This is a genomic window from Arthrobacter pascens (assembly GCF_030815585.1).
Taxonomy (GTDB): domain Bacteria; phylum Actinomycetota; class Actinomycetes; order Actinomycetales; family Micrococcaceae; genus Arthrobacter; species Arthrobacter pascens_A.
In genome coordinates this window covers 1480638-1942010 of record NZ_JAUSWY010000001.1, presented here as the reverse complement: position 1 = coordinate 1942010, position 461373 = coordinate 1480638, and the positions used below count along the sequence as shown (strand labels likewise).

Sequence of the window (461373 nt, the reverse complement as noted above, 5' to 3'; positions counted from 1 at the left end):
TTCCGTTCCACCGGATTTTCGCTGTGGCGGGAAAGAAGGCCTGACGGTCGAACTTCATTCGGTCTATGTCCTCTACGGCGCGTGTCATGCGGCGTGACCGGCAACGCAATGTGATGTGGCTTACAATGACGGAGCGACTATTGGGGGGGGCGGTAAGTCCGGTCGTGACGGGCCACCCGAGCGATTCCTGGAGGTGTGGTGCTTTTTGGCATGATGATCCGGCTGTTGGCCGGCCAGAAGGCACCTGTGATCGCGATTGTCTTCCTGCAGCTGGTTCAGACCGCCGGCAACCTGTTGCTTCCTACGGTCAACGCAGCCATCATTGACGACGGCATCGTGGCGGGCGACACTCCGGTGATCCTGAGGCTGGGCGCGGTGATGGCGGCTATCGCCGCTGTCCAGGCGGGCGCGGCCATCGCGGCAGGGTATCTTGGCGCCGTTGTGGCCATGAAGTTGGGCCGGCAGCTGCGCACGGAGATCTTCGCGAAGATCCAGGCGCTCTCCTCCCAGGAAGTGGCAGCGTTCGGCACCCAGAGCCTGGTCACGCGGGCCACAAACGATACCCAGCAGATCCAGTCCTTTGCCGTCCTGGTGTTCACCATGCTGGCCGCCGCTCCAGTCATGGGAGTGGGCGGTGTGTTGCTGGCGCTGCACCAGGATGTGGTCCTTTCGTCCGTCGTGATCGTCATTGTGCCGGTGCTGCTTCTGATCATGTACCTCATCGTCAGGCGCCTGGTGCCGTTATACCGGGAAGGGCAGGTACTGCTCGACCGCACCGGGGGAGTGCTGCGCGAACAGATCATCGGTGCCAGCGTGATCCGCGCGTTTGTCAGGCAGGGCCACGAGACCCGCCGCTTCGCCCGGATGAACGCGGGCCTCACCCGGAACAATCTGGCTTCCGCACTGGTGGTGGCGGCAATGTTGCCTTTGATCATGATTGTGGTGAACGTCTCGTCGGTGGCAGTCGTCTGGTTTGGCGGCCACCGGGTCCAGGCCGGGGAGATGAAGATCGGAGCTTTGACAGCCTTTGTCGCCTACATTCTGCAAATCCTGCTGGCCATCATGATGGCCATGTATGTGCTGATGACGGCGCCGCGTGCAGCTGTCTGCGCGGAACGGATCCGGGCCGTCCTGGACACGGTGCCCTCAGTCCGTGACGGCGGGGATGAGCACGGTGCCCAGGACAACGGCCGCGACCGGGACTCCCGTCCTTCGGCGGGCACCGCCCGGCCGGTTTTCGACGGCGGAAGCGTCGAGTTCCACAATGTCAGCTTCTCCTATCCCGGCGCGGAGGCGCCGGTGCTGGCGAACATCAGCTTCACAGCGTTGCCCGGCACAACCACGGCCATCGTCGGCTCAACGGGCAGCGGAAAAACCACCCTCCTCAACCTCGTCCCGCGGTTCCTGGATTCCACTGACGGCCGAATCACCCTTGGCGGGCGTGACATCCGCTCCGTCTCCCTGGACTTCCTCCGCGGGAACATGGCGGTTGTGCCGCAGCGGTCGCACCTGTTCACCGGTACCATCGCCGACAACCTGCGGATCGCGGCGCCGTCGGCTACGGATGCCGAGCTGTGGGCGGCGCTGGCGACAGCCCAGGCGGCAGATTTCGTCCGCGAACTGCCTCTGGGACTGCAGACGGCGGTGGGACAGGGTGGAACGAATTTCTCCGGTGGCCAGCGCCAACGGTTGTGCGTTGCGCGGGCATTGCTTCGGCGGTGCCCCCTCTACCTTTTTGACGACAGTTTCTCCGCGCTCGATTACGATACCGAGTCCCGGTTGAGGGCGTCACTGGATGGGTCGCTGGGCGGGGCTGTGGTGATCGTTGTGGCTGAACGGATCGCCACGGTCGCCTGCGCCGGCCTCATCCTGGTGCTCGATAACGGCCGCCTGGTGGCACAGGGAACCCACACTGAGCTCCTGGAGACGTCCTCCACGTACCGGGAAATCGCGGAGTCCCAGCTGGCGCTGGAGGACACACTATGACGGCGCCGTTGTCTGCCGATGGGTCTGCGCCTGCTGATGTGGCCGAGGGAATGTTCTGGCCCACCTCCCGGCGCCTGGTTGGCCTGCTACGACCGTTCAGATTGCAGATGGCGGCTGCCATCGCAGCCACCTGCGGCTTTGCGGGCCTGAACGTCGCTGCTCCGAAGTACTTGGGTGACGCCACTGACGTTGTGGTGGACGGGGTTTTGGAGGGCGCCCTCAACGAGCAGAGGCTGGGGGGCCTCCTGGCAGCGGTCGCACTGATGTATGTCGGGGCGTCGCTGTTCAACTGGGTCCAAGGCTCGCTGACAGCGGGCTCCGTGCACGGCCTCATGTACCGCCTCCGCGCCTCCGTGGAGGACAAGCTGCATCGGCTCCCCTCCACGTATTTCCAGGAACAGTCCCGGGGCGATGTCCTCAGCCGGGCCACCAATGACATCGACAACATCTCGCAGGCGCTCAATCAGGTCCTGACGCAGCTGATTATGTCGGTCCTTATGCTCTGCGGTGCCCTGGCCATGATGCTGTGGATTTCTCCGCTCCTGGCCGTTCTTGCCCTGGTTTCCATACCGCTATCCATGGTGATCACGATGCTCGTGGCCCGCAGCTCCCAAGCACAATTCGCCCGGCAATGGACAGAAACCGGTGAGCTGAACGCTCATGTTGAGGAATTCGTCACTGGGCACGAGGTCATTAAGGCCTTCGGGCACCAGGAACAGGCAGCGGCAGCTTTCGCAGCCAGCAATGACCGCCTTGCCCGGGCATCAGCGAAGGCGCAATATTCGTCCGGCGTGGTGCAGCCGCTTATGGTCCTTGTTGCCAATCTCAACTACATTGCCGTGGCCGTGGTGGGTGCCTTGCAGGTGACGGTCGGAGCCATGACCATCGGTGGTATCCAGGCCTTCATCCAGTTCAGCAGGCTCTTTACTCAGCCTGTCGGCCAGATCGGCGGCATGCTCAACGTCATCCAGTCCTGCGTGGCTTCAGCCGGGCGGGTCTTCACGCTCCTGGATGCTGAGGAGATCCCGGCAGAACCGGGCGGTGCGCGGTCTGCGGCCGAGGCAGGGGGCCGCATCGTCTTTGAGGATGTCACCTTTGGGTACACGGCGACCGTGCCTGTGGTCCGGAACCTTTCCTTCGCCGTGGATCCAGGCCGCACCGTGGCAATTGTGGGCCACACCGGGGCCGGCAAGACCACAGTCGTGAACCTGCTGATGCGCTTCTATGAAGTCGATTCCGGGCGGATCACCATGGGCGGCATCGACATCGCAGCAATGCCCAGGGATGCCCTCCGTGCAGGCTTCGGCGTGGTGCTCCAGGATGCCTGGCTGTTCGCAGGAACCATCAGGGAGAACATCGAATACGGGAGGCCGGGAGCCACCGATGCGGAGATCGTTGCCGCCGCGGAAGCCAGCCACGTGGACCACTTCGTCAGGTCGCTACCCGCAGGCTATGACACCATGCTGGATAACGGCGGAGACCCGCTCAGCCACGGGCAGCGCCAGCTGATCACCATCGCGCGGGCGCAGCTCGCGGGGCGGGGCGTCCTGATCCTGGATGAGGCCACCAGCTCTGTGGACTCGCGGACCGAGGTCCTGATCCGCCAGGCCATGCAGCGGCTGCGGGAGGGCAAGACGAGCTTTGTGATTGCCCACCGTTTGTCCACGATCCGCGACGCTGATCTAATCTTGGTCATGGATCACGGACGCATCGCGGAGCAGGGAACCCATCGGAGCCTGTTGGCAATCAATGGCCACTATACGAGGCTATACAACGCGCAGTTTGCCGGGCGCGCGGGCCGGCCGGGCGCATTGGAAGCCGGAATATGAGCGCCGGGGACAGCTTTCCCGGACCCTGGAAGCCGAACCAGGCCAGCACGGTGGCGCTGTTTGAGCAGTTGCGCCTGCATGTGATCGAACTTGCGGACAGCGGGGCACTGGCGCCCGGCACCCGGCTTCCGGCAGTCAGGGCACTTGCGGAGCTGCTGGACGTGGCGCCGCATACCGTAGCCCGGGCCTACAAGGAACTTGAGGCGGCCGGCGTAGTGGCCACCCGCGGGAGGAACGGCACGGTGGTCTGTGCACGGGACGAACGATGGAGCGCCCTGTCCGTCGCCGCTGCTGCCTACGCGGCCGCGGCCAGGGCCCAGGGGGCCTCGTTCGCCGAGGCGGTCCAGCTGCTGGCCGCAGCTTACGACGCCGACTAGTGGAGCCGCATGGAAATTCGAAGAAGTTTTCGATTAGCATTAGTGGGTGCCTAAAGCCGTAGCTGAAGAAAAATCAGTCGAGTCCGTTCCCGTTACCGCCACCCCGGCCACAGCCAAGCCGGCGCGTCCGGACCTGTCCCGCCTGGTGGTCAAAGGTGCCCGGGAGCACAATCTCCGCAATGTGGACCTGGATCTGCCCCGTGATGCCATGATCGTATTCACTGGCCTGTCCGGCTCCGGAAAATCTTCGTTGGCCTTCGACACCATCTTTGCTGAAGGTCAGCGGCGTTACGTTGAGTCACTGTCCGCGTACGCCCGGCAGTTTTTGGGGCAGGTGGATAAGCCAGACGTTGATTTCATTGAGGGACTGTCCCCGGCCGTCTCGATCGACCAGAAGTCAACCAGCAAGAACCCGCGCTCCACGGTGGGTACCATCACCGAAATCTATGACTACATGCGCCTGCTCTGGGCCAGGGTGGGACGGCCGCATTGCCCTGTCTGCGGTGAACCCGTGACCAAGCAGACGCCGCAGCAGATTGTGGACCAGCTGCTTGAGCTTGAAGAAGGCACCCGGTTCCAGGTCCTCGCCCCGGTGGTCCGCGCGCGCAAGGGTGAGTTCGTGGACCTCTTCAAGGAGCTGACGGCCAAGGGATATTCCCGTGCCCGGGTGGACGGCGAACTGATCCAGCTCAGCGAAGCCCCCAAGCTGGGCAAGCAGTTCAAGCACACCATCGAGGTTGTGGTGGACCGGCTGGTTGTCAAGGAAGGCATCAGTCAACGGCTCACCGATTCGATTGAAACGGCACTCTCCCTCGCCGAGGGCCGCGTGCTGGCTGACTTTGTGGACCTCGACGCCGACGATCCGCACCGTTTGCGCGCTTTCTCCGAGAACCTCGCCTGCCCCAACGAACATCCCCTGGCCATTGATGAGATCGAGCCCCGCTCATTCTCCTTCAACAATCCCTTCGGTGCCTGTGCGGCCTGCAGCGGCATCGGCACCAGGCTGGAGGTGGACGAGGAACTTATTATTCCCAACCAGGAGCGTTCGCTGGCGGAAGGCGCCATCGCCCCTTGGTCGCTGGGGACCGCCACCACGGAGTACTGGAACCGGCTGCTGGAGGGCCTCGCGAAAGAACTTGGCTTCTCCATGGACACGCCGTGGGAGAAGCTTGAGAGTGACATCCGCCAGACTGTGCTCCACGGCAAGGACCACAAGGTTGTAGTCCAGTACCGCAACCGCTTCGGCAGGGAGCGCAAGTACAGCACCGGCTTTGAGGGCGTCATCCAGTACGTGCACCGGAAACACGGAGAAACCGAGTCGGACTCAGCCCGTGACCGCTACGAAGAATACATGCGGCAGATACCCTGCCCTGCCTGCAATGGTGCGCGGCTGAACCCCGCCTCGCTCTCCGTGCTCATCAACGGCCAGTCCATCGCCAACGTGGCAGCCATGCCCATGCGCGCGTGCGCCGACTTCCTGAACAACCTGGTGCTGACCGGACGCGAGGCCCAGATCGCGCACCAGGTGCTCAAGGAAATCCAGGCCCGGTTGACCTTCCTGCTGGACGTCGGACTGGAATATCTGAACCTCGAACGCCCGTCCGCCACCCTTTCCGGCGGCGAAGCGCAGAGGATCCGGCTCGCCACGCAGATCGGATCGGGTCTCGTGGGGGTGCTCTATGTGCTGGACGAGCCTTCCATCGGACTCCACCAGCGTGACAACCGCCGGCTGATCGAGACGCTGACCCGGCTCAGGGACATGGGGAACACGCTCATAGTCGTGGAACACGATGAAGACACCATTCAGGAGGCTGACTGGATTGTGGACATCGGTCCCGGGGCCGGCGAACACGGCGGCGAGGTGGTGCACTCCGGCTCCTACAAGGAGCTGCTGGAAAACACCGCTTCCCTGACGGGCGACTACCTGTCGGGCCGAAGGAAGATCGAGATCCCCAAGAAGCGGCGCAAGTATGACAAAAAGCGTGAGCTCAAGGTGGTGGGCGCCCGGGAGAACAACCTGATCAACGTTGATGCCGCCTTCCCGCTCGGCCTGTTCACCGCGGTAACCGGTGTCAGCGGCTCCGGGAAGTCCACCCTGGTCAATGAAATCCTCTACAAGGTGCTGGCCAACAAGCTCAACGGCGCCAAGCAGGTCGCAGGGCGGCACAAGTCCATCCAGGGTCTGGAGCACCTGGACAAGGTGGTCCACGTCGACCAGAGCCCCATCGGCCGCACCCCCCGGTCCAACCCTGCCACGTACACCGGCGTCTTCGACAACATCCGCAAGCTCTTCGCCGAGACCACCGAGGCGAAGGTGCGCGGCTACCTGCCGGGCCGGTTCTCCTTCAACGTCAAGGGCGGGCGCTGTGAGGCCTGCTCCGGTGACGGCACACTGAAGATCGAGATGAACTTCCTTCCGGACGTCTACGTGCCCTGCGAGGTGTGCCACGGCGCGCGGTACAACCGCGAGACCCTTGAAGTGCACTATAAGGGCAAGACCATCGCCGACGTCCTGAACATGCCAATCGAAGAAGGCGCGGAATTCTTCGCCGCGTTCTCGCCCATCGCCCGTCACCTGAACACCCTGGTGGATGTGGGCCTCGGATATGTGCGCCTGGGGCAGCCTGCCACCACGCTGTCCGGTGGAGAGGCCCAGCGCGTCAAGTTGGCCGCGGAACTGCAGAAGCGGTCCAACGGACGCAGCGTGTACGTTCTCGACGAGCCCACCACCGGCCTGCATTTCGAGGACATCCGCAAGCTCCTGATGGTCCTCCAGAGCCTGGTGGACAAGGGCAACACCGTGATCACCATCGAACACAACCTGGATGTCATCAAGAGTGCTGACTGGATCGTTGACCTCGGTCCGGATGGCGGATCCGGGGGCGGCCAGATCGTGGCCACCGGAACCCCCGAGCAGGTGGCGAAATCCCAGGAAAGCCACACCGCACCCTTCCTTGCCGAGATTCTGGGCTAGACGGGCTGAGGGGACTACGAAGTATTCCCTGAAGTATTCCCTGACGGGTATGCGAGTTTCGGGCTTGAGTGGTGTCGTGAGAAACTAAGCCGGTGACTCAAACAACAGTGCCCGTGATCTTCGACCTGGACGGCACTCTTGTCGATCCTGCCGGCGGAATAACAGACGGAATTGCAGCTGCCCTTACCGAGTTGGGGCTCCCCGTTCCCGGCCAGGACCTGCTGGATGCGATGATCGGCCCGAAACTGAGCGATTCCCTCCAGAACGTCGCCATGGTTCCGGCGGACATGATCGGTGACGTCATCCTCCTCTACCGGCAGTACTACATGGCCACCGGCATCGGCCAGGGACGGCTGTACCCGGGAATCATGGACGTGCTGGACAGCTTCGCGGCGGCAGGCCGGCCGGTGGCCGTTGCCACCCAGAAGCCGCAGGGACTGGCACAGACGGTGCTTGAGCACCACGGAATTGCAGGCCGGTTCCAGTTCATCAGGGGTTCCGCAGACGATGAGTCCGCCGCTGCGGCCGGCCCGGTGGGGAAGACAGGCATCATTGCCGCCGCGCTGCGGGATCTCTCCACCCATCACGCCGTCATGGTGGGGGACCGCGCGCAGGATGTTGCAGGCGCCATTGCCAACGGACTGGACTGCATCGGCGTGAGCTGGGGTTTCGCTCCCGATGGGGAACTGCAGGACGCCGGGGCAATTACTGTGGTGGATACTGCGCCTGACCTGGTGGCCGCCGTCGAACGGTTGGAAGCCATCCACGCCGCGGCCATGAGCGAGGTGCAAAACGATGGCACTGTTTGATGCTGTCCGCTGGTCCACCCGGACTCTGATCTCAGGCTCCTGCCGGCCTACGGTCATCGGCCTTGAGAACGTGCCCAAGGACGGTCCCTATATCGTCGCGCCCAATCATCTTTCCTTTTTTGACAGCGTCATCGTGCAGGCCCTTATGCCCCGTCCGGTGGCCTTCTTCGCCAAGGCGGAATACTTCACTACGGGCGGCATCAAGGGCCGGGTCATGAAGTCCTTCTTCGAGTCCGTAGGCTCAATTCCGGTGGAGCGCGGTGAACAGGCGGCCAGCGTCCAGGCGCTCAAAACCCTCCTGGACATCCTGGAGGCCGGCAAGGGCATTGGCATCTACCCTGAGGGGACCCGCTCACGGGACGGCATCCTGTACCGTGGCCGAACAGGCGTGGGCTGGCTGGCGCTGACCACCGGAGCCCCGGTGGTCCCGGTGGGCCTGATCGGCACGGAGAACCTGCAGCCTGCAGGGGAGAAGGGCTTCAAGCCGCAGCATTTCACCATGAAGGTGGGCGAACCGCTGTACTTCGAAAAGACCGGCCCGGACCATTCACTTCCGGCCAGGCGGCAGGTGACGGACCGCATCATGGACGCCATCGCGGAACTCAGCGGCCAGGATCGCTCCACGAGCTACAACCAGAGCAAGGCCGCGGAGTAACCGGGCGCCTGCCGTCAGGCCGCAGTGCAGGTGATGCACGTTCCAGTCCTTGGTGGCACTGGCGCCCCCGTGGCCTCAGTAGACTGGAAGTGTGGCAGATCCAGCAAGTTACAGGCCCCAGACGGGTGAGATTCCCACTAACCCCGGGGTATACAGGTTCCGCGATCCCCATGGACGGGTCATCTACGTAGGCAAAGCAAAGAGCCTCCGCTCACGCCTGAATTCCTATTTCGCGAACCCTGCCGGCCTGCTGCCCAAAACCCACGCGATGGTCCACGCCGCCAGCAGCGTGGAGTGGACCGTGGTGGGCAGCGAGCTGGAGTCCCTGCAGCTCGAATACACCTGGATCAAGGAATTCAAACCCCGCTTCAACGTCGTCTTCCGCGACGACAAGACGTATCCCTACCTGGCCCTGACGATGAGCGAAAAGTTCCCGCGGGTCCAGGTCATGCGCGGGGACCGCAGGAAGGGTACGCGGTATTTCGGCCCCTACACCGCCGGCGCCATCCGGGAAACCATGGATACGCTGCTGCGGGTCTTCCCCGTCCGGAGCTGCAGCGCCGGGGTCCTCAAACGTGCACAGGCCAGCGGCAGGCCCTGCCTCCTCGGCTACATTGACAAGTGCTCTGCTCCCTGCGTTGGACGCGTTACCCCAGAGGAGCACCGTGCATTGGCGGAGGATTTCTGCGCCTTCATGGGCGGCGAGGCCAAGCGCTTCATCTCCAAACTCGAAAAGCAGATGGCCCAGGCTGTTGCAGCCCTCGACTATGAGCGCGCAGCCCGGCTCCGGGACGATATCGCGGCGATGCGGAAAGTGTTCGAGCGCAACGCCGTGGTGCTTGCTGAGGACACGGATGCCGACATTTTCGCTTTGCATGAAGACGAACTCGAGGCCGCCGTGCAGGTGTTCCACGTGCGTGGCGGCCGCGTCCGCGGCCAGCGGGGCTGGGTTGTTGAAAAAGTGGAGGACTCCACTACTCCTGACCTCGTAGAACACCTCCTTCAGCAGGTTTACGGCGAAGACGCCGACAGCGATGCCAGGCTGCCTCGCGAAGTGCTGGTGCCCGTTGCCCCCAGCAACGCGGCCGAGCTGTCGCAGTGGCTCGGCGGCCTGCGTGGAGCCAAAGTGGACGTCCGCGTGCCGCAGCGCGGCGACAAGGCTGCGCTCATGTCCACTGTGCGTGAGAATGCCGAGCACGCCCTGAAGCTGCATAAGACCCGGCGGGCCGGGGACCTGACTGTCCGGTCCCAGGCTCTCCAGGAACTCCAGGAAGCCCTGGACCTGCCGGTGGCGCTCCTGCGAATCGAATGTTTCGACGTCTCCCACGTCCAGGGAACCAACGTGGTGGCATCCATGGTGGTGGTGGAGGACGGCCTGCCGAAGAAATCCGATTACCGCAAGTTCTCCGTCACCGGGGCAGCCGCGGCGGACGATACCGCCGCCATGCACGATGTCCTGACCCGCAGGTTCCGGAACTACCTGCAGGACAAATCGGCGCAGGTGGAAGCGTCCGCCCTCCCCGGACACCAGGCGGCCCTGACCGCGGCGGCCGATGCGGCGGTGCTGGACACCACCACACCGGCTCCGCGGACGAAATTCGCCTACCCGCCAAACCTCGTGGTGGTGGACGGCGGCAAACCGCAGGTCAACGCGGCCGCCCGGGCCCTGGCCGACCTCGGCATCGACGATGTCTACGTTGTAGGCCTGGCTAAACGGCTCGAGGAAGTCTGGCTGCCGGACAGCGACTTCCCGGTCATCCTGCCCAGGACATCGCAAGGACTCTACCTCCTGCAGCGGATCCGCGATGAGGCCCACCGCTTTGCCATCACTTTCCATCGCCAGAAGCGCGGCAAGGCCATGACGGTATCCGCGCTGGACGGCGTGCCCGGGCTGGGCGAGTCGAAGCGCAAAGCGCTGCTCGCCCACTTCGGGTCCCTCAAGGGGGTCAAGGCAGCGTCCGCAACTGAGCTTTCTGCAGCCAAAGGCATAGGCCCCGCACTCGCGGGCGCCATCGTGACCCACTTCAGCTCCGACGCCCAGGCCGCCGAGGCAGCCGACCTGGCCCCCGCAGTGAACATGACCACCGGCGAAATCCTTGAAACTTAGCTAGGGTAAGGAACGGGGTTTCCGCGGACGCGGTTGCTTTTCAGGACCATGACAGAAACGGGGCGGAATTGATGGCAGACTCAACGGCGGAATCCGGGATGGAGCAGGACGGGCTGACGCCGGTCAAGCCCCTTGAAGCGGAACTGCTGGTGGTCACCGGAATGTCCGGTGCGGGACGGAGCACCGCCTCGGATGCACTGGAAGACCACGGTTGGTATGTCGTGGAAAATCTGCCGCCCCAGATGCTAAGCACTCTCGCTGAGCTGGTCTCCCACGCGCCGCAGTCCATTCCACGGCTGGCCGTTGTGATGGATGTGCGCAGCAAGGGCCTGTTTGCCGACATCCGCGCGGCGCTCGGCGCCCTGGCCGCCAGCGGCGTCACGTTCCGGGTGCTGTTCCTTGACGCCAACGACGACGTCCTGGTCCGCCGCTTCGAACAGGGCCGACGGCCCCATCCCCTCCAGGAAGGCGGCCGCATCCTGGACGGCATAGCAGCCGAGCGTGAAGTGCTTACAGAGCTCCGGGACAGCGCCGACGTCGTACTGGATACCTCCGACTTCAACGTCCATGGCCTGGCCACAGCCATCACCGAGCTGTTCAGTGAAACCGGCCCCGTGGCCCTCCGCCTGAATGTCATGAGTTTCGGCTTCAAATACGGCCTGCCGGTGGATTCCAACTACGTGGCGGACGTCCGCTTCATCCCCAATCCCCACTGGGTACCCCAGCTGCGCCCGCACACTGGCCTGGACAAGGATGTCAGCGAGTACGTCCTTGAGGCCGAAGGTGTGAAGAACTTCGTGGACCGCTACGTGCTGGCGCTGGAGCCCGTCCTGGACGGTTACCGGCGTGAAAACAAGCATTACGCCACGATCGCCGTGGGCTGCACCGGCGGGAAGCACCGTTCCGTGGCCGTCGCAGTCGAACTTTCCAAGAAACTGTCCCAATATCCCAGGGTCACCGTCACCACCACCCACCGGGATCTGGGCCGCGAATAATGGGGTTGCTTACGGGGCCGCTGCCGTTGATACCGCCTTCGGGAGGGACGGGAGGCGGCCAGCAGGACAAGGGCCCCAACGTTGTCGCTCTGGGCGGCGGGCACGGGCTGTCCGCTTCCCTCTCAGCCCTGAGGCTGCTCTCGTCGGAGCTCACCGCCATTGTGACGGTGGCGGACGACGGCGGCTCATCCGGGCGTCTGCGTGAAGAGTACGGTGTCCTTCCGCCCGGTGACCTGCGCATGGCTCTGTCCGCGTTGTGCGATGACACCGACTGGGGCCGCACCTGGCGCGACGTGATGCAGCACCGGTTCCGGCCCGGCAAGGGGCGCGGGGGCTCACTGGACGAGCATGCGATGGGAAACCTGCTCATCGTGACGCTCTGGGAACTGCTCGGAGACACCGTGGCAGGGCTCAAATGGGCCGGCGCACTGCTGGGCGCGCGCGGCCAGGTGCTGCCGATGTCCACGGTGCCGCTCACCATCGAAGGCGACATCCGGGTCAGCGCGCCCGATGGCACGTCCGCACTCCAGACGGTCCGGGGCCAGGCGCGGTGCGCTGTTGCCGGTTCGCTCGAACACGTCCGATTGCTGCCCGAAGCCGCGCCAGCCTGTGTCGAGGCCCTGTCGGCCATCGAGCTGGCCGACTGGGTCATCCTGGGCCCGGGCTCCTGGTACACCTCCGTGCTGCCGCATCTGCTGCTGCCCGAAATGCGGCTGGCCCTGTGCAGCACCCCCGCGAAACGCTGCCTGACCATGAACCTGGCCACAGACACGAAGGAGACCACCGGCATGTCTGCCGCAGACCATCTCCATGCCCTGCGTCGTTACGCGCCGGACTTCAGCGTCGATGTCGTCCTTGCGGACCCGGCGTCCGTTCCTGATCGGCCGGAGTTCGAGAAGGCAGCGGGGATGATCGGTGCCGAGGTTGTCTTGGGTAAAGTAGGGGCGTCGGGCCGCCGACCCGTCCATGACCCACTGCGTCTGGCAGCGGCGTACCACGACATTTTCGGGAACAGTTAGGAAGGTGCCATGGCACTGACATCATCGGTCAAGGAAGAACTGTCCCGTCTGGACATCAAGAAGTCATCAGTGCGCAAGGCTGAAGTCTCCTCAATGCTCCGGTTCGCGGGCGGCCTGCACATCATCTCGGGCCGGATCGTGATTGAAGCCGAAGTGGATCTGGCATCCACCGCGCGCCGCCTGAGGGCCGCAATTGCGGAAGTCTACGGCCACCAGAGCGAAATTATCGTGGTCTCCGGGGGAGGGCTCCGCCGCGGGAGCCGCTACGTGGTCCGCGTGGTCCGCGACGGCGAAGCCTTGGCGCGGCAGACAGGACTGCTCGATGGCCGCGGCCGGCCTGTCCGCGGTCTCCCCTCGGCAGTCGTTAACGGCTCTGCCGCTGATGCGGAGGCGGTCTGGCGCGGCGCTTTCCTGTCCCATGGATCGCTCACGGAGCCGGGCCGTTCCTCGTCGCTGGAGGTCACCTGCCCCGGGCCCGAGTCCGCGCTTGCCCTCGTGGGGGCGGCCCGCCGGCTTGGCATCCAGGCCAAAGCCCGGGAGGTCAGGGGAGTGGACCGTGTGGTGATCCGCGACGGCGACACCATCGCGGCGCTGCTGACCCGCATGGGTGCCCATGATGCCCTCATGGTCTGGGAAGAACGCAGGATGCGCAAGGAGGTCCGTGCCACGGCCAACCGGCTTGCAAACTTTGACGACGCCAACCTGCGGCGTTCCGCCCAGGCAGCCGTCGCCGCGGGCGCGCGCGTCGACCGCGCCCTTGAGATTCTGGGCGATGACGTCCCCGACCACCTCAAATATGCCGGCGAACTGCGTGTGGCCCACAAGCAGGCAAGCCTGGATGAGTTGGGGCGCCTGGCCGATCCTGTGATGACGAAGGACGCCATCGCCGGCCGTATCCGCCGGCTGTTGGCCATGGCGGACAAAAGGGCCCTTGACCTGGGGATCCCCGGCACAGACGCCAATGTGACGCCGGAAATGCTGGACGAGTAACAGCGCCCCTAGAATCAGACCATGTGACGGAAATACCTGCCGCGGGCTGTTGGTTATGCCCGGGGGAGCGGCCCAGCCGCCGGTGTTATCTGCCACAGCAATCTTCCGGATGCCCGTCATCCGGATGCACAATCCGAGAGTTACCAACCGGACAGACCGTCCACGACATTGGAGGATTTTGTGACCGAGTATGTATTGCCAGAACTCACCTACGACTACGCAGCGCTTGAGCCGCACATTTCGGCGCGGATCATGGAGCTGCACCACAGCAAGCACCATGCAGCCTACGTAACGGGCGCGAACAACGCCCTGGCCCAGCTGGCCGACGCACGCGACAAGGGCGACTTCGCCAACATCAACCGCCTTTCGAAGGACCTCGCCTTCCACACCGGCGGTCACGTCAACCACTCGGTGTTCTGGAACAACCTGTCCCCGGACGGTGGCGACAAGCCCGAGGGTGAGCTGGCCGCGGCCATCGATGACGCCTTCGGTTCCTTTGACGCCTTCCGCGCCCAGTTCTCCGCAGCCGCCCTTGGCCTGCAGGGATCCGGCTGGGGCTTCCTGGCCTACGAGCCCATCGGCGGCAACCTGGTCATCGAGCAGCTCTACGACCAGCAGGGCAACGTGGCGCTCGGTACCACCCCGCTGCTGATGCTGGACATGTGGGAGCACGCTTTCTACCTGGACTACGTGAACGTCAAAGCGGATTACGTCAAGGCATTCTGGAACATCGTCAACTGGGCAGATGTTGCCAAGCGCTTCGATGCTGCCCGCTCCAACGCCACGGGCCTCATCACGCTGGCGTAGTAACCTGCGGTACACCCGCGTGTAACAAACCTCACATTTGGCTGCATTTGGGCCGGAATGTGGACCGTCTGCCCTCGCACTTGCGGGGGCAGACCCAGTTAAACGTAAGATAGGTCACGGAAGGCGGTTAGCCTTCAGCAACGTGGCTGGTCGCCCTCCGATCTGTAAATCATCTCTGCCCAATGGCGTGCGGGATCTGTTAGTTGGCTTGAACGCCTGCTGAACTAGTTTGTGCTTTGACAAGCACCAAGGAGACTAAAAAGTGACGACCCGTATTGGTATCAACGGCTTTGGCCGCATCGGCCGCAACTACTTCCGCGCAGCACTCGCACAGGGCGCGGACCTTGAGATCGTTGCCGTCAACGATCTCACCAGCCCCGAGGCCCTGGCCCACCTGCTCAAGTACGACTCCGTGGGCGGCCGCCTGAAGGAAACCGTTGAGGTCAAGGACGGCAACATCGTCGTCGACGGCAACATCATCAAGGTCCTCGCCGAGCGCGATCCGGCCAACCTCCCCTGGGCCGATCTCGGCGTTGACATCGTCATCGAGTCCACAGGTTTCTTCACCAAGGCTGCCGCCGCCCGGAAGCACATCGACGCAGGCGCCAAGAAGGTCCTGATTTCTGCTCCGGCCTCAGATGAGGACATCACCATCGTGATGGGTGTCAACCACGAACTGTATGACTCCTCGGCGCACCACATCATCTCCAACGCGTCCTGCACCACCAACTGCCTCGGCCCGTTGGCCAAGGTCATCAACGACACCTTCGGCATCGAACGCGGCCTGATGACCACCATCCACGCCTACACCGCGGACCAGAACCTCCAGGACGGCCCGCACAACGACCTCCGCCGCGCCCGCGCCGCAGCCATCAACATGGTCCCCACCTCCACCGGTGCGGCCAAGGCAATCGGCCTGGTCCTGCCCGAGCTCAAGGGCAAGCTGGACGGCTACGCCATCCGGGTTCCCGTGCCCACCGGCTCCGCCACCGACCTCACCGTGAACGTCTCACGCGAGACCACCGTGGAGGAAGTCAACGCTGCCCTGAAGAAGGCCGCAGAGTCGGACGAGTTCCAGGGAATCCTCACGTACACGGACGCCCCCATCGTCTCCTCCGACATCGTGGGTGACCCGGCGTCGTCGATCTTTGACTCCGGCCTGACCAAGGTCATCGGCAACCAGGTCAAGGTTGTTTCCTGGTATGACAACGAATGGGGCTACTCCAACCGCCTGGTGGACCTGACGGAGCTCGTCGCATCCAAGCTGGGCTAGGGTTAGACACATGACATTTCACACCCTCAACGAACTGATCGCTGAAGGTGTCCGCGGGCGGTACATTCTTGTCAGAAGTGACCTGAATGTGCCGCTCGACGGCTCTACAGTGACTGACGACGGCCGCATCAAGGCCTCCCTGCCAGTGCTGGGAAAGCTCACGGACGCCGGTGCCCGCGTGCTGGTAACAGCCCACCTCGGACGCCCCAAGGGCGCTCCGGAGGAAAAATACTCCCTGAAGCCTGCGGTTTCGCGGCTGGCAGAACTCGCCAGCTTCAAGGTGGTTCTCGCAGGGGACACCGTTGGCAGTTCCGCCAAGGATCTCGCTGCCTCACTGCAGGACGGCGAAGCGCTCGTTCTGGAGAACGTGCGGTTCGATGCCCGCGAGACCAGCAAGGACGACGCGAAGCGCGCCGAATTCGCTGAAGAGCTGGTGGCCCTGACGGGCAGCAACGGCGCTTTCGTGGATGACGCGTTCGGTGCGGTCCACCGCAAGCACGCGAGTGTTTACGACGTCGCCACCAGGCTCCCGTCCTACCAGGGCGACCTGGTCCATACCGAAGTGGAGGTGCTGCGGAAGCTGACGGCTGACACCCAGCGCCCCTACGTGGTGGTGCTCGGCGGCTCGAAGGTCTCCGACAAGCTGGCGGTCATCGACAACCTCATCGGCAAAGCGGACACCATCCTGGTGGGCGGCGGCATGCTCTTCACCTTCCTGGCAGCAGAAGGCCACAAAGTGGCCGGCAGCCTCCTGGAAGAGGACCAGATCCCGGTGGTCCAGGACTACCTCCAGCGTGCGGCAGCCGCCGGTACGGAGTTCATTGTCCCCACCGACGTCGTCGTGGCAGAGAAGTTCGCTGCCGACGCCGCGCATGAAACTGTCCCGGCGGAAGCCATCGAAGGCAGCAGTTTCGGGGCGCAGGGCATCGGCCTGGACATCGGCCCCGACTCGGCAGCGGCCTTTGCGGACCGGATCAAGGGTGCCAAGACGGTGTTCTGGAACGGTCCCATGGGGGTCTTTGAGTTCGAGGCGTTCTCCGGCGGTACCCGTGCAGTTGCGCAGGCCCTGACCGAGGCTGATGCGTTCACCGTTGTGGGCGGCGGGGACTCGGCCGCCGCTGTGCGCACGCTGGGTTTCGCCGATGACCAGTTCGGCCACATTTCCACGGGCGGCGGCGCCAGCCTGGAGTACCTTGAAGGCAAGGAACTCCCGGGTCTGAGTGTCCTGGACCGCTAGATACCTGGACTGCTAAGTCCTCCGGCCGGCAGGGTGCCCGCGGGCACCCTGCCGGCCGCACACATATCAAGAACTTTTGGAGAACACGTGACTACGTCAACGAACGGCGCTTTTGACCGCACGCCCTTCATCGCAGGCAACTGGAAGATGAACATGGACCATGTCCAGGGCATCACCCTCCTGCAGAAGCTGGCCTGGACCCTGTCCGATGCCAAGCACGACTACAACCGGGTCGAGGTTGCCGTCTTTCCGCCATTCACCGATCTTCGCGGTGTGCAGACCCTGGTCCAGGGTGATGAGCTGGACATTGCCTATGGTGGCCAGGATCTGTCCCAGTTCGACTCCGGAGCCTATACCGGAGATATTTCCGGCCAGTTCCTCGGCAAGCTGGGCTGCAAGTACGTCCTGGTAGGCCACAGCGAACGCCGCACCATCCACCATGAGTCGGACGAAGTGCTCAACGCCAAGGTCAAGGCAGCGTACAAGCACGGCGTGACCCCGGTGCTATGCGTTGGAGAAGGACTCGAAATCCGCCAGGCCGGAACCCACGTGGAGCACACCCTCAAGCAGCTCCGCGCTGGCGTCGCCGGACTCACCGCGGAGCAGGCAGCCGAGCTGGTTGTTGCCTATGAGCCCGTGTGGGCCATCGGCACCGGCGAAGTAGCCGGTCCGGAAGATGCCCAGGAACTGTGTGCAGCCATCCGGGCCGAGCTGGCCACCATCTTCGGCGACGATGCTGCCGCAAAGATCCGGCTGCTCTACGGCGGTTCGGTCAAGGCCAGCAACGTGGCCGCTATCCTGAATGAGCCGGACGTCGACGGCGTGTTGGTCGGCGGGGCAAGCCTCGATCCTGCGGAGTTTGCTAATATTGTCAGGTTCGAGAGTCACCTGCTGACGGATCAGTCCTGACGCGGCGCAAGACTCCCGCAATTCCAATCTTCTGAAAGGCCGTCGTGGACGTTCTTCATGTCATTCTGCAGATCCTCCTGGGTATCACCAGTCTTCTGCTGACGCTGCTCATCCTCCTCCACAAGGGACGGGGCGGCGGGTTGTCGGACATGTTCGGTGGCGGCATGAGTTCCGGCCTGAGCTCGTCCGGTGTCGCCGAGCGCAATCTGAACAGGTTCACCGTTATCCTCGGCGTGACTTGGGGTATTGTGATCATCGCCCTCGGCCTGATCATGCGGTTCAGCGGCGCAGGCGACTCGTAGCCTTCTTTCTCAACTGATCCCGGGCCGGTACTGCCGCCAAACGGAACTCCGAACTAAACTGTGGCTGTTGGCTCCCAACAGCCACAGTTCAGTTAACAGGCAGGAGTCCCGATGGGACATAGTGCGTCAGGATTCCGTGGCACCCGTGTGGGTGTCACGGAAGGAGCCGGTCCCAAGAACGAGTCCGATGATTTTCCCGGGGACAGGTTGCCGCGGATTCGTGTTTCCTACTGGTGCGCCAAGGGACACGAGACGCGGCCTATTTTTCTTAAGCTTCCGGAAGACCAGATTCCGTTGCTCTGGGATTGCCGCAGGTGCGGCGCACCCGCGTCCAGGGACGGGCAGGAGGCCGCCCTGCTCGAGCCGATGGAAGAGGGCTACAAGAGCCACTTGGAATACGTTAAAGAGCGGCGCTCCGGCCAGGACGCCGAAGACGTCCTGGCCGGAGCGCTGGAAAAGCTACGCGCCCGCGGCGTACTTCCGGACGAGCTGTTGCGGGACCCGTGACGCGGCGTTCTCGTCGATAAGCCAGAGGGTACGGGATGTGCCCCTGGGGCCGGCTGCCGGCACTTGGACGGGGTTTGCCCCAGCCAGTGCCAGACCAACCGCACCGGCCTTGTCCTCGCCTGCCACTACCATCCAGACTTCGGCAGCGGTGTTGATGGCAGGCAGCGTCAGCGAGATGCGCTGAGGCGGCGGCTTGGGTGAGTTCCGGACGCCAACGACGGTCCGTTCCTTTTCACGGATTCCGCCCTGCTCCGGAAAAAGGGACGCCACGTGTGCATCCGGGCCCACGCCCAGCAGCACCACATCCAACCGCGGGAGCACGCCAGGCTGGTCCGGCCGGTCATCGGACATGTCCGCAGCATGTTCGGCCTGGGCTGCCTCCCTGAGGCGGCGGGCATAGTCCTCTGCAGCCTCCTCAGGAGTCGCAAAATCATCCGAGGACGCCGGGGCGTGGATGCGCTCGGGATCGACGGGAAGGTGCGACAGCAGCGCTTCTGACGCCTGCCGCGTGTTCCGGTCGGCATCCTCGGCGGGCACAAACCGTTCGTCGCCCCACCAGAAGTTCACTTTTGACCAGTCGACAGCCGGCGCAGCCGGAGAATCCGCAACAGCCTTCAGCGTGCCGATACCGACAGTGCCGCCAGTCAGCACCACAGTGGCCTCTCCGTGTTTATCTTGCACGTCCACCAGTTTGGTGATCAGGCGGGCCGCAATGGCGGCCATCAGGACGGACGAATCAGGATGGATGCTTACTCGCGGGTCAACGCTCACTGGGTCGGACGCTCCTTAGATTGGTACGTGGCAGTCCAATAGTAATCACTTCTCCGAAGACCTCGTCGGGGTCGAGCCGGCGGAGTTCTTCGGCGAGGCAGTCTTTGAGGCTGCGGCGGGGCAGGGAGATGCGTTGGGCGGGTTGTCCTGGTTGGGTGAGTTCGGCGACGGAGAGTCCGGGGCGGAAGAGCTGGACGTCGCCGCCGGGCCTGGTGAGCCGTACGCGGCGGATGCCGGTTCCGGCGGGGTCCGCGACGATGGTGACGGGTGCGTCGAGGCAGAGGGTGAGCCAGGCTGCGAGCAGGACGGTGGACGGGGAGTCGGAGGCGCCTTCGACGGCGACGGCGGTGACGGGGGAGGGGTCCACCTGGTCCAGGACGGCGGCGAGCTGGATCCGCCAGTTCGTCAGCCGGGTCCAGGCGAGGTCGGTGTCGCCGGCCTTGTAGGTGGCGCGGATCTTTTCCAGTGACTGTTGCGGGTCCGGTTCGTTCGCGGAGTCGGTGATCCGGCGGTGCGCGATCCGCCCGATCGAGGTCTCGCACGCGTTTTCCGGGGCCCCGTGGGGCCACCAGGCCACGATCGGGGCATCCGGGAGCAGCAGCGCCGCGACCAGGGATTCGCTTTCGTGGGCGAGTTCGCCGTAGCCGCGCAGCACGATGACCTCGGAGGCGCCGGCGTCCCCGCCGACCCGGATCTGGGCGTCCAGCCGGTCCGGGGCGGTGGCGCCGGCGTCGGCGAGGACGATGATCCGGCAGGGGTGTTCCTTGCTGGCCTCGTTGGCTGCCTCGATCGCTTCTTCCTCGAGCCCGGATTTGGTGACCACCACCAGGGTCAGGACCCGGCCCAGCGCGATCACCCCGCCCTGCTCGCGCAGGGCCATGATTTTCTTGGAGATCTTCGAGGTGGTGGTGTCCGGCAGGTCTACAATCATGGCCTTCTCCAGGTTCGTCCGTCACGGGCCAGCAGCTCATCGGCCGAGGCAGGGCCCCAGGACCCCGGGGCGTAGGGCTCGGGCTGCTCGTTCAGCTGCGCCCAGTAGTCTTCGAAGGGGTCCAGGATCTTCCAGGACAGCTCCACTTCCTGGTGCCGCGGGAACAACGGCGGCTCACCCAGGAGCACATCCAGGATCAGCCGCTCATACGCTTCGGGGCTCGATTCGGTGAAAGAGTGCCCGTAGCCGAAGTCCATCGTCACATCCCGGACTTCCATCTGCGTGCCCGGGACCTTGGACCCGAACCGGATCGTGGCACCCTCGTCCGGCTGGACCCTGATGACCACAGCGTTCTGGCCAAAATCATCCTCGGCGTGATCCCGGAACAACAGGTTCGGGGCCCGCTTGAACACCACCGCGATTTCGGTCACCCGCCGGCCCAGCCGCTTGCCCGCACGCAAATAAAACGGCACCCCGGCCCAGCGCCTGGTATGGATATCCACTCGGACCGCCGCGAACGTCTCCGTGGTCGAATCCGCCGGAATACCCTCTTCCTGAAGATAACCCTGGACCTGCTCCCCGCCCTGCCAGCCGCCGGCGAACTGCCCCCGCGCCGAATGCGTGGACAGGTCCTCGGGCAGCTTCACTGCAGCGAGGACCTTCTCCTTTTCCGCACGCAGATCATCGGCATTGAAGGAAATAGGCTCCTCCATCGCCGTCAAAGCCAACAGCTGGAGCAGATGGTTCTGGATCACATCCCGGGCCGCGCCCACACCGTCGTAATACCCTGCCCGGCCACCGGTACCGATATCCTCAGCCATCGTGATCTGGACATGGTCCACATAATTCGCGTTCCACAACGGCTCAAACAACTGGTTCGCGAAACGCAGCGCCAGAATGTTCTGCACCGTTTCCTTCCCCAGATAATGATCAATCCGGAACACCGCATCCGGCGGGAACACCGACTCCACAATGTCATTGAGCTGCCGGGCAGACTCCAGATCATGCCCGAACGGCTTCTCAATCACCACCCGCCGCCACTTATCCCCATCAGCCTGCGCCAGGCCATGCTTGGACAACTGCCGGCAGACCTGCTCAAACGCCTTCGGCGGAATCGACAGATAAAACGCGTGGTTCCCCCGCGTCCCACGCTGCTCATCCAGCTCAGCGATCGTGTCACCCAGCCGCTCAAAGGCATCATCGTCGTCGAACTCCCCCTGGACAAAACGGATGCCCTCGGACAGCTGGTTCCACACCGCCTCATCAAACGGCGTCCGCGAATAAGCCTTCACCGATTCCTTCACCTCCGCGGCGAAATCCTCGTTATCCCACGCACGCCGCGCGAAGCCCACCAACGCGAAACTCGGCGGCAACAACCCCCGGTTCGCCAAATCATAAACAGCCGGCATCAGCTTCTTACGGGCAAGATCCCCGGTCACCCCGAAGAGCACCAACGAAGAAGGACCGGCAATCCGGTTCAAACGGCGATCCCGCGGATCCCGGAGCGGATTACGCCCCCGGCCCGCGGACTTCCTGCCGTATTCGGTTTCTGGCATGGTTTCTGTTGTGCCTTAGCTTTCAGTGACGGATGCTGACCGGGCGGCAAGCGCTGCGATGATTCCCTGCAGCTGTGCCACACCGGCGGAGCGGTCGGTCAGGTGCAGACGCAGGACGGGCCGTCCGTGCCCGGCCAGGACCTGGGCATCACCCGCGGCCTGTGCGGAAATCAGTTCACCGAAGGTGAAGGGACGGTCCGGGATGGCGAGGTCGTTCGTAGCAGCGGCTGTTACCTGGAGGAAGACTCCGATGGCGGGACCGCCCTTGTGGAACTGGCCGGTCGAGTGCAGGAAGCGCGGGCCCCAGCCAAAGGTGACCGGGCGGCCGCTCACAGCTGCGAGCTCGTCCCGGATGCCTTCCAGCTGTGCAAAAGCGAGCCGGTCGAAATAGGCCTGGACACTGAGGTAGCTGTCGTCGGCAAGCGTTCCCAGCAGCGCATTGACGCCGTCCTCAGCGGTGGACGCACCGCCGAGCCAGTCACCGCCGCGGACCTCGATGGCGCCGTCAACAAACGCGGCGGGCGTGGGTTCCGGCTGCGCGTCCAGGAGGCCGCGGGCGGCCACCTTCGCAGCCTCCACATCCGGCTGGTCAAACGGGTTGATGCCCAGCAGGCGGCCGGCAACAGCCGTGGCGAATTCCCACACCATCATCTGGGTGGCCAGGCCGCCGGCGATGGCCACTTCGTTTTCACCGAGTTCGACGTCGGCATCGGCGGCTACCAGCCGCACCACCAGAACGTCCTCGGCACCCGAGGTGACCTCCGGCGAAGAGGGCCCGGCCACTACGGGCAGGACACCCGTGCCGAGCTTGCCGGTGGACTCAGCAATGAGCTGTTCGGCCCAGTCAGCGAAGCCCACAATGCCTGAGCCGTCCTCCGCGATGACAATCTTGTTACGCAGCGGATTGGTTCCTCCGAGGGCCGTTCCGAGGGCCAGCCCGATGTTCTCGAGTGCATCGTCGTTCAGGATCTCGGCGGCTTCCTCAGCCTCATCAAGGAAGGCCTGGATATCCACGCCGGCCAGCCCCGAGGGGACCAGGCCGAAGGCGGTGAGGGCCGAGTAGCGGCCGCCCACATTGGGGTCGGCGTTGAAGACGGCACGGTAGCCGGCTTCACGGGATGCCTTGTCCAGCGGGGAACCAGGATCGGTGACGATGATGATCCGGCTCTCCGAATTAATGCCGGCTTCGTTGAACGCGTGCTCGAAGATCCTGCGCTGCGAGTCGGTTTCCAGGGTGGAGCCGGACTTGGATGAAACCACAATGGCGGTTTCGGCCAGCCGGTCAGCAAGGGCAGCACTGACCTGGTCCGGGTCAGTACTGTCCAGCACTGTCAGCTCGACGCCAGCGGTACCGGCGATGACCTCGGGGGCCAGTGAGGAACCGCCCATGCCGCAGAGGACGATTCGGGTCACACCTTCAGCCTTCAGGGCATCGCGGAGTTCCAGGATGCCGTCCACGAGCGGCTGCGAGACGGTGGCCGCCTCAACCCAGCCGAGCCGGACAGCCGACTCGGCTTCGGCGTCGGGACCCCAGAGCGTGTGGTCCTTCGCGAAGATCCGGGTGGCAATGCGGTCTTCCACGAGAACGGGAAGGTGCTGCTCAAGTGCCTGCTGTGCGGCACCGGTGGCGTCGTAGCTGAGAGTGCTCATAGTGGATTAGGAGGCCTTCCGTGCGGCGGCGAGGGCACCTTCGACGTCGGCCAGCAGTTCCTTCCAACTGGCCACGAACTTGTCCAGGCCTTCGGACTCGAGGATTGCAACAACCTCGTTGTAGGAGATGCCGAGGGCGTCCAGTGCGTCGAGGGTGGCGTTGGCCCCTTCATACGTACCGGAGACGGTGTCCCCGGTGACTACGCCGTGGTCGAAGGTTGCGTCCAGGGTCTTCTCCGGCATGGTGTTCACTACGCCGGGGGCCACGAGCTCGGTGACGTAGAGCGTATCCGGGTATGCCGGGTCCTTCACGCCGGTGGATGCCCACAGCGGGCGCTGGGGCAGGGCGCCGGCTTCGGCCAGCAGGGCCCAGCGCTCGGTGGAGAAGAGCTCCTCGTAGACCTGGTAGGCCAGGCGGGCGTTGGCTACGCCGGCTTTGCCCTTGAGTGCCTTGGCCTCGTCCGTGCCGATGGCGTCCAGGCGCTTGTCGATCTCAGAGTCCACGCGGGAAACGAAGAACGAGGCGACCGAGTGGATCTTGGCGAGGTCGTGGCCGTTGTCCTTGGCCTGCTCCAGGCCGGACTGGAAGGCGTTGATGACGGCCCGGTAGCGCTCGAGGGAGAAGATCAGGGTCACGTTGACGCTGATGCCCTCGGCGAGGGTGGCGGTGATCGCTTCGAGGCCCTCAAGGGTTGCCGGGATCTTGATGTGGACGTTGTCCTTGTTGACCTTCTTGTACAGGTGCTTGGCTTCGGCGATGGTGCCGGCGGTGTCCCAGGCCAGGCGGGGGTCAACCTCGATCGACACGCGGCCGTCAACGCCCTTGGTCGCGGCGGCGACGGGTGCGAAGAGGTCGCAGGCGTCCGCGACGTCGGTGGTGGTGATTTCGAAGATGGTGTCCTCGATGCTGGCGCCGGCGGCGGCCTGGGCTGCGATTGTTGCGTCGTAGTCCGTGCCTGCGGTGATGGCGGCGTGGAAGATCGACGGGTTGGTGGTGACACCAACAACGTTCTTCTCGTCGATGAGCTTCTGCAGCGTTCCGGTGTTCAGGCGGCCGCGGGAGAGGTCATCGAGCCAGATGGAGACGCCGGCGTCGGAGAGCTGCTGTGTGGGTGTAGTCATTTTCTTGTATCTCCTGGAATTCGGGTTTCAGGCCTGGAGGCCAGCGAGGGAGTCCTTGGCAGCGGCGGCGACAGCCTCCGCAGTGATGCCAAACTCCTGGAATAGGCGCTTGTAGTCAGCCGAAGCGCCGTAGTGCTCGAGCGAGACGGATCGTCCGGCATCGCCGACGAATTCCCTCCAGCCCAGGGCCAGCCCGGCCTCGACGGATACCCGGGCCTTGATGGCGGCCGGAAGCACGGACTCACGGTAGGCCGCGTCCTGCTTGTTGAACCACTCGACGCAGGGCATGGAGACAACGCGGGCGGCGATGCCTTCAGCCTGGAGGGCTTCGCGGGCCTGGACGGCCAGCTGGACCTCGGAGCCGGTGCCGATCAGGATGACGTCGGCCGGAACCGTCGCGCCGTCCTTGGACGCCTCGGCCAGGACGTAGCCGCCCTTGGCGACGCCGGCGACGGAACCGAAGGTGTCGCCGTCGGCGTCGGCTTCGCCACGGGCGTACGTGGGGATGTTCTGGCGGGTGAGGACAATGCCGGCCGGGTTCTCGTGGTTCTCGAGCATGGTCTTCCATGCCGCGGCCACCTCGTTGGCGTCACCGGGACGGACAACGTCCAGGCCAACGATGGCGCGCAGTGAAGCGAGCTGTTCCACGGGCTGGTGGGTGGGACCGTCTTCGCCCAGGCCGATGGAGTCGTGGGTCCAGACGTACAGCGACGGAACGCCCATCAGCGCCCCGAGCCGGATGGCCGGACGCTGGTAGTCGCTGAAGATCAGGAACGTTCCGGAGAACGCACGGGTCCTGCCGTGCAGGGCAATGCCGTTCACGATCGACGCCGCCGCGTGCTCACGGATACCGAAGTGGAGCACCCGGCCGTAGGGGTTGCCGGACCACGCGTCAGTCTGCTTGGACGCGGGCACGAACGACGGCGAACCCTCGATGGTGGTGTTGTTGGACTCGGCAAGGTCAGCGGAGCCGCCCCAGAGTTCCGGCATGACCGGGCCCAGCGCGTTGAGTACCTTGCCGGATGCGGCGCGGGTGGAGACGTCCTTGCCTGCCGGGAAGACCGGCAGTGCGGCGTCCAGGCCTTCGGGCAGTTCGCGGGCTTCCACACGCTGCAGGAGGGCGGCGCTTTCTGGGTTGGCTGCCTGCCAGGCGTTGAAGGATTCTTCCCATTCCTTGCTGGCGGCGGCGCCGCGGTCCACGACGGAGCGGGCGTGGGCCAGGACTTCCTGGTCAACGTCAAAGGTCTTGGCAGGATCGAAGCCCAGGACTTCCTTGAGGGCTGCGACTTCCTCGGCACCCAGGGCCGAGCCATGGATCTTGCCCGTGTTCTGCTTCTTGGGAGCTGGGTAGCCGATGATGGTGCGTAGCGAAACGATGGAAGGCTTGGACGTCTCGGCCTTGGCTTCGAGCAGGGCCGAGTAGAGCTCCTGCACGTCTTCCTTGTATTCACCAGTCTTGGTCCAGTCCACGCGCTGAGTGTGCCAGCCGTAGGCCTCATAGCGCTTCAGGACGTCCTCGGTGAAGGAGATGTCGGTGTCGTCCTCGATGGAGATGTGGTTCTCATCGTAGATAACAACCAGGTTGCCCAGTTCCTGGTGCCCCGCCAGCGAGGAAGCCTCGGCAGTGACGCCTTCCTGGAGGTCGCCGTCGGATGCGATGACCCAGATGGTGTGGTCGAACGGGCTGGTGCCGGCGGGAGCATCGGCGTCGAACAGGCCGCGTTGGCGGCGCTGTGAGTAGGCAAAGCCGACCGAGGAAGCCAGTCCCTGACCCAGCGGGCCGGTGGTGATCTCCACACCTGCGGTGTGCTTGTACTCCGGGTGGCCGGGAGTCAGCGAACCCCAGGTGCGCAGGGCCTCAAGGTCCTTCAGTTCCAGGCCGTAGCCGGACAGGAACAGCTGGATGTACAGCGTCAGCGAGGTGTGGCCGGGGGAGAGGATGAAACGGTCACGTCCCAGCCAGTCCGGATTCCGCGGATCGTGGCGCATGAGCTTCTGAAAGAGAAGGTATGCGGCAGGCGCGAGGCTCATGGCTGTTCCGGGGTGGCCATTGCCCACCTTCTCCACGGCGTCCGCGGCCAGTACCCGGACGGTGTCCACGGCGCGCTGGTCCAAACTGGTCCATGACAGTTCTTGCTCTTCCAAATGTGGCACGAAAACCGGGCCCCTTTCTGTGCTGACGGCGGGCGGTACACCGGATCCGGACGGGGGGCACGCTGTTGGCGCCCGCTGCGGTGTGTACCAGCCGTTCACCATCGAAACGTTGATCTATCACTCAGTCACTAGTCGATCGGGAACGCGGTTTCCACCGCTTTTCCCGCTGCATGCTGATCTGGTGACAGCTTAGCTCCATTCCACACTCCGGGCAGCGCAAATCTCACTTTGTGGACTCAATTTCCCCTTATGTGAATCATTGTCAAGGGCCTTTGAGTTAATCTGCTCGAATCGGCCTGCGAGCGATCACCAGGGCCTATTGGTGGGGCCTCTGTTACAAATGCGCACGGTATGATATTTGGAGGCTGACGCCGGGTAGCCGTGCCCATTGAGGGGTTCGCGGCGACCCAAAGGGTGTTGCCGGGACCTTCTTCTGATGACCATTGGCGGGCCGCCCGGGCAACGGCCGCCACTGACAGCTGCACCGCCAGACAGAACCGCCAAACAGAACGGGTGACTGCCACCGTGAGCACAACAGATACGCCGCTGACCGCTTCCCGTGCCCGCGGGGGAGCCGGGATGGCCCGCAAAGCCAAGGCGTATCTCGCCCTCACGAAACCCCGTGTCATCGAGCTCCTGCTGGTCAGTACCTTGCCGACCATGATCTATGCGGAGCGTGGCTTCCCGTCGATCGGTCTGATCCTGGCCACCCTGGTAGGCGGTGCCTTCGCCGCAGGGAGTGCCGGCGCATTCAACTGCTACATTGACCGGGACATCGACAAACTGATGCACCGGACCGAGAACCGACCCCTTGTCACGGGAGAGGTGACGCCGCGTGAGGCGCTCATCTTCTCCTGGCTCCTGGGCGCGGCTTCGATCGTCATCCTGTGGTTCGGCGCCAACCCGCTGGCCGCGTGGCTGGGACTGGGCGCCATCTTCTTCTATGTGGTCATCTACACGATCATCCTCAAGCGCCGCACCGCGCAGAACATTGTGTGGGGCGGTGCCGCAGGCTGCTTCCCCGTACTGATTGCCTGGGCCGCAGTGACCAATTCCGTGGAGTGGCCCGCCGTCATCCTGTTTATGGTCATCTTCCTCTGGACGCCGCCGCACTACTGGCCGCTGTCCATGCGGTACGGCGAGGACTACCGCAACGCCAAGGTTCCCATGCTCGGTGCCATCGCGGGCGCAAAGGTGGTTTCGGTCCAGGTGGTCCTGTATGCCTGGGCGATGGTGGTCTGTTCGCTGCTCATGGTCCCGGCGGGCGGTGCCGGCTGGGTATACACCGCAACGGCGGTGCTTGCCGGCGCATGGTTCCTCTACGAATCCCACGCCCTGTACAACCGGGCCCAGGGCGGCGACGTGTCCGATAAGGGCGCCATGAAGGTTTTCCACGGTTCCATCAGTTACCTCACGCTGCTCTTCATCGCGCTGGCGGTGGATCCGTTCGTCGGATCCACCATCATTGGATAGCCAGCCCGCCAAACGCTCTCTCACCTTTCGCTGCTTTTCGCCAAACGCTCTCTCAGATCCTGCAGGAAAATCCAAAATCCTCCCTCACTCAATGAACTGCTCCCCGGAAGTTGGACTGAGAAATCAGTTCCGACTCCCGGGGACCAGTGCACAATGCGGAAGGGTTTCCATGCGCGCAGGAAGTGAGAGAGGATCCGCTCCAGGCGCGCAGGAAGTGAGAGAGGGTTGGGTGCAGCGCTGCAGGAAGTGAGAGAAGGTCCAAAAGGGAAGTGCCACCGCTCCTGGGGAACCGTGGCACTTTGGGTGGGATCCGCGGCCCGGGACTACTTAGCGGGGCTGGAGCGGGCTACGTCGGCAGCGTTGGTTGCTGCGCTCATGAGCAGCGCAGCGCCAAGCATATGCGCAGCCACCAGCAGCGCAGGAATGCCGTTGTAGTACTGCGTGAAGCCAATAACCGCTTGCAGGACAGTCACTGCCAGCAGCAGCAGGGCCGCTGTTTTGAACGGTCCGGAGATTCGCCCGGCAAAGACCATCACCAGCGCAAAAAGGGTTCCAGCGGTGATCAGGTAGGCCGGAACGGCGTGGATATGGGAGAACAGGTCCCAGTCGAGCCCATTGCGTGGCGCTTTGGCGTCCCCGGCATGCGGACCGGCGCCGGTCACCACAACGCCGAGCATCACCGCCACCGCGGAGAAGAGTGCGACGGCGGCTGTCACCGGGCGCAATACGCCCGGCAGGGACGGCAGCCGGACGGTGGCAAAGCGTCCCGTCCTGCCGTAGGCGCGGTTGACCAGCAGGGTGGCGAATACCACCAGCGCCATGGAGACGAGGAAGTGCAGTCCCACGACCCACGGGTTGAGGTTGGTCAGGACGGTGATTCCGCCGATCACGGCCTGGGCAGGGATGCTGGCAAGCAGGCCAAGCGCAAGCAGGAAAAGATCCTTGCGTTCCTTGCGGAGGTTCCATAGGTAGACCAGCATGAGCGCAGCGACGGCGGCCAGGGCAAAGGTCAGCAGCCGGTTTCCGAACTCGATGAATCCGTGGATCCCCATTTCAGGGGTGTTGACCAGGGATGTGTCAGTGCAGCGGGGCCACGTAGGGCAGCCGAGGCCGGATGCTGTCAGCCTGACGGCGCCGCCGGTGACTACCAGCAGGGTCTGGCCGACAAGGGACGCCAGGGCCAGGCGGCGGATCCGGATGTCGACGGTGCGGGGCAGCCTCGAGATGAGGCGGCCGGCAAACTCGGGGAGGCGTGAAGCCGTGCTCACGGATAACTCAATTCCACTTGAACCAACGGATGGCTGCTGCCCCGGCAATGACGGTCCAGAGCAGCAGGATAAGGGCGGCGACGCCATTCAGGGTGCCGTGCAGGAATGCTTCGCGCAAAGCCTCGCCAAGGGCGCCGGACGGCAAGTAATGGACAATTCCTTGGGCCGCGGCCGGCAGCCGCTCCGAGGGAATGACGATGCCCCCCAGTGCGCCCAGCAGGATCCACAGCAGGTTGGTGATGGCTAGGGTGGCCTCGGGCCGGACCGTGCCGGCCACCAGGAGCCCCAGTGCAGTGAAAGCCGCGGCCCCTAGCACCAGGAGTGCGACGCCGGGAAGCCAGCCGGCCGCAGGTGGCTGCCAGCCCAGGGGGAGGGCAACGGCGGTGACTACGGCAACCTGCAGCCCCAGCACGGCCAGAACCGCCAGCACCTTTCCGGCAATGAGGCCTGGGCGTCCCAATGGCGTCGTGGAGAGGAAACGGAGAACGCCGTATCTGCGGTCGAAACCCGTGGAGATGCCCTGGCCCGTAAACGCCGTGGACATCGCGCAGAGGGCCAGGATGCCAGGGACCGCCACGTTGACCCGGCTTGCACCGAGTCCGTCGAGCAGGGGCGTCACGGTCAGGCCCACCAGCGCAAGGAGTGGCAGCACCACGGCCAGGATCAGCTGTTCACCGTTCCTGATCATGGTCAGGGATTCGTACTTGCCCTGCAGGAGGATCCGGCGCAGCAACGACGCCGGCGCCTGGTCTCCGCTGCCGCGGGCCGGGGAAGCGTGGCTCCCCGGAGAGTTGAGCGCAGAATCGCTTGGCAGCTTGCTCATCGGATGTCCTTTCCGGAGATGTCCAGGAAGACGTCCTCCAGGCTTCGTGCCTCCAGGCTCATGGAGCCGGGCATCACTCCGTGCAAGGCCCACCAGGATGCCAACGACGCCAGATCCTGGGGCGTGAGGGCACCCGTGGCAACATAGCTGCCCGCACGGGCTTCACTGACCGCAATCGCCTCCGGAAGAACCCCGGTAAAGTCCAGTCCGGCCGGCGCCTCAAAGAAGAGTGTCCGGACGTGGTCTGCACCGGCTTCCACATCTGGTTCCCGCTGGAGGAGCTGGGATACCGTTCCCTCCGCCACGTTCCTGCCGGCGTCGATGATATACACGTAGTCGGCCAGCCGCTGGGCGTCGTCCATGAGGTGGGTGGTGAGGATGATGCCCATGCCGCTGTCGCGCAGTTCTGTTATCAGTTCAAACACCAGCTGCCTCGACTGGGGATCCAGGCCGGCGCTGGGCTCGTCGAGGAAAAGGACCTCAGGGTTGCCGACCAGGGCCGCGGCAAGTGCAAGGCGCTGCTTCTGGCCCCCGGAGAGACGGCGGACGGTGGTCCTGCTGAAAGTGTCGATGCCCAGCCGCTGGACGAGCTCGTCCACGGGCCTGGGTTTGGCGTACATCCCTGCGATGTGCCTCAGGAGCGGGATGGGACGGGCCGACGGCGGGAGGCCGCCGTCCTGGAGCATGATGCCCACGCGGGACCGCAGTTCGGCGCCCGCCCGTGCAGGATCATGGCCGAGCAAAGAGATGCTTCCGCCGCTTCGCTTCTGAAGGCCTTGGGCGCATTCGATGGTGGTGGTCTTGCCGGCGCCGTTGGCGCCAAGGAGGGCTGTGACCTGGCCGCGCTCGGCAACAAGGGAGACACCGCTGACTACCCGGAGCATTTTGCCATCCAGGCTGGCCAGCGGACCAACATCCTTAATTAACCCGCTGATGGACAGAACCGGGGATTGGGGGGAACGCACCCCAGCATTCTACGTGATGTAGTACTTGGCCCGGGCGACGAAGTCCCCACGCAGGTCAGCCTCACCTTACTGGAACGGGGGACTAAATTACGACATGATTGTGTTGTGTATTCCATGAGCAATGCTACTGCTGTGCCTTTTGCCGGGCACGGGGCGCCACGCGCCACTGCTGACCACGGCCGCATCGCCGCGGTGCCGGCGGCGGACGCTGACGAGCGCACCCGGGACCGGGTCCTTGGCGCTGTCCTGGAGCACGGCCCCATCAGTGCAGCCGAACTTGGTGACATGCTCGGCTTTACGCCGGCCGCCGTCCGCCGCCACCTCGATCACCTCTCCCGAAGCGGTGTCATCGAGGTCAAACGTGTGGCCAGGGCTGGTGCCGGTGCGGGCCGGCCCGCTCGCCGCTACGTTCTGAGCTCGCAGGGTCAGTCCACGCTGGGCAACGATTACCTGGATATCGCCAGACTGGCACTCAAGCAGCTCCAGGAGGTGGCGGGCGACGAAGCAGTGCGGGCGTTCGCCGTCGAGCGTTTTGCCGAGATGGAGCGCCGGTACACACCGGAAATCGAGCTGGCCGGGCCGGATATCACAGCCCGCGCGAAGGCATTGTCCGAGGCCCTGAGCCGGGACGGCTTTGTGGCTTCCGCCGCCTCGATCGAGGCAAAGGCCCCACTGCCCGCGGCGCTTTCCAGCGTCCAGCTGTGCCAGGGGCACTGCCCCATCCAGCAGCTCGCTGCGCAGTTCCCCGTTTTCTGCGACGTCGAGACCGAAGTGTTCGCCCGGCTGGTAGGCGTTGACGTGCGACGGCTGTCCACGCTGGCACGCGGAGGCCACGTCTGCACCACCCACATACCTACAGGCCGGCTGGCAGCCGCGGGGCCCCAGGCCCCTCAAGCCGCCACCGCCAGCCTGGTTGAAGTAACCAACCATCAGCAAGAAAGGCCGTGATGACGGACCAACTATCAGAGAAAGCGGTAGCCGAAGACACTGTGATCTCAGAGATTCTGGAAAAGAATCCTGAGCTCCACGGCATCGGCACGTACGAGTACGGCTGGTCCGACAAGAACGACGTCGGCGCCAACGCCCGCCGCGGCATCAATGACGAAGTAGTCCGGGACATCTCGGACAAGAAAAGCGAGCCCGAATGGATGCTCGACCTTCGCCTGAAGGGCCTGAAGTACTTCGACCGCAAGCCCATGCCCACTTGGGGCGCTGACCTCTCCGGCATCGACTTCGACAACATCAAGTACTTCGTCCGCTCCACGGAGAAGCAGGCCGCCACGTGGGAGGACCTGCCTGAGGACATCCGGAACACCTACGAAAAGCTGGGTATCCCGGAAGCTGAGCGCAGCCGCCTCGTATCGGGCGTGGCCGCACAGTACGAGTCCGAGGTTGTGTACCACCAGATCCGCGAGGACCTGGAAGCGCAGGGCGTCATCTTCCTGGACACCGACACGGCACTGCGCGAGCACCCGGAGATCTTCCAGGAGTACTTCGGCACCGTCATTCCGGTGGGCGACAACAAGTTCGCATCCCTGAACACAGCCGTCTGGTCCGGCGGATCCTTTGTGTACGTCCCCAAGGGCGTCCACGTGGACATCCCGCTGCAGGCATACTTCCGCATTAACACGGAAAACATGGGCCAGTTCGAGCGCACCCTGATCATCGCCGACGAGGACTCCTACGTCCACTACATCGAAGGCTGCACGGCTCCGATCTACACCTCGGACTCCCTGCACTCCGCCGTGGTGGAAATCATCGTCAAGAAGGGCGCCCGCGTCCGCTACACCACCATCCAGAACTGGTCCACCAACGTGTACAACCTGGTGACCAAGCGTGCCATCTGCGAAGAAGGCGCAACCATGGAGTGGGTCGACGGCAACATCGGTTCCAAGGTCACCATGAAGTACCCGGCCGTGTACCTGGTGGGCGAGCACGCCAAGGGCGAGACCCTGTCCATCGCCTTCGCCGGCGCAGGCCAGCACCAGGACACCGGTTCCAAGATGGTGCACATCGCTCCGAACACCAAGAGCTCGATCATTTCCAAGTCTGTTGCCCGTGGCGGCGGGCGTGCTGCCTACCGCGGCCTGGTCCAGGTCCGTGAAGGTGCCAAGCACTCGGCCAACACCGTGCGCTGTGACGCGCTCCTGGTGGACACCATCAGCCGTTCGGACACCTACCCGTACATCGACATCCGCGAGGATGACGTTGTGATGGGCCACGAAGCAACCGTTTCACGGGTCAGCGAAGAGCAGCTCTTCTACCTGATGTCCCGCGGCATGCGCGAAGACGAGGCCATGGCGATGATCGTCCGCGGCTTCATCGAACCGATTGCCCGCGAACTCCCGATGGAGTACGCACTTGAGCTGAACCGCCTGATTGAACTGCAGATGGAAGGGTCCGTCGGATAACGATGACTGAAATCACTACCGAAAAGGCGCGCATCGGCGCGCCCTCAGCCCAGCCGTTCATCAACGGCTTCACCGAGGAGGGCGAGAGCCTGTCACCGATCAACGCGGCCGGTTCGAAGGCTCCCCTTGCCGGCGAAGCCGTCAAAAGCCATTCGCATGGCGGCGGCGTTGGCATCCCGGACAGTTCACGCGCCGGCCGCCTGACCTCCTACAAGCTGGCCGACTTCAAGCCGCTTACGGGCCTCGAAGAGGACTGGCGGTTCACACCGCTCAAACGGCTTCGCGGGCTCCACAGCGAAGTCCTCACGGGGGCGGCTCCCACCGTCACCGTCAGCGGACCGGACCGCGTCACGGTGGAGACGGTTGCACGCGGCGACAAGCGCATCGGTTCCGCTGGCATCCCGGAGGACCGCGTGTCCGCGAATGCCTGGGAGAACTTCAGCGAAGCCACCGTTATCACCGTTCCGACCGAATTCGAGGCGGACACAGAGATCAGCGTGCTCATCACAGGCCAGGCCACCGAAGCGGCCGCCCAGCACTTGGTGATCGTGGCGGAAAAGTTCTCCAAGTCCGTTGTGGTCCTGGATCACCAGGGCTCGGCAGTCGTATCGGAGAACATCGAAATCGTGGTTGAAGACGGCGCGGACCTTACGGTCGTCTCGCTCCAGGAATGGAACGACGACGCCGTTCACGCCTCTTCCCAGCAGGCAAAGATCGGCCGCGACGCGAAACTCAAGCACGTTGTGGTCAGCCTCGGCGGCGACCTCGTCCGCGTGACCCCCTCGGCGCGCTTCACGGCTGCGGGCGGCCAGGCTGAAATGTTTGGCCTGTACTTCGCCGACGCCGGCCAGCACCTGGAACAGCGGCTGTTCGTTGACCACGCTGTGGCGAACTGCACCTCCAACGTGCTCTACAAGGGTGCTCTGCAGGGGCGCAATGCCCACGCGGTGTGGGTTGGCGATGTACTGATCCGCAAGGAAGCCGAAGGCACCGACAGCTACGAGGCCAACCGCAACCTGCTGCTCACGGACGGTGCCCGCGCCGACTCGGTTCCCAACCTGGAAATCGAAACCGGCCTGATCAAGGGCGCCGGCCACGCCAGCGCCACCGGCCGCCTGGACGACGAGCACCTGTTCTATCTGATGGCACGCGGCATTCCTGAGGATGTTGCCCGCCGCCTGGTGGTCCGTGGCTTCCTCCACGAGATCATCCAGCACATCAGGATTCCGGCCCTCGAAGAACGGCTGACCGACGCTGTTGAGCGCGAACTCGCCGTGACGAACAACTAGACCGCGCGGGGATATCAGAGATGACTGACCAGCCAAAGGGCGAATTCGTCTGCAAGTCGGATGAGATCCAGCTCAAGCAGGCACTGCGGGTCCTGATCGACGACTACCCCGTAGCGATCGTCAAGGATTCCATGGGCGAGATCCACGCCATCGGCGACACCTGCTCGCACGCGGACATCTCACTGTCCGAGGGCGAAGTGGAAGGCTGCATGATCGAATGCTGGGGCCACGGCTCGCAGTTCGACCTGCGGACCGGTGAACCGCTCCAGTTGCCGGCCTACGATCCCGTCCCGGTGTTCGCCGTCGACATCCGTGGAGACGAGGTCTATGTGGATTTCACCAACGTAGTCAACGGCGCGGAAGCCCCGACCTTCAGCTAGCAGCATCGCCGGCGACAGCCGGACAAACGTCCAAACAGCAACAGAACCAAACTTCCAGACAAAGACCGCACCGCTGCCGGAAGGCACGGCGCAAAGGAGAACAAGACATATGTCTACTCTTGAGATCAAGGACCTGCACGTCAGCATTGACACCGAGCAGGGCACCAAGGAGATCCTGAAGGGCGTCAGCCTGACCATCAAGACCGGCCAGACGCACGCCATCATGGGGCCCAATGGCTCAGGCAAGTCCACCCTGGCATCCACCATCGCCGGACACCCGCGCTACAAGGTCACCAGCGGCACCATCACCCTGGACGGCGAGAACGTCCTGGACATGAGCGTTGACGAACGGGCCCGGGCTGGCCTGTTCCTGGCCATGCAGTACCCCGTGGAGGTCCCGGGTGTCAGCATGACCAACTTCCTGCGCACCGCCAAGACCGCCATTGATGGCGAGGCACCCAAGCTGCGCACGTGGACCAAGGAAGTCAAGGACGCCATGCAGAAGCTGCGCATCGACGCCGACTTCGCCCAGCGCAACGTCAACGAAGGCTTCTCCGGCGGCGAGAAGAAGCGCGTGGAGATCCTCCAGCTGGAGCTCTTCAAGCCCAAGTTTGCCATCCTGGACGAGACGGACTCCGGCCTGGACGTTGACGCGCTCAAGGTGGTCTCCGAGGGCGTTAACCGCGCCCACGCGGAGGGCAACATGGGCACGCTGCTCATCACCCACTACACGCGCATCCTGCGCTACATCAAGCCTGACTTCGTGCACGTGTTTGTTGACGGCCAGGTTGTTGAAGAGGGCGGCCCGGAACTGGCTGACCGCCTCGAAGAAGAAGGCTATGACCGCTACGCCACCGGCGCCGGTGCAGCCACCATCGCCGCCGCCACGGCAGCAGCACAGGCCTAGTAGGGACTTGCCATGACCGAAATCAAAGCGGCCCGCACGGGCCTCGAGGATGTCGAAGAGGCGCTCAAAGACGTCATCGACCCCGAGCTCGGGGTGAACATCGTTGACCTGGGGCTGCTCTACGGCCTGAAGTACTCCGACGACGACGGCGCCCTGCTGATCGACATGACACTCACCACCGCCGCCTGCCCGCTCACCGATGTCATCGAGGAGCAGGTGGGCCAGGCACTGGACGGCGTCGTGGACGACTGGCGCCTGAACTGGGTATGGATGCCGCCGTGGGGTCCGGAGCGGATCACCGACGACGGCAAGGACCAGATGCGGGCCCTCGGCTTCAACATCTGAAATCCACCCAAGTACGACGACGGCGGGTCACCTTCTCTTGAGAAGGTGACCCGCCGTCGTCGTGCTTCAATCGATTGCTCCGTCAGCGCCCTTTTCGAGCGTCAAAAGGGCACTTGTGGAGCAACCGATGGGTTAAGGGGTGGCCACCGCGAAGGTGTCGCACTCGTTAATGTCGCCGGTCTGGTAGCCCTGGTAGAACCACTTCTGGCGCTGTTCGCTGGAACCGTGAGTCCAGGCTTCAGGTGTGACGCGGCCGGTCGCTGCTTGCTGGATCCGGTCATCGCCCACCGCGGACGCCGCGGAGAGGGCGTCGCTGAGGTCCTGGTCGGTCAGCGGTTCCAGGAACGGCCGGCCGGTGTTGGGGTCCTGCTGGGTGGTGGCGTGGCGGGCCCAGAGTCCTGCGTAGCAGTCGGCCTGGAGTTCAACCCGGACGGCGCCGGACTCAGGGCCCTGCGGATCCTGCTGCGCCCGGTCCAACGTTCCCAGCACGTTCTGGATGTGGTGGCCGAATTCGTGAGCCACCACGTATTCCTGCGCGAGCGGGCCGCCCGAGGACCCGAACCGGTCCACGAGTTCCTGGAAGAAGCCGGGGTCAAAGTAGGCCGTGGTGTCGGCCGGGCAGTAGAACGGGCCTACCTCGCTGGTGGCCGCGCCGCAGCCTGTGTTGGTGGCCTGGCTGAAAATCACGGTCTCCGGCTGAGGATACTGCACGTTGTATTCCTGGAGATATGCGGGCCAGAAGGCGTTGAGGCTGTTCACTGTGCCGGTGATCCGGCAGTCCAGGCGGGCGTCGGCGTCGGCTCCCGTGCTGCACGCCGGTGCCGTTCCCTGGTTCTGCGGGTCCTGTCCCGCGCCTGCCAGGCCTTCCAGCAACTGCGGGTTGACGCCCAGCAGCGCCGCTATGAGCAGGATCAGCCCGCCCCCGATGCCCCCGCCTATCTTTGCGCCCCGGCCCATGCCGCGCCGGTCCTGCACCTGGGACGGGTCCAGCTGGACATCGTCATTGAAGCTCATAGAGTCACAATAGCCTTTTCGGGCGGGGCCGAACCGGTGTCCGGCCGGTAAAGTTGGTGCGATGCCTTTTCTCAACAAGATCCAGCGCTGGGCCGAAGAACGGCCCCAGGATACCGCCGTCGTAGTTGCCGGCCGTCGCCTGGGCTGGGCCGAACTCCGCGACTCAGCGACGGCGGCCGTCGCCAGCTCAGCGGGTGTCACAGTCCTTGCCGAAGCCAACTCCGTAGACTTCGCTGTCAGGTTCGCCGCCGCGGTGGCAGGCGGGCGCCAGTGTGCCGTCCTGGACCCCTCCTGGCCTGCCCAGCTACACAGCGAGATTCTCCTGCGACTGGAGGCGTCGGTGCTTCCTGCTGCGGTATCAGCCGAGGATGCCCTGGCGGACGGGTCGCCGGAATCGACGTTCCTGATCGGTCTCACGTCCGGCACCACGTCGGTGCCGAAGGCTTTCACCCGGTCACGGCGGTCCTGGCAGGAGTCCTTTGACGCCTCGATTGAATTCTTCGGCCTCCGGCAGGATGACGTCACCCTTGCTCCCGGTCCACTCGCTGCCAGCCTGAACCTCTATGCCCTCGCGGAGTGCCTGTACGCCGGTTCCGAGTTCCAGACGCTTGAGAGTTTCGACGTCGGCGATGTCCACGCCGCGATCAGCCACGACCGCGTGACCCGGCTGGTGCTGGTGCCCACCATGCTGCGGCTGCTCAGCGAGCGCGGGCTCACCGGCAGTGTGGATGCCTCCGGTGTGCGGACCATCATCTGTGCCGGTTCCAAACTGGATGCGCGTACCTTGGAGGCGGCCCGGCGCTGGGCTCCGAATGCCACGATTTTCGAATATTACGGCGCGTCCGAGCTCAGCTTTGTTTCCGGCGCGGGGCTGCCTGCGGGAGAACTGCTGGATGCCGGCGGAACCGGGATCGGACGCCCATTCCCCGGCGTGGAGGTCCGGATCCTGAGCGACAGCGGCGCCTCCCTGCCCGACGGCGAACCGGGCAACATCTGCGTCCGCAGCGGGATGGTCAGCAACGGTTACCTTTGGGGTGACGACGGCGAGGCCCTCCGTTCCTTCGACGGCTGGTTCACCGTGGGGGACCAAGGCTACCTGGCCAATGGGCAGCTGCACATCCTGGGCCGGCGCGCGGACATGATCCTGACCTCGGGTAAGAACGTTTATCCCCACGAGGTGGAACTGGCGTTGGCGTCCGTTCCGGGCGTTGCCGCCGCCGTGGCCGCCGGGATCCCTGACGACATCAGGGGCCAGCGCGTGGTCGCAGGGGTTGTTGCCTCGCACGGCGGGATCACGGCCACCCAGCTCAAGGCCGGCCTCGAAAACATCCTGCCGCGCGACAAGCGGCCGCTTCAGTACTTCGCCCTGGCCGAGCTCCCCACCACCGACCGTGGCAAAGTCAGCCGGAACATCCTCCTCGACTGGATCAGTTCCCATGACCACAGGGCGCGGCACCTTGGCCAATAACCTCCCGGCTGACGCCCTTCCTGCCGACCGGCAGCCCGTAATCATCGCGGCGCGGCGGACCGCGGTATGCCGGTCGAACGGTGCCCTGAGGGAGCTGCGCGCGCACGAACTGCTGGCCCCGGTCCTGGCGCAGCTCCTTTCCGACAGCCTGGTCCCGCAGGAAGCCGTCACGGACGTGGTGATCGGCAACGCCGTGGGCGGCGGCGGCAACGTTGCCCGTCTTGCCCTGCTGGAGGCCGGACTTCCGGTCAGCGTTCCGGGCGTCACGGTCGACCGGCAGTGCGGTTCGGGGCTGGACGCTATCGTCCTGGCCTCCAGGATGGTGGCGGCCGGTGGAAATCCCGTCTATCTCGCCGGGGGAGTGGAGAGCATCAGCACCGCCCCGTTGCGGGCCCACCGTAACGACGACGGCGGCCCGGAGTTCTTTGACCGGGCACAGTTCGTGCCGCGCGGCTTTGGCGACCCGGACATGGGCGTGGCTGCGGAGAACGTGGCCTCCCGGTTTGCAGTCAGCAGGGAGAGCCAGGACTCTTTTGCCTTGCGAAGTCATCAGCGGGCGGTGGCGGCAGTCGCGGCGGGTTTCTTTACTGACGAGATCGTCCCGCTGGAGACTTCGGCGGGAACCGTCCAGTCGGACGACGGCCCACGCCCGCGTCTGACGGCGGGCGTTCTTCAGAGATTCCCGGCGGCCTTTGTTGATTCCGGGACTGTCACCGCGGGGAACTCATGCTTTGACGCGGACGCCGCATCCGCCGTCGTGATTACTTCCTTGGAGCGCGCCCGCGAACTCGGAGCCGAGGACGGGCTCCTGGTGCTGGCCACTGACACTGCCGGCGTGGAACCAGGGCTGCTGGGAATCGGGGCGGCGGTTGCCGCTGAAAGGCTGCTGGGGGCCAGGAACATCACCGCTGCCGGCATCGGCCTGGTGGAGTTTAACGAGGCCTTCGCGTCCCAGGCTTTGGCCTGCCTGGATCATCTGGGCATTGACCCGTTCCGGGTAAACGCCGACGGCGGCGCTCTGGCCTTGGGCCATGCGTACGGCGCGTCCGGTGCCGTGCTTGTAACGCGGCTGCTGGCCCAGGCGCGGCGGTCAGGGGCGCACGGCTGCCTGGCGCTTGCCATGATCAGCATCGCCGGCGGCATGGGAACCGCCGCGCTGCTGCAGTACGAAAGGATCGCCGGCACCTGATCCGTTGCGGCGGGGCGGACCTCCCGTCAGTCGCCGGCCTCGCCGAGGCCGCGGGCCGCCAGGGCCTCACCGGTCTGGCGCGCGAACGCCACGGTGGTGATAAAGACGGGGAGTACCAAGGCGCGGGGGTTGCGTTCCAGGCCACGGGCGCGGGCGGAGTCGCGGACGTCTGCAAAGGAACCGGCTATATAGGGGATGCTCCGCAGCATGACGGCAATGGTCAGGGCAAAGCGCTCCGGATCGGCACCGAACCGGCGGAACGGCGCAGCGAGGGACACCACGCCGTCCAGCAGGCGCTGCAATGGGGTGGTTGCAGTCAACAGGGACGCCGCCACCACACAGATCAGGATGTTCAGGACGATCCGGGTCCCGGTGGCTGCACCCAGTTGCCACCATTGGAACAGCCCGATGACCAGCAGTACCAAAGCCAGCGGCCGGATGGCGCCGAGGAGCCTGCCTGGCCCGGCGCCCGTCAAAAGGAACAGCCCGCTCATCACTGCAAGCACCGCGGCGGATACCATCCAGTCGACGATGAGAAAAGACGCCATCCCGCAGCCCACCACCACCAGGAACTTCAGCCAGAGCGGGGCACGGTGGAGCAAGGACGTGCCCGGGACGTAGTTGGCGAGCAGGAAGCCGTGGCCCTTCACGGCGCCGCCAGGCCTGTGGCGCACAGTGACCGGTACGCGTCCACGGCGTCCGCCGGGCGGCCGTCGAAGACCACCCGCCCTGCCTCAATCACCAGCACCCGGTCCATGTCCAATGCCAGGTCGAGGTCATGGGTGGACATAACGATCTGCTGTTCCAGGCCGGACAGCGTGCGCCGCAGCAGTTCACGGTTTCGCAGGTCCAGCAGTGTTGAGGGTTCGTCCAGCACCAGAACGGAGGGATTCACAGCCAGTACGGCTGCGAGCGCCATAAGCTGGCGTTCCCCGCCGGAGAGCTCGTAGATGCTCTGGTCCGCCAAGGGGAGCAGGCCGAAGCGGCCCAGCGCCGAGTCCGCCTTTTCCCGGCGTTCGGCTCCATTCCGGACGGAGCGCCGCAGGGACAGTTCAACGTCCTCCCGGCCTGTGGGCATGACCAGCTGGGAGAGGGGATCGGTGAAGACGAATCCCACTTGCTGCCGGACGGCGCGCACCTTCCGGACGGTGTCCGAACCGTTGACCGTAACGGTCCCTGAGCTGGGCGGTACGAGCCCGTTTATCAGGCGGAGAAGGGTGGACTTGCCGGAGCCGTTGGCGCCCACCACGCCGATGCGCCGCTCCGTCAGGTTCAGCGTGATGTCCTGAAGCAGCACCTTGGGATCCGGGCGACCGTCCACGGCCACCCGGACTCCCACGTTGCTGAGGGAAATGGTGCTCACTGCGAGGCGGTGGCTTCCTGCGCGAGTGGCCGGACGCGGCGGACGAGCAGGTCCGGGAACGCCTTATGCAGGGCCAGGGCCACTGTGACTGCCAGAACGTTCTTGATGATGTCGCCGGGGTAGTAGGCGAGGTCGGCCAGGAATGCCTTGGAAAGGTCCAGCTTCGCGTTGACCATCATGCCCAGCACGCCGAGGGCGTGGACGACGACGATGCTCGTGACCATGGCCGCCGCGAAAAGGAATACGCCGCGGTTTTTCAGAGTGCGCCGGACAACGATGGCCGCGAGCCAGCCAACGCCCGCGGCGGCAAGGGGAAAGGCGATGATGTAGCCGGCCGAGGGGCTTGCAAGGATGCCCAGCCCGCTGCGTCCGCCACTGAAAATGGGGAGCCCCGCCAGCCCCAGCAGGGTGTACAGCCCCACGGCGGCGAAGGCCCGGCCCGGACCGAGGGCCAGCCCGGTGAGCATCACGGCGAGGGTCTGGAGGGTGATGGGGACACCGAGGCCGCCGACATGGATGGCTGCCACGAGCGCGGAGCCGGCCACCATCGCGGCGAACACGGCGATCAGGCCCAGGTCCGTGGCGTTCCAGCGGCGGCGTTCAGGGGAGGCCGTGCCGTTGACGGCAGTGTCAGTCTGGCTCATGGGAGATCCTGTCGGGTTAGTACAAGTGATTATGGGGTAATCCTGACGTTACCGGGCTGGCATTGACGGCGTTTTGTAGGTGCCCTACTAAACGCACGACCTGGTGCTGATGGCATGGAACAAAAAGACAGGCCGTGGCCTCGGACTGCGTGTGAGGGCTCGCGCGACCGGAGGGTTATCGCCGCGGTTATGCAGGGAAGTTGCTGCCGGTAGACTTGTATAGGCCGTTCTCCGGCCACTCTGCCCAGCTTCTTCCAGACGCATCCTTCCGGACGTCATCCGTTGAGCTGCGGCGTTCCCTGTTGTGAAAGGCCTTACCTGCTGTGATTACTGTCCAGGATCTTGAACTGCGCGCCGGCGCCCGGCTCCTTATGGACCAGGTGAGCTTCCGCATCGACAAGGGAGACAAGATCGGCCTGGTAGGCCGGAACGGTGCAGGCAAAACAACCTTGACCCGGGTGCTCGCCGGCGAAGGACTGCCGGCTGCGGGCAAAGTGACCCGCACCGGAGAGATCGGCTACCTTCCGCAGGATCCCCGCACGCCGGACATGGAACAGCTTGCCCGCGACCGCATCCTTGCGGCCAGGGGTCTGGACATCGCCGTCGGCAAGCTGCGCGTGGCGCACGATGAAATGGCCAGCGAGGACGCCGATGTCCAGCGCAAGGCGATGAACCGCTACGACCGGCTGGAATCCGAGTTCCTGGCGGCCGGCGGTTACGCGGCTGAGGCAGAGGCCGCTGCCATCTGCTCCAACCTGGCGCTGCCGGACCGCATCCTGAACCAGCCGCTCAAGACCCTCTCCGGCGGCCAGCGCCGACGTGTAGAACTGGCCCGGATCCTTTACTCCGACGCCGAGACCATGCTCCTTGATGAGCCCACCAACCACCTTGATGCCGACTCCATAGCGTGGCTGCGCGACTTCCTCAAGAACCACCAGGGCGGGCTCATCGTCATCAGCCACGACACCGAACTCCTGGAAGCCACCGTGAACAAGGTCTTCCTGCTGGATGCAAACCGTGCCCAGATCGACTTCTACAACATGGACTGGAAGCGCTACCTCACCCAGCGCGAAACCGACGAGCGCGCCCGCAAGCGTGAACGCGCCAACGCCGAGAAAAAGGCCCAGGTCCTTTTCGACCAGGCCAATAAGATGCGCGCCAAGGCCACCAAGGCTGTCGCAGCGCAGAACATGGCCAAGCGTGCCGAACGCCTGCTCAGCGGGCTGGAAGCGGTACGCGAGAACGACCGCGTGGCCGCCCTGCGCTTCCCCGACCCGTCACCGTGCGGCAAGACCCCACTCACCGCCGAGGGCCTCAGCAAGTCCTACGGGTCCTTGGAAATCTTCACCGACGTCGATCTGGCCATCGACCGCGGTTCCAAGGTGGTGATCCTGGGCCTGAACGGTGCAGGCAAGACCACGCTGCTGCGCATGTTGGCCGGCGTCGACAAACCTGACACCGGGGACGTCATTCCGGGCCACGGGCTCAAGGTGGGCTACTACGCCCAGGAACACGAAACCCTCGATGTCAGCCGGACTGTCCTGGAAAACATGCGCTCGTCGGCACCGGACATGCAGGACGCCGAGGTCCGTGGCATCCTCGGCTCGTTCCTGTTCTCCGGTGACGACGTCGACAAGCCGGCCGGCGTCCTCTCCGGCGGCGAGAAGACCCGCCTCGCACTGGCCACGATCGTGGCCTCCAGCGCCAACGTGCTCCTGCTCGATGAGCCCACCAACAACCTGGACCCTGCAAGCCGCGCCGAAATCCTTGGCGCACTCCGCAACTACAGCGGCGCCGTCGTCCTGGTCAGCCACGATGAGGGCGCTGTCGAGGCACTCAACCCGGAGCGCGTCGTCCTCCTGCCCGACGGTGTCGAAGACCTCTGGAACGAGGACTACCTGGACCTGATTACGTTGGCTTAGGCCGTTCAGTCTGGTTACCCCGGGCCAGCCCACCTTGAGTTCCGTGGTGATGGCCGCTCCGCTGGCGACACCTGTGCTCCAACGCACCAGCGAAGCAGCGTGGGTGATTTATGTAGCGTGCGTCAAAGGCGAGGAACGAGCCAGCACGCGGGAAATCACGCACGTTGCGAAGCGGACGCAACTCACGGCGCGAACTTCAGTACCCCTGGGCGTCCAGGATGGCATCTTCCTCTTCCTCGGCGGTAGGCTTTCCGCTCCTTCGAGGAGCAGGAGTACGACGGCGTGGCGCGGCGGCGGTTGAATGCATCGGTTCCAGTCCGGCTTCTTCGGCCTCCAGCGCGTCCTCGGCGTCGATGGCGGCGTTGCGGGCCTGCTGGCGCGCCGCGTACCCGAAGCCCACGAACATCAGGACGCCGAAGGCGAACCACTGCAGCGAATAGGACAGGTGCGTCCCTTCCTCGGTGGAGGGCATGGGAAAGGGGAACGGCATGTCAGCGGCGGCGGGTGTCTCCGAGGCGAGCTGGCCGTAGGCGCCGGTCAGCAGCGGGTAGCCGAGCTCGTCCGAGTAGGCGGGAAGGTCAATGGACGCCAGCTGTCCGTCGGGAGCGCCGCGCTGCAGCTGCGGCTCACCGGGTTTGAGCCGGACGATGGCGGTCACTTCTCCGGAAGGTGGCTCGGGTACCGAGTCGGGACTGCCGGGGTTGTTGTTGCCGATGGGCAGCCAGCCCCGGTCGATCACCACCGTCTCGCCGGAGTCCAGTTTGAATGGCACTACCACTTCATAGCCGGGCTGTCCGTTCAGGGGACGGTTCCGGACGATCCTTTGGCCTGTGACATCGTAGCGGCCCTTGAGCTCAACCTGGGTCCATTCCTTCTCGGGATCCAGCTGGGCGAACTCGTCCCTGGCCTCGGCAAAGGGGATGGGGGCGGCGGAGTAGTTGGATACCACGCGGTTGATTTCGGCGAGGGTCTCTGCCCTGCGGTCCATCTGCCATCGTCCCAGGAAGACGCAGGCCGTGGCGAAGATGGCGGCCAGCAGGAGATAGCCCAGCCATTTGCTGGAGAAAAGGAAACGATACATTCAGCGGTCCTGCCCCGAGGGAGCTGACCCGGCCCCGGTCACCAGCTCCACGGTTTCCTTCCAGAGTCCGCGCGTCTGGAGATAGTCCTCAAGCCAGTCGCGGTGGTCGGTGCAGGCGAGCCAGATCTTGCGCCGCTCGGGCGTATGGATCTTGGGGTTATTCCAGAGGAGCTGCCAGGAGGCCTCCGAGCGGCAGGCTTTCCGGGAACACGTGGCAACTGCTGCCGGCCCGGGACCGTCCGCCCCCGCAGCCAGGTCGAAAATGTTCATGAAGCGCGCCGTTCCTGTCCGTGGTTGGGTTCGTCGTCATCATCGATGAGTTCGCCCTGCAGGACTGCAGAGGTGGAACTGTCCTCGGCGGGGGCCCACTCAGGGCCCTCCAGTTCGGCGAGCGGCGCCGAGTCCAGCAGCGAATCACTGTGGATTTCCGCCTTGTCGCTGCCATTGGCGATCACCACTGCGATCCACGGCAGGAATACCGCGCCGGCAACCATAACGATCTTGAACCAGCCGTCCACCACAAAAATGAGGATGAGGCATACCATGCGGATCCCCATGGCCAGCGCGTACTTGATCATGCGCTGGCGCATGTCCTCGGAATGGGCTGCCGCGGCGTCCGTAATGGAGTGGACCCCCGAATCGCCGGAGAACCGTTCAGGATCTCCGGACACGGGCTGTCCGGCATGGTTTTCAAGGGTCACGGCTGATTGATCACGCTCCAAAGGCTTGCCTCAATTCTCTCACCATCAGCAGTGGCGCCCAAACGGAGGCTAAGATCGGAGGCAGCAAAATCCACCCCTTCCTACAGCGGCGCAGCGTGCCGCAGAATCCCGGAGCGTTTAATGTCTGAAGCAGTTACCGCGGCCCGCAGCGTCCTGATCACGGGAGGCAACCGAGGCATCGGGCTGGCCATCGCCGAGGCGTTCCTGGCCAACGGCGACAAGGTTGCCGTGACGTACCGGAGCGAGTCGCAGCTGCCCGACGGAATCCTTGGCGTCAAGGCCGATGTGACGGACGAATCTTCCGTTGATGCGGCGTTCGCCGAGGTGGAAGCTGCCCACGGTCCGGTGGAGGTCCTGGTGGCAAATGCAGGGATCACCAAGGACACCCTCCTGATGCGGATGAGCGAGGATGACTTCACCTCAGTGATCGACACCAACCTCACCGGGGCGTTCCGCGTCATCAAGCGGGCGTCCAAGGGCATGATCCGTCTCCGGAAGGGCCGCGTAGTCCTGATCTCCTCGGTCTCCGGACTTTACGGAGCCCCCGGCCAGATCAACTATTCGGCGTCGAAGGCCGGACTGGTGGGCATCGCCCGCTCGCTGACCCGTGAACTGGGATCGCGCGGGATCACGGCCAACGTTGTGGCTCCCGGTTTCATCAACACGGACATGACGGCTGAACTGTCGGAGGCAACCCAGAAGGATTACCTGTCCAAGGTCCCTGCCGGCCGCTTTGCTGACGCCTCCGAGGTGGCAAATGTGGTCCGCTGGATTTCCAGCGACGAAGCAGCGTACATCTCCGGGGCCGTTATCCCCGTGGACGGCGGATTGGGCATGGGTCACTAGCAGCCTGTAGACCTAAACCGTCACGCCGCCGCCTCGTACGCCTCCGTGAGCCATTCGGCCACCTCGGCGTCGAGCTCGGCCGCGGTTCGCAGTTCCAGATGGTGCATCCAGACATTGGCAGACGGGTGAACGATTTCCTTGAACCTGGGCGAATCGATCCGCCGGGGCAGCGCGATGGAGAGGACTGCCGGAACGTCAGTCTTGAGGTTCCGGCGGGGATTCCACACGTAGGCGAAGCCTCTCCGGCGACGGAACGCCACTTGGCTTGTGGTGGTGCGGACGCTCGCGGCGACAGTGGTGGTGATCAGGCTGTGCGCTGCACGGTAGAGCTCCATCCCGGCCGGTGAATCCCGAAAGAGTTCCTCGGGCGTGGACGGCCTGGCCTGCGCGCCGGTCAAGGGACGGTCCTCATGCCGGCAGCCTACGCCGTCGAAGCCCGCTCCGCAGGAGCCTCCCCAGGGCCGCGGCTGCCGACAGGCAAACTAGTCGCCCGGGGCTTTCTTTGTGGGGGTCAAACAAGCGGATTAGCCGGCCGCGCTGGCATGATGGACTGCAGGCCTAGACGCACTTAGACGTTTCGAACAAAGGAAGTACCTATGGGACTGCTGGACAACAAGACTGCCATCGTGACCGGATCCTCGCGGGGAATCGGCGCCGAAGTGGCCAAGATCCTCGCCGGCGAGGGTGCCGCCGTCGTCGTCAACTACCGCCAGAAGGCGCCCCGCGCCAACAAAGTGGTGGCCGGGATCGAAGCCGCCGGCGGACGCGCCACTGCGGTGGGCGCGGATCTCACCACCCAGGAAGGCGTGCAGGCGCTTGCCAGCGCGGCCATGGAAAATTTCGGTTCGCTGGACGTCCTGGTGCTCAACGCCTCGGGCGGCATGGAGTCGGGCATGGAAGACGACTACGCCCTCAAGCTCAACCGGGATGCGCAGGTCAACATGCTCAACGCCGCCGTGCCCTTGATGAAGGAAGGCTCCCGCGTGGTCTTCGTGACCAGCCACCAGGCCCACTTCATCAACTCCGTTCCCACCATGCCGGAGTACGAGCCCGTTGCCCGCAGCAAGCGCGCCGGCGAAGACGCACTCCGTGAACTCCTGCCGAACCTGGCGGAGAAGGGTATCTCCCTGGTGGTTGTGTCGGGTGACATGATCGAAGGAACCGTGACGGCGACCCTCCTGGACCGTTCCAGCCCGGGCGCCATCGAGGCACGCCGGGCCGAAGCAGGCAAGCTCTACTCCGTTGAAGAGTTCGCTGAAGTGGTAGCCGGCATGGCCACTGCCGACGTCGAGTCAGGCCACACGGAGTACGCCGGCGGTGCCGACTACTTCGGTAAGAGCGCCAACTAAACCCCACCCAGGCGAGATGGCATTTCGTGGCAGTGTTCTTACAGAACATTGCCGCGAAATGCCACCTTCCGGCCGACGTGAAATCAGACTCCTGCGATGTGCCGCACGGCGTCAAGGTACGGCATGTTGACGACGGAATCGGCAACGGCACGGACTGCCGGTTTGGCATTGAAGGCCACGCCGATCCCGGCTGCCCCCAGCATGTCAAGGTCATTGGCGCCGTCGCCTACTGCGATGGTGTGTTCCATCGGGATACCCTCGCCCGCAGCCCACTTGCGCAGGTACTTTTCCTTGGCGGCGCGGTCGATGACAGCGCCCAGGACTTTGCCGGTGAGGGCGCCGTCCACAATTTCCAGCTCGTTGGCAATCCAGTAGTCCAGGCCCAGGTCTTCCGCGATCGGCTGCAGGATCTGGTTGAACCCGCCGGAAACGACGCCCACCACGTGTCCGGCTGCCTTGAATGCGGCCACCAGTTCAGCGGCGCCCTCACTGAGCCTCACTTCCGCCCGCACGGCGTCGACGACGGTGGCGGGGAGGCCGGCGAGCACAAGCACCCGGGCGTGCAGGCTCTGGGCGAAATCCAGTTCACCGCGCATGGCGGCTTCCGTAACGGCGGCCACTTCCTCCCGTTTGCCCGCGTACGCCGCCAGGAGTTCAATGACTTCCTGCTGAATGAGCGTTGAATCAACATCCATGATCAGGAGCTTGCGGGGAGCCGCGCGCAGCCCTGCGGGCACAATCGCGGTCTCCGGCCCGTCAGCCTCGGCCTCTGCCACCGCACGGCGAAGGGCGGCAATCCCGGCCGCCGTGGTGTCAGCCATAGCCAGCTCCGCGGTGTGAACCTCATAGCGGCTGTCCCCGGTCCGGGATTCCGCCTCGAGGGTTGCACCGTTCCGGGTCAGGAGGGAACGCAGCTGCTCCAGCTCCGCAGGGGTCAGTTTGAGGCCATAGCTGACCGCAGTCACGTTCGAAGTCATGGCTGCAATCTTAGCCAGCGGGGGAGTGCGGCCCGAATTCATTGCGCCGCGGTCAGCAGCCGTGCAGCTCCAGGTACGTATCCCCTGTATCAGTTATCAGTCGGCCCCCGTTTTGTCCTAGTGTCTACTCCTATGAGTGATGTTCTTGAATTGGCCGCCGTCAGCGTTGTCCGTGGAGCCAAAACGCTCCTGAACAAGGTGGACTGGCAGGTCAAGGAGGGCGAGCGCTGGGTCATCCTGGGCCCCAACGGCGCCGGCAAGACCACACTCCTCCAGATCGCTGCCGCCCGGATGCACCCCACCAGCGGCATGGCCGGCATTCTGGAAGAAATCCTCGGCGCCGTGGACGTCTTTGAACTCCGCCCCCGCATCGGCCTCTCCTCTGCCGCCCTGGCCAACCAGATCCCGGAGCATGAGAAGGTCCTCAACGTGGTGGTCACTGCCGCCTACGGCGTGACCGGACGCTGGCGGGAGGGCTATGAGAGGGGCGACGAGCGCCGGGCCTTCGCCCTGCTGAATGAGTGGGGCATGGGGCCGCTGCTCAACCGTCCGTTCGCCTCCCTCTCAGAAGGTGAGCGCAAGCGCGTGCAGATCGCCCGGGCACTGATGACCGATCCTGAGCTCCTGCTGCTCGACGAGCCGGCCGCCGGCCTGGATCTGGGCGGCCGCGAGGACCTGGTGCACCGCCTCAGTGATCTGGCCCGCGACGAATCCGCGCCTGCCATTGTCCTGGTCACACACCACCTCGAAGAAGTGCCGCCGGGGTTTACCCACGCCATGCTGCTCCGCGACGCCAATGTTGTGGCGTCGGGGCCAATTGCGGAGGTGCTGACGGACGGATACCTGAGCGAGACCTTCGGCCTGGACCTTGACGTAACCGTCAACGCCGGCCGGTACACCGCCACTGCACGCCGCTAGTCGGCAGCATTACCCGGGGTGGATCTTCTCAGCAGTATTTTTGTGTTCTTTGCCGGCCTCTGGGCCGGCACCATCAATGCCGTTGTCGGCTCCGGCACGCTGGTTACCTTTCCGGTGCTGATCGCCCTGGGGGTCACCCCTGTGGTGGCATCCATGAGCAACGCCATGGGCCTGGTGGCGGGGACCGCGGCAGGGGCGTGGGGATATCGCCGTGAACTCAAGGGCAGGGGGAGGCAGCTGCTCAGGCTCCTCCCGGCGTCGCTGTTGGGTGGTATCTCCGGCGCCTGGCTGCTTCTTCACCTGCCGGAGGTGGTCTTCCACTACGTGGCCCCGGTCCTGCTGGTCCTGGCCCTGCTGATGGTGGTGTTCCAGCCGCGGCTGCAGTCCTGGGTGCGCAACCGCGAGGAGAATCCCGAGCACGCCATCCGGGACAAGCGCCATGGAATCCTCCTGGTGGTGCTGGTCTATCTCGCGGGCGTCTACGGTGGCTATTTCGTGGCAGCGCAGGGAATCCTGCTGGTCGGGATCCTGGGGGTGTTCCTGACCGGAACCATCCAGAACGCCAACGCCATGAAGAACATCCTGGTCCTGGGCGTGAACCTGGTCGCTGCCGTGTCCTACCTGCTGTTCGCCTTTGACCGGATCAACTGGCTGGTGGTGCTCCTGATCGCCGTGAGCTCCACTATTGGCGGGCTCCTCGGCTCCAAAGTGGGCCGGCGGCTCTCGCCAACTGTGCTGCGGGCCGTGATCTTTGCCCTCGGCCTGGTGGCACTGGGCTTTATGGTCGCAAATCTGCTGAAATAATCAGCCGGTGACAATCCACTACCTTGAATCCGCCGGGGACCCCCGCGTCTCCGACTACACGCAGCTGACGGATGTGCACCTGCGGAAACTCCGTGAACCGGCCGAGGGCATGTACATCGCCGAATCCTCGCGCGTCCTCCGCCGTGCGCTGGCTGCGGGCCACAGTCCGCGCTCCTTTTTCCTGGCCGAGAAGTGGCTTGATGACCTGCAGGACGTCCTCGGCGAATACCCGGACGTTCCGGCCTTCATCGGATCTGCCGCCCTGTTGGAGGAGATCACCGGTTTTCACCTTCACCGCGGGGCGATGGCAGCCATGCAGCGGCCGGCTCCGGTTCCGCTCCCGGAACTGCTCGCGGACGCACGCAGGGTGGCCGTCCTGGAGGACATCGTGGACCACACCAACGTGGGCGCCATTTTCCGGTCGGCTGCAGCGCTGGACGTCGACGCCGTGTTGATTTCGCCGCGCTGCGGCGATCCGCTCTACCGCAGGAGCGTCCGGGTCAGCATGGGAACCGTCTTCCAGGTGCCCTGGACGCGGCTGGAAAGTTGGCCGGGGGACCTCGCACTGCTCCGGGAGAAGGGGTTCACCGTCGCCGCACTGGAACTTACCCCCGATGCCGTGAACATCAATGAGCTCGCCGAACGCAACCCGGACCGGCTTGCCCTGGTGCTGGGCACCGAAGGTGCCGGTATGAGCGCAGCGACACTCGCCGCCGTCGACCTTGCCGTCAGGATTCCCATGCGGGCCGGCGTCGACTCCCTCAACGTGGCCTCCGCCTCCGCCGTGGCGTTCTGGGAGCTCAGGCCGCGGCTGTAGGCCGGCAAGATAGAGGGGACGGGTTCGCGACGACCTGCCGTATCCGCTATTATTGATAGCTGGCTGCCCTGCGTCTCCAGATGCAGACGCTGGCCATCCCATTCATACCTGGCAACTGGCAAAATCCAGTTGTACGAACAAAGGTCCAATTATGAAGTCCAATACCCACCCGAAGTACGAAGCTGTTGTTTTCAACGACCTGGCTTCCGGCGTCAAGTTCCTGACCAAGTCCACCGTGTCTTCCAAGAAGACCATCGAGTGGGAAGACGGCAACACCTACCCGGTCATCGACGTCGAAATCTCTTCCGAGTCCCACCCGTTCTACACGGGCAAGCAGCGCATCATGGACTCTGCAGGCCGCGTCGAGCGCTTCAACGCTCGCTTCAAGGGCTTCGGCGGCAAGAAGTAACTCACTTCCCCCAAGGTTCTTTGGAAAGCCCGCACCGGCAACGGTGCGGGCTTTTTGCGTTTCTGGCTTTCCTGCGTTTCTGGGGCAGGATGGAAGGCATGACTGCCACGCCAATTCCGGCTGATGATTCCGGCGCCCGGCGCCACCACGGCGAGTACAAGGTCCCTGGCGGCAAGCTGGTGGTGGTGGACCTCGACGTCGTGGACGGTGTCCTCGCCAAAGTCTCCCTCAGCGGGGACTTCTTCCTGGAGCCTGACGAGGCACTGCTGGAGATTAACCGCGCGCTCACCGGGCTTCCGGAGACGACGACGGCGGCAGAACTTTCCGGCGCAGTGTCCGCTTCCCTGCCTCCCGGGGCTGTCCTGTTCGGCTTCTCAGCCGACGCCGTGGCGGTAACCGTACGCCGCGCCCTTGCGAGGGCAAGCGCCTGGACTGACCACCACTGGAACATCATCGCCCCCACGGTGCTGCCTACCGCCATCAACGTCGCCCTGGATGAGGTACTGACTGAGGAAGTCGGCGCCGGCCGCCGCAACCCCACGCTGCGGTTCTGGGACTGGGAGGAACCGTCCGTGGTCATCGGCAGCTTCCAGTCCGTCCGCAACGAAGTAGACCCCGCCGGCGTCGCACGGCATGGCATCACCGTGGTCCGGAGGATCAGCGGCGGGGGAGCGATGTTCATGGAGGCCGGCAACTGCATCACGTACTCGCTGTACCTGCCGCAGACCCTGGTGGACGGCATCAGCTTCGCGGATTCCTACGCGTTCCTGGATGCCTGGGTGATGGCAGCCCTGGAGAAGCTCGGGATCACCGCCTTCTACGTCCCCCTCAACGATATCGCCACGGAACAGGGCAAGATCGGCGGAGCGGCACAGAAGCGCCTGGCCAACGGCGGCATGCTGCACCACGTCACCATGAGCTATGACATCGACGCCGACAAAATGGTGGAGGTGCTGCGCATCGGCAAGGAAAAGTTGTCGGACAAAGGCACCCGCAGCGCAAAGAAACGCGTCGACCCGCTCCGGCGCCAGACCGGCTTGTCCCGCACCCAGATCATCGCGGCCATGATGGAGGTCTTCAGCGAAAGATACTCCGCCACGGCCTCAGAACTCACCGGGGACGAACTGGCCGCCGCCCGCGAGCGGGTAGCCAACAAGTTTGGCACCGAGGAATGGCTGAACCGGGTTCCCTGACGCGGGCTCGCGCGGGCGCCCCAAGCCGGATCTGCCGATAGGATCGCGAGAGTGAACCGTCAACCATGGAACCGCTTGCTCGCCTGGCTGATCGACTGGATGTGCATACTCGCCTGGGTAGCCCTCATCGCGGCCGTCGGGGTTCCGCTCTGGCTCGCCGGGATTACCGGAGGGCTCACGGTGGTCGCCCTGAACATCATCGCCACACTCTCCCTTGTGGTTCCAGTGACCCTGACGCTCGCCTGGCTTGAATCGTCTACGCGGGAAGCATCGATCGGCAAACACCTGCGCCAGCTCCTCGTCGTGAACTCACGCACCGGCGTACGTATTTCGTACCGGCGTGCGCTCGTCCGCAACACGATGAAGATAGCTGTTCCCTGGACGATTGGACATGCAGCAGTCTTCGGTATCGTCACATCGAGCGCGGCGGGTGCCGTACCTCCCTGGATCTGGGTGGCGACGGCGTTTGCCTACGTGTTGCCGGCCGCTTACGTCGCGTCGCTATTCTTCGGGACGGGCCGGACACCCTACGACCGAATTTCCGGCACATCCGTCACCCTGCGTTCCCGTAGCGGTTCATAAGACCGGTTTATCGGACGGGGAAGCCAGCTTCCTGCGCCGGAACGGAACGCAGTTGCGCGGTGAGGGCCCGGAGCAGGTGGCTACGCTGCTCTACGATGATCCGGCGCAATGCGTGCGGAGCATCAGCGTTTGCGGCCAGCCACGTATCCGTGCGGCGCACCACCGGGTGCTCCTCAGGCCGGGTGCCGTCAACGGGAAGGTCCTGCGCCAGGGGATACAGCCCACGGACAATCCGGCTGGCGATTTCGATGCTCCGCCCTTCCCAGACGCTGCGGAGGCAGTCGAAGTACGGCTCGACGTAGGGCTCCAGCAGGGCGGCGGGGGCCGTCGTGAAGCCGGCAATGGTGGCACTGAGGAGCTGGTTGGACAGCTCCGTCCCGTGCACGGCTGCTTTCCAGGTGGCCGCTTTAACCTCCGGATCCGGGCGGGCGGCGAGCGCCGTCGCATGGCCCGCACGGCCGGACGCGGTCCTGTCGCGGGCCAGTTCGGCGTCAAGCTGGGCCGTGGTGGCGTGGCCGTTGGCCGCCAGCGCATGCCAGATATTCCAGCGGAGCTCTGCGTCCAGGGCAAGGCCCTCCACCAGAACCGTCCCGTCCAGGAGGCCGTGGAGCCGGGGGAGGAGGGCAGCGTCATGCCGGCTGATGGCGGCCACGGTCCGGGCCCAGGCGAGCTGATGGTCGGAGCCCGGTGGCGCCTCGTCGAGCTGGGCGTCCGCGGCCGCCAGGAAGGCCGCCCGTACGGCACCCCGTCGGTCCACGGGGGTGTAGCGTTCGACGGCGGTGGACGCGTTGTCGAGGATGTTCAGCAGGACGCCGATCCCTGATTCGGCCGGCCCAAAAGCCCTCACCGCGTCAACGTAGCGGGCGGCTGGACTCTCTCCGTCCCGTGCCGAGTTCCACAGCGCCGTCCAGCAGAGGGCCCGGGCCATCGGATCGGTGATCCTGTCCAGCGACTCCAGCACGGTGGCCTCCGCGGCCGGATCCAGCCTCACCTTGGCATAGCTGAGGTCCTCGTCGTTGAGCAGCAGGAGGGCGGGCCGCGGCTGGCCGGCAAGCTCAGGCAGGTCCGTCCGCGCTCCCACAACGTCAAATTCCACGCTTGCTGTCCTGACCAGGGCGCCGTCGCCGTCGAAGTTGTAGAAGCCCAAGCGCAGCCGGTGCGGGCGCGGCTCCTGCCGTCCGCTGACGGGATCCTCCGCCTCCTGGACGATTGTCACAGGGCCGAGGACGCCGTCGTGCGCTCCGGTCTCCACCGCCAGTGTGGAGATGCCGGACGTCTGCAGCCACTGGGCCGCCCAGCCGGCAAGATCCCGGCCGGACGAGGCGCTGAGTGCCTCCAGCAGGTCGGCCAGGGTGGTGTTACCGTACGCGTGCTTACGGAAGTAGTGCCGGGAGCCTGCGATGAACGCGTCAAACCCCACATAGGCCACCAACTGCTTGAGCACAGACGCGCCCTTTGCATAGGTGATGCCGTCGAAGTTCTGCTTGGCCGCCTCCAGGTCCGGGACGTCGGCCACGATCGGGTGCGTGGTGGGCAGTTGGTCCTGGACGTACGCCCATGCCTTGCGTTTGTTCGCGAAGTTCACCCACGCTGTGTCCCAGTCCGTGGCCCGGTCCACGCCGAGCGTCCCCATGTAGTCGGCAAAAGATTCCTTGAGCCACAGGTCGTCCCACCACTGCATGGTCACAAGGTCGCCGAACCACATGTGGGCCATTTCGTGCATCAGTGTGTTCGCCCGGGACTGGTACTGCGAATCCGTGGCGCGGGAGGTGAATACGTAGCTCTCGGTGAAGGTCACCAGTCCCGGGTTTTCCATTGCTCCCAGGTTGTACTCGGGGACAAAGGCCTGGTCGTACTTGCCCCAGGGGTAGGGGAAATCGAAGAGGCGGTTGAAGAAGTCCAGGCCGCTCTTGGTCAGCCGGAACAGCTCTGCGGTATCAAAGGACTCCGCCATGGACGCCCGGCAGTAGAGCGCCAGCGGCACATCCAGCGACGTGCCGTCGTCGAGCTTTCCGCTCCAACGGTCCTGGGCCTTGAAATACGGACCGGCGAGGACAGCGGTGATGTAAGTGGACATCGGCTTGGTGGGGGCGAAATCCCAGCGGCTTGTGGCAGGATCGCTGGTCAACTCCGTACGGCTCGCCTCCACTCCGTTGGACGCCACCTCCCAGCCGGACGGTGCCAGGACGTGGAAGGTAAACTCCGCCTTGAGGTCGGGCTGCTCGAAGTTGGCGAACACGCGCCGGGCGTCGGCCGGCTCGTACTGCGTGTACAGGTAGCACTGGCCGTCGGCGGGATCCACAAAACGGTGCATGCCCTCGCCTGAGCGGCTGTAAAGTGCGGTGCCCGTGACCGTAACCTGGTTCTCAGCCTGCAGGTTGTCGAGCCGGATCCTCGCACCCTCCAGGACGTCGGCCACGCGCAGGCCCTTGCCATTGAGGAAGACGCTGTGCACGTCGCCGCCAATGAAGTCCAGGAAGGTGGACTGTCCCGGCTCCGCGGAGAAATTGATGACACTGCGGCTCGTGTACCCCGCGATGTCCGGATCCGCCGCCTGGCGGACATCCAGGGAGACATCGTAGCTGTGGGTTGTGATCAGGGCTGAACGTTCGGCGGCTTCATCGCGCTGCAGATTCTCATTCGACACCCAGCTATCTAATCACGGGGCACTTCTGACCTCGCTGCCCTAGGCGGTCATCAGCAGGGCGGCCCCCAAGCCCAGCAGCGCAATCAGGAGCCACGCCACCAGGGCGGCGAGCAGTGCACGTGATCCGGTGTGCAGCAGCGTGCGGATCCGCACTGCGGACCCCAGCCCGAACAGCGCCGCGCCCAGCAGGATGTCCTGGAGCCCCGCTCCGGCATCGAGCCAGCCTGGCGCCAGCCACCCGGTGGAGCGCAGGGCCACCATCGCCACGAAGCCCACGACGAACAGGGGCACCACCGGGGGCAGCGCTCCCGCCACCGATGACGCCAGCGCCGCAGCGTCACCCAGCGACGTGCTACGTGCCGCCTCGTCACGGCGCCGTCTGGCGGCGCTGAACCGCTGCTGCACACCGGCCACGGCAACCATCGGCGCCAGCAGGAGCACGCGGGTGAGCTTAACCACGACGGCGATTCCGAGAGCCGCCGTACCGGCGGTCTGCGCTGTTGCAACTACCTGGCCGACGTCGTGCACGGACGCGCCTGTCCAGGCACCGAACGCAACGGAGCTGAGCTGCAGGGGATGCACCAGCAGCGGCAGCACCCCGATCGCCAGTGTTCCGCAGAGCGTCACCAGCGCCACCGGCAGCACTGTGTCCACGTGCCGGATCCGGCGCACAGCAGCCATGGCACCGATGGCGGATGCGCCGCAGATCGAAAAGCCGGTGGCCACCAGCAGTGATGTCTCCCGCGGAAGCCGGAAAAGCCTGGCGACGAGGTAGGTGCCGCCGAAACCCGCCAGCACCACTCCCGCAATCAGAAGCAAGGCCAGCCAGCCCAGGCCCAGGACATCCATGATGCTGACCTTCAGGCCCAGCATGACGATTCCGCCGCGCATGAAATGCTTGCCTGCGAAGTCGAGGCCGGGCCTGGCCCGTCCGGCTATCCACACTGCTGTGCCGGGCAGGTTTGCGGCGAGCAGGCCCAGGACAACGGCCAGGGTCATCGCGGGAAGGACGGGCACCAGCGCATGGACAGCGAACGCCACCGCCAGGGCAACGGCGGCTGACAGCAGGCCCGGCATGAGGCGGTCCGGACTGCCGTGCAGTGGATTGAGCTGTCCGCTGTTCCGTCCACCTCTGGTGACTCTGCGGCTTCTGTTCACTGGCACTCACCCACTTTGCCGGAAAGGACAGGAATCCACGAACCAGCGGGCCGCTTCAACACGCCACAATGGGTAGCAGTAATGATTTCGAAACGAAAAGATGGTTGGCTAAAGGACATGTCAGACCTATTCCAGGATTACTCCGAGGCTGCCGGGAGAACCGGCGCCTACGACGAGATGTTCGCCCCCGGCCAGGAAACCCGTGATTCCTATTCCCAGGTCGCGGATGCCCTGCGGAAACTCTCCCTCGCCGATGTCAGTGCCCGGGCGGATTCGATGGCTCGGACGTTCCTGGACCGCGGCGTGACCTTTGACTTCGCAGGGGAGGAGCGGCCCTTCCCCCTGGACATTGTTCCCCGCGTAATCCCCAAGGACGAGTGGGATGTGCTGGAGCGTGGCGTGGCCCAGCGGGTACGGGCCCTTGAGGCGTTCCTGGACGATGTCTATGACAAGATGAACGTGGTGGCCGATGGCGTCATTCCTCGCCAGCTCGTGACCACCAGCGCCCACTTCCACCGCCAGGTGCAGGGCTTCGAGCCCGCGGGCGGCGTCCGCGTTCACATTTCCGGCATCGACGTCGTCCGTGATGCTGCCGGCACCTTCCGAGTCCTGGAGGACAACGTCAGGGTTCCCTCCGGCGTCAGCTACGTCCTGGAGAACCGTCGGGCCATGGCCAAGGGCCTGCCGGAGGCTTTCGGCCAGCAGCTCATCCGGCCCGTGGAGGAGTACCCTCGCCGGTTGCTGTCGGCCCTGCGCAAAACGGCGCCCTCCGGCGTCGATGACCCTACCGTTGTGGTGCTCACCCCCGGCGTGTTCAACAGTGCCTATTTTGAACACACCCTGCTGGCCGGCCTGATGGGCGTCGAACTTGTTGAAGGCCGTGACCTCATCTGTCGCGGCAACCGCGTCTACATGCGGACCACCGCCGGCGAACAGCGCGTGGATGTGATCTATAAACGGATCGACGATGAGTTCCTCGACCCGCTGCAGTTCCGCTCGGACTCGATGCTCGGCTGCCCCGGCCTGGTCAATGCCGCCCGGGCAGGCGGCGTGACCATCGCGAACGCCGTGGGTAACGGCGTCGCGGACGACAAGCTGGTCTACAGCTACGTTCCGGACCTCATCCGCTACTACCTGAATGAGGAGCCCGTCATCGCGAACGTGGACACCTTCCGGCTGGAGGAGAAGGAAGCCCGGGAATACGTCCTGGACAATCTCGCCGAGCTGGTGGTGAAGCCCGTGGATGGCTCCGGCGGCAAGGGCCTCGTGATCGGGCCGGACGCCTCAAAGGACGAACTTGAGGCCCTCCGCAAGCGGGTCCTCGCGGATCCCCGCGGCTGGATCGCCCAGCCGGTGCTGCAACTTTCCACCGTGCCCACCCTGAGCGGCGACAAATTCGGCCCCCGGCACGTTGACCTGAGGCCCTTCGCCGTGAACGACGGCGACGACGTCTGGGTCCTTCCCGGTGGGCTCACCCGGGTGGCGCTGAAGGAGGGCTCGCTGATCGTGAATTCCAGCCAGGGCGGCGGTTCCAAGGACACATGGGTGCTGGCCGATTCGCCCCACGTCCCCGTGGAGACCGTGCCACGGCCATCCATCGCCATCCGAGAGCGTGTCTCGGTCTGGCCCGTCGAGAGCAACTGGCGCGACCGCCAGTCGGAGCAGCAGCAGTGAGCCGGGCAACTGTCCCGGTGGTTCCATTCACCGACGTTTCGGACGCCCAGGAGGTAGCCGCGAATGCTTAGCCGTATTGCTGAGTCCCTATTTTGGATCGGACGCTATGTTGAGCGGGCCGACGGTACGGCACGGATCCTGGACGTGCACCTTGAACGCCTGAACCACCTGCCCATGGAGGAACGCCGCAGCGTGGCGCAGGAGCTCCTCGCGGTGATGGGCGCCCGGCCCCAGAGTGAAGACTTCGGCCTGCCCGAACTTCTCCATGCCCTGGCCTACGACAAGACCAGCGCAACGTCCATCGCCGGATCGCTCGGCGCCGCACGTGAGAATGCCCGCCGTGCCCGCGAGACGGTTTCGTCCGGCCTGTGGGAGAGCCTTAACACCACCTACTACGGGCTGAGCCAGCACCGAAAAGACGTGGTGGGGACGTACCGCTTCTGTAACTGGACGCTGGAACGGACCGCAATGGTGAGCGGGCTTGCCGACACTACGGTGAGCCATGACGATAGCTGGCTGTTCCTGGTGCTGGGCCGCTCCCTGGAGCGGGCTGACATGACGGCCCGCATGCTCTCAACAAGGGATGTACTCTCCGCAGGGATGTCCTGGGTCAACATGCTGCGGTGCGCCGGAGCCTACGAATCCTTCCTGCGCACCCGTCGGGCTGCTTTCGGCGACCAGCACGCCGCGGAGTTTCTCCTGCTGGACCGCCTGTTTCCGCGCTCCATCGTGTACGCCCTGCGCGACGCCGATGAGTGCCTGGCCAAACTGGACCCCTCGGCGCAGCGCGTGGGCTTCATGAACGATGCGCGCCGGATCGTGGGTCAGGCCCGGACCTTCCTCGAGTTCCATCGGACGGACGACCTCATGTCCGAGCTGCCTGAACACATGGAACGTGTGCAGAAGGCAGTGTCGCAGGCCTCGGACGCCATTTCCCGTAAGTACTTCAATCAGGCGGACGAACTGGCCTGGGTGGGAGAAGTTTCATGACCCGGCTGAATATCATCCACACCACGGGATACAAGTACAACAAGCGCGTCACGCTGTCCTACAACGAGGCCCGCATGACGCCGTTGACGGACGCCCAGCAGGTGGTGCTGGAATCCGTGCTCAAGGTGTCGCCGACGCAGGCGGCGGTGAGCAGCTACCGCGATTACTGGGGCACCAGGGTGACGGCGTTCGACATGCAGATGCCGCATGACCACCTTGAAGTCGTCTCCAACATCACCGTTGAGGTGCACCGTTCGGAAAGAGTTCCTTCCGACGCCGACATCGCCGGCTGGGACGCAATGTCCTCCCCGGAAACACTGAACACGTTCAGCGACTGGCTGCCGCAGTCACAGCTCAGCGCTCCGGGCGAAGAGGTCCTGGCGATCATTCCCCGAGTGGTCGAGGACAGGAATCCGCACGAAGCGGCCTTGGCCATATTCGAATGGATGCGCGGTGAGATGACCTACATGTCAGGCTCCACCGCAGTCACCACCAACGCGGAGGAGGCCTGGGGCCAACGGCAGGGCGTCTGCCAGGACCTTGCCCACCTCGCCATCGGTGCCCTGCGCAGCTGCGGCATCCCGGCGCGTTACGTTTCCGGGTATCTGCACCCGCGGTCGACGGCGGGCATCGGCGAGACCGTGGCCGGCCAGTCGCATGCGTGGCTGGAGTGGTGGGACGGCGACTGGCGGAGCTGGGACCCCACCAATCACAAGCCGGCCGACGACTACCACGTCACCGTTGCCAAGGGCAGAGACTACCGCGACGTGCCCCCGCTGAAGGGCATACTGTCCGGCGGTGGAGGATCAGCGCTGAGCGTCAGCGTGGAGATCACCCAGCTGGCTTAGGGTGGTGGGGCCGGAGCCGCCCGGCCTACTCCGGGGCTGTCTTGACCGCTGGGCTGAGCTGGGTCCACCACGTCATGGGCGCGGTGACCCTGAATCGCCTGCCGGTGATCGAATCAGGACTCACGCGGATAAAGGCGTCTTTCTTTCCTGCCTGCCAGGGAAACAGGTAGAGGGCGGCCGTGTCCAGGATATGCTCCGTTCCTGTGATGGCCGCTGCAGGTCCTTTCACCACAACGCTCCAGGCCTGCCCGCTGATGGCGTCCACGCCGTCGGCTTCCATTGCCACCAGGGCACCGCCGGTTGACCCGGCCAGCTTGGTTCCTTCGCCCGTCCGAAACACCAGCGTCCCGCCGTCCACGGTGTAGTTGATGGGAAAGATGTCAGGCTGGCCGTCCACCAGGACTGCCAGCCTGCCGACTGAGACCGTCCGCAACATGGCCCAGCATTGGTGGTGTTCCAAGTTCTGCACTTCGGAGGATGACTCGCTGCTCATGCCGCTGAGCCTACGCCTAAGCCAGAGGTCAGCATAGGGATCCGCCGGCGGGTATCGGCGTGCGGTGCCTGGCAGGAATCCGGCGGGAGTCCCTCCTTACCAGGGGCTGGGCTTGTAGTCCTTCAGGAAGACCCCGAACTGGTCCTCGCCCTTTTCACCCATAACGATGGGATCGTAGACGCGGGCCGCGCCGTCAACCAGGTCCAGCGGCGCATGGAAGCCTTCTTCCATGAGCCGGACCTTGGTGAAGTGCGGGCGTTCATCGGTGATCCACCCGGTGTCCACGGCGGTCATGAGAATCCCGTCGGCCTCCAGCATTTCCTGGGCGCTGGTCCGGGTCATCATATTCAGCGCTGCTTTGGCCATGTTGGTGTGCGGATGGCCTGGCCCCTTGTACGCGCGGGAGAACTGGCCTTCCATCGCGGAGACGTTCACAATGTATTTCCGGCGCGCTGTTGAGTGTTTCATGGCTTCGCGCAGCCGGCTGACCAGCAGGAACGGTGCCGTCACGTTGCAGAGCTGCACCTCCAGCAGCTCCAGTGGATCGACCTCGTCAAGCACCTGCGTCCAGCTGTTGATGGCAGCCACGTCCGGGACCAGCCCGCCGGCATCGATGGCGGTACCGGAAGCGATCCGCTCCAGCGAAGCAGATCCGGTGGAGAGAGCCAGAGACGTGATGGCATCGCCGGCCAGCACGGGGTGCTCGGTGACAGTGCTGGCCAGCGCGAGCGGGTGCTTGTCGTGGGCGTGGCCGAATGTCAACAGTACCGGCCCGCCGTTTGCTGCCTCAAGTGCGGCGGGCAGCGGCTCGTCCTCTGCGTCCACCAGTGGTTTGTAGGCGTTGCCCGAGCGGCGCACCGTTTGGGCGGCGTTGTTGATGATGATGTCAAGGGGGCCCGCAGCGTTCAGGGAATCGGTCAGGGCCATGACCTGGGAGGGATCGCGCAGGTCTATGCCCACTATCTGCAGCCGGTGCAGCCAGTCCCCGCTGTCCTCCGTGGCGGCGAACCGGCGTGCGGCATCCTTGGGAAACCTGGTGGTGATGGTGGTGTGGGCTCCGTCCCGCAGCAGGCGCAGGGCGATGTACATGCCGATTTTCGCCCGCCCGCCGGTCAACAGTGCCCGGCGGCCGGTGAGGTCGGTTCGGGCATCGCGCTTGCTATGGCTGAAAGCGGCGCACTCGGGGCAAAGCTGGTGGTAGAAGGCGTCCACCTGGGTGTAGTGCTGCTTGCAGATGTAGCACGGGCGTGACCGGATGAGGTGCCCGGCCACCTTGCCTGTGGCCGACGTCTCGAGCTTGTTGCCGCGGGTTTCGTCGTCGATGCGGTCCGGCGCTGCTGTAGCCGTCTGCGCTATCACGGCGCGGTCTGCTTCGGAGATCAGATCACGCTTGGTCACCCGCCGGTGCCGCTTGACGGCCTTGAACATCTTCCCGGTGGCACGCCGCACCGAGACGAAGTCCGGGTGTTCTTCGTCGTAGACGTGGATGGAGTTCAAAACCTTGAGGCAGGCCTGGATTTCCGCAGGCGTCAGATCGGGGGAGCTCATTGTACCGATTTTACAGCCTTGCGAAGATCCGGCCTGCCCTTGCCTTCAGGGCAGCCCGGCCGTCAGGAACGCAGGGCGGCCTGTGGAGCCTTTCTGCCAGACCCGGCCTGCGCGCCTGCCGCCTGCTCCACCGATTCCCGGAGTTCCGGGTAGTTGGCGGTGGCCGCTTTGACGGCATTGGGAACCTGGTGAAGGTTCTTGGCGGAGAGTGCGCGTTCCGCGTCTCCGGGTTCCGGCACTTCCTGGCCCTTGGACAGCACAGTGATGCCGGATTCGGTCACCTTGAAACCACGGGCCCGGTCCAGCTCCGGGTCCAGCCCGATCGCGGCGCCCGCCGGAACCTTGACGTTCTTGTCGATAATGGCCCGGTTGACCACAGCGCCCTCGCCGATGTTCACCTTGTCCATCAGAACGGAGTCGAGCACTCGGCTGCGGGTTCCTACGAAGACGTCGTTGGAGAGGACGGAGCCTTCCACGATGCCGCCGGAGATCACCACGCCATTAGCCACAATGGAATCCAGGGCGGTGCCCACGGCGTTGTTTTCCCCACGGACGAACTTGGCAGGCGGCGAAATGGTCTGCCGGGTGTAGATGGGCCACTCGGAGTTGTACAGGTTGAAGACCGGGAGCGGGGAAATGAGGTCCATATGGGCGTCATAGAAGGAGTCGATGGTGCCGACGTCACGCCAGTAGGTGCGGTCACGCTCAGTGGAACCGGGGATGTCGTTGAGGGTGAAGTCGTAGACCCCCGCTTCCCCCTGGTTGACGAAGTACGGAATGATGTCCCCGCCCATGTCGTGCTTGGTGTCAAGGCGCTCGGCGTCAACGTGGAGTGCATCCACCAGGGCGTCCGCGTCGAACACGTAGTTGCCCATCGATGCCAGGAACTGAGTGGGATCCGCGGCCAAGCCGGGCGTGGTGGCGGGCTTCTCCACAAACGCGGCGATTTTCTGCGGATCGTCCTGGTCCACCTCGATGACGCCGAACTGGTTGGCCATGTTCAGCGGCTGCCGCACTGCGGCTACGGTGGCCTTGGCCCCGCTGAGAACGTGCTGTTCCACCATCTGGCCAAAGTCCATGCGGTAGACGTGATCGGCTCCGACAACCACCACAATGTCCGGGTTGGAGTCGCGGATCAGGTTCAGGGACTGATAGATGGCGTTGGCGCTGCCAAGGAACCAGCTCTTGCCGACGCGCTGCTGCGCGGGTACCGAGGCCACATAGTTGCCCAACTGCGTGGACATCCGCCAGGTTTCGGAGATATGTCGGTCAAGGCTGTGCGATTTGTACTGCGTCAGGACGACGATCTGGAGATAGCGGGAATTCACCAAGTTGGACAGGGCAAAGTCGATCAGCCGGTAGCTGCCGGCAAACGGGACGCCGGGCTTGGCCCTGTCGGCCGTCAACGGCATGAGTCGGTTTCCCTCGCCGCCGGCAAGGACAATGGCCAGGACTTTTTTATTCAACGGCATGTGGTCGCTCCTGTACGCCTTCGTAACTTCCCCAACAGTCCGGCACGCCCGGACTCCTTCACACTAGAACAGTTCAACCGTAACGACTACCTTGGGTACCGTGCGAATAGACATTGTGACTAAAGAATTCCCGCCGGAGATTTATGGTGGCGCGGGTGTCCACGTTGCCGAGCTGAGCCGCGTCCTGGCCCAGCACGTCGACCTGCAGGTGCGTGCTTTCGGGGCGCCCCGCGACGCCGACTACCACGGCGCCGGGGTGACTTCCTATGCCGTACCCGAGGATTTGGGGTCGGCCAACGCCGCGGTCCAGACTCTCGGAGTCGATCTGCGGATCGTGCCCGACATTGAGGGCGCTGATCTTGTCCACTCGCACACTTGGTACGCCAACATGGCAGGGCATCTGGCGTCCCTGCTGCACGGCATTCCACATGTGCTGAGCGCACACAGCCTCGAACCGCTGAGGCCCTGGAAGGCCGAGCAGCTCGGCGGAGGCTACGCGCTCTCCTCCTGGGTGGAAAAGACCGCCTACGAAGCCGCTGCGGCCATCATCGCCGTCTCAGAGGGGATGCGCCAGGACATCCTGCGCAGCTACCCGGAGGTTGACCCCGCCAAGGTCCGCGTGGTCCACAACGGCATCGATGTGGACCTGTGGAACCGCGATGAAGGCGAAGACGCCATTCGCGCGCTGGGAATTGACCCGCAGAAACCCAGCGTGGTCTTTGTGGGACGCAATACGCGCCAGAAGGGTGTTCCGTACCTGCTCCGCGCCGCTGCCAAGCTGCCGGCCGATGTGCAGCTGGTGCTGTGCCTTGGGGCTGCGGATACACCCGAGCTTGCGGCCGAGACGGCCCGCCTGATCGAGGAACTGCAGCGACAGCGCACCGGCGTTTTCCTCATTGAACGGATGCTTCCGCGCAACGAGCTCATCCAGGTGCTCAGCCACGCCACCGCCTTTGCCTGCCCGTCAATCTACGAACCGCTGGGCATCGTGAACCTTGAGGCCATGGCGTGTGGCGCTGCAGTGGTGGCCAGCGCTACCGGCGGCATCCCGGAGGTGGTCCAGCACGGAGAGACGGGCCTGCTCGTGGAACTGGAACAGGTCACCGACGGCACCGGAACGCCTCTGGATCCGGAGAAGTTCGTGACCGAATTCGCCGCCGCCCTGACCGAGGTCGTGTCCGATCCCGAGCGCGCACGGGCTATGGGGCAGGCCGGCCGCCGCCGCGCCGAGGAGCATTTCTCCTGGGATTCGATCACGGAAACAACGCTTGAGGTGTACCGCTCGGTGCTTTCCTGAGACCGGTGCTTTCCTGAAACCACTGGTTTCCTGACGGCTAGACCCTTCCTAGGTCATGACGACGGCGCCGCTCCCCACCCAAGGGGAGCGGCGCCGTCGTCGTCTTCCCGGCCGCATGAACGCCGAGATGGCTGCTCAGCGCCGGGCTGACCCGGGGGTGACGGAGGCTTTGGCGTGTGCCGCCGCAGCAGCAGAGGTGCGGGCGAGCAGCACCTTCTCCTCCACCGGGGCCTGGCCGTTGGCCCGCTGCGACCGCATATAGGCCCGCGCCTCATCCTGCCGGGCTTTCTCCGCGCCGGTGGCGATGGCGGCGCGGATGTGATCCTCACCGTAGCCAAACGCATCCACCAGGTCCAGCGCGCGCGGGCGGATCTTCACCAGAAGCCTGTTGATGTACTGACCCACCGTCCGGCCCCGCTGCATCGACAGCCGGCCGTTCATGAGATACCAGGCCAGGTTCTTCTCGATGAGCGAGAGCCCGAACAGGTCGCGAAGCCACGTCAGCACCGTTTTGGTGCCCGGATCGCTGGTGTCTCGAAGGGCCTCCGTGAAGGCCTCCCACTGCAGGAGCTCGGCGTGCGCCTGCGCGGCTTCGATCAGTTCGTTCTGGTGCTGGTTGAAGAGCGCAGCACCTTGCTCCTGGGGCAGCCTGTTGGCGCCCTTCAGGGCCGCACCCACCTCTGCCACCATTGTCTGTACCCGGTCTGTCAGCAGGGCCCGCTGGCTTTCCTCGTCCCTCAAGGCAAGGGCAGCTTTCTGCACCGAACCGGTATCGGCCACGAACTGCGCAACCTGCCGCAGTCCCGTGCGGTGGATGGCGACGCCTCTTGCCTGTCCAACCACGTAGCGGGCGAGGACACCGAAATCAACGTTCCGGAACTCCTTCGCGTAGTCCGCCAGCAGCCGTTTGGCCACCAGCTGGAGCAGCACGGTGTTGTCACCCTCAAACGTCACATAGATGTCCAGGTCCGCCCTGAGTGAGGCGAATCGGTTTTCGATCAGGAAGCCCGCGCCGCCGCATGCCTCTCGGCATTCCTGCAGCGTGTCCAGGGCGTGCCAGGTGCTGAGCGGTTTGAGGGCGGCAGCCAGGGTTTCCAGGTCCTGCCGGTCCTCGTCAGTGTCTTGGGCTCCGGAAAAGACGTCGTCGAACTTCTGGAGCAGCTGCTCATGGGCGAAGCCCGCGGCGTAGGTGGTGGCCAGCCGCGTGAACAGGCGCCGCTGGTGGCGCTGGTAGTCCAAAAGGACTTCCTCGTCGGTATGTGACGAGGCGTTGAACTGCTTCCGTTCAGTGGCATAGCGGATGGCCGCCGTGAGTGCGATCTTGGAAGCGGCAACTGCGGCACCGTCCAGCGACACCCGGCCCTGGACGAGCGTCCCGAGCATGGTGAAGAACCGGCGCCCCGGACTCGCAATGGGCGACGTGTACGTACCGTCGGAGGCCACCTTGCCATAGCGGTTGAGGAGATTCGAGCGCGGTATGCGGACGTTGTTGAAATGCAGCCGGCCGTTGTCGATGCCGTTGAGGCCTCCTTTGACGCCGTCGTCCTCGCCGCCGATGCCCGGGAGGAACTCCTTGGTCTCCGGATCGCGGAGGTCCACATAGAACGCATGCACACCGTGGTTGATGCCCTTGGTCACCAACTGGGCGAAGACCACCGCACCGAGCCCGTCGATGGCCGCGTTGCCGATGTAGTCCTTCCACGCCGCGCGGAACGGCGTGTGCACCACGAACTCTTGGGTTCCGGCATCGTAGGTGGCGGTGGTGGCGATACTGGCAACGTCGGAGCCGTGGCCGGTCTCCGTCATCGCGAAGCAGCCCGGGATGTCCAGGCTCATGATGCCGGGGAGCCACTTGGCATGGTGTTCTTCCGTGCCGAGATGCATCACTGCCGAGCCGAAGAGGCCCCACTGGACGCCGGCTTTGATCTGCAGGGAAGGGTCTGCGGTGACAAGTTCCTCGAACCCGGCGATGTTGCCGCCGTGGTCATCGGAACCGCCCAGCGCTGCCGGGAAGGCCCGGTGGACGGCTTCGTTGTCCACCAGGTACTTCAGCTGGCTGAACGTGCGGGTCCGGTGGTCCGAGTGGGTCAGTCCCTCCGTCTTGTGCAGCTCCGGCCGGGCAGCCAGCCCCCGCGCCTGCAGACGGACGCCGGCCCACTTGCCCAGGAGCTGTTCACCCAGCGCGGCGACGTCCACTGCAGGCTGTCCGCCGGCAGGGTTTGCGGCCCCCGTCCTGCCGGCGGCAGGCCGCGGCCCCTTACCGGCGGGGCGGTCCACTACTTCAGTCATGTCAATGTCCTTCGTTGGTTCTGACAGGTGGGGTTGATGTGGTGAAAGGCTTGTTGTGTGTGGCAGATGGTCCGCGGTGCGGGCCGGACCGGACCGGAATTACGGCGACCTGGAAGGGTCAAGCTCAGGCGCGATTCCCACACACAGCCAAGCCGTAATCTGGCGTGCCATGGCTTCCTGGTCAGGCCTTGCCGGTGAATCCGGCGTGCTGAGCCACTGTTCACCGGCGTTTCGGACCAGCCCGATCGCGGCGGTGGGCCAATATCCGATCACGGCCTCCTTGCCATCGCCCAGATGGGTCCGCATCGGAGCCGCGATCATTTCTCCAACGGAGTCGAAGAAATGGCCCAGAGCCCCTGAAATTGCCGCTGAGCCGTGGTTGCCATCGGTCTCGCCGAGAGAATAGCGGGTCACAAAGCTGTAGACGTTCGGACTGGTCTCCGCCATTTGGAGGTACGCGGAAACCATGGCCAGCAGGCCTTCGCGCGGGGTCTGGGCACTTTGGGCGGCCTCACGGATACGGCGCTGCATCTGGCTTAGAACAACTTCCCCGACGGCTTGCTGGAGGCCCGCCTTATCGCCAAAGTAGCGGTAAAAAACCGATTTCGATGTCCCGGCGGCGGCTGCGATCTCCTCCATGGAAGCATCGCTGCCGAGCGCATGGACTGCCCGCCGTGCCGACTTGATGAGTTCCCGGCGGCGTTCCTCCCGATGCGTCTGCCAGCGGGCCGATCGGCCGTCGGCGCTGCCGGCCGTGGACGACGGCGGAGCTTGTGGTTGGAGGTTGTTCACGATACCCAGCGTATCAGGTACGCTGGGTATCGGTAACCGCAAAGTATCAGAGGAGACTCACATGTCCGTCGATGGACAGTCCGCCACAGGACCCCAGGAATACAGCAGCCCAGCTGCCCCCGGAGTAACCCGGACGCTCCGCAAAGCTGTGATCGTGGGCGGAAACAGGATTCCCTTTGCCCGGTCCGGCGGCGCCTACACCAAGTCTTCGAACCAGGACATGCTGACGGCCGCAATGGACGGCCTCATCGCCAGGTTTGGCCTCCAGGATGAGCGGATCGGGGAGGTTGCGGCGGGAGCGGTCCTGAAGCATTCAAGGGACTTCAACCTCACACGCGAGGCTGTCCTGGGCTCGGCGCTGTCTGCCGAGACGCCGGCCTACGACGTGCAGCAGGCGTGCGCCACAGGCCTGGAGACCGTTCTAAGCCTTGCCAACAAGATCAAGCTGGGCCAGGTTGACTCCGCCATCGCCGGCGGGGTGGACTCGGCGTCGGACGCACCCATAGCTGTGAGTGAGGGACTGCGCGGGGTGCTCCTGGACCTCAACCGTGCCAAGACCCTTCCACAGCGCCTGCAGGTGCTTAGCCGCCTGCGTCCCAAGGACCTGGCTCCTGACGCGCCGGGCACCGGCGAGCCACGCACCGGCCTGTCCATGGGGGAGCACCAGGCATTGACCACTGCGCAGTGGAAAATTTCCCGCGAGGCGCAGGATGAACTCGCTTTCAAGAGCCACCGCAATCTGGCGGCCGCGTACGACTCAGGTTTCTTTGATGACCTCCTGACGCCCTACCGCGGGCTCGCCCGGGATTCCAACCTGCGGCCGGACACCACGCTGGAGAAGCTGGCAACGCTGAAGCCGGTGTTTGGAAAGAACCTTGGCGCGGAAGCCACCATGACGGCGGGCAACTCCACCCCGTTGACGGATGGCGCCTCCACGGTCCTGCTGGCGTCGGAAGAATGGGCAGACACCCATGATCTTCCCAAACTTGCAACAGTAGTGGACGGCGAAGCTGCTGCCGTGGATTTTGTCCACGGTAAGGACGGGCTGCTGATGGCGCCTGCGTTTGCCGTCCCGCGCCTCCTGGCCCGCAACGGCCTGACCTTGGCGGATTTTGATTTCTTCGAAATCCACGAAGCCTTCGCGGGTACGGTCCTGAGTACCCTTGCGGCCTGGGAGGATGAGGAGTTCGGCCGTACCCGGCTCGGCCTTGACGGTGCATTCGGCACCATCGACCGCACCAAGCTCAATGTCAACGGCTCCTCCCTCGCCGCCGGGCATCCCTTCGCCGCTACCGGCGGACGCATCGTTGCCTCCCTCGCAAAGATGCTGCAGGCCGAGGGCAGGGTAGACGGCCGGCCGGCCCGTGGGCTCATTTCGATCTGCGCCGCCGGCGGCCAGGGCGTCGTCGCAATTCTCGAAGCACTCTAGGGGGCACCGGATGACAGACAAGTACACGGAGTTGGTCAGCCATGGGCTGGGCAAGAACGTTGCCAGGAAACTTGGCCTTCCTCAGCCGGCGCTGCTGCGCCGGTACAAACCGGGACAGGCCCTGGTTACCGGGCCCATCCTGGTTCAGGGAACCACGGCCGAAGCCGACGGTCTGGCAGCCGCCCTGCTTTCCTGGGACCTGGACGTCCGGCGCCATGCGGTGCCCCGTGAAAAGCTGGGAGCCATCATCCTTGTCCTGGACGAGCTGGCCCGGCCAGAGGACCTGGAAAAGCCAGTCCTGTCAGCAGCATCCTCCTTGCGGGACCTCGCACCCAGCGCCCGCTTCATCACGGTCTCCCGGCCTGCCGCCGAGGCCGGCAATCCGCCCCAAGCGGCCGCACGGCAGGGAGTGGACGGCTTCCTGCGTTCACTGGCGAAGGAACTCCGTGCAGGCGCAACAGCCAATGGCATCCTCCTCGCCGAGGGTGTCCCGGCCACCAGTCCCAGTGCCCTGGGAGCTGTCTGGTTTTTCCTCTCCGGCCGGTCGGCGTTTGTGGACGGACAGTTTCTCACCATTACGACGGCGGCCGGCCAGCTTCCTGCCGACTTCGACAAGCCCCTTGCGGGGAAAGTGGCCGTTGTCACTGGCGCCGCCCGCGGCATCGGCGCAGCCATCGCACGGACCCTCCACCGGGACGGAGCCACGTTGGTGCTGGTTGATATTCCGGCGGCAGGGGATCACCTCGCCAGGGTTGCCAACGAGGTCCGTGGAACCGCCCTGCAGCTGGACGTCAGCCGGGATGACGCGGGCCAGCGGATCCTCGATCATGCGGTGCAGCGTCACGGCCGCCTGGACATTGTCATCCATAACGCCGGCATCACCCGGGACAAGCTGCTGGCCAACATGGACCATTCGCGCTGGAGTTCCGTGCTGGACATCAATATCTCTTCCCAGCTCAGAATCAACGAAGCCCTGCTCGCCTCAGAGCATTTCGGCGGCTCACCACGGGTTGTGTCCGTAGCATCCACCAGCGGCATTGCGGGCAACAGAGGGCAGACCAACTATGCTGCGTCGAAGGGGGGAGTCATGGGGATGGTCCGCGCCACAGCCCCTCTGCTGTCCGCCCGCGGCGGTACCATCAATGCGGTGGCGCCGGGGTTCATCGAAACGGAAATGACTGCCCGGATCCCGTTTGCGGTCAGGGAAGTGGGCCGGCGGCTCAACTCCCTCCAGCAGGGAGGCCAACCTTCCGACGTCGCCGAAGCCATCGCCTTCCTGGCCAGTGACGCCGCCGGCGGAATCAACGGGGACGTGCTGCGCGTTTGCGGACAGAACCTGGTGGGGGCATGACCACTGTCCAGCCGGTCATCCTGGGGGAGATGCCGTCACTCTCCAAGCTCTACGTCAACGGAGCCGCCCAGGCGGCCCGCCGCCGGGTGCTGGGGACCCACAGCGGTTCCGCACTGCCGGAAGCCGGCCACGAAGTGAGGGGTGTGACTCCCGACGTCGGCGTCCTCACCGCATACCAACACCTCATCGGGGAAACCGCCGGCGACGTCCTCCCCGCCGGCTTTATCCACGCTCTCGCCTTTCCCCTTGCCATGAGCGTCATGAACAGGGATGATTTTCCCCTGCCGCTCCTGGGCATGGTCCACCTCAACAACCATGTTGAGCAGCGCTCCCCGGTCTTCTTCACGGAGCCCTTGGACATCACGGCGAGAGTAGGGAACCTGCGGGGGCACCGTGCTGGAACGCAGTTGGACGTCATTGCGGAGGTCCGGGGTGCGGGCACGGCGGACATCCGCTGGACGGGCGTTTCCACCTACCTCGCCAGAGGCGTGTTCCTGCCAGGAATCGACAAACCGTCCGCTTCGAGCGGCCCTGCGGAATTCAAGGTGCCGAACCCTACGGCAATGTGGCGGCTGGGGGTCGACACGGGGAGGGCCTACGCTGCTGTTTCCGGTGACTTCAACCCAATCCACCTCAGCGTCCTGTCGGCCAAGGCATTGGGCATGCGCCGCTCCATAGCGCATGGAATGTACCTCGCCGCGAGGGCGCTCGCAGATATCGGGGCGGCCAAGGGCGATTCGTTCAGCTGGAAAGTCGACTTCGATTCGCCGGTGTTCCTCCCGGCCCGTGTTGCGTTGGACATCAGCACGGTCCAGGCGGCGGGCGGGGCCTGGCAACGGTCGGATTTCGCGGCATGGAACCCGGGCTCCGGCCGCAGATACTTCAGCGGTTCCGTGGCGGCGCTCTAGGACGCTGGCCGCACTGCCCGCAGAATGCGGTGCAGGCTCAGGAGTATGGATTCGGACGCGGCAACCTCGGTTTCGTCCGGTTTCCGCTCCGCATTCGCCGCTTTGCAGGCCACCAATGCTTTCTCAGCTGCAGTGAACAGTTCCCGCTGCACCGCAACATCCTCGCCGTTGAATGAAGACAAGAGCTCACCTGTGGCGGTCATGGCATCGGCCAGCGGGCCGCTGTCCTGGAATGGCACGAAATAGGGCACATCGTCCTCCCAGATGACGTCAGACAGGACTTCGGTCATGTCCTGGATGTGAAAGGTCACACGCTCAAGCACGCGCAGGTTGCGGTAGTCAAGGTCCACATCCCGGGGATGGAGCCGGCGGCGCGGATTGGCCCTGCGGCTGGCGTCCGCTTCCTGGACGAGATGGCGTACCGTCCGTGCGGCGGCGGCCAGGTCTTCCGAGCGGCGGGACCAGTCCTCATGCTCCGGGGGCCACTTCTCCTTCAGCGCGGCCCCCATGTCCGTCAACTGCCTACCCAGCGCAAGCCGGAGCTCACCCAGGCTCGCAGCAGCGGCGTTGAAGTGCAACGGAGGAAAGATGAGGAAGTTCACGGCGATTCCAACCGCGACGCCGACGCCCATCTGGATGAGGTAACCGAAGGAAAAGTCGTCGGGATTGCTGCCGCCCACCAGCAGAACCAGCAGGGCCGCCGTCGGAATCCAGTCCCGGCCCGTACCAAGACGGGGAAGGCCCCCGAGCAGTACGCCCAGGCCCATAACAATCGCGACCGTGAGCGGGGACGGATCACTGAAATTGACCAGCAGGAAGGCGAGTCCGATTCCCATGGCCAGTCCCACGAGCGTCTGCAGGCCCTGCCGGACCGAGCCCGCCACATTGTGATACATCGAAACGAGCGCGCCCAGCGGCGCGTAGTAGGGATACTCGGCCGCGGCGCCGGGCATCAGCGGGGCAACAAGAAAAGCGAGGCCGGCTGCGAGACCGGCTTTGGCAGCCAATTGCAGGCGATGGCCGCTGAACGCTTCCGATACCCCGGCCACTGCTCTGCCCAGAAGACGGGTTCCCTTGGCCCGCCGGGCTCCCGGCTGCAGTTGACTTTCACCCATCCGCTTCACACTAGGGGCCGAACCCTGCTAGGACAAGGTGGCCATCCTCCTGGCGCTGGGAATGAAGCTAAATCCAAGACCGTAGGCGGGGTCGCTTTCCGATCACGAACCCGCACCGTGGCCGGCCGTAACCTCTTCTCCCGGCCTGACCGGTCCCGGAGGAGTCCCGTCCCCGAACGGCCGCCCGCCCAGTGAGTCCCGGCCATGGGCTTCCAGCCAGCCCGAGAGGTCCGGGCCCTGCGGCACGATCCCGGTGGGATTGATGTCCTCATGGACGATGTAGTAATGCTGCTTGATCTGGACGAAGTCGACGGTGTCGCCAAAGCCGGGGGTCTGGAACAGGTCGCGCGCGTATCCCCACAGCGCAGGCATCTCGCTGAGCTTCTGCCGGTTGCATTTGAAATGGCCGTGGTAGACCGCGTCAAACCTGGCGAGGGTGGTAAACAGCCGCACGTCCGCCTCTGTGATGGTGTCACCCACCAGATACCGCCGGCTGGAGAGGCGTTCCTCAAGCCAGTCCATGGCGGTCCACAGCCGGGTATAGGCGGAGTCATAGGCCTCCTGCGAGCCGGCGAAACCGCAGCGGTAGACGCCGTTGTTGATCTCGGTAAAAACCCGCCTGTTGACGGCGTCGATTTCCGGCCGCAGGTACTCGGGATAGAGCTGCGGCGCGCCGGGCCGGTGGAACTCTGTCCATTCGGTAGCAAAATCCAAAGTGATTTGGGAAAAGTTGTTTGTTACCACCGCCCCGCTGGCAACATCCACGATCGCTGGCACCGTAATACCCCGCGGGTAGTCCGGGAACCGCCTGAAGTAGGCGCTCTGGAGCCGCCGGATGCCAAGCACCGGGTCCACGCCATCCGGGTCCAGATCGAAGGTCCATGACCGTGCATCATGAGTCGGGCCTGGCTGGCCCAGGGAAATGGCATCCTCCAGGCCCAGGAGCCGCCGCACAATGACTGTCCGGCTCGCCCAGGGGCATGCCCGCGCCGCAATCAGCCGGTAGCGGCCGGCTGCGGCACGCCAGCCCTGCTCTCCGTTGGAGCCCGGGGCGCCGTCGCGCGTGATCCGGTCCTCGATGTAATTGGTGTCGCGGTTGAACTCTGCGCCCGTGACATACGCGCCCTGCGTGCTGATGTCTCCGCTGTCCGTGTCCTGGCTCATGCGGTTAAGCCTATGCGCCGGCGACAAGAATTGCGGAGATAGGTTGCCAGGCCACGATCCAGGAACCCGCCACCAGGGCCACGAACAAGCCAATCCAAATGATGGAAGGCACGGACGTGGCACGGTAGAGCAAGTAGGCGTCCGAATTGGCCAGCCGGTCCCTGCGGCGCAGGTGCACTTGGGAGAGTTTGAAGAGGTCCCGTACGGCCGCAACCAACAAGGCGAGTCCCAAAACGATCGCGACGTGGCCCGTGAATGCGTGTGGAACAAACAAGATCAGTGCGGCGCCTCCGGCGACGGAGACGGCCGTGATGAGGAATCCGGCCATATTCCGGATGAACAGGAGCGAGGCCAACAGGACCATGGTTCCGACAGCGAGGGCTGCAGGACCCCATCCGCCAAAGCCGGACGACACCAGCGCCGCGCCTGTCATCGCGGGAACCGGGTAGCCCCAGAAGCCCGACCAGACGGTGGCCAGGCGCCCGCGGCTGTAACTGGTTGTGGTTCCCGAGTGGTCCAGCCTAAGCCGGATCCCTCCCAGTCTCTGGCCGCTCAATACGGCAGCGAAGGCGTGGCCGAGTTCATGGGTGGCGGTGGCGAGCAGGCCGAAGTACTTCCAGGTGGCCCGTGGAATGGACAGCGCAGTCGCCAGAAGAAGCACCAGCGACAGTTCGGGGAGGGAAACATCAGGGATATCGGTCCCGCTGAAGGCTTCAACGATGCGTTGCCACAGTTGCTGGGGGAGGGATGTCATGCCCTGCCCGACGGGGAGTAGTCATTGTCAGCCATAGACCTCTACGGTACTAGAGGGACGGTTCACGACCGACTCCTGCCCCCTTTCGGGGTGCCCTACGAATCGAGGAACATCGTGACCACTTTGAAGGAACGCCTGCACGCCGACGTTGTTGTCCACATGAAAGAGCGGAACAAGACCGCCCTGACAACGGTGCGCAATGTCCTGGGCGAAATCGAAACACGTGAAAAATCGGGCAAGACGCCCATGACGCTGGATGACGCCCAGGTGACATCGCTGCTGCAAAAGGAAGCAGCCAAACGGCGCGATACTGCCCGGATCTACACTGAGGCGGGCGAGCCGGAGCGGGCAGCAGCAGAAATCGCCGAGGCGGAGGTCATTGAGGCCTACTTGCCGAAGGCCCTATCCCGCGACGAAGTCGAGACAATCGTCGATGAGGCCATCGCAGCACTTCAGGCTGAGGGCCAGGAGCTGTCGGTGCGCTCCATCGGCGCTGTGATGAAGCCCGTCACTGCAAAGGTTGCCGGCCGTTTCGACGGCAAGGCCGTCAGCGAGATCGTCAGAAGCCGCCTGATGTAAAACGAAAGGCACGTCCACAGTTACATGGGCGTGCCTCATCGTATCCCGACGGCGTTGGCCGTAGCCGTCGCCGGAAGGCTTCCGGCGGACCGGAATCAGCCTTCGCAGTCGGTGCAGTAGCTGTGTCCGTCTTTCTGCCGTGCAATCTGCGAACGGTGCCGGACCAGGAAGCAGGAGTAGCAGGTGAACTCGTCTTCGGCCTGCGGAATGACCTGGACAACGAGTTCCTCGGCTACGAATTCGCCTCCGGGAACGCCGGCGCCGTCGAGACCGTCTGCCTCATCCAGTTCAAGGACGACGCTGCGGGCGTCCGGCGCATTGGCGGACTGGAGCGCCTCGAGCGAGTTGTCCTGCGACTCCTTGACATCGGAGCGAAGTTCGTCGTAATCGGTTGCCACTTAGGTGTTTCTCTTTTCTTTGGTTCTGTCTGTCGCGTATGCAACGTACAGCATCCAGCTGGTATTCCCCAACAGGCGGGAGTGACCAATTGTAGGGGTGGCACGCCCGGATGGGTGAGTTTGTGACCAAAGACACCTTCCTGCGCCGAGGAAACGGCGGTGCGGGGAAGCAACCAGGGAGGCGGCCTGTACACGGCCAAGCGAAGCTTTCCCTGATCTCCCGATGTCTAGGCCACTGTCCATCGGCGTTTCGGGAAGGGGATTCGATCAAGATCGTTCGCAGCCAGCACTGTGGCCTCACGGGCCTGTGCCTTGGCCTGCTCGGCCAGCAGACTTACCTCTTCGTAGCGTGAGGAGAAGTGGGTCAGGACAAGGGTGGCTACGCCGCCGCCGGCTGCCAGGGCGCCTGCCTGCCCCGCGGTGAGGTGACGGTACTGTTTGGCGAGCTCGGCGTCGTCGTCGCTGAATGTGGACTCCGCGACGAGCAGGTCCGCGCCATCGGCGAGCTCCTCAGCGCCAGGACATGGTGCAGTATCCATGACGAAGGCGAAGCGCTGGCCGCGGCGCGGCATGCTCACATCGGCGAGTCGTACGGCTCCCAGCCTTCCCTCACGTAGCAGGCGCCCGACGTCGGGTCCGGCAATGCCGGCTGTCGCTAGCCGTTCAGGCAGGAAGGTGAAGCCGTCGGCCTCAACCAGCCGGTATCCGAAGGTCTCGATCCGGTGGCGGAGCGGCCGCACCTCCAGGCCGGCCGCCACCATGCAGCTGCCCCCATGGGGGTGCAGGTGCAAATCAAGACCTGGCGAGGCGAGGGAGACGAGCGCCCGGACCACATCTTGGCCGGACGCGGGAAAATGCAGGTGGACAGGGTGCTTTACGCCATCCAGGACCATGCGCGAAAGCACCCCGGGGAGGCCGAAGCAGTGATCTCCATGGACATGGGTAAGGCAAATGCGGGTGACCTGGCTGGCCGAAACGCCTGCCAGAATCATCTGCCGCTGCGTGCCCTCCCCGGGATCAAAGAGCAGGCCCTCACCGTCCCATAACAGCAGATAGCCGTTGTGGTTCCGGGTCCGGGTGGGAACTTGGGAGGCCGTGCCGAGGACGACGAATTGGCGCATGAGAATGAGTCTGGCACGCGTATGCGCCGTCCAGGGCCGCGGAGTGGCGCACGATGCCGGTCAGGCCGGATCTCCCGCGTCGGCCCGGGTTGAACGTCCGCGCATCACAGCGGAGGGTGCCCGTGTGAGCGGCACCATGATCCTGCCTGCCATCGGCATGCCATTGGCGCGGGTAGCTTGGACGGAGCCGCCGCACACACGAAGGGCATGACGATCACACGCTCCGCCGCCACCATGACCCTGACCGCCCTTACAGCCCTCTTTCTCGCTGGCTCTCTTGCCGGCTGTGACGCCGCAGCCCAGGCCGTCCCCGCCGCTCCGGATGCTTCGCGTGAAGCCGCAGCGGCCCTGGCCCAGCTGGAGACCATCCCGGTGAAGGGACGCTCACCCAAGTCCGGCTACACCCGCGAAGAGTTCGGTCCCGCGTGGGCCGACGTCGACCATAACGGCTGCGACACCCGCAATGACATCCTCGCCCGGGACCTGGAGGGTGAGACGTTCAAGCCGGGAACCGAGAACTGCGTCGTCGCCACTGGCACGCTGGCCGACAAATACACCGGCACAACCATCAACTTCGTTCGTGGCAACACCACCAGCTCCGCCGTCCAGATCGACCACGTGATCGCGCTCAGCGATGCCTGGCAGAAAGGCGCCCGGCAGCTCAGCATCGAGCAGCGCAACGAGCTGGCCAATGACCCGCTGAACCTGATGGCTGCAGACGGTCCCACCAATGGCGCCAAGGGCGATAAGGACGCCGCTACGTGGCTTCCGCCGAACAAGGCATTCCGCTGCGAGTACGTTGCCCGCCAGACGGCGGTGAAGGCCAAATATCAGCTCTGGGTCACCCAGGCCGAGCACGATGCCATGGCCCATATTCTGGCGTCCTGCAAGTAAGTTCGCATTCCGCCCCACGGTTGCATCAGCAGGGTCGTAGGTGACGCAGAAGCTACTGCCACGGGTCTCGCGCAGGCGGGCAGACGAGCGACCGGGCAGGCAGTCCGTGGTTTGATCGCTGGTTGCGACCTCAGACGCAAAAAACCCCTGGAATCCAATGGATTCCAGGGGTTTTCCCTTTGTGCGCGGAGGGGGACTTGAACCCCCACCCCCTTTCGAGGACTAGCACCTCAAGCTAGCGCGTCTGCCATTCCGCCACCCGCGCAGGTGGTATTTCGGATAACGTTTCCGCCTTTCAGCGGTTCGCTTTTCTCCGAAGCAGCGAGAAAAACTCTAACACGAACTTTGCGCAAAGATGGAATCGGGGTGAGTGGGTAGGCTGAAGGCAAGCGAGTCCCCCTGGTTCTTAGCAGCCGTCCCCTGCATGAGGAGTAATCAATGTCTGACATCCGCCCCGAGGATGAAGTTGTCCGGATCTGCCAGGAACTCATCCGGATAGACACCTCCAATTATGGTGACGGGTCAGGGCCGGGGGAGAGGGCCGCGGCGGAATATACGGCGGGGCTGATTGAGGAAGTCGGCCTCGACGCCGAGATCTTCGAGTCCGCCCCCGGCCGGGCAAACGTTGTCACCCGGATGGCCGGTGAGGACCCGTCAGCGAGCGCCCTGGTGGTGCACGGCCACCTCGACGTCGTTCCCGCATTGAGGGACCAGTGGTCAGTGGACCCCTTCGGTGCAGAACTCAAGGACGGCCTGATCTGGGGCCGGGGCGCCGTGGACATGAAGGACATGGATGCCATGATCCTCTCGGTCTTGCGGGGCTTCGCACGGACCGGTCGCAAGCCCAAGCGGGACATTGTGTTCGCCTTCTTTGCGGACGAGGAAGCCGGCGGCGAATACGGGGCGCGCTACGCAGCGGACAAGCGTCCCGAGCTCTTCGACGGCGCCACGGAAGCTATCTCGGAAGTGGGCGGGTTCTCGGCCACCATCGGCGGCCAGCGCACCTACCTCCTGCAGACCGCGGAAAAGGGCATTTCCTGGCTCCGCCTGGTGGCGCATGGGCGGGCCGGTCACGGCTCGCAGATCAACACGGACAACGCCGTCACCCGCCTGGCCGGTGCGGTGACACGGATCGGCGAATACAAGTGGCCGATTGAGCTGACCCCCACCACACGCCAGTTCCTGGACGGCGTGACCGAACTCACCGGAGTGGAATTCGACCCCGACAATCCGGACCGGCTCTTGAGCCAACTGGGCACGGTGGCCCGCTTTGTCGGTGCAACCCTGCAGAACACCACCAACCCCACGCTGCTGAAGGGCGGATACAAGCACAACGTCATCCCGGAGTCCGCTGAGGCCCTGGTTGACTGCCGCACGCTCCCCGGCCAGCAGGACCACGTCCTGGAGATTGTGCGTGAACTCGCCGGCTCGGGAGTAGACGTCAGCTATGTGCACAATGATGTCTCCCTGGAAGTCCCCTTCGCCGGCAACCTGGTGGATTCCATGATTGATGCGCTGCATTCGGAGGACCCGGGCGCCAAGGTGCTTCCTTACACGCTCTCCGGCGGCACCGATAACAAATCACTGAGCAGGCTGGGAATCACCGGCTATGGCTTCGCCCCGTTGCAGCTGCCGGACGATCTCGACTTCACCGGGATGTTCCACGGCGTGGATGAACGGGTTCCGGCGGATTCGCTCAAATTTGGGGCCCGGGTACTCAACACCCTGCTGACGAACTATTAAATGGCCGGGAAATGACGCCCGACGACGTGCTGCCTGCGGCGCTGCTGGAGCGTATCCGCGGCCGGGCGGCCGGCTACGACCGCAACAACACCTTTTTCCACGAGGACCTCGAGGAGCTGGCCGCGGCCGGTTACCTCAAGCTTTTTGTTCCGGAGCCCGACGGCGGCCGTGGACTTGGGCTTGAGGCGGCAGCAGACGTCCAGCGGAGGCTGGCAACGGCCGCCCCGGCCACCGCTTTGGCCGTCAACATGCACCTCGTGTGGACCGGCGTCGCATACGTCCTCGCTGCGAGGGGCGATCACTCCCTGGACTTCGTCCTGCAGGAAGCAGCCCGGGGCGAGATCTTTGCCTTTGGCAATTCCGAAGCCGGCAACGACTCCGTCCTCTTTGATTCGCGCACGGTCGCCACGCCACTAGTGGGCGGCGGTTACAGCTTCACGGGAACGAAGATCTTCACGAGCCTTTCCCCTGCTTGGACCAGGCTGGGAATCTTCGGCAAGGACCCGCAGGCGCGTGAGGGCGATGGTGAGCTCGTGCACGGATTCATCACCCGTGGAACCCCCGGTTACACGATCCTGGACGACTGGAATACCTTGGGAATGCGCGCCAGCCAGTCCAATACGACGGTGTTGGAGGCGGTCGAGGTCCCCGGGGACCGGATCTTCCGCAAACTGCCCGTCGGACCAAATGCCGATCCGCTGATTTTCGCCATCTTCGCCTGCTTTGAGACACTCCTGGCTGCCGTGTACACAGGCATCGGCGAGCGGGCCCTCAACCTGGGCGTGGACGCAGTTAAGCGCCGCACTTCGTTCAAGAACGGGGGTCGAAGCTACGCCCTGGACCCTGACATCCGCTGGAAGGTGGCGGAGGCTGCGATGGCCATGGACATTCTCTATCCCCAGCTCTCGGCAGTGACCCACGACGTCGACGCCCTGGCCGATCATGGGTCCCAGTGGTTCCCCAAGCTCGTGGGCCTGAAGGTCAACGCAACCGAGACGGCCCGCCGGGTAGTCGACCTCGCCATCCGTGTGAGCGGCGGCTCAACCTATTTCCAGGGTTCCGAACTCGAACGGCTCTACCGTGATGTACTGGCCGGACTGTTCCATCCGTCCGATGATGAATCTGCGCACAACACGGTAGCCAATGCGTGGCTCGGCCCGCTGGAGGACTGACGGAAACGGGACCGTGTGCGTGACAGTTCGGCACTAGACAGTGCGTTGAACCTGCATGACTCTCCGGCGGAGCCAGAAGCGCCTGCCGCCGCCCACATAAAGCATGCTTCGCTCAAGTTCCCACTTGCCGTACTCGGAATGCTCCACGAGCCGGCGCCTGGCCTCGGGCAGTGAATCCTCGGGACTGACCGTCAGTACGAGGTACTCGTACTGCCTCAAATAGTCCCGTTCCCGCCGGACCGAGCTGGTGAGAAATTGTTCCTTCATTGCTCTCCATTCTCGTCCTTTTCCAGCTAACGTGAAGTCATGAGCATCGATCCGCGTGTCGCGCTTCAGTCCTTGACCGCCGCCTTGGAAGAACACCTTATCGCAGCGTCCAACCGCCGCGGTGATGGGGACCCCGCCGTTGAAGCGGCATTTTTTGCAGTTGCCGATGCCTTCGAAGTCTATGAGGACGCACTCTACGAGGCTTATAACGAAGTGACACCACTCCAGGTCTTTGAGGATGAAGAAGACGAAGAAGAAGACCTCGATGTCGACGACGAGGACCTGGAAATCGTTGAGGACTGACCTGGGCGCAGGCAAGGCCGCACGCTGAGCCAGGCAGTTGCCGCCAGTGTCAGGACGGTTCTGACACGTCCTCAAGTGCCCGGGAAATCTCCGGCGGCAGAGGTGTCAGCTGGGAATCCAGGATCTCCTTGAGCTGCACGGGCGTCCTGGGCCCGACAATGGCCGTAGCCACACCGTGCTGCGAAAGCAGCCAGCTCAGAGACACATCCAGGGGCGTCCGTCCCAAACCTTTGGCAGCCATCGCGACAGCCTCGACTACCCGGGACGGTTTCTGCTCCAGGTACGGCTCCACGTAAGGGGCGAGGACAGCGTGGGCAGCCCTGGACTGAGAAGGTATGTTGCCGCGGTATTTACCGGTGAGGACACCGCGGCCCAGCGGCGCCCACCCCATCAGGCCCAGGCCGGCATCCTCGACAGCGGGAATGAGTTCCTCTTCCGGCCTGCGGTGGAGGAGCGAATATTCAGCCTGGGCAGCCACGAGCGGAAAGCCGGCCACTGCTGCGGCCTTGGCTGTCTGCCACCCGTTGAAGTTTGAGACGCCGGCATACCGTGCCCGCCCGCTCCGCAGAGCGAATTCGAGGGCGGACAGGGTTTCGTCCAACGGGACATTGCCGTCCCAGGCTTGGGCAAACCAGATGTCCACGTAGTCCGTCCCAAGTCTCGCGAGGCTTGCGTCCAGCCCGGAAAGCATCGCGTTGCGTGATGTATCCACCGTCCGCCGGCCGTCCGACGTCGACATTCCTGCTTTAGTGGAGATGGAAACTTCGGTCCGGGAGACGACGTCCCCCAGCAGTGATCCGATCATCGCCTCCGAACGGCCGTCGGCGTATGACGCCGCCGTGTCGATGTGCTTGCCGCCGGAGTTCATGAAGGTGCGCAGCATGTCCGTAGCGTCCTGTTCGTCGGTTTCGCCGGCCCAGGACATAGTGCCGAGGGAGAGGGCGGAGACCCGCAATCCACTGTTGCCGACGTAACGCTGCTGCATAGCAGCAAGCTTACGGGGAATCCTCAGGGTCCATGACGTAGGGTCTTAGCGTGAACTGGTTTGAGGCGGCCCTGCTGGGCCTAGTGCAGGGACTGACCGAATTCTTACCGATTTCATCAAGCGCGCATCTGCGGATCGTGGGGCAATTCCTGCCCAACGCCGCCGATCCCGGTGCCGCCTTTACCGCCATCACGCAGCTGGGCACCGAGACGGCCGTGCTTGTCTACTTTTGGCGTGACATCGTAAGAATCGTCAAAGCCTGGGCCGGTTCGCTAGCGGGCAAAGTCTCCCGGCAGGACCCGGACGTGCGCATGGGGTGGCTGGTAATTCTGGGAAGCCTGCCGATCATTGTGCTGGGCCTCCTGTTCCAGGACCAGATCGAATCGGTACTGCGCAGCCTCTGGATCGTGGCCACCACGCTCATTGTCTTTGGCCTTGTACTCGCCGTGGCCGATGCCGTCGGGAAACAGGAACGGGATCTGACGCGCCTCACCTATAAGCACGGCATCTTCTACGGCCTCGCCCAGGCCATGGCACTCATTCCGGGGGTCTCAAGGTCCGGCGGCACTATTACTGCCGGCCTGCTGATGGGCTACACCCGTGAAGCTGCCGCCCGGTATTCCTTCCTCCTGGCCATACCGGCCGTGTTCGGCAGCGGTCTTTACCAGCTCTACAAGACCATCTCCAAGGAAGGCATCACCGGCCCCTATGGCCTTCCGGAAACGGCGCTGGCCACTGTCATCGCCTTTGTGGTTGGCTACGTGATCATCGGATGGTTCCTGAAATTCATCTCCACGCGCAGCTACCGCCTCTTTGTCTGGTACCGGATTTTCCTGGGACTGGCGGTGTACCTCCTGCTCGGTTTCAATGTCATCAGCGCCTAGCACTAGGCTTGGCCTGTGAAATCCTGGATATCCCGCCCTGTTCCTGAACTGCCTGGCAGCATGCCCGCCATCCGGCTGTTCGATACCGCACTGGGAAGCGAAGTAACGCTTTCGAACGGCGGTGAGCAGTCGATGTACGTCTGCGGGATCACTCCCTATGACGCCACCCACATGGGTCACGCGGCCAGCTATGTGGCCTTTGATCTTCTCAACCGGGCGTGGCGCGACGCGGGCCAGCGCGTTTCCTACATCCAGAACGTCACCGACATCGATGACCCCCTGTTGGAACGCGCCGCTGCCACGGGAGTTGACTGGCGAGAGCTCGCCGCCAGCCAGATTGAGCTCTTCCGGACCGACATGGAGGCCCTGAACGTACTGGCGCCGGACCAGTATATTGGCGCGGTGGAATCCGTTCCCCTGATTGTTCCGGCGGTCGAGCGCCTGGTCAGGCTGGGCCTTGCATACAAGGTGGCGGGTTCCGCGGGGGAGCCGGACGGCGACGTGTACTACGACGTCGAAGCCGCCGGGAAGCACTCGGTCGCCGCTGACGCGTGGACCCTTGGCTCAATCTCGGGCATGGCGGAAACCGAGATGCTGGAACTTTTTGCCGAACGGGGCGGTGATCCCGGGCGGGCCGGCAAAAGGCAGGCCCTGGACCCGCTCCTGTGGCGGGTGGCCCGTGAGGGAGAGCCCAGCTGGCCAGGAGGCGAGCTGGGGGCAGGCAGGCCCGGCTGGCATATTGAATGCACGGTCATCGCGCAGAAATACCTTCCGGCTCCGTTCACCGTCCAGGGCGGCGGCTCAGACCTGATCTTTCCCCACCACGAGATGGGCGCCGGGCACGCGTATTCACTGGCAGGTATCCCGCTCGCCCGGCACTACGCCCACGCAGGAATGGTGGGCCTGGACGGTGAAAAGATGAGCAAATCCAAGGGAAACCTCGTGCTGGTGTCCAAGCTGCGGGCGGCGGGGGAGGACCCTGCGGCCATCCGGCTGGCAATCCTTGAGCACCACTACCGTTCGGACTGGTCCTGGACCGATCCCGGTTTCACCCAGGCGAAGGAACGGTTGGACGCCTGGCGACGTGCTGTGGCCAGCGCGCCGGAGGGATCCGCGGCCGGCCTCATTGCAGAAATGCGCAAAGCCCTGTCCGCCGATTTGAACGCCCCTGCAGCGGTTCACGCCGTGGACCGCTGGGCGGAGGCGGCAAATGCAGCAGCCGGAGCGGGTTGCCGGGAGGACCAGGCTCTGGTCAGCGACGCAATCAACGCCCTCCTGGGCATCGAAGTCTGAGCCGAACCGCGACACCCCAGCCGCCGGGCCTCACGGTTCTCCGCTCAGGGCCTGTCCTGGCCCCGGCGTTTGAGGTAGCGCTCAAACTCGCGGGCGATGGATTCTCCGCTGGCTTCCGGAAGGTCGGCTGTGTCTTTCGCCTCTTCGAGCTGCCGCACGTATGCAGCGATTTCCGGGTCCTCGGTGGCAAGCTCATCCACCCCGCGTTCCCAGGCGTCTGCCTCTTCCGCCAGTTCGTGCGTGTCCAGCGGAACCTGCAGCAATTCCTCGATCCGGTGCAACAGGGCCAGCTGCGCCTTGGGCGACGGCGCCTGGGCCACGTAGTGCGGAACGGCGGCCCACAAAGAGACGGTGGGAATGCCGGCGAGCAGCGACACCTCGGACAGGACGCCCACAATGCCCACCGGTCCCTCATACTGCGACGCTTCCAGGTTCAGACGCTCCCGGAGCGGGCCGTCGTCCGAGGACGTGCTGACCGGGATCGGCCGGCTGTGCGGGACATCGGCCAGCAGCGCACCGACCAGCACCACGTAGTCCACCCTCAGCGCTTCCGCGTGGACCAGCAGCTCCGCGGTGTAGGCGCGCCACTTATAGGACGGTTCCGTGCCCTGCACAAAGATGACATCCACATTGGAATTGGGCGCACTCGCCTTGTAGATCCGTGTGGAAGGCCACTTGATTTTGCGTTCGCCCGCCGCGTTCCGCTGCACCGTGGGACGTGTGAACTGGAAGTCGTAGTACTCGTCTGCGTCGATGGACGCGACCTTCTTGCCGCCCCAGAGCTTGTTGAGGTAGCGCAGCGAATCGCTGGCAGCCTCGCCGGCGTCGTTCCAGCCCTCAAAGGCGGCCAGCATCACAGTGACGCGCTCTCCTTCGGCCACTGGCTGCAGGAACCGCTCCGGCTCGGGCGCGTCAGTCGGTTCGGGCGCGGCACCCGGTTCGGTGGTGTCTCCATCGAAGCTATTCATCCCTTCACCCTACGTCCAAGAACCTCCATGACGCATCGATTGAAGCGTCCAAAAGTCAATGATGCGGCGGGCTGGTGGCGTGAGGACGGCGGATATTCGCCAAGGGCGTACCGCGCAGCGGGCGTTCAGGGTGTCACCGTAGACTGAAACCATGCAATCGCCAGCCGCCGTTTCCCCGCTCAGAGCCGTTCTTTGGGATATGGATGGCACCATCGTGGACACCGAGCCGTACTGGATCGCAGCTGAACACGCACTCGTCGAGGCCCATGGCGGAACCTGGTCCCATCAGCAGGCCATGCAGCTCGTGGGGCAGTCGCTGACGTTTTCCGCCGGCATCCTTCAGGAAGCGGGTGTGGAATTGGAGATCCGGCAGATCGTCGACTCCCTGACCGCGGAGGTGATCAGCCGGGTCCGGCGGAGCGTGCCCTGGCGGCCGGGCGCCCGGGAACTTCTGGATGACCTCCACCATGCCGGCGTCCGCTGTGCACTGGTCACCATGTCCGAAGGACCACTGGCGCGTGAAGTAGTCGCGAACCTTCCCCGGCCCTACTTCGAGTTTCTCGTGACCGGGGACACCGTCACCCAGGGAAAGCCGCATCCGGAAGCGTACCTGACGGCCGTTGAGCTGCTGCGGCAGGCGGACCCCGAGCTGACCATTGATCATTGCGTAGCACTGGAGGACTCGGCGCCAGGCGTGGCCGCAGCCGTTGCCTCCGGCGTTGCGACGGTGGCCATCCCGCACATTGTGCCGCTTCCCGATGATCCGCGGCACACCACGTGGGATTCATTGAAGGGGCGCACAGTGGCCGAGCTGCAAATGATCGCTGGACGCCGGGGCGTTGGGGCTGCAGGCATCTCCACGCCGGAGGCACCCGCTACGAGGAGCATTGCAGTTGACTGAGACTCACGCACCCGCCCGCCGTGAAGGTATTCCGCTTGGCAGGATCGCAGGCATCCCGGTTATCCTGGCCTACTCATGGTTCGTCATCGCCGCTTTCACGGTGATCGTCTACGGTCCCGCGCTCCTGGAAAGGAACCCGGCGCTCGGTTTCGCCGCCTACACCGTGGCCTTTGCGTATGCCGTACTGCTCCTGATCTCGGTGCTGGTCCACGAGCTGGCACATGCCCTGACCGCCAAGGTCTACGGCTGGCCAACCCAGAAGATCGTCCTCAACCTCTGGGGCGGCCACACACAGTTCGAGAACTTCACTGCAACCCCCGGACGGTCCGTCCTGGTTGCACTCGCGGGACCTGCCGCCAACTTCGTGCTCGCCGGCGGAGCCTGGCTTGTGCTCACCTCCGCCAGTATGGCCAGCGTGGCGGAGATCCTCACCAATATCTTCATGTGGGCCAACCTGCTGATCGGGATCTTCAACGTACTTCCCGGGCTGCCCCTGGACGGCGGACGGCTCGTTGAGTCGGCCGTCTGGAAGGCCACCGGCAGCCAAGCCAAGGGCACGGTCGCCGGTGGCTGGGCCGGACGCATCATCGTTGTGGCTCTGGTCTTCTGGTTTGTTGTCCGGCCGCTGCTGGTCGGCGATCGGCCGGACTTGAGCATTCTGATGATCACCGTCCTCGTCTGCGGATTCCTCTGGATGGGGGCGTCAGCCGCCATCCAGCAAGGAACGCTGCGCGGAAGGCTTCACCTGGTTAGCGCTGCCGCACTGGCAGTGCCCGCCGTCGGGGTTCCGGCCACCGCAACGGTGGCGGACATTCTGCGACTGTCACCGGCAGGAACACCGGCGGTCGTTGTGTGCGGGGCGGAAGGACGCCCGCAAGGCGTGGTGGACGCCGCTGTTGTCTCGGAGGTTCCCGCGGCCGCAGCCGGGTCCACGCCCGCAACGGCCGTGTCCTATGCGCTGGGCGCCGGCGCCTACGTGCCTGAGTGGTCCAAAGGGCAGGAGCTTATCCAGTACCTCGCCCAGCTGGAAGGCCAGGAATATGCCGTGGTGGACCATCGTGGGACAGTGACGGGCCTGCTGGGGCAAAAGGCGGTGCTGGCGGCCATCACCGGCAAGGGTGCCCGGTCCAATGGGCATCCGCAGGACCAAAACCGGTAGAGTTACCTGCCGGTCGTGCATTGCCGCCGCACGGTTGCCGAAGAGGCCCCTTTGTGCCAGACCGGACTGACTTTCCAGTGCGCGGCCCCACAGTTTTACAGGAGCGAGGAAAATCATGAGCAGCGAAACTGCCGCCAACGAAGCCACAGCAGCAACCCAAGCCGGTGTTGCCGCCAGCGGGTTGCAGCCGGTGGGGGCTGCCCGGCGCCGGGGACCCTTCCGCGAGGGGGAGCGTGTCCAGTTGACCGACGAACGCGGCCGCATGAACACCATCACGCTGGAGGTCGGCGGCGCCTTCCACACGCACCGCGGTTTCCTGAACCACGACGAGATTATCGGCAAGGTTGACGGCTCCGTTGTAGTGAACAACGTTGGCCAGCAGTACCAGACCCTGCGTCCACTGCTCTCCGATTTTGTCCTGTCCATGCCCCGTGGCGCTGCCGTTGTCTATCCGAAGGACGCCGGCCAGATTGTCACCATGGCGGACATCTTCCCCGGAGCCAGGGTGGTCGAGGCCGGCGTGGGCTCGGGAGCGCTGTCCATCTCGTTGCTCCGCGCCGTCGGCGACAACGGCTACCTGCACTCCTTTGAACGCCGCGAGGAATTCGCGGACATCGCCCGCGGCAACGTGGAGACGATCTTTGGCGGCCATCACCCGGCCTGGAGAATCACCTTGGGAGATTTCCAGGACGAAGTCGTGCGCAGCGAGGCGCCCGGATCGGTTGACCGCGTGGTGCTGGACATGCTCGCCCCGTGGGAGTGCCTCGATGCCGTCGCCACGGTCCTGGCGCCCGGCGGCGTCTGGATCAACTACGTAGCCACCGTCACCCAGCTTTCCCGCACCGCTGAGGCCATCCGCGCCGATGGCCGGTTCACGGAGCCCGACGCATGGGAATCCATGGTTCGCGGCTGGCACCTGGAAGGACTGGCCGTCCGCCCGGATCACCGTATGGTGGCGCACACAGGTTTCCTGCTGGTCACCCGCCGCCTGGCCGACGGCGTCACCGGCATCTCGGTCAAACGGCGCCCTTCGAAAACCGGTTTCAACGAAGAAGACGTCAACGCCTGGACGCCCGGCGCAGTCGGCGAGCGGCTGGTTTCGGACAAGAAACTCCGGCGCGCTGCACGGGACGCCATTGCCGGCACCAACGTCAAGGATGAGCCGGAGATCACGAACTAGTCCATATTTCGGGAGTCTTCAGCGCTACCTGCCAACTTGGGGCTAAGGTCTTAAGAGAAGCGCAGGAAGGGGCTGATGCATCATGGAGACGCCGAACCAGGACTCCGGACGCACACCGGCAGAGCAGTCTGCCGCCAACGATCTGTCCATTGCGGACCGGCAGGTAAACATACTCCGGGACAAGCTCAGGCACATTGACCGCCAACTGGCAGCCGCAACGCAGAACAACGCCAAGCTGGTCAGCATGCTGGAAACCGCGAAAGCCGAGATCCTTCGGCTGAAGAACGCGCTGGACCAGGAGGGGCAGCCGCCCTACAGCTTCGGAACGGTGCTGCAGCTCAATCCGAAGCGCCAGCCGTCACCCGGCAGCAGCGGGCAGGCGGCCACAGAAGAGTCCGTGGACATCTTCAACGCTGGCCGGAAAATGCGCGTGGGGATCAGCCCCCTGGTCAACATGAACCAGTTGGCCGTGGGCCAGGAAGTACTGCTGAACGAGGCACTGCTGGTTGTTGCCGGACTCGGGTATGAGCGTGCAGGCGAGCTCGCCACGCTCAAGGAAATGCTCGGGCCCGACCGTGCGCTGGTGGTGGGACGCGCCGACGAAGAGCGCGTGATCCGGCTCTCCGGAGCCCTTCTCACCGAGAAACTCAGGGTGGGGGACGCCCTGTCCATCGACTCGCGCACAGGCTATGCCTTGGAGAAGGTTCCCCGGTCCGAGGTGGAGAACCTGGTCCTCGAGGAAGTCCCTGATATCACCTATGAGGACATCGGCGGCCTCGGACCGCAGATCGAACAGATCCGCGATGCCGTTGAACTGCCGTTCCTGCATCCGGATCTTTACCGTGAGCACGGCCTCAAGGCACCCAAGGGCATCCTGCTGTACGGCCCGCCCGGCTGCGGTAAGACCCTGATCGCCAAGGCGGTGGCCAACTCACTGGCGGCCCGTGCGGCGGAACGGACGGGCAATGTCGACCTTAAGAGCTACTTCCTGAACATCAAGGGACCTGAACTGCTGGACAAGTATGTCGGCGAGACAGAACGCCACATCCGGCTGATCTTCTCCCGCGCACGGGAGAAGGCCTCGGACGGCAGCCCCGTAGTGGTGTTTTTCGACGAAATGGACTCACTTTTCCGTACCCGCGGAACGGGCATTTCCTCCGACGTCGAAACCACCATCGTGCCCCAGCTGCTAAGCGAGATCGACGGCGTGGAGAGGCTGGACAACGTGATTGTGATCGGTGCGTCCAACCGCGAGGACATGATTGATCCCGCGATCCTCCGCCCGGGCCGACTGGATGTCAAAGTCAAGATCCAGCGCCCGGATGCCGAGGCAGCGGCGGATATCTTTAACAAGTACATCACCACGGACCTGCCGTTCCACGAGTCTGACCTCGCTGAGCATGAAGGAGATGTCCAGGCCACGGTGGATGCCATGGTCCAGCGCACGGTGGAGGCCATGTACTCCACCGAGAAGTCCAACGAGTATCTGGAAGTCACGTACGCCAACGGCGACACGGAGATGCTCTACTTCAAGGACTTCAACTCCGGAGCCGTGGTGCAGAACGTTGTGGACCGGGCCAAGAAGTACGCCATCAAGGACCTCCTGACCCTGCATCAGAAGGGCCTGCGGATCGAGCACCTGCTCCGCGCCGTCGTGGACGAATTCCGCGAACACGAGGATATGCCGAACACCACAAACCCGGATGACTGGGCCCGCATCTCCGGCAAGAAGGGCGAGCGGATCACCTACATCCGGACCATCGTCCAGGGCAAGGCCGGCCAGGAGCCCGGGAAGTCCATCGAAACGATGCCGAACACGGGGCAGTACCTGTGACGGCTGCACCGGAACCCGTCGTCGGGGGCTCACTCCCCGTCGGCGGGGCCATGCGTGTTATGGGGGCAGAGACTGAATATGGCATCCACGCCCCGACGGCGCCTGGTGCGAACGCCACCATGATGTCTGCCCGGGTTGTCCAGGCGTACGCCCAGGTGACGCGCCAGCGAGCGGCCGGCGGCGCGGAGACGCGGTGGGACTACACCGATGAGGAACCGCTGCACGATGCACGGGGCTGGACCTTGGAACGGGGAGCGGCGCACCCCAGCCAGCTGACGGACCAGCCGCCTGTTCTCGACGCTGAAGCGGTGGCACTGGCTTACGGACGCGAGGAACTGGAACTGGACGGCCAGGATGAGTCAGGCACACTGTTGATGAACATGGTCCTGGGGAACGGTGCCCGTCTCTACGTGGACCACGCCCACCCCGAATATTCGAGCCCTGAGGTGACCAACCCCAGGGACGCCGTGACCTGGGATGCTGCGGGAGATCTCGTGGCGCTGGCCACTGTGCGGAGGTTGGCCGCGGACCCCGAGCTGCCCGCGGTGAACCTCTACAAGAACAACACGGACAACAAATCCGTTTCCTACGGCTCCCACGAGAACTACCTCATGCCGCGCTCCGTCCCTTTTGGTGAAATCGTGCGGGGGCTGACTCCTTTCTTCGTCACCCGGCAGATCATGTGCGGCGCCGGCAGGGTCGGCCTCGGCCAGGACAGCTCAATTCCCGGTTACCAGATCAGCCAGCGCGCGGATTTCTTTGAAGCGGAAGTCGGCCTGGAAACCACCATCCGTCGGCCCATCATCAATACCCGTGACGAACCGCATGCCACCGCCGACAAGTACCGCCGGCTGCACGTGATCATCGGTGACGCCAACCTGAGCCAGGTCTCCAATTACCTGAAGTTCGGTACAACCGCCATGGTCCTCAGCCTCATCGAGGCAGGACTCGCGCCCAAGGTGGAGGTGCACGAGCCGGTCTCCGCCCTGCAGACGGTCAGCCATGATACTTCCCTTACTGCCAAGCTCAGGCTGCTCGACGGCCGTCGGGTCACAGCCCTGGACCTGCAGTGGATGTACCATGAGGCCGCGGCAAAACTTGCCCAGGACACCGGAGTCGCGGACGCCGTCGACGGGGACGGCCACACGCATGAGGTGCTGGAACGCTGGGCCACAACCCTCACCCAGCTGGACTCGAACAAGGCGGCAGCGGCGTCGTCCGTGGAGTGGCTCGCCAAGCTTTCCCTTCTTGACGGGTACCGGGAACGGGACGGCCTGGCCTGGGGTGAGGCGAGGCTGGGCCTGGTGGACCTCCAGTGGGCGGACATCAGGCCGGAGAAGGGGCTGTACTACCGGTTCCTCGCGAGGAACCGGATGCAGCGGATCGTCGACGACGGCGACATCGCCGCCGCGGTGACCGAACCGCCGTCGGACACGCGGGCTTACTTCCGTGGCCGGTGCATCAGCAACTTCGGCAAGGACGTGGTGGGGGCCAGCTGGGACTCGGTCATCTTTGACGTGCCCGGATATGGCCGGCTCCAGCGGGTGCCCACCAGGGAGCCGCTGAGGGGCACGAAAGCCCTGACTGGCGGTCTCTTTGCGCGCCACCGGACGGCGGGTCCTTTCCTCGCGGAACTCCTCGGACAAAAGAGCACTCCGCCTCCGGCGTAAACCGCGCCGGCGGGCGCACATCGTGGCAATATGGGCGTATCGGAAGATCCGTCCGGATCCGACGACTCACAGAGGAGAGATGACAATGGCAGGCCAGGAGCAGCAGCAGCCACAATCGCGCGACAGCCAGGTCGAGGAGGACGTGCCGGAGGCCCCTCCCGCGCCCCCTGAAGCACAGGCTTCGGAGTCCACACAGGGCGTGGACGACCTTCTCGACGAAATCGACGGCGTCCTCGAGTCCAACGCCGAGGAATTCGTCCGCGCATTCGTTCAAAAAGGCGGTCAGTAACCCGGTTCCGGATGGTGGCGGAAGCCGCGGACGGCCGGAATCTGTACAGACGTTGAAGTACCACGTTCAAGGAGTGCATCAGTGCAGGAATCAACCGCCAATCAGGTAGCCGCCAACGCGACATCGTCATTCACCGAGCATCTGCAGCGTGACCGGCCGGAACTGCTTCCCAACAACCGCGCGCTGCCGGTCGGACCAGGCCCGGCCACCCCGCTGCAGGTGCCCCACGCCACCACCATCGTGGCGATGAGCTACGCCGGCGGGGTGCTCATGGCCGGCGACCGGCGGGCCACCATGGGCAACGTGATTGCCAGCCGGCACATTGAGAAGGTATTTCCCGCAGACCAGTACTCCGTCCTTGGCATCGCGGGCACGGCAGGCATCGCCATCGACCTCACCCGGCTGTTCCAGGTAGAGCTGGAGCACTACGAAAAAATTGAGGGCACCCTGCTCAGCCTCGACGGAAAGGCCAACAGGCTCGGAGCCATGATCCGCGGCAACCTGCCCATGGCGCTGCAGGGCCTGGCGGTGGTGCCCCTCTTTGCGGGCTTTGACACAACCGCGGGTGTGGGCCGCCTCTTCTCTTACGACGTCACCGGCGGCAGATATGAAGAACGTGAGCATCATACGGTCGGGTCCGGTTCGGTCTTTGCCCGCGGCGCCCTGAAAAAGCTGTGGCGGCCCAACCTCACCGAGGCTGAGGCGGTTTCAGTCGCCGTAGAATCACTGTATGACGCTGCCGACGACGATTCCGCCACCGGCGGTCCGGATCCCGTCCGCCAGTTGTGGCCGGTTGTGTACACCGTGAACAGGACCGGTGCCCGCCGCGTCCCCGAGTCCGAACTGGCAACGGTGGCGGGAAACATCATCGAAGCCCGGTCCTCCGCCCGGCGGGAGGCCTGAGATGACCCAGCAGCAGTTCTACGTATCCCCAGAACAGCTGATGAAGGACCGTGCGGACTTCGCACGGAAAGGCATCGCACGCGGCCGGTCGGTGGTGGTGATCAGCTGCGAGGACGGTATCGCGCTGGTGGCTGAGAACCCATCGCCGTCGCTTCACAAGATCGGCGAGATCTATGACAAAATCGCGTTCGCAGCAGTCGGCAAATACAACGAATTCGAAAGTCTCCGCCAGGCCGGAGTCAGGTATGCCGACGTCCGCGGGTACTCCTATGACCGCGAGGACGTCACGGCCCGGGGCCTGGCCAGCGTATATGCCCAAAGCCTCGGTGCGGTGTTCACCGCAGAGCAAAAGCCGTTCGAAGTGGAACTGGCCGTCGCCGAGGTGGGCCCCAGCCAGGAACTGGACCATCTCTACCGGCTGACTTTCGACGGGACAATCGCGGATGAGCATGGCTTCATCGTGATGGGCGGCCAGGCCGAAAAGGTCTCGTCTGCCATCACTGACGGCTGGCGTGCATCACTGGGGTTTCCCCAGGCGATCCGCCTGGCGATGCGGGGCCTGGTCACTGACACGGAGGCTGACCTAAAAGCCAAGGCATTGCCCGTCAAAGCCGTGGAAGTTGCCGTCCTGGACCGGATGTCGGAGAGCTCCCGCGGCTCCCGGCGGGCGTTCCGGCGACTGAACAACGCCGATATCACGGCGCTGCTTGCTGAGGAGGACTGACATGGACAAGAGGATCTTCGGTATCGAGACCGAATTCGGCATTTCGTACTCAAGCCCTGATTCGCGGCCGCTGGCCCCTGAGGAAGTGGCCCGCTACCTTTTCCGGAAGGTGGTCAGCTGGGGACGGTCATCCAACGTCTTCCTGACCAACGGTTCACGCCTGTACCTGGACGTCGGATCGCATCCTGAGTATGCCACTGCGGAATGCGATGACCTCGCACAGCTCATCGCGCACGACCGGGCCGGCGAGCTCATCCTGGACGACCTCGTGGAAGAGGCGCAGTCGAGGCTGGCCGCTGAAGGCTTCAACGGCACCGTCTACTTGTTCAAGAACAACACTGATTCGGCGGGGAACTCCTACGGAAGCCACGAAAACTATCTGATCCCGCGGCGGGGCGAATTCTCCCGGCTCGCAGAAATCCTGATTCCGTTCCTGGTCACCCGCCAGCTGATCGCGGGGGCAGGCAAGATCCTCAAGACACCGCACGGAGCTACCTACGCGTTTTCGCAGCGTGCCGACCACATCTGGGAAGGTGTCTCGTCGGCCACCACCAGGTCCCGTCCCATCATCAACACCAGGGACGAGCCACACGCGGATGCCGAGTTCTTCCGCCGGCTCCATGTCATCGTGGGCGATTCCAACATGTCCGAAACCACGGCCCTCCTGAAGGTGGGAACCGTGGACCTGATCCTCCGCATGATCGAGGCCGGGGTGATCATGCGTGACATGAGGATGGAGAACCCCATACGCAGCATCCGCGAGATTTCCCACGACCTCAGCGGCCGTGCACTGGTCCGGCTTGCCAACGGCCGTCAGCTGACGGCCTTGGAGATCCAGCAGGAGTACCTGACCAAGGTCACCGCCTTTGTCAAGGAGCACGGGGCCCACAACCCGCATGTGCCGCTGATCCTTGACCTCTGGGGCAGGACCCTGAATGCCATCGAAAGCGGCGACACCAGCACCATTGACACGGAAATCGACTGGGCCATCAAAAAGAAGCTGATGGACAACTACCGGCAACGGCATGGCCTGGGCCTTGACGCACCACGGATCGCGCAGTTGGACCTCACGTACCACGACATTTCACGGACCCGCGGACTGTATTACCTGCTTCAGTCCAGGGATGCCGTGCGCCGGGTGGTGGATGACACAGTGGTCAAGGATGCAGTGGATGCACCGCCGCAAACCACCAGGGCAAAACTGCGCGGCGACTTCGTCCGGCGTGCGCAGGAACTGGGCAGGGACTACACCGTGGACTGGGTGCACCTGAAGCTGAATGACCGGGCGCACCAGACCATCCTGTGCAAGGATCCGTTCCGGAGCGTGGACGACCGTGTTGATGCGCTATTGGACTCTATGGGCTGACACCCAGCTTCAGGGGCTATTCTGGATAGGGCCGTTCTTTGGCCCTGCGGCGGTGCCGAGCGCAGGAATGCCGGCACCGCATCCATCTTGCCCCGACGAAAGTTCTCTTACGTGCGCCGACTCCTAGCAATCCTTATCCCCGGTCTGCTGCTGCTTACCGCCTGTGGCGGGACACCCCCGGCACCGGAACCAACCAGCCAGTCCGCTGGCGATACTGCCAAGTTCGACTCCCTCAAACTGACGGACAACGGGGACAAAAAGGCTCCGGGCGTTGATTTCACCAAACCCCTGGAAGTCACTGAGCCCACTGTCAAGGTCGTCAACGAGGGCAGCGGCGATCCGGTCAAGGCCAACCAGGTTGCGAACATCTCGATCCTGGCCCTTAATGGGACCGACGGCTCCACCCTGGAGGACACGTTCGCCGGGGAGCCCGAGCCGCTCGAACTCAACGATGAACTCAAAACCGGAAGCGCCGTCATCTACAACGCGTTTGTGGGTGCCAAAGTCGGTTCCAGCCTGGCCCTTGCCATCCCCGGCCAGGCAGCCGCTGAAGGTGCCCCAGCCCAGCCCACACAGCTTCTCGTGATCAAGGTGCTCTCCGCGGAGGACGTCACCCCGCCGCTCGAAAAGCCCGAGGGCGACACTGTCACTCCGCCTGCCGGCCTCCCCACTGTCAAGGAATCTGACAAGGGAATCCCCGAGATTTCCATTGATGGCTCCCCGGCGCCGACCGACCTTATTGCACAGGACCTGATCAAGGGCAAGGGCCCGGAGGTCAAGGCCACGGACTCGGTGGTAGTCAATTACGTCGGCGTGACGCACTCCGATGGCAAGGTTTTCGACTCCAGCTACGATAAGGGCCAGACACAGACCTTTCCGCTGAACGGGGTCTACAAGGGCTGGGAGCAGGGCCTGGCCGGGAAGACGGTTGGATCGCGCGTCCTGCTGGTCATTCCCGCCGCCTTGGGCAACCCTGACCCCGCCCAGGGCCCTCAGGGTGACCTCGTCTTCGTTGTGGACATCCTCGGCGTCAAGTAGCCGGACAGCCTTAATACATCACCCGCCAACCATCAAAGGAGCAACCATGTCATTTGGTCAGCGCAATTTCGACCGCCAGAAGCCGGAAATTGACTTCCCTGAAGGCGAGGTCCCCACCGAACTGGTCATCACCGACCTGATCGAGGGTGACGGCGCCGAGGCCAAGGCCGGAGACACCGTCTCCACCCACTACGTGGGCGTCGCCTGGTCCACCGGCGAAGAGTTCGACGCTTCCTGGGGCCGCGGTGCCCCGCTGGACTTCCGCGTAGGCGTCGGCCAGGTCATCCAGGGCTGGGACCAGGGCCTGCTGGGCATGAAAGTCGGGGGACGCCGCCGCCTTGAGATCCCGTCTGAGCTTGCCTATGGCTCCCGCGGCGCCGGTGGAGCCATCGGGCCCAACGAAGCCCTGATCTTTGTGGTCGACCTCGTGGGCGTCCGCTGACCGGAGCTCCACAGGGCCGGAAGGCGCGGTAACAATCAGGATCCGTTTTCCTGTTGTTGCCGCGCTTTCTGCTTTCCGGAACGGATTTTAGTAACGTTGCCAGAGTGTCCGCATCCCGTACAGAACGCCTGCTCAATCTGCTGATCGCACTCCTGAACACCAAATACGGCCTGCGCCGCAGCGAGCTGCGGGAAAAGGTCTATCACGACACGTCCGGCAACGACGTTGCCTTCGGCAGGATGTTTGAGCGGGACAAGAACGACCTCCGGCAGTTCGGTTTCGATGTGGAGACCGCCACGGACCTGGGCTGGAGCGAGGACGACCCCGCCACCACCCGCTACCGGATCGGCAAGGAGTCGAACCGGCTGCCGGATGTCCAGCTCAGCCCGGGGGAGTGGACCGTCCTTCTCCTTGCCTCGCAGCTGTGGGAACGCGCTGCGTTGGGCACCGCCGCCGAGAATGCGCTGCGGAAGCTTCAGGCTTCCGGCCGGTTGGCAGACGTTGAACTGCCCGTTGGCGTACAGCCCAGGATCAAACCCGCTGGCCAGGCTTTCGATGACCTCGTGGCCGCGATGCATGCCCAGCACCCTGTCAGCTTCACGTATCTGGCAGGCAGCACCGGGAACGAGGAGCAGCGGACGCTGGAACCCTGGGGGCTGGGAAGCAGGTTTGGCCAGTGGTACCTCGCCGGCTATGACCGTTCCCGCAAGGCCCCGAGGCACTTCCGCCTGTCCCGGCTCACCAGCGCCGTCACCGTGCTGGACAAGGAGAAGTACTCGCCGCCAAAGAACTTCAATATCCGCGACGAGCTCGCCAGGCTTCCGGAACTCCCGCTGCGGACCGCCGTCGTGGACGTCAGGGAAGGGCGTCTCCTGGGGCTGCGCCGGCGGGCTCTCGCCGGCGACGGCGGGGACACGGAGGAGCCCGACGCCGGCTACGAGCGGCTGCAGCTTCACTTCAGGGACGCGGAGGTGCTTGCCGAGGAGCTGGCCTCCTACGGCCCCGATGCCACGGCAGTTGCGCCCCACGAGCTGGTGACGGCAGTGCGGCGAAGGTTGCGTGCCGCCGCCGACTTCTGCGCAGCCCCGGTACCGGCGTTCGAATTTGCGGATGCCACGCGCGGCAGGTCCGTCCGCAAGGGCACGTCTGAAGACCAACTCAAGCGAATGCTCCAGCTGGTGCCGTTTCTGGTCCACAACCAGGGGCTGCACATCCAGGAGGTTGCAGAGCGCTTCGGCGTCACCCGCAACGAGCTGGAGGACGACTTGCGGATCCTCATCTGTTCCGGCCTGCCTGAGGGATACCCGGACGACCTCCTCGATATCCAGTGGGAGGACGACCACGTCTACATCACCCAGGATCTGGACCTGAACAGGCCGGTCCGCTTTACGGTGGATGAGGCCTGTGCGCTCCTCACGGGACTGGAGACACTGAACGGGCTGCCGGAACTCGCCGAAGGCGGCGCCCTGGAGTCTGTGACGCTGAAGCTCATGGCAGCAGCCGGCGAGGAGGGACTGCGGGCCGGATCCCTCGCCGGACCGGAGGTGGGCCCCGCGGATTCCGCCACGCTGGACGTTGTCCGCCAGGCGATCGGTTCCCGGTCCCAGCTGCATCTGGTGTACCTGTCTTCCCAGCGCGACCAGGTTTCCGAACGCGAGGTGGACCCGCTGCGCCTGTACTCGCTGGACAACACGTGGTACTTCGAGGCCTACTGCCACTCCGCCCAGGGGTTGAGGAACTTCCGGCTCGACCGGGTCCAGGAGCTGCGCCCCAACGGGAAGCAGGCCTCCACGCAGATTGGGCCGGAGGAAGGATTTCCGGCCAAGCTGTTCACTCCGAACGACGACGACACCACCGTAACGGTCCAGCTCACCAGGCAGGGTGCAGGCTTGGCGGACGATTATTACGCCGAACGCACCGCGGCCCTTCCGGACGGCGGGCTTGTGGCCGAGATCCGGTTTGGCAGCACAGCCTGGCTGCCCATGTTCGTCGCACAGCACGGTGGTTCGGCGCGCATCCTCAAGCCCGCCAAGCTGTCGGAATCTGCACTCGAATGGATCGAAGCCGCATTGGCCCGGTACGGCGGCTAGACTTCTCAGCATGCCTTGGTGGTCTTGGATCCTGATCTGGATAGCGCTTGTTGCTGTCTCCCTCCTGTTTTATGTCCTTTTGGGCATACGGCTGTACCGCCAGTTCATGGCAACGGTCAAGGACCTGGGTGCCGCCGGCGAGAAGCTGGGGCATTCGGGACCGTTTTTGCCTGCACCTCCGGACACCGCCGGTACGCGGGCGCAGCAGCCTGGCTCGGCGGTTTTTGCCTCACCCGCCCGGATGCGACATGATTACCACGCATCCAAGTCATCCCGCCGGGAACTGCGACGCACCAGGCGTGTGCAGCGCAAGACGGACCGTGGCCAGCCACAGTCGCTTGCCGATCTGGACTTCACTTAGACGTAGGATGTAAACAATAGAAAGGACCTCCTGACATGAGGCTTGAAGGCTGGCATCTGATTATCATTATTGTCTTGGCGTTGGTGCTCTTTGCTGCGCCAAAACTTCCAGGAATGGCTAGAAGCCTTGGGCAATCCATGCGTATCTTCAAGTCTGAAGTCCGCGAGATGAAGAAGGACGGAGCACCAGAAGCCAAGGACGGCGACAGCGCTGTCGAGGGCAAGGTTGTCAACCACCCGCAGGCCAAACCCGGCGAGCCTACCGACGGTACTGACGTTCCGCCGCCGAATCGTGCCTAACCCTCAGTGGCCGTAAAGATGGGCCGGCAAGACAATCCAGAGGGCCGGATGGCCCTGATGGATCACCTCAAGGAACTCAGGAACCGGCTGTTCAAGTCAGCCATTGGCGTGATCCTGGGAACCGTCGTTGGATTTATCCTGTATCAGCCAATGTTGGCTGCTTTGATCAAACCAATTACGGACCTCAATCAAAAAGAGGGCAGACTCGCAAGCCTCAACTTTGATGGCGTCGCAAGTTCCTTTGACCTGATGATCCAGATCTCCGTATTCATGGGTCTGATACTGGCCAGCCCGGTTTGGCTCTACCAACTATGGGCCTTCATAGTGCCCGGACTTCACAAGAAGGAACGGCGTATGGCGCTGTCCTTCGTGGCAGCGGCAGTACCGCTCTTTGTCGGAGGCGTCTTTCTGGCGTGGATGGTTCTGCCAAACGCAGTCCGTGTGCTCACGGATTTCACACCGGCCGGAGCGTCCAACTTCATCACCGCCCAGGTCTATCTCTCGTTTGTAACGCGACTAATGCTTGCATTCGGCATTGCGTTCCTTTTGCCAGTTGTCCTTTTCGGCCTCAACGTGGCGGGAATACTGAAGGGCGCACAACTCGTCAAGAGCTGGCGGATCACGGTATTTCTGGTGTGTCTTTTTGCTGCTATGGCAGCGCCGGGCGCCGATGCAATGAGCATGTTCTATCTGGCCGGACCCATGTTGGCGCTCTTTTTCCTGGCCGTCGTGCTCTGCCTCATGAATGACAAAAGGCGCGAACGCCGGGCAGCCAAGCGCGCTGCCGAGACTGAAGCCACCGCCGACGTCGCGACGCCGGGCAGCGAACTGAAGAACCTCTAGCCCGCGGCGCACTAGGCTGGAGGCATGTCCTCTATTTCCGGGCCGCTCGCTTCGGGGCCATTTTCTACCGGGCCAACCGATCCAGAACCACAGTCGCCTTCTGAACGTTACCTGGCCAGCGCCGAGCGCACGGCCGAGGCCAGCAGCTACCTGGGCGGCTTTATCCGCACCCTCGAATTTGAGCTTGACGATTTCCAGCGCCAGGCCTGCCTTTCCCTCCAGGAAGGCAGGGGGGTGTTGGTCGCGGCCCCCACGGGCGCCGGAAAGACAATCGTAGGCGAGTTCGCCATCTACCTCGCCCTGGAGCGAAATCTCAAGGCCTTTTACACCACCCCTATCAAGGCGCTGAGCAACCAGAAATTTGCTGAGCTCGCCGAGAAGTACGGGCCCGAAAATGTGGGACTCCTGACCGGTGATACCAGCATCAACGGAGATGCCCCGGTAGTAGTGATGACCACCGAGGTCCTTCGGAACATGCTCTATGCGGATTCGGACACGTTGGATGACCTGGGCTTTGTGGTGATGGACGAGGTCCACTACCTCGCGGACCGCTTCCGCGGCGCGGTCTGGGAGGAAGTCATCATCCACCTCCCCAGCGAGGTCCAGGTCGCCTCCCTGAGTGCCACTGTGTCCAACGCGGAGGAGTTCGGTGCCTGGCTGGACACCGTGCGCGGCGACACGGACATCATCGTGTCCGAACACCGGCCGGTGCCACTGTGGCAGCACGTCATGGTGGGCAAGGAAATCGTGGACCTCTTTGCCGGCGAAACTACCTTCGATGAAATCGCTCCGCCAGCGGACGGCGAAGACGGAACCCCTGGCCTGGCTGTGATCGGTGGCGCGTCCGCGCAGGATGACTCCGTACGACCGGGGTTTGAGGTGAACCCGGACCTGCTGGCGATGTCCAGGAGCGAGAGCCAGCAAAGCTTCCGCGGCCAATTCGGACACGGCGGACGCAGCCAGCGCCGTCAGCACCGCCAGCGCGGCGACGAGCGGGGGCCCACCCAGGGCGCCCAGCCTGTGGGAGTACGGAAAGCCAGCCGCCCCCAGGTGATCGCCAGCCTGGACCGGCAGGACCTGCTGCCGTCGATCACCTTCATATTCTCCAGGGCGGGCTGCGACGCCGCCGTGGCACAGTGCGTATCCTCCGGGTTGTGGCTGACCACCGAGAGGGAGCAACGCATCATCGCCCAGCGCGTTGACGAGGCCGGGCAGGACATCCCTTCAGATGATCTGGATGTCCTTGGCTTCTGGACGTGGCGGGACGGCCTGCTGCGCGGATTCGCCGCCCACCACGCCGGCATGCTGCCCACGTTCAAGGAGGTAGTGGAGAAACTCTTCGTCGAAGGGCTGGTGAAGGCTGTTTTCGCCACCGAAACCCTCGCCTTGGGCGTCAATATGCCTGCCCGCTCCGTGGTCCTGGAGAAGCTGGACAAATTCAACGGCGAAGCCCACGTGGACATCACCGCAGGGGAGTACACCCAGCTCACCGGCCGCGCCGGCCGCCGCGGCATTGACGTGGAGGGCCATGCTGTGGTGCTCTGGCAGCCCGGCACAGATCCGACGGCGGTTGCAGGCCTGGCTTCCAGGCGGACCTATCCGTTGAACTCGAGTTTCAGGCCGACGTACAACATGAGCATCAACCTGTTGGCGCAGTTCGGCCGAACCCGTGCCCGGGAGATCCTTGAATCGTCTTTCGCACAGTTCCAGGCGGACCGTTCAGTAGTTGGCCTCGCCAGGCAGGTCCGCAGCAGGGAGGAATCCCTTGCGGGCTTTGCGAAGTCCATGACATGCCACCTTGGGGACTTCACGGAGTATGCCCGGTTGCGGCGGGAGCTTTCCGACGCCGAGAATGTCACCTCGCGCACCAAATCCCGGGCACGGAAGTCCCTCAGCGACGATTCCCTGGCACGATTGCTGCCCGGCGATGTGGTTGATGTGCCCGGCGGCCGGGCCCCTGGGCCCGCCATCGTTCTCAGCTCAGACCACAGCAGCCGTGAGCCGCGCCCGGCCGTGCTGACACTGGACAACCAGCTCCGCAGGATCGGTACGGACGACCTGGAAGGGCCCATTGCGCCCATGACGCGCATCCGGATTCCGAAATCCTTCAACGCAAAGGTCCCGAAGTCCCGCCGGGACCTTGCGTCGTCGGCAAGAAATGCGCTCCGGGAGAACCGTCCACCCGCCCCGACCAGCAGCCGCAACAACGACTTTGGCCTGGCAACAGCCCTGCCCAACCAGGAAAAGCGGATCGCCGAACTGCGCCGGGCGCTGCGCGCCCACCCCTGCCACGGCTGCAGCGAGCGTGAAGACCATGCACGGTGGTCGGAGCGCTGGTGGAAGCTGCGGCGGGAGACCGATGCCCTGGTCCGCCAGATCCAGGGGAGGACCAACACCATCGCCAAGACGTTCGACCGCGTCTGTGATGTCCTGTCCGCCTACGGCTATCTGGAAGCCGCGGGCGACGGGCGGCTGACCATCAGCTCCGACGGGCAGCGGCTGCGGCGCATCTACGGTGAGAAGGACCTGCTGATTTCGCAGTCGCTCCGGCTGGGCGCGTTCGACGACCTGGACGCCGTCGAAGTGGCCGCTTTGGCGAGTGTCCTGGTGTACCAGGCCAAACGCGAGGACAGGGGGCTCCGGCCCAGGATGCCCAGCATTTCGCTGGAGTCGTCAGTGGATCTGGTGATCCGGGAGTGGTCGGCGCTGGAGGACGTGGAAGAACAGAACAAGCTTCCGCTGACCGGCGAACCCGAGCTGGGACTGGTCTGGCCCATGTACAAGTGGGCCCGGGGGAAGCATCTCCAGGAAGTCCTCAACGGTACTGACCTTGCGGCCGGTGACTTTGTCCGCTGGGTCAAGCAGGTCATTGACCTCCTCGACCAGCTCGCCAAGATTCCGGGCCTGGAGCCTCGCCTCGCACGGCTGTGCACTGAGGCAATCTCCCTGGTCCGGCGCGGCGTGGTGGCCTACTCTTCCGTCGTCTGATCAACCTCCATCGCCTGATTTGCGGGGCCGCCGAACGGTACCGCGCCGTCCCCTACACCTAGGAGCATGCCCGCCATATGAAACACGCACGTTCTTCAGCGCCCGCCCAGCCCGGGCGGAAGGTGGTGCTGTACCGCAACGGTTCCGTCTACACTGCCGCGGACCCGTTCGCCACCGCAATGCTCGTCGACGGCGACACTGTCGCCTGGGTGGGCTCCGAGCAGGCGGCATCGTCGATCGCGGACGGCTCCATGGAGATCATCGATCTGCACGGGGCACTGGTGGCGCCGGGATTTGTCGACTCCCACATCCACCTGACCGAAACCGGCATCGCGCTGGGCTCCCTGCAGCTGGGAGAGGTACGCTCGGCCCGGCAACTGTTGGAGACGGTGGCGTCGTCAAAGGCTGAAGGGCCGGTGCTGGGGCATGGCTGGGATGAGTCCCTGTGGGAGGATCCGGCCCTGCCAAGCGCTGAGGAGCTCGAGCGGGCCGCAGGCGGCAGGCACGTCTATCTGTCCAGGGTGGACGTGCATTCGGCCTTGGTTTCGTCCTCGCTGGCAGCCACTGCAGGGCTTGCCGGCCTCGATGGCTTCTCCTCCGGCGGCCAGGTCAAGCGTGCGGCCCACACGGCTGCGCGCCAGGCCACGCGGCGTCTTCCCGACCAGACACTTCGGGAACACCAAAGGCGTGCCCTGATGGAGGCTGCGCAGAATGGATACGTTGCCCTGGCTGAGATGGCCGCGCCGCATGTCGGAGGGGTTTCTGACCTTCGTTTGGCCGCTTCCTGGAACACCGGGCAGGGCGAAGGCGCCGTACCGGAGGTACTGCCGTACTGGGGCGAATTGTCCACCTCCGAGGAGCACGCGCATGCTGTCCTGGAGGAACTTGGCGTCCCCGTGCGCGGCCTTGCCGGCGACTTGAACATTGATGGGTCCATCGGCTCCCGGACTGCGGCACTCCGGTCCGACTACAGCGACGCACCGGGGGAGCGTGGCAGCCTCTACCTTTCGGCGGACCAGGCCGCTGCCCACCTGGCAGCCTGCTCGCGGTTGGGCATCCAGGGGGGCTTCCACGTCATCGGCGACGCCGGGCTGGACGCTGCGCTGACAGCACTTGACCTCGCCGCAGCGGAAGTGGGCGAACAACGGATCCGCGCTGCCGGTCACCGCTTTGAACACGTGGAAATTGCCGATTCCGACGCCGTGCAGCGGCTGGCCCGCTATTCGGTCACCGTCAGTGCCCAGCCCGGGTTTGACGCCGCCTGGGGTACCTCAGCGGGTCTGTACGAGCAGCGCCTGGGCAGCCGGAGCCAGTCCATGAATGCCTTCGCCTCTTTCTACTCTGCAGGAGTCCCCATATGCTTCGGCAGCGACAGCCCGGTCACTCCGCTGCGCCCCTGGTCGAGCGTCCGTGCCTGCCTGCAACACAACAACCCCGACGAACGGATCTCGGCGCGGGCGGCGTTCCTGGGCCATACCCGGGCAGGCTGGCGGGCCGCCAAATACCAGAACCCGATGGCAGGACAGCTGGTTCCGGGAGCCCCCGCGAGTTTCGCCGTTTGGGAGGTTGAAGAACTGATGGTCCAGGTGGCCGACGGACGGGTGCAATCCTGGAGCACCGATCCGCGGGCACGTACTCCCTTGCTTCCGGCCTTGGACACCGGAAGGGACCCGACCTGCCTGCAGACCGTGCGGGACGGGTACGAGCTGTTTGCCAGTCCTGCTCTGCGCCCCTGAGCCTGGCCTGCAGGGCGACACCCTATAATGGATAGTTGCGCCTGTCAGCCAGCGCTTCCGCTGTGCGTCAGTCGCTCCGACCGCTCCCATCCAGGAAAGGCTCCCTGTGCGCGTCCTTACCATCATTCCTACCTACAACGAACTGGAATCGCTGCCCAAGACACTTCAACGCCTGCGCGCAGCCGTGCCGGAATCTGATGTGCTGGTGGTGGATGACAACAGCCCCGACGGAACCGGCCAGCTCGCCGACAGCTTCGTTGCCGACGATGCTCAGGTCCATGTACTGCACCGCCAGGGCAAGGAAGGCCTGGGCGCGGCCTACATTGCCGGTTTCCGCTGGGGCCTGGACGCAGGTTATGACGTCCTGGTGGAAATGGATGCGGACGGGTCACACCAGCCTGAACAGCTTCCACAGCTCCTGGAAGCCGTAGAGCAGGGCGCGGACCTGGCCATGGGCTCCCGCTGGGTTGCGGGCGGCAGCGTGGTGAACTGGCCGCTGTACCGTCAGGCGATTTCCCGGGTCGGCAGCACGTATGCGCGCATTATGCTGGGCCTCAAGATCAAGGACGTGACCGGCGGATACCGGGCTTTCCGCCGGACAACGCTGGAAAAGCTGAACCTCGACCAGGTGGACTCGGTGGGCTACGGCTTCCAGGTGGACCTGGCGTGGCGTGTGGCCAAGATGGGGCTAAGGATCGAGGAACGACCCATCACCTTCGTGGAGCGTGAGCTGGGCGCCTCCAAGATGAGCGGCAACATCGTTGTCGAGGCGATGATTAGCGTGACCAAGTGGGGCCTGCAGGCCCGGTGGAACAAGTTGACAGGCAAGAAGGCCTCCGCCCAGGCCTGACCCAGGCTGAGCCGTGAATCAGACTGCATTGTGAAACCTCAGCTGAACCGGGCAGCCGAACTGCAAAGGGCCGTCCCTGCACCGTGATAACGGTGCAGGGACGGCCCTTGCCAGTTGGTGGGGCTGCGCCAGCGGTGACGCCGCGTCAGCTAACGCGGTTAGGCGCTGCGCCGTTCGCCACGGCGTTCGCGCAGGATGGTCAGGCGGTCCTCGAGGATCTGCTCCAGCTCCGGGAGGGAGCGCCGCTCAAGCAGCATGTCCCAGTGCGTGCGGACAGCCTTTTCGTTGCTGGTGTCCGGGCGTTCGCCGTCAACCAGGAGCGCTTCCTTACCGGTCTTGGAAACCCACACAGGGGGAATTTCCGCTTCGGAGGAGAAGGTAACAAAGACCTGTTCGCCGTCCTCGCACCTGTATTCGACGCGCTGACGCGGAGCCGGCTCGACGCCGGACTCGGTCTCCATGCTCTGCGCGCCAAGGCGCATACCCCGCAGGCTGCGATCGCTCATGTTTTCTCCCTCTGGTCGGTTCGTGGAGCAAGGCTCCACGCTAGCCGGCAGCGATCAAACGCTGCCGGACTACTGTGTGCGCTGTGCTGCATCATAAGATTCAACGCATTGCTAAGCATTCTTGTTCCAGCGGATCTGCTCCGACCGGACAAATATCCTATTATACGGGTCGAAAGGCGCCGGGGCAAAATACCACACTATCGACCTGCGGAAACAGGGAAGGGGACCTTCAAGTGTTGAAGGTCCCCTCGCGTAGTACCTGAAACAGGCCGCCTGACGACCGGTGTCAGGACTCCGGCTGTTTGGCGGGCTCGTCGCTGAACAATCCGCCGCCCGCGCGCGGATCAGGGTTGGTGCCGCCGAGGGCGTTGCCGATGCCCTTGAGGGCTTCGCCGACTTCACTGGGGATGATCCACAGCTTGTTCGATGAACCCTCCGCCAGCTTGGGAAGTGTCTGCAGATATTGGTAGGCCAGGAGCTTCTGGTCGGGGTTGCCCTTGTGGATGGCATCGAAGACCTTTTGGATGGCCTGGGCCTCGCCGTCCGCGCGCAGGATGGCTGCCTTGGCGTCACCTTCAGCGGCCAGGATGGAAGCCTGCCGCTGGCCCTCGGCCGTCAGGATGGCCGACTGCTTGGTGCCCTCGGCGGTGAGAATGGCTGCACGCCGGTCACGTTCTGCCCGCATCTGCTTTTCCATGGAGTCCTGGATGGAGTGCGGCGGATCGATGGCCTTCAGCTCCACCCGCGAGACACGGATGCCCCAGCGTCCGGTTGCCTCATCGAGCACACCGCGCAGCTGTCCGTTGATCTGGTCCCGGGAGGTCAGGGCCTCTTCGAGGTTCAGTCCGCCCACGACGTTACGCAAGGTGGTGGTTGTCAGCTGCTCCACGGCCTGGATGTAGTTGGCAATCTCGTACGTGGCCGCACGCGGATCCGTGACCTGGAAATAGACCACCGTATCGATGGACACCACCAGGTTGTCCTCGGTGATCACCGGCTGCGGAGGAAATGACACTACCTGTTCCCGAAGGTCGAGGAGCGGCAGGAGCCGGTCCACGAACGGGATCAGGATGGTCAGGCCCGGGTTGAGTGTCCGCTGGTACTTGCCGAGCCGCTCAACTACGCCTGCCCGGGCCTGCGGGATGATTCGCACCGAGCGGACCAGAACAATAATCACGAATACGATCAGGACCACCAGCACAATGCCCACCGCGGCTCCTCCTGCGTTATCCATACATCTCCTTATTCCCCAGTTGTTGATGAAGCTGTATCTAGGACGGGTTCGCTGTTTCCGGCTGGGCCGAGACGACGGCGGTTGCGCCGTCGATGGCGGAGACCACAACTTTTTGGCCCGCCGCAAGGACGCCTGCCGCAGAGCGTGCGCTCCAGACGTCGCCACCGATCTTCACGAGGCCGCCCGTTGAGCTGACGGCTTCCATGACCAGGGCCTGTTCCCCGATGAGCCGGTCTACATTGGTCCGCTGCTCGGAGGGTCCCTTTTTCAGGTGCGTGAGGGCAACCGGCCGGACAAACGCGATCATCAGCAGTGAAACCACGCAGAAGACGACGATCTGCAGCCAGAGGTCCGCTCCCGCGAAATCCGCTATGAGGGCGGCAAGGGTTCCGCCGCCCAGCATGATGAAGAAAAGGTCGAGTGTGATCATCTCGATTACTGCGAAGGCGAGGAACACGGTGAGCCACAGTGCCCACCAGTTCTCACTCAGCCATTCAAACATTCCGTCCCCCTCCGACCGTCCCCTTTGCCCTGCGTGCCGGCGGCGGCAGGCTCCAGTAACTGTCCCTCCATCCTAGTCCGAAGGCCGGCAGGGCGGCGGATAGCCGGGAACCGCAGCCGGATAGTGGCCAAGTCGTTATCCCGGCGGCCCGGCCGGACTGAAAACGGTGATCCGGAACCTGGCCTCCACTTCCGTGGCGGCGGCCAGGCCGTCGAGTCTCCCATAGATGGCAGCACGGTCCAGGTGATGTCCTGCCGGTCCCATAAAAGCCAGGTCAGCGACATCGCCGCGTGTCAGCACCATTGGAACATCCAGGTCCTGGACTGATCGGACAACGAAGTGCCCGGACATGGACTCGGCGAGTCTGTCGTCCTTGTCCGCTCCGATCCCGAGCATCCCCGTTTGCCTGGTCACGGCGGCCAGGTGGCCTGCCCGCGGAGTCACAACCACCAGCCGGCCGCCCGGTCGGAGGACCCGGGCGAATTCGGCCGCATTGCGGGGCGCAAAAATGACAGTGATGACGTCGACGGCGGCGTCTGCGACCGGAAGCGGCTGCCAGACATCACACACAAGGTTGATCGCCTCCGGATTAAGGCGTGCTGCGCGCCGCAGAGCGAATTTTGAGATGTCCAGCGCGACCGCGGTGAGGCCGGGCGTGGTTGGTGCCAGCGCATCCAGCAGCGCCCTAAGGTAGTGGCCGGTCCCGGTTCCGGAATCCAGGATGGTGCCGGCGCCCCCGGAAAGAACGGGAGTGACAGCGGTCGCCACCGCGTCAGAAAGCGGGCGGTAGTGCCCGCCTTCGAGGAACGCAAAGCGGGCCGCTACCATCTCCGCAGAGTCAGCTTCGAAGACGGTGCCTTTTCCGACAAGCAAATTGAAGTACCCCTGCCTGGCCGCGTCGAAACTGTGCCCGGACGCGCATACCAAGGCTGCCGGCCGGGGAGCTGCCTGTCCGCCATCTGCAGCATTGAGCGGAGCCCGGCACAGGGGGCACAGCAGAGGGACAGCGGGGGAGGATGGCATATGCACCATCTTAGGGCGGTGATACGGGCGGGCGGTGCGGCGAAACCCGTGCTGCTTCGCCTTGGGAAGAGCGCACGTTAGGCTCACATGGGTGAAGCCAGAACACCTCCCTTTGTTGAATTCCGTCTCGGCCCCGGCTGTCCATCCAGACGGCAGCAGGGCAGTCGTTTCGGTGACCAGGCCGGATTTCCTCGCAGACTCCTACGTGGGCCAGTTGTGGAATGTTCCATTGGACCCCCTGAAACTGCCCCGCCGCATGACCAGGGGATTCCTTGATACTGCGCCTTCGTTCTCGCCGGACGGGCTGGTGCTGGCTTTCCTTCGGGCGGCGGGACCGTCCGCGAAGCCGCAGCTCTGGGTGGTGGAGGCTGAGGGTGGCGAACCGCAGCAACTCACCGACAGACTCCTGGGCGTCGAGTCTTTTGCGTGGTCTCCGGACTCCCACAGGATTGTCTTTAGCTCGAGAGAGCCGGCAGAGGGGCGGTACGGCAGCAGCGAAGGCGTTGGACGCGAAGCCGAGGACCCCCGGTTCATCACGACGTACCAATACCGGATGAATGGCGTGGGCTACACCAAGGACAAACCCACACAACTTTTCGTGATGGATGTCCCAGGGCTCGGCGACGAGCCCCGGATCACGCCCAGGGGACGCACGCAACGGTCACCGCACGCTGCGGATGCCCCCGACGAAGAACCTCGTTACGTCGATCCGCTGCCGCCGGCCCGGCAGCTGACGTCACTCGCGGCTGACCATCACAGCGCGGGATTCAGTTCCGATGGCTCCTATGTGTATTTCGTGGCGGCCCCGCCCGAAAACGATGAGGAACTATCGGCCGGTATCTATCGCGTCCCGATCGGGGGAGGGGACCCGATTCCGGTGAGGCCTGCGGACGCTGCGCGACGGGCCGTCCAGGACGTCCTGCAGTCCAAGGACGGCGCGTGGCTGTTCTTCATTGCAAGAGGACTTGGCGATTCCGGCAGGGACTTCGTGGCCCGCAATGCTGTCCTGTATTGCATGCCGGCCGAAGGCGGCGATGCGGTTGCACTGACCGATCCGGAAATGATGGACGTTGCCTGCCCAGGCGGGCGGATTGAGCTCCGCGGCGCGGACAGGGCCCTGGTCCTGAATAATGCCCAGGGCACGGTGGAACTCCTCGAGTTGAGCGCCACGGGGGACCACGCCCTGCTGGTGCATGGCGACAAGGTGGCGACGGGAGCCGCGTGGGCGGGAGGTTCGCTGCTGGTAGCGTTCTGCGATCCTTCAACTGCCGGTGACCTGGCGGTGCTGGAAGGAGGGCAGTTGCGGCTGCTCACAGATTTTTCAGCGCCACTCCGGACCGAGGCGGAAGTAGTGGTTCCGCAAGAGCTGACCTTCGACTCGGGTGACGGGTATCCCGTCCACGGCTGGCTGGTCAAGCCTGCCGGCAAGGGCCCCCATCCCGTGCTGCTGAACATCCACGGCGGGCCCTTCGCCCAATACACAGGGGCATTCTTTGACGAAGCCCAGGTTTACGCCGACGCCGGGTACGCGGTGCTGATGTGCAATCCCCGAGGCTCGGCGGGCTACGGCCGTGAGCATGGGCTCGCTATCAAAGGCCGGCTGGGGACGGTGGACATGCAGGATGTGCTGGCGTTCCTCGACGGTGCGCTGAAGGAACTTCCGGCTCTGGATGCCGGGCGGCTGGGCATCATGGGTGGCTCGTACGGTGGATATCTGACCGCGTGGACCATAGCGCGGGACCATCGGTTCCAGGGAGCGATCGTGGAGCGCGGGTTCCTGGACCCTGTCAGTTTTGAAGGCTCGGCCGATATTGGCTGGTACTTCGGCGCGGAATACACCGGCGGGTCACGCCAGGAGATCGCCGCCCAGAGCCCGATGGAACACGTGGACGACGTGCGGACCCCGACGCTCGTCATCCACAGCGAGGATGACCTGCGGTGTCCGATAGAGCAGGGCCAGCGCTACTTCACGGCGCTGAAGCGGCGTGGAGTGGAGACCGCGCTGCTTGTCTTTCCGGGTGAGGACCATGAGCTGTCGCGGTCCGGAACGCCGCACCACCGCCGTCAGAGATTCGAACACATCCTGCGCTGGTGGTCCAGGTTCCTCCCAACGGCTGCAAATCAGGAAGAGCCGCCTTCTGCCTGACTGGCCGGCAGTTCAGGGAGGAAGCCCAATCCGGCGCGTGACTTGCCGATACCCGGCTCAGCCCACCGGGCGGCGTACTCGGCGTTGCTGCTCAGTGACCTCAGCTCGGCACGGTCAACATACAAGGTGCCGTGCAGGTGGTCAGTCTCGTGTTGGACAATGCGTGCCTGCCAGCCCTGAAAGTCCCGTTGGGCCGCTGATCCGTCAGGCGTTTCGAACTCGAGCAGCACGCGTTCATGGCGCACCACCACGGCCTGCAGGCCGTTCAGCGAAAGGCAGCCTTCAAAAAACGCAGCGGTCTCCGTTCCGCGGGGGCTGTAGCGCGGATTCAGGATGGCCAGGAACTCCAGCGGCGTACGGTTGCGTAACACAGCCGCCTCCGGATCGACGTCGAACTGGTCCTCCAGCACTGCAAGCTGCAGGGGTACGCCCAGTTGGGGTGCGGCCAGCCCGACCCCCGGGGCTTCATGCATGACGCGTCTCATGAGATCGATCAGTTGCTCCAGTTCACCGCCGCTGATCTGGCCTTCGAAGGCAGCGGCGTGCTGGCGGAGCACGGGATGGCCTGCCTGCACGATCGGCGGCAGCGTTACGGCGGAGAGGAGTTCCTGCACGGTCTCCTGGATAAGCGCCGGGCTGAAGGGCGTGGGCGGGGAGGCTGGGCTCATGGGAAAAGCCTAGCGGCGCAAGGACTGTGGCGGCGGCACACGTCCGCTAGTCTCGATGCCATGACTGAACTGAATTCACCGGATACTCTGCCCCTGGACTGTGTGCTGGACTTCGTCCGGGCCTTGGAAGCAGGCGGGGGCGCCGCGGAGATCCGGCCTTTCCTCTCTGAGGACTTCGTCCTGGTCGAAGCGCCGCACCTGCTGGCGCCGGAAGGGACCACCCGGAACCTCGAACAGGTGCTGGCGGGTGCCGACCAAAGCGCCCAGGTGGTCGTTGGCCAGAAGTTCGAGATCAGTCGCACAACCTGCCAGGACGGCCGCGTTGTGGTCGAAGCCGACTGGTCCGCCACGTCGCAGATGGACCTGAGATATTGGGACGCCGGCGAGACAATCCGCGCCAGGACGTCATCCGTATTCGAAGTCCGGGATGGCCGGATCGTCAGCCAGCACAGCTACGACTGCTACTTCGCTGCTGCCTGAGGCGCTCCCGTCCCCATTGCGCTTCACTGCATGGTGAAGCGCCTGGCCACCAGTCTGTTCACCGGGGGAATGGAAGCAGCTGTGCTGATGGCGGCGTTCCGCAGCCCCAGGAACGGCTGATCCAGGGGGCGTCCGAGCATCATGTTCACCTCGGACTGCCGTCTGGCTACCTCCGCGGACCGTTGACGTCGGAGTTCAAAATCCCGGAGCCTCCGTCCAACGCGTAGACCCTCCAGCGCTCCACGGATGATGGGCGCCAGCTCTTCAGCGTCCAGCCAGCCCAAGTTCATCCCTTGGCCGCCGATCGGGCTGATTTCGTGGGCAGCATCGCCAATCAATGCCGTTCTTCCTGCCACCAGCCGGGCAGCCATCGTTGACCGGGCGCTGAAACTGCTGAGCATCGAGTTCGTGGACGCGTCCGGGCGGATCCCCGTGCGCTGCTCCACCAGGCCTGCAAGATCGGCAGCGCTGGGGGCAGGGCCCGGCTGGCGGACCCGGACCACCCACCGCCGAAGGCCGCCAGGCAGCGGGAAGGATTCGACGATCCCGCCAGTCTCGAGGAAGAGCACCGCGTCCTGACCGTGAGTCCCCGCATCAGCGAAATCACCCATCACGTAGTGGTCAGGGTAGCTTTTGGTCCGGACGGGGATGCCCAGCAGGTTCCGCATCAGCGAACGCGAGCCGTCGGCCCCCACCGCCAGGGCAGCTGAAAGCTGCGACGGGACGGCGACGCCGGCAGCGCCGTCGATGGCGAGGGTGACCCGGCCGCCGTCGTCCTTTATCCCCGTCACATGGGCGCCCCTGACCAGGGCTGCGGGGTCAAGCTGACGAACCCGGCGCTCCAGGAGTACCTCCGTACGGAACTGCGGGAGGGCCAGGACAAACGGGAACCGGTCGGAAACCCTTGCAAAGGACATTGAACCCAGTGTCTCCGTGCCGCTCATGGCGATTCCCCGGCGGATGGGCACGCCTCCACTGACCATGGCAGAAGCGACGCCCACTCGGTCCAGGGCCGTGAGCGCCGGCGGGTGGATGCCGATGGCACGCGAGTGCCGGTCCCGGTGAAGCCGCTGTTCCACGACCCGAACACCGACTCCTTGCTCCAGGAGGAGCGCGGCGAGGTAGAGGCCTACCGGGCCACCACCGACGATCACCACGTCAAGCATCCGGACCATCCGTGCGGTGGACCAGCAACTGATGGAAAGGGGAGTGGGGCTCAATGCGCCAGCCCGGCGGAGCGAGTTCGGACAGCTCAGCCGGAGTGTAGCTGCGCCGGATGGATGTCAGGCCGTCGGCCCGGATGAAGGAGCCCCTGAAAGGAAGGGCCGCCACGGAGAACAGGGCATAAGCTGCAGGGCTCCGGCGCAGGTCATTGTGCAGTGCCTTCCTACGCGAGAGTGCTTGGGACTCGGCCAGCAGCAGCTGAAGTTCGGCCGGTCGTAGGTGGTGGAGCACATGGTTCGAGATCACAACGTCGTAGCTGCGGCCCTCCCTCAACAGGTCGGAGCTGTGCGCCTGCCGGAAGTCCACCCCCCGAATCTTCGGTCGTCCGGCCGCAAACCGGTGGGCCCGCCAGTCCGGGTCGATCCCGGTGACCTCGAGCTTCATTTTGTCCCGGTCCGCCCATCTGGCCAGTGTCACCGCAAGGTCACCTCCGCCGGATCCGATGTCCAGCAGCGTGGTTGCTGACTCCGCGGTCAGCAGCGGGCGCAGTTCCCTGGCGTAAAGCCGGCGCCAGCCGGAAAGGGCCTTGTTCACTACGGCGAATTGCCGGTAGGTCCTTTCCAGGCGGCGCGGGTCGCAGTCGGGCAGGTCCATCGTTTCCACGGCGTCGGAGGCGCGCCTCCGCATCAGCAACACGTGACGCTCAAGCCAGGGCCGATTCCGCCGCGGCCTGCCCTTCAGTCTGCTCCTGAGCGGGTTCTGCAGGGGCGGCTCTTCCTCCTGCGGCCTGGCGGAGTTTCGTGAAGAGGCCGGTTTCCACGGTGAGGCCCGGTCCGAATGCCATGGAACAGATGCGTTCGTCGCCGTCCTCCGGCGGCTGCTCCAGAATGTTCTTGAGGACAAAAAGCACGGTGGCACTGCTCATGTTTCCATATTTCCGCAGGGTCTCCCGGGCAGGAACCAGCTGCTGGTCCGTGAGCTGGAGCCTCGACTGGACCTTGTCCAGGATGCTCCGGCCGCCCGGGTGGATGGCCCAGTGCCGGATCCCGCGGTAGGGGAGTCCCTGTACGGAAGGGTCGTGGGCAAGAAGCGGTGCCAGCGCGCCCACAATATGGTCGTCGATAATGTGGGGGACATAGTTGCCCAGCACCATTTCAAACCCGTGGTCGCCGATGTTCCACGCCATCGATTCCTCACCGACAGGGGTCAGTACGGTTTCGAAGTGGTCGAGCTGCAGCAACGCGGGTGCGTCCGGAACCTCACGGGAAGTTACGACGGCGGCCGCCGCGCCGTCCGCAAACAGCGCAGACCCCATGATGGTGTCCGGATCGTTGGAGGTGCGGACGTGCAGGGAGCAGAGTTCAGCACAGACCACCAGGACAACGGCCTGCGGATCCGCCTCGCAGAACGACTTGGCAGCCCGGAGCGCCGGAAACGCGGCGTAGCAGCCCATGAACCCCAGGTGGTATCGCTGTACGGCCGGATCCAGCCCCAGGGCACGGACGATCTTGTAGTCCGGTCCGGGGTTGAAGAATCCGGTGCAGGAGACGGTGATGAGGTGAGTTATGTCAAGTAAATCCAGATCCGGACAGGCATCCACGGCTGCGCGGGCGGCATCGATGAAGAGCTTGGTGGCTTCCCGGCCGAAAATTTCGTTGCGGACCTTGGTGCTGGGATTCAGCAGGAGTCCTGTTGCCGGATCGAAGAACTGTGGGTCGTCGACGCGGAAATCCATGGTCATTTCCTCGACCGCCGTGTAGCGGGTATCGATGGCGGCGGAATCGAAACACGTATTCACCAGCCTGGAACCCAGCCTGGAGAGGCCGGGCTGGGCCGCAAAAACATCCCGGGCTTCCGTCTGGACCAGCATCGTTGGCGGAACAGCAGTTTCCAGTGAGCGCACATAGACCGTCATTGATTCATTCTTGGTGAGCCCTGCAGATAAGACAATGGGCCAGGCCGCCTGACATGCGTTTGAGCTGCAAAGACTCAGATCCGAGCATGCCGGGAACGCTGCCGTCCCGCCCGTGATACACGGCTGCCGACGCTTTGAACTGTCAGCAACGCCGGTCAAGTCGGCAATGGGACCTTCCGCGCCCGTGATTCCGGGTAGTTTGAGCCTTCCTGGTACGGAGAAAACTCTATCCATCGCGGGCCGGCTGAGCATCCCAGGGAGCTCTCCCACGTCAGAAGCCCGCTGGCTCTATTTATACGGTAGATCGAAATTCTGTTGGATATTTCTCCGCAGACAAGTAGGAATTTTCCGGTCGGGTCGATGGCCATCCCGCGCGGTTGTTCCTCCGTTTTTACCGTTGCACGCAGTGTTAGTGATTGCGTGGGAATGTCGTGTGCCAGCACAGCGATGGTGCTGCTGGTTCGTTCGGTGGCGTATAGAAAACGTCCATCCGGGTTGACCTGAAGTTCAGCACTCCAGATGGCGTTTGCGCCAGGGGCAGGGCCCGTTCCGTTGCGGATGGTCCCCGGTATGAGCCCCAGTTCGGGAGCTATGGTGGATGCGTCGTTAATCTCGGCTAACGCTCCGGTGACCTCATCTCGAGCGTAGCTTCTCATGGCGCCGGATAATTCGTGGAGCGCATACAGTACGCCGCCATCGGGCGAGAAGCGAAGATGGCGGGGGCCGCTATTGGGCGGACAAGGAAGAGACCCCTGTCTGACGAGGTGCCCTTCATCGTGCAGCAGCCACCACACAATTTGATCGTCTCCCAGCGAGGTGGCGTATACGAATCGCCCATCGGGGCTTGGAAGTACGGCGTGGGCGTGGCGGCCGGGGCTTTTGCTGTTTAAAGGCGCGTCCGGCACATTTCCCTTGTCATCAATGCGGGCAACGGATATGAAGTTTCCCTCATAGGAAGCTCCGAGGAGGAAACGGCCAGTTGGGTCCACAGCTAGGTAGGCCAGGCGGGCAGTGGAGCTGGCCGTGGCGGAGTGTTGAAGGGAACCCCGGGCAGAGATGTGGAGCGATGCCACTGATGGGGGATCGGTCGCAAGAGAGGCGTAGAGCTTTTCTTTGGCCGGATGCATGGCGAGGCAATGAACGGGTGCGGCGGTGGAGAACTGCGAAAGAGGGACTAAAGTGCCCGAAGTCGCGTCAAACAGCAGGACTTCGATCTTCAAACCTTCATAACAGGCGACGTAGACGGCGAAGCGGGTCATGGTGGCTGCGGTCCTCACATTTATTACGGAATCTGTAAAGCTCCCTCGGCAGATTGCCTGATTGAACAGAATGTAAGTATCTACTGTGCAACAGGTGTTTCGCCCTACCAGCGTGGAGCAACGTACTCGTACTCGGGTTCAATTGATTTCATATAGCCGGTATCATTTCTCGTTCGGATGTTCGAGGCCAAGTACTTGTCGTGGAGCCTGCCCAGGGCGTCACGGTCGAGCTCGAGCCCAAGGCCCGGTTTATCTGGTACCCGGATAGCTCCTTCGATAAATTGGAGATCCGCTGTGCTAACGACATCTTCGGATTCGTCTTTCCACGGCCAATGCGTGTCAAGGGCATAAGTCAGGTTCTCTGTGGCGGCACCAAGATGGACCATTCCTGCAAGGCTGATTCCAAGGTGGCTGTTTGAGTGCATGGACACGCCAATACCGAAGGTTTTGCAGAGTGCTGCGAGGTTTAGGGACGGGAGAAACCCTCCCCAGTAGTGCTGGTCAATGAGAATTACCTGGACGGCTTTGAGCCGGATCGCCTCCGGAATGTGGCCCGTTTCCACAACGCACATGTTAGTAGCCATGGGAATACCGGTCCGGCGCGCCACCTCTGACATCCCTTTGATTCCCATTGTCGGGTCCTCATAGTATTCAAGGGTCTGGCCGAGCCGCTTGCCAACACGGACGGAAGTCTCAACGGACCAAGCACCATTAGGATCCACCCTCAAGGGCAATGACGGAAACGCGGCGCGAAGTGCCTCGATAGCTTCTGCTTCCTCATCTGGTGCAAACACACCTCCCTTGAGCTTCAGGGATTTGAAGCCGTACTCACGGAGCATTTTCTGTGCCTGGCGCACAATTCCATCTGGGTCCAGTGCCTGACCCCAGCGATCCTCGTCGCCTCCAGGATGCGTTGCCCACTTGTAGAAGAGGTAAGCACTGAAATCGACGCGGTCGCGGTGTTTGCCGCCCAGTACCGACCACACCGGTTCACCAAGGATTTGTCCCTGAAGGTCATAAAAGGCCGAGTCGAAGGGAGCTACCACGCTGCCGATGGTCTTGCCGGACGTTGCAAGCCCCGTGAGGCCGCTCTGCGAGCCTCTTGAGGCTCCGCCAATAGCGCCGCTGATAACGCTCCAGAGCCGGCCGACGTCGAATGGCGAGGCGCCCCTGACAGCTTCTGCTGCTTTCTTCAGCAATTCCAGGTGGCCTGCGTCGCCGTATGTCTCTCCCAGCCCGGTCAGCCCGGAAACAGTGTGGACTTCAACAATTGCCCGCAAAGCGAGTGGTTCGTGGACTCCTACGGCATTGAGTAAGGGCGGGTCCGTGAAGGCCACGGGCGTTATAAGGACATGATTGATCTCGTGTCGGCTCATGTAGATGTTGGTCCAATCGTAGATAAGTATTTCGTTCTAGCCTTTGACGGCGCCGGAGGCGAGCCCGCGCATGAACGACTTCTGGAAGCACAGGAAGGCTATGACGGAGGGCAGGAGGGCAAGTGTTGCTCCCACAAGGACGACGCCGAGCCCGACCTCCGGATCGGCCCTCAGGCTCCGCAGAGCCAAGGGAAGTGTGAACATATTTGAATCGGAGGCGACGATAAGGGGCAGAAGGTATTGATCCCAGATCATGGTGAAGCCGAAGACACCGATCACTCCGAGGGCAGGCGTGCAGGTGGGAAGGATGACGGAGAAAAAGGTACGCAATTCACCTGCCCCATCAATCTTGGCCGCCTCCTCCAGTTCCATCGGCACTTCCTTCATAAACTCCGTCATGACCAGTATTGAGAATCCCCAGGCGATGACGGGGACGATCATTCCGGCGAGGGTATTGATGAGGTTGACCCCAATGAATGGAACATCGGAGAGGACCCGTGAGAGGGGAATGGCCAGAATCTCCTCAGGCAGCATCAGAGTAGCCAGAACCAGAAGCATGGCGATCCCGCGTCCCCTGAACTTTTTCCGGGCCAGTGCGTAGGCAGCAAAAACCGAGACCAACATTTGAAACAGGAGGCCGATGCCGACTACTACCAGGGAATTCCCGAGATAGAGCATGACGCTGCGGTCTAAAGCCGTGGAAAAATTCTCCAGGCTGGGCTGTTGAGGTATCAAGCTCAATGACGATGGGTCGCGATTGGTGGAAAACGCGCCGACGATGATGGCGATCAGCGGGCCGGCGAAGACGATGATGATCAGCGCCCAAAGGCAGTAATTTATTGCCTTGATCCAAGGCTTACTGTTAGTACCCAGGCTTAGGGCTGAATCGAAACTTGTGCTCACGCTTTCCTCCTGCGGGAGAGCTGTATCAGTAAGGTCAACGCGACGGTGGCCGCAAAGAGAAGGACCGATCCTGCTGCGGCGATTCCGAGCTGATTGCGCTCGAAACCGAGTTTATAGATCAGGGTCATGACGACTTCCGAGGAACCGTTTGGTCCGCCATTTGTCAGCAAGAACACCTCGGTAAAGACCCGCATGCCACGAATGGCTGCGAGGGTCAAAAGGATGGCGATGACAGGCCTGAGCGCCGGCAGCGTTACATAGAGTATCCGCCGAAGTGGACCGGCCCCATCGAGTGCGCTTGCTTCGTAGAGCGATTTGTCCACGCTGACCAAACCGGCAACGATGATGATCATGTCATACGGCGCCCCTCGCCAAATCCCAACAAGCATTACGGAAACAAGGGACGAGTCCGGCGAATTGATCCACTGCGAGGGCTCTAGAGCGATCCAGGAAAGAACCTGATTTGCTATGCCATCCCCCGTGGGGTGGTAGATGATGCGCCAGACCTCTGCAATCACGGCCATGGGGGCGACCACAGGAAGGAACGCCGCTGAACGGACAAACCACAGGCGCTTTGCCTGGCCCTCCAGGAGAAGCGCCAGTACGAAGCCCAGCAGCAATGAGCCAGCGGTTTGTCCCACACCGAGTAGCAGCGTATGCCAAACTGCACCCTGGAAATCATCGCTGGAAACCAGCGCATTGTAGTTCTGAAGGCCCACCCACTGATTTCCGAGGAAGGGCCGTACGTTCTGGAAGCTTGTCATGACAGCTTCCCCCATAGGGATGAACTTGAACATCAGGAACAGAACAAGCGCGGGGGCGAGGAAAGCCCATGGGACCCAGAAACCCCCATTCCGCCGGCCGGAACGCCGCTTGGGCGGTCCGCTGGGCAACCGCTCAGACTTTCGAGATTCCTCGATGACCGCCGAATCGCTCATTCTGCCAGCGCCCCCTGAGCCTCAAGCTCTGCGGTGAACTTTTCGTCGAGTTTATTCATTTGATCTGCAACGTCCAGGCTGCAGTCGCTGATGAGCGTGTTGAGGGTTTCAGCTGAAGCGTTAAGGAACGGAGCCCAGTTGGGAACGGCAGGAACGTAGCGGCCATTTTCGTCGTAAAGCTTTTCGAACATCTGCCAGCGGGAGTCCGCCCGAATCTTCGACATATCCACGTCGGAGTTGACGGGTACACGAACCAGGTTGCCTTCCCGGTCGCCTGCCATTGCAACCGTTTGGCCCTCCGCTGAGACTGCCCATTCAGCAAATTTTTCCTGCGCCATTTCATTTGCGCTGCCGGCCATCAGGTAGACGTTGTTACCCTCCGCCAGAGTGGTGAGGCCGGCCGGCCCGGCAGGCAAGGCGAAGACTTCCACTACGTCCTTGCCTGGTTTCAGATCGAAACTCGCCAGTTCGTAGGGTGCTACGAGGTAGGACCCAACAGCTCCGGTCTGGAACAGCTCTTTGACGTTTGTGGTGTCTTGGCTGCCTACACCGGGCTGGAGAACGTCGTGTTCGCAAACCAGGCCGCGAATCCACTTGGCGGCAGCAACCGATCCGTCACTTGCTACCTCCGAGGTGAACTTTCCGCTGCCATTGTCTTTGAAGTACTCCCCGCCGCCGGACCAAAAAAACGAAGACGTGTTCCACGAGATGTAGCCGCGCTTCGTTGACCCGGGGACGCCCAGACCTGCAACGTCCTTTCCGGTGCCGGTGGGATCCCCTGTCGCATAGGATTCCCAGAGCTTGACCAATTCGTCCCAAGTCGTCGGAACTTCTGCGCCAACGTTTTTGCGCCAATCGGATCGGTTGAACAGTGCAACTGTCTGGGCTGTGTGCGGCACGCCGTAGAACTTCCCGTCTGCTGCCTTTGCACCCTCCCAAGCCCGTGGCTTGATTTTGTCCGAGCCCTCTATATCGGCAGGCACAATCTCGCGGAGCAGCCCTTGCGTCTTCATGTTTCCAAGTTGCGCGGTGTCATTGATGACGATGTCAGGCAGATCTCCCTGCGAGGCGCGCTGTTGAAGCTTGATTTCGAAGTCCTCCAGGATCGAGGTGAACTCGACCTTAATGCCTGTGGCGTCACTAAACGCCGCAGCTACTTCTTGGCCGACCTTATCGGAAGGGCTGCCTGGCGCCTTCCGCTGCCAGATCTCCAGGGTCTGCGACGTTTCGTCGTTCTGTTTTACGGAAGAGCCTTCGGCAGCACCCGTTGAACAACCTGCAAGTGCCGTAGCTGCCAGCATTCCAACACTTAGAATCAGTGCAATTTTCGAATTCATCCTGAGCTTCCTTGTCCATGGATGGGGGCGAACGGAGGGGGCAACCCTCATCGAGGCGGTTAGGACCGCAAGCGGGACGCAAACTCAGAATCGATTCGGGGTTTATATATGTGAATGCCTGTTATGCTGTAAAACGTACTTCATGAGAGTATGAGTGGAATCACATCGTGTCAACCGCAGGAGGAACCATTGTCCGCAACGCCTCTGCCGCAAACCATCGCACTGACGGGCGGTGCAGGCATGATGGCCACCCTGTTGCGCCCGTACCTGGAAAGGGCCGGGCACAACGTCCGGCTGATAGATCTAGTGCCTGCTCCTGCACCCCGTCGCCATGAAACTCTTCACATTGGCTCCGTGGTTGACGCTACTTTCATGAATGCCGCTATTGCCGGCACAGACGCAGTCATTCACCTTGGCGGGATCCACCGGGAGAAATCCTGGGAAGAGTTGGTCGCCACCAATATCACCGGCACCCAGGTGACACTCGAAGCAGCGCGGATTAATGGCGTCAAACGCGTCCTGCTTGCCAGCTCCACCCACGCCGTCGGCTTTCACCCCCTCGATGCTGCGCGTGACGGCAGGCACCTGGCTCCGCGGCCGGACACCTATTACGGAGTCAGCAAGGCGGCAATGGAGGCCCTTGGCAGTCTGTATGCCGATAAGTTTGCTATGAAGGTCGTCAGTGCGCGCATCGGCACTGGCGGGGAGCGGCCTGAGAACGTCCGGACGCTGTCGTCCTGGCTTTCCCCGGCGGATTCCTACCGATTGGTTGAGGCTACCCTGAACGGGTTAGGCGCACCGGGACACCACGTGCTTTGGGCCGTCTCGGCTAATTCTCGCGGCTGGGCGGACTTGTCGGCCGGTCGCAGGATTGGATTCAATCCCCTCGACGACGCCGAGGACTTCGCGGCAGAAGTGGGCGCAGAAGAAAACGCCCCGAATGTCCTCCTCGGCGGACAATGGGCAAGCAGCAGTCACCAGATCGGAGTAGACAATTACTCTGGTCTGCCGGCGAAATGAATTACCGTACCGAGAAGACGCAGGGAACAGGAACGCGCTAATGACACCCTTGGACGAGCAGCCCGGCGACGCCGGGCCTGTCGGCGACGTGAAGATGGTGAAGTCTGCCGAGCGGACCATCGCCATCCTCGAAATGTTGGCGGCCGCACCGCAGCCACTGACCGCTGCGGACATTTTCAAACAGACAGGGTATCCGCGCTCCAGCCTCCATTGGCTTCTGCTGACCTTGCTGGAGCTCAATTGGATCGAGCAGAATTCTGAAGGGGCCTATCGAATCGGTACCCACGCGCTCCTCTGCGGCACCGCCTACCTTGACCGGGATCCAGTGATGGAACACGTCTCTGGCGTCCTGGAGAGGATCCGTAACGCCACGACATTCACCACCCACTATGCCCGCTTGGACCGGTCCGATGTTATCTACCTCGCTACCCGGCAGGCGGTGGACCGCCGGCGACTCTCATCTCGTGTGGGCCGAAAGCTTCCCGCCCACGTGACAGCGCTGGGCAAGGCCATCCTCGCGGAGTACACCGACGCCGAGGTCCAGCAACGAATCGGCGCCGGACCCTACCAGCAGCTAACCCCACACACTGTGTCTGACTTTGAAGGTCTGCGGGCGGAATTGGAGGAGTTCCGCAAGACAGGGCACTCAGTCGAGCGAGAACAGAATACTGTTGGCCTGTGCTGCGTGAGCGTGGTGGTGCCATACCGGATCCCCGGCACTGACGCCATCAGCTGCTCCATTCCCACGGAACTGGCCACCGAGGAAGTACTTCGCCAGACTGTAGCCACACTGCAAAAATCGGCCGCCGAACTCGCCAGAACCCTGCGGGGGGCAGGCATTCGCTAGGCCAAAGGTGTCTCACCCGCAGAAACGCCGATTGGTCAAGAAGCGCCGGTTGGTCATGGGAAGGAAGTTCTCGCAGGAGCTACTTCTACTGCCGTGGCTTTAACGCCGATAATCTACATTATGTAAAGTGGAATCGGTGATGTTGCATCTGCTGCATCCTGCGCGCCCTCACCCGTTGGTCATCGTTGCCCGGTGGCTGTCTGGCAACGCGGTTCTTGTCGCGGCGTCGGCCTCAGCCAGCACCGCCGGCAGCGTCAGCCCAAGGGCCAGGATGATCGACCACGTCATGAAATCCGGGCTGGGCCTGGCGCCGATGAGGTCCGCCCAATGGTTTGAGCCGTTCAACACCGGCTACAGCCACCCTATGCCCGGGCTGACTGACGTGGCGGACAACGGTCCCTGGGATCGGCAAGCGAACTCAGGCGTCCTCGAGGCGACTTATCACCGAGAAGGGCAAGCTGCGGGAAGCGATCAAGGCAGCCGGTGCTGGTGCTCACGACGTTCGAGGACGAAAAGATCGAACCGGCCGCCCGCCGGTAGGCTGTTTCTCGGAGAGCTACGCTAATTGGCAAGCGGACGGTCTTGAAACCCTTGTCCGGAAGGACTTGTGGGTTCGAGTCCCACGCCCTCCGCTACGGATGGAACCGACCTACCGCCTGCGACATTGCCGTTCAGATAACTGGCGAGCGGCGCTCAACCCATCTGCTGCCTGTTCTTCATGATCACTGCTCTGGTCTTCTCTAATTCGGGAGTTGGGCTGAACTCGACAAGCTCGGTATCAGCAAAGAACACGGGGACGTGGCCAGGGGGTGCGTAATAGGCCTCCCCGGGGCCGATTACGTCCTCACTCCCATCCGCGTAGCGGTAGATGACTTTGCCCCTGATCACGTATCCCCAGTGGGGGCACTGACATCGGTCGTCGGGCAGACCAGCGAACAGCGGGGCGGGGTCTGCGTCTGCGGAGAAGGTCTCAAAACCGACTGTGTAGCCCTCGAGGTCTTCGTACTGGGCAACGAAGCCTTCTCGTTCTGCCGTCTCCGAAGCGTTGGCCTTATCGATCTTCGCCATGGGCCCTCCTCTGCCTCCGCGACTGATCTGTCTGCACCCCCCTTCGTTCAATCATAATCACACGACCCCAGATCGCCTGCCCGAGGGCTCATGCGTGCTGATATTTGCGCGTCTTGATCAGCAATGCGCCTCCTTGCCCTGACAGCTGAAGTCGAAGGCTTCGAAGAGGACCGAGCCGAACAGCCTGGCGATGCAAGGTCCCCGACCGGCCGACACAAGCCTTCCTAGGGGTGAGCCGGCGATCTGGTCCTCAGGCCGCTGCGCCGGTTTCCTGTCGTCGAATGCTGTATCGCCGCCTGCGGCAGCATAGTGAAGAAGCGGCTAACGCGCTTACCCATCAGTACTCTGTGTATCTCATCAGATGAATCATGCGGCCCTCCCCCGTGCTCATCCCGGTACGCGCGTCCAAGGCGCCTTGTGCCGAGGCACCCAGAGTAGTTCGCTTTCGTCCGGAAGTGACAGAAGCAGCCGGCCTTCAGACCTCGGGCAGGGCAGTGATTGGCTGGCCCGTCATCGGGCCGGGGTTCGGGCCATGTGGTCAGCCAGGAATGTGGCGTCCGCGCCGACGCCCGAGAAGAGGCCCGACTTGAAGGTGTGCATCCAGTGCAGCCCGAGGAAGTACAGACCAGTGACTGGGGTGACACCGCGCTGTTGGATAGGCCGACCGCGCTCGTCGAACAACGGGATCTTGACCCAGCCGAAGTCGTAGGCGTAGCCGGTTGCCCAGACGATCGTGTTGATGTCTTCCCTAGCGAGGTTCAGCGAGTCGACCTCCTCCACTGTGGGGCGATAGATGGTTTCCAAAGGCTCTTCGTCAACGAGATCGTCTTCGATTCCATTGCCGATGAATTGCCGCGCGGCCGACAAGAAGTCAGTGTAGGCCCTGTCGGCCTCATCGAGGACCTGATTCGCATTGGCTAATACACCGAGATTCCTGCCAGATGCGCCGCCGACCCGGCCGATCACCTTGGCGCCCTCTGAGGCAAGTTGCCGAACATTCACGTCGTAGCCTCCGTTTACGCCGGTGACTACTGTCGAAGGTGGGTATTGACGCGAGGGAAAGCTATCTATTGTCTGCGCAAACCGGCCCAGTTCCTCCAGCCACCAGTAAATGTCCCTGCCCCTGAAGCGTCTCGGTGCGCGCCGGTGCCGGCTCACCGACACGTACACGCGGCGCCCGGCATGTAGCAGCTCGTCGGCGATCTGACAGCCCGAGGCGCCGCTGCCCACTACCAGCACGGCGCCTGCCGGCAACGCGTCCGGAGAGCGGTAATGCGTGGGGTCGAGCTGCAGCACCGTCGGTGAGACGTCAACCGCCAGCCGGGGGACGAGGGGAAGCTGGAACGGTCCGGTTGCGATTACCACGCGTCGTGCGTGGATAGAACCATCAGCCAAGAATACGTCGAAGCCGTCACCTGCGCCGTGTTCAGCGACCGCGCGCACTTCAGTGTTCTCGCGCACGGTAACCCCTGCGCTGCCGGCATAGTGCTCAATCAGACGAAGAACTTCGCTGTAATGCGCGAACCCGTCGGGATCATTTCCCGCGTATGCGTAGCCCGGTAGCTGGAGCGTCCAGTTCGGGAACTGAAAGTGCAAGGAGTCCCATCTTTCGGTACGCCAGCGTTCACCGACTCGCCGACGCTCCAAGACGACGTGCTCGCGCCCCTGTTGCTGCAGGACGTTGCTCATCGCGAGTCCGGCCTGGCCGCCCCCGATGACAACGACGTCGTGATGCTCCCGCATGCTCGCTTCCAAGAGACTGGTGACACATCGAGCGTATCAGCGGCGGTCTGCAGTTAGGCCAGAGCGATCCCTAAACTCTTAGAGTCCCGGGCCCAAAGTTGGCGTCGGAAGTCAGGCAAGCACACTTGCGGGAGCCAAGCGAGGGCGTGATCGTCACCGACGCCTCGCTGGTGGTTCCCTGTTCGTCGCCGCGAAGTACGTCTCCCCCCCACAACCCATACAAGCTGTTACATTCCGCGAAGGGTCTCGCGCGGAGACCCAGACATCTTCACTTAATTACTCCGTCAGCGTGGCGATCGCGGCCGCTACCGGTTTGTGTCGGTCTGCCTGCGCGTCATCCCAGTATCCAAACAGGTGGAGGGTCGTCATCCGGAACACCAACGCTCTGAGGAGCAGCTGACGCCACTGCGGAATCCCGTGGTTGTCAGCGAGTGCGTCGAGGGAGTGCCCGTGCCAACACGCAGCGTCGACTACGGCGATCGCCGCTCCGAGTCCGGGCGGACGCCAGTATGGCGCCCAGTCGATGACCGCCGGCGGGCGCCCTTCTGCGAACAGGACGTTCCCGAGAAGATCTCCGTGGATAACCTGCGAGGGAGCATTGACGAGGCGACACTCCGCAACCAGCAGTTCGAGAAGCTCATCGGCAGGCAGGGTCGCCTCACCCCATGCAATCCGATCAGCTTGGCTCCACGGATCATTCGACGCCGCGATGAAGGACGGCCGCGGGAGCCCCGCAATTGCACGATGGAACGCCTCCCCCGCACCCACAATGTCGCCGACCCGGGTCTCGTCCGCGACGCCCGGGATCCACTCGGTGGCTTGCCAACCGTCGTGTACCCAGTTGCCTCGATCGTCGCGGATCGGCCGCGGGACCGTAAACCCTTCGGAACTGTCGATCACTGCCAGCACCTGCGACTTCCAGGCGGCCTCTTCGGGGTCTTCTATGGGGCGCACCACGATCTGCCCGGATCGCCACGTCAGCCCTCGCCCGCCGGCCATTCGCTCCGGCGTCCCCGCTGCTCCGAATGCCGCGAAGACCGCGGGCGTGGGCATTACCGACGGCTTGGTTCCAACCATGCGTCAAGTATGCCTGCCGTTGCTTCTACATCCACTCTGACATGAAGGACTTAACAAGATCGTTGAAGATGGGCTCGGGTAGGCCTACCGGCGCTAGTGAAGGTCAGGCCTGTTCCAGACGACTTCGCCGTCGTCGTCCCACACGCTGTGGTGGCGAGTGAAGCCGAGCTTTTCGAGCACTCGAAAGGACGGCGCGTTCCACAGACGCACGGTTGACCAAAGGCGGGAACGACCTGTCTGTCGAGCGGCTGCGACGACTGCGACGACTGCTTCTGTGGCGTAGCCGCGCCCGTGAGCAACTTGGAACAGCTCGTACACGAATACGTGAAGAAAACTCCATTAGCCCATCATTGCGCAAGGGGACTGGCGAAGAGGTCCCACACCCGCGTTACGGAATCCCCATTTCCCTCGAGACAGAGGAGTGCGAGGCGAGTCACGGGATTTCATCCCCTGCATCGCTCAGGCTCGCATCTGAACATAACTCTTACATCGCTTCATGCACAGCGCCGTTGAAACGCCGCTTCGCTTCATTGATCGCGTTCTCCAGGGACCTAGGCTCTGCGCGAAGTCCCGCAATGATCTCGTCCACGTCCCGCAGACCAGCGCGCTCCAGGAGCCGCTTCTCGTTGGTGACCCATTCGCCGCGCACGGCAAGGACTGCGTGGGCTGCCATCATCGCGGAGGTGGAGATGGCGCCGGCGAGTTCAGTTAGCTTTCTGCCGCTGGTGTAGGCGGCTTCTGCGTAGTGGAGCGTGATCTCTGCCCGACCGAGCCAGTCATGCGGCGCCGTTTCCCGTAGGGCCTTCGGATAGTCCGGGCTAGGTAGTTCTCCGCGGAGAACTTGGTTCAGGGCGAGCTCGGCGACCACCAGATAGCTCGGTACGCCTGCCAGATGGAACATAAGGGCCTCAATGTGAAAGCGGCCCTGCCGCGCTTCCGAAATCTCGTGTTCGACGACGTTCAGGTCTCGGTACTGGACATCGACCCGTCGATCCGCGATCTCCAGCCAGGCCCCGCCGTTGAAGATCCCGCCGCCCCATCCACCGATCTCGGAGACCTCGCCCTTTGCGTCTACCTGCCTGCTTTCCGAGCGATGATCGTATAGGTGCAAGGTAGAAGATCGCGCTCGGATTCGGGCCACGCGAAGCCGTCTGGCACCTCGACCATGCGGCGGCCGAACCTCCATGGGAGCGTCTTGTCCTCGTCGACACGAAGAATTTCCAGGCCCGCCCCAATGAGGGAATTTAGGATTTCCGAGATGGGATGGGCCCATTGATACGTCCGGGAGTGGGCGACTTTGCCGTCGCCGGCGTATGTGGACTCGTCGTCCCATACCTGTGCCTGGCCGTTGCCGAAGTATGGGTAGCGAAGCTGCAGGCCGTCGGCATGCTCATCAACAGCGTAGAGAACCGGGTGCCCGTCACGGATGTAAAAGGTGCCCCCAGCCCGCAGCAGGCCCGCGACTTGGGCTGCCCAGCGGTCCAGATCAGGGAGCCAGGTGATGGTTCCGATGCTGGTGTATACGAGGTCGAAGTCGCCGTTCACGGCGGCTCGGGCTTCGAGAACGTCCGTTTCGACCCACGTCGCTTCAATGCCGAGACGTTCCGCCAGGTTGGCAGCGGATTCCAGGGCGCCCGGGGAGAAATCGACGCCGGTGACCCGGGCCCCTGCCCGGGCCAGAGAAAGCGTATCTGTACCGATATGGCACTGAAGATGGCACACATCCAGACCTGAGACCGTGCCGCCAGGGAGGAAGGGCTCGACGGCGGCCAGATCGTTTCGGATTACCCCGGTCAGGTGCTCTGGATCGTCCAAGTCGCTGATTCCGTATGCCTCTTCGTGCAGGGGAACTCGGTCTTCCCAGTTGTCACGGTTGATCGCGCGTGCAGCTTCCCAGTCGATCCCAATCGGACTATCATTCATGGGCCTGAGTCTATGCAGAAGCCGGGCGCGATCACTATTGCTTGTTTCTGATCACGAGTTACGCGCCCGAGCGTTTCGGCGGCAGGAGGTGACGGGCTAGGAATCGGGCAGAGTCCCCGGCCTCGAACGATGGCACGCGCTGGTGCGGCATAACCAGCATGGTGCGCGGCCTTGACACCGCCGGCAGAGAACAACTCAGAAACCCGAACACCCCACACCCACTTCGAAGGAACCCGCATGAACGCTCTGCCGGTCACGGACCGTTCCGGAAACGAACTGCTGGCGATTGATCTCGTTGACGAGTTCGAGCTGAGTGAACCCCACCACGAGGCAGCTCTTCCCCTCTCCCTTGTGGTCCTAAGGCACGCTGGAAAAGTATTGATGATCTTCAACAGGTGGCGGCAAGAATGGGAACTTCCAGGAGGAATGATCGAAGCTGGCGAAACACCTCGACAAGCGGCGCTCCGCGAACTAGAGGAAGAGACCGGAGTCTCAGCCGGACACCTCGACTTCGAAGCCCGGGCACTATTCTCCCTAAAACGTCCCGACCGCCTCGAATATGCTGCGGTGTACTCCACTCATCTCACTGCCCTACCGGAACTTAGGACAAACGAGGAGGCTTCTGCTTTCCTCTGGTGGACCCCAACGCCCTGCCCAGAAGAAAACATGAGTTCATTGGATGCTGCCCTCGCCTTCCGGATTGCCGGGTCACAACGCCCGCCGCGCATATTCGAGTAGTGACGACTATTTCCGTCGAAGACCGGCTGGCGATACATGAGCTGATTTCCCTGCACGGCCATCTGATGGACTGGGAAGTGAGTTTGATCGACTACACGAGCTCTTCACGGACGACGCCGCGTGCGACCTGTCGGCAATGGGTGACCAGACCCTTGAAGGCTTCGAAGCCATCAGAGAAGGGCGCACCGGCCTTCTGCATCAGCTGTTGGCGGCTCTTTCTTCCAGCAGCTCCCGCGTGCGGTTGTTCCTGGCAAGCGCAGCGGCCGCGACGAACTCCGACCGGGCCTCCTCTGTCCGCCCAAGCCGGGCCAGCAGTTCTCCGCGGACGCTGGGCAGCAGGTACGATCCGCGCAGCGACCCGTCGGCGGCGATGCGGTCCACGATGGCCAGCGCGGACGCCGGCCCTGTGGCCATGGATACGGCCACGGCGCGGTTGAGCTCAACGACCGGGTTCGGCGCGATCCGGCCGAGCGCCTCATAGAGCAGTACGATCCGCGGCCAGTCTGTATCTTCGACGCTCGGCGCCAGCACGTGGCGTTCGGCGATCGCAGCCTGCAGGGCGTAGTTGCCGCGGCCCTTGCCAGACGCGTCGCTTCGAGCGAGGGCGACGCGGCCGCGCTCGATCTGCGCCCTGTCCCACCGGGTGCGGTCCTGGTCCTCCAGCAGGATGGGCCTGCCATCGGGCCGGGTGCGGGCGGCGAAACGCGAGGCCTGGAACTCCATGAGGGCCACCAGGGCATGTACCTCAGGCTCGCGCGGAACCAGCCCAGTGAGGACGCGGCCGATACGTAGGGCTTCATGGGCCAGGTCCGGTCGGATCCAGCGGTCCCCCGACGTCGCCGCGTATCCCTCCGTGAACATGAGGTAGACGACACCCAGAACAGCGCCTAGCCGCGCGCCCCATTCGTTCGGCTCGGGAACCTCGAAAGGTACCCGGGCCGCTGCGAGGGTCTTCTTGGCTCGCACGATCCGCTGTTGCACTGTGGCGACGGGAACGAGGAACAGCCGTGCAATCTCCTCAGTGGTCAGGCCGCCCACGACCCGCAGGGTGAGAGCGACTTGCGCTTCCCGCGAGAGAACGGGGTGGCATGCGGCGAACACGAGCCGGAGCACATCGTCGTCCAGTGGCTCCCACGCCACGCCGTCGTCTTCCTGCAGTCCGCGTGCCATGGCGCGATAGCGCTCATCGAGCCGCTCGGCCCGACGCCAGCCGTCGATCGCCTTCCGCTTGGCCACGGCCGTCAGCCAGGCGGCAGGATTGCGCGGGACGCCCGACTCCGGCCATTGCACCAGGGCGTCGGCCACTGCCTCCTGGGCCAAATCCTCGGCGAGCCCGACGTCGCCCGTCACCCGCGCGAGGACGGCAACAAGCCTGGCACCCTCTATGCGCCACAGCGCATCAACCCGGCGCCGGACTGCGGAGCCCGCATCCTCGTTCACTGCAGGCTCCGCTTTCCTGCGGCTCGGCTCAACGCTGACCCAGCTCCTCGCGCCATCCGGCTTCCTTCTGGATGTATTCGTTGCCAGCGAAGTCAGCGAAGTCGTCAGCTTCCGTCACTCGGCGAACCTCGAGCTTCGAGCCCGGACCAAGCGGACACCGGCTCGCCCACTCTGCGGCCTCCTCCTTTGACGCAACCTGGACGATCCAGAAACCGTTGAACAGCTCGTGCGCCTCGCCATAAGGTCCGTCGGTGATGATGGGGGGTTCGTCCGAGAAGTCGACGACAAACGCGGAACCCTCGTTCACATCAGCGAGGCCCTCCCCCGCCAGCATGACGCCTGCCTTGATCAGCGACTCATTGTAGGCGCCCATCTTGTTGATCATTTCTTCGAAGGGGATCTCCTTGGAGGCCTCAACTGCCTCAGCGGTTGCGCGCATGATGAACATGTATTTCATGGGTCTCTCCTTGCCTGGACGAGGACGCCGTGTGCGTCCTTCTACTATCCTGTCGAACTGGGCGCGCCGGAATCGACAAACCCCAGGAAGTTTTTTTCGTGACAGGATTGTGGCGGACGCGTCCTGTGACCAGCCGTACCGCCGATGCCCGGGGAACCGACCCGCTGTCTGCCGGTAACGAAAAAAGCCGCCGGCCCTCTTGAACCGTTGGCCTAGGCATGTGAGTATTGCCAGCAGCGGGATAACGATTTCCCTGCTTTTGTCCCGATGGGTGCGTGCTGAGACGGACCTCAGCACCGCCGCCGCGGTAGCGATCGATCGGGTTCATTTCTCAGCACTCTCTAGCGAACGGAAGTCAATGACGACGAATTATCGCCACGCTCTCGCATCCGGCACTGCGATCTCACGCAGGTCCCTCATGGCAGGCGCCTCCCTTGCTGTACCCCTTGTCGCAGCCGGTGCGGCCGGCGTCTCCTGGGCGAAGCCCAAGCCCAGCCCCACTCCGCTCGCGACAGTCTCTCTTGGACCGTCCAAGTATGCGCATCCAGGCATGGTCCACACTCTGGCAGACGTCGAGGCGACATCGTTGCACGTGGCCGACAGCGCCCAGCCCTGGCTGGGGGGCTGGAATCGTTTGGTAGCAAACGGGCGCTCCAATTCCGGCTGGCAGCCGGATCCGTTGGAGACGGTCATCCGCGGGGGCGACGGGCAAAACTACGCGCAGCTCTTTCCCGACGTACACGCGGCCTACCAGAATGCCCTGCGGTGGCGAATCTCCGGCGAGGCCGCCCATGGCGCGGCTGCGGTGCGGATCCTCAATGCCTGGTCCGGGATGCTGAAGACGGTCACAGGCAACGCCGATCGCTACCTGGCTGCCGGCATCTACGGTTACCAGTTCGCGAATGCGGCTGAGCTGGTGCGGGACCATCCGGACTTCGAGCTGGAGCGGTTCCGTGGCATGCTGCTCAACATTTTCCACCCGATGAATGAGGATTTCCTCACGAATCACAACGGTGCTGTCATCACGAACTACTGGGCGAACTGGGACCTGTGCAACATGGCATCGATCCTGGCCATTGGGGTCTTTGCGGACCGCGATGATCTGGTGGACCGCGCCGTCACGTACTTCCAGAGCGGCGCGGGCAACGGTTCGCTGCCGAACGCTGTGCCGTTCGTTTACGAGGACGAGGGCCTGGCCCAGTGGCAGGAGAGCGGCCGCGATCAGGGACACACCATTATGGGCATCGGGCTCATGGGTGCCTTCTGCGAAATGGCCTGGAACCAGGGCATCGACTGCTACGGACACGATAACAACCGCTTCCTCAAGGCAGCGGAGTACGTCGCGAAGTACAACCTCGGCAATGACGTCCCGTTCACCCCATACACGTGGCAGTCCGGCCCAAAGGCCACTACCGCCCCCCATGTCGGCTGGCAGACCCAGACAGTCCCCGGAGCGGGCTCGCGGGCGCAGCCCCGGCCGGTGTGGGATCAGATTCTGGGACACTACTCGGGCCGCAAGGGCCTCAACACCCCCTGGGTCAGCCAAATCGCTGCCACCCTTCGGCCGGATAGTGGAGGCGGCTACTACGGAACAACCTCCGGCGGGTATGACGCCCTGGGATTCGGCACCCTTATGCAGTACCCGGCCCAGACCGGCAGGCGCGTCTCCCGGTTGCAAAGCTTCAACGTGCCGGACCGCTACGTTCGGCACTCCGGTTCAACTGTCCGCCTCGATCCCACGACATCCCCTGTCAAGGACTCACAGTTCCGGATAGTCCCCGGGCTGGCCAGTCAGGCGGACGGTCGCATCTCGTTCGAGTCAGTCGACATGCCCGGCTACTTCCTGCGCCACTGGAATTACCAATTCAGTCTTGTGCAGAATGATGGCTCCGCAGTGTTCAAGGCCGACGCGACCTTCCTTCCGGTCATTGGACTCGCCCATAGCCGTCTGACCTCGTTCCGGTCACACAACTTTCCGGACCGGTACATCAGGCACGAGAATTACGGCCTCGTCCTGGACCTTATGGCCAGCGACCTCGACCGTGCCGACGCGACATACCGGATGGTCGACTGAGCGATCCTGCGTCGTACGGCCCGTTCGGCCCGGCCGGCACCCGAGGGCGGAGCGCTCGGCGCTTCCGCCCTCGGGCGGGAGGCCCTCCGCCGCATTTCCCATTGATGGGACATCCGGCGGGTGATGTCACCGAAGAACAGCACTCAGCGGCACAAATTTCAGGTTCGAGGTGGCGCCGCCGGGGTTGGTCTCGTCATGGACCACCAGAAGCCCTTGTTCGAACTGTGGCCCAGCGTTCAGGCTGGTCACATCAAGGCCGTCGGTTCCCGTCACGGCGTCGATCGTGCCGTTGGCGCCCACCTTGAAACTCTTGATAAATGCGTTGCCGCCGGCACGGTCGTAAATGGCGATGGTGGAGTCGCCCTGGCTGGACACAAACAGAAACCCGGACCCGTTCGCGCCATAAGCGATGCTCATCCCCTCGACGTCCGCCACCAGATGCCCGGCTCCTACCGTGTCTACGGAGACGCGTTCGGCCCCGGCGTCAGGTTCGGCCCCATACTTCCATACGGCGACCTCCTCCTGGCCGACATACAGGTGGCCAGATTCGTCGTCAGCGACGCAGCCCTCGGTGGTACTACTCATTGACAGCGACCTCACGAGGGTGGCGTCCACTTTCCCAGCACCGTGGTCAACCAATTCAAACTGCTGGACTGGACCTGGACCGTTGGGTGTTACGAAGGCATAGAACTTACCGCTGACCTTGCTGTGGTACATGCAGAAGCCATAGTTGGGTGCAAGCGTCTCGATGCTCCGTGCCGCCACGGGGGTAAGGGTCCTGCTGACCGTGTCCAGCGACCACAATGCCAGTGTGTTGTTCGTCCGGTTATTTGCCCCGACCAGCACCATCGATTGCCCCGATGAAGGGAACCCAGATCTCAGGTCTACGTTTCCGATCATCCCGTCAGGCCGGAACTGGATCAATTTTCCGTCCATCCCGAAGACCCCAATACCGCCGCCAGAGGACGCCTTGTTGTCGGCAACCACTAAGCTATTGGCCGCGTTTTCCGGGTCAACCCAGATGGCAGCGTCATCTGAAACGTCCTCTGACCCTGAAAACCCATCGGTCTCAACCACGGGTAACGCAAGGGGGTCACTCGGGGCCGGCACCGGGGTTGGAGCCGGGCTGATACTTGAAGTCGGGGTCGGAGCGCTGACACTTGAAGTTGGCGATGGGGCCGAACCGTCACTGGGACTCGGCGTCGTCGGGGCGTTACTAAGCAAGAAGTAAGCGGCTACCGCCGCCAGGGCGAGCAGCGTCGCCACGAAAATCCGGAGATGGGTACGCAAGTCGCACTCCCTGAATGGCCTAGGCATGTCGGAGGCCCGCATAAAGGGCGCAAGGTCGGCGGACGCTCGGCGTCTTGCCCCGCTACCCGTCGTAGGCCTTCTGCAGTTCTGCGATGTCCAACTTCCGCATGCCCAGCATCGCCTGCATTGCCCGCTGGGAACTCTCGGGATCATCGCCCGCGATCAAGGAGCCGAGGGCGGACGGAATGATCTGCCACGACACTCCGTAGCGGTCCTTCAGCCAGCCGCACATGCTCTCGGAACCACCTTGTGTAAGCGCCGTCCAGTAGCGGTCCACTTCTTCCTGGTCCGCACAGTCAACAACAAACGAAACGGCTTCCGTGAAATTGTTTGCCGGTCCCCCGTTGAGCGCCATGAACCTGCGGCCTTCGATCTCAAACTCCACGGTGATCACCTGCCCGGCCGGACCGGGGCCGCCTTCACCGGCCCGTGCAAGACTCAGGATTTTGGAATCGTCAAAGACGGACGTGTAAAACTCGGCGGCTTCTTCAGCCTGGTTGTCAAACCACAGGCACGTAGAGATCATTCGCATCAGGGGCTCCCTTCCGGCTTGAGCCTAGCCCTGGGCTGGTCCGGGCACAACGGCTTTCAGGGAGCCTCGGATCGCGAGGGTGGCTCCGGTGCAGGAGGGAGGTGGCTGACCAGACCCACCGTGTTGCCTTCACTGTCCCGGATGAAAACCATCCACTCATCGGTGCCGGCCGGACCAAGCCTGTCATCGCTATGGCGGAAGATCATATGGGGTGCCGCAACCACCTCCACTCCCCTGCCCTGAAGTGTGCCGACGGCCGCCCGGACATCGGGAACTTCAAGATAGAGCAACGACGACGGCGCCCCCCGCTCAAGCAGCAGCCGGACGCCGTCGAGGTCAAAAAACAGCAGGCCAGGCGGGTCAAAGAACGCCGTTGGTTCGGTACCCAGCAACCGCGAGTAGAACGCCGCTGCACGCTGGAGATCAGTGGCCCCTTGGGCAACCTGGATCAGCCGCACGTCTTCTCCCTTTGTGGAGTCAAGCTTTGTGGAGTCAAGCATCACGCTACGCCAGCGATCGTCCGCTTTCCGGCCACGTGCAGCAAGGTTTCGCCGCGTCATCAGAAAACAGTCAAGGCGATAGGCTCGAAACCATGATTCCCGACACGCAGAAACGTTCCACATCCGGCGGACGCCGGGCCATCGCCGGAGCAGCGCTGGCAGACGCCGCCCTGATCCTGGTTTTCGCGGCGATCGGCAGGGACGCGCACCAGCGGGGAGATGCCATCACGGGCGTGCTGCTGACGGCCTGGCCCTTCCTTGCCGGAGCAGCGTTGGCGTGGATAGCGGCCAGGGCGTGGCGCACTCCGCTCGCCGTCCGCCCGGCCGGCCTCTCTGTCTGGCTCGGCGCTGTTGCGGGAGGCATGATCCTGCGCGCGGTCACGGGACAGACCGTGGTGCCCGCTTTTGTCATCGTCGCCCTGTTGAGCCTGGGACTGTTCCTGGTCGGCTACCGTCTGCTGCTGGCTGGCTGGACCCGGTTACGCCGGCAGGGAAGCAAAGGCTGATGGCGGGACCCATGTAATAGGCTGGCAGCACTCAACAGTATTGCCGGGCACTGCTACGGCCAACAGATCCGGAAGGATTGAAAGTGATCACCGCATTCGTCTTGATCAAAACCGACGCAGCCCGCATCCCCGAAACCGCCGAGCAAATCTCCGCGATCCAGGGCATCAGTGAGGTGTATTCCGTGACCGGGGAATGGGACCTGATTGCAGTGGCACGTGTGGCTCGACACGAGGATCTGGCTGACGTCATTGCGGACAGGCTGTCCAAGGTTCCGGCAGTGGTGCATACCACCACGCACATCGCGTTCCGCGCCTACTCCCAGCACGACCTTGACGCGGCATTTGCACTGGGGTTCGAGCAATAGTTCCCGCGAAGTCAGCGACGGGTAAGCGAGACCCACTTGTCGAGGACGGCAGACGCAGCACCCGAATCCACAGAGGCGGCAGCCCGGGCAAATGCTGAACGCATACGATCCAGGAACGGCCCGTCAGCGTCAAGATCGAAAGCTACCAGCCCTGCTGCGGCATTGAGCAGCACTGCATCGCGCGCGGCTCCACCTTTACCAGCCAGGACATCGCGTACGACGGCGGCATTCGCCTGTGCGTCCCCGCCCCGGAGATCCTCCACAGTGGCAAGACGGATCCCCAGTTCCACCGGTGAGAAACTCAGTTGCGCGACGGCACCGTCCCGGAATTCCCAAACCGTGGAGGGACCGGTGGTGGTCAGTTCGTCCAGGCCATCGTCGCCACGGAACACGAGTCCCCGGCTCCCCCGGCGCGCCAAGACACCCGCCACCAGCGGCGCCATCCTGGCGTTGGCCACACCAACCGCGGAGGCCTGGACCTGGGCCGGGTTGGTCAGCGGGCCGAGGAAGTTAAAAGCTGTCGGGATGGCCAGTTCCCGCCGGGGCACGGCCGTGTGGCGGAAAGAAGGGTGAAATACCTGGGCAAAGCAGAAAGTGATTCCGGCTTCCTCGGCATTGCGGGCAACCTGCTCAATGGGAAGGTCGAGCCTGACGCCCAACGCTTCCAGTACGTCGGCAGAGCCAGAGGACGACGACGCCGCGCGGTTGCCGTGCTTAACAACCTTCGCGCCCGCACCGGCAGCCACCAGTGCGGCCATGGTGGAAATGTTGACCGTGTTGAGCTGATCTCCGCCGGTGCCGACGATGTCCAGTTTCTCGCCTGAAATGCTTACGGCGTTGGCGTGGGCCAGCATCGCGTCAGCAAGTCCCGAGAGCTCCTCAACCGTTTCTCCCTTGGAACGCAGGGCCACGAGGAATCCTGCTATCTGGGCAGGCGTCGCCTCGCCGGACATGATGGTGTCCATTGCCCACGCGGTGCTGGCCGCGGTCAGGTCTGTGCCGTTGATGAGTGCCGAAATGAGGCGCGGCCAAGTGTTGCCTGCCGCCTCTGCGGATGCCTGTGAAGTCACCCCCTGATGCTATCGGGGGCCCACGGCCCTGACCAATGTGGACCGGTCCGGGAACTTTTCGCGGTGATTTCGCGTCTTTGTAGAAAAAGTCCCCCGAAAAGGCGGTTCGCGTTGGGATGTACGGACTTTTATAGACATAATGTCTATGTGACATCTGCGACCCATGCCCCCAGTACCCCGGCGCACCCCACGCTGAACCGCCCAAATATGGTTTCCGTTGGAACCGTAGTCTGGCTGTCCAGCGAGTTGATGTTCTTCGCCGGCCTCTTCGCCATGTACTTCACACTGCGCTCCACGAGCGGACAGATGTGGGCGGAAGAGACAGCGAAGCTCAACTTCCCCTTTGCGCTCGTCAACACGATCGTCCTCGTGGCCAGTTCCTTTACTTGCCAGATGGGCGTCTTCGCCGCCGAACGGCTGCAGCCCCGCAAGACCGGCGGGCCGTTCCAGTTCTCCCGCTGGGGAATGAACGAATGGTTTGCGCTGACCTTCCTCATGGGTTCCTTCTTCGTCGCCGGCCAGGCCACCGAGTACGCCATGCTGGTGTCCGAGCATGTTTCACTGTCGTCCAACGCATATGGTTCGGCTTTCTACATCACCACCGGCTTCCACGGCCTGCACGTCATCGGCGGCCTCATTGCCTTCCTCTTCATCATCGGCCGCTCGTTCGCGGCGAAGAAGTTTGGTCACTTCGAAGCAACGTCTGCGATTGTCACTTCCTACTACTGGCACTTCGTGGATGTCGTGTGGATCGGCCTCTTCCTGGTCATCTACGTACTCAAGTAGTCAAGCTTTGATTCTTTTTCTACAAGAGGCAGAATTTCAAGAAGCGGCTCACGGAGCCGACGCACGATCGAATAAAGGAACCACCACGTGAAGGCACTCTCGCAAAAGCGGCGTCACCCACTTGCAGCAATCGCGCTGCTCCTGATGGGACTCCTCGTCACTGGTGGGCTCTATGCCGTCGCCACCACCGTCAACCAGGCCAAGGCTTCCACCACCAGCTACAGCGCCAACGACGTCGAGGAGGGCGGCAAGCTTTTCGCCGCCAACTGCGCCACCTGCCACGGCATGGGCGCAAGCGGAAGCCAGGACGGTCCGTCCCTTGTTGGTGTCGGCGCTGCAGCGGTTGACTTCCAGGTCGGCACCGGCCGGATGCCCATGCAGATGAACGGACCGCAGGCGGAAGAGAAGCCTGCTCAGTTCAACGACACTCAGACCCATCAGCTTGCAGCGTATGTCGCTTCCCTGGGAGCCGGCCCTGCACTTCCTGAAGAAGGCCTGTTGGATGAGCAGGGGGATGCCGCTGCTGGTGGTGAGCTGTTCCGCACCAACTGCGCCATGTGCCACAACGCAGCTGCAGCCGGCGGCGCCCTGACCCGCGGCAAGTTTGCCCCGGCCCTCGCCGGCGTATCCGGCAAGCACATCTACGAGGCCATGGCCACCGGCCCGCAGAACATGCCGGTGTTCAGTGACGCCAACGTCTCTCCTGAGGGCAAGCGCGACATCATTACCTTCCTGAAGCAGATTGAGACCAACGGGTCTCCCGGCGGCGCTGACCTTGGTGCTTTGGGTCCGGTCTCCGAAGGTCTGTTTGTCTGGATCGGCGGACTGGGAGTCATCATCGCCTTCACCATCTGGCTGACATCCCGGACGTCCTAGGCACCACGGGAAACCTGAAGAAACTTCTGCTGATCAGTCAGCAGTTTGAAATTGAAAACTAACTCGGCAGACGCCGGGACGAGAGAAGGATGAGGCGAATTATGGGCAACCATAGTGACGGCAGTCCGAACCACTCGGGCACCGTAGCTACGGCTGGTCAGAATGAGGTGGAGAAGTTCCAGGATCCTGGAATTCCCCCGCATCGTTTGCGCCTGGCTGACACGGACCCGAGGGCCGCAAAGCGTGCAGAACGGCAGGTCGCCCTACTTTTTGGCGCCTCAGTTGTCGGTACCGTGATCTTCCTGGTGGCATACTTCGCCATTGATCTGGGTGAAGATTCCAGCATCGCCACAGTCCGGCTGCAGAACGCGCTGTTGGGCGTCGGTACCGCATTTGCCATGCTTGGCATCGGTACGGGCATTGTCCACTGGGCCAAGGCACTGATGCCTGACCATGAAGTCTCCGAGGAGCGGCACGCAATCCGCACCGAGGAGGACCGCGTCGCCGCCGTCCGGATCGTGGACGACATCGTCGAGGAGACGGGCATCAAGCGACGTCCGCTGATCCGTAACACCCTGCTGGGCGCCATGGCGCTGGCTCCCCTTCCCGCCGTCGCCATTTTCGGGGACCTGGGACCGCGTCCGGACAAAGCGCTCTCGCACACCATGTGGGCGCCGCAGGAGGGCAAGCTCAAGCGCCTCACGAGGGATCCCGATGGCACGCCGATCAAGGCTGCTGACGTAACGCTCGGCTCCGCGTTCCACGTGATCCCCGAAGGCCTCAACGAACTGCATGAGGGCAAGCTCAACGAAAAAGCCAAGGCTGTTGTGCTGCTCATGCGCCTGGACCCTGCGTCCCTGAATCCTTCTGCGGGCCGTGAGGACTGGAGCTACAACGGAATCGTTGCCTACTCCAAGATCTGCACCCATGTCGGTTGCCCTGTCGCTCTCTACGAGCAGCAGACGCACCATCTGCTGTGCCCGTGCCACCAGTCCACCTTTGACCTCACTAAAGAGTGCAAAGTGATCTTTGGCCCTGCCAGCCGGCCCCTCCCCCAGCTTCCCATTGCGGTGGATGACGAGGGCTACCTGGTCGCAACCAGCGACTTCAAAGAACCTGTAGGACCGAGTTACTGGGAGCGTGATGAGCATGAGCGCAGCATCAAGAGCTGAAGCCCCCGCCTTCGTCGCCAAGACTAAAGCTGGACGCATCACCGATTTTGTTGACGAGCGCGTCGGCGGTTCCGGGATCCTGCGTGAGTTCGGACGAAAAGTCTTCCCCGACCACTGGTCGTTTATGTTCGGTGAGGTGGCGCTGTACTCATTCGTCATCCTCCTGCTGTCAGGAACCTTTCTGACATTCTTCTTTGATCCGTCCATGGCCGAAACGCACTACGACGGCTCTTACGTGCCGCTGAAGAATGTTGAAATGTCGGTGGCCTACAGCTCATCCCTCGACATCACTTTTGACGTCCGCGGCGGGCTGTTTATGCGCCAGGTCCACCACTGGGCAGCACTGCTGTTCGTAGCATCCATCGGCGTGCACATGCTCCGCGTGTTCTTCACGGGCGCCTTCCGCAAACCGCGTGAAATGAACTGGGTTGTTGGCAGCGTGCTGCTGATCCTCGCCATGGCGGCGGGTTTCACGGGTTACTCGCTCCCTGATGACTTGCTGTCCGGCAACGGCCTCCGCATCATCGACGGCGTGATCAAGTCCATTCCCGTTATCGGAACGTACATTTCCTTCTTCCTCTTCGGCGGCGAGTTCCCGGGCGCGGCGATTATCGGCCGTCTCTACATGCTCCACATCCTGCTGGTCCCGGCGCTCATCCTCCTGATGATCGTGCTGCACCTCTTTATGGTGGTAATCCACAAGCACACGCAGTACCCTGGCCCCGGCCGCAATGACGGAAACGTCGTGGGATACCCGCTGGGACCCGTCTACGCCGCAAAGGCAGGCGGCTTCTTCTTCATCGTCTTCGGCGTACTTGCCCTGATGGCCGGCTTCTTCACGATCAACCCGATCTGGAACTACGGACCGTACGATCCTTCGCCTGTGTCCGCGGGTACCCAACCCGACTGGTACATCGGCTTCGTTGACGGTGCGCTGCGCCTGATGCCGGGCGTCATCGGAGACTTCCACTTCGAGTACGTCATCTTCGGATACACGCTGACCCTGAATGTCCTCCTTCCTGCCCTGGTTCCTGCTGGCATCCTCTTCACGGTGATGTTCATGTACCCATGGATCGAGAAGTGGATCACCAAGGACAACCGCGAGCACCACGTTCTGGACCGCCCGCGGAACGCCCCCACGCGAACAGCTATCGGCATGGCCGGCTTCACCTGGTACTGCGTGATGTGGGCGGCGGCAGGCTCCGACCTGATCGCCACGCACTTCCACGTTTCGCTGAACGATGTGACGTACTGGCTCCGGGCGCTGTTCTTCATTGGACCGATCATCGCCTTCTCCGTGACCAAGCGCGTGGCCCTGGCTCTTCAGCGCAAGGACCGCGAGATTGCGCTTCACGGCCGCGAAACCGGCCGCATCGTTCGTCTGCCTCATGGTGAGTTCATCGAGGTGCACGCGCCGCTGGACGAATACAAGCGCTACAAGCTGGTGGGCTTCGAATCGCCTGCTCCCCTTCCGGCTGTGCCCAACGATCACGGCATTGTCACCCGCAAGGAGAAGCAGCGCGCCTGGCTCTCCCGGTGGTTCTTCGAAGACCGCGTAGCTCCCGCCACACCGGCCGAGCTGGAGGCCGCACACGGCCACCACGCCCACCCGGCCGTGGAAGCGGCTGAGGAAAGCAAGAGCCTCAGCCACTAAGACACGGTATCTGAGCACAACAGGAAGGCCCGGTCCAGACGGACCGGGCCTTTCCTGTTGTCTCGGCGCTGCCGGAAGACTCGCTGCTACGGGAAGACTAATGCGTCCGGTAGCCGGACGAATGATTGCGCGCAGGCCGTGCGCCCGGACGCTGGAGCGGAACCCACAGCTTGTAGCGGTCTGCCCGGTAGTACGAGACGGAATAATCCACCATGGCCCGGGCGACGAATGCATGGCGCTGGATCTTCAGCAGCGGTGAGCCCACATCAACGTTAAGGAGCCGGGCCGTCGAGGGCGAGGCCGCTGTCGCTTCGATCATGTCCTCCCCCCACTCCATCACGAGCCCGAATTGCTCGCTGAGGACGTTGTACAGGGAAGTGGGAGGTTCGCCATCCAACAGGCCCGGCACCCGGTGCGCCGGGATGAAGTTCTCGTCTACGCTCATCGGCTCACCGTCCGCGAGGAGAAGACGGCGGAAGCGGACTAGCGGCGTCCCCTCGTCCAATTGGAGTTCGCGCGCCAGGAATGCACTGGCACTGATCTGCTCGAAGCTAAGGACCCTTGCTGCCGGAACCATGCCGCGGCGCTGCATTTCCTCACTGTAGGAGGTGAGCTTGACCTGCAAATCGAGTTTGGGCTTACGGACAAAGGTGCCAAGACCGACAACGCGCTCGATGACCTCTTCGCCCACCAGGGCGTCGATTGCCTGGCGCACTGTCATCCGTGCGAGGCCAAAGCGCTCTGCGAGGTCGCGTTCGGACGGCAGCGCCGATCCTGGCGGACAGGAATCAGCAATGTAAGCGCGAAGGATCTCGCGAAGCTGGATGTAAATGGCCGTCCCGTTATTGCGGTCTATCTCGCCCGCGACGCCGGCCGCGTTAGCAGCCATGGCCGGTTGCCCCTGCTTGTGTGTTCACCCTCCAATCTTAAGGCAAGCACATGGAGGTCTAGACCAGCACTTTCCCCGTCACCTGAGGCCGTCACTGGGATGGCCGAATTGCTGCCCCTGGACAGTGTGCCGATAGTTGCTGGGCGTAAAACCCAGGAACTTTTGGAAGTCGTTTGTCAGATGCGCATGATCGGCGTAGCCGAATTCTGCAGCGACCGCAGCGAGGTCTGCCGCCGGGTCGGTCCGTAATCGATCGGCGGCCTCTTGCAGGCGCCGTCTGCGGATTAGCGTTGAGGGGCTAAGACCGATATACCTCTTCGCTACCCGTTGTAGGGTCCTCGGCGAAACAAACAGACGCGCCGCAACGTCTTCGATTCGGGTCACGTCGGGGGATGCTCCGATGGCGTCCATCATCTCATTGGCAAGATTGCCCTCCTCTGACACCTCTGAATTCTGCGATACGAGCCAACCAGTGAAGGCCTCGACCGCCTTTTGCCGACGTCCCTCTGGATTGGTCCCGCTCATCGCGTCCGACACCAGGGCTTGCAGATCTGCCAGCGGCAGTCGGATCTGGGCATCTCGCAGGCTTCCGGGATCATCCGTAAAACGCGGAACCAGTGCTGGACGCAGGAGCGCCCCGACGGCCCAGCCCCGGCCGGTGAGGTCCCGATGCGATCGACGGGTTGTTGGGCCTGCGAACTCCACAACATCCTTCTGAACGACCAGGTTGGATGTCGGGAATGCGATCAGGTGCTGGCGGGACGTGTGCCCCGGCTCAATGTCCCATTCCGGAATCCAAAACCAGTGCACCATGTTCGTGACGGCCTCGGGCGCCGGAAGGCGGTGAAACGAGGGAAGCTGGGCCGGATAAAGGATCCCCTTGAACGAACTCGCCATGGGATGGACGACCCTCCATATCCAGGCTGTCGCAATTCTTCAAGCCCTCATTGTGCAGCTGCGCCTATCGTCGTACCTATGAGTGATTCTACAAGCCCCCAACTGACCACAGCCGCCGACGGCAGGCACACGAGCTTCGGTACACCGCATTGCTTCACGAGCCTGACGCCGTTCCTTGCGATCGACTCGGCCAAAGAGGCGATCGCCTTCTACCAGGACGTTTTCGGCGCGCGTACCGTGAACGTCACAGAGATCGGTGGAGTCGTTGTCCACGCCGAACTTGACTTCGGTCAGGGGCGGCTCCAAATTGGTGAGCCCAACCCGGACTATCACCTTGTCCCCGCACCCACGGGTGACGATGATTGCTACTCACTGGGACTCTACTGTGCCGATGCTGACGGTCTTGTTGCGCGCGCCGAGCAGCGGGGAGCCACCATCAGGGAGCCACTGTCCACCTTCGTATCAGGAGACCGCTACGCGAGCATCAGAGACCCCTACGGTGTGCGCTGGTCCGTCATGACCCGCGTGGAAGACCTTTCCGAAGAGGAGAGCACGCGTCGCGTCGCCGACTGGGCTTCCACGCAAAGCTGAACCACGGCCGCCCACGTCGCCACGGCAGGCTCCCGCAGCGATCCAACCTGCCGCTGTGCCTCGGCGGTTGGGTGACCAGTGCGGACACCGGATATATTTGGACAGGAAATTTCGGAATTGACGGAGGGGGCCGTTGTGGATCTAGGAGTCCCGTTGCCAGTTCAGAAGGCCGTGGTGTTGGCCTCGATCGGCCTGCACGCCCGCCCGGCAGCCGTGTTCGTCAAGGCTGTGACGGGCACGGGCCTGCCCGTCACCATCAGGAAGTCGGGAATGGAGGGAGTGGATGCCCGTTCGCTGCTTGAGGTCATGACCGCGGACTTTGACTATGGCTGCGAAGTGGAACTCTCCATTACGGATTCCGCAGCAGACACCCCCTCCGGCCTGCGGACCGCGCAGCAGGCCCTTCGCATGCTGGCCGAACTGCTGGAGTCGCAGGGAGCCCGCTAGGCCCTCCCAGGCGGCTCCCCCGTCCCCGGCATGGAGCCCGTCCCCAGGAACGGCTTCCGGCCAGGAACGACGGCGGTCCCCACCAGAAAGGTGGGGCCCGCCGTCGTCGTTTGCTGTTTGCCGGGAGTGATGCTCTGGGGCTAGTGGGCGTGGTCTCCGCGGCTGTACTCGTAAACCCAGCCTACGAGGGCCACAAGGGCCATGCCGGCGGCGATGTAGACAATCCAGAACCCGACGGCCATACCGAGGAAGCCCGCGGCGCAGGAAAGGCCCAAGACCAGCGGCCACCAGCTCCAGGGGCTGAAGTGGCCCTGCTCGCCGGCTCCTTCGTGGATCTCTGCGTCGTTCCGGTCCTCCGGGCGCATACCCACGCGCTTGCCGGTGAAGCCGAGGTAGCCACCGATCATGCCGGCGAGCCCGCCCACCAGGAGGATCCCCAGCGCACCGACCCACTCATTCCAGTGGGTCAGGAAACCGTAAACCAGGGCGACCGGTACGAAGAAGAATACTCCGGCTCCAAAAATCCATGATTCGATCTTCACTGGGCAGTGTCCTTCTGGTCGGCGTTACCGAGCGTTGCTGCTACCGGAGCAGGTGACTCGACTGTGTGGACCTGGGACAACTCCGGGTGGTGGAGGTCCAAGGCGGGCCGCTCGGAACGGATCCGGGGCAGCGAGGTGAAGTTGTGGCGCGGCGGCGGGCAGGATGTGGCCCACTCGAGCGAGGCACCGAAGCCCCACGGGTCATCCACCTGGACCTTTTCGGCACTGCGCGCAGTGATGTAGACGTTCCAGAAGAACGGGATCAGGGAAGCGCCCAGAACGAATGAGGCGATGGTGGAGAACTGGTTCATCCAGGTGAAGTTGTCCTGGGGCATGTAATCCGCGTAGCGGCGGGGCATGCCTTCCACGCCCAGCCAGTGCTGGATGAGGAACGTTCCGTGGAAACCAAGGAACAGCATCCAGAAGTGGATCTTGCCGAGACGCTCATTGAGCATCTTGCCGGTGAATTTCGGCCACCAGAAGTAGAAGCCGGCGAACATCGCGAACACCACGGTTCCGAACACCACGTAGTGGAAGTGCGCCACGACGAAGTAGGAGTCCGAGACGTGGAAGTCCAGCGGAGGCGATGCCAGGATGATGCCCGTCAGACCACCAAACAGGAAGGTGATCAGGAAGCCGATGCTCCAGAGCATGGGCGTCTCGAAGGTCAAGGAGCCCCGCCACATGGTGCCGATCCAGTTGAAGAACTTCACGCCGGTCGGAACTGCGATCAGCATGGTCATGAAGGCGAAGAACGGCAGCAGCACCGAACCGGTCACATACATATGGTGGGCCCACACTGTGACGGAGAGGGCCGCGATGGCGATGGTTGCGTAGACCAGGCCCTTGTAGCCGAAGATCGGCTTTCGGCTGAACACCGGGAAGATTTCAGACACGATGCCGAAGAACGGCAGCGCAATGATGTACACCTCGGGATGGCCGAAGAACCAGAACAGGTGCTGCCAGAGGACGGCGCCGCCGTTCTCAGGGTCGAAGATGTGGGCACCGAAGCGGCGGTCCGCACCAAGCGCCAACAGCGCTGCAGCCAGCGGCGGGAAGGCCATCAGGACCAGGATGGACGTGACAAGGGCGTTCCACGTAAAGATGGGCATCCGCCACATCGTCATGCCGGGAGCACGCATGCAGACGATCGTGGTGATGAAGTTGACGGCACCAAGAATCGTTCCGAAACCCGACAGCGCCAGGCCGAAGACCCAGAGGTCCCCGCCGACGCCCGGGCTGAAGGTGGTGTTGTTCAGCGGGGCGTAGGCGAACCAACCGAAGGAAGCAGCACCTTGGGGGGTGATGAAACCGGAAACGGCGATGGTGGAGCCGAAGAGGAAGAACCAGAATGCCAGCGCATTCAGCCGCGGAAAGGCGACGTCGGGGGCGCCGATCTGCAGGGGCATGATCACGTTCGTAAAGCCGGCGAAAAGCGGCGTGGCGAACATCAGCAGCATCACGGTGCCGTGCATCGTGAAGAGCTGGTTGTACTGCTCCTTGGTCTGCAGGATCTGCATGCCCGGCTCGAACAGCTCTGCACGGATCAGCAGGGCCATCACGCCACCGAGGCAGAAGAACACAAACGACGCAATCAGGTACATGTACCCGATGGTCTTGTGGTCAGTGGAGGTGATCCAGTTGACGACGATGCGCCCCTTGGACCTAGGAACTACGGGAGCCTCAAGGGTCCCGGCGGATTGAGTGTAAGTAGCCACGTCGCTCCCCTTACTTTATTTCGTTCAGGTTCGGGTTGCGGTCGTACTCTTCGCCGAGGAGACCCGTGTTGCCTGCTGCGCGCAGCTCGTCCATGTGGGTCTGGAATTCAGTTTCCGACACCACCTTGACGCGGAACAGCATTTCGGAGTGGTACTCGCCGCAGAGTTCGGCACACTTGCCGTCGTAGGTGCCCTCTTTGGTGGGGGTGAACCTGATGTAGTTGGTCTTGCCCGGTATCATGTCGCGCTTCTGGAGGAAGGCCGGGACCCAGAAGGAGTGGATCACATCGCGGGAGTTCAGCTCCAGGTCAACAGACTTGCCAACGGGCAGGTACAGCGTGGGGAGCTTCTCCTTGTCCACGGCGTCACCGGTCAGGTGGGCCTGCACGCCGGCTTCGTGGACGTCTTCGGAGATGACGTCGCCGGACTTGTAGTTGAAGTCCCACGCCCACTGCTTGCCGCGGACGTCGACCACGACGTCGGCCGGCTGCGAGCGGTCATCGATCGCCTGCTGGTCGCGGTCGGTGAAGTAGAAGAACACCAGGACCATGAACAACGGGATGGTCAGGTAGAAGACCTCAAGTGGGAGATTGAAGCTGGTTTGCCGCGGAAACCCCTTGGTGCCCTTGCGGCGGCGGTAGGCTACCAGGCACCAGACGATCAACCCCCAAGTAATGATGCCCACAACCAGTGCGGCAATCCATGAGTTGACCCAGAGGTCCATGATGCGGTCGGTGTGGTTGGTGGTGCCACGCTCTGTGGGCAGCCACCCCTTCTCTACCTCTGGCGAACATCCAGTCAAAACCAACGCGCCGGCAACTGCCAAGCCTGAGATCGATGTGATCGTTTTGCGTCGGCTGCCGGTTCGGTTCAGCGAACTCACAGACGGCCCTTCCTACTTGTTGCTGTTGCACGGGCAGCCGTTAGCTTCCCGGGCACACTAAAAGTTTTACTACTCGGTGTAGAGCTTACCGCTCCCCCGGGCATTTCGCCCACATGTCGGCGTCGTGGTTCCGTGCCGTTTTGACGGACGGACGCCAGGCGCCGGCACCGGGCGAAAAGACCGGATCAGTGGAACGAATCTCCACAAGCGCAGGAACCGCCGGCGTTCGGGTTGTCGATGGTGAAGCCTTGCTTCGAGATGGTGTCCTCGAAGTCGATGCTGGCGCCACTGAGGTAGGGCACGCTCATCTTGTCCACTACAACTTCAACGCCGTCATAATCACGGACAGCGTCACCCTCAAGGAGCCGCTCGTCAAAGTAGAGCTGGTAAATGAGGCCGGAGCAGCCGCCGGGCTGCACGGCGACCCGGAGGCGAAGGTCGGTCCGGCCTTCCTGCTCGAGGAGGCTGCGTACCTTGCCTGCGGCCACGTCTGTCAGGTTGACCTCGTGGGCGGCCAGTTCTTCCCCGGCAGCGCTGGTGGTTTCGGTGCTGTTCTCATTTGTTGCGGTGCTCATTTGGCCTACCTTCTTAGGACGGTCCTGGCGGCGCCGCGAGAGCGGTGCCTGCCCCTACGGAACGGTATGGGCTATAGCTACATGCTACGTCGGTCAGACGTGTAGCTCTAACTCCTGACGTAACCATGGGCTCACGACGGTTGTTCCCGGAGGACCGGAAAATCATGCGAGGCCGTCAGCGTTCAGCCTGGCGAGCAGCAGGGCTTCCGCTACCACGGCGTTCCTGAAGTCTCCGATGTGCAGCGACTCGTTGGCACTGTGCGCCCGGGAATCCGGATCCTCAACACCGGTCACAAGAATCTGCACATCCGGATAGACCTCCATGAGGTCGGCAATGAACGGAATTGATCCGCCAATCCCCATTTCCACTGCGGGCACCCCCCAGGCCTCCCCGAGTGCCCACATTGCCAGCGAAGCAGCCTTGGACGACGTGTCCGTGAGGAAGGAGCTTCCGCTTTCCCCTGGGATGAACACCACCTTCGCACCAAACGGTGCGTTGGCCTCAACGTGCTGCCGCACAGCCTCCATTGCCTCGGCGGGCACCTGCCCCGGGGCCAGGCGGAGGCTGAATTTTGCCCGCGCCCGTGGCAGCAGCGTGTTCGATGCCACGTCCACGCCCGGCGCGTCAAAACCGATGATGGACAGGGCAGGTTTGGTCCAGAGGCGTGACGCAATGGTGCCCGATCCAGCCAGCCGGACGCCGTCGAGCACTGACGCATCGGCCCGATATTCGGCTTCGGTGAGGTCCACCGTGACGTTGTCACTGGACACGAGGCCTTGGATGGCCACGTTGCCTTCGGCATCGTGGAGGGTGGCGATCAGCCGCGACAAAAGCGTCGGGGCGTCCAACACAGGACCGCCGAACATGCCCGAGTGGACGGCGTGCTCCAAGACCTGCACCTCGATGGTTCCATCCACCAGGCCGCGCAGGCTGGTGGTCAGGGCCGGAATGCCGACCTTCCAGTTACTGGAGTCGGCAACTGCGATCACGTCTGCCCGGAGCAGCTCGCGGTGGACTTCCAGGAAGGATCGGAAGGTGGGCGATCCGGCTTCCTCCTCTCCCTCGAAGAAGAAGGTCACGCCGAGGCCCAGTTCCTCGCCCAGGACCTCCGTGACCGCAGCGTAGGCCGCCACGTGTGCCATGATTCCCGCCTTGTCGTCTGCGGCACCGCGGCCGTAGAGCCTGCCGTCCTTTTCGACGGCGGCAAACGGCTCCGTCTGCCACAGGGCAGGATCGCCGGGCGGCTGAACATCATGGTGGGCATAGAGAAGGATGGTCGGCTTACCTTCAGCGGCCTTCCGTCGGGCCACAACGGCCGGGCCGCCCGGGGAGCCGTCGTTCTTGTCGGACCGCAAAACCTGTACATCGTCGAGGCCGGCAGCACGCAGCAGGTCCGCCACCGCCTGCGCACTTCGCTCCAGTGGCGCTGGATCGAAACTCGGCCAGGCGATGCCGGGAATGGCAACAAGCTCCTCGAGCTGCACCAGCGTGGCACCGAAGGACCGGTCGACGGCACTCCGCAGTCCCTGCCCATCGATGACGCCCTCGGAACTGCTGGCGTTACGGCTGCTGGAGTCGTGCGGGGTTGCAGATGGAGTTGACGTCATGGCGAAAACAATACCTGCGCCGCAACACTACCGGCACCCACATGCAACAGACCCGACTGGCCGGGCCGGCGTCGGAATTTCAACGATGGCGTACGGGAACAGGGCACGGGCGCCACAGGGGCGGCCAGCGGGCAGGGGCCGTCCTGCCGCAAGGTATTCTGTTCAGGTGTTCGGACGTAAAAAGGAAGCGCCATCGGCGCAAGAATCAATAGACCAGCAGGCCGCTGAAGCGGCCGCCCGGCAGGATGCCGCAGCGGGCAAGGGTGTGCCTACGCCCAAGCGCAGAGCCCAGGAAGCGGCGCGCAAGCGGCCGCTGGTGCCGGAGGACCGAAAGGCTTCCAAGGCCGCCGAACGCCAGGCCGTCCAGGACCAGCGGCTAAAAATGCGCCAGGCCTTGGATACCGGCGACGAGAAGTTCCTGCCGCTCCGTGACAAGGGACCACAGAAGCGATTTGCCCGTGATTACGTGGATGCCCGCCTCAGCCTTGGCGAATACCTCATGTTCGGCGCCCTGCTCTTTGTCATCATTTCCTTGCTGGTGCCCGCCTCGAGCGAACAGATGATCTATGTACTGGGCGGTTTCTGGGTGATGTTCCTGGCCGTGTTCGTCGACGTCTTCATTCTTTCCCGCAAGCTCCGCAAGAGGCTGACGGAGAAGTTCGGCGAGGTGGAACGCGGCACTGTCTGGTATGGCTCCATGCGCGCGCTGCAGTTCCGCAAACTCCGGCTGCCCAAGCCACTGGTCAAGCGCGGGGACTACCCGGCCTGACCATTTCGGCGGGTGCTCCCCCATCCGCGTCCTGTGATTCAGCAACAGCAAAACCCCGGCGTCCGATTGCCGGGGTTTTGCTGTTCCTGTGCCCAGTCAGATCCGGCGGTTTTTGGCCAGCTCCCGGTTGATCCGTGCAGCCCAAAAAGGACCCTCGTAGAGAAAAGCCGTGTACCCCTGGACCAGGGTTGCTCCAGCGTCCAGCCGGTCCTGGACGTCCTGGGCGGTCTCGACGCCGCCGACGGCCACCAAGGTGATCGCGTCCCCGGTGGCATCCTTGAGCCGGCGGAGGACTTCCAGGGAACGCTGCTTGAGCGGCGCCCCGGACAAACCTCCGGCCCCGCACTTTTCTATCTTTTCTGCGGGAGAGGTAAGCCCGGTCCGCGAGATGGTGGTGTTGGTGGCAATAATGCCATCCAGTTTCAGGTCCAGCGCCAGCCGGGCGACGTCGTCGATATCTTCGTCGCTCAGGTCCGGGGCAATCTTGACCAGCAATGGAACATGCCGGCCTGCCGACCTGTCTGCCTCCTCCCCTACCGCGGTCAGCAGCGGACGAAGCGTCTCAACGTCCTGGAGGAGCCGTAGCCCGGGCGTATTGGGCGAGCTCACATTGACCACGAGGTAATCCGCGGCCGGAGCCAGGCTCCGTGCGCTGATCAGGTAGTCGCCCACGGCATCGTCGAGTTCGACCACCTTGCTCTTCCCGATGTTCACTCCGATCACGGGACGCACGTGGGGGTGCTTGCGCTGCAGGGCGGCACGGGATGCCTTGAGCCGTGACTCAACAGCGGCCGCGCCGTCGTTGTTGAAGCCCATCCGGTTGATCACTGCGCGGTCCTGGATGAGCCTGAAGAGGCGCGGTTTCTCGTTGCCCGGCTGGGCCTGGCCGGTGATGGTTCCTACTTCCACGTGTCCGAAGCCAAGCTCGGTGAGTGCCTCGATTCCGTGGCCTTCCTTGTCGAAACCTGCCGCGAGTCCGAAAGGGGACGGGAATGTCAGCCCGAAGGCGGTCGTCTGCAGTGACTGTGCCGGGGCCGTGAACTTCTGCAGGAGCCGTCCCGCGCCGGAGGTATGTGCGAGCCTGATCCCCTTGAACCCGATTTTGTGGGCGCGTTCGGCGTCCATCCATGAAAAGGCCAGCCTGAAGAATGTGGGATATACGCGCATGCCTCTAGTTTTCCGTCTTGGGCGGTACAGACCAAACCCGGGACGCAACGAGCCCTTTCGGGTATGGCCGGCGGCCGGAGGGGTCAAGGCGTCAAGTGCCAGGCCGATCCGGCTCAGGAGTAGGGAGGGCGGGCTAGCATGAAGCCATGACCAGCATGAACTGGCAGCCCGACATCCTCGGTGACGGCTTCGAAGCGTGCACGTTCCGGGCAGCAGGCAACGACGGCCTGGAGCGTACAGCGACCCTCGTGCGGTTCCGGCCGGTGGGGCAGGAGCCCATCCCCGTTACCGGCCGCCGCCGGACCGTGCTGTTCCTTCACGGATGGAGCGACTATTTCTTCAACGTCGACCTCGCCCAGTTCTGGAGCCGCAGTGGGTACGAGTTCTACGCACTCGACATGCATAACCACGGCCGGAGCCTCCGCCCAGACACGCCCGGCGGCTTTGTGGCGGACCTGGCTGACTACGACGCGGAGATCAGCAAAGCCATTGGCATCATCGGAGCCGATGTCCGCCACGCAAAGGACGGTGACCCCGGAACGGAGCGTACCGAGGTAGCGCCGGACCGGCCGCCCATGCTCACGCTGATGGGTCACTCCACCGGTGGCCTGGTGGCCGCCCTCTGGGTGAGCAACCACCCCGGAGCCGCGGCGCAGCTGGTATTGAACAGCCCCTGGCTCGAAATCCATGGCAGTTCGCTGGTGCGGCGTGCGGCCTCAACCATGGTGGGTCCGGTGGCCCGCTTCCGCCCTGAGGCGGTCCTCCGCCTACCCGAGCGGGGCTTCTACTGGCGGACCATCAGCAGCTCCGCCGACGGCGAATGGACACTTGACGACCGGTTCAGGCCGCCAATGGCCTTCCCGCTGCGGGCCGGCTGGCTGAACGCCGTCCTTACCGGTCACGCCAAGGTGGCGCGGGGCCTGGGCATCGAGATCCCCATTCTGGTCCTGTTATCGGGTGGCAGCGCCAACGGCCCGTTTTGGACCGAGGAAATGCGCCGGACGGACGCCGTCCTTGACGTCAACATCATCGCCCTCCGGGCTCTGACTCTTGGGCGCACGGTCACGGTGGAACGGATCGACGGCGCATTACACGATGTTTTCCTGTCGCCACCCAAGATACGGACCGATGCCTATGCCCGGTTGGCGCGCTGGCTGCGCGGTTATGCGGACCCGGGTCCCGAGGAAAACGGGGCCGCATCCACCGCTCCGCCGTAACGCCGGTCCCGCTGGGCATAGATTTCCACGGCGTCCCACAGGGTCCGGCGGTCCACGTCCGGCCAGAGTGTGTCCATAAAGACAAACTCTGCGTATGCGGACTGCCAGAGCAGGAAGTTGGACAGCCGCTGCTCCCCGGAGCTCCGCAGGAACAGGTCCACATCGGGCAAGTCCGGTTCGTCAAGGTACTTCTGGATGGTCTTCTCGGTGATGGCTCCGGCTTTCAGCCTTCCCGCAGCCACCTCCGCGGCGATGGCGGACACCGCGTCCGTAATCTCGGCGCGGCCGCCGTAATTAACACACATGGTTAACGTGCAGGTGCTGTTGCCGGCAGTGTAGTCCTGGGCCTCTTCAAGTTCCCGGATGACAGATCCCCAGAGCCTGGGCCTGCGGCCGGACCACCGCACCCGCACGCCCCACTCATCCAGCTGGTTCCGCTGCCGACGTAACACATCCTTGTTAAAACCCATCAGGAAGCGCACCTCCTCCGGCGAGCGTCGCCAGTTCTCCGTCGAGAACGCATAGACGCTGACGTACTCGATGCCCAGCTCGATGGCACCGGCCATCACATCCAGGAGCGCAGGTTCACCGGCCTTGTGGCCCTCTATCCTCGGCAGCCCGCGCTGGTTCGCCCAGCGGCCGTTGCCGTCCATCACGATGGCGACGTGCCGCGGAACGAATTCGGCGGGAATCGTCGGGGCCACGGCACCGGAAGGGTGGGGATAGGGCGCAATCACCGGGTTGGTCCGCTTCCGTGCAGGGTTGTTCTTTTTTCCCAGGACCACTGTCAGCTACGCTCCACATGTTTGAAGGATTTCAGGACACGTTCAAGGTGCCACTGCAGGTAGGCGGCAACCAGTCCGGCAGCTTCCCGCCGGTGAACCGGGGAGGAAGCGTCCGCCGTCGGCCAGTCCCCCGTCAGCAGCGCACCAAGCAGAACCACGGTTCCCGCAGCCGGAGCAGGAGAGCCAGGCGGCCGGCAGTCACCGCAGACCATGCCCCCCAGCGGCGCCGAGAAGGCAGTATGCGGACCAGGCGTACCGCAGCGGGCGCACACCGTGAAGCTCGGCGCCCAGCCGCCGGTTGCCAGGGCACGCAGAAGATACGAATCAAGGATCAGGCCAGGGGTGTGTTCGTCCCGGCTCAGGGAAGCCAAGGCACCGACCAGCAGGTTGTACTGCGCCGTGCCGGCTTCACCGTCAACGTCAGTAAGTTTTTCGGCGGTCTCTGTCATGGCAGCAGCCACCGTATACCGTCCGTAGTCGGCGGCAATATTTCCGCCGTACGCACCTTTGGCGACAGCCTGTGTAACGATGTCCAGACTGCGTCCGGACACCAGCTGGAGGTCAGCGACCATAAACGGCTCCAGCCTGGCACCGAACCGGCTGCTGGTCCGCCGGACACCCTTGGCCACAGCCCGGACTTGCCCGTGGTGCTTGGTCAGCAAGGTGATGATGCGGTCTGCCTCACCCAGTTTGTGGGTCCGCAGCACGACGGCGTCATCGCGGTACGCGCGGGCGGCAAATGATTGTTGGACCACGGTTAATCTTCGCACTGTCTTCCGGGAAAGCGGATCATCCACGTGCGTACGGTTGCGCGCCGGGAATCCCGGCGCGCAACCGAACGGCGCTTCGCCGGCTCAGGCCCGGGAATCCCGGATGGCCCGGTTGACCGCGGAGATCACGGCCTTCAACGACGACATGCTGGTGTTGGCGTCGATGCCGATGCCCCACAGGACCCGCTCCCCCACTGCGCACTCAACATACGCTGCGGCCATGGCATTGCCGCCTTCGGACAAGGCGTGTTCGCTGTAATCCAGGACGCGGACGTCCACGCCGTCTTCACGCAGGATGCTCAGGAGGGCGGCGATCGGTCCGTTGCCGGTACCGGTGCGGCGGACCTGGACACCGTCAACGGTGAGTGAGGCGTGCAGGGTCATGCCGCCGTCCTCATCGGTTTCGGTGCTGACGGAACCCAGCGAATAGCGGCCCCACTGGCCATCCGCCTTGGCGGAGGGCAGGTATTCGTCCTGGAAGTGCTGCCAGAGCTGGGCGCCGCTGACCTCACCGCCCACGGTATCCGTCCGTTTCTGGATCACCCCGGAGAATTCGATCTGGGCGCGGCGCGGCAGGTCCAGGCTGTGCTCGTTCTTGAGCAGGTAGGCAACGCCGCCCTTGCCCGACTGGGAATTGACCCGGATGACCGCCTCGTAGCTGCGGCCCAGGTCCTTGGGGTCCACCGGCAAGTACGGAACCTGCCAGGTGAAGTCCGCGACGTCTTTGCCGGCGGCTGCGGCGTCCCGCTCCAGCGCCTCGAAGCCCTTCTTGATGGCGTCCTGGTGCGATCCGGAAAATGCGGTGAAGACGAGGTCTCCGCCGTACGGGGAACGCTCGGCGACAGGCAGCTGGTTGCAGTACTCAACCGTCCGGCGGATGTCGTCGATGTCGGAAAAGTCGATCATGGGGTCAATGCCCTGGACAAACAGGTTCAGGCCCAGGGTGACCAGGTCCACGTTCCCCGTGCGCTCACCGTTACCGAAGAGGCAGCCTTCGATCCGGTCCGCGCCTGCCATGTAGCCCAGCTCGGCAGCAGCAACTCCCGTACCGCGGTCGTTGTGCGGGTGCAGGGAGAGGATGATTCCTTCACGCGGGTGCAGGTGGCGGCTCATCCATTCTATGGAATCGGCATAGACGTTCGGCGTGGCCATCTCCACTGTGGCGGGCAGGTTGATGATGACCTGGCTGTCGGCGGACGCCTTAAAGACGTCCGCGACGGCGTTGCACACCCGGACGGCGTATTCCAGCTCGGTGCCCGTGAAGGACTCCGGTGAGTATTCATAGGTGATGTGCGTGTCAACGAGTGTTTCCTCGTACTTCTTGCAAAGCCGGGCACCTTGGAGCGCGATGTCCATGATGCCGTCCTCGTCCTGGTTGAACACCACGCGACGCTGCAGGACGGAGGTGGAGTTGTACAGGTGGACAATTGCCTGCCTGGCGCCGACCAGGGATTCGTATGTCCGCTCGATCAGGTGCTCGCGTGCCTGCGTCAGGACCTGGATGGTGACATCGTCAGGGATGTGGTTGCCTTCAATGAGCTGGCGGACGAAGTCGAAATCGGTCTGTGAAGCCGACGGGAAGCCGACCTCGATTTCCTTGTAGCCCATCCGCACCAGCAGGTCGAACATCTTCATTTTCCGGGCGGGGCTCATGGGGTCGATGAGGGCCTGGTTGCCGTCGCGCAGGTCCACGGCACACCAGCGCGGCGCGGCGGTGATGACCTTGTCTGGCCAGGTGCGGTCCGGCAGTTCAACAGTGATCTGGTCCTGGAACGGGCGGTAGCGGTGGGCAGGCATTCCTGAGGGCTTCTGTGCGTTTCGCATTACTATCGGGGCCTTTTCTGTGGTTCAAATCTGAAAGGGTGGCCGGGCAACACAAACTCCGCAGCGAGGGTGGCCTTGCGCTAGATCGCGTCTGAGGCCTCGCCGCGGCAGCTAAGAAGAAGGTGTTCTGCGCGCACCATTTGAGAGTAACACGCGTGCGTAAGATGAAGGAGCAACATCTCCCGTAACGTCCACCATGCAGACGCCGCGCCGGTGCCCGCGCCGGCCGCGGCACGTCACACGAAGGAGCTTCCGTGCCCATCTCGGGGATTGACCTGTCCAACATAGACCAGAGCGTCCGCCCGCAGGATGACCTGTACCAGCATGTGAACGGGGCGTGGCTCAAAGCCACCGAAATACCCGATGACCGTCCGCTGGAGGGAACTTTCACGGCCCTGCGCGACGGCGCCGAGATCGCGGTCCGGGACATTATCGAGGAGGCAGCGGCCAAGGCCGAAGGGGCCAGCGGAATCGAACGGAAAATCGGTGAACTCTACAACAGTTTCATGGACGAGGCCACCGTCGAGGCCAAGGGCATGGAGCCTATCCGGCAGCGGCTGGCAGATGTCTTTGCCACAACCACCATTCCCGAGCTGATCGCCTTGGCAGGGCGGCTCTTCAGGGCGGACGTGTCTGGGCTCTTCTACATCTACCCTGCACCGGATGCGGGAAACCCGGACCGCATCCTGCTCTACACCGGTCAGGGAGGCCTGGGCCTGCCCGACGAGTCCTACTACCGCGAAGAAAAATTCGCTCCGATGGTCGCTGCCTACGGCAACCACGTGCGCAGCATGTTCAACCTCGCCGGCCTGCAGGACGCAGAGGCGGCGGCCAGCAGGGTTGTCGGCTTGGAGACAAAGCTGGCCTCCCACCACTGGGACAACGTCACGCTGCGGGACCCGCAAAAGACCTACAACCTCAGGACCGCTGAAGAGGCGTTGTCCCTGTTCCCGCTGCTCGGCACGTGGTTCGAAGCGGCCGGCATCGATGCCGACAAACGGCAGGAAATCGTGGTCAGCACCCCGGATTTCTTCAGCGGTGCTGCCGGGCTGCTGAAGTCGGAACCATTGGCCACCTGGCAGGAATGGCTGGCCATGCGGGTCATCGGCGCGGCCGCACCCTACCTTTCCTCCGCCTTTGTGGACGCCAACTTTGCCTTCTACGGCACCACCATCAGCGGCACCCCCCGGAACAAGGATCGCTGGAAGCGAGGGGTCGGCGTCGTTGAAGCGGCACTGGGAGAAGCGGTAGGACAGATCTATGTCTCCCGGCATTTCCCCGAAACCCATAAGGCGCGCATGCAGTCGCTTGTGGCCAACCTGATTGAGGCGTACCGCCAGAGCATCATGGGCCTTGAGTGGATGGGTGAGGAGACGAAGGCCGAGGCGCTCCGGAAGCTGGGCGCCTTCCGCGCCAAGATCGGCTACCCGGACAAGTGGATTGACTACTCCGCGGTGGAGATTGACCCCACGGATTTGCTGGGGAATGTCGAGCGGGCACACAACGCCGACGTCGACCGGCATTTGGATGAGGTGGGCAAACCGGTTGACCTCAACAAATGGCTGATGACGCCGCAGACGGTGAACGCCTACTACCACCCGATGCTGAACGAGATCGTTTTCCCGGCCGCCATCCTGCAGCCGCCGTTCTTTACGGCGGACGCCGACGACGCCGTCAACTACGGCGGGATAGGTGCCGTCATCGGCCACGAGATCGGCCACGGGTTTGACGACCAGGGTTCGCAGTTCGACGGCGGTGGCGCCCTCCGGAACTGGTGGAGCGAGGAGGACCGCAAGGCCTTTGAGGAACTGACCGCCAAGCTGGTTGCGCAGTACGACGCCCTGTCCCCGTATGCGGCGCCCGGGCATAACGTCAACGGCAAGCTGACACTCGGGGAAAACATCGGCGACCTGGGTGGCCTGACCATCGCCTACAAGGCCTACCTCATCAGCCTGGACGGCAAAGAGCCGGAAGTGCTGGACGGGCTGACGGGCCAGCAGCGCTTCTTTGCCTCCTGGGCCGCCGGCTGGCGCCAGGTGATCAGGGCCGAGGAAGCCGTCCGCAGGCTGGCCACCGATCCGCACTCCCCCAACGAATTCCGGACCAATGCCATCGCCAAAAACCTGGACGCCTTCCATGAGGCCTTTGGCGTGACGGAAGAGGACGGCATGTGGATGCCGCACGAGGAACGCGTCAGTATCTGGTAGCGCCGAAGCACATAGGCGGGGCTGACCACATGGCCGGCCCCGCCTATGTGCCGCCCCGGGCTAGCCCGCGACGATCAGCTCCGGATTGGCCTGCTGGCAGACGGTGTCTCCCGCTGTCTGGTTCACGATGTCCGCCGGCAGGGCAACCGCACCGTATTTAGTGCCTTTGGAAAAGTCCTCACCCAGGTAGACCTGCACCCCGACGAGGGCCGGCGCCGGCAGTACCTGCTCCGCTGGGATTCCCAGCAATGCCGCCACATCGGCTGCCACATCGGCGTATTGCGGTCCGTAGTAGACAACGGACTGCGCCAGCGCCTGGGCCTCCAGCAGCCCGGGCTGGGCAAAGCCATCCGTCAGCAGTAACTTGGCGATCTCCTGGGAACGTCCCGGCACACCGGTTCCGTTGGCCACAGACACGGGCTGCAAGGCCTTGTCGTAGGGCGGCAGGGCCGGGGTCGTTTCGGTCGGGGTTGGTGCAGGCGAGGCAGGTGCACCGTCCGTCGGTGACGGACTCGGGCTGGTGGTTGGCGCCGTGGGATCAGTGAGGTCCACATCCTTGCGGAGGGCAGAGAACAGCTGCGACCCTGCCGGTTCAGCGACCTGCAGGCGGTTGGGATCGGTGACTGCAGCGGTTGTGGGGACAGCCACAAACGCCACTTTGCTGATATCGATATTCTTCAGCCGGTTCCCGATGGTGAGGAGTGACGGTACTGATGCCAGGCCCTCGTCCACTGTGAGGTTCTGGGTGACGACATCGGCGATCCGCAGCATCTTGCCGGGATCGGACAAAGTGCCGTCGTCCTTGATTTTGCGGGTGAGTGACGAGAGGAACCCCTGCTGGGCCTTAATGCGGCCCAGATCGCCGCCGTCAGCGAAGGCATGTCGGGCCCGCAGGAAGGCCAGCGCCATTTCCCCTTCGACGGAGGACGTACCTTTGGGCAGCCGTAGGCGGGAGTCAGGATCGTAGACGGCGTCACTGATGCAGACCTGCACACCGCCCACGGTATTGGAGAGCTCCTTGACGGCGTTGAAGTCCGCCATCATGAAGTGGTCCACTTCGAGTCCGGTGAGCTTGTTGACGGTGTCAACGGCGCAGCCGATGCCCGCCTGGGCCATGGCCTCGTTGATCATGACTCCGCTGCGGGCAGGGTAGACCTGGTTCGTCTTTGGATCCTTGCACTCGGGGATGTCCACCAGGAGGTCCCGCGGGAAGCTGATGACGTTGACCCGCTTGTTGTCCGCCGAAATGTCCATCAGCATCATCACATCTGATTGTCCGTAGCCGCTGGAGTCCTCCGTTGTGCCGTATTCGGCGTTCTTGCCATCACGGGTATCCGAGCCGAGGATAAGGATCTGCATCCTGTCACTGGAGTCGTTCACGGCATTCGCGGAGCCGTTGCCGGCAGTGAGCGGCGCCTTGGAGATCTGCGACTGCAGCCGGAAGAACCAGAACCCGCCAAAGGCAAGGCCTCCGAGAACCACGATGGAAGCCACGGCGGTGGTCACCTTGAGCCACACCGGCATCCGGCGCTGCACTCCAAGATGGCGGGCGGAGCCGACGGCGGGATCGTCTGCGTGACGGGAAACTGGCCCGGATCCGGCTGACGGGTCAGCTCCGTATTCGCGTTTGTCGCGACCTCGCACCACAGGGTGTACCTTCCTCTAAAATCTGAATCCGGCCTATTTTAGTTGTCCAGGCTGGGAAAACGCCGGACGAACGGCCGGAGGCAACGTTTCGGGGCGTCAGAAGCCGAGTTTAACCAGCTGTTTCGGATCCCGCTGCCAGTCCTTGGCCACCTTGACATGGAGGTCAAGATAGATACGTGTGCCGAGGAGGGCCTCGATTCCCTTCCGGGCGTTGGTGCCTACTTCGCGCAGCCGGGCACCCCCCTTGCCGATGATGATGGCCTTCTGGGAGGGTCGCTCCACGTAAAGATTGACCCTCACGTCAAGGAGCTGGTTGTCTTCGGCGCGGCCTTCACGGGCCACGATCTCGTCGACAACCACCGCCAGGGAGTGTGGCAGTTCGTCGCGGACGCCTTCCAGCGCAGCTTCCCGGATGAGTTCGGCCACCATCACGGCCTCGGGTTCGTCGGTCAGTTCTCCGTCGGGGTACAGCGGCGGCGACGGCGGCATGTGGCTGATGAGCACATCGGCCACCGTGCCCACCTGGAAGCCGTCGGTGGCGGAGACCGGAACGATGTCCTTCCAGCCGTCCTCCCCCAGTACTTCACGGCCAAGCGCCGCGACTGCGAGGAGCTGTTCAGTTAATGCCTGGCGGTCCACGAGGTCCGCCTTGGTGACGATCGCGATGATGGGCTTGCTTCCCACGGCGGCAAGCTGGGCGGCAATGTACTTGTCGCCCGGGCCGATTTTTTCGTTGGCCGGCAAGCAGAAACCGATCGCGTCCACTTCGGCCAAGGTGTCAGCCACCAGGTCGTTGAGGCGTTTGCCCAACAGCGTGCGCGGGCGGTGCAGGCCCGGGGTGTCGACCAGAATCAGCTGCGCATCATCGCGGTGGACAATTCCTCGGATCGTGTGGCGGGTGGTCTGCGGCTTGGCGGAAGTGATGGCCACCTTCTTGCCCACCAGGGCATTGGTGAGGGTGGACTTGCCTGCATTGGGGCGCCCTACCAGGACTGAGAAGCCGGCGCGGAAGCCGCCGAAGTCTTCGTTCGCAGAATCCTGGTTGATTCGGGGCCTATTTTTCTTGCTCACGTGGAACTCCCTGGTGGGTTGTTTCCGCCTCGTCGAGGAGGTTTTCAAGGTCAGTGTCTACTTTTGGTACTGCCGCCGCAATGATGTGGCTGACGCGGTTCCGGCGGCCTTCGAGCCGTTCGGCGCGCAGCGATACGCCATCCACCTTCACGCTGCTCCCTACGATCGGAACCCGGCCAAGGGCCTTGGCCAGCAGCCCGCCGACGGTGTCCACCTCGTCGTCGTCGAGTTCAATGTCGAAGAGTTCCCCTAGATCGTCGATGCTCATCCGGGCGCTTACGCGGAACGAACCATCCCCGAGTGCCACGGCCTCGGCACTTTCGGTGTCATATTCATCCACAATTTCGCCGACGATCTCTTCGATGAGATCCTCCAGCGTGACAAGGCCGGCGGTGCCGCCGTATTCGTCGATGACGATTGCCACATGGGTTGATTCCTTCTGAAGCTCGCGCAGCAGGTCACTGACCGGCTTGGATTCCGGAACATACCGCACTTCGCGGGCGAGTGCTTCGACGAGCGGCGGCTCCTCGTCGGGACCCAGTTCGTGGAGCGTTGAGGCAACATCCTTCAGATAGACGATGCCCAGGATCTGGTCGGCGCTGTCCCCGATCACCGGGATCCGTGAGTAGCCGGACCGCAGGAAAAGGGACATGGCCCGCCTGAGGCTGGATCCGGCGTCGATGCTGAGGATGTCCGTCCGCGGAACCATAACGGCACGCACCAGCGTATCGCCAAAGTCAAAGACGGACTGGATCATTTCAGCCTCGGTGTCTTCGATCATGTCGGACTCACTCGCCCTGTCCACGAGTTCGCGGAATTCCTGCTCACTGAAGAAGGCCTCGTCGCCGCCGGGAGCGCCAGGGGCGGCGGCGCTCCCCAGCGCCACAAGCCAGGCGGGGATGGGTCCCAGAATCCAGGTCAGGAACCGGATCAGGGGTGCGGAAAACCGGACCACCGCCGCGGAGTGGAGCCTGCCGAGCTGCCGCGGCGAGACTCCCACAATCACGAATCCGAGCAGCGCCATGATGCCTGTGGCTGCCAGCCCGGCAAGCCACACGTTATCCAGCAGGCTGTGGAGCAAAACAGCAACTGCCACGGCAGAGGCCATCTCGAACCAGATCCGCCAGAACCTCAACGCCCGGATGTGGGCCACCGGCTGCGCAAGGATGCGTTTCATCGCACTTCCGCGGCTGTTGAGGAGCGCATCTTCAGCGTCGTGCCGGGGAAGGAAATTAAAAGCGGCCTCCGCCGCCGTCAGGAGCGCGGCAATACTGAGGAAGGCCAAGGCCATGCAGACGAGGAGCAGAGGAGTCACTTCGTGGTCTCGGCGGGTGCTTCTTTGCCGGTGAATCCGGACAGGAGTTCGCGCTGCAGGCCGAACATCTCTTCCTTTTCCTCGGGTTCAGCATGGTCGTAACCCAGGAGGTGGAGGATGCCATGGGTGGTCAGGAGCAGCATCTCGTCCTGCAACGAATGACCCGCGTTCTTGGCCTGGACCTGGGCGACTTGTGGACACACGGCGATGTCGCCGAGCGTCCCCTGCGGCGTTGGCCGGTCCGGAGTGCCCGGGGTCAGTTCGTCCATCGGTACGGACAGCACGTCGGTGGAGCCGGGCTCGTCCATAAGCTCGATGTGGAGCTTCTCCATGGCAGGTTCGTCCACCAGGAGAATGGACAGTTCCGCCTGCGGGTGAATGTAGAGCTGCTCAAAGATGTACCTGGAGAGCGCTACGAGCCCCGCTTCGTCCAGCTGGATGCCGGATTCGTTGTTTACCTCGATGCTCACGCGTGCTCTCCCCGCTTTTCCCTTGCCACAGAGTGCTTGACCCGGTTCCGCTGGACATCGTCCCAGAGGCTGTAGGCCCGGACGATGTCGCCCACCAAGCGGTGACGGACCACGTCCGTGGAATCCAGGACGGTGAAGTTCACGTCCTCGATCCCCTGCAGGATTTCCTCCACAATCCGCAGCCCGGACCTCGTGCCAAAGGGAAGGTCCACCTGCGTGACGTCTCCGGTGACCACCATCTTGGAGCCGAAACCGAGCCGGGTCAGGAACATCTTCATCTGCTCGGGTGTGGTGTTCTGCGCCTCGTCGAGAATGATGAAGGCATCGTTGAGGGTCCGCCCGCGCATATAGGCAAGGGGCGCCACTTCAATGGTTCCGGCGGCCATCAGGCGCGGAATGGATTCGGGGTCCATCATGTCGTGCAGTGCATCGTAGAGGGGGCGCAGGTAGGGGTCGATTTTGTCGCTCAGCGTACCCGGCAGGAAGCCCAGTCTCTCGCCCGCTTCGACGGCTGGCCGGGTCAGGATAATCCGGCTGACTTCCTTCTGCTGCAGGGCCTGGACGGCTTTGGCCATGGCGAGGTAGGTTTTGCCTGTTCCGGCGGGGCCGATCCCGAAAATCACCGTATTCGCATCGATCGCATCAACGTAGTTTTTCTGGTTCAGAGTCTTGGGCCGGATGGTCTTGCCGCGGCTGGACAGGATGTCATGGGTCAGCACGTCCACAGGGTTCTGGAGCGACTGGCTGCGCAGCAGGGCTACAAGTTGCTGCAATACGGCGGGGCTGATCACGGTACCGCGGGCCACGAGGCCGCGCACCTCGTGCAGCAGCCGCATGATCCGGGGAACATCGCTGGCAGGTCCGCTGATGGACAGTTCGTTTCCGCGGACGTGGAAGTTTACGGCCGGGAACTGTTCCTCAACAAAGCGCAAAGCCTCATCATGGCTGCCGAGCGTTTGGACCATCTGATCGGAGTTGTCAAAGAGAACCACCTCCGTCCGGATACCGGGAAGGGTATGGGGAAATTCTCCTGCGGCGCGCTCTCCGGTGTTTAGCCTGCGCTTTCCGTTCGCTGATTCAGTCATGGTGCTGGCCCGCAGGCCTGGGGTCCCCTCCAGTTCGAATAAATGTGCGGTTGACACCGCGGATGACACGGGACCTGCACGGCGGTTGCCGAGCAGGCCGGTGGTCACCGGATTCCTATCATCTTACGCCAGCAAGGACTCTCCAGCGGCTCAGCCGGAAGGTCTCGGCGCAGGGTGGAGAGGCCTCGGTTGAGACATGGTTCCCGTCTTTAGGTATCAACTTCATATCGGCCTCATATCGTTCCCGTTGCAGTTGCGCCGGTGGGCGGAATTGGGCCCCGCCGGGAACATGCCGTGTGCAATGCTGGAAATCCAGGCCGTCCGGGGACCGGCCCACCACAACCAGGAAGGACACGGCCATCACAGTGCCGGGAAGAGCGACGCCCCTTGCCACGGGACGTGCATTGGGACGGATCCGTTCCCTGTGCCTCCTTGGCCTCCTTGCTGTTGCCCTGGTACTCACGGGCTGCATCGCCGACGCCGGCCCCGAACCGACAGTGGCGTCGGGTCCCGGCAATGTGACCGCGAGCAACTCCCCCGGCATCCCGTCCACAAGCGCACCGCTGGAAACCACGCAGTCGTCCAACAAGGCCCCTGTCTACTGGATCGGCCGCAGCAACAGCAACGTTTTCCTGTACCGGGAATTCAGGGACGTGCCGGAGCAGGAAAACCCGGTAACCCGTGCGCTCCGCGCCATGATGTCCGATAAGCCGCTTGACCCGGATTTCTTCACTCCCTGGCAGAACCCGAAAAAGTTGGCCACCTCCATCTCAGGCAAGAACGTCATCACTGTCGACGTCTCAGAGGACGCCTTCAACAGCAATCTCGACGCCGACATGGCTGGCCGCGCCATTCAGCAGCTCGTGTATACGGCCACAGCCGCCGGTGCGAGTTCCGGCCTCATCGATTCCGGCCAGCAGATCCAGGTAATGGTGCTGGTGGATGGACATACGGACTACCTCGCGTTCAACCATGTGCGGCTTGGGACGCTGATGTCCCGTACCGCCGGTATGGTGGCGCCCGTCTGGATCATTGATCCGCAGGAAGGTGTGGAGGTGGCTGACGGCAGCGTCAAGATCACCGGCCGCAGCACCCTACCGGGCGGCAAGCTCCGCTGGCAGATCCTGCGGGCTGAAGACAACGGGGACAAGACACCCTTCCTCACCGGCGAAACGACGGCCGCAGCCGAGGCTGCGCAGTCCGGGGTGTTTACCCTGGCCCTTACGCTCACTCCCGGCAACTACGAGCTCCGAGTTTCCCAAGTGGACACGTCAGGTAACCAACAGGACCTGTACGTCGACACACGCAGCTTCAGCGTCCGCTAGCTCCCTCAGCGGGCGGGCACGGCCCAGCGGCCCAGCACATCGCTTGCCAGCACCACGGCTGCCGGGCCCGCGGTGGAGGACCGCAGGACGTGGTGGCCCAGGATCGCCGTCACGGCGCCGGCGCCACAGAGCCTGGTGACTTCGCGGGGGCTGATGCCGCCCTCCGGCCCAACAATGAGCAGGACTTCGCGGGGGCCGGTTCCGGCACGGGAATCGTGCCAGGACTCCAGGACGGACCGCAGCGGCCGCACCGCGTCCTCGTGAAGAATCACGGCCAAGTCAGCTGCATCCACGGCGGCAACCAGGCCTGGGGTGTCGACGGCGGCCCGCACCTCCGGTATCCACGCGCGGCGGGCCTGTTTGGCTGCCGCTGTCACCACCGACTGCCATTTGGCATGGGCTTTGGCCGCGCGCTCACCCTTCCAGCGCACAATGGACCGTTCGGACTGCCACGGTATGACGGCGTCGATACCCAGTTCCGTGGCCGTTTCGGCCGCAAGTTCATCGCGGTCGCCCTTGGCCAGCGCCTGGACCAGGACCAGCCGGATGTCTGGCCGCCCTTCCACGGCCAGCGCGGAGCACTCCACCGTCAGTTCGGACGGTGAGGCCGAGACAACAGTTCCGGTAAGCCGTTTTCCCGCACCGTCGGCGATGTCAACGGATTCACCGGCAGTAAGGCGCTTGACCGTTACTGCGTGGCGGGCCTCCGGTCCTTGAAGCACAAACCGCCCGCCGGGGACCACCTGGTCAAGGGACCCGACGGCACTGAAGAAAACCGGATTGCTCACCGCTACAGGTTACCGAACCGGTCCCGGAGTTTGGCGAAGACGCCGCCGCTGGCTGCCAGCTTCCCCTCGGTGAACTGCTCACCGCGCAGCTTCGCGAGCTGCCGCAGCAGGTCTTCCTGTGCCGAATCCAGCTTCGAGGGGGTCTCAACCTGGAGATGCACTTTCAGGTCGCCGCGGCCGTAGCCCCGCAGATGGGTCACGCCCAGGCCGCGGAGAGTGATGATCTCGCCGGACTGCGTTCCCGACCTGACGTCGATCTCCTGCATTCCGTCAAAGGTCTCAAGTGTGAGCTCAGTACCCAAGGCCGCCGCCGTCATCGGAATGTTCAGGGTGGCGTGCAGGTCGTCGCCATCGCGGACGTAGGTGGCGTCGTTGTTGACCCGGATCTCAACGTAGAGGTCACCGGCAGGACCGCCGGCGGGACCCGCTTCACCCTGCCCGGACAACTGGATGCGCGTTCCGGTGGCTACCCCGGCAGGGACCTTGATGGTCAAGGAACGCCTGCTGCGGATACGGCCCTGTCCGCTGCACTCGTTGCAGGGATCCTTGATGATGGTTCCGAATCCTTCGCAGCTACCGCACGGGGCCGCCGTCATGACCTGGCCCAGGATGGAGCGGACGGCGCGCTGGACCTGGCCGCTTCCGCCGCAGATGTCGCAGCGCTCCGGGTGGCTTCCCTCCCGGCAGCATGAACCGTTGCACGTGGGACAGGTGACGGCGGTGTCCACTTCGAGTTTCTTGTTGACGCCGAACACGGCGTCACGCAGCTCGATCCGGACGCTGATGAGCGCGTCCTGTCCGCGCCGGACGCGGGAGGCCGGCCCGGACGAACCACCGGCACCGAAGAAGGTGTCGAAAATGTCCTGGAACGCAAAGCCCTGGCCCGAGTACCCGCCGCCGCCAAAGCCGTTGTCCGTACCGTTCTCGTTGCCGGTGGTGTCATAGACCCGGCGTTTCTGCGGGTCGGAGAGCACCTCGTAGGCGTGGGTCACGGCCTTGAAGCGGTCCGACGCATCATCACCGGGGTTGACGTCCGGGTGAAGGGTGCGGGCCAGCTTGCGGTAGGCCTTCTTGATCTCTTCTCCGGTGGCTTCCGGCGAGACTCCGAGGACGTCGTAGTGGCTGCTCAAAGTTAGTATCTCTTCCTTTTTGTACTGCCTGCAGTTGGAAAACTTGGACTGCTCTTCGTGCCTGGATCCAGTGTGCGCGATGTCACGGACCCAGAATCCTTGAAAGGTAGCGGGCTACTGCCCGGACGGCGGCCATTGTGGTGGGATAGTCCATCCGCGTGGGACCGAGAATTCCGATCTTGGCGGTGCTGTCCGGCCCATAGCCGGTTGCGACAACGGAGGCTTCGGCAAGGCCGTCGTAGGGGTTTTCCCGGCCAATGCTGACGGTCACTCCGCGAGGATCCTGCGCCATGTCGCTGAGCAGGCGCAACATCACCACCTGTTCCTCAAGGGCTTCGAGTACCGGCCCGATGCTGAGGGGGAAATCCACATTGGACCTGGCGAGGTTTGCCGTGCCTGCCATGACCATCCGTTCCTCACGGCTGTTGTGCGCCAGGGTTTCCAGCCCGTGAGCCAGGGCCTGCGCTGCCTGCCGTTGGCCCGAACTGACGGTGGACACCACTGCAGGGAGCGACTGCGTCAGCAGGCTCAGCGGTGTCCCGGAAAGCGAGCCGAGGAACCTTGCACGCAGACCCGAGAGGGCATCGTCGCCTATGTCCTGGCCGATGTCGATCACGCGCTGTTCCACCTTGCCGGTGTTCGCAATAAGCACCACAAGGACCTGCCGGGGTGCCAGGAGCACGAATTCAATGTGCCGGATAGTGGCGCGGCTCAGGTGCGGGTACTGCACCACCGCAACCTGGTTGGTGAGCTGGGACAACAGCCTGACCGTGCGGTCCAGGACATCGTCAAGGTCATCCGAGCCCTCCAGGAGCGACTGGATGGCCCGGCGTTCTGCCGGCGAGAGAGGCTTGACGGCGGAGATCTGATCCACAAACAGCCGGTAGCCCTTGTCTGTGGGGATCCGTCCTGCACTGGTATGCGGGGCAGTGATAAGTCCCTCATCCTCCAGCGCCGCCATGTCGTTGCGGATGGTGGCACTGGACACACCCAAGTGGTGGCGTTCAACCAGCGCCTTTGAACCGACGGGCTCGCGGGAGTGCACGTAGTCCTCCACGATGGCACGCAGTACTTCCAGCTTGCGCGGCTCGCTCACACTCCACCTCCGTCTACGGTCACAACCTCTACACCTACATGCCCGGGATTCCCCTTGGATGGGCCAACTCTTGGGTTAGCACTCGACATGCCTAAGTGCTAACAGTCTAATATGTCTCACGGCGTTGTTAGCATTGGTACCGCTCCGGGCGAAATTCCGGGCCACTATCTAGCGCAAGGCGGAGTGAATCCATGCAGTACCAGAACTGGGGCCCGCAGGAGATCTCCGCCCCCGCAAGGAACCAGCTGCCTGAAGTTCCGGTGGAGCGTGGAATGGTCCTGGAGGACGTCCAGTCCGGCTGGGTGGGGGCTGTAACGCGGGTTGAAAAGTCCGGCGGCATGCATGTTGTGGCCTTGGAGGACCGGCGCGGCAAGTCACGGTCTTTCCGGCTGGGCTTCGGCTTCCTCCTGGAGGGTGAGCCCATCCGGCTGATGCCGCCCGCATCTCGGCCGGCCGGTGGGCCCGCCGCAGCAGGCGGACGGACAGCTTCCGGTTCCGTCCGGGTGGCCGGCCAGCGGGCCCAGGTGGCCAAGGCGAGCCGGATCTGGGTAGAGGGCAAGCACGACGCCGAGCTGGTGGAAAAAGTCTGGGGAGACGACCTCAGGGTGGAAGGCATCGTCGTCGAGCCTTTGCATGGAATCGATGATCTCGCGGCCGCGGTCGCCGAATTCGGACCCGGACCCGGACGGCGGCTGGGTGTCCTGGTGGACCACCTGGTGCCGGACTCCAAAGAGTCCCGCATAGCCGACTCCGTGATGGCTTCGCCAGGAGCTGCCGGCAACGTCCTCATCGTTGGCCACCCCTATGTGGACGTGTGGCAGGCTATCCGGCCGGCCACACTCGGCATCGGGCAATGGCCCGTGGTTCCCCGCGGGCAGGACTGGAAGACTGGAATACTGGCCGCGTTCGGCTGGCCGCACTCCACGAAGGAGGATATTGGCCTGGGTTGGCAGAAGCTACTGGGCGCAGTCCGCAGCTATGCGGACCTGGAACCGTCGCTGCTCGGCAGGGTGGAGGAGGTCATCGACTTCCTGACCGTGCCGTAGCTGCCGGGCGCGCAGATCCGGCTCCGAGACTGTCAAGGCGGCATTCCGCCGCCGAGCCAGTATTCTTGGTACTGCGGAGGCTGTTCTTACTTCAGACCGCAGTTCAATAGGCCAGCAGTTCCACATCACAGCAACATTGCACTACGAAGGAATTAACCGTGGCAGAAGACGCACGCGAACACAGGGACAACCAGGGCGGCCAAGGCCGTTCCGAGTACCATGGCGTTCCGGCCAATGCACTGCCGCTCACGGCGAGCGAAGACCGCCAGTGGGCCACTTTGGCCCACTTCGGCGGGATCTTGGGATGCGTCCCGTCTCTGCTGATCTTCCTCATCTTCCGGGACCGCGGGCCGTTCACTGCGCAGGAATCCAAGGAAGCGCTGAATTTCAGCCTGCCGCCCACCATCGCTGCCGTATTGGCGAATATCCTGGTTTTCATCCCGGTGGTGGGGAACATCTTTGCCGTCATCGCGACCCTGATCTGGATCGCCCTGACCTGCTACTCCGTGGCGGCGGGCATCCACGTGAACCGGGGCCAGCCGCACCGGTACCAGTTCAACCTCCGCTGGATCAAGTAGCCAGAAGCACGCCTTGACAGGGCCCGTGGAGGTTAGTCCGGCAGGATCCTGCGGACCACGGCGTCGGCCAGCAGGCGGCCCTTAAGGGTCAGCACCAGGCGGCCGCGGAAGGCAGCGGGCGCCTCCACCAAGCCGTCCGCGATGAGCTCGGCCACGGCGTGCCGGCCCTGATCACCGAGCGATGCGATGTCCAGGCCCGAAACAAGCCTTGCCTCCAACATGACCCGTTCCACGTCACGCGTTGCGGCGTCCAGCGTCTCCCGTCCCGCCGCCGGGGACAGGCCCTGCGTGAGCCGCCCGGCGTAAGCCGTGGGGTGCTTGACGTTCCACCAGCGCACGCCGCCCACATGCGAGTGGGCGCCCGGTCCTATCCCCCACCAATCGTCACCGCGCCAGTACGCCAGGTTGTGCCGGCACGCCTGCTCCGGTGTCCGGGCCCAGTTGCTGACTTCATACCAGTCCAGGCCAGCGCCGGAGATGAGCTGGTCGGCGAGTTCGTACTTGTCGGCATGGTCGTCGTCGTCGATTCCCGGGACTTCACCCCGGCGGATCTGCGCGGCGAGCTTGGTGCCGTCCTCCACGATCAGCGCGTAGGCGCTGATGTGGTCCGGTTGGTAGGACAGGGCAGTCTCGAGGGAGTACCGCCAGTCGTCCAGTGATTCCCCCGGCGTCCCGTAGATCAGGTCCAGGCTCACGGCCAAGCCGGCGTCCCGCGCCCACTGCACCACCTGGGGTACACGGCTGGGAGTATGTGTGCGGTCCAAAACCTTCAGGACATGCGGAACAGCCGACTGCATGCCAAAGGAAACCCGGGTAAAGCCGGCCTCCTTCAGGACGGCAAGGGACTCGGGCGTGACGGAGTCGGGGTTGGCCTCGGTGGTGACCTCGGCTCCTGGCTCGATCCCCCACTCGCTGATGGCAGCCCCGAGGATGCGGGCGAGGTCCTCTGCCGGAAGCAGCGTGGGCGTGCCGCCGCCGAAGAACACAGTACTCAGCGGCCGCCCCGGAATCCCTGAGTCCCGCAGGACTGCTGCCGCGAAGTCCACTTCGGACACGGCGGTGGTGGCGTAGGCGTCCTGCGACGCGCCGCCTCCCAGCTCTGTGGCCGTGTAGGTGTTGAAGTCGCAGTATCCGCACCGGACGGCGCAGAACGGAATGTGCACGTACAGCCCGAAGGCCCGGTCCGCAGCGCCCTGCGTTGCCTGCGGGGGCAACAGACCGTCCGACGGCGCGGGGTCGCCGAGGGGAAGAACGCTAGGCACGGGTGCGGCCTCCGGTGGTTCCGGCCACGGTCATCACTACTTCTTGGCCTTGTCCTTGGACTCGTCGGTGGTCAGCGCGGCGATGAAGGCCTCCTGCGGGACCTCGACGCGGCCCACCATCTTCATGCGCTTCTTGCCTTCCTTCTGCTTCTCCAGAAGTTTGCGCTTTCGGGAAATGTCACCGCCGTAGCACTTGGCAAGAACGTCTTTGCGGATAGCCCGGATGCTTTCCCGGGCGATGATCCTGGAGCCGATGGCAGCCTGGATAGGCACCTCGAACTGCTGCCTGGGGATGAGTTCACGGAGCTTGCCAGTCATCATCACACCGTAGGCGTAGGCCTTGTCACGGTGCGTGATGGCGCTGAAGGCATCAACCTGTTCGCCTTGGAGCATGATGTCCACTTTCACCAGGTCGGCCACCTGTTCGCCGTCGGCTTTCCAGTCCAGCGAGCCGTAGCCGCGGGTCTTGGACTTGAGGATGTCGAAGAAATCGAAGACGATTTCGGCCAGCGGCAGGCGGTACCTGATTTCCACCCTGTCCTCGGACAGGTAGTCCATGCCGCCCATGACTCCGCGCCGGCTCTGGCACAGCTCCATGATGGCGCCGACAAACTCGTTCGGCGCCAGGATAGTGGCGGAAACCATCGGCTCGCGGACTTCAGCGATCTTGCCTGTGGGGTATTCGCTGGGGTTCGTGACGTGGACCACCTTCTTGTCCTCCAGCGTCACCTCGTATTCCACGTTGGGGGCGGTGGAGATCAGGTCCAGGTTGTATTCGCGTTCGAGCCGCTCGCGGGTGATTTCCAGGTGCAGCAGGCCTAGGAATCCCACCCGGAAGCCGAATCCCAGCGCTGCGGACGTTTCGGGCTCGTACACCAGCGCGGCGTCGTTGAGCATCAGCTTCTCCAGCGCATCGCGGAGCACCGGGTAGTCGGTGCCGTCCAGCGGGTACAGGCCGGAGAAAACCATGGGCTTGGCATCGGCATAGCCGGGAAGGGAATCAGCGGCCGGCTTGGCAAGATTGGTGACGGTATCGCCCACCTTGGACAGGCGGACGTCCTTCACACCGGTGATGAGGTAGCCGACCTCGCCGACGCCGAGGCCTTTGGAGGGCGTGGGTTCCGGGGAACTGACACCGATCTCGAGGAGTTCGTGCGTGGCACGAGTGGACATCATCTGGATGCGTTCGCGGGGGTGCAGCATGCCATCGACCACGCGCACGTACGTGACAACGCCTCGGTAGGTGTCATAGACGGAGTCGAAGATCATGGCGCGGGCCGGTGCGTTGGGGTCGCCCACCGGGGCCGGCAGTTCGCGGACGATCTTGTCCAGCAGGACCTCGACGCCGGCACCGGTCTTACCCGAGACGCGGAGTACGTCCTCGGGATCGCCGCCGATCAGGTTGGCCAGTTCCGCCGCGTACTTTTCGGGCTGGGCAGCGGGGAGGTCGATCTTGTTCAACACCGGAATGATGGTGAGGTTGTTCTCCATCGCCAGGTAGAGGTTGGCAAGGGTCTGCGCCTCGATGCCCTGGGCTGCGTCCACGAGCAGCACTGCGCCTTCGCAGGCCGCGAGCGAGCGGGAAACCTCGTAGGTGAAGTCGACGTGGCCGGGCGTGTCGATCATGTTCAGGGCGTAACTGGTCCCGTCAAGCTCCCACGGCATCCGAACGGCCTGGGACTTGATGGTGATGCCGCGTTCGCGCTCAATATCCATACGGTCCAGATACTGGGCCTTCATGTCGCGGGACTGAACGACTCCGGTGAACTGCAGCATGCGGTCGGCCAGGGTGGACTTACCGTGGTCGATGTGCGCGATGATGCAGAAATTCCGAATGATGGCCGGATCTGTCGCGGCGGGCACCGGGGCGGTGCGGGCCATGGGAGACACGCAGGGTCCTTACTGTTGGCTTTCACACGACCTCCGCCAGGACGCAACGAAGGCGCCCTGCGGACGGGCCGCACATGTGGAACCTCCAGTGTCCCACGTCCCGGGGCCGCGCACTGCATTCTGCGGACAACTCAGTGCGCCATTGCAGGAGCACTGGTCCTGCAATGGGGCTCCGGTTCCTTAAAGCGGGGCCAACGCCAGGACTGACCGGGGATATGGTTTCCCCATGGCAATAAACCTCCGCTCACTGGGCAACGCAGTCCGGACGTCCCTTCGGGTCCTGGAAAGGTTCCGCTCCGGCGGCACCGGATCGCCTGGGAGCACCGCAACTCCAACTCCCGTGCGCGCTCGGACCGGAGTGTCCGCCGGGTATCCCGGCGACTTCCACGGAATCTCGGCAGTCCACTATGCCCCGGAACCCGACGGTGACCCTGACCCCGGTGAAGTGGTGTGGACCTGGGTGCCCTACGAAGAGGACTACAGCAGGGGAAAGGACCGTCCGGTCCTGCTGATCGGACACAACGGTCCCCACCTGCTCGGGTTGATGCTTACCAGCAGGGACCACGACCAGGACGGCAACAGTGCCGGCGACTACGTGGATGTCGGCACTGGAAGCTGGGACCGCCAGTCCAGGCCGAGTGAAGCAAATCTTCGAAGGATCCTCCAGATCAGCCCGGAAGGCATCCGGCGCGAGGGAGCCGTTCTGGAACGGGCACGCTTTGATCTGGTCGCCGCAGAACTCCGCCGCCGACACGGCTGGAGCTAGGCCGCCAAATGGCCAGCCTCCGGGCCAATCTGCTATTCTTTATAGCTGTGTGTCCGTGCAGGTCGACGGCCACTGATGGTTGGCCGCCATAGGTATCCCCACGCCGCTCAGTCAATGGCCAATCTGAAAGCCCTCTAGACCATTTCCGCATTAAAAAGAGAGTTCACACGTGGCTAATATCAAGTCCCAGAAGAAGCGCATCCTCACCAACGAGAAGGCTCGCCTGCGCAACAACGCAGTCAAGTCCGAGCTGAAGACGGCCATCCGCGCTGTCAACACCGCCGTTGAGTCCACTGACAAGGATGCAGCTGCTGTTGCCCTGGTTGCAGCCAGCCGCAAGCTGGACAAGGCTGTCAGCAAGGGTGTTCTGCACAAGAACAACGCAGCGAACCGCAAGTCGGCGATCTCCAAGAAGGTCAACGCACTGTAAGGTTTCCAGTTCATCTGAACTGATGTTTGTGGCCGGCGCCCTCTGGGCGCCGGCCACACACGTTTAAGGCTGCCAACCTGACTTTGCCGGCCCACCTTGGATGACCCACCTTCCCTGGAAGATAGCCAGGCCTCCCCGACGGGTCAGTGCCGCAGCACCGACGTCGCAATGACCGTTACCGCGTGCTCCACGGCGTAGACCGGATCCCGGGAGAGGCCCTTGACCTGGGCGTCAGCCTCAGCCGTGGCCTGGATGGAGCGGATCAGTCCCTCCGGGGTCCAGCGGCGGACGTCACGTTGGGCCTGTTCCACCAGCCAGGCCTGCATTCCCAGCTCCTTGGCGATCTGCGCGGAGGATCCCTGTGCGCCGGCCACTTTCGCCACAGTCCGGAGCTTGGCGGCCAACGCAGCCACCAGCGGAACCGGATCGGCTCCAGTGGCGAGGGCATGGCGAAGGGTGGAGAGAGCGGCCGGTCCGTTTCCCGCCATCGCCGCATCGGCAACCTTAAACGCCGTGGCTTCAATCCGGCCGCCGTAATAGCGGTCCACCAGGTCTGACGTCACGGCTCCGCTGGCATCCGCGATCAACTGGCTGCAGGCTGCCGCCAGTTCCGAAAGGTTGGCGCCGACGGCGTTGACCAGAGTCCGCACGGCGTCGGAATCAATCCGCCGTCCGGCGGCCCGGAACTCGGTGGCCACGAACGCAGCCTTGTCCGCATCCTTTTTCAGGGGCTGGCAGTCCACAACGGGCCACCCGCCCGTTTTGACTGCATCGAGCAGCTTCTTGCCGCGCACTCCCCCTGCGTGGCGGAGCACCAGGACGGCATCGGGCTCCGGGCGGGCCAGGTAGGCAAGGGCATCAGCCAGGAAGGCGTCGGTCATGGTTTCAACACCTTCGACCTCGATCAGCTTGCTCTCGCCGAACAGCGAGGGGCTGACGTTCATTGCGAGTGTCCCGGCCTCGTAGCTGCCGGCATTAAGCCGTGTGACCTCAACATCAGGGGAAGCGGCACGCACCTGCGATCTGATGTGGTCCATGGCCCTGATCCCGAGGTACTCCTCAGGCCCGCCGACCAGCACTACTCCGGCCGGGGCAACGTCCCGCCAGGTGGCGGTGTTGGACGCAGATGTCCGGGTTCGCGGGGACGGCGCAGCGGCCATTCGGGATTCCTCCTGGAAATTTTGGTGCAGGTTCTAAGCCTGCCATGGAGGGCCTGTGGCTCCAAGCCGCGCCAGCGGCGGTCAGGCCCGTGCCTGGCCCGCTGCCGGCGCACATGCTGTTCCGCCAGCTCAAGGACGGCCTCCGTCCGGGAGTGCAATGCCATGACTAGCTGGAGGACCTGGCGGGGCCGGACAACCAGCCAGGTGACGGCCTCGCTCAGCGAGGACAGCATCGCCATGGTCAGGAGTCCGAAGACTCCCTCGGGCCACGGCAGCGAGGCGCCCGGAAAGGCCGCCATAAACTGGCGGTCCACGCCACGCCGGCACTGAAGGTGCCGGCAACCGCAATCAGCGCGGTGGCTGCCCACGGCGCCAGGAGTATTCATCTAAAGCCACGCGGTCACCCGCCAAGCCTGGGACGGCCCAGGGCTGGTCGGTCCTGGCGGGAATGAACCCACAGCAGTGAATACCCCTTAGGGCACTTACGGAGCAACCGATGCACGGCTGCTGATGGCAGACTGTCCGGTATCCGGCAACAGGATGCGCCGCCATGCGGACAGGCTGTCCGCAGCCGGTTACCTGACGCTGGCCGTGGACCTCTACAGCGACGGCGGCGCCCGCCGCTGCCTTGTGAGCACCATGCGGTCAATGATCTCGGGCACCGGCAAGGCCTTCACCGATCTGGCCACCGCACGGACCTGGCTCAGCACTTCGGAGCGCAGCACCGGAAAGACGGGTGTGATCGGCTTCTGCATGGGCGGCGGCTTTGCCCTGCTTGTGGCCAAGGACGGTTTCGATGCTGCGTCCGTGAACTACGGGCAACTCCCCAGGCGCCTAGAGGAGTCTTTGCGCGGATCATGTCCAGTGGTGGCCAACTACGGCGGCCGGGACCACACGCTGCCGGGCGCGGCCGCCAAGCTGAAGTCCGCCCTCAACGGGCTTGGAATCGAGAATGACGTCAAGGAGTTTCCCGTCTCCAGCCACGCCTTCATGAACGACGCCGACCTGGCACCGAAACTGCTGCGTCCGCTGAACCGGATCATGGGCATCAAGCCGGACCCGGAGGCTTCCCCGGAAGCATGGCAGCGGATCGAAGACCACTTCAGGAAACACCTAAACCAGCCATCGACTGCTCCGTAACTGCCGTCTTGAGGCACCCGCCCGAGGCCGATCCGCATCCACGCCCTGAGTCTAGTCCGTCAGATGAATACCCCTTAGATCCTTTATACCGGCTCGTGCCTCGCAAGCCGACCGGAACTTCGCTGTCACGTCCGCCCCGTTGCGGCGTGCCCCATACAGTGCTCGGCGGCCTGCGTCAGCGGTCGGTGATCAGGTCGTGGGTCACGTGCCGTGTGCGGCGCGAACCGCTCTGCGATCATAGGACGGTGGCGAAAAAGTTGACGGCGCGAAGGATCATGCTGCTCGCGACCGTGTTCGTCGTCGTCGGGCTCCTGATTGGCATGCCGTGGTTCTTCCAACGCTCGCTCATCTATTTTCCCGACCGCGGCCAGCCACGCCCTGCCGCCGAGCTGTTGCCCGGAGCCCAGGAAGTCACGCTCACGACGAGTGACGACCTCGAGCTCGGTGCCTGGTACCTGCCAGCCGCAGGCGGCTGCCGCGCGACCGTGCTCGTCGCACCGGGCAACGCCGGCAACCGGGCTAATCGGGCAGGGCTGGGGCGAGCGATCAGCGAGCTCGGCTTCGGCGTGCTGCTCTTCGACTATCGCGGTTACGCGGCGAATCCCGGGTACCCGTCCGAGGACGGTCTCGCGCGCGATGTCCGCGCCGCTCGCGAGTTCCTGACAGGTGCGGCAGGAGTACCGGCGGGCTCGCTCGTCTATTTCGGGGAGAGCATCGGCGCCGGGGTGGTCACGGAGCTCACCACCGAGCACCCTCCAGCCGCGATGCTGCTGCGCTCACCTTTTACCTCGCTCGCCGACCTCGGCCGCGCAGCCTACGGCGTGCCGGTGGGCTGGATGCTTCGCGATCACTACCCGGTACGCGAAAACGTAGTGCGAGCGGACATCCCGACCGCCGTGGTCTACGGGAGCGCGGACACCATCGTGCCCGCACAGCAGAGCCGGGAGGTGGCTCAGGCGGCCCGGGACGCCGGAAACTACGTCATCGAGGTGGAGGTAGCGGCGGCGAACCACAACGATGCAGCACTGGCGCTGGGTCCCGAACTCATCGGTGCCCTCGTCGACGTGGCTGGCCGCGGCGGGGCGACAGGATGCCCGTGACGGCTAAGGACGCCAAGTACACGCATTATGCGCCGACGGTGGCCTCCTCTCCCAAGGTGCGACTCTCAAGGGCCGCGGCTCAATGCCGGTCAGCAGAGGTTCGCGGCCGATTGGAACCTCATCGGCGCATCCAATACCTCAAGAATGAATATTGGTGGTCACAAACTATTAGCCGGAGATGGGTAGTAGAAATGGCTTTGAGCTGCGGAAATGCGCGAAGTTGGCCATTTTGAACTATATAGAATGTCAGATTTTCTTGCCAGTGAAAGTTGGAACAAGAGATGGGTGCACGCTAAGCAGGCCATCAAGAGCTGCCTAGGCAGAATTCCACTGCCTCCTGAGTCGCCGCGTGTCCGGTCTTGAGGGCCTTGGACAGGAGAGACTTGGCTCCGCTCTCCCCCAGTGTTCATCGTCTCGAAGGGCGTCAAGAGTGCCCCTTGTCAGGCTGTGCCTACGCAGGGCTGTACTGGGACCTTTGGGCCAGCAAGGTCTTCCCGACTCCCGGAGGAGTGTGTATCGGTCCGGTGCTGTGCTCGTAAACGAGCGAAAAGCGAGCTTCAGATCCGTACCAGCACGCCAATAACGCCCTCGCCACCACATGCTCATGTGTTGGCGATCTCCGGCACTGCGATGGAGTCGCTGGCTCCGCAATGTCGCGCTGAATCTGGCCGACCTGGAATGGATCATCGCACCGCCGCCTCCCCGACCTGGCCGACGCACCGACCTCGCCAGGGGACCCACCACCATGGCGATGGTTGTCGCTGCCGCGATCTTCCTGCGCTGGACGCCCCATCACGGCTGGTTCGTCGGAACTCTCGTGGCAGCTGCAGGGGTCACCGCCCTAGCCATCAACGTCACGCGCAAGCCCGGCGTCCGGCGCGCCGTGAGGGGTATCTACCAGGAAAGCATGCCCCCGGACCTCACCTCGACGGCGGCGGTCACGGCCGGCGTCGTCATCCTCGGAATCTACACGGTCCTGTTGCTGCCATTCGAGCCGTGACCTGCTCCCTACAACCAGCTTGGGGCTGCTAAGACCTCCGGACGATGTGCGGTCGGGTTTGCGTGGTCATTGATCCGGGTTCGTTAAGGCGATGTGTTTGCGACGTGGATCGTCCAGCGTGTTGCATTCGACCACTGACGCCATGAGAGAGATCGCATTGCGGACGCGTTGTGACTACCCGCGTGTGGCGCGGAGTCGCTGTCGCGCAGATGCTGCCGGGTCGGCTGGGCAGCTCAGCATGGTCCGATCGATGGGGCCTGCGCGCGGCGTGCCGGGAGACGGGCGACGCGGCTCGATGTGTCGGCGGTGGCGCGGAGCCGGATGATCTCCCAGTGCTGCGCGGCCAGACGGGCCAGGGCCTGACCACGGAAGTCGCCGAGTTCTGCGATGGCCTGTTCCGCCTGTGTCAGACGGTCCCTGAGCTTGGCGTTCTCAGTCTTGAGTCGATCGACCTGCGCGATCCTCTTGTCGGGGGTTGTCCCGGTGTTCTGAAGTCGCTTGAGTCGTCCTCGAACTCCACCACACCTGCACCGTGGATCCCGTACTAATGGACCCACAACCGGTCGGTGGTGCGTGGCTTATCTACGCGCCCAGACTGCGGCGAGATCGCCACGTCGCGCATTCCAGGCAATATGCATACCGGGGAGGACTGGCGCGGTCCCTGCAGCGGCGCGGAGCGCGCGATTAGTACCAGTACCGTCTTCCGGCAAGAGGGCGTCCGATTGCACCGAGCACGAAAAGCACGAGGCCGATAACAGCCAGAATCCACCCAATAGTTATCAGGATTCCAATGTTGAAAATATAACCAAGGATTAGTAGAACAACTCCGAGTGAAAGCACTTTAGTCCTTACCTTTCCAAATATTCGGACCAACCCTAAGTTGCAAGGCGGTTCCTTGCGCTCGTCCCATTCGTACCACACCGGGTTGTCGAGTGGAACAGGAACCTTGTACAGATGTCCGTCCCAGCACAGTCCTTTTTTAGCGCGGCATACATGCACCGCCAGGTTCACCTTCACCTCCCGTCCGGTGCTGGCGAACAGCGCCCGCGCCGACCGGTAGGTGAACGGCTCGGCGGACGCCGGGCGGATGAACAATACAGGTGTCTGCCCTAAATCGCAGCGCGCCGAGCCTGCCTCTCCTCTGCCTCCACCCGCTGGAGGATCTTCTCCGCGTTCTGCTGGGCCGCGGTGCGCGCAATTAGATCGGTTGCCGCCCTGACATCCACCATTTCACCCCCTACGCCCTGGACGTCCGTTCCCCTTAAGCCGATTTACAACGGCATAGTGGCGGCTGCGACGGACACGGCGTTCCACCAGCTCAAGCAAATGCTCCGTGCGGCCATGCAGGGCCACAACGCACTGCACAATCTGCCGGGGGCGGACGGCCATCCACACAAGGCCCAAGGTAAGCGCGGACAGCAACACCATCGTCAAAAGCCCAAAGGCTCCCTCGGGCCATGCAAGTGAGGCTCCGGGCAGGGCAGCAGTGAACCTGGCGGTCCACGCCACGCCGGCACTGAAGGTGCCCGCCACTGCAATCAGCGCGGTGGCTGCCCACGGCGCCAGGATCACCAGCGGAACCGCAGCCGTGCCCAGCAGCGTCACGGGCGCTACCAGCGGCGAGGCCACAACGTTCGCCAGCAATGAATACGTGGAAAATTGGGGTTGCAGCAGCACAATGACCGGACCGCAGAGCATCTGCGCGGACAACGGCACGGCAAAAGCTGCCGCCACCCAGCGCGGAACCACTGTGGGTGTCCAGCGGACCATCCGTTGCCCGAGAACAATGATTCCGAGGGTTGCCAGCACCGAGAGCAGGAATCCGTAGCTCGTGCCCAGGCCCGGGTCAAACACGAGAAGGCCGATGACAGCAAGGCATAGGAAGCTAAGGCCGCGGCCGGAGCGGCCGCCGGCTAAAGAAGCGAGGGCGATAGAGCCCATCAACGCAGCGCGCAGGACACTGGCATCCGGACCCACCAGCACCACAAACAGCCCCAGGCCAGCCAGTGCCAGCACCGCCGCGGGCAGCCTGGGCAACCGAAGGCTACGGGCCACCAGCAGCAGGGCGCCCAGTACAAGACTGCAGTTGGCCCCGCTGACCGCCGTCAGATGGGTCATGCCCACAGCTTTCATGGCTGTATTGAGCCCTTCGTCCAGTGCGCTGGTGTCTCCGGTGACCATGCCGGGAAGGAGCCCTCGGGGGTCGGCGGCCAGGAACGCGGCGGCAGAGACATAGCGGCTACGCAGCTCCCTGGCCGCCTGTTGCCAGCCTTGGGCGGCAGAAAGGGCCATGGGGGCAGATGTTGCAGCCAGAAGTCCGGCCTCCGGCTGGCCTGATTCCGCGGCCTTGAGCTTTCCCGTGGTCCGGACCACTTGGCCGGGTGTCAGCTTCCCCCAATCACCGCCGCCCATGACCACCAGCTGCGCGCGGGCACGTACCACCTGGCCGCCTGCCGTGATCTCCACAGTGGTGACCGCCACCGACCACCGCCCCGAAGTTCCCGCCTGACCCGCGGGAGCCAGGGCGTGGGGCGAGCCGGCCACCTCCAGAACTGCGACGACGGATTTGCCGGACTTGACAGCCTCGGCGAGGGGGCCATCGTACCGCTGGGACGAAGTGACGGCAGAATGCCCAGCGGCCGCTGCCGCCAGCAGCAGGGCGACGGCGGAGGTGATCAGGAAGCTGCGCGGGACGGCCCGCTGTGGCCCTGACCGGGCCTTGGCCCGGCCGGCCCTGTGGAGCAGGAGCCCGGCTATGGACAGCAGGCCACCGCACACGGCCGCCAGCGCCTCCGGTGTCAGCCAGACGCCCGAGATGGCCGCGCACCAGACCAGCAATGCAGGAAACGCCAGCCGGAGGTCCGTGCGGCGCCGCGGCACGTCAGTCCCGGCTGCATCGCGGGCCTGGCCGCGCAGCCGCTTGCCCAAATGTCCGCGGACCTGTGCCGCGACGTGGGAGGTCGGGCGGGTCAGGCGGGCATTGACCGGCCCGACGGCCTGATGTCCGTCGGGTCCAGCGGCGCGAGTTCCACGTCCGTCAGGTCCGGCGGCGCCCAGAAGTCCGTCAGGTCCGGCGGCGTCGGGCAAAGCCTGAACCCGGACTGCCGACTCGACGTAGCGGCTCCACGGGCTGCGGCTACTCATCGGCTTCAATCTTCTCGGCTTCAGGCCCCATCGGGTACAGCATTTAGACGCTCACCAGGGGAAGCAGCGCTTCCAGCATTTTGGGCCCGACGCCGTCCACCGCATCGAGCTCCTCAACAGTCTTGAAGGGTCCATGCTCCTTCCGCCAGTCCACGATGCGCTGGGCGAGCACCGGCCCCACCTTGGGCAGGGCATCAAGTTCTTGGACTCCGGCCGTGTTGAGGTTGGTCTTCCCTCCCGCTCCTTGCACAGCGGTATCCCCGGCAGCGTCGCCGGTTCCTGCCGGGCCCAATGATGCACCGGAGGAATCAGCTGGCAGGGGCTCGCCTGGCCCGGGGACATAGATCTTCTCTCCATCCGTCACCGCCGCTGCAAGGTTGAGACGGTTGAGGTCCGCCGAAATCGTGCCCCCGCCCGCGGCGGCAATCGCCTCATGAACCCGGCTCCCGGAAGGCAGCTGAACAACCCCCGGCCTGGCCACGGCACCTGCGACGTGGACAACTACAATGGCAGCTGCCGGGTTTCCTTTTCCTGATTCCAATTGCCCCGAACCCGCTGGCGGCTCCGTCGCTGGCCCCTCCCCTGGTATCCCATCCGGGACGGCCGGAACACTCCCCGGCGAGATGGCATCGAGCGGAAGAACCTCAGGCCGGCCCTCGGACACCTGCCACCAGAACCAGGCGCCGGCCAGGACCGCGATGATGCCGAGAAGAACGGCAACCCGCAGGCCAAGACGCCATCTGAGGGCTTGCCCCATCCGGTGTGTGCCCGGGGGCGGGGGGCGGATGGAGTCCCGGATTTCGGCTTCCGGTTTGGCGCGGCCTGCGCTCTCCCCCATGTGGCCTGAGCCGTCGTCGTACTGGAATCCCTCCGGGCTGCCGTCCGTCAGGAGCAGTCCGCGGGAACCGTCTCCCAACGTGGACCGCAGCCGGTCCCTGGCATGGCGCGCCACATGACTGGCTGCTGCTCCAGCATCCCGGCGTGACATATCCCCACGCTAGGGAGGCGTGTCCACCGGCAACAGGCCCGGCGGAGGCTATGTGGAAAGCCCGGGCAGTTCCGCCGCCACGGCCGGAGGCCCGCTCTCCCCGACGATCACGGCAAGCACACCCAGCCCTGCGTGCGCGGCGAGGACAGCGGGCAAGGAACTGATCTGGGCCGGCGGGCAATTGGGCAGCTCAGCGGCGAGCCTGGCCGCCAGCTGTTCCGCTTCTGCAGAATTGCCGAAGTGATGGACCGCAAGCCGTACTTGCCCGTCGGGCCGCGACGCGGCATCGGCGGCCGCTATCTCCTCCAGCCGGGCCACAGCTTTTGCCGCCGAACGCACCTTTTCCAGCGGAATGATCTTGCCGCCGTCGACGGCCAGAATGGGCTTGATAGCGAACATGGTTCCCAGGAGGGAGGCCGCAGCCCCGATCCTTCCGCCGCGGCGCAGCTGCTCGAGGCTGGGAACATAGAAGTACACCCTGGTCCGTGACAGGTGTTCCTCGGCAACGGCGCGGACGGCGGCTGCATCCTGCCCGTCCGCGGCCGCAACGACGGCGGCCTGCACCCCCATTCCTTGGGCCATGCCCACCGTGCCGGAATCGAGCACCTCCACCGGGATGGCCACTCTGCCGGCCGCCAGCCTGGCCGCATCAGCGGTTCCTGACAATCCGCCCGAAATGTGAATGGAGACAACAGCTTCGTACCCCCGCCGTTCGGCGGCCAGGAAAGCCTGCTCAAACTGGCCGGGCGACGGGCGCGAGGTCTTCACTGACCTGCCGGTTGCCAATGCGAGCGAGATGGTTTCGGTGATATCGTCCTCACCCTCACCATAGATTTCCTCCCCCACCATCACGGGCATGGGGATGACTGTCAGCCGGCCGTCGCCGGAAAGCGCGGTGATCCAGTCAGCCGGCAGCGCGGCCGCGGAGTCAGTGACCACGGCCGTGCGGACGATGGCTGAAGGACCGGCGGTTCCATGCCTTGGCGCGGGACGGAGGGCAGCCAGGCGCTCCCGGAGCCAGAGCCAAGCGGCGGCATCACGGTCGGGCAAGTGTGCCTCCTGGAGTCATGGCCGGCCGCCGGACGGACCCGGCGGCCGGAACCGGCTACGCCGGGACGATGTTCACCAGTTTAGGCGCGCGTACGATCACCGTGCGGATGCCGCGGCCGTCAAGCGCCCGCTGGACGTTCTCCGAGGCCAGTGCAAGCTCGCGGAGCCGGTCCTCGCTGATGTCCGGCGAGACCTCCAGGCGGTCCCTGACTTTGCCCTGCACCTGGACGACGGCGGTGACCGTGTCCTGGACCAGCAGCGATTCGTCGTGCACAGGCCAGCCCGCGTTGGCTACGGAGGCCGGGTGGCCCAGGACGTTCCACATGTCCTCAGCGGTGTACGGCGCGAACAGACTGAGGATAACGGCGACCGCCTCTGCTGCTTCCCGTACGGCCGGATCCTTTGCGCCTGCACCGGAGTCAATCGCCTTGCGTGTCGCATTGACCAGCTCCATCAGCCTGGCCACCACAACGTTGAACTTGTTATGGTCCAGCAGATCCGCGGCGTCGGCGATGGTCCGGTGCGTCACGGACCGCAAGGCGCGATGGCCGGCAGTGACGTCCACGCCGGGTTCACTGGCCACGTCCTGTGCCAGCCGCCAGGCGCGGGCCAGGAACTTCGCCGATCCCGACGGCGAGACATCGGCCCAGTCCACGTCGTCCTCCGGAGGGGAGGCGAAGATCATGGTCAGGCGGACGGCATCCACACCGTACTTGTCCAGCTGCTCGCCGAGGTTGACGCCGTTGCCCAGCGACTTGCTCATGGCCTTGCCTCCGTTGAGCACCTGGCCCTGGTTGAGGAGTGCGCTGAACGGCTCATCGGCGTCGATCATGCCAAGGTCATGGATGACCTTGGTGAAGAACCGCGCGTACAGCAGGTGCAGGATGGCATGTTCCACGCCACCCACGTACTGCCCAACCGGCATCCAGTCGTTGATCTTGTCCGGATCAAACGGTCCTTCCGTGTAGTCCGGGGACACAAAGCGCAGGAAGTACCAGGACGAGTCAACGAAGGTGTCCATGGTATCCGTGTCACGCTTGGCGGGACCGTGGCAGTTCGGGCAGTCCACGTTGACCCAGGCTTCGGCGGCCGCCAGCGGCGACGTGCCCTTCGGGGACAGGTCTTCGCCCCGCAGGTCCGCCGGCAGCGTCACGGGCAGCTGGTCGTCCGGAACGGGAACCTCGCCACAGGCCGGACAGTGGACGATGGGGATCGGGGTGCCCCAGAACCGCTGCCGGCTCAGGAGCCAGTCACGCAGGCGGAAGTTGACGAATTTCTCGCCCGTGCCGTGTTGTTCAAGGATTTCGATGGCGGCCGGGATGGCCTCGGCCTTCGGCAGGCCATCAAGGGCGCCGGAGTTGATGAGGGTGCCTTCGCCTGCCGTTGCCGTGCCGGAAACGGCAGGATCCTCCTCGCCGGTATCCAGCACGGCCCTGACGGGCAGGTCGAATTTCTGGGCGAAGTCGAGGTCGCGCTGGTCATGGGCGGGGACAGCCATGATCGCGCCGGTGCCGTAGTCGGCCAGCACGTAGTCGGCGGCCCAGACCGGCAGCCTCTCTCCGTTGAGTGGGTTGGTGGCGTACCGGCCGGTGAAGACGCCGGTCTTTTCGCGCTCGGTTGACTGGCGTTCGATCTCCGAAAGCGCCTTGACCTGCTCCCGGTATTCGTCCAGGGCGGCGGAGTGCTCTTCGGTCACGAGTTCGACGGCGAGCGGCGCGTCGGCGGCCACCACGAAGAACGTGGCGCCGTACAGGGTGTCCGGACGCGTGGTGAAGACGGTAACGTCCTTGGCGGGCTTCCCGCCGTCGGCCTCGATCGCAAAGTTGACGTGGGCACCTTCGGACCGCCCGATCCAGTTTTTCTGCATCGCCAGGACGCGTTCGGGCCAATGGCCGCGGAGTTCATCCATGTCGTCCAGCAGTCTGTCCGCGTACTCGGTGATCTTGAAGTACCACTGGTTCAAGGACTTCTTGGTCACCGGCGTTCCGCAGCGTTCACAGGCGCCGTTTACCACCTGTTCATTGGCCAGCACGGTCTGGTCCTTGGGGCACCAGTTGACCGGTGAGTCCTTGCGGTAGGCCAGGCCACGCTCGTAGAAGCGCTTGAACAGCCACTGGGTCCAGCGGTAGTAGCCGGGATCGGACGTGTGCAGCCGGCGGGACCAGTCCGCGGAAATGGCGTACCGTTTGAAGGATGCGGCCTGCGTTTCGATGTTGGCGTAGGTCCACTCGCTGGGGTGCGCATTGCGTTTGATCGCGGCATTCTCGGCCGGCAGGCCGAAGGAGTCCCAGCCGATCGGGTGCAGCACGTCATAGCCCTGCTGGCGCAGGTACCGCGCCACAACGTCGCCCATGGCAAAGGCCTCGGCGTGGCCCATGTGGAGGTCACCTGACGGGTACGGGAACATGTCCAGCACGTAGCGGCGCTCGCGGGACCCGTCGTCAACCGGGGTGAAGACCTTGAGGTCCTCCCACACCCGCGGCCACTTGGCCTCCATCGTGGCAAAGCTGTAGGCACCCTCCTCGGGTCCTTCCGCCGCCACTGCTGCTGTTCCGGTCTCTGTCTCCGGCTGAACGCCCACTGCTGCCCTCTTCTGTTCTGTTACGGCATCGGTGCTGCCATAACGGTCTGATCCTCCTGCTGCCGGCCCGGAAACAGGCCCGGACACACAAAAGCCCCTCGCCATGGAGGGGCTGCCGCGCGGCAATCCGTTTTTATCCGGATACCGGGCGGCTAGCTAAGCAGAAGGATCGCACGCATGGAACTACTTTAGCGCACCAGCGGGGCCGGAGGGGTTCACATGCCCTATGCCGCGCAATGCACCCGCGACTGCACTGCAGCCCCGTAAGGCAACGTCCCATCCGCGCTGGCACTGGTGGCATCCGCAACGCCACGCAGCTCCTCCGGACAGGGCAACTGGTTAGGGTTGATGGGGGTTGATGGCAGTGCAGGCACCGTTGAACTGGAGAGCACTATTTAGTTGCCTGGGCCATAAATTTAATGCGAGCCAGCCCCCACTTTAAGTACGTGCTCCAAGCGATTTCGCATCCGAAACGCCCGCATTTCACGGCCAACACAAATGGGCTTCGTTGACCTATTGCCAAACCGGCAGAATCGGTCCATTGTATTGTCTAAGCCTGTGGGGGGCTCACCAACGGTCTCAGGTGTAGGAGCCTGAAATGAATCTGTGGTGTGTATCCTGCGGTAACCGTTGCGAGAAATTGAAATCACATTCTTGCACCCCCTGTAATGAATCGGCAGGGCTCTAGTCATGTTTGGCTGGATCGCCCGTTTTAGTATGCAGTTCCGAATTCTGGTTCTCGCACTTGCCGCGGCCATCATCACCTTTGGCGTTGTGAATGTTCCACATATCGCTGTGGACACCATGCCCGAGTTCGCGCCCGCACAGGTCGAGATCCAGACTGAGGCCCTCGGCCTCTCTGCTGTTGAAGTTGAACAGCTCATCACCTCCCCGATGGAAGCCGATCTCCTCAACGGGGTGGCCTGGCTGGACGAGATCCGCTCGAAATCCGTCCCGGGGATGTCGTCAATTGAACTCGTCTTCGAGCCTGGCACGGATCTCCTGCGTGCCCGCCAGTTGGTCGCGGAACGGATGACACAGGCGCATGCACTGCCTAACGTCTCGACGCCGCCGCTCATCATGCAACCTGTGTCCTCCACCAGCCGGGTGCTGATGGTAAAGATGAACTCCCAGCAGCTCTCCGGCATCGACATGTCGGTCCTGGCGCGGTGGAAGATCAAGCCCCGGCTGATCGGCATCCCAGGGGTGGCGAACGTGTCCATCTGGGGCCAGCGCGAGCAACAGCTTCAGGTTGAGGTCAACCCCTCGCAGCTGCGGGAGAAGGGCCTCACCCTGGAGCAGATCATCAAGAGCACCGGTAACGCCGTCTGGGTCTCGCCGTTGAGCTTCCTCGAAGCGTCGACTCCGGGCACTGGCGGTTTCGTGGAGTCTCCCAGCCAGCGCCTCGGCATCCAGCATGTCCTTCCCATCCGTACCCCGGCCGACCTTGCCAAAGTCAGCGTGGAGGACTCGGACCCGGCGGTGGTCCTGGGCGATATTGCCCAGGTCAAGGAAGACCACCAGCCGCTGATCGGCGACGCCGTTGTGGGACAGGGTGCCGGCCTGATGCTGGTCGTGGAGAAGTTCCCGGGCGCGAGCACCCTGGACGTCACCCGTGACGTTGAGGCCGCCCTCAAGGACATGGAGCCCGGCCTCACCGGCATCCAGATCGACACCTCCGTTTTCCGCCCCGCCACCGCCGTTCAGGATTCAGTCAACAGCATCGGCCTGGCACTCCTGATCAGCCTGCTGATCGCCGTTGCACTGTTCTGGCTGCTCTTCCGTTCCTGGCGGGTCGCCGTCATCGCACTCCTGGCCATCGCAACCACGGTCATGACGGCGGCGACAGTGCTGTTCGCCCAAAACGCGACCCTGAACATCACCGTCCTGATGGGCATCCTGCTCGGCGTCGCCGTGATCGTGGGCGACATCGTGGAGGACGTACAGGCCCAGCGACGACGGACCATGGTCCCCGAGACCGCAGAGTCTGGTGACGTGAGGTCGCGCATCATGACCGCTGCCCGCGCAGTCCGCACACCGCTCTTCCATGCTTCACTCATCATGGTGGTCGTTCTCGTTCCCACGCTCTTCCTGACCGGAATCGGCGGATCGTTCTTCTCACCGCTGTTCTGGTCGCTGGTGCTGACCTTGGCCGCCGCACTGATCGTAGGCCTGTCTCTCACGCCGATACTGGCGCATTTCCTGCTTCCGCATAAGACGGCCCCCGGCAGGGAACCTCCCGCCGTCGGGCGTGCAACGGCTTACTACGACCGGGCATTGGGCGGCGCCCGTTCCCGGAGAGCACTGGCCATCGTGGCCGTCGCGGTCGTTGGGATCCTTGGCCTCGCCGCTGGCTCCCAGCTGGTCGGCAACCGGACTGTCGTCCCCACCATACCCGACCGCACCCTGCTGGTTCAGTGGGACACCATGGCCGGTACATCCACTGACGAGGTCCGGCGGATCGCCGCCAGGGCCTCCGATGAACTGCGGGCTCTCCCGGGCGTATCCGGAGTCGGCGGCCATATTGGCCGCGCCATTTCCGCGGACCAGGTGGTCGGCAACAGCTCGGCTGAGCTGTGGGTGTCGATCGCACCGGACGCCAACTTCGGCGAGACGGAGCAGGCAGTCCGGGACGTGGTGCAGGGCTACCCCGGCATCGCCCACAACGTTCTGAACTACTCGCAGCAGAAGATCGGCGACATGCGCAGCAGCCTGGAACCGGGCTTCGCGGTCCGGGTTTACGGAACGGAGATGCCGATCCTGCGCGAAAAGGCCGAAGAGGTCCGCAAGGCCCTTCAGGGCATTGACGGCGTCAAGAATCCGGTCGTCAACACCGCGGACATGACTCCGACTGTAGAGGTCGAGGTCAATCTCGAAGCCGCCCACAAGGCCGGCATCAAGCCCGGCGATGCAAGGCGCGCCGCGGCGGCACTCATGCAGGGAATCATCGTTGGCAACCTCTTTGAAGAGCAGAAGGTGTTCGAAGTCGTAGTGCGCGGTGCGCTTGGCGTCAGGGATGACCTGACCAGCATCCGTGAGCTGCTCCTCGATACTCCCAGTGGCATCCAGGTGCGGCTGGGCGACGTCGCCGCTGTCCGGATGGTTCCCAGCGAAGCTGTCATCCAGCACAATGAAACGTCGCGGCGGATCGACGTAGTGGCCGACGTCAGCGGACGCCCGCTGGCAGACGTCCAGCGGGATATTGAAGCGGCTATCAAGAAGATCCAGTTCCCGCTCGAATACCACGCAGAGATCCCGGCAAGATACGGCCAGATTCAGGCCGCAGACACCCTGGTGCTCTGGCTTGGAGCGGCTGCCCTCCTGGGCATACTGCTTCTGCTCCAGACGGCGGTGAGGAGCTGGAAGCTGGCCTTGGCCATCTTCCTGACGCTGCCGGCGGCGCTGGCCGGAGCAGCGATCGTCGGATGGATCGGAGCGGCATCGCTTTCCTGGTTGTCGCTGACAGCGTTCGCGGCCGTCCTGGCCATCGCTTCACGCAACGCGACACTGCTGTCGGCGCGGGTGGACGAACTCTGGCGGGAGTCCGAGGAGATGTCCCGCGCCGAGGCCGTCATGATGGCGGCCCGGGACCGGACGTCGCCAATCCTGAAGTCCGCCCTCGTCACCGTGCTTGTGCTGATACCGCCCGCCTTGCTCGGTGGCACGGCAGGCCAGGCGCTGATGGCGCCGATGCTGCTGGTCATTGCCGGCGGCCTGATAACCACAACGCTCGTGGGGCTCTTTGTGCTCCCGCTCCTGACACTCTGGTTCGGCCCCCGTACCGCCCCGGAAGAGTGGTCGGAAGTCTACGAACCGGAAGTACCCGTCACTCCTGTTATGCCGGAAAAGGTGGAAGTATAATGACCAGCCAAAAGTCCCTGCGACGCCTGCCAGTGGCAGCCGCTATCTGTGCAGCCCTGCTGTTTTCCCTGCCAGCCTGCGCTCAACGTTCAGCCGTGGCAGAGATGCCTGGCGAAGCGCCGGCCAAAGTAGAAAAGAACGCCACCACCGGCATAGCACGCATCAGCCTGAGCCAGAAAGCCATTGACCGGCTGGAGCTCCGCACTGAACCTGTCACGCAGGGGCCCGGAGCAGGCCTCTCGATCCCCTATGCTGCGCTGCTCTACCAAGCCGACGGCAAGACCTGGGTGTACACGAATCCTGAACCGCGGGTTTACGAGCGCCAGCCACTCACCGTCCTTAAGGTGGAAGCCGGCGTGGTCACGGCCAGCGTGGGTCCCGCCGTAGGGACTCAAGTTGTAACGGTCGGCGGAGCTGAACTGTTCGGCGCCGAGTTCAATACGGGCAAATGACATGCGCCGGCTCGTATCAGCCAGTCTAAGGTTCAGATCAATCATCATTGCGATGGCGGCGGCGCTGATGATCGTGGGCGGCGGTCAACTCAGCAGCGCCTCGGTGGACGTGTTCCCCGAGTTCGCGCCGCCGAAAGTCGAAGTGCAGACAGCCTGCCTGGGACTCACGGCCGCTGAGGTCGAAGAACTGGTATCGGTTCCACTGGAAGAGGCCTTCAACGGCATCGACGGCCTCGACCACATGCGGTCCAAGTCGGTACCCCAGCTGTCCTCCATTGTGCTGGAGTTCAAGAACGACATGGATCTGCTCACCGCACGGCAACTCGTGTCCGAGCGGATGGCAGCGGTCATTCCAACCCTGCCCACGTGGGCGGCGCCACCGCTCATGCTGCAGCCTTTGTCCTCCACCAGCCGGGTCATGAAGATCGGTCTGTCCTCCGACACCCGGTCCCTGATCGAAATGTCCATGATCTCCTACTGGAACATCAGGGCGCACCTCCTACGGGTGCCTGGTGTGGCCAATGTGGCAATCTGGGGCGAACGGCTCCAGATGCTGCAGGTGCAGGCCGATCCCGCCAGATTGGCGGCCCACAATGTCACCTTGGAAACGGTGATGAACACCACCGCTGACGCGCTGGACGCGGGCCTGCTCCAGTATTCCCAAGGCGCCATGATCGGCACCGGCGGTTCCCTCGACACGCCCAACCAGACAATAGGCATCCAGCATGTACAGCCCATCACCTCGCCGGCTGATCTCGCACAAGTGTCCCTGGACGATCGCGAGGGACAGCCGCCCCTCCGGCTCAGTGACGTTGCAAACGTGGTGGAGGATCACCAGCAACTGATCGGTGACGCAGTCATTAACGGCGGTCCGGGGCTCATGCTGATCGTGGAAAAACTCCCGTGGGGCAACACCCTGGAAGTGACGCGTGGGGTGGAAGAGGCGCTGAAGCAACTCGAACCAGGGCTCACCGGGATCGCTATTGACACCGCCATCTTCCGCCCGGCGACCTTCATTGAGGAATCCCTCGGCAACCTGGGCGTTTCGCTACTGCTTGGCTGCCTCTTGGTCATCCTCGTGTTGAGTGTCTTCCTCTTCCAATGGCGAACTGCCCTGGTCAGCGTGACGGCCATCCCGTTGTCGCTGATGGCTGCGGCCCTCGTGTTGTATTGGACCGGGGGCACGATTAACACGATGGTGCTTGCGGGGTTGGTGATTGCTGTCGGGGTGGTGGTGGATGATGCCATCATCGACGTCGAAAACATCGTCAGACGACTCCGACACCACCGTGCCAGCGGCGGGACTGAAAGCACGGCCAGGGTGGTGGTCAATGCCTCGCTTGAGGTCCGCGGACCGATTGTGTACGCCACCTTGATCATCGTCGCTGCCACCGTGCCGATTTTCTTCCTGGACGGGTTGACCGGGGCCTTCTTCCGGCCGCTGGCCACCTCGTACACCCTCGCGGTGATGGCGTCCATGCTCGTGGCGCTCACTGTCACGCCGGCCCTGGCGTACATCTTCCTCCGGAACGCCAAACTGGAGGACAAGGATCCGCCCGTGGTCAGGGTCCTCAAGCGCTGGTACGCCAAGGCCCTGCGGCCCATCGTCCGCCGACCCGTTCCAGGGTACGTCGCGCTGGGTGCTTTGGGCGCGGTAGGCATCGTGGCTGCGCCACTGTTGGGCCAATCATTGCTCCCGTCCTTCAAGGAGCGTGATTTCCTGATGCACTGGCTCACACAGCCTGGTACGTCCAACTCCGAGGAAGTCCGCGTCAGCGAGCTGGCCTGCAGGGAACTGATGACGATCCCGGGTGTGAACAATTGCGGGGCCCACACAGGCCAGGCATTCAACGCCGATGAGGTGGTGGGCGTCTACTTCGGTGAGAACTGGATCAGCGTTGACCCTTCGGTCGACTACGACGCCACCCTCGCGGCAGTCCAGGAGGTGGTTGACGGCTACCCCGGAATCGTACGGGACGTCCAGACCTACCTCAAGGAACGCATCCGCGAGGTTCTGACGGGCACTGGCTACGCTGTCGTCGTCCGCGTGTACGGCGACGACCTTGCGACGCTGCGCAAGGAGGCTGACAAGATCAAGGAAATCCTGGGCGGCATTGACGGAGCGATCGGTGCCAAGGTCGCTCTCCAGGCCAACATTCCGCAGATCAACGTGGAAGTGAACCTGGAGGCCGCCACCCGCTACGGGCTCAAACCGGGCGATGTGCGGCGCGCTGCGGCAACCCTGGTTGCCGGCGAAGAGGTCGGCGACATCTACCGGGATGGCAAGGCCTACGACGTCCAGGTGTGGAGCCCGCCGGAGACCCGGACCAGTGTCACGAGCATCGAGAACCTCCCACTCGACACGCCCAGCGGGACGAAGATCCGGATGGCTGATGTGGCAACGATATCGGTCAAAGCCACACCCAATGTGATTGAGCGTTCGGAGGGATCCAGGCGCATCGATGTCAGTGCCAATGTCAAGGAAGGCGATCTGGCCAAGGTTGTAGAACAGTTGAAGTCCGAAATGGAGTCGGTTGAGTTCCCGGTTGGCTATTCGGCGGCTGTCCTCGGCGAATACGCAGAACGCCAGGCCGCCTCACAACGGCTGCTGCTCTACTCGATCGGCGCGGTTATCGTCGTATTCCTCCTGCTCCAGGCTGCTTTCAAGAGCTGGCGGCTGGCGACCCTCGCCATCCTGACGCTGCCAATGGCCCTAGTGGGCGGCGTGATTGCCGCGCACCTGAGCGGGGGAATCCTGTCCCTCGGTTCGCTGGTCGGCTTCCTGACGCTGATGGGGATCGCGGCCCGAAACGGCATCCTGCTCATCAACCACTGCCAGCACCTGGAGCAGTTCGAGGGCATGCCGTTCGGACCTCCATTAGTGCTGCGCGGGGCTGCCGAGCGATTGTCGCCGATCCTCATGACCACACTCGCGACTGCCCTGGCCCTGGTGCCGCTGGTGATGATGGGCAACCTCCCGGGCCATGAGATCGAACACCCCATGGCGGTGGTGATCCTCGGTGGCCTGGTGACGTCAACATTGGTCAACCTGTTCATCGTCCCCTCGCTGTACCTGCGGTTCGCCAAACGGCGCTCGGGTGGTGGACACCGGCGCCGGCAGCCAGAGCCAGTCACGGTCGGCTAACCGCAAAAGCTGTCCGTTCCAGGCAGCGGACAAAATAGAGCTCCGGCCGGGTCTTTCCCCGGCCGGAGCTCTATTGGCGGGAGGGGCTACTTCACGTCCTCGTCCACCCAGTCCATGGACTTGGTGACTGCCTTCCTCCACAGACGCAGCTGGCGGTCAGCCTCGGCCTGGTCCAGCTGTGGTTCCCAGCGCTTGTCCTCGGACCAGTTGGCCGAGAGCTCACCGAGGTCCTTCCAGAATCCGACGGCAAGGCCGGCGGCGTAGGCAGCGCCCAAGGCGGTGGTTTCCACGACTTTGGGCCGGATCACCGGAACGCCAAGGATGTCAGCCTGGAACTGCATGAGCGCATCGTTGGCGACCATGCCGCCGTCGACCTTCAACTCAGTGAGCGGAACACCGGAGTCCGCGTTGACCGCATCAAGTACCTCGCGGGTCTGGAACGCAGTGGCCTCCAGTGCTGCCCGGGCGATGTGGTTTTTGTTGACGAACCGGGTCAGGCCCACAATGGCGCCGCGGGCGTCCGAACGCCAGTAAGGGGCGAAGAGCCCCGAGAACGCCGGAACGATATACACACCTCCGTTGTCCTTGACGGAGGCCGCCAGGGTTTCCACCTCAGGTGCGCTGCTGATCATGCCCAGGTTGTCCCGGAGCCACTGGATCAGCGAGCCGGTGACGGCGATGGAGCCTTCCAGCGCGTAATGCGGTGCCGCATCCCCCAGCTTGTACCCAACGGTGGTCAGCAGGCCGTTCTTGGAGTGGACGATCTCCTCCCCGGTGTTGAAGATCAGGAAGCAGCCGGTGCCGTACGTGTTTTTCGCCTCACCGGTCTGGAATGCCGCCTGTCCGAAGGTGGCCGCCTGCTGGTCGCCGAGGATGCCCGCCACCGGGACCTCGCGCAGCAGCTGCGAGGTGTGGACAGTGCCGTAAACCTCCGAGGATGACTTGATCGCCGGCATCATGCTGACAGGGACACCGAAGATGCCCAGGATCTCCTCGTCCCACTGCAGGGTGTCCAGGTCCATAAACAGGGTGCGCGAGGCGTTGGTGACGTCCGTGACATGCACGCCGCCGTCAACGCCGCCGGTCAGGTTCCAAAGAACCCACGAGTCGGTATTGCCGAAGACGAGGTCGCCGGCTTCTGCCCTGGCCCGGGCGCCCTCGACGTTGTCCAGGATCCATTTGATCTTGGTACCGGAGAAGTAGGTGGCCAGTGGGAGGCCCACCTTTTGTTTGAACCGCTCCGGGCCGCCGTCCTGGGCCAGCTCATTCACGATGTCCTGCGTCCGGGTGTCCTGCCAGACGATGGCGTTGTAGACGGCTTCGCCGGTGGTCTTGTCCCAGACCACGGCAGTCTCGCGCTGGTTGGTGATTCCGACGGCGGCAATATCGTGCCGGGTCAGGTTGGCTTTAGACAGTGCAGAGCCGATGACTTCGCGCGTGTTGTTCCAGATTTCCGCCGGGTTGTGTTCCACCCAGCCGGCCTGCGGGAAGATCTGCTCGTGCTCCATCTGCCCCGAGGACACTATGTTGCCCGTGTGGTCGAAAACGATCGCGCGGGTGCTGGTGGTGCCCTGGTCGATGGCGATTACGTACTGGTTCATGATGACGTCCTTGTCTGTATGTCTGTAGGTCTTTAGGCGGGGGTGCTGTTTGCTGAAGTGTCAGGCTGCGGCTGAGATGATGATCGGGGCGTATTTAGCGACGATACCTCCCAGGGCACCGCCAACCAGCGGGCCCACCACGGGAATCCAGGAGTACCCCCAGTCGCTTGAACCCTTCCCCCTGATGGGAAGCAGGGCATGTGCGATGCGGGGGCCGAGGTCACGGGCCGGATTGATGGCGTAGCCGGTGGGACCACCGAGGGACACGCCGATGCCTACCACCAGCAGGGCAACAGCCAGCGGCCCGAGCCCGGAGGGCGTTCCGCCGAAGGTGAGGATGACGAACACCAGGACAAACGTGCCGATGACCTCGGTGGCCAGGTTCCACGGAGTGGAGCGGATGGCCGGCCCGGTGGAGAAGACGGCCAGCTTGCTTGCCTCCAGGGGCTCGACGTCGAAGTGCTGCTTGTAGGCTGCCCAGCAGACCACCGCACCCAGGAAGGCGCCCAGCAGTTCGCCGCCGAAGTAGGTCAGGGTGGAGGCAACATCAATCGGGACGTCCGGCGCGTACTCGGCCTTACCGTTGACCAGCAGGCCCAGCGTGACGGCCGGATTCAGGTGGGCACCGGACTTGGCGGCAACAAATACACCCGCGAAGACGGCGATGCCCCACCCCCACGTGACCATCAGGAACCCGCCGCTGTTGCCTTTTGTCCCCTTCAGGGCAACGTTGGCCACGACACCGCAACCCAGCAGGGTGAGCATCGCCGTTCCGAAGACTTCGGAAAGGAAAACAATTCCAAGAGACATCTTTGACTCCTCTATTTTCTGTTGTCAGTCCTTCGCGGGTTGAAGGACCGTTGAGCCGGAGCGAGTTGACGCCCCGGCTGGCAGCCGGGTCCGCTTACGCGACCAGGCTGTGGATCTTTACGCGGTGGAAACGGTCCAGCACATCCTGTGCCAGGCGGATCTCCGCAGTTTTTGCGGCAGCGTCCCAGCCCAGCGGGACGGACAGCACCTCGGCCACCTCGTTGAGCAGCTCTCCGGTGACCAGCCCCCGGAAGGCGAGGGACGTCCGCCGGATGAGGACATCGGCCAGGTGCCCGATCTGCTCATGTTCAGCCATGAATTCCAGTTCGCGGACGCTGAGTTCGTGGGTTGAGTGCAGGAGCCTGTCCGGGCCGCCGTCGAGATGGCGGATGACGTCTTCCGCCCGGGTACCGTAGCGGGTCAGGAGCACGGCGGTCCGGTCAGCATCCCGGCTGGCGGACATGTGCGCCTTGATCCATTTCTGGATACCGGCTTCGTCTTCAGGGAAGCCGGCGCCGCCGCCGATGGCGAGCTTCGCCGTCGACACTTTCCGTTCCATGCCCAGTTCAGCGAGGACGTCGTTGCTCAGGTGCTCCGCGAGGGCCCGGAACGTGGTCCATTTGCCGCCTACCAGGCTGAGTACGACGGCGGCGGCTGCGCCGGGTGCGTCCCCCTGCAGCGTGTGCCGCTCAATGCGGTAGTCGCGGGAGACAAATCCGGGCTGCGTAGCATCGTGTTTGGGCAGCGGGCGCACGCCCGAGAAGGTGTAGACGATCTGTTCGCGCTGCACGGTAATGCCTGGGAAGACGTGGCCGATCAGGTCGAAGAAGTACGCGATTTCCCCGTCCGTGCAGACGGCGTCCTGGGACATGTCGGCGTCAACATCCGTGGTCCCGACCAGGACCCGGTCCCCCATGGGATAGATCAAGACGATCCGGCCGTCCGTATGTTCGAAGAAGATCTCCCGGCCGTTGCACGCTTCAAGGAGCCCGGGGTGATCCAAAACGATGTGGGAGCCCTTCGTGCCTCCCATGAACGAGGAGGCAGCGCCCAAGGCCCCGTTGGTGAGGTCCACCCAGGCGCCGGTGGTGTTGACAATGACATCGGCAGTGAAATCGAAGAGCTCGCCGGTCAGCTCGTCGCGGAGCTGGACCGTGTTGCCTGTTCGGGAAGGGCTGCCCGTTCCGGAGGGTGAGCTGCCCTTCATCGACTGCAGCGAGATGTAATTGCTTGCACGCGCTGTACCGTTTCCGGCGCCCGCCTTTTCGCCGTCCTGCAGCACGTCCAGGGTGAGCCGCTCCGGGTTGTGCACCGAGGCGTCGAAGTAGGTGGCCGCGTACTTGATGCCCGGGTGGAGCCGCGGCAGTTCGGCGAGGGCACGCTTGCGGCCGCGGAACTGGTGGCGGGGCACGCTGCCGCCGTCGCGGGAGAACGAATCGTACAGGCTCAGGCCAAGCTTGATGAGGAATGCGCCGCGCTCCTTGGGCTTCCCCTGCTGCTTGTGGGTCAGGAACCGCAGGGGCGCGGAGAGCACACCGGAGAAGGTGCTGAAGATGGGGATGGTGGTCTGGAGCGGCTTCACGTAGTGCGGTGCGATGTGCAGCAGGCGGTTGCGCTCCCGCACCGATTCCTGCACCAGGCGGAACTCCCCATTCTCGAGGTAGCGGATGCCGCCGTGGATCATATGGGACGATGCGCCGCTTGCGCCCTGGCAGTAGTCGCCGCGCTCCACGAGCGCCACGTCGACACCTTGCAGGGCAAGGTCGCGGAACGTGCCAACACCGTTGATGCCGCCGCCGATGACCAGCACCTTGGCGTACGGGCGCTGCTTCAGGCCATGTACCGACGCGCGCTGGGCGGATGTGTTTGCGGCTGTGACCGCAGTGTGGCCGAATGAATCCTTGAGTCCCAAAACAACTCCCTTGGGTTTGGTCCTGTGCGGCCACCTCACCAGTGCGCCGCTGTTCTCCAACTATTCTTTGGACTAATGGAAAATGGAGTCAAGCACTATGCACAAACGTGCAGGATGGATCCCCGATGACACTCTCCCGGCACTCCGATGCCCTTCGCGCTGCACAGATGTACTACCTCCAGGACCTCACCATGGACGCCATCGCGCGGGAGCTCCGCACGTCCCGTTCCACGATTTCCAGGCTTCTATCCTCGGCGCGTGATTCGGGGCTTGTGCAGATCCAGATCCGCAATCCGCTGGATACCGGCCCCGAGCTGGAAGGGATGATCCGGGCTGAGTACAACGTGGACGTGCACGTCGTCCCGGTCCTGGAGACCTTGAACGACGCGGAAACCCTGGACCGCGTGGCCATGCAGGCGGCACGCACCATCGGCCCGCTGGTGGACTCCAACGCGATCATCGGCGTGGCCTGGGGATCAACGCTCAGTGCAGTCAGCCGGCACCTGACCCGGAAAATCACCCACGACACCGTGATTGTCCAGCTCAACGGTGCCGGAAACATGCACACCACCGGCATCACCTACGCGAGTGACATCATGCGCCGGTTTGGCAGTGCCTATGGTGCCCGCGTCGAGCAGTTCCCCGTTCCCGCCTTCTTTGACCACGCCGCCACCAAGACGGCGATGTGGAATGAGCGCAGCGTGCAGCGGATCCTGGAACTCCAGTCAAGAATGAGCATCGCAATCTTCGGCGTGGGATCGGTGGATGCCGACTACCCCAGCCACGTCTATGCCGGCGGCTACCTCGATGAAAGCGACCTGAACATCCTGGCCAACTCCGACGTGGTGGGAGACGTTGCGACGGTTTTCTTCCGGAGCGACGGATCATCGGACGGCATTGTCCTGAACGAGCGGTCGACGGGACCCGCCCTTTCACAGCTGCGGGAGGTGCGGCGCCGGATCTGCGTGGTATCCGGCGCGTCCAAGATCAACGGCCTGCGCGGCGCACTCACCGCGGGCCTGGCGACAGACCTGATTCTCGATGAGGCAACCGCGCGCCGCCTGGTGAGCTTCGACGGCGCCATCTGACGGAGTCTGTGTAGTGAGTGGGTAGAGTCATTGCTATGAAAACCTCACCCCGGCTCAGCCTGAACAACGGCGTGCTGATCGACCAGTTGGGATTCGGGCTGTACAAGGTCCCGACGGCGGAAGCATCCGCCCTGGTTGCCATGGCGCTGGGTGCCGGCTACCGCCACTTCGACACAGCGGCGATGTACAGGAACGAAACCGGCGTGGCGCGCGGCATCAGCTCGTTATCAGGTTCCGACGGCGGAACCGGCGGCTCGGGGGAATCCTCGCCCGGCCTGTCCCGTGAGGACGTTTTCGTCACCACAAAGGTCTGGAACGATGACCAAGGGTATGACGCAACGCTCCGCGCCTTCGATACGTCCATGGTCAACCTCGGCCTGGACTATATCGACATGTACCTGATCCATTGGCCCTGCGCACGGCGCGGACTGTTCACCGAAACGTACCGTGCCCTGGAAACGCTCTACCGCGAAGGGAAAGTGCGGGCCATCGGAGTGTGCAACTTCCAGCCAACACACCTTGACCGGCTGCTCCAGACGGCTGAAGTGGTGCCGGCCGTGAACCAGATCGAACTGCACCCCTGGCTCCAGCAGGAAGAGCTCAGGGACAAGCACCACGGGCTGGGCATACGCACCGAGGCATGGAGTCCGCTGGGACGGGGCAAGGTGGTGGCGGATCCTGTCGTTCTGGCCTGCGCGGCAGAGCACGGGAGAACGCCGGCACAGGTCATTCTCCGGTGGCACATCCAGCTCGGCAACATCGCAATCCCGAAAGCAAGTTCCGAGGACCGGATCAAGGAAAACCTGGATGTGTTCGGCTTTGAGCTCTCCGACCACGATATGGCCGCGCTGGCTGAGCTGGACCGCGGACAGCGCACCGGCTCCCACCCCGACAACGTCAACTAGGACCCAGGCAATGAAAACAGCTGACCGCCAGCCTTCCACCACGCCGTCCTACTTCAGCCCCGAGCTGGCGGCCCGGACCAGCGCCTCGGACATCGAGATGGATGGCGGTACGGTCGCCTACTGGACCTATGAACCGGTCCGGGTGACACCGGAAACCCGCACCATCCTGGTCATCCACGGCTTCCGCGGCGATCACCACGGCTTGCTCCGGGTGGCCGACCAACTCCCCGGAATGCGGGTCATTATGCCTGATCTTCCCGGCTTCGGCAGTTCGGATGCCTTTAGATCCGGACAGCACACGGTGGAACACTATGGCAGGTTCATCGCTGACTTCATGGCTGCGCTGGACCTCGGCCCGGACACCGTTCTGCTAGGCCATTCGTTCGGATCGATCATTGCCGCGCACTATGTGGCGGCGCATCCCGGCACGGTCACGACGCTCATCCTCATCAACCCCATTGCCGCACCCGCGCTGGAGGGGCCCAAGGGGATCATGACCAGGCTCGCCGTCCTCTATTACCGGCTCGCTGCCCGTCTGCCGCGTCCGCTGGGACTGTCGCTGCTCCGCAGTCCGCTGATTGTCCGGGTGATGAGCGAGGCCATGGCCAAAACTCACGACAAGGAACTGCGCCGTTTCATCCACGGCCAGCACCACGCCTATTTCAGTGCGTTCGCGAACCGGGAAAGCCTCCTTGAGTCGTTCACGGCGTCCGTAGGCGCCCACGTTGCCGAGGTGGCGGCAAGCCTGACACTGCCGGTGCTGCTGATCGCCGGTGAAGAAGACGAGATCGCCATCCTGCCCGACCAGCATCGCCTGGCCGGGCTGTTGCCGGATTGCACCCTCAACGTGATCCCCGGCGTCGGACACCTGATCCATTACGAAACGCCGGGGCAGGCCGCCGGCTTCATCCGCAGCTTCCTTAAGGACCACCCCGCGTGAAAATAGTCATCGATGCACGCTTCACCCGGACCGACCACCATGACGGCATCAGCCGTTACGGGGCTAGCCTCATCGCCGCGACAGCGAGGATCGCCGACGTGTCCATGCTCATCAGCGATTCCCGCCAATTGTCCCTGCTGCCGGATGTTCCCTACACGCTGATCAACAGTCCGCTCTCGCCCGTGGAGCTGTTCGTCGCCCGCAAGGTGAACCGGCTCGGCGCCGACGTGGTGGTCTGTCCCATGCAGACCATGGGCAGCTGGGGGCGTAAGTACGGGCTCGTCCTGACGCTTCACGACCTCATCTACTACGAGCACTCGGCTCCCCCGGGATTCCTGCCGGCACCGGTCCGGGTGCTGTGGCGCCTCTACCACAAGGCCTACTGGCCGCAGCGGCTCCTCCTCAACCGGGCGGACATCGTGGCCACGATCAGCAGGACCACCGAGGCCCTGATGGCCAAGTACCGGCTCACGCGGCGGCCGGTGAGGATCGTCAGCAACGCACCGCAGCCCGCCCAGGAACCGCGTGATCCGGGCGCCGGCGCCGAGAATTCGCTCGTCTATATGGGCTCGTTCATGCCATATAAGAACGTGGAGACCATGCTGGCCGGGATGGCCGAGCTGCCGGACTTCACCCTTCACTTGCTGAGCAGGATCACGCCGCAACGAAGGGCCGAGCTGGACATCATGGTCCCGCCCGGCGCCAAGGTAGTCTTCCACAACGGCATTACCGACGAGGCGTATGCAACCCTGCTGAAGCGCGCCACTGCACTGGTGAGCCTCTCCCGCGCCGAGGGGTACGGCCTTCCCCTGGTCGAGGCGATGGCCCTTGGCACGCCGGTAATAGCGAGCGACATTCCGATCTTCCGGGAAGTGGGCGGCAAGGCCGCTTCGTATGTGGATCCGGCCTCGGCCGCGGAGTTTGCGGCCGCCGTGAAGAATCTGCGCGACGACGAACGCTGGCAGGAGGCTTCCCGCCACTCCGTTGCGCGTGCACAGGAGTTTAGTTGGGATGAGTCCGCCCGGCAGCTGGTGGACGTGGCCCACGATGTTGTGGCCATGCGTTCCCGTGGGGCGCGGTCGCGCTAGAGGACGTCCACTCCGTCCAGCCTGACCTGCACCGGTTCCTCGCTCCGCTTGGCTGCAGCGGCGGCCCTGGCAGACCGAAGCGCTCTGGTCACCGTGCCCGCCTGCCCGTAGGGGAAGAACAGCAAGGTCCGGACATCCTCCCCGCCGCGCTGGGGTGTTGGTGCTCCGGTCAGCAGCAGCGGTGCGGGACCAGCGGTCCGCAGCGTCACACCGGACGTTTCCAGCTGTTTTTCCACGCCGTCGGTGAAATGCACGACGGCGGTGCGCTGGCCGGTCACCGAGGCGATCCGGACCGCCGGCGGCAGCTGCAGTTCCACCCGGAGCGACAGCTCCCGCTGGGCATAGCCGGCAGGATCCCACCGCAGCAGTGCTCCGACTGCACCGGAGTCCGCCGCGGTGATCACCACCAGTCCATTCTCGGACGCGGGGCGCACGAGGGCCGCAGCATTGAACCAGCGGCGCACGGCGTCCTCCCCCGCCCGCAGGTTTTCACGCCGAAGCAGGGAGTCGCCGTCGAGGAGCAACGCCGCCGCATATCCGCCGTCCGCCACTGGTTCGGCACCCACCGTAGCCACCACCAGCGCCTTCGCGCCGCCCACATCAGCCTTGACATGGTCACCTGAGGATGTGATGACGGTTTTGCCGGGGAAGGCCCTGCCGAGCTCCTCGGCCGTCCGTAGAGCGCCGGTGGCCCCTTTACGGAGCCTGGTTCCCTGGCAGTGCGCGCACTGCCAGTCCGGGGCCGGGGTGGAGCACCAGCGGCATTGGGGAACCGCGGAGCTGCCGGTTGCGCCGGCTATGGCCAGAGGTCCCTGGCAGGAGCGGCACCGCGCAGGTTCACGGCAGGTTTCGCACACCAGCGACGGGGCGTAGCCGGCGCGGGCCACCTGCACCAGGACCGGGCCGCGTTCGAGCCCTTCCTTGGCGGCCCGCCACGCGGCCCCGGGAAGCCGTGCGATCCGGGCAAGCGGGTCACGTTCCTGTTCAAAGCTGTCCGCGGTGTTGAGCACGCGGGGCACGGTACGGCGCACAACGGACCGGTCGGCGTCAACCGGCATAGCCCAGCCTGCCTCCACCAGCCGTTGCAGCTCCGTGCTTCGCGTGTGACCCGCCATCAGGCAGGCTGAGCCTTCCTGTTCCGCACGCAGCAAGAGCACTTCACGCACGTGGGCGTACGGTGCCCGCTGCTCGATGTGGAGATCGTTCCCGTCGTCCCAGCATGCCACGAGGCCCAGATCCCGCACCGGCGCGAAGGCGGCCGACCTGGTGCCGATGGCTACCCGGGCCGATCCGTCCAGGATCCGGAGGAAGTTCCGGTAGCGGGGAGTGGGACCGTCGTCGGCCGTCAGGCGTGCGATGTCGTCCGCCGGCAGCAGGTCCGTCAGGGCGCCTTCCAGCCGGTGGAGGTCGCGGTAGTCGGGGACCACCACCACCGCACCGCGGCCGGATGCGCGGACGGCGGCGACTGCCTCCGCAATGAGCCTGGGCCACGCTGAGGGGCCAAACCCCTGAAGCGGACTGAAGACAGCGCGGGGAGCCCCGCCGTCCTGAAGGTGCCTGATGAAGGCTGGGCCGTTGCGATAATCTGTCCAGCCACTCTCTCTTGTGAGGACTGCACCGGACCCAGGACCGTCGTCGGAAGCGGGGACGGCCGGGAAATCGGGGCCGCCGGCGGGCGCGGCAACTGCGGATTCCGCCAGGAATTCCTTCTCCAGTCTTGCCACCCGCGGTGGAACCGCGACGCGAAGGACATCGCTGACCGTCCCTGCATAGCGGGCCGCAACTGCGGACACCAGGTCCCGGACGGCCGGAGTGAGGACGGAAACCGGGGAGACCACTTTCTGCAGGGGCACCAGGGTATGGCCGGCGTCGGACTCCGCGACGCGCTCAATGATGAAGCCGGCCAGCTCCTGTCCGTTGAACCTGATCTTGACCCGCACCCCGGCTTGGGCGGCACTGTCCAGTTCGGCCGGCACGCTGTAGTCGAAAGGACGGTCAAGGTGTGGCAAGGACGACTCAACCAGCACCCTGGCCACCGGAAGGTGTGGTGCCAGCGCAGGTCCTGCCTGGGGGGCCTTGGGCGGGAATCCCTGCAGCAGGGTCAGCTGCACGGCACCGGGAACGTCACGTTCGGGGAGGGCAGGCTCGGCCTGGAAGGTGGCATCAGAGGCCATTGCGGCTACCTCCGTTCAACATCCCGCGCGGATCAGGCTGGTTCCCTCCTGAGTGGCTATGACCAGCAAAGCACGTGGCACCGACATTCCGGCAGCTGGCGGGATGCGCTAGGCGTTGAAGAACGCCTTCAGGTCATCCACCCGGTCCAGGCGCTCCCAGGTGAAGTCGGGATCATCGCGGCCGAAGTGGCCGTGGGCCGCCGTCTTGGCGTAGATGGGGCGCTTGAGGTCCAGGGCGTCGATGATGGCACGCGGCCGGAGGTCGAAGATCTCCGCGATGGCGGCGCTGATCCGCTCAGGGTCCACGGTTTCGGTGCCGAAGGTTTCCACGTAGGTGCCCACGGGACGGGCCTGGCCGATGGCGTAGGCAATCTGGATTTCGGCCCTTTTCGCCAGCCCGGCGGCCACCACGTTCTTGGCGACCCAGCGCATGGCGTATGCCGCTGAGCGGTCCACCTTGGACGGGTCCTTTCCGGAAAAGGCTCCGCCGCCGTGGCGGGCCATACCGCCGTAGGTGTCAACAATGATCTTGCGCCCGGTCAGACCGGCGTCACCCACGGGTCCGCCGATGACGAATTCGCCGGCAGGGTTGAGGATGTTGGCCACCCGGGAAATGTCCAGGTTGGCAGCGGCCAGCACTGGTTGAATCACGAAAGAGGCCAGGTCAGCGCGCAGCCGGCCCAGGCTGGTTCCTTCGGCGTGCTGGCTGGAGATCACCACGGTTTCGACCGAGACCGGCGCGTCGCGGTCGTATCCCACTGTCACCTGGGTCTTGCCGTCGGGGCGGAGGTAGGACAGTTCGCCGGACTTGCGTACCTCGGTGAGGCGTTCTGACAGGCGGTGGGCGATCCAGATCGGTGTCGGCATGTAGGACGGCGTTTCGTCACTGGCGTAGCCGAACATCAGTCCCTGGTCGCCGGCGCCCTGGAGGTCGTAGTCGTCCTCCTGGCGGCCCTCGCGGGCCTCGAGGGAGTTGAAGACGCCCCCGGCGATGTCGTTGGACTGCTGGCCGATGGACACCGACACGCCGCAACGGGCGCCGTCGAATCCGTTGGCAGAGGAGTCGTAGCCGATGCCCAGGATGGTCTCCCGGACGATCTGCGGGATCTCCACATAGGCGTCAGTGGTGACCTCACCGGCCACGTGGACCAGGCCCGTGGTAGCCATGGTTTCCACAGCCACACGGGACTCAGGATCAGCCGCCAGCAGTGCGTCCAGGATAGCGTCGCTGATCTGGTCGCAGATCTTGTCCGGATGGCCTTCGGTGACCGACTCGGACGTGAAGAGCCGGAGCGCGGAGGGCGTGGCCCCTTGGGTGTGAGGAATATGCAGCGGTAAAGTCACTCAACTACCTTACTGGTTGGGAATCGGACCCCCGGCACCATGTGTCCCCGTGCTAAGGAAACGGAGCGTGGCCGGGCGTCAGGCCCGGGGCGAAACGTGGTTCAGCTCGAAGCCGATCCGGGTGATGACTGCGGACGCGACCTCGCTCTTGGTTCCTGATGCCAGTTGCGGTTCGGAGCCCGAGCGCGCCAGGATGACTACGGAGTTGGTGTCCTGGCCGAAGACCTTGTCGGTCCCCACGTGGTTGACCACCAGCAGGTCGCACCCCTTGCGCTCAAGTTTGGCTTCGGCGTAAGCCAGCACATCCCCGTTGCCGTCGCCGGTCTCTGCAGCGAAGCCCACAATGAGTTGGCTGCGCCGGGAATCACCCCGGAGTTCCACCAGTTCCTGCAGGATGTCGGGGTTCCGCACCAATGCAAGGACCGGATCGGCGGTGTCATCGCGTTTTTTGATTTTTGTGTCGGAAATCTCCGCAGGACGGAAGTCGGCCACCGCTGCAGCCATGATCACGACGTCGGAGTCCGCCGCCGCTGCCACCGCGGCTTCCCGTAGCTGCAGCGCGGTTTCCACTGTCACGACTTCGACACCGGCCGGCGCCGGCACGTCCATATGCGCCGCCAGCAACCGGACGGAAGCGCCGGCGTTGCGGGCGGCGACAGCCAAGGCGACGCCCTGTTTGCCGGAGGACCGGTTTCCGAGGAAACGCACGGGATCCAGTGGCTCCCTGGTGCCGCCGGCGCTGATGGTGACGGTCCGCCCGGCCAAAGGAAGCTGGTAGTCGGACCGGCCCTGGGCAAGGGCCATGGCGGCGTCGAAAATCGCCTCCGGCTCCGGCAGGCGGCCGGGTCCGGAGTCGGCACCGGTCAACCGGCCGCTGGCCGGATCAAGCACGGCGATGCCGCGGCCGCGCAACGTCTCCACATTGGCGCGGGTGGCCGCGTGCAGCCACATCTCAGTGTGCATCGCGGGGGCGAAAAGAACGGGGCCCCGGGCCATCAGGAGGGTGTTGGTGAGCAGATCGTTGGCCTGCCCGGTCGCGGCGCGGGCCATGAGGTCCGCCGTCGCCGGCGCCACCACGATCAGGTCCGCCTCATGTCCCAGCCGGACGTGGTTGACCTGGTGGACGTCGTCAAAGACGCTGTTGCTGACCGGGTTGCCAGAAAGGGCCTCCCAGGTGGCGACCCCAACAAAGCGGGTGGCGGCTTCGGTGGGTATCACGGTCACGTCATGGCCGGCTTCAGTAAAAAGCCGGAGGAGCGATGCCACCTTGTAGGCGGCAATCCCTCCCCCGACTCCGAGGACTATGCGCACGTGACCTCCGTCAACAGGCAGTCTGTCTGGTCTTGCTACTGAACTGCGGTTTTACTCTGCAGGTTCGATCGGCGTGGAAACGAGTTTGCCTTCGTTGATTTCGCGCAGGGCGATGGACAGCGACTTCTCGTTCAGCTTGGTGTCGACCAGCGGGCCGACGTATTCGAACAGGCCCTCGTGCAGCTGGGCGTAGTAAGCGTTGATCTGACGTGCACGCTTGGCACCGAAGATCACCAGGCCGTACTTTGAATCAGCTGCCTCAAGCAGCGAGTCGATCGGCGGGTTGATGATGCCTTCAAGGTTCGTGGACACGAATTCTCCAAATTCTAACGGGCCGACGCGTTCCTGCGCCTAGCGCGGGTTCGGGGTCAGCCCCATGAGTGAAACAAGCTCGTCCGCTGCCCGGCGAACGTCATCATTGATGACGGTGTGGTCGAACTCCGGTTCAGCGGCAAGTTCTAGTTTAGCGGTTTCCAGCCTTTGCTGCTGTTCCTCCGCTGTTTCCGTCCCGCGGCCCACCAGCCGGCGCACCATTTCGTCCCAGCTGGGAGGTGCCAGGAAGACGAACTGCGCCTCCGGGACGGCTTCCTTGACTTGGCGTGCGCCCTGCAGGTCGATCTCCAGCAGCACGGACCGGCCGTCGGCGATTGCCTGGTCCACAGTGCTCCGGAGGGTACCGTAGCGGTTCCTGCCGTGGACCACCGCCCACTCCAGAAGCTCACCCTCTTCAATCAGCCGGTCGAATTCCTCGGCGGTCTTGAAGAAGTAATGCACCCCGTCCCGTTCCCCGGGGCGCGGCGCGCGGGTGGTGGCTGATACGGACAGCCAGACGCCGGGGTAGTTGTCCCGGATGTAAGTGGACACGGTGCCTTTGCCAACAGCCGTCGGACCAGCGAGGACTGTCAGTCCAGGTTTCTTGCTCACGTATTCCTTTGCGGCGCAGTTCGGATTCAGGCGGCGAAGGACCGCCCTACTTCTCGTCTATAAAATCTACCAGCGCCTGACGCTGGTGGATGCCCAGCCCCCTGACCCGCCGCGATGCCGCTATGCCCAACTGGTCCATGATGGCAGCAGCCCGGACCTTTCCGATGCCGGGCAGGGCTTCCAGCAGCTCAACCACCCGCAGTCGTGCCAAGGCGTCGTCCTGGGCTGCAGAGCTGATGATGTCCGCGGCGGTAGTCTCACCGTTCTTCAGGCGTTCTTTGGCCGCCGCCCTGGCGGACCGGGCAGCCGCCGCCTTGTTCAGGGCATCAGCACGTTCCGACGCGGATAAGGGTCGCAGGCTCATGGAGGACACCCCCGGATTCGTCGGGTCGGTCCAAGGCGGCCGCCGTTGGACTTTTCCTGAAACCTACTCTTTGGTGACCAGCGAATCAATGCATCCCGGGAAACGGGCGCCTACTCCCCGCGGAGCCCGTCAAGAGTGCGCAGCGCGGCATCGCGGAGTCCCTGGATTCCCGGGCCGGCAGAGAGGATATCGCGGCTGGACGTTCCCAGCACCTGGGGGTAAGCGGACGCGAAAGTTCTGCGCAGGTCCGCCGGGGTTGCCCCCTGGGCGCCGAGGCCGGGAGCAAGGATGGGGCCGCGAACGGCTTCGAGGTCCAGCTCCAGTTCAGACAACGCCGATCCCACCGTGGCGCCGACCACCAGCCCCACGGAGCCCAGGGAGCCCGGGTACCGGCGGTTTTCGACGGCCGCCGCTTCGGTGACCCGGCGCGCCACGGAGTCGGTTCCGCCGATGTGCTGGACGGAGGCGCCTTCAGGATTGGACGTCAGTGCGAGAACAAACACACCGCGGCCGGTGTCTGCCGCAAGGTCCAGGGCCGGGCGGAGGGACTCGAACCCGAGGTAAGGGCTGAGGGTCACCGAGTCGGCGGCCAGCGCCGACCCGTCCCGCAGCCAGGCGTCCGCATAGGCCGCCATGGTGGAGCCGATGTCGCCGCGCTTGGCATCGGCAATGGTGAGCACTGCCTCATCCCGGGCGGCAGCCAGGAGTTCCTCGAGGATGGCCATCCCAGCCGAGCCGTGGCGCTCGTAGAGCGCCACCTGCGGCTTGACCGCGGCAGCGAGCGAACCGACCGCCTCCAGGACCGTCAGCGAAAAGCGCCTCAGTCCGGCGGCGTCGTCGTCCAGGCCCCAGCCCTTCAGGAGCGCAGGGTGCGGGTCAATGCCCACGCACAGCGGCCCGCGGGCCGCCATGGCCGCCCCCAGCCGGGAGCCGAACGGCTCCCGGGCGGAGTTGGTCACTGTGGATCCGGCGTCAGGCATTCTGGCGCGCAGAGTTCTGTGAGGCCACCAGCGCCGTGGCGTGCTCCTGCAGGCTGGTCACGGACCACTCGTAAGTGCGCATCGCTTCGATGGCCTGGACGGCTGCGTTGAACTCGGCCACCGTGGTGATGCACGGAATACCGATGGACGTTGCCGCGGCCCGGAGTTCATAACCGTCGCTGCGGGCTTCGCCGCCGGAGGGCGTGTTGAACACCATGTCGATTTCGCCCGCAATGACGAGGTCCGCAATGGTGCCTTCGCCTTCTGCGCTGCTGCCCTCGGCGACTTTCCGGACCGGGGTGGCCTGGATGCCGTTGCGGCGCAGGACATCAGCGGTGCCGCCGGTGGAGACGATCTCGAAGCCGAGGTCGGAGAGCCGCTTGACGCCCATGATAACCGAACGCTTGTCCCGGTTGGCCACGGAGACAAAGATCTTGCCTTCGGTAGGCAGCGCATTGTTGGCCGCCGCCTGGCTCTTGGCGAAGGCGGTGTCGAAGTGCTTGTCGATGCCCATGACCTCGCCGGTGGAGCGCATTTCCGGGCCAAGCAGGGAGTCCACCACCTTGCCCTCAAGGGTGCGGAAGCGGCTGAACGGCAGCACGGCTTCCTTGACGGAGACCGGGGCATCCAGCGGCAGGGTGGAGCCGTCGCCGGTTTCCGGCAGCATCTTGTAGGCGCTGCGGAGCTGGCCGATGGTGACGCCGGTGCCGATCAGGGCAGCGGCCTTGGCCATCTGCACGCCGGTGGCCTTGGACACGAACGGCACGGTGCGGGAGGCGCGCGGGTTCGCTTCCAGGACGTACAGGACGTCGGAGGCGAGGGCGAACTGGATGTTGATCAGTCCGCGCACGCCCACGCCTTCGGCGATGGCGCGGGTTGCTGTCCGCACCCGCTCCAGGACGTTGTTGCCGAGAGTGATGGGGGGAAGGACACAGGCGGAGTCACCGGAGTGGATCCCGGCTTCCTCGATGTGCTCCATGATGCCGCCCAGGTACATGTCCGTGCCGTCGAAGAGCGCGTCGACGTCGATTTCGACGGCGTCCTCCAGGAAGCGGTCGATCAGGACGGGGTGGGCCGAGGTGATTTCCGTGGCATTGGCGATGTAACGGGAGAGGTTCGGCTCGTCGTAGACGATCTCCATACCCCGGCCGCCCAGCACGTAGGACGGGCGGACCAGGACCGGGTAGCCGATCTCGTCGGCGATCTTCTTGGCGTCCTCGAAGGAGACGGCAGTGCCGTTCTTCGGCGAGATCAGGCCGGCCTTGTCAAGGACACGGGAGAACGCGCCGCGGTGCTCGGCCAGGTCGATCGCCTCCGGGGACGTGCCAAGGATGGGGACGCCGGCGTCGGCCAGCTGCTGCGCGAGCTTGAGCGGGGTCTGGCCGCCGAGCTGGACGAACACGCCCATAACGCCGCCGGTGCGTTCCTCGGCCGCAATGACCTCCAGAACGTCCTCGAGGGTGAGCGGTTCGAAGTACAGGCGGGTGGACACGTCGTAGTCCGTGGAGACCGTCTCGGGGTTGCAGTTGACCATGACGGTCTCGTAGCCGGCCTTGCGCAGCGCCATCGACGCGTGGACGCAGGAGTAGTCGAACTCGATGCCCTGCCCGATGCGGTTAGGGCCGGAACCCAGGATCAGGATGGACGGCTTCGCGTGCAGCGCCACCTCGTCCTCCTCGTCGTAGGACGAGTAGTGGTACGGGGTGTAGGCGGCGAACTCGGCGGCGCAGGTGTCCACCGTTTTGTAGACCGGGCGGATGCCCAGGGCCTGCCTGACACCGCGGACTACGGCCTCAGAGTTGTGCGTCAGGGCGCCGATCTGCTCATCGGAGAAGCCGTGCCGCTTGGCGCGCTGGAGCATTTCCACGGTCAGGGCGCCGGACTGGCGGATCTCGCGGGAGATCTCGTTCAGCAGCTGGAGCTGGTCGAGGAACCACGGATCGATCTTCGTGGCTTCGTACAGGTCCTCCACGCTGGCACCGCCCAGGAGGGCGCGCTGCACCTGGTGCAGGCGCTCGGTGGTGGGCCGCTTGGCCTTTTCGATGAGCTCCGGGACTTCCCACTCCGGGACGGAGCTGAAGTCCAGCTGCGAGCCCTTCTGTTCCAATGAGCGCAGCGCCTTCTGCAGGGCCTCGGTGAAGTTGCGGCCCATCGCCATGGCCTCGCCCACGGACTTCATGGTGGTGGTCAGGGTGTCGTCCGCCGCCGGGAACTTCTCGAAGGCGAACCGCGGAACCTTGACCACCACGTAGTCCAGGGTGGGTTCGAAGGACGCGGGTGTCTTCTGCGTGATGTCGTTCGGGATCTCGTCCAGCGTGTATCCGAGGGAGAGCTTGGTGGCGATCTTGGCGATGGCGAAGCCGGTGGCCTTGGAGGCAAGGGCAGAGGAGCGGGATACGCGCGGGTTCATCTCGATGACCACCACGCGTCCGGTGTCCGACTCGATGGCGAACTGGATGTTGCAGCCGCCCGTGTCCACGCCCACTTCACGGATCACCGCAATGGAGATGTCCCGCAGCCGCTGGTATTCGCGGTCCGTGAGGGTAAGGGCCGGTGCCACCGTGATGGAGTCGCCGGTGTGGACGCCTACGGGGTCGAAGTTCTCGATGGAACAGACAACCACGACGTTGTCGTTCTTGTCCCGCATCATTTCCAGCTCGTATTCCTTCCAGCCCAGGATGCTCTCTTCGAGCAATACCTCGCTGGTGGGGCTGTACTGCAGGCCCTGGCCCACGATGCGGCGGAGGTCATTTTCGTCGTATGCCAGGCCGGAGCCCAGCCCGCCCATGGTGAAGGACGGACGGACAACCATGGGGTAGCCCAGGTCCTCGGCTGCCTTGAGTGCCTCATCCATGGTGTGGATGATGTGGCTGCGGGCCGACTCGGCGCCGCAGCGCTCCACCACGCCCTTGAACTTCTCCCGGTCCTCGCCGAGCTCGATCGCGGCGATGTTGGCGCCGATGAGCTCCACGTTGTACTTCTCCAGTACACCGTTCTTGTCCAGCGCGATGGCCGTGTTCAGGGCCGTCTGTCCGCCTAGGGTGGGCAGGACTGCGTCGGGGCGCTCCTTGGCGATGATCTTCTCCACCACCTCGGGCGTGATGGGCTCTATGTAGGTGGCGTCGGCGAACTCGGGGTCCGTCATGATGGTGGCGGGGTTGGAGTTCACCAGGATGACTCGCAGGCCCTCCTCCTTGAGGACCCGCAGCGCCTGGGTGCCGGAATAGTCGAACTCGGCCGCCTGGCCGATCACGATGGGGCCGGAACCGATGACCAGGACGCTCTTAAGGTCAGTTCTCTTAGGCATTACTTCTTGTCCTCAGTCTTGTTGTCAGTCTTGTGTTGTGCGTCCGCATTCGTTCCGGCTGCGTTCGTTCCGGCTGCGTTCGTTCCGGCTGCGGGATGCGCTGCGTCCACCGGCTCTCCGGACAGGTTGGCTGTCCTGCCGTCGCGGGTGCCCTCCATCAGGTCGATGAAGCGGTCGAAGAGATACGCGGCGTCGTGCGGGCCAGCGGCTGCCTCGGGGTGGTACTGGACCGAGAAGGCCGGGATATCAAGGCATGCCAGGCCCTCCACGACGTCGTCGTTGAGGCTCACGTGGCTGACCTCAACGCGGCCGTAGCGTTCCTCCGGGGCCTGCGTGGCGCCGTCGAGCGGTGCGTCCACGGCGAAGCCATGGTTCTGCGAGGTGATCTCCACCTTGCCGGTGCGGCGGTCCATCACCGGCTGGTTGATACCGCGGTGGCCGTAGCGCAGCTTGTACGTGCCGAAGCCCAGCGCGCGCCCCAGGATCTGGTTGCCGAAGCAGATGCCGAAGTACGGCAGCTTCTCATCCAGCACGGAGCGCAGCAGCTTGACCTGGGCGTCCGCGGTGGCGGGGTCGCCCGGACCGTTGGACATGAAGAAGCCGTCAGGATTGACTGCCTTGACGTCGTCCAGGGTGGCGGTGGCAGGCAGGACGTGGACGCGGACGCCGCGTTCCGCGAAGCGGATGGGCGTCATGGCCTTGATGCCCAGGTCGATGGCGGCGATGCTCAAGCGCGGCTCGCCCTCCCAGCCGTGGTCCTTCGGTTCCACCGCGTAGGCCTCGTCGACGCTGACCTCTTCGGCCAGGCGCGCACCTTCCATCGGGGCGCTGGCCAGGACGGCGCTGAGGAGTTCCTTGTCAGTGGCCTGGGCAGCATCGCCGGAAAAGATGCCGGCCCGCATGGTCTTGTGTTCGCGCAGGTGCCGGGTGATGGCCCGGGTATCCACACCCTGGATACCGACGATTCCCTGCTGGACGAGCTCATCGTCCAAACTGCGCTCAGAGCGCCAGTTGGACGGCCGGCGTGCGGCGTCCCTGACAATGTAGCCGGCCACCCAGATGCGGCGGGACTCGGCGTCCTCGCTGTTGACGCCGGTGTTGCCGATGTGGGGCGCCGTCTGCACCACCAGCTGGCGGGCGTAGGAGGGATCCGTGATGGTCTCCTGGTAGCCGGTCATTCCGGTGGCGAAGACCGCTTCGCCCAGGGCCGTGCCGGTGGCTCCGTAGCTGCTTCCGCGGAAAATGCGGCCATCCTCAAGGACCAGCGCCGCCGGCGTGGAAACTGCTGGTTGCGGCGCAGTGGCTGCGATTGCTGTCACTTCTGTTGCTGTCACTGTATTACTTTCCACTATGGGGACCTGCCTGGGGGGCTGCAGGGATCAATTGCTGAAGGGATTCAAAGAGCATGTTCTTTTCGGCGGCGCGGCGTGTCCGGAAGCCCGTGTCCAGCTCGTGGGTGCCGAGCTTCCACCTGACCACCAGGAGGCCGTCCTTTTCCACGAACTTGCCAGCCATGCCGCTGTCCTGCCGGATGGCTGTCAGATCAGCCGCCGGAATGTAGACCGCCGGCGCGCCTGACCTGTCGAAGAGGACCCCATGGGGGTACACGCTGAGAACCGCATTGGTCCGGATTCCGAGGCTGTGCACGGCGATCCGGTCCAGCCAGTCACCGGCGGTGGTTGAGGCAACATACTGGCCCTCCGCACTGAGGAGCGGCGCCCCGGGCGCCCCGGGCAGGGCAGGCAACTGTTCGACGTCGGACTGCCGCCTGAGGCGGTTGCGCCAGCCGATCCAGATCAGGGCGAAAACGACTCCGATGATGGCCAGCATGGCCAGGCCGGGCAGGATTTTTTCCATCAGGAGGCATCCCCCGCCGGACCCGCGGACGTCGCAGTTGTGTGCGGATAGGGCGCGTGCCGGTAGGGCGTGTTGAGCTTGCCGTCCAGCACGGTGGGGTGGCCCTTGAAGAAGGTGGCAACCACCTTGCCGGGGAGTTCCCTGCCGGCAAAGGGAGAGTTGCGGCCCATCGTTGCCATTTTGGACGGATCCACGGTCCAGCGGGCGGCCGGATCCACAAGGATGACGTTGGCCGGCTCGCCGGCTTCCAGCGGGCGCCCCTGGTCGGCAAGCCGGCCGATCCGCGCCGGGGCTGTGGAGGTCACGCGGGCAAAGTCCGCCCAGTTCATCAGCCCCGTTTCAATCATGGTGTGCTGGACCACGGAGAGCGCGGTCTCCAGGCCAGTCATTCCCATGGCCGCCTGCGCCCATTCGCATTCCTTGTGTTCGCTGGGGTGCGGGGCGTGGTCCGTCCCCACAACGTCGATGGTTCCGTCCGCCAGCCCTGCGCGCAGTGCCTGCACATCGGCGTCGGTGCGCAGTGGCGGGTTGACCTTGTAGACGGGGTCGTAGCTGCGGACCAGGTCATCGGTCAGCAGGAGGTGGTGGGGCGTGACCTCAGCGGTGACATTGATGCCGCGTTCCTTGGCCCAGCGGACGATCTCCACGGAACCGGCCGTGGAAACATGGCAGACGTGCAGGCGGGAGTCCACGTGCTGCGCCAGCAGCACGTCGCGGGCGATGATGCTTTCCTCCGCCACTGCCGGCCAGCCGGTGAGTCCCAGCACTGCTGAAACTTCGCCTTCGTTCATCTGGGCCCCGGCAGTGAGGCGGGGTTCCTGTGCGTGCTGGGCCACCACGCCGTCGAACGCCTTGACGTACTCAAGGGCGCGGCGCATCAGTACCGGATCGTGGACGCAGAGGCCGTCGTCGGAGAACATCCGGACCTGGGCCCGGGAGTCGGCCATCGCGCCGAGCTCCGCCAGCTGTTCCCCGGCCAGGCCCACCGTCACCGCGCCCACGGGACGGACGTCCACCCAGCCCGCGGCCCGGCCCAGGCTGTAGACCTGTTCCACCACACCGGCGGTGTCTGCCACCGGCGTGCTGTTGGCCATGGCATGTACGGCGGTGAAGCCGCCCAAGGCAGCGGCGCGGGTGCCGGTTTCCACAGTTTCGGCGTCTTCACGGCCGGGCTCGCGCAGGTGCGTGTGTACGTCCACCATGCCCGGCAGCGCCACCAGGCCGGCCGCCTCGATCACGGTGGCCCCGTCAGCGGAAAGGTCCGTGCCGCGTGCGGCAATGACGCCATCGCGGGTGAGCAGGTCCTCGGCGCCGGATCCCAGGACCGCAGCGCCGCGGATCAGATACGTTCCGTTGTTCTCAGCCATCAGTTGCTCTCCTTGTTGGAAGGGGCGGCGATCGCACGCTCGGCGCCAGGGGTTGTGGCTGGTTCGCGGGTATCACCGGAGAGCAGCAGGTACAGGGCGGCCATGCGGACGGACACGCCGTTGCGCACCTGTGCGAGCACGGTGGAACGGGGCGAGTCCGCGGCGGCAGCGGAAATTTCCAGGCCCCGGTTCATGGGGCCGGGGTGCATGATGATGGTGTCCTTCATGCCCAAGGTGTCCAGTGCGCGGAGCCGGTTGTCATCGAATCCCCAGCGGCGGGAATATTCACGGGTGGAAGGGAAGAAGGAGGCGTTCATCCGCTCGCCCTGGACGCGCAGCATCATCACGGCGTCCACTCCCCGTTCCAGGGTTCCGTCCATGTTGTAGCTCACCTTGCAAGGCCACTTCTCGACGCCGATGGGCAGCAGGGTAGGCGGTGCCACGAGGGTGACTTCCGCCCCAAGCGTGCGCAGCAGCCAAACGTTGGAGCGTGCGACGCGGGAGTGCAGCACGTCCCCGGCGATTGCCACCCGCATGCCCTTGAGGTCCGCCCCGATGGACGCGTTACCGGCCAGCTTCGCCCAGTGCCGGCGCATGGTGAAGGCATCCAGCAGCGCCTGGGTGGGGTGCTCGTGCGTGCCGTCTCCGGCGTTGATGACGGCAGCGTCAATCCAGTCAGTGGAGGCCAGCCGGTGCGGCGCGCCGGAGGCCCAGTGTCGGATCACGACGGCGTCAGCGCCCATGGCGGACAGCGTCTGGGCCGTGTCCTTGAGGGACTCCCCCTTGGAGACGGAGGAGCCTTTCGCGGCGAAGTTGATCACGTCGGCGGACAGCCGCTTTGCCGCTGCTTCGAAGGAGATCCGCGTCCTGGTGGAATCCTCGAAGAAGAGATTTACCACGGTGCGCCCGCGCAGGGCAGGCAGCTTTTTGACTTCACGCTCCCCCACTGCCGCCATTTCCTCGGCGGTGTCAAGGATGCGGACGGCGTTGGCCAGGCTGAGGTCTTCAGTGGAGAGAAGGTGCTTCATGCGCCGCCCTCAATGACCACTTCGTTAATTGCTGAGCCGTCGCCGTCGGTGTCCGTCTCTTCGAGGCGGACCCGGACTTTTTCGGCGGAGGAGGTGGGCAGGTTCTTGCCCACGTGGTCCGCCCGGATGGGAAGTTCACGGTGGCCACGGTCGATCAGCACGGCGAGCCGGACGATGCGCGGACGACCGAGGTCGATGATGGCGTCCAGCGCGGCGCGGATGGTGCGGCCCGAGTACAGGACGTCATCGATGAGCACCACAACCTTGTTGTCGATTCCCGTGCGCGGCAGCTGCGTGGGATACGGCGGCCGGGTGGGCTGGTGCGAAAGGTCATCGCGGAACATGGTCACGTCCAGCTGGCCGACGATGGCGGCGGCGTCGACGCCGGGGTCCGCGGCGGCGATCTTGCGGGCCAGCCGGACTGCCAGTGGGTAGCCGCGGCGCGGAATGCCCAGCAGGACCAGGTCCTTGGAGCCTTTGTTGGCCTCGAGGATCTCATGGGCGATACGAGTAAGTGCGCGGTCAATGTCCGCCTGGTTGAGGACAACCCTGGCTGGAACCGGTGCGCTGGTGACGGAAGTCAACGCTCGTCTCCCCTTTCCCCGCCTCACAGGACGGAATTAAAAAAGGATCATTTGCGTTTCAAAATTACCACACCGGCCGCTCCGTCCCCTCGCCGGAGCAGGGCGTTACTGGTCACACTCCAGCGCTTTCGCCGTGCGTGTGGCCTTGGACGCAGGCTGAGGGCGCCATAGGCTTTCCCTTATGTCGATGCACCATCACCGGGAGCCTTCCGGGCAGCCTGTCGGGCCGTCCGGACCGCCGGGCCCGCTTCCCAGCCACGCCAATCCCAGCTGGATGGGCCATGTGGAGCCGGGGTTTTACCGACCGGCGCCCGGAAACATGGCTGGTCCCGTCAATGCCATGCCTGTTCTGATGCCGCCACCCGGCCACAGTTCCTCCGGTAGGCTCGGCCGGCCTTCCGCTGGCCTGCTGGCGCTGACGATCGGCGGTGGCGCCCTCGCGTTCCTGAGTCTTTTCCTGGTGGTGCCGTTCCTCCTGGCAAACACTGGTACGGCCGGCTTCGTGGTGGGTTTCACGGCCTCGCTGATTCCGCTCTCCGCCGTGCTCCTGGCTGTTTACGTGATCGACCGGTGGGAGCCGGAGCCCACGCGACTGCTGTTCTTTGCCTTCACCTGGGGCGCGGCGGTGTCCGTTGCCGTCACCCTGCTGATTCAGCCGTTCTTTGTCCTGACTTTCCAGTTCTCTGACGAGGCTGACTTCCAGACGTACATGGCCACTGTCCAGGCACCAGTGGTGGAGGAGTTCGCGAAGTCACTAGGCCTGCTGCTGCTCCTGCTGATGGCTCGAAAACACTTCGACGGGCCGGTGGACGGCGTGGTGTTCGCCTTCACCATTGCCGGCGGCTTCGCGTTCACGGAAAACATCCTCTACTTCGGCCGTGCCATTGCTGAGTCGGCCAGTCCCGCCACTGACCTTGCCCAGATCTTCCTGCTCCGTGGCGTGATGTCTCCGTTCGCGCACGCAATCTTCACGGGAACCACGGGGCTCATCATGGGCTTCGCGGCGCGCCGCTGGCACACCGGGGCGTCAGTAGCGGCGTTTGCCATCGGCCTCATGCCCGCGATGTTCCTGCATAACCGGTGGAACAGCATGGGCCAGGGGTTCCTGGGTGAGTACATCCTCTTCCAAGTGCCGATCTTTGTGCTGGCCATCATCGGGATCGTGCTGCTGCGGGTTGCCGAGAACCGCCTCACCCGCCAGAGGCTGCTGGAGTATGCAGCGGCGGGTTGGTTTACTCCCACTGAGGTGGACATGCTGGCCACCTCAAGCGGCAGGCGCACCGCACTCGGTTGGGCGGGCAGCTACAACCGCCGGCCGCAGATGAAGGCCTTCCTCAAGGCCGCGACGCAGCTCGCTTTCACCAGGCAGCGCATCCTGAGCGGTCGCGACGTCCAGCTGCACCAGGTTGAGGAGCAGCAGCAACTGCACCGGATCCTCTCGTTGCGGGCGGCTGTTGGCTCCTGACTTACTGGCGGAGAAACCCAAGAGCCCCGGCCAGGATCACCTGGTCGAGGCTCTTGACGGGCTTCGCCGGGGCGGTTCGTCCTGACGCTGCGATGAACAGCTCAGGCCAACAGTGAGGGCTTCAGCTGCTGCAGCCGCCCGAGGAGGCCGTTGACGAACGACGGCGATTCATCAGTTGAGAGCGTCTTGGCCAGCGCCACTGCCTCGCTGACGGCGACGCCGTCGGGTACGTCGTCGTTGTACAACAGTTCCCAGGTGCCGATGCGCAGGATGATGCGGTCCACCGAAGGCATGCGATCCAAGGTCCAGCCCTGCGAATAGGTCTCCAGGAATTCGTCAATGGCGGTCTGCTGTGAGACCACGCCTTCCACGATTTCCAGGGTGTACGGGTTCACGATCTGGTCGGTCTTTTCCCGCCGGGCCCTGAGAACGTCAAAAGCGGAAACGGAGCGTTGCTCAGCTTCAAAAAGAACATCTAGTGCCCTGTTACGGGCCTTTCCGCGTGCGCTCACTACTCGCTGACCCGGCCAAGGTAGCTGCCGTCGCGGGTGTCGACCTTGACCTTCGTGTTGTTCTCGACGAACAGCGGAACCTGGATCTCGTAGCCGGTTTCCAGAGTGGCGGGCTTGGTGCCGGCAGAGGACCGGTCGCCCTGCAGACCAGGCTCGGTGTAGGTGATTTCGAGGACCACGCTGGGCGGCAGTTCGATGTAAAGCGGGGTGCCTTCGTGGATGGCGATATTAACCATCTGGTTTTCAAGCATGAAATTGGTGGCGTCCCCCACCGTTGCGCCGGAGACGGTGATCTGGTCGAAGTCGGTGGTGTCCATGAACACGAAGTCCGGGCCGTCCTGATACAGGTACTGGTAGTCGCGGCGGTCCACCGTGGCGGTCTCGATCTTGAGGCCGGCGTTGAAGGTCTTGTCCACAACCTTGCCGGACATCACGTTCCGCATCTTGGTCCGCACAAACGCACCGCCTTTGCCAGGCTTTACGTGCTGGAATTCGATGATGTTCCAGAGCTGGCCCTCAAGCTTAAGGACCGTTCCGTTCTTGATGTCGTTAGTGGTTGCCACTGGTTTCCTCTGGTTTCTATCTGTCTGGTCACTTTGCCAGACGTTCTATGCCGCGCAGGCATGCCAAACGGCCCGCCAACGCGTGTTTATCAAAAATCCAAGGACCATTCTACCGGTAAAACCGTCATGGCTTCTGTCCGGACCCCTGCGGGCGCTGTCAGCAGGCCAGGTCCAGGACCTCGCGTGCCCGCTGCAGGGCAACCGTGGACGAGTAGATCTGGGCGGCGTCGGCGGACTCGGCAACGCGCAGATCGAGTGCCCGGGCAAAGGATTCAACGGCGGCCGAAGTCTGCCCGGCGGTGTACTGGGTCTTGCCCAGGAACTGCAGCACGAGCGCTTCGCGCGGAGTGCCCTGGACTTCCGCGAGCAGTTGCCGGAAGAGCCCCACAGCACGGTCCAGGCGGTTGGAGACCCGCAGCACCTCTGCCTCGAAAGCCCTCAGCCGGAACGATTCGGGGTCCCTGCAACGCGCATCCGCCAACAGTTCTGCAGCCTCGGAAGCATGGCCTTCAACCAGCAGGACAAAGATGTGGTCAGCGGGATCGGTGGACACCGCCAGCGCGGCACGGCAGGCGTCCTCGTTGACGATCTGCGGAAGCAGGGACTCCGGGTTGATCCGGATTCCGGGGAAGCCTGCCTCGGGCCACTCGCTGGTTCCCTCCACGCTGCCCCGCATCAAGACGCAATCTCCTGGTAGGCCGCGAAGAGCAGCGAGGTGTCCGGTACATCCAGGATGCCCGGCTTGGCCACTCCGTCCAGAACCACGAACCGGAGGAGGTCCCCGCGTGACTTCTTATCGCGGCGCATACCGTCAAGGAGCCCCTGCCAGCGGTCCCGCCGGTAGGTGACGGGAAGACCCAGGCTCTCAAGGATGCTGCGGTGCCTGTCGGCGTCGGTATCGCTGAGCCGGCCCACGCTGCGGGCAAGTTCAGCGGCAAACATCATGCCCACGGAAACGGCAGCGCCATGGCGCCAGGAGTAGCGCTCAACAAGTTCAATCGCATGGCCCAGGGTGTGTCCGTAGTTCAGGATTTCGCGAAGGCCTGATTCCTTCAGGTCCTCGGAAACAACCCTTGCCTTAACGGCGATGGCCCGCTCAATGAGCTCCCGCAGCACGGCGGACTGCGGATCCACCACGGCTTCCGGATCTTTTTCCACCAGGTCCAAAATGATGGGATCGGCGATGAAGCCGCATTTGACCACTTCAGCCATTCCGGAGATCAGTTCGTTGCGCGGCAGCGTGTTCAGGGTCTCAAGATCCACCAGCACTCCGGCCGGCGGGTGGAAGGCGCCCACCAGGTTCTTTCCTTCCGCAGTGTTGATGCCGGTCTTGCCTCCCACGGAGGCGTCCACCATGCCCAGCAGGCTGGTGGGTAGGTGGATGACCTTGACGCCACGGAGCCACGTGGCGGCCACGAAACCGGCAAGGTCCGTGACTGCCCCTCCGCCCACGGCCACAATGGCATCCGAGCGGGTGAAGTCATTCTGGCCCAGGACCTGCCAGCAGAACGCGGCCACCTGGATGTGCTTGCCCTCCTCGGCATCCGGGATCTCCGCGGTCAGCGAGGTAAAACCGGCGGCAGCGAGCTCGTCGCGGACGGTGTCGCCTGTGAGCCGCAGTGCCCTGGGATGGATAACCAGCACGCGCCTGACCCGCTCACCCAGCAGAGCCGGAAGGCTCCCCAGCAGGCCGCGGCCGACTACGACGTCGTAATTCTGACCAGCCGACTCGCCGGTGACCTTAATGACTGTTGATTCGACGCTCAATTTTCAACTTCCTGTTTGGCAGCTGCGAATACCCGCAGCGCTTCTTCCAGCCGGCGTCCCAGCTCAGCGACCGAGCCGTGGCGGACGTCCAGGACCAGGTCGGCCAGGCGTTCATAGACGGGCTTCCTGGTAGCAAGCAAAGATGCCCAACGGGCCATGGCATCGCCCGCGAGCAGCGGCCGGCCTGAGTTCCGCGCGATGCGGCTGGCTACTGTTTCCGCGTCGCATTCCAGATACACCACGGTACAGCGGCTCAGCAGCTGCTGCGTCCCCGAGTCCAGCACAGCGCCGCCGCCCAGCGATATAACTGTGGCGGAACCTTCCGCTTCCTCGACGACGCCAGCTACGGTCCGGGCCTCAATCTCCCGGAACGCGTGCTCACCGCGGCCGGCAAAGATGTCCGCTATGGCGCCGTGGTTTCCGACAATGACAACGTCAGTATCCACGAAGGCTGCACCCAGCTGCTGGGCAAGCTGGTAACCGACGGCAGACTTGCCTACGGCCATGGGGCCGATGAGCACTATGGTGCGGTTACCCGGCATACCGGATTTATTGCTGTGGGGCACTACTGACCGATCGAGTCCAGGGACGCCGGAATGTTGTCCAGGTAACCCTTGATGTTGCGTGCGGTCTCCGCCACGGAGTCGCCGCCAAACTTTTCGGTGATGGCCTCGGCCAGTACCAGCGCCACCATCGCTTCCGCGACTACGCCGGCCGCCGGCACGGCACAGACATCCGACCTCTGGTGGTGCGCCTTGGCGGCTTCGCCCGTGCTCACGTCAATGGTCTGCAAGGCCCGGGGCACGGTGGCGATCGGCTTCATGGCGGCGCGCACACGGAGCACATCGCCAATACTCATGCCGCCTTCGATGCCGCCAGCCCGGTTGCTGGTCCGGATGATCTTGCCGTCCGCATCCTTAACGATCTCGTCGTGGGCAGCCGAACCACGGCGCGAAGCAGTCAGGAACCCGTCGCCCACTTCCACGCCCTTGATGGCCTGGATACCCATGAGGGCAGCAGCCAGCCGTGAGTCAAGCCGGCGGTCCCAGTGGACGTAGCTTCCCAGTCCAGGCGGAAGGCCATACGCGAGCACTTCCACCACGCCACCCAGGGTCTCGCCTTCCTTGTGCGCCGCATCCACTTCGGCCACCATGGCATTGGACGTATCCCGGTCGAAGCAGCGCAGCGGGTCCGCATCGAGGGCGATCACGTTCGCGGGCAGCGGCAGTGGGCGTCCTTCAGGCACAGTCACACTGGCGATGGAGACGGTGTGGCTCACCAGCTCGATGCCAAGCTGCTTCAAGAACTGGGACGCCACGGTTCCCATGGCCACGCGGGTGGCCGTCTCCCGGGCGCTGGCGCGTTCGAGCACGGGCCTGGCCTCGGAAAAGCCATACTTCTGCATACCGGTGAAGTCAGCGTGCCCGGGACGGGGCCGGGTCAGCGGGGCGTTCCGCGCCTGGTCGGCGAGGATTTCGGGATCCACGGGGTCCGCGGACATGATCTGCTCCCACTTGGGCCATTCGGTGTTGCCCACCTGGATGGCCACCGGGCCGCCCTGGGTCAGGCCGTGCCGCACACCGCCGAGGATGGTGACGACGTCCTGCTCGAACTTCATGCGTGCGCCGCGTCCGTAACCGAGGCGGCGGCGTGCCAATGAATCGGCGATCTGCCCGCTGGTGAGTTCCACACCGGCGGGGACGCCTTCTATAATTCCCATCAGAGCCGGACCATGGGATTCACCGGCAGTCAACCAACGCAACATAATTTCCATCCTGCCACGTATGGCGGTCAGAACGCCCGCCGGGGAAGTCCGACTGCGTCACACATCACATCTATGACAGCTGCATTAACTTCTTCGCCGCGCCGCGAGAAAAGACGCACCTGTTCCACTGCTTGGTAGAGCAGCATCTCAAGCCCGGGAACCACGGAACCGCCGCCGTCCTGCCACACCGAAGCGATTCTGCTGGGCCACGGGTCGTAGGCAACGTCCAGCAGCACCCCGGCTGTTCTTGCGTGCATTCCGGCCAGTTCGCTGGCAAGTCCGTCTGCCGCGCGCGGCGGCAAAGTCGAAACTACGACGTCGGCACTTGCCGTTGGAACGGCCGCTTCGGCCAGCGGCCTCACGTCAATCCTCAGGCCCACGCCCGCCGCGGCAGCCCGTGCTTCTGCAGCCCGTCCGGTGTCCCGGACGAACACCTGGGCATAGTCCGTCCCTAGATCCTTGAGCGCTGCCACGGCTGACGCAGCGGTCCCTCCCCCGCCCAGGACAACGGCTGCAGGCGCCGTTGCCACACCGGCGTTCCGGACCGCATCAACGATTCCGGCGACGTCCGTGTTGTAGCCGACGCTCCGGACCGTGTTGCCGGCTTCTTCGAACGCAACAGTGTTGACGACGCCAAGGACACCCGCTACGCCGCGGATGTCATCCACTTCCGAGACCATGGCGGTCTTCAGAGGCATGGTGACCGACAGTCCCCGCCATCCGTTCTGGCTCCTGACCTGCCGCATGAATTCCGGCAGCGCTTCCTCCGTGAGGTCCACAGCCGTGTAGCTGATGTCGATCCCCAGCTTTCCGTAGGCCGCCAGGTGCAAGGCAGGCGACTTCGAGTGGCTGATCGGATGACCCAGGACGGCAGCCCGCAGGCTCATGCGCAACGGCCCACGTGGGCCTCGCACCAGGTGTTGTACTGGTCCACATACACGTTGTGCTCAGCCAGCGTCTTGGAGAACTTGGTCTCCTTGGTGTCCAGGTTGATCGTCACCCAATAGAGGTAATCGTTGGACTTCGGCTTGGCGGCGGCGTCGATTGCAGTCTTGCCTGGTGACCCGATCGGCCCTGGCGGCAGGCCGGGATTGGCATACGTGTTGTACGGGTTGGACTTGTCTTGGCGCTCCGCGTCGGTGAAGTTGAAGCTCTTGGTGCCAAGACCGTAAGTGACTGCGGAGTCCACCTGAAGGAATCCGCCGGTCTGGTCGTTGGGCTTGAGCCGGTTATAGATGGCGCCGGCGACGTCACCGTATTCGGCCTGGCCGCCTTCTGCCTGCACGATGCTCGCCACAATGAGGGCCTCGTATTGCTTGGCGGGATCCGTCATGCCTTGCGATACGAGTTCATCAAGGGTCACCTTGACCAAGGACTGCAGGATCTCCTTTGCCGGTGTCCCCAGCGGGAACCGGTATTCTCCGGGGGCCAGGAAACCCTCAAGGTTCTTGGCTGCGGCCGGAACGCCGAACTGTGCCGGAGAGTCGCTGAGCGCCTTCAGCTGTTCCAACGGAACCCCGGATCCTTCGGAGATCGCCTGCAGCGACTCACCGATCCGCAGCCCGGCGCTCAGCGCGAAGTAGATGACCTTGCTCTTGTCCTTTCCGAGCAGGACGTTAACGGCGTCGGAGTTTTTCATCTCCATCCGGAAGGTGTAGTCACCCGGGGCCAGGGTTCCGCCGGAAGTGGTGAAGGCCTGCAGGAAGGTGTCCGCGTTGGCAACCACCTTCTGGCTTTCCAAGGCAGTGGCGACGGCCCGGGGGCCTTGGCCGGGCTGGACGGACACCTGGACTTCCCCGGTGCCTGGACCGGGGTAGTCGCTGGCCTTGTCGTTTCCGAGCAACGGCTTGAGGAACTGCGCACCTACGGCAACCGCGGTGACAAAGACTGCAAGGGTGAACAACAGGGCGAGGAGGCGACGCCGGCGGCGGACCTTCTTGGAGGGGCCACGCACGGCGGCTACCGCTGAGGAGCCGCTGAGCAGCCCGGCGTCGTGCTGGGCATCGTGGCGCTGATCCGCATGATAGTCCGAGGGATGGTAGCCATCGTGGTGCTGTCCGTCCACGAGTTGGGTCTCATCGTCGTAGTGCTGGTGTGCGTCCTGGCTCTGGAATCCGTCGACGGGATGCCGGGCGTCCCCGGCATGCAGGTTCTCAAAGGGAACGCCGTCGTGCTGAAGGCCGTCGTCATGGACCACATCAACGTACGTCTCCTCATGAGGCGCTCCCCCATGAACCGCGTCCTCGTGATGCGCCTCCTCGTGAAGGGGCTCCACATGATGGGGCTCCTCATGGGGTTCCTCACGGTGGGCAGTTTCATGGTGTACAGGTTCTTGGTGTACAGGTTCTTGGTGGACAGGGGCCTCGAGGGGCGTTTCATGGGCGGCGACAGGTTCGTGGCGGCTCGCCGCGTAGGCTGGCTCGGGTTCCTGAATGGACGGCGGGGCGTCAGGCGCTGCAGGGATGGCAGGCGTCACAGCGGTGGTGGGGGCGGCGTAATCATCGCCCGTTTCGTACGCTTGTTCCGGGACCACGCTGTTGCTTTGCGTGCGCAGGGCCTTTTCCCGTGCACGGATCTCTTTGCGGGTCAGCGGCCTGGCCTCGCCACCGTCGGGGACGCCAGAGGAGTCATCAATGTTGGCCGGGCTCACTGTAGCCTTCCGTTTCTGAAGATCGAGTCTTGTCCTCCGGGGCGGACTGCGCAGGCCTATCCGCCACAGTTTCCCCGGAATGCCACGGACGGGCAGGCGCAGTCACGCGGCTGCCAACATCCGTTCCCCTGGCTTTTTGCATGTCTATGGCGTGCTGGAGTATTCCTGCCGCCGCAACCTGATCCACTACCTTACGGTGATTCCTGCTGCTCATGCCAGCTTCATGCAGGTTCCGGTGGGCCGTGACACTGCTGAGTCGCTCGTCGACGAGGTTCACCGGCACGTCCAGGCCACGGCTTTCCAGCTCTCTGACGAGCAGCTGCGCATACTCTGCAGCCATCCGTGCGGAGGCATGTTCCTCCCCCTTCATGGTGCGGGGAAGGCCAACGATGACCTGGACAGCCCCGAGTTCCTCAGCGAGTGACGCGATCACCCGCACGTCTGAGTTCTTTTTCGGGTTGCGGTCCAGGGTCTTCAGCGGGGTTGCCAAAATCGCGTCGCGGTCGCAGACGGCGACGCCGACACGGACGGTGCCGACGTCCACCCCCAGTTTGATGCCCTGGGGGTAGGCGCCGGGTGGAGAAGGAATGGTCACAGGATGCTTTATCGCCGGGAGATGGCATCCACAACGGCGGCCAGCGCCGGTGTGATCTTGCCGGGGTCAGTGCCACCGCCCTGGGCAACGTCGTCCTTGCCCCCGCCGCCGCCGCCCAGGATCCCTGCCGCGAGCCGGACAAGGGCTCCGGCCTTGACACCCGCCTCCCGTGCCGCATCGTTGGTGGCCACCAGGATCATGGGCCGGTCATTGCTGACACCAGCCACAGCCACTGTGGACGGGGCCGAGCCCAGGCGGTTCCGCAGGTCCAGGGCCAGCCCGCGAAGGTCATCGGCCCCGCTGACTTGACCGGCGTCATGGGCAATGACGCTGACCCCGGCCGCATCCTTGGCGGTTCCCGCGAGTTGGCCCGCGGCAGCGGCCAGTTGTTCCTTGCGGAGCCGTTCAAGCTCCTTCTCCGCTGATTTGAGCTTCGCCAACGTCGTGGCGATCCTGTCGGCCAGTTGACCTGAAGGAACCTTGAGCATTTCGGTCAGTTCTGTGACCAGGGCCCGTTCAGCTGCCAGGTGGCGGAAGGCGTCCATGCCCACAAAAGCCTCTACACGGCGGTTGCCTGAACCGACGGACTGTTCGCCAAGCAGCGAAAGGCTGCCGATCAGGGACGTGTTTGCAACGTGTGTGCCACCGCACAGTTCACGGGACCATGCGCCGTCGATCTCCACCACACGCACTTCGTTGCCGTAGTTCTCCCCGAAGAGCGCCATGGCGCCCAGCGCCTTGGCTTCTGCCAGCCCCATGACCTTGGTGTCTACCCGAAAGTTATTGCGGATGGCCAGGTTGGAGACTTCCTCGACCTCCGAGCGGGTGGCCGGGCTGAGGCCTTCACCCCAGGCGAAGTCGAAACGCAGGTAGCCGGCCTTGTTGTAGGAACCGCGTTGGGTTGCCTGCGGGCCGAGGATCTGGTGCAGGGCTGCATGGACGATGTGCGTTCCTGTGTGCGCCTGCTCGGCGGCGTGCCGCCGCTCCCGGTCCACCGCTGCCCTGACCAGGGCGTCGGAGCCGATTTCGCCCTCGCGGACGATTGCTTTGTGGACGCTGAGGCCCTTGAGCGGGCGCTGGACGTCCAGGACCTCGACGACGAAGCCGTCCCCGGTGATGAGCCCTGTGTCAGCTGCCTGGCCGCCCGCTTCGGCGTAGAACGGAGTCTCTGCCAGCACGAGCTCGATCTCGTCCCCGGTGGATGCCTGACCGACCTTCCGGCCTCCGCTGAGGATGCCGCGGACCCGGGACTCACCGTCAAGGTCGGTGTAGCCGGTAAAGACGGTCTCGCCCTGTGCCAGCAACTCCTGGAAGGCGCCGAGGTCCGCGTGGCCGCCCTTCTTGCCCTTCGCATCCGCCTGGGCACGCTGACGCTGTTCCAGCATCAGCCTGCGGAATCCAGGCTCGTCCACCTTCAGCCCTGCTTCCTCAGCCATCTCCAGGGTGAGGTCGATCGGGAAGCCATAGGTGTCATGGAGCGCGAACGCGTCGGCGCCGGACAGCGCCGTGCCTGCTGCCTTGGACACCGTCACTGCGTCTTCGAGGCGCGCGGTGCCGGAGGCGATGGTGCGGAGGAAGGCTTTTTCTTCTGCGTAGGCGATCCGGCTGATCCGGTCGAAGTCGGTCTCCACGACCGGGTACACGCCCTTCATGGCGTCGCGGGAGGCGGGCAGCAGAGCCGGCAGGCAGGCCTTTTCGACGCCCAGAAGGCGCATGGAGCGGACAGCGCGGCGGATGAGGCGGCGCAGGACGTAGCCGCGGCCCTCGTTGGAAGGCGTGACGCCGTCGGCGATCAGCATAAGTGCCGAACGGATGTGGTCTCCAACAACACGCATCCGGACGTCGTCCGTGTGATGGGGATCGTCGGGCGTTTCCGCCGAGGTGTACTCACGGCCGGACAGCTCCGCTGCCTTGTCGATGACAGGACGGACCTGGTCCGTCTCGTACATGTTTTCGACGCCCTGGAGGATCATCGCGAGGCGTTCCATGCCCAGTCCGGTGTCGATGTTCTTCTTGGGCAGCTCACCCACGATGTCGAAGTCGTCTTTCGAGCGCACGTTCGCGATCTGGTATTGCATGAACACAAGGTTCCAGATTTCGACGTACCGGTTCTCATCGGCGATGGGGCCGCCTTCGACGCCGTAGGCGGGGCCGCGGTCGTAATAGATCTCCGAGCAGGGGCCGGCGGGTCCGGGCTGTCCCGTGTGCCAGTAGTTGTCGGCCTTGCCCATGCGCTGGATACGTTCAGCGGGGATGCCGGTGTTCTTCAGCCACAGCTCCTTGGCTTCGTCGTCTTCTTCGTACACTGTCACCCACAGGAGTTCGGGCAGAAGGCCGTAACCGCCGTCGTCCACGCTCTTGGTGAGCAGTTCCCAGGCGAACCTGATGGCGTCTTCCTTGAAGTAGTCGCCAAAGGAGAAGTTGCCGCACATCTGGAAGAAGGTCCCGTGGCGGGCGGTCTTGCCCACTTCCTCGATGTCACCGGTGCGGATGCACTTCTGCACGCTGGTAGCGCGGGAGTAGGGGGCTTCTTCACGGGCAGTGAGGTAGGGGATGAACGGCACCATGCCGGCAACGGTGAACAGCAGGGACGGGTCGCTGGAGACCAACGACGCGGAGGGAACCGCAGTGTGGCTTTTGCTGACAAAAAAGTCCACCCAGCGCTTTGTGATCTCCTGCGACTTCATGAGCTGATTACATACCCTTCTTGGATCACGCTTTTCTGGCGCGTGACAGTTGATTCAGACGGCAGTTCCGGGACTAACCGGTACTGCTGGTTTTATTCTCCGCTGGTTCCGGGCCTCAGCGCCGGGCAGCGTTCGCGGATTCAAGGTCCTGGGATTCGACGCCGAGGGCGCTGCGCAGGTCGGACTCCCGCTCGCGCATTCCGGACCGGACGGCATCGGCGAAGTCATAGACACCATCCGCAAGCCGGCCCACTGCCCGGTTCAGGCCCACGGGCCCAAGGTTGGCCTGCGCCTCATTGACCTTTCGGAACGCGATGACCCCGATGGCCACGCCGATTCCCATCCAGACAAGTCGTTTCATATCAGTTCTCCGGAAGGCTTAGCGGCTGCGACGGCCGGCGGCGGGCTTTTTGCGGTTGGCCAGGGCGGTGCGGACACCGTAGCTGAAGGCTGCCACCTTGATCAGCGGTGAACCCACGGTGGCAGCAACCAGGGATGACAGCGCGGAGAGGTTCGCCGAGGCGTCCGACACGTTGGAGGCGATGCCGTCCACCTTCTTCAGCTGCTGGTTGGTGGTGGACACCGTTGCGGTGACCTCGTCCATCAGGGGCGTGGCGCCGTCGCTGATGGAACGGATCGACGTCCGTACTTCATCAAATACCTTGCCAAGCTTCAGAATCGGCACCGCGAGCAATAGCACCAGGAGCGCAAACACCCCGGCAGCGATCAGGCCGGCAATATCGCCACCAGACATAGACGTTCATCTCCTCGAAACTGAAGTGGATCTGTTCCAGCCGCGTACGCACACTTCGCGCGTTCCGCAGATGTCCCCCAAGTACCTTACATACAAAGAAGCCCGCGGCGCTTGCCACGGGCTTCTTTGGATACGCTGCTGGGATTTAGCGTGCGTAGAATTCGACGACGAGCTGCTCTTCGCAGGTTACGGGAACCTCGGAGCGCTTCGGGCGACGGACCAGGCGGGCCTGCAGGGCGTCAAGCTTGACATCCAGGTAGGCGGGAACCTGCGGCAGGACGTCGCGGTGTGCGCCGGCTGCGGCAACCTGAAGCGGAACCATCGTTTCGCTGCGGCTGTGAACGTGGACCAGCTGGCCTTCGCCTACGCGGAACGACGGGCGGTCCACGCGGATGCCGTCAACCATGATGTGGCGGTGCACAACGAGCTGGCGGGCCTGGGCGATGGTGCGGGCGAAGCCTGCGCGCAGCACGAGGGCGTCAAGACGCATTTCGAGCAGTTCGATCAGGTTTTCACCGGTGAGGCCCTTGGTGCGGCGTGCTTCTTCGAAGGCACGGGTCATCTGGGCTTCGCGGATGCCGTACTGGGCGCGCAGACGCTGCTTTTCGCGCAGACGTACGGCGTAGTCGGAGTCCTGCTTCTTACGGGCACGGCCATGCTCACCGGGGCCGTACGGGCGGCGCTCCATGTACTTGGCGGCCTTGGGGGTCAGAGCGATGCCGAGTGCACGCGAGAGGCGTGCTGTACGGCGAGCACGAGTGTTGTTAGCCACTTGTGTCCTTCCAATATCTGCGGTGTGTCAGTGTTACTGGCCTCCACGATGGAGAGCATCGGCCAACCGCTGCCTTTTGCTACTGGGCACAGGGCAACCCCAACAAATCAGCAGGAAATACTGAAATCCGCGGGAGTGTGCGTCCGTGCCTTGCCAGACAACGAACAATCTTACCAGTTGTTCCCCATGCATTCCCGCACTTTCCCCTGGGTCTCCCTTGCAGGGGCGGCGCGCATCAGTTTCCGCGGATGATCTTGCGGAGCCGTTCAAGCCTCACAGCGATGTCCCGCTCCGCACCGTTGACCGTGGGTTCGTAGTAGTCCCGGCCCACCAGGTCGTCGGGCGGGTACTGCTGCGTGGCTACGGAGTGCGGGGCGTCGTGGGCGTACTTGTAGCCCAGCCCGTGGCCCAACTGCTTTGACCCGGGATAGTGCGCATCACGCAGGTGGGCAGGGATCCCGTTGCCCAGCCCGGCGCGGACGTCGGCAACTGCCTTGTTGATTCCCATGTACGCCGCATTGGACTTCGGCGCCGTCGCCAGGTGCACCACAGCCTCGGCCAGCACAATCCGGCCCTCCGGCATCCCAATGAGCTGGACCGCCTGTGCCGCGGCTACGGCAGTCTGCAGCGCGGTGGGGTCCGCCATGCCAACATCTTCCGCTGCTGAAATCACAATGCGCCGGGCCACAAAGCGCGGATCCTCCCCCGCCTCGAGCATCCGGGCCAGGTAGTGCAGCGCCGCGTCCACATCGGAGCCGCGGATGGATTTGATGAAAGCACTCGCGACGTCGTAGTGCTGGTCGCCGGCGCGGTCATAGCGGACAGCGGCCACATCCAGGGCCCGCTCCGTATGTTTCAACTCAACCGTGACGGGACCGGCGCCGGTGTCGTCGGCGTCACCAAACGCCACGCCGGCGGCGGCCTCGAGTGCGGTCAGGGCGCGCCGGGCGTCGCCGCCGGACAGCCTGACCAGGTGGGCCAGCGCTTCGTCCGTGAGCTCCACTTTCCCGTTCAGCCCGCGGGCATCCGACACCGCACGCTGGACCAGGCCCTCGACGTCGGCGTCGGTGAGCGGCTTCAGGGTCAGCAACAGTGACCGGGACAGGAGCGGCGAGACCACGGAAAAGGATGGATTTTCAGTGGTGGCTGCCACAAGGACCACCCAGCGGTTTTCCACCCCCGGCAAGAGGGCATCCTGCTGCGCCTTGTTGAACCGGTGGATCTCGTCCAGGAACAGCACGGTGGTGGTCTTGTAGAGGTCCCGGGCTGTCAGGGCCTCGTCCATCACGCGCCGCACGTCCTTGACGCCCGCGGTGATGGCGGACAGCTCGACGAACTTCCGGCCACGCCCCTTGGCGATCACGTGGGCAAGGGTGGTTTTTCCGGTCCCGGGAGGTCCCCAGAGGATGACCGACGCCGGTCCGGCGGGCCCGCCTGCGTCAGCACCGGCAGCGAGCTGCCGCAGCGGCGAGCCCTGCCCCAGAAGGTGCTGTTGTCCCACCACGTCGTCCAGGGTCCGCGGCCGCATCCTGACGGCAAGCGGGCTGCGGGGGGACGCATTGCCGCCCGCACCGGTTCCGGCGGCGCCAGGCGCACCGCTGTCGCCGTCGTCGTCGTTATCGGGCCCTTGGCCGAAGAGATCATCCACATAGATAGGCTACTCATAGTTCACCGCTTCGTTCCGCCAGCCCTCCTCCAGCCAAAAAGGGGTCCTCATGACAGCTCACCGCGCCGACGGCGCGGGCCGTACGGGCTCCGTCAGGACCGCTTTTGTGCCGGGACGGCGGCTGCCGGGTTGGGTGGAGCGGTTCAGCGCCGCCCACGGCGGCTTCCGGCTCAGCGATGACGACGACGGCGTGCGGCTCCTGGCGGCGGATGGCGCAACGGCGCTGCTGCAGCCGCCGTGGCCAGCGGACGGCCGGCCGGGACGTGGCGCCGATCCGTTGGAGCGGCTGGCGTCCATCGCCTCCCAACCTCGCCGGCTCAGCCTTCTCCTGGTCCGGCGGGGAGGGTACGGCATCGCTGTGGCCAGCGAAGGAGTCATCGTCGCGTCCAAAGCAGGCACCAGGTACGTGCAGTCCAGGACGGCCGCAGGAGGCCAGTCGCAGCAGAGGTTTGCACGCCGCCGCTCCAACCAGGCGGATGAGCTGGTACAGGCTGTCGCCGGGCAGGCCCGCCAGGTGTTCAGCGGCCAGTCCTTCGAATACGTCGTTCCGGGCGGGGACCGCACCCTGGTGGACCTGGTGCTGGAAGACCCAGCCCTGAAGGACTACGCCAAGCTCCCACGGCTGGCCTACCTCGACGTGCCCGATCCCCGCACCGCGGTCCTGAAGAAGGCAGCAGCGGATGTTTGCGCCGTGAGGATCCAGGTGGCGGACGCACCGGCGTAGGGCCTTGTCAGCAGCCGGTCAGGGCGCGCTTCGGCCGCTCCTGACGATACGAGTAGCGGCCCACTTCCTGGAAGCCTGCCTTGGCGTAGAGTGCCCGTGCGCCTGGGTTCGAAGCCGTGACCAGCAGCCAGAGCCTGCCGGCCTCCGCCGCAACCGCTCCATCGATGAGCGACCTCAGCACCATCCCGGCGAATCCGCGGCGCCGGGACTCAGGCCGGGTGGCCATGCAATAGATTCCGCCATGTCCGCCCTCCCCGCGTGAAGGAACAGCGAGGCGTCCGACGGCGGCCGGGGAGCCGTCGTCGGACCTCACCAGCGCATACAGCGACGGGCAGCCGGTCAGGATTCGACGGGCGGTTTCCAGTTCGGCCGGGCCGCCGCGGCCGTCAACGCTCCACCAGAGGTCCAGCCACTCGCCACTCGGATCGTCCGCCAGTTCGACCGGGGCGTGCGCTCCGGAGGACCCGGGGCCGGAGGGACCCGTCTCCCTGCACATGATGAGCGTTTCCGACTGCCGCGTGTAACCCTGCATGTCCAGCACCGCGTTCAGGGCTGCGTTGCGCGGGGTGTCCGTGACCTGGTAGATCGCCGGCAGCCTCCGCCGGCGGTACCACAATGCGGCAGCTCGGACGGCGGCGGGCGTATCCACAGCCTCGGCCCGCGGCCAGACGGAATTGGCGCGCTGGGTGACTCCATCCGCTGCGCGGAGCACCCACTCCCCTGTGTCGTACCGCTCCGGCGCCAGCCAAGCGGAATCCATCAGAGCTTCAAAGTTTTCCATCGTGGGCTCCACGGTTTCCTCCTTGAGTAATGACTGCAGGCAGCAAGTGCTGAAGGCTCCCCTTCGCAGGAGAGCCTTCAGGTAACGCAGAATAGTTCGTTTGGCGGTACGGAACCGCCGCTACTGCTTACGCGCCCGGTTCAGCCTTCTTGGCCTCAGGCTTGAAGTCCACGCCGGCTTCCTTGCGCTGCTGTGGCGTGATCGGCGCCGGTGCCGCCGTGAGCGGGTCGTAGCCGTTACCGGTCTTCGGGAAGGCGATGACGTCGCGGATGGACTCAACACCGGCCAAGAGCGCGACCACGCGGTCCCAGCCGAACGCTATGCCGCCGTGCGGAGGGGCACCGAACTTGAAGCCCTCCAACAGGAAGCCGAACTTGGTCTGGGCGTCGGCCTTGTCCAGGCCCATCAGTTCAAACACCCGCTCCTGGACGTCGCGCTCGTGGATACGGATCGATCCGCCGCCGATTTCGTTGCCGTTGCAGACGATGTCGTAGGCGTAGGAAAGTGCGGACTCGGGGTCCTTGTCGAATGAGTCCAGGAACTCCGGCTTGGGCGAGGTGAAGGCATGGTGGACGGCAGTCCACTTGCCGGCACCGACGGCCACATCGCCGGAAGCAACGGCTGCTGCAGCAGGTTCGAACATCGGGGCATCCACCACCCAGCAGAACGCCCAGGCCTTGGGATCGATCAGGCCGGTGCGGTGGCCGATCTCCACCCGGGCGGCGCCCAGGAGGGCGCGGGCGGCCGGCTTCTCTCCGGCGGCAAAGAAGATGCAGTCACCGGGGTTGGCCCCCACTGCGTCGGCCAGGCCTGACCGCTCGGCGTCGGTCAGGTTCTTCGCGACCGGTCCGGCCAGTTCGCCGTCCTCCTTGAAGAGGACGTAGGCCAACCCCTTGTGACCGCGCTGCTTGGCGAACTCCTGCCAGCCGTCCAGGGTGCGGCGTGGCTGGGACGCACCGCCGGGCATCACAACGGCGCCGACGTACGGGGCCTTGAAGACGCCGAAGTTGGTGTCCTTGAAGAACTCGGTGAGCTCGGTCAGCTCCACGCCGAAACGAAGGTCCGGCTTGTCCGAGCCGTACCTCGCCATGGCGTCCGCGTAGGTGATGCGCTGGATGGGCGTGGGGATCTCCACGTCGATCAGCTTCCACAGGGCTTTGACGATGTTTTCGCCCAGCGCGATGATGTCGTCCTGGTCCACGAAGCTCGCTTCGATGTCCAGCTGGGTGAACTCCGGCTGGCGGTCCGCGCGGAAGTCCTCATCGCGGTAGCAGCGCGCGATCTGGTAATACTTCTCGAAGCCGCCCACCTGGAGCAGCTGCTTGAAAAGCTGGGGGGACTGCGGAAGCGCGTACCAGGATCCTGGTGCCAGACGGGCGGGAACCACGAAGTCCCGGGCGCCTTCGGGCGTGGAGCGTGTCAGCGTGGGGGTCTCGACCTCCACGAAGCCGTCCTGGTGGAGCAGTTCACGTGCCACCCGGTTGGCTTCGGAGCGCAACCGGAGGTTGCGGCTGGGGCCGGGACGGCGGAGGTCCAGGTACCGGTGCTTCAGGCGTGCTTCCTCGCCCACCTCGACATGTTCGTCGATCTGGAAGGGCAGCGGCTCGGAGGTGTTCAGAATGACCACCTTGTCGGCCATGACTTCGATCCCACCGGTCGCCAGCGCAGGGTTCTCGTTGCCCTCGGGCCGCTTGGAAACGGTGCCGGTGACCTGGAGGACATACTCATTGCGCAGACCGTGGAAGACCTCTTCCTCACGGACCACAACCTGGGCCACGCCCGACGCATCACGCAGGTCCACGAATGCAACACCACCGTGATCACGACGGCGGCCCACCCAGCCAGCCAGGGTTACGGTTTGTCCAATGTGCTCGGAACGAAGGGATCCGAGGTCATGTGTGCGCAGCACAGCACGCCTTTCTGAAGGAGACAGCGAGAAAACAGAGTGAAACTGAAGAGAATTGTTCCGGGAACAATCCCGTTTGAGTTTACCTGTTGGGTCAGGCCGGCTGTGCCGCGGCGGTTTTCACCTGGACGGCAAGGTCTTCCGACGGCGGCGTCCAGCGTACGGGGTCGGCATCGGCCTGGTCTCCGGAACGGATGTCCTTGACCTGGTGATTGCCGTCGTCGTCTGTAAACCAGACAAATGGGATCCCCCGCCGGTCGGCAAACTTGATCTGCTTGCCGAACTTCTCGGCCTTGGCAGCCACTTCAGTGGCGATTCCGCGGCTCCGGAGCTGCGCCGCGACGTCCTGCGCAGCACCCCAGCTGTCGTCGTTGGTAAGGGCAACCAGAACGGCGGTAGGCACCGAGCGGGAGGCCTTGGCCAGATCATGGCTAAGGATCCTGGATACGAGCCGGGTGACACCTATGGACAGCCCGACGCCCGGGAACTTCCGGTTGCCCTTGGATGCCAGGGCGTCGTAGCGGCCTCCGGAGCAGATGGAACCGAGCTGCTCGTGGCCCACCAAAACGGTCTCAACCACAGTTCCGGTGTAGTAGTCCAGGCCGCGGGCAATGCTGAGGTCGGCGATAACCTTCCCCGGGGCACGCTGCACTGCCGCCTCGATCACCTGTTCCAGTTCGTCCAGACCCTCTTCGAGCAGCTCGTTGCTGACGCCGAGGGCACGGACCTGCGCCACAAACGAGGTGTCTTCGGTGCGGATCCCGGCCAGCTGCAGCGCCGCCTGCGCCTGCTCATCAGTGGCGCTGAGCTCGGTCTTCAAAAGGTCGGCGACCTTGGCGGGGCCGATCTTTTCCAGTTTGTCGATGCTGCGCAGCACGCCTGCAGTGTCATCCAGGCCGATGCCGCGATAGAAGCCCTCGGCGAGCTTCCTGTTGTTGATGCGCAGCCTGAAATCCGGAATGGGCAGGGCGCTCAGAGCCTCGGCGATAACCAGGGCGATCTCCACGTCATAGCGGAAGGGCAGTTCGCCGTCGCCCACCACGTCTATGTCCGCCTGGATGAATTCGCGGGCCCTGCCCTCCTGTGGCCGTTCGCCACGCCACACCTTCTGGATCTGGTAGCGCCGGAACGGAAAGGCGAGGTAGCCGGCGTTTTCCACCACGTAACGGGCAAAGGGCACCGTCAGGTCGAAGTGCAGGGCGAGGGCGTGGGGATCGTGTTTTCCGGCCTTACCTGCATCGGTGCCTTCGCCGTCCTCGTCCTGGAGCCGGCTGAGGCCATAGACCTCTTTATCGATCTCGCCTTTGCGCAGCAGCTGGCCCACCGTTTCCACGGCACGGGTCTCGATCGAAGCGAAACCATGCAACTCGAAAACCCTGCGCAACGTATCCAGCACATGCAGTTCCACCAGCCGTTCCTCGGGAAGCCACTCAGGGAATCCGGACAGGGAGGCGGTGCGTGCCATGGTGGAAACTCTCCTCTTGATGAAGGGTGCCTGGGACTTTGCCCGGCATTCCGCCCGAAACGGGCCGGGAACGGCGGCAGTCCAGCCAGTCATGCATAAACTATGTGCGGCAGTCAGTTTATGCGTCATCCGCCTGCATCTCTAATACGGCGGACAACGGCGTTGACTGCTGCCGTCAGACAATTTGCGCGCGGCCCCCTGAAGGCGGGCATGCCGCAACCGGACATACAGGAGGACCCTTGGCGGCCAGTTCACGCAGTGCCCGCGAAGCCAAACGGCGCATCCAGCAGATGGAAGCAAAGCGCGAGCTGCGCCGGGAGCAGGAAAAACGGCGCAAGCGGGACAACTTCATCGCCGCCGGTGCCGGTGCCGCCGCAGTGGTGCTCGCCGTCGTACTTCAGCTCACTGCATTTGCGGGGAACCCCACCGAAGAGGAGTTTGCGGCGGCCGAGGCGGGCCTGAACAGCCCGTCCGCTTCCCCCACTCCGTCCGCGCAGGCCACCAATGGCCCCGATATTCCGGCAGCGGATACCGCCGCGGGCAAGGTGTTTACCGGCGAGCTGAAGCTGAACAGCGGGACAGTCGGTGTGGAACTCGACGGAACCACCGCCCCGCAGGCATCCGCCGTGTTCAAGTCCCTCAGCGATGAGGGCTATTTCACCGGGAAAACCTGTCACCGCCTCACCACCGGGGAATCCTTCGGCGTCCTGCAATGCGGGTCCGCCGACGGCAAGGGAAGCGGCAATCCCGACTACACCTGGGGCCCGCTGGAAAATACCCCGGCAGACAACACTTATCCTGCCGGGACGATTGCTGTGGCCAGAACAGGAGACAATGCCTACGGAAACGGTACCCAGTTCTTTATCGTCTACAAGGACACCGTAATCCCACCCGATTCCGCCGGTGGCTATACGGTGGTGGGGCGGGTGACATCAGGACTGGACGTGGTGACCAATATTGCCGCCGCGGGAATCGCTCCCGGCACTAACGCCACGGACGGCGCGCCCGTGGAAGCAGTCACGATAGACTCGTTGTCTCTGAAGTAGGAAGCCCGGTCCCTGTGGCCGCGGTGCAGTACGTGAGTATTTCCCTCCAAGCGAAAGACTTTTAGCGGTGACAGACAGTCAGAAATCCGACGAAACAGCAGCAGACCTGACCGAGGCGACGGCCCCCGTGGCCCCAGAAGCCATGGCCGAACAGGCTCCGGCCGACGAGGCCGTGACTGAACAGGCTCCGGCCGACGAGGCCGTGGCCGAACAGGCCCCGCCGGTTGAACCGGCCCCGGAGGATCAGGCACCAGTCGATGGTGATGCAGCTGAGGAAGCCGCAGCTGGATCCACTGCGCCCGAAGCGGCCGCCGCTGAAGAAGCAGAAGCCCCCACCCCGGAGGCTGAGGCCGCGGCAGACCAGAGCCCAACAGTTGAGGCCCCGGCGCCTACGGAGGCTCCCGCTGCCGCGGAAACTGCCACTGATACTGCGCCGGTTGAAGCTGATCCAGCCACTGCGGCACCTGCGCCGGGCCCTGCACCCGTCCCCGCACCTGCGCCACGTCCGGCGCCGTCCCCGGCAGCATTCGCCGCGCGGCCCAAGCCGGCGGCGGCTGCGCCGGTAGCAGCCCCTGCCCCCATTCCGTCCGCGACGTCGCTGGCAGAAGCCGCACGCTGGGGCCGAGTGGAAGGCGACGGCCACGTCTTCCTAATGATCGACGGCGAGGAGCACCCTGTGGGCCAGTACCCCGGGGTCAGCGATGACGAGGCCCTCGCGTACTTCGCCAGGAAATACGACGACATCGTGGCCCAGATTGTTCTGCTCGAGCAGCGAGTCAGTTCCAAGGCTCCCAGCACCGACATGCAGAAAACCGTCACCCACCTGCGCGAGCAGCTCGCTGAACGTAACATCGTGGGCGATCTGCGCTCCGCGGAGGCACGGCTGGATACCCTGTCGGCCCAGATCACGGAACTCGAGGCAGCGGAAAAGGCAGAGCACGACGCCGTTCGGGCTGCCGAGCTGTCCGCCCGAGAGGCAATCGTGGCAGAGGCTGAGGAAATCTCCGGCCAGGATCCTTCACAGATCCAGTGGAAGACTTCCAGCGCCCGGATGAACGAGCTATTCGAAAGCTGGAAGACAGCCCAGAAGAGCGGTGTGAGGCTGGGCCGCAGCAATGAGGATGCCCTGTGGAAGCGTTTCCGTGCCGCCCGCACCGTCTTTGACCGTCACCGCAGGGCATATTTCTCCCAGCTGGACAGTAACAACTCGGCTGCTAAGTCAGTCAAGGAGAAGCTCATCGCGGAGGCCGAGGCCCTGTCCAATTCAACGGACTGGGGGTTCGCCGCAGGTGAATACCGCCGCCTGATGGACGAGTGGAAGGCTTCCCCGCGCGCCAGCCGCAAGGACGACGACGCCCTGTGGGCCCGCTTCCGCGCAGCCCAGGATGTGTTCTTCACCTCCCGGCAGGCCGCCAACGAGGAGATCGACCAGGAGTATGCGGCCAACCTCACCGTGAAGGAAGCCCTCCTGGTCGAGGCGAACGCCATCCTCCCGATCAAGGATTTGGCCGCCGCCAAAAAGACGCTTCAGTCCATCCGTGACCGCTGGGAAGAAGCCGGCAAGGTTCCCCGCGCGGACATGGGACGCACTGAAGCCGGTCTCCGCAAGGTGGAGGACGCTGTCCGTCACGCCGAAGAGGAAAACTGGCAGCGGTCCAACCCTGAGACGAAGGCACGCACCAACAGCGCGCTCTCGCAGTTGGAGTCGGCGATTGCCGGGCTGCAGGAAGACCTGGCCAAGGCCGAGAAGGCCGGCGACAAGCGCAAGATCAAGGCAGCCAGGGAAGCCCTCGAGGCACGGCAGGCGTGGCTGGACCAGATCCAGCGTTCTGCCAGCGAGCTCGCCTGACTTCTGCTTCGCAAAGGGCGTCGCATGGCGCCGTATCGCAGGCCCGGCTCCGGTTATCCACATAACCGGAGCCGGGCCTGTACTCGTTTGGGGCCGTCACGGCAAGATGACTGGATGGCACCATCGTCCCAACGCCCCGCAGCCAGTCCCAACACGGCTCAGTCCACAAGGGCCGGCCCGGCCACAACGATTGCCTCAGGCGGAGGCACCGTGCTCCCGCAATACCCGGAGCTTTACTCGCCGGGTCGGCCATTCACCTCGCCGGAACTTCAATCACTCGCTGCCGACGGCGTCCTCGCCCAGTTCCACCAGCACGGCTATACGCTGCCGGACATTGCGGCATCCCCGCAGCTGAGAGCACGGGCAGCGGCCAACGCCGTGCCGGCGGCCATCCGGCAGCGGGTGGTGGCAGGGCGCATGACGGCGGCCTGGATCTACGGCTGTGCCGGGGAACCGGACCGGTTGGCACTCCTGGTTGACGCGAAACGCCGGATTTCGAGCCTTCGCAACACCCGGGGCTGCACGCTCCACGAAGTCAGGCTCGGGCCATTTGACGTCGTTAGCATGGGCGGGCTGATGGTCTCCAGCCCGCTGCGCACTGCCCTGGACATTGCGCTCCATGTGGAGACCCAGCGGGCCATCCCCGCACTGGAAGGACTGTTGGCACGCCCGGAGAACGACGTCCGGCTCCGGCTGTTGATCCTTGCCATAGAGTCGACCCCCCGGGTGCCGCACAAGAAGGCTGCACTTGAGAAGCTGGCCCTGCTAGCTCCTGCGCTTGTTGCCCGTGGTCCGATAGACGTCGAACACGCCGTCTATCCGTCGGACCGCACTCAGGACGTGGCTCAAGTACTTGGGGTCGCCCATCTCGAACGCGAACCGTGAGATCGCCACGCGGTCCGTGGACGTATGCACACTCGCGGCCAGGATGTTCACATGGTTTTCGGACAGGACACGCGTGACATCGGAGAGCAGCGACTTCCGGTCCAAGGCTTCCACCTGGATCTCCACCAGGAACACGCTGGACTGTGTGGGAGCCCAGTCCACGTCAACGATCCTGTCGGGCTGGTCTTTGAGGTCGGAAATGTTGGTGCAGTCCGTGCGGTGGACTGAAACACCGGAGCCGCGCGTGACAAATCCGAGAATCGGATCCGGCGGTACCGGGGTGCAACAGCGGGCCAGCTTCACCCAGACATCGCCCACCCCCCGCACCACCACGCCGGAGTCGGAGAACCGGGTCTTAGCCACCTGGGTGGGGATGCTGACTTCCGTGACGTCGTCGTCAGTGCTTTCGTTGCCGCCGAGGCTTTCGACGAGCTTCTCCATCACCGACTGAGCGGAGGTGTGTCCGTCTCCCACACCGGCGTAGAGGCCGGAGATGTCCACGTATTTGAAGTCCTCGGCCACCGCCGCCAACGCTTCGTGCGTCATCAACCGTTGCAGCGGAAGGTTCTGCTTCCGCATGGCCCGGGTCAAGAGCTCCTTGCCGCGGTCGATCGCTTCTTCCCGGCGCTCCTTGCTGAACCACTGGCGGATCTTGTTGCGTGCGCGGGCGCTCTTGACGAAATGCTGCCAGTCCTGGCTTGGCCCGGCGCCTTCGGCTTTGGAGGTGAAGATCTCCACCCAGTCGCCGTGGTTCAGCTCGCTGTTGAGGGGAACCAGCTTGCCGTTGACCCTGGCCCCGATGGTGCGGTGCCCTACCTCTGTGTGCACGGCGTACGCGAAGTCCACGGGGGTTGATCCGGCCGGCAGTGCCATGACCTCGCCCTTGGGCGTAAAGACGAAGACTTCGCGGGCATTGATTTCAAAGCGAAGGGAATCCAGGAACTCCCCCGGATCGGAGGTTTCCTGCTGCCAGTCCACCAGGGACCTGAGCCAGCCCATGTCGCCGTCGCGGGGGCTGCCAGGGCCGGTGGCCGTACGGTTGGGCTGATCCTTGTACTTCCAGTGCGCGGCAACACCGTATTCGGCGCGCCGGTGCATTTCGTGAGTCCGGATCTGGATCTCCACCGGTTTACCGCCGGGCCCGATCACTGTGGTATGGAGGGACTGGTACATGTTGAACTTGGGCATCGCAATGTAGTCCTTGAAACGCCCTGGCAGGGGGTTCCAGCGTGAATGCATGGTGCCCAGCGCGGCGTAACAGTCCCGCACCGAATCGACCAGCACCCGGACGCCCATGAGGTCGTTGATGTCGTCGAAGTCCTTATCCCGGACCACCATCTTCTGGTAGATCGAGTAATAGTGCTTGGGCCTGCCCGTGATCGTCGCCTTAATCCTGGCGGTCCGAAGGTCATCTGCGATCTGGTCCCTAATGACCCCCAGGCTCTTCTCCCGCTCTGGAGTGCGGTCGCCCACCATCCGGACGATCTCCTCATAGACCTTTGGATAGAGTGCCGCGAAGGACAGGTCCTCCAGCTCCCACTTGATGGTGTTCATACCCAGCCGGTGGGCCAGCGGTGCAAAAATTTCCAGGGTTTCGCGGGCCTTCCGGGCGGAGGATTCCGCGGACACAAAACGCCAAGTGCGCGCATTGTGCAGCCTGTCGGCAAGTTTGATCATGAGGACCCTGATGTCCTTGGCCATGGCCACAACCATCTTGCGGACGGTCTCGGACTGGGCAGCCTCACCGAAGCTGACCTTGTCCAGCTTGGTGACCCCATCAACCAGCATGGCGACTTCCGGTCCGAAGTCCCGCTTCAGGTCCGTCAGGGTGTACGGGGTGTCCTCCACCGTGTCATGGAGCAGCGCTGCGGCAAGGGTGGTGCCGCTCAGGCCCAGTTCAGCGAGGATGGTGGCGACCGCCACGGGGTGGGTGATGTATGGATCGCCGCTCTTGCGCTTCTGCCCCCGGTGGCTGCGTTCGGCCACTTCGAAGGCGTGCTGGATGAGCTCGAAGTCTTCTTTGGGGTTGTTCGCCCGGACTGTCCGCAGCAGCGGTTCAAGGATGGGCGAATAGTTTGCCGCGCTTCGCCCCGTCAGGCGTGCAAGCCGGGACCGGGTACGCTCACGTCGGCCGGGAAACGTGGGGCGGGCACCCGAGTTGTCCACGGGTACAACCGGTCCGGGACGTGCGGAAGCAGCCAGCCCGGTCTGCGGTCCGTGGCCCGGACTGTTGTTCCCGCCTGCCGTTGGCACCGACGCCGAACGTTCTTCCAATGAAGCACCCCTCACAACCCGTTTAATTACCTCAGTCTATTCCTCCGTCAGGACTCTTATGTAACCGGCGCTTAAATGCGGACGGGCCGGAATGGCGTCAGTGTTCGGACGCCATTCCGGCCCGTTTGGGCCGTGGGCTCAGGCTTGGGCGGGCGCGGACGGAGCGGCTGTACGGGAGGCGGTCTCGCCCCTGCGGTGCTCCACCCGCCTGGCCTGCTTTACCAGCTCGGGTTCGTTCTGGCGCAGCCACGCATACATCGGTGCGGCCACGAATATGGTGGCGGCCGTGCCGATCAGGATACCGACGAACAGTGCCAGCGACAGGTCGCGCAGTGTACCGGCGCCCAGCAGCCCGGCGCCGATGAAAAGGATGGCCCCCACCGGGAGGATGGCCACCATCATGGTGTTGATGGAGCGGACCAGGGTCTGGTTGACCGCAAGGTTGACCTCCTCCGCGAAGGTGCGGCGGGTGGATGCATCAATGTCAGCCGTGTTTTCGCGGATCTTATCGAACACCACCACGGTGTCGTAGAGCGAGTAGCTGAGCACCGTGAGGAAGCCGATGATGGCTGAGGGTGTCACTTCGAAATCACTGAGCGCATAGACACCGGCGGTGATGAACATCGTCACCGCCATGCCCGTGATCGCTGAGAGCGACATCTTCCAGGTCCTGAAGTACAGGGCCATCAGAACGGCTGCCAGGACCACGAAGATCACAAGCCCCAGCAGGGCCTGTTTGGTGACGTCCGCACCCCATGTGGGTCCCACGAAAGTGGAAGTCACCTCGTTGTCGGTGACCCCATAGGCCGCAGTCAGGCCCTCGCGGATCTTGATCGTCTCGTCATCCGTGAGCTTGTCGGTCTGGATGCGCATGGTAGTCCCTGCCACGTTGGCCACGCGGGGAACGCTCCCTGCCACCACGTCCTGGACTGCCTTCTCCCCGGCGGCAGCGTCAGTGGTCTTGACATTCGAGACAGTGAACTCCGAACCGCCGCGGAACTCGATGCCCAGGTTGAAGCCGCCTTTGGCGACCGGGGTCAGGATGGACAGTGCCACGGCCACCGCCGCGATGAGGAACCAGATCTTCTTGGCGCCCACAAAGTTGTATGAGCGCTTGCCGGTGTAAAGCTCGTTACCGAAATTGGCAAAGCTGGACATTACTTGTTCTCCTTGGCTGCGCTCTTGGAGGAGCCAGTGAGCTGCTCCTGCTTTTCCGCGAGGCGGCGTTCCGCGATGGTCATCCTGCGTTCTGCCTCGGCTGCGGCTCCGGTGTTTTTGGCCCGGACCACTCCGGGCTTGGCCTCCGGCGTGCGCAGGCGCCCGGCACCGAGGTAGAGCGGAACTGCGCCCAGGCGCTTCGGGTCAAGGCCGGAGAAACGGTGGCCTTCGCCGAAGAACTTGGTGCGCGCGAGCAGCCGCAGTGTCGGGTGGGTGAACATAAACACAACGATGAGGTCGGCGATGGCGGTCAGGCCGAGGGTGAACGCGAAACCGCGGACGTTGCCAACCGCAACGAAGTACAGGACCAGCGCAGCGAGCAGGTTGACGGCCTTCGAGGCCAGTACGGTACGTTTGGCCCGCTTCCAGCCGTTTTCCACCGCGGAAACCAGTCCTCGGCCCTCGCGCAGCTCATCACGGATGCGTTCAAAGTAGACGATGAACGAGTCAGCTGTCTGGCCGATGGCCACGATGATCCCGGCCACGCCTGCCAGGGAGAGGCGATAATTCTCCGTCCATCCCAGGATTGCTATGGCCAGGTAGGTCAGGGCACCGGCAACCACCAGGGAGGCGATGGTGACAAAGCCCAGGGCACGGTACTGGAAGAGCGAGTACACAACCACAAGGAGCAGGCCTATCAGGCCGGCCAGGAGGCCCATGCGGAGCTGTTCGCCACCCAGCGTCGCGGAGATCTGCTGCTCGCTCTGGATTTCAAAACTGATCGGCAGCGCACCGAAGCGCAGCTGGTCTGACAGTGCCTTTGCCGTCTGCTCGGTGAATCCGCCCGTGATCTGAGGGCGGCCGTCCGTGATGACAGCAAGGGACCGCGGAGCGGAGATGACCTGGTCGTCCAGGACGATGGCGAACTGCGACTTGGGGTCGGTGCCTGTCTCGCCGCCAGCAGCGACATAGAACTGGTTCAGCCGCTCGGTGACCTCTTTGAACTTGGCTGTGCCTTCGTCGTCGAACTGGATGTTGACTGCCCAGTCGTTCGTCACCGCTCCCTGTGCACCCTGCTGAAGCTGGAACGAGGAGGTGACGATGTTGGTGCCCTTGACCTCCACCGGACCCAGGATGTACTTGATGGCAGGGGCGGTGTCCGTGGCCGGCTCGCAGGTAACCAGCGGCTTGGTGGGGTCCGAGCGTTCCTGCTTGTCCTGGGACGGGTTGTCGCAGTCCAGGGTTTCGAATTTCCGGTAGACCTCGGCCGTGATCCAGTTGGTGTCGCTGCCGTTGGCCGGTTCGGCGGTCGGCTTGGGCAGCTGGTCCTCGGGCGTGAGCGATTCTGTGGGGACCGGGGCGCCGGCTCCGTTGAGGAGGACCGGGCGGAAGTTCATGTCCGCTGAGGCCTGGATGAGGGCCCTGGTCTGCGACGAAGGGGTGCCCGGGAGGCTAACAACCACGTTGCGGCCGGACTGGGTGCTGATTTCGGCTTCGGCAACACCGGAGCCGTCAACGCGCTGGCGGATGATGGCAACCGCCTGGTTGAGCTGCTCTTCGTTAATGTCCGAACCGCCTTCAACCTTGGGCGCCAGGATCATCTGGGTGCCGCCTTCAAGGTCCAGCGCCAGCTTGGGAGCCCAGCTTGCCTGTCCGGACATGATGCCGCCGGCCAGGACGGCGGTCAGCACGACGAGTGTTACGCCGAGCCAGACCAGCACCCTGATTGCTGAGTTTTTGGGGCCAGTTCGTGCCATTGTCGATCTTTCTCTTATTTACGGAGGAACCGCCGGTGCGAGCCTGTTGCTCCCACCGGCGGCGGACCGCAGCCGTAGAGGTGTTGAAGCGCGGGTTGCCGTGCGGCAGAGCGGGCTAGCTGTCCTTCTTGCCCTCGTCGTTGAGGCGCTTAGGGGTCTCATCCGGCGTCTCGGCCGTTGCTGCTGACGGTCCGGTTTCCTCCACTGTCAGGGAGGAGGCGTCATCCGGAACAACAGCGGCCTCATCCTCAGTGACGGCAGCAGGCTCAACAATCTTGGTGACCGCCTGGCGGTGCACGGTGGCAAGGTTCCCGGGAGAGAGCTCCAGAACAACCTTGTTTTCTTCATCATCCATCGAGACAATCCGGCCAAAGAGACCGAAGCTCGTCATGACCTCAACTCCAGGCGCAAACTGGGACTGCAGCGTTGCCTGCTGCTCCTTGGTCTTCTTGTTGCGGCGGAACATCATGAAGATAAAGATTCCGAGCATGGCGAACAAGACGATGTTCATTGGATCCACAGGGAAGTTTCCGTTCTGTACTGGCGTATTGGTGTAGGGCAACGTCCGCTTTGAACCGGGTGGCCTGGCAGAAAACTGCGTGCCATCCACCGGCAGCGGGTGGTGCCGCCTGCGGAACAAAGACCCGAACATGCCGAGCGTCATACCAGTCTAAAGGGAAAAGCTGAAAGGGCGGTGCTATTGGCTGTTCGGGGCCCAGTCCGCCGCCGGTTCTTCGCTCTCCGCGTCCGCTTCAAACAGATCCAGCGGCTCCTGTCCGAACACCCCGGCCGGGACGGCATAGCCCAGGTGGGTCCACGCCGGGGCCATGGCGATGCGGCCGCGCGGGGTCCGCCCAAGGAGTCCTTCCCGTACCAGGAAAGGCTCCGCCACTGTCTCCACCGTCTCGGTCTCCTCACCGACGGCTATGGCCAGGGTGGAAAGCCCCACGGGTCCTCCGCCGAACTTGGTGATCAGGGCTTCAAGGACGGCACGGTCCAGCCTGTCAAGCCCACGCTTGTCCACCTCATACATATCCAGGGCCGCCGAGGCCGCGCGGGCGTCGATCTGTTCAATGCCGTGCACCAGCGCCCAGTCACGCACGCGCCGAAGCAGCCGGTTGGCGATCCGGGGGGTCCCCCTGGACCTGCCGGCAATTTCGCTGAACCCAGCGGAATTGACCTTAAGGTCCAACAGGCCTGCGGATCTTCTGAGCACCAGCTCAAGCTCGGCCACCGAGTAGAACTCCAGGTGCCCGGTGAAACCAAACCTGTCACGCAGCGGGCCCGGCAGCAGCCCCGCACGGGTGGTGGCACCCACCAGGGTGAACGGCGGAAGCTCCAGGGGAATTGCCGTGGCGCCGGCACCCTTGCCCACGACGATGTCCACCCGGAAGTCCTCCATGGCCATGTAGAGCATCTCTTCAGCCGGCCTGGACATCCGGTGGATTTCGTCCAGGAACAGGACCTCGCCTTCGGAGAGCGAGGAAAGGATCGCCGCGAGGTCACCGGCGTGCTGGATGGCGGGCCCACTGCTGATCCTCAATGGGGCATTCATTTCGGATGCCACGATCATGGCCAACGTGGTCTTGCCCAGCCCGGGCGGGCCCGAGAAGAGTACGTGGTCGGCACTCCTGCCACGCATCCGCGAGGCCTGCAGGACCAGCGAGAGCTGTTTCCGGACGCGGTGCTGGCCCACAAAATCGTGCAGGTTCTTGGGCCTGAGCGCAGCCTCGATAACCCGCTCTTCGGGTTCTTCCCCAGCCGCCACCACCGACGGTTCAGCCACGGCTGCCTACACGGTTGCCCGCTCGCGCACCGTCCTGGCCAAGCCAGCGGAGCGTGGTCCGCAGGATTTCAGCCACGTTGCCCCGGAAGGAAACCTCGGGATCGTCCGCAAGTGCCTTGTCGATGCTTGCCGCGGCGTCCTTTTCAGACCATCCGAGGCTGGTCATGGCCGCCACCACCTGTGGTTTCCAGGCAGCCTCCGCCGGGGTGGACGGTTGGGCGGCTCCCGGCGTGCCATGCGGCACCAATTTGCCGGCGAGCTCCAGCACGATCCTGCCGGCCACCTTGGGCCCGATGCCCGGCACTTTGGTGAACGTTTTGCTGTCCCCCGTGTGGGCCGCGACCCGGATGGCTTCGGGCTCGTGGACGGCCAGCACCGCGAGGGCAAGCCGGGGTCCCACGCCGCTGACACTGAGGAGGACGTCGAAGACTTCGCGTTCGTCGTCGGATGCAAAACCGAAAAGTGTCAACGAATCCTCGCGCACAATCAGCGAGGTGAACAGCTTGCCTTCTTCGCCGGTGCGGAGCCGGCTAAGGGTCTGCGGGGTGGCGTTGACGCTCATTCCCGCACCGTTGAGGTCGATCACGGCCGTGGAAAGACCAACGTGCGCTACTGTTCCGCGAAGGAAACTGATCAAGGCCGGGCTCCTGGTGTACCGCCGGGCTCTTAGGGACAGAACCCGACTATCCGAACATATCTACGAATACCCTAGCAAGGCGCCGGGACATTCAGCGTGCGCGGCGCGCCTTCGCCTCGGCATCTGCCCACGCCCGCTGGGCCGGGGTCAGGGAGGAGCTTCCCGGCCCGGTGGTGGCCACCGCGGCACCGCTGCCCGCGCGCCAGGCGTGCGTGATGGCCAGCGCCAGGGCGTCGGCGGCATCGGCCGGGCGTGGCGGTGCGTCCAGCCTGAGGATCTTGGTGACGAGTTTGGTCACCGCATCCTTGTTGGAGGTTCCGCTGCCGGTGACGGCTGCCTTGACTTCCGACGGCGTGTGCAGCGCCACCGGGATCCCGCGCCGGGCCGCTGCTGCAATCACCACGCCGGACGCCTGCGCCACCCCCATCACGGTGCTGACATTGAGTTGCGAGAAAACGCGCTCCACGGCGAGGACGTGGGGTTCGTAGCGGTCCAGCCAGTCATCGATGGCGAGGGCGATCACCAGGAGCCTCTGGTCCAGGGTCTCCTCCGGGGACGTACCGACCACGCCCACAGCAACCATGGTGGCCCGCCTGTTGCGCTCGACGTCGACAACCCCGATGCCGCAACGGGTAAGCCCCGGGTCAACCCCCAGTACGCGCAGCGTCACCGTCCCGCAGCCGCCCTATTCCGCAAGGCGGAAGATCACTCGGCTTCCAGGGCGGCCTGGACTTCGTCACTGAGGTCCGCATTGCTGTAGACGTTCTGGACGTCGTCGAGGTCTTCCAGCGCGTCCACGAGCTTCATGAATTTCTTGGCGGCATCCAGGTCCAGCGGCACCTCCATGGAGGGCACGAACTCAGCTTCGTCGGTGTCGTACTCGATCCCGGCTTCCTTGAGTGCCTCGCGGATGGCCTGGAGATCGGTCGGCTCCGAGTGGATCTCGAAGGTGTCGCCGTTGTCCTTGACTTCCTCGGCTCCGGCGTCGAGGACGGCCATCAGCACGTCGTCCTCGGTCAGGTCCTTCTTGGGCAGTGACACAACACCCTTGCGGCTGAAGAGGTAGCTCACCGAACCGGGATCGGCGATGGTTCCGCCGTTGCGGGAGATGGCCAGGCGCACTTCCGAAGCGGCACGGTTCTTGTTGTCCGTGAGGCATTCGATGAGGAGCGCCGAACCCTGCGGTCCGCGGCATTCGTACATGATTTCGGTGTAGTCGACCACTTCACCGGTGAGGCCGGCCCCGCGCTTGATGGCGCGGTCAATGTTGTCTGCGGGGACCGAGGTCTTCTTGGCCTTGGTGACGGCGAGTTCGAGGCTCGGGTTGCCGGAAAGGTCCGGTCCGCCCATGCGGGCAGCGACTTCGATGTTCTTGATCAGCTTGGCGAACGATTTGGCGCGGCGGCTATCGAGGATGGCTTTCTTATGCTTCGTCGTTGCCCATTTGGAGTGGCCTGACATGCTTTACGCTTCTCCTCTGATCATTCGGATAAAAAGTTCGTGTACGCGTTTTTCCCCAGTCACTTCCGGGTGGAAGGAGGTGGCCAGCAGATGGCCTGAACGCACTGCAACAATTCTAGCCGTCCCCGGCAGCGTCGCGGCGTGGGACGCGTGGGCCGGGTCTGCGGGTTCCACCTGGGCCAGGACCTCCACGCCGGGTCCCACGCGTTCCACCCACGGTCCACGGATGAATACGGCGTGGACGGGTGCAACTCCGGCGTCAGTGGCACTGAAGTCCAGGCCCTTGAAATCAAGGTCGGTCTCGAAGGACTCACGCTGGCGCCCGAAGGCGTTGCGGCGCACGGTGATGTCCAGGCCGCCGAAGGTCTGCTGCGGTTCGCCGGCGAGGTCGGTGGCGGGATCTGCGATCTCGTCCGCCAGCAGGATCATGCCCGCGCAGGATCCGTACACGGGCAGCCCGTCCTTGATACGGCTCCGCAGCGGCTCGGCAAGGTCAAAGGCGCGTGCCAGCTTGTCGATGGCGGTGGATTCACCACCGGGGACGATGAGCCCGTCCAGTCCCTGAAGTTCCGCAGGCCGGCGGATCCCGACGCCGGCGGCACCGGCAGCCTCCACAGCCCGGAGGTGCTCGCGGAAGTCTCCCTGGAGCGCAAGGACGCCGATCCGCAGACCCGAGCCCACACGTGCAGGAGCTTCCGAAGGGGGGTTTGTCATCCATTCAGCATAATGCGCCCGCCGGGCGCTCTCTTCCCCCAAGGGCGCCCGGGGGCCGGGTTCCATGCCGCAGCTGGGATATATTACAGAGCATGCTTTACTTCAGTGTTCCCCTCGGCAAGCTGGTCCGCCGGGTGTCCCGGCTCAGGGGCGGCGGGTCCGCCCTGCCCGGGCTGGTGGTCGAAAAAATCGACCCTGGCTTTATGCAGCGGACTCTCGCCACCCTCCCCCACGGCGTTGCAGTGGTGAGCGGAACCAACGGCAAGACCACTACCACCAAGATGGTGGTAGAACTCCTGGAGAGCCAGGGGCTGAAGGTCTTCACCAACCGCACCGGCAGCAATTTCACCCGCGGCGTGGCAGCGGCCCTGCTCGGCGAGGTGGACTGGCGCGGCCGGCTCAGTGCGGACGTTGCCGTCCTGGAGTTGGACGAAGCCCACGCCGTGCACTTTGTGAACAGCGTTCCGCCGCGTTACAGCCTCCTACTGAACGTGCTGCGCGACCAGCTTGACCGTTTCGGGGAGATTGACAACACAGCCCAGCTGCTGCAGCAGATTGCGGCAAAAACCACGGGAACGGTGGTGCTGAACCGGGAAGACCCGCGGGTGGCCCGCATCGCGGACACCCTCGCCGGACAGGAAGTCCGGTATTTCGGCCTGGACGACTCCCTCCTGAGCACCTTCCCGAACGATGACGACATGCGGGCTGCACCCGGGAGCCCGGTTCCGGCCAACCTCCCGGAAAAGCCGCCGGCCGACGTCGTCCTCCGCAGGGTCGGGCCGGACACGGCCGATTTTGAGTACGACGGCGTCACTGTCACCACGGCGATGAAGCTCCGCGGTGTCTACAACATCTTTAATGCCGCGGCAGCGCTGACGCTCGCCCGCAGCATCTGCGGCGGTGGCGCCGCAACTGCCGACCACGCCACGCTGCTCACCGCGCTGTCCCAGGTGGCACCGGCCTTCGGCCGGGGCGAAAGCCTCACCGTGGACGGTCAGCCGCTGGACCTGGTCCTGGTGAAGAACCCCAGCGGCTTCCGGCTTGGCCTGAAGTCGTTCCCGGCGAGCGGCTATGCCACGATGATTGCAATTAACGACAACTACGCCGACGGCCGGGACATGTCCTGGCTGTGGGATGTGGAATTCGATTCGCTCCGCAGCGGCGGCGTGGACCAGCTGACCGGTTCCCGCGCCTATGACATGGCCCTGCGCCTGCAGTACGACGAGGTCCGGATCGGCGCGGTCCAGCCCGACATCACCACGGCATTGGCCGCCTTCATCCGTGAGTCAAAGGCCAAGCCCAAGCGGATCTTCTGCACTTACACCGCCATGCTGGCCATCCGCCGCGAGCTGTCCAAAATCACCACAGTGGAGGTGGTCTCATGACCGCGGAACCAACGGGCGCAGAGCCAACTGGTACGGAGACAACGGGCAGCAAGGGCACAATCCGGGTCGTGCAGCTTTATCCGCGCGACATGAACATCTACGGCGACTGGGGTAACGCCCTGGTTCTCAAGCGGCGCATTGGTTGGCACGGGTATACCCCGGAGCTGCTGGAATACAACGTCGGAGACGAATTTCCGGCGGATGTGGACATCATTCTGGGCGGCGGCGGGCAGGACAGCGGCCAGTTGGTCATCCAGGATGACCTGCATTCACGGGCAGGCAACCTCACGGAGCTGGCGGAGGATGGCGCCCCCATGCTGGTCATCTGCGGCCTTTACCAGCTTTTCGGACGGTTCTTCAAGACCCGCACGGGCTCCGTGATTCCCGGCATCGGCATCCTGGACGTCGAAACGCACGGCACGGACGAACGGCTCATCGGGAACGTCAAGGTGGCAACGGCAGAATTCGGCGAGGTGCTCGGCTACGAGAACCACAGCGGACAGACCACCCTGGGCAGCGGCGTCCGGCCGTTGGGGACCGTGGCCAAAGGAACAGGCAACAACAGCAGCGACGGCCATGAGGGCGCGCGCTTCCGCAATATAGTGGCCAGCTACCTGCACGGTTCGCTCCTCCCGAAGAACCCCGCCATCGCCGATTTCCTGATCAGGACCGCCGCCGAACGCAAGTACGGCACCTTTGTCCCCGGCACCCCGGACGACCACTATGCCGCACTTGCCAGGGAACACGCTGCCCGCCGACCGCGCTGAACACCCGGCCGCGCTGAAACCCCGGCCGCGCTGAACACCCGGCCGCGCTGAACACCCGGCCGCGCTGAACCGGGCGTGGACGGCGGAGTTCAGCGTTCCTGGGTAATCAGGAGTTCATGTGCGCCTGCGGCGGCCGCGCCCATCGAGTCCACCACCGTTGCGGTCCTCAGCCTGGTGGCGGCGTCGGCCTCGGGGGTGGCACAGGTGCCCTGCGGTGCATCCGAAGCAACGGAGCACCAGCGGTAGGGCCCGTCGACAATCACCGATGGAACCCACGCCAGGTCGGAGGCCGCCCACTTACCCGTCGCGTCCTGGCTGAACTGAGCCCGGACCAGCAGCCCTTCGTTGTTGACCACATACCACGGCGACAGTTCAGTGACCCCGTTGCCCAGCCCGTAAACGATCCAGGTGCCCTTGTAATTCTCGATCGGCAGCACGGAATGGGTGTGGTGTCCGTAGACCAAGGTGAATTGGCCGCTGTCCACCAGGGCGTGGGCCACTTCCTGCTGCTGGGCGTTGGCTGCGCTCGCGTACTCATCCCCGGCGTGCATGGCTCCCAGCACAATGTCCGCGCCCAGCGCCCGCGCCTTTTCAGCCTTCGCGATCATTGTTGGCGCATCCAGCATGTCTACCTGCCAAGGGTATTCAGGGTATTGGCCGTTGAGGCCGTAGGTCCCCTGGATGATCGCGATCTTGGCCGCTTTTGTCTGCAGCACGAGAATGCCCTGGGACTCCGCTTCGGTGCGGTAGGAACCAGTATGTTTCAGCCCTGCAGCGTCCAGCGCATCCAGGGTTCGCAGCAAGCCGTCCGTGCTCCGGTCGATGGTGTGGTTGCTGGCGGTGGTGCAGGCTTGGTAGCCCACGTCCTTGGAGGCTGCGATGATCTGGGGCGGGACGTTGAAGGACGGGTACGCTGAAAACGGTCCGTCAGGTCCGGCCACCGGCGTTTCCTGATGGCAGATGGCCAGGTCGCTGGCTTGGATGTATTTGCGCTGGCCCTCCAGGAGCGGCACGAAGTCCAGCCCCGGTTTGCCAGCCGCGGCGGCGTCCTCACGGGCCTGCTGCCAGAGTTGAGTGTGTATCAGCATGTCGCCGGTGACCAGCACAGAGGTGCAGCGCAGCGAGGGACACGCAGGTCCGGCTCCCGGCGTCGGCGTCGGGGTGGGTGAGGGGGTAACCGACGCCGAGGGGACTGGCTGGCCTGCAGAGGATCCGGCATTGGACCCCGCGGACGTTGTGGGCGCATTCTGCTCGGCCACCAGGCCGCAGCCGGCAAGGGCCGCCGCGAGAATGGCGGCGGACAGTGCCACACCGGTCCGGACTGCAGCAACGCCAAATTTCTTCCCCATAAGCGCAAGTGTAGGTTTGGAATTTCGGGAAGGCGCGCATTTGGTGCGTTGAGAAGCAAGCCCGCGTGTGAAAGCTTTACTTCATGACTAACCCCCTGCTGACTTCCAGCGCCCTGCCCTACGGTCTGCCGCCTTTTGCCGAGATCACCGCCTCCCACTATGCGGAGGCAGTCCAAGCCGGTCTTGCCGAACACCTTGCTGAAATCCAGGGCATCGTGGACAACCCCGAGCCAGCTTCGTTTGAGAATACAGCGGTGGCGATGGAGCAGGCAGGACGGCTGCTGGAGCGGGCCAGTGCCTCCTTTTTCACCCTCGTTTCAGCAGATGCCTCCGATGAGATCCGGCACCTTGAAACTGAACTGTCGCCGCATATTGCAGCACACCAGGATGATGTGTACCTCAACCGCGGACTCTTCAACCGTTTCGCCTCCATTGATACGGCCGGCTGCGGGCCGGAATCGGCGCGGCTGGTGGAGGAGTACCTGAAGGAGTTCCGGCAGTCGGGGATCCAGTTGGCAGGAGCGGACCAGGACCGGCTGAAGGCTGTGAACGCCGAGCTGTCCCGGCTCGGCACCGAGTTTGGCCAGCGGGTGAAGGAGGCCATGAAATCTGCAGCCCTGCTGCTGGACAGCGAGGGCGACCTCGCCGGCCTGCCGGCGGATGACATTGCCAGCGCCGCGGAAGCAGCCCGCACGGCGGGACACGAAGGCAAATTTCTGCTGACCCTGATCCAGCCAAGCAACCAGCCCGCCATGGCCGCCCTCGAAAACCGGGAGATCCGCCGTCGGCTGTTTGAAGCCTCCGTCAGCCGAGGAAGCGACGGGGGCAGGCAGGATGTCCTGGAATTAGTCAGGTCCATGGCAGGTCTGCGGGCCGAAAAAGCCACGCTCCTGGGCTTCGCGAACTATGCCGAACTGGAGGTGGACCGGCAGACGGCTCCCGACTTTGAAGCCGTCCAGACGATGCTGAACCGGTTGGCACCGGCCGCCGTCCGCAACGCGGACGCCGAAGCGGCGGCGTTGGGGGAGATTGCCGGACACCCGCTGGAGGCTTGGGACTGGGCGTTCTACTCGGCCAAGGTCCGGAGGGAGAAATACGCCGTTGATGAGCAGGCACTCCGTCCCTACTTTGAGCTGGACCGCGTGCTTCAGGACGGGGTGTTCCATACCGCCACCTCCCTGTATGGCATCACTTTCCATGAACGGACGGACCTTCGCGGCTACCACCCTGACGTCCGTGTCTGGGAGGTCCGGAACGAAGACGGCAGTGGGCTCGGCCTGTTCCTTGGCGACTACTACACGAGGGAGTCCAAGCGCGGCGGCGCATGGATGAACTCGCTGGTTGAACAGTCCGGCCTTCTCGGCACCAAATCCGTGGTCGTCAACAACCTGAATATTTCCAAGCCTCCGGCAGGTGAGCCCACACTCCTGACGCTGGATGAGCTGCGCACAACCTTCCACGAGTTCGGCCACGCCCTGCACGGGCTGTTTTCCAACGTGACATATCCCCGGTTTTCCGGGACGTCGGTCCCCCGCGACTTTGTGGAGTATCCGTCGCAGGTCAACGAGATGTGGATCCTGTGGCCTGAGGTGCTGGCCAACTACGCCCGGCACTATGCCACCGGCGAACAGCTCCCGCAGGATGTGGTGGACAAGCTGAATGAGTCCCGGCTCTGGGGCGAAGGCTTTGGTACAGCGGAATACCTAGGCGCCGCCCTGCTGGACCTCGCATGGCACGTGCTGGACGGCACTGACGTCCCGGAGGATGTGGTGGCGTTCGAGGCCAAGTCCCTCGCTGCCGCCGGAGTGGCCCATGCCCTGATTCCGCCGCGGTACCGCACCGGGTATTTCCAGCACATCTTTGCCGGGGACGGCTACGCTGCAGGCTACTACTCCTACATTTGGAGTGAGGTCCTGGATGCAGAAACCGTGGACTGGTTCAGCGAGAACGGCGGTATGACCCGCGGCAACGGCGAACGGTTCCGGCAGGAACTGCTGTCTCGCGGCAACAGCCGGGATCCGCTCGAGTCCTTCCGCGTCCTGCGCGGACGCGATGCGCGGCTGGAGCCGCTGCTCAAGCGCCGCGGCCTCGAGTAACTCCACTCCCGACAGAAAAGAACGACGGCGGCGAGTCACCCGGCAAAGGTGACTCGCCGCCGTCGCGGTTTGTTGCTCGGAGGCAGGTACTGGTCCGGCAGCTTGCGTAAAAGGGGCCCTGCGTCCCCGCTCGCCGCGAAGCGGCCTTAGCGGGACGTGGGGAATAGCAAGCAGAGGATCAGTACCTGCCGTCAGGCAGAGGACTACCAGCCGCGCTCGGCGAGGCGGTGGGGCTGCGGGATTTCGTCCACGTTGATGCCCACCATGGCTTCGCCCAGGCCGCGGGAGGCCTTGGCGATGACGTCCGGGTCATCGAAGAAGGTGGTGGCCTTCACGACGGCGGCGGCGCGCTGGGCGGGGTTGCCGGACTTGAAGATGCCGGAGCCGACGAACACGCCGTCGGCGCCGAGCTGCATCATCATCGCCGCATCAGCCGGGGTGGCGATGCCGCCTGCGGTGAACAGCACCACAGGAAGCTTGCCGGTGGCGGCGATTTCCTTGACCAGTTCGTACGGGGCCTGCAGTTCCTTGGCGGCGACGTAGAGCTCGTCCTCGGGCAGAGCCGCGAGCTTGAGGATCTCGGCGCGGATCTGGCGCATGTGGGTGGTGGCGTTGGAAACGTCCCCGGTGCCGGCCTCGCCCTTGGACCGGATCATGGCCGCGCCCTCGTTGATGCGGCGCAGGGCCTCACCCAGGTTGGTGGCACCGCACACGAACGGAACCGTGAAGTTCCACTTGTCGATGTGGTTGGTGTAGTCGGCCGGGGTCAGGACCTCGGACTCGTCAATGTAGTCCACGCCCAGGGACTGCAGGATCTGGGCTTCGACAAAGTGGCCGATCCGGGCCTTGGCCATGACCGGCACCGACACGGCGTCGATAATCTTGTCGATCATGTCCGGATCGGACATCCGGGACACGCCGCCCTGGGCACGGATATCGGCCGGAACGCGTTCCAGCGCCATCACGGCAACGGCACCGGCGTCTTCGGCGATGCGGGCCTGTTCGACATTGACGACGTCCATGATGACGCCGCCCTTGAGCATCTCAGCCATGCCGCGCTTAACGCGGCTGCTGCCCGTGACGCTGTTCGCGGACGAACCGGCTTCGCTGCTTACATCAGGTGTAGACACAAAAACCCCTATGGGTAGATAGATGACCTTCGCCGGGCGTGAGGGCGGCACGGAAATGCCGAAAAATACACGCACCGGATTGCCGGATCCATTGACCGGGCAGTCCTAATACTAGTCCCACCACGGCCAGCCGGCTTAATCAGGCTTAATCAGGTGCCGCGGTGTCCGCCAAGGCCTGGCGGCGGACTACCAGCACCCGCTGGACCACCGTGACCAGGCTGGCCGCGGCCAACAGCCCGAGCGTCACGAGCAGGGCAATGTGGGGCAGCCCCAGTCCCGTGAATCCGGTGACCACCAGCACTGAGACGAGTCTTTCGGCGCGCTCAGCTATGCCCACATTTGCCGTGAAGCCCAGGGATTCAGCCTTGGCACGGGTGTAGGACACCACCATGCCCAGGACGAGGCAGATTATCGCAGCAATTGCGATGGCGAAATCTGCGCCGCCGGTGAAGAACCAGATGGCAAGCCCCGCAAACAGCGCGCCATCGGCCACCCGGTCCAGCGTGGAATCCAGGAAGTTCCCCCAACGTCCACCGGTGTCCCGCATCCTTGCCATGATGCCGTCCAGCACGTCGGAAAAGATGAAGGCTGTGATGAAGAGCGTTCCCCACCACAGCTGGCCGAGCGGGTAGAAGACCAGCGCCCCGGCCACCACTCCGGCCGTTCCGATGATGGTGACGGCGTCGGGCGAAATACCGATTTTCAGAAGCCAGCGGGCAAGCGGAGTAAACAGCGCGGTGAAAAAGCCGCGCGCATGCCTATTCAGCATCCGTCTCCCCGGGCCAGGCCTGGGCGACCTGCTGGCGGACCTCATCAAGTGTCTGCGTTATGGCCTTGGTCTGGGCAATGATGGGGAAGAAGTTCCCGTCCCCGCCCCACCGCGGAACGATGTGCTGGTGCAGGTGCGCTGCGATGCCTGCCCCGCCCACCACGCCCTGGTTCATGCCGAGGTTGAAGCCGCCCGGGTTCGCTACCTTGCGCAGGACCTTCATGGCCGTCTGCGTGACCTCCGAGAACTCGGCGGTCTCCTCCAGCGTGAGGTCCGTGTAGTCGGGAACGTGCCGGTAGGGGCAGACCAGCAGGTGGCCCGGGTTATAGGGAAACAGGTTGAGCACCACGTAGCAGGTCCTCCCCCGGTAGACGATGAGCGCTTCTTCGTCAGTCCGGCCCGGGCCGAGACAGAACGGGCAGTCGTTTTCGTTCTTGAACTGGTGCTGGCCGCCCTTGATGTAGGCCATCCGGTGCGGAGTCCACAGGCGCTGGAATGCATCCGGAACGCCCGCGAGATCAAAGTCGTCGGTCACGCCGGCATCACGTGGATATCCTGCGCCTGTGTTCTCCTGCACCGTGTCTGTTTCCGTTTCCGCTAGCTGGTCCGGTTACGGACGGCTTCCGTGATCCGCTTGACGGCCTCGGCCACCGGCACACCGTTGTCCTGGCTGCCGTCGCGGAACCGGAAGGACACCGCTCCGGCCTCGGCGTCGTCGCCGCCGGCGATCAGGACAAACGGGATCTTGTCCTTGCTGGCCGTGCGGATCTTCTTGGGGAACCTGTCCGAGGAAGTATCAACCTCGGCGCGGATCCCCGCCGCCTTGAGCTGGTCAACGACGTCGAACATGTAGTCGTTAAACGTTTCGGCAACCGGGATGCCCACTACCTGCACCGGGGCAAGCCAGGCCGGGAAGGCGCCGGCGTAGTGCTCGGTGAGCACACCCATGAACCGCTCGATCGAGCCGAACAGTGCACGGTGGATCATCACGGGACGCTGGCGGGTGCCATCAGCCGCCTGGAACTCCAGTTCGAACCGCTCCGGGAGGTTGAAGTCCAGCTGGATGGTGGACATCTGCCAGGTGCGGCCCAGTGCGTCCTTGGCCTGCACAGAGATCTTCGGTCCGTAGAAGGCGGCTCCACCCGGATCCGGGACAAGTTCCAGTCCGGATTCGTGCGCCACCTCGGCGAGGGTATTGGTGGCCTCTTCCCAGGCGGCGTCGTCACCGACGGATTTCTCCGGATCCTTGGTGGACAGTTCCAGGTAGAAGTCGTTCAGGCCGTAGTCCTGGAGCAGGCCGAGGACGAAGTTCAGGGTTTTGGTGAGCTCGTCCTTCATCTGCTCGCGGGTGCAGTAGATGTGGGCATCGTCCTGGGTCATGCCGCGGACCCGGGTCAGCCCGTGGACTACGCCGGACTTTTCGTACCGGTAGACGGAGCCGAATTCGAAGAGGCGCAGAGGGAGTTCACGGTAAGAGCGTCCGCGGGCACGGAAGATCAGGTTGTGCATGGGGCAGTTCATCGGCTTCAGGTAGTAGTCCTGGCCGGGCTTGCGGACGGTGCCGTCCTCGTTGAGTTCCGCGTCCACGTGCATCGCGGGGAACATACCGTCCTTGTACCAGTCCAGGTGCCCGGAGACTTCGTACAGGTGGCCCTTGGTGATGTGCGGCGTATAGACGAATTCGTACCCGGCGTCGACGTGCCGCTGGCGGGAGTAGTCCTCCATCTCCTTGCGGATGATGCCGCCCTTGGGATGGAACACCGGCAGTCCCGAACCGAGCTCGTCCGGGAACGAGAACAGGTCAAGTTCGGCGCCAAGCTTGCGGTGGTCCCGCCGTTCGGCCTCGGCGAGGCGTTCCTGGTAGGCCTTGAGCTCATCCTTGGTTGGCCACGCAGTTCCGTAGATGCGCTGCAGCTGCTGGTTCTTCTGGTTGCCCAGCCAGTACGCAGCTGAGGAACGGGTCAGCGCGAAGGCATTGGAGATGAGCTTGGTGTTGGGCAGGTGCGGGCCGCGGCAGAGGTCGCACCAGACGCTGTCACCGCTCTTCCGGTCCACGTTGTCGTAGATGGTGATGTCGCCGGCGCCGACCTCGACGTTGACTCCTTCGCCTGCTTCGGCGGCGTCGTTCTTCTTGCCCAGCAGTTCCAGCTTGTAGGGCTCGTCCTTCATCGCCTCGCGGGCCTCGTCCTCGCTGACCACGCGGCGGACGAACTTCTGGTTTTGGTTGATGATCTTGAGCATCATCTTTTCGAGGGTTTTAAGGTCCTCGGGCGTGAACGGTGCCGAGACGTCGAAGTCGAAGTAGAAGCCGTCCGTGATGTACGGGCCGATGCCAAGCTTGGCGTCCGGGCGCAGCTGCTGCACTGCCTGGGCCATCACGTGGGCGGTGGAGTGGCGGAGCACGTTCAGGCCATCGGGCGAACCGATGGTGACAGCCTGGATCTCGGAGCCTTCGGGCAGCTCCTGGTCCAGGTCCTTCAGCTCGCCGTCGACGCGGGCGGCAACAACGTCCCGGCGCTCAAAGTAGAGTTCCGCACCGGTTGTCCCGGTAGTCACCTTGGTCTCTTCGCCATCGACGACGAGGGTGATCTGCTGGGCATCTGACACGGGTGTCTCCTATTCAAAGTTAAGGCTTCATAGCTTGTGGCATACGGGGACCACAGCCAGCCATCGTCAATGCTATCGGTTTCCTGAGAGGCCGACCAACGGGACCCGCAACCCTGCATGGCCGGTTTGGGCGGCGAAGAGGGGCTTAGCCGCCCATTCCGGTAATGGCCAGGCTCCGGCTGATCCCATCCAGCGGATGCGGCACATCTGCCGTCTCGGTCCGGGACTCCGGGAACGGCAACGTTTCCACGCGGCTCAGGTCCCAGGCCATGTTGGCGCTCAGGCTAATGCCCCTGGGTCCGGTCCGCCGGGTGGTGCCACGGATCAGCAGCAGCCGGGTGCCGAACAGCAACAGCCCTGCCTGCTCCTGGGCTTCATGGAAGAAGACGGAATCGATGCAGCCGGTGCCGTCGTCGATGCTGATGAACACCACCCGCCGGCCTCCGCGCATGGGAGGGGTCTGGGTGGCAATGCGCACACCAGCAACCAGCACCTCGGTGCCGTTGCGCAAGCCCAGGAGTTTGTCCGCCGTGGTGACGCCGAGCCTGTCCAGCATGGGCCGGTGGCTGTCCATCAGATGCCCGCTGACATCAATGGCCATCAGGTCAAGTTCCGCCCGGACGTTGTCCACCAGGGTAGGCGCGGGAAGGCCTGGTTTGACGTTGCGGAGTTCCACGTCCCCCAGCGGCAAGGCCAACTGCCCCTCCATGACCTCGGTGCCCTTCCGGGTGCTTTTCGTGGCCTGGAGTCTTTGCAGGTGCTGGACGAGGTCTGCCCGGTTGGCGCTGCCGCCTGAATCAAGGTGCAGGGAATCAAAGGCACCCAACTGGGCCAGCCTCTTGATGCTTGGCTTGCTCAGCCTGGACCGTGCCCGGAGATCCGCCAGGGAGTCGTAGGGCTGGCCGGCCACAATGCGTTTGAGCTCGGCAGCGGACATGCCGTAGATCCCGTTCAGGCTCAGCCTGATCCCCAGCTTGCCACTGTCCTGTCCTTCCGTGACCCGCTCCACCCGGTATTCTGCCTGGCTGCGGTTGATGTCCAGCGGCAGGATAGGGATGCCCAGCCTGCGGGCCTCCGCCACCAGGAGCCGCTTGGGATACATGCCGGGATCGTGCTCCCACAACCCGGCGAGGAAAGCCTCCGGGTGGTGCGCCTTGAGCCAGGCCGACTGGTAGGTGGGCACTGCAAACGCAGCCCCATGTGCTTTGCAGAAACCAAAACTTCCAAAGGCCTTCAGCGTCTCCCAGACCTTGTCCACCACAACAGGCGTGTAGCCCTTGGCCCGGGCCTCCTTGCGGAAGAACTCCTCCACTTTCGGCTCGAGTGCCTCATTGCCCAGCGCGCGGCGGAATTCGTCCGCCCGAGCCAGGCCGCAGCCTGTCATGACATTGAAGGTCTTCAGGATCTGTTCATGGAAAACGGTGACCCCATGCGTTTCCTGCAGCACCGGTTTCAGGTCCGGGTGCGGGTAGACCTCCGGGGCGAAACCGTGCCGGTGCTCAAGGAACGGCCGCACCATATCCGACTTCATGGGTCCCGGCCGGAACAGCGAAATATCAATGATGAGGTCATTGAAATCACGGGGGGCCATCTTGCCGACCAGCTCACGCTGGCCTGGGGACTCGATCTGGAAACAGCCAAGGGTGTGGGTGCTGCGGATGAGTTCATACGTTGGTTCATCATCAAGCGGCACCGCATTGAGGTTGATGTGGCCGTTCTCGGCGATGTAGTCCGGCCCGGTGCCCTCGGGACCTGCAGGATGGGCTCCTGCAGCCACCACCTCCGCTTTGGAGGGGTGGATCCTGATCACCTCCCGGACGGCAAAGGCCATGGCGCTCTGCATCCGGACCCCCAGGACATCGAGCTTGAGCATGCCCATGGGATCCATGTCGTGTTTGTCGAACTGGCTCATGGGCAGCCCCAGTCCGCTGGGCTGGACAGGGGTCCGGTCCAGCAGGGTTGCATCGCCCAGGATCACTCCGCAGGGGTGCATGGAGATGTGCCGTGGCAGCCGGTCCAGCCGCTCCGTGAGGTCCACCAGCAGGTCAAGCTGCTGGTTTTCGGCGAGCCCCCGCTGTTCCACGCGCCCGGCGAATTCCCGCAGTTCAGGTTTCTCCACCAGTGCCTCACGGAACTTACGGGCTGAAAACCGCCACAGCTGCTTGGCAATCTCCCCCACATCGCCGTCGTCCATGCCCAGCGCCATCCCGGCATCCCGGACAGCGCCGCGGGCCCGGTAGCCGTTCTGCATGCTCATGAGCGTTACACGCTCGGAGCCGAAACGGTCAAAGATCTTCCGGTAGACGTTGTGCCGTTCAGCACTTTCGACGTCGATGTCGATGTCCGGCAACGTGGCCCGGTCACGGGAAAGGAAGCGTTCAAAGATCAGGTCATGCTGCAGCGGGTTCACCTGGCTGACATCGATCAGGTAGTTGACCAGGCTGGATGCCCCGGAACCGCGGGCCGCCGCCCTGACCCCCATGTCCAGGATCATCCTGGAGACCTCTGCGACGGTGAGGAAGTAGGAGGAGAATCCGAGGTTCAGGATGATCCCCAACTCGTGCTCCAGCCGCGAGCGCATCTCCTTTTCGGCGGCACCGGAGATTCCAGGGAACCGCCTGCCGATCCCGGCCTCACAACGCTGGAGCAGCTCAACGTGCGGATCCTGGTCTATGCCGATGACTGAAGCCTCCGGGACCACCGGCTGTTTCCAGCCCATGTCCGTCACCGGGTCCATCCGACAGAGATCGGCGAGCGCCTCGGTCTGGGCCATCAGCTGCTTGAGGTCCGCCGCGCCGTATCCTGCGGCGCGGATGATTTCCCTGCCCAGCTGGAGCATCTGGCCGGATGATTTCAGCCAGCCCTGGCCATTGGGCTGCAGCAGGGGTTCGGCGGCCAGTTCCGGGAGGGACTTCAGTGTCCGGGCCGAATCCAGCACGTCCGCCGTGGCGGCGCCGTCCTCGGCGCAATAGCGTACAGCGTTGGTAAGCACTGCCGGAACCTGGTGTTCTTCTGCGAGTTTGAGCATCCGCACAGCATGGGCTGTACTCAACGGAGTGCCGGGTGCGCTGAGCTGTGAGACAACTTCAGCAACCACGGTTCCCGCCGGCATGGTTTCCACCCAGCGTTTAAAAAGGGTGCGGGGGCGCAGGTAGCGCCGGCCGCCTATGGCCCGTCCGACGTCGGAATCAGGTCCGATCAGGACCGTCAGTACCGGTTTGAGGGTCCGTGGATCCAGGGTCCGGGATGCGAGTTCTGCACGGGTGACTGCCACGGGCACCGCTCCCCCGGCTTTGCCGGAGGTGCGGGCGTGGGCATCCGAGACCAGCCGGCACAGGGCACGGTAACCGGCCCCTTTGTTGTTTCCGCGGGCGAGCACCACCACACGGCCGCCGAGCTGGGTGCGGTGATCGCCGTCGTCGTCAAAGACCGCAAGGTCAACCCCGACAACGGGATCGATGCCGGCAGCCTTGCATGCTTTGAGGTGTTTGACGGTGCCGTACAGCCCGTCCCTGTCCGTGCAGGCGAGCGCCGTGGCACCATCCGCGGCAGCGACCTGGGCGAGCTCGTCGGGCCACGACACGCCGTAATGCGCGCTGAAAGCGGTGGAAACGTGGAGATGGGTAAAAGTCATGCGGTTCTGGGCTGGAGCGCGTCATGGATCCGCAGCAGCCGCCAGCGGCCGCTGCCGATGTGCCGGGTCAGGTCAAGGGTGAGCGGCTCTTCCGGTGACTGACTGCCTGTGGACCCGGCGCCGCCCGAAGCCCGGGAGCTGTCTGAGGCCAGGACCTGGACCCGCCAGATTTCGTGGTCCACCAGGCCGGGCCCGCTGCCCAGGGGCGCGCGGCTTTCCTCCGCCCACCACTGCCGGCGTTCGTACCACCGCACAGGTTCGGCGCAGACCGTGTACCACCGCCCTGCCCACTGAAGCTTCAACGGCTGGCCGGCAGCGGTGCAGACGACATCCACGGATTCGCTGAACATGCCCATGGGGCCTCCCGGAACAAAACTGAAAACTGTGGCTGAAACACTGGCCACATCACTTGTTGTTCGAATACATATTCGAACAACTCAAGTCTACGCCGGTGCCCGGACAAAACCTAGGCAGGGGTGGACGGACGGGGCGCCAGGGAGCAGGATTGTGCCATGACCACCAATGACGCACTCCTTAAGCACGTAAGCATCAAGGCCCAGGACTCCACACTCGTGGCCACCTTCGATATCGACGGCAACATACCGGGATCAGGTGCGTATGTGGTGGGGCTTGTGGCGGCCACCCCTGACTATTCATCACAAAGACGGCTGGGTATTGAGTTCATGAACGGGGAGGCGATCGCCTTCTACGCGTTCAGCCATGAACAGGGCACCGAAGAAAACTACGATCTCAGCGGAGTCACGCACTCCGGCAGCAGCATTACAGGGAACTTTCCCCTTGCCGCCATCCATGGGCTGGGCAAGGGGCACGTGATGTCAGCCTTCAGCGAGGCTGACGGCCGGGAATTCCAGTCCGGCGTCGCCGTCGAGGAAGCGCTCTAAGGGAACAGCGCCGAACGAACGGCGTCAGCTGTTCTCTTTGTGGACCTTCAGCTCGAGTTCAATGAAGCCCGAGATCATGGCCCGGTAGGTTGATTCCACAATGTCGGGATCGATGTCCTTTTTTTCGGCAGCCGACCGGACGTGTTCAATGATCCGTTCCACCCGGCCGGGCGCGCGGACTTCAGCGTCGTCACCCTTCAGGGTTCCGGCGATCCGGATCAGCCGTTCCCGCCGGGCAATAAGGGTCACGATCTGATCGTCCACCTCATCGACAGCAATGCGCACAGCAGCGAGCTGCTCTTTGTCGGCCAAAGCGTCTTTGTCGTTTCCTTGAATTGTCGCCATCACATGACAATATCGAAGCATGCAGCCAAGAGTCGACCTCATCTCGCTAGGTGTACGCAGCGTCGCCGATTCCCGCCGCTTCTATGCGGAGGGACTCGGCTGGCCCGTCCACAAGGAATTTCCGGGTGACGTGGTGTTTGTCCAGGTCAACCACGGCCTGATGCTGTCCCTCTGGGACGCCGGGCAGATGCAGGCAGAGGCGGGAGTCGGCGCTCCCGGCGCGGTTCCCTGCATCACCCTGAGCCACAACCTGGCCAGCGCCGACGAGGTGGACAGAGTCATGGCCGAGGCCAAAGCCGCCGGCGCGGTCATCGTCGCGGAGCCGGTCACCCAGCCCTGGGGTGGGTACAGCGGCTATTTTGCCGATCCGGACGGCTTCCGCTGGGAGGTTGCCTACAATCCCACCTGGACAGTGGACGACGCCGGGAAGGTCACCGTTTAGCTGCCCGTTTCAGTTCCGGCCCCCTAGAACAACGCCTCCACGGGCCTGATGAGTTCCGGGGAGTTGTTGCGGACGTTCCCCACCTCCGTGCCCACGGAATCAACGCGCCACCCCGCGGCAACGTCCTTGACCCCTGCCCGGACCAGGTCCACCAGGCCGGCGGCGTCATCGGCCTGCGGATCAAGCCAGGATTCCATCGTGGCCCTGTCCATGGGCAGCGGCACACGGTCGTGCAGGGCCGTGAGCCTGCCGAACACCGTGGATTCAGCCCCGGGAGGTGGAGTGTCCGCTGTCAGGATGGAAGTGGAGAGCATCCAGTGCCCTGGGTCCCCCTCAGCCTTGGAGGGGTCCTTCCACCATTCGTAGAGCCCGGCGAACACCAGCCCGCTGCCCTGGGCGGGGTGGACGTAGTAAGGCTGTTTGGCTTTGCCGGTGCCTTGCTTCCATTCGTAGTACCCGTCGGCGGGGACGGCGCAGCGCCGCGATTGGATGGCCTTCCGGAATGCCGGCTTTTCGAGCACTGTCTCGCTCCGGGCATTGATCATTTTCGGTCCGATGCCGGGATCCTTGGCCCAGGACGGAACCAGTCCCCAGCGGGCCACATGCAGCTGCCGCACGGTCCCCTCGTCAATCAGCCGCTCCAGGACAATGGGCACGTCGTCGGTGGGCGCAACGTTCCAGGACGGCGGAATGTCCACCTCTTCTTCGAGTCGGGCATCGAACTCAGCCAGCAGGTCCCCCACTGCCCGTGCCATCACATAGCGTCCACACATGGCTCCAGCATGCCACCGCGCTCCGGCGGTGTCATCCGGCAGCGCCATCCGCTGCGTCATCCGCCGACGGGTGCAGGCATGGGCGCCGGGGAATAGCAACCGGCAGGATACCGTTGATGGGAACGAACCCCCTCAACGCTTAGGAGAGCTCCGTGGACTTTACCCCCGAATCCGGTACCATCACCATGTTTTCCACCACCTGGTGCGGATACTGCAACCGGCTGAAGAAGCAGCTGGACGCGCAGGGCATCGGCTACACGGAAATAAACATCGAGGAAGTCGATGGAACCGCGGACCTTGTGGAGCAGCTCAACGGCGGGAATCGCACCGTCCCCACCGTGCTTTTCCCCGACGGCACAGCCGCCACCAACCCCTCCGCCGCCGAGGTCAAGAGCCGCCTGGCTGCATAACACAGCTGAATAGCTGATGTGATAGACAGAACGGGACCGGCATTCGTGTCAGTCCCGTTCTGTCTATCTGCATCGAGGGAGCCTTCCGTGGTCCATAAAGTCAAAGGTGTTGTTGCCCGCTCCAAGGGCGCCCCAGTCACGCTGGAGACCATAATGGTGCCGGATCCGGGGCCGGGCGAGGCGCTGGTTGACGTGCTCACCAGCGGCGTCTGCCACACAGACCTGCACTACAAGCTGGGCGGCATCAGCGACGATTTTCCCTTCCTGCTCGGACACGAGGCAACAGGCGTGGTCAGCGCCGTGGGCCCGGATGTCACCGAGGTGGCCCCCGGCGACCGCGTTGTGCTGAACTGGCGCGCCGTCTGCGGAACGTGCCGCGCCTGCAGCCGCGGTGAGGCCCAGTATTGCTTCAACACGCATAACGCCACCCAGAAGATGACGCTGGAGGACGGCACGGAGCTGTCCCCCGCCCTGGGCATTGGTGCCTTTACCGAAAAGACCCTGGTGGCCGCGGGCCAGTGCACCAAAGTGGATCCCGACGCCGATGCTGCCGCCGTCGGGTTGCTCGGCTGCGGCGTGATGGCCGGGCTGGGTGCCGCGATCAACACGGGAGGTGTCAAGCGCGGTGACTCCGTCGCCGTCATCGGCTGCGGAGGCGTGGGCGTCGCCGCCATCGCCGGAGCTGCGCTCGCGGGCGCAACCACTATCATCGCCGTCGACATCGACCCGAAGAAGCTCGAACGTGCCCAGGAACTGGGCGCCACCCACACCGTTGATTCCTCGGAAGCGGACCCGGTGGAACAGATCCGGGAACTCACCGGCGGCTTCGGCGCTGACGTGGTGATTGACGCCGTCGGACGTCCCGAAACCTACAAGCAGGCGTTCTACGCGCGCGACCTCGCCGGCACGGTGGTCCTGGTGGGCGTCCCGACGCCGGAAATGACGCTGGAGCTTCCCCTCCTGGATGTGTTCGGCCGGGGCGGATCGCTGAAGTCCTCGTGGTACGGCGATTGCCTGCCCTCCAGGGACTTCCCGATGCTGATCAGCCTGTACCAGCAGGGAAAGCTGGACCTGGACGCCTTTGTGACCGAGCGGATCACCATCGACCAGGTGGAGGAAGCCTTCGACAAGATGCACTCCGGTTCGGTGCTGCGTTCGGTGGTGGAACTGTGACCGCGGCACCGGAAAGAGCGGGCGGCGCTCTGCGGATCGACCGCCTGGTCACCTCCGGGACGTTTTCGCTCGACGGCGGTACCTGGGATGTGGACAACAACGTCTGGATCGTGGGCAACGACGAGGAGTGCGTTGTCATCGACCCTGCGCACGACGCCGCGGCCGTGGCTGCTGCGGTGGGCGGCAGGAAGCTCAAAGCCATCCTTCTGACGCATGGCCACGACGACCACATCGGATCCGTCGGTGATTTCTGGGACCTGGTCCAGGCCCCCATCCACCTCAACCAGGCGGACTGGATGCTGTGGCGGAACCTCTACCCGGAGGTGGACCCGGACGCTGACATCAGCCATGGTGACGTCTTTGACGTTGCCGGATCCAAGCTTAAGGCGCTGCACACGCCCGGGCATTCACCGGGGTCCGTATGCTTTTACCTGCCTGGCAACGGGGCCACCGAAGGCACGGTCTTCACCGGTGACACCCTGTTCCGGGGCGGACCGGGAGCTACCGGCAGGTCCTTCAGCAGTTTCCCCACCATCATCGATTCGATCCGGACGTGGCTGCTGCCCCTTCCGCCCGGAACGGTGGTGCGCACGGGCCACGGGGATTCCACCACCATCGGGGCGGAGGCACCGCAGCTGGACGACTGGATCGCCAGGGGCCACTAAGCCTCCTGCTGCAGCCCTGCGCGGGTTATGCCTCTACTCGGTCAAAATAGCTGCTGAAATCGGCATGACGGAGAGAAGCGTAGCCCGCGTAGGTGGAGATCACCGAGTCCTCGATGGCCGTGACGTCCAGGCCCGGCACCAGATCGTTGACGGCCCCGGCAGTGGCCGGATCCCAGTCGAGGCCCAGGGCCTCATAGCTGTCAGTGAGCACACTGCGGATGGTCGCGGATTTCTCCACAACAATCACCGAGCTGAATAGCCAGCCCCCGGCCACAACACGCTGGGCCGTGCCAATCAGCTTGACGCTGTGCGCAGGGTCTTCCGGGTTTGTGCCGTGGACGCTGAATTCGCCGGGGCAGTACTCCCCGGGGAGTTCGCCGACCGCTGCCTGCACGCCCGCATTCTGCAGAGCCTGAGCCAGCAGTTCGCCGAAGAAATTGAACCGGCCCTTGGATCCGGCAATGGCGTCTGGATCTGGTTCCACATGGTCCACTACCAGTGTCCCCTCGTGGTAGGCGGCGGCACGTCCGCCGGCTTTGCGGACCAGGGGTTCGAAGCCATGGTTGCGGCAGGCCTGCGCAGCCGCCTCGAACCCTGGCAGGCGGGTGTCCCGTTGGCCGAAGGCCACCGTGGGTTCGGGACGGTACAGCCTCAGGGTGGGACCGATCCTGCCGGTCTTTGCCTGGGCCAGCACCTCAAGGCCGAATTCAAGGTCCCGCGCCGCACCCAGCGAATGCTCCTGCCGCACCACTGTAAGCGTCCGGAGTCCGGCCTCGGCGTCCCGCATATTGCTAAGCTCCCTTACCGTCATAATGCGATTCCAACAATCTAGGTTACGCCGTGATTTCCTGTCTCACGCACGAAGCGGCATCGCGTTCGCTGGACGCTTCAACGCCGCGGACCGTCAAATAGGTAGACTCAGGAACTGGTTCCACCTGACAATCCTCGGGAGAGGCACTCCACTGATACGAGTCATTAGCTACAACCTCCGCAAACACCAGGCGAGCGGGGAACTGGTTGATCTGGCCCGGGATTTCGAGATCGATGCCCTGTGCCTGCAGGAGTGCGATACGTCGGACCTGCCGGACACCGTGGGTCCGCTGCACCTTGCCGACGCGACCAGGGGCAACAGGCTGGGGCTGGCCATTTACTACCGCCAAGACCGTTTCACCGCTCACGGCACCAGGACGTTCGCCCTCAAGAAGTCCCTGCACGACATGGTCCTGGCACCTGCGCACGAGCGTCTTATCGGCACGCGCGTGCGGGATAACGAGACCGATCACGAGCTCGTCATCGCTTCGTTCCACGCCGCCCCGCTGACCGCAACCAACTCGCTGCGGCGCAACCAGATCCACGCGGCCCACGCTGAGCTGCTGGGCATGGGAACAGGCCTGATGACTCTGATGGTGGGGGACTTCAATTACCCGTTCTTTACCAAGAGCCTCACGGAACATGTGAAGAATTCCGGCTATGAGCTCTCGCTCAGTGATCGGAGGACCTATACCCGCTACAAGGTCTTCAAAGGCCACTTCGACTTCGCAACATCCCTGGGACTGAATATCGAGAAGGTCGAAACGTTGCCCCGTGGCGCTTCCGACCACCTGCCCATCCTGGTTTCCGCGGAATATGGCCAGGAATCCACACCCACCCAGGAGACCCCCTCCTCCTGACCACGGCAGCTTCGGAGGCCTTAGTGCGTGATTGGATCCAGAAGACCGTACCTGGCCTTGATGTGGCGCGCAGCTACCGGCGGTCGTGGCTCAAGGCGGATCTGCTCGCCGGAGCGGCGTTGAGCGCCGTCCTGATCCCGGCAGGGATGGCCTATGCCGAGGCCTCCGGGCTTCCGGCGGTGACGGGGCTGTACGCCTCCGTGGTGCCGATGATCTTCTACGCCGTGTTCGGGCCCTCACGGGTGGTCATCGTGGGGCCTGATTCGGCACTGGCCCCCGTCATTGCGGCCGCTTTACTCCCCCTGGCCGGAAGGGACCCGGCGCACGCGGTGGCCCTGGCCGGCGTTCTGGCCATCCTGATCGGTCTCTTCCTCATAGCCGGGCGGGTCTTCAGGCTGGGGTTTGTTACGGGGTTGCTCTCCAAGCCAATTCGCGTCGGCTACCTCAACGGTATCGCCCTGGCTGTCATCGTCAGCCAGCTTCCACGGCTGCTGGGAATTTCCATCGAGGCCGACTCCCTCACCGGGCGCCTCACGGCGACGGCCGACGTGGTATTCCAAGGCGGAATCAACCCAGTAGCACTGGCGTTCGGCGCTGGAACGCTGGGCATCATCATTGCCGGGCGCTTACTTCCCTGGAAGATCCCCAGTGTCCTGCTGGGCGTAGCTGCCTCAGTCGTCGGGGTGGCTGCGCTGGACTTGGCTGATGCTCTTCCGGTGGTGGGCGCACTGCCCGCGGGCCTCCCATCCCCCGCACTGGGCGGAGTCACTGTAGACGACGTCCTGTCACTCGTGGCACCGGCTGCAGGCATCGCGTTGATCGCCTTCGCCGACACGTCCACGCTCTCCAAAAGCCTCGCCGAGCGGCGCGGACTGAAGGCCAGCGGAAATGAAGAGATGGGCGGGCTGGGCATCGCCAATGTCGCCAGCGGACTGCTGGGCGGCTTTCCCGTGTGCGGGAGTTCCTCGCGCACCCCGATCGCCCTCGATGCCGGGGCACGCACCCAGCTCAGCGGCGTAGTGGCAGCCGTCCTCGTCATTCTCTTTATGGTCGCCGCGCCGGGGGTCACCGCCTTCCTCCCCACCGCCACCCTCGCTGCAGTCGTGATCGCGGCAGCGTCCTCGCTGGTTGATGTCAAAGCAGTCTTCCGACTCATCAGGATGAGCCGGACCGAGACCCTCCTCCTCGTCACCGCCTTCCTCGGCGTCGCATTTGTGGGGGTCCTGGAGGGCATTGCCGTGGCGATCGGACTGTCACTGATGGCCTTTGTCCGGCGAGCGTGGGATCCCTACCGCACGGAGCTCGCCAGTCTGGAGGATGTTCCTGGCTTTCACGATCTGGACAGGCATCCTGAAGGCAAGCGCATCGAGGGGCTCGTGATTGCACGATTTGATGCGCCGCTGTTTTTTGCGAACGGTGAAGTTTTCGCGGAGCACATCCGCGGCCTGGTGTCCGCCGCTCCCGGCCCGGTGAAGTGGGTCATTGTGGCTGCCGAGCCCATTACCGATCTCGACACGACAGCACTGGATGAGCTCGTCCACCTCGACGACGAATTGGCACAGAAGGGCATCAGCCTGGTGTTCGCCGAAATGAAGGGGCCGGTCAAGGACCGGCTGACCCGCTTCGGAGCTGGAGCGAGGTTCACCCCGGACCACTTCTTCCCGACCGTCCATAACGCCGTAAGGAGCTACAAAAAAGAGATCGGAATCGACTAACCTGCCGTTCCCGTGTCAGCCGCCTGTGCCGCCAGTCAGGACCTGCGCAGCGTAAGGATCTGCTCGGCTCGCCCGAAGGGTCCGCTGAGGTCGTGCAGGACCGTGGAGGTGAGGCCTATCCCGTCCGCTCCGAATGAGACCGCGTTGTCCAGTCCGAGCCATTCGCCTTGGGGCCTGCGGTGCATGTGGATCTGCAGGTCAAGGTTGGGGAACGCATAGCTGTCCTTGCCCGGCGGGACCCGGGCAGCAATGCCGTTGGCGGTATCCACCAGGCCAATCAGGCGGGCCAGGTCTCCACTGTCGGCCTTGTGGGTGAGCGGATGCTCGGTCCGCAGCCAGACCTTCCCTGCTCCGGGACGGTGGCCCTCCGCCATGCGCATCTCCAGGGAACGGATATAGCCGCCCGGCCAGACGCTGGCGGCGTCGTACGGTTTGCACTCATCGGGTGCCGGAATGGCGGCGTCCTCGACGGCGGCAACAGGGCTGGTATCGCTGGTGACCATGCGCCAGGCGGTGGCGCGGATGGCCACCCGGCAGTTGGCGACCAGTTCCGCCTGCAAGAGCTCGATGGTCCGTCCGGGCCTGAGGGTGGTGGTTTCAATGTGGAACTCACCACCGGGGATCAGGCCCAGGATCTCGTAGCTCAGCCGCGCCATCCGCATGTCACCGCGGGGCTCGTACCGTTCGAGGCAGTCTGCCATCAGGCCGGAGGCCGGCGCCATGTGTTGCTCGTGCTCATTCCAGGCCCCCTGGGCATGGATGGTGGAGCGGAAGCGGCCGCCGCCCAGCGACTGATAGTAGAAGTTGCCTTCGGCAAGTCCTGGCAGGTCTGTGGTCAACGTTGACCCTTCCACTGGTTCTGAGTGAATCGTGAATAACTCTATCGTTCTGCCCCGGACGCGTTGTGCCGGCGCGCGAAATGTTGGCACCAGCTGCGCCCCATCTGAGTAGACTCGGGAACTGGTCCTGTCAGCAAACCCTCCGAAGAGGTGCTCCACCGATGCGCGTCATTAGCTACAACCTTCGCAAGCACAAAGCCAGTGGCGAACTCCTTGCTCTCGCGCGGAATTTCGAGGTCGACGCACTGTGCCTGCAAGAGGTGGATTCCAGCGACCTGCCAGCGACCCTGGGGCCGCTGCACCTGGCGGACAGCACCAAGGGAAACCGGTTGGGGCTTGCCATCTATTACCGGACCAGCCGCTTCACGGCAAAGGAAACCCAGTCCTTCGCCTTGAAGAAGTCCATGCATGACAGGCTGCTGGCGCCTGCCCACGAGCGGCTCATCGGCACCCGGGTGGTTGACAATGACACCCAGCACGAACTGGTTATCGGTTCCTTCCACGCGGCTCCCCTGACCGCCTCCAATTCCCTCCGGAGGAAGCAGATCCATGCAGCCCACGCGGAACTGCTGAGCATGGGCAGCGGTCTGATGACGTTGATGGTCGGGGACTTCAATTACCCCTTCTTCACCAAGAGCCTTGATGCCCACATGAAGAACTCCGGCTATGCCCTGTCGCTCAGCGACCGCCGGACCTACACGCGCTACAAGGTGTTTAAGGGCCATTTCGATTTTGCCACGTCGCTGGGCCTGGACATCGAAAGCGTGGAGACCCTGCCGCGGGGCAAGTCGGACCACCTGCCGATCCTGGTGACGGCTGAATATGGCAAGGACTTCTGACAGGCCATTCCCGTATGGAGCCCCGGGCCCTACCGGCGTAAAGCCGTGAGTTCCAGCATCCGGGGGCCCAGGGCAGGCCAGGAAGCTGCGAATCCCGGGTGGAGTTCCTTGTTCTCCACGTCGGCCAGCGGAACCCACTTCAGTTCTATGCTCTCGGGATCGCTGATGACGGGATCAAAGGGCTCAGCAACCAGCACGACGACTGTGGTGTAGGACCAATAGCCGACGTCGAGGACTGAAGTAAACAGGACACTGACGTTTTCGCCGGGGACTGCGGCTTCCTCGTAAGCTTCCCGAAGGGCCCCGGTTATGGCGTCCTCGTGCTGGTGCAGTGCACCGCCGGGAAGACCCCACGTGCCGCCGTTGTGGCTCCAGACGGCGCGGTGCTGCAGGAGGACCCCCTTGGCCGGGTCATAGGCCAGGACGCCGGCTGCACCGAACCTGCCCCAGAACCGGCCGTGCTCCCCTTCCACCCAGGCGTCGCCGGGATCCCGCGGCCCTGTTCTGACCGGCGGGTTCTGGAGAGTTATGTCTGGGGATGTGGCGGCCAACGACTGATCCATCGTTCCAGTCTGACACGTCAGGGTTTACCGCAGCACCGCTGACAGCGTGCCTGGCCGCGGGCCTAGCCGCCGTGGCCGGGGCTTTCGTGCCCGCGTTCGACGCCGAAATCACCGCCGGGATACATCACGGTCTCGTGCCCGTCGTCGAAGCGCACAAGATACGGCGGAGCACCGCCCTGTCCCCGGACTTCAACGATCACCCCGTGCCGGTCTGACGAGCCGACTGTCCTGCCCCGGACGATGATGCGGTCGCCTTGCGTTGCCTCCATGGCAATCACCTCCAGCCCTAGAGTACGACTCATGGGGACGTGGGAACAGGGCCCGGGAATTCGAGCAGGAACTCGAGCAGCCGGGTCAAAGATCCCCTGAGTGCAGCTTGGCAGCCACCCTCCCGATTGCCTAGGCTTGAACCCTAAGCATGCTTAGCTTTGTGGCACTAACTGTGTGCTGCATTTGTGCCAGGGCGGACCACCTGCCCGTGTTCCAACCATTCTCAACAGGAGGACCACCATGACGGACCAGTACACGTTCCGGAACCCGGTGACAGCGTACGAGAAGATTTCACCGCCGGAACAGCACCAGCCCGAACCAGGCCTGGATGCCGAGCTGCAGCCCAAGGCGGACCTGGGCGAGGAGAGCTACCGCGGCACCGGACGCCTGGATGGCCGCAAAGCCATCGTGACCGGCGCGGACTCCGGGATCGGAGCCGCGACGGCGATCGCCTTCGCCCGCGAGGGAGCCGACGTCGTCATGTCCTACCTGCCGGAAGAGGAGGAGGACGCCTCTCGGATTGCGGGCCTCATCGAGGCCGCAGGCCGCAAAGCGGTCAAGGTGCCCGGCGATCTCAAGGACCCCGCTGCCTGCCGGGACCTGGTGGACACGGCCGTCGCCGTTCTGGGCGGAGTGGACATCCTGGTCAACAACGCCGGTAAGCAGGTGGCCAAGGAGCAGCTCACGGACATCACCGACGAGCAGTTCGACCACACCCTGAAAACCAACGTGTACGCCATGTTCTGGCTCACCAAGGCGACCATCCCGCACCTGCCGGCCGGATCCACCATCATCAACACCACGTCGATCCAGGCCTACAACCCATCCCCCACGCTGGTGGATTACGCCACGACGAAGGCGAGCATCAACAATTTCACCAAGGGCCTGGCGCAGCAGCTGGCGCCGAAGGGCATCCGGGTCAACGCAGTGGCGCCGGGTCCAATCTGGACGCCGCTGCAGGTCAGCAGCGGGCAGCCGAAGGAGGCCCTGCCGGAGTTCGGGCAGTCCACTCCCCTGGGCCGCGCCGGCCAGCCGGCCGAGCTGGCTCCGGCCTACGTGTTCCTGGCTTCTGCCGAATCCAGTTTTGTGGTGGGGGAAACGTTGAATGTGAACGGCGGCAACCCGACGCCCTAACGGCTTTCGGGGCCGCAGAGGCCCGACGGCGGAGCGCCGCGTCAGCAGCGCGGCCCACCGCCGTCGTCGTTCTTGTCAGTGCTTGCTTGTCATTCCTTGTCAGAGTGAAGCAGCGAATCGGTGGCGGCGTCGGGCTGGCCGTCAAAGAACTCGGCCAGCACGGTCTTGAAGACTGTTTCCCCGGGGGCCGCGCGCAGGAACAGCGTCATGGACGAATGCAGCTTCCGCGAGTCGATGCCGCCCAGGATTTCCGTGGCCCTCCGCCCTGTGTGCGTGGATATGGCCGCGGCGCATTCCAGCAGCCGGGGGCCCAGCACATCATGCTCGAGGTACGCCCGGGCTTCGTCCAGGGACCCGATTGCGTACCGCCGAGACATGTCGCTTTGGCCCAGCCCTGCGATTTGCGGAAAGATGAACCACATCCAGTGGCCGGTCTTGTTGCCGAGCTGCAGTTCGGCCACTGCCTGCTCGTAGGTCCCGCCGCTGTCCTGTGCGGTGACGAACCGTTCCAGGTTGTAAGGGTCATTCATGTCTCTCTCCTTCTCTAGGCTGTCCGGGCTGTGATCTCGGCGGTGAGGGACGCGGAACGGCGAAGCCACGCATCCGGGTCCTGATGCCAGCGGGCCACCACGACGTCCGCGCGCTGCCGTTCCCTTCCGCTCAGGGCCCGGAGCAGCGGAACCACGACGTCGGCGACCAGCGGGTCCACCAGCTCCGCTGTGTGCGCGGACCGGATGAAGCCCTCGATCCTGGTCAGATCGGAGTGCCGCAGGAAGGCCACCCGGGATTGCAGCAGCACAACAGCGGCCAGGCGGCGCTCATACACCGGCTTCCTGCCAGGGGCCGGGCGGCCCCAGAGCTCAGAAGCAAGCGCCGTTACCTCATCATGGCCCAAGTCCTTGAACTTCCTGCCAGCATCGCGGACAGTGCCCCGCACGGCTCCCATCGACGCCCCATAGGAGCTCAAGATGCCACCAGTCCGGGATTCCACATGTTCCGCCCGATACCACGCACCCTCGTTCTGCAGGGTGGTGTCGATGAAGCCTGCAGCGGCCTGCACATCGTGGTTCATACGGCCCAGGCCCTTACCGTCCGTGGTGTCCGGCGGCAGCGTGGGCGATGCAGAAGGGGGTCCAGGGGCGGGCCTCCAGTCGGCCTTCAGCGATCGGCTCCCCGCATGCCCCGCAGACCCCATAGGTGCCGTCGGCGATCCTTCCCAAGGCGGCTTCCACCTGGGCAAGCCCGGAGCTGCTCTGCTCCAGCAGCGCCGACGCCTGGGAAAGTTCAAAGGCGATGGTGGCACCTTCCGGATCGTGTTCATCGTCCACGTTCGAATCCTGCCGCGCTGCGCTGGCTGACGAGATGTCCGCGCGGAGGGCAGGAAGCAAGGCAAGTTTGCGCTCCCGTTCGGCCTCCAGCAGGACGCGGAACCGTTCAAAATCAGCCATGGGAGAAGCCTAGCGTGGATGCTTTGCGGCAATCCGTTCCGGCGGATCTACTGACTCCATAAAAGGCGAAAAAACCCGTATCGACAAGGCGGTTGAACCGGAGGAAGCTGGCATCGTACGGACCCGCATCCTCAAGGAAGAAGGACTGCAATGCCTACCAATGTCGTCACCCAGCTGGCCGTAAAATCCCACAATTCACCCGATGAGAAACGCCGCCCGGACAAGACCGAAGTGGACGTTGTGACCGTGGGCGACTACACGGTTGGCCGGTTCAAGTTCGAGCCCGGCTGGCGCTGGTCCGACTGCATCAAGCCAGTGGTTCAGACGGACTCCTGCCAGGTCAGCCATGTGGGATTCTGCGTTTCCGGAGCCCTCGTGGTGGAGACCACTGACGGCAACCGGATCAACATCTCCTCCGGTGATTCGTACACCATCCCGCCCGGGCATAACGCCTGGGTCGAAGGCGACCAGGCCTTCATCAGCGTTGAGTTCCTCAGCGCCGCTGAATTTGCCAAGTCGCCCGGGGATTCCGCCTAGCGTCCCATTCAGACGGAATCAGTACCAGTTTGTGGCTACTGAGTGGCTCCAGGCCGCGCACGGAGACCCGTAGCGGTCTGCGATGTAGCTGAGGCCCCAGTTAACCTGCGTCCTGTAGCTGGTAAGCCAGTCGCTCCCGGCGGTGGCGTACTTTCCTGGCGGCAGTGCCTGCGCGATTCCGTAAGCGCCGGAGTAGGGGTTGGTTGCGGTGGTCAGCCAGTTGGACTCCTTGGTCCAGAGCTGCGCCAGGCACTGAAACTGGTCCTGGCCCCAATCGAAGGCTGACAACCGGCCTGCGGCATAGCTTTTGGCCCCGGCAGGATCGTTGACGGCGCCGCCCGGAATGGAAGGCGCAACGACGACGGGTGGCGGGCCCGGCGTCGGGCCTGGAGCTGGAGCTACCGGAGCAGCAGGGGCTGGTGCGGCGGGGGCTGGGTTCGCCGGAAGCTGCGCGGCAGCAAGGGCGGCAGCTTTGGCCGCCTCGGCCTGCCGGCGTGCCTGCTCCTCCGCTGCGGCGCGCTTGGCCGCCTGGGCTGCCTCGTAGGCGGCCAGGGCTGCCTGGCCTTGCCGGTATTCATCTTCAACCGCAGCGGTTGTTCCCTTGAGGGAGGCCAGCTGGGCTGTGAGTTCCTGGCTGTGCTGCTGTTGCGCCGCAATCTGCCGCGCCATGGCCTGCTGGGCGGACTGGGCGGCTTCGAGCTTGGCCTTCGCTTCGCCCGACAACCGCTCACGTTCGGCTTTGGCTGCCTGTTCCTGCTCGGCGAATGCGCGGGAGGCCTTCTCCGCCGCTGCGGACTTGTTGACGAGGGCAGCTGTCTTGTCGCTGACGATCTGGACGATGTTGAGGCCCTGGATACTGTTGGTCTGTACGGCGTCGAGGGCAACGAAGAACCCCATGTTGGTTCCGCCGGTCTTATACGACTGGGCGGCCAGGGCGCCGATTTCCCGCCTATACTGCCCCAGTTCAGCGTTGGCCCGCGCCGTTTGTGCTGTCAGGACGTCCACCTTTGAACTTGCCACTTGAAGCGCCGATTCGGCGACGGCGTACTCGGCGGCGGACTTGACCGCCGCGTTACCCAAGACCTCGGCTTGGCTTTGCAGACCGCCCAGCAGATCATCGATTTTGGCGATCTCGGCCGCTTTGCCCGCTTCACTCTGCTTGGCGTTCTGCACATCCTGCCAGGAGGGATAACCGCCTGGTGGAGCGTCGTCGTCGGCCGTCGCAGGCAGTACTGAGACTGAACTTGCCAGCGCTATTGCGAGCACACCCGCAATAGCGCGTAGTTTCGCCTTTAAACCAAACCGGGACATAGTTTGTGAGCATACCGGGCAAATGCGCATCCGGAGGGTCTAGGCTCCAACATCTTTACGAACCGGAAATGCCGGCGATGGCGTCAGCGAGCCGCATCCGCAGTGCCGGCCCATGCCCGGGGAGGATCCAGGAGGCGTCGACGTCGGACAGAACCTGCAATGCCTCACGAATGCCGTCCGGGCTGCTGTGGAACATTTGGTGCAGCATCTGAACGCCATTTCTCCGGCTCAACGGATGACCTGTCACCAAGGCATCGCCCGTCACCACCACCTTGGCCTTGGGGAGCACAAAGGCCGTGTGTCCCGGAGTGTGCCCGGCAACCAGGACGGCCCGCGGGGCACCGGGAAGTTCCCGCAGTTCAGCTTTGTCCCATGACCGTGCATCAGTCGCAGGCTCGGCGGACAGTGCGCCGGCACGGATAACGTGCAGCATCCAGCGGAAAACCCGCGGCCGCCACGCGCGGCTCAGGACCTGGCCCAGGGTCACCTGATGCTTTTCCTTGCCCTGCACGTGGGCGACTTCCTCGGCGCTGCAGAGGATCGGAGTGCCGTACTCCCTGGAGAAGTGGGCGGCCGATCCGGTGTGATCAACGTGGCCGTGGGTGATCAGCATTGCCTTGGCCCCGGCAGGCTCCAGGCCGATGTGCCTGATCGACGCCAGAACATGCTCGAGGTCGCGCGGGTAGCCGCCGTCGATGAGGATGAAGTCAGCGCGATCTCGGACAATGATCCAGTTGGACGCCGGTCCCTCCACAAAGTAGACGCCTTCCGCCGGCTCCGAGGTCCGCAGGTCTGGAAGCCATCCAGGGTGTCGTTGAGGCATGGCGCCATCCTACGACCTGGACCTTTTGGCTGTACCGTCGTCCGCCTCCGACAGCCACGCGCGGCATGCGATAAGCCCATGGCTGAGTGGGTGTAGGTACGAGGGGCGGATAACCGTTTGGCCGTGAGGCGCGCCGTATGTGAACGTGGTTGTTACCAGAATGTGACAATATGGCCGAGCAGAAGGTACTCTCTTGCGGTGCCCCGGTTCCAGCCGGGACATTCCCGTCAGTATGCCGAGCCCTGCCGCTGACCGGGATCCAGTCGCTTTCCAACTGGCAGGGACGGGGGAACCACGTTTCCACGGCCGTCGCAAGAAGGCCTTGGGGTTAAGTCGGCAACGCTCCGTCCTGCACGGAGGCGTTTCCGGCCGGGTGTCTCCGACCCGAACCCGACAGCTCACCCCGCAGGCATGGGAGAGGCGAATACCCGTGTCAAAAAAATCAACTGCCGCACGCCATCGTGCGGTTCCTGCCCGCTCTATTGCAAGCATGTCGTCAACGGCCAAGGCCCGCGCCCTGACATTCGGCCGGCCGGCCATAGTGGCTGTTGCCGCATCCGGCCTGCTCTTCAGCGTCGGTACCCCTGCGCAGGCCGGCGTCCATGGTCCCGATAATTCCGGGACTGTCAACGTTCAGGGCCAGGCCAGCGCTCCGGCTCCGGCCGCTGTTGCACCGGCACCGGCCGCGGCCAAAGTCCACACCGTCGTTTCAGGCGACACGTTGGGCGCAATTTCGGCCCGCTACGGTGTAGCACTGAATTCCGTACTGTCCGCCAATGGATTGTCCGTGTCCTCGATCATCTACCCGGGCAACCAGATCCGGATCCCCGGGGCAGGGACGGCCACGCCAGCCCCAGCACCGGCACCGGCTGCGAGGGCCGCGGCAGCTCCCGCTGCTCCGACCAACACTGGCATCAAGCTGGCATCTGCCCCAGCCCCGGCCCAGGCTCCGTCCGGTTCAGCCGGCGCGGCCATCCTCGGGTCCGCCTATTCGCAGGTCGGCGTGCAGCAGGACTGCACGGCCATGGTAGAGAAGGCGCTCCGCTCCGTAGGCAAGAGCGTGGGAGACCTAGCGCCTGGCCAGTTCTTCCAGTACGGCACCGTGACCGGCGCCCCGGCCCCCGGTGACCTGGTCATCACAGCCGGCCACGTGGGCGTCTTCGCCGGCAACGGCCAGGTTGTCAGTGGCGGCGTGGACGGTTACAAGACCGAAGTCCACTCCCTCAGCTGGCTCAAGGGCGCGTCCTTCGTCCGAGTCGCGTAATCCCTTCGGCGCAGGGGCGGCGGACGGGATACAACCGCCCGCCGCCTCCGCCGCCGGCTCCTGCCGTATGACTTTCTGGCCTGCTTGGAAGCCAAACCCGGCAACGCCTTAGACGTGCCGACCGAACCAGGCCAGCGTGTCGTTCCAGGCAGCGGTGGCCTGCGCCTCGTTGTACCGCTCGCCTGTGTCGTTGTGGAACGCGTGGTCGACGCCGGGATACACGGTGAGTTGGTGGCGGACGTTATTGGCGGCCAGCGCATCCTTGAGCGCCGGCATGGCGCTGGTTATCCGCTGGTCGAGTTCGGCATAGACACCAAACGCCGCGGCTTTGATGGCCGGAACCTTGTCCAGGTCGGGAGCGGGTCCATAGAACGCTGCTGTGGCCTTCAGCCCTGACAGCTCAGTGGCCGCCTGCCAGGTGATGCCGCCGCCAAAGCAGTAACCGTTCATGGCGATCCGCTCCGGGTCCACGAAGTCCTGTGACTGGAGGTAGTCGAAAGCCGCCGCGAAGTCGGAGACATGGCGCTGGGCTCCGGCCCGGGTCAGTGCTCCAGAGACGGCGTCCGTGTCCAGGCTGGCTGTGCCGCCCTCCCTGCTTAGCAGATCCAGCGCCAAGGCTGCATATCCGGCCTTCGCGAAGCGCCGGGCCACGTCCTGGATATGCGGGGTCAGCCCACGGTTTTCATGGCAGACCAGCACGGCGGGCCCGGCCGCGCCCGTCTCTGGCCGGGCCAGATAACCGCTGATCTCGGTTCCACTCGAGGGGAACCGCACTGTCGCCGTCGTGAGCCCTGCGGCGCCCTCAGGAACTGAAAGTGGACTCTTTGCGCCAGGTACTGCGCCGCCACCATCACCGCCCGGCGTGCCCGCAGACGAAGTCGGTGTAGGAGTGGGCATGGGGTCGGTGCCGCGCGGGACTTCCTCCGGGGTGCAGCCGACCAGGAGCATCGCGGCCGCTGCCGCCGCCATGCTGCCGGTGATAAACGCCACCCGGCGCGTAAACGTCCGCTGGGACATTGCACCGGCGCGGTAATCGTCGAAGAATTCCTCGATCAGGTATTTCTCAAACTTGCCAAGTTGGGTCATGTCGTCCTCCTGGAGTGTGCCAATCCTCCTCCGAAGGCCGTCATCCTACAAGGGCGCGGCGCGCCCAGGCCGGCTAGAACGGATTCAACAGCCGGTCCACAAACTGCCGGGTGCGTTCCTCCCGCGGGTCGCGCAGCACGATGTCCGGGTGGCCGCGTTCAACGACGACGCCGCCATCCATAAAGATAACTTCGTCGGCAACCTGGCGGGCGAACGCGAGCTCGTGGGTGACCACCACCATGGTCCAGCCTTCGTCCGCCAATTCCTTGATGACCGTCAGGACGTCACCCACCAACTCCGGGTCCAACGCCGACGTCGGCTCGTCAAAGAGCAAAAGCTGCGGACGCAGGGCCAGCGCACGCACAATACCTACACGCTGCTGCTGCCCACCGGAGAGCTCAAAGGGATAGCTGTTGTCCTTCTCGGCCAGCCCGACGCGAGCCAGTAACTCCCGTGCCTCCTTGATTGCTTCTGCCTTTGGCCGCTTCTGCACTTGGACCGGGCCTTCGATGACGTTTTCGAGGACGGTCTTGTGGGGGAAAAGATTGTAGTGCTGGAAAACCATGGCACTGCGGTCCCTTAAAGCGGCGAGCTGCTTCTTTGACACCGGCGCGGAAAAGTCGACGGCGAGTTGGCCCACGACGTCCACCATGCCGGCGTCGGGTACTTCCAGCCCGTTGAGGCATCTCAAGACAGTCGTCTTGCCCGATCCGGAGGGCCCGATCAAGGTCAGGACCTCACCCCGGCTGACGTCCAGGTCGATGGATTTGAGAACCTCATGCTGTCCGAATGCCTTGCGCAATCCTCGTACTGTCAGTAAGGCGGCCTCCGCAGGCGTGGATTCAGTGCGCGACATAACGGTCCAATCTCTTTTCCAGGACCGACTGTCCGCCAGCGAGGACCAGGCAGACGATCCAGTAGATGACGGCTGCCTCCAGATACAGCAGCATGAATTCCTGGCTGAAGGCCGCCACCTGCTGCGCCTGGCGGAACAGCTCGGTAACGAGGATCAGCGAAGCCAGCGACGTGTCCTTGACCAGGCTGATGAAGGTGTTGGACAGGGGCGGGACAGAGACCCGCGCTGCCTGCGGCAGGATGATCCTCACCAGCGACTGGCGCCTGGACATGCCGATGGTATGTCCGGCCTCCCACTGCCCCTTGGGAACCGACAAAATAGCCGCCCGGATGACCTCCGCGGCGTATCCGCCCACATTGAGTGAGAACGCAATGATGGCGCTGGGCCACGGGCTGATCGTTATTCCGATCGAAGGGAGCCCGTAGAAGATGACGAACAACTGGACCAGGAGGGGCGTGCCGCGGATGACTGAGATGTACATCCGCGCGACGGCGGCGAAGACGGGATTGCGGCTTAGCCGCATCAGGGCTATCAGCAGGGCAAGCAGCAGTCCAAGGCCGAACGACGCCAGTGCCAGTGGAATGGTGCCGGTGATCGCGCCCATCAGAATGGGCCCCAGCGAGCTCCAAACAAGCTCCCAGTTAATTGTCATAGTCTGCCGAAGGGTTCGTGGAGGGCCGCCACACCACTATTTCGTGACGTCCGCGTCGAAGTATTTCTGGGAGATCTTGGTGAGAGTGCCGTCGGCCTGCAGCTCGGTGAGGGCGGTGTTCACAGCCTCGGCCAGACTAGTGGCGCCCTTGCGGAACGCGAAGGCGCTGAGCGACTTGTCCGTGGTCTCCGCGGCAATCTTGATGTCGGTGTCCTTCGCGGCTTTTTGATAGTCCAGGTACGTCAGTTTGTCGTTGATGGTTGCATCGACGCGCCCCTGCTTCAGCAGCGTTACCGCCTGCGCCCACCCCTCCACGGCCTCGACATTGGCGCCGCTTTCCTGCGCCAGCTTGTACCAGTTGCTCGTCAGTGATTGCGCGGTGGTCTTGCCTTTGAGGCTGTCGAAAGAGGTGATGCTGTTCTCGTCTGCCTTCGTCACGACGACGCCCGTGCTCACCGTGTACGGGGCGGAGAATTCGTACTTCGCCTTGCGTTCGTCAGTAATCGAAACCTGATTGGCGACGACGTCGAATCTCTTCGCGTCAAGGCCGGCGAAGATGGCATCGAACTGCGTTTCCTGGAAGGACGCCTTGACGCCGAGCTTGTCGGCGATGGCTTTGATGATCTCCACGTCATAGCCGGTGAGTTCACCGCTGCCGTCAGCATGGAAGGAGAAGGGTTTGTACGTGCCCTCGGTGCCGATCTTGAGCTCGCCGGCGCTCTTGACGTCACTGAGGGAGGTGTCAGGGCCGCCCGCGGGGGCCGAGCCTGTCGGTGTGGTCGAGCCGGACCCGCAGCCGGCCAACGCGAGTGCCGCAGCTGCAATGAGACCGATAGCCGAAAGGCGTGTGCGCTTCATGATGGTCCTTCGTCCTGTAAGCGGAAGGGTCCAGCCGGCTGCACCGCGTGCCGGCAGTCCACCACCGACGCTAGCACAACGAAAAGCCTTGCACCCCTCTGGATGCAGGGCCGTTTCTTCCTACGCGTAGAAGGTTTTTTTCAACCTTCCACTGCATCAGCCGGGGGTAGACCCAGAACGTATAGATGCCCAGCGTGATGATACTCAGAAGCAGCCATTTGATCCACAGTCCGAAGATCCCCCAGCCTGTTCCGACGAGCTGACTCACTGGCCTCATCACGACGGCTACCTTCTTGGGCAGCATTGGCGACGTGGTGGTCGCCAATAGGACGATAGCCCCTTCCAGGTTTGCCGGCTGAACCCCAAGTCTCTTCGACGCCGTTCGACGTGCCCGGGCCAGGCTTTGCCCGTAATACCTTCTTGGCCTTCTTAGTTGTGTATCACCCGATGCCCTTTGATACACCGATAGTGGTGACGTGGCCGGCAAATTTCCAAAGGTGTCGGTAAACACTGCCGTCGAGCGGGTGGTTAGGCTAGGTGGATGGCGACAGTTCTTCTCGTGCGGCACGGCCGCACCACAGCCAATGCCACTGGACTGTTGGCTGGTCGGGCCGCTGGCGTCAGCCTGGACCAGATCGGGCGCGAGCAGGCGGCTTTGACGGGAGACCGACTCGCGGTCGTGCCCTTAGCTGGGGTGGTATCGAGCCCTCTAGAGCGTTGTCAGCAGACCGCCCAGTTCATCCTCGATCGTCAGGCTGGCAATCCGTATGCGCCGGTCGATCCCGATCTCACCGAGTGCGATTACGGTCAGTGGCAGGGCCGCACGCTCAGTGATCTCGCGACCGAGGATTTGTGGCCGGTTGTGCAGTCGCAGCCGTCCGCCGTCACTTTTCCCGGCGGTGAATCTATGGCCGCGATGCAGGCTCGGGCGGTAGCAGCGATTCGACGCCACGACGCAGCCTTCGAAGCCGAGTACGGACAAGGAGCCGTGTGGGTGGCGGTGAGTCACGGTGACATCATCAAATCAATCCTCGCCGACGCGCTCGGCATGCACCTTGACCTATTCCAGCGGATTAACGTGGGCCCCGCCTCCGTATCGATCGTGCGCTACGGTTCTAGTCGGCCGAGCGTTTACGCGACCAACACCGACGCGGGAGATCTGTCGTGGCTGACGAACGCACTCCACTCTGGCGATGCGCCGGTGGGCGGCGGTGCAGGGCAGAAGGCGCCATGAAGCTCATATGCCTAAAATACTCATATGCCTACACGTGTTCACGAATTCGCCTGGCCTGATCGGGTCGTCGTCGGCACCATTGGACTCCCGGGGGCGCGCACGTTCTATCTGCAGGTGCGCACAGGGACTCAAATCGTAAGTATCGCCTTGGAGAAGCAGCAGTCCGCTCTGCTCGCCGACAAAATCGACGAAATTCTCGACCAGCTTCTCACCGTCGAGGGCAACCCCCACAGCGTTCCCGCCAGTACTCCCATCGAACTCGTCGACAATGACCAGCTCGAGGCCGTTCAGGAGCAGTTTCGGACCGGCGCCATGAGCCTAGGCTGGGACCCGACGACGGCGCAGGTCGTGATAGAAGCCTACCCAATCACCGATGTCGACCCTGATAACAACGACGAATCCCTTGATGAGGACGACGCTGACGTGCCCGAAATGCTGCTGGTGCGGATGCCGGTTGGCACCGCCCGCGCATTCGCCAAGCGAACCCGTGAGGTTGTGGGCGCCGGGCGTCCCGCATGCCCGCTCTGCGGTTACCCCGTAGACGCCGACGGGCACGTCTGCACTCTTCCCGAGGTCTGATGCCGGCGCCAGACCTGTTGACGGCCGAGCTGACGCTCACTGGGCGCATTACGGCGGCGTCGAACGCCACCTTCCTGGGCAGCATCGGCCACACGACGGTCGTCTATAAGCCGATAGCCGGGGAGCAACCGCTGTGGGATTTTCCCAACGGCTTCCTTGCTCACCGGGAGGTTGCCGCCTACCTGGTCTCGGAGGTCCTCGGCTGGAACGTGGTGCCATGCACCTGGCTGCGCGATGGTCCGTTCGGCGAAGGGATGGTGCAGCTGTGGCAGGAGACAGACCCCGACCAGAACGCGGTTGACCTCGTTGCGTCGGACGACGTACCAGAGATTGGTTGGAAACACGTCCTCGAGGGTCAGGATGAGAACGGACGGATGGTCGCCCTCATACACGAGGACTCTCCGGCGCTCAGGCGCATGGCGGTATTCGACGCCGTCGTGAACAACGCCGACCGCAAAGGCGATCACATCCTTGCCATGTCAGACGGACACCGGCACGGCGTGGATCATGGGCTCACCTTCCACCGTGACCACAAGCTGCGCACGGTGCTGTGGGGGTGGCTGGGAGACGCTCTGACTGCCGAGGAACGCGACGGCATCGATCGTGTCAGCGAAGGACTGCGCGGTGAGCTGGGCCGAAACCTGGCGGACTTGCTCAGCGCCGAAGAAATTGCGTCGGTCGCCGCGCGTTGCGCCCGGTTGCGCTTGGCGGGTCGGTTCCCGGCTCCGAGCGGTCAGATGTCGGCCGTGCCCTGGCCGCTGTTCTGAGGGAATCACGGCTACCGGCTTCGCTGATACTGCCCTTGCCTAAGGGGCCTCCGCGAAGGCTCGTCATCTGAATCGGTTGCGAGCGCGGCCGGCAGCGGCAACCCATACTTCTCGCACAGGAACCGGGTTTGGCAGTACCGCTGCGCGTCAGCGGCCACATTTCCGAGGACGGCGGAGTTCATACCGGCACCAATGAGGATGCCGTGCTGATGGGAACCACCGGGCGTTGATGAACAACAACCTAGAAGTCCCAGTCGTCATCCTCAGTATTGACGGCCTTGCCAATAACGTAAGAGGAACCCGACCCGGAGAAGAAGTCGTGGTTCTCGTCGGCGTTGGGCGACAGCGCGGAGAGGATGGCCGGGTTCACGTCGGTGACAGAGGCCGGGAACATGGCCTCGTAGCCCAGGTTCATCAGGGCCTTGTTGGCGTTGTAGTGCAGGAACTTCTTGACGTCCTCGGCCAGGCCAACGGAGTCGTACAGGTCATGCGTGTACTGGACCTCGTTTTCGTACAGCTCGAAGAGCAGTTCGAACGTGTAGTCCTTGATCTCCTGCTTGCGCTCCTCGGACAGACCCTCCAGGCCTTTCTGGAACTTGTAGCCGATGTAGTAGCCGTGCACGGCTTCGTCGCGGATGATCAGGCGGATTAGGTCAGCCGTGTTCGTCAGCTTGGCCCGTGAGGACCAGTACATGGGCAGGTAGAAGCCCGAGTAGAACAGGAAGCTCTCCAACAGCGTGGAGGCCACCTTGCGCTTCAGGGGATCGTCGCCCTGGTAGTAGTCCATGACGATCTGGGCCTTCTTCTGAAGGTTCTCGTTCTCGGTGGACCAGCGGAACGCCTCGTCGATCTCCTTGGTGGAGCACAGGGTGGAGAAGATCGAGGAATAGCTCTTGGCGTGCACCGACTCCATGAACGCAATGTTCGTGTACACGGCCTCCTCATGCGGCGTGAGCGCATCCGGAATCAAAGAAACAGCGCCAACCGTGCCCTGGATGGTGTCCAGCAGGGTCAGGCCGGTGAACACGCGCATGGTGAGCTGCTGCTCATCCGGGGTGAGCGTTGCCCACGACTGGACATCGTTGGACAGCGGCACCTTCTCCGGCAGCCAGAAGTTGTTGACCAGGCGGTTCCAGACATCCACGTCCTTATCGTCCTGGATGCGGTTCCAGTTGATGGCCTCGACGTGGCTAAGCAGCTTGACCTTCTCGGTCATGTCATCCCCTAAACGTTGGGTTGTTCTTTGAAGTTAAGCGTACGACGGCGGGCGGGCGCCCGCCGTCGTACTGTCACTGTTTAGTTGAAGTTACAACTAAAGCATACAAGAAACACAACCCTCCACCTCAGTCCCTTCCAGCGCGAGCTGGCGGAGACGGATGTAGTAGATGGTTTTGATGCCCTTGCGCCACGCGTAGATCTGCGCCTTGTTGATGTCGCGGGTGGTGGCGGTGTCCTTGAAGAACAGCGTCAGGGACAGGCCCTGGTCCACGTGCTGGGTGGCAGCAGCGTAGGTGTCGATGACCTTCTCGTAACCGATCTCGTACGCGTCCTGGTAGTACTCCAGGTTGTCGTTGGTGAGGTACGGCGCCGGGTAGTACACGCGGCCGAGCTTGCCTTCCTTGCGGATCTCGATCTTGGACGCCACCGGGTGGATCGAGGAGGTGGAGTTGTTGATGTAGGAGATCGAGCCCGTCGGCGGAACGGCCTGCAGGTTCTGGTTGTAGATGCCGTGCTCCATAACGGAAGCCTTCAGCTCGCGCCAGTCATCCTGCGTGGGGATGTGGATGTTCTTGAACAGCTCCGCGACCTTCTCGGTCTGCGGGACCCATTCCTGCTCCGTGTACTTGTCGAAGAACTCGCCCGAGGCATACTTGGACTTCTCGAAGCCGCCGAACGTCTGGCCGGTCTGGATGGCCAGCATATTGGAGGCGCGGACGGCGTGGTACACCACCGAGTAGAAGTAGATGTTGGTGAAGTCCAGGCCCTCTTCGGAACCGTAGTGGACCCGCTCGCGGGCCAGGTAGCCGTGCAGGTTCATCTGGCCAAGGCCAATGGCGTGGCTCTGGTCGTTGCCCTTGGCGATGGACGGCACCGACGTGATGTTGGACATGTCCGAAACCGCCGAGAGCGACCTGATGGCCGTCTCGATGGTCAGGCCGAAGTCCGGCGAATCCATGGTCTTGGCGATGTTCAGCGAGCCAAGGTTGCAGGAGATGTCCTTGCCGGTTTCAGCGTAGGACAGGTCATCGTTGTACGTGGTGGGCTGGGAGACCTGGAGGATCTCGGAGCACAGGTTGGACATGATGATCTTGCCGTCGATCGGGTTTGCCCGGTTCACGGTGTCCTCGAACATGATGTACGGGTAGCCGGATTCGAACTGGATCTCGGCGAGGGTCTGGAAGAACTCACGCGCCTTGATCTTGGTCTTCTTGATCCGGGAATCGTCCACCATCTCGTAGTACTTCTCGGTGACCGAGACGTCGGAGAACGGCATGCCGTAGACGCGCTCGACGTCGTACGGCGAGAACAGGTACATGTCCTCGTCCTTCTTGGCCAGCTCGAACGTGATGTCCGGGATGACAACGCCGAGTGAGAGGGTCTTGATGCGGATCTTCTCGTCCGCGTTCTCACGCTTGGTGTCCAGGAACCGGTAGATGTCAGGGTGGTGCGCGTGCAGGTACACGGCACCGGCACCCTGGCGGGCTCCGAGCTGGTTGGCGTAGGAGAAGCTGTCCTCAAGGAGCTTCATTACCGGGATCACGCCGGAGGACTGGTTCTCGATCTGCTTGATCGGGGCGCCGACTTCGCGGATGTTGGTCAGCGCGAACGCCACGCCGCCGCCGCGCTTGGAGAGCTGCAGCGCGGAGTTGATGGAACGGCCGATTGACTCCATGTTGTCTTCGATGCGGAGCAGGAAGCATGAAACCAGTTCGCCGCGCTGGCGCTTGCCGGCGTTCAGGAACGTGGGGGTGGCTGGCTGGAAACGGCCCTCGATGATCTCGTCCACCATCTGCAGGGCGAGCTGCTCGTCGCCGCGGGCAAGGTGCAGGGCCACCATGCAGACGCGGTCCTCGTAGCGCTCCAGGAAGCGGTTGCCGTCGAACGTCTTCAGTGTGTAGGACGTGTAGAACTTGAACGCGCCCAGGAAAGTCTCGAAGCGGAACTTCTTCTTGTAGGCGCGGTTGTAGAGCTCGCGGATGAAGTTCATCGTGTACTGGTCGAGGGTTTCACGCTCGTAGTACTGGTTCTTCACCAGGTAGTCGAGCTTCTCTTCCAGGTCATGGAAGAACACGGTGTTGTTGTTCACGTGCTGCAGGAAGTACTGGTGCGCAGCCTCGCGGTCAGCGCCGAACTGGATCTCGCCGTTGGGGCCGTACAGGTTAAGCATTGCGTTGAGTTCGTGATAGCCCAGGCCCTTGTAGGCAGCCGGCATTTCAGGCTTCTCGACGGCGGCGCCCAGCTTTTCGGCAGCGGAGCGGTTGCCCTGGCCTTCGGCCCTGGTTACTTCTGTGTCTGAGACAGTCGTGTCCAAAACTTGTCCAATCCTTGGTTGACCCGGGCAACGTCTTCCGGCGTTCCCATGAGTTCGAAGCGGTAGAGGTGGGGTACCTGGCATTTGGCAGCGATGATGTCTCCCGCCATGCAGTAGTTGTCCCCGAAATTTGTGTTGCCGGCACCGATAACGCCGCGGATCAGTTTCCTGTTCTGCGGGTTGTTCAGAAAGCGGATGACCTGTTTGGGCACCGATCCTTCTCCCCCGGTGCCGCCGTACGTCGGCAGCACCAGGACATACGGCCTGGTGGCGAGAAGGGGTGCGTCCCTCGGATGGAGCGGGATCCGGGCCAATTCGCGGCCGAGTTTCGCAACAAAGCGGCTGGTGTTCTCGGATGCCGAGGAGAAATAAATGAGCTGGCTCTGCGTGGTGACCGGCTCAAGTGGAGCCTCATTGCCGCGCTGAGCCGCGTCAACGTGCTTCGCAGTGTCACCATTCGCTTCGACGGAAGCCCCGGCCACTGCCAGTGCTGCCACGGGAGTCACCTCAGCTGCATTGAAGGTTGCCTGACGGCAGGAAAAAGGAGGCCCTAGGCCACGGAGGAAACGGCAGAGAGTGCCAGTTCCTCGATCTTGTCCGGGCGGAAGCCCGACCAGTGGTCCTGGTCGGTAACCACAACAGGGGCCTGCATGTAGCCCAGCGCCTTCAGGCGATCCAAGGCCTCGGCATCCTGTGAGATGTCAACGCTCTGGTAGGTGATGCCCTTTTTGTCCAGCGCACGGTACGTTGCGTTGCACTGAACACAAGCCGGCTTTGTGTAAACCGTAACGGTCATGGTCCCTGTCCCCTTTATCGAATCTTCGCTCTTCTGAGGCGGGCCGTTCCGAACTGGAATCCATGTCCGTACTGCCCTTGCCTGCATGCCGCCTCCGCGGCCCGTCTACAGTTTGATGTCCTGCGCTGGTGTCCCGCTCAAGCTGTATCTAGATACTACATGTAGTGCAGACGCCTCTTCGGAACCCCAAGATGATGTATTACAAGTATGTCATTTAATGCACCGTTAATCCACAGGCAAGGTCCGTCAAAATGTCCGGATTTCAGCTGATTTTGAGGACGAAATCCACACCCTGTGGAGTACTTAGCCACAATTAAAGCCCAGCGTGTCGCTTGGTAGACGGCGTGTCGCGCCTTGTGGCCGGGCACTTGAAAGTGGCCCTGAAACGATCTTGAAGAACCCTCGGGGTGATCAATCGCACGTCCTGTGCCAGAATGAAGCGGGCCTTTCAGACCCGGCACACCGCGGGGTTCTCCGGCCCTGATCCGAAGGACAGCGTTGGTAAATCCCGTACATCTGAAGACACTCCTGGAAGTCACGCGGCTGGGCTCGTTCGCGGCCGCCGCCGCCCGGCTGGGGTACACAGCGTCCGCTGTGTCCCAGCAGATGACTGCCCTGGAACGCGACACCGGCGTGGTCCTCTTCCAGCGCTCCGCCCGGAGCGTGGTTCCCACGGAAGCGGCCGTGGTGATGACCAGGCACGCTGCCAAGGTGCTCACGGACATCGAAGCGCTGATGGCGGCGGCATCCAAGACCCACGACACCACCAGCCAGGAACTGCGGCTCGGCATCTTCCCCAGCCTGGCTACCTATGTCCTCCCGCGGATCCTGCAGAACCCGGCATGGAAGGACCTCGGCATCGACCTCAGGGTGTCCGTTGCTGAACCCGCCCAGACTATCCAGGGCCTGCGCACCGGCGGGGAGCTTGACGTGGCGCTGGTCTTCCAGGTGGGACAGTCCGGCCTGGCATGGCCGCACACCATCAACCGGCAGTGGATCGGTGACGACAACTTCCGCGTGGTGCTGCCGGCTGGATGGGGTTTCCGCACCGATGCCAAAGTGGCGGCCGACCATCTATCCGAGATGCCATGGATCATGCACCATCCCGCGAGCAGCGACGCCATTGTGATCGAACGGCTCTTCGCCAGCTGTAACCTGCATCCGCGCGTGGTCGCCTACAGCGACGATTTCCACGCCAGCCTGGAGATGGCGGCCGCAGGCCTGGGCGCCGCGCTGGTCCCGGAACTCGCCTTGCTCCACCGGCCGGCCGGGGTTGTGGTCCTGGACGTTCCGGAAATCAGGCTGGCCCGCAACGTGTTCGCGCTGCTGATCAACGAGAAGAAAACCGCCCGGGTGCAGCTGTTTGTAGATCTGCTGGCGGAAACCCTGGCCGGCCTGGGCACTGCAGGCAATTAAACCCGAATGCTGGAATGCACCGCTGATGGGGTCTATGTTGAAGGTATGAACAAGGTAGCGAGTCAGCACTTTGGAGAGATCGAGCTCAACCACGGCAGGGACCACAACATTGCCGCCAAACATGAGCTGCGCGGCCAAACGCTGGAACTCGACCTCAACATCAACGCGCATGACCGTTTTGATGAGGCCGCCATGCACAAGGTGGACTACCGGTTGCGCTACCTGCCTGAACTCGTGGACGAGGTCCGCGAAATGATCGCCGAAGAGCTGGAGCAAGAGGGCACCAGCCCCCAGGAATACCTGCATTTCCACTGCAACGCCCTTAAGGACGAACACCTGCAGAAAGTTTTCGGAGTGGAAGACCGCAGCCAGCTCACCAACGACGTGTTCCTCAAAGCCCTCAAGCTCGGCCATGTGGGTATCTTCCCCGGCCAGCCGGAACGCTACTTCGTCCTTGATTTCACCCTTGGCTCGCACTTCACCGACGAAGTCCTGGTCGCCTCGGCGGACGAAGACGGAGTGGTGGACGACGAAATCGTCTGGGAGTCCTGAAGGACACCAGCCTTTAACGCCCGACGGGCGGCCGGTCACCTGGGTGACCGGCCGCCCGTTCGCTCGCTCGCTTCTCAAGGGTTGGCGCGGCAGGCCGCACCAACCCTTGAGCCTCTGCGAGCTCTCTTATTCAGACCCTGTGGTTACTTGGCCGCTTCCAGCAGTTCGGCGCGAACCGTCCTGGTGGCCGACACGAGGTTGCGCAGCGACTCTTCGGTCTCGGCGTAGCCGCGGGTCTTAAGGCCGCAGTCCGGGTTGACCCAGAGCTGGCGGGACGGCACGTGCTTGACGGCGGTGCTGAGCAGCTCCGTGACTTCCTGCTCGCCCGGGACGCGCGGCGAGTGGATGTCGTAGACGCCCGGACCAACGCCGCGGCCGAAGCCGTGGGACTCGAGGTCGTGGACAACCTCCATGCGTGAGCGTGCGGCCTCGATGGACGTGACGTCAGCATCCAGTCCGTCGATGGCGTCGATGATGGCGCCGAATTCGGAGTAGCACAGGTGGGTGTGGATCTGGGTGGCGTCCCCGGCACCGGCGGTGGACAGCCGGAACGAGTTCACTGACCAGTCCAGGTAGGCAGCCTGGTCAGCCTTGCGCAGCGGCAGGAGCTCGCGCAGGGCGGGCTCGTCCACCTGGATGACCTTGATGCCGGCGGCTTCGAGGTCGGCGATCTCGTCGCGCAGTGCCAGGCCAACCTGGTTGGCGGTCTCGCCCAGCGGCTGGTCGTCGCGGACGAAGGACCAGGCCAGGATGGTGACCGGACCGGTGAGCATGCCCTTCATCGGCTTGCTGGTCAGGGACTGGGCGTACTCGGCCCAGGCCACCGTGATGGGGGCGCTGCGGGTGACGTCGCCCCACAGGATGGACGGGCGCGTGCAGCGGGAGCCGTAGGACTGGACCCAGCCGTGCACGGTGACGTCGAAGCCTTCGAGGTTCTCGGCGAAGTACTGGACCATGTCGTTGCGCTCGGGCTCGCCGTGCACCAGGACGTCGTAGCCCAGCTCCTCCTGCAGCTCCACAACGCGCTTGATCTCGTCCTTCATGAGCTGCTCGTACTGCTCGTTGGTGAGGTCGCCCTTGTTGTTGCGGGCACGGGCGGAGCGGATTTCGGAGGTCTGCGGGAAGGAGCCGATGGTGGTGGTGGGCAGCGGCGGCAGGTGCAGGGCCTCTTCCTGGGCGGCTTCGCGGACCGAGTACTCGGAGCGGTTGAAGTCGGCCGGGGTCAGTGCCGCGGTGCGGGCACGGACGTCGGCGCGCTGCACGCCTTCGGCGGCGGCGCGGTTGGCGATGATGCGGGTGGCCTCATCGATGGCCGGCTGCACGGCGGCTGCGTCGGTCAGGACACCGGCGAGGGTCACAACCTCAACGGCCTTCTGGTCGGCGAACGCCAGCCAGCTGCGGAGCTGCTCGGACAGCTGGACCTCTTCCTCGACGTCGTGCGGAACGTGCTGGGTGGAGGTGGAGGTGCTGATGGCCAGCTTGGCCACCGACTTCTTCAGCTCGGCGATCCTGTCAGCCGAGGCCTGCAGGTCGTTGCGCCAGATGTTGTGTCCGTCCACCACGCCGGCAACCAGGGTCTTGTTGCCCAGGGCGGCCAGCTCGGCCGCCGCGGGAACGGCGCCCTTGAAGGCGTCGATGTGCAGGGCGTCGATGCCGGAAGCGGCAAGGATGCTGAACTGCTCGTTCAGGGCACCGTACGGGGTGGAGACAAACAGCTGGGGACGCTTGGCAACAGCTGCGAGGACCTCGTAGCTGCCGGCCACGGCGGCCTGGATGTCGGCGGCGGAGGTCTCCTGGTCCACCACCAGGGCGGGTTCGTCCAGCTGGACCCAGCTGGCGCCAGCGGCGGCCAGCTTCTCCAGCAGCGCGGTGTAGACCGGGAGGACGTCCTCGAGGCGGGACAGCGGGCTGAATCCGGCGGGTGCGTCGTCGGAAGCCTTGCTCAGGAGCAGGAAGGTGACCGGGCCCACGATGTACGGGCGGGTCTCCACGCCGTTGGCCAGCGCGTATTCGAATTCTTCAACGACGCGGTTGGAGGTCAGCGCGAAGTTGGTCTCCGGGCCGATTTCCGGGACGAGGTAGTGGTAGTTGGTGTCGAACCACTTGGTCATTTCCAGCGGCTGCTGTTCCTTGTTGCCGCGGGCCAGGGTGAAGTATCCGTCGATGTCCAGCTGGCCCTCTGCGTTGAGCAGGTTGCCGAAGCGTGCGGGCACGGCACCGAGGTGCGCGGCGGCATCGAGCACCTGGTCATAGTAGGAGAAGGTGCCCGGAACGGCGGCAGCTTCGGTCAGGCCCAGGCCCTGGAGGCGCTTGGCGGTGCCCAGCTGGATTTCCTTGGCGGCGGCATCAAGGGCGGCGGCGTCGATCTTGCCGGCCCAGTAGGCTTCAACGGCCTTCTTCAGTTCGCGGCGGCGGCCGATGCGCGGGTAGCCGAGGAGCGAGGCAGCGGGAAACGGCGTGTTCAGTTCAGTCATGGGAGATTCCTTGAAGTGTTGGTGGAAGCTGCAGAGGGTCTGTCGAATGACCGGGGTTCAGCTGGCCAGCTGGCGTCGGGCGATGGCGCTCCGGCGGCTGGCTGAGCGTGAATGGCGTGGAAGAGAGAGTTTGTCCAGCACTTCCAGCGCGCTTTGGTGTTCGTTGAAGGTGTAGAGGTGGATGCCGGGCGCGCCGGCTTCGAGCGCGGCATTGGCCAGATCCACCGTGGCGCGGACGCCGATGCGGAGGCTTTCGGCGTCGCTGTCCGCGGCGGCGAGTAGCTCCAGGAGTTCCGGAGCAGGCTCAACGCCCGTCAGTTCGCCGAGCCGCCTGACGCGGCGGAGGCTGGTGAGCGGCATAACGCCCGGAATGATGGGAATGGTGACACCGGCGCGGCGGGCACGGGTGATCAGGTCCGCGTACTGCTCTGTATGGAAGAAGACCTGAGTGATGGCGAAGTCGGCGCCGGAACGCTGCTTGGCCAGCAGCACCTCGACGTCGTGCGCCTCGCTGGGCGATTCCGGGTGCCGAGTGGGATACGCTGCCACGCCCACCGCGATCTTGCCGGCGCACAACAGCGCCGAACGCCGCTGCTCGACGCGGCGGATGAGTTCGATCAGGTCCTGCGCGTACCGCAGGGAGCCGGCCGCTGGTTCGCCGCCGTCCTTGGGCTGGTCACCGCGGAGCGCCAGGATGCCACGGACGCCGTGGTCCAGCAGGTCGCCGATGATTTCTGCCAGTTCCTCCGGTGTGTTGCCGACACAGGTCAGGTGGGCCAGCGGCCGCAGGGTTGTCTCCAGCAGGAGCCGGTTGATGAGTTCGACGGCGGTGTCCCGGTTCGAGCCGCTGGCACCGTACGTGACGGAGACATAGTCCGGGTCAGTGGTTTCCAGTTCCCGGATGGTGTTCCAGAGCGACTCGGCAGCCGCCGGCGAACGCGGCGGGAAGAGCTCATAGGAAAGCGCCACCGGGGCGGCATCTGAGAGATTGGGATGGGTGTCGATAAGGCTTGGTGGTGACATTTGCGTCCTTGGCTTTGGGCCATTGGCGGCGAACCGTCAGCAGGTGTGACAGTGGTACCGGCAATGAATTGAGTTTGGGGAACACGAAAAACTACACAAGGACGCAGTCGCGACTGTTACGCCTGAAATGCAGTTGTCCGTGAGCAAATGTCAGGCCCACATGGGGGCACCCACACCCTCCCAACGGAGGATCGCTGACACGTTACCTCGGTAACTTGTATTGAACTCTATGAGCCGCGGGAAGACCGTTCAAGTCGGCCTCCGAATTAAGACGCAGTTTTACGCTCTATTTCGTGACGGCACAGAATATTGTTCGCCGCAGGAGCGCCGCCTACCATGGCTTGTCAGGTCCGGAGCCGTAATCGCTGTCGCGGAGGTAGTCGTCCCGCTCCTGGCCGTTGCTGCGTTCCAGCTGGGATTGGCGGGCGCTGTCCTTGAGCTGGTCGAACTGGCTCTGGCGCTCGGGGCCGGGCTCTGATTGCGGGTCTCCGGTTTCGGACTGAGGCTGCGGTGCTGCTGCGCTCTCGTCCTGGAACTTCTGCTGAAGGCGTGCTTCCGCCTGTTTCAGCTTCTCCCCCGTCTCCTGTCCGCCGCTGGCGAAGCAGCCCTGCGGAGCGGCGCCCACCGCAGCCAAGCCTTCGGCGAAGAGCCGGCCGGCCGCCGTCGGGTCCTCCGCCTGGAGCCGGGCATCGCCGAGACGTTCGATGCTGAGCACCAGGTTGACGCGGATGACGCATTCGTCCTTTGGCCCCGTCAGTGCCAGTGCCTGCTCGAAGCGCTGCCGGGCGCCGGCGAAATCTGCGGCGAGGACCAGGCTGTCGCCTTCGGCGAAGGCTGCCTTATGCGTTTCGATGAAGTTGGCGGCCCGCAGCCCTGCCGAGGCGGACTCCGCTGCGCCTGCATCCTGGGCATCGAAGGCGCGCGCAGCCTGGCCTGCGAAGATTCCGAGGCTGAGCATCTTGGCGGAAAAGCACAGCACCAAGAGCACCGGCAACGCCGACCACAGCAGGAGGAGGCTTCTCCGGCGCCGCAGGGTGGCTGCCGATTCAATGGATGTTGGATTCATTTCCGAACTCCGGCTGCCTGCTGGATCTGTTGCGCGGGCCGGAGCTGCCTCCACTGCCTCAACACCAGCACTGTTTCCCGGAGTGCGAGCAGGAATGCTGCGGCGGCCATGCTCCAATAGAGTTCCGTCCTGCCCTCAAGGCTGCCGTTCCCCTCCGTGCGCTGCAGCGTTCCGGGATCGGCCTTCTGCATCATCGGTGCGACGGCATCACCGGCTGAGCGGTGGACGTAAGGAATGCCCAGTTGGCTGGCAATCTCCCGGAGCCGGCTCTCGTCAATGACCGAGACGGCGTCCTGTCCACTTCCTGCGCTCCGGTCCTGGATGTAGCCCTGCCCGGAAGCAGCTTCCTTTCCGGGACCAAGGCCGCTGTTTTCCTTCATCCGGCCGCCCTCCGGGGTCCCATAGCCCAGCACCGCTCCCCCGTCCACCAGTCCGTCATCCATGCGCATGGCTTCCGGTTCCTTGCCACTGGTCTGCTCGCCGTCGCCCAGATAATAGACAATCCGCGGCCGCTCAGGGTGGCTTTCACGGGCGGCCCGCAGGCGTTCAGCGAGGAGTGTGCCGGCGGCCGTGATGCTGCTTCCCTTGGAGTAGTCAGTCACCTCGGACTCCAGTACCGCCACTATGGTCTCCAGCGCCGTCGTGTCAGTGGTCAACGGCATCCGGACCGCGGCGTTGGTGTCAAAGGTGATGACGGAAAATCGTGCCCCTGCCAGCTCCGCTGCGATGGCCGTGATGTCCTGGCGTACCCCGTCCAGCCGTGGGGAAAAGTCCCCATAGTCCTCGGCCACGATGCTGCTGGTGGTGTCCACCACAAAGAAGACGTTGACGTCCGAGGCTGCCGCCTCAGCCGTTCCGCCCGGGATTCCTGGACGCAGGGCCGCCCCCAGTACCAGTAAGACCAGGGCGCTCCGGAACAGCCAGCCGTGCAGTGAGTCACGGCCATGTACGAAACGCCGCCGGGCGGCATGGACCAGTCTCCAGCCCAGAAAGAGCACCGCGGCAGCCATCAGCGGCACCAGGATCCACCACGGCAGGACAGGTTGCAGCGTCATGGCCTGAGCCGCCAGGACGCTCCGGCCAGTACCAGCCCGGACATCAGCGCAACAGCCAGGGGCAGGTCCGGCCGGTCCCAGACCACTGCGCGGGGCGCGCCCTGCATCGCTGCCGCCTCCGTTTGCTGCACGGTGCTGACGATCTCCGCCACGGCATCCGGGCTGTCCAGCGAATAGTAGGCTCCGCCGGTGGCTTCGGCCGCCGCCCTGAGCTGGGCACCAGGCTGTCCGGAGTCCGTGCCGTAGTCGAAGTCGCCGGGGTTCAGCGCATACACGCGGACGTCCTTCTCCTGTGCCAGCGCCGCGGCCTGTTCCAGGGTGAAGATGGGGTCGCCCGAGAGGAAGTTGTCCGTGGCCAGCACCACCGACCGCGAGCGCTGCGGCACTCCCTGGTCCGGCTGATCCGGCTGGTCCGGACGACTGCCAGCGTCAGGGAAACCCTGAACACAGGAAGCCAGGCCGTCGCCGATCAGCGAGGATCCCCGGCCGCTCCAGGTGCCGCCCAGGAAACCGGAGCTTCCAGGTTCGCCGTCAAAGGCGCCGCGGGCCAGTTCCAGCTGCTCCTGGACGTACTCGTAGTCGTCGGTCAGGGGGAAGACCTGGATGGCGGTGCTGTCAAAGATGGTGAGCCCGATCCGTTCCCCGTCGAATTGCTGCGCCAGCTCGGCAAAGACGCCCACTACGGCAGAATCTGCGCTGCTCATGGAGCCGGATGCGTCCAGGCACAGGACGATGTCCCGGTTGTGCTCCTCGGGACGGATAGTGGTCAGCTCAACTGGCCGGGCAGCCGCGGCCGCGGCCGAGACCACCAGCATCCCGCCCGCGACGGCGGCAACGGCCAGCCAGCGGCGGTGGCGCCGGAGGGCGGCCTGGTATTCGGGCAAGGCGGTGAGCCGGTCAGCGTTGGCCACCGGCCGCAGTCGTGCCTTCTCCCGCGGTTCCGTCCGGAAAGCCAGCCAGGTGCCAACGGCAGTAACAGCCACGGCTGCGGGGATCATCCACCAGAACATCAGTTCCACAACCGCACCGCCTGGCGGGCAGTCTCGGCGGAGTGGGCAACGGACGGCAGGGGTTCGGCCCCGAACTCGCCCGGATAGATGCGGGCGACCGCCTCAGCCGCAGGCGGCAGCGGATGCCGGTGCAGCTCCGCCAGGGTCATCCTGGGGGCGTCCACTCCGGTGACGTCGCGGACGAACTTCCGGAGAAGGAGGCTGAGCTCCTGGTGCGACGCACGGGCAGTCAGCCGGCCGGAGTCGGCGTCCGCGGCCACAGCGTCGATCCGCTGCAGGTATGCCTCCTTGAGGGCGTCAATGTCCGACGGCGGCGTGAACCGCGGCGATGCTGCCGGCACCGTTGGTTTGCGGGTGTTGAAGAAAACGAAGGCGTACCAGCCCACCACGAGGGCCAGCAACGCGAGACCCACCCACGTCCACCCCAGGCTGTACTGGAGCGGGCCGTAGAACCCGGAGTCATCCTGCACGCCGGTGCCTCTCCAGGAGGGCGAACAGTTCCGTCATGACGCCGTGGCTGCTGGCCACATGGCCTTCGGAAATGCCGGCCCGGCGGAACATGCCGTGCCGGCCGGCATCCCGGTCCAGCGCAGCACCGGCGTACGCTGCGGCCACTGCCGGGCTGTCCGCCAGGTGCCTCATGAGCAGCGAGGAGTCTGCCACATTAATGGCGTCCAGCGCTGCGGGGCCGGCCCCGGCCAGCTCCGCGTCCCGGATGGTAAGCCACAGGATCTCGTGCTGCGCCCGGAGCCGGCGCAGCAGCTGCTCCATGGCAGGATCTGCGGCCAGTTCATCGGCAACCACAAACAGCAGGAACCTGCCCTTGACGGTGCGGGCCACATGCTCCAGCTGCTCCTCGATCCGGCTGGGAGCGGCGTCAAGGCTGGTGCCAGCGTCAACCGTCCGCAGGAGCCGTTCCAGGTGGGCCTCGCCTGCTTTGGCCGGGATGGAGCGGGTGCCGTCGCCATCGCCGCAGACGAGTCCCACAACATCGCCGTGCCGATGGGCCAGGTAGCCGATGACTCCCAGGGCCATCACGGCAATATCCTTTTTGATTTCGCCGTCCCGGGACTGCGCCGCCATGTTCCTTCCGGTATCAGCAATGAGCAGGACCGTCTGCCGCCGGACCGCGACATACCGCTTGATCAACGGGGATCCGTAGCGGGCGGAGGCTTTCCAGTCGATGTCCCGGACCTCATCGCCCGGGATGTATACCCGCAGGTCATCAAAGTCGAGGCTGCGTCCGCGGAAGACGGAGCCGTACTCACCGTCGAGCATGCCGCGGGCTTTCCGGTGGGCGAAGATGGCCATCTTCGACTTCACGCGCTGGAGGAGGCTGGTCACCGCTGGCTCAAGGCGTCTGGACGGAGGCCACAACGGCGTCGATGACAGTCTCCACCGGCACCTGCTCAGCCACGGCTTCGAAGCCCAGGATGAGCCGGTGCCGCAGGACACGGTGGGCCAGAGCTTTCACGTCCTCAGGGATCACATGGTCTCGCCCGTTGAGCAGCGCGACTGCCCGGGCTGCCTGGCTGAAGGCAATGCTGGCGCGGGGGCTGGCACCGAATTCGATGAAACCTGCCAGGCGCCGGTCGATGTACTGCTCGGCGTTCCGGGTGACGAACACCAGGCCCACGATGTAGTTGACGATGGCCGGATCAAGGTAGATCCGCTTCACCAGTTCCTGGACGCCGATCACGGCGTCCAGCGACGCTGCAGCGGCCGGCTTCTGCTCCGGGGAGAAAATCCCGGCGTCAATGCGCCGGATGATCTCGGCCTCCTCGGCCGGGGACGGGTAGTCCAGCACGTCCTTGAGCATAAAGCGGTCCATCTGGGCCTCGGGAAGCTGGTACGTGCCTTCCTGCTCAATCGGGTTCTGGGTTGCCAGCACCAGGAACGGTGAGGGCAGCCGGTATTCCTCGCCTCCGATGGAGGTCTGCCGCTCCTGCATGGCCTCCAGCATGGCACTCTGGGTCTTGGCGCTGGAGCGGTTGATTTCATCCAGCAGCACGATGTTGGCGTGGACCGGCCCCAGCTGGGTGACGAAGGTGCCCTTGGCGGCGTCGTAGATCTGCGTGCCCACGATGTCGCTGGGCAGCAGGTCAGGGGTGCACTGGATCCTGCGGAACTCGGCGCTCACGGCCTCGGCCACAGTCTGCGCCGCGGTGGTCTTGGCCAGGCCCGGAACGCTCTCCAGGAGAATATGCCCGCCGGTCATCAGACCCACCAGCAGCGATTCGCGGAGCCGCGCCTGCCCCACCACCTTGGCGTCAAAGCTGCGGGAGATATTGGCCACCACCTGCTGTGCCCGGGCCAGCTCCGCGGATTCGATTCTCACGGATGCACTGGTCTGAAGCACTGGATATCCCCCTGATGGCTGGTCTGGACTGTTTTTTGCCGGCTGGCGGCACTCCGTCCGCCATCCTATCCAAGCCAGCTGCCGGCGGACCCGCAATGGGGAGGCCTCCCCATTGCGGGACCTCAGGTCTATCCTGTTGGAATGAGCGAGCTTCCAGCCAGTTACAAGCAGTTTCTCGCGGACAAAAGCGAGAGATTCATCAACGCAGTCAAGCCTGTCCTGCAGCAGTCTGCTGCCGACCAGCTGCACGGCGTCCGGGTCACGTACAACATCGGCTCGACCGGCCACCAGGCCCACTTGGATGACAGCATTCCCTACGGCGTGATTGTTGAGGATATCGACTGAACCGCTCCGCTTCTCGGATACGGCCTGGCCGATCAGCTACTGGCTGCTCACCCTTTGACGGCACCGGACAGCGCGAACGAGCTTCCGGCGCCCTTTGCCACGATGACGTAGAGGACCAGCACAGGCACTGAAAACAGGATGGAGAACGCGGCCAGCTGGCCGTAAGCCACGGCCCCGTGCTGTCCGAAGAAGCTGAAGATGGACACAGCTGCGGGCTGCCCTGCCTCGGACAGGAGCAGCACAAACGGGACAAAGAAGTTTCCCCAGGCCTGGATGAACACAAAGATGAACACCACGCCCAGCCCCTGTCGCATGAGGGGCAGGACAATGGTGCGCAATGCGGCCATCCCGGAGGCGCCGTCCACCCAGGCGGCCTCCTCAAGGGACACCGGAACCGCGTCCATGAAGTTCTTGGTCATCCAGATAGCCATGGGCAGCGTGGTGGTGGCCATGAAGAAGATCGTCCCGGGCATGGAGTCCAGCAGGTGCAGCTGCACGAAGAGCCCGTACACCGGCACCATGATGGCCGTGATGGGAAGGCAGGTCCCGAACAGGATCGTGTACATAAACGGCCGGTTGAACCTGGACTGGTAGCGGGACAGCGGGTAGGCGGCCAGGACCGCCGCGACGAGGTTGACGGCCGCTGTCCCCGCAGAAAGCAACAGGCTGTTCCAGAGCGGCTGGAACAGCAGCCCCGGGGTCATGATCGCGGCAAAGTTGTCCAGCGACACCTCGCCGGGAAGCCGGGTCTGGTGCCCCGCCCCCGCATCAAGGGAGGCCAGGGCCAGCCACAACAGCGGCAGGACAAAGCACGCGCCGATGAGCACCAGGGCAGCGTCGGCCGGCGTCCGGGCCCGCCGCCGGGCCAGGGATACCGACCCCAGCGCGGCCCGCCGCCGGGCCCGTGCGGAAGTCTGTGTCGCCGTCGTCATGGTTTGGCTTCCCGGAGCAGCCGGATGTAGGCCGCGCCGAACACCATGCCGATGAGGATCAGGACGGAGGCCACGGCCGTGCCGTAGCCGATGTCACCGAATTTGAAGGCCTCCTGGTACGCCAGTACCGGCAAGGTGGTGCTGGCGTTGGACGGACCGCCGGCGGTCATCACCCAGATGAGGGTGAAAACCGCCAGCGTCTGCAGGGTGATGAGCATGAGGTTGGTGGCGATGCTGCCGCGGATCATGGGGAGGGTGATGAAGGCCAGGCGCTGCCAGCCGCTGGCGCCGTCCATCAGCGCAGCCTCTGTGACCTCACCGGGGACATCGTCCAGTGCCGCGCGGTACACCAGCATGGAAAACGCCGTGCCCCGCCAGACATTGGCGAGCATGATGGCCACCATCGGGAACGAATACAGCCAGTCAGGCTGTCCCAGTCCCAGCCCGCCCAGCAGCTGGTTCAGTGTCCCGTCACGGCTGAAGTAGGCGTAGGCAGCGAAGGCGGCCACAATCTCGGGGAGCACCCACGCCGCCACCACGGCAGTCCCGACGACGGCGGAGACGGACCGCCGGGCACGCCGCATCAATACTGCAATCAGCAGCCCCAGCATGTTCTGGCCCAGGATGGCGGAGCCGCCCACAAACAGGACAGTGAGGGCAAGGGACAGCGGCAGGACTGGGTCCGTCAGCAGCCTCGCGTAGTTGTCCAGCCCCACCCAGCCCGGGCTGCGGGCGTTGCGGCCGGTCAACGCAGCGTTGGTCAGGGACGCGTGGAACGCCCAGAGGACGGGTCCGGCCAGGAACACCAGCAGCAGGACGACGGCGGGAAGCACCGGCAGGAGGCGGACCCATCGCGTGGTGCGGGGAACGGCCACCGGCTACTTCCGGACGGTCTTGTCTTCGCCCACAAGGTCCTTCACGGCTGCGTCGTAGTCCGCGGCGGCCTGTTCCGGGGATTTCGCGCCCGTGATCACCGCTTCGGTGGCCTCCTGGACGGCGGCCGAGATCCGCGGGTAGTCAGCAGTTGCCGGGCGGTAATGCGTGACGGACACGAGCTCGGATACGTCCTTCACGAACGGGTTTGCCGCCTGGTAGGTGGAGTCAGCGGCTACGTCCTTCCGGACGGCGATCTGCGAGCTTGCGATGTTGAACGCCAGGGAATTCTTCTTGTTCAGCGCCGTGGTCAGGAAGCCAAAGGCAAGATCGGGGTTCTTCGTCTCCGCACCGACTGCGAGTGTCCAGCCACCGGACATGCTCACTCCGCCAGGCGCCTGGCCCTCCTGGGTGGGGAAGGGGGCCACGCCCATGTCCTGCTCGTAGCCGGGCCATTCATAGCTTCCGCCGTCCTGCCAGAACGACGGCGTGTAGGATCCTTCCACGGTTGCGCCCATCTTGGCTTGCGGAAGCCATTCCCCGAACACCTTTTTCCACACGTTCGCGTCGAGGGCTTCTGCCGGGGATACGGCGAGCTTCTCGTCGTAGAGGGTCTTGAGGAAGGCCAGTGCGTCGGTGAAGCCGGCGGAGCCCACCACCCATTTCTTTGCTTCGGCGTCGTACAGCGCGGAGTCCGTCCCGTACAGCAGTTCGTAGAAGCTCTGCATCACGGTGCCTTCGCCTGTGGCTTTGCCGGCATACATGTTGAACGGCACCACGGTGGGGTCGCTGGCCTTGATCTTCCTGGCGGCATCCAGGATGTCTTGCCAGGTGCGGGGCTCCCAAGGCAGGCTGACGCCGGCAGCTGCAAGGACTTTCTTGTTGTACCAGATGGCCCGCGTATCGGTACCCACCGGGACCGCGTAGGTGCCGCCGTCGTCGCCCAGACCGGCAGCCTTGGCGGCGTCGTCGAAGGTGTCCCACTCGCTCCACGCCTGCAGGTGGCTGTCCAGCTTGAGGAGGTAGCCCGCGTCCACATCGGAGCGGACCTTGAACGTGTCTTCGTAGAACACGTCCGGGGCAGTGGCCGGGGAGCGCAGGGCCAGGGCAAGCTTGGTGCCGTAGTCGTCGTCTTCTGCCTGGATTGGCTCCAGTTCAACCGTGACGCCTTGGTTGGCGGCCTCGAACTCCTGCTTGGCCGACTGGAAAAGGGTGTCCAGTGCAGTGAAGGAAGCAGTCTTCTGGTAGACGATCTTCAGGGTCTTGGCCTCGCCTGCCGGAGCGCCCGGGGAACAGGCAGCCAACGTGAGAACTGCGGAAGCCATCAGGGATGTGATTATGGTTGCCCGGCGACGCATGGTGCTCCATTCAGTCAATGGCTGCAGTCCCCGTTGTCTGCGGGCCCCAGCCGCGGCGATATCCAAATGCTAAAGGCGCGTCCTGCCGCGGGCAAGGGCGCCGCGGGGTCAGCTTTCCAGGAGGAGGCGCTGCGCCCGGGGAGCCAGCGTATGTTCCAGGACCAGGCAGGCCGCTCCGATGGCGCCCACGTCCTCGCCGACTCCCGTGCCCACCACCTCGATGGAGTGGATCAGGCGGGCGGCGCTGTTTGCCTCCAGGAGGGCAGGAACCTTCTCCAGGTAGCGCTGGGACATCCTGGTCCAGAACGGACCGCCGAAGACAACCCGTTCCACGTCCAGGGTGTTGGTCACCACGGATACGGCGCGGGCCACAAGCACTGCTGACTTATCGATGATGCCCATGGCACCGGCGTCACCTTCATCGGCGAGGTCGCACAGCCTCGAAAAGCTCTTCTGCACCTCGGCACCGCTGTTGTCAGTCCGGGAGCCGTCGAGGATGCCGGCGGCTTCTGCCTCTGCCACCAGCACCTGCGGGATGCAGGAGGACTTCACACAACCCCGGAGGCCACAGTCACAAGCCGGGCCGTCCGGGTCCACCACGATGTGGCCGATCTCGCCGGCGTTGCCTGACGTACCGCGGATCACCTCGTCGTTGAGCACAATGCCGCAGCCGATGCCGGTTCCCATGTACATAAAGATGAAGCTGCCGGCACCGCTGGGACCGCCGGCCCAGGTTTCGGCGACGGCGGCGCTGGTCACGTCCTTGTCCACCAGGACTGAGTAGCCGGTAGCTTCTGCCAAGGCGTTACGCAGTTCAACCCTGTCCCAGCCGGGCAGGAGCGGAGGATCGACCACAGTGCCGTTGTCCAGGTCGATGGGGCCGGGCACTGCAAGCCCAAGGCCGGCGATCTTACCCCTGTCCACTCCTGAGTCCGACACGAGTTGGCCGATCTCCGTGGCCATCGTTGAAATGACAGCCGATGGATCGTTTCCGCCGGGGGTGTTGATGCTGGAGTGCTGAACCACCGCGCCGACCAGGTCCAGGACAACAAACGTTGTCACGGCAGGGTCCAGGTGGACTCCGATGGCGTACATGCCGGACGGGTTGAGGCGGAGGATGGTGCGCGGCTTGCCCGGGCCGCTGCCCTCTTTGCCGGCTTCAACGATCAAGTGCTGGTCCAGCAGGCGGCGGGAGATGTTGGAGATGGTCTGGGGTGAGAGGCCCACGATCTGGGCGAGTTCCACCCGGCTGAGGCCACCTGAGGATCTACGGATGGCGTCCAGGATCACCGTGAGGTTGAAGTCACCCATCTTGGGCAGGTTGGTTCCGCGCCTCGGCGAGGGCTGGCGGATCTCAGACACGGGGTCCCCTAAACGTCTTCGGCCATCTGTTGATGATGTCTGAATCGTACGTTACCCCTTGACATTCGCCCATACGCGGAAATGACGGCGCGGCGCGGCCAGAAACCAACTACCGTTCCTGCCGCCTCCTACTGGCCGCCACGGTGAATTTGGGATTCTGCCCCTTGACGGTGGTGGGTCCCACCACCCGCTCCAGCACGGGCAGGTAGTGCAGGTGCCGGTTGAAGACAGTCCAGAGTTCGCCGCCCGGTGCGAGCACCCTCGCGGCAGCCTCGAACATCTTGATGCCGGCACCTGCGTGGACGCTGGCCCCCAGGTGGAACGGCGGATTCAGCAGGATCAGGTCCGCGCTTCCAGCCGGCATGGTGCTCATGGCGTCGTCCTGGAGGACGGCGATCCGCTCCTCCAGGCCGTTCGCCCGGGCTGTCCCCGCCGCGGACGCGACGGCCGCTGCGGACTGGTCCGTGGCCGTCACGACGGAGTCAGGGTTCTGCCGGGCATACATGGCCGCGAGGATTCCCGTGCCGCACCCCAAGTCAACGGCATGCCGGGCTGAAGGCATCTCCGGGAGGAAGGTCAGCAGGAACCTCGTCCCTATGTCCAGCCTCGGTCCGGCGAACACGGCACCCCGCGCTGCGACGTCCAGGTCGAGCTCCGCAAGGTGCTCCACAGCGGGAACGTGCAGTGGTCCGGAAGAGGCCTTGGCGTCTTGGGCGAGGATGATACGGGACTTCTGTCGGGCAAGCTGTGGCTGGACGGACTGGAAGTGCCGTTGCAGGACCGCGTTCATCCCCAGCGACATGTGCTTGATCCGTCCGCCGGCCAGAAGCACGGCGCCGGGAGCGGCGTGCCGTGCCACGGTGTCAGCGATCTCTTCGAGCTCCGCCAGCGTCCTGGGCAGCTGCAGGAGTACGGTGTCCGCGCCGGACAGCAGTTCATCCCCCAGCGGCAGCTGCGCAAATCCTGTGTCCGCGCTCGACTCCGGCGCCCCGAAGGCATTCAGTCCCAGGGCTTCGGCATTGTTCCGCAGGGCCCGCTCCCCCGTGATGAGGTCCTGATGCACCCGGACCTTGCGGACACCGAGCGCCGCAAGGGCGCCCAGCGTCAGGGCCCCATAACGGTCGCCGATGACGGCTACTTGGCTCCCGGGCGTGACCACGGCCGCAGCAGCCTCCAGCAGGAGCGTGTCCGTGGCGTCCCAGGCCTGGAGATTGGGCGCTTCCACGTCCGGGCGACGCCGGAGTCTTCCGAAGACACCCTCAAGACTGTTCTGTGCCACGTGGTTCCTGCTGCCTGTTCCCTCGGTGATGCCATGTACATTCTGGTGCCGTGATCGATGCCCGGGCGGCTGTTGCCAGTAGTCCGGTCAGGCCAAATTTACCGTCTCCGCCTGCGGCCGGATGCCAGGCAGCTTCAGGATGGCCGTCACGGCAGCCCTGCCCGCCCGGTTCGCGCCGATGGTGGACGACGACGGCCCGTAGCCCACCAGATGGACGCGCGGCTCGGCAGCCACCTGGGTCCCGTCCATCGCAATTCCCCCTCCGGGTCCGCGAAGGTGAAGCGGAGCCAAGTGTTCGAGCTCAGCCCGGAAGCCCGTTGCCCACAGGATGACGTCAGCCTGAAGCAGGGTGCCGTCCGCAAGCCGGACGCCGTCGGACTCTATGGATGTGAACATTGGGCGCCGGTCCAGCGCGCCCCGTTGTGCTGCCGCCCGCAGGGCGGGCGTCCAGATCAGCCCGGTCACTGCCACGACGCTTTGCGGCGGCAGCCCCTGCCGCACGCGTTCCTCCACCAGGGCGACGGCGTTGTGGCCGGCCTGGGCGTCGAATCCGGTATCCCGCCACTCAGGCTCCCGCCGGGTGAACCAGCTGGTGGTGGTGACCTGCGAGACCTCGTCCAGCAAACCGACGGCGGAAATGCCCCCTCCCACCACAATGACGTGCTGCCCCCTGAACTCGTCGGCCGAGACGTAGTCCGCCACATGCAGCTGCCGGCCACGGAACGTGAACTGCCCCGGGTAGATCGGCCAGAACGGCCGGGTCCAGGTTCCGCTGGCGTTGATGACTGCCTTGGCCGACAAGTCTCCGTGGGACGTCCTGATCCGCAGCCGGCCCGCCGGATCATCATCCGCCCTGGAGACGGCGGTGACTTTGACAGGGCGATGGACGGTCAACCCGAGTTCCTGCTCATAGCCCGCGAAGTAGCGGGTCAGGAACTCGGAACTGGGCTCCGCGGGATCCACGTAGGGCTGTGCGATGCCGGGAAGGTCGCTGATGCCGTTGACCGTGGCCATCCGGAGGCTCTTCCAGCGGTGGCGCCAGGCACCACCCGGGCCTTCTTCGGCGTCGAGCACTGTGTACGCCAGCCCGCGGCGCTGCAGGTGGAAGGCGGCGGAGAGCCCGGCCTGGCCGGCACCAATGACCACAACGTCGGCCATGCTGGTGCGGCCTGCTTCAGGCGGGGTGGTCCCTGACTGCGTCTCCATAAATGGCCGGATTCCGGCTGGACCTTCTCCTCCACTGAGGATTTGAGCTGCTTGGGACCTGCTCCGTCCACCCTGCAGTCGATCATTCACCTCCCCATGATAATCGCGGTGGCCGCCTCCCAACTGGCCGCGCATGTCCGCCATCCGGTGGCAATCGCTGACAGCGGACCGGTCCGGTCGTAGGGTTGGCCCATGGAATGTGTCCAAGAACTCCGATGGCAGGAATGGCTATGCTGCCGGAACATTGGAAAGGCGCCGGAAGGAAGGCAATAAACATGACAAAGGGAACCGGTGCTGCATCGCGGCTGGCCAAAGCTCTGGCCATCGTCCTGGGGACGGCGGAGATACCCCTCCGGCTGCGGGCTTGGGATGGTTCGGAGGCAGGCCCGCCCGGCGCACCGATCCTGGAGTTCCGGTCCCGGCGGGCCCTGCGGCGGATCCTCTGGTCGCCCGGGCAGCTGGGCCTGAGCCGTGCGTATGTTGCCGGGGACATCGTGGCACCGGGAGATATCTTCGCGGCCTTCAGTGCACTCAGCTCTGCTGGAAAGTTTGCCGACCCGGGGCCGTTCAAGCCCCTCACACCGGCCGAACTGTGGACCCTCCTCAAGACTGCTGTTCGGCTCGGGGCGCTGGGGCCCAATCCCGCCCCGCCGCCGGAAGAAGCACGGATCCATCGGCACGGCCGGCAGCACTCCCGGGGCCGCGATGCAGCGGCAATCTCGCACCATTACGACGTCGGCAACGACTTTTACGCCCTCGTCCTGGGGCCGTCGATGGTCTACTCCTGTGCAGTCTGGGGAGACGGGCCGGCGGGGAAAGGTATCCAGGATGGCAGCGACTCCAGCAGCGGGCTGCCAGCCGGACTCGACGCCGCCCAGGAAGCGAAACTGGACCTGGTGTGCCGGAAGCTGGGGCTAAAGCCCGGGATGAGGGTGCTGGACGTGGGCTGCGGGTGGGGCAGTTTTGCCCTGCATGCCGCGCAACACTACGGAGTGGACGTGGTTGGTGTCACGCTCTCCACCGAACAGGCGTTGCTGGCCCGCAAGCGGGCTGCTGACGCAGGCCTGACGGCAAGCATCGACATCAGGGTGCAGGACTACCGCGATGTTGGTGACGGGCCCTTCGACGCGATCAGCTCAATCGGTATGTCCGAACACGTCGGCCGGGAGCAGACCCCGGACTACGTCTCCCGGCTATACAGCCTGCTCCGACCCGGCGGCCGGCTTCTCAACCACGCCATTTCCTGGAATGCAGGGCCCACCAGCCCGGACCCCGACTCGTTCATTCCGCGCTATGTTTTCCCTGACGGCGAAATGATCAGCCTCGGTGAGATGGTCACCGCGCTGGAGTCCGGCGGCCTGGAAGTCCTGGACGTGGAGGCACTCCGGAGGCACTATGCGCTGACCCTCAGGGCCTGGGTGCGGCGGCTCGAGGACAACTGGGACGACGCGGTGAAGCTCACCACCCTCGGCCGCGCCCGGATCTGGCGGCTCTACATGGCTTCAAGTGCGCTGGGCTTCGAAGCCGGCATCACGGGCGTCAACCAGGTCCTGGCGCAACGGCCGGGCGGAGCCGAACCGCCGCTGCGCAGGACGGAATGGCTTTAAGGGCAAGAGGCCAGCACAGCAGGAGCCACCCCGGAGGGTGGCTCCTGCTGTTGCTGTCCACGGCGGCTTCCCTCCCTGCTATTACCCAGATTGGGCGCCTACGCTCGCGGTAACTGCGCCAAACGGTGCGGAACGAATCGGAGGATGATGAGCACCGCACTGCTGGCTCCAGGACTCGAACTGCAGGTCACCGGCATGCCCTACGGTGAGACACCGGTTCTGGAGATCGGTCACCGGCACAGGCGACTGATCCTCAGGGTCCTTATCCGCACAGGAGTACTCATCGGCCTGTTCGTTGCCGCCGCCTCATTGTTCTGGCACGTCGGGCAGCCCTTGTGGGGCAATTGGCCGCAGGTGGACGCCACCGTGACCAGCCAGCACCAATACGTGTCCAAGGGTACGCACTGCAGCCTCGGTCTCAGTTACATCGCCGGTGACCAGAAACTCGCCACGCATTACTCGGAGTTCGACCCGTGCGGAAAGTCATTGGCCATCGGTTCCGTCGTCAAACTCGGGGTTAATCCCGCGGACCACACACAGGTAGCAGTGGCAGGAGTTGCAGATCCGATCATCGCGGACCTGGCCGTGACAGGTGCAGGATCATTTCTCCCTTTGTTCTGGATGAGCATCTTCGTCGCGTTCAGCTGGCGCCATTACCGTACTGTCACCCGGCTTGGGAGCGGCCCCTGGCACGAGGTGACGGGGACCGTTGTGGCCAGTTCGATAGTCAAAAACCGGCTCCATGCGGACATCAGGTCTGCCGATGGCCTGCTTTTCCGGATCAATTTCGGGCTCAGGGGGATCACCTACTTTCCCGCCCCCGGCGCCGGGAGCACCGTGACCCTTCGACTGGCAGGAGATGGAGGCGGCAGGGTGATGGTCGGCATCAAAGGGCTTACCGGTGACAACCTGGGCGCTATCGGACCGGTCAGCACCCCATCTGAGAGGGCAAAGCAGGAGGCGGCCGAAGGCGCCTCGTGAACGGATACGGCGGGCATTTCTGCAGGAACAGAAAATGGGAACCACCTGATTCGGTGGTTCCCATTTTGGTGGAGCTGAGGGGACTCGAACCCCTGACCCCCTGCATGCCATGCAGGTGCGCTACCAGCTGCGCCACAGCCCCAAACTTCTGTTCCGGCGGTGATACACGCCGCCGGAAGCAACCTACTCATCTTAATGGAGAATTGGCTCTGACGCCAATCCGCCGCCAAGGTTCTCCCGCCCCGTTTCACACTCATGACCGATTCCGCGGAAACGCAGATTCATTCCAATTCGGGCAACAAAAAATCCGCCGGAATCTTTCGATTCCGGCGGATCACGATCGGTGGAGCTGAGGGGACTCGAACCCCTGACCCCCTGCATGCCATGCAGGTGCGCTACCAGCTGCGCCACAGCCCCGAATCTTCGCCGCCCCGCGGTTTCCCCGGAGCAACTCAAATATCTTAGAACAGCATTTCCGAAAATTCCAAATCGGGCATATTCGGCTTGCTGGCGCCTGATTACTCCGCGTCGCTTGAGGCTGTTGCCTTGGCTGACGCGTCGTCTCCCAACTGCAGGTCCACCACCGGGCAGTCCTTCCACAGACGCTCCAGCGCGTAGAAAACGCGGTCTTCCTCGTGCTGGACGTGAATGACGATGTCCGAGTAGTCGAGCAGCACCCAGCGTCCGCCGGAGCGGCCTTCGCGACGCACGGGGCGGAGGTCCTGCTTGGAAAGTTCCTCTTCAATGCCGTCTACGATGGCGTTGACCTGGCGTTCGCTCGGTGCGGAGGCAATCAGGAAGACGTCGGCCAGCGCCAGGCGCTCACTGACGTCCAGGGCAACAATGTCCTGGGCGATCTTGTCCGCGGCGGCTTTGGCGGCGTGGCGGGCTATGGCAATGGATGAATCTGATGCAGTCACGGGACTCCTTGTTGTTTTCTAAAGTTTTTGTTGTGGGGGGCGCGGCCGGATCAGCGTGACACGCCGGTGATGATCAGGATGACGCCGGAAATAAGGGCGATGATCCCGAAGGCCAGGACGCCGAACTGCACGAGCCGCATCCGTTTCGCGCGGGCCAACCCGGCGGTTGCCGCATCCAGCGGTTCCAGTCCGTACGCGGACCGGGCGGGAATACGGGGAAGGTCATCAAACAGGTCTTCCGGCTGTCCAGCCGGCAACTGGGCCGGGGCGGATACCACGGGCTCCGGCTGGACGGCGGCCCGGGCAGCAGCTTCAGCACGCGCTATGACCCGGGAACGGCCGGCGACGGCGGCTGGCACAGCGGCTGCGCCGGGCGGCCTTGAAGCCGTCGATGGCCTGGGTCCTTTGCCACCGGAGGGCTGCGGGCTGCCGGAGGGCTGGAGCCGGGGCCCCGGTGTGGTGACAACAGGCACGTAAGAGGTTGCCGGCGGCTTCATCACGGGACGGTCCAGGCCGGGCACCTGGACGAATTCCAGCGGCGTGACCATGGCAAGGTTGCTGGCAGCCGAAGGCTCCGGCCGAGGTGAGGTCTCTGGTGCCGCCGGGGCCGCTGCCTGCTCTGCCAGCTTCTGCTTGGCCATGGCCCGTCGGTTGAGCACAGCGGCGCGCTCTGCCAGCGCGATCTGTTCCGCGAGAATCTCCGGATCAACGGCTTCCGGATCCAGGGAGGCAATATGCTCCATTTTGGCCAGCTGGTTCTTGGCCTGTTCAGCAATCAGTGAACGGGCTGCCAGTGCCTGTTCCACGCTGATACCGCCCGGTACACCGGAGGCTTCAGGGGATGCTGCGGGCTGCGCAGTTTCGGGCGCGGCCTGGTCGGGCGCGGCCTGGTTGGGGGCGGCCTGGTTGGGGGCGGGCGGAACGATGGGGTTGGCCGACGTGACGGCCTGTTCCTTGAGCTGCTGCAGGCGCAGCTGCCTGCGTGTGGGTGGTCCTCCGGCCGCCAGCTGCCCCTCTTTTTCCTCAAGATCCTTGATGGCACGGAGCGCCGCCCGGTCCCGGGCACGGATCTGCGAGGAACGCTGGGCCTGCGTCAGGTCGGGGACGGAGTCCACCGGACCGCCGGCCACGCGCCGCACACGGCCGGCATCCTCCGCCGGCTCCGGTGAGGGGACCTGCTTGGAGGGAGCTTGTTTTGAGGCAGGCGAAACCTGGCCCGGTCCCGTTGACCCGGTAGCCTGGTTCTCATCTCTGGCCTGCCGCAGTTCGCGGCGGCTGCGGATGGGGGGCTGTTCCTGACTCATTGAAAACTCATTCAGTACTGGCTGGTTCGTTTGTTTCGGCGGATGGTAGGTCCCTCGGTGCGGAGCCCTCGGCGTACAGTCCATACTTGGCGATGTACTGCACTACGCCGTCCGGCACGAGGTACCAGACGGGGTTGTGCTCGGCAACCCTGGCGCGGCAGTCCGTGGATGAGATGGCCATGGCAGGGACCTCAAGGAGGCTGACGTCCTTGCGGCCCATACCATCAAGCACATGCCCAGGCCGGGTCACTCCAACAAAATGCGCCAGCGACCAGAGTTCGTCGATATCCTTCCACGACAGGATCTGCGCCAGCGCGTCTGCTCCGGTAATGAAGAACAGATCAGCGTCCGGACGCTGGGTGCGAAGATCGCGCAAGGTGTCAATGGTATATGTAGGACCAGGACGGTCCACATCCACCCGGCTGACGGTAAAGCGGGGATTCGACGCCGTGGCGATCACCGTCATCAAGTACCGGTGCTCAGGCTCGCTAACGTGCTTGTGCGTTTTTTGCCACGGCTGTCCGGTGGGGACGAAAACCACTTCATCCAGGCCGAACTTGGCAGCCACTTCACTGGCTGCGACCAAGTGGCCGTGATGGATGGGATCAAACGTCCCGCCCATCACGCCCAGCCGCAGCCGACCTTCGGCACCGTTGTGGTGCAAAACACGGGAAATGCTAGTGGCCCTGGCCGTGATCGTGCTTGTTGGGGTGCTGGCGGTGCGGATCGGCATGCTCTTCCGTGACCGAGTGGCGGTTGCCCAGGTTGGAGTAGGAAAGGGTGACAAACATCATCACCAGCAGGATGGCAAAAATGGCTGCCCCAAAGACCCACGGCTCGGCCCACAGCGGGGCGAGTTCCTCATGTTGCGCTTCGCCTGCAGCGGCAATGGACGTGGCGATCTGCTGGAGCAGCATTTTCTCCCCTAGGGCTCAAAGGATGTGACAGCGGATCTTCCCGCCGTTCCGGACTTCTGTTCTATGTTACCGCGTTGCTACACGCGGACTTGGCCCTCGCCCTGCACAATCCACTTGGTGGTAGTCAGTTCGGTCAGCCCCATCGGGCCCCGCGCGTGCAGCTTCTGGGTGGAGATTCCCACCTCGGCGCCAAGTCCCAGCTCACCGCCGTCGGTAAAGCGGGTGGACGCGTTGACGATGACCGCAGCGGAATCCACCTCGGCGATGAACCGCTCGGCATTCGACAGGTCGTTGGTCAGGATGGCCTCCGTGTGCCCGGTGGACCAGGTGCGGATGTGCCGGACGGCCTCATCGAGGCTGTCCACCATGGCCACCGCGAGGTCCAGGTCCATGTACTCGGTGCCCCAGTCCTCATCCGTGGCAGGCTCGGACTCAACGGACGCGGGCAGGGCGGCCCTGATCCGCTCATCGGCATGCAGGGTGACACCCGCGCCGCGCAACGCGGCCGCCACGGCGGGCAGCACGGTGGACCGCGAATGGACCAGCAGGGTCTCCACGGTGTTGCAGACGCTGGGCCGCTGGGTCTTGGCGTTCAACAGGATCTCCACCGCCATGTCCTCGCTGGCCGATTCGTCGATGAAGATGTGCACGTTGCCCTCACCGGTCTCGATGACGGGCACAGCGGAATTCTTGACCACGGTCTGGATGAGCTCGCGGCCACCGCGGGGAATCAGGACGTCCACGCGGCCGCGGGCACGCATCAGTGCATTGGCGCCTTCACGGCCATACTGGTCAACGGTCTGCACGGCGTCCGCCGGCAGTCCGACGGAATCCAGGGCTTCACGGAGGACCTGGACCAGTGCTTCGTTGGTGAAGGCGGCAGCCGTACCGCCGCGGAGGACGACGGCGTTCCCGCTCTTGAGGCCAAGGCCCGCAATGTCTACGGTCACGTTGGGGCGGGCCTCGTAAATGGCGGCCACCACTCCCATGGGCACGTTGATCTGGCGCAGGCGCAGGCCATTGGGGAGCGTCTGGCCGCGGACCACGTTTCCTACCGGATCCGGCAGGCCGGCCAGGTTCTCCAAGGCCGCCACGAGTCCGTCGATCCGGCTTTCGGTCAGGGTGAGGCGGTCCAGCAGGGCCGCCGACGTGCCGTTGGCTTTGCCGGCCGCAACATCCTTGGCGTTGGCGGACAGGATGAAGTCCTTCCGGTCCAGCAGTGCGGCACCGATGGCCCGGAGGCCACTGTCCTTCAAGGCGCGGTTGGCCCCGGACATCTGGCGGGCAGCCTGCCGTGAGCGGTCAGCGATGGAGTGGACGGCTGCCTCAACCTCAGCCGGAGTGGGGGTACTCCCCTGTTCCGGCCCGGAAGGAACCGCATTCGAATCGTTGGAATTGCCAGGGACTTGGGAAATCAGTGCCTCAGTCATCCTTCCAGTCTAAGTGAGCCGACCGCTCAGACCAGAACCAGGTCGTCGATATGGACAACCTCACGGTCGAATCCGCGGCCCAGGGACTCGCCGAGTTCCTGGGTAGAGCGGCCCAGCATCTGGGGAAGCTCTTCGGAAGAGTAATTAACCAAACCGCGCGCGATGACGGTACCGTCTCCGGCCACCATCTCGACGGCGTCGCCGGCTTCGAAGGTCCCGTCCACCGATGAAATTCCGGCGGGAAGCAGCGAGTAGCGATTGTCCCGCACAGCGTGCACGGCGCCGTCGTCAAGGAAGAGCCGGCCCTGGACATGCGCCAGGTGGGCGAGCCACATCATCCGCACGGATTTACGGCCACTGTTGACGGTGAACCAGGTCCCCACGTCCTCACCGGCCAGGGCGGCTCCGACGTTGGCGGTGGAGGTGACCAGCGCCGGGATGCCGGAATCGGCGGCCATGATGGCAGCCTCGACTTTAGTCTGCATTCCGCCGGTGCCTACGCCTGCCTTGCCCGGCTTCCCGATGGTCACTGCCTCAAGATCTTCGGGGCCGTCCACCTGGGAGATGCGCTTGGCGCCCTTGGCGGGCGGGCCGTCGTATATCGAGTCGACGTCGGACAGCAGGACCAGGGCATCAGCACGGACCAGATGGGCCACGAGCGCTGAGAGCCTGTCGTTGTCGCCGAAACGGATCTTGTGCGTAGCGACGGTGTCGTTTTCGTTGACTACCGGCACCACGCCGAGGTTGAGGAGGCGGTTCAGTGCACGGAACGCGTTCGCGTGGTGGCTGCGACGCATAAGGTCATCTGCCGTCAGCAGCACCTGGCTGACGGTGACTCCATGGGCGCCGAACGCGTGCGTGTAGCGCGCCATGAGCAGGCCCTGGCCCACGCTGGCGGCGGCCTGCTGGGTGGCGAGGTCACGCGGACGCTTCACCAGGCCGAGGGGCGCAAGGCCTGCGGAGATGGCTCCGGATGAAACCAGGATAATTTCCGTGCCGGCGTTGTGCTTGGTGGCCAAGACATCTGAGAGGGCGATCAGGGACTCTTCCGAGATGCCGCCCTTGATGCTGGTCAGCGACGACGACCCTACTTTGACAACGATCCTGCGGGCCCGGGCGAGCACACTGCGGTCGTCCTTCGGTTCTTCGATGACTATTGCTGAATTTTCAGTCACTTCTACCGTTTCACTCGTCATCTTCTACGCCCAGTCCACTCTCTTTGAGGGGCTTGGCGATCCGCCGGCTGCTGACGGACTCGGTCCAGATACCAGCCTTGCGCTCAGCCTCCAGCTCGGCGCGAGCGGCGGCCTTGGCGTCCTTGCGTTCCTGCTGCTCATCCCGCTTCTGGCCGCGGGTGGGGCGGTCGCCGATATCGGCAAAGCGCACGTCGGTGCCTCGCGGCGCAGCCAGCAGCTCCGCGCCGGCCATCATGGTGGGCTCCCAGTCGAAGACCACGCCATCGTCCTCGCCAATCACCACGGTATCGCCAGGCTTGGCGCCCTGCTTGAAAAGCTCGTTCTCCACACCCAGCTTGGCCAGGCGGTCCGCGAGGTAGCCGATGGCTTCCTCATTGGTGAAGTCTGTCTGCTTGACCCAGCGGACCGGCTTTTCGCCGAGGACGCGGAACAGCGGTTCGAGGTTCTTTTCCTCGCGCCGGATTTTGAACCCGGACTCATTAACGGCGCGGGGTCGCAGTACGGGTGGCTGCACCTTGGGCGGCGCCGCGGCGAGGGTGTCCCGGGCGGCCTGGACGATCTCCGCCATGGCGAACCCGAGCTGGCGCAGGCCCTCGTGGCTGGTGGCGGAGATCTCGAACACGCGGTAGCCACGTGCTTCCAGATCGGGGCGGACGAATTCCGCCATGTCCTTGCCGTCCGGCAGGTCCACCTTATTCAGGGCCACCAGGCGCGGGCGGTGGTTCAGCGGAACCACCTCGCCGTCTTTACCGGCGTAGCTCATGTCCACGGCGTACTTCTCAAGCTCCGCTTCAATGATGGCCAGGTCCGAGAGCGGGTCCCGGTCTGATTCCAGGGTGCCGCAGTCCAGCACGTGCACCAGCGCGGCGCAGCGTTCCACATGGCGCAGGAAATTGTGGCCCAGGCCCTTGCCCTCACTGGCCCCTTCGATCAGGCCAGGGACGTCGGCAATGGTGAAGCGGACGTCCCCCGCCTGGACAACGCCAAGGTTGGGGATCAGTGTGGTGAAGGGGTAGTCAGCGATCTTGGGCCGTGCAGCTGACATGGCCGCGATGAGGCTGGACTTGCCGGCAGACGGAAAGCCCACCAGTGCGATGTCCGCAATGGACTTCAGCTCCAGCACGACGTCGCTGGAGTCGCCTTCGATGCCGAGCAGTGCGAAGCCCGGGGCGCGGCGCTTCTGGGATGACAGTGAAGCGTTGCCCAGCCCGCCCTGGCCTCCGGCTGCGGCAATGTATTCGGCGCCTTCGCCGACGAGGTCAGCCAGGACAGTGCCGTCCTTGGCCTTGACCACAGTGCCGTCCGGGACCGGAAGGATGAGGGTTTCGCCGTTCTTGCCTCCGCGCCAGTCCCCCATGCCGGGCCCGCCGTTGGTGGCGTGCCGGTGCGGTGCGTGGTGGTAGTCGAGCAGTGTGGTGGTCTGGTGGTCAACGCGCAGGATGACGTCGCCGCCGTCGCCGCCATTGCCGCCGTCGGGTCCGCCCAGGGGCTTGAACTTCTCACGGTGGACGGAGACACAGCCGTGACCGCCGGTACCGCCCGATACGTGCAGTACTACCCGGTCTACAAAGCTAGCCACGTGGATCTCCTCAGTGCTGTTTCCCGGACGTCCAAAGACGTCAAGACGATTGTAATGCGGTTAAAAGAACAGTGGAGCGGACCAAATGGCCCGCCCCACCGCTTCAGAACTATTAGTTACTCTGCAGCTGCAGCAGCAACGATGTTGACGACGCGGCGACCGCGGCGCGTGCCGAATTCGACAGCTCCCGGAGCCAGTGCGAACAGGGTGTCGTCGCCGCCGCGGCCAACGCCGGCGCCCGGGTGGAAGTGGGTGCCACGCTGGCGAACGATGATCTCGCCTGCGGAAACTACCTGGCCGCCGAAGCGCTTGACGCCGAGGTACTGGGCGTTGGAGTCACGACCGTTGCGAGTGGAGCTCGCGCCTTTTTTATGTGCCATTTGAAATGCCTGCCTCTAAATTCTGGGGAATCTGCTGAAAACCTGAACAGTTAACCGGTGGTTACTTGATACCAGTGATCTTGACCTTGGTCAGTTCCTGACGGTGACCCTGGCGCTTCTTGTAACCGGTCTTGTTCTTGAACTTCTGGATGACGATCTTCGGACCACGAAGGTCCTGGAGGATCTCAGCCGTAACAGTTACCTTGGCCAGGTCCGCAGCGGCGGAGGTGACCTTGTCACCGTCTACCAGGAGCAGTGCGGGCAGCTGAAAAGTGCTGCCGGCTCCACCGGGGACGCGGTTCAGGGTAACGAAGTCTCCAACGGAAACCTTCTCTTGGCGGCCGCCTGCGCGGACAATCGCGTACACCACTTGGGAACTCACTTCTCTCGACGTTTATTACTAAATTTGCGTGCGGAACCTGGTTCCATATCTGGCTGGGCTCTCGCTGTGCCTCAACGCCGTGGGGTCGTAACCCAAGTGTTGGCGTAAGCACCGAAGATCTAGAATACGCTAATTTTGCCTTCGGCCGCAAATGAGGCTGGTTCCGGCGGGTTGTCTGTGATAGGCGCCACAAGCGGGTGCAGCACTGACATCCGGAACCGTGCCCGACTATCGTACCGGCTGCGGCGGCCATAAGCGATCAGGCGTGAAGACGCGGCGCGTCGAAGAAATCCACTTCGAAACGACACGACTGCCTGAAAGCCAGGACCATCGCTGCCCGCTCATTCTCGGATCCCCTGCGCCCGGCCTCGTCTGCCGTGGCCATCGCGCGGCGGGTAGCGGCGGCGAAGTCTTCATCGGCATAGGTCCGCAGCCACGCGGCGTAGGGGTGGTCTGCCGGTGCCCCCGCAGTCAGGAACTCTCCATGCAGGGTGCTGCCGACCTCGGCGTACAGCCAGAAGCACGGAAGAACAGCCGCCACCAGCACGGCGTAGCTGCCGGAAGCGGACGCGGCCAGCAGGTGGTCAACGTAGGACTTGGTGACAGGGCCCAGGCACGGCTCCACGGTACGGGTGCTGAGCCAGCTGCGGTGCAGTTCGGATTCGACTTCCAGGCACTGCTGGGCGGACCGCGCCCAGAACAGCTGTTCAGTCTCCGTGGGGGCCATCGCACTTGCCCGGGCGAGCACCCGGGAGTAACCGTTGAGGTAGATGGCGTCCTGTGCGAGGTAGTAGGCGAACTGCTTTTCGTCCAAGCTACCCGCTGCCAGGCTCCGGATGAAGTCCAGTCCGAAGATCGCCGCCAGATCCGGGCCTGCCTCTGCGCGCAGTATCTCCGCGAACTTTCCGGCGGGCAGCGACGGCTGCAGGTGGTGGAAATGATGGATAGGGCCGTTGCCCGCTCCGACCTCCAGCTGATCCGAGGCCTGCAGGGCACCAGCCAGCCATGGCTTCACCGTCCGCAGGGAGGCTTCCCAATCCCCAAGCCTTGCCTGCACGGTCGCCATCGCCGAGGAGAGCGAACAGCCCGTCCCGTGGCTGTTCCGCGTAGGAATCCTGTCCCCCGGCAGGACCACCACTTCCTGGGAGAGGACGCCCGCGGTATTGACCAGCGCATCCGGGCAAGCACCGCCGTCGAGATGCCCGCCCTTGACCAGGACCGTGGCACCCGTGGCGGCCGCAAGCCGCCGGCCCTGCTCCAGTGCATCGGGCCAGGCGTGCGCCTGCGGTTCGTCCAGAAGCATGGCGAGTTCCGCCAGGTTCGGCGTGATCAGGTCCGCCAGCGGCAGGAGGCCACGAAGGGCAGCTTCGGCCGACTCCTTCAGCAGCCTGTCCCCGCTGGTGGCCGCCATCACCGGGTCCAGAACCACGACGCCGGGCCGCACCTTTTCCAGCCAACTGCGGACCGCAGCAATCACCTCTGCGTCGCCGAGCATGCCGATCTTCACGGCGTCGATGGTGATGTCATCGCTGATAGCGTCGAGCTGCTGGGCCAGGAAGGTGGCCGGTGGAACGTGCACCGCACGGACGCCCTGGGTGTTTTGGACGGTGAGGGCAGTAATCGCTGCCATGCCGTAGCCGCCGTGCGCAGCAATGCTCTTCAGGTCCGCTTGGATGCCGGCGCCGCCGGACGGGTCAGATCCCGCGATCGACAGAACGCGCGGTACATCACGCCGGGTTCCGGCCTTTGCGGATGCTGCGGCCCTGGATGGTGCGGCCTCGGTCTCTGGAGGCAGGACGGATGTTGAAGACATGGAGACATCCCTTCGCCGGTGCTAGCCGGACAGGTTCAACGGGTGTGGATCTCAGCCGGCCCTCTGCGCGGCACCCCGTGTCAGTCACCCAGCCTAGCGTTCTTATGACGGAGACCGGTTAACGCCGGATGCCCGGGCGCACCCTGCAGTTTGAGGGTACGTCCGGGCATCTTCACCGATGTCGTAGTGCGTATCAGAGTTCGGACGCTGGAACGCCGACACCAAGGATGATGGGTTCATCGGCTGCGGGCTTGGCCTCCGCTGGTGCCTTCGCGGGCTCCGGTGCCTTAGCCGCGTGCGTGTGGCCCTCGGGAGCCGCATGCGTGGCCTCGTGGTGTTCCACCGACGTGGCATTGGCTGCGCCCTGGGCGCGGCTTGCACTCCGGTTGCGCCGCGGCCGGCGCGTCCGTGACTGCTCTGCTGTGTGGTCGGAATAGTCCTTCTCTTCAGCGGCATGCTCCTGCTGGCGCGCAGGAACCGCCCGTTCCGCCTGGGCCCGTTCCGCCACGGGAGCGGGCTCGCCGAGGTGGGCGAACGCCTCCGCCAAGCGGTCCAGGGTCAGCGCAGGTTCCTGCCCCTGGTCCCCCGCGTGCTCTACAAACGGCAGCACTACGCGTTCGCCGCCGAAGGTCAGCACTGCTGCAGGGCGGCCGGACGAGTCAGTCTCGTGCCGCTCCGTTCCAGCCGAAGGTGACGCCTGGGCTGCCGGTTGCTGCGTGCCGCTTGCGGCGGCGGCAGCCTGAGCCGCCTCGTCGTCGTGAAGGTGCGCTGCATGTGCTGCCGCGGCAATGTTGGCAAGGGCGGCCCTGGTGGCCTCAGCCTTGGCATGGCGCTCTGCGTCGCTGGGGTCCGGGTGGACCGTGTGGATCTGCACGGGAGCAGGCGCGGCTACCTCCAGCGGCTGGCCTCCCCTGCCACGGCGGCGTTTGCGGTCGGTCCGGCCACCGGGCTGGCCTTCAGGACGCTGCGTTTCCGTGCGCTGGGTATCCGGGCGGCTGTCCGTGCGCTGAACGTGGTGCTCAGCGGCAACAATGTTGGCGCGGCGGTGTTCCACGGGATCGTCATGGGTGACGATGCCGCGGCCTGCGCAAGTCTCGCACTGTTCCCCGAAGACCTCGAGGAGTCCTGTGCCCATGCGCTTCCGCGTCATCTGGACAAGTCCCAGCGATGTTACTTCGGCCACCTGGTGCTTGGTGCGGTCACGGCCGAGGCACTCCACCATCCGGCGCAGCACCAGGTCCCGGTTGGACTCAAGCACCATGTCGATGAAGTCGATGACGATGATTCCGCCGATATCCCGGAGCCTGAGCTGGCGGACAACTTCCTCGGCCGCTTCGAGGTTGTTCTTGGTGACCGTTTCCTCAAGGTTTCCGCCGCTGCCCGTGAACTTGCCGGTGTTGACGTCCACCACGGTCATGGCTTCGGTGCGGTCGATCACCAGTGAGCCGCCGGATGGCAGGAACACCTTGCGGTCCAATGCCTTGTGGATCTGTTCGTCGATCCGCCACGCCGCGAAGATGTCCTGGTCCTTGGTCCACTTTTCCAACCTGCCCACCAGGTCGGGCGCCACGTAGGTGACGTAGGCCTCGATGGTGTCCCACGCCTCTTCGCCGGAGACAATCAGCTTGGAGAAGTCCTCGTTGAAGACGTCCCGGACCACTTTGATGGTCAGGTCCGGTTCGCCGTAGAGCAGTTCCGGGGCCAGGATCTTGGTGGACGTCGACTGGCCTTCGATGCCCTCCCACTGGGCCCGCAGGCGGTTGATGTCGTGGGTGAGCTCCTCCTCGGAGGCGCCTTCTGCAGCGGTCCGGACAATGACGCCGGCGTGCTCGGGCAGCCGGTCCTTGAGGATGCGCTTGAGGCGGTTGCGTTCGACGTCGGGCAGCTTGCGGGAGATGCCCGTCATGGAACCACCGGGAACGTAGACGAGGTAGCGCCCGGGAAGCGAAATCTGGCTGGTCAGGCGCGCGCCCTTATGGCCCACGGGATCCTTGGTGACCTGGACCAGCACGGTGTCTCCGGACTTCAGCGCGTTCTCGATCCGGCGCTGCTTGCCTTCGAGATTGACGGATTCCCAGTTCACTTCACCGGCGTAGAGCACAGCATTGCGGCCGCGTCCGATGTCAACAAATGCCGCTTCCATGGAGGGCAGGACATTCTGCACCTTGCCAAGGTACACATTGCCGATCAGGGAGTCCTGCTGCGTCTTGGAGACAAAGTGCTCGGCCAGGACGCCGTCCTCCAAGACGGCAATCTGGATTCTGTCGTCACGCTGGCGGACGATCATCTGCCGGTCAACGGACTCGCGGCGGGCCAGGAACTCGGCTTCGGTGATGACCGTACGGCGGCGGCCGGTGTCGCGGGATTCGCGCCGGCGCTGCTTCTTGGCCTCGAGCCGGGTGGAACCCTTGACGCTGGTCACCCGGTTGCTGACCACGGGCTCGCTCGCAGCACGCGGAGCGCGCACGCGGGTTACGGTGTTGGGCGGATCGTCATCCCCGCCGCCGGTGAGTTCAAGATCCTGGTCGCCACGGCGGCGACGGCGACGGCGGCGGGACGTCACGCCCTCTTCAGGCTGGCCGGCTGACTCCTCATCGGCGTCGTCCGAGGCTGCACTGTCTTCGCCGCGGGCAGCGCCCTCAGCATCGTCTTCGAGATCGCGGTCGCCGGTGCGGCTGCGCCCCCGGCGGCCACGGCTACGGCGCCTGCGGCGGCCGCTGGCATCGTCAGCATCGCCGTCTTCGGCGTCGTCCTCTTCAGGTTCTTCAACGGCGGCCGGAGCGGGAGCCGGAGTGGAGCGGACCACGGTACTCAGGTCCGGGGCCTGGAACAGCACCGACGTCGCCGACGGTTCCAGGAAAAGCGAACCGAAGGGGCTGGCCGGTTCAGCGGGAACTGCTTCCTCGGCCCCCGCTTCGGGTGCTGCTTCCGGAACTGTGGCGGGAACAGACTCTTCCGGGGCCGTGGCTGCCGCGGCCACAGGCGGCTCCTCCGACGCGGCATCAGGGGCAATTGCGGCCTCTGGAGCCGGGGCAGATGTCTTTCGGGTGGCTACGCGGCGGCGCCGGACCGGCGGGGTGTCAGCCTGAACTTCCGGGGCCGGGATCTCGGCAGCGGCCTCGGGAGCAGGAGGCTGGACCGTGCTCTCCTGAAGGGCAGGGTTCTCCGGGAGACCCGCATCAGCCTCTGCAGCAAAGGCCGGCAGTGGTTCGGCCGCGTCCGCCTTCTTGCGTGCCCGTGCGCGGCGGACGGGTGCTTTGGGTTCTGGCGGGGCCGTCTCCGCAGAGGCGGACTCTATGGGCAATGCCTGCGCCGCGTCCGCGGTTGCGCCGTCCGCCAGGTCGACGACGGGCTTCCCGGCATCGCCGGCCTTCGGTGCAGCCTTCCGCCGCGTCCTGGTGGCTTTCTTGGGCGCTTCAGGGGCGTCCGCGGCCGCAGCATCGTCATTAACGGCTGGTACTTGTTCATTTTCCATATGTGGCAACACTCCTGCCCCTGACGTACCGCCACATCCGGCACCCATTGGGGCACATATTGTCAAAACCCGCAGGCGTTGACAGAAGTCAATTGGGTACTCCCAGGTTCGCACCGGCAAGGGGGGTGCGGCAGCCCGTGGGAGCCGACGGCCGTGTCCTGAAACCCGTTGTTCTGCACGAGACAACCAGGTGCCGACCAATGGAATTGCGGGAAGCCGGATCAGAGGATCCGAAAGGCTGCCCTGCTCATCATTGGCGGTCTTGGGAATAAGCCACCGGACCGGAGTCCGAATGTGGATCGGCCTCCAGCCACGTTTATTCTCTCACACCCCGGCCAAAAGACTGCGGAAGCAATGGCACCGGACCAGTCTGCTATTTTGCGCCTGCTGAACGCCGTGTCCAGCCGCCGGCGTTACAATCGGGCAAGGAGCACCCGATGAAAAGGACGCCAATAACCATGACCAGCATCTCCCCCGTCGACGGCACCGGCAGCGCGGCAGCCGCGCCCACGGCAGGTCCGGAGCCCATGGCCGCCGGGGCCGTACCGCCAATGGCGCGCAACCGGCCGCTTGGCTGGCTCATGGTCATTACGGGCGCCATAGGCTGGCTGGCCTCCGGGACGCTGGTCCTGGAGAAACTTGAGGTTCTCAAGGACCCCAACCACACCACTGTCTGCGACGTTAGTCCCTGGATCTCGTGCGGCCAGGTGATGCAGACCTGGCAAAGTTCGGTTTTCGGGTTTCCCAACATGTTCATCGGCATTGTGGCGTTCGCGGTGATCATCACCACGGGCATGGCGCTGCTGTCCGGCGCCACCTTCGCGCGCTGGTACTGGCTGGGGCTGCAGGCTGGTGTCACCCTGGGCTTCGCATTTGTGGTCTGGCTGTGGTCCCAGGCCCTGTATGAGATCCATATCCTGTGCCCGTTCTGCATGATTGTGTGGGCTGCCATGATCCCGCTTTTCGTCTGGGTGACGGTCAGGAACGTCACCCAAGGCGCCATTCCTGCACCAGCCGGCGCATCCCGGATCCTCGGCGACTCGGGCTGGATGATCACGGCGCTGCTGTACGTGGCCGCCGTCGCGACGATCTTCTTCGCCTTCATCCAGGTGTTTGTGGGAACCTCGGGCTTCTAGCCGACCTTCCCTGCGCGAGTGGGCGCACAAAAAAACGCGAACTGGCACTTATTGCCCTCAGAACCCGGATTTGAGGGCAATACGTGCCAGTTCGCGCTTAGGGGTGGCTGTTAGGCCTGGAACCAGATCTTGATTTCGCGTTCCGCGGAGTCCACGGAATCCGATCCGTGCACCAGGTTCTGCTGCACCTTCAAGCCCCAGTCACGGCCGAAGTCGCCGCGGATGGTTCCGGGGGCCGCGGTTGTGGGGTCAGTGGTGCCGGCCAGCGCACGGAATCCCTCAATGACGCGGTGGCCTTCGAAGATCGCTGCAACTACCGGCCCGCTGAGCATGAACTCCACGAGCGGCTCGTAGAACGGCTTGCCGATGTGCTCTTCGTAATGCTGCTCCAGGAGCTCACGGCTAGCATCCACCTTCTTTAGCTCGGACAGGGTGTATCCCTTGGCCTCGATGCGGCTCAGGATGGCGCCGCTGAGGTTGCGGGCCACGCCGTCGGGCTTGATCAAAACCAGGGTGCGCTCAATGCTCACAGGTACTCCAATGCGTTGGTGGGGGTTTCGGGACAATTCTACGGGTCCTGCCTGGCGTCTACGGCAGGGCGTCTAGGGAGCTTGCGCGTCCGGGTGTGCTGCCTTCCACTCTGCCTGCTCGCGTTCCCGCTGGGCTGCCTCGGAGTCGATCCTGATGCCAGTGCGGATGCCGTACCACCAGGCCAGGCCGAACAGCGCGCCTACCAGGAACATCATGGGCTCAACGATGCCGGTGAGGATCAGCACGATCTGCAGAATCCATCCCAACGCTACGCCCCACGGCTTCGACAACACCGCACAGGCGAGGATCATGACGACGCTGAGGGCGATGCCAACACCCAGAATCAGGGCCGGCGGGAACTCACCGCGTTTGAGTCCGAAAACTGCCAGCGTGGCGAAGAACGCCACAAAGGCCTCGAGCAACAGGACGGTGGAGGCGAACATCACCTTTGTTGAACGGCGTTTCTTCGGCATCCCGGGACGCCACTCACGCTGGGCCTTCGTGGGCTTGGCCATCGCCTAGGCCTCCGTCTTTCCCAGCAGGATCCGTGCTTCCGCCACCAGGGTGATGGAGCCCGTGACCAGCACTCCCCCGGCCAGGTCGTCGTTGGCTTCCGCACGTTCGACAGCCCACTCGAGGGCGTCGTCCAGCTTCTCCGCAATGTGGATGTTGTCCTCGCCGAAGCCCATTTCAACCGCGAGTTCGGCGAGTTCGGCGGCGGGAACTGCCCGCGGTGAGTTGGACTGGGTGAAGCAGTATTCCTCCGCGAGGTCTCCCAGCGATTCCTTGAGCTGGCGCAGGATCTCCTCCGCGTCTTTTTCCTTGAGCACGCCCACCACCGGCACCAGCTTGGTGAAGCTGAAAGCCTCCTGGATGGCTTCGGCCGATACGCGGATGCCATCAGGGTTGTGTGCCGCGTCAACGATGATAGTGGGGGCCGTCCGGACAACTTCCAGGCGTCCCGGTGCGGTGACGCTGGCGAACGCTTCCTGGAGCACTTCGGCGTCGAGCTCCTTTTCGCCGCCGAAAAACGCCTCCAGCGCGGCCACCGCCACGGCAGCGTTCTGGGCCTGGTGGGCACCGTGCAGCGGCACCAGCACCTCCGGATACCGGCCTGCGATGCCCTTGATGCTGACCACTTGGCCACCCACGGCCACGATCCGGGATTCGACGCCGAACTCCACGCCTTCGAACCGGAACGGAACAGCGACTTCCTTGGCCTTTTCCAGCAGCACCTGGGCTGCATCCACGGGCTGGGCCGCGCTGATGAGGTAGCCACCGGGCTTGATGATTCCGGCCTTCTCGTACGCGATGTCCTCGGTGGTGTCACCCAGCAGGTCCGTGTGGTCCAACGAGATCGGGGTGACCACCGAGACCTGGCCATCTCCCACGTTGGTGGCGTCGGTGATGCCGCCCAGGCCCACTTCGATGACCGCGACGTTGACGGGCTGGTCAGCAAATATCGCGAAGCCCAGGATGGTCAGGCATTCGAAGTACGTGAGCCTGGCCTCACCGGCTGCCGTCAGTTCGTCGTCCACAATCTGCAGGTAGGGGCGGATTTCGTCCCAGATCCGGACAAAGGTCGCATCAGATACTGGATGGCCGTCAATGCTGATCCGCTCGGTGACCTTGGACAGGTGGGGGCTGGTGTAACGGCCGGTACTCAGCCCATGGGCGCGCAGGCCGGCCTCGATCATCCGGGCCGTGGAGGTTTTGCCGTTGGTTCCGGTCACGTGGATGATCGGGAACGCCTTGTTCGGCTCCCCCAGCACGTCCATGGCCCGGAACAGCGGCGCCAGGCGCGGCTCCATTTTGTTTTCCGGTGCACGCCCGAGCAGCTCGGCGTAGACACTCTCCACAGAGAATTCGTCAGTCATGTCTTAGGCCCCTGTTTTTTCTACGGTGATTTGGAGCTCGGTGCCGTCCCCGTTGGAGTACAGGCCGAGTTCCATGGTGAGCGTTTCGGTGACTACAAGGTTTTCGTTGGCTCTGATGGCGTCGTAAATATCCTTCGACGCCGTGACCGTGGTCCGGATCCGGTCGCTCACATTCAGTCCGGCGTCCTTGCGTGCCTGCTGGATGGCGCGGACCATGTCGCGGGCCATCCCCTCGGCTTCAAGTTCGGGCGTGACTTCGGTGTTGAGCACCACGAACCCGCCGCCAGGCAGCACGGCAGCGGCGCGTGAACCGGCACCCTCCGCCGATTCCGCCACCACGGTCTCCAGGGTGTATTCCTGCGGTTCCAGCTCAAGGCCACCAGCGACGACCACGCCATCATCGTCAACCGACCAGTCACCGGACTTGGAGCCCTTGATGGCCTGTTGGACGTTCTTGCCGAGGCGCGGGCCGGCGGCCCGGGCATTGACCACCAGCTTCTGTTCGATGCCGAACTCCTCCGGGGAGGCGCTGGCAGCGTCCAGCAGGCGCACCGAGCGCAGGTTGAGTTCATCTGCGACGACGCTGGCAAACCCGCCCAGCGCGTCGGCGCCAGGTGCCACCACGGTCAGTTCCTGCAGCGGAAGGCGGACGCGCAGGTTGGCGGCCTTGCGCAGCGACGACCCGGTAGAACAGATCTGCTGCACACGGTCCATAGCTTCCACCAGGGCCGCATTGGCCGGGAACAGGTCAGCGTCAGGCCAGTCGGCCAAGTGGACGGAGCGGCCGCCGGTCAGGCCGCGCCAGATCTCCTCGGAGATGAGCGGCAGCAGGGAGGCGGACACCCGGCAGACGGCCTCCAGTGCCGTGTGCAGCGCGTCAAACGCATCATGGTCCTCGTCAAAGAAGCGCTGGCGGCTGCGGCGGACGTACCAGTTGGTGAGCATGTCCAGGTAGCTGCGGAGTTCGTCGCAGGCACCGGAGATGTCGTAGCTGTCCAGCTGCGCTGTCATGTTGCGGACCAGGTCGCCGGTGTTGGCCAGCAGGTACTGGTCCAGGGTGTCGGCGTAGCCGTCGTAGCGCAGCTTCGCATCGTAGCCAGCGCCGCCGTCGGCGGCGTTGGTGTACAGAGTAAAGAAGCTGTACACATTCCAGAGCGGCAGGATGACCTGGCGGACGCCGTCGCGGATTCCCTGCTCGGTGACCACCAGGTTTCCGCCACGCAGGATCGGGCTGGACATCAGGAACCAGCGCATGGCGTCGGAGCCGTCGCGGTCCAGGACCTCGGAGACGTCCGGGTAGTTGCGCAGGCTCTTGGACATCTTCTGGCCGTCAGAGCCCAGCACGATGCCGTGGCTGATGACGTTGCGGAAGGCCGGCCGATCAAACAGGGCCGTGGACAGGATGTGCAGCATGTAGAACCAGCCGCGGGTCTGCCCGATGTACTCGACGATGAAGTCCGCCGGGTTGTGGGTGTCAAACCACGCTTCGTTCTGGAACGGGTAATGCACCTGGCCGTACGGCATGGAGCCGGAGTCGAACCAGACATCCAGCACGTCCTCCACGCGGCGCATCACGGACTGACCCTCTTCGGGGGTCCGCGGGTCATCCGGGTTGGGGCGCGTCAGTTCGTCGATGAACGGCCGGTGCAGGTCAACCTGGCCGTCCTTGTTCAACGGCAGGCGGCCGAAGTCAGCCTCGATCTCGGCCAGGGAGCCATAGACGTCGGTGCGCGGGTATTCTGGGTCGCTTGACTGCCATACGGGGATGGGGCTGCCCCAGTACCGGTTGCGGCTGATGGACCAGTCGCGGGCGTTGGCGAGCCACTTGCCGAACTGGCCGTCCTTGACGTTACCGGGGATCCAGTTGATCTCCTGATTCAGCTCGGACATCCGGTCCTTGAACTTGGTGACCTCGACGTACCAGGAGGACACGGCGCGGTAGATCAAGGGGTTGCGGCAGCGCCAGCAATGCGGGTAGCTGTGCTCGTAGCTGGCCTGGCGGACCAGGCGGCCCTGGGCGCGCAGCACCTGGGTGATGGGCTTATTGGCCTCAAACACCTGCATGCCCGCGATGTCGTGCAGGTCCCCGTGCTTGAACAGTGGCAGGAATTTGGCGCCTTCGTCCACGGAAAGCACCACGGGGATGCCAGCTTCTTCACAGACCTTCTGGTCGTCCTCGCCATAGGCAGGTGCCTGGTGGACGATGCCGGTGCCGTCGGTGGTGGTGACGTAGTCTGCAACCAGGATCCGCCAGGCGTTCTGCGTGCCGAACTTTTCGGCGTCGTTGAAGTCGTTCCAGAGAGGCTGGTACTGCAGGCCTTCAAGTTCGGCCCCGGTGTGGGTGGACGTAACCGCGGCCTCAGCGGAATCCACGTCCTCGTAGCCCAGGTCCTTGGCGTAGGTGGCCAGCAGGTCCACCGCCAGGAGGAAACTTCCTGTGACGGGCGCGTCTGGCGAGGCGGCCTTGATGCCGTTGGGTCCGGCGGGCAGCACGGCATACGTGATGGAAGGCCCGACGGCGAGCGCCAGGTTGGTGGGCAGCGTCCAGGGGGTGGTGGTCCAGGCGAGCGCCTGCACGCCGGCCAGCTGACGGGAGAGGGCGGAGTCCCCTGCCGTGAAGGGGAACGTCACGGTGACGGTCTGGTCCTGGCGGTTCTTGTAGACGTCATCGTCCATGCGCAGCTCATGGTTGGACAGCGGCGTCTCGTCCTTCCAGCAGTACGGCAGCACGCGGTAGCCGTTGTAGGTCAGCCCCTTTTCGTGCAGCTGCTTGAAGGCCCAAAGGACCGACTCCATGTATTCGACGTTGAGGGTCTTGTAGTCGTTGTCGAAGTCCACCCAGCGTGCCTGGCGGGTGACATAGCTCTTCCACTCGTCCGCGTACTTCATGACCGAAGCGCGGCAGGCGTCGTTGAACTTGTCGATGCCCATGGCCTCGATCTGGGTCTTGTCCGTCATCCCGAGCTGCTTCATCGCTTCCAGCTCGGCGGGCAAACCGTGGGTGTCCCAGCCGAAGCGGCGTTCCACGCGCCGGCCGCGCTGGGTCTGGTAGCGCCCCACCAGGTCCTTGGCGTAACCGGTAAGGAGGTGGCCGTAGTGCGGCAGGCCATTGGCAAACGGAGGGCCGTCATAAAACACGAACTCGTTGCTGCCGGGCTCGCCACCGGGGGCGTCGGCGCTTCGCTGGTCGATGCTGGCCTGGAAGGTGCCGTCCTGGTCCCAGTACTTCAGGATGCGCTCTTCGATTTCCGGAAACTTCACGGAAGCGGAGACACCGGAGCCCGGTGCGGCCGAAGGGGAGGCTGAGGCTTTGGGGTAATACGTCATTCTCGACATCCTGGGTTGAGCTGGTGAACCGTCCAGCCGTTGCTGTCAGGTTCCGTTCAGGATGCGAGGACGGCTCCTGCGCAGTCCGGGGACTGCACACTTACCGCGGTACCACCTCACTTACCGGCACTGCAGCTGCTCCGCGAGGAGCGTGCTGTTGCACCGGCCGCTCATTACTGCTGTGACGGGCTTACCCGTCCGGTTCTACTGACACCGACGCCAGATGCCTGGCGGTCAGTGCGTTCTTCCGGAAGCTCACCGGTGATTGCCGGGTCGTAGCCAACTTCGAGTCTACTATCGCCGGGGCGCCCACCGCCATTCCCCGGGCCTTTTCCAACTATCGTTGCAACAGGTTTTGCTCAGAGCTTCACCTGGCGCCGCATAGGTGACCGCCCCTGCTTCACCGGGCCAATTCGTGGGCGGGTTCCTGGGAATCGACGCATCTCGGAACGCCGGTGGCGAGCCCGCACGTCGTCGAGGGGGCGATCGTCAGCCGTGCTGGTCGGGTTCTGCGCGGCCTAGAATGGCGTCGTGAAGTTCGTGATGGTGCCGGGTGGTTGGCAAGGCGGATGGGTGTTCGACTCGGTGGCCGCCGAGCTATACCGAAATGGTCACCATGTGGAGGCCGTGACCCTATCGGGGTTGGAGTTGGACGGCCCGGTCGACGTGGACCGTCCACCGAACCTCGACACTCATATTGACCAGGTAGCCGAGATCGTTGATCGTAACGACAAGACGCCCCTCGCGCTGTGCGGGCATAGCTACGGCGGGATGGTGATCGCCGGTGTGGCGGACCGGCTCAGCGCCCGTCTCGCCCAGCTCGTCTTTATCGACGCCTACGTCCCGGACGACGGGGATTCGTGTTGGTCTTTGACCAGCGACAGTTTCCGGGAGTTGTTCATAGCCGGTTCCCGCGCCGACGGTCGATGGGTCGCAGTCCCCGATGGGCTCGACCCCCGCGCGCGTCCGCACCCATTGGCGAGCTTCGTCCAGTCAATCAGGCTGGAAGGCAACCCCAGCAACCGGCTGGGCCGAACGTTCATCAGTGGTGGTGAGTGGCCAGGTAGCCCGTTCGTGACACTGACCGAACGGTTGCGCGGCGACAGAGGCTGGCGGGTTCATGAAGTTCCCGTTGGTCACAACATCGCCCGCCGCGACCCGCATAGCCTCGCGGCCATCCTCGACGCATTGCCACCGGACGGCGGGAAATGATTCGGATGCGCAGAAATGGTTCCGTTCGACTATGCAATCTGCGCTCAGGTATTCATTGATCGCCGGTGCCTTTTCAGGATCTTTGAACCAGGGGACGATCTTTCCCAGGGTCACCACGCCCTTTCAGGCCTGGACAACACATTCCCAATTTCGCAGGCCCGCCAGATCAGCCACGGACAGGATGTCCCGGCGACGGGTGGAAGGTGCTGTGGGCTGCGCGCCCGTGACCGCTGTTGGGCGGGGATCGTGGCACCGGGATTCATCACCGACTTTCAGTCAGCGTTGCGACGTTGTTGGAATCCGCCCGGGATTAAGGCCCAGGTAGCCGTTGCCTAGACTCAGTCCATGACAGTTTCCGCTCACGTTCCTGCCAGGCCACGCCCCGCTGCAGTGTTCAGATGGCTGTCGATCGTGGTCGCGCTGCCTGTGGTGGCCCTGTCCGTCTTCCGGGCCATCCCGGCCGAATGGCCCGTCCTGGTGGTCCAGCTGCTGGCCTTCACGCCGTGGCTGGCAGTCCCCGCTGCGACAGCGATGCTGCTGGCTTTCCTGGGCCGGAGCCGTTGGCAACAGGCGCTCACGGCTGCGCTGCTTGTCTGCCAGGCATTCTGGCTGTTCCCCTTCGACATTGGCCGCCCCGCTGCCGAACCCGCCGGCGCTACGGTTGAGCTCAAGACCATGAGCATCAACTCGGAGTTTGGCCAGGCCGACGCCGCCGATATTGTGCGGCTGGTCCGGGAGAACGGCATAGGGCTGTTGACCATCCAGGAGCATTCGCAGGGACTCCAGGACCGGCTTTCCGCGGAAGGTTTGGACGGGCTCCTGCCGAACAGGATCAGCGATCCCACCGACGACGCCGGCGGCAGTGCCGCCTATTCCCGCTACCCGATGGAGAAGGTGGGCCTCATCCCGGACACCGCGTTCGCCATGCCAACGGTGCGGTTAACAGCCGCGGCGTACGGGAACGTGGCCGAACTGGAGGTGACGAACGTGCATGCACTGCCGCCGGTGGATGTCAGGGTTGACCAGTGGCGCAGCGATCTCGCCGCCGTAGGAAGGCTGGCGGAACGTCCCGGCAACCGGCTCCTGATCGGTGATTTCAACGCCACCCTTGACCACTCCGAGTTCAGGGACATCCTGGACAGCGTGGACGGTCCTGGCATGGTGGATGTGGGGGCAGCGTCAGGTTCGCGGCTGGTGCCCACCTGGCCCATGGAAGGGCCGCTGCTGCCCGGCATTACCATCGACCATCTGGTCACCAGCCCGGCGCTGGGCAGCTCCGGCTATCAGGTCCACCGGGTGGCGGGAACGGACCACGCAGCAGTCCTGGCCACGATCGCCGTCCCCGCCTCCTGATCAGCTCTTGCGAATCAGTTTGTAGTTGGCGGCCTGGGCCACGGGCCGCATCACGATCTGGTCCAGATTGACGTGGTGCGGTGCGGTCACGGCGTAGCGCACCACGTCTGCCACATCCGCCGCAGTCAGGGGCTTCTCCACGCCTTTGTAGACATTGTCCGCGGACTGCCGGTCACCGAGGCGGTTCAGGGCGAATTCCTCTGTCTGGACAAGGCCGGGAGCCACCTCGATCACCCGGACGTTGTGCTCAGCCTCCTCCAGCCGGAGGGCCCCGGTCAGGGCATGCTGGGCAAACTTGGCCGCGTTGTAGCCCCCGCCGCCCTCATACGCTGCCAGCCCGGCCGTGGACGTCAGGTTCAGGACGGTACCCTCTCCGTTGGCGCGCAGCATCGGCAGGAAGGCGCGGGTGAGCTTCATGGTGCCCAGCACGTTGACCCGGTACATCCACTCCCAGTCCTCGGTGCTGGCGTCCGCCACCGGGTCGGCGCCCCTCGCGCCGCCGGCGATGTTGATCAGGGTGTCGATGCCGCCGGCCTCGGTTACACGGGCCAGCAGCCTGGCAACGTCGGCGTCCTCGGCGATGTCGGCGGCAATTCCGACGGCGCCGGTCTCGGCTTCCAGCGCGGCCAGCCGTTCAGCGCGGCGCGCCACGGCGAAGATCGTCCAGCCGTCCGCCCTTAGCGCGCGAACCGTCGCCTCACCGATTCCGGTGCTTGCGCCTGTGACTACTGCTGCCCTGTTATGTGAAACGTCAGTCATGGAACCACCTTAACTGCATCACCGGGAGGTGTGCTGCGATGAGCTCCTGCAGGCCCGCCGTGCGGCCGGCCGGGGAGACCGTGAAACAATTGGCAGATGGCTGAAGCACATCAGGGTACAGACACGCCCTCCACCGCCCCTATCAACGTTCCGGACAAGCCCGCCCTTGAGGGGCTCGAAGCTGCCCTCACGCAGCGCTGGCTTGCCGAAGGGACCTACAAGTTCAACCCGGACACCACCCGGGAACAGGTCTACTCGATCGACACTCCACCGCCCACCGCGTCGGGATCCCTGCACGTGGGCCACATGTTCTCCTACACCCAGACAGACGTGCTGGCCCGCTACCAGCGAATGATCGGCAAGAACGTCTTCTACCCGATGGGCTGGGACGACAACGGCCTGCCCACCGAACGCCGCGTCCAGAATTATTACGGCGTCCGCTGCGATCCGACCATTCCCTACGACGCCGGCTACCGTCCGCCGGCGCAGACAGCCAAGAACCAACGCGACTTCGACGTGATCTCACGCCGGAACTTCATCGAACTGTGCGAGGAACTCGCTGTCGAGGACGAGAAGGTCTTTGAGAACCTCTTCCAGACGCTTGGCCTGTCCGTAGACTGGGCGCTGACGTACCGCACAATCGACGACGTCTCGCGGGCAATCTCCCAGCGCGCCTTCCTGGCGAACCTGGCCGCCGGCGACGCCTACATGGCCGAAGCCCCCACCCTGTGGGATGTCACGTTCCGTACGGCAGTGGCGCAAGCGGAGCTCGAGGACCGCGAAGTGGCCGGAGCGTACTACCGCTACCCGTTCTTCACCGAAGACGGCGAAAAGATCTACGTCGAGACCACCCGCCCCGAGCTGTTGGCCGCGTGCGCTGCCCTGGTGGCAAACCCCGACGACGAACGGTACCAGCCGCTGTTCGGCAAGAAGGTCACTTCCCCGCTGTTCGGCGTCGAGGTTGAGGTCAAGGCCCACGCTCTTGCCAAAGCGGACAAGGGCTCCGGCATCGCCATGGTCTGCACCTTCGGCGACCTCACCGACGTCACCTGGTGGCGGGAGCTGCAGCTGCCCACCCGCGCGATTGTCGGCCGCGATGGCCGGATCACCGGCGAGACTCCGGACTGGATCACCACCGACGTGGGCCGCGAGGCCTTCGCCGCGATCGCCGGCAAGACTGTCTTCAGTGCCAAGGAAGCGGTGGTTCAGCAGCTGGTCACCGCAGAGCTGCTGGACGGAGAGCCGAAGAAGATCATGCACCCCGTGAACTTTTTCGAGAAGGGTGATAAGCCACTCGAAGTGGTCACCTCCCGCCAGTGGTACATCCGCAACGGCGGCCGAGACCAGGACCGCCGGGAACGGCTGATTGGCCGCGGCAAGGAAGTGGAATTCCACCCGGCATTCATGCGCTCCCGTTACGAGAACTGGGTGGAGGGACTCAACGGCGACTGGCTGGTTTCCCGCCAACGCTTCTTCGGCGTTCCGGTTCCGGTCTGGTACCCGCTGGACGCTGACGGGACCCCCGTCTATGACTCCCCGATCCTGCCGGCATTGGAATCCCTGCCAGTCGACCCCGCAGCAGAAATTGCGCCCGGTTTCGACGAATCCCAGCGCGATGTCCCGGGCGGCTTCACCGGAGATCCCGATGTCCTGGATACTTGGGCGACTTCGTCGTTGACGCCACAGATCGTGGGCGGCTGGGCCCGCGACGAATCCCTCTTTGCTAAGGTCTTTCCTTTCGATGTGCGTCCGCAGGCGCATGAGATCATCCGGACCTGGCTGTTCTCCAGCGCCGTGCGCGCAGACGCGCTGCAGGAGGTTGCGCCCTGGAAGCACGCCGCCATTTCGGGCTGGGTCCTGGACCCGGACCGGAAGAAGATGTCCAAGTCCAAGGGCAACGTCATTGTGCCCACGGACGTCCTTGAGGAGTACGGCTCTGACGCCGTGCGCTACTGGGCAGCCTCCGCCAAGCTTGGCGCGGACACGGCGTATGAGATCGCGCAGATGAAGATCGGCCGCCGCCTAGCCATCAAACTCCTGAACGCCTCCAAGTTCGTTCTGAACCTGGGCGCTACGGAGGACTCAGTGGTTTCCGGGGATCTCTCGGTCCTCACCAACCCGCTGGACCGCGCCGTTCTGGCGCAGCTCTCCGACGTGGTGCGCCAGTCCACCAAGGCGTTCGAGAATTATGACTACGCCCGGGCCCTGCAGATCACCGAGAGCTTCTTCTGGCAGTTCACCGATGACTACGTGGAGCTCATCAAGGACCGTGCCTACGGAGCCGCCGGGGAGCAGGAACAGGCTTCAGTGCTGGCTGCCCTGGCCACGAGCCTGGACACCCTGCTCAGGCTCTTTGCACCCTTCCTCCCCTTTGCGACCGAAGAGGTCTGGGGCTGGTGGCGCAGCGGCTCCGTGCACCGCTCGCAGTGGCCGTCCGCCCTGGAGATCGACGGCGACACCACCCTGCTCGCCACTGTCGGCACCGCACTGAGCGGCGTCCGCAAGGCAAAATCCGAAGCCAAGGTCAAGCAGCGCACCGAGGTTCTGTCCGCCACCATTACCGCTACGGAATTCGTGGCCACGCAACTGAAGGCCGGGATCGGGGACCTCAAGGCCGCCTCGAATGCACGCGAACTGACGCTCGTTGCCGGCGACGGGGAACTGACAGTCAGCGACGTGGTGCTGGCTCCCGCGGAGTAGGCCACCAGCCTGTTTTAGGTGCCGGCCTGTTTTAGGGCAAAGGGGAAGCCCCATCAGCGTTTTGCCGTTGGTGGGGCTTCGACTTTTCGGCCATCTGGTGACGTCTTTGATGGTCTGGCAGGATCCTCGGATCTTCAGGTCTTCCTACCTCGTCACTGGTAGCTTGTATCTGACTTTGCCGATGGCTGCGTCAGATACATATCACTGAATCTTTGGTTCCTGCGTCCCTCTTCTTTCGAAGTGGGTAAAACCCATTCTGGTCCCGCAAAATAGGAAGCGCAAGAGCCCCGGGAGAACTACATGAATGTAGTTCTCCCGGGGCTCTTTTCGGATCTTCGGATAGAGGCGGTTTCAGTCGAACTGGGGACGTTCGGTGCGGCTGCGCTTGATCTCAAAGAAGTGCGGGTAGGAGGCCAGTGTTACCGTCGCGTCCCAGAGCTGTCCGGCCTGCTCGGCCCGCGGGATGCGGGTCAGCACGGGTCCGAAGAACGCTGTCCCGTTGAACGCGACCACCGGGGTGCCAACGTCCTGGCCCACCAAGGAAATGCCTTCTTCGTGGCTTGCCCTCAGCTGGGCATCAAACGCATCCGTGGTGGCGGCATCCGCCAACCCCGAAGGAAGGCCGCACTCCGCCAGCGCCTTGCTGATGACGATATCGAAGTCCTTCTGGCCGCCCTCATGGATCTGGGTGCCCATGGCGTCGTACAGCTCTTTCACGACGTGCTCGCCATGCTCGTCCCTGGCGGCGATGATGACCCGCACCGGCCCCCACGCCTTGTCCATGGATTCGCGATAGGCGGGCTCCAGGTCCCTGCCCTCGTTGAGGACAGCAAGGCTCATCACGTGCCAGACGGTCCTGATATCGCGGACTTCTTCCACTTCGCCGATCCAGCGCGATGTGATCCACGCGAAGGGGCACAGCGGGTCAAACCAGAAATCGGCCTGGTTGGCGGTGGTTTCAATCATGGGTAATGTCCTCGGGGTCTTCAGCTGGGGATAACGGGCGATATTACGGCGAGGGCCTGGCCTGGAAGGCGGGATCAGGCTGATTTGCGGCGCTTGGCCACGTGGGCGCCCAGGGTGGGCTCCGCCTTGCTCAGCACCACGTCAGCGGTGATGACCACGCTGGCCACGTCCTCGCGGCTCGGAAGGTCGAACATGACCGGGAGCAGAACTTCCTCCATGATGGCGCGCAGGCCACGCGCGCCGGTGCCGCGTTCGAGGGCCTGGTCCGCAATGGCGTCAAGGGCGTCGTCGTCGAAGACCAGCTCCACGCCGTCGATCTGGAACATCTTCTGGTATTGCTTGACCAGGGCGTTCTTCGGGGTGGAGAGGATCTGAATGAGGGCGTCGCGGTCCAGGCTGGACACCGTGGTGATCACAGGAAGCCGTCCGATGAACTCCGGGATCAGGCCGAATTTCAGCAGGTCCTCAGGCATGACCTCACCGTAGGAGTCAACCTTGTTGCTGGCGTCGTTGAGCGGGGCTCCGAAACCGATGCCCTTGCGCCCGGAGCGGGAACCGATGATCTCTTCCAGTCCGGCGAAGGCGCCGGCCACGATGAACAGCACGTTGGTGGTGTCGATCTGGATGAATTCCTGGTGCGGATGCTTGCGGCCCCCCTGCGGCGGAACCGAGGCTACCGTTCCTTCGAGGATCTTCAGCAGCGCCTGCTGGACTCCTTCGCCGGAGACGTCACGGGTAATGGAGGGGTTCTCGCTCTTGCGGGAGATCTTGTCAATCTCGTCAATGTAGATGATGCCCTGTTCGGCCTTCTTGACGTCGTAGTCCGCTGCCTGGATGAGCTTGAGGAGGATGTTCTCGACGTCCTCGCCCACGTATCCGGCTTCGGTCAGGGCGGTGGCATCGGCCACCGCGAACGGGACGTTCAGCCGCCGGGCGAGGGTCTGCGCGAGGTAGGTCTTGCCGCAGCCGGTGGGGCCGATCAGGAGGATGTTGGACTTGGCGATTTCGACGTCGTCGTGGTGGCTGGCATCTGCGAGGCTGCCGCTCTTCGGGGCGTGGCCGGCCTGGATCCGCTTGTAGTGGTTGTAGACGGCGACGGCGAGGGAGCGCTTGGCAGGTTCCTGGCCAATGACGTATTCCTGCAGGAAGTCGAAGATTTCGCGGGGCTTGGGAAGTTCAAAACTTCCCAGATCGGCAACTTCTGCGAGCTCTTCCTCAATGATCTCGTTGCAGAGCTCAATGCATTCGTCGCAGATGTAGACACCGGGCCCGGCAATGAGCTTGCGCACCTGCTTCTGGCTCTTTCCGCAGAAAGAACACTTCAGCAGATCCGTGCTCTCGCCAATCCGAGCCATATGTGAACCCCTTAGTATCTTGCTGCCAGGCAGCTTTGCACCGTTGCTGGAATCTCGGCCAGCCTGGGAGGACCGGCCGTGACAACATCCACTCTAGGTCACATTCGGCCTCAAGGGTGGAAAGCGAAGGCCGGTGCGGCCCAAAATGAAGTGGACCGCACCGGCACTCGGAGACTGACTACCTGGTAATCGCCTGCGGCTTGATCTTGCGTGAATCCAGCACCTGGTCGATGAGGCCGTAGCTCATGGCCTCAGCCGCTGTCAGGATCTTGTCGCGCTCGATGTCATTGTTGACCTGCTCCGAGGTGCGGCCCGAGTGGTGCGCCAGCGTGTCCTCAAGCCAGGAACGCATCCGCATGACTTCCGCTGCCTGGATCTCGAGGTCGGACGCCTGGCCGCCCTGGCCGCCGGAGAGTGCCGGCTGGTGGATCAGGACGCGTGCGTTGGGCAGTGCCAGCCGCTTGCCGGGGGTACCAGCGGCGAGGAGGACTGCTGCAGCGCTGGCTGCCTGGCCCAGGCAGACGGTCTGGATTTCCGGCCGGATGTACTGCATGGTGTCGTAGATCGCGGTCATGGCGGTGAAGGAACCACCCGGCGAGTTGATGTAGAGCGTAATGTCGCGGTCCGGGTCGGTGGACTCCAGGACGAGCAGCTGGGCCATAACGTCGTCCGCCGAAGCGTCGTCCACCTGGACGCCGAGGAAGATGATGCGGTCCTCGAACAGCTTGGTGTACGGGTCCTGGCGCTTGAAGCCGTACGGGGTGCGTTCCTCGAACTGCGGCAGCACGTAGCGGCTGGTGGGCAGGTTACCGGCAGACGATCCGAAATTGTAGTTCATGTCCATTGCTCCTGAATCCAGTTCTGTCTTCGTGCCGGTTACTTCTCGCCGTTGGCGGAGTTCTGCGTTCCGCCGCCGCCGGACACAGTACCGGCGTGGGCAGCGATCTTGTCAAAGAAGCCGTATTCGAGGGCCTCGGTGGCGGTGAACCACTTATCGCGGTCGTTGTCCTTGAGGATGGTCTCCACGGTCTGGCCGGTCTGGTCGGCCGTCAGTTCGGCCATCACCTTCTTCATGTGGAGGATCAGCTCGGCCTGGATCTTGATGTCCGAGGCAGTACCGCCAATGCCGCCGGAAGGCTGGTGCATCAGGACACGGGCGTTGGGGGTGGCGTAGCGCTTTCCCTTGGTCCCTGAGGACAGCAGGAACTGGCCCATGGAAGCGGCCAGTCCGGTGGCGACGGTAACGACGTCGTTCGGAATGAACTGCATGGTGTCGTAGATGGCCATGCCGGCCGTGACCGAGCCGCCGGGCGAGTTGATGTAGAGGTAGATGTCCTTGTCCGGGTTCTCCGCGGACAGAAGCAGCAGCTGGGAGCAGATGGCGTTTGCGTTGTCGTCGCGCACCTCGGAGCCAAGCCAGATGATCCGCTCTTTCAGGAGCCGGTTGTAGATGTAGTTGTCCTGGGCTGCAGGATCGACAGTAGCCATCCGTGGGGCCTCGGCGTGCTGTGACATGTGTTCTTACCTCTCGCTGGTGACGGTGACATCACTGAACTTCACTACTTGGACACTAACCGTTTTAGGGATCGATTTGTTCGCCGGAATCGCGCTGTTCGCTGACGGCGCACGACGCCGGGAACGCTGCGGTTAAAGCAGGCAGCCCCCGGACCGGTGGGTCCAGGGGCTGCCATGCAGTGGCATGCCGGGGAGTGCTAGAACTTCACGGCTGCGGGATCGTCGGTCGGAACGGCCGCAGTTGTTGAGTCCTCGTCGGTCGCGCCCTCAACGGCGGGAGCCTCTTCTTCGCCGCCGGGGCGTACGAAGTCGCTGAGGTCAACAGTGTTTCCAGCGGTGTCCGTGACAGTGGCCTGGCCGAGCACTACGGCCAGCGCCTTGCGGCGGCGGACCTCGGAGACCATCATGGGGACCTGGCCGCTCTGGTCAATGATCTGCGCGAACTGGTTCGGATCCATGCCGTACTGGCTGGCGGTGCTGACGATGTAGTCGATCAGCTCGTTCTGGCTGACATTGACTTCTTCCTTTTCGGCGATGGCGTCAAGGATGATTTCGTTCTGGAAGGCGCGGGCGGTGTTGGCCTTGACCTCTTCGCGGTGCTCTTCGGTGTCGTGCTCGCCTTCACCGTGATCGTTGCCCTCCTTGAAGTGGGCTTCGAGCTGCTCTTCAACCACCGAGTCCGGAACCGGAACCTCGACGAGCTCAACGAGCTTGTCCAGGACCTTGTCGCGTGCCTCTACGCCCTGCTCCACAACCTTGGAATCAGCGGCCTGCTTGGACAGGTCCTCGCGCAGTTCGGCGAGGGTGTCGAACTCGGACGCCAGCTGGGCGAAGTCGTCGTCGGCCTCAGGGAGTTCGCGCTCCTTGACGGCCTTGAGGACAACCTTGACCTGTGCGGCCTCACCGGCGTGCTCGCCGCCCACCAGGGTGGTGTCGAAGATGGCGTCTTCGTCGGCGCTGAGGCCGGTGACGGCCTCGTCCAGGCCTTCGAGCATGGTGCCGGCGCCTACCTGGTAGGACAGGCCGGAAGCGGAATCAACCTCTGCGCCGTCAACCGTGGCGGTGATGTCGATGGTCAGGAAGTCGCCGTCGGCGGCGGGGCGGTCCACAGACTTGAGCGTGCCAAAGCGGCCACGCAGTTCATCCAGGGCCTTGTCGACGTCCTCGTCGGACGATTCTGCCGCTGCAACCTCAACCTTGATGCCGGCGTAGTCAGGCAGCTCGATTTCGGGGCGGACATCAACCTCGGCGTGGAACTTAAGTTCACCGTCGGTGGACGTGGGGTCAGGAACTTCGGTGATCTCAACCTCGGGGCGGCTCAGGGGGCGGATGCCGGATTCCTGCACTGCTGCCTGGTACCAGCCATTGAGGCCTTCGTTGATGGCAGTCTCCAGGACGTAGCCGCGGCCCACGCGCTGATCGATCAGCTTGGACGGGACCTTGCCCTTACGGAAGCCAGGGACCTGGATCTGCGAAGCAACAGTCTTGTATGCCTCGTCGATGCTGGGCTTCAATTCCTCAAAGGGGACCTCAACATTGAGCTTGACCCGCGTGGGGGTGAGGTTCTCGACAGCGCTCTTCACGGTCTAAGTACTCCTGGGTTTGTGGGATGGGTTTCTGCAAACGCAATGTTCTGTCCAGGCCGTGTGGTCCGGGCCGCAGAGTCGGGGTGACAGGATTTGAACCTGCGACTTCCTGCTCCCAAAGCAGGCGCTCTAGCCAAGCTGAGCTACACCCCGTAAGTGCACAGGCAAGTCTACGGCCATACCTGCTGTGTTTGCACATTTGACACGTGGGGCATGAATTAGGTTTAGTTATATCCGGCTTGAACAGCCAGCCCGAAGATCCGCAGTTCCGGCAGTCCACTGGACAGCTGGACTGCACTTCTCCCGGGGACGTAGCTTAATGGTAAAGCCTCAGTCTTCCAAACTGATTACGCGGGTTCGATTCCCGTCGTCCCCTCCAGGACTAAAAAGCAGGGCCCCTCAGCGAGGGGCCCTGCTTTTTGTTAATTCTGCTGACAGCCGGCGCACCAGTAGAGCTTCCGGCCAGCAAGCCCGGTAAGTGCCACGGGCACGGCACAGACCCTGCATGGCAACCCCTGCCGCTTGTACACATAGTGCGCATCCTCGCCGGCCGGCAGTCCGGCGCGTTCTCCCCAGTGCGCCGCCGGCGTGGTGATGATCCGGCCGTCGCGGACGCCGTCGGACATCACGGCCGCGGTGTCGTCCCACAAAAGTTCCGCGGCCGGGCGCAGCAGGGCCTGGCCGGCAAGCCACGGATCAAGCCGTTGGCGGAAGAGCACTTCTGCCCGGTAGACATTTCCGACGCCGGCTATCACCTTCTGGTCCATCAGCAGCGCGGCGATCGGCGCCTTACGGGTCTGCAGCGCCGCGACGAAGCGGGCCTTGTCCTCCGGGAGGTTCCGGAGGGGATCCGGCCCCAGCCGGGCCAGGACGGCCTGCACCTCGGCCTCGGTGATGGCCGCACACGTGGTTGCACCGCGCAGGTCAGCCCAGCCATGCCGGCTGACCAGCCGGACCCGGACGGCACCACGGGGATCAGGTGGGCCGGAGTACGCGGCCTCGACACCGTCGTCGAAAGTTTCCCGTTCCCCCACTTTCCTGGGCGCGCCGATACTGGAGGCGCCGCGGAAGGTGGCGTCCCCGCCGAAGTCCCAGGCACCATACAGTCCAAGGTGGACGTGCAGCACCACCGCATGCTCGAAGTGCAGAAAGAGGTGTTTGCCGTGGGAACGGGCGTCCGTCAGCGTGTGGCCATCCAGCAGGGCGGCCCCGCCGACAAACCGTCCCTGGGGGCTGCTGACAGCCAGCGTTTCGCCAGCAAAAACATCGCCGAACTGGCGTGCCAGGCGCCGTACCGAGTGCCCTTCCGGCACTACTCGATGACCTCGCCGGTGGCTTCATAGGCTGCAATTTTGCCGATCCTGCGGACGTGGCGTTCATCGTTGCTGAACGGCTCTGCGAGGAAGGCCTCAATCAGTGCGGTGGCTTCCTCCACACTGTGCTGGCGGCCGCCCACGGCCACGACGTTGGCGTCATTGTGTTCGCGGGCCAAAGTGGCGGTTGAGTGGTTCCAGGCGAGGGCCGCCCGGACTCCTTTGACCTTGTTGGCGGCGATCTGCTCGCCGTTGCCCGAGCCGCCAAGGACGATACCCAGGGCATGGATCCCGGCCTGCTGGTCAGCCACAACGGCCAATGCGGCGTTGATGCAGAACGACGGGTAGTCGTCCTGGGCGTCGTAGACCTTGGGCCCGTGGTCCACCACGTCATACCCCCTGGCCGTGAGGTGGCCGACAAGATGGGCGCTGAGTTCCATGCCCGCGTGGTCGGTGGCGATGTGGACCCGCGGGAAGGCAGGGGAAGAAGTCACGACAGTATCCGTTCATTATTAGCGCTGGGGTCCAGCCGGGTTGGACCAGGCCGGGGTCAGATCAACACGGACAAGGATACTAGGACAACGGCCCCGCTCCCGCTGCGCCGGGGGTACCGCCGCCATGGGCGCGCGCCGCCACCCGCGTGAGGACATCGGCAAGCCGGGCAGCCGACGCCGGGCTCCCGCCGCTCACCGCAACCCTTTGGCCGTCAGTTTTGCGTACGACGACGGCGGGCCCGCTGCTGACGAGCATCGCCTCGGTGCCGCTGTGGTTCCGGTAGCCCCACCCGCCATAGTCCGCCGCGCGGACGTCGGAGGCACTTGCAGCAGAAATGGCCGCGGCCGGTACGTCCATAACGGGCAGCACGCCCGCCACGAGCACACGCAGGCCGCTGCGGTCAGCCTTTACGCGGGCGCAAAGGAAGGCCGCGGCGATAATCGCCAGCGCCGCCACCAGCGCGCCAAGCCACGGAAGGGCGATCGTGATCAGCGCCGCCGGAAACAGGCTGGCCACGGCGATCATGACGAACACCGAACTGCGCGCATGGACCCAGAGCCGGATCGTATCCCCCGCCAGCTCCGGATCCTGCTCCCTGGCCACGGCCAGCTCTAAGGCCCGGTCGTCGTCGGGCGACCATTGCCTGTCCGCTTTGAAAACAAACCCCATGATCACGCCCAGCGACAACGCGGCGCCGCTGCCCAAGGCAAGCACTGTGAGGTCAACACGGGACTCCCGGGCGTCGGATAGGCCGGTCTGTCCCACCAGCCCGGCGGCCAGGACACTGGTGAGGAAAAGACTCAGGAACAGCCCGGCACCCATCATCACCCGGCGCATCACAACGGGCCTGGAGACGGGCACCGCCTGTGACAGGACCAGCCAGCCGGACGCCACAATGATCAGCGCCCCGCCGACGGCATAGGTGGCGAACGGAGCAAAGGAGGCCCCGCCGTCGTCCGTCCATCTGACCGCGACGGGCTCGGGAAGGTTGGGGCGCAACAGCGACGCGCAATAGACGAACGCGGCGGCCAGCACCACAGGAAAGCCCACTGCGAACCGCAGTGCCTTTGCATCCACAGCATCCCGGAACTTACCCATGCATTAACGCTACTCCCGCTGCGGGGCCATGGTCCCGCAGGCGGACCGCAGGCTGCGTATTGCTGTGATGGCGCGCGACTTGCCGGTGCTCCACGCTGCTTGCCTGTGGCCCAAGCAGTGAAAGAATGTCTTCACAGTGCCCGGCGCAGGCCACCTCCCGCCGGCAACCGCAACCTTTCTGGAGGCACCATTTGCCAGGTATGAACCTGACGCGCGACGAAGCCCGCGAGCGCGCCGAACTGATCGCCGTTGATTCCTACGATGTCAGCCTGGACCTGACCAAAGGCGACAAAGTCTTTGGCACCACCACCACGGTGAAGTTCACGGCGGTTCCGGGATCCTCCACCTTCATCGATGCTGTCACGCACACGGTCCACAGCGTCACTTTGAACGGCACCAGCCTCGATCCGGCAACGGTATCGGACGGGATCCGGATCCAGCTGCCGGACCTTGCCGGCACCAATGAGCTGACGGTAGTGGCTGACGCCCCGTACATGAACACCGGCGAAGGCCTGCACCGGTTTGTGGATCCCGTTGACGGCGAGGTCTACCTGTACACCCAGTTTGAGGTTCCGGATTCCCGCCGCATGTTCGCCGTCTTTGAACAGCCCGACCTGAAAGCCACATTCACGTTTACCGTCACCGCGCCTTCGCACTGGGATCTCATCTCCAACTCCCCCACCCCGGCGCCGGAGGAAACCACGCCCGGGGACAGCGGCGGGGCGCGCTCCCTCTGGAAGTTTGCCGCCACGCCCAGGCTGTCCTCGTACGTCACGGCCCTGATCGCAGGTCCGTACCAGCCGGTCCGCAGCGAGGTGGCAAGCTCCGATGGGAGGGTGATTCCGCTCGGCATCTTTGCCCGGAAATCGCTGATGCAGTATCTCGACGCGGATAACATCTTTGAACTGACGCGCCAAGGGTTCGAATTCTACGAAGCCCAGTTCGGCTGCCCGTACCCGTTCGAGAAGTACGACCAGCTGTTTGTGCCGGAGTTCAACGCCGGCGCCATGGAGAACGCGGGAGCTGTCACCATCCTGGAAGGTTACGTCTTCCGCAGCAAGGTCACCGGAGCGCAGATTGAGCGCCGGGCCATCACCGTGCTCCACGAGCTCGCGCACATGTGGTTCGGCGACCTCGTGACCATGCGCTGGTGGAACGACCTCTGGCTGAACGAGTCCTTCGCCGAATACATGTCCCACCTGGCGGCAGTGGAAAACACGTCCTTCACCAGCGCCTGGACCACGTTCGCCTCCGTGGAGAAGTCCTGGGCCTACCGCCAGGACCAGCTGCCCACCACGCATCCGATCTTCGCCGAGATCACCGACCTGCAGGACGTGGAAGTCAACTTCGACGGCATCACCTATGCCAAGGGCGCCTCGGTGCTGCGCCAGCTTGTGGCGTGGGTAGGACCGGAACAGTTCATGGCGGGGGTGCGCGAGTACTTCGCCAAGCATGCCTGGCTGAACACCGAACTCAGCGACCTGATGGTGGAACTGGAGAAAGCCAGCGGCCGTGACCTGGACCATTGGGGGCGGCTCTGGCTGGAGACCGCCGGTGTCAATACCCTTCGGCCGGAACTCGAAGTGGACGAAGCGGGGGACCTGACATCCTTCGCCATCCTCCAGTCCGCCGTCGAAGAATGGCCCACCATCCGTCCGCACCGGCTGGCCGTGGGGTTCTACAACCTCAACGGCTACGGCAAGCTGGAACGCGTCCACCGCGAGGAGCTGGACGTCGACGGCGAGCGCACCGAGGTACCTGCACTGGCAGGCATGCCACAGCCGGACCTGATCCTGATCAACGATGACGACCTTGCGTACGCCAAGGTCAGGCTGGATGAGAAGTCACTGACCACCGCGACAGCACACCTGAAGGACTTCAGCATGAGCCTGCCGCGGACCCTGGTATGGAACTCCGCCTGGGATGCGGCGAGGGACGGCGAAACCCCCGCCCGCCGGTATGTGGAGCTGATCCTGGCCAACGTGGCGGCAGAATCGGACTCGTCCGTGATCCTGGTCCAACTGCGCCAGCTGGCCACCACGCTGAATTTCTTCGTCGCCGAAGAACACCGCGAAGCCACAGCGGTGGCGGCCGTGGACAGGCTCTGGGACCTCGCGTCCTCCGTACCGGGCGGGTCCGACGCCCAGCTGCAGTTCGTCAAGTCCTTCGCCCTGCTGGCACTAAGCTCCGGGCAGCTGGACAACGCAGCGGGGCTCCTGGACGGCTCCCTCACGCTTGACGGCCTTACGGTGGACCAGGACCTGCGCTGGGAACTGCTGGCATCGCTGGTGGCCGGCGGCAGGCTGGGCCAGGAACAGATCAACGCCGAGCTGGCGCGCGACAACACTGCCAGCGGCCAGAATGCCGCTGCCCTGGCCAAGGCAGCCATCCCCACGCCGGAAGCCAAGGCCGCGGCCTGGGAGTCGATCGTGGTCAAAGGCGAGCTCTCCAATGCGCTGCAGGGCTCGGCCGTCGCGGGCTTCAGCCGGGTGCTGGACCGTTCGCTCCTGGAGCCGTACGCGGAAAAGTACTTCGATGCCGTACCGGGGATCGTCGCCAGCCGCACCCATGCGCTGGCCCAGCAGATCGTCGTCGGACTCTACCCGGCGCTGCTGACCACGCAGGCAACCATCGACCGTACTGACGGGTTCCTGGCGGCCCTCCCGGCGGAAAGTGCCGCGCTGCGGCGCATGATGCTGGAAAACCGCGACGGCGTTGCCCGGGCACTGCGTGCCCGTGCCGCCGACGTCTGACCAGCCGCCGTTAAGCTGGTCACATGAGCCTCGGTGAGCATCACTATTCGCTGACGGTCCGGTGGACCGGCAATCTGGGAGACGGGACGTCGTCCTATCGCGGTTACGCACGGGACCACGACATTCAGATCCCCGGGTTGCCGGTCCTCAAGGGCTCCGCTGACCCCACGTTCCACGGGGACAGGTCACGGTACAACCCCGAGCAGTTGCTCCTGGCCGCCCTCGCCCAGTGCCACATGCTGTCCTTCCTGCACGTGGCCGTCCGGCACGGGGTGGTGGTCACTGACTACCAGGACGATGCCACCGGCGTCATGCGCCTGAACAGGGATGGCAGCGGGCAGTTTGAAACCGTCACGCTCAACCCGCGGGTAACGCTGGCGGACCCGGCCCACGTGGAGCTTGCAGGGCAAATGCACCACGAAGCCAACCAGGTCTGCTTTATTGCCCGGAGCGTCAACTTTCCGGTGCTGCACTCCCCCGTTACGCTGACGGCCTGACCGGCTGATTGGCGAGCAGTTCCCTGGCCAGCCGGGCTTCCGTCGCAGGCGCAAGCCCGGCCTTGCGGTGGCGGCCGAGACCGCGGCTGCGTTCGTCGTCGAGCGTGTCCTTCAGGGTTTCCTGCCAGGGCCGCAGCGCCAGTCCGGCCACCCTTGCGGCCCCGTTGCTTCTGGCGGAAAAACCATCATGACCCGGTGGCAGCCAAAGGGGAAGGGAGTCGGGCCCCGCCCAGTAATCGATCCCATGGTTGACCAGCCACTCCTCGGGTGCCGTGAGGACCTCGCCCTGATAGCCCGCGATACTCCGGGACGCCGCGACATAGTCCCCGAACGGCACCTGATCCCCCACGGCGTTCAGCGGGCCGGTCACACCGCGGTCCGCAGCGTCGAGAATCCAGGCGGCCAAATCACGGACATCGATGACCTGGGTGGCATGGCCGGTGATCGCAGGGACCACGGCCGGCTGGTTGTCCCGGGCGAACCTGGCCGGCCAGTAGCCGTACCTGTCGGTTCCGTCGCCGGGGCCGCCGATCAGGCCCGCGCGGCAAAGGTGGGCTTTCCCGCCGGCAGCCTCCATCGTGGCCTGCTCAATGGCTGACTTCGATTCCCCGTAGTTCTCGGGTGTGGAGGCCATCCCGGCCGGCAGGGGCGGCAAGAGGTCCGCGTCTTCTGCCGCCTGGGGCGTTGAGTGATCTGCATAGACCGAGCAGTTGGACACGAAGGTCCAATGGCCCGCGTGGTCAGCCAGCCTGGTCAGGGCATCCCGTGCCAAGGCCGGATCACGGGCCACCTCAATGACGGCATCCCACTCTCCGGATACCTCTGTGTAGCTGTTCGCGCCAAGTGAACGGTCCGCCTTCAGCCACCGGACGCCCTCCGGCGGCTCTGCCGTGGAACCGCGGGCCAGGCACGTCACGTCGTGCCCGGCGGAGACGGCCTGCCGGGCGATTTCTGTCGAGAGAAAGGCGGTTCCGCCCAGGATCAGGATGCGCATGTGTACACGCTACGACGCTAGGCTTGAAGGAGGACAGAGTCTTATGCGCTGGGCGAACCCGCGCACCTGACGTACATCATCCCCGGCTGTCGCCGGAGATCCCCAAGGAGCAGCCACGTATGTTCAGCACGTTGTCGATCACCCCTACCCTCCCATCCCAACCCGACGGAATCAGTGTCGCAGGCATTGTGATCAGCCTCGGCATCGGCGTTGCGATATGGCTGGTGGCGACGTTCGTGATTTCCCGGATCAGCAGGCGCGTGGCGTCGGGTACCAATTTCTTCAAGAAACCGCACTTCAGGTGGGTTGCTCCTGCACTTCGGGCGTTGGACCACGAGCGGCGTGTGCAGCGGGCGGAAACCATCGGTTCCCTGCTCAACAGCATCGTCGGAGTTCTGGTGGCCGTGATCACCAGCATGTACGTGCTGCAGAACCTCGACATCGACATCGCCCCGCTGCTGACCAGCGTGGGAATCCTGGGTATCGCCATCGGTTTTGGCGCCCAGCAGCTGATCCGCGACTTCCTGGCCGGGATTTTCATCACCATAGAGGACCAGTACGGGATCGGCGACGTCATCGAAACCAGCGAAGTTGTGGGCGTTGTTGAGTCCATGGGGCTGCGCATCACCCGGGTCCGTTCAGAGGACGGTGCCATCTGGTACCTGCGCAACGGCGAGATCCTGCGCGTCGGCAACCGTTCACAGGGCAACTACGTGCCGGTGCCGGATACCCCGGCCGACAGCCCTGAATCTGCACTGCACGAACCTGCCACCAACACCGAGACTAAGAAGACAGAACAGAAGGCAGGAGAATAGCAATATGAGCACACCTGCCGAGCCCCAGCAGCCGCGCCAGCTGATGCAGAACGACCCCTTCAGCCAGCCTGGCTACACGGACAACTTCTACGATGCCGTGGGAGGCCACGAGACCTTCGTCCGGCTCATCGACGTTTTCTATGACGGCGTCGCAACGGATCCGTTGCTGCGTCCGATGTATCCGGAAGAGGACCTGGCCCCGGCCAAACGGCGGTTCCTGATGTTCCTGGAGCAATACTGGGGCGGTCCCACCACGTACGGCGAGGAACGCGGCCACCCCAGGCTGCGGATGCGCCATATGCCGTTCCAGGTCACTCCGGAGGCCAAGGACCGCTGGCTGTTCCATATGCGGGCGGCCGTTGATTCACTTGAGCTGCCCCCGCTGTATGAAACGACGCTGTGGGATTACATGGAGCGTGCGGCACTGTCCATGGTGAACAGCCCGTCCGGGGGCTGAGGCCCGGTCAGAGGCCTGAGGTCAGTCCCAGGCCGCTGCCGGTCCGCATCAGGACATGCCCGCGTGTGCCGGTGAGGCGGAACCAGCGGCCCGCACGGTAGAGGTTCTGGTCCCCGTCGGCGAGGAAGCCCAGGGTCAGTGCTGCAAAAGCCGCACCGGCCGGGACCCCGGATTCATCCAAAGCCCTGCCCCAGACTGCGGCACGGGCATTGTTCACGATCAGGGCGCCCGGTTTGTCCGGCACAATGCCTGCCACCTCGGTGATGCCCGCTTCGGCGGCCCGCCGCAGTTCGGAATCGGGAACGGAACTGACAAGCTCCCAGCCGGACCTTGGCGCGCTGACCCCTGTCCAGGACTCGGTGACGGTGGACGGCGGAACCGCCAGTTCGACGTCGTCCTCCCCCGCCCGGGCGAGCCGGTCCAGGACCGCCGAAATCGGGACAGTAACATCCGTGGAGGAAGGTTCCGCCAGTCCCATGGTGCGCAGGCCAAGGATGGTGGGGGTGTCTTCGCCCAGCAGCCTGGGCCTCAGCACGCAGACGTAAGCGGCGAGAACGGAACCCGCGGCCTGAAGCCGCATCGCGCCGTCGTCAATTGCCTTGGCGCGCAGGGCGAAGGTTCTCAGATCCGCGAGATCACGCGGATCCGAGAACCGGAAGGACTTGGTTAATAGATCAGACACACAATGAACACTACCGGCTTCGCCTCGGTTGAGCAGCGCCGGGGCGGCGTCTAGAGTCGAACCATGACTGAAGCCGAAACCGGATTGCTGGCGCCGCCCAGCGGCGACCCCACCTCATCGCTCATCAAACTCCTGGATCTTGGCGAGCTCGAGGGCGCCAGGACTGACGAGGACATTTTCCTGGGTCCCTCACAGCAGCAGCCGCATCAGCGGGTGTTCGGCGGCCAGGTACTGGCCCAGTCCCTTATCGCTTCGTTCAGGACAGTGGACCCAGACCGGTTTGTTCATTCCATGCACGGGTATTTCCTGAGGCCGGGTGACGCCAACAAGCCCATCACGTTCGGCGTCCAGCGGCTGCGCGACGGCCGTTCCTTTTCGGCACGGCGTGTCCATGCCTACCAGGACGGCGTGCCCATCCTGTCCATGATCGCGTCCTTCCAGGGCGAAGATGAAGGCATCGAACACGAATCCGCGATGCCGAAAGGCATCCCCGATCCCGAGTCACTGCCCAGCACCGCAGACCTGCTGGGCAAGTTCGACCATCCCGTGGCCAAGCACTGGGCCTATGAGCGGCCGTTCGATATCCGGCACGTGGACCCGCCGCTTTACGTCTCCGCGAAAGGCAAAAGAGAGGCGCGGAACGCGGTGTGGATGAAGACTTTCGGTCCCATGCCGGACGATTCCAACCTGCACCGTGCAGCCCTGGCGTACGCGAGCGACTACACCCTGCTGGAATCCATCCTGCGCCGGCACGGGCTGAGCTGGATCACCCCGGGCATGAACGTGGCCAGCCTTGACCACGCCATGTGGTGGCACCGGCCCGCCCGGGTGGACGAGTGGCTGCTCTACGTGCAGGAATCCCCCAGCGCCCAGGGCGCCCGGGGGCTGGCCACAGGCAAGATCTTCAACCGGGCCGGTCAGCATGTGGCGTCCGTGGCGCAGGAGGGTATGGTCCGCGTTCCCACCGACCTGAAGAACAAAGTGGTGGGCGCGTTCCAGTCCAAGGTCCTGGAACACCAGCTCCGCAAGGCGGAGCGGGACTGACGTCTGCCTTCGCACGTAAAAGGCCGGCACCCGCGTGGGGTGCCGGCCTTTTATATACCCTTGATCAGTCGCGGGTCAGGCGGCGGTGCGTGACGCGGTGCGGCTTGGCCGCATCCGGTCCGAGGCGCTCCACCTTGTTCTCCTCGTAGGATTCGAAGTTCCCCTCGAACCAGTACCACTTGGACGGGTTTTCGTCGTCGCCTTCGTAGGCCAGGATGTGTGTGGCCACCCGGTCCAGGAACCAGCGGTCGTGCGAGACCACCACGGCGCAGCCGGGGAACTCAAGCAGCGCGTTTTCCAGGCTGCTGAGGGTCTCGACGTCGAGGTCGTTGGTCGGTTCGTCAAGGAGCAGCAGGTTGCCGCCCTGCTTGAGGGTCAGGGCCAGGTTCAGCCGGTTTCGCTCACCGCCGGAGAGCACCCCCGCCTTCTTTTGCTGGTCCGGTCCCTTGAAGCCGAACGCCGCAACGTAGGCGCGGGACGGCATTTCCACGTGGCCCACCTGGATGAAGTCCAGGCCGTCGGAAACAACTTCCCACAGGGTCTTGTTGGGATCGATGCCGCCGCGGTTCTGGTCAGCGTAGGAGATCTTGACGGAGTCGCCGATCTTCAGCTCGCCGCCGTCGAGGGGTTCTATGCCCACGATGGTCTTGAACAGCGTGGACTTGCCCACCCCATTGGGGCCGATGACGCCCACAATGCCATTCCGCGGAAGGCTGAACGAGAGCCCATCGATCAGGGTACGGTCGTCGAAGCCCTTCTGCAGGTTCTTCGCTTCCAGGACCACTCCGCCCAGGCGCGGTCCAGGCGGAATCTGGATCTCTTCGAAGTCAAGCTTCCGGGTGCGGTCCGCCTCGGCGGCCATCTCCTCGTAGCGGGCAAGACGTGCCTTGGACTTGGTCTGGCGGCCCTTGGCGTTGGAGCGGACCCATTCCAATTCCTCGGTAAGGCGCTTGGCCTGCTTGGCGTCCTTCTTGCCCTGGACCTCCAGGCGCGCCCGCTTCTTCTCCAGGTAGGTGGAGTAGTTTCCCTCATAGGGGTACAGGTGGCCACGGTCCACCTCGGCGATCCATTCCGCCACGTGGTCAAGGAAGTACCGGTCGTGGGTGACGGCCAGTACTGCGCCGGCGTAGCTGGAGAGGTGCTGCTCCAGCCACAGCACGCTCTCGGCGTCCAGGTGGTTGGTGGGCTCATCGAGCAGCAGCAGGTCAGGCTTCTGCAGCAGCAGCTTGCAGAGCGCCACGCGGCGTCGCTCACCGCCGGAAAGCAGGGTGACGTCAGCATCGGCGGGCGGGCAGCGGAGGGCGTCCATGGCCTGCTCGAGCTGGGAATCGAGGTCCCAGGCATCGGCGGCGTCAATGGCCTCCTGCAGGTGACCCATTTCTTCGAGCAGCCGGTCGTAGTCAGCGTCCGGGCTGGCCATTTCCTCGGAGATCTCGTTGAAGCGCTGGATTTTTCCGTAGATCTCACCAACGCCTTCCTGGACGTTGCCCAAGACAGTTTTTTCCTCGTTCAGCGGCGGTTCCTGCAGCAGGATCCCCACGCTGTAGCCAGGGCTGAGCCGGGCCTCACCGTTGGAGGGGGTATCCAGCCCGGCCATGATCTTGAGGATGGTGGACTTACCGGCACCGTTCGGGCCAACAACACCAATTTTGGCGCCCGGAAAGAAGGACATGCTTACGTCGTCAAGAATGAGTTTTTCGCCAACGGCCTTACGGGCCTTGGTCATTGTGTAGATAAATTCCGCCATGGTTCCAAATCTAGTGGGTTGGCGGGTATATCTCACATTCGTCCGTCAGGCGGCTGCCCCAACAAAGCACTTGCCGCTGGACAGGACGGGAAGAACGGTCACCGTGACGCCGCCGTCACGGATCTGGCCGACCACGCAGTCGCCGCCCTGCAGCACGGCAGCTTCGACGGCGTCCGCTTCCAGCCCGGTAGGCGTGCTGCTTTCGGAGACTTCCAGGGCTGTGGCAGGGATGCCCGCCCCGGTCAGTGCCTCCGCCACCTGGGCCGTTGCGGGCTTCGGGGTGCCGGCGGCCAGCCGGTTCAGCGCGTCGGTGAGGGTCTGCTTCAGCGCAGCCGTTGCGGGGTCCTCGGCAGCGGCGGTACTGGTTCCCTGTGCAGCACCGGCAGCCGGTGCCGGCGCTGTTTGTGCCGCCGCACCGGCTGGCGATGAAGCCCCCGGATCCGCCCTGGATGCCGACGGCCCGGGCTGCTGCCCGCCGGTGCACGCCGACAACGCCGCGGCAACGGCAATGCAGCCAGCGGCAGCGATGAAAACCAGGCGCCTCGGGACACCGGCGGATGCTGAGGACCCCGGCCCGGCAGCATCTGATTTTTTCCGCCGGTGATCCCTGGTGCTCGTCATGCCGCCCATTCTGCCATGCCGCGGCGGAGGGGATCGCCGCCGCATGGAGGGCGGCGCGGTCGGTTCAGGCCGCAGATCCGGCGAGTTCCCCGGTTTCCGTATCCACGGAGACGTAGTCCCCGTTCACGTCCTCGACCATGACGTCCTCCGGCGCGGCGTCCTCCTCGGCGAAGTCGCGGTCCCCGAAAATGCTGCCTGCGGCCTCAGGCCCATCCTCAGCGGGAAGAGCATCATCCGGGGCCGTCTGCGGGCTGTTCTTGACCGTCCGGATGAAATTGGCCGAGCCAAGGGTCAGATCGTGGCCCACGGATTCGGCATCGATTTCAGCAGAATGATAAATCCGGCCATCCTTTTCCCAGCTGCGCATCCTCAGCCGCCCCACGACAATGACAGGCTGTCCTTTGCGGATGCTGCAGCCCAGGTTTCCGGCCAACTGACGATAGCCCTGGACCCTGAACCAGTTTGTGTGGCCATCGACCCAGGCGCCCGAGGAGCGGTCGTACCGCCGGCCCGTGGAGCCAATCCGGAATGATGCCGTGGCGACGCCCCCGGGCGTTGTGGATGTTGTGATGTCTGTGGCGACGAAGCCGCGGACCGTAATGAAGTCACCCATGTTCATGTTCATGTCCTGTCTCGTAGGTAATGCCTTTCCAGGCAAAACCAGCATCGCGGCGATACCAGTCCCCCGCGAGGGGTGGGTTTGCATATGTGCACAACGTTGCGAAAACAGGCGCTGTGGAGGACGGGTGCGGACCTGACAGCGGCGGCACCCGGGGCCATGTAAACTTTTTGAGGCGCCGGAATTCAGATTCCGGACACCACGTGCCCCAGTAGCTCAGGGGATCCCACCTAGGCCTACCGAAACTTTGGAATCCGGGCAGGTAAAGACGGAGTTTATTGATTCATCCTCAGGCACAGACTGGGTAGGGCTCTCCCCCGAATATGTGGTCCTCGGCTCACCTGGTGCGTCGGCTCCGTCGAATAGTGGGCACGGGTCAGTGACGGGCGCACAGTTGGCGGACGAAACCACGGAGGCCCTCGGGGACGCCTACCTCACTTCCACGCTGGAGCGCATCAGCGTTACCACGCTGAAAGTGGTCCACACGGCAGGTGCGTTGCCGGGGGGAAGCTCGAACTCCGCTACCCGTCCACGTCCACAACGATTTGGGCGCGCTGGCTCAAGGAAGCGTTCCCGCTGATCCGGGGTTTCGGGAAAACCGGGTGGACAAAGCAAACCGTCAATTCCACCACTCCGGGCCGGGATATGCGCCGGTGATGGCCCACGACTGCGGCCCGTGGCTCTCCCGAGAATCGGACACGACGGTGATTCTGAGGGTCACCGACTACATTGCAGGCCAGGTGTCAGAGCCGGCGCCTGTGATCCCCGGAATGCGGGTCCGGTATGATCCGAGGCGGCAGCTCGGGGACGTGATTACGATCAGCTCTCCGAAGCTCCTCGGGGTCACCCTGACTGCCCTTGTGGTGTCCATAAGAACAGCGCCGAAGACTCCTACACCCAATCACTTGGGCGTTCGGATCATCAGTGCCGCAACGACCTACACCACCTATGCGCAGTTCGAGGCAGTGCACCCCGAATCGCTCACGTATGAGCATTGGCGGCTCCTCTTCGCTGCTACCGACACATACGCAACGTTCAATTCTGACCCGCTGAAAGATCCTGATGACCACGTACACGAGTCCTCATAGCCTGCCGATCGTGGAAGCCACGAACCTTATCGCTGCCACGGGTGACGGGCTGCGGGAAGACGTCAACGACCTTCGTGCGCGTACTCCATTCAGTCGACCGGTGCGACCCTGTTGAATATGCCCGGCGGGGTCACCGCGGACGGCAGCGTCACGATCACGTCCAACAACCACGCAACGCTGCGGTCGTGATCCAGAGGGTGGACACGTACACGCAGGGTAGTTGGCTTCGGACCACCGGCTCCGCCACGGCGCAGGCGTGGGGGCCGTGGCGGAAGCTCGTCACGGATTCCATCGCTGCCGGGGGTCCGCCGTTCCGTCGGACACTGCTGATTGAAGCGTTCCGGCACCGCAGGGTGGTCTGATCGGCACCGACGGCATCGCCGTGGTGGCCCTCAGGTTTACCCATGGATTGGCGAACTTCGAAACGAAGATCCTGCCACTGCTGCGCAAGTAAAATCTGCCGTGGTCCCAGCGGTCAACCCCCGCAACCTGGCCGACAGCACGAACCTGTCGAGCTTCACGGAGTTGCAGGGGTGGGCGGTCAACGACGGCGGCGAGGTAGCGAACCACGGCGCCGACCACGGTGACGCGACAACATCCGCATTAGTGGATCAGATCGTGAATTCACTGACCGAGCTACAGTCCGGAATGCCGCAACTGGCCGTTGAGACGTGGAATCCGCCCGGTGTGGCCCCGGACGGGTACATGGGATATTCGGGGTACTCGACACCGGAGGAGCATTACAACACCGAGGCCGGACAACTTGCCCTTTCCCACCATGCGGTGGTGAGCGGCTACGTTCCCGGCCTGTACCGGGAGCTCCGGGGCGGGCTCGAGATAGGGCATGGTCCACACCACCACCGACGCGCAGACCCCCGCATGGGTGGATGGTGTGATCCGGGGTGCTATCGACGCGCAGATGGGCGTCCAGTTGATGCTCCACCCCGTCTACGTGGACACGACCGGGTACATGACCGCCGCTGATGTGGAAAGCGTGTTCGCGAACATCGCATCCCTGCGCGATTCCCGGCAGCTTGAGGTGCTCATGCCGTCAGGGTTGCTGATCGCTGACCGGGGCAGCGAACAGCGGCAAAACCTGATCGCTAACGGCTCGTTCAAGAGCACCTTCACGTCATGGGCGGACACTACGGGCTGGTCCGTTGTGATCTCGGGGAAATCACCTTCGCGACCACGACGACAGGGACGCCGCTGACGCAGACACTGTCTTTCGCCCGCAAGGAAGCGTACCTCGGCGGGGCGCGCGAACTCGTGTACCGGGTGAGGGCTGCGGCCGGAGCGGTGGTCCGCGCTAGTGTCACCGGGACGGGGATCAGCGCCACGAAGGATCACACACTGGCCGCCTCCACGGCGTGGGTTGAAGTCCGTAAGCCCTTGGTGATCCCAGCGAACCTGTCCGGCGCCCTGACCGCCGCCGTGGGCCGCGTCTCCGGCGGGGCCGTGGAGATCACCGACGTTCGGCTGCAAAGCATCTAAGGAAAGGCGCAGATTATGCGAAGAATAAATACTTGGTCGGACGCGGCGTCAACAGGGGAAGCTGAAATCGACCTCGGCGGCGGCCTGCGGCGGCTGGGCAACCTCGTAGAGTGCAACTTCCAGGCGTTGATTCCGGGGGTGGCAGGGAACGCTAGTTACGCCAACTTCATCCCTTCCGGATTTCGGCCCCTTCTTACCGGTTCTATGCCACAGCGCCGTACTGGAGCAGTGAGGATGCCCGAAGGTTTCGATTGGCAGGGCCTAACCCGGAGTTCTTGTCGCTCCTGGCAGATGACGTATTCAACGCCGCCGTGGCGTGGTCCACGAACGACACCTGGCCGACCACTCTGCCTGGCACGGCAGTAGGGTGCATCCCATGATGACGCACGAACTCGACGACAACGGCCAGCCAACTCACGTGGATATCGACCCGTTCATCCCGACCGGGATCTGCGCGATCTGCGCCGAAACGCCACGGGAAAGGCTGGCGCCCGAGGACCGGAACCAGGAGTGATTAAGTGAAAGGTTTCCCCGGCCGCTAGGATCATCGCATGGGGAATATTTTCATTTATGGGGGTTGCGTCACAAGGGATGCGTTCGAGCACCTCGAAGGGCACACACTCCTCGACTACGTAGCCCGGCAGTCACTGATCAGTGCCGCGTCTGCCGGCACGGATCTACTCGGGACCGGAACCCTGGCCTCCGCGTTCCAGAACCGGTCATTGGACGGGGACATCAAATCCACGCTGTTACCGAAACTGCGGAGGCGGGCAGCTGACGCTGACCTGGTCCTGATGGATCTCCTGAGTGAACGGCTCGGGGTCCTTGCCCTGGCGGATGGCAGCTACGTGACAAACTCCCGCGAATTGCGCACCAGTGGCAGGCTCGGGGATCTAAAGCCGAAGCAGATCGCCTTCGGCACCGACCGTCACTTCAATCTGTGGCAGCGGGCAGTTCGCCAGCTGATGCGGAACCTGTCCGCCGGTAACCTCACGAACAAAGTCCTGGTGATCGAAACACCATGGGCGACGCTCACAGACACCGGCGAAGACGTCACAACATTCCGGGGCATCCCCGCAGCGGAAGCGAACACACTCTACCTCCGCTACTACGACCACCTCCGCACCCTGGGGCTTCGAGCGGCGCGGATCCCGGAGCATCTGGCAGTCTCTTCCCTCACGCACAAATGGGGGCCGGGCTCCTACCACTATGCAGACCCCGCCTACCACTGGATGCGGGAACAAATAAACGCAGCACTCTGAATATGAAAGGCACCCCTCACCGGGTGCCTTTTTTGTGCCCAAATGCCGAGGAGGCGCCCACATGAAAGCAAGCCATGATTGACCGCGCCCGAAAGCTATTGAAAAGTGGATGGCTGTGTAAGGCCAGGCGTTACGCACTTGACACGCTCCCGAAGGTCTACGGGCCACGCGGGACCATCATGCTCGGTAAGGGCATCATCTGCCTGTGCTTCGGGTTCGCCTACATTGGCGTCCTGAAAACCACGCCGAGCGCAGGGCTGGACCTCGTCCTGCGCATCATGCCTCTCCCGCTCTGGGGTGCGCTCTGGTTCATCACCGGGTTCATGCTGATAGCGGCGGCGTTCAAGGTTGACCCTCGAGGGCGCTCGGGATGTTGACCGGGATGCTCTCCATCTGGGCGCTGTCCTACATCGACTACTTCGGCCGCGTCCCGGTCCTCCCAAACGGCAACGACAATACGGCCTTCCTGTTCGCTGTCATCCTGGCGGGGATGGCGCTGAGTGCGGCGGGGATTGCAAGGATGCTCAATCACGGAAAGTCGCACCCGGAAGTCATCGAGGCGCCGGGGGAAGCGAAATCTGATGACTGATTTTCTGCGGGACTGAATGCCCGCGATCGCCCTCGTCCTGGCACCGACGGCGGGCGTCATTGCCGCCCGCTGGAACCGCAAGTCACAGGTTGAAGCGAATCACTTGACGGGCTCCGGGCAGGTCTTCACCCAGCAGAGCACCCTCCTGCAAGACATCCAGGAAGAGAAAAACCAAGCCAAGGCCGATATCGACAAGCTCCGCAAAGACTTCGAGGACTTCAAGAAATCTGTGCATTCCCAGTTCTCCCAGTACCGGGCATACATCCACAAACTCCGCGGCCAAGTCCATGACCTTGGCGGCGTTCCAATCGAGTGGCCCAAAGACCTAGACCAGTGAGGAATCCATGAGCTACTACCTGGAAGACCACCCCAACACCAACCTGGCGCAGTACGGATGGCCCCGCAACAGAGTCTCCGGTGTGATTGGGGTCCACACAACCGAGTCCGGCGTCTTCCCCGCGGGTTCCGATCCGAGCGCCGAGAACACCGCCCGCTATATCGGCGTCCGCACCAACCACGGCAGCTACCACGCACTGGCCGACTGGGACACCCGCATCAAACTGGTCCGCCCCAGGTACGCAGCGTGGGCGGACATCACCAACAACGTCCACGCCATGTCCGTTAGTGGTGCCATGAACGCGGCCCGCTGGCGCGACCTCACCCCGGAACGCGCCGCTGGCATCGTCCGCAACATGGGCATCGCGGCCGCGGAGCTCGTGCTGGACGCCATCGCGGCCGGGCTGCTCGACAGCCCGCCCCCGGCCCGGCGCATCACCGCGGCGGAGGCCATCGCCGGCACCAAGCCGGGATTTTATGGGCACGGCGAGACCAAGCCGGGAACACGGTACGACCCGGGCCAGAACTTCGACTGGGGTCTTTTCCTGGCTACCTACGCGGCCGCTGTCGGCGGCGGCATCATCCCACAAGGAACCATCAGCAAGGAGTGGTACGAAATGGCACTTGACGCAGACACTAAGCGGCAGATCAACGAGGCAGTCTGGGGCGGTCCCGGCATGCCCATGATCCACAACAACGAACTCGGCCGGTGAGTACGCGGGCACCACGTTGGGGGCCATGACCGACCGGATCGTCCGGCAGCAGATCGTCCCGCTCCGCGCGGAGGTTGCCGCCCAGACCGCCATCACACAGAACCTTGTCAGTGCGCTCAACGCGGTGGCCGGAGGCGAGAAGTTCGACGAAGCCAAACTGCTCGCCGGCATCGAGAAGACGGCATATGCGGCATCAAAGGCTGGTGCGGCTGCGGGTGTGCAGGAGTCCATTGACACAATTGAGAAGACCACAACCGTCAACATCAAGGAGGGCTGACCCGTGGCTGATCACGTCGCTCTCTCCACCCAGGAGCGCAACCCGCGCTCGGCTGTGGCCCGGACGCTCGCCGCGTTCGCCGCTCTCATCCCGCTCCTAAACCTCGTCCTCGCAGTGGTCATCGAAACGCTCGAGCCCTAGGTATACCTGCCGGTCTGGGTGTTCCCCGCACTCAACGGCGTCCTCGTGGCCACGGCCGTGCTCACGGCCTTCGTGACACGCATCCTGGCCATCCCAGGCGTCAACACCTGGCTCCGAGAGTACTTGCCTATCCTCGCTCCAGAGGACAAGACTCCACGGACGATCGAACAGTAGGAATCAAAGCGCCCGCCCACTTCGGTGGGCGGGCTCTTTCGTCGTTAAGTGTTGAGTGCCGGCGAGGGCTGGGGGAAACCTCTGGTCTCCAAAGGTCTCTCCTCGCCGGCACTCACATTCAATCACCCAGAAATGGAACCCCACACGAGTACCGAGTACTCCATTGTCGGCGCCCTCGACACCTGCTCGGTTCGGGACTACTGAGAAGGCTCCTTGGAGCGGATCACGCCGATGAGTTTCACCGCTCCACCTTTAGCGCCCGCCCACGAACGTGGGCGGGCGCCCTCTTTCGCGTCTGCATCCGCATGCCGCTCGCAGTCCTCGCAAAACAACGTCTCGGCCAGCTCCCCACAGCACTGACACCTATGCTCCTCATATGCCATACCTCAAGGTCTACCCCCGCTGGCTGGGATCTACCCGCCGGGCTGCTGTACAAAGCCTGAAACGTCCTCGACATCTTCTGTCGGACCGCATCACCGGATGCAAATTTCATCAGGCTCTCCGCACTCCACCAATTGCGGAGGCGGCTTGGGGGAAGCCCGCACTCTGATCGGGGCGCGATCAGTTCTACTACCGGTGGTGCCACCAGGGCAAATGCAGAACCCATTTGGGAAGCCATTCGGGTAAGGGGTTTCCTTTTCTTACAGTCGCCAGGCTACGAAACCTAAAAGCGAAGTTCCCATATCGCGGGCGCGACCATATCCAGCAATTCCTCTATAAAGCGTGGCAGATCCCCTGACGGCGGCCACTGTCGTGGGGGAGTTCCGAACAATCCGTCATGGAGGTCGGCAAGCTTTTCGATTAGGCCCGTAACTTGGCGAGCACGCAAGGCAACTCGCGAGTCCGGGATGCTTGCGAGGGCCAGACCAGCGTCAACCGCAGCGCGATATCGTAAGCTCATCTCCTGCTGAAGGACGTCCGATACTTCTTTGCGCTCCTTCTGCAGGTCGCCCGAGGACTGCATGCGTGCGATCTTGGCCAAGTGAATCAGGTACACGCGGGCTCTGTGTTGGAAATCGGTCACCCTGGGGCCCGCATCCTGCGCTTCGTCGTTTCTTGCTTTTCGCCAGGCGAACCCAGTCTGGATTATGCCGCCCAACAGGACGCCCAAGAAACCAATCATCGCGACGGTAAAGTCGGCATTTTCTTCCATGCGTCCAAACATGGCAGTACTCTGCCACTGTCACTGGTCGAACCATATATTTTGGGGCTGCTGAGGGCGGGGCTACACTGGATTGCGCCCAGCCCCAGTAGCTCAGGGGATAGAGCAGAAGCCTTCTAATCTTCGGGTCGGGGGTTCGATTCCCTCCTGGGGCACACGCGTAAGGGCCGGACATCATGGTGATAATCAGATGTCCGGCCCTTTTGTCATTCCCTTGGGGACGACGTCAGGCGGCGAGGGGCTCGGCGTCGGGAGGTGCAACGCGCCGCCGGCCGGAGCGCTCGGGGATGGTGATGGCCGGCAGGAGGTCGAAGCCGTGGTGGATGCCCTCAGGCCTGAGCTTCAGGTACATCGTGGTGGTGTCCATGTTGGAGTGCCGCATGCTGCGCTGGACCGAAGTCACTGACGCCGGCCTCGTGCGTCTCGGTGGCCAGGGAAGCGCGGAGCTCGTGGGGCCGGTGCTTGAGGCCGGCCCGCCTGATCGCTTCCCCGATCAGGCCCGAGACGGAGTTACCCATGATGTGCCCATGCCCTGCAGCGTGCAGACGGTTCGCGGTCCGGTTGGGGAACCAGTAGCCGGTCCGGGGCATCTGGTGGAACAGTGGCCAGACGGCGGCAGGGACGGGCAGGGTCGCTTCTTTGCGGCCCTTGCCTATGGTCTTGAGGGTCCGGGCTTCCCAGTCGATGTCAGAGCCGTTCACGGCCGCGATCTCCGAAACGCGTAACCCGAGGTAGTAGTGAAGGGCGACCATGACCCGGGTCTTCCGGTAGATCCCGCCATGGAGCAGGGTATTGATCTCCTCGACGGTGAAAGGGTTGGGGTCCGGGAGGGCGGGCCTGGCCGCTGCCGGCGTCAGGACGGCCTCAGCGGTGCCTTCCATCAGGCGCACGAGCCCGTCATGGAGTTCTGAACCCCGCACGGGTTTGGTCAGCCTTTCGCGGATGCCTGCCGCGGCCAGATCGGACTTTGCGACCTGGGATGACGTCAGCAACATGAGCCGGATACCCCGCAGGTCGGGGTCGGCGCTGAGCTCGTGCGCAAGCTCCAATCCGCCCATGTCCGGCATACACATATCAATCACGGCGATGTCGTAGGGTCGCCCGGCCGCTGCCCCGGCCCGGGACCGGGCCAGGGCAGTGAGCGCGTCGGCGACGGCCTCCGGCCTCAGTCTCCAGGCTGTCAGCTGTGATTCCAGCACGAGCCGGTGGGTGGCGTTGTCATCCACCACCAGCACCCGCAGCCCGGCCAGCGGACCGGAAACCACTTGCTCCGGGAGCCCCGCAAGGACTTCAGCCACTGGCAGCTGGATCGCGAACCAGAAGGTGCTGCCCTCACCCGGGGCGCTGCTCAAACCGATCTCCCCGCCCATAGCTGAGGTCAGGCGCCGGCAAATCGCCAGGCCCAGGCCGGTTCCGCCATACCGGCGCGTGGTGGAAGCATCTGCCTGGGAAAACGAATCGAACAGGCGCAGATGATCCGCGGCATGGATACCGATTCCGGTATCGCGGACCTCGAACCGCACCAACGCCGTTCCTGCGTCCTCTCCCAATAGGTTCACCCGGATGGCGACCTCCCCGGACGCAGTGAACTTCACGGCGTTCGAGGCCAGGTTCAACAGGATCTGCCGGATCCGGCCAGCGTCACCGGCCAGCCGCAAGGGTACGTCGGGCCAGCAGTACGCAATCAGCTCCAGGCCCTTGCGCTGCGCGTCTTCGGAGAGGAACGTGGCAATTTCCGCCACCAGGTGCCGCGGATCAAAGGACGTTACATCCAGATCAACTTTCCCGGCCTCCAACTTCGAGAAATCCAGGATGTCGTTGATCAGGTTGAGGAGGGCCCCGGCCGCCGTCTGAACTCCTTCGGCGTATTTGCGCTGCGTCTCATCGAGCGGTGTGTCCAGCAGCAGCGCCGTCAGGCCGATAACGCCGTTCATCGGCGTCCGGATCTCATGGCTCATCGTCGCCAGGAACTCTGACTTCAACCGGCTCGATTCCAACGCCGCCTCACGGGCGGCCAGCAGGTCGGCTTCAGCGGCCCGTCGCGCGGTGATGTCCTGCCCGATCGTCGCGATCCCGCGGACCCCGTGTTCACTGCGGATGGGGGACATTGTCAAGGACACGGGCACGATGGACCCGTCTTTCCGCAGCCGGTCCGTCTCAAAGCTGCGAGCCTCCCCGCCGTCCATGATCGCGGCCAGCACTGCGTCCTCAGCCTGGCGGTGATGATCCGGAATGAGGATTCGAACGTCTTGGCCTATCACTTCGGCCGCAACATATCCGTACAGCCGTTCGGCTCCGGGGTTCCAACTGGTAATCAGGCCCTCGGGCGTCTTGCCAATGATCGCGTCCGCTGAGGATTCAACAATGGCGCCCAGGCCTTCCAGCTGCGCGAGTGCCTCCCGCGCCTGGTCCTGCGCGCGGCAGCGGGACGTCACGTCACGGAAACTCCAAACCCGCCCGACAATCTCTTCCCCGACACGTTGGGGCCGGGAGTACCGTTCGAAGGTGCGCCCGTCATGGAAGTTCAGTATGTCCAGGCTTTCAGCGCCTGGATCGGCGTACAGTTCACGCACTTTGTCCACGAAGCTGTCCGGATTGGCCAGCTGATCCAGGACAAACGCCATCACTCTCCCGTCGTCGTGGGAGGCCATGAGCTCCGCCGGGATGCCCCAGAGAATGGCGAACCGTTCGTTGGAACCGGCAATTCGCCCACCCGCCGTCACCACCAGAATGCCATCCGCGGTGGATTCCAAGGTGGCGCTGAGCAGCGACAGGGCATCACGGAGTTCCGTGTCGATGCGGCCGCGTTCACTCACATCACGGATGGACGCAACTATTTCCATACCGGGTCCGACGCCGAGCGGAGCGAAGCTCGTCTCGATAGGAAACTCAGTGCCGTCACGGTAACGGCCGAACAACTCCATGTCCGTCCCTGCCCGGCGGATCGCCGGATTGGTGGCAAAGCGCTCGCGGATGGCCTCAGTGTGGCCCTTGAACCGCGCTGGAAGCAGCATTTCATAATGTCTGCCAAGTAGCTGGCTCCGTGGATAACCAAAGAGCCGTTCCGTATGGGCATTAACGAATGTGATGACCCCGGCTTGGTCGATCACCAGCAAAGCGTCGGGCACGGCCTCGGCCAACTCCCGGTAGGAACCGAAGTGATCTACAGGCGTGGTTAAGTTTGCCATTTCGGCCCCAAGCATTAATGGTTACCAAAGCCGCCGCACCCTCGGACGTCTGGGATGTGCCGAAATGGCCCTCCCCATGGACAGGCTATCCGGGCCAGGACCCGAAAGCACCACCAACAGGGTGGCGGCACTCCAGCACGGAGCATCTTGGTTGGCCGGCCTCAGCCAAGTGTGGCCGGGCAAGTCCTCAACTGGCTAGGGACGGAGCCGGTGCGGGGCCTCCACGAGTGAGCGGACAACACTGCCGGCGGCGCCCAGGAGTGCCCCCGCCTCCCCCACCGAGGACAGGCTGATGTTTTCCGGCGGCACCTTTCCCGGCGCGTACCTTGCCAGGCTCTCTGTGAGGGCGGGTCGGAGCCATTCGCCCAGGATCGCAAAGTGGCCGCCCAGCACAACCGAGGAAATGTTCAGCAGCCTGGCCGTGGAAGCCACGGCCACCCCCAGGTAATGCCCCGCCCGTGCAACAGCGGTGGCGGCGCCGTCGTCCCCGGCCGCGAGCGCGGCCAGAAGCCGCGCCAGGCTTTCAGACTTTGAGGTTCCCGGAGGCTCTCCGGCGGATTCAGGCAGCGCTTCTCCGGTGGCTCTGGAATCTCCGATGATTCCGGCGGCGGTGAAAATTGCGTCCTGTCCCGCCACTGTTTCCAGGCATCCGGTGCCGCCGCAGGAGCATACCGAGCCCTCCGGCTGCACCACGATGTGTCCCAACTCACCGGCGTGCCCGTCCGGCCCTGCGAAGAGCTCCGAACCGATCACCAGGCCGCCGCCGACACCCACTTCACCTGAAACAAAAACGAAATCAGCCGCGCCCGCTGGCCGGTAGCGCAGCTCCGCCAGCGCCGCGGCGTTGGCTTCGTTGAAAAGCGTTGTGCCCAACGGCACCCCGGGAAGCAGCGATCCAAGATCCAGGGTTTCCGAATTCCATCCGAGGTTGGGCGCCATGATCACCGTCCCGGTTCTGTCCTCAACTAGTCCGGGAACAGCCAGGCCCCCGCCCAGCACCTGGATGCCCTGCGCCTCGCCAGCGCCGCGGAGTTCCGCCGCCAGCGCGGCAAGGGAGGCCACGACGGGACCGGCAGCACTGTTCCGGTTGTCACGCTCCCGCGTTTCCTGCAGCAGGAGAGTCCCGGAAAGGTCGGTCAGGCCGGCAGCAATGTAATCCACATTGATCTCCATGCCCATCACGGCGCGGGCGGGGTTCAGCTCCACGCCAACCCCGGGACGCCCGCGCTCACCTTGGGGATTCAACCCGATTTCCCTGATGAGTCCGGCATCCAGCAGGTCCAGCACAAGGCTGGACACCGAGGCTTTGGTCAGACCGGTGGCTGCGGCCACCTGGGCACGGGTCAGGTGTGTGCCGTGCGCGGACCGGGCAATCCGTCCGAGAACGAGGGCCAGGTTGCTCCTGCGGACGTCGCCCATGCTGCCGGGCGCCACCGGGTCGGGCGTACCGGTAGCAGCGGTTGAATTCGCCATGCCGGCCTCCTCCGGGTGAAGTCCGGGCGTTTTGAGTGCCCGTTCCCTATTGACCTTAGCTCATCCCGGCTTATATAGTTCAAGCGATAAACTAAGTGCCGGATTCCGGCGACTTCACGTGCCTGACGACTTCACAACGCCCCACGACTGCAAGGACGCATCATGACACTCACGCCCACACCCGGCGATAAGTTCACCTTCGGCCTCTGGACCGTTGGCTGGACCGGAGCTGATCCCTTCGGCGTAGCCACCCGCAAGCCCTTGGATCCCGTGGAAGCCGTGCACAAACTCAGCGAACTCGGCGCCTACGGCATCACCTTCCACGACAACGACCTTGTTCCCTTCGACGCCACGGTTTCGGAGCGCGAACTGATCCTGAAGAACTTCCGGACCGCCCTGCAGGAAACCGGGCTCAAGGTCCCCATGGTCACCACCAACCTGTTCAGCCACCCCGTCTTCAAGGACGGCGGCTTCACCTCCAACGACCGCTCGATCCGCCGCTTTGCCCTGAGCAAGGTGCTGCGCAACATCGACTCCGCCGCCGAATTCGGCGCCGAGACCTTCGTGATGTGGGGCGGCCGCGAAGGCAGCGAATACGATGGCTCCAAGGACCTGTCCGCCGCCCTGGACCGGATGAAGGAGGGCGTGGACACCGCCGCCGCCTACATCAAGGAAAAGGGCTATAACCTCCGCATCGCCCTGGAGCCCAAGCCCAACGAACCCCGCGGCGATATCTTCCTCCCCACCGTCGGTCACGGCCTGGCGTTCATCGCCCAGCTCGAACACGGCGACATCGTGGGGCTCAACCCCGAAACCGGCCACGAGCAGATGGCCGGACTGAACTTCACCCATGGCATCGCCCAGGCTTTGTGGGCAGGCAAGCTCTTCCACATCGACCTCAACGGCCAGCGTGGCATCAAGTACGACCAGGACCTGGTGTTCGGCCATGGCGATCTCACCAGCGCCTTCTTCACCGTGGATCTGCTCGAAAACGGCTTCCCCAACGGCGGACCGAAGTACGAGGGCCCGCGCCACTTCGACTACAAGCCCTCACGCACCGACGGCTACGACGGCGTCTGGGAATCCGCCAAGTCCAACATGTCCATGTACCTGCTGCTCAAGGAACGGGCGCTTGCCTTCCGCGCCGACCCCGCAGTCCAGGAAGCCCTGGCAGCTTCCGGGGTGTTCGAGCTCGGCGAATCCACGCTCTCGGCCGGCGAAACAGCCGGCGACCTGCTCGCGGACACGGCTGCTTTCGAGAACTTCGACGCCGACTCCGCCGGAGATCGTTCCTTCGCCTTTGTGCGGCTCAACCAGCTGGCCATCGAGCACCTTCTGAACGCCCGCTGACCGTCCTGCCTGGCAGCAGTCTTGCAAAAGCACTTGAATAGAACAGCAGCACAACCAGCAATCTGCCGCTGAACCGTTTCCGCAGCCGGGTCCTGCACCCGGCGGCGGACTTCAGAGAAAGTTCACCCATGGCGCTCGTAGCCGGCATCGACAGCTCCACCCAGTCCTGCAAAGTGGTGATCCGGGATGCGGACACCGGCGCCTTGGTCGGGCAGGGCCGGGCGGCCCACCCCGACGGCACAGAGGTCCATCCTGATGCGTGGTGGGACGCACTGCAGCAGGCAATCACCCAGGCCGGAGGGCTGGCGGATGTCAGCGCAATCTCCGTCGGCGGACAGCAGCACGGCATGGTCTGCCTCGACAGCAACGGCCATGTGGTCAGGCCTGCGCTGCTGTGGAACGACACGCGCTCGGCAAAGGCCGCCGTCGACATCATCCTTGACGCCGGAAACGGCGACCCGGCAGCGGGCGCCAGGCAATGGGTGGCCACCACGGGAACCGTGCCCGTCGCCTCGCTGACGCTGACCAAGCTGCGCTGGCTGGCGGAGAACGAACCGGAGAACGCAGCCCGGGTGGCCGCGGTCTGCCTCCCGCATGACTGGCTATCCTGGCGGCTGGCCGGCTTCGGCCCCGGCACCGGCGAGGCGGGGCTGGCGGCACTCCGTACCGACCGCTCCGATGCCTCCGGAACAGGGTACTACTCCGCTTCCACGGGTGAATACCTTGCCGACGCCCTGCGGGAGGCCCTCGGCCATCTTCCAGTGCTTCCCGCCGTCGTCGGCCCGCTGGATATCGCGGGCAAGACGCCGGAGGGCGCCCTGATCGGCCCCGGAGCCGGTGACAACGCAGCCGCGGCACTGGGTGTCGGGGCGGGAGTGGGTGACGTGGTCCTGTCCCTGGGCACCTCGGGAACAGTGTTCGCCGTCTCCTCAACTCCGGCAGCTGACGCGTCCGGGCTGGTGGCGGGATTCGCCGATGCCACAGGCCACTACCTGCCGCTCGCCTGCACGCTGAACGCAACCCGCGTGTTCGACGCCACGGCGGCCCTGCTGGACGTCAGCCTGGACGACTTCAACGAACTCGCCTTGGCAGCCCCCGCCGGCGCAGGGGGCCTGACCCTGGTCCCTTATTTCGACGGCGAGCGGACGCCCAACCTGCCCGGTGCCACCGGATCCCTGCACGGCATCACCCGGGCGAACTACACCCCAGCGAACCTGGCACGCGCCGCCGTCGAGGGCGTGGTCTGCTCTCTCGCTGACGGCCTCGCCGCCCTGCAGGCGCAGGCCGTTGATGCCCGGCGTCTCATCCTGATCGGCGGTGGAGCCCAGTCGCCGGCCGTGCAGCAGGCTGCCAGTCAGCTGCTCGGGCTGCCGGCTGTTGTCCCCGCGCCCGGCGAATATGTGGCCGACGGCGCCGCCCGCCAGGCCGCCGCGGTCCTCGCCGGCGCGTTCCCGGACTGGGGCATCGGCGGGGTGGAGCTTCCGGCGCAACCTTCGGACGGCATTGTACTGGCCAGGTACCGCTCGCACGCACGCACCCACATGGCATAAACACCCTGGAACAACCAAGAAACTGACCTGTCCCGCCCGGATGAACCGCCAGGGCGGTACTGGTCCTTTTCCTGGTGGAGCGCGGGCCCCTGCCGTGACGTCAACAGGGGCCCGCGGTCTGAATCAGGTCACGCGTACGGCAACACGAGTTCCGTGTAGCGTGCCTTGACGGTCTCCAGGACGCTGTCGCCATCGGCGTCCCAGATCTCCTGATTGAAGATTTCAACCTCGATGTCGCCGGTGTATCCCGCATCCCGCACCCAGGTACCGATGGTCGCGAAGTCGATGACGCCATCGCCCATGAAGCCCCGGGACAGCAGGGGATCCGCGGCAATGGGCATGTTGAAGTCGCAGACCTGGTAGGACGCAATCCGGCTTTCCCGGCCGGCGCGTTCGATCTGCGCCTTCAGATCCGGATCCCACCAGACATGGAAGGTATCGACGGCGACGCCCACGGCTTTGGCGTCGTATGGCGCCGCGAGGTCCAGGGCCTGGCCCAGGGTGGAGATGAGGGCGCGGTCGGCGGCGTACATCGGGTGCAGCGGCTCCAGCACCAGCCGCACGCCGTTTTCGGAGGCGAACGGCACGAGGTCTGCGAGTCGGTCGGCAACACGCTGGCGGGCCGCCACCACGTCTTTCTCCCCCGGAGCCAGCCCGCCGACCACCAGGAACAGTTCCCGAGTGTCGAGTGCCACGGCCTCCAGGATGGCAGCGCGGTTGTCTGCCAGCGCGGCGGCCTGGCCCTCGGCGTCCGCCGCGGTCAGGAACCCTCCGCGGCAGAGCGAGGAAACGCGCAGGCCGGCGTCCCTGATTAGCTTGGCCGCCTTGTCCAGGCCGGCCTCCTCGACACGGTCGCGCCACGGACCGATCGCCGGTATTCCTGCGCGGACGCAACCCTCTACGGCCTCGGCCAGCGTCCACTTCTTGGTGGTGGCGCTGTTCAGTGCCAATCGTGACAGGTCGCTCATACGCCCACTCCGTTAATGCGCAGGTAATCGGACATCCGGAAGGCGGCCAGGGCGGGATCCTTGAGCAGTCCCGCCTGGTCGGCGAGTTCGAAGGTCTTGGCCAAGTGGCAGACCGAGCGGCCGGAGTGCAGTCCGCCCACCATCTGAAAACCGGGCTGCTTGCCGTTGAGCCAGGACATAAAGGCGATTCCGGTTTTGTAGTAAAACGTGGGTGCACTGAAGATGTGCTTGCCCAGTTCCCGCGTTGAATCGAGGATGGCACGGGCCTTGACGGCGTCGCCGGCGTCGTAGCTCTGCAGGGCGGACGAAGCGGCCGGATAGATCGCGGCAAAGATCCCCAGCAGGGCGTCAGAGTGGTGGGTGCCGTCGCCCTCCATGAGCTCCGGGTAGTTGAAGTCGTCGCCCGTGTAGAGGCGGACTCCTTCCGGCAGGGCCGCCCGGAGGGCCACTTCGTGGCTGGCATCCAGGAGAGAGACCTTCACGCCGTCCACCTTCTCCGCGTTCTCCCGGATCAGGCCCAGGAACGTTTCGGTGGCTGCTGCCACGTCATCGTTGCCCCAGTATCCCGCCAGGGCGGGGTCGAACATGGTGCCAAGCCAATGCAGGATGACCGGCTGGTCGACTTCCTGGAGCAGCGTGGAGTAGACGCTGAGGTAGTCTTCCGGACCTGAGGCAACCTTCGCCAAAGCGCGTGAGGCCATCAGGATGACCTTCGGCCCAGCCTCACTGACGACGGCTATCTGCTCACGGTAGGCGTCAAGGACGGCAGCCAGCCCGGCTTCGCCAGCCGGCAGCGCATCGATGTCCAGCTGGTCCGTGCCGGCTCCGCAGGACACGAGATCGCGGACGGATTTGCCGGCCGTGGCCGCGCTTCCGGACGAGACCACCGAGGCGGCCTCGACCCCGGTGCGCTTGATCAGCTGCTGAGTGGCGGCCCAGTCCAGACCCATGCCGCGCTGGGCGGTGTCCATTGCATCGGCAACGCCAAGCCCGTAGGACCACAGTTCGTGCCGGTACGCCATGGTGGCATCCCAGTCGAGGCGGGCAGGGGCGCCCGGCGTATTATCTGCCAGGACCTCGGGAATCACGTGCGCAGCGGCGTAGGCGCGTCGGGAGGTGAGCGGGCCGGAGGGGCGGGCCCAGGAGGTGCCGCCCTGCAAGCGGTACTCCCGTGTTCCGCCGTCGTTCGAGGGAAGGATCAGGGACGTCATCAGAGCGTGATCTCCGGGATGTCGATGGTGCGGCGCTCGTCGTTGGACTGCAGGCCAAGCTCGGCGAGCTGGACTCCGCGGGCGGCCGAGAGCAGGCCGAAGCGGTGTTCGCGGCCGGCCACAACGTCGCGGAGGAACTCTTCCCACTGCAACTTGAAGCCGTTGTCCAGGTCCGCGTTCGCGGGGACTTCCTGCCACTGGCTGCGGAAGGATTCCGTGACCGGCAGGTCCGGGTTCCAGACCGGCTTGGGGGTATGGGCGCGCTGCTGGGCAACACACTTGTTGAGGCCTGCTACGGCGGAGCCGTGGGTGCCGTCGATCTGGAATTCCACGAGTTCGTCGCGGTAGACGCGGACTGCCCAGGAGGAGTTGATCTGGCCGATGACCGGCTCGCCCGCCGGGGTTTCGAGTTCGAAGATACCGTAGGAGGCGTCGTCGGCGGTGGCCTTGTATTCCTTGCCTGCCTCGTCCCAGCGGGCCGGGATGTGGGTGGCGGTCTTGGCGCTGACGCTCTTGACCTTGCCGATGATGCCTTCCAGGACGTAGTTCCAGTGGCAGAACATGTCCGTGGTCATTCCGCCACCGTCTTCCTTGCGGTAGTTCCAGGACGGGCGCTGCGCCGCCTGCACGTCGCCTTCGAAGACCCAGTAGCCGAATTCGCCGCGGATGGAGAGGATGCGGCCAAAAAAACCTTCATCAACGAGGCGGCGCAGCTTAACCAGGCCGGGGAGATACAGCTTGTCGTGCACAACCCCGGCGGTGACTCCTGCTTCCTTGCCGATGCGGGCAAGTTCGATGGCCTCCTCAAGGGTTTCTGCCGTGGGCTTCTCAGTGAAGATATGCTTGCCGGCCAGCATGGCCTTCCTGAGGGTGGCGGCACGGAGGCTGGTCATGGAGGCATCGAAGATGATATCGACAGTGGGGTCGTTAATCACGGAATCGAGGTCGGTGGTCCACTCGGCCACCTTGTGCAGCTCGGCGAGCTCGCGGATCTTGGCTTCGTTGCGGCCCACGAGGATTGGTTCAACCTGAACCCTGGTGCCGTCCTCCAGCGTGAAGCCGCCGGCGTCACGGATGGGAAGGATGGAGCGCAGCAGGTGCTGGCGGTAGCCCATCCTGCCGGTGATGCCGTTCATGGCGATGCGGATGGTCCTTGTTTCGAAACCCATGTGTCCTCCACGGTGAGTGAGCAGTGTTACTCAAGCTGATTCGGGAAAGCGCATTCCCACTGCTCCAATAATGCACCTGCGGAGGCAGAATTGGCAAGCGCTTTCCGTAAAGATCGTCAAACTGCCATAATGTGGTCAACGCGGATTGCGCGCAAAGACGGAACCATCACTATCCAGGAACAGGAGATGCCGTGGCTGCAAGTACCCTCACCGAAGTGGCACGGCTGGCCGGCGTTTCGCCCGCCACTGCTTCCCGCGTCCTCAACGGCTCCGCCCGGAAGCCGGGCAAGGACATAGCAGACAGGGTGCGGCAGGCAGCGGATTCCCTCGGTTATATTCCGAATGCGCAGGCACAGGGCCTCGCAAAGTCGAGCTCGGGCCTGATCGGATTGATTGTCCACGACATCGCCGATCCATACTTCGCCGCCATTGCCCGCGGAGTCCAGGAGGCTGCCCGGGAACAACGGAAGATGGTGCTGCTGGCCACAACCGAAGGCGCTCCGGCCGACGAAAAGGAAGCCGTGGCCGCCTTCGCCGCCCGCAGGGCGGATTCGATCGTGATTGCGGGTTCGCGCTCCTCCCGCTCCGAGGACCAGGAAGGCAACGCTGATCTGGCCGCCGAACTGGACAGGTACTGCCGCAACGGTGGACAGGTGGGAGTAGTGGGCCATCCGGTGGTCGGCGCCACTGCAGCTGACGGTTACCACGTGCTGCCGGTACCGAACGAAGAACTGGCCGCGAGCCTCGCCGTTGAGCTGGCTGCATCACTCGATGATGATTTTGTCATCATCGGCGGCCCTGAGGGACTTTTCACGTCCGACGACCGGATCCGCGGATTCCAGCGGGGGCTGGGGAAGGCAGGACGCCCGGCCGCGGAAGTCCTCCGGAGCGCCTTTAACCGGTCCGGCGGCTATGAGGCAGGGCTTGCCCTGGCTGCCGGGATCAAGGCTTCCCGCTCGGAAGACGGCGGTACTGCGGCCGGCAGCAGTAAACGGATCTGCATCTTTGCGGTGAACGACGTCATGGCCATCGGAGCCGCGGCGGCACTGCGCTCCGAGGGGCTGCGGATACCCCGGGACGCGAGCATCGCAGGCTTCGACGACATTGAGACACTGCGGGATTTCCGACCTGCCCTGTCCACCGTGCACCTTCCCCTGGAGGAAATTGGCAGGCTGGCTACCCGCAGCGCCTCTGGTGCCGGGCCCGGTGCCGGAACAGGCGATGACGGACCCCCTTCAGCTATCACCGGCAAGGTCACGCTCAGGCGCAGCACCGAGACGGCCGCCTGAGGATGGTATCCATGTCGCTGACGTCCGTCCCCGCCCACGCCGGCGATGCCGGTCCCAGACCCGCCATGCTTGTCCTCCCAGGCGGAGGCTATGCCGGCCAGGCCGGTCATGAGGCCGAGCCCGTGGCGGAATGGCTCGCATCCCTGGGAATCCACGCCTATGTGTTGCGGTACCGGGTTGCCCCGCACCGCCATCCGGCGCCGCTGGAGGATGCCAAGGAGGCACTCCTGCGGATCCGCAGCGGCAGCCACGGCGTTGCCGTGGACGGCGCAAGGGTGGGAGTCCTGGGCTTTTCCGCCGGTGGGCATCTCGCCGCGACGCTGTCGACGGCGGCCGCCACGGGAGATGACACCCTGGATGTTCGGGCGGCCGTGCCGGACCTGACGGTGCTTTGCTACCCGGTGGTCTCCTACAAGGAAGCGGTCCATCAGGGAAGTGTGGACAACCTCCTTGGCGCGTCGCCGTCGGAAACTCTGCTCCACGCGGTGTCCGCGGACCTCCAGGTCACCGCCTCCACTCCCCCGGCGTTTATTTGGCACACGGCCGACGACGCCTCGGTGCCGGCCCACCACAGCTTTGCTTACGCGGGCGCACTGGTCCGGGCCGGCGTTCCGGCAGAACTCCACGTCTTTCCGCACGGGCGCCATGGCCTTGGCCTTGCCGAGGAAGATCCGGGGCCGGACCAATGGACATCCTTGTGCGCCAACTGGCTTGCGAGGACGGGGTGGATTCAGTCCTCACCCAGCGCGATGTGATTCAGGAACTCAGCATCCCGGCTGACGTTCGCCGGAAGGTCGCCAGAAACGAACTCGAGCATCATGTCCAGGGGCCGGCCTTCTTCACGCAGGATATCGGCCACTGACTGCCAGAGCTGCTTCCGCCCGCTGAGGGGCAGGCGCTCCTGCTCCGGCCACCAGGAGAAGCAGTGCACTCCGGAAACGTACGGAAGCACCGCGTGAAGGGACGCAAGCGCCGCCTGGTCGGAGAGCCCCAGTGCCGGCTGCCAATACGTACTGACGTTGCCCCGGTCCACCTGCTTCACCAACTGAAGTGTGCTGTCCGGCGTATCCGTGAGGGTGCCGCCGTGGTATTCGAAGGCGACTTCCAGTGCGCGATCGGCGGCCAGCCCTGCTATCCGCCGGGCGTCCTGGACCACTGCGTCCCATACATCGGTGCCGGCCCCGGCCGAGCCCTGCTCACCGGCCCAGACCCTGATCCTGGGCGCGCCAAGGCGAACGGCAAGATCAGCGAGTGCGGAAAAATCGGCGAAACTGCCCGCGCGATAGTACGAACCCAATGACAGCACTTCCAAGCCTGACGCCGCAGTGGCCTCCCGCGCCTCATCCGCCGAAGACTCATCGCGGATGTGCACATCCGTACCCCACTCGATGCCGGCCAGCCCTGCCTCGGCAACGGCGTCCACCACTTCATCGATGCCACATTGGCGCAATGTCACCGAACAGATGCCCGGGGTGAGGGCAGACCTGTTCCAGTCCGCCAGATCGGTGTGCTGTCCAAGAGTCATCGACGTTCTTTCCGTTGCAGCAGCCCCCATCAGGAGGAAGCGGGGATGGTACGGGATCGCAGTCCACAGTAGCGGGAACGCGTTTGCCATGTAAAACACCGCCACGAGGGACTAGCCTTTACGCATGAAAGACCAGCCAGCCGGGCACCTGGCCACCGCCGCCGCTGAATGGAGCGATGTAGAGCAGCTCTTTGGAGTGCGGGGAGATCCGTCGCGCTGCTGGTGCAGGTACTTCGCCCTGACGGGCCCGCAGTACTCTGCATTGGATCCCACAGCCCGCAAGGCAAAGTTGAAGGAGAGGTTCGACGGCGGCTCCCCCTCGCCTGGTGTCATTGCCTTTCGTGATGGTGAACCCGTGGGCTGGTGCGCGGTGGAGCCGCGGTCGTGCTACCCGCGCGTTCTCCGTTCACAGGTGCTCAGGCGGGCAGAGCCGGACTCCCATACTAAAAACGCCGGCACGGAAACCGCTGAAGGGGCCGAAGCCGGCAGCCCGGGAGACTTGTGGTCCGTGACCTGCTTCGTTGTGGCTGCCGGACACCGCCGCAGCGGTGTGGCAGACACGCTGCTGCAGGCCGCCGTCGAGCACGCCCGGCTTAACGGTGCGACGGTCCTTGAGGGCTACCCTGTTGACCCCTCGCAGCGGCCAAAAGCGGGGTCGGCTGACCTGTATCACGGCACCGTTAACCTGTTCCTGCGGGCTGGATTCCGCGTGGTCAGCGCCGCCGTCCCCGGACGGGCCGTCATGCGCCTGAGGCTCGACGGGGCTTCCGGCTCCACCTGAGGGAACCCCGTCAGGAGAACTAGCTGAGGGCCCGGATGGTCCAGCCGGCCCGATGCGATTCCCCGGGGTGCAGGTGGACAAGGTCGGTCCCGGAGTTGAACGCGTCCGGCGGGCACGTCATGGGCTCCACCGCCAGGCCCAGCCGGTCCTTGCCCGTTGGCTTGTCTGCGGTGTGCACCTGCACCCATGGCCAGCTGCTGTCCCACTCAAGCTCCACTCCCGTTCCCGCGGGATCCAGGACGCGGACGGCGGCACGTCCGTCCTGGCCCCGGATGATTCCGGTGAAGGCATGGTCGATCCTGACGGCGCCCAGGGGACGGGCGGCACGGAAGTCGAACTCGTGGCCGTCCACGCGGCGCATGCCCTGAGGGAGGAGCCTGTCGGCGGAAACGGCCATGAACTCCTCCGCCGGCAATTCCAATGTCCATTCATCCAGCGGTGACGGACCGGCCACCAGGTAGGGGTGCGGGCAGATCCCGTACGGGGCTGGACCGGTTCCGGCATTCAGTGTCCGGACCGCGCTGTGCAGCCCGTCAGCGTCGAGGCTGTACGTGACGGTCAGCTCCAGCCCAGCCGGATACGCGCCACTGGCTTCCACGCTGCAGCCGAGCGTAACGGAATGGCCCGATTTCTCCCGCAGCTCCCACTCAGCGGCGGTGACCAGGCCGTGGAGCGCGGCGCCGCGCTCCGGCTCATTGATGGCGGCCTGATAGGACCGCCCTGCGTAGCTGTACCTGCCGTCAGCGAGGCGGTTGGGCCACGGTGCGCAGATAACGCCGCGGTAGTCCGGGATCGCTCCCTCGGCTGCGAAGCTGACCACAAGGTCCCGGCCTTGGTGCCGGAGTTCGCGCAGCGCTCCGCCCCGGGCGGTAATAATGGCCGAATACGGCCCGAATTCAATGTTGTGTTCCGTACCTGACATCGTGTGGATCCTCTGTGTATCCCGCAGTTGTTAGCGCTAACCAGAATAGCGCATCGTCCTGTCGGGGGTTGTCCGGACGGCGGAGAGGCCTACGGAAGGGTCAGGATCACCGGGCCGTTGGCCGTGATGGCCACAGTGTGCTCGCTGTGCGCCGCTCGGCGGCCGTTTGCTGAGCGGAGGGTCCACTCGTCGTCGTCGTGGTAGTAGTCATCCTTGCCGCCCAGGATGAGCATGGGCTCAATGGCTATGACCAGCCCCTCGGTGAGCTTGATCCCGCGCCCGGGCCGGCCGTCGTTGGGCACCGGCGGTTCTGCATGCATGGTGCGGCCGATTCCGTGGCCGCCGTGGTCGGCCAGCAGGCCATAGCCCGCCCTGCGCGCCGCGCCGCCAATGGCGTAGGCGAGATCCCCCATTTTGTTGCCGATCCGGGCCGCCTCAATGCCGCGGGCCAATGCGGCATCCGTGGCATCGATGAGGGCCTGGTCCGCGGGATCGGCTGTACCCACAACGAAGCTGATGGCGGCGTCACCGCACCAGCCGTCTACGAAAGCGCCGCAGTCCACGCTCAGGAGATCCCCGTCCTGGAGTTTGTATCCGTCGGGGATCCCGTGCACCACGGCGTCGTTCACGCTGGTACAAATGACCCCCGGAAACGGGACCGCGGCCCAGCGCGGATGGTAGTCCAGGAATGCGGGCCGGGCCCCTGCCCCTGCGATGGTCTCAGCAGCGAGGCTGTCCAGTTCGCGAAGTGAGACGCCGACGCCGGCCGCGTCGCGGACGGCGGTGAGGGTGTTCGCCACCACGCGTCCTGCCTCACGCATGAGGGCGATCTGATCCGGGCTCTTGATCATTGACATTTGCCGTGACCTCCGCAGTCTCTGGCGGCGGACCGCCGGTTTGCCTGCTCCCACTCTAGGGCGGAGGCGCCGGGGGTGCACGCGTGGCCCTTCGATCCCTTCGATCGCCAGGCAGGCCTGGCTAGAGTTGCAGCATGGTGGACACAGTGGTTAACGGTGAGCTGCTGGCGGCGATCCGAAGGGCGCTGGAGGAGCGTGCGGATCCGGCACGTGCTGCCGGAGTTCAGGCGTACATGAAATCGTCCATCCCCTCCCTGGGGGTCAGGGTTCCCGACGTCCGCAGGCTGACTGCGGCCGCCGCCGCAGCCTATCCGTTCGAATCGCTGGAACACTTGCAGTCCACGGCGCTGGAACTGTGGCGCCAGGCAGCATGGAGGGAAGAGCGTTACGCCGCGATCGACCTCACCGGCCTCCCGCTGGCCGCCCGTGAGCCGCTGATGCTGCCGGTCTACGAGGAAATCATCCGGAGCGGAGCCTGGTGGGACTTCGTTGACGGTGTTGGGGACCGGCTCTGCGCCCTGCTGCAGGCCCACCGCCCCATGATGACGGCCCTGCTGCGCCGGTGGAGCAGGGACGAAGACTTCTGGATCAGGCGGGCCTCCGTCACTGCCCAGCTGAAGGCGAAGGCCGGCACGGACCCAAAACTGCTGCGCGACGTGATCGAAGCGAACATGGCGGATCAGGAGTTCTTCATCCGGAAGGCCATCGGGTGGTCCCTGCGGGAATACGGAAAGACCGACCCGGACTGGGTCAGGCAGTTCGTGGCCATGCACGGTGAACAGCTCAGTCCATTGTCCCGCCGGGAAGCGCTGCGGAACCTGGAACCGCTGCGCTAGATGACGGGGCGGGTGGTGACCGGCTGATCCGGTTTGCTGAACAGCTGCTTGGTGCGTGGATCCAGGAAGATCAGGTACAGGGCGAACATCAACGCGATGATGGCCGCGCCGTTGCGCGCCAGCGCCAGCGCGAGGCCCAGGTCTTCCGTCTGCAGATACGGAAAGACCTCCAGCTGGTCCGAGATGGCGTACACCATAAAAAAGGACACGATGAAGTAGAGCGCCTTGACCTGCCAGTCGTCGCGGATACCCGTCACGGCAAACAGCGGGATCAGCCACACCACGTACCAGGACTGGATCATCGGGGCCAGCAGGACCACGGCGGCGAATCCCAGTGTCAGGCGCCGCATAAGGCGGTCATGGTCACCTCTGAAGATCTGCCAGGCGATGATGCCCACGGCAAGCAGCTTGCCGGCGTCGTACACCCACTTGGCGAGTCCCCAGCCGTCCAGGCCGAAGGCATTGGCGATGGAGGCAACCACCAGCCCCATAAGCCCCACAGGGGCGTACCAGATCCAGATACTTCCGGGGGCCGACAGCCCGTTGATCCAGCCGAACCCAAACCCGTTGACCCTGCTCATGGCGAAAAGCAACGCCAGGCTCAGGCCGGCGGTGAGACCCCAGAACAGGAATTTCCGGGGCCAGCTGGCGTCCTTTCCGGCCCAGAGGAGCCCGATGAACGGCAGGAAAACGATGGTGATGGGTTTGACCGAGATGGACAGCGTGACCAGGACGATGCCCAGCACAACACGCCTTGTGGCGCAGTAATACAGGCCAGCCAGGGCGAGGCCAATCATGAGGGCGTCGTTGTGGACGCTGGCGATGAAGTTGGTGAGGAACAGCGGGTTGGCCGCCGTGAGCCAGAGGGCCCGGTGTGGGTTGACCCCATGGAGGTCCGCCAGTTTGGGGACATAGACGATGCAGAGCACAATGCCGATCACTGCAGCGAGCCGGAACAGCATCACGCTGGCTTCTGGTTGAACGTTGGTGGACCAGACGATGAACTGCTCTATCCATAGGAAGAGCTGGCCGTAAGGGACGGGTGCCTCTGTCCACATCTTGTCCGCGCCAAGCTGGAAGTAGTTGGACAGCGCCGAGATGCCATTCTCGTAGGGGTTGAAGCCCTCCACCATCAGCCGGCCCTGCCCGATATACGCATACACGTCCCGGCTGAACAGCGGGACGGTGAACATCATGGGCAGCCCCCACGCCACAACGGCCTGCAGCGTTGCCCGGCGTGCCTGAAGTCCCCAGACCCGGACGCGTTGGCCTAGGCGGAGCCAGGCGCGGACCAGGAGCATGCCGCCGATGGCCAGCAGAACGATGGACAGGGCAACCCCGAAGGCCTCGGTACGCATCCAGATAAAAAGCGGCATCCTCCGGAGTTCGGAGACGGGCGCCAGCCAGCCCACGCCCAGGGATCCGATCATCATAAAGACCGAGCCGATAAACCCGGCGATGAGTGGCGACCGGGCGTTGTCCACCTCGGCCGCAGCAGTCGCCGGGATAGTGTCGGCGGCCATCTCCCCCGTTGCAGGCACAGGCGCCGTCATCTCAGGATCGTCCAATCTCTTGCGTTGCGCGCTTCCGCCCGGCGGGCCGCGCAGGCCGGCCAAGGCATAATACAGCGGCGGAAGAGTCACCGCCGTGTACCCGAAATCCTAGCATCGGACCGCTGCGCCGGAGCGAAACGGTAGGCTGGTCCGGTGCCTATATCTAACGAACGCATCGTCTGGATCGACTGCGAAATGACCGGCCTGGACATCAAGAACGACGCCCTGATCGAGGTGGCGGCCCTGGTGACAGACTCGGAGCTCAACATTCTCGGGGACGGCGTGGACGTGGTGATCCGACCCGACGACGCCGCCCTTGCCCAGATGAACGACTTCGTCAGGGACATGCACACCCGGTCCGGGCTGCTGACCGAACTGCCGCTCGGAAAGACCATGGCCGAGGCCGAGGCCGTCGTCATGGCGTACATCGAGAAGTGGGTTCCGGACCCCCGCAAGGCACCCCTGGGCGGGAACTCGGTGGGAACCGACCGCGTGTTCCTCTCCCGGGACATGCCGGCCGTGGTGGAGCACCTCCACTACCGGGTCATCGATGTAAGCACCATCAAGGAACTCTCACGCCGCTGGTACGCCCGGGCCTACTTCCAGTCGCCGGCCAAAAAAGGCGGACACCGCGCGCTCGGGGATATCAAGGATTCCATCGACGAGCTGCGCTACTACCGTGAGGCCGTTTTTGTCCCGGCACCGGGTCCCGACAGCGCAACTGCCCAGCGGATCTCCAAGCGCATCGCCGCTGGCATCGGAGCCGGCGATCCCGACGAATCCGGCAGTGAAGCTGCCCCCGGAACCTCGGCGGGGCTCTTGGAGAAGTAATCTGCACCACCATTACGGGAAATTTCGACAAAAACCATAAAAGTGGCAAAACCATCCCCGAACAGCAGGTAAGCTATTTGAGTTGCCTTTCCAGACAGCCGGTTGGCCGGAAGATCTGAACGGCACATGGTGGGCTTAGCTCAGTTGGCAGAGCGCCTGGTTGTGGTCCAGGAGGTCGCGGGTTCAACCCCCGTAGCTCACCCTCACAGGGCGGCAGCAGCAGCCGTTCGCCTGGAGGCCGTACCGGATATCCGGTGCGGCCTTCTTTTTTGCACAAATGGCGGCGTCACGCCGCACGCACGAAGGGTCACCTGCCATGACAGTTCTGCCGATCACGATCTGGGGAGAACCGGTGCTCCACCGCCGCGCCGCCGAGGTGGAAGTGTTCGACGACGAACTGCGCACCCTGATTGCCGACATGTTTGAAACGAACGACGCCGCCAACGGCGTGGGCCTTGCCGCGCCGCAGGTGGGCGTGGGCAAGAGGATCTTCATCTACAAATTCGCCAACGACGACGACGCTCCGCCAAGTGGCGTCCTGGTCAACCCGGTTCTTACCTTGTCCAAAATCTCGGGCGCACTCCCCGACCCCGACGAGGAAGAAGAAGGCTGCCTGTCATTTCCCGGCGGCACATATCCGCTCAAGCGCGCCGAGTGGGCGAGGGTGCAGGGCTTTGACGGCTTCGGCAAGCCGGTCGAATTTGAGGCGACAGGCTGGTTCGCGCGGGTGATCCAGCATGAATACGACCATCTGGACGGCAAGCTGTACGTCAACCGCCTCCTGGACCGCTATGCGCGCAAAGCCATGAAGCAGGCCAAGAAAAGCGGCTGGGGTGTTCCTGGGCTGACCTGGATGCCCGGCGTGGACCCGGATCCCTTCGGCCACTAGTGCCCCTGGTTTGCCTCAGGCCAGGCCAGCGGAGCGCCCGCCCGGGGATCAGCCCGCAGTGATGGTGGCCTGGTCCGGGCAGGAGTCCAGGACGTGCTTCATGGCGTCCTTTTCCGCCTGGGTCACCCACAGCCCGTAGGCAGTCTTAACCGAAATCTGCCGTGCCACATAATGGCAGCGGATCGCCTTGTTCTTCGGCAGCCAGGTGGCTGCGTCCCCTGCGCTCTTCTGCTGGTTGGCGGGACCGTCAGCGGCGATGAGGTTCAGGGGATCGTTCGCCAGGCTTTGGCGCTGCTGCGGTGTCAGCTGCTGGGCGCCCTTCTGCCACGCGTCACCAAGCGCCACAACGTGATCAATCTGAACTTCCTTGCTGCTCTCCGGTCCTCGGTGGAAGTCCATCATTTTGCCGGTGTACGGTTCTTGGAACGCCCCCGCCACCACCTTGCACTGTGAACCCTTGGCAAAGGCCACGGCCGTCAGGTCCCGGCGCAGGATGTCGTTGCGGGTGTCGCAGCCGTTCCGGTCGACGTCCTGCCAGGCCTGTCCGAAGGCCTCGCGGTCATAGTTGTCCTTCGGTGCACGCCCCTTGACCGGCAGCTCCTCCAGGGCCGCCTCCGCGGAGCCCCGGGGCACGGGATGTACCGGCGTCACGGGCTTCATCCAGGTACCATCGAAAACCGGAGCCGAGCTTGGCCCGGCAATGGCCGGTTCCGCTGCCGCGAACTGGCCGGCCGTAAAAAACCAAACGGCAGAGCCCACCACGGAAGCAGCCAACAGCAGCAGCACGGCCCAGGCCTGCCTGGAACGGCGGCGGGCGCGGCGGTAGGCGGACCAACTGACGGTCATGGGCGTCCTGCCCTTCCGGAAACATAGTGCACCAGAAGAGCCTAGGCCACCCCACCGACACCCGCCTGGATATCCACACTGTGGAGGGAGGGTGCATCCCGGAGGATGCCGTTATTACTGTTCCCGGATCACTCTCCGGAGATCTTCCTCTGCCAGTTGCAGGAGTCCTTCAAGCTGGCGCACACGGTCGTCGCCGACATCCCCTGCGCTGTGCGCCGCCCGGGCCTTTTCGAGGAGCCGTACGGCTTCCTTGTGGTTGGCCTTTGCAAGGTCCAGGGCGTGTTCGAGCGTTGTTTCGTGCTGGAGGGTAGATTCGTTGTCCATGCCCCCAGTGTGGTCCGGTTTCCCGGCTGATTCCAGTGAATCAGCCGGGAAAGTGCCAAGAACTGTTGGCCTCCCGCGCTAGACGGCGATTGCTGCCAGGGCTGCGGCGGTTTCCTTGGCGGGGAATGACGGCGGGTTGACGCCGGCCATTTCCTCCATGACCCGGACCACCTGGCAGCTGTATCCGAACTCGTTATCGTACCAGACGTAGAGAACCAGGTTCTTCTCATTGGAGATGGTGGCTAGGCCGTCAATGATGCCCGCACGGCGCGAGCCGACGAAGTCCGTGGAGACAACCTCGGGGGAATCGATGTAGTCGATCTGCTTGCGCATCTCCGAGTGCAGCGACATCTCACGCAGGTAGTCGTTGATTTCTTCCTTGGTGGTCCCCTGCTCAAGGCTCAGGTTCAGGATCGCCAGCGAGACGTCCGGAGTGGGGACGCGGATGGAACTGCCGGTGAGCTTGCCCAGGAGTTCGGGCAGGGCCTTTGCTACAGCCTTGGCCGCACCGGTCTCGGTGATCACCATGTTCAGCGCGGCGGAACGGCCACGCCGGTCGCCCTTGTGGAAGTTGTCGATCAGGTTCTGGTCATTGGTGAAGGAGTGGACGGTCTCCACATGGCCGTGGACCACGCCGAACTTGTCGTTGATGGCCTTCAGGACCGGCGTGATGGCGTTGGTTGTGCAGGAGGCTGCGGAGACGATCCGGTCCGAATCCAGGATGGTTCCGTGGTTGATGCCGTGCACGATGTTCTTCAGATCGCCCTTCCCGGGAGCAGTGAGGAGAACACGGGAGACGCCCTTGCTCTGCAGGTGCTGGGAAAGCCCTTCAGCGTCACGCCAGCGGCCGGTGTTGTCCACCACCAGGGCATTGTGGATGCCAAAGGCGGTGTAGTCGATTGTGGCGGGGTTGTCCGAGTAGATGACCTGAACCTGGACGCCATTGGCGGTGATGGTGTCGGCTGCCTCGTCCACCCGGATGGTTCCCTCGAAGGAGCCGTGCACGGAGTCGCGGCGCAGGAGGCTGGCGCGCTTGGACAGGTCCTTGTCCGAACCGCGCCGCACCACAATGGCGCGCAGCCGCAGGCCGTGGCCGCCGCCAGCCTTTTCGATGAGGAGGCGTGCCAGCAGGCGGCCGATGCGGCCAAAACCGTACAGCACGACGTCGGTGCTGGTGCGGTCGTCGCCGCCGCGCTTGCCCACTATCTCGGCCAGCTCAACGCGGAGGAATTCCTCCAGGGTGGCGCCGTCGGCCTCTTCCTTGTACTTCTGGTTGAGGCGGGCGATGTCGATGGCGGCAGCGCCGAGTTCAAGACCCGTGAGCGTGTTGAGCAGCGGTGCGGTTTCCTCCAGGAGCAGTTCGTCCTTGCTCATGCGGCGGGCGAAGCGGTGCGCCTTGAGGATGTTCATGGTGGACTTGTTGATCAGGCTGCGGCCGTGGATGCTGGTCACCACGTTGTTTTCGCGGTACAGCCGGCCGATCACCGGAATCATGGCCTCGGCGAGGGCCTCCCGGCCCATCCACGTATCAAGACAAGAATCTGACGTCTGGCTCACAGAACTACCTTCCTCGGTTCAGCCGCATACGTCCTCGTATGCGGATGTCGGCCACCTGATTATGTCCAGGGGCACCGGCACCGGCGGGGTTCGGTCCACCCCGGGTGCCTGGATCGTGTGCAAGGAAAAACCGCCGGCTGCGAACGCAGCTCCGGCGGAAGAACGCCTACGTCCGTGATCCATTCTAAGTTGGCCGGGACTGTCCAATGGCACTGAACGGCGTGAAATCACTCACATGGACTGTCATACACAAGCCGGCCTTCCCGAAATGCGGGCGCGACAGTATTGGGAACGGCACCGGGCGGGTGGATGGGTTGACCGATACGCCGGGTTCTGTGCTCCCGCGCCGTTGCCAGCGCAGGAGTGGCGGCCATCCATCTACGGACGCCGTTGCCGACGCCCTCCAGCGGCCTACCCGGGCACTCGGGCGAGCAGCCCTCAATCGTGCCCTGTCTGGCCTTGCTCCGGGTGGGGTTTACCTAGCCTTCCCGGTCACCCGGGAAGCTGGTGGTCTCTTACACCACCGTTTCACCCTTACCTGGTCGAAACGCGTGCAAGCACACGCCGCCAGGCGGTCTGTTCTCTGTGGCACTGGCCTGCGGGTTACCCCGAGTGGGCGTTACCCACCACCCTGCTCTGCGGAGCCCGGACGTTCCTCGAGCCACTTGCGTGACGCGCGGCCGCCTGGTCAACCCATCCGGCATCCATTCTACGGGCTCGCCGCCCTGGTCTGCTCCGCCGCCACTTCCCTGGACTCCGCCACGGGGCACGGTGGGACAATTTAAGTAGGGCTCAACTCTTAGTAAGGAGGGGATCCTGATGGACCCCACCAGCATCATCATTCTGATCGTCCTCGTGGTCCTGCTGCTCATCGCAGCGAGGATGTCCATCCGGATCGTTCGACAGTACGAGCAGGGTGTGCTGTTCAGGCTGGGTAGGGTCATCGGCGTCAGAATGCCGGGACTGCGATTCATCATTCCCGTGATCGACCGGCTTCCGCTCGTCAGCCTGCGGATCGTCACCATGCCCATCCAATCGCAGGGCATCATCACCAAGGACAACGTCAGCGTGGACATTTCCGCCGTGGCATATTACCGGGTTGTCGATGCCGTGAAATCCGTCGTGGCGATTGAGAACGTCGCGACCGCAATCAACCAGATCGCCCAGACCACGCTGCGCAAAGTGGTGGGCCGCCACAGCCTTGACCAGACGCTGTCGGAGACAGAGCGGATCAACACGGACATCCGGGAGATCCTCGACGCGCTGACGCTCGAGTGGGGCATCGCCGTGACACTGGTGGAGCTGAAGGACATCCAGCTCCCGGACAGCATGAAGCGCGCCATGGCCCGCCAGGCCGAAGCCGAACGCGAGAAGCGCGCGAAGATTATCGCCGCCGAAGGCGAGGCCATTTCAGCGGCCGCCCTCGGAGACGCGTCCGACACTATGATGGCCCACCCCCTGGCCCTGCAGCTGAGGAACCTGCAGTCCCTCGTCGAAATCGGGGTGGACAGAAACACAACGGTCGTCTTCCCGGCCCCGCTGATGAGCACCATCGGCGAGCTCTCCGCCTTCCTGGCCCGCGAGAGCCAGGCGGCATCCGCATCCACCGGCAAGCCGCCCGTCAAGGCCGCATAAGCTGCTGGGCCCCGAAGCCCCGCACCGGGCTCCGCGCCGGGCACCGGTAAGATCGTACGGTGCTGATTCTGCTCCCCCCTTCCGAAGGCAAGACCCCCGCGGACGCCGGATCCGCCGTCGACTGGCCGTCCCTAAGCTTCCCGGCTCTCAACAGCTACCGGGCGAAAGTCCTGGAGGCCCTGGGGACGGTGAGCGCCCATGAAGACGCCCTCGCCCTGCTGGGCGTGGGCGCCTCACTGAAGGGCGACGTCGAACGCAACACCCGGCTGCACGCCGAACCGGCGGCTCCTGCCCACCAGATTTATTCGGGCGTTCTTTATGACGCGCTGGGCTACAGGAGCCTGACGCCGGCGCAGCGTCGCAAGGCGGACGACTCGGTGTTGGTGATTTCTGCCCTGTGGGGTGCCCTTCGTTTTGCCGACCGGGTGCCCGCCTACCGGCTGTCGATGGGGACGTCACTTCCCGACGTCGGCCGCCTCGCCTCGTTCTGGAAACCGCAGCTCTCGGTGGCCCTGACTGCGGCGACGTCCGGACAACTGCTGGTGGACTGCCGGTCCAGCACGTACGCGGCTGCGTGGGCACCGCCCGCAGAGCGCACTGTTGCCGTCAACGTTTTCACCGAGGTGGACGGAGTGCGCAAAGTAGTCAGCCACTTCGCCAAGCACACCCGCGGCGAGCTGGCGAGGCACCTGCTGGTCCGTCGCGGCAGCGCGCCACGCACGCCAGTCCAGCTGTTGAAGGCGGCCCGGGAGAAATGGGATGCAGAGCTCGTGGACGGTTCAGCGAGGAAAGCCCACGCCCTGAACATCATCCTGCCCATCTAGCTCGCATTTAACGTCCTCATTCGCGATTTTCACGACGTTGACTGCTACCTAGTTGGGGAAGCGTTCAGTTCCATTCCGCGGAGCGCACCAGGATGCAACCGGAATCCGGGCAGAAGACAACGTCGTCCTCTGCGGCTGCCCTGATTTCCGCAAGGTCTCCCGGGCTCAGCTTCATTCCGGACGCCTCAGATGTTCCGTGGAACAGCCGGGCGGCGCCCACACCGCGCTTGGCCAGCGTTTTTTCATACAGGGCCAGCATCCCGGCGTCGAGCCCGGACGCGAACTCCGCGCGCCTGCCCCGGACCACAGTGGCTTCTGCTTCCACTTCGGCCAGGGCCTCGTCGAGTTCGGCGCGGATGACGCCGAACGAACCCTGGACGTCGTCCACGATCAGCTGCTGAGCCGCCTGCTTGGCGCGGAGCGAGTCGAGCCGTTCCATCACTTCAAGCTCGATGTCCTCAAGGTCGGAACGCCGCTTGTTGAGCGAAGCAAGATCCTTCTGCAGGGCCACCAGGTCCTTGGAGAGTCCCGTTCCGCTGTTGAGCCGTGCTTCGTCGCGTTCGATGCGGGACGCGACCTGTTCCACGTCGGCCTCTGCACGCTTCAGTTCGGCTTCGGCATCATGGACGGCCATCTTCGCGGAACCGAGTTCCCCGTTGGCCACGGAGAGCGCGGACTGCAGGTCCTCGATCCGTGGATCCGATTCAAGGGCGCGGCGGCGGTTGGACAGGGACTTCAGCTTGGCATCCAGCCCCTGCAGTTCGAGCAACTTCAACTGTTCCGCCGGTGCTGCCTTAGCCACTGTTACCTCCGTTTGATCCTTCCGGCCGGAACCGGGCACCGTGCCGGCGCTCTATAGACTCTAGTCCCCGCCCGGAGTCAGAATGAAGTCCCACGGATCGCTGTTGGTGTTGCTTACCTGGATCTCCACGTCATGGCCCTGGTCGGCCAGGACGTTGCCCAGAGCCGAGGCGGCGGCAGGCAGCCACAGCCACTCGCTGGCGAAGTGCGAGACATCAATAAGGTAGGGCCGGTCATTCACCGCCGCTTCCCTGGCCTCGGACGCCGGATGGTGCCGGAGGTCCGCCGTGACATACACGTCAGCGTTGCTGGCCCGCACCTCGTCGAACAGCGAGTCACCTGACCCGCCGCACACCGCAACGCGGCGAACCAGGCCGTCCTTGTCCCCGGACACCCGGACTCCCCCGGCCACGGACGGAAGGATGCCGAAGACCCGTGCGGCGAAGTTTCCCAGGCTCATCACCTCGGCAAGCTCCCCGACGCGCCCGATCCCCTCCTCCGGCAGTCCGTTGGTGGCCGCCGTTAAGGGCGCCACATCCTCGAGGCCCAGGGCGTCCGCGAGGACATCAGAAACGCCCCCGACGGCGGAATCACCATTCGTATGAACAGTCAGCAGTGCGGTACCGGACTCGATAAGCCGGTGGATGGCCTTGCCTTTGGCGGTGGTCGCCGCAACGGAAGTGACGCCTTTCAGGAGCAGGGGGTGGTGGGTGATAAGCAGCTCGGCGCCCCATTCGACGGCTTCCTCAATGACCTCCAGCGTGGGGTCCACGGCGAACATCACCCGGGTGACGGGTGCCGACGGATGGCCGGCCACGAGTCCCACCTCGTCCCAGTTCTCCGCCAGTGACTCAGGCCAGAGTTCCTCCACCGCGAGCAGCAGTTGGCCCAAAGTGGGAGCGTCCGGCTTGTCCGCAGCCGCACTTTCCCCAGTGTGGGCGTCGCCGGTCTGCCCATCCGCAGCTGTAACGCCGGTGTCTACAGGTTCCATAGTCTCAGTTTTACCCCATTCAGCCGCCTGGCCCGCATGTGTCACAGTCTCGTAAGGTGGTCAGGGAATCATCCCGGGCAGGCAACCATTAAAGAGATCATGAAAACATTTGTTCTTGGCGGAGGCTGCTTCTGGTGCCTTGACGCCGTCTACCAGATCACCAAAGGCGTCAGTACCGTGGTTTCGGGCTACACGGGCGGCCATGATCCGCAGCCGGACTACTACTCCGTCTGCAATGGAACCACCGGGCACGCCGAAGTGGTGGCGGTCACCTTTGACGAGGATGTCATTCCTGCCGAGGTCATCCTGGACATGTTCTTCGCCCTGCACGATCCCACCACGCTTAACCGGCAGGGATACGACGTCGGCACGCAATACCGCTCGTCCATGTTCTACGAGACCACTGAGGAGAAGATTCTCTTCGAGGAAGCGATTGAACGGAACCAGGCGCTGTGGGCGCATCCGATCGTGACCGAAGTCAGCCGGCTGCCGCGGTTCCACGTGGCGGAGGATTTCCACCAGAACTACTACGCCAAGTACCCCGAGCAGGGTTACTGCCAGGTGATCATCAATCCCAAGCTTGCCAAGGCGAGGAAATATTACTCTGCGTGGCTTAATGCTTAGCAGCCGGTGAGCCGCCATCGTTAGGCTGACCTCAGTATTCACTCTTCAGAGATAGGCGTATGTACATGGCACGGATCTATGACGATGTAACGCAGCTGATCGGCGGCACCCCGCTGGTCCGCCTGAACCGGCTGACCGAGGGTCTGGACGCCACCGTGGCCGTCAAGCTTGAGTTCTACAACCCGGCCAACAGCGTCAAGGACCGCATCGGCGTCGCCATCGTCGACGCAGCGGAGAAGTCCGGCGCCCTTAAGCCCGGCGGCACCATTGTTGAAGGAACCTCGGGCAACACGGGCATCGCGCTGGCCATGGTCGGCGCGGCCCGCGGGTACAAGGTCATCCTCACCATGCCGGAGACCATGTCCACCGAACGCCGGGTTATGCTGCGCGCGTTTGGCGCCGAGATCGTCCTGACCCCGGGGTCGGAAGGCATGCGCGGCGCCGTGGACAAGGCCCAGGAAATCGTGGCCAATACGGAGAATTCCATCTGGGCCCAGCAGTTCGCCAACGAGGCCAACCCGAGGATCCACCGCGAGACTACGGCGGAGGAAATCTGGAAGGACACCGACGGCAAGGTGGACATCTTTGTGTCCGGCGTCGGCACCGGCGGTACCATCACCGGCGTCGGACAGTTCCTGAAGGAGCGCAACCCCGACGTCCAGATCGTGGCAGTGGAGCCGAAGGACTCCGCGATCCTGAACGGCGGCGCTCCGGGGCCCCACAAGATCCAGGGCATAGGCGCCAACTTCGTTCCGGAGATCCTGGACACCAACGTCTATGACGAGGTGCTGGACGCAACCCTCGAGGACTCTGTGGCCGTCGCCCGTGACCTGGGCGTCCGCGAAGGCATCCTGGGCGGCATCTCCTCGGGCGCCATCGTCTGGGGCGCGCTGGAGCTGGCCAAGCGCCCGGAGAACGCTGGCAAGCTGATTGTGGCGGTCGTGTGCGACTTTGGCGAGCGTTACATCTCCACCGTGCTCTATGACGATATCCGCGGCTGACTAGTCCGCCGCCCTTCCGTTTCCTGTAGAAAGATCTTTGTGGGCTTTTTCGCAAGACTTAAGGAAGACCTCGATGCCGCCCGGTCCCACGACCCGGCGGCTCGAGGTTCTTTTGAGAACTTTTTCGCCTATTCAGGGCTGCACGCCATCTGGATCCACCGGCTGACGCACCGGCTGTGGCAAAACCCTGTCCTGCGCTTTCCGGCGCGGCTCGTTTCCCAGCTTGGCCGGTTCCTGACAGGGATAGAAATCCACCCCGGCGCCACCATCGGCCGGCGCTTCTTTATCGACCACGGCATGGGTGTGGTAATCGGTGAGACGGCAGAAATCGGCGAGGACGTCATGATTTACCACGGGGTGACCCTTGGCGGACGCTCGCTGGCGAAGGTCAAGCGCCACCCCACCATCGAGGACCGCGTGACCATCGGCGCAGGCGCCAAGATCCTTGGCCCCATCACCATCGGCCGGGACAGTGCCGTGGGCGCCAATGCCGTTGTGGTGAAGGACGCTCCGCCGGAATCCATCGTCACCGGCGTTCCCGCCAAATGGCGCCACCGCGATTCCCAGCGTGAGACCAAGCCGGCAGTTGACCCGGCCGAGTACGACATCGAATACCGGATCTGAGCCTTACCTTGCCACGCGGTTGAGCACGGCCGTGACGACGGCATCAAAATAGCGGTCCGGCAGCAGACGCCTGAGGCCCATGATGGCTGCCGCTCCCCTGCCCACCGGATAGCGGGTCCGGGGACGCGCAGCCATCGCCGCATGCACTACCGCTTCAGCGATCACTTCCGGGCGGGTTGACGTCTCCAGCCGGTCCGTGGAGGCGAGCACTGCAGCCATCTGCCGTGCCTGGGCACCGTACGGGCCGTACCCGCTGCTGGCCATCAGCCCCTCGGCGGCTATCGCTCCCCATTCCGTCTGCGTGCTGGCGGGTTCGATGATGGATACGCTGATGCCGTGGGGCTTCAGCTCCAGCCGAAGGGCATCACTCATCCCCTCAACAGGGGACTTTGTGGCGTGGTACCAGTCGCCTTCAGCGGTTCCATCTTTTCCACCAGGCGTGCCCCGGCATAGACCACAAACCCGTGGCCGTTAAGTTGCTTAGCTGCTTCGAAGCCGATTCCGGTGGATGCTCCGGTGACGAACGCCACTGGCTTAGGCATGCTGGACTCCTCGCTGGACGGGCACCGCAGTAGCCGGGAACGCCAACGGCCGGCAGTTCCCAGAGTATCCGGGAACGCCAACGGCCGGCAGTTCCCAGAGTATCCGGGAACGCCAACGGCCGGCAGTTCCCAGAGTATCCGGGAAGTGCCGGCCGCCGGTGTTGCGGCTTCGTGGAGCTGAGCCTTAGTGGGTGTCTACGGCTTCAATTTCGGACTTGTCCTCGCCCCACAGGGTGTGGAACGTGCCCTCGGCGTCGATGCGGCCGTACGTGTGGGCACCGAAGAGGTCACGCTGGCCCTGGATCACAGCGGCCGGCAGGCGCTTGCGGCGCAGGCCGTCGTAGTAGGCCAGCGAGGATGAGAACACGGGCACGGGGATGCCCAGCTGTACAGCGGTGGAGACCACGCGGCGCCAGGCCGGGAGGACCTCGGCGATGGCCTTGGTGAATGCCGGGGCGAACAGCAGGTTGGCCGGCTTGTCCTCCGCCGCGTAGGCCTTGGTGATTTCCTTGAGGAGCTCCGCACGGATAATGCAGCCGCCGCGCCACAGGGAGGCAATCTCGTCCAGCTTCAGGTCCCAGTTGTATTCCGTGGCCGCGGAGGTCAGCATGTCCAGGCCCTGCGCGTAGGAAACCAGCTTGGACGCATACAGTGCCTGGCGGACGTCTTCAACGAACGTTTCGGGAACGTCCACGATGATTTCCTCGCCGGCGAGCAGATCCTGGGCGAGCCTGCGCTGCTCTGCCTGGGAGGACAGCGCCCGCGCGAACACGGACTCGGCGATACCCGAGGTGGGCGAACCCAGCTCGAGGGCTGAGATGACCGTCCAGCGCCCGGTACCCTTCTGGCCTGCGGCGTCAACTACCACGTCAACGAACGGCTTGCCGGTCTTGGCGTCCACATGGCCCAGGACTTCGGCGGAAATCTCGATCAGGAACGAGGCCAGATCGCCCTTGTTCCACTCAGCGAAGATCTTGGACTGCTCAGCCGGCTCGATGCCCGCGCCGGAGCGGAGGAGATCAAAGGCTTCACCGATGACCTGCATGTCGGCGTACTCGATGCCGTTGTGGACCATCTTGACGAAGTGGCCAGCGCCGTCGGTTCCGATCCAGGCGCAGCAGGGCTGGCCGTCAACGTTCGCGGCGATCTTCTCGAGCAGCGGACCCAGTGCGTCGTAGGACTCCCTGGAGCCGCCCGGCATGATGGACGGGCCGTTGAGGGCTCCTTCTTCGCCGCCGGACACACCGATGCCGACGAAGTGCAGGTCCTTCTTCGCCAGCGCGGCCTCCCGGCGGCGGGTGTCCTCATAGTGTGAGTTGCCGGCGTCGATGATGATGTCGCCGGCTTCCAGCAGCGGTTCGAGCTGCTCAATGACCGAGTCAACCGGCTTGCCAGCCTTGACCATGATCAGCACGCGTCGCGGCTTCTCGAGGGAATCAACCAGTTCCTGGAGGGTTTCGGTCCGGACAAAGTCGCCGTCCGTGCCGTGCTTCTCGAGCAGTGCGTCAGTCTTCTCTACCGACCTGTTGTGAAGGGCGACGGTGAAGCCGTTCCGGGCCAGGTTGCGGGCCAGGTTGGCGCCCATCACCGCTAGGCCGGTGACACCGATGTGTGCTGACATCAAAACTCCAATTCATTTTTGTGCAACGTGTGTGCAATGGTTCCGCACTTCCTGCGGAACACGCTTTTAAGAACCAGTGGCTTTCAATAAACCATATGTATTTCCGCGGACTACAGGAAAGTGGTGCCCACTTGGTGGAAAGCTGCGCGTCACATTCAGTCTAGAATGTGTCGCCGCGCCCGTGGGACACCGGCCACGGCGCCGGCAGAGGCTTTCGTGGGCCAGCGTTGGTGGGCGGGCTCCCGCGGCCAACCGGCGGCAGCCGGTCCGATTATGCTTACCCCTATGTCAACCAGCCTCCACCACCGTGCCATTGAGAATCTTGGCACCAGGATCGTCGCCGGGGATCTTCCCACCGGCCACGTCGTGCTTGCCGAACAGCTGGAGGATGAGCTGAAGGTCTCCCGCTCCGTCGTCCGTGAGGCTGTACGCGTGCTGCAGTCCCTTGGCCTGGTTGAAACCATCAAACGCGTGGGGATCCGGGTCCTGCCGTCCAGCAACTGGAATCCCTTCGACCCCCAGGTGATCCGGTGGCGCCTCGCAGGCGAAGGCCGCGGTGCCCAGCTACGCTCCCTCGCCGAGCTGCGTTCCGCCGTCGAGCCTGTTGCCGCCGAGCTCGCGGCCCTGAACGCGCCGGCGGGACTCCGTCGCGAACTTGTGGAGATTTCGCACGCAATGCGTGACGCCGGCGAGGCAGGTGACGTGCCCAGGTTCCTGGAGCTCGATATCCACTTCCATTCCCTCCTCCTCTCCGGTTCGGGTAACGAGATGTTTGCCAACCTGATGGGCCAGGTGGCCGAGACCCTGACCGGACGAACTGTCCACGGCCTGATGCCCGACCACCCGCACGAGACAGCCCTGCAGTGGCACGTGGATGTGGCCGAGGCCATCGCAGCCGGTGATGGCCCCGCGGCCCGGGACGCGTCCAACCGCATCATGCGCCGTACCATGTCGGAAATGGAGAAGTCCTGGACCGAGCAGCCCCGGGTGTTCATTCCCGTCCGCCGCCAGCCGTAGTTGACCGCTGGCCGCAGTCAACTGACCGGCCGGAAGTCGAGCAGTACCTTCCCCGACTCTGCCGAGTTCCGTGCAACGCCGAAGGCCTCCAGCCCGCGGGCGAGGGGGAACTGGTGGGTGATGACGGGGTCGATGTGGAGGGAGCCGTCGGCGAGGGCGGCAATGACGTCGTCGATCTCGTCGTTGAAGCGGAAGGATCCCTGCAGTTCGAGTTCCCGGGTGATCGCCAGCGAGATGAATACGGGCTGGGGTCCGGAGGGCAGGAGTCCCACCATCACCACTTTGCCGCCTCGCACAGCGCCCTTGACGGCGGAGGCAAGGCCGTGATGATTGCCGGAGGATTCAATGACGACGTCGGCTTCAACCGCCGCGATAGCCTCGGCATCGCCGGCATTCAGGACCTCGTCCGCTCCCACGGCTCGGGCGATCTCCAGGGGTTTCGGGTGCATGTCCACCGCCACGATCCTGACTGCCCCGGCCCTTTTCAGGACCGCTACCGCCAGGGCACCGATGGGCCCGCAGCCGATCACCAAGGCTGTCTTGCCTGCCATGTCCCCGGCCCTGCCCACGGCGTGCCAGGCGACGCTGGCCGGCTCGATCAGGGCTGCCGTCCGCAGGTCCAGGGTCCCGGGCAGCTCCCGGAGCATCCGGGTGGGCAGGTTCACATAGCGGCTGAAGGCACCATCGGTGTGCGGGAACCGTGCTGCGCTGCCAAGGTACGTGCAGCCAGGGGACAGGTTAGGCCGGTCATCCGGGTAGCGCGCCGCCCCTGGTCCTGGGGTGGCCGGATGCACGGCCACCGGGGTGCCCGCTGCCGGGCCGCTGCCGTCCGCGGCCGCACTTGCCACCACGCCGGCGATTTCGTGGCCCAGCACCAGGGGTGCCTTCAGGACCGATTCGCCCGCCGCGCCGTGGAGCCAATAATGCAGGTCCGAACCGCAGATCCCGCCGTAACGGACCTCCACCACTGCTTCAGCGGCCGCCGGCGCCTTCAGCGGGAGGTCCTCGATGCGCAGGTCACCGGCCGCGTACGCCACTACTGCCGGCCCTGATGCCGGTAGCTGCACTTCCCGGATCTCTGACGAGGCCATCAGACCACCACCGTCATTCCGCCGTCGATGAAGATGGTCTGGCCGTTGACAAAGTCCGAGCCGTCGGAGGCAAGCCACACTGCCGGCCCCGCGAGGTCCTGGACGGTCCCCCACCGGTGGGCCGGGGTCCGACCCAGGATCCAGGAGTTGAACTGTTCATCGTCCACCAGGTTCTGGGTCATTTCGGTGTGGATGTAGCCCGGCGCGATGCCGTTGATCTGCAGGCCGGACGCCGCCCACTCCGCGGTCATGGCCCGGGTCAGGTTCCGCAGCCCGCCCTTCGCGGCGATGTACGGTGCGATGGTGGGACGGGCCAGGTCGGTCTGGACCGAGCAGATGTTGATGATCTTTCCGCGGCCGCGCGGGATCATGTGCCGTGCCGCCTCACGTCCTACCAGGAAGGCACTGGTCAGGTCCGTGGTGATGACCCGCTCCCAGTCCGCGACGTCCAGGTCCAGCATCGGCACCCGGTGCTGGACCCCGGCGTTGTTCACCAGGATCTCCAGCGGACCAACGTTCTCCTCCACCCACGCGATGCCCCGTGCGGCTTCAGCGTCGCTGGTGACATCAAACGCGCAGCTGCTGATCCGGCCTTCCGGATAGGCGGCGGCCATCTCCGCCTCGGCTGCCTGGAGGCGCTCCGGGTTGATGCCGTTCAGCACCACCGTGGCTCCGGCGTCGGCCAGTGCGCGGGCCAGGGCATTGCCTATTCCCCGGCTGGAACCGGTCACCAGGGCAACACGCCCGGTAAGGTCAAAAAGTGCACTCATGCTGAAACTGTCCCTCTCGTCACTGTGTCTGCGTTGCTGTCGCTGAGCTGTGAAATGGCCTTTCGGACCACTGCCAGGTCCTGGTCGCCGAGTCCCTGGCGCTTGACTTCAGCGTAAAGTTCGACGCCGGCAGCGGCCATGGGCACTGCTGCTCCTGCCGCGCGTGCAGAGTCCAGTACGAAAGAGAGGTCCTTGTGCATGAACTTGGCCGGGCCTGTGGGCGTGTAGTCCTTCCGGACCAGCCGCGGACCGACCATGTCCAGGACCTTGCTTCCCGCAAGGCCGCCGGACAGCACCTCAAACAGGACCCCAACGTCCATTCCCGAGCGTTCGGCGAGTTCAGCCGCCTCGGCGAGCGCCGCCGTCGTGGTTCCCACAATCAGCTGGTTGCACGCCTTGGCCAGTGAACCGGCTCCCAGGGGACCCATATGCCTCACAGTGGTTCCCATGACGGCCAGGAACGGCTCGAGCCTCAGGAAATCCTCAGCAGCGCCTCCGGCCATGATGGCCAGCGTCCCGTCGATCGCTCCCTTGGTTCCGCCGCTGACGGGCGCGTCCACTACAACCGCACGGCCGTGGCTGGCCTCCTGCACCCGATCCCCAAAGGCCTGGACCCCCGCGGGCGAGACACTGCTCATGACCACCACAGTGGTCTCAGCCCCGGGCGGCGTTTCGTCCCAGCTCTCCAGCAGTCCCCTGGACGCCGCCTCGATGAAGGACAGATCCGGCAACATAAACGCAATCACCGGCAGGTCGCGCATGGCAGCGACGTCCGGGGCAGCGCGTCCTCCGAGCCGCTCCAGCTCCTGCAGGGCCCCGGCCGAGCGGTTCCACGCCGTGACTTCCCAGCCGTCGCGGATGAGGTTGGCCGCCATGGGACCCCCCATCAGGCCCAGGCCCACAAAGCCCGCTCTTTTGTCTTCCACTTCTAGCCTCGCCTCACATCGCTGTGGTTAATCATTTCGAAATCTGTTCAATATCCTAACCTCTATTCAGTATGATGAACACTATGACGTCTGAAACCACCGTCGCGATCGCCGTCCCGCTCGAAGCAGAGCTGGTGGACCGCATCCGCGCCGTAGATCCCTCCGTTACTGTCCTTTACGATCCAGAACTGCTGCCCCCGGAACGCTTTCCGGCAGACCACTCCGGCGATCCTGACTTCAAGCGCACGCCGGAGCAGGAGGAACGGTACTGGACCATGCTGAACCGGGCCCAGGTGCTGTACGGCCTTCCAAACGAAAGCCCAGCGGGCCTTGCGCGGATTGCACGCGAAAACCCCCTGCTTCAGTGGGTGCACGCCATGGCCGCCGGAGCAGGCGGCGCTGTCAAGGCTTCCGGACTGGACCAGGAAAGCCTGCAGAAGTTCAAGGTCACCACCTCAGCCGGGGTGCACGCCCTTCCCCTGGCCGAATTTGCTGCACTCGGGATCCTCAACGGCTTCAAGCGCAGCGCGGAGCTGGCGCAGGACCAGGCCGCAAAGAAGTGGCCTGAACTGCGGACCCCCACCCGGCTGGTCAGCGGTTCCACCCTTGTGGTGACCGGACTCGGCGAAATCGGGCTGGAGACGGCCCGGATCGCCCGCGCGCTGGGCATGAAGGTCAGCGGCACCAAGAGGACCGTGGAGCCGATCGAAGGAATCGAGCAGGTCGCGGACAATGACGGCCTCCCCGGGTTGCTCGCCTCCGCCGACGCCGTGGTGAATACCCTGCCCGGCACCCCTTTTACGGAAAAGCTCTTCAACCGTGAGGTGTTTTCGGCCATGAAGCCTGGCACGGTGTTCGTGAACGTCGGCCGCGGCACCGTTGTGGACGAGGATGCCCTGCTGGAGGCCCTCGACAACGGCCAGGTCTCGTACGCCTGCCTGGACGTCTTCGCCGTGGAACCACTCCCCCAGGACAGCGCGCTGTGGAACCACTCCAGAGTCATGGTGTCACCGCACACCTCCGCGCTCAGCGCGGCGGAGAACCGCCTGATTGCCGAGCGCTTCTGCGGCAACCTCCGCACGTTCCTCGACGGCGGAGACCTGCCCCACCTCGTCGATACGGTCCATTTCTACTAAGTCCGCTTGCCCGTACCGCAGCCTGCGCCGCAGCTGCGCCGCAAGGCCCCCGGCCGGAGTTCCTGGAGACAGGGGCCTGGCTGGGGCCATTGTTGTGGACACAGCATCAATTGTGGACAGGGCTTCTGCGTCAGGCATCAGCCTCGGCACACAAGTAGGCGGCCTCCCCACGCCCGGGGAGGCCGCCTACTTGGAGTGACCACAGCTCAGCTTGCGTCCTCCACCAAGACAAGGTCGCGGCCGTTGGTCTCGGGGGTAAAGAACGTAGTGGCAAAGGAAATCGACGCCAGGATGAGCGAGTACAGGGCCGGAACGAGCCAGGAGTGGTTGGTAGCTGCGAGCAGTGCCACGCCAATCATCGGGGCGAAGCCACCGGCAAGAACCGCGGAGAGTTCGCGGCTCAGGGCCACTCCGGTGAACCGGTGCTGGGAGCCGAAAAGTTCCGGCAGCAGCGCGCACTGCGGGCCGAGCATGGACTGCACACCCAGGGCGATGCCCACCACCATGACCACCCACACGAGGGTGACGTTTCCGAGCGTGACCAGGTAGAACGCTGGCAGCGCGATGACTGCCTGGAAGAGCGCCCCGTAGCGGTAGACCGGGACGCGGCCGAACCGGTCGGACAAGGCGCCGAACGTGACCACCATAATGGCTGCGCATCCGGCGGCAATCAGGAGGCCTGTCGGGCCAATGAACTTGTCCCCGGGGAAGATGCCGGCAGGCAGGCTGATGAAGGAGACCAGCAGTGCGGAGTAGATTGATGAGTTTCCGTTTTCGCCCATGCGCAAGCCGATGCCGATGAGCACGTTCTTCTTGGAGTGCTTCCAGATCTGGCCCACCGGGTTCTTGACCACGGCCTTGTGCTTTTCGAGCTCCTGGAAGACGGGAGTCTCCTTGAGGCGGAGCCTGATGAAGACGGCGATGACGATAAGGATGACGCTGGCCAGGAAGGGCACTCGCCACAGCCAACCCTGCAGGACGGCCTTGTCAGCCAGTGCCATCAGGGCGAAAGTTCCAGCTCCCAGAAGTGTGCCCAGTTGGATGCCGACAAAAGGCAGTGCGGCAAAGAAACCACGACGGCGGCGCGGGGCCACTTCCGAGATCAGCGTGGTGGCGCCTGCCTGTTCGGCACCGGCACCCAGCCCCTGAAGGATACGCAGGGCCACCAGCATGACGGCACCGATCATTCCTGCCTGCTCAAAAGTGGGCAGGAGGCCGATGGCGAAACTGGCCATTCCCATCAGGCCGATAGTGAGGATGAGCACCATCTTCCGGCCGAAGCGGTCTCCGATGTAGCCGAACACCACTCCGCCAAACGGCCGGGCGGCAAAGCCCACGCCGTAAGTGGCGAAGGAAGCGATGACCGCGCCGCTTTCGCCCAGCGGCGAAAAGAAGAGCGGTCCAAAAATGAGAGCTGATGCCAGGCCATAGATATAGAAGTCGTAATACTCCAGTGCCGAGCCTACCGAGCTGGCAAGAGTTGCCCTTCGCAACTGCTCCGGATCGACGGCGGGGCCGTCCACGTCAAGCTGCGGTGATTTAGTACGAGTTGTCACAAGAACTCCCTTAGACACACTCCAGACCCCCGTTGGCCTGGTGGGATAGCGACGACACTTGTTGTGTGGATCACTATAGTGAACAGAGTACAGCAAGTTGAACACGCCGCCAACAGTCTTTTCGGGCGTCCCCGGCAGCCTAAAAGTGTTCGTCAGCCCATGGGATTTCCCAGCGAGCGGGCCAGTTCCTTCAACTCCTTCACCATTTGCGCACCCTGCTCAGCGGAATAGGTTGCCTTGAGCGCGGTCACTGACAGCCCCAAGCTGGGACCGTGTGCCCCGTGTGTAGGCACTGCAACAGCCAGGCAGACTACCCCGGTGGTGGATTCCTCATCTTCGAAGGCATAGCCCTGTCCGCGGATTGTCTCCAGCTGGGCCTTGAGCTCGGCGCCGGTGCGCAGCGACTTGGGGGTCATCACCGGAAGCTCGAGATCGTCCGGGAACATGGCTTCAATGTCGTGATGGTGTAGGCGTGCGATCAGCACCTTGCCTACAGCACACAGCGAGACGGGCATTTTGTCGCCGATGTTCGATGTGAGCCGGACGGCCGGATGACCCTCGTAGCGCGCCAGATAGATGACACTGGATCCGTCAAGCATGGCAATGCGGACCGTCTCGCCGGACAGAGTGGGAGCCTGTTCGCAGTAGCGGTAAAACTCCTGCACCTCATCGAGCCGGCTGAGGTAGGCGGCGCCAAGTTCAACCAGTTTTCGGCCCAGGGTGAACTCCGATCCCTGGCGATTGATGAGCCGCGCTTCTTCAAGAGCCAGGAGGAGGTTGGAGGTTGATGACTTCGGGATGCCCAGCTCCCGGGCAAGATCGCTCAAGGTCAGCCTTCCCGTGGGGGAGGTGGCAAGTGCCTCCATCACGGCAGCCGCCCTGGTGACAGCCGGCGCGGGTGAAGCGCTCCCCAGGCCATCGGAGGATCGGGATGTGCGGGAATCGGCCATGATTCTCCTCTAATCGGGGCAGGAATGCTGTACTGCATCCAAGCGTTCATTCCACTGAACACTAATCATCATAATGGTTATCTGCTTAACTGCGGCGTGGCGGCCATGTGAGCGTGCGCAATATTTGGTGCGGAAGCGTGGCGCGTTTTTTGTTTCCGGAAGTTCACGGTATATTCATTTCAGACCCTCCACCGCGGCATCCCCCAATAGTCGCGGTGGAGGGTTTTCCAATGCCCGGATTCAGGCGCGTCGCCTCATGATGACGCAACCCCGTCGTCAGGCCGCGTCTGCAGCGGAGTCCCGCAGCCTCCAGCCCCCGCCGAGACCGTCGCGCTCCAGCAGCATGGTGGTCAGCGCGGAGTTCACGTTACTTCCCAGCCGTACTTGGACCTGCAGGACCTCCACGTCCACGCGGCTGAGCCCCTTGGGCATACGGCGTTGGGCTTCCCACCAGCTCACCCGCTCAAACCACGTGACCGGCTCGGCACCCACCGACCATTCCCTTCCGTTGCTGACCACCGCCGTCGGCGTTCCGTTAAGGGCCGTCCTGACCACCACATGTTCCATGACGGAAACACTAGGCGGGGGCTCCGACAATAAAGGGCCGGCGGCCGTTCGCCTCAGGAGGAGGCATGCTGGCTTCAACTCCCCAAGTAATTAGCAGTAAGTGTCGTTTTGAAGGCTCAAAACGACACTTACTGCTACTCAGTTGGGCCTGAGCGCAGCGAAAACCCCGCCGCTCCTGGCCAAAAGCACCGGGAACAGCGGGGTTTTCGTTTGGTGGGTCCTACCGGGATCGAACCGATGACATCCACGGTGTAAACGTGGCGCTCTACCAGCTGAGCTAAAGACCCAAAGTGCTGATCTGCGCGTTTCCGCGCTTGAACCAACGAACATAGACTTTACCCGACCTCCGGGACCAAACGCCAATCGGAAGAGGAATCAAAGGTCCGGCAGCTCGGCGGCAAGCCAGCTCAAGGATTCACTGACACCAGCAGCGAGCTTGATCGTGGCCCGGTCATCCCCGCGGGTTCCCCCCCGGTTAATGATCACCACGGGTTTGCCGTCCCTTGCGGCGTGCCGGACGAATCTCAGGCCACTCATTACCGCGAGCGAAGAACCGGCCACCAGCAACGCTCCGGCGTCATCCACCATGGCGTAGGACCGTTCAACACGTTCTATGGGTACGTTTTCACCGAAATAGACAAAGTCGGGCTTCAGTGTCCCGCCGCAGGCAGGGCAGACGGCGACAATAAAGCTGCTGATCAGTGCCTGGTCATCAACGGTGGAGTCGGCATCGGGCGCCATTTCCACAAGTCCGGATTCCGTGGCCCGCTCCAGGAAGCCCGGATTGAGCTCTTCGAGCATCCCGGCCAGGAGGCGGCGGGAGTAAGTCCGCCGGCAGTCCAGGCACACCACTTGGTCGTAGCGGCCATGGAGGTCCACGACATTGAAGCTGCCAGCATCCTCGTGCAGCCGGTCCACATTCTGCGTGATCAGGCCAGAGAGCAGCCCCCGTCGCTCCATTTCAGCCGCTGCACGATGCCCCTGATTCGGGTCGGCATGCCGCAGGTGTGACCAGCCCACATGGTTCCGCGCCCAATAGCGCCGGCGGTTGGCGGCGTCCCGAATGAACTCCTGGTACGTCATGGGTGAACGGGGCGCGGAACCGGGCCCGCGGTAGTCCGGAATACCTGAGTCTGTGCTCAACCCGGCGCCGGTCAGGAGCGCAAGGCGCGTACCTGCGAGTAGATTCCTGATCCTGACCAGGACTTCAAGATCCTCGTCCGACAGAGTGGCAGGGTTGACAGCCGGCATGCTGGCAAAGCCCGTCAGGCCGACGCCATGCCGTTGCTGTTCCATTCGGCGTCAGGCCCGTTCCAGGCCCGCCAGAGCGTCTCGGTACTCAGACAACTCACGTGCCTGTCCACGAGGATTCACCACAACGTAGCGGATGATTCCGGCCGCGTCGATGATGAACGTTCCACGCCGTGCCATTCCGCTCTCCGGATCGAAGACACCGTAGGAACTGGCCACGGCCCCGTGCGGCCAGAAATCGGCCAGCAGGTCGAAGCCGTACCCTTCCTTCTCCGCGTAGGCGCGCAGGCTGAACTTACTGTCGACCGAAATGGCCAGGACCGTGGCATTGGCGTCCTCAAAAGACGCCAGGTTGTCCCGGATTTCACACAGTTCGCCAGTGCAGATGCCGGAAAACGCAAAGGGGTAGAACACCACCACAACGTTTTGCCCACGGAACGAAGACAACCGGACAGGCTCACCGAACTGGTTGGAGAGTTCAAAATCAGGCGCGGCCGACCCGACGGCGGGTATAACTGCCAGATCGGCAGCCGTCCCGGCGAGGGCTGCAGTCACTTGTTTTTCCTGGTCACCAGCCGCGTTGCGCTCCAGTCCTTGGAGACGCCCACCGACGTGGTGCAGTGAAGCCCGGCCGTAGGGGCGGCTTCCTGGATTTCGGCTGGTGATACGTAACCGGCACGGCCGGATTTCGGTGTCAGCACCCAGACCACGCCGCCTTCACCCAACGTGGTCAGCGAATCGACCAGGGTGTCAACAAGGTCGCCATCACCGTCGCGCCACCAGAAGATGACGGCGTCCACAACGTCATGATCGTCCTCATCAAGGAGCTCGGAACCCGTAAGTTCCTCAATATCGTCACGTAAGTCGAAATCGACGTCATCGTCGTAACCGAACTCCTGAATCAGATCCCCGTTTTTGAAACCCAATTTTTCCGCCACATTTACCGAAGTGGCGGCGTCGGCCTCGCTCACGTGTTCCTCCAATGCCTAATACATGCAGTGCGCATAGTGATGTCCATTACTCCAAGCCAACACCCTTTGTGCCTGCGCTTCAAGCTGCCCGCCCCGCGATCCGCCATATTCTGCGTCACACTGGCACCGGCAACCCGCATCGCAGCGGCTTTTCGTCACACAACCAGTATGACGGCGAAATACAACCGGGGTGCCACGGACGCGGCTACGCATCGCGCAGCGCTCAGAGCTAGAGTGGCTGATGACAACTATGCCTGCGGGGCGACCGCCCTGGAACTCAAGGCAGACATAGGCGTGATAGGACCCTGCCCGGCGCACATGACCGGGCTGTTGTAACCGATACGTCGCACACGTCGCATTTATGCCGGACAGTCACCCTGCCCGGCATAAGGGTGACGATGCATGCGCGCAAAGAGAGGTTGGACGTGGCTGCAGGAGAAGATACCTCCCATATCCTCAGCGGGTTGACTGACCAGCTGCCTGATCGTGATCCGGAAGAGACCGCCGAGTGGGTCGAGTCCCTGGATTCACTGATCAGGGAACAGGGCACGGAACGTGCCCAATACATCATGCGGAGCCTGTTGCAGCGCGCTGGCGCGCAAAGCGTCGGCGTGCCGATGGTGACCACCACGGATTACGTGAACACCATCCCGGTGGACCAGGAAGCTGAGTTCCCCGGCAACGAGGAGTTTGAGCGCCGCTACCGGGCGTACATGCGCTGGAACGCGGCCGTGATGGTGCACCGGTCCCAGCGGCCCAATATCGGCGTGGGCGGACACATCTCCACCTACGCCGGCGCCGCGACGCTGTATGAGGTGGGCTTCAACCACTTCTTCCGCGGCAAGGACCACCCCGGCGGCGGTGACCAGGTCTTCTTCCAGGGCCATGCCTCCCCCGGAATGTACGCCCGCGCCTTCATGGAAGGCCGCCTGTCCGAGGAGGACCTTGACGGGTTCCGGCAGGAGAAATCCCGCGAGGGCCACGCCCTGTCCTCCTACCCGCACCCGCGGCTCATGCCTCACTTCTGGGAATTCCCCACCGTGTCCATGGGCATCGGCCCGATGAACGCGATCTACCAGGCCCAGTCCAACCGGTACCTGCATAACCGCGGACTGAAGGACACTTCCGACCAGCAGGTCTGGGCGTTCCTGGGCGACGGCGAAATGGACGAGCCCGAGTCCCGCGGCCTGCTCCAACTCGCCGCGAACGAGAACCTCGACAACCTGAACTTCGTGATCAACTGCAATCTCCAGCGCCTGGACGGTCCGGTCCGCGGCAACGGCAAAATCATGCAGGAACTCGAGGCGTTCTTCCGCGGAGCGGGCTGGAACGTGATCAAGGTCGTCTGGGGCCGGGAATGGGACGAACTGCTCACCAAGGACACCGACGGGTCCCTGGTCAAGATCATGAACGAGACCCTGGACGGCGACTACCAGACCTACAAGGCCGAATCCGGCGGGTTCGTCCGTGAGCACTTCTTCGGCAAAACGCCGCAGACCAAGGACATGGTCGCTGACCTGGACGATGACCAGATCTGGAACCTCAAACGCGGCGGCCACGACTACCGCAAGGTCTACGCCGCGTACAAGGCGGCGACCGAATTCAAGGGCAAGCCCACCGTGATCCTGGCCAAAACGGTCAAGGGCTACGGACTCGGACCGCACTTCGAAGGCCGCAACGCCACCCACCAGATGAAAAAACTCACCCTGGATGACCTGAAGAAGTTCCGCGACCACCTGCGGATCCCGGTCACTGACGAACAGCTGGAAAGGGATCCGTACCAGCCGCCGTACTTCCATCCCGGCACCGATGCCCCGGAAATCGCGTACATGATGGAGCGCCGCGCCGCCCTCGGCGGGGCCGTGCCCGAACGCCGCTCCAAGCACCAGGAAATCACGCTGCCGGATGCGGCAACCTATGAGGTCGCCAAGCGCGGCTCCGGCAAACAGCAGGCTGCCACCACCATGGCGTTCGTCCGGCTGCTCAAGGACCTCATGCGGGACAAGAACTTCGGCAAGCACATCGCCCCGATCATCCCGGATGAGGCCCGGACCTTCGGCATGGACGCGTTCTTCCCCACGGCGAAGATCTACAACCCCAAGGGCCAGAACTATCTCTCCGTGGACCGGGACCTGGTCCTGGCTTACAAGGAATCCGCCCAGGGCCAGCTGATCCACCCCGGCATCAACGAAGCCGGTGCCGTCGCGGCGTTCACCGCCGCCGGCACCGCCTACGCTACCCACGGCGTGCCGCTGGTTCCGGTCTACGTGTTCTACTCCATGTTCGGCTTCCAGCGCACCGGCGACGCCTTCTGGGCCGCCGCGGACCAGATGACCCGCGGCTTCATCATCGGCGCCACTGCAGGACGGACCACCCTCACCGGCGAAGGACTCCAGCACGCTGACGGCCACTCCCCCATCTTGGCCGCCACCAACCCCGCCGTGGTCACCTACGACCCCGCGTACGGCTACGAAATGGGCCACATCATCCGCGATGGCATCGAGCGGATGTACGGCCCTGACTCGACGGACCGGAACCTGATGTACTACATCACGGTCTACAACGAGCCGATCACCCAGCCGGCCGAACCCGACGAACTGGACGTTGAGGGCGTCATCAAGGGCATCTACCTCCTCGCCCCGGCGAAGATCGACGGACCCAGGACCCAGATCCTGGCCTCCGGCGTCTCGGTCCCGTGGGGAATCGAGGCCCAAAGGCTCCTGGCAGAGGACTGGGGCGTTTCAGCCGACGTCTGGTCTGTCACGTCCTGGAACGAGCTGCGCCGCGACGGCATGGCAGCAGAGGAAGAAGCGTTCCTCAATCCCGGACAGCCCGCACGTGTTCCGTTCGTCACCCAGCAGCTCGCAGGCGCCACCGGACCCATCGTGGCCGTCTCGGACTACATGAAAGCCGTCCCCGACCAGATCCGCCAGTTCCTGCCCAACGAATTCGCCTCCCTCGGCGCCGACGGCTTCGGCTTCTCCGACACCCGCGCCGCAGCACGCCGCTTCTTCAAGAACGACATCCACTCCATCGTGGTCCGTTCCTTGGAGATGCTGGCACGCCGCGGCGAGGTAGATGCCCACGCCCCGATCAAGGCAATTGAGAAGTACCGGCTGCACAACGTCAACGCCGGTTCCACCGGTAACGCCGGCGGCGAATCCTGACCCACCCCTCGCTGAGTTTTTATCCAGATAACGCCTTCAAATAAGGCCGGAAGGCACGTTAGCTGGACAAAAAATCTCATTGGGGCATAACGACGACGGCGGCCCTCACCGAAATGGTGAGTGCCGCCGTCGTCGTTTCTTCAGCGGGACAATGTCACGCACCGGAGAGCGACTTGTAGCCTTTGCACAAATGGAGCTTGGCGGCAAGGCACCGTATGCTCAAAGGATGCCAGAGCCAACCACCCCGCCTGTGAAGCGCAAGCCCACCTCGCGCAGCATGACGCCGGAGAAATCCGAAACCCTGAAAAAGCTCCGGGCGAATGTGGGTCAGCTCTCAACCACCACCATGCGCCAGCTGGAAAAATCGCTGCCTTGGTACAGCCGGCTCAGCTCCGACGAGCGGTCCGCACTGGGCATGGTGGCCCAGAACGGCATTGCCGCATTTGTCACCTGGTACGAACGCCCCAGCTCGCCGTCGTGGATCCTCTCGGATGTATTCGGCACCGCTCCCACCGAGCTGACCCGGTCCATCAGCCTGCAGAAGGCCCTCCAGCTCATCCGGATCGTGGTTGAAGTGGTGGAGGACCAGGTCCCTGTCATCGCCCCCGAAGCTGACCAGCCCTCGCTTCGGGAGGCAGTACTGCGATACTCGCGGGAAGTTGCCTTCGCCGCCGCGGATGTTTATGCCAGGGCAGCCGAATCCCGCGGATCGTGGGACACAAGGCTGGAAGCACTGATCGTGGACGCCATCCTGCGCGGGGAGAACACGGATGCACTGCGGTCCAGGATCGCAGCCTTGGGTTGGAAAGCCCAGGAACGGTTCACCGTAATGGTGGGGAATTCGCCCTCTGAACCCAGCGCAAGTTATGTCAGCGAACTCCGCCGCATGGCCGGACGCTATGCCGAGGACGCGCTCGTGGGGATCCAGGGCGACAGGCTGATCCTGATCCTCGGAGGTGTCCAGGACCGCGAATCGGCATACCTGAAGCTGAGCGAGATGTTCGCGCCCGGACCCGTTGTCTACGGGCCGGAAGCCAGTTCCCTGCTTGAGGCGAGCGGGTCCGCCCAGTCAGCTTTTGCCGGCCTGACGGCCGCCCGCGCCTGGCCCTCGGCTCCCCGGCCCGTGGCCGCGGACGACCTGCTGCCGGAGCGCGTCATCTCCGGCGACGACGCGGCACGCCGCTCGCTGATCAAGAACATTTACCGTCCGCTCCTGGCAGCCTCCAATGGGCTCGTCGAGACCCTGGGCACTTACCTTGAACTGGGGCACTCCCTTGAGGCGACAGCGCGCGAACTCTTCGTCCATGCCAACACCGTGCGGTACCGTCTGAAGCGGGTCTGTGACGTCACCGGCTGGGATCCGCTCCTGCCCCGGGAGGCCTTTGTGCTTCAGGCGGCGCTGGTTGTCGGCCGGCTTTCGGTACCTCCGAAGGCTCCCGCGGAGCGTCATCCGGCGCGGAACCAGACCTGAGGCGTTGTAGACTTCCTACAACCTGACCCGTTGAGCTTGGTGCAGAGAAACACCGCTGGATCACACAGTAGTTTGGAAAGCTGGATACGTGCTTGCAATAGTCTGCCCTGGACAGGGCTCACAGACCCCGGGTTTTCTGGCCCCTTGGCTTGAACTGCCCTCAGTAGCAGGCCAGCTGGCCTCGCTGAGCGAAATCGCAGGCATCGACCTGACGGCCCACGGGACCACCTCGGACGAGGAAACCATCAAGGACACTGCGGTTGCGCAGCCCCTCATAGTTGCCGCGGGCCTGGTGGCGGCAAAGTCGTTGTTCGACGTTGAGCTCAGCTCGCTGCCAGTCATTCTCGCCGGGCACTCGGTCGGTGAGATCACAGCGTCCGCGCTGGCGGGTGTCCTCAGCGAAGAGGAAGCGATGACCTTCGTCCGCGAGCGTGCCAACAGCATGGCCACGGCAGCTGCTCTGACACCGACCGGCATGAGCGCCGTGGTGGGCGGCGACCCCGCCGAGGTCCTGGCTGCAATCGAGGCCTCGGGGGCAACACCGGCCAACGTCAATGGCGCCGGGCAGACAGTGGCCGCCGGAACCTTTGAACAGCTTCAGTCGCTGGCAGACAATCCCCCAGCCAAGGCAAGGGTCATTCCCCTCAAGGTGGCCGGCGCCTTCCACACGGCCCACATGGCCCCCGCTGCCACCGCACTCGAAACGCTGAAGCCGGAACTCAAGCCACAGAAGCCGCAGGTCCCCCTGCTGTCCAACTTCGATGGCCGCGAGGTCACCGACGGCGCCGCTGCAGTGGACAGCCTGATTGCCCAGGTCTCCCGCCCGGTCCGCTGGGACCTGTGCATGGAAACCCTCGCGCAGCGCGGCGTTACCGGTGTGATCGAGCTGGCTCCGGCCGGTACCCTGGCCGGCCTTGCCAAGCGCGGGATGCCTGGCGTCAAAACGGTCGCCGTCAAGACGCCGGACGACCTCACTGCCGCACTGGCACTCTTCGCAGAATTGGAGGGAACCGCATGAGCGTTCCCACGCTGAAACAGGCTCCCGTCCAAGAGAACACCCGCATCCTTGGCATCGGCGCCTACCGCCCTGACATCATCGTCACCAACGACGACGTCTGCCAGTGGATTGATTCCTCAGATGAGTGGATCCGCCAGCGTACCGGCATTGTGACACGCCACCGCGCCCCCGCCGATGTCAGCGTGATTGACATGGCCGAAGGCGCAGCGCTGGAGGCCCTGCAGAAGGCAGGCATCGAAGCCTCGCAACTGGGCGCCGTCATAGTCTCCACTGTCACGCACCCCTACGCCACGCCGTCGGCAGCAGCCAGCCTGGCTGACCGGCTCGGCGCCACGCCCGCTCCCGCCTTTGATATCTCTGCCGCCTGTGCCGGGTACTGCTACGGCATCGCCCAGGGCGATGCTCTGGTCCGTTCCGGTGCGGCCGAATACGTCCTGGTGGTGGGAGCGGAGAAGCTTTCAGACGTCATCGACAACCATGAGCGGACCATTTCGTTCCTGCTCGGCGACGGCGCCGGTGCAGTAGTGATCGGCCCCTCCGACACCCCCGGGATCGGTCCTTCCGTGTGGGGTTCGGACGGCAGCAAGTGGGATGCCATCGGGATGACGCGCTCCATGCTTGACGTCCGCGATCTCAGCACGTCCGCCCGCCAGGCCGACGAATCCGACGACCAGGCCATCATTTCCGCCGCGCAGGACCTCTGGCCCACGCTCCGCCAGGACGGGCAGACCGTCTTCCGCTGGGCTGTGTGGGAAATGGCGAAGGTGGCCCAGCAGGCCCTGGACGCCGCCGGGATCCAGGCGGAAGACCTTGTGGCCTTCATCCCCCACCAGGCCAACATGCGCATCATCGACGAGATGGTGAAGAAGCTGAAGCTGCCCGAAACCGTCACCGTGGCCAGGGACATCGCCGACGCCGGCAACACCTCAGCTGCTTCCATCCCCCTGGCCACCCACCGCCTGCTCGAGGAAAACCCCGGGCTGAGCGGTGGACTCGCGCTCCAGATCGGCTTCGGCGCCGGCCTGGTCTTCGGCGCCCAGGTAATCGTCCTTCCCTAGGAACGCCCCAACCACAGGCCGCATCCGCGGTCTGCACCGTTTCCGGCAGCCCCTGCCGGCAATAACAAGAAAAGGAGCCATCAATGGCTAGCAACGAAGAGATCCTGGCCGGCTTGGCTGAAATCGTCAACGAAGAGACCGGCCTGGCCCCCGAGGCTGTGGAGCCTGACAAGTCCTTCACCGAGGACCTGGACATCGACTCCATTTCAATGATGACCATCGTGGTCAACGCTGAAGAGAAGTTCGGCGTGCGCATCCCCGACGAAGAGGTCAAGAACCTCAAGACCGTGGGCGACGCCGTCAGCTTCATCGCCGGAGCCCAGGCCTAGCCAAGGCCCCAGCCACTTTACGGCTGGCTGGACTGCCGGTGCGGACATTTCACCGGACCGGCAGTCCACCGCATCCCCCGGCAGTCAGATGCCGCACACCCCACACGCGGGACCCGCCGGAGAATACCGGCACGGCCTGCCCACCGACAGAGAGTGATCCCATGACACGCAAAGTAGTCATAACCGGTCTGGGTGCCACCACGCCCATCGGCGGCGACGTACCCACTATGTGGACGAACGCGCTCAAGGGGGTCTCCGGTGCCCGCACCCTGGAGGACGACTGGGTTGCCAAGTATGAGCTTCCTGTCCACTTTGCCGCGCGTTGCAGCACGCCCGCCCTTGAAGTCCTGGGCCGCGTCGAGGCGAAGCGGATGGATCCGTCCACCCAGTTCGGCGTGATCGCCTCCCGCGAGGCATGGGCGGACTCCGGCATCACGGAGATCGACCACGACCGCCTTGCTGTTGCCTTCGCCACCGGCATCGGCGGCGTCTGGACGCTCCTGGACGCGTGGGACACACTGAAGGAAAAGGGCCCCCGCCGTGTACTCCCCATGACGGTGCCCATGCTGATGCCCAACGGCGTCGCGGCGGCCGTCAGCCTTGACCTTGGTGCACGCGCCGGCGCCCACACCCCTGTTTCCGCCTGCGCTTCGGGCACAGAGGCCCTCCACCTGGGCCTGGACCTGATCCGCTCCGGCAAGGCCGACGTGGTCATGTGCGGGGGCGCCGAGGCGGCCATCCACCCCATGCCCCTTGCGGCGTTTGCCTCGATGCAGGCCCTCTCACGCCGGAACGAGGACCCCCAGGGCGCCTCACGCCCCTACGACCTGGGCCGCGACGGCTTTGTGATGGGTGAAGGCGCCGGTGCGCTGGTCCTCGAAGCGGAGGAGCATGCGCTGGCCCGCGGTGCCCGCATCTACGGCGAACTGGCCGGCACGTCTGTCACAGCGGACGCCTACCACATCACTGCCCCGGACCCCGAAGGCCTCGGTGCAACCCGTGCCTTGAAGGCAGCCATGTTCGACGGCCGGATCCAGGCCGACGACGTCGTGCATGTCAATGCTCATGCAACATCCACGCCCGTGGGCGACAAGCCCGAGTACACGGCGCTCCGCGCGGCCCTGGGGACCCACATCGATCACGTGGCGGTCTCCGCAACGAAGTCGCAGATGGGCCACCTCCTGGGCGCCTCAGGCGCCGTAGAGGCAGTCCTCACAGTGCTGGCCGTCTATGAACGCAAGGCTCCGGTCACCATCAACCTGGAAAACCAGGATCCGGAGATCCCGCTCGACGTCGTCACCTCCGCCCGCGAGCTGCCTGCCGGCAACATCGTGGCACTGAGCAACTCGTTCGGCTTCGGCGGCCACAACGCCGTCATCGCTGTACGGAGCATCTAGCCCCAGCGAAGTAACAGTATAAAGGAGGCCCCGCCGACGGCGGGGCCTCCTTTACTGCTATGGAGCGGCACATCCTTACATGAGGACAGGTGCGGATGCGTCGAAGGTTGGGGTCAGCCCACCTGGTGCAGCCAGCGCACCGGGGCACCCTCGGCAGCGTGACGGAATGGTTCGAGCTCCTCGTCCCACGCCTCGCCGAGCGCCAGCGAGAGTTCATGATAGACGGCGGACGGGTCGCCGGCGCCGGACTCGTAGGCGTAGCGGATCCTGTCTTCCGAGACCATGATGTTGCCGTGCACGTCCGTCACGGCATGGAAGATGCCCAGCTCGGGAGTGTGCGACCAGCGGCCACCATCAACTCCCTGACTGGGTTCCTCGGTGACTTCATAGCGGAGGTGTGCCCAGCCGCGAAGCGCGGACGCCAGCTGGGACCCGGTTCCGGGTGTACCCGTCCAGGAGAGCTCCGCCCGGAACATTCCGGGCGCGGCAGGCTGAGGGGTCCACTCAAGATCCGTCCGCTTGTCCACGACGGATCCAATGGCCCATTCAACATGCGGGCACAATGCGGTAGGGGCCGAGTGAACGAACAACACACCGCGGGTCATTGCAACAGACATTCCATCCTCCATAGCTGTAGGTACGTCTTCCCCAACGACCTCTGCCTGGATGGAACTGTGCTGTGCCGTATCCCTACGACGCCGGTACTCCCTGCCTGATTATTAAGCTGTGTCCGGACTTGCGGTGATGCGTGAAGCGATGAGCTTCAAGCAAAACTTGAAAGTTGCCGGACTTGAGTCTTATTGTGCCGTACGCCGCCTAATTACGCCAGTGCAATTCGTCACGTCCCGTCCTCAGGGAGAATTGCGTGGGACGGGGTCTCTCGAAATGGCTCCGGATGTACCATGGCGATGCTCGCCCGCGTTCTCTTCATACAGGAGCTCGCTGATCGCCTGCGTGGGACGGGTGTGGTGATGAACGCCGCACCCGGACCTGTTCAAGCACACGGCTCTCTCCACGACGTCGGCGGCCCATTCCGCTGGATGATGAGCACGTTCGGCAGTTCCGCCGAGAAGGCAGCCGGCTCCGTCATCTGGCTCGTGAGCTCCGCCGAGGCTGGGGCGGTCTCCGGCAGCTTCTGGGCGAAGCAAAAGCAGCTGCCGACGCCCGGCATGGGTTCGGATCCGGAAGCAGGGAAGCGGCTGTGGTACGAGTGCGAGCGCCTGTCGAAGCCCCTATGAGAAGGACATGAGCGTGCGATGGTGTCAGGCCCGTGGATGTGCCTGCTGATAGCTCTTCCTGAGCCGGTCCACTGACACATGGGTATAGATCTGGGTAGTGGCCAGGCTGCTGTGCCCCAGGATTTCCTGCACGGCCCTCAGGTCCGCGCCGCCGTCCAGCAGGTGTGTTGCCGCTGAGTGCCTCAGCGCGTGCGGCCCGGTGGCGGAGGTGTCACCGAGTGCCTCAAAGACGTCTTTCACCACGGCCCGGACCTGCCGCTGGTCCACCCTGTTGCCCCGGGATCCCAGGAAGAGGGCGGTTCCGCTGTGTTCCTTGGCCAGCATTGGCCTGCCCCGCCGGAGCCAGTCGTCGACGGCGACAGCAGCCGGGACACCATAGGGAACTGTCCGTTCCTTGTTGCCCTTGCCGATCACGCGCAGGGTGCGGCGGTCCGGGTTGAGGTCGTCCACATCCATGCCGGCGAGTTCTCCGACCCGCAGTCCGGTCGCATACAGAAGCTCCACCATGGCCCGGTTGCGTACGGGCAAGGGCGCCCCTTCGGCGGCCGCTTCCGCCAGTCCGCCGAGCAATCTGGTGAGCTGCTGTGACTGCAGAACCCCTGGCAACGATTTTTCCCTCCTCGGAGCCCTGAGCCGCAGCGCCGGATCGGTTCCGATGAGGTCTTCCCGCATAGCCCAGGCGGTGAAGGACCGCGCCGTGGCCGATCTCCGGGCAAGGGTGGAGCGGGACATCCCTGCCTGGTTTTGCGCCCCGAGCCAGCGCCGCAGGGTCCCAAGCTCAAGACCGGGCAGCTCAATGATGCCTTCGGACGCGGCGTACTCCAGGAGGCTTCGAAGGTCTGAGAGGTAGGCACGCAGTGTGTGCGCCGACCTGGCCCGCTCACCTTCCAGATATCTGCCAAAGCCACCGAGTGCCTGCTCCAGCGCCGGGGGCAGTTCCTGATTGTCCACTCTCCTACTTTCCCAGCATTTGGCCCGCAATCACGCAAGGGACACAGGAACTAACCTGATTCCTTGGCCCGCTTCCAGCCTCCCCGCTCCCACGCGGCAAGCCCGAGCAACCCCAGCCTGCCCAGGCCCGCGCGCACGGATTCCTGGCTGAGCCCGGCGACAGCACAAAGTTTGTCTACGGAGCTCGTGGACCTTAGCGGCAGGGCGTCGAGGAGGATCAGATCCTCAAGGGTCAGTCCGTCGTGGGCGGCTGCGTGCCCGCCCCGGGTCTCGGTCAGGGCTTCCCCGCTGGGCGACGCCAGCTCGGCGATTTCGGCGGCATCAGTGACGCAGACGGCTCCACCGTCCCGGAGCAGCCGGTGGCAGCCCGCCGAATTGGCGCTGTGTACGGAGCCGGGAACAGCGCCCACCGCACGCCCCAGCATCTCCGCATGATGCGCGGTGTTCAGCGCACCGGAACGCCAACGGGCTTCCACTACCACCGTCACTGCGGACAGGGCGGCTATGAGTCTGTTGCGCTGCAGGAAGCGGTAGCGGGTGGGGGCAGATCCCGGTGGAACCTCCGCCATCAGCGCACCCTGGTTGCAGACGGCACGCAGGAGGTCCTCGTTGCCGGAGGGATAGAAACGATCCACGCCGCCTGCCATAACCGCAATAGTGGGCACTGCCGCCGAACCCCCGGCCAGGGCTGCCCTGTGGGCGTGGGCATCAATGCCGTATGCCCCGCCCGACACCACCGTGAAGCCACGCTGTGCCAGTGAATACGCAAGGTCCCCCGTCACGGAAGCACCGTAGCTGGTGCTGTCGCGGGACCCCACCAGGGCCACGCATTGCGCGGCGGGCGGCAGTTGCTGTTCCAGGCCCCGCCACCAGAGGCAGATGGGTTCCTGGATGCCAAGGTCGGCGAGCTGAGCGGGCCACAGTTCGTCCGATGGAACTATCAACCGGCCGCCGAGACGCGCCATGGTGGCCAGGTCCCGCTCAGGGGCGAGGTCGGGGATGCGCGGAGCCCAGCGCTTCAGTGCTGCAGCCATACCGGCCCAGCTGGTTCCGGCACCGTTGTCCGCCAGCAACCCCGTGATTTCCTGCTCCAGCTCCGGGCCTGCAGTCAACTGTCCGGTGGCGATCCTCAAGGCATCTGTGCCTCCCACAGCACGAACCAGGGCAAGGCCCGCGGCGTCCTGGGGTTCCATCAGTCGTGACAGTGCAGCGCGGGCAATCCTTTCGTTGTCCATGTGTGTCTTCCTTCACGCCGCTGCCGAGGCAGCCTGCCGGAGGCTCAGCGCCTGTCCGATGTCGTTTGTGTCCGGTCTGTCGCGATGCGCAAGGTCGGCCAGCGTCCAGGCCAGGCGCAGCACCCTGTCGTAACCGCGTGCCGTCAGCACACCCCGCTCGAGCGAATGGTCGAGGATCTTGGTGGAGGCTGACGGGAGCCGGAGATCACCGCGCAGGATCCGCCCCGGCACCTGCGAGTTGGTTTCCAGGCCCAGGGTCTGCAGCCGTTCGGTCTGGCGGCGGCGGGCATCGCGTACACGCTGCGCTACGGATGCCGTGTCCTCTTCGGAGCCCGCCTGGCCGAAGTCGGCCAGGGAGACGCGCTCCACCTGGAGTTGGATATCCACCCGGTCCAGCAAGGGTCCTGACATCCTTGCGAGGTATCGGCGCCGCATCATGGGAGTGCAGGTGCAGTCCAGCCCCTTGCCTGACGCCTTGCCGCAGGGGCACGGGTTTGCAGCGAGGACCAGCTGAAACCGGGCCGGATAGGCAGCAGTTCCCGCGGAACGGTGAATGACCAGTTCCCCGCTCTCCAACGGCTGGCGGAGGGCATCCAGGACACGGCGTTCATATTCGGGTGCCTCGTCAAGGAACAGGACTCCACGGTGGGCCCTTGACGCTGCACCCGGGCGGGGAAGCCCTGACCCGCCGCCAATGATGGCGGCAGCCGTGGCCGAGTGATGCGGGTTTTCAAAGGGCGGCCGCCGCAGGAGCTGGACAGCAGAGGATGGCAGGCCGCAGAGCGAATGTATGGCGGTGACTTCCATGGCCTCGTTGTCCGCGAGGTCCGGCAGGAGCCCCGGCAGCCTCTCTGCGAGCATGGTCTTGCCTGCGCCGGGCGGCCCTGTCAGAAGCAGGTGATGGGCTCCCGCCGCAGCCACTTCCAGCGCCCGCCGGGCGTCGCCTTGGCCCGACACGTCAGCCATGTCGGGTATTGTCTGGATGCCCGCTGCAGCGTCCCCGAGGTCGGCCTCTTCCTCTGGCTCGAAGTCCAGCGCCAGTTCCTGCGGGTCGGCACCGAAATCGAGGGCAAGGCGGGCGAGGGTGCGGTAACCCCTGACGTTGGCTCCGGGTACCAAGGAAGCTTCGGCCAGGTTGGCCTGCGCCACCACGACCTCGGGGTAACCGGCCTGTACAGCTGCCATCACTGCCGGCAGAATGCCCCGTACCGGCCTGAGCCGGCCGTCCAGCCCGAGTTCAGCAATGAAGACCGTCCGCTCAGTGGGCCGGATGTCATTCGCCGCCCGCAGCACGGCCATAGTGACGGCCAGGTCAAAACCGGAACCACGCTTAGGCAGGGACGCAGGGATCAGGTTGGCCGTGATTTTTCTCCGGCTCAGCGGGATCCCTGAGTTTTTCGCGGCGGAACGGATTCGCTCCTTGGCCTCGTTCAGTGCCGCATCGGGCAGACCCAGGATCACAAAAGCGGGCAGGGTCTGTCCGATGTCGGCCTCGACCTCCACGATGTACCCGTTCAGCCCCACGAGTGCCACCGAGTAGGTCCGGCCCAATGCCATCTACCCCACCCCCTTGAGGTGTTCTACCCGGGGCTCTCCGCCGCCGTCGTCAACCACGGCGATGACGTCCACGCGCCGCAGCGGCATCCGCAGCTCCCGGTCCCGGCACCACGCCGATCCGAGCCGATGCAGGCGCGCCAGCTTTTCGGGCCCCACCGCTTCAAACGGATGCCCGTAGTCCAGGGAGCGGCGGGTCTTCACCTCGGCAATGACAAGGACATCGGCGTCCAGGGCCACGATGTCAATTTCGCCGTCCGGGCAGCGCCAGTTGCGTTCCACCACCAGCATGCCCAGCGATTCAAGATATCCGGCGGCGAGCTCCTCGCCGCGACGGCCCAACAGGTCTTTGGATTTCATATCTACCTCCGCGACCAGCCTGCAGGGACAGGGGCACAGAGGACAGGGACCTAATTCCCTATGTGAGTAACTCGGCTACGGAGGGTCCTATGTGGAGGAGCAGTCAACCGGCAGACCGACATCAGTTACCGAGGTCAACGTCCTTGGGCAGCGCCAGTTCCTCGTTGCGCGGAAGCTCTTCAACGTTGACGTCCTTGAAGGTGAGGACCCGGACACTCTTGACGAAGCGTGCCGAGCGGTAGACGTCCCAGACCCACGCGTCTTGCAGCGTCAGGTCGAAGTAGACCTCGCCGTCGGCGCTGCGGGCCTGCAGGTCAACGTGGTTGGCCAGGTAGAAGCGCCTTTCGGTCTCGACAACGTAGCTGAACAGCCCGACAACATCGCGGTACTCGCGGTAGAGCTGCAGCTCCATGTCGGTTTCGTAGTTTTCAAGGTCCTCAGCACTCATGCTTCCATCTTGCACCATCCAGCGGGCTGCAGGAGCCACGACCAGAGCCAGGAATCAGAGTTCGCCGCCGAGGAGGTTCCAGCTCACCCGGTGGTAGGGCGTGGGCCCGGCCGCGCGGAGCACGTCACGGTGGAACGCCGTGGCATATCCCTTGTTGACGTCCCAGCCGAACTCCGGGTATTCAACGTGCAGTTCGCGCATCCGCTGATCGCGTTCCACCTTGGCAATCACACTGGCTGCCGCGACGCTCAGGCACTGCATGTCTGCTTTGATGCGGGTATGAACCGGGGCGTCGCATCCGGGATCCGTGGCCGTCTGATCGAAAAGGGAGAGCTGCTCCGCCGGCGAGAGCCAGTTGTGGCTGCCATCCAGCAGCACCATGTCCGGGGTGACCCCTGCGGCAAGGATGTCCGACCATGCGCGTGTACCGGCCAACCGAAGGGCCGCGATAATGCCCAGCGTGTCGATCTCCTGCGCCGAGGCGTGCCCCACTGCCGAGGCGACACTCCAGCTCCTGACCAACGGCTCGAGACGCTCCCTCTCGGCAGGGTTGAGCAGCTTGCTGTCCCGCACGCCGGACAGCGGCTTCTGGGTGTGGAGGTCGACGACGGCGATCCCCACGCTCACGGGTCCGGCTAAGGCGCCTCGGCCCACTTCGTCGACACCGGCAAGGTAGCGGGCGCCCCGCTCTTTGAAGGTCCGCTCAAAGCGGAGGGTGGGAGCCTTGGAGCGGACGCCGGTAGCCGGGCGGGCCGCAGCCTTGGCAGGGACGGCCGGTACTGCTGTGGACATGGCTAACCCGCCGACGGCACGTTCCGGAAGGCGTCCGGGTAGTTGTCCAGGGCGGAGATGCGGTTGAGCGGCCATGCTATGACCGCCGCTTTGCCCTCGATGTCGGTGAGGTCGATGAATCCGCCGTTGGAGTCCATGTGGGACCGTGAGTCGGCGGAATGGTTCCGGTTATCGCCCATGACCCAGACCTTCCCTTGCGGTACGACAACATCGAAGTTACGGATCTGCGGTGCCTCGGCACTGTTGACGTAACTTTCGTCAATTGCGGATCCGTTGATGGTCAGTTTACCGCCGGCGTCGCAGCAGATCACGTGGTCACCCGGGAGGCCGATGACCCGCTTGACGAGGTGCTGTTCCGAATTGTCCGGCAGCAGGCCCACAAAGGTCAGGCCGTCCTGCACCCACGTGAACGGGCCCTCGGTTTTTTCCGGGGCGGGCATCAGCCAACCCTTTGTGTCCCGGAAAACCACCACGTCTCCCCGGGAAAGGGCGAACGGCTCCGGCACCAACAGGTTCACGAAGATGCGGTCGTTGACATCCAGCGTGTTGACCATGGATTCGGACGGAATGTAGAACGCCCGGAACAGGAACGTCTTGATCAGGAAAGACAGCACAACGGCGATCACCACCACCGTGGCAACTTCCTTCAGCCAGACAAACACCGGGCTGGGGTTTGAGGCCTCGGGCTGCGGCGCGGCAGAGTGCCTCCCTGCGGCCGGTGCCGCGGGAGTGGAGGCAGGATTGGCACCAGGAGGATTGGCGCCGGGAGGGGTGGATGCAGCGGCGGCACCCGGGGCCTCGGCCTCAGCAGCGCCGGCGCCGGCAACCGCGCCGGCAACCGCGCCGGTAGCTGGCGTGTCCGTGACAGCCTCAGGGCGCGGCTCAGGTGTCCGGGCGTGGTTCTCGGGCATCTACTGTCCGTCCTCTGTTGTTGGTCCTGCCGCTGGCGGCCGGGGTACTGCTGCAAATCTATCAAGCGGCCAGACGATCTGGACCGGCCTGCCGATCACTCTGTCCACCGGGACCATTCCGCCGCCCGGCGCACCGAGGAGGCTGCGGGAATCAGCTGACAGGGAGCGGTGGTCGCCGAGAAGCCAGACACGCCCCTCAGGCACGATGACGCTGAACGCCTGCGAGCTGGGCGCGTCCCCGTCGTAGACATATGGCTCGTCAAGGGCATTGCCGTTAACAGTCACGTGCCCGTCCGGATCGCAGCAGGCCACCGCGTCCCCGGAAAGCCCGATGACCCTCTTGACGTACGTGGTGTCGCTGCCGGTCAGGCCGAGCCATTGTCCGGCCCACATCACGGAATCCGCCAGGGGGCCCCTCCCGCTGTTGAGGGGAGCGAAAGTGCCCCGTCCGTCAAAGACCACGATGTCCCCGCGGCGGATGGGGGCGGCGTGAAAGTCCGTCTTGGAAACAAGGATGCGGTCCCCGCCGTCGAGGACCGGCTGCATGGACTCGGATGGCACATAGTACACATCCAACCACAGTGAGCGGACCAGTCCGCTGATGGCAACCGCGATGGCGAGGGCAAGGAACGCAAAACGCCAGCCCATTCTTCTGGGCTGGCGTTTTGTCTGGTCCATGATCCGTATCCTGGGGCGCTGTTGCGATTGGCTCCGGCGCTGGCCTGGTACGGCTTTGGCCCTGCGAATTGAGTCTTTGAAGACCTACTTGGCGGTGGTGAAGTCGCGCTTTTCCCTGATCTTGGCAGCCTTGCCGCGCAGTGCACGCATGTAGTAAAGCTTGGCGCGGCGCACGTCACCCTTGGTCACCAGTTCGATCTTATCGATGATCGGCGAGTGTACCGGGAAGGTACGCTCAACGCCGACGCCGAAGGAGACCTTGCGGACTGTGAAGGTCTCGCGGATGCCGTCGCCCTGGCGGCCCAGGACGAAGCCCTGGAACACCTGGACACGGGAGTTCTTGCCTTCGATGATGTTCACGTGCACCTTGAGGGTGTCCCCAGCGCGGAACTCGGGAACATCGGTGCGCAGCGAGGCTGCATCTACGGAATCGAGAATATGCATAATTCCACTCCTGGTGAACGCCACAGGTCATTCACTTTGGGTCACGGCGGCCAAGCCCGGATGCGCAGTACGCTCCGGAAATGACCGTCGAAAATTTTTGGGTCCGGTCCCGTCACTGATTGACGGCACCGGGTTGTCCGGCTGTTGGTTGCGCTCCCCCTGTGGCAGGTGCGGACCCAGCAGACACAAGGACTAATTTTGCCATACTCGGAGGCTTACAGCCAATTGCGGCGGCATCACGCCGACACTCTAGGCAGACGCCGAGCTTCCGGCGTCCGGGCGGGCACGGAGGCGCCCCTCGACGACGTCGTACCCCAGCTCGGCGAGAAACGTGCGGTCGGCGCGCGGCAGCTTCCCGGCGTCGAACGTCTCCAGCAGGTCCGGACGGCGTTCCGCCGTTCGCCGGTACTGCTCATGACGGCGCCACTGCGCGATTTTTCCGTGATTTCCGCTCAGCAGCACCGCCGGCACATCACGTTCCCGCCAGCTGGCAGGTTTGGTGTACACGGGGTATTCCAGGAGGCCGTCCGAATGGGACTCTTCCACGAGGGAGTCGGGGTTGCCCACAACACCCGGCAACAGCCTGCCGATGGCCTCCACCATGGCCAGCACGGCAACTTCACCGCCGTTCAGGACGTAGTCGCCAAGGCTCATGGGCCGAACCGTGAAATGATCTTCCGCCCATTCGATGACGCGCTCATCAATGCCCTCGTACCGGCCGCACGCGAACACCAGCTGGTCCTCTTCGGCGAGCTCGTAAGCAAGGGCCTGGGTGAAACGCTCCCCTGCCGGAGACGGCACGATCAGGACCGGACGGGCAACTCCGTCCCGGCGGGCTTCGGTCAACGAGGCCAGTGCCTGCGCCCACGGTTCAGCCTTCATGACCATTCCGGCGCCGCCACCATAGGGCGTATCGTCCACCGAGCGGTGCTTGTCCGTGGTGAAGTCACGGAGGTCATGGACGTGCAGGTCCAACAGCCCGTCCTGGCGGGCCTTCCCGATGAGGGACAGCTCCAGGGGCGCCAAGTACTCGGGAAAGATGCTGACGACGTCGATGCGCATCTAGCCGTTGTCCCCGGACCCGTGGCCCTCGGCGTCGTCGATGTTGACCTCGAAAAGGCCCTCGGGGGGCGTAACCAGGACAAATCCTTCGGCAACGTTGACCTCTGGAACAATCTGCTCCACAAAGGGGATCAGGATTTCCTTGCCGTCCGGTGTTTCGACCACCAGCAGGTCCTGTACGGGCAGGGTGCGGAGACCGGAGACCTTGCCAACCACATGGGACCCTACACGGGCTTCCAGGCCCACGAGCTCATGCTCGTACCAGCCTTCGTCGTCGTCCTCGTCCAGGTCTTCGGTTTCGATGAACAGCTTGGCGCCGCGAAGGGTCTCGGCCTGGTTTCGGGATTCAATTTCGTCGAACCCGAGAAGCAGGATGTCCTTGTTCCAGCGCGCACTGGTCACGGTCAGCGGGCCCGCGGAGGCTGGTTCCACAACAAACTCAGTACCGGGGACAAACCGGTCGGCCGGGGCGTCGGTCAATACCTGGACCGTGACTTCGCCGCGGATCCCGTGGGGTTTGCCGATTCGTGCCACCTGAAGCTGCATCTGTTCCTCTGTTCGGGGGTTGTACTCTCAAAAGCACTCCGGCCCCTCCACCGTTTCTGGTGAAGGGGCCGGAGAAAAACCGATATTGCCGAGCGCTTTAGCGGCGGCGGTCGGTATCGACGACGTCGACCCTAACCGGCTCGCCGTCTGCCAATGCCGCCACCACTGTGCGCAGTGCACGTGCCGTGCGGCCCTGGCGGCCGATCACCCGTCCGAGGTCATCCTGATGAACGCGAACCTCGAGGGTGTCCCCGCGGCGGTTGTTCTTCGAGCTGACCTTGACGTCCTCCGGGGAATCAACGATTCCGCGGACCAGGTGTTCGAGCGCTTCTGCCAGCAATTTACTCAGCCTCGGTGGTCTCTGCTTCGGCGTCGGCCGGGGCCTCCGCTGCGTCGTCCTTCTTGGCCTTCTTGGTGATGGCTTCCGGGATGATCACGGAACCCTTTTCCGGGGTTACGAAGGCAGCCTTGGGAGCCTTGGTCTTCAAGGTGCCCTCCTGGCCCGGGAGACCCTTGAACTTCTGCCAGTCACCGGTGATCTTAAGGATCGCGGCGACCTGCTCGGACGGCTGTGCGCCGACGCCGAGCCAGTACTGGGCACGGTCCGTGTCGACCTCGATGTATGAGGGCTCTTCGGTGGGGTGGTACTTGCCGATCTCTTCAATGGCACGGCCATCACGCTTGGAGCGTGCGTCCATGACGACGATGCGGTAGTACGGTGCGCGCATCTTACCAAAGCGCTTAAGGCGAATCTTTACGGCCACTTTTGTGGTCACTCCTGTTTCAGAAAAGGGGGTGAACCGACGTTCTGCACCCGTGGGGCGGGCCATACTTGAGGGTTCGAAGGACAGGATCCGGACGCGGAGAGAGGGGCCACGCAGATCGAGTACCTGTTTATTGTGCCAGATCAGCGCCGGGATTTCGACTTGACAGGTGCCGGAGGCCGCAGAGGGACCGGCCAGGAACACCGGACCGGCACTCAGGAAGACCAGACGTACAGCCCGGTCCGGTCCGCGTCGTCGATTCCGCTGGCCAGCTCTGCCAGCTGCTGCACGTACTTCCGGGCTTCGTCGGCGCCGAACGGCATGTCATCCTGGGCTGCCCATTTTTCGGCCACTTCGTCCAGGACGTTGCCTTCACCCTCGGTTTCGTAGCTGAGCAGGTCCGCGAGCGCCCGGACCATGGCCGGCGGAACTCCGAGCAGCGAATCACTGGCCACGTCAACCATGGCAAGTTCGTAGTCAGCACCGCCGGCGTGGACGGCCGCACCTGCGAGGTCGCCAAGCTGTTCGATTTCGAAATCACTGACGCCGGGAATCCGCAGGCCTGGTCCCGAAGGCGAGCCCCCGTCATCCAGGATCCCCGCGCGCTTTAGCGCGCCGTCGTGGGTTGCAGCAAAGATTTCAGTGAAGCCCATGGGAATCGCCCTCATTCCGTCGACGGTGCGGCCCCGTCAGGCGGCAATTAACGCCGCCCCGGCCGTTCGGACTCAGCCTAACGCACAGCGCGCCGCAGTTATTCAGCCGCACCGGCTAGCGGACGGCGACGCGGATGTTGTTGCGCCAGGGATCCTCGAAACGCAGCTCAGCCCCGGTGTGGTGGGCGGCGACTCCGGCGACCTTAAGGCGGTCGGCGAGGGCGCCGACGTCGTCACCCGTCGGGACTTCAATCAGCACCTCACCCAGGCCGAGGGTGTCCTGGCGGGGACCCGCGCCGCGGCTGTTCCACACATTCATGGCCATGTGGTGGTGGTAGCGGCCGGCGGAGACGAACAGCGCCTGACCGTGCCAGCCCGCGGTCTTTTCAAACCCCAGGGTGCCGACGTAAAAATCATGGGCTGACTGGACGTCGCCCACTTGGAGGTGGACGTGTCCGACGCCAGCTTCGGCCCGCTGCTGGCCATCCACGGACTCCTGCGTCAGGTGCTCTTGCAGGTAACGCTGCGGCGGCAAGGCCAGGCTGTCCATCACCACGTCCTTGCCGTTCCAGGACCAGGATTCCCGCGGACGGTCCCAGTACAGTTCAATGCCGTTGCCTTCAGGGTCGTTGAAATAGAACGCCTCGCTCACCAGATGGTCGGCACTGCCGGTAAAGGACCGCGGCTCGTACTGCGCCACCGTTGCCACGGTGGCGGCCAGCGACGCCTGGTCACCAAAGAGCAGCGCGGTGTGGAACAGGCCGGCCTCCCCCCTGCCGGGCAGGTTCAGCCCTGGCGCCGGAGCGAGGTGGACCAGCGGCCTCCGGAGCCGGCCAAAGTAGAGGCCTCCATCCTGCTCAGCGATGATCTCGCGTCCCAGCGCGCGCTGGTAGTAATCCGTCATGAGCTTCATATCACCCACCTTGAGCATCACAGTGCCCATGGTGAGGTCGGCAGGAAGAAGATCCTGGCTGGTGGCTTCTGCAGTCATTGAACACTCCCGGGTCGACGGCCATCGGGGTTTGAGGGCCTCTACCTATATAAATTACTTGAAGCTTCAATTTATTCCCAAGTCTGCCATGCGGAACCTAGCGGATCAGTCGCCCGCCCATCACCACGTGCCGGAACGCGGATATGGTTGACGGCACCTTCCGCGGATCCTCCGTGCAGACCACCACGTCCGCGGGCGCGCCTTCCGACAGTCCGTCCGCTCCCAGCCATTCGCGCGCACCCCAACAGGCGGCGTCGAGCGCGGAAACCGCGGGAAGCCCCGCCCAGTGGAGGGCCAGGACCTCGTCCGCGAGCCGCCCATGCCCGATAACGCTTCCGGCGTCCGTGCCCGCGTAGATCCGGACCCCTGCCTCGAAGGCCTCCAGCACCCGTTCCGCACGCCGCTCCCAGAGCGCGCGCATGTGGGCCGCGTAGCGGGGAAACTTCGAGTCGGCCTGTTCGGCGATGCCCGGGAAGGTGGCGATATTGATCAGGGTGGGCACAATGGGTACCCCCTGGCCGGCCAGCCGGGGAAGATGCCGCGGGAGCAGCCCGGTGGCATGCTCGATGCAGTCAATGCCTGCATCGAGCATGTGGTCCAGCGTTTCCTCAGCAAAGCAGTGGGCTGTCACCCGGGAGCCCTCATCATGGGCCGCCTGCACAGCTTCCTTTACGACGGCGGCTGGAAACGACGGCGCCAGGTCCCCGGCGTCCCGGTCGATCCAGTCCCCCACCAGCTTGACCCAGCCGTCCCCGGCCCGGGCCTGCTTCCGGACTGCCTCAACCAGCCCGCCAGGCTCCACTTCGACGGCGAAGTTCCGCAGGTAGCGCCTAGTACGCGCAATGTGCCGGCCTGCCCTGATGATCCTCGGCATGGCGGGTTGCTGCTGCAGCCAGCGGGTATCACTCGCGGCGCCGGCATCCCGGACAAGGAGTGTCCCCGCGTTGCGGTTGGTGCGGGCCTGTTCTTCGGCGACCTCATCTGCAACCGCCCCGCCTGGCCCCAGGCCTATGTGGCAGTGGGCATCAACAAGGCCGGGAAGCACCCAACCGGAAAGGACCGTGTCCGGGGCGCCTTCCGGACGCTGGAACGTGAGCCTGCCGTCCACCGACCACAATCCGTGGGATTCCTGGTCCGGCCCGGTCAGAACAGTGCCGCTGAACTCGATGATCCCTGGCATGGCCTAGATCTCCCTCCGCATGCTGATCCGGCGACCCAGCGCGTCCAGGCCAAGCTCCACCTCGTGGACACGCAGGGCAGCCAGTCGGGGACCCGGACACCTGTACTCTTCAAAGCCGCAACTGACGTAAAACGGAGCGTTAAACGCGATGTCGGCGAAAGTGCACAGCGTCATCGCCGTGAACCCCCGGAGCCTGGACTCATTGGCGGCGGCTTCCACCAGGGCCCGTCCGACACCTCGCCTGCCTGCCAACGGGTGCACCGAGAGCTGCTCAAGATGAGCCTGGCCGTCAAGCTCGTCGACGCGCGCGAACCCAACCGGCGGCCGTCCCGCAACAAGAATGAATAGTTCACTGCCGTCCCCGGACGGCTGCGGTGGCGGAAGAAGAACTCCGCCCAGCGCTTCCTGAAGCTGCGCATCCGCTGCCAATTCCAGCCGCGCGAGGCCGGCCATATCGTCCTGCTCCGCCACTCTGATGATGGTTGCCCCGTTGGTCTGAATCACGCCGTCAGGCTAACACCAGGAAGCGGGCACCACCGTCACAGTCCCAGGCGGCAGAGCCTGTGGTAGCTTCATCTAGACCACACGGGTGCCCTTGCAGGGGCTGAGATCGGGCTGACGCAGCCTGCGACCGTTGAACCTGTCCGGGTAATGCCGGCGAAGGAAGTGAGTATTCAATGAATACGCAAGAAACACAGTTGATCCCTGCCCGGAATGGAACAGCCCCACATGAAAGTGCCCCCCACGATACCCAGTCGCTGAAGTCCCACTCGTTGGCCTTCATCAACGACGAGGCCGCTGGAATCCGGGTACCGGTGACGGAGATCGCCTTGGAACCCTCCCCCAGCGGCGCGGCGAACGGCCCCTTCCGGGTCTACCGGACAGCCGGCCCCGGAAGCGATCCTGTGGTTGGACTCAGCCCCTTCCGCTCGGAATGGATTGAAGCGCGTGCAGACACAGAGCCGTACAGCGGCCGCGGGCGGAACCTGCTCGACGACGGCCGGTCGGCTGTGCGCCGCGGCGCAGCGTCCGCGGAGTGGAAGGGAGCGCAGCCGGTGCCCCGCCGCGCCGTCGCAGGAAGGACTGTGACCCAGATGCGCTACGCAAGACAGGGCATCATCACCCCGGAGATGCGGTTCGTGGCGCTCCGGGAGAACTGTGACGTTGAGCTGGTGCGCAGCGAAGTGGCGGCAGGGCGGGCGATCATTCCCAACAACATCAACCACCCCGAGTCGGAGCCGATGATCATCGGCAAGGCCTTCCTGGTGAAGATCAACGCCAACATCGGCAACTCCGCCGTCACCAGTTCCATCGCGGAGGAGGTGGACAAGCTGCAGTGGGCCACCCAGTGGGGTGCGGACACGGTGATGGACCTGTCCACGGGCGATGACATCCACACCACCCGTGAATGGCTCATCCGGAACTCCCCCGTGCCGATCGGCACCGTGCCCATCTACCAGGCACTGGAGAAGGTCAACGGTGAAGCCAACGCGCTGACCTGGGAGATCTTCCGCGATACCGTCATTGAGCAGTGCGAGCAGGGTGTGGACTACATGACCATCCACGCCGGAGTGCTGCTGCGGTACGTTCCCCTGACAGCCAACCGGGTCACGGGGATTGTGTCCCGCGGCGGCGCCATCATGGCCGGCTGGTGCCTCGCGCACCACCAGGAGAACTTCCTCTACACCCACTTTGACGAGCTCTGCGAGATCTTCGCGAAATACGACGTCGCGTTCTCGTTGGGCGACGGCCTCCGGCCGGGGGCGACGGCGGACGCCAACGATGCGGCGCAGTTCGCCGAACTGGACACCTTGGCCGAGCTCACCCAGCGGGCCTGGGAGTTCGATGTCCAGGTCATGGTGGAAGGCCCCGGTCACATCCCTTTCCACTTAGTCCGCGAGAACGTGGAACGCCAGCAGGAGCTGTGCAAGGGAGCACCGTTCTATACCCTCGGCCCGCTGGTGACCGATGTGGCGCCGGGCTACGACCACATCACCTCAGCCATCGGCGCCACGGAGATTGCCCGCTACGGCACGGCCATGCTCTGCTACGTCACGCCGAAGGAGCACTTGGGCCTGCCCAACAAGGACGACGTCAAGACCGGCGTCATCACCTACAAGATCGCCGCCCACGCCGCCGACCTCGCCAAAGGCCACCCCGGCGCCCATGAGCGGGACGATGCCCTGTCCAGGGCCCGGTTCGAGTTCCGCTGGCGCGACCAGTTCGCACTGTCCCTGGATCCCGTCACCGCCGAGGCCTTCCATGACGAGACGCTGCCGGCAGAACCCGCCAAGACTGCACACTTCTGCTCGATGTGCGGCCCCAAGTTCTGCTCCATGAGGATCAGCCAGGACATCCGGGATGAATACGGAACAGCAGAGTCCCAGGCTGCCCTGGCCGACATGGCTGCCGGGATGCGGGAAAAGAGCCAGGAGTTCCTGGCGGCAGGCGGCAAGGTGTACTTGCCGGAGCTGCAGCTTCCCGCGAAGGGCTAGCCGGACTGCCAGCCGCGTCAGGAAGCCCGGGCTGACCGGCTGCGGCTGGCTTCGCCGATGAAGGAACGGATGGCGCGGTCCCCCTCAGCGGAATCCTGGGGCCGGTGCCCTCCCGCAGCAATGCGGTGCAGGGCGCCGGTTTCGCGCAGGTAGCCGGCAATTTCTTCATAGAGGGGTTCCCAGCCGCCGGTGAGGACCATGGTGGGCACCCCGGGAACAATGTGCAGCGGGGCCTCCCAGACCGGAGCCTGCAGCCGGAGCCGCCGCGCTGACCGTTCTTCCTCCGGCGTGGCTGGTTCCTGCAGGTCCGCCGCGTACACACGCCGAACGAATTCCCGCTTGAAGTCCACGTCGCCGAGCTGTTGGCGGACGTCGAACAGCGGCTGCATCAGCGCGAGGTGCGCCGCTGTGGCCGGCAGCTCTGCGGTCAGCGACAGGCAGGCCGGTTCCACCAGGGTCAGTGAGAACACCAGGTCCGGCCGTTCGACGGCGGCCATCATGGCAGCGATCGCGCCCTGGGAATGCGCCACGACGTGACCGCCTGCCTCGCCCCGGCCGTCATCCGCGAGGGACCGCAAGACAATTGCTGCGTCAGCGGCGAAGGACGATTCCACAGGTTCAGCCACGGGATCAAATCCGTGCCGCCGCAGGAACAGTGCGTCGTACGCCAGTGCCATGCCGTGCTGGCGGGGCCACGCCGCCGCGCCGAACCTACCGGCGCCGTGGACGAAAACTACCCTCTGCTTGAACATGACCCAACCCTAATCCACGGCTCCGACATCCCATCCAGGTAGCAGTAAGTGTCGTTTTGAACACTCGAAACGACACTTACTGCTACCCAGTAATACTTTGTTTGGTTGGTGAGGCGTGTTGGCAGTAGGGGCAGCGGGTGAGCTGCCGGATGAGGGCCCGTTTCCTTGAGGACCCCGTACAGGCTCAGGCTGCCCCTACTGCTTTTGGCGTGGCCAGGCGTTTCCTGGTCATGAACAGGTGCGCTGCGATCTTGCCCAGCGTGCCGGAGTACTGGCGCGCCACGTACTCTGCGGCAGCCCCGTCCTTCTTGAAGCGGTATCGTCGATCACCCACGCCTCCGATGCAATGGGCTCGTCGGCTGCATCGACTTGCGCCGCCCCTCCGGCATCAGCCCCTGCAGATATAACCGGCCCTTCGCCCGCTGGTCCTTCCGGCCCAACGCGCGATCACCCGACGCAGTCCTCCAGCTCGACCCGCAAGTCCTGCCTTTGTCATACCTGCGAAACGAAACTGACAGGTCAAGTCAGCGTTTATAAGCCCCATAACAGAAAAGCCTAACAAAGTACTACTAGCCGAAGTCACCAGTGCCTGACCCAAATATCCCAGGGCCCCCTGCCGTTGTGGCGCACTGTTGCCTGGGCCACGGACTCCGAAGCCCCTTGGCCCGAAGCGGGGCGATCACTCGGCGCCCGCGCGTTGGCCAATGAGTAACCGCTCGGAAGTGAAGGAACTCCCTGCCCGAGTCTTGCCAGATTCTTTCCCTAATCTTGAGCCGAAGTTGAAGCACGTTATCAATACTGAGAACAAACCGGCTGTTCGTCTCGAATGCCTGGAGCTTAAGTGGCGGTGCACTGCGTGAACCGGGACCTCAACAAGGCGGTGTAAGCACCACGAGAGAAGAGATCTTGTACAACTACTAGGGAGAAATAAATGAAACGAACATTAGTCGCGTTAGTCGGCGCCCTCACGCTTCTGGTTGCGGGGCCCCTCGCCCCGGCCCGGGCTACAGACCCGAGTATCACGCCCGCGCAGGTCAACACCGGCTTCTCAGGCGCCGCCTATGGCTCCTACATCTTCAATTCTGACAAGTCGCTCACATCGGGTCCGACGGCGAATTCTGGGGTTAGCTGCACCGCCAGCACAGGAAAGACTTCCGCTAACAACCTGGCCGGAATCAATGTCCCCGCAGTCGGGACTATCGGCGCGGCAACAACAAGTGTCAAGACTCTGCTGTCGACAACAGGTAAGCGCATTGAGGGACGGTCAACCATTGCCGGGGCGGACTTATTGGGCGGACTCATCACGGCCGGGACTATCACCTCCGAGAGCTCTGCCGAAAAGAACACCGCAGGAATATTTACCGGAACGAATCATACGAGTATTGCCAGTCTCAAAGTCCTGGGTGTCACAGTGAATGTCAATCCGGCCGCCAACACGGTTATTGACCTCAAGCTGCCGCTTCTGGGTTCGATTGGCAAGATCACACTCAATGGCCAGGAGAAACGAATGGTCAGCGGCGATTATCGGGTATCCACGACGGCGCTGCGGGTACAGATCCTCAAGGCCGGGCTACCGGGCCTCAAGGCCGGAACGGACATCCGTCTCGGTGTCAGCATCGTCAAGCTGACGCCCCCGCAGACAGGATATCTAAGTGGTGCAGGGTTCAGTACAAGGGCCTTATTGTTGTCCGGTCTCGTCGGATCAGGTCCGACCGCGCATGCCTCGGTCAAGTGCGGCGGCGGAACCTCAGCGGCAAATCTGGCCGGGGTCACCATCCCGGGCCTCGCATCGGCCGGAGTCACCTCGACGACGACTACCGGCGTTCTGTCGCCCGAGCCCAAGAGCAGCGTGACCAACACCCTTGCGGGGCTCAACGTGCTGAGCGGCTTAGTTCAGGCTGACGCTATCAAGGCAGAGACCAGCGCCAGCCGGCCTCCGGCAGGCGGCAAGGTCACGTTGACGGATACTTCGGCGTTTGTCAATCTCAGGATCGCCGGGCTGCCAGCGATCAACGCCTCTGTTGCACCCAACACCGTGATCCAGGTGCCGGGCCTGGGCCAGGTCACCTTGCACAAGGTGACTAAGTCGTCCACGACAATAGTCGTCACCATGGTCGAAATTGTCTTGAATCAGGCGCTCGGCGCTCTGCCCACAGGATCGAAGATTCAGATCGGCTATTCGAGCTCGCGCATCGGGACGTAGACGCTCGACGTCCGGCCAGGGTGCCGCCGCCATCCGCGGCGGCGCCCCTCCGTCATTCCGGTGCCGTGTCGGCCGCCCTTCAGCTTCCAGCGCTTCCAGCTGGATGGGCGATGCGGCTACTTGCCGCCGAGGAACTTGTCGAACCCCTTGGGCAGGTTGAGCTGGGAGGGATCGAAGTCGCCTGACTGCTGGCCGAAAGCTGCGCCGGTGGGTAGTGGCTTCGCAGCGCCGGCGCGGCGTGCCTCCGCTTCCTTCAGCTCCTGGGCTGCCTTGGCCGGGTTTCCGGAGCGAGCTTTCTTCTTCGGGGCGTTCTTGCCGCCCTTGCGCCCGCCGCCGTTGGGGCCGGCCATTCCGGGCATCCCGGGCATGCCGCCGCCCTGCGCCATCTTCTTCATCATCTTCTGGGCCTGCGCGAAGCGTTCCAGCAGGCCGTTCACCTCTGAGACATGCACGCCTGAACCGCGGGCGATGCGGGCGCGGCGGGAGCCGTTGATGATCTTCGGGGCCACACGCTCGTGCGGGGTCATGGACCGGACAATGGCCTCTACGCGGTCGATCTCGCGTTCGTCGAATTGCTCGAGCTGCTGGCGGATGTTCTGCGCACCCGGCATCATCATCAGCATCTTTTTCATGGAGCCCATGTTGCGGATCTGCTGCATCTGGGCCAGGAAGTCGTCCAGGGTGAAATCTTCCTGGTCGGCGAACTTCTTCGCCATACGGGCGGCTTCGTCCTTGTCCCAGGACTTCTCGGCCTGCTCGATGAGCGTCAGGACATCGCCCATGTCCAGGATGCGTGAGGCCATCCGGTCCGGGTGGAACAGCTCGAAATCGTCCACTCCTTCACCGGTGGAGGCAAACATCACGGGCTTGCCGGTGACCGACGCCACGGAAAGCGCGGCACCGCCGCGGGCGTCGCCGTCGAGCTTGGACAGGACCACGCCGGTGAAGTTGACGCCTTCATCAAAGGCCATTGCCGTATTGACGGCGTCCTGGCCGATCATGGCATCGATGACGAACAAGACTTCGTTGGGAACAATGGCCTTGCGGATCTGCCGCGCCTGCTCCATCATCTCGGCGTCCACGCCGAGACGGCCGGCGGTGTCCACAATAACGACGTCGTGCAGCTTCTGCCGCGCTTCCTCTACACCTGCACGGGCGACGGCGACAGGGTCGCCGGCCGGATGCTCCAGTTCGGAGGTGGCACCCGGGTGCGGGGCGAAGACCGGCACGCCGGCACGCTTGCCCACCACCTGGAGCTGGGTGACGGCATTGGGACGCTGGAGGTCGCAGGCTACCAGGATGGGGCTGTGGCCCTGGGCCTTGAGCCACTTGGACAGCTTCCCGGCGAGGGTGGTCTTACCGGCACCCTGGAGGCCGGCGAGCATGATGATGGTCGGGCCGGTCTTGGCAAGGCGGATGCGGCGGGTCTCACCGCCGAGAATCTCAACAAGTTCCTCGTTGACGATTTTTACAATCTGCTGGCTCGGGTTCAGCGCGCCCGAAACCTCGGAACCCAAAGCGCGTTCGCGCACGCGGCCGGTGAATTCGCGGACCACGGCAACGGCGACGTCGGCATCCAGGAGTGCCCGCCGGATCTCCCGGACGGTGGCATCGACGTCAGCCTCGGTGAGGCGGCCCTTGCCACGGAGATTCTTGAAGGTTGCTGTCAACCGGTCAGAGAGTGAATTGAACACGCGCCGTGCACTTCTTTCAGTGGATCTACAGATGGCGGCCGGTGCGGCTCGCCACGGTGGTGGCAGTCGATCGCTGAACCAACCGCCTCAACAACGGGACTCGACTATCTAGGGTACCAACACGGGCAGGCATGATGGCATGCTGGCATGGTGACGAGCCAAACAACGGTAAAAACCCTGCTGATCCTCGGCGCCTCCGGAGACCTCACCGGCCGGCTTCTGCTGCCGGGCCTGGCCCGGCTGCTGGCGGGCGGCCGTGCCGAGGGCCTCAAACTGGTGGGTGCCGGCTCAGATGCCTGGACTCCGGGACAGTGGCGGGAGCGGGTGCACCAGGCGTTCGCGGAGGCGACCAAGTCCGCGGACCCAGCCGGAAAGAAGGCCCTGGCAGCTGTGGAGAAGAAAACCACCTACCATCAGCTGGACGTCACGGCGGAAGGTCCACTGGCATCGCTGCTGGCGGGACTCGACGGCCCCACCGCCGTCTACTTCGCCCTGCCGCCGCGCGTCAGCCAGCTGGCCTGCGAGGCCCTGCGGCGCGAACACGTTCCGCCAGGCACACGCCTGGTCATGGAGAAGCCATTCGGGTCCAGCGAGAAATCGGCCCGTTCCCTCAACGGGACCCTGGTGGCGCTTGTCCCCGAAGACCATATCCACCGCGTGGACCATTTCCTGGGCAAAGCCACCGTCCTCAACATCCTGGGCCTGCGTTTTGCCAACAATTTCCTGGAGCCGGTGTGGAACCGGGACTACGTCGAGAAGGTGGAGATCATTTTCGACGAGGATCTGGCGCTGGAAGGACGCGCGCGCTACTACGACGGCGCCGGTGCCCTGCGGGACATGATCCAGAGCCATCTCCTGCAGATCATGGCGCTGATGGCTATCGAGCCGCCGGCCACCATTGGCGAGCGGGATCTGCGCGACGCCGTCTCCGCGGTACTCCGCGCCAGCAGCATCAGCGCACCCTATGCAAAATCCACCCGGAGGGCCCGGTATTCGGCGGGCACCATGTCCGGCAGGGAAATCCCGGACTACGCCAAGGAAGAGGGTGTGGACGCGGCCAGGGGCACTGAGACCCTTGCCGAGGTCCACGTGGAAATCGACAACTGGCGCTGGAACAACGTTCCCTTCATCCTGCGCTCCGGCAAGGCCCTGGGTGCGAGGCGTAAGGAAGCCGTAGTCACGTTCCGGCCTGTCCCCCACCTGCCCAAGGGGTTCACCGGCGTGGACTCGCCCAATCAGCTGCGCATCGGCTTTGGGCCGGACACGCTCCAGTTCGATGTGGACGTCAACGGCCCCGGCAACATCTTCAGCCTGAGCCGCACCACCTTGAATGCCGAACTCAGCGCCTCCGAACTCCTTCCCTACGGCGAAGTGCTGGAGGGTGTCCTAAGCGGCGATCCTTTGCTCTCCGTCCGCGGCGACACAGCGGAGGACTGCTGGCGGATTGTTCAGCCTGTGCTCAAGGCGTGGCAGCGCGGTACAGTGCCGCTGGAAGAGTACGACGCCGGGTCCCCGGGTCCCAAGGGATGGTCAGTCTCCGCGCCCCCTCAGTGATGGGCCGCCGCGTAAAACAGAAAAGCCAACACAGCAGAGCGGGCAGGAAACCTTTCCAGGTTTCCTGCCCGCTCTGCTTATGGCTGTACTGCTTTACCAGACTGCGGCGACTCTAGATTGCGGCTACGCCGCGCTCTCCGGTCCGTACCCTGACTGCCTCGAAGACATCCACGGTCCAGACCTTGCCGTCTCCGGCGCGCCCCGTGTTGGAGCTGGCGATGATGACATCCAGGATGTCGTCGGACTGTTCGTCCGTGGCCAGCACCTCAACCCGGATCTTTGGCAGGAGGTCCACGTTGTATTCAGCTCCGCGGTAAACCTCCGTGTAGCCGCGCTGCCGGCCGTAGCCGCTGGCCGCGCTGACCGTCAGTCCCTGGACGCCGTAGGCTTCCAGGCCTTCCCGGATGGACTCCAGCTTCTCCGGCCTGACGATTGCTGTGATCAGTTTCATGCCCCCACGCTTTCCTTACCTGTTGCCGACTCGGTCGCTTTGACGCTGGACTTCCCATCGGAAGGTGCGCCGTCTGCCGGGCGCCCCTTGCCGGTGATCAGTTCATGCAGCGGCTGGAAGCTTCCGCCGTGGCCGCCCACACCAAACTCGTAGGCCGTCTCGGCGTGCAGGCTGAGGTCGACACCGACCACTTCCTGTTCCTGCGAAACGCGGAAGCCCATGGTCTTGTGGATGGCGAAGGCAATGATTGCCGTCAGGATCGCCGAGTAGGCGATAGCGATGCCGGCTGCTGCAAGCTGGGCCCAGAGCTGGGTCAGGCCGCCGCCGTAGAAGAGGCCGCCGCCCACACCTTCGGCGGGGAGGGCGATGAAGCCGAGGGCAACCGTGCCGATGATGCCGGACACAAGGTGGACGCCCACAACGTCAAGGGAGTCGTCAAAGCCCCAACGGAACTTGAGGCCGACTGCCAGGGCTGATGCGGAACCGGCGATGAGACCGAGGCCGAGGGCACCCACAGGGCTGACGTTTGCACAGGCCGGCGTGATAGCGACGAGGCCGGCGACGACGCCTGAGGCTGCGCCCAGGGAGGTGGGGTGTCCGTCGCGGATGCGTTCGGTGATGAGCCAGCCGATCATGGCTGCGGCCGGTGCTGCGAGGGTGTTGACCCAGATCAGGCCACCCTGCTCAGCGGTAGCGGCCAGGCCGCCGTTGAACCCGAACCAGCCGAACCAGAGGATGGCAGCCCCGAGCATCACGAAGGGGATGTTGTGGGGGCGGTGGTTCGGGTCCTTACCGAAGCCCTTGCGGTTGCCGATGATCAGGACGAGGATCAGGGCAGCCACACCGGCGTTGATGTGGACCACTGTGCCGCCGGCAAAGTCGATGGCCGGGCCGAGCGCCTGGCCGATCGCGCCTTCCGCACCGAAGAGGCCGCCACCCCAGACCATGTAGGCGAGCGGGCAGTAGACCAGTGTTACCCACACCGGCACGAACACGGTCCAGGCGCCGAACTTGGCACGGTCCGCGATGGCTCCGCTGATCAGGGCCACGGTAATGATGGCGAAGGTTGCTCCGTAGCCGACGAGGATGAGGCCTTCGGGCGACTCCGCCGTGTTGACGCCCTCAAGACCGAAGCTGGCGAACGGGTTCCCGACCATCTGCAGGAAGCCTTCACCGCCACTCATCGAGTAACCCCAGAGTACCCAGACAACACTCACGATGCCGATGGAGATGAAGCTCATCATCATCATGTTCAGTGCAGCTTTGGCGCGCGTCATGCCGCCGTAGAAAAATGCCAGACCCGGTGTCATGAACAGCACGAGTGCCGCCGCCACCATGAGCCATACGTGACCTGCGGTAAGTTCCATGGTGCACGTCCTCCCTATGATCGATACTGCGGAATAATCCGCCTGCCAACGCCCTTTGCGTTCTGTAAAGAGTTTGTCTGCGCTGTGTTTCGCCCGCGGAGGATTTACATTGCGGGCTTGTTACAACAACCTCTAGGAAGTAAATGGTGCATATCTGGCTTGTTACGGTTATGTTTCATCACTCCCGCCGGCACCCGTTAACCCAAACTGCAAGGACACCCGCACCATGACGGCAACAACACGTGCGAGTGGCGCCACCACGCGGATTTTGTCCCTCCTGCGCCGTCAACGGCCCAAGCTTCCACGCGACATCAAGGTGATGCTGGCCGCAGCGTTCCTCATCGCCCTCGGATTCGGCCTTGTTGCGCCTGTGTTGCCACAGTTCGCCACTACCTTCGGCGTCGGAAACACCGAAGCGGCGGTGATTGTCGCCATCTTCGCGTTCATGCGCCTGGTGTTCGCGCCCGGGGGCGGTGCATTGATCGGCCGCCTTGGCGAACGCCCTGTGTACGTGGGCGGGCTGCTCATTGTGGCGGCCTCGACGGCGGCCTGCGCCTTTGCCCAGGACTACTGGCAGCTGCTGGTGTTCCGTGGCCTCGGCGGAGTGGGCTCTGTCATGTTTACCGTGGCCTCCATGGCGCTGGTGGTCCGGCTGGCACCGCCTGAAAGCCGCGGCAGGGTGTCCGGCGCGTACGCGTCCGCTTTCCTGATCGGCAACGTGTGCGGGCCGATCGTTGGCGGCATGCTGGCCGGCTTCGGGCTGCGCGTGCCCTTCCTGGCCTATGCAGCGGCTCTGGTGCTCGCGGCCGCTGTGGTCCAGACGCAGCTTAGCCATGAGCCATCCGACACCCGGTCCGCCGGGACCCGGCCACCCGATATGCGTTTCGCCGAGGCGCTTGGCCAGGGCACCTACCGTTCGGCCCTGCTCTCCAGTTTTGCCAACGGTTGGGCCACCTTCGGCGTGCGGATGGCCACCGTTCCGCTGTTTGCCGTGGCGGCACTGGGGTCCGGCCCGGAAGCTGCGGGCCTGGCGCTTGCGGTCTTCGCCGCGGGCAACGCCGCCGCCTTGGTCTTTTCCGGCAGGCTGGCGGACAGCCTGGGCCGGCGGCCAATGATGGTTTCAGGGCTGCTGGTCACCGGGATCTCCACAGCATCCATCGGGTTCACCCACGAACTGGGATGGTTCCTCGCAGCCTCGGCGCTGGCCGGCGTCGGGTCGGGCCTGCTGGGACCGGCCCAGCAGGCCGCCGTCGCCGACGTGATCGGCAATGAACGTTCCGGCGGCCGCGTGTTGGCCGCGTACCAGATGACAGCAGACATCGGCGCGATCGTGGGCCCTATCCTGGCGGGCGTGCTCGCCGACCGGCTTGGCTACGGCTGGGCTTTCGGTGTGACCGGCGGCGTTCTGGTGTTGGCCGCTGCAGCGTGGATGGTCACGCCCGAAAGCTTCCGGTACCAGTCCACCGCGAAGCCCTGACTCCCCGCCCGGCGCCGCGGTCCACGGGTCACCCCGGCTTTGGCTAACCTAGAAGGGACCAACTAAAACCCGCGGAGGTACTGCCTTATGGCGCCAATCGACCATTCACCTGAGAATTCGGCTACCCCCGACCCCTCTGGCCAAGACTCCGCTCCAGCGGGCAGCAAGAAGCGTTCGCGGCTGATCGCCGCCGGAGCAATCGTCGCCGTTATAGCAGCAGCCGCGGTGGCCATCCCTTTGACTTTCGGCCCCCCGTCGCCGGCGCCGGAGCCCGCCGCCTCGAACACGGCCACCGCCAGCGAAACCGCAGAAGTGGGAACACCTGTCACCTACTACGAGCAGGCCGGGCCACCAGCCGGGTCACCGTTGGAAAAGGTTGAGCCCCTTGAGGTGAGCGTGTCCAAGGACCTTGTCGGCACCTCCCTGAACAAGGGCCTGATAGGAATCTCGCTGGAGGCCACGGACCTGGCTGACCCCGACTTGAGCGGCGACAACGCCTCGATGGTAAAGCTCCTCAAGGAGGTCGACCAGCCGGTCCTCCGGTTTGGCGGGAACGCTGTGGACCGTCGGTTCCTCTGGACGTCCTCCAATGAAACCCTCCCGTCCAGCTACCGTGGGGACAAGGCGCATCCGGTCGCAGCAGTCGGCCCGGCGGACCTCACCCGGCTCAAGACGTTACTCGACGCAACGGACGCCAAGGTCAGCCTTACCGTTGACCTCGGGCATTACGACCCTAACCGCGCAGCGGACATGGTCAAACACGCCTCGGAAATCTTCGGTGACCGGCTGCTCAGCGTCACGGTGGGCAATGAGCCCAACGGCTACGCCTTCAACGGTGTAAAGACCGACGGCTACAGCCTCGACCAGTACGTCAGGGAGCTCAAGGATTACGCCAACGCGATCTATGCTGTTGCCCCGACTGTGCCCATTTCAGGTCCGGGCGCCTATGACCAGAAGTGGTGGCAGCCGTTCATCGATGCGGACATCCCGCAGAAGAAGATCCTCTCGTTCCACAACTACCCGCTCTACAGCTGTGACGGAAGCGACCCCCAGGGCTCGCCCACCATGGCTAACCTGATGAGCCAAAACATGCATGACCGTGCCGCCGACTACCAGCGGTCGGCCCATAAGGCCGGCCAGGCAAGTGACCTGGAAACATGGCTCCCGGAAACCGGGATCGCAGCCTGCCCCGGGTCGAACGAGACCTCGCGTACCCATGCTTCCGCACTCTGGACGGCCGATTACGCGCTCAACGCCGCGCAACTGGGGATCGCGAGGATCGGATTCCACAGCTCCCTGCTCACGTGCAAGGGCGGCCCGCCCATGTCCGTCATCTGCAGCGCCGGCACGTATCCTCAGGGCAACGGCACTATGTCCGGTCGGGCCAACTTTTTTGGTCTCTCCATGGTGGCCGAACTTGAGGCCGGAAAGTTCATGAAGCTGGACAGCTCCGGTGGTGGCCTGGCGTTCAGCTACGCACTGCAGAACGCGGACGGTAGCACCACCGTGGTCATCGTCAATGAAAACGATCCTGAAAAGGCCGCCCAGACAGATGTGACGCTGAACCTGCCGGGCAAGCCCGTGACCGGCACCATGACCCAGCTCACCGGCCCCAGCTACGGCGCCGAGGACAGCACGGTGATCGATGGGGCCAAGTCGGAACCGACACCGCTGGCTGAACGCGCCACGGTCCCCGGCTTCCAGTACAAGTCCGCAACACAGGGCTTCAAGCTGACCGCCGGCACCGTGACCGTTCTCAACTTCACGTACTGACAATTCCGCGGCAATACACAGCTAGCCATACAAAAGTGCCTCCGCTTCCTGACAGGAAACGGAGGCACTTTTGTATGGCGGGACCAGACGAGGCGGGCGCGAACAGGACACCGCCCAGAGCTTCAGGTCAAGGGCTCAGTTCAGCAGCGCGTCAACGAAGCTCTCGGCCTCGAACGGAGCGAGGTCGTCCGCGCCTTCGCCGAGACCGATCAGCTTGACGGGCACGCCAAGCGACTTCTGGATCGCGACGACGATCCCGCCCTTGGCGGTGCCGTCCAGCTTGGTCAGGACGATGCCGGTGATATTGACCACCTCAGAGAAGACGCGTGCCTGGTTCAGCCCGTTCTGGCCGGTGGTGGCGTCCAGTACCAGCAGTACCTCGTCGACTTCGGCGAGTTTTTCGATGACGCGCTTGACCTTGCCAAGCTCGTCCATGAGGCCCACTTTGTTCTGCAGGCGGCCGGCGGTGTCGATCATGACCACGTCGACCTCCTGCTCGATACCTGCCTTGACCGCCTCATAGGCAACGGAGGCGGGATCGGCGCCGTCGACGTCGGACTTCACTGTGGGGACGCCGACGCGCTGGCCCCACGTTGCCAACTGCTCGGCCGCGGCGGCGCGGAAGGTGTCCGCGGCGCCAAGGATGACGTCCTTGTCCTCGGCCACGAGCACGCGCGCAAGCTTGCCTACCGTGGTGGTCTTGCCCACGCCGTTGACGCCGACCACCATCATGACGGCTGGTTTGTCCGCGTGCCTGTCAATGTGCAGGCGGCGGTCCATGGTGGGATCCACCAGCTTGATGAGTTCTTCGCGAAGCAGCGCCTTGACCTGCTCGGGAGTCCGGGTGCCGAGCACCTTCACGCGCTCCCGCAGGGCATCCACCAGCTGCATGGTGGGCTCGGTACCGAGGTCGGCCAGAAGGAGGGTTTCCTCAACTTCGTCCCAGACGGCTTCGTCGATGGTATCGCTGGAGAGCAGGGCCAGCAGGCCTTTGCCCAGGATGTTATTGGAGCGGACCAGTCGCTCACGCAGCCGGGTGAGGCGGCCCGCCACCGGAAGGGGCGTCTCGACCTGGATCGTTTCCAGGCCTGCTGCGTCGTCAGGGACGTCGGTGGTTTCCAGGTCCTCAACGCCGACGCCGGCAGGCGACTGGCGTTCTGCCGGCACCACCGGGGCGTCCTCCAGCAGGGTTCCGCCGCCGGTGCCCTGAGGGCGGGCAGGATCGTTCGCGTCGCGGCTGCCCGGGTACTGGTTGATGTTCTTCCGCGTCTTCATCAGGACCGGAATCAGCCCGCCAAGAACCGCCAGGGCAGCAACAATGGACAGAATAATGGGGAGGATGTCATTCACTCCCCTAGCTTCTCACAAACGAAGCAGGCGTTTTCCGCGGACGGGAGGGACGCGGTCAGGCAGCTACACCTCTCCGCCCATCCGCTGGCTGATGACGGTGGAGACGCCGTCGCCGCGCATGGTGACGCCATAGAGCGCGTCTGCCACTTCCATGGTCCGTTTCTGGTGGGTGATCACAATGAGCTGGCTGGACTCCCGGAGTTCCTCGAAGATGGTGATGAGCCTGCCGAGGTTGGTGTCATCAAGGGCCGCCTCCACCTCATCCATGACGTAGAACGGTGAGGGCCGGGCTTTGAAGATGGCCACGAGCAGGGCGACGGCGGTGAGGGAGCGTTCCCCGCCGGAGAGCAAGGAAAGCCTCTTGATCTTCTTGCCGGCGGGGCGTGCCTCCACCTCGATGCCCGTGGTGAGCATATCGGAGGGGTCCGTCAGGACAAGACGGCCTTCCCCTCCAGGGAAGAGGCGCGCAAAAACCCGTATGAACTGCGCCTGGGTGTCCTCGAAGGCCTCGGCAAAGACCCGCTGGACGCGGTCATCGACTTCCTTGATGATGTCCAGCAGGTCCTTGCGGCTGGCCTTCAGGTCCTCCAGCTGCGTGCTGAGGAACTGGTGGCGCTCCTCAAGGGCTGCGAACTCCTCCAGCGCGAGCGGATTCACCCGGCCGAGGCTGGACAGGTCACGCTCAGCCTTCCTGAGACGCTTCTCCTGCTCCTCACGGACAAAGGGCTTTCCAGCGGCCACCGGCGTGCCGTTGTCATCGACAGGAGCCCTGAGAGCTGCCCACTTGTCCCCGCTTTCCTCGGCAGGCACGGGCACCGGTACGTCGGGGCCATAGTCTGCCACAAGCATGTCGGGGGTAATTCCGAGTTCCTCGATGGACCGGGTTTCAAGTGCGTCCACCCGGGCACGCTGCTGGGCGCGGGCCAGTTCGTCGCGGTGCACCGAATCGGTCAGTTCCGCGAGTTCGCTGGCGAAGGCGTCGTTGGCCGTCCTGCATTCCAGGAGCCCGCGGTCCCGCTCCTCGCGGTTTTCTTCCGCGAGGTCGCGTTCGTGCCGGGCCAGCTCCACGGACACATCGATGGAGCGCGTGGCCAACTCCACGGCCGCTGACACTGCGGCGGCGCGCCGGGCCTGGATCCGCCGGCGCCGGGCCCGTTCCGCTGCCTCTTCCCGTGCACGGCGTTCCGTGGCAGCGGCGCGCTCCAGTGAGGCTGCCCGGTTCCTGGTTGCCGCCAGCTGCTCTTCGGCGCTGCGGAGCGACAGCCGGGCGTCCATCTCGGCCGAGCGGGCAAGTGAGGCAGCAAGGGCCAGGGCATCCCGTTGTTCGGTGGACGGTTCCTCCTCTGCGGGAGATTCCTGCGCGGCAGCCAGCCGTGCGGCAATGGCCGCGAGGGCTTCTTCCTCTGCGATCACGTTGGCCTCGGCTTTGGCAAGGGAAGCGGCCAGCCTGTCGCTCTCGCCCACAGCGCTGCGCAGGACGGAATTCAGGTGGCCCAACCGTTCAGCGACCGCCGCCAGCCGTGCGTCGGATTCGTGCAGCCGTTCCAGGGCCGAGTCGGCCCGGTCCTGTGCCTCTGCCCGCCTGGCCTCAGCGCCGGCCAAGGCGAACCTGTTCCGTTCCAGGTCCGCTGAGACGGCGGCAAGCCGGGCTTCGGCGTCGTCGACGGCGGCCTGTACCTCCAGTAGCGACGGCGCCTTCGCCGATCCTCCGGTGATTGTCAGTGCGGTGAAGATGTCGCCTGCCAGGGTAACGGCGGTCAGTTCGGGCCTGTCTGCAACCAAGAGGGCAGCTGCCTCCAGGTCGTCAACCACGGCGACCCCGGCGAGGAGGGCAGCGACCCCCCACTTGCTGCCGCCCGAAGCCGAAACAAGGTCGACCGCGCTCCGGACACCTTCCGGAAACGGTCCGGATTCTGCGCCGCCCTGTCCGGGACCCTGTCCTGCGGAGGCAATCGCCGATTCCAGCAGCAGCGAGGCGCGTCCGGCGTCGTCGTCCTTGAGGAGCTGCACGACGGCGGCAGCTACCGCCGGATCCCGCACCACAATGGCCTCGGAAGCGTCGCCGAGCGCCGCTGCAATGGCAGTTTCGAATCCTGCCTCAACGGTCAAGCCGGACGCGAGCGTTCCGGCGACGCCCGGCAGTCCGGAGTTGAGGGCGTGTTCTGCGCCGTCCTTCCGGTTCAGCCCGAGCTGGAGCGCATCCCGCCGCGCTACAAGGGCATCGCGTTCGCGGACAGCTTCCGCCACGGCAGAGGTAACGTCCGCAATCTCCTGGAGCACCGCATCGAGCTCCGTGCTGGCGTCCTCGTAGTCGGCGTCGAGGGTTTCCTCGCCTTCCTCGACGCCCGCAACCTGGGTCTCCAGCGCGGTGAACTCCACCTGTGCGTGGCGGCGCCGCTCCGCACCGGCCTTGAGGGATTCCCTCAGCCTGCCCAGCTCAGCCTGGGCGGATTCCACCCGTGATCGTGCCGCACCCACCTGACCGGCGAGGCGAGCCAGGCCTTCCCGCCGGTCGGCTGCCGCACGGAGCACAGCGGTGAGCCGTTTCTCTTCGGCAAGGGAGGCCTGCTCCGCTTCCGTTTTGGCCGCGGTGGCGGTATCAAGGGCACTGCGCTTGTCCAGGATGTGGCGTTCGAGTACCGTCAGTTCCTCGCGGACACGGGCTGCCTGCCGTTCCAGCTGCTCGGGATCCCGGCCGGAGTACGGTTCCGCGTCCACCGAGCCGAGCAGCCGGCTGCGCTCCTGGGCCAGGGAGCCCAGGGAGCGGAGCCGTTCGCGTGCTGTGGACAGCCTGTACCACGTGTCCCGGGCGGCGTTGAGCCTGGGGGTTGCCTCCGCGGCCAGCTGTTCCAGGGCCGCCTGCTGCCTGCGTCCGGATTCCAGCTCCTGCTCAACGACGGCGCGGCGGGCCTTGAGGGCAGCTTCATCCGCCACGTCCTGCGCCAGTGAACCCTGCAGCCGGACGAGGTCATCGGCGAGCAGCCGGGCGCGGGCGTCCCGGACATCGAACTGGACGCGCTGGGCCCGGCGGGCCACTTCAGCCTGCTTGCCCAGCGGGGTGAGTTGCCGCCGGATCTCCCCGGTCAGGTCACTGAGGCGCTGCAGGTTGGCCTGCATAGCCTCCAGTTTGCGGACAGTCTTTTCCTTGCGGCGGCGATGTTTGAGGATTCCGGCGGCTTCCTCGATGAAGCCGCGGCGGTCCTCAGGTGTGGCATGGAGAACCTTGTCCAGCTGGCCCTGGCCCACAATCACATGCATCTCCCGGCCGAGGCCGGAATCGGACAGCAGCTCCTGGATGTCTAACAGACGGCAGCCGGCCCCGTTAATGGCGTATTCGGAGCCGCCGGTGCGGAAGAGGGTGCGCGAGATGGTGACCTCGCTGTATTCGATGGGCAGGGCACCGTCGGTGTTGTCAATGGTGAGGGAGACGTGGGCACGGCCGAGGGGTGGCCGCCCGGACGTGCCGGCAAAAATGACGTCTTCCATCTTGCCGCCGCGAAGGGTTTTGGCACCCTGCTCCCCCATTACCCAAGCGAGGGCGTCCACCACGTTGGACTTGCCTGAACCGTTCGGACCCACCACGGCGGTGACGCCGGGCTCGAAATCGAAGGTCGTGGCGGACGCAAACGACTTGAACCCCCGGACGGTCAGGCTTTTGAGGTGCAAGGTGTTTCGGATCTCCTGAGTGGCTGAAGCGGCTGCTCTGCTGGCCTAAATCTACTGCGTCGTGGCGGATTTCCGCGGATTTGCGGTGCCTGTCCGTCTACCAGCGCCCGTTCCGCGGCCGCGGCTGGCAGACGGGACAGGTGTAGGAGGAGCGGTTCATGAACTGTTCGCGGCGGATGGTCGCGTTGATTCCGGCGGCGGCACAGCGAACGCAGAATTGTCCTTCCCTGCCGTAGGCGTTGAGCGAACGGTCGAAGTACCCGGAGGCACCGTTGACATTCACATAGAGGGAATCGAAACTCGTCCCGCCTGCGGCCAGGGCGTCCAGCATTACCTCCCGCGTGCAGCCGAGGACCCTCTCAGCCTCTGCCCGGCGAAGGGTGTCCGTTGGCCGGGCGTAATGGAGCTTTGCCCGCCACAGCGCTTCATCTGCGTAGATGTTGCCAATGCCGGACACCAGGCCCTGGTCCAGCAGGGCCCGTTTGAGGCCTGTCTTCCGCTTCCGGAGCCGGCGGTAGAACAGCTCAAAGGAAAACGCCGGGTCCAGCGGGTCCCTGGCGATGTGGGAAGCTTCCTCCGCGATGAGCGGAAGGGGGGATTCGGCAAGGCCACCCGGGCCGCCGTCGTCCGTGGGGACCATCGAGGTGATGAACAGCCCGCCGAAAATACGCTGGTCCACAAACCGGAGCTGTTCCGGCATCCCCTCCCGTGGACTCAGGCGCAGCCTGACTTTGAGGTGCTTCTCATCAGGCACGCCGTTGTCCTGCATCAGGAGTTGGCCGCTCATCCCGAGGTGGGCCATGAGCGCGACGGCGGGAGGACGGGTGGTGTGCGCGGCTCCCGTTGCGTCCGGGGAAGCATCTGCTGACGCGCCGTTCGATTCAGCATCCAGCAGCGGCATCCAGAGGAACTTTCCGCGCCGGACGACGTCCAGTACGGTGGCTCCCGCCAGGTTGCCGGCGAAGTCCTCAGTGCCCAGGGCGTGACGGCGGATGGACCGCTCGTCCAACACGTCCACTGCGTTGATGGTCCGGCCCCGGACCCACTTCACGAGTCCGCGGCGGACAACTTCCACCTCGGGGAGTTCCGGCACAGCGCGGCCGCCTAGATGCTGGCGGCGGTATCTGCGGAATCGTCCGCAGCCACTGCACGGGCCGCTCCTGAAAGCACCCTCCACGCGTCGGCCGCAGCTTCCTGCTCCGCTTCCTTCTTGGAATGGCCGGTTCCCTTGCCGTGCGCGGTGCCACCGATTTCCAGGACCGCCCGGAACGTGCGGGCATGGTCCGGTCCGGATCCCTCCACGGCGTAGTGGATGCTGCCCAGCTGCCGGCTGGCTGCCAGCTCCTGGATGCTGGTCTTCCAGTCGGTTCCGGCGCCGAGGGCGGCTGCGTCCTTCAGGAGCGGGCCGATGAGACGCATCACCAGCTGGCGGGCAGTCTCGATGTCGTTGGACACATAGGTGGCACCGATCAGTGCTTCCATGGTGTCCGCCAGGATGGAGGCCTTGTTCTTGCCTTCGGTGAGCTTTTCGCCCTGTCCAAGGTAGATGTAGTCGCCGATGCCCAGGCTGCGGCCAATGCCGGCCAGGGCACGGGTGCTGACCACTGCGGACCGGCGTTTCGCAAGGTCACCTTCGGGCAGCGTGGGATTGTCCCGGTACAGGGCATCCGTCACGGAGAAACCCAGGATGGAGTCACCCAGGAATTCCAGCCGCTCGTTGGTTGGTATCCCGCCGTTTTCGTACGCGTAGGACCGGTGCGTGAGCGCAAGACGAAGCGTCCCGGCGTCAATGGAGACACCGAGACGCTTCAGAAGCTCTTCAGTTGAAGACATCATGTCAGCCTTAATGGCCGATTAGACGTCTGCGACCTTGCGTCCCTTGTACTCAAGGAACAGCGCAGTGCCAGCCGAGTCGGTAACGACTTTTGCCTGGTGCGGCAGGCTGTACGTGACCTGGCCGTTCTCGACAGTCTTCACCAGGTGGGGGGCAGTTGCCTTCCACTGGGAGCGGCGGGCGCGGGTATTCGAGCGAGACATTTTCCGCTTCGGGACAGCCACGGCTAACTCATTTCTCTCTAGACAAACACTTACAAATCAGTTTTGCCGGTCAGGCTTAGCCAAGTCAGCTAGGGCAGCCCAGCGAGGATCCAGGACCTCGTGGTGATGCCCCGGCTCGTCTTCCAGGCGTACTCCACATTCGGAGCAAAGGCCCTGGCAGTCTTCCCGGCACACCGGCTGGAACGGCAGCATGGTTACAACTGCGTCCCGCAACACCGGCTCAAGATCGATCAGATCGTGCTCGACTCGACGTTGCTCTTCTTCGTCTTCTTCGTCCGAGAATTCAGCATCCTCATAGAAGAAAAGTTCTTGCACATCCACCTCAAGGTCATACGCAAGGGGATCCAGGCATCGGCCGCATTCGCCAGTTACTTCGACGTTTGCAGTCCCTGATACCAGAATTCCTTCGTGTACGGCCTCCAGCCGCAGGTCCAGCTCGACATCCGAGCCTTCCTGCACACCAATGAGTGCCACACCAAGATCACCTGGTGCGGGTACATGTTCTGTCAGTGTCCGCATGCTTCCCGGGCTGCGCCCGAGGTCCTTGACGTCGAACGCCAAGGGCGAACTAGCATCTCGTTTAATGAGAACTCCTGTTGAACATATGACCGACGTACCATCTTAGCCTGAAGACCAGTGTGGACTCAAACCAGGCCTTGGAAGGCCCTCAAGTACCGGACTAGCCTACCCTCTCTGCTCCTTGTCAGGCGCAGACTCGCCAGCCAGCATCCTCTTTTGCACCGACCGGGGCACGTAGTCGGAGACGCTGCCACCCAGTCCGGCGACTTCCTTGATGAGGGTCGAGGACAGATGCAGGTAGTGCGCCTCAGCAGGCAGGAAGACAGTTTCCACGCCGCTGAGCTGGCGGTTCATGGTGGCCATGGGAAGTTCGTAGTCAAAGTCGGACGAGGACCGCAGACCCTTCACGATCGCGGACACCCCCCGTTGGCGGCAATATTCCGCCAGGAGTCCCTCACCCACGGGCTCCACCACTATGCCTTTCAGGGACGCCAGGGTTTCCCTGGCCATATCGATCCGGTCCCCCAGGCTGAACCTGTACTTCTTCGCATAGTTCGTGGACACGGCCACGATGACCTCGTCAAACAGGCCTGCGGCCCGCGCAATGACCTCGAGATGGCCGTTGTGGATGGGGTCATAGGATCCGGGGCAGACAGCTCGTCTCATGCTCCGAACCTACCGTATCCGGAGGCCGGGATACCATGACTGGATGCATCCACGAAGGGAAGTTTTCACGGCCGCGGCTCCAGCCCCTTGGCAGCGGGCGGCGGTCGGCGCCAACCTCCTCGGGCCCGACGGCGGACTGGGCGTCACCATCTTCGAAGAGATGACCACACTGGCGCTGCAGACCGGTGCCATCAACCTGGGACAGGGCTTCCCTGACGAGGACGGCCCGGCGGAAATTAAGGCAGCGGCCCAGGCAGCCATTGCTGCAGGCGCGAACCAGTATGCGCCGGGCAAGGGCATCCTGGAGCTGCGGGAAGCTGTTTCCGTACACCAGCACAGGTTCTACGGGTTGGCCCCGGATCCGCAGACAGAGGTCCTTGTCACCACCGGCGCCACGGAGGGCATCGCGGCGTCGCTGCTGGCATTCACCGGGCCCGGCGATGAGGTGCTGACTTTCGAGCCCTTTTATGACTCCTACGGCGCGGTGATCGGGCTGTCCGGTGCCACCCATGTAACGGCGCCGTTACTGGCGCCCGACTTCTTCCCGGACATGGACGCCCTCGAGGCTGCCTTCAGCGACCGCACCCGGGTGGTGCTCCTGAACAATCCGCACAATCCCACTGGGGCGGTGTTCCCGCGCCGCGTGCTGGAGCGAGTGGTCGAACTTGCCCGGCAGCATGACTGCCTCATCATTACCGATGAAGTCTATGAACACCTGACCTTCGGTGTCAGCCACGTTCCGGTGGCCAGCCTGCCAGGGGCCGCGGACAGGACTGTCACCATATCCTCGGCCGGAAAGACGTTTTCGTTCACGGGCTGGAAGATCGGCTGGCTGACCGGCCCCGAAGGGCTGGTGTCCGCCATCCGCACGGTGAAGCAGTTCCTCACGTACAGCTCCGGGACACCGTTCCAGGCCGCCATTGCAGCGGGCCTGGCGCTTCCGGATGAGTTCTACGAGGGCATCTCGGCCGGCCTCCGGCACAAACGCGACATCCTGAGCGAGGGCCTCCGTGCCGCCGGATTCGATGTCTTCACGCCCCAGGGGACCTATTTCGTGAATGTGGACACTGCGCCCCTGGGCATCAGCGACTCCGTCGACCTGGCCCGCAGGCTCCCGGCGCTGGTAGGCGTTGCAGCTATCCCCGTCCCCGTCTTCTGCCATCCGCAGGGCGCTGAACGGACGCGCAGCCTGCTCCGGTTCGCGTTCTGCAAGAAGGTGGAGGTCCTGGAAGAGGCGGCCACCCGGCTGGCTGCCCTCAGCGGAAAGCTCTGATGCCCCAGGGCAGCAGCTCACGGTCCAGATACCTGCGGACCACAGGCCAGCACGCCGCGATTGAGCCGGATGCCTTCACCGAGGGCGCCTACATCCTCAGTATCGGAGGGGCAGAACAGTCGCATGTGAACCTTGAGCATCCCGAGGAGATCTTCTACGAGTACCTGCGCAGGATCGGCCACCTGGTGGATCTGGCCGCACCGGCCGGAAAGCCGATCACGGCGTTGCACCTGGGCGCGGGCGCACTGACCCTGGCACGCTACATCCAGGCCACCAGGCCCGGTTCCACCCAGTATGCGGTGGAGCTGGAGCGGGAGCTGCTGGATTTTGTGCTGCAGCAGCTCCCGTTGCCCGAAGGAACCGACCTGCACGCTGTCATCGGCGACGCCCGTGACGCGCTGGCGGAACTGGACCCGGAACTGCGGTTCGACGTCGTGATCCTGGACATCTTCTCCGGCCCGGACGCTCCAGAACATATCGCCTGCACTGACTTCTACCGGGAGGCCCGCACACGGCTGACGCCTGACGGGCTGCTGATCGTGAACGTAGGAGACGAAGCGGGCCTCACCCTGGTACAGAGCCAGGCGGCCGCCATGCGGCGCGCCATGACCGACGTCGCGGCCTTCGCTGAAGCAGGGATGTTCGCTGGCCGCTACCCCGGCAATATCATCCTCGCCGGAACGCAGACCCGGTGGCCCGCGGAGTGGACTGCGGAACTGACAGCGCGCGGTCCTCACCCGGCAAGGGTCCTGGCCGGAGTGGATCTGGATCCACTGGCCGGTTGAACGTCAGCTTCCGCCGTCAGTTGTCCCTGTCCGTCCGCCCGTGCCCGTCAAGCCCCTCGTCAAGAGGTTCGTCCCCTTGGATCGCGTCAGGCACCGAGGGCTCCGCAAACCAGAGCCGGGTTTCGCCATACTTCTTTTCCGCAAAGCGTTCCATGCCCTCCGGCCAGCCGGGTTCCGGCGAACGGGAAGACCGCTCAACAACCACCACGGCGGACGGCGCGAGGTGGCCGGAAAGCTTGTCCAGCACCGCTTGCAGGGCCGGTTCCTCCAGCGGATACGGGGGATCCAGGAAAACCAGGTCCCAGCTGGTGCCATCGACGGCGCGCTCCAGGAAAGACTCCACCTTCGAACGGTGGACCGTCACGGCCTTCCGTCCGATCACACCGTTGATCAGGTCCGCATTACGCTGGCACACGGCACTTGCCTTGGCATCGAACTCGACGAGGTCGACGGCCTCCGCGCCCCTGCTGCCGCTCTCCACGCCCAGCGACCCGGATCCTGCATAAAGATCCAGGACCCGTGAACCCGCGATGATGCCGAACGCGTCAAGCCGGGAGAACAGCGCTTCCTTCACGCGGTCAGTGGTGGGCCTTGTGAGGGAACCTGGGACACTCACCAGCGGGGTGCCGCCAGCGGCTCCCGCAATAATCCGGCTCATGCCCGGCCCCGGCCCAGTGTTGCGCACGTTCCGGAAATTCCGGCTCTTCCGTTCGCTGCCGCGCTATCCGCGTTCAAGGAACGCCTCCTTCTCGGGGTTCAGATATTCGTCGATTGCCTCAGCCAGTTGCGGGTGGCGCACCAGGGCAGGGTCCTGGCCCACAATCTCCTGGGCGTCCTCCCTGGCGCGGGCAATAATGTCTTCGTGTTCCAGGACCCTGAGCAGCTTCAGGGTGGAACGGCCGCCGGACTGGGAGGCACCCAGGATGTCGCCCTCGCGCCTGAGCTTGAGGTCTTCCTGGGACAGTTCAAATCCGTCGGTGGTGGACGCCACGGCGTCCAGCCGGCGGCGGCTCGGATGGCCAGGTTCCAGCGTGGTCACCAGCAGGCATGTTCCGGGCAGTCCGCCGCGGCCAACGCGGCCGCGCAACTGATGCAGCTGGGAAATGCCGAAGCGGTCGGCGTCGAGAACGACCATCAGGGTGGCATTATGGACGTCGACGCCCACCTCGATCACTGTGGTGGAGACCAGCAGTTTCGTCCGGTTTGCCGTGAAGTCGGCCATGGCCGCCGACTTGACCGCCGGGTCCTGCCGCCCGTGGAGCGGCGCCAGCGGGACACCGGTAAGTGCCGGCTCCCCTTGGAGATGTTCGACGACGGCGGTCACGGACGCGAGCTCGCGGGCGGCCCCGTCGCCTTCCAGGTCCGCCGCGGCTGGTTCCGCTTCCCCCGGACTGAAGTCGCCGTCGTCGTCCGTCCCGATTCTTGGGCACACCACATACACCTGGTGCCCGGCGTCGATCTCTTCCCTGGAACGGGACCAGATGCGGCCGGCCCAGCCAGGGTTTTCCGCGAGCCCCACCACGTGGGTGGAAATGGGGGCCCTGCCGGCCGGGAGTTCGTCCAGCACCGAGGTTTCCAGGTCGCCGAAGACCGTCATGGCCACGGTCCGGGGAATGGGAGTGGCTGTCATGACCAGGAGATGCGGCGGCTTGTTGGCTTTGGACCTCAGAACATCGCGTTGCTCCACTCCGAACCGGTGCTGCTCGTCCACCACAATCAGGCCAAGGTCATAGAAGGATACGTTGTCGCTGAGCAGCGCGTGCGTCCCGATCACGATCCCGGCCGTACCGGACGCGGCATCCAGCAAGGCCTGCTTGCGGGCAGCGGTGGGCATGGATCCAGTGAGCAGAGTGACCTGCACGGCATCGCCGGCCAAACCGCCCAGCAGACCGTCCCGGGACAGCATCGGATCGCGTGAGAGCGGACCAAGGGTGCGGCGGATTGATTCGAAATGTTGGGCGGCGAGGACCTCGGTGGGTGCCAGCAGCGCTGCCTGTCCCCCGGCATCGACCACCTGCAGCATCGCCCGGAGCGCCACGATGGTCTTACCGGATCCCACCTCGCCCTGCAGCAGGCGGTTCATGGGGGTGTCCTGCCCGAGTTCCGCAGAGAGCGTCTTGCCGACGGCGGCCTGGCCAGCCGTGAGGGTGAAGGGGAGCTGCCTGTCGAAGGCCGCCAGCAAACGGTCCGCCACCGGGCGCCGGGCTGTGGCTTCCTCGGCCGCAAGCTGGGCACGGCGCCGGGCCAGGGCCGACTGCAGCACCAGCGCCTCCTGATACCGGAACCGGTCCCTGGCATGCTGCCAGTCGGCGGGTGACTCGGGCGCGTGGATGAGCTGGTACGCCTCGGCGACCGGCAGGAACTTTTCCCGGGCGGCAACTGCTGCCGGAATCGGATCGGGAAGTTCGCTGAGATCCACGGTTTCCAGGAGCGTGGAGATGACCTTCTGGATGGACCAGCTGGTGAGCTTGGCTGTGGCGGGATATACAGGAATGGGCATTGCGGCCAGCTTCTCCGGGTCCATCCCAGGGGTGTCCGGGTCCTCGTCCAGCAGGTGGAAGTCGGGGTTGGTCAGGCCCAGGTGGCCGCCGAAGCTGGTGACTTTACCGGAGAACAGGGCGCGCCGTCCCGGCAGGAGCTCCTTTTTCGCCCGGAAGCCGTTGAAGAAGCTGATTTTGAGCGTGCCGGGCACCTTGCCGCGGTAGTCGCTGCCGCCGACCAGCCGGAGCCCCGGCTTCCCGTCGTCGTCGGAAATGACGACGTCGGTGATGGATCCACGGCGTGCACGCATCTGGCGGGTGCTGTTGGACAGGACCCGGGCAATGAGGGTGACTTCCTCATCCAGCGGGACCTCGCTGATGAGTGTCAGTTCGCCCCTGTTCAGGTAGCGGCGCGGGAAGTAGTTCAGCAGGCTCCCCACGGTGGTGAGCCCGAGATGCTTTTCTATGACGGCAGCGGACCTCTTGCCGATCCGGCGTTCAAGGCCCAGGTCAAGTTCAGCGCTCATACCCATTGGAGTTCACTGGATCTGCTTCGGGGTCTCGGGGAAGGGCGAGCTCGCTGACTGTGATGTGGGAGGGGTCCCCGAGCGAACGGATAAGCCGGACGGCCGGGTCCGGGTCAGGGACATGCACATGGACGCGCCAACGGTAGTTGCCGTCTGTATCCGAGCCAGCCCCCACCTGACTCATAATGACGGACTCGCCGATCTCGTCCAGCCGCTGCCTGAGCGTGGCCGCGTTGAGCGGTGAAAGGCTGATGGTGCACATGACTTCCACGCCGTCGTCGTCCGGCATGTCGTTGTGGATGTGGGGATCCTGGACGTCGTAGCCGTGCAGCCCGTCCAGGAGCTCGCTTTGCAGTTCCTGGCCCAGGACGGCTGAGCGGAGGCAGTCCAGGATGAGCAGCATGCCTACGCCCCCGGCGTCGACGACGTGCGCTGCCTGAAGGGCTTCCAGCTGGCCCTCCGTGCGGATCACCGCCGCCAGGGCACCCTCGACGGCCGCATCCAACGCCAGGCCAAGGGCGTGGTTGCTGTCGTCGCCGTTCTGCCCGGAGTCCACCGCCGCGGCGGCGCGGGCTGCCGCTTCCATCACGGAGAGCATGGTGCCGGGCACAGGGTCGCTCAACGCCGACCAGGCACGGATCTGGGCGCGGTTAAGGGCAGCGGCCAGGAGGGTGGATGTCAGGCGGGTGTGCCCCACCAGCGGCTCGGCGGCGGCGCACAGGAAAACGGAAAAAAGAGTCCCTGAGTTTCCCCGGGCCTGCTCCATGGCAGCCTGTCCGGCCGATGCCAGGACCGCCCCGACGTCGGTCGGGCCGGCCTCGGCCTGCCCTGTGCTGACCTGTCCTGTGTTGGTCTGCCCTGTGTTGATCTGTCCCGGCCCGTTATTGTGCAGGGCCCGCGCTGCGGCCCGGACAGTGAGGTAGAGGTTTGTTCCGGTATCGCCGTCCGCAACCGGGAAGATATTGATGGCATTAAGGCGGTCGCTGTGGTTGCCAAGAGCTGTTTCGGCCTTGCCCAACCACCGCTTCATCGCTTGCGCGTTGGCGGCAACCTTAGTCTGCAAAGTGATCCCATCCCCCGGTGCCAGCGGCCTGGCCCGCTATTTTGACGCCCGGGCTTTCGTTGGTCCCCAAGGCTTGTACTGAGCCTATCGCAGTGAATCCGGCAGGCAGCTGAATGCCCGGAGGGAATGTGGCCAGGAGGCTGTGGTCCTCTCCCCCGCCCAGCACCCAGGCCAGCGGGTCCATGCCGAGAAGGTCCGACGCCGGCGCCAGGCTTTCCGCCAGATGTTTCAGTTCGCGGGGATCCAGGTCAAGGACAGCACGGCTGGCGTGCGCCAGCCGTGCTCCGTCCCGGATCAGGCCGTCCGAAATGTCCAGCATCGCAGTGGCACCCGCTGCCCGGGCCAGCGGTCCGGCGGATAACGGCGGCTGCGGCCTGCACTGGACATCAAGCAGTACCCGCTGTTCGGGTTTGAGGGAATGGACGTCCGCCTCCGATTCCAGGAGAGCCAGTCCGGCGGCTGCCCGCCCCACTGTGCCGGCGAGTGCTAGGACATCACCGGGACGGGCGCCGGAGCGCAGGACGGCCCGTCCTCCGCTGAGCGTCCCCAGGACGGCGACGGTGACAGAGATTTCCCGGCCGCGGCCCAGGTCTCCTCCCGCAACGGAGCAGTCGACGGCACCAAGCTCCCGGATCCCGGCCGTCAGGCCGTCGGCCAGGTCCTCCACCCAGCTGACCGGCGTCTCCGGCGGAAGAGTGAGGCTGACTACCATGGACGTGGCCGTGGCACCCATGGCATTGATGTCGCTGAGATTCTGCGCGGCGGCCTTCCAGCCCACGTCATACCCCGTAGTGCGGTAACCGTTCGTCCACTCGAGCCGGAAGTCCTGGTCCTGCACCTGGGTGTCGATGCTTATGACGGTCCTGCCATCGGGAGCAGAGACAATGGCGGCATCGTCTCCCGGGCCCAGCAGGATGCCGGGTCTGTGGTCCAGGCGCGGGAAGATCCGGGCAAGGAGACCGGACTCGGAGAGTTCGGCAACGGTCAGCTGTTCATCGGGCACGCGTCTACGCTATCGCCTTGGGCCGCCATTGAAGCATCGCACCGGCCCCTGGACCTGCAGAGTGCATCAGACGGGGACCACCGGCGAAGATCTTTCGGGCACACTTTTTAGCGCTGTTCGCGGTGTGGTTCACGGCGAACCTTGTGCTGTTAACTTGCCGGCTCCGCCGGTGTCACTGCGG

General features: G+C 64.3%; 434 protein-coding genes, 9 tRNA genes, 1 other RNA gene, 1 pseudogene and 3 riboswitches. Of the genes and pseudogenes, 181 read left to right on the top strand and 264 right to left on the bottom strand.

Annotation, left to right across the window (positions count from 1 at the left end):
• Positions 1–213 precede the first annotated feature (213 nt).
• The 16 genes from QFZ30_RS09095 (at position 214) to QFZ30_RS09020 (ending at position 18776) form a co-directional block, all read left to right on the top strand.
• Entirely contained in the window at positions 214–1986 is a 1773-nt protein-coding gene (locus tag QFZ30_RS09095) for an ABC transporter ATP-binding protein (RefSeq protein ID WP_373462887.1), read from the top strand.
• The gene (locus tag QFZ30_RS09090) at positions 1983–3815 is read left to right on the top strand and encodes an ABC transporter ATP-binding protein (RefSeq protein WP_307075449.1); all 1833 of its coding nucleotides are present in this window, start codon (positions 1983–1985) and stop codon (positions 3813–3815) included. Before QFZ30_RS09095 ends, QFZ30_RS09090 begins: the two co-directional genes overlap by 4 nt.
• The gene (locus QFZ30_RS09085; RefSeq protein ID WP_307075447.1) at positions 3812–4192 is read left to right on the top strand and encodes a GntR family transcriptional regulator; all 381 of its coding nucleotides are present in this window, start codon (positions 3812–3814) and stop codon (positions 4190–4192) included. The genes QFZ30_RS09090 and QFZ30_RS09085 overlap by 4 nt, the downstream gene beginning before the upstream one ends.
• Before the next feature lie 46 nt (positions 4193–4238).
• Positions 4239–7166 (top strand): excinuclease ABC subunit UvrA, encoded by a 2928-nt coding sequence (gene uvrA, locus QFZ30_RS09080; RefSeq protein WP_307075445.1) that lies wholly within the window; start codon positions 4239–4241, stop codon positions 7164–7166.
• Positions 7167–7258: 92 nt separating this feature from the next.
• Positions 7259–7975 (top strand): HAD hydrolase-like protein, encoded by a 717-nt coding sequence (locus tag QFZ30_RS09075; protein ID WP_307075443.1) that lies wholly within the window; start codon positions 7259–7261, stop codon positions 7973–7975.
• The gene (locus QFZ30_RS09070) at positions 7962–8630 is read left to right on the top strand and encodes a lysophospholipid acyltransferase family protein (protein ID WP_307075441.1); all 669 of its coding nucleotides are present in this window, start codon (positions 7962–7964) and stop codon (positions 8628–8630) included. The genes QFZ30_RS09075 and QFZ30_RS09070 overlap by 14 nt, the downstream gene beginning before the upstream one ends.
• Positions 8631–8721: 91 nt before the next feature.
• Positions 8722–10737: an excinuclease ABC subunit UvrC gene (uvrC, locus tag QFZ30_RS09065; protein WP_307075439.1), complete on the top strand. Its 2016-nt coding sequence runs from the start codon at positions 8722–8724 to the stop codon at positions 10735–10737.
• A 71-nt stretch (positions 10738–10808) separates the two neighbouring features.
• Entirely contained in the window at positions 10809–11732 is a 924-nt protein-coding gene (gene rapZ, locus QFZ30_RS09060; protein ID WP_307075437.1) for an RNase adapter RapZ, read from the top strand.
• Positions 11732–12751, top strand: coding sequence for a gluconeogenesis factor YvcK family protein (locus QFZ30_RS09055; RefSeq protein WP_307075435.1), 1020 nt, complete (start codon positions 11732–11734; stop codon positions 12749–12751). Before rapZ ends, QFZ30_RS09055 begins: the two co-directional genes overlap by 1 nt.
• Before the next feature lie 9 nt (positions 12752–12760).
• Positions 12761–13741 carry a DNA-binding protein WhiA gene (whiA, locus tag QFZ30_RS09050; RefSeq protein WP_307075433.1) on the top strand — a complete coding sequence of 327 codons (981 nt, stop codon included), beginning with the start codon at positions 12761–12763 and terminating at the stop codon, positions 13739–13741.
• 180 nt (positions 13742–13921) lie between these two features.
• Positions 13922–14548, top strand: coding sequence for a superoxide dismutase (locus QFZ30_RS09045; RefSeq protein ID WP_307075431.1), 627 nt, complete (start codon positions 13922–13924; stop codon positions 14546–14548).
• 262 nt (positions 14549–14810) lie between these two features.
• On the top strand, positions 14811–15821 hold the full coding sequence (gap, locus tag QFZ30_RS09040) for a type I glyceraldehyde-3-phosphate dehydrogenase (protein WP_307075429.1): 1011 nt from the start codon (positions 14811–14813) through the stop codon (positions 15819–15821).
• Positions 15822–15831: 10 nt separating this feature from the next.
• Entirely contained in the window at positions 15832–17058 is a 1227-nt protein-coding gene (locus tag QFZ30_RS09035) for a phosphoglycerate kinase (RefSeq protein WP_307075427.1), read from the top strand.
• A gap of 87 nt (positions 17059–17145) precedes the next feature.
• The gene (gene tpiA, locus QFZ30_RS09030; RefSeq protein ID WP_307075426.1) at positions 17146–17967 is read left to right on the top strand and encodes a triose-phosphate isomerase; all 822 of its coding nucleotides are present in this window, start codon (positions 17146–17148) and stop codon (positions 17965–17967) included.
• 44 nt (positions 17968–18011) lie between these two features.
• Entirely contained in the window at positions 18012–18269 is a 258-nt protein-coding gene (gene secG / locus QFZ30_RS09025) for a preprotein translocase subunit SecG (protein ID WP_307075424.1), read from the top strand.
• Between the two features lie 111 nt (positions 18270–18380).
• Entirely contained in the window at positions 18381–18776 is a 396-nt protein-coding gene (locus QFZ30_RS09020) for an RNA polymerase-binding protein RbpA (RefSeq protein WP_307075422.1), read from the top strand.
• Here QFZ30_RS09020 and pgl read toward each other — a convergent pair.
• The 6 genes from pgl to tkt are packed head-to-tail and all read right to left on the bottom strand — an operon-like array spanning position 18729 to position 26951.
• Positions 18729–19499 carry a 6-phosphogluconolactonase gene (gene pgl, locus QFZ30_RS09015; RefSeq protein WP_373462886.1) on the bottom strand — a complete coding sequence of 257 codons (771 nt, stop codon included), beginning with the start codon at positions 19497–19499 and terminating at the stop codon, positions 18729–18731. The genes QFZ30_RS09020 and pgl overlap by 48 nt on opposite strands.
• 37 nt (positions 19500–19536) lie before the next feature.
• Positions 19537–20478, bottom strand: a complete 942-nt coding sequence (locus QFZ30_RS09010) for a glucose-6-phosphate dehydrogenase assembly protein OpcA (protein WP_307075418.1) — start codon at positions 20476–20478, stop codon at positions 19537–19539.
• A complete protein-coding gene (gene zwf, locus QFZ30_RS09005; RefSeq protein WP_307075416.1) occupies positions 20475–22034 on the bottom strand; it encodes a glucose-6-phosphate dehydrogenase in 1560 nt (519 codons plus the stop codon). The genes QFZ30_RS09010 and zwf overlap by 4 nt, the downstream gene beginning before the upstream one ends.
• A gap of 15 nt (positions 22035–22049) precedes the next feature.
• The gene (locus QFZ30_RS09000) at positions 22050–23684 is read right to left on the bottom strand and encodes a glucose-6-phosphate isomerase (protein WP_307075414.1); all 1635 of its coding nucleotides are present in this window, start codon (positions 23682–23684) and stop codon (positions 22050–22052) included.
• Between the two features lie 6 nt (positions 23685–23690).
• On the bottom strand, positions 23691–24806 hold the full coding sequence (gene tal, locus QFZ30_RS08995; RefSeq protein ID WP_307075412.1) for a transaldolase: 1116 nt from the start codon (positions 24804–24806) through the stop codon (positions 23691–23693).
• A gap of 27 nt (positions 24807–24833) precedes the next feature.
• Entirely contained in the window at positions 24834–26951 is a 2118-nt protein-coding gene (gene tkt / locus QFZ30_RS08990) for a transketolase (RefSeq protein WP_307080171.1), read from the bottom strand.
• 522 nt (positions 26952–27473) lie between these two features.
• Between tkt and QFZ30_RS08985 the strand changes: the two genes are divergently transcribed.
• Complete coding sequence (locus QFZ30_RS08985) at positions 27474–28433, top strand: heme o synthase (RefSeq protein ID WP_307075411.1); 960 nt, start codon at positions 27474–27476, stop codon at positions 28431–28433.
• 323 nt (positions 28434–28756) lie between these two features.
• Here the strand turns inward: QFZ30_RS08985 and QFZ30_RS08980 are convergent, their stop codons facing one another.
• From QFZ30_RS08980 to QFZ30_RS08970, 3 genes are read right to left on the bottom strand one after another with little or no spacing between them, the layout of a single operon-like run.
• Positions 28757–29701 (bottom strand): COX15/CtaA family protein, encoded by a 945-nt coding sequence (locus QFZ30_RS08980; RefSeq protein ID WP_307075409.1) that lies wholly within the window; start codon positions 29699–29701, stop codon positions 28757–28759.
• 7 nt (positions 29702–29708) lie between these two features.
• A complete protein-coding gene (locus QFZ30_RS08975; protein WP_307075407.1) occupies positions 29709–30524 on the bottom strand; it encodes an ABC transporter permease in 816 nt (271 codons plus the stop codon).
• Positions 30521–31489 carry an ABC transporter ATP-binding protein gene (locus tag QFZ30_RS08970; protein WP_307075405.1) on the bottom strand — a complete coding sequence of 323 codons (969 nt, stop codon included), beginning with the start codon at positions 31487–31489 and terminating at the stop codon, positions 30521–30523. The genes QFZ30_RS08975 and QFZ30_RS08970 overlap by 4 nt, the downstream gene beginning before the upstream one ends.
• A gap of 114 nt (positions 31490–31603) precedes the next feature.
• Between QFZ30_RS08970 and QFZ30_RS08965 the strand changes: the two genes are divergently transcribed.
• From QFZ30_RS08965 to QFZ30_RS08940, 6 genes are all read left to right on the top strand, one after another.
• The gene (locus QFZ30_RS08965; protein ID WP_307075403.1) at positions 31604–32437 is read left to right on the top strand and encodes a helix-turn-helix transcriptional regulator; all 834 of its coding nucleotides are present in this window, start codon (positions 31604–31606) and stop codon (positions 32435–32437) included.
• A complete protein-coding gene (sufB, locus tag QFZ30_RS08960; RefSeq protein WP_307075401.1) occupies positions 32437–33900 on the top strand; it encodes a Fe-S cluster assembly protein SufB in 1464 nt (487 codons plus the stop codon). Before QFZ30_RS08965 ends, sufB begins: the two co-directional genes overlap by 1 nt.
• Before the next feature lie 2 nt (positions 33901–33902).
• Positions 33903–35189, top strand: a complete 1287-nt coding sequence (sufD, locus tag QFZ30_RS08955) for a Fe-S cluster assembly protein SufD (RefSeq protein ID WP_307075400.1) — start codon at positions 33903–33905, stop codon at positions 35187–35189.
• A 20-nt stretch (positions 35190–35209) separates the two neighbouring features.
• The gene (locus QFZ30_RS08950; RefSeq protein WP_307075398.1) at positions 35210–35569 is read left to right on the top strand and encodes a non-heme iron oxygenase ferredoxin subunit; all 360 of its coding nucleotides are present in this window, start codon (positions 35210–35212) and stop codon (positions 35567–35569) included.
• 109 nt (positions 35570–35678) lie between these two features.
• A complete protein-coding gene (sufC, locus tag QFZ30_RS08945) occupies positions 35679–36476 on the top strand; it encodes a Fe-S cluster assembly ATPase SufC (RefSeq protein WP_307075396.1) in 798 nt (265 codons plus the stop codon).
• A 12-nt stretch (positions 36477–36488) separates the two neighbouring features.
• Positions 36489–36821 (top strand): metal-sulfur cluster assembly factor, encoded by a 333-nt coding sequence (locus QFZ30_RS08940; protein WP_307075394.1) that lies wholly within the window; start codon positions 36489–36491, stop codon positions 36819–36821.
• 132 nt (positions 36822–36953) lie between these two features.
• Here QFZ30_RS08940 and ypfJ read toward each other — a convergent pair whose 3' ends face one another.
• Positions 36954–37835, bottom strand: a complete 882-nt coding sequence (ypfJ, locus tag QFZ30_RS08935) for a KPN_02809 family neutral zinc metallopeptidase (RefSeq protein ID WP_307075392.1) — start codon at positions 37833–37835, stop codon at positions 36954–36956.
• 61 nt (positions 37836–37896) lie between these two features.
• On the opposite strand from ypfJ, the gene QFZ30_RS08930 reads away from it, so the two are divergent.
• Positions 37897–39303, top strand: a complete 1407-nt coding sequence (locus QFZ30_RS08930; protein ID WP_307075390.1) for a class I adenylate-forming enzyme family protein — start codon at positions 37897–37899, stop codon at positions 39301–39303.
• Entirely contained in the window at positions 39272–40492 is a 1221-nt protein-coding gene (locus QFZ30_RS08925; RefSeq protein WP_307075388.1) for a thiolase family protein, read from the top strand. Before QFZ30_RS08930 ends, QFZ30_RS08925 begins: the two co-directional genes overlap by 32 nt.
• A 26-nt stretch (positions 40493–40518) precedes the next feature.
• Here QFZ30_RS08925 and QFZ30_RS08920 read toward each other — a convergent pair whose 3' ends face one another.
• From QFZ30_RS08920 to QFZ30_RS08910, 3 genes are read right to left on the bottom strand one after another with little or no spacing between them, the layout of a single operon-like run.
• Entirely contained in the window at positions 40519–41142 is a 624-nt protein-coding gene (locus tag QFZ30_RS08920) for an energy-coupling factor transporter transmembrane component T family protein (protein WP_307075387.1), read from the bottom strand.
• Positions 41139–41855 carry an energy-coupling factor ABC transporter ATP-binding protein gene (locus QFZ30_RS08915; RefSeq protein WP_307075385.1) on the bottom strand — a complete coding sequence of 239 codons (717 nt, stop codon included), beginning with the start codon at positions 41853–41855 and terminating at the stop codon, positions 41139–41141. Before QFZ30_RS08915 ends, QFZ30_RS08920 begins: the two co-directional genes overlap by 4 nt.
• Complete coding sequence (locus QFZ30_RS08910; protein WP_307075383.1) at positions 41852–42499, bottom strand: biotin transporter BioY; 648 nt, start codon at positions 42497–42499, stop codon at positions 41852–41854. The genes QFZ30_RS08915 and QFZ30_RS08910 overlap by 4 nt, the downstream gene beginning before the upstream one ends.
• 323 nt (positions 42500–42822) lie before the next feature.
• Here QFZ30_RS08910 and QFZ30_RS08905 point away from each other — a divergent pair, with 323 nt between their 5' ends.
• Positions 42823–44421 carry an ABC-F family ATP-binding cassette domain-containing protein gene (locus tag QFZ30_RS08905; protein WP_307075381.1) on the top strand — a complete coding sequence of 533 codons (1599 nt, stop codon included), beginning with the start codon at positions 42823–42825 and terminating at the stop codon, positions 44419–44421.
• Positions 44422–44617: 196 nt separating this feature from the next.
• Here the strand turns inward: QFZ30_RS08905 and QFZ30_RS08900 are convergent, their stop codons facing one another.
• From QFZ30_RS08900 to QFZ30_RS08890, 3 genes are read right to left on the bottom strand one after another with little or no spacing between them, the layout of a single operon-like run.
• A complete protein-coding gene (locus QFZ30_RS08900) occupies positions 44618–45502 on the bottom strand; it encodes an SURF1 family cytochrome oxidase biogenesis protein (protein ID WP_307075379.1) in 885 nt (294 codons plus the stop codon).
• Positions 45503–45772 carry a hypothetical protein gene (locus QFZ30_RS08895; protein WP_307075378.1) on the bottom strand — a complete coding sequence of 90 codons (270 nt, stop codon included), beginning with the start codon at positions 45770–45772 and terminating at the stop codon, positions 45503–45505. It lies immediately after the preceding gene.
• Positions 45769–46203, bottom strand: a complete 435-nt coding sequence (locus QFZ30_RS08890; RefSeq protein WP_307075375.1) for a DUF3099 domain-containing protein — start codon at positions 46201–46203, stop codon at positions 45769–45771. Before QFZ30_RS08890 ends, QFZ30_RS08895 begins: the two co-directional genes overlap by 4 nt.
• A 141-nt stretch (positions 46204–46344) precedes the next feature.
• On the opposite strand from QFZ30_RS08890, the gene fabG reads away from it, so the two are divergent.
• Complete coding sequence (gene fabG, locus QFZ30_RS08885; protein ID WP_307075373.1) at positions 46345–47070, top strand: 3-oxoacyl-ACP reductase FabG; 726 nt, start codon at positions 46345–46347, stop codon at positions 47068–47070.
• A 20-nt stretch (positions 47071–47090) separates the two neighbouring features.
• Here the strand turns inward: fabG and QFZ30_RS08880 are convergent, their stop codons facing one another.
• A complete protein-coding gene (locus QFZ30_RS08880; RefSeq protein ID WP_307075371.1) occupies positions 47091–47468 on the bottom strand; it encodes a DUF5655 domain-containing protein in 378 nt (125 codons plus the stop codon).
• 198 nt (positions 47469–47666) lie between these two features.
• Here QFZ30_RS08880 and QFZ30_RS08875 point away from each other — a divergent pair, with 198 nt between their 5' ends.
• Complete coding sequence (locus QFZ30_RS08875) at positions 47667–48419, top strand: SDR family oxidoreductase (protein ID WP_307075369.1); 753 nt, start codon at positions 47667–47669, stop codon at positions 48417–48419.
• A gap of 83 nt (positions 48420–48502) precedes the next feature.
• Here QFZ30_RS08875 and serB read toward each other — a convergent pair whose 3' ends face one another.
• Positions 48503–49396, bottom strand: a complete 894-nt coding sequence (gene serB, locus QFZ30_RS08870) for a phosphoserine phosphatase SerB (RefSeq protein ID WP_307075367.1) — start codon at positions 49394–49396, stop codon at positions 48503–48505.
• Between the two features lie 132 nt (positions 49397–49528).
• Here serB and QFZ30_RS08865 point away from each other — a divergent pair, with 132 nt between their 5' ends.
• The 6 genes from QFZ30_RS08865 (at position 49529) to QFZ30_RS08840 (ending at position 54119) form a co-directional block, all read left to right on the top strand.
• The gene (locus tag QFZ30_RS08865; RefSeq protein ID WP_307075365.1) at positions 49529–50314 is read left to right on the top strand and encodes an ABC transporter ATP-binding protein; all 786 of its coding nucleotides are present in this window, start codon (positions 49529–49531) and stop codon (positions 50312–50314) included.
• A gap of 18 nt (positions 50315–50332) precedes the next feature.
• Entirely contained in the window at positions 50333–51118 is a 786-nt protein-coding gene (locus tag QFZ30_RS08860; RefSeq protein ID WP_307075363.1) for a sulfite exporter TauE/SafE family protein, read from the top strand.
• Positions 51119–51125: 7 nt separating this feature from the next.
• On the top strand, positions 51126–51935 hold the full coding sequence (locus tag QFZ30_RS08855) for a TrmH family RNA methyltransferase (protein ID WP_307075362.1): 810 nt from the start codon (positions 51126–51128) through the stop codon (positions 51933–51935).
• A gap of 151 nt (positions 51936–52086) precedes the next feature.
• On the top strand, positions 52087–52344 hold the full coding sequence (locus QFZ30_RS08850) for a type B 50S ribosomal protein L31 (RefSeq protein WP_011691973.1): 258 nt from the start codon (positions 52087–52089) through the stop codon (positions 52342–52344).
• 98 nt (positions 52345–52442) lie between these two features.
• Positions 52443–53537, top strand: coding sequence for a lipoate--protein ligase family protein (locus QFZ30_RS08845; protein ID WP_307075357.1), 1095 nt, complete (start codon positions 52443–52445; stop codon positions 53535–53537).
• 51 nt (positions 53538–53588) lie between these two features.
• On the top strand, positions 53589–54119 hold the full coding sequence (locus QFZ30_RS08840) for an RDD family protein (protein ID WP_307075355.1): 531 nt from the start codon (positions 53589–53591) through the stop codon (positions 54117–54119).
• A gap of 7 nt (positions 54120–54126) precedes the next feature.
• Here the strand turns inward: QFZ30_RS08840 and pepN (QFZ30_RS08835) are convergent, their stop codons facing one another.
• Positions 54127–56766, bottom strand: coding sequence for an aminopeptidase N (pepN, locus tag QFZ30_RS08835; RefSeq protein WP_307075353.1), 2640 nt, complete (start codon positions 56764–56766; stop codon positions 54127–54129).
• A 39-nt stretch (positions 56767–56805) separates the two neighbouring features.
• Positions 56806–57843 (bottom strand): YeiH family protein, encoded by a 1038-nt coding sequence (locus tag QFZ30_RS08830; protein ID WP_307080170.1) that lies wholly within the window; start codon positions 57841–57843, stop codon positions 56806–56808.
• A 198-nt stretch (positions 57844–58041) separates the two neighbouring features.
• Here QFZ30_RS08830 and QFZ30_RS08825 point away from each other — a divergent pair, with 198 nt between their 5' ends.
• The 3 genes from QFZ30_RS08825 to QFZ30_RS08815 all read left to right on the top strand — a co-directional run bounded on the left by QFZ30_RS08825 (position 58042) and on the right by QFZ30_RS08815 (position 61436).
• A complete protein-coding gene (locus tag QFZ30_RS08825) occupies positions 58042–59598 on the top strand; it encodes a circularly permuted type 2 ATP-grasp protein (RefSeq protein ID WP_307075351.1) in 1557 nt (518 codons plus the stop codon).
• Positions 59599–59661: 63 nt separating this feature from the next.
• Complete coding sequence (locus QFZ30_RS08820; protein WP_307075349.1) at positions 59662–60588, top strand: alpha-E domain-containing protein; 927 nt, start codon at positions 59662–59664, stop codon at positions 60586–60588.
• Positions 60585–61436 carry a transglutaminase family protein gene (locus tag QFZ30_RS08815; protein ID WP_307075347.1) on the top strand — a complete coding sequence of 284 codons (852 nt, stop codon included), beginning with the start codon at positions 60585–60587 and terminating at the stop codon, positions 61434–61436. Before QFZ30_RS08820 ends, QFZ30_RS08815 begins: the two co-directional genes overlap by 4 nt.
• A gap of 25 nt (positions 61437–61461) precedes the next feature.
• Here the strand turns inward: QFZ30_RS08815 and QFZ30_RS08810 are convergent, their stop codons facing one another.
• The 3 genes from QFZ30_RS08810 to glgC all read right to left on the bottom strand — a co-directional run bounded on the left by QFZ30_RS08810 (position 61462) and on the right by glgC (position 64949).
• Positions 61462–61929 (bottom strand): pyridoxamine 5'-phosphate oxidase family protein, encoded by a 468-nt coding sequence (locus QFZ30_RS08810; RefSeq protein WP_307075345.1) that lies wholly within the window; start codon positions 61927–61929, stop codon positions 61462–61464.
• A gap of 96 nt (positions 61930–62025) precedes the next feature.
• Positions 62026–63477 carry an SDR family NAD(P)-dependent oxidoreductase gene (locus QFZ30_RS08805; RefSeq protein WP_307075343.1) on the bottom strand — a complete coding sequence of 484 codons (1452 nt, stop codon included), beginning with the start codon at positions 63475–63477 and terminating at the stop codon, positions 62026–62028.
• 62 nt (positions 63478–63539) lie between these two features.
• Positions 63540–64949, bottom strand: coding sequence for a glucose-1-phosphate adenylyltransferase (gene glgC / locus QFZ30_RS08800; RefSeq protein ID WP_307075341.1), 1410 nt, complete (start codon positions 64947–64949; stop codon positions 63540–63542).
• 100 nt (positions 64950–65049) lie between these two features.
• Between glgC and glgA the strand changes: the two genes are divergently transcribed.
• Positions 65050–66246, top strand: coding sequence for a glycogen synthase (glgA, locus tag QFZ30_RS08795; protein WP_307075339.1), 1197 nt, complete (start codon positions 65050–65052; stop codon positions 66244–66246).
• A gap of 135 nt (positions 66247–66381) precedes the next feature.
• Here the strand turns inward: glgA and QFZ30_RS08790 are convergent, their stop codons facing one another.
• Entirely contained in the window at positions 66382–68535 is a 2154-nt protein-coding gene (locus QFZ30_RS08790) for an acyl-CoA dehydrogenase family protein (protein ID WP_307075337.1), read from the bottom strand.
• Positions 68536–68634: 99 nt separating this feature from the next.
• Positions 68635–69327 (bottom strand): TetR/AcrR family transcriptional regulator, encoded by a 693-nt coding sequence (locus QFZ30_RS08785; RefSeq protein ID WP_307075335.1) that lies wholly within the window; start codon positions 69325–69327, stop codon positions 68635–68637.
• Between the two features lie 61 nt (positions 69328–69388).
• Here QFZ30_RS08785 and QFZ30_RS08780 point away from each other — a divergent pair, with 61 nt between their 5' ends.
• The 3 genes from QFZ30_RS08780 to QFZ30_RS08770 are packed head-to-tail and all read left to right on the top strand — an operon-like array spanning position 69389 to position 73015.
• Positions 69389–70756 (top strand): acetyl-CoA C-acetyltransferase, encoded by a 1368-nt coding sequence (locus QFZ30_RS08780; RefSeq protein WP_307075333.1) that lies wholly within the window; start codon positions 69389–69391, stop codon positions 70754–70756.
• 10 nt (positions 70757–70766) lie between these two features.
• Positions 70767–72107: a 3-oxoacyl-ACP reductase gene (locus QFZ30_RS08775; protein WP_307075331.1), complete on the top strand. Its 1341-nt coding sequence runs from the start codon at positions 70767–70769 to the stop codon at positions 72105–72107.
• Positions 72104–73015, top strand: coding sequence for a MaoC/PaaZ C-terminal domain-containing protein (locus tag QFZ30_RS08770; protein ID WP_307075329.1), 912 nt, complete (start codon positions 72104–72106; stop codon positions 73013–73015). The genes QFZ30_RS08775 and QFZ30_RS08770 overlap by 4 nt, the downstream gene beginning before the upstream one ends.
• On the opposite strand, the gene QFZ30_RS08765 is transcribed toward QFZ30_RS08770, so the two are convergent.
• The 3 genes from QFZ30_RS08765 to QFZ30_RS08755 form a co-directional block, all read right to left on the bottom strand.
• The gene (locus QFZ30_RS08765) at positions 73012–74064 is read right to left on the bottom strand and encodes an FUSC family protein (RefSeq protein ID WP_307080168.1); all 1053 of its coding nucleotides are present in this window, start codon (positions 74062–74064) and stop codon (positions 73012–73014) included. The two genes, QFZ30_RS08770 and QFZ30_RS08765, sit on opposite strands and share 4 nt — an antisense overlap.
• Before the next feature lie 168 nt (positions 74065–74232).
• On the bottom strand, positions 74233–75294 hold the full coding sequence (locus QFZ30_RS08760; RefSeq protein WP_307075327.1) for a glutathione S-transferase family protein: 1062 nt from the start codon (positions 75292–75294) through the stop codon (positions 74233–74235).
• A gap of 10 nt (positions 75295–75304) precedes the next feature.
• Entirely contained in the window at positions 75305–76048 is a 744-nt protein-coding gene (locus tag QFZ30_RS08755; RefSeq protein ID WP_307075325.1) for a M50 family metallopeptidase, read from the bottom strand.
• A 114-nt stretch (positions 76049–76162) separates the two neighbouring features.
• On the opposite strand from QFZ30_RS08755, the gene QFZ30_RS08750 reads away from it, so the two are divergent.
• Positions 76163–76627, top strand: coding sequence for a GatB/YqeY domain-containing protein (locus QFZ30_RS08750; protein WP_307075323.1), 465 nt, complete (start codon positions 76163–76165; stop codon positions 76625–76627).
• Positions 76628–76722: 95 nt separating this feature from the next.
• Here QFZ30_RS08750 and QFZ30_RS08745 read toward each other — a convergent pair whose 3' ends face one another.
• Positions 76723–77025 carry a DUF4193 domain-containing protein gene (locus QFZ30_RS08745; protein WP_056339942.1) on the bottom strand — a complete coding sequence of 101 codons (303 nt, stop codon included), beginning with the start codon at positions 77023–77025 and terminating at the stop codon, positions 76723–76725.
• A 227-nt stretch (positions 77026–77252) separates the two neighbouring features.
• Positions 77253–78146, bottom strand: a complete 894-nt coding sequence (locus tag QFZ30_RS08740) for a ribonuclease Z (protein WP_307075321.1) — start codon at positions 78144–78146, stop codon at positions 77253–77255.
• 4 nt (positions 78147–78150) lie between these two features.
• Between QFZ30_RS08740 and QFZ30_RS08735 the strand changes: the two genes are divergently transcribed.
• Both QFZ30_RS08735 and QFZ30_RS08730 read left to right on the top strand, forming a co-directional pair.
• Positions 78151–78357: a hypothetical protein gene (locus QFZ30_RS08735; protein ID WP_307075319.1), complete on the top strand. Its 207-nt coding sequence runs from the start codon at positions 78151–78153 to the stop codon at positions 78355–78357.
• Positions 78354–79040 (top strand): HNH endonuclease family protein, encoded by a 687-nt coding sequence (locus QFZ30_RS08730; protein WP_307075317.1) that lies wholly within the window; start codon positions 78354–78356, stop codon positions 79038–79040. The genes QFZ30_RS08735 and QFZ30_RS08730 overlap by 4 nt, the downstream gene beginning before the upstream one ends.
• A gap of 182 nt (positions 79041–79222) precedes the next feature.
• On the opposite strand, the gene QFZ30_RS08725 is transcribed toward QFZ30_RS08730, so the two are convergent.
• Positions 79223–79305, bottom strand: a tRNA-Leu gene (locus tag QFZ30_RS08725).
• A 173-nt stretch (positions 79306–79478) separates the two neighbouring features.
• Here QFZ30_RS08725 and QFZ30_RS08720 point away from each other — a divergent pair.
• Both QFZ30_RS08720 and QFZ30_RS08715 read left to right on the top strand, forming a co-directional pair.
• Complete coding sequence (locus QFZ30_RS08720; RefSeq protein ID WP_307075315.1) at positions 79479–80783, top strand: M20/M25/M40 family metallo-hydrolase; 1305 nt, start codon at positions 79479–79481, stop codon at positions 80781–80783.
• Between the two features lie 11 nt (positions 80784–80794).
• Positions 80795–81955: an acyl-CoA dehydrogenase family protein gene (locus QFZ30_RS08715; RefSeq protein ID WP_307075313.1), complete on the top strand. Its 1161-nt coding sequence runs from the start codon at positions 80795–80797 to the stop codon at positions 81953–81955.
• A 33-nt stretch (positions 81956–81988) separates the two neighbouring features.
• Here the strand turns inward: QFZ30_RS08715 and QFZ30_RS08710 are convergent, their stop codons facing one another.
• Complete coding sequence (locus QFZ30_RS08710) at positions 81989–82222, bottom strand: DUF5703 family protein (protein WP_307075311.1); 234 nt, start codon at positions 82220–82222, stop codon at positions 81989–81991.
• A gap of 39 nt (positions 82223–82261) precedes the next feature.
• On the opposite strand from QFZ30_RS08710, the gene QFZ30_RS08705 reads away from it, so the two are divergent.
• A complete protein-coding gene (locus QFZ30_RS08705) occupies positions 82262–82525 on the top strand; it encodes a hypothetical protein (RefSeq protein WP_307075309.1) in 264 nt (87 codons plus the stop codon).
• A gap of 49 nt (positions 82526–82574) precedes the next feature.
• Here the strand turns inward: QFZ30_RS08705 and QFZ30_RS08700 are convergent, their stop codons facing one another.
• Positions 82575–83510 (bottom strand): aldo/keto reductase, encoded by a 936-nt coding sequence (locus QFZ30_RS08700; RefSeq protein WP_307075307.1) that lies wholly within the window; start codon positions 83508–83510, stop codon positions 82575–82577.
• Positions 83511–83560: 50 nt separating this feature from the next.
• Between QFZ30_RS08700 and QFZ30_RS08695 the strand changes: the two genes are divergently transcribed.
• Together QFZ30_RS08695 and mshC are read left to right on the top strand one after the other, a co-directional pair.
• The gene (locus QFZ30_RS08695) at positions 83561–84394 is read left to right on the top strand and encodes an undecaprenyl-diphosphate phosphatase (protein ID WP_307075305.1); all 834 of its coding nucleotides are present in this window, start codon (positions 83561–83563) and stop codon (positions 84392–84394) included.
• 15 nt (positions 84395–84409) lie between these two features.
• Positions 84410–85687 carry a cysteine--1-D-myo-inosityl 2-amino-2-deoxy-alpha-D-glucopyranoside ligase gene (mshC, locus tag QFZ30_RS08690; protein ID WP_307075303.1) on the top strand — a complete coding sequence of 426 codons (1278 nt, stop codon included), beginning with the start codon at positions 84410–84412 and terminating at the stop codon, positions 85685–85687.
• A 44-nt stretch (positions 85688–85731) separates the two neighbouring features.
• On the opposite strand, the gene QFZ30_RS08685 is transcribed toward mshC, so the two are convergent.
• Entirely contained in the window at positions 85732–86655 is a 924-nt protein-coding gene (locus tag QFZ30_RS08685; RefSeq protein WP_307075301.1) for a PAC2 family protein, read from the bottom strand.
• 151 nt (positions 86656–86806) lie between these two features.
• On the opposite strand from QFZ30_RS08685, the gene QFZ30_RS08680 reads away from it, so the two are divergent.
• The 18 genes from QFZ30_RS08680 to QFZ30_RS08595 all read left to right on the top strand — a co-directional run bounded on the left by QFZ30_RS08680 (position 86807) and on the right by QFZ30_RS08595 (position 107328).
• Positions 86807–87556 (top strand): HAD family hydrolase, encoded by a 750-nt coding sequence (locus QFZ30_RS08680; protein ID WP_307075299.1) that lies wholly within the window; start codon positions 86807–86809, stop codon positions 87554–87556.
• Entirely contained in the window at positions 87543–88715 is a 1173-nt protein-coding gene (locus QFZ30_RS08675) for a site-2 protease family protein (RefSeq protein ID WP_307075297.1), read from the top strand. Before QFZ30_RS08680 ends, QFZ30_RS08675 begins: the two co-directional genes overlap by 14 nt.
• Positions 88716–88830: 115 nt before the next feature.
• Positions 88831–89895: a tRNA (adenine-N1)-methyltransferase gene (locus tag QFZ30_RS08670; protein WP_307075295.1), complete on the top strand. Its 1065-nt coding sequence runs from the start codon at positions 88831–88833 to the stop codon at positions 89893–89895.
• 82 nt (positions 89896–89977) lie between these two features.
• On the top strand, positions 89978–91729 hold the full coding sequence (gene arc / locus QFZ30_RS08665) for a proteasome ATPase (RefSeq protein ID WP_307075293.1): 1752 nt from the start codon (positions 89978–89980) through the stop codon (positions 91727–91729).
• A 50-nt stretch (positions 91730–91779) separates the two neighbouring features.
• Entirely contained in the window at positions 91780–93399 is a 1620-nt protein-coding gene (gene dop, locus QFZ30_RS08660; protein WP_307080166.1) for a depupylase/deamidase Dop, read from the top strand.
• 85 nt (positions 93400–93484) lie between these two features.
• Positions 93485–93688, top strand: a complete 204-nt coding sequence (locus QFZ30_RS08655) for a ubiquitin-like protein Pup (protein ID WP_307080164.1) — start codon at positions 93485–93487, stop codon at positions 93686–93688.
• 81 nt (positions 93689–93769) lie between these two features.
• Positions 93770–94591 carry a proteasome subunit beta gene (gene prcB / locus QFZ30_RS08650; protein ID WP_307075291.1) on the top strand — a complete coding sequence of 274 codons (822 nt, stop codon included), beginning with the start codon at positions 93770–93772 and terminating at the stop codon, positions 94589–94591.
• A 1-nt stretch (position 94592) separates the two neighbouring features.
• Positions 94593–95315: a proteasome subunit alpha gene (gene prcA, locus QFZ30_RS08645; protein ID WP_307075289.1), complete on the top strand. Its 723-nt coding sequence runs from the start codon at positions 94593–94595 to the stop codon at positions 95313–95315.
• A 1-nt stretch (position 95316) separates the two neighbouring features.
• Entirely contained in the window at positions 95317–96681 is a 1365-nt protein-coding gene (gene pafA, locus QFZ30_RS08640; RefSeq protein ID WP_307075287.1) for a Pup--protein ligase, read from the top strand.
• Positions 96682–96792: 111 nt separating this feature from the next.
• Positions 96793–97719 carry an FKBP-type peptidyl-prolyl cis-trans isomerase gene (locus tag QFZ30_RS08635; RefSeq protein ID WP_307075285.1) on the top strand — a complete coding sequence of 309 codons (927 nt, stop codon included), beginning with the start codon at positions 96793–96795 and terminating at the stop codon, positions 97717–97719.
• Positions 97720–97765: 46 nt separating this feature from the next.
• Positions 97766–98161 (top strand): FKBP-type peptidyl-prolyl cis-trans isomerase, encoded by a 396-nt coding sequence (locus QFZ30_RS08630; RefSeq protein ID WP_307075283.1) that lies wholly within the window; start codon positions 97766–97768, stop codon positions 98159–98161.
• A 104-nt stretch (positions 98162–98265) separates the two neighbouring features.
• Positions 98266–100251, top strand: coding sequence for a helix-turn-helix transcriptional regulator (locus QFZ30_RS08625; RefSeq protein WP_307075281.1), 1986 nt, complete (start codon positions 98266–98268; stop codon positions 100249–100251).
• 10 nt (positions 100252–100261) lie between these two features.
• Positions 100262–100612 carry a hypothetical protein gene (locus QFZ30_RS08620; protein WP_307075279.1) on the top strand — a complete coding sequence of 117 codons (351 nt, stop codon included), beginning with the start codon at positions 100262–100264 and terminating at the stop codon, positions 100610–100612.
• Between the two features lie 35 nt (positions 100613–100647).
• Positions 100648–100911, top strand: a complete 264-nt coding sequence (gene tatA, locus QFZ30_RS08615) for a Sec-independent protein translocase subunit TatA (protein WP_307075277.1) — start codon at positions 100648–100650, stop codon at positions 100909–100911.
• A 48-nt stretch (positions 100912–100959) separates the two neighbouring features.
• A complete protein-coding gene (gene tatC, locus QFZ30_RS08610) occupies positions 100960–101754 on the top strand; it encodes a twin-arginine translocase subunit TatC (RefSeq protein WP_307075275.1) in 795 nt (264 codons plus the stop codon).
• A gap of 24 nt (positions 101755–101778) precedes the next feature.
• On the top strand, positions 101779–104742 hold the full coding sequence (locus QFZ30_RS08605; RefSeq protein WP_307075273.1) for a DEAD/DEAH box helicase: 2964 nt from the start codon (positions 101779–101781) through the stop codon (positions 104740–104742).
• Between the two features lie 77 nt (positions 104743–104819).
• Positions 104820–106478: an amidohydrolase gene (locus QFZ30_RS08600; RefSeq protein ID WP_307075271.1), complete on the top strand. Its 1659-nt coding sequence runs from the start codon at positions 104820–104822 to the stop codon at positions 106476–106478.
• Positions 106479–106584: 106 nt separating this feature from the next.
• Positions 106585–107328 (top strand): polyprenol monophosphomannose synthase, encoded by a 744-nt coding sequence (locus tag QFZ30_RS08595; protein WP_307075269.1) that lies wholly within the window; start codon positions 106585–106587, stop codon positions 107326–107328.
• A gap of 158 nt (positions 107329–107486) precedes the next feature.
• Here the strand turns inward: QFZ30_RS08595 and QFZ30_RS08590 are convergent, their stop codons facing one another.
• The 4 genes from QFZ30_RS08590 to QFZ30_RS08575 all read right to left on the bottom strand — a co-directional run bounded on the left by QFZ30_RS08590 (position 107487) and on the right by QFZ30_RS08575 (position 110593).
• Positions 107487–107834: an RNA polymerase-binding protein RbpA gene (locus tag QFZ30_RS08590; RefSeq protein ID WP_003802221.1), complete on the bottom strand. Its 348-nt coding sequence runs from the start codon at positions 107832–107834 to the stop codon at positions 107487–107489.
• Positions 107835–108120: 286 nt separating this feature from the next.
• Complete coding sequence (locus tag QFZ30_RS08585; protein WP_307075267.1) at positions 108121–109068, bottom strand: SPFH domain-containing protein; 948 nt, start codon at positions 109066–109068, stop codon at positions 108121–108123.
• A gap of 37 nt (positions 109069–109105) precedes the next feature.
• A complete protein-coding gene (locus tag QFZ30_RS08580; protein WP_307075265.1) occupies positions 109106–109570 on the bottom strand; it encodes an NfeD family protein in 465 nt (154 codons plus the stop codon).
• 135 nt (positions 109571–109705) lie between these two features.
• The gene (locus QFZ30_RS08575; protein ID WP_307075263.1) at positions 109706–110593 is read right to left on the bottom strand and encodes a methyltransferase domain-containing protein; all 888 of its coding nucleotides are present in this window, start codon (positions 110591–110593) and stop codon (positions 109706–109708) included.
• Between the two features lie 91 nt (positions 110594–110684).
• Here QFZ30_RS08575 and QFZ30_RS08570 point away from each other — a divergent pair, with 91 nt between their 5' ends.
• On the top strand, positions 110685–112739 hold the full coding sequence (locus tag QFZ30_RS08570; RefSeq protein ID WP_307075261.1) for a S9 family peptidase: 2055 nt from the start codon (positions 110685–110687) through the stop codon (positions 112737–112739).
• Here QFZ30_RS08570 and QFZ30_RS08565 read toward each other — a convergent pair.
• A complete protein-coding gene (locus QFZ30_RS08565; protein ID WP_307075259.1) occupies positions 112715–113407 on the bottom strand; it encodes a peptide deformylase in 693 nt (230 codons plus the stop codon). The two genes, QFZ30_RS08570 and QFZ30_RS08565, sit on opposite strands and share 25 nt — an antisense overlap.
• A 60-nt stretch (positions 113408–113467) precedes the next feature.
• On the opposite strand from QFZ30_RS08565, the gene QFZ30_RS08560 reads away from it, so the two are divergent.
• The gene (locus tag QFZ30_RS08560) at positions 113468–113887 is read left to right on the top strand and encodes a nuclear transport factor 2 family protein (protein WP_307075257.1); all 420 of its coding nucleotides are present in this window, start codon (positions 113468–113470) and stop codon (positions 113885–113887) included.
• 23 nt (positions 113888–113910) lie between these two features.
• Here QFZ30_RS08560 and QFZ30_RS08555 read toward each other — a convergent pair whose 3' ends face one another.
• The 8 genes from QFZ30_RS08555 to QFZ30_RS08520 form a co-directional block, all read right to left on the bottom strand.
• Entirely contained in the window at positions 113911–115053 is a 1143-nt protein-coding gene (locus tag QFZ30_RS08555; protein ID WP_373462885.1) for an FAD-dependent oxidoreductase, read from the bottom strand.
• A complete protein-coding gene (locus QFZ30_RS08550; RefSeq protein ID WP_307075253.1) occupies positions 115046–115738 on the bottom strand; it encodes a class I SAM-dependent methyltransferase in 693 nt (230 codons plus the stop codon). Before QFZ30_RS08550 ends, QFZ30_RS08555 begins: the two co-directional genes overlap by 8 nt.
• 16 nt (positions 115739–115754) lie before the next feature.
• Positions 115755–116966, bottom strand: coding sequence for a type III polyketide synthase (locus QFZ30_RS08545; RefSeq protein WP_307075252.1), 1212 nt, complete (start codon positions 116964–116966; stop codon positions 115755–115757).
• 155 nt (positions 116967–117121) lie between these two features.
• A complete protein-coding gene (locus tag QFZ30_RS08540) occupies positions 117122–118225 on the bottom strand; it encodes a lactonase family protein (protein WP_307075250.1) in 1104 nt (367 codons plus the stop codon).
• A gap of 104 nt (positions 118226–118329) precedes the next feature.
• Positions 118330–119601, bottom strand: a complete 1272-nt coding sequence (locus QFZ30_RS08535) for an enolase C-terminal domain-like protein (protein ID WP_307075248.1) — start codon at positions 119599–119601, stop codon at positions 118330–118332.
• A 36-nt stretch (positions 119602–119637) separates the two neighbouring features.
• Positions 119638–120504 (bottom strand): carbohydrate ABC transporter permease, encoded by an 867-nt coding sequence (locus QFZ30_RS08530; protein WP_307075246.1) that lies wholly within the window; start codon positions 120502–120504, stop codon positions 119638–119640.
• Entirely contained in the window at positions 120501–121442 is a 942-nt protein-coding gene (locus QFZ30_RS08525) for a carbohydrate ABC transporter permease (RefSeq protein WP_307075244.1), read from the bottom strand. Before QFZ30_RS08525 ends, QFZ30_RS08530 begins: the two co-directional genes overlap by 4 nt.
• Positions 121439–122779 carry a sugar ABC transporter substrate-binding protein gene (locus QFZ30_RS08520; RefSeq protein WP_307075242.1) on the bottom strand — a complete coding sequence of 447 codons (1341 nt, stop codon included), beginning with the start codon at positions 122777–122779 and terminating at the stop codon, positions 121439–121441. The genes QFZ30_RS08525 and QFZ30_RS08520 overlap by 4 nt, the downstream gene beginning before the upstream one ends.
• A gap of 189 nt (positions 122780–122968) precedes the next feature.
• On the opposite strand from QFZ30_RS08520, the gene QFZ30_RS08515 reads away from it, so the two are divergent.
• Positions 122969–123799 (top strand): NAD-dependent epimerase/dehydratase family protein, encoded by an 831-nt coding sequence (locus QFZ30_RS08515; RefSeq protein WP_307075237.1) that lies wholly within the window; start codon positions 122969–122971, stop codon positions 123797–123799.
• Between the two features lie 40 nt (positions 123800–123839).
• Positions 123840–124646, top strand: a complete 807-nt coding sequence (locus QFZ30_RS08510) for an IclR family transcriptional regulator (protein ID WP_307075235.1) — start codon at positions 123840–123842, stop codon at positions 124644–124646.
• Positions 124647–124814: 168 nt separating this feature from the next.
• Here QFZ30_RS08510 and QFZ30_RS08505 read toward each other — a convergent pair whose 3' ends face one another.
• Positions 124815–124994 carry a hypothetical protein gene (locus QFZ30_RS08505; protein ID WP_307075233.1) on the bottom strand — a complete coding sequence of 60 codons (180 nt, stop codon included), beginning with the start codon at positions 124992–124994 and terminating at the stop codon, positions 124815–124817.
• A gap of 202 nt (positions 124995–125196) precedes the next feature.
• On the opposite strand from QFZ30_RS08505, the gene QFZ30_RS08500 reads away from it, so the two are divergent.
• A tRNA-OTHER gene (locus QFZ30_RS08500) sits at positions 125197–125278 on the top strand.
• A gap of 61 nt (positions 125279–125339) precedes the next feature.
• Here QFZ30_RS08500 and QFZ30_RS08495 read toward each other — a convergent pair.
• The 6 genes from QFZ30_RS08495 to QFZ30_RS08470 form a co-directional block, all read right to left on the bottom strand.
• Positions 125340–125714 carry a hypothetical protein gene (locus QFZ30_RS08495; protein ID WP_307075231.1) on the bottom strand — a complete coding sequence of 125 codons (375 nt, stop codon included), beginning with the start codon at positions 125712–125714 and terminating at the stop codon, positions 125340–125342.
• 510 nt (positions 125715–126224) lie between these two features.
• The gene (locus QFZ30_RS08490; protein WP_307075229.1) at positions 126225–127457 is read right to left on the bottom strand and encodes an FAD-dependent oxidoreductase; all 1233 of its coding nucleotides are present in this window, start codon (positions 127455–127457) and stop codon (positions 126225–126227) included.
• Positions 127458–127733: 276 nt separating this feature from the next.
• Positions 127734–128534, bottom strand: a complete 801-nt coding sequence (locus QFZ30_RS08485) for a hypothetical protein (protein WP_307075227.1) — start codon at positions 128532–128534, stop codon at positions 127734–127736.
• Between the two features lie 93 nt (positions 128535–128627).
• Positions 128628–128852, bottom strand: a complete 225-nt coding sequence (locus QFZ30_RS08480; protein ID WP_307075225.1) for a GNAT family N-acetyltransferase — start codon at positions 128850–128852, stop codon at positions 128628–128630.
• 166 nt (positions 128853–129018) lie between these two features.
• Complete coding sequence (locus tag QFZ30_RS08475; protein WP_307075223.1) at positions 129019–129645, bottom strand: nucleotidyltransferase domain-containing protein; 627 nt, start codon at positions 129643–129645, stop codon at positions 129019–129021.
• The gene (locus QFZ30_RS08470) at positions 129606–130457 is read right to left on the bottom strand and encodes a class I SAM-dependent methyltransferase (protein WP_307075221.1); all 852 of its coding nucleotides are present in this window, start codon (positions 130455–130457) and stop codon (positions 129606–129608) included. The genes QFZ30_RS08475 and QFZ30_RS08470 overlap by 40 nt, the downstream gene beginning before the upstream one ends.
• Positions 130458–130694: 237 nt before the next feature.
• On the opposite strand from QFZ30_RS08470, the gene QFZ30_RS08465 reads away from it, so the two are divergent.
• Positions 130695–131195: an NUDIX hydrolase gene (locus tag QFZ30_RS08465; RefSeq protein ID WP_307075219.1), complete on the top strand. Its 501-nt coding sequence runs from the start codon at positions 130695–130697 to the stop codon at positions 131193–131195.
• 198 nt (positions 131196–131393) lie between these two features.
• Here the strand turns inward: QFZ30_RS08465 and QFZ30_RS08460 are convergent, their stop codons facing one another.
• Positions 131394–132635, bottom strand: a complete 1242-nt coding sequence (locus QFZ30_RS08460; protein ID WP_307075217.1) for an RNA polymerase sigma factor — start codon at positions 132633–132635, stop codon at positions 131394–131396.
• Between the two features lie 28 nt (positions 132636–132663).
• Positions 132664–133092 (bottom strand): YciI family protein, encoded by a 429-nt coding sequence (locus QFZ30_RS08455; RefSeq protein WP_307075215.1) that lies wholly within the window; start codon positions 133090–133092, stop codon positions 132664–132666.
• 358 nt (positions 133093–133450) lie between these two features.
• On the opposite strand from QFZ30_RS08455, the gene QFZ30_RS08450 reads away from it, so the two are divergent.
• Entirely contained in the window at positions 133451–135166 is a 1716-nt protein-coding gene (locus tag QFZ30_RS08450) for an AbfB domain-containing protein (RefSeq protein WP_307075213.1), read from the top strand.
• Positions 135167–135292: 126 nt separating this feature from the next.
• On the opposite strand, the gene QFZ30_RS08445 is transcribed toward QFZ30_RS08450, so the two are convergent.
• From QFZ30_RS08445 to QFZ30_RS08435, 3 genes are read right to left on the bottom strand one after another with little or no spacing between them, the layout of a single operon-like run.
• Entirely contained in the window at positions 135293–136483 is a 1191-nt protein-coding gene (locus tag QFZ30_RS08445) for a phytase (RefSeq protein WP_307080162.1), read from the bottom strand.
• 55 nt (positions 136484–136538) lie between these two features.
• Positions 136539–137009 carry a VOC family protein gene (locus QFZ30_RS08440; protein ID WP_307075211.1) on the bottom strand — a complete coding sequence of 157 codons (471 nt, stop codon included), beginning with the start codon at positions 137007–137009 and terminating at the stop codon, positions 136539–136541.
• A 56-nt stretch (positions 137010–137065) separates the two neighbouring features.
• Entirely contained in the window at positions 137066–137467 is a 402-nt protein-coding gene (locus QFZ30_RS08435) for a VOC family protein (protein WP_307080160.1), read from the bottom strand.
• Between the two features lie 134 nt (positions 137468–137601).
• Between QFZ30_RS08435 and QFZ30_RS08430 the strand changes: the two genes are divergently transcribed.
• Together QFZ30_RS08430 and QFZ30_RS08425 are read left to right on the top strand one after the other, a co-directional pair.
• The gene (locus tag QFZ30_RS08430; RefSeq protein WP_307075209.1) at positions 137602–138015 is read left to right on the top strand and encodes a DUF3054 domain-containing protein; all 414 of its coding nucleotides are present in this window, start codon (positions 137602–137604) and stop codon (positions 138013–138015) included.
• A gap of 83 nt (positions 138016–138098) precedes the next feature.
• On the top strand, positions 138099–138380 hold the full coding sequence (locus QFZ30_RS08425) for an Lrp/AsnC family transcriptional regulator (protein ID WP_307075207.1): 282 nt from the start codon (positions 138099–138101) through the stop codon (positions 138378–138380).
• An 11-nt stretch (positions 138381–138391) separates the two neighbouring features.
• Here the strand turns inward: QFZ30_RS08425 and trpD are convergent, their stop codons facing one another.
• Positions 138392–139450: an anthranilate phosphoribosyltransferase gene (gene trpD / locus QFZ30_RS08420; protein ID WP_307075204.1), complete on the bottom strand. Its 1059-nt coding sequence runs from the start codon at positions 139448–139450 to the stop codon at positions 138392–138394.
• Between the two features lie 147 nt (positions 139451–139597).
• Here trpD and ctaE point away from each other — a divergent pair, with 147 nt between their 5' ends.
• The 4 genes from ctaE to qcrB all read left to right on the top strand — a co-directional run bounded on the left by ctaE (position 139598) and on the right by qcrB (position 143938).
• A complete protein-coding gene (gene ctaE, locus QFZ30_RS08415) occupies positions 139598–140236 on the top strand; it encodes an aa3-type cytochrome oxidase subunit III (protein ID WP_444875969.1) in 639 nt (212 codons plus the stop codon).
• Positions 140237–140323: 87 nt separating this feature from the next.
• Complete coding sequence (gene qcrC / locus QFZ30_RS08410; protein ID WP_307075199.1) at positions 140324–141112, top strand: cytochrome bc1 complex diheme cytochrome c subunit; 789 nt, start codon at positions 140324–140326, stop codon at positions 141110–141112.
• A gap of 101 nt (positions 141113–141213) precedes the next feature.
• The gene (gene qcrA / locus QFZ30_RS08405; protein ID WP_307075197.1) at positions 141214–142284 is read left to right on the top strand and encodes a cytochrome bc1 complex Rieske iron-sulfur subunit; all 1071 of its coding nucleotides are present in this window, start codon (positions 141214–141216) and stop codon (positions 142282–142284) included.
• The gene (qcrB, locus tag QFZ30_RS08400) at positions 142262–143938 is read left to right on the top strand and encodes a cytochrome bc1 complex cytochrome b subunit (protein ID WP_307075196.1); all 1677 of its coding nucleotides are present in this window, start codon (positions 142262–142264) and stop codon (positions 143936–143938) included. Before qcrA ends, qcrB begins: the two co-directional genes overlap by 23 nt.
• Positions 143939–144035: 97 nt before the next feature.
• On the opposite strand, the gene QFZ30_RS08395 is transcribed toward qcrB, so the two are convergent.
• Together QFZ30_RS08395 and QFZ30_RS08390 are read right to left on the bottom strand one after the other, a co-directional pair.
• Positions 144036–144827, bottom strand: a complete 792-nt coding sequence (locus QFZ30_RS08395) for a GntR family transcriptional regulator (protein WP_307075194.1) — start codon at positions 144825–144827, stop codon at positions 144036–144038.
• Positions 144828–144905: 78 nt separating this feature from the next.
• Entirely contained in the window at positions 144906–145724 is an 819-nt protein-coding gene (locus QFZ30_RS08390) for a helix-turn-helix transcriptional regulator (protein ID WP_307075192.1), read from the bottom strand.
• A 78-nt stretch (positions 145725–145802) separates the two neighbouring features.
• Here QFZ30_RS08390 and QFZ30_RS08385 point away from each other — a divergent pair, with 78 nt between their 5' ends.
• Both QFZ30_RS08385 and QFZ30_RS08380 read left to right on the top strand, forming a co-directional pair.
• Complete coding sequence (locus QFZ30_RS08385; protein WP_307075190.1) at positions 145803–146315, top strand: VOC family protein; 513 nt, start codon at positions 145803–145805, stop codon at positions 146313–146315.
• A 153-nt stretch (positions 146316–146468) separates the two neighbouring features.
• The gene (locus tag QFZ30_RS08380) at positions 146469–146762 is read left to right on the top strand and encodes an HPr family phosphocarrier protein (RefSeq protein WP_307075188.1); all 294 of its coding nucleotides are present in this window, start codon (positions 146469–146471) and stop codon (positions 146760–146762) included.
• Between the two features lie 140 nt (positions 146763–146902).
• Here QFZ30_RS08380 and QFZ30_RS08375 read toward each other — a convergent pair whose 3' ends face one another.
• The 5 genes from QFZ30_RS08375 to QFZ30_RS08355 all read right to left on the bottom strand — a co-directional run bounded on the left by QFZ30_RS08375 (position 146903) and on the right by QFZ30_RS08355 (position 152088).
• Positions 146903–147304 (bottom strand): cytochrome c oxidase subunit 4, encoded by a 402-nt coding sequence (locus QFZ30_RS08375; protein WP_307075187.1) that lies wholly within the window; start codon positions 147302–147304, stop codon positions 146903–146905.
• Entirely contained in the window at positions 147301–149022 is a 1722-nt protein-coding gene (ctaD, locus tag QFZ30_RS08370) for an aa3-type cytochrome oxidase subunit I (RefSeq protein WP_307075185.1), read from the bottom strand. The genes QFZ30_RS08375 and ctaD overlap by 4 nt, the downstream gene beginning before the upstream one ends.
• A gap of 10 nt (positions 149023–149032) precedes the next feature.
• On the bottom strand, positions 149033–149905 hold the full coding sequence (ctaC, locus tag QFZ30_RS08365; protein ID WP_307075183.1) for an aa3-type cytochrome oxidase subunit II: 873 nt from the start codon (positions 149903–149905) through the stop codon (positions 149033–149035).
• Positions 149906–150090: 185 nt separating this feature from the next.
• Positions 150091–150480: a HesB/IscA family protein gene (locus tag QFZ30_RS08360; protein WP_307075181.1), complete on the bottom strand. Its 390-nt coding sequence runs from the start codon at positions 150478–150480 to the stop codon at positions 150091–150093.
• 162 nt (positions 150481–150642) lie between these two features.
• Positions 150643–152088: a dipeptidase gene (locus QFZ30_RS08355; protein ID WP_307075179.1), complete on the bottom strand. Its 1446-nt coding sequence runs from the start codon at positions 152086–152088 to the stop codon at positions 150643–150645.
• 166 nt (positions 152089–152254) lie between these two features.
• Here QFZ30_RS08355 and QFZ30_RS08350 point away from each other — a divergent pair, with 166 nt between their 5' ends.
• Entirely contained in the window at positions 152255–152857 is a 603-nt protein-coding gene (locus QFZ30_RS08350) for a DUF3043 domain-containing protein (protein ID WP_307075177.1), read from the top strand.
• Between the two features lie 96 nt (positions 152858–152953).
• On the opposite strand, the gene QFZ30_RS08345 is transcribed toward QFZ30_RS08350, so the two are convergent.
• Complete coding sequence (locus QFZ30_RS08345) at positions 152954–154024, bottom strand: quinone-dependent dihydroorotate dehydrogenase (RefSeq protein ID WP_307075175.1); 1071 nt, start codon at positions 154022–154024, stop codon at positions 152954–152956.
• A 155-nt stretch (positions 154025–154179) separates the two neighbouring features.
• On the opposite strand from QFZ30_RS08345, the gene QFZ30_RS08340 reads away from it, so the two are divergent.
• Entirely contained in the window at positions 154180–155241 is a 1062-nt protein-coding gene (locus tag QFZ30_RS08340) for an alpha/beta hydrolase (protein WP_307080157.1), read from the top strand.
• Here the strand turns inward: QFZ30_RS08340 and QFZ30_RS08335 are convergent.
• From QFZ30_RS08335 to leuA, 3 genes are all read right to left on the bottom strand, one after another.
• A complete protein-coding gene (locus QFZ30_RS08335; protein ID WP_307075173.1) occupies positions 155187–156026 on the bottom strand; it encodes an isoprenyl transferase in 840 nt (279 codons plus the stop codon). The genes QFZ30_RS08340 and QFZ30_RS08335 overlap by 55 nt on opposite strands.
• Before the next feature lie 2 nt (positions 156027–156028).
• Complete coding sequence (gene recO, locus QFZ30_RS08330; RefSeq protein WP_307075172.1) at positions 156029–156781, bottom strand: DNA repair protein RecO; 753 nt, start codon at positions 156779–156781, stop codon at positions 156029–156031.
• A gap of 99 nt (positions 156782–156880) precedes the next feature.
• On the bottom strand, positions 156881–158620 hold the full coding sequence (gene leuA / locus QFZ30_RS08325; protein WP_307075169.1) for a 2-isopropylmalate synthase: 1740 nt from the start codon (positions 158618–158620) through the stop codon (positions 156881–156883).
• A gap of 254 nt (positions 158621–158874) precedes the next feature.
• Between leuA and QFZ30_RS08320 the strand changes: the two genes are divergently transcribed.
• On the top strand, positions 158875–160827 hold the full coding sequence (locus QFZ30_RS08320) for a M13 family metallopeptidase (protein ID WP_307075167.1): 1953 nt from the start codon (positions 158875–158877) through the stop codon (positions 160825–160827).
• A gap of 60 nt (positions 160828–160887) precedes the next feature.
• On the opposite strand, the gene QFZ30_RS08315 is transcribed toward QFZ30_RS08320, so the two are convergent.
• From QFZ30_RS08315 to QFZ30_RS08295, 5 genes are all read right to left on the bottom strand, one after another.
• Positions 160888–162474, bottom strand: a complete 1587-nt coding sequence (locus tag QFZ30_RS08315) for an LCP family protein (protein ID WP_373462829.1) — start codon at positions 162472–162474, stop codon at positions 160888–160890.
• Positions 162475–162570: 96 nt separating this feature from the next.
• A complete protein-coding gene (era, locus tag QFZ30_RS08310; protein WP_307075165.1) occupies positions 162571–163545 on the bottom strand; it encodes a GTPase Era in 975 nt (324 codons plus the stop codon).
• Positions 163529–164860, bottom strand: a complete 1332-nt coding sequence (locus tag QFZ30_RS08305; RefSeq protein ID WP_307075163.1) for a hemolysin family protein — start codon at positions 164858–164860, stop codon at positions 163529–163531. Before QFZ30_RS08305 ends, era begins: the two co-directional genes overlap by 17 nt.
• On the bottom strand, positions 164857–165330 hold the full coding sequence (gene ybeY, locus QFZ30_RS08300) for an rRNA maturation RNase YbeY (protein ID WP_307075161.1): 474 nt from the start codon (positions 165328–165330) through the stop codon (positions 164857–164859). Before ybeY ends, QFZ30_RS08305 begins: the two co-directional genes overlap by 4 nt.
• Entirely contained in the window at positions 165327–166415 is a 1089-nt protein-coding gene (locus QFZ30_RS08295) for a PhoH family protein (protein WP_307075159.1), read from the bottom strand. Before QFZ30_RS08295 ends, ybeY begins: the two co-directional genes overlap by 4 nt.
• A gap of 365 nt (positions 166416–166780) precedes the next feature.
• Here QFZ30_RS08295 and QFZ30_RS08290 point away from each other — a divergent pair, with 365 nt between their 5' ends.
• Positions 166781–167740 (top strand): GerMN domain-containing protein, encoded by a 960-nt coding sequence (locus QFZ30_RS08290; RefSeq protein ID WP_373462828.1) that lies wholly within the window; start codon positions 166781–166783, stop codon positions 167738–167740.
• A 5-nt stretch (positions 167741–167745) separates the two neighbouring features.
• Here QFZ30_RS08290 and QFZ30_RS08285 read toward each other — a convergent pair whose 3' ends face one another.
• The 3 genes from QFZ30_RS08285 to hrcA all read right to left on the bottom strand — a co-directional run bounded on the left by QFZ30_RS08285 (position 167746) and on the right by hrcA (position 170754).
• Positions 167746–168528 carry a 16S rRNA (uracil(1498)-N(3))-methyltransferase gene (locus QFZ30_RS08285; RefSeq protein ID WP_307075157.1) on the bottom strand — a complete coding sequence of 261 codons (783 nt, stop codon included), beginning with the start codon at positions 168526–168528 and terminating at the stop codon, positions 167746–167748.
• 2 nt (positions 168529–168530) lie between these two features.
• Positions 168531–169658, bottom strand: a complete 1128-nt coding sequence (gene dnaJ / locus QFZ30_RS08280; protein ID WP_307075155.1) for a molecular chaperone DnaJ — start codon at positions 169656–169658, stop codon at positions 168531–168533.
• A gap of 82 nt (positions 169659–169740) precedes the next feature.
• The gene (gene hrcA / locus QFZ30_RS08275) at positions 169741–170754 is read right to left on the bottom strand and encodes a heat-inducible transcriptional repressor HrcA (protein WP_307075153.1); all 1014 of its coding nucleotides are present in this window, start codon (positions 170752–170754) and stop codon (positions 169741–169743) included.
• 191 nt (positions 170755–170945) lie between these two features.
• Here hrcA and QFZ30_RS08270 point away from each other — a divergent pair, with 191 nt between their 5' ends.
• Both QFZ30_RS08270 and QFZ30_RS08265 read left to right on the top strand, forming a co-directional pair.
• On the top strand, positions 170946–171800 hold the full coding sequence (locus QFZ30_RS08270) for a DUF3097 domain-containing protein (RefSeq protein ID WP_307075151.1): 855 nt from the start codon (positions 170946–170948) through the stop codon (positions 171798–171800).
• Positions 171801–171958: 158 nt separating this feature from the next.
• On the top strand, positions 171959–172378 hold the full coding sequence (locus QFZ30_RS08265) for a DUF4870 domain-containing protein (RefSeq protein ID WP_307075149.1): 420 nt from the start codon (positions 171959–171961) through the stop codon (positions 172376–172378).
• 32 nt (positions 172379–172410) lie between these two features.
• Here the strand turns inward: QFZ30_RS08265 and hemW are convergent, their stop codons facing one another.
• Both hemW and lepA read right to left on the bottom strand, forming a co-directional pair.
• A complete protein-coding gene (gene hemW / locus QFZ30_RS08260) occupies positions 172411–173640 on the bottom strand; it encodes a radical SAM family heme chaperone HemW (RefSeq protein WP_307075147.1) in 1230 nt (409 codons plus the stop codon).
• Between the two features lie 36 nt (positions 173641–173676).
• Entirely contained in the window at positions 173677–175530 is a 1854-nt protein-coding gene (gene lepA / locus QFZ30_RS08255) for a translation elongation factor 4 (protein WP_307075146.1), read from the bottom strand.
• A 226-nt stretch (positions 175531–175756) separates the two neighbouring features.
• On the opposite strand from lepA, the gene QFZ30_RS08250 reads away from it, so the two are divergent.
• Both QFZ30_RS08250 and rpsT read left to right on the top strand, forming a co-directional pair.
• Entirely contained in the window at positions 175757–176296 is a 540-nt protein-coding gene (locus QFZ30_RS08250) for a type II toxin-antitoxin system PemK/MazF family toxin (RefSeq protein ID WP_307075143.1), read from the top strand.
• 169 nt (positions 176297–176465) lie between these two features.
• Positions 176466–176726 carry a 30S ribosomal protein S20 gene (rpsT, locus tag QFZ30_RS08245; RefSeq protein ID WP_066291556.1) on the top strand — a complete coding sequence of 87 codons (261 nt, stop codon included), beginning with the start codon at positions 176466–176468 and terminating at the stop codon, positions 176724–176726.
• Positions 176727–176869: 143 nt separating this feature from the next.
• Here rpsT and holA read toward each other — a convergent pair whose 3' ends face one another.
• On the bottom strand, positions 176870–177886 hold the full coding sequence (gene holA / locus QFZ30_RS08240) for a DNA polymerase III subunit delta (protein ID WP_307075141.1): 1017 nt from the start codon (positions 177884–177886) through the stop codon (positions 176870–176872).
• Positions 177887–178396: 510 nt separating this feature from the next.
• Between holA and QFZ30_RS08235 the strand changes: the two genes are divergently transcribed.
• From QFZ30_RS08235 to QFZ30_RS08225, 3 genes are all read left to right on the top strand, one after another.
• Positions 178397–179026, top strand: coding sequence for a dienelactone hydrolase family protein (locus QFZ30_RS08235; protein WP_307075140.1), 630 nt, complete (start codon positions 178397–178399; stop codon positions 179024–179026).
• A 275-nt stretch (positions 179027–179301) separates the two neighbouring features.
• Entirely contained in the window at positions 179302–180126 is an 825-nt protein-coding gene (locus QFZ30_RS08230; protein WP_307075138.1) for an alpha/beta hydrolase, read from the top strand.
• A gap of 604 nt (positions 180127–180730) precedes the next feature.
• On the top strand, positions 180731–181126 hold the full coding sequence (locus tag QFZ30_RS08225) for a hypothetical protein (protein ID WP_307075136.1): 396 nt from the start codon (positions 180731–180733) through the stop codon (positions 181124–181126).
• A gap of 1230 nt (positions 181127–182356) precedes the next feature.
• On the opposite strand, the gene QFZ30_RS08220 is transcribed toward QFZ30_RS08225, so the two are convergent.
• Genes QFZ30_RS08220 through leuS form a run of 4 tightly spaced genes read right to left on the bottom strand, consistent with a single transcriptional unit; the run spans position 182357 to position 188889 of the window.
• On the bottom strand, positions 182357–184270 hold the full coding sequence (locus QFZ30_RS08220) for a ComEC/Rec2 family competence protein (RefSeq protein ID WP_307075134.1): 1914 nt from the start codon (positions 184268–184270) through the stop codon (positions 182357–182359).
• Positions 184271–184313: 43 nt separating this feature from the next.
• A complete protein-coding gene (locus QFZ30_RS08215) occupies positions 184314–185258 on the bottom strand; it encodes a ComEA family DNA-binding protein (RefSeq protein WP_307075133.1) in 945 nt (314 codons plus the stop codon).
• Positions 185259–185306: 48 nt separating this feature from the next.
• Entirely contained in the window at positions 185307–186308 is a 1002-nt protein-coding gene (locus QFZ30_RS08210; RefSeq protein ID WP_307075131.1) for a DegV family protein, read from the bottom strand.
• Positions 186309–186363: 55 nt separating this feature from the next.
• Positions 186364–188889: a leucine--tRNA ligase gene (leuS, locus tag QFZ30_RS08205; RefSeq protein ID WP_307075129.1), complete on the bottom strand. Its 2526-nt coding sequence runs from the start codon at positions 188887–188889 to the stop codon at positions 186364–186366.
• A 690-nt stretch (positions 188890–189579) separates the two neighbouring features.
• On the opposite strand from leuS, the gene QFZ30_RS08200 reads away from it, so the two are divergent.
• The 3 genes from QFZ30_RS08200 (at position 189580) to QFZ30_RS08190 (ending at position 196347) form a co-directional block, all read left to right on the top strand.
• Entirely contained in the window at positions 189580–192750 is a 3171-nt protein-coding gene (locus QFZ30_RS08200) for an efflux RND transporter permease subunit (protein WP_307075128.1), read from the top strand.
• Between the two features lie 95 nt (positions 192751–192845).
• A complete protein-coding gene (locus QFZ30_RS08195; RefSeq protein WP_307075126.1) occupies positions 192846–193202 on the top strand; it encodes a hypothetical protein in 357 nt (118 codons plus the stop codon).
• A gap of 1 nt (position 193203) precedes the next feature.
• Complete coding sequence (locus tag QFZ30_RS08190) at positions 193204–196347, top strand: efflux RND transporter permease subunit (protein WP_307075124.1); 3144 nt, start codon at positions 193204–193206, stop codon at positions 196345–196347.
• 86 nt (positions 196348–196433) lie between these two features.
• Here QFZ30_RS08190 and glpK read toward each other — a convergent pair whose 3' ends face one another.
• The 3 genes from glpK to QFZ30_RS08175 all read right to left on the bottom strand — a co-directional run bounded on the left by glpK (position 196434) and on the right by QFZ30_RS08175 (position 200670).
• Positions 196434–197948 (bottom strand): glycerol kinase GlpK, encoded by a 1515-nt coding sequence (glpK, locus tag QFZ30_RS08185; RefSeq protein WP_307075122.1) that lies wholly within the window; start codon positions 197946–197948, stop codon positions 196434–196436.
• A 60-nt stretch (positions 197949–198008) separates the two neighbouring features.
• The gene (locus QFZ30_RS08180; protein ID WP_307075119.1) at positions 198009–198758 is read right to left on the bottom strand and encodes an MIP/aquaporin family protein; all 750 of its coding nucleotides are present in this window, start codon (positions 198756–198758) and stop codon (positions 198009–198011) included.
• A 94-nt stretch (positions 198759–198852) separates the two neighbouring features.
• Positions 198853–200670, bottom strand: a complete 1818-nt coding sequence (locus tag QFZ30_RS08175; RefSeq protein WP_307075117.1) for a glycerol-3-phosphate dehydrogenase/oxidase — start codon at positions 200668–200670, stop codon at positions 198853–198855.
• A 125-nt stretch (positions 200671–200795) separates the two neighbouring features.
• Between QFZ30_RS08175 and QFZ30_RS08170 the strand changes: the two genes are divergently transcribed.
• Genes QFZ30_RS08170 through QFZ30_RS08155 form a run of 4 tightly spaced genes read left to right on the top strand, consistent with a single transcriptional unit; the run spans position 200796 to position 204691 of the window.
• On the top strand, positions 200796–201758 hold the full coding sequence (locus tag QFZ30_RS08170; protein ID WP_307075114.1) for a sugar-binding transcriptional regulator: 963 nt from the start codon (positions 200796–200798) through the stop codon (positions 201756–201758).
• Positions 201759–201793: 35 nt separating this feature from the next.
• The gene (locus QFZ30_RS08165; protein ID WP_307075112.1) at positions 201794–202663 is read left to right on the top strand and encodes an aldo/keto reductase; all 870 of its coding nucleotides are present in this window, start codon (positions 201794–201796) and stop codon (positions 202661–202663) included.
• A 10-nt stretch (positions 202664–202673) separates the two neighbouring features.
• Positions 202674–203603 carry an alpha/beta fold hydrolase gene (locus tag QFZ30_RS08160; RefSeq protein ID WP_307075110.1) on the top strand — a complete coding sequence of 310 codons (930 nt, stop codon included), beginning with the start codon at positions 202674–202676 and terminating at the stop codon, positions 203601–203603.
• Positions 203600–204691 (top strand): glycosyltransferase family 4 protein, encoded by a 1092-nt coding sequence (locus QFZ30_RS08155; RefSeq protein ID WP_307075108.1) that lies wholly within the window; start codon positions 203600–203602, stop codon positions 204689–204691. Before QFZ30_RS08160 ends, QFZ30_RS08155 begins: the two co-directional genes overlap by 4 nt.
• Here the strand turns inward: QFZ30_RS08155 and QFZ30_RS08150 are convergent.
• The 13 genes from QFZ30_RS08150 to pyrR all read right to left on the bottom strand — a co-directional run bounded on the left by QFZ30_RS08150 (position 204688) and on the right by pyrR (position 219931).
• Positions 204688–206865, bottom strand: a complete 2178-nt coding sequence (locus tag QFZ30_RS08150; protein ID WP_307075106.1) for a primosomal protein N' — start codon at positions 206863–206865, stop codon at positions 204688–204690. The genes QFZ30_RS08155 and QFZ30_RS08150 overlap by 4 nt on opposite strands.
• A gap of 108 nt (positions 206866–206973) precedes the next feature.
• Positions 206974–208209 carry a methionine adenosyltransferase gene (metK, locus tag QFZ30_RS08145; RefSeq protein WP_307075103.1) on the bottom strand — a complete coding sequence of 412 codons (1236 nt, stop codon included), beginning with the start codon at positions 208207–208209 and terminating at the stop codon, positions 206974–206976.
• Between the two features lie 78 nt (positions 208210–208287).
• Positions 208288–209520, bottom strand: coding sequence for a bifunctional phosphopantothenoylcysteine decarboxylase/phosphopantothenate--cysteine ligase CoaBC (gene coaBC, locus QFZ30_RS08140; protein WP_307075102.1), 1233 nt, complete (start codon positions 209518–209520; stop codon positions 208288–208290).
• A 51-nt stretch (positions 209521–209571) separates the two neighbouring features.
• Positions 209572–209832 carry a DNA-directed RNA polymerase subunit omega gene (gene rpoZ / locus QFZ30_RS08135; RefSeq protein WP_111907679.1) on the bottom strand — a complete coding sequence of 87 codons (261 nt, stop codon included), beginning with the start codon at positions 209830–209832 and terminating at the stop codon, positions 209572–209574.
• A 39-nt stretch (positions 209833–209871) separates the two neighbouring features.
• Positions 209872–210444 carry a guanylate kinase gene (gmk, locus tag QFZ30_RS08130; RefSeq protein WP_307075099.1) on the bottom strand — a complete coding sequence of 191 codons (573 nt, stop codon included), beginning with the start codon at positions 210442–210444 and terminating at the stop codon, positions 209872–209874.
• A 46-nt stretch (positions 210445–210490) separates the two neighbouring features.
• Positions 210491–210808: an integration host factor, actinobacterial type gene (mihF, locus tag QFZ30_RS08125; protein WP_307075097.1), complete on the bottom strand. Its 318-nt coding sequence runs from the start codon at positions 210806–210808 to the stop codon at positions 210491–210493.
• A gap of 110 nt (positions 210809–210918) precedes the next feature.
• A complete protein-coding gene (gene pyrF / locus QFZ30_RS08120; RefSeq protein WP_307075095.1) occupies positions 210919–211788 on the bottom strand; it encodes an orotidine-5'-phosphate decarboxylase in 870 nt (289 codons plus the stop codon).
• Positions 211781–215095 (bottom strand): carbamoyl-phosphate synthase large subunit, encoded by a 3315-nt coding sequence (carB, locus tag QFZ30_RS08115; protein ID WP_307075093.1) that lies wholly within the window; start codon positions 215093–215095, stop codon positions 211781–211783. The genes pyrF and carB overlap by 8 nt, the downstream gene beginning before the upstream one ends.
• Positions 215095–216429, bottom strand: coding sequence for a glutamine-hydrolyzing carbamoyl-phosphate synthase small subunit (gene carA, locus QFZ30_RS08110; RefSeq protein WP_373462827.1), 1335 nt, complete (start codon positions 216427–216429; stop codon positions 215095–215097). Before carA ends, carB begins: the two co-directional genes overlap by 1 nt.
• A gap of 4 nt (positions 216430–216433) precedes the next feature.
• The gene (locus tag QFZ30_RS08105; protein WP_307075091.1) at positions 216434–216952 is read right to left on the bottom strand and encodes a PH-like domain-containing protein; all 519 of its coding nucleotides are present in this window, start codon (positions 216950–216952) and stop codon (positions 216434–216436) included.
• A complete protein-coding gene (locus tag QFZ30_RS08100) occupies positions 216952–218319 on the bottom strand; it encodes a dihydroorotase (RefSeq protein ID WP_307075089.1) in 1368 nt (455 codons plus the stop codon). Before QFZ30_RS08100 ends, QFZ30_RS08105 begins: the two co-directional genes overlap by 1 nt.
• Positions 218319–219347 carry an aspartate carbamoyltransferase catalytic subunit gene (locus QFZ30_RS08095; RefSeq protein ID WP_307075087.1) on the bottom strand — a complete coding sequence of 343 codons (1029 nt, stop codon included), beginning with the start codon at positions 219345–219347 and terminating at the stop codon, positions 218319–218321. The genes QFZ30_RS08100 and QFZ30_RS08095 overlap by 1 nt, the downstream gene beginning before the upstream one ends.
• Positions 219344–219931 carry a bifunctional pyr operon transcriptional regulator/uracil phosphoribosyltransferase PyrR gene (gene pyrR / locus QFZ30_RS08090; RefSeq protein ID WP_307075085.1) on the bottom strand — a complete coding sequence of 196 codons (588 nt, stop codon included), beginning with the start codon at positions 219929–219931 and terminating at the stop codon, positions 219344–219346. The genes QFZ30_RS08095 and pyrR overlap by 4 nt, the downstream gene beginning before the upstream one ends.
• Positions 219932–220112: 181 nt before the next feature.
• Between pyrR and QFZ30_RS08085 the strand changes: the two genes are divergently transcribed.
• Positions 220113–221396, top strand: a complete 1284-nt coding sequence (locus QFZ30_RS08085) for a PrsW family intramembrane metalloprotease (protein ID WP_373462826.1) — start codon at positions 220113–220115, stop codon at positions 221394–221396.
• A 101-nt stretch (positions 221397–221497) separates the two neighbouring features.
• Here QFZ30_RS08085 and nusB read toward each other — a convergent pair whose 3' ends face one another.
• The 14 genes from nusB to QFZ30_RS08015 form a co-directional block, all read right to left on the bottom strand.
• Positions 221498–221908 carry a transcription antitermination factor NusB gene (gene nusB, locus QFZ30_RS08080; protein WP_307075082.1) on the bottom strand — a complete coding sequence of 137 codons (411 nt, stop codon included), beginning with the start codon at positions 221906–221908 and terminating at the stop codon, positions 221498–221500.
• Complete coding sequence (efp, locus tag QFZ30_RS08075) at positions 221908–222471, bottom strand: elongation factor P (RefSeq protein WP_307075080.1); 564 nt, start codon at positions 222469–222471, stop codon at positions 221908–221910. The genes nusB and efp overlap by 1 nt, the downstream gene beginning before the upstream one ends.
• Before the next feature lie 157 nt (positions 222472–222628).
• A complete protein-coding gene (locus QFZ30_RS08070; RefSeq protein ID WP_307080146.1) occupies positions 222629–223147 on the bottom strand; it encodes a tetratricopeptide repeat protein in 519 nt (172 codons plus the stop codon).
• Positions 223147–224238: a 3-dehydroquinate synthase gene (gene aroB, locus QFZ30_RS08065; protein WP_307075078.1), complete on the bottom strand. Its 1092-nt coding sequence runs from the start codon at positions 224236–224238 to the stop codon at positions 223147–223149. The genes QFZ30_RS08070 and aroB overlap by 1 nt, the downstream gene beginning before the upstream one ends.
• Positions 224235–224780, bottom strand: a complete 546-nt coding sequence (locus QFZ30_RS08060) for a shikimate kinase (RefSeq protein WP_373462825.1) — start codon at positions 224778–224780, stop codon at positions 224235–224237. The genes aroB and QFZ30_RS08060 overlap by 4 nt, the downstream gene beginning before the upstream one ends.
• A gap of 23 nt (positions 224781–224803) precedes the next feature.
• Entirely contained in the window at positions 224804–226003 is a 1200-nt protein-coding gene (aroC, locus tag QFZ30_RS08055) for a chorismate synthase (RefSeq protein WP_307075075.1), read from the bottom strand.
• 26 nt (positions 226004–226029) lie between these two features.
• Complete coding sequence (locus tag QFZ30_RS08050; RefSeq protein WP_307075073.1) at positions 226030–226890, bottom strand: shikimate dehydrogenase family protein; 861 nt, start codon at positions 226888–226890, stop codon at positions 226030–226032.
• A complete protein-coding gene (gene mltG / locus QFZ30_RS08045; protein WP_307075071.1) occupies positions 226887–228653 on the bottom strand; it encodes an endolytic transglycosylase MltG in 1767 nt (588 codons plus the stop codon). The genes QFZ30_RS08050 and mltG overlap by 4 nt, the downstream gene beginning before the upstream one ends.
• Complete coding sequence (gene ruvX / locus QFZ30_RS08040; RefSeq protein WP_307075069.1) at positions 228634–229248, bottom strand: Holliday junction resolvase RuvX; 615 nt, start codon at positions 229246–229248, stop codon at positions 228634–228636. The genes mltG and ruvX overlap by 20 nt, the downstream gene beginning before the upstream one ends.
• An 8-nt stretch (positions 229249–229256) precedes the next feature.
• The gene (gene alaS / locus QFZ30_RS08035; protein WP_307075068.1) at positions 229257–231935 is read right to left on the bottom strand and encodes an alanine--tRNA ligase; all 2679 of its coding nucleotides are present in this window, start codon (positions 231933–231935) and stop codon (positions 229257–229259) included.
• A 115-nt stretch (positions 231936–232050) separates the two neighbouring features.
• Positions 232051–232296 (bottom strand): DUF6167 family protein, encoded by a 246-nt coding sequence (locus tag QFZ30_RS08030; protein ID WP_307075065.1) that lies wholly within the window; start codon positions 232294–232296, stop codon positions 232051–232053.
• A gap of 18 nt (positions 232297–232314) precedes the next feature.
• Complete coding sequence (locus tag QFZ30_RS08025; protein ID WP_307075063.1) at positions 232315–232689, bottom strand: DUF948 domain-containing protein; 375 nt, start codon at positions 232687–232689, stop codon at positions 232315–232317.
• Between the two features lie 145 nt (positions 232690–232834).
• Complete coding sequence (gene rpsD / locus QFZ30_RS08020; RefSeq protein WP_190988295.1) at positions 232835–233461, bottom strand: 30S ribosomal protein S4; 627 nt, start codon at positions 233459–233461, stop codon at positions 232835–232837.
• A 235-nt stretch (positions 233462–233696) separates the two neighbouring features.
• Positions 233697–235109, bottom strand: coding sequence for a replication-associated recombination protein A (locus QFZ30_RS08015; protein WP_307075061.1), 1413 nt, complete (start codon positions 235107–235109; stop codon positions 233697–233699).
• A gap of 67 nt (positions 235110–235176) precedes the next feature.
• Here QFZ30_RS08015 and QFZ30_RS08010 point away from each other — a divergent pair, with 67 nt between their 5' ends.
• A complete protein-coding gene (locus tag QFZ30_RS08010; RefSeq protein ID WP_307075059.1) occupies positions 235177–235851 on the top strand; it encodes an acVLRF1 family peptidyl-tRNA hydrolase in 675 nt (224 codons plus the stop codon).
• 7 nt (positions 235852–235858) lie between these two features.
• Here QFZ30_RS08010 and QFZ30_RS08005 read toward each other — a convergent pair whose 3' ends face one another.
• The 3 genes from QFZ30_RS08005 to hisS form a co-directional block, all read right to left on the bottom strand.
• Complete coding sequence (locus QFZ30_RS08005; RefSeq protein ID WP_307080144.1) at positions 235859–236632, bottom strand: GNAT family N-acetyltransferase; 774 nt, start codon at positions 236630–236632, stop codon at positions 235859–235861.
• Positions 236633–236759: 127 nt separating this feature from the next.
• On the bottom strand, positions 236760–238541 hold the full coding sequence (gene aspS, locus QFZ30_RS08000) for an aspartate--tRNA ligase (protein WP_307075057.1): 1782 nt from the start codon (positions 238539–238541) through the stop codon (positions 236760–236762).
• Positions 238542–238632: 91 nt separating this feature from the next.
• Positions 238633–240003, bottom strand: a complete 1371-nt coding sequence (hisS, locus tag QFZ30_RS07995; RefSeq protein WP_307080143.1) for a histidine--tRNA ligase — start codon at positions 240001–240003, stop codon at positions 238633–238635.
• Positions 240004–240242: 239 nt separating this feature from the next.
• On the opposite strand from hisS, the gene QFZ30_RS07990 reads away from it, so the two are divergent.
• From QFZ30_RS07990 to QFZ30_RS07980, 3 genes are all read left to right on the top strand, one after another.
• Positions 240243–241049: a peptidylprolyl isomerase gene (locus QFZ30_RS07990; RefSeq protein WP_307075055.1), complete on the top strand. Its 807-nt coding sequence runs from the start codon at positions 240243–240245 to the stop codon at positions 241047–241049.
• 67 nt (positions 241050–241116) lie between these two features.
• Positions 241117–242898 (top strand): DUF349 domain-containing protein, encoded by a 1782-nt coding sequence (locus tag QFZ30_RS07985; RefSeq protein WP_373462824.1) that lies wholly within the window; start codon positions 241117–241119, stop codon positions 242896–242898.
• 114 nt (positions 242899–243012) lie between these two features.
• A complete protein-coding gene (locus QFZ30_RS07980; RefSeq protein ID WP_307075053.1) occupies positions 243013–243783 on the top strand; it encodes a type IV toxin-antitoxin system AbiEi family antitoxin in 771 nt (256 codons plus the stop codon).
• Here QFZ30_RS07980 and QFZ30_RS07975 read toward each other — a convergent pair.
• The 9 genes from QFZ30_RS07975 to pdxT all read right to left on the bottom strand — a co-directional run bounded on the left by QFZ30_RS07975 (position 243664) and on the right by pdxT (position 253570).
• On the bottom strand, positions 243664–246057 hold the full coding sequence (locus QFZ30_RS07975; RefSeq protein ID WP_373462823.1) for a RelA/SpoT family protein: 2394 nt from the start codon (positions 246055–246057) through the stop codon (positions 243664–243666). The genes QFZ30_RS07980 and QFZ30_RS07975 overlap by 120 nt on opposite strands.
• 138 nt (positions 246058–246195) lie before the next feature.
• Complete coding sequence (gene secF, locus QFZ30_RS07970) at positions 246196–247215, bottom strand: protein translocase subunit SecF (RefSeq protein WP_307075051.1); 1020 nt, start codon at positions 247213–247215, stop codon at positions 246196–246198.
• On the bottom strand, positions 247215–248972 hold the full coding sequence (gene secD / locus QFZ30_RS07965; protein WP_307075049.1) for a protein translocase subunit SecD: 1758 nt from the start codon (positions 248970–248972) through the stop codon (positions 247215–247217). The genes secF and secD overlap by 1 nt, the downstream gene beginning before the upstream one ends.
• Positions 248973–249087: 115 nt before the next feature.
• On the bottom strand, positions 249088–249483 hold the full coding sequence (gene yajC / locus QFZ30_RS07960; protein ID WP_307075047.1) for a preprotein translocase subunit YajC: 396 nt from the start codon (positions 249481–249483) through the stop codon (positions 249088–249090).
• A gap of 186 nt (positions 249484–249669) precedes the next feature.
• Positions 249670–250758 (bottom strand): Holliday junction branch migration DNA helicase RuvB, encoded by a 1089-nt coding sequence (ruvB, locus tag QFZ30_RS07955; protein ID WP_307075045.1) that lies wholly within the window; start codon positions 250756–250758, stop codon positions 249670–249672.
• Positions 250751–251395 carry a Holliday junction branch migration protein RuvA gene (gene ruvA, locus QFZ30_RS07950; protein ID WP_307075043.1) on the bottom strand — a complete coding sequence of 215 codons (645 nt, stop codon included), beginning with the start codon at positions 251393–251395 and terminating at the stop codon, positions 250751–250753. The genes ruvB and ruvA overlap by 8 nt, the downstream gene beginning before the upstream one ends.
• A 91-nt stretch (positions 251396–251486) precedes the next feature.
• Positions 251487–252065, bottom strand: a complete 579-nt coding sequence (gene ruvC, locus QFZ30_RS07945) for a crossover junction endodeoxyribonuclease RuvC (RefSeq protein ID WP_307075041.1) — start codon at positions 252063–252065, stop codon at positions 251487–251489.
• A 35-nt stretch (positions 252066–252100) separates the two neighbouring features.
• Positions 252101–252856 (bottom strand): YebC/PmpR family DNA-binding transcriptional regulator, encoded by a 756-nt coding sequence (locus QFZ30_RS07940; RefSeq protein WP_307075039.1) that lies wholly within the window; start codon positions 252854–252856, stop codon positions 252101–252103.
• A gap of 3 nt (positions 252857–252859) precedes the next feature.
• Positions 252860–253570, bottom strand: coding sequence for a pyridoxal 5'-phosphate synthase glutaminase subunit PdxT (pdxT, locus tag QFZ30_RS07935; RefSeq protein WP_307075036.1), 711 nt, complete (start codon positions 253568–253570; stop codon positions 252860–252862).
• Between the two features lie 92 nt (positions 253571–253662).
• Between pdxT and QFZ30_RS07930 the strand changes: the two genes are divergently transcribed.
• Together QFZ30_RS07930 and QFZ30_RS07925 are read left to right on the top strand one after the other, a co-directional pair.
• Positions 253663–254955: a Mur ligase family protein gene (locus QFZ30_RS07930; RefSeq protein ID WP_307075034.1), complete on the top strand. Its 1293-nt coding sequence runs from the start codon at positions 253663–253665 to the stop codon at positions 254953–254955.
• A complete protein-coding gene (locus QFZ30_RS07925) occupies positions 254952–255722 on the top strand; it encodes a type 1 glutamine amidotransferase (RefSeq protein ID WP_307075033.1) in 771 nt (256 codons plus the stop codon). Before QFZ30_RS07930 ends, QFZ30_RS07925 begins: the two co-directional genes overlap by 4 nt.
• An 89-nt stretch (positions 255723–255811) precedes the next feature.
• Here QFZ30_RS07925 and QFZ30_RS07920 read toward each other — a convergent pair whose 3' ends face one another.
• Positions 255812–257071 carry a CapA family protein gene (locus tag QFZ30_RS07920; protein WP_307075031.1) on the bottom strand — a complete coding sequence of 420 codons (1260 nt, stop codon included), beginning with the start codon at positions 257069–257071 and terminating at the stop codon, positions 255812–255814.
• An 83-nt stretch (positions 257072–257154) separates the two neighbouring features.
• Between QFZ30_RS07920 and QFZ30_RS07915 the strand changes: the two genes are divergently transcribed.
• Entirely contained in the window at positions 257155–259167 is a 2013-nt protein-coding gene (locus tag QFZ30_RS07915; protein ID WP_307075029.1) for a M3 family metallopeptidase, read from the top strand.
• A gap of 203 nt (positions 259168–259370) precedes the next feature.
• Here the strand turns inward: QFZ30_RS07915 and pdxS are convergent, their stop codons facing one another.
• From pdxS to QFZ30_RS07885, 6 genes are all read right to left on the bottom strand, one after another.
• A complete protein-coding gene (pdxS, locus tag QFZ30_RS07910; protein ID WP_307075027.1) occupies positions 259371–260297 on the bottom strand; it encodes a pyridoxal 5'-phosphate synthase lyase subunit PdxS in 927 nt (308 codons plus the stop codon).
• A gap of 145 nt (positions 260298–260442) precedes the next feature.
• On the bottom strand, positions 260443–261066 hold the full coding sequence (gene pgsA, locus QFZ30_RS07905; protein WP_307075026.1) for a phosphatidylinositol phosphate synthase: 624 nt from the start codon (positions 261064–261066) through the stop codon (positions 260443–260445).
• The gene (locus tag QFZ30_RS07900) at positions 261056–261643 is read right to left on the bottom strand and encodes an HIT family protein (RefSeq protein ID WP_307075024.1); all 588 of its coding nucleotides are present in this window, start codon (positions 261641–261643) and stop codon (positions 261056–261058) included. The genes pgsA and QFZ30_RS07900 overlap by 11 nt, the downstream gene beginning before the upstream one ends.
• A 20-nt stretch (positions 261644–261663) precedes the next feature.
• Positions 261664–263673: a threonine--tRNA ligase gene (thrS, locus tag QFZ30_RS07895; protein ID WP_307075022.1), complete on the bottom strand. Its 2010-nt coding sequence runs from the start codon at positions 263671–263673 to the stop codon at positions 261664–261666.
• A gap of 145 nt (positions 263674–263818) precedes the next feature.
• Positions 263819–267307 (bottom strand): DNA polymerase III subunit alpha, encoded by a 3489-nt coding sequence (locus QFZ30_RS07890; RefSeq protein WP_307075021.1) that lies wholly within the window; start codon positions 267305–267307, stop codon positions 263819–263821.
• Positions 267304–267663 carry a hypothetical protein gene (locus tag QFZ30_RS07885; RefSeq protein WP_307075019.1) on the bottom strand — a complete coding sequence of 120 codons (360 nt, stop codon included), beginning with the start codon at positions 267661–267663 and terminating at the stop codon, positions 267304–267306. The genes QFZ30_RS07890 and QFZ30_RS07885 overlap by 4 nt, the downstream gene beginning before the upstream one ends.
• Before the next feature lie 156 nt (positions 267664–267819).
• Here QFZ30_RS07885 and QFZ30_RS07880 point away from each other — a divergent pair, with 156 nt between their 5' ends.
• Complete coding sequence (locus tag QFZ30_RS07880; protein ID WP_307075017.1) at positions 267820–268209, top strand: hypothetical protein; 390 nt, start codon at positions 267820–267822, stop codon at positions 268207–268209.
• A 24-nt stretch (positions 268210–268233) separates the two neighbouring features.
• Here QFZ30_RS07880 and QFZ30_RS07875 read toward each other — a convergent pair whose 3' ends face one another.
• Positions 268234–268554, bottom strand: coding sequence for a chorismate mutase (locus QFZ30_RS07875; RefSeq protein WP_307075015.1), 321 nt, complete (start codon positions 268552–268554; stop codon positions 268234–268236).
• A gap of 19 nt (positions 268555–268573) precedes the next feature.
• On the opposite strand from QFZ30_RS07875, the gene QFZ30_RS07870 reads away from it, so the two are divergent.
• Positions 268574–268996: a VOC family protein gene (locus QFZ30_RS07870; RefSeq protein ID WP_307075013.1), complete on the top strand. Its 423-nt coding sequence runs from the start codon at positions 268574–268576 to the stop codon at positions 268994–268996.
• Between the two features lie 23 nt (positions 268997–269019).
• On the opposite strand, the gene QFZ30_RS07865 is transcribed toward QFZ30_RS07870, so the two are convergent.
• Positions 269020–269769, bottom strand: coding sequence for an SOS response-associated peptidase (locus QFZ30_RS07865; protein WP_307080137.1), 750 nt, complete (start codon positions 269767–269769; stop codon positions 269020–269022).
• Between the two features lie 152 nt (positions 269770–269921).
• Between QFZ30_RS07865 and QFZ30_RS07860 the strand changes: the two genes are divergently transcribed.
• The 3 genes from QFZ30_RS07860 (at position 269922) to QFZ30_RS07850 (ending at position 272017) form a co-directional block, all read left to right on the top strand.
• Positions 269922–270179 carry a mycoredoxin gene (locus tag QFZ30_RS07860; protein WP_254678575.1) on the top strand — a complete coding sequence of 86 codons (258 nt, stop codon included), beginning with the start codon at positions 269922–269924 and terminating at the stop codon, positions 270177–270179.
• Positions 270180–270266: 87 nt separating this feature from the next.
• Positions 270267–271352: an S-(hydroxymethyl)mycothiol dehydrogenase gene (locus QFZ30_RS07855; protein ID WP_307075011.1), complete on the top strand. Its 1086-nt coding sequence runs from the start codon at positions 270267–270269 to the stop codon at positions 271350–271352.
• Positions 271349–272017 (top strand): MBL fold metallo-hydrolase, encoded by a 669-nt coding sequence (locus QFZ30_RS07850; protein ID WP_307075009.1) that lies wholly within the window; start codon positions 271349–271351, stop codon positions 272015–272017. Before QFZ30_RS07855 ends, QFZ30_RS07850 begins: the two co-directional genes overlap by 4 nt.
• A 25-nt stretch (positions 272018–272042) precedes the next feature.
• Here the strand turns inward: QFZ30_RS07850 and QFZ30_RS07845 are convergent, their stop codons facing one another.
• The gene (locus QFZ30_RS07845; RefSeq protein WP_373462822.1) at positions 272043–272828 is read right to left on the bottom strand and encodes a lipoate--protein ligase family protein; all 786 of its coding nucleotides are present in this window, start codon (positions 272826–272828) and stop codon (positions 272043–272045) included.
• Positions 272829–272982: 154 nt separating this feature from the next.
• Between QFZ30_RS07845 and QFZ30_RS07840 the strand changes: the two genes are divergently transcribed.
• Together QFZ30_RS07840 and QFZ30_RS07835 are read left to right on the top strand one after the other, a co-directional pair.
• On the top strand, positions 272983–273687 hold the full coding sequence (locus tag QFZ30_RS07840; RefSeq protein WP_307080133.1) for an endonuclease/exonuclease/phosphatase family protein: 705 nt from the start codon (positions 272983–272985) through the stop codon (positions 273685–273687).
• A 23-nt stretch (positions 273688–273710) separates the two neighbouring features.
• On the top strand, positions 273711–275402 hold the full coding sequence (locus QFZ30_RS07835) for a SulP family inorganic anion transporter (protein ID WP_307075006.1): 1692 nt from the start codon (positions 273711–273713) through the stop codon (positions 275400–275402).
• 35 nt (positions 275403–275437) lie between these two features.
• On the opposite strand, the gene QFZ30_RS07830 is transcribed toward QFZ30_RS07835, so the two are convergent.
• The gene (locus tag QFZ30_RS07830; RefSeq protein ID WP_307075004.1) at positions 275438–276241 is read right to left on the bottom strand and encodes a thioesterase family protein; all 804 of its coding nucleotides are present in this window, start codon (positions 276239–276241) and stop codon (positions 275438–275440) included.
• A 161-nt stretch (positions 276242–276402) separates the two neighbouring features.
• On the opposite strand from QFZ30_RS07830, the gene QFZ30_RS07825 reads away from it, so the two are divergent.
• The gene (locus QFZ30_RS07825; protein WP_307075002.1) at positions 276403–277080 is read left to right on the top strand and encodes an endonuclease/exonuclease/phosphatase family protein; all 678 of its coding nucleotides are present in this window, start codon (positions 276403–276405) and stop codon (positions 277078–277080) included.
• 29 nt (positions 277081–277109) lie between these two features.
• Here the strand turns inward: QFZ30_RS07825 and QFZ30_RS07820 are convergent, their stop codons facing one another.
• On the bottom strand, positions 277110–277643 hold the full coding sequence (locus tag QFZ30_RS07820; protein WP_307075000.1) for an NUDIX domain-containing protein: 534 nt from the start codon (positions 277641–277643) through the stop codon (positions 277110–277112).
• Between the two features lie 62 nt (positions 277644–277705).
• Positions 277706–277912 carry a DUF1918 domain-containing protein gene (locus QFZ30_RS07815; protein ID WP_307074999.1) on the bottom strand — a complete coding sequence of 69 codons (207 nt, stop codon included), beginning with the start codon at positions 277910–277912 and terminating at the stop codon, positions 277706–277708.
• Positions 277913–278153: 241 nt separating this feature from the next.
• On the opposite strand from QFZ30_RS07815, the gene QFZ30_RS07810 reads away from it, so the two are divergent.
• Positions 278154–279047 (top strand): glucose 1-dehydrogenase, encoded by an 894-nt coding sequence (locus QFZ30_RS07810; protein ID WP_307074997.1) that lies wholly within the window; start codon positions 278154–278156, stop codon positions 279045–279047.
• Positions 279048–279136: 89 nt separating this feature from the next.
• On the opposite strand, the gene QFZ30_RS07805 is transcribed toward QFZ30_RS07810, so the two are convergent.
• The 3 genes from QFZ30_RS07805 to QFZ30_RS07795 are packed head-to-tail and all read right to left on the bottom strand — an operon-like array spanning position 279137 to position 280495.
• Positions 279137–279577 (bottom strand): DUF1810 domain-containing protein, encoded by a 441-nt coding sequence (locus tag QFZ30_RS07805; RefSeq protein WP_307074995.1) that lies wholly within the window; start codon positions 279575–279577, stop codon positions 279137–279139.
• 14 nt (positions 279578–279591) lie between these two features.
• Complete coding sequence (locus tag QFZ30_RS07800) at positions 279592–280119, bottom strand: DNA alkylation repair protein (protein WP_307074993.1); 528 nt, start codon at positions 280117–280119, stop codon at positions 279592–279594.
• Between the two features lie 13 nt (positions 280120–280132).
• Positions 280133–280495, bottom strand: a complete 363-nt coding sequence (locus QFZ30_RS07795) for a TraR/DksA family transcriptional regulator (protein WP_307074991.1) — start codon at positions 280493–280495, stop codon at positions 280133–280135.
• A 150-nt stretch (positions 280496–280645) separates the two neighbouring features.
• Between QFZ30_RS07795 and QFZ30_RS07790 the strand changes: the two genes are divergently transcribed.
• Positions 280646–281032: a cupin domain-containing protein gene (locus tag QFZ30_RS07790; RefSeq protein ID WP_307074989.1), complete on the top strand. Its 387-nt coding sequence runs from the start codon at positions 280646–280648 to the stop codon at positions 281030–281032.
• Positions 281033–281050: 18 nt separating this feature from the next.
• Here the strand turns inward: QFZ30_RS07790 and QFZ30_RS07785 are convergent, their stop codons facing one another.
• Positions 281051–282298, bottom strand: coding sequence for a lytic transglycosylase domain-containing protein (locus QFZ30_RS07785; RefSeq protein ID WP_307074987.1), 1248 nt, complete (start codon positions 282296–282298; stop codon positions 281051–281053).
• 100 nt (positions 282299–282398) lie between these two features.
• Complete coding sequence (locus QFZ30_RS07780) at positions 282399–283166, bottom strand: MBL fold metallo-hydrolase (RefSeq protein WP_307074984.1); 768 nt, start codon at positions 283164–283166, stop codon at positions 282399–282401.
• Between the two features lie 254 nt (positions 283167–283420).
• Positions 283421–283593: riboswitch (cyclic di-AMP (ydaO/yuaA leader) on the top strand.
• A 63-nt stretch (positions 283594–283656) separates the two neighbouring features.
• Between QFZ30_RS07780 and QFZ30_RS07775 the strand changes: the two genes are divergently transcribed.
• Complete coding sequence (locus QFZ30_RS07775; protein ID WP_307074982.1) at positions 283657–284430, top strand: LysM peptidoglycan-binding domain-containing protein; 774 nt, start codon at positions 283657–283659, stop codon at positions 284428–284430.
• A 108-nt stretch (positions 284431–284538) separates the two neighbouring features.
• Here the strand turns inward: QFZ30_RS07775 and QFZ30_RS07770 are convergent, their stop codons facing one another.
• From QFZ30_RS07770 to QFZ30_RS07755, 4 genes are all read right to left on the bottom strand, one after another.
• The gene (locus QFZ30_RS07770) at positions 284539–285516 is read right to left on the bottom strand and encodes a dienelactone hydrolase family protein (protein WP_307074979.1); all 978 of its coding nucleotides are present in this window, start codon (positions 285514–285516) and stop codon (positions 284539–284541) included.
• Positions 285517–285589: 73 nt separating this feature from the next.
• The gene (locus tag QFZ30_RS07765; RefSeq protein ID WP_307074977.1) at positions 285590–286372 is read right to left on the bottom strand and encodes an amino acid ABC transporter ATP-binding protein; all 783 of its coding nucleotides are present in this window, start codon (positions 286370–286372) and stop codon (positions 285590–285592) included.
• Complete coding sequence (locus QFZ30_RS07760; RefSeq protein ID WP_307074975.1) at positions 286359–287024, bottom strand: amino acid ABC transporter permease; 666 nt, start codon at positions 287022–287024, stop codon at positions 286359–286361. The genes QFZ30_RS07765 and QFZ30_RS07760 overlap by 14 nt, the downstream gene beginning before the upstream one ends.
• Positions 287025–287060: 36 nt before the next feature.
• Positions 287061–287882, bottom strand: coding sequence for an amino acid ABC transporter substrate-binding protein (locus QFZ30_RS07755; protein ID WP_307074973.1), 822 nt, complete (start codon positions 287880–287882; stop codon positions 287061–287063).
• A 541-nt stretch (positions 287883–288423) separates the two neighbouring features.
• On the opposite strand from QFZ30_RS07755, the gene QFZ30_RS07750 reads away from it, so the two are divergent.
• The 3 genes from QFZ30_RS07750 to QFZ30_RS07740 are packed head-to-tail and all read left to right on the top strand — an operon-like array spanning position 288424 to position 290462.
• Positions 288424–289116 (top strand): histidine phosphatase family protein, encoded by a 693-nt coding sequence (locus QFZ30_RS07750; RefSeq protein WP_307074972.1) that lies wholly within the window; start codon positions 288424–288426, stop codon positions 289114–289116.
• Positions 289117–289140: 24 nt separating this feature from the next.
• A complete protein-coding gene (locus QFZ30_RS07745; RefSeq protein ID WP_307074970.1) occupies positions 289141–289695 on the top strand; it encodes a DUF3090 domain-containing protein in 555 nt (184 codons plus the stop codon).
• Entirely contained in the window at positions 289695–290462 is a 768-nt protein-coding gene (locus QFZ30_RS07740; RefSeq protein WP_307074968.1) for an SCO1664 family protein, read from the top strand. Before QFZ30_RS07745 ends, QFZ30_RS07740 begins: the two co-directional genes overlap by 1 nt.
• A gap of 241 nt (positions 290463–290703) precedes the next feature.
• On the opposite strand, the gene nrdF is transcribed toward QFZ30_RS07740, so the two are convergent.
• The 4 genes from nrdF to nrdH all read right to left on the bottom strand — a co-directional run bounded on the left by nrdF (position 290704) and on the right by nrdH (position 294790).
• A complete protein-coding gene (nrdF, locus tag QFZ30_RS07735; protein WP_307074966.1) occupies positions 290704–291678 on the bottom strand; it encodes a class 1b ribonucleoside-diphosphate reductase subunit beta in 975 nt (324 codons plus the stop codon).
• Between the two features lie 96 nt (positions 291679–291774).
• A complete protein-coding gene (nrdE, locus tag QFZ30_RS07730; protein ID WP_307080131.1) occupies positions 291775–293895 on the bottom strand; it encodes a class 1b ribonucleoside-diphosphate reductase subunit alpha in 2121 nt (706 codons plus the stop codon).
• Between the two features lie 68 nt (positions 293896–293963).
• A complete protein-coding gene (gene nrdI, locus QFZ30_RS07725; RefSeq protein WP_307080129.1) occupies positions 293964–294368 on the bottom strand; it encodes a class Ib ribonucleoside-diphosphate reductase assembly flavoprotein NrdI in 405 nt (134 codons plus the stop codon).
• Between the two features lie 176 nt (positions 294369–294544).
• Positions 294545–294790: a glutaredoxin-like protein NrdH gene (nrdH, locus tag QFZ30_RS07720; RefSeq protein ID WP_015937305.1), complete on the bottom strand. Its 246-nt coding sequence runs from the start codon at positions 294788–294790 to the stop codon at positions 294545–294547.
• A gap of 498 nt (positions 294791–295288) precedes the next feature.
• Here nrdH and QFZ30_RS07715 point away from each other — a divergent pair, with 498 nt between their 5' ends.
• Both QFZ30_RS07715 and QFZ30_RS07710 read left to right on the top strand, forming a co-directional pair.
• A complete protein-coding gene (locus tag QFZ30_RS07715; protein ID WP_307074963.1) occupies positions 295289–296206 on the top strand; it encodes a LysR family transcriptional regulator in 918 nt (305 codons plus the stop codon).
• 45 nt (positions 296207–296251) lie between these two features.
• Entirely contained in the window at positions 296252–296758 is a 507-nt protein-coding gene (locus QFZ30_RS07710) for a DUF2004 domain-containing protein (RefSeq protein ID WP_307074961.1), read from the top strand.
• 143 nt (positions 296759–296901) lie between these two features.
• On the opposite strand, the gene metE is transcribed toward QFZ30_RS07710, so the two are convergent.
• The 8 genes from metE to QFZ30_RS07670 all read right to left on the bottom strand — a co-directional run bounded on the left by metE (position 296902) and on the right by QFZ30_RS07670 (position 305745).
• Positions 296902–299232, bottom strand: a complete 2331-nt coding sequence (gene metE, locus QFZ30_RS07705; protein WP_307074959.1) for a 5-methyltetrahydropteroyltriglutamate--homocysteine S-methyltransferase — start codon at positions 299230–299232, stop codon at positions 296902–296904.
• Positions 299233–299289: 57 nt separating this feature from the next.
• On the bottom strand, positions 299290–300255 hold the full coding sequence (locus tag QFZ30_RS07700) for a methylenetetrahydrofolate reductase (protein WP_307074957.1): 966 nt from the start codon (positions 300253–300255) through the stop codon (positions 299290–299292).
• Positions 300256–300586: 331 nt separating this feature from the next.
• Entirely contained in the window at positions 300587–301321 is a 735-nt protein-coding gene (locus QFZ30_RS07695; RefSeq protein WP_307074956.1) for a hypothetical protein, read from the bottom strand.
• Positions 301318–302376: a vWA domain-containing protein gene (locus tag QFZ30_RS07690; protein ID WP_307074954.1), complete on the bottom strand. Its 1059-nt coding sequence runs from the start codon at positions 302374–302376 to the stop codon at positions 301318–301320. Before QFZ30_RS07690 ends, QFZ30_RS07695 begins: the two co-directional genes overlap by 4 nt.
• Entirely contained in the window at positions 302373–303374 is a 1002-nt protein-coding gene (locus QFZ30_RS07685) for a vWA domain-containing protein (protein ID WP_307074952.1), read from the bottom strand. The genes QFZ30_RS07690 and QFZ30_RS07685 overlap by 4 nt, the downstream gene beginning before the upstream one ends.
• A gap of 11 nt (positions 303375–303385) precedes the next feature.
• Positions 303386–303856 (bottom strand): hypothetical protein, encoded by a 471-nt coding sequence (locus QFZ30_RS07680; protein ID WP_307074950.1) that lies wholly within the window; start codon positions 303854–303856, stop codon positions 303386–303388.
• Positions 303846–304730, bottom strand: coding sequence for a DUF58 domain-containing protein (locus tag QFZ30_RS07675; protein WP_307074949.1), 885 nt, complete (start codon positions 304728–304730; stop codon positions 303846–303848). The genes QFZ30_RS07680 and QFZ30_RS07675 overlap by 11 nt, the downstream gene beginning before the upstream one ends.
• A gap of 7 nt (positions 304731–304737) precedes the next feature.
• Entirely contained in the window at positions 304738–305745 is a 1008-nt protein-coding gene (locus tag QFZ30_RS07670; RefSeq protein ID WP_307074947.1) for an AAA family ATPase, read from the bottom strand.
• A 141-nt stretch (positions 305746–305886) separates the two neighbouring features.
• Here QFZ30_RS07670 and QFZ30_RS07665 point away from each other — a divergent pair, with 141 nt between their 5' ends.
• Positions 305887–306090, top strand: coding sequence for a hypothetical protein (locus tag QFZ30_RS07665; RefSeq protein WP_307074946.1), 204 nt, complete (start codon positions 305887–305889; stop codon positions 306088–306090).
• A 47-nt stretch (positions 306091–306137) separates the two neighbouring features.
• Here the strand turns inward: QFZ30_RS07665 and QFZ30_RS07660 are convergent, their stop codons facing one another.
• The 6 genes from QFZ30_RS07660 to QFZ30_RS07635 all read right to left on the bottom strand — a co-directional run bounded on the left by QFZ30_RS07660 (position 306138) and on the right by QFZ30_RS07635 (position 313100).
• A complete protein-coding gene (locus QFZ30_RS07660) occupies positions 306138–307022 on the bottom strand; it encodes a carbohydrate ABC transporter permease (protein ID WP_307074944.1) in 885 nt (294 codons plus the stop codon).
• The gene (locus QFZ30_RS07655) at positions 307019–307897 is read right to left on the bottom strand and encodes a carbohydrate ABC transporter permease (protein WP_307074942.1); all 879 of its coding nucleotides are present in this window, start codon (positions 307895–307897) and stop codon (positions 307019–307021) included. The genes QFZ30_RS07660 and QFZ30_RS07655 overlap by 4 nt, the downstream gene beginning before the upstream one ends.
• Before the next feature lie 3 nt (positions 307898–307900).
• A complete protein-coding gene (locus QFZ30_RS07650; protein ID WP_307080127.1) occupies positions 307901–309253 on the bottom strand; it encodes an extracellular solute-binding protein in 1353 nt (450 codons plus the stop codon).
• Positions 309254–309361: 108 nt separating this feature from the next.
• Positions 309362–310564 carry an ROK family transcriptional regulator gene (locus QFZ30_RS07645; RefSeq protein ID WP_307080125.1) on the bottom strand — a complete coding sequence of 401 codons (1203 nt, stop codon included), beginning with the start codon at positions 310562–310564 and terminating at the stop codon, positions 309362–309364.
• A 160-nt stretch (positions 310565–310724) separates the two neighbouring features.
• Entirely contained in the window at positions 310725–311894 is a 1170-nt protein-coding gene (locus QFZ30_RS07640; RefSeq protein ID WP_307074940.1) for a class I SAM-dependent methyltransferase, read from the bottom strand.
• A gap of 87 nt (positions 311895–311981) precedes the next feature.
• On the bottom strand, positions 311982–313100 hold the full coding sequence (locus tag QFZ30_RS07635; RefSeq protein ID WP_307074936.1) for an FAD-dependent oxidoreductase: 1119 nt from the start codon (positions 313098–313100) through the stop codon (positions 311982–311984).
• A 275-nt stretch (positions 313101–313375) separates the two neighbouring features.
• Here QFZ30_RS07635 and QFZ30_RS07630 point away from each other — a divergent pair, with 275 nt between their 5' ends.
• Positions 313376–314707, top strand: coding sequence for an SAM-dependent methyltransferase (locus tag QFZ30_RS07630; RefSeq protein ID WP_307074933.1), 1332 nt, complete (start codon positions 313376–313378; stop codon positions 314705–314707).
• A 144-nt stretch (positions 314708–314851) separates the two neighbouring features.
• Entirely contained in the window at positions 314852–315688 is an 837-nt protein-coding gene (locus QFZ30_RS07625) for a DUF3592 domain-containing protein (protein WP_307074931.1), read from the top strand.
• Between the two features lie 66 nt (positions 315689–315754).
• Here QFZ30_RS07625 and QFZ30_RS07620 read toward each other — a convergent pair.
• The 13 genes from QFZ30_RS07620 to QFZ30_RS07560 all read right to left on the bottom strand — a co-directional run bounded on the left by QFZ30_RS07620 (position 315755) and on the right by QFZ30_RS07560 (position 329084).
• Positions 315755–315830 (bottom strand) — tRNA-Ala (locus QFZ30_RS07620).
• Positions 315831–316032: 202 nt separating this feature from the next.
• Positions 316033–316105, bottom strand: a tRNA-Ala gene (locus QFZ30_RS07615).
• A gap of 101 nt (positions 316106–316206) precedes the next feature.
• The gene (rsfS, locus tag QFZ30_RS07610) at positions 316207–316608 is read right to left on the bottom strand and encodes a ribosome silencing factor (RefSeq protein WP_307074929.1); all 402 of its coding nucleotides are present in this window, start codon (positions 316606–316608) and stop codon (positions 316207–316209) included.
• A gap of 50 nt (positions 316609–316658) precedes the next feature.
• Complete coding sequence (locus QFZ30_RS07605; RefSeq protein ID WP_307074927.1) at positions 316659–317912, bottom strand: hypothetical protein; 1254 nt, start codon at positions 317910–317912, stop codon at positions 316659–316661.
• Between the two features lie 7 nt (positions 317913–317919).
• Positions 317920–318576 (bottom strand): nicotinate-nucleotide adenylyltransferase, encoded by a 657-nt coding sequence (nadD, locus tag QFZ30_RS07600; RefSeq protein WP_307074925.1) that lies wholly within the window; start codon positions 318574–318576, stop codon positions 317920–317922.
• A gap of 13 nt (positions 318577–318589) precedes the next feature.
• Positions 318590–318829, bottom strand: coding sequence for a hypothetical protein (locus tag QFZ30_RS07595; RefSeq protein ID WP_307074923.1), 240 nt, complete (start codon positions 318827–318829; stop codon positions 318590–318592).
• Positions 318830–318906: 77 nt separating this feature from the next.
• On the bottom strand, positions 318907–320259 hold the full coding sequence (locus tag QFZ30_RS07590) for a glutamate-5-semialdehyde dehydrogenase (protein WP_307074921.1): 1353 nt from the start codon (positions 320257–320259) through the stop codon (positions 318907–318909).
• Positions 320260–320285: 26 nt separating this feature from the next.
• A complete protein-coding gene (gene proB / locus QFZ30_RS07585; protein ID WP_373462821.1) occupies positions 320286–321434 on the bottom strand; it encodes a glutamate 5-kinase in 1149 nt (382 codons plus the stop codon).
• Positions 321435–321444: 10 nt separating this feature from the next.
• Positions 321445–323034 carry a GTPase ObgE gene (gene obgE, locus QFZ30_RS07580; protein WP_307074917.1) on the bottom strand — a complete coding sequence of 530 codons (1590 nt, stop codon included), beginning with the start codon at positions 323032–323034 and terminating at the stop codon, positions 321445–321447.
• A 116-nt stretch (positions 323035–323150) separates the two neighbouring features.
• Entirely contained in the window at positions 323151–323414 is a 264-nt protein-coding gene (gene rpmA, locus QFZ30_RS07575; protein ID WP_069952019.1) for a 50S ribosomal protein L27, read from the bottom strand.
• Positions 323415–323475: 61 nt separating this feature from the next.
• Positions 323476–323784: a 50S ribosomal protein L21 gene (gene rplU, locus QFZ30_RS07570; RefSeq protein ID WP_307080123.1), complete on the bottom strand. Its 309-nt coding sequence runs from the start codon at positions 323782–323784 to the stop codon at positions 323476–323478.
• Positions 323785–324055: 271 nt separating this feature from the next.
• Positions 324056–325609, bottom strand: coding sequence for a bifunctional hydroxymethylpyrimidine kinase/phosphomethylpyrimidine kinase (gene thiD, locus QFZ30_RS07565; protein ID WP_307074915.1), 1554 nt, complete (start codon positions 325607–325609; stop codon positions 324056–324058).
• A riboswitch (TPP riboswitch) is annotated at positions 325600–325697 on the bottom strand. (Overlaps the previous gene by 10 nt.)
• Positions 325698–325802: 105 nt before the next feature.
• A complete protein-coding gene (locus QFZ30_RS07560; protein WP_307074913.1) occupies positions 325803–329084 on the bottom strand; it encodes an Rne/Rng family ribonuclease in 3282 nt (1093 codons plus the stop codon).
• A gap of 458 nt (positions 329085–329542) precedes the next feature.
• Here QFZ30_RS07560 and QFZ30_RS07555 point away from each other — a divergent pair, with 458 nt between their 5' ends.
• Entirely contained in the window at positions 329543–330220 is a 678-nt protein-coding gene (locus QFZ30_RS07555) for a vitamin K epoxide reductase family protein (protein WP_373462884.1), read from the top strand.
• A 110-nt stretch (positions 330221–330330) separates the two neighbouring features.
• On the opposite strand, the gene ndk is transcribed toward QFZ30_RS07555, so the two are convergent.
• The 4 genes from ndk to ileS form a co-directional block, all read right to left on the bottom strand.
• Positions 330331–330750, bottom strand: coding sequence for a nucleoside-diphosphate kinase (gene ndk, locus QFZ30_RS07550; protein WP_307074911.1), 420 nt, complete (start codon positions 330748–330750; stop codon positions 330331–330333).
• A gap of 72 nt (positions 330751–330822) precedes the next feature.
• On the bottom strand, positions 330823–331266 hold the full coding sequence (locus tag QFZ30_RS07545; RefSeq protein WP_307074909.1) for a DUF4233 domain-containing protein: 444 nt from the start codon (positions 331264–331266) through the stop codon (positions 330823–330825).
• Between the two features lie 3 nt (positions 331267–331269).
• Positions 331270–332628 carry a bifunctional folylpolyglutamate synthase/dihydrofolate synthase gene (locus tag QFZ30_RS07540; RefSeq protein WP_307074907.1) on the bottom strand — a complete coding sequence of 453 codons (1359 nt, stop codon included), beginning with the start codon at positions 332626–332628 and terminating at the stop codon, positions 331270–331272.
• A gap of 3 nt (positions 332629–332631) precedes the next feature.
• Positions 332632–335955 (bottom strand): isoleucine--tRNA ligase, encoded by a 3324-nt coding sequence (gene ileS, locus QFZ30_RS07535; protein ID WP_307074905.1) that lies wholly within the window; start codon positions 335953–335955, stop codon positions 332632–332634.
• A 531-nt stretch (positions 335956–336486) separates the two neighbouring features.
• Here ileS and QFZ30_RS07530 point away from each other — a divergent pair.
• Complete coding sequence (locus QFZ30_RS07530) at positions 336487–337167, top strand: alpha/beta fold hydrolase (RefSeq protein ID WP_307074903.1); 681 nt, start codon at positions 336487–336489, stop codon at positions 337165–337167.
• 345 nt (positions 337168–337512) lie between these two features.
• Positions 337513–338520 carry an endonuclease/exonuclease/phosphatase family protein gene (locus QFZ30_RS07525; RefSeq protein WP_307074901.1) on the top strand — a complete coding sequence of 336 codons (1008 nt, stop codon included), beginning with the start codon at positions 337513–337515 and terminating at the stop codon, positions 338518–338520.
• Here QFZ30_RS07525 and QFZ30_RS07520 read toward each other — a convergent pair whose 3' ends face one another.
• Positions 338521–339279: an SDR family oxidoreductase gene (locus QFZ30_RS07520; RefSeq protein ID WP_307074899.1), complete on the bottom strand. Its 759-nt coding sequence runs from the start codon at positions 339277–339279 to the stop codon at positions 338521–338523.
• A 96-nt stretch (positions 339280–339375) separates the two neighbouring features.
• Here QFZ30_RS07520 and valS point away from each other — a divergent pair, with 96 nt between their 5' ends.
• Entirely contained in the window at positions 339376–341979 is a 2604-nt protein-coding gene (gene valS, locus QFZ30_RS07515) for a valine--tRNA ligase (RefSeq protein ID WP_307074897.1), read from the top strand.
• Between the two features lie 351 nt (positions 341980–342330).
• Here valS and QFZ30_RS07510 read toward each other — a convergent pair whose 3' ends face one another.
• The 6 genes from QFZ30_RS07510 to QFZ30_RS07485 all read right to left on the bottom strand — a co-directional run bounded on the left by QFZ30_RS07510 (position 342331) and on the right by QFZ30_RS07485 (position 347554).
• A complete protein-coding gene (locus QFZ30_RS07510; protein WP_307074895.1) occupies positions 342331–342945 on the bottom strand; it encodes a mycothiol-dependent nitroreductase Rv2466c family protein in 615 nt (204 codons plus the stop codon).
• Positions 342946–343019: 74 nt separating this feature from the next.
• On the bottom strand, positions 343020–344300 hold the full coding sequence (gene clpX, locus QFZ30_RS07505; RefSeq protein WP_307074893.1) for an ATP-dependent Clp protease ATP-binding subunit ClpX: 1281 nt from the start codon (positions 344298–344300) through the stop codon (positions 343020–343022).
• A 178-nt stretch (positions 344301–344478) separates the two neighbouring features.
• Positions 344479–345138 carry an ATP-dependent Clp protease proteolytic subunit gene (locus QFZ30_RS07500; RefSeq protein ID WP_307074891.1) on the bottom strand — a complete coding sequence of 220 codons (660 nt, stop codon included), beginning with the start codon at positions 345136–345138 and terminating at the stop codon, positions 344479–344481.
• A 38-nt stretch (positions 345139–345176) separates the two neighbouring features.
• Positions 345177–345788 (bottom strand): ATP-dependent Clp protease proteolytic subunit, encoded by a 612-nt coding sequence (locus QFZ30_RS07495; RefSeq protein ID WP_307080118.1) that lies wholly within the window; start codon positions 345786–345788, stop codon positions 345177–345179.
• A 224-nt stretch (positions 345789–346012) separates the two neighbouring features.
• The gene (gene tig / locus QFZ30_RS07490; RefSeq protein ID WP_307074890.1) at positions 346013–347398 is read right to left on the bottom strand and encodes a trigger factor; all 1386 of its coding nucleotides are present in this window, start codon (positions 347396–347398) and stop codon (positions 346013–346015) included.
• An 81-nt stretch (positions 347399–347479) separates the two neighbouring features.
• Positions 347480–347554: transfer RNA gene (locus QFZ30_RS07485), tRNA-Pro, on the bottom strand.
• A gap of 152 nt (positions 347555–347706) precedes the next feature.
• Here QFZ30_RS07485 and QFZ30_RS07480 point away from each other — a divergent pair.
• A tRNA-Gly gene (locus QFZ30_RS07480) sits at positions 347707–347780 on the top strand.
• 43 nt (positions 347781–347823) lie between these two features.
• Here QFZ30_RS07480 and QFZ30_RS07475 read toward each other — a convergent pair.
• The 3 genes from QFZ30_RS07475 to QFZ30_RS07465 form a co-directional block, all read right to left on the bottom strand.
• Positions 347824–348714: an Fpg/Nei family DNA glycosylase gene (locus QFZ30_RS07475; protein ID WP_307074888.1), complete on the bottom strand. Its 891-nt coding sequence runs from the start codon at positions 348712–348714 to the stop codon at positions 347824–347826.
• Positions 348714–349208 carry a ribose-5-phosphate isomerase gene (locus tag QFZ30_RS07470; RefSeq protein WP_307074885.1) on the bottom strand — a complete coding sequence of 165 codons (495 nt, stop codon included), beginning with the start codon at positions 349206–349208 and terminating at the stop codon, positions 348714–348716. Before QFZ30_RS07470 ends, QFZ30_RS07475 begins: the two co-directional genes overlap by 1 nt.
• Positions 349209–349287: 79 nt before the next feature.
• A complete protein-coding gene (locus tag QFZ30_RS07465; protein ID WP_307074883.1) occupies positions 349288–350307 on the bottom strand; it encodes a hypothetical protein in 1020 nt (339 codons plus the stop codon).
• Positions 350308–350507: 200 nt separating this feature from the next.
• Here QFZ30_RS07465 and pepN (QFZ30_RS07460) point away from each other — a divergent pair, with 200 nt between their 5' ends.
• Complete coding sequence (gene pepN / locus QFZ30_RS07460) at positions 350508–353060, top strand: aminopeptidase N (RefSeq protein WP_307074881.1); 2553 nt, start codon at positions 350508–350510, stop codon at positions 353058–353060.
• Positions 353061–353083: 23 nt separating this feature from the next.
• Positions 353084–353557 carry an OsmC family protein gene (locus QFZ30_RS07455; protein ID WP_307074879.1) on the top strand — a complete coding sequence of 158 codons (474 nt, stop codon included), beginning with the start codon at positions 353084–353086 and terminating at the stop codon, positions 353555–353557.
• Here the strand turns inward: QFZ30_RS07455 and QFZ30_RS07450 are convergent.
• Positions 353541–354551 carry an epimerase gene (locus QFZ30_RS07450; protein WP_307074876.1) on the bottom strand — a complete coding sequence of 337 codons (1011 nt, stop codon included), beginning with the start codon at positions 354549–354551 and terminating at the stop codon, positions 353541–353543. The genes QFZ30_RS07455 and QFZ30_RS07450 overlap by 17 nt on opposite strands.
• 119 nt (positions 354552–354670) lie before the next feature.
• On the opposite strand from QFZ30_RS07450, the gene QFZ30_RS07445 reads away from it, so the two are divergent.
• Positions 354671–355366 (top strand): mechanosensitive ion channel family protein, encoded by a 696-nt coding sequence (locus QFZ30_RS07445; RefSeq protein WP_307074874.1) that lies wholly within the window; start codon positions 354671–354673, stop codon positions 355364–355366.
• A gap of 4 nt (positions 355367–355370) precedes the next feature.
• Positions 355371–355823, top strand: a complete 453-nt coding sequence (locus QFZ30_RS07440) for a globin (RefSeq protein WP_307074872.1) — start codon at positions 355371–355373, stop codon at positions 355821–355823.
• A gap of 7 nt (positions 355824–355830) precedes the next feature.
• Here the strand turns inward: QFZ30_RS07440 and QFZ30_RS07435 are convergent, their stop codons facing one another.
• Positions 355831–356505 carry a hypothetical protein gene (locus QFZ30_RS07435; RefSeq protein WP_307074870.1) on the bottom strand — a complete coding sequence of 225 codons (675 nt, stop codon included), beginning with the start codon at positions 356503–356505 and terminating at the stop codon, positions 355831–355833.
• Between the two features lie 63 nt (positions 356506–356568).
• Here QFZ30_RS07435 and QFZ30_RS07430 point away from each other — a divergent pair, with 63 nt between their 5' ends.
• Positions 356569–357549: an acyl-CoA thioesterase gene (locus QFZ30_RS07430; protein WP_307074868.1), complete on the top strand. Its 981-nt coding sequence runs from the start codon at positions 356569–356571 to the stop codon at positions 357547–357549.
• 64 nt (positions 357550–357613) lie between these two features.
• Here QFZ30_RS07430 and ettA read toward each other — a convergent pair whose 3' ends face one another.
• From ettA to QFZ30_RS07415, 3 genes are all read right to left on the bottom strand, one after another.
• Positions 357614–359296, bottom strand: a complete 1683-nt coding sequence (gene ettA / locus QFZ30_RS07425) for an energy-dependent translational throttle protein EttA (RefSeq protein WP_307074866.1) — start codon at positions 359294–359296, stop codon at positions 357614–357616.
• Between the two features lie 45 nt (positions 359297–359341).
• Entirely contained in the window at positions 359342–359917 is a 576-nt protein-coding gene (locus QFZ30_RS07420) for a DUF6993 domain-containing protein (protein ID WP_307074864.1), read from the bottom strand.
• Positions 359918–359981: 64 nt separating this feature from the next.
• Positions 359982–360530 (bottom strand): single-stranded DNA-binding protein, encoded by a 549-nt coding sequence (locus QFZ30_RS07415; protein ID WP_307080116.1) that lies wholly within the window; start codon positions 360528–360530, stop codon positions 359982–359984.
• 608 nt (positions 360531–361138) lie between these two features.
• On the opposite strand from QFZ30_RS07415, the gene QFZ30_RS07410 reads away from it, so the two are divergent.
• From QFZ30_RS07410 to QFZ30_RS07350, 13 genes are all read left to right on the top strand, one after another.
• Entirely contained in the window at positions 361139–361624 is a 486-nt protein-coding gene (locus QFZ30_RS07410) for a hypothetical protein (RefSeq protein ID WP_307074861.1), read from the top strand.
• A gap of 185 nt (positions 361625–361809) precedes the next feature.
• The gene (locus QFZ30_RS07405) at positions 361810–361986 is read left to right on the top strand and encodes a hypothetical protein (RefSeq protein WP_307074859.1); all 177 of its coding nucleotides are present in this window, start codon (positions 361810–361812) and stop codon (positions 361984–361986) included.
• A 530-nt stretch (positions 361987–362516) separates the two neighbouring features.
• The gene (locus tag QFZ30_RS07400) at positions 362517–362837 is read left to right on the top strand and encodes a hypothetical protein (RefSeq protein WP_307074857.1); all 321 of its coding nucleotides are present in this window, start codon (positions 362517–362519) and stop codon (positions 362835–362837) included.
• Positions 362759–363118: a hypothetical protein gene (locus QFZ30_RS07395; protein ID WP_307074855.1), complete on the top strand. Its 360-nt coding sequence runs from the start codon at positions 362759–362761 to the stop codon at positions 363116–363118. Before QFZ30_RS07400 ends, QFZ30_RS07395 begins: the two co-directional genes overlap by 79 nt.
• Before the next feature lie 376 nt (positions 363119–363494).
• A complete protein-coding gene (locus tag QFZ30_RS07390; protein ID WP_307074853.1) occupies positions 363495–363632 on the top strand; it encodes a hypothetical protein in 138 nt (45 codons plus the stop codon).
• A 37-nt stretch (positions 363633–363669) separates the two neighbouring features.
• Positions 363670–364380 (top strand): DUF6270 domain-containing protein, encoded by a 711-nt coding sequence (locus QFZ30_RS07385; protein WP_307074851.1) that lies wholly within the window; start codon positions 363670–363672, stop codon positions 364378–364380.
• Between the two features lie 179 nt (positions 364381–364559).
• On the top strand, positions 364560–364757 hold the full coding sequence (locus QFZ30_RS07380) for a hypothetical protein (RefSeq protein WP_307074849.1): 198 nt from the start codon (positions 364560–364562) through the stop codon (positions 364755–364757).
• A complete protein-coding gene (locus tag QFZ30_RS07375; protein WP_307074848.1) occupies positions 364751–364969 on the top strand; it encodes a hypothetical protein in 219 nt (72 codons plus the stop codon). The genes QFZ30_RS07380 and QFZ30_RS07375 overlap by 7 nt, the downstream gene beginning before the upstream one ends.
• 16 nt (positions 364970–364985) lie before the next feature.
• Positions 364986–365306, top strand: coding sequence for a hypothetical protein (locus QFZ30_RS07370; protein WP_307074846.1), 321 nt, complete (start codon positions 364986–364988; stop codon positions 365304–365306).
• 7 nt (positions 365307–365313) lie between these two features.
• The gene (locus QFZ30_RS07365; protein WP_307074845.1) at positions 365314–366018 is read left to right on the top strand and encodes a hypothetical protein; all 705 of its coding nucleotides are present in this window, start codon (positions 365314–365316) and stop codon (positions 366016–366018) included.
• A gap of 25 nt (positions 366019–366043) precedes the next feature.
• Positions 366044–366295 carry a hypothetical protein gene (locus tag QFZ30_RS07360; RefSeq protein WP_307074844.1) on the top strand — a complete coding sequence of 84 codons (252 nt, stop codon included), beginning with the start codon at positions 366044–366046 and terminating at the stop codon, positions 366293–366295.
• A 3-nt stretch (positions 366296–366298) separates the two neighbouring features.
• Entirely contained in the window at positions 366299–366436 is a 138-nt protein-coding gene (locus QFZ30_RS07355; protein WP_307073723.1) for a hypothetical protein, read from the top strand.
• Between the two features lie 18 nt (positions 366437–366454).
• Entirely contained in the window at positions 366455–366610 is a 156-nt protein-coding gene (locus QFZ30_RS07350; protein ID WP_307073722.1) for a hypothetical protein, read from the top strand.
• Positions 366611–367274: 664 nt separating this feature from the next.
• Here QFZ30_RS07350 and QFZ30_RS07345 read toward each other — a convergent pair.
• On the bottom strand, positions 367275–367775 hold the full coding sequence (locus QFZ30_RS07345; RefSeq protein WP_307074842.1) for a hypothetical protein: 501 nt from the start codon (positions 367773–367775) through the stop codon (positions 367275–367277).
• A 79-nt stretch (positions 367776–367854) separates the two neighbouring features.
• On the opposite strand from QFZ30_RS07345, the gene QFZ30_RS07340 reads away from it, so the two are divergent.
• Positions 367855–367927: transfer RNA gene (locus QFZ30_RS07340), tRNA-Arg, on the top strand.
• 71 nt (positions 367928–367998) lie between these two features.
• Here the strand turns inward: QFZ30_RS07340 and QFZ30_RS07335 are convergent.
• The 3 genes from QFZ30_RS07335 to QFZ30_RS07325 form a co-directional block, all read right to left on the bottom strand.
• Positions 367999–368139: a hypothetical protein gene (locus QFZ30_RS07335; RefSeq protein ID WP_307074840.1), complete on the bottom strand. Its 141-nt coding sequence runs from the start codon at positions 368137–368139 to the stop codon at positions 367999–368001.
• On the bottom strand, positions 368102–370960 hold the full coding sequence (locus QFZ30_RS07330; protein ID WP_307074838.1) for a PAS domain S-box protein: 2859 nt from the start codon (positions 370958–370960) through the stop codon (positions 368102–368104). Before QFZ30_RS07330 ends, QFZ30_RS07335 begins: the two co-directional genes overlap by 38 nt.
• Before the next feature lie 195 nt (positions 370961–371155).
• Entirely contained in the window at positions 371156–372433 is a 1278-nt protein-coding gene (locus QFZ30_RS07325; protein WP_307074836.1) for an ROK family transcriptional regulator, read from the bottom strand.
• 162 nt (positions 372434–372595) lie between these two features.
• Here QFZ30_RS07325 and xylA point away from each other — a divergent pair, with 162 nt between their 5' ends.
• Entirely contained in the window at positions 372596–373783 is a 1188-nt protein-coding gene (gene xylA, locus QFZ30_RS07320; protein WP_307074834.1) for a xylose isomerase, read from the top strand.
• A gap of 128 nt (positions 373784–373911) precedes the next feature.
• On the top strand, positions 373912–375333 hold the full coding sequence (locus QFZ30_RS07315; protein WP_307074832.1) for an FGGY family carbohydrate kinase: 1422 nt from the start codon (positions 373912–373914) through the stop codon (positions 375331–375333).
• A 128-nt stretch (positions 375334–375461) separates the two neighbouring features.
• On the opposite strand, the gene QFZ30_RS07310 is transcribed toward QFZ30_RS07315, so the two are convergent.
• Genes QFZ30_RS07310 through QFZ30_RS07300 form a run of 3 tightly spaced genes read right to left on the bottom strand, consistent with a single transcriptional unit; the run spans position 375462 to position 378681 of the window.
• Positions 375462–376301 (bottom strand): sugar phosphate isomerase/epimerase family protein, encoded by an 840-nt coding sequence (locus tag QFZ30_RS07310; RefSeq protein ID WP_307074831.1) that lies wholly within the window; start codon positions 376299–376301, stop codon positions 375462–375464.
• On the bottom strand, positions 376298–377512 hold the full coding sequence (locus QFZ30_RS07305) for a dihydrodipicolinate synthase family protein (RefSeq protein ID WP_307074829.1): 1215 nt from the start codon (positions 377510–377512) through the stop codon (positions 376298–376300). Before QFZ30_RS07305 ends, QFZ30_RS07310 begins: the two co-directional genes overlap by 4 nt.
• Entirely contained in the window at positions 377512–378681 is a 1170-nt protein-coding gene (locus tag QFZ30_RS07300) for a Gfo/Idh/MocA family protein (protein WP_307074827.1), read from the bottom strand. The genes QFZ30_RS07305 and QFZ30_RS07300 overlap by 1 nt, the downstream gene beginning before the upstream one ends.
• A gap of 191 nt (positions 378682–378872) precedes the next feature.
• Between QFZ30_RS07300 and QFZ30_RS07295 the strand changes: the two genes are divergently transcribed.
• On the top strand, positions 378873–379970 hold the full coding sequence (locus QFZ30_RS07295) for a LacI family DNA-binding transcriptional regulator (RefSeq protein WP_307074825.1): 1098 nt from the start codon (positions 378873–378875) through the stop codon (positions 379968–379970).
• A gap of 2 nt (positions 379971–379972) precedes the next feature.
• Entirely contained in the window at positions 379973–380725 is a 753-nt protein-coding gene (locus QFZ30_RS07290; RefSeq protein ID WP_307074823.1) for an alpha/beta hydrolase, read from the top strand.
• Here the strand turns inward: QFZ30_RS07290 and QFZ30_RS07285 are convergent.
• Positions 380701–381495: a sugar phosphate isomerase/epimerase family protein gene (locus QFZ30_RS07285; protein WP_307074821.1), complete on the bottom strand. Its 795-nt coding sequence runs from the start codon at positions 381493–381495 to the stop codon at positions 380701–380703. The genes QFZ30_RS07290 and QFZ30_RS07285 overlap by 25 nt on opposite strands.
• 124 nt (positions 381496–381619) lie before the next feature.
• On the opposite strand from QFZ30_RS07285, the gene QFZ30_RS07280 reads away from it, so the two are divergent.
• The gene (locus tag QFZ30_RS07280; RefSeq protein WP_307074819.1) at positions 381620–382276 is read left to right on the top strand and encodes a GNAT family N-acetyltransferase; all 657 of its coding nucleotides are present in this window, start codon (positions 381620–381622) and stop codon (positions 382274–382276) included.
• Positions 382277–382295: 19 nt separating this feature from the next.
• Here QFZ30_RS07280 and QFZ30_RS07275 read toward each other — a convergent pair whose 3' ends face one another.
• Both QFZ30_RS07275 and map read right to left on the bottom strand, forming a co-directional pair.
• The gene (locus QFZ30_RS07275; protein ID WP_307074817.1) at positions 382296–383198 is read right to left on the bottom strand and encodes an aldose 1-epimerase family protein; all 903 of its coding nucleotides are present in this window, start codon (positions 383196–383198) and stop codon (positions 382296–382298) included.
• 89 nt (positions 383199–383287) lie between these two features.
• Positions 383288–384055 (bottom strand): type I methionyl aminopeptidase, encoded by a 768-nt coding sequence (gene map, locus QFZ30_RS07270; RefSeq protein WP_307074815.1) that lies wholly within the window; start codon positions 384053–384055, stop codon positions 383288–383290.
• A 134-nt stretch (positions 384056–384189) separates the two neighbouring features.
• Here map and QFZ30_RS07265 point away from each other — a divergent pair, with 134 nt between their 5' ends.
• Complete coding sequence (locus QFZ30_RS07265) at positions 384190–384891, top strand: DNA alkylation repair protein (protein WP_307074813.1); 702 nt, start codon at positions 384190–384192, stop codon at positions 384889–384891.
• Here the strand turns inward: QFZ30_RS07265 and mptB are convergent.
• Positions 384888–386444, bottom strand: a complete 1557-nt coding sequence (gene mptB, locus QFZ30_RS07260; RefSeq protein WP_307074811.1) for a polyprenol phosphomannose-dependent alpha 1,6 mannosyltransferase MptB — start codon at positions 386442–386444, stop codon at positions 384888–384890. The two genes, QFZ30_RS07265 and mptB, sit on opposite strands and share 4 nt — an antisense overlap.
• A 153-nt stretch (positions 386445–386597) precedes the next feature.
• Between mptB and orn the strand changes: the two genes are divergently transcribed.
• The 3 genes from orn (at position 386598) to def (ending at position 388164) form a co-directional block, all read left to right on the top strand.
• Positions 386598–387275, top strand: coding sequence for an oligoribonuclease (orn, locus tag QFZ30_RS07255; RefSeq protein WP_373462820.1), 678 nt, complete (start codon positions 386598–386600; stop codon positions 387273–387275).
• A gap of 129 nt (positions 387276–387404) precedes the next feature.
• Positions 387405–387477 (top strand) — tRNA-His (locus QFZ30_RS07250).
• 114 nt (positions 387478–387591) lie between these two features.
• Complete coding sequence (def, locus tag QFZ30_RS07245) at positions 387592–388164, top strand: peptide deformylase (RefSeq protein ID WP_307074809.1); 573 nt, start codon at positions 387592–387594, stop codon at positions 388162–388164.
• 48 nt (positions 388165–388212) lie between these two features.
• Here the strand turns inward: def and QFZ30_RS07240 are convergent, their stop codons facing one another.
• From QFZ30_RS07240 to rnpB, 4 genes are all read right to left on the bottom strand, one after another.
• Positions 388213–389010, bottom strand: coding sequence for an HNH endonuclease family protein (locus tag QFZ30_RS07240; protein ID WP_307074807.1), 798 nt, complete (start codon positions 389008–389010; stop codon positions 388213–388215).
• A gap of 114 nt (positions 389011–389124) precedes the next feature.
• On the bottom strand, positions 389125–389334 hold the full coding sequence (locus QFZ30_RS07235) for a hypothetical protein (RefSeq protein ID WP_307074805.1): 210 nt from the start codon (positions 389332–389334) through the stop codon (positions 389125–389127).
• A gap of 78 nt (positions 389335–389412) precedes the next feature.
• The gene (locus QFZ30_RS07230; RefSeq protein WP_307074803.1) at positions 389413–390891 is read right to left on the bottom strand and encodes a glyceraldehyde-3-phosphate dehydrogenase; all 1479 of its coding nucleotides are present in this window, start codon (positions 390889–390891) and stop codon (positions 389413–389415) included.
• 306 nt (positions 390892–391197) lie between these two features.
• Positions 391198–391587: RNase P RNA component class A (gene rnpB / locus QFZ30_RS07225), an RNA gene on the bottom strand.
• A gap of 123 nt (positions 391588–391710) precedes the next feature.
• Between rnpB and QFZ30_RS07220 the strand changes: the two genes are divergently transcribed.
• A complete protein-coding gene (locus QFZ30_RS07220) occupies positions 391711–392526 on the top strand; it encodes a slipin family protein (RefSeq protein ID WP_307074802.1) in 816 nt (271 codons plus the stop codon).
• 59 nt (positions 392527–392585) lie between these two features.
• Positions 392586–393350 (top strand): YaaA family protein, encoded by a 765-nt coding sequence (locus QFZ30_RS07215; protein WP_307074800.1) that lies wholly within the window; start codon positions 392586–392588, stop codon positions 393348–393350.
• Between the two features lie 64 nt (positions 393351–393414).
• On the opposite strand, the gene QFZ30_RS07210 is transcribed toward QFZ30_RS07215, so the two are convergent.
• Both QFZ30_RS07210 and QFZ30_RS07205 read right to left on the bottom strand, forming a co-directional pair.
• A complete protein-coding gene (locus QFZ30_RS07210; protein ID WP_307074799.1) occupies positions 393415–394152 on the bottom strand; it encodes a zinc ribbon domain-containing protein in 738 nt (245 codons plus the stop codon).
• 60 nt (positions 394153–394212) lie between these two features.
• Positions 394213–395142 carry a Nif3-like dinuclear metal center hexameric protein gene (locus tag QFZ30_RS07205; protein WP_307074798.1) on the bottom strand — a complete coding sequence of 310 codons (930 nt, stop codon included), beginning with the start codon at positions 395140–395142 and terminating at the stop codon, positions 394213–394215.
• Between the two features lie 99 nt (positions 395143–395241).
• Between QFZ30_RS07205 and msrA the strand changes: the two genes are divergently transcribed.
• From msrA to epsC, 3 genes are all read left to right on the top strand, one after another.
• Positions 395242–395766 (top strand): peptide-methionine (S)-S-oxide reductase MsrA, encoded by a 525-nt coding sequence (gene msrA, locus QFZ30_RS07200; RefSeq protein ID WP_307074795.1) that lies wholly within the window; start codon positions 395242–395244, stop codon positions 395764–395766.
• Positions 395767–395831: 65 nt separating this feature from the next.
• On the top strand, positions 395832–396767 hold the full coding sequence (cysK, locus tag QFZ30_RS07195; RefSeq protein ID WP_307074794.1) for a cysteine synthase A: 936 nt from the start codon (positions 395832–395834) through the stop codon (positions 396765–396767).
• Positions 396768–396806: 39 nt separating this feature from the next.
• Positions 396807–397391 (top strand): serine O-acetyltransferase EpsC, encoded by a 585-nt coding sequence (gene epsC, locus QFZ30_RS07190; RefSeq protein ID WP_307074792.1) that lies wholly within the window; start codon positions 396807–396809, stop codon positions 397389–397391.
• Between the two features lie 3 nt (positions 397392–397394).
• Here the strand turns inward: epsC and QFZ30_RS07185 are convergent, their stop codons facing one another.
• The 3 genes from QFZ30_RS07185 to gndA all read right to left on the bottom strand — a co-directional run bounded on the left by QFZ30_RS07185 (position 397395) and on the right by gndA (position 399554).
• Positions 397395–397763, bottom strand: coding sequence for a hypothetical protein (locus tag QFZ30_RS07185; protein WP_307074790.1), 369 nt, complete (start codon positions 397761–397763; stop codon positions 397395–397397).
• Entirely contained in the window at positions 397760–397933 is a 174-nt protein-coding gene (locus QFZ30_RS07180) for a hypothetical protein (protein ID WP_307074789.1), read from the bottom strand. The genes QFZ30_RS07185 and QFZ30_RS07180 overlap by 4 nt, the downstream gene beginning before the upstream one ends.
• A gap of 184 nt (positions 397934–398117) precedes the next feature.
• The gene (gndA, locus tag QFZ30_RS07175) at positions 398118–399554 is read right to left on the bottom strand and encodes an NADP-dependent phosphogluconate dehydrogenase (RefSeq protein ID WP_307074787.1); all 1437 of its coding nucleotides are present in this window, start codon (positions 399552–399554) and stop codon (positions 398118–398120) included.
• A 285-nt stretch (positions 399555–399839) separates the two neighbouring features.
• On the opposite strand from gndA, the gene QFZ30_RS07170 reads away from it, so the two are divergent.
• The gene (locus QFZ30_RS07170; protein ID WP_307074785.1) at positions 399840–400571 is read left to right on the top strand and encodes a FadR/GntR family transcriptional regulator; all 732 of its coding nucleotides are present in this window, start codon (positions 399840–399842) and stop codon (positions 400569–400571) included.
• Positions 400572–400588: 17 nt separating this feature from the next.
• Here the strand turns inward: QFZ30_RS07170 and QFZ30_RS07165 are convergent, their stop codons facing one another.
• The 3 genes from QFZ30_RS07165 to QFZ30_RS07155 are packed head-to-tail and all read right to left on the bottom strand — an operon-like array spanning position 400589 to position 403358.
• Positions 400589–401662, bottom strand: a complete 1074-nt coding sequence (locus tag QFZ30_RS07165) for an L-idonate 5-dehydrogenase (RefSeq protein ID WP_307074783.1) — start codon at positions 401660–401662, stop codon at positions 400589–400591.
• The gene (locus QFZ30_RS07160) at positions 401662–402432 is read right to left on the bottom strand and encodes an SDR family oxidoreductase (RefSeq protein WP_307074781.1); all 771 of its coding nucleotides are present in this window, start codon (positions 402430–402432) and stop codon (positions 401662–401664) included. Before QFZ30_RS07160 ends, QFZ30_RS07165 begins: the two co-directional genes overlap by 1 nt.
• Complete coding sequence (locus QFZ30_RS07155) at positions 402429–403358, bottom strand: NAD(P)-dependent oxidoreductase (RefSeq protein ID WP_307074780.1); 930 nt, start codon at positions 403356–403358, stop codon at positions 402429–402431. The genes QFZ30_RS07160 and QFZ30_RS07155 overlap by 4 nt, the downstream gene beginning before the upstream one ends.
• 71 nt (positions 403359–403429) lie before the next feature.
• On the opposite strand from QFZ30_RS07155, the gene QFZ30_RS07150 reads away from it, so the two are divergent.
• Positions 403430–404494 carry a D-2-hydroxyacid dehydrogenase gene (locus tag QFZ30_RS07150; RefSeq protein WP_307074778.1) on the top strand — a complete coding sequence of 355 codons (1065 nt, stop codon included), beginning with the start codon at positions 403430–403432 and terminating at the stop codon, positions 404492–404494.
• Between the two features lie 206 nt (positions 404495–404700).
• Here the strand turns inward: QFZ30_RS07150 and QFZ30_RS07145 are convergent, their stop codons facing one another.
• The 7 genes from QFZ30_RS07145 to QFZ30_RS07115 all read right to left on the bottom strand — a co-directional run bounded on the left by QFZ30_RS07145 (position 404701) and on the right by QFZ30_RS07115 (position 409789).
• Positions 404701–406050: an MFS transporter gene (locus tag QFZ30_RS07145; protein WP_307074777.1), complete on the bottom strand. Its 1350-nt coding sequence runs from the start codon at positions 406048–406050 to the stop codon at positions 404701–404703.
• Positions 406051–406202: 152 nt separating this feature from the next.
• Complete coding sequence (locus QFZ30_RS07140; RefSeq protein ID WP_307074775.1) at positions 406203–407000, bottom strand: IclR family transcriptional regulator; 798 nt, start codon at positions 406998–407000, stop codon at positions 406203–406205.
• 276 nt (positions 407001–407276) lie between these two features.
• Positions 407277–407567, bottom strand: coding sequence for a hypothetical protein (locus QFZ30_RS07135; protein WP_307074772.1), 291 nt, complete (start codon positions 407565–407567; stop codon positions 407277–407279).
• 211 nt (positions 407568–407778) lie between these two features.
• Positions 407779–407854 (bottom strand) — tRNA-Val (locus QFZ30_RS07130).
• Between the two features lie 88 nt (positions 407855–407942).
• Entirely contained in the window at positions 407943–408863 is a 921-nt protein-coding gene (locus QFZ30_RS07125; protein WP_307074770.1) for a Sir2 family NAD-dependent protein deacetylase, read from the bottom strand.
• Between the two features lie 6 nt (positions 408864–408869).
• Positions 408870–409373 carry a peroxiredoxin gene (locus QFZ30_RS07120; protein ID WP_307074768.1) on the bottom strand — a complete coding sequence of 168 codons (504 nt, stop codon included), beginning with the start codon at positions 409371–409373 and terminating at the stop codon, positions 408870–408872.
• Positions 409370–409789, bottom strand: a complete 420-nt coding sequence (locus QFZ30_RS07115) for a DUF3052 domain-containing protein (RefSeq protein ID WP_307074766.1) — start codon at positions 409787–409789, stop codon at positions 409370–409372. The genes QFZ30_RS07120 and QFZ30_RS07115 overlap by 4 nt, the downstream gene beginning before the upstream one ends.
• A gap of 398 nt (positions 409790–410187) precedes the next feature.
• Here QFZ30_RS07115 and aceE point away from each other — a divergent pair, with 398 nt between their 5' ends.
• The 6 genes from aceE (at position 410188) to QFZ30_RS07085 (ending at position 418229) form a co-directional block, all read left to right on the top strand.
• The gene (gene aceE, locus QFZ30_RS07110) at positions 410188–412956 is read left to right on the top strand and encodes a pyruvate dehydrogenase (acetyl-transferring), homodimeric type (RefSeq protein ID WP_307074764.1); all 2769 of its coding nucleotides are present in this window, start codon (positions 410188–410190) and stop codon (positions 412954–412956) included.
• 226 nt (positions 412957–413182) lie between these two features.
• Positions 413183–414427, top strand: a complete 1245-nt coding sequence (locus QFZ30_RS07105; RefSeq protein WP_307074762.1) for a PucR family transcriptional regulator — start codon at positions 413183–413185, stop codon at positions 414425–414427.
• An 88-nt stretch (positions 414428–414515) separates the two neighbouring features.
• Positions 414516–415445, top strand: a complete 930-nt coding sequence (locus QFZ30_RS07100) for an ACP S-malonyltransferase (protein ID WP_307074761.1) — start codon at positions 414516–414518, stop codon at positions 415443–415445.
• Positions 415442–416503, top strand: coding sequence for a beta-ketoacyl-ACP synthase III (locus QFZ30_RS07095; RefSeq protein WP_307074759.1), 1062 nt, complete (start codon positions 415442–415444; stop codon positions 416501–416503). Before QFZ30_RS07100 ends, QFZ30_RS07095 begins: the two co-directional genes overlap by 4 nt.
• Before the next feature lie 83 nt (positions 416504–416586).
• Positions 416587–416832, top strand: coding sequence for an acyl carrier protein (locus QFZ30_RS07090; RefSeq protein ID WP_306903669.1), 246 nt, complete (start codon positions 416587–416589; stop codon positions 416830–416832).
• 161 nt (positions 416833–416993) lie between these two features.
• Positions 416994–418229 (top strand): beta-ketoacyl-[acyl-carrier-protein] synthase family protein, encoded by a 1236-nt coding sequence (locus QFZ30_RS07085; RefSeq protein WP_307074757.1) that lies wholly within the window; start codon positions 416994–416996, stop codon positions 418227–418229.
• Positions 418230–418342: 113 nt separating this feature from the next.
• Here the strand turns inward: QFZ30_RS07085 and QFZ30_RS07080 are convergent, their stop codons facing one another.
• Positions 418343–418846: a DUF3145 domain-containing protein gene (locus tag QFZ30_RS07080; RefSeq protein WP_307074754.1), complete on the bottom strand. Its 504-nt coding sequence runs from the start codon at positions 418844–418846 to the stop codon at positions 418343–418345.
• Positions 418847–419131: 285 nt separating this feature from the next.
• Between QFZ30_RS07080 and QFZ30_RS07075 the strand changes: the two genes are divergently transcribed.
• The gene (locus tag QFZ30_RS07075; RefSeq protein ID WP_307074753.1) at positions 419132–419467 is read left to right on the top strand and encodes a hypothetical protein; all 336 of its coding nucleotides are present in this window, start codon (positions 419132–419134) and stop codon (positions 419465–419467) included.
• Between the two features lie 24 nt (positions 419468–419491).
• Here QFZ30_RS07075 and QFZ30_RS07070 read toward each other — a convergent pair whose 3' ends face one another.
• The 17 genes from QFZ30_RS07070 to QFZ30_RS06990 all read right to left on the bottom strand — a co-directional run bounded on the left by QFZ30_RS07070 (position 419492) and on the right by QFZ30_RS06990 (position 432540).
• Positions 419492–420418, bottom strand: coding sequence for a tyrosine recombinase XerC (locus QFZ30_RS07070; protein ID WP_307074751.1), 927 nt, complete (start codon positions 420416–420418; stop codon positions 419492–419494).
• A 50-nt stretch (positions 420419–420468) separates the two neighbouring features.
• Positions 420469–421653 (bottom strand): DNA-processing protein DprA, encoded by a 1185-nt coding sequence (dprA, locus tag QFZ30_RS07065; protein WP_307074749.1) that lies wholly within the window; start codon positions 421651–421653, stop codon positions 420469–420471.
• A gap of 12 nt (positions 421654–421665) precedes the next feature.
• Entirely contained in the window at positions 421666–423210 is a 1545-nt protein-coding gene (locus QFZ30_RS07060) for a YifB family Mg chelatase-like AAA ATPase (protein WP_307074746.1), read from the bottom strand.
• A complete protein-coding gene (locus tag QFZ30_RS07055; RefSeq protein WP_307074744.1) occupies positions 423211–423567 on the bottom strand; it encodes a YraN family protein in 357 nt (118 codons plus the stop codon).
• Between the two features lie 121 nt (positions 423568–423688).
• Positions 423689–424015 (bottom strand): DUF2469 domain-containing protein, encoded by a 327-nt coding sequence (locus tag QFZ30_RS07050; protein ID WP_056335405.1) that lies wholly within the window; start codon positions 424013–424015, stop codon positions 423689–423691.
• Between the two features lie 54 nt (positions 424016–424069).
• On the bottom strand, positions 424070–424807 hold the full coding sequence (locus QFZ30_RS07045; protein ID WP_307074742.1) for a ribonuclease HII: 738 nt from the start codon (positions 424805–424807) through the stop codon (positions 424070–424072).
• A 2-nt stretch (positions 424808–424809) separates the two neighbouring features.
• Positions 424810–425718 (bottom strand): signal peptidase I, encoded by a 909-nt coding sequence (gene lepB, locus QFZ30_RS07040; protein ID WP_307074740.1) that lies wholly within the window; start codon positions 425716–425718, stop codon positions 424810–424812.
• The gene (lepB, locus tag QFZ30_RS07035) at positions 425719–426396 is read right to left on the bottom strand and encodes a signal peptidase I (protein ID WP_307074737.1); all 678 of its coding nucleotides are present in this window, start codon (positions 426394–426396) and stop codon (positions 425719–425721) included. It abuts the gene before it with no gap.
• Positions 426397–426480: 84 nt separating this feature from the next.
• Positions 426481–426840, bottom strand: a complete 360-nt coding sequence (gene rplS, locus QFZ30_RS07030) for a 50S ribosomal protein L19 (RefSeq protein ID WP_307074736.1) — start codon at positions 426838–426840, stop codon at positions 426481–426483.
• Between the two features lie 249 nt (positions 426841–427089).
• The gene (gene trmD, locus QFZ30_RS07025; RefSeq protein WP_307074734.1) at positions 427090–427902 is read right to left on the bottom strand and encodes a tRNA (guanosine(37)-N1)-methyltransferase TrmD; all 813 of its coding nucleotides are present in this window, start codon (positions 427900–427902) and stop codon (positions 427090–427092) included.
• The gene (rimM, locus tag QFZ30_RS07020) at positions 427903–428448 is read right to left on the bottom strand and encodes a ribosome maturation factor RimM (protein WP_307074732.1); all 546 of its coding nucleotides are present in this window, start codon (positions 428446–428448) and stop codon (positions 427903–427905) included.
• A gap of 97 nt (positions 428449–428545) precedes the next feature.
• Positions 428546–428788: an RNA-binding protein gene (locus QFZ30_RS07015; RefSeq protein WP_056349097.1), complete on the bottom strand. Its 243-nt coding sequence runs from the start codon at positions 428786–428788 to the stop codon at positions 428546–428548.
• 1 nt (position 428789) lies between these two features.
• A complete protein-coding gene (rpsP, locus tag QFZ30_RS07010) occupies positions 428790–429212 on the bottom strand; it encodes a 30S ribosomal protein S16 (RefSeq protein ID WP_024366590.1) in 423 nt (140 codons plus the stop codon).
• A 215-nt stretch (positions 429213–429427) separates the two neighbouring features.
• Positions 429428–429865, bottom strand: a complete 438-nt coding sequence (locus QFZ30_RS07005) for a hypothetical protein (RefSeq protein ID WP_307080111.1) — start codon at positions 429863–429865, stop codon at positions 429428–429430.
• Positions 429866–429980: 115 nt separating this feature from the next.
• On the bottom strand, positions 429981–430856 hold the full coding sequence (locus QFZ30_RS07000) for a VOC family protein (RefSeq protein WP_307074728.1): 876 nt from the start codon (positions 430854–430856) through the stop codon (positions 429981–429983).
• A gap of 97 nt (positions 430857–430953) precedes the next feature.
• On the bottom strand, positions 430954–432036 hold the full coding sequence (locus QFZ30_RS06995; RefSeq protein WP_307074726.1) for an amidohydrolase family protein: 1083 nt from the start codon (positions 432034–432036) through the stop codon (positions 430954–430956).
• A 3-nt stretch (positions 432037–432039) separates the two neighbouring features.
• The gene (locus QFZ30_RS06990) at positions 432040–432540 is read right to left on the bottom strand and encodes a GNAT family N-acetyltransferase (protein WP_307074724.1); all 501 of its coding nucleotides are present in this window, start codon (positions 432538–432540) and stop codon (positions 432040–432042) included.
• A 71-nt stretch (positions 432541–432611) separates the two neighbouring features.
• Positions 432612–432719, top strand: a riboswitch (TPP riboswitch).
• Between QFZ30_RS06990 and thiC the strand changes: the two genes are divergently transcribed.
• Positions 432714–434531, top strand: a complete 1818-nt coding sequence (gene thiC / locus QFZ30_RS06985) for a phosphomethylpyrimidine synthase ThiC (RefSeq protein ID WP_307074722.1) — start codon at positions 432714–432716, stop codon at positions 434529–434531. It overlaps the preceding riboswitch by 6 nt.
• A 17-nt stretch (positions 434532–434548) precedes the next feature.
• On the opposite strand, the gene QFZ30_RS06980 is transcribed toward thiC, so the two are convergent.
• Complete coding sequence (locus tag QFZ30_RS06980; RefSeq protein WP_307074721.1) at positions 434549–435283, bottom strand: alpha/beta fold hydrolase; 735 nt, start codon at positions 435281–435283, stop codon at positions 434549–434551.
• A gap of 244 nt (positions 435284–435527) precedes the next feature.
• Positions 435528–435763 (bottom strand): annotated as a pseudogene (locus QFZ30_RS22105) (transposase); the annotation flags it as partial.
• 451 nt (positions 435764–436214) lie between these two features.
• Here QFZ30_RS22105 and QFZ30_RS06970 point away from each other — a divergent pair.
• Positions 436215–437486, top strand: a complete 1272-nt coding sequence (locus QFZ30_RS06970; protein ID WP_307074718.1) for a choice-of-anchor P family protein — start codon at positions 436215–436217, stop codon at positions 437484–437486.
• Positions 437487–437602: 116 nt separating this feature from the next.
• Here QFZ30_RS06970 and ffh read toward each other — a convergent pair whose 3' ends face one another.
• A complete protein-coding gene (ffh, locus tag QFZ30_RS06965; protein WP_307074716.1) occupies positions 437603–439180 on the bottom strand; it encodes a signal recognition particle protein in 1578 nt (525 codons plus the stop codon).
• Positions 439181–439330: 150 nt separating this feature from the next.
• Here ffh and QFZ30_RS06960 point away from each other — a divergent pair, with 150 nt between their 5' ends.
• Positions 439331–440734 carry a glucose-6-phosphate dehydrogenase gene (locus QFZ30_RS06960; RefSeq protein WP_307080109.1) on the top strand — a complete coding sequence of 468 codons (1404 nt, stop codon included), beginning with the start codon at positions 439331–439333 and terminating at the stop codon, positions 440732–440734.
• Between the two features lie 112 nt (positions 440735–440846).
• Here QFZ30_RS06960 and QFZ30_RS06955 read toward each other — a convergent pair whose 3' ends face one another.
• Both QFZ30_RS06955 and QFZ30_RS06950 read right to left on the bottom strand, forming a co-directional pair.
• A complete protein-coding gene (locus QFZ30_RS06955; protein WP_307074714.1) occupies positions 440847–441185 on the bottom strand; it encodes a P-II family nitrogen regulator in 339 nt (112 codons plus the stop codon).
• On the bottom strand, positions 441182–442552 hold the full coding sequence (locus tag QFZ30_RS06950) for an ammonium transporter (protein WP_307074712.1): 1371 nt from the start codon (positions 442550–442552) through the stop codon (positions 441182–441184). The genes QFZ30_RS06955 and QFZ30_RS06950 overlap by 4 nt, the downstream gene beginning before the upstream one ends.
• A 226-nt stretch (positions 442553–442778) precedes the next feature.
• Here QFZ30_RS06950 and QFZ30_RS06945 point away from each other — a divergent pair, with 226 nt between their 5' ends.
• Together QFZ30_RS06945 and QFZ30_RS06940 are read left to right on the top strand one after the other, a co-directional pair.
• Positions 442779–444029 (top strand): MFS transporter, encoded by a 1251-nt coding sequence (locus QFZ30_RS06945; protein WP_307074710.1) that lies wholly within the window; start codon positions 442779–442781, stop codon positions 444027–444029.
• A gap of 87 nt (positions 444030–444116) precedes the next feature.
• On the top strand, positions 444117–445802 hold the full coding sequence (locus tag QFZ30_RS06940; RefSeq protein ID WP_307074709.1) for a hypothetical protein: 1686 nt from the start codon (positions 444117–444119) through the stop codon (positions 445800–445802).
• Positions 445803–445937: 135 nt separating this feature from the next.
• On the opposite strand, the gene ftsY is transcribed toward QFZ30_RS06940, so the two are convergent.
• From ftsY to coaD, 7 genes are all read right to left on the bottom strand, one after another.
• The gene (gene ftsY / locus QFZ30_RS06935) at positions 445938–447152 is read right to left on the bottom strand and encodes a signal recognition particle-docking protein FtsY (protein WP_307074707.1); all 1215 of its coding nucleotides are present in this window, start codon (positions 447150–447152) and stop codon (positions 445938–445940) included.
• 63 nt (positions 447153–447215) lie between these two features.
• Positions 447216–450818: a chromosome segregation protein SMC gene (gene smc, locus QFZ30_RS06930; RefSeq protein ID WP_307074704.1), complete on the bottom strand. Its 3603-nt coding sequence runs from the start codon at positions 450816–450818 to the stop codon at positions 447216–447218.
• Between the two features lie 97 nt (positions 450819–450915).
• On the bottom strand, positions 450916–451911 hold the full coding sequence (mutM, locus tag QFZ30_RS06925) for a bifunctional DNA-formamidopyrimidine glycosylase/DNA-(apurinic or apyrimidinic site) lyase (protein ID WP_307074702.1): 996 nt from the start codon (positions 451909–451911) through the stop codon (positions 450916–450918).
• A gap of 11 nt (positions 451912–451922) precedes the next feature.
• The gene (gene rnc, locus QFZ30_RS06920) at positions 451923–452651 is read right to left on the bottom strand and encodes a ribonuclease III (RefSeq protein ID WP_307080107.1); all 729 of its coding nucleotides are present in this window, start codon (positions 452649–452651) and stop codon (positions 451923–451925) included.
• Between the two features lie 21 nt (positions 452652–452672).
• The gene (rpmF, locus tag QFZ30_RS06915) at positions 452673–452876 is read right to left on the bottom strand and encodes a 50S ribosomal protein L32 (RefSeq protein WP_009356569.1); all 204 of its coding nucleotides are present in this window, start codon (positions 452874–452876) and stop codon (positions 452673–452675) included.
• A gap of 36 nt (positions 452877–452912) precedes the next feature.
• Entirely contained in the window at positions 452913–453437 is a 525-nt protein-coding gene (locus tag QFZ30_RS06910; RefSeq protein ID WP_307074700.1) for a YceD family protein, read from the bottom strand.
• A gap of 123 nt (positions 453438–453560) precedes the next feature.
• The gene (gene coaD, locus QFZ30_RS06905; protein WP_307074698.1) at positions 453561–454061 is read right to left on the bottom strand and encodes a pantetheine-phosphate adenylyltransferase; all 501 of its coding nucleotides are present in this window, start codon (positions 454059–454061) and stop codon (positions 453561–453563) included.
• A gap of 43 nt (positions 454062–454104) precedes the next feature.
• Between coaD and QFZ30_RS06900 the strand changes: the two genes are divergently transcribed.
• Together QFZ30_RS06900 and QFZ30_RS06895 are read left to right on the top strand one after the other, a co-directional pair.
• Positions 454105–455334, top strand: a complete 1230-nt coding sequence (locus QFZ30_RS06900; protein ID WP_307074696.1) for an aminotransferase class I/II-fold pyridoxal phosphate-dependent enzyme — start codon at positions 454105–454107, stop codon at positions 455332–455334.
• Positions 455334–456119, top strand: coding sequence for a spermidine synthase (locus QFZ30_RS06895; RefSeq protein WP_307074694.1), 786 nt, complete (start codon positions 455334–455336; stop codon positions 456117–456119). The genes QFZ30_RS06900 and QFZ30_RS06895 overlap by 1 nt, the downstream gene beginning before the upstream one ends.
• Before the next feature lie 16 nt (positions 456120–456135).
• Here QFZ30_RS06895 and rsmD read toward each other — a convergent pair whose 3' ends face one another.
• The 4 genes from rsmD to QFZ30_RS06875 all read right to left on the bottom strand — a co-directional run bounded on the left by rsmD (position 456136) and on the right by QFZ30_RS06875 (position 461192).
• Positions 456136–456777 (bottom strand): 16S rRNA (guanine(966)-N(2))-methyltransferase RsmD, encoded by a 642-nt coding sequence (rsmD, locus tag QFZ30_RS06890; RefSeq protein WP_307080105.1) that lies wholly within the window; start codon positions 456775–456777, stop codon positions 456136–456138.
• A gap of 63 nt (positions 456778–456840) precedes the next feature.
• Positions 456841–459126 carry an ATP-dependent DNA helicase RecG gene (locus QFZ30_RS06885; protein ID WP_307074692.1) on the bottom strand — a complete coding sequence of 762 codons (2286 nt, stop codon included), beginning with the start codon at positions 459124–459126 and terminating at the stop codon, positions 456841–456843.
• On the bottom strand, positions 459116–460156 hold the full coding sequence (locus QFZ30_RS06880) for a DAK2 domain-containing protein (protein ID WP_307080103.1): 1041 nt from the start codon (positions 460154–460156) through the stop codon (positions 459116–459118). Before QFZ30_RS06880 ends, QFZ30_RS06885 begins: the two co-directional genes overlap by 11 nt.
• A 22-nt stretch (positions 460157–460178) precedes the next feature.
• Positions 460179–461192 carry a thiamine-phosphate kinase gene (locus tag QFZ30_RS06875; RefSeq protein ID WP_307074689.1) on the bottom strand — a complete coding sequence of 338 codons (1014 nt, stop codon included), beginning with the start codon at positions 461190–461192 and terminating at the stop codon, positions 460179–460181.
• Between the last annotated feature and the right edge of the window lie 181 nt (positions 461193–461373).

Coding starts and splice junctions, on each gene's coding strand:
- QFZ30_RS09095 (WP_373462887.1), top strand. CDS start 214: ATGATCCGGCTGTTGGCCGGCCAGAAGGCACCTGTGATCGCGATTGTC.
- QFZ30_RS09090 (WP_307075449.1), top strand. CDS start 1,983: ATGACGGCGCCGTTGTCTGCCGATGGGTCTGCGCCTGCTGATGTGGCC.
- QFZ30_RS09085 (WP_307075447.1), top strand. CDS start 3,812: ATGAGCGCCGGGGACAGCTTTCCCGGACCCTGGAAGCCGAACCAGGCC.
- QFZ30_RS09070 (WP_307075441.1), top strand. CDS start 7,962: ATGGCACTGTTTGATGCTGTCCGCTGGTCCACCCGGACTCTGATCTCA.
- rapZ (WP_307075437.1), top strand. CDS start 10,809: ATGGCAGACTCAACGGCGGAATCCGGGATGGAGCAGGACGGGCTGACG.
- QFZ30_RS09055 (WP_307075435.1), top strand. CDS start 11,732: ATGGGGTTGCTTACGGGGCCGCTGCCGTTGATACCGCCTTCGGGAGGG.
- whiA (WP_307075433.1), top strand. CDS start 12,761: ATGGCACTGACATCATCGGTCAAGGAAGAACTGTCCCGTCTGGACATC.
- QFZ30_RS09035 (WP_307075427.1), top strand. CDS start 15,832: ATGACATTTCACACCCTCAACGAACTGATCGCTGAAGGTGTCCGCGGG.
- QFZ30_RS09020 (WP_307075422.1), top strand. CDS start 18,381: ATGGGACATAGTGCGTCAGGATTCCGTGGCACCCGTGTGGGTGTCACG.
- pgl (WP_373462886.1), bottom strand. CDS start 19,499: ATGGCCGCCATTGCGGCCCGCCTGATCACCAAACTGGTGGACGTGCAA.
- QFZ30_RS09010 (WP_307075418.1), bottom strand. CDS start 20,478: ATGATTGTAGACCTGCCGGACACCACCACCTCGAAGATCTCCAAGAAA.
- zwf (WP_307075416.1), bottom strand. CDS start 22,034: ATGCCAGAAACCGAATACGGCAGGAAGTCCGCGGGCCGGGGGCGTAAT.
- QFZ30_RS09000 (WP_307075414.1), bottom strand. CDS start 23,684: ATGAGCACTCTCAGCTACGACGCCACCGGTGCCGCACAGCAGGCACTT.
- tal (WP_307075412.1), bottom strand. CDS start 24,806: ATGACTACACCCACACAGCAGCTCTCCGACGCCGGCGTCTCCATCTGG.
- QFZ30_RS08975 (WP_307075407.1), bottom strand. CDS start 30,524: ATGAGCAAGCTGCCAAGCGATTCTGCGCTCAACTCTCCGGGGAGCCAC.
- QFZ30_RS08965 (WP_307075403.1), top strand. CDS start 31,604: ATGAGCAATGCTACTGCTGTGCCTTTTGCCGGGCACGGGGCGCCACGC.
- sufB (WP_307075401.1), top strand. CDS start 32,437: ATGACGGACCAACTATCAGAGAAAGCGGTAGCCGAAGACACTGTGATC.
- sufD (WP_307075400.1), top strand. CDS start 33,903: ATGACTGAAATCACTACCGAAAAGGCGCGCATCGGCGCGCCCTCAGCC.
- QFZ30_RS08950 (WP_307075398.1), top strand. CDS start 35,210: ATGACTGACCAGCCAAAGGGCGAATTCGTCTGCAAGTCGGATGAGATC.
- sufC (WP_307075396.1), top strand. CDS start 35,679: ATGTCTACTCTTGAGATCAAGGACCTGCACGTCAGCATTGACACCGAG.
- QFZ30_RS08940 (WP_307075394.1), top strand. CDS start 36,489: ATGACCGAAATCAAAGCGGCCCGCACGGGCCTCGAGGATGTCGAAGAG.
- ypfJ (WP_307075392.1), bottom strand. CDS start 37,835: ATGAGCTTCAATGACGATGTCCAGCTGGACCCGTCCCAGGTGCAGGAC.
- QFZ30_RS08930 (WP_307075390.1), top strand. CDS start 37,897: ATGCCTTTTCTCAACAAGATCCAGCGCTGGGCCGAAGAACGGCCCCAG.
- QFZ30_RS08925 (WP_307075388.1), top strand. CDS start 39,272: ATGACCACAGGGCGCGGCACCTTGGCCAATAACCTCCCGGCTGACGCC.
- QFZ30_RS08910 (WP_307075383.1), bottom strand. CDS start 42,499: ATGAGCCAGACTGACACTGCCGTCAACGGCACGGCCTCCCCTGAACGC.
- QFZ30_RS08900 (WP_307075379.1), bottom strand. CDS start 45,502: ATGTATCGTTTCCTTTTCTCCAGCAAATGGCTGGGCTATCTCCTGCTG.
- QFZ30_RS08895 (WP_307075378.1), bottom strand. CDS start 45,772: ATGAACATTTTCGACCTGGCTGCGGGGGCGGACGGTCCCGGGCCGGCA.
- fabG (WP_307075373.1), top strand. CDS start 46,345: ATGTCTGAAGCAGTTACCGCGGCCCGCAGCGTCCTGATCACGGGAGGC.
- QFZ30_RS08875 (WP_307075369.1), top strand. CDS start 47,667: ATGGGACTGCTGGACAACAAGACTGCCATCGTGACCGGATCCTCGCGG.
- serB (WP_307075367.1), bottom strand. CDS start 49,396: ATGACTTCGAACGTGACTGCGGTCAGCTATGGCCTCAAACTGACCCCT.
- QFZ30_RS08865 (WP_307075365.1), top strand. CDS start 49,529: ATGAGTGATGTTCTTGAATTGGCCGCCGTCAGCGTTGTCCGTGGAGCC.
- QFZ30_RS08850 (WP_011691973.1), top strand. CDS start 52,087: ATGAAGTCCAATACCCACCCGAAGTACGAAGCTGTTGTTTTCAACGAC.
- QFZ30_RS08845 (WP_307075357.1), top strand. CDS start 52,443: ATGACTGCCACGCCAATTCCGGCTGATGATTCCGGCGCCCGGCGCCAC.
- QFZ30_RS08830 (WP_307080170.1), bottom strand. CDS start 57,843: ATGCCGGGCCTGCTGTCAGCCGCCGTTGCCCTGGCGGTGGCGTTCGCT.
- QFZ30_RS08825 (WP_307075351.1), top strand. CDS start 58,042: ATGTCAGACCTATTCCAGGATTACTCCGAGGCTGCCGGGAGAACCGGC.
- QFZ30_RS08820 (WP_307075349.1), top strand. CDS start 59,662: ATGCTTAGCCGTATTGCTGAGTCCCTATTTTGGATCGGACGCTATGTT.
- QFZ30_RS08815 (WP_307075347.1), top strand. CDS start 60,585: ATGACCCGGCTGAATATCATCCACACCACGGGATACAAGTACAACAAG.
- QFZ30_RS08810 (WP_307075345.1), bottom strand. CDS start 61,929: ATGAGCAGCGAGTCATCCTCCGAAGTGCAGAACTTGGAACACCACCAA.
- QFZ30_RS08805 (WP_307075343.1), bottom strand. CDS start 63,477: ATGAGCTCCCCCGATCTGACGCCTGCGGAAATCCAGGCCTGCCTCAAG.
- glgC (WP_307075341.1), bottom strand. CDS start 64,949: ATGCCGTTGAATAAAAAAGTCCTGGCCATTGTCCTTGCCGGCGGCGAG.
- QFZ30_RS08790 (WP_307075337.1), bottom strand. CDS start 68,535: ATGACTGAAGTAGTGGACCGCCCCGCCGGTAAGGGGCCGCGGCCTGCC.
- QFZ30_RS08780 (WP_307075333.1), top strand. CDS start 69,389: ATGTCCGTCGATGGACAGTCCGCCACAGGACCCCAGGAATACAGCAGC.
- QFZ30_RS08775 (WP_307075331.1), top strand. CDS start 70,767: ATGACAGACAAGTACACGGAGTTGGTCAGCCATGGGCTGGGCAAGAAC.
- QFZ30_RS08770 (WP_307075329.1), top strand. CDS start 72,104: ATGACCACTGTCCAGCCGGTCATCCTGGGGGAGATGCCGTCACTCTCC.
- QFZ30_RS08760 (WP_307075327.1), bottom strand. CDS start 75,294: ATGAGCCAGGACACGGACAGCGGAGACATCAGCACGCAGGGCGCGTAT.
- QFZ30_RS08755 (WP_307075325.1), bottom strand. CDS start 76,048: ATGACATCCCTCCCCCAGCAACTGTGGCAACGCATCGTTGAAGCCTTC.
- QFZ30_RS08740 (WP_307075321.1), bottom strand. CDS start 78,146: ATGCGCCAATTCGTCGTCCTCGGCACGGCCTCCCAAGTTCCCACCCGG.
- QFZ30_RS08735 (WP_307075319.1), top strand. CDS start 78,151: ATGAGTCTGGCACGCGTATGCGCCGTCCAGGGCCGCGGAGTGGCGCAC.
- QFZ30_RS08730 (WP_307075317.1), top strand. CDS start 78,354: ATGACGATCACACGCTCCGCCGCCACCATGACCCTGACCGCCCTTACA.
- QFZ30_RS08720 (WP_307075315.1), top strand. CDS start 79,479: ATGTCTGACATCCGCCCCGAGGATGAAGTTGTCCGGATCTGCCAGGAA.
- QFZ30_RS08715 (WP_307075313.1), top strand. CDS start 80,795: ATGACGCCCGACGACGTGCTGCCTGCGGCGCTGCTGGAGCGTATCCGC.
- QFZ30_RS08710 (WP_307075311.1), bottom strand. CDS start 82,222: ATGAAGGAACAATTTCTCACCAGCTCGGTCCGGCGGGAACGGGACTAT.
- QFZ30_RS08705 (WP_307075309.1), top strand. CDS start 82,262: ATGAGCATCGATCCGCGTGTCGCGCTTCAGTCCTTGACCGCCGCCTTG.
- QFZ30_RS08700 (WP_307075307.1), bottom strand. CDS start 83,510: ATGCAGCAGCGTTACGTCGGCAACAGTGGATTGCGGGTCTCCGCCCTC.
- QFZ30_RS08685 (WP_307075301.1), bottom strand. CDS start 86,655: ATGAATAGCTTCGATGGAGACACCACCGAACCGGGTGCCGCGCCCGAA.
- QFZ30_RS08680 (WP_307075299.1), top strand. CDS start 86,807: ATGCAATCGCCAGCCGCCGTTTCCCCGCTCAGAGCCGTTCTTTGGGAT.
- QFZ30_RS08670 (WP_307075295.1), top strand. CDS start 88,831: ATGAGCAGCGAAACTGCCGCCAACGAAGCCACAGCAGCAACCCAAGCC.
- arc (WP_307075293.1), top strand. CDS start 89,978: ATGGAGACGCCGAACCAGGACTCCGGACGCACACCGGCAGAGCAGTCT.
- dop (WP_307080166.1), top strand. CDS start 91,780: ATGCGTGTTATGGGGGCAGAGACTGAATATGGCATCCACGCCCCGACG.
- QFZ30_RS08655 (WP_307080164.1), top strand. CDS start 93,485: ATGGCAGGCCAGGAGCAGCAGCAGCCACAATCGCGCGACAGCCAGGTC.
- prcA (WP_307075289.1), top strand. CDS start 94,593: ATGACCCAGCAGCAGTTCTACGTATCCCCAGAACAGCTGATGAAGGAC.
- pafA (WP_307075287.1), top strand. CDS start 95,317: ATGGACAAGAGGATCTTCGGTATCGAGACCGAATTCGGCATTTCGTAC.
- QFZ30_RS08630 (WP_307075283.1), top strand. CDS start 97,766: ATGTCATTTGGTCAGCGCAATTTCGACCGCCAGAAGCCGGAAATTGAC.
- QFZ30_RS08620 (WP_307075279.1), top strand. CDS start 100,262: ATGCCTTGGTGGTCTTGGATCCTGATCTGGATAGCGCTTGTTGCTGTC.
- tatA (WP_307075277.1), top strand. CDS start 100,648: ATGAGGCTTGAAGGCTGGCATCTGATTATCATTATTGTCTTGGCGTTG.
- tatC (WP_307075275.1), top strand. CDS start 100,960: ATGGCCCTGATGGATCACCTCAAGGAACTCAGGAACCGGCTGTTCAAG.
- QFZ30_RS08605 (WP_307075273.1), top strand. CDS start 101,779: ATGTCCTCTATTTCCGGGCCGCTCGCTTCGGGGCCATTTTCTACCGGG.
- QFZ30_RS08600 (WP_307075271.1), top strand. CDS start 104,820: ATGAAACACGCACGTTCTTCAGCGCCCGCCCAGCCCGGGCGGAAGGTG.
- QFZ30_RS08590 (WP_003802221.1), bottom strand. CDS start 107,834: ATGAGCGATCGCAGCCTGCGGGGTATGCGCCTTGGCGCGCAGAGCATG.
- QFZ30_RS08585 (WP_307075267.1), bottom strand. CDS start 109,068: ATGGATAACGCAGGAGGAGCCGCGGTGGGCATTGTGCTGGTGGTCCTG.
- QFZ30_RS08580 (WP_307075265.1), bottom strand. CDS start 109,570: ATGTTTGAATGGCTGAGTGAGAACTGGTGGGCACTGTGGCTCACCGTG.
- QFZ30_RS08575 (WP_307075263.1), bottom strand. CDS start 110,593: ATGCCATCCTCCCCCGCTGTCCCTCTGCTGTGCCCCCTGTGCCGGGCT.
- QFZ30_RS08565 (WP_307075259.1), bottom strand. CDS start 113,407: ATGAGCCCAGCCTCCCCGCCCACGCCCTTCAGCCCGGCGCTTATCCAG.
- QFZ30_RS08560 (WP_307075257.1), top strand. CDS start 113,468: ATGACTGAACTGAATTCACCGGATACTCTGCCCCTGGACTGTGTGCTG.
- QFZ30_RS08555 (WP_373462885.1), bottom strand. CDS start 115,053: ATGCTTGACGTGGTGATCGTCGGTGGTGGCCCGGTAGGCCTCTACCTC.
- QFZ30_RS08550 (WP_307075253.1), bottom strand. CDS start 115,738: ATGCGGAGGCGCGCCTCCGACGCCGTGGAAACGATGGACCTGCCCGAC.
- QFZ30_RS08545 (WP_307075252.1), bottom strand. CDS start 116,966: ATGACGGTCTATGTGCGCTCACTGGAAACTGCTGTTCCGCCAACGATG.
- QFZ30_RS08540 (WP_307075250.1), bottom strand. CDS start 118,225: ATGACCCGCTTCGCCGTCTACGTCGCCTGTTATGAAGGTTTGAAGATC.
- QFZ30_RS08535 (WP_307075248.1), bottom strand. CDS start 119,601: ATGAGCCGACACGAGATCAATCATGTCCTTATAACGCCCGTGGCCTTC.
- QFZ30_RS08525 (WP_307075244.1), bottom strand. CDS start 121,442: ATGAGCGATTCGGCGGTCATCGAGGAATCTCGAAAGTCTGAGCGGTTG.
- QFZ30_RS08520 (WP_307075242.1), bottom strand. CDS start 122,779: ATGAATTCGAAAATTGCACTGATTCTAAGTGTTGGAATGCTGGCAGCT.
- QFZ30_RS08510 (WP_307075235.1), top strand. CDS start 123,840: ATGACACCCTTGGACGAGCAGCCCGGCGACGCCGGGCCTGTCGGCGAC.
- QFZ30_RS08495 (WP_307075231.1), bottom strand. CDS start 125,714: ATGGCGAAGATCGATAAGGCCAACGCTTCGGAGACGGCAGAACGAGAA.
- QFZ30_RS08490 (WP_307075229.1), bottom strand. CDS start 127,457: ATGCGGGAGCATCACGACGTCGTTGTCATCGGGGGCGGCCAGGCCGGA.
- QFZ30_RS08485 (WP_307075227.1), bottom strand. CDS start 128,534: ATGGTTGGAACCAAGCCGTCGGTAATGCCCACGCCCGCGGTCTTCGCG.
- QFZ30_RS08470 (WP_307075221.1), bottom strand. CDS start 130,457: ATGAATGATAGTCCGATTGGGATCGACTGGGAAGCTGCACGCGCGATC.
- QFZ30_RS08465 (WP_307075219.1), top strand. CDS start 130,695: ATGAACGCTCTGCCGGTCACGGACCGTTCCGGAAACGAACTGCTGGCG.
- QFZ30_RS08455 (WP_307075215.1), bottom strand. CDS start 133,092: ATGAAATACATGTTCATCATGCGCGCAACCGCTGAGGCAGTTGAGGCC.
- QFZ30_RS08450 (WP_307075213.1), top strand. CDS start 133,451: ATGACGACGAATTATCGCCACGCTCTCGCATCCGGCACTGCGATCTCA.
- QFZ30_RS08445 (WP_307080162.1), bottom strand. CDS start 136,483: ATGCCTAGGCCATTCAGGGAGTGCGACTTGCGTACCCATCTCCGGATT.
- QFZ30_RS08440 (WP_307075211.1), bottom strand. CDS start 137,009: ATGCGAATGATCTCTACGTGCCTGTGGTTTGACAACCAGGCTGAAGAA.
- QFZ30_RS08430 (WP_307075209.1), top strand. CDS start 137,602: ATGATTCCCGACACGCAGAAACGTTCCACATCCGGCGGACGCCGGGCC.
- qcrA (WP_307075197.1), top strand. CDS start 141,214: ATGGGCAACCATAGTGACGGCAGTCCGAACCACTCGGGCACCGTAGCT.
- qcrB (WP_307075196.1), top strand. CDS start 142,262: ATGAGCGCAGCATCAAGAGCTGAAGCCCCCGCCTTCGTCGCCAAGACT.
- QFZ30_RS08395 (WP_307075194.1), bottom strand. CDS start 144,827: ATGGCTGCTAACGCGGCCGGCGTCGCGGGCGAGATAGACCGCAATAAC.
- QFZ30_RS08390 (WP_307075192.1), bottom strand. CDS start 145,724: ATGGCGAGTTCGTTCAAGGGGATCCTTTATCCGGCCCAGCTTCCCTCG.
- QFZ30_RS08385 (WP_307075190.1), top strand. CDS start 145,803: ATGAGTGATTCTACAAGCCCCCAACTGACCACAGCCGCCGACGGCAGG.
- QFZ30_RS08360 (WP_307075181.1), bottom strand. CDS start 150,480: ATGAGCACCGCAACAAATGAGAACAGCACCGAAACCACCAGCGCTGCC.
- QFZ30_RS08355 (WP_307075179.1), bottom strand. CDS start 152,088: ATGACGTCAACTCCATCTGCAACCCCGCACGACTCCAGCAGCCGTAAC.
- QFZ30_RS08345 (WP_307075175.1), bottom strand. CDS start 154,024: ATGCGCGTATATCCCACATTCTTCAGGCTGGCCTTTTCATGGATGGAC.
- QFZ30_RS08340 (WP_307080157.1), top strand. CDS start 154,180: ATGAACTGGCAGCCCGACATCCTCGGTGACGGCTTCGAAGCGTGCACG.
- leuA (WP_307075169.1), bottom strand. CDS start 158,620: ATGCGAAACGCACAGAAGCCCTCAGGAATGCCTGCCCACCGCTACCGC.
- QFZ30_RS08295 (WP_307075159.1), bottom strand. CDS start 166,415: ATGACTGAATCAGCGAACGGAAAGCGCAGGCTAAACACCGGAGAGCGC.
- QFZ30_RS08270 (WP_307075151.1), top strand. CDS start 170,946: ATGCAGTACCAGAACTGGGGCCCGCAGGAGATCTCCGCCCCCGCAAGG.
- QFZ30_RS08250 (WP_307075143.1), top strand. CDS start 175,757: ATGGCAATAAACCTCCGCTCACTGGGCAACGCAGTCCGGACGTCCCTT.
- holA (WP_307075141.1), bottom strand. CDS start 177,886: ATGGCCGCTGCGCCGTCCCCGCGAACCCGGACATCTGCGTCCAACACC.
- QFZ30_RS08235 (WP_307075140.1), top strand. CDS start 178,397: ATGGCAGACTGTCCGGTATCCGGCAACAGGATGCGCCGCCATGCGGAC.
- QFZ30_RS08230 (WP_307075138.1), top strand. CDS start 179,302: ATGCTGCTCGCGACCGTGTTCGTCGTCGTCGGGCTCCTGATTGGCATG.
- QFZ30_RS08225 (WP_307075136.1), top strand. CDS start 180,731: ATGTGTTGGCGATCTCCGGCACTGCGATGGAGTCGCTGGCTCCGCAAT.
- QFZ30_RS08220 (WP_307075134.1), bottom strand. CDS start 184,270: ATGAGTAGCCGCAGCCCGTGGAGCCGCTACGTCGAGTCGGCAGTCCGG.
- QFZ30_RS08215 (WP_307075133.1), bottom strand. CDS start 185,258: ATGTCACGCCGGGATGCTGGAGCAGCAGCCAGTCATGTGGCGCGCCAT.
- QFZ30_RS08200 (WP_307075128.1), top strand. CDS start 189,580: ATGTTTGGCTGGATCGCCCGTTTTAGTATGCAGTTCCGAATTCTGGTT.
- QFZ30_RS08190 (WP_307075124.1), top strand. CDS start 193,204: ATGCGCCGGCTCGTATCAGCCAGTCTAAGGTTCAGATCAATCATCATT.
- glpK (WP_307075122.1), bottom strand. CDS start 197,948: ATGAACCAGTACGTAATCGCCATCGACCAGGGCACCACCAGCACCCGC.
- QFZ30_RS08180 (WP_307075119.1), bottom strand. CDS start 198,758: ATGTCTCTTGGAATTGTTTTCCTTTCCGAAGTCTTCGGAACGGCGATG.
- QFZ30_RS08170 (WP_307075114.1), top strand. CDS start 200,796: ATGACACTCTCCCGGCACTCCGATGCCCTTCGCGCTGCACAGATGTAC.
- QFZ30_RS08165 (WP_307075112.1), top strand. CDS start 201,794: ATGAAAACCTCACCCCGGCTCAGCCTGAACAACGGCGTGCTGATCGAC.
- QFZ30_RS08160 (WP_307075110.1), top strand. CDS start 202,674: ATGAAAACAGCTGACCGCCAGCCTTCCACCACGCCGTCCTACTTCAGC.
- QFZ30_RS08150 (WP_307075106.1), bottom strand. CDS start 206,865: ATGGCCTCTGATGCCACCTTCCAGGCCGAGCCTGCCCTCCCCGAACGT.
- mihF (WP_307075097.1), bottom strand. CDS start 210,808: ATGAGCCTGCGACCCTTATCCGCGTCGGAACGTGCTGATGCCCTGAAC.
- pyrF (WP_307075095.1), bottom strand. CDS start 211,788: ATGCCTGACGCCGGATCCACAGTGACCAACTCCGCCCGGGAGCCGTTC.
- carB (WP_307075093.1), bottom strand. CDS start 215,095: ATGCCTAAGAGAACTGACCTTAAGAGCGTCCTGGTCATCGGTTCCGGC.
- QFZ30_RS08105 (WP_307075091.1), bottom strand. CDS start 216,952: ATGGAAAAAATCCTGCCCGGCCTGGCCATGCTGGCCATCATCGGAGTC.
- QFZ30_RS08100 (WP_307075089.1), bottom strand. CDS start 218,319: ATGGCTGAGAACAACGGAACGTATCTGATCCGCGGCGCTGCGGTCCTG.
- QFZ30_RS08095 (WP_307075087.1), bottom strand. CDS start 219,347: ATGAAGCACCTTCTCTCCACTGAAGACCTCAGCCTGGCCAACGCCGTC.
- QFZ30_RS08085 (WP_373462826.1), top strand. CDS start 220,113: ATGTCGATGCACCATCACCGGGAGCCTTCCGGGCAGCCTGTCGGGCCG.
- QFZ30_RS08070 (WP_307080146.1), bottom strand. CDS start 223,147: ATGCGGGGCAGCGTGGAGGGAACCAGCGAGTGGCCCGAGGCAGGCTTC.
- QFZ30_RS08060 (WP_373462825.1), bottom strand. CDS start 224,780: ATGCCGGGTAACCGCACCATAGTGCTCATCGGCCCCATGGCCGTAGGC.
- aroC (WP_307075075.1), bottom strand. CDS start 226,003: ATGTTGCGTTGGTTGACTGCCGGTGAATCCCATGGTCCGGCTCTGATG.
- QFZ30_RS08050 (WP_307075073.1), bottom strand. CDS start 226,890: ATGAGCCTGCGGGCTGCCGTCCTGGGTCATCCGATCAGCCACTCGAAG.
- alaS (WP_307075068.1), bottom strand. CDS start 231,935: ATGAAGTCGCAGGAGATCACAAAGCGCTGGGTGGACTTTTTTGTCAGC.
- QFZ30_RS08030 (WP_307075065.1), bottom strand. CDS start 232,296: ATGAAACGACTTGTCTGGATGGGAATCGGCGTGGCCATCGGGGTCATC.
- QFZ30_RS08025 (WP_307075063.1), bottom strand. CDS start 232,689: ATGTCTGGTGGCGATATTGCCGGCCTGATCGCTGCCGGGGTGTTTGCG.
- QFZ30_RS08010 (WP_307075059.1), top strand. CDS start 235,177: ATGACAGCTCACCGCGCCGACGGCGCGGGCCGTACGGGCTCCGTCAGG.
- QFZ30_RS08005 (WP_307080144.1), bottom strand. CDS start 236,632: ATGGAAAACTTTGAAGCTCTGATGGATTCCGCTTGGCTGGCGCCGGAG.
- hisS (WP_307080143.1), bottom strand. CDS start 240,003: ATGGCACGCACCGCCTCCCTGTCCGGATTCCCTGAGTGGCTTCCCGAG.
- QFZ30_RS07980 (WP_307075053.1), top strand. CDS start 243,013: ATGGCACCATCGTCCCAACGCCCCGCAGCCAGTCCCAACACGGCTCAG.
- secF (WP_307075051.1), bottom strand. CDS start 247,215: ATGTCCAGCTTTGCCAATTTCGGTAACGAGCTTTACACCGGCAAGCGC.
- secD (WP_307075049.1), bottom strand. CDS start 248,972: ATGGCACGAACTGGCCCCAAAAACTCAGCAATCAGGGTGCTGGTCTGG.
- yajC (WP_307075047.1), bottom strand. CDS start 249,483: ATGAACATCGTCTTGTTCGCCATGCTCGGAATCTTTATCTTCATGATG.
- QFZ30_RS07940 (WP_307075039.1), bottom strand. CDS start 252,856: ATGTCAGGCCACTCCAAATGGGCAACGACGAAGCATAAGAAAGCCATC.
- pdxT (WP_307075036.1), bottom strand. CDS start 253,570: ATGACAAACCCCCCTTCGGAAGCTCCTGCACGTGTGGGCTCGGGTCTG.
- QFZ30_RS07930 (WP_307075034.1), top strand. CDS start 253,663: ATGCTTTACTTCAGTGTTCCCCTCGGCAAGCTGGTCCGCCGGGTGTCC.
- QFZ30_RS07925 (WP_307075033.1), top strand. CDS start 254,952: ATGACCGCGGAACCAACGGGCGCAGAGCCAACTGGTACGGAGACAACG.
- QFZ30_RS07920 (WP_307075031.1), bottom strand. CDS start 257,071: ATGGGGAAGAAATTTGGCGTTGCTGCAGTCCGGACCGGTGTGGCACTG.
- QFZ30_RS07915 (WP_307075029.1), top strand. CDS start 257,155: ATGACTAACCCCCTGCTGACTTCCAGCGCCCTGCCCTACGGTCTGCCG.
- pgsA (WP_307075026.1), bottom strand. CDS start 261,066: ATGCTGAATAGGCATGCGCGCGGCTTTTTCACCGCGCTGTTTACTCCG.
- QFZ30_RS07890 (WP_307075021.1), bottom strand. CDS start 267,307: ATGACTTTTACCCATCTCCACGTTTCCACCGCTTTCAGCGCGCATTAC.
- QFZ30_RS07885 (WP_307075019.1), bottom strand. CDS start 267,663: ATGGGCATGTTCAGCGAATCCGTGGATGTCGTCTGCACCGCTGCCGGC.
- QFZ30_RS07880 (WP_307075017.1), top strand. CDS start 267,820: ATGACCACCAATGACGCACTCCTTAAGCACGTAAGCATCAAGGCCCAG.
- QFZ30_RS07875 (WP_307075015.1), bottom strand. CDS start 268,554: ATGGCGACAATTCAAGGAAACGACAAAGACGCTTTGGCCGACAAAGAG.
- QFZ30_RS07870 (WP_307075013.1), top strand. CDS start 268,574: ATGCAGCCAAGAGTCGACCTCATCTCGCTAGGTGTACGCAGCGTCGCC.
- QFZ30_RS07865 (WP_307080137.1), bottom strand. CDS start 269,769: ATGTGTGGACGCTATGTGATGGCACGGGCAGTGGGGGACCTGCTGGCT.
- QFZ30_RS07845 (WP_373462822.1), bottom strand. CDS start 272,828: ATGACGGTAAGGGAGCTTAGCAATATGCGGGACGCCGAGGCCGGACTC.
- QFZ30_RS07825 (WP_307075002.1), top strand. CDS start 276,403: ATGCGCGTCATTAGCTACAACCTTCGCAAGCACAAAGCCAGTGGCGAA.
- QFZ30_RS07820 (WP_307075000.1), bottom strand. CDS start 277,643: ATGGATCAGTCGTTGGCCGCCACATCCCCAGACATAACTCTCCAGAAC.
- QFZ30_RS07815 (WP_307074999.1), bottom strand. CDS start 277,912: ATGGAGGCAACGCAAGGCGACCGCATCATCGTCCGGGGCAGGACAGTC.
- QFZ30_RS07810 (WP_307074997.1), top strand. CDS start 278,154: ATGACGGACCAGTACACGTTCCGGAACCCGGTGACAGCGTACGAGAAG.
- QFZ30_RS07805 (WP_307074995.1), bottom strand. CDS start 279,577: ATGAATGACCCTTACAACCTGGAACGGTTCGTCACCGCACAGGACAGC.
- QFZ30_RS07800 (WP_307074993.1), bottom strand. CDS start 280,119: ATGAACCACGATGTGCAGGCCGCTGCAGGCTTCATCGACACCACCCTG.
- QFZ30_RS07795 (WP_307074991.1), bottom strand. CDS start 280,495: ATGGCTGATTTTGAACGGTTCCGCGTCCTGCTGGAGGCCGAACGGGAG.
- QFZ30_RS07790 (WP_307074989.1), top strand. CDS start 280,646: ATGCCTACCAATGTCGTCACCCAGCTGGCCGTAAAATCCCACAATTCA.
- QFZ30_RS07780 (WP_307074984.1), bottom strand. CDS start 283,166: ATGCCTCAACGACACCCTGGATGGCTTCCAGACCTGCGGACCTCGGAG.
- QFZ30_RS07775 (WP_307074982.1), top strand. CDS start 283,657: ATGTCGTCAACGGCCAAGGCCCGCGCCCTGACATTCGGCCGGCCGGCC.
- QFZ30_RS07770 (WP_307074979.1), bottom strand. CDS start 285,516: ATGACCCAACTTGGCAAGTTTGAGAAATACCTGATCGAGGAATTCTTC.
- QFZ30_RS07765 (WP_307074977.1), bottom strand. CDS start 286,372: ATGTCGCGCACTGAATCCACGCCTGCGGAGGCCGCCTTACTGACAGTA.
- QFZ30_RS07760 (WP_307074975.1), bottom strand. CDS start 287,024: ATGACAATTAACTGGGAGCTTGTTTGGAGCTCGCTGGGGCCCATTCTG.
- QFZ30_RS07755 (WP_307074973.1), bottom strand. CDS start 287,882: ATGAAGCGCACACGCCTTTCGGCTATCGGTCTCATTGCAGCTGCGGCA.
- QFZ30_RS07750 (WP_307074972.1), top strand. CDS start 288,424: ATGGCGACAGTTCTTCTCGTGCGGCACGGCCGCACCACAGCCAATGCC.
- QFZ30_RS07745 (WP_307074970.1), top strand. CDS start 289,141: ATGCCTACACGTGTTCACGAATTCGCCTGGCCTGATCGGGTCGTCGTC.
- QFZ30_RS07740 (WP_307074968.1), top strand. CDS start 289,695: ATGCCGGCGCCAGACCTGTTGACGGCCGAGCTGACGCTCACTGGGCGC.
- nrdF (WP_307074966.1), bottom strand. CDS start 291,678: ATGACCGAGAAGGTCAAGCTGCTTAGCCACGTCGAGGCCATCAACTGG.
- nrdE (WP_307080131.1), bottom strand. CDS start 293,895: ATGCCGGCTGCCTACAAGGGCCTGGGCTATCACGAACTCAACGCAATG.
- nrdH (WP_015937305.1), bottom strand. CDS start 294,790: ATGACCGTTACGGTTTACACAAAGCCGGCTTGTGTTCAGTGCAACGCA.
- QFZ30_RS07710 (WP_307074961.1), top strand. CDS start 296,252: ATGAACAAGGTAGCGAGTCAGCACTTTGGAGAGATCGAGCTCAACCAC.
- metE (WP_307074959.1), bottom strand. CDS start 299,232: ATGACTGAACTGAACACGCCGTTTCCCGCTGCCTCGCTCCTCGGCTAC.
- QFZ30_RS07700 (WP_307074957.1), bottom strand. CDS start 300,255: ATGTCACCACCAAGCCTTATCGACACCCATCCCAATCTCTCAGATGCC.
- QFZ30_RS07695 (WP_307074956.1), bottom strand. CDS start 301,321: ATGAATCCAACATCCATTGAATCGGCAGCCACCCTGCGGCGCCGGAGA.
- QFZ30_RS07690 (WP_307074954.1), bottom strand. CDS start 302,376: ATGACGCTGCAACCTGTCCTGCCGTGGTGGATCCTGGTGCCGCTGATG.
- QFZ30_RS07685 (WP_307074952.1), bottom strand. CDS start 303,374: ATGATCCCCGCAGCCGTGGCTGTTACTGCCGTTGGCACCTGGCTGGCT.
- QFZ30_RS07665 (WP_307074946.1), top strand. CDS start 305,887: ATGAGCGAGCTTCCAGCCAGTTACAAGCAGTTTCTCGCGGACAAAAGC.
- QFZ30_RS07660 (WP_307074944.1), bottom strand. CDS start 307,022: ATGACGACGGCGACACAGACTTCCGCACGGGCCCGGCGGCGGGCCGCG.
- QFZ30_RS07650 (WP_307080127.1), bottom strand. CDS start 309,253: ATGCGTCGCCGGGCAACCATAATCACATCCCTGATGGCTTCCGCAGTT.
- QFZ30_RS07645 (WP_307080125.1), bottom strand. CDS start 310,564: ATGGGTGACTTCAACCTCACGGTGATCCTGGACGCCATCCGTAGATCC.
- QFZ30_RS07635 (WP_307074936.1), bottom strand. CDS start 313,100: ATGGAGACGCAGTCAGGGACCACCCCGCCTGAAGCAGGCCGCACCAGC.
- QFZ30_RS07630 (WP_307074933.1), top strand. CDS start 313,376: ATGACAAAGGGAACCGGTGCTGCATCGCGGCTGGCCAAAGCTCTGGCC.
- QFZ30_RS07625 (WP_307074931.1), top strand. CDS start 314,852: ATGATGAGCACCGCACTGCTGGCTCCAGGACTCGAACTGCAGGTCACC.
- QFZ30_RS07605 (WP_307074927.1), bottom strand. CDS start 317,912: ATGAGTCAGGAACAGCCCCCCATCCGCAGCCGCCGCGAACTGCGGCAG.
- QFZ30_RS07595 (WP_307074923.1), bottom strand. CDS start 318,829: ATGCTGCTCCAGCAGATCGCCACGTCCATTGCCGCTGCAGGCGAAGCG.
- QFZ30_RS07590 (WP_307074921.1), bottom strand. CDS start 320,259: ATGACTGAGGCACTGATTTCCCAAGTCCCTGGCAATTCCAACGATTCG.
- rpmA (WP_069952019.1), bottom strand. CDS start 323,414: ATGGCACATAAAAAAGGCGCGAGCTCCACTCGCAACGGTCGTGACTCC.
- thiD (WP_307074915.1), bottom strand. CDS start 325,609: ATGTCTTCAACATCCGTCCTGCCTCCAGAGACCGAGGCCGCACCATCC.
- QFZ30_RS07560 (WP_307074913.1), bottom strand. CDS start 329,084: ATGGAAAATGAACAAGTACCAGCCGTTAATGACGATGCTGCGGCCGCG.
- QFZ30_RS07555 (WP_373462884.1), top strand. CDS start 329,543: ATGACCAGCATCTCCCCCGTCGACGGCACCGGCAGCGCGGCAGCCGCG.
- QFZ30_RS07545 (WP_307074909.1), bottom strand. CDS start 331,266: ATGGCCAAGCCCACGAAGGCCCAGCGTGAGTGGCGTCCCGGGATGCCG.
- QFZ30_RS07540 (WP_307074907.1), bottom strand. CDS start 332,628: ATGACTGACGAATTCTCTGTGGAGAGTGTCTACGCCGAGCTGCTCGGG.
- ileS (WP_307074905.1), bottom strand. CDS start 335,955: ATGACGTATTACCCCAAAGCCTCAGCCTCCCCTTCGGCCGCACCGGGC.
- QFZ30_RS07525 (WP_307074901.1), top strand. CDS start 337,513: ATGACAGTTTCCGCTCACGTTCCTGCCAGGCCACGCCCCGCTGCAGTG.
- QFZ30_RS07520 (WP_307074899.1), bottom strand. CDS start 339,279: ATGACTGACGTTTCACATAACAGGGCAGCAGTAGTCACAGGCGCAAGC.
- valS (WP_307074897.1), top strand. CDS start 339,376: ATGGCTGAAGCACATCAGGGTACAGACACGCCCTCCACCGCCCCTATC.
- QFZ30_RS07510 (WP_307074895.1), bottom strand. CDS start 342,945: ATGATTGAAACCACCGCCAACCAGGCCGATTTCTGGTTTGACCCGCTG.
- clpX (WP_307074893.1), bottom strand. CDS start 344,300: ATGGCTCGGATTGGCGAGAGCACGGATCTGCTGAAGTGTTCTTTCTGC.
- QFZ30_RS07500 (WP_307074891.1), bottom strand. CDS start 345,138: ATGAACTACAATTTCGGATCGTCTGCCGGTAACCTGCCCACCAGCCGC.
- QFZ30_RS07495 (WP_307080118.1), bottom strand. CDS start 345,788: ATGGCTACTGTCGATCCTGCAGCCCAGGACAACTACATCTACAACCGG.
- QFZ30_RS07465 (WP_307074883.1), bottom strand. CDS start 350,307: ATGGGTAAGTTCCGGGATGCTGTGGATGCAAAGGCACTGCGGTTCGCA.
- pepN (WP_307074881.1), top strand. CDS start 350,508: ATGAACCTGACGCGCGACGAAGCCCGCGAGCGCGCCGAACTGATCGCC.
- QFZ30_RS07455 (WP_307074879.1), top strand. CDS start 353,084: ATGAGCCTCGGTGAGCATCACTATTCGCTGACGGTCCGGTGGACCGGC.
- QFZ30_RS07450 (WP_307074876.1), bottom strand. CDS start 354,551: ATGCGCATCCTGATCCTGGGCGGAACCGCCTTTCTCTCGACAGAAATC.
- QFZ30_RS07445 (WP_307074874.1), top strand. CDS start 354,671: ATGTTCAGCACGTTGTCGATCACCCCTACCCTCCCATCCCAACCCGAC.
- QFZ30_RS07440 (WP_307074872.1), top strand. CDS start 355,371: ATGAGCACACCTGCCGAGCCCCAGCAGCCGCGCCAGCTGATGCAGAAC.
- QFZ30_RS07430 (WP_307074868.1), top strand. CDS start 356,569: ATGACTGAAGCCGAAACCGGATTGCTGGCGCCGCCCAGCGGCGACCCC.
- ettA (WP_307074866.1), bottom strand. CDS start 359,296: ATGGCGGAATTTATCTACACAATGACCAAGGCCCGTAAGGCCGTTGGC.
- QFZ30_RS07420 (WP_307074864.1), bottom strand. CDS start 359,917: ATGACGAGCACCAGGGATCACCGGCGGAAAAAATCAGATGCTGCCGGG.
- QFZ30_RS07415 (WP_307080116.1), bottom strand. CDS start 360,530: ATGGGTGACTTCATTACGGTCCGCGGCTTCGTCGCCACAGACATCACA.
- QFZ30_RS07395 (WP_307074855.1), top strand. CDS start 362,759: ATGGGCGGACACTACGGGCTGGTCCGTTGTGATCTCGGGGAAATCACC.
- QFZ30_RS07390 (WP_307074853.1), top strand. CDS start 363,495: ATGATGACGCACGAACTCGACGACAACGGCCAGCCAACTCACGTGGAT.
- QFZ30_RS07385 (WP_307074851.1), top strand. CDS start 363,670: ATGGGGAATATTTTCATTTATGGGGGTTGCGTCACAAGGGATGCGTTC.
- QFZ30_RS07380 (WP_307074849.1), top strand. CDS start 364,560: ATGCTCGGTAAGGGCATCATCTGCCTGTGCTTCGGGTTCGCCTACATT.
- QFZ30_RS07375 (WP_307074848.1), top strand. CDS start 364,751: ATGTTGACCGGGATGCTCTCCATCTGGGCGCTGTCCTACATCGACTAC.
- QFZ30_RS07370 (WP_307074846.1), top strand. CDS start 364,986: ATGCCCGCGATCGCCCTCGTCCTGGCACCGACGGCGGGCGTCATTGCC.
- QFZ30_RS07365 (WP_307074845.1), top strand. CDS start 365,314: ATGAGCTACTACCTGGAAGACCACCCCAACACCAACCTGGCGCAGTAC.
- QFZ30_RS07360 (WP_307074844.1), top strand. CDS start 366,044: ATGACCGACCGGATCGTCCGGCAGCAGATCGTCCCGCTCCGCGCGGAG.
- QFZ30_RS07345 (WP_307074842.1), bottom strand. CDS start 367,775: ATGTTTGGACGCATGGAAGAAAATGCCGACTTTACCGTCGCGATGATT.
- QFZ30_RS07335 (WP_307074840.1), bottom strand. CDS start 368,139: ATGGACACCACCACGATGTACCTGAAGCTCAGGCCTGAGGGCATCCAC.
- QFZ30_RS07330 (WP_307074838.1), bottom strand. CDS start 370,960: ATGGCAAACTTAACCACGCCTGTAGATCACTTCGGTTCCTACCGGGAG.
- QFZ30_RS07325 (WP_307074836.1), bottom strand. CDS start 372,433: ATGGCGAATTCAACCGCTGCTACCGGTACGCCCGACCCGGTGGCGCCC.
- xylA (WP_307074834.1), top strand. CDS start 372,596: ATGACACTCACGCCCACACCCGGCGATAAGTTCACCTTCGGCCTCTGG.
- QFZ30_RS07315 (WP_307074832.1), top strand. CDS start 373,912: ATGGCGCTCGTAGCCGGCATCGACAGCTCCACCCAGTCCTGCAAAGTG.
- QFZ30_RS07310 (WP_307074831.1), bottom strand. CDS start 376,301: ATGAGCGACCTGTCACGATTGGCACTGAACAGCGCCACCACCAAGAAG.
- QFZ30_RS07305 (WP_307074829.1), bottom strand. CDS start 377,512: ATGACGTCCCTGATCCTTCCCTCGAACGACGGCGGAACACGGGAGTAC.
- QFZ30_RS07300 (WP_307074827.1), bottom strand. CDS start 378,681: ATGGGTTTCGAAACAAGGACCATCCGCATCGCCATGAACGGCATCACC.
- QFZ30_RS07290 (WP_307074823.1), top strand. CDS start 379,973: ATGGTATCCATGTCGCTGACGTCCGTCCCCGCCCACGCCGGCGATGCC.
- QFZ30_RS07285 (WP_307074821.1), bottom strand. CDS start 381,495: ATGACTCTTGGACAGCACACCGATCTGGCGGACTGGAACAGGTCTGCC.
- QFZ30_RS07280 (WP_307074819.1), top strand. CDS start 381,620: ATGAAAGACCAGCCAGCCGGGCACCTGGCCACCGCCGCCGCTGAATGG.
- QFZ30_RS07275 (WP_307074817.1), bottom strand. CDS start 383,198: ATGTCAGGTACGGAACACAACATTGAATTCGGGCCGTATTCGGCCATT.
- map (WP_307074815.1), bottom strand. CDS start 384,055: ATGTCAATGATCAAGAGCCCGGATCAGATCGCCCTCATGCGTGAGGCA.
- QFZ30_RS07265 (WP_307074813.1), top strand. CDS start 384,190: ATGGTGGACACAGTGGTTAACGGTGAGCTGCTGGCGGCGATCCGAAGG.
- mptB (WP_307074811.1), bottom strand. CDS start 386,444: ATGACGGCGCCTGTGCCTGCAACGGGGGAGATGGCCGCCGACACTATC.
- def (WP_307074809.1), top strand. CDS start 387,592: ATGACAGTTCTGCCGATCACGATCTGGGGAGAACCGGTGCTCCACCGC.
- QFZ30_RS07240 (WP_307074807.1), bottom strand. CDS start 389,010: ATGACCGTCAGTTGGTCCGCCTACCGCCGCGCCCGCCGCCGTTCCAGG.
- QFZ30_RS07235 (WP_307074805.1), bottom strand. CDS start 389,334: ATGGACAACGAATCTACCCTCCAGCACGAAACAACGCTCGAACACGCC.
- QFZ30_RS07220 (WP_307074802.1), top strand. CDS start 391,711: ATGGACCCCACCAGCATCATCATTCTGATCGTCCTCGTGGTCCTGCTG.
- QFZ30_RS07205 (WP_307074798.1), bottom strand. CDS start 395,142: ATGGAACCTGTAGACACCGGCGTTACAGCTGCGGATGGGCAGACCGGC.
- msrA (WP_307074795.1), top strand. CDS start 395,242: ATGAAAACATTTGTTCTTGGCGGAGGCTGCTTCTGGTGCCTTGACGCC.
- cysK (WP_307074794.1), top strand. CDS start 395,832: ATGGCACGGATCTATGACGATGTAACGCAGCTGATCGGCGGCACCCCG.
- QFZ30_RS07185 (WP_307074790.1), bottom strand. CDS start 397,763: ATGAGTGATGCCCTTCGGCTGGAGCTGAAGCCCCACGGCATCAGCGTA.
- QFZ30_RS07180 (WP_307074789.1), bottom strand. CDS start 397,933: ATGCCTAAGCCAGTGGCGTTCGTCACCGGAGCATCCACCGGAATCGGC.
- gndA (WP_307074787.1), bottom strand. CDS start 399,554: ATGTCAGCACACATCGGTGTCACCGGCCTAGCGGTGATGGGCGCCAAC.
- QFZ30_RS07170 (WP_307074785.1), top strand. CDS start 399,840: ATGTCAACCAGCCTCCACCACCGTGCCATTGAGAATCTTGGCACCAGG.
- QFZ30_RS07165 (WP_307074783.1), bottom strand. CDS start 401,662: ATGGCCTCGTCAGAGATCCGGGAAGTGCAGCTACCGGCATCAGGGCCG.
- QFZ30_RS07160 (WP_307074781.1), bottom strand. CDS start 402,432: ATGAGTGCACTTTTTGACCTTACCGGGCGTGTTGCCCTGGTGACCGGT.
- QFZ30_RS07150 (WP_307074778.1), top strand. CDS start 403,430: ATGATGAACACTATGACGTCTGAAACCACCGTCGCGATCGCCGTCCCG.
- QFZ30_RS07140 (WP_307074775.1), bottom strand. CDS start 407,000: ATGGCCGATTCCCGCACATCCCGATCCTCCGATGGCCTGGGGAGCGCT.
- QFZ30_RS07135 (WP_307074772.1), bottom strand. CDS start 407,567: ATGGAACATGTGGTGGTCAGGACGGCCCTTAACGGAACGCCGACGGCG.
- QFZ30_RS07125 (WP_307074770.1), bottom strand. CDS start 408,863: ATGGAACAGCAACGGCATGGCGTCGGCCTGACGGGCTTTGCCAGCATG.
- aceE (WP_307074764.1), top strand. CDS start 410,188: ATGCATGCGCGCAAAGAGAGGTTGGACGTGGCTGCAGGAGAAGATACC.
- QFZ30_RS07105 (WP_307074762.1), top strand. CDS start 413,183: ATGCCAGAGCCAACCACCCCGCCTGTGAAGCGCAAGCCCACCTCGCGC.
- QFZ30_RS07095 (WP_307074759.1), top strand. CDS start 415,442: ATGAGCGTTCCCACGCTGAAACAGGCTCCCGTCCAAGAGAACACCCGC.
- QFZ30_RS07090 (WP_306903669.1), top strand. CDS start 416,587: ATGGCTAGCAACGAAGAGATCCTGGCCGGCTTGGCTGAAATCGTCAAC.
- QFZ30_RS07085 (WP_307074757.1), top strand. CDS start 416,994: ATGACACGCAAAGTAGTCATAACCGGTCTGGGTGCCACCACGCCCATC.
- QFZ30_RS07080 (WP_307074754.1), bottom strand. CDS start 418,846: ATGTCTGTTGCAATGACCCGCGGTGTGTTGTTCGTTCACTCGGCCCCT.
- QFZ30_RS07075 (WP_307074753.1), top strand. CDS start 419,132: ATGGCGATGCTCGCCCGCGTTCTCTTCATACAGGAGCTCGCTGATCGC.
- dprA (WP_307074749.1), bottom strand. CDS start 421,653: ATGGACAACGAAAGGATTGCCCGCGCTGCACTGTCACGACTGATGGAA.
- QFZ30_RS07060 (WP_307074746.1), bottom strand. CDS start 423,210: ATGGCATTGGGCCGGACCTACTCGGTGGCACTCGTGGGGCTGAACGGG.
- QFZ30_RS07055 (WP_307074744.1), bottom strand. CDS start 423,567: ATGAAATCCAAAGACCTGTTGGGCCGTCGCGGCGAGGAGCTCGCCGCC.
- QFZ30_RS07050 (WP_056335405.1), bottom strand. CDS start 424,015: ATGAGTGCTGAGGACCTTGAAAACTACGAAACCGACATGGAGCTGCAG.
- QFZ30_RS07045 (WP_307074742.1), bottom strand. CDS start 424,807: ATGTCCACAGCAGTACCGGCCGTCCCTGCCAAGGCTGCGGCCCGCCCG.
- lepB (WP_307074740.1), bottom strand. CDS start 425,718: ATGCCCGAGAACCACGCCCGGACACCTGAGCCGCGCCCTGAGGCTGTC.
- lepB (WP_307074737.1), bottom strand. CDS start 426,396: ATGGACCAGACAAAACGCCAGCCCAGAAGAATGGGCTGGCGTTTTGCG.
- rplS (WP_307074736.1), bottom strand. CDS start 426,840: ATGCATATTCTCGATTCCGTAGATGCAGCCTCGCTGCGCACCGATGTT.
- trmD (WP_307074734.1), bottom strand. CDS start 427,902: ATGCGCATCGACGTCGTCAGCATCTTTCCCGAGTACTTGGCGCCCCTG.
- rimM (WP_307074732.1), bottom strand. CDS start 428,448: ATGCAGCTTCAGGTGGCACGAATCGGCAAACCCCACGGGATCCGCGGC.
- QFZ30_RS07005 (WP_307080111.1), bottom strand. CDS start 429,865: ATGGGCTTCACTGAAATCTTTGCTGCAACCCACGACGGCGCGCTAAAG.
- QFZ30_RS07000 (WP_307074728.1), bottom strand. CDS start 430,856: ATGACTGCAGAAGCCACCAGCCAGGATCTTCTTCCTGCCGACCTCACC.
- QFZ30_RS06995 (WP_307074726.1), bottom strand. CDS start 432,036: ATGCCAGGGATCATCGAGTTCAGCGGCACTGTTCTGACCGGGCCGGAC.
- thiC (WP_307074722.1), top strand. CDS start 432,714: ATGAATACGCAAGAAACACAGTTGATCCCTGCCCGGAATGGAACAGCC.
- QFZ30_RS06980 (WP_307074721.1), bottom strand. CDS start 435,283: ATGTTCAAGCAGAGGGTAGTTTTCGTCCACGGCGCCGGTAGGTTCGGC.
- QFZ30_RS06970 (WP_307074718.1), top strand. CDS start 436,215: ATGAAACGAACATTAGTCGCGTTAGTCGGCGCCCTCACGCTTCTGGTT.
- QFZ30_RS06955 (WP_307074714.1), bottom strand. CDS start 441,185: ATGAAACTGATCACAGCAATCGTCAGGCCGGAGAAGCTGGAGTCCATC.
- QFZ30_RS06950 (WP_307074712.1), bottom strand. CDS start 442,552: ATGGAACTTACCGCAGGTCACGTATGGCTCATGGTGGCGGCGGCACTC.
- QFZ30_RS06945 (WP_307074710.1), top strand. CDS start 442,779: ATGACGGCAACAACACGTGCGAGTGGCGCCACCACGCGGATTTTGTCC.
- QFZ30_RS06940 (WP_307074709.1), top strand. CDS start 444,117: ATGGCGCCAATCGACCATTCACCTGAGAATTCGGCTACCCCCGACCCC.
- rnc (WP_307080107.1), bottom strand. CDS start 452,651: ATGTCTTCAACTGAAGAGCTTCTGAAGCGTCTCGGTGTCTCCATTGAC.
- coaD (WP_307074698.1), bottom strand. CDS start 454,061: ATGAGACGAGCTGTCTGCCCCGGATCCTATGACCCCATCCACAACGGC.
- QFZ30_RS06900 (WP_307074696.1), top strand. CDS start 454,105: ATGCATCCACGAAGGGAAGTTTTCACGGCCGCGGCTCCAGCCCCTTGG.
- QFZ30_RS06895 (WP_307074694.1), top strand. CDS start 455,334: ATGCCCCAGGGCAGCAGCTCACGGTCCAGATACCTGCGGACCACAGGC.
- rsmD (WP_307080105.1), bottom strand. CDS start 456,777: ATGAGCCGGATTATTGCGGGAGCCGCTGGCGGCACCCCGCTGGTGAGT.
- QFZ30_RS06885 (WP_307074692.1), bottom strand. CDS start 459,126: ATGAGCGCTGAACTTGACCTGGGCCTTGAACGCCGGATCGGCAAGAGG.
- QFZ30_RS06880 (WP_307080103.1), bottom strand. CDS start 460,156: ATGAAGCGGTGGTTGGGCAAGGCCGAAACAGCTCTTGGCAACCACAGC.